Raw genomic sequence first — 461373 nt, 5'->3', positions numbered from 1 at the left:
GAGTTTTCATAACTGAAGATTCTTCCCATTCCTGCCATCATATGGTATAAAATGTGACAGTGGAAAAACCAGTCTCCATCCTGATTCGCAGCAAATTCTATCGTTACGGTTTCCATTGGCATGATATCCACAACATTTTTCAGTGGAGAATATTCTCCTTTTGAATTGATCAATCTGAAATCATGACCGTGAAGGTGCATCGGGTGACGCATCATAGAATTATTATACATCTTGATTCTAAGAACCTCTCCTTTTTTGATCAGAATTTTATCTGTCTCTGTTACGGTTTTATTATCCAGTGTCCACAGATAATGATTCATATTCCCTTCCAGCGTAAATTTCATTTCACGAATGCTGTCTGAGGGAAGAATGGTTTTCTCAGGAGATTTCAAAATATTGTAAGACAGTCTTTTGATTGTTTTCTCTTCCTTCATATCCATTCCGGCATGTTGAGAATGATCCTCTTTCTGATCTTCCTTCGTCTTCACACCCATCATTTCATTGATGTGCTTCGCTGTAGTCTTTCTCTGGCTTTCGGATAATTCAGGGTACATCACTTCGTTCATATCCATCATCTGATTTCCCATCGTCATATTCATCGGTTTCATATTTCCGCTCATCTCCATCATGCCGTTCATCATTTTCATCCCTTCAAAAAGCATCAGCCTTGGAAGGTTGGGAGCTTCAACCTTTTCTCCTGAACCCAGCCAGAGAGAAGCGTGTCCTATTCTGTCTTCAGAAGTCGCTCTGAATTCAAAGCTTTTGTTTTCAGGAATGGTCACTTCAATATCATAGGTTTCCGACACTCCTACAATCAGACGGTCAACTTCTATCGGTACCACGTCATTCCCGTCATTTCCCACTACTTTTATCTTTCCTCCGCCATAATTTAACCAGAAATAGGTAGAGGAACCTCCATTGGCAACTCTCAGTCTTACTTTATCACCCGCTTTTACATTAGAATAATCTGAACTTGGTGCGCCATTGATTAAGAATTTATCGTAATAAACATCACTTACATCCATGGCTTCCATTCTTTTCCATTCATTCAGTACTTTTGTCCCAAAATTTCCCGATTTGATAGCTTCCCAGTAACTTTGTACGGCGTTTTTCTTTACAGCATACCAATCTGTATTCGCCATATGAAGTCTTCTTGTAATCTGCATCGGATCATCATCACTCCAATCTCCCAGCAATACCGGAATTTCAGCATTGTATGTTGTTTTTGGCTCACCTTCTCTTTTTTTGAAAACCAGAATACCGTTCATCCCAATCTGTTCCTGAAGGGCTTCGTGCGAATGATACCAATAGGTTCCGTTCTGAGAAATTCTGAATTTGTATAAATGAGTTTCCCCGGGTTTTACAGGTTTTGTGGTAAGGTATGGAACACCGTCATGTTCATTGGGAAGAATCACGCCGTGCCAATGCAGCCCTGTATTTTCTTTAAGCATATTGTGCAGGTAGATCTCTGCAGTATCTCCTTCTGTAAAATATAAAGTCGGAGCCTGAAGTTTCCCGTTGATTGCAATTGCTCTTCTGTTTTTTCCTGTAAAATTGACAATCGTATCTTTTACATAGAGATCGTAACGAACTGTTTTTCCTCCAAAAGTAATCTTTCCATTTTCTGAATTACGTTTTAAAACAGATTTTTCTTCTTTAGGATTTTCAGCCTGTGTATGGGAATGATCTTCTTTTTCTACCAGTTCCATCCCGCATTTAGGACATTTTCCCGGTTTGTCCGAAACTATTTCAGGATGCATCGGGCAGGTATACGTAGTTTGAGCCTGTTTCTGAGCTTTAGATTCCGATTGATTTAAATCCTGAGTTTTAGCCGGCAATACAATCTTTGTCTGAGATTTAGCATCATTAACCTTTTTAGCTTCTGCTTTTTTCTCAACCTTTCTCTTATTTATTTTTGTTTCTGCAGGTTTTGCTTTAGCCTCTGTTTTAGGGGTAGGCTTTACTTCCGGTTTTGCTGCTACTTTGGGTTTTATAACCACTGTTTTTTTCACGAGAGTCATTCCGCATTTCGGGCAGTCTCCGGGTTTTGATGACACCACTTCCGGGTGCATGGGACAGGTATAATACGTTTTTGTAGTTTGTGCGAAAGTAAACACAGAGAATAAAAGCATCAGAAACATTATCAGTTTTTTCATAATATTTCGAACTTTTTAGAAGCTGCATGGATTAAAGTTAATTCTAATTTAAGCCATGCAACTTATTGTTTTTAAAAATAATACAACAATTAGTTAATTTCTGACTTTACGCTACCACAAGAAAGCATAGATTTCCCATAGTATGGGTTAACGATCTGTTTTTCATCGCTTAGCCAGCTTCCGTCTGCCATTGGGCAATATTGAACGTAGACTGGTTTTTCAGAAAGTTTGAACTCTTTGGTCAAAGCAATCATATTGTCGGAAAGATTGAAAAAAGTTTCTCTTTGTGCGGCAACTGTTCTTGCTTCAGAAATGGCAGAGGCATCTTTTCTGAGAATATTAAGGTTTCCTTCAGAAACAACTTTATAATCAATAGCTGAAGCTGTTTTGATAAATTCTGTTGCAGCTTTTGAGGTTTTGTCCGCATCATCTGATGCTAAAGCTGATTTTATCGCAATATAGTTCTGATATAACTTAGAAACCTGAGCATCCTTTTTAGATTGTGCTGATAATGAAATGATTGAAAATAAAGATAAGGCTGCTGTGATGATATATTTTTTCATTGTTTTAAATTTTAGAATTAATTTTTTAATAAAGAATAAGGGATAACGCATCGGTAGTGCGTCAGAACATGTCGTCTGTAACGGTATATGATTCATTATACCGGAAACGACTGACGGATTCTAGATTCTAAAATTACAATGATTGATGTAGATAGGGACCGGCCGGAATTCAGGCGGCGCATTAATCTGGATCTGGGTAAATTTCGTAGCTGAAAAAGACTTGTCAACAACTGGAAACTGATGTTTCACCGGAATTTCTGAAACTGCACTTAAGAAATCCACATTCAGATAATCTGATTTCTGTGAATCGTCTACTTTTACAATTTTAATCTCCGTTTTGCAGCATCCTTTTTTATCTTTAACGCCGCATTTTCCACAGATGTCATCTACTTTCTGGCTTACGGAAACAAATTCTTTCATGCAATAATGAATGCTAAATGCCGCTCCGGAAGAAAATCCGAAGTAGAAAATAGAAAACAATATGGCAAGAATCTTTTTCATTGGTAAGACAAAGTTAAAAATATCTGTGATACCGTTGTTATAAAATTTGGTAATGTTGTTATAAAATTCGGGTAAATAAAAAAGCTTCCAAAAAATTTGAAAGCTTTTATTTTACATATTTTCTGACAGATCAAGGTAAAATCAACCTCAACCTTTATTTTTTACAGTTTGAATTCCAGTTTTACATTAAAGAAACGTCCTGTAAGACGTACCGGAACAGGATACATATAATTGCTGTTATAATCTGTGATCCATTGGTTCGCAACAGTATTGTTAATATTAAATGCGTTGAACACCTGAACGCCTAATGTCAGCTCTTCAAAATTACCCCAGAAACCGGATCTCTTATTTTTTTCTTTTGGATCAATAAATACCTTTGTCAACCCTAAGTCTACCCTTTTATAGGAAGGAAGGGTCTGCTGATAATTATAAGCTGAGCCAAAATCCGGCTGTCCGTTACTGTTGAATAGTACAGGAGCTCCTGTAGGTAATCCCATAGCGTACACGAGGGTAAGGTTCACACGCATAGACGGAAAACTTGGCATATAATCCTGATAGAACATAGCAAACCTCAACCTTTGATCTGTAGGTCTTGGAATATCTCCTCTTCCATCAATATTTTCATACACTCTGGCATAACTTGCAGACAACCATGAATCCACACCCGGAACAAATTCTCCGAATAGCCTGGTATCGATACCATAAGCATATCCTTTTGAATTATTTTGCCCGGAATAACGAATCCTTACATTATCCATATAATAAGGAATCAGGTTATCCATTTTCTTGTAATAAAGTTCCGTTGTCAGTTTGAATGGTCTGTCATACATCTGGAACTCATAATCATTGGCAAGAATGACCTGGATAGAACGCTGCGATTTTATATTAGAGTTAAAATTACCATCTAAATCTTTAATTTCTTTATAGAAAGGAGCCTGATAGTAGATTCCCCCTGAAATTTTGAACAACATATCGCTGTCCCAATCCGGTTTGATCGCAAACTGGGCTCTTGGTGAAAATATGGTTTCTTTATTGAAACTCCAGTTGGCAACACGTACTCCGGCATTCACAAACACTTTACTGGCACCCCAGTAGAACTTCTGTGAATACTGTGCGTATGCTGAAAGTCTTGTAGGCTCAATATTATTTTGCCCGGCAATATAATAAGCAAGCTTAAGATCTCCTGTGGTTCCGGTTCTCGGATCAATAATTTCAGGTCTTGGCAGGCTGTATCCGGCAGAATCTACCAACTTCCACTCATTGGTAAGATCTTTCAGGTTTTCTTTTTCATATTTGAAACCTACTTCAAAATCTGTATTGACATTGGGTGAAAATTTAGCTCTGAATTGTGTTCCGTAGGTTCTTACAAACAAGTCGTTTCTTGCATGTTCTATCTGCCCTCCAACATCAAAAGACGTTACAGGCTGCTGTGTCACAGGATCAAAAGTTTGCAGCTCGTATGCTGACTGTATCGTGTAATATTCTCTTTCTCTGTTCTGATAAGCAAAGGCATCCAGGGTAAGCTTCCACTTATCTGCCGGCTTATAGTTCATAGAGAATGTTCCCATCATATTTTTATACTGGTCATTTTCCTGACCTCCATATCCAATATTAACGGTAATAGGCTGCTGAAGACTTCCGAAAGTAACACTTTTTGCCCTTGGGATCATCTCATAATCATTCTTGGAATAATATCCGATGAATGACATGGAGAATTTGTCACTGACATGATAATTGAGATAAGACTGGAAATCCCAATAGGTTGGATTAAAGTCTGTATCTTCTTTTAAGGTATTAAGAACAAGGTTGGTATTTCTGTATCTGCCGGAAAATAAAGCAGTAAATTTTTTATTTTTTGAAGCCAGACCTGTTGTAAGCCTTCCTCCAATTAAGCTTGCCTCTCCTGAAACTTCAAATTTTTCAGGCTCACGGTAATAGATATTTAAGGCAGAAGACATTTTATCGCCATACTTAGCTTCAAATCCTCCCGCAGAGAAATTCACTGCAGAAACCATATCCGGGTTGATAATACTCATTCCTTCCTGTTGAGAGTTTCTGATCAGGAAAGGTCTGTAGATCTCAATATCATTAATGTAGATCAGGTTTTCATCATAGTTTCCACCACGAACCATATATTGTGAGGACAGCTCGGTATTGGAGTTTACGGAAGGTAGTGTTTTAAGCAATCCTTCAATCCCACCATTTATAGAAGCTACTGATTTCGCTTCTTTTGCTGAAATTCTTACGTTGGTAAGGTCGTTTGTTTTTCCTGTTGCTTTTTTCTGGAAGACAACTTCCTCTATATCGGTTACTTTAGTGGTCGCTGTATCTTTTTTCCTTTGTTGGGAGAAAAACAATACAGGGACCATAAGGCTTAGCGGTAAAACTAGTTTTTTCAAAAGAAATGTTTTAGAATTTCTAAAATTAATGTTTTTTTAACAATTACAAAATCGATTCTCTAATTCTTGTCAATTTTTGTAACAAATCTTCTAATAAATCTAATCTTAACATGTTGGCACCATCAGATAACGCGGTTTCCGGTGTAGGATGTGTTTCGATGAAAATTCCGTCTGCTCCCACTGCAATTCCTGCTTTGGCAACGGTTTCAATAAGGTCCGGTCTTCCGCCTGTAACGCCTGAGCTTTGATTAGGTTGTTGTAAAGAGTGAGTAACATCCAAAATCACTGGAGCGTATTCTCTCATCGTAGGAATTCCTCTGTAATCTACAATCAGATCTGTATATCCGAAAGAATTTCCTCTTTCAATAATGGCTACTTTCTCGTTATTGGAATCTGTAATTTTCTGAACCGCAAACTTCATCGCTTCCGGAGAAAGGAACTGACCTTTTTTAAGGGTAACACATTTTCCTGTTTTAGCAGCAGCCACCAATAAATCAGTCTGGCGCACCAGGAACGCAGGAATCTGTAAAACATCTACATACTGTGCGGCTAATGCTGCATGCTCATTTTCATGGATATCTGTTGTGGTAGGAATATTGAAAGTCTCTCCTACTTTTTTAAGGATTTCAAGAGATTTCTCTTCACCAATGGTTGTGAAAGAATCTACACGGCTTCTGTTAGCCTTTTTGAAACTTCCTTTGAAAATATAAGGAATATTGTATTTATCTGTGATGCTGATTACTTTTTCAGCAATTCTTAATGCCATATCTTCCCCCTCAATAATACAAGGTCCGGCAATAAGGAAAAAGTTTTTTGAATCTTTGTGCGAAATATTATCTAAATACTGAATCATTTTGTTGTAATTAAAAAGTTCAGTAAAAATACTGAGAAAGTTTCACAAATGGAAATTATTTGATTGCTTTAACAGGCTATGGCTGCAATAGTTTTTGGCTTTTGGATTTCTTATTATTTATTGATAGATGCTTCGACAGGCTCAGCATGACAGCTCTGATACTAGCTTTTAATCGGCACTGGATAATTGATAAGTGATGGATGCTTCGGCAGGCTCAGCATGACAGCTCTAATACTAACTGTTAATGAGGGCTTGATAATTGATAGATGCTTCGACAGGCTCAGCAGGACAGCTCTAATACTAACTGTTAATGAGGGCTTGATAATTGATAGATGCTTCGACAGGCTCAGCAGGACAGCTCTAATACTAACTGTTAATGAGGGCTTGATAATTGATAGATGCTTCGACAGGCTCAGCATGACAACCCTAATACTAACAGTTAATGAGGACTTGATAATTGATGGATGCTTCGGACAGGCTCAGCATGACAGCTCTGATACTAGCTATTTTATTTATTTGAAAATTATAATACAAAGTATAAACCATCAATGTACAAACACCTACGTCGAAGCCACATTATATTAACGTTATTTTTTAGCGGTGTCATGCTGAGCCTGTCGAAGCATTGCGATAATTATTTGAAATTTTTTTAAATTTTCTCATGCCCGTTCACCTTCCTGCTGGTAAACTGATCTTTAAGACTTTTTTTGCCCAGTACTTTCCAAAGGTAGAATCTGCGTAGATCAGCAAAATCTGTGGGAAACACTACTATAATTTATAAAAATAAAATAGGTTTTGGCTGAAGCCAATGACTGTTACTTTTTTGATAAACGGGCTAAAGCCCGTTCCCATTGAATTTCCAATAAATGTTATAATAACTGGATAAGCTATATCGAAGGATGATTCGTGTATTTTAATTCATCTTTTTCAAAATTTTTTCAAATGTATTCACATTCCTGCTGGTAAACTGATCTTTAAGGCTCTTTTTACCTAATACTTTCCCGAAGGTAGAATCTAAGGTATTTCCTTTCGGAACCTGCCAGTAAAATATATCATTAACGATTGCAGCCTTTTCATTTTCTACCTGAGTGGCTTTCTGAAACTCCTCCATCAAAACCTTTTCCACTCCGGGAATCCCTACAAAGCCATAGATGTGAAATGTATCGTTCTTTTCAAAAGGAATACTGTTCCAGAACACTTCTATCTCTTCCTGGGTTTTCACAAACAAAAAAGCTTCGTAAGAAAAATGGTCAGACATCGCTTTTTCAAGAATGGTCTTTAACTCCTCCACATTTTTATCTGAAGAAAACACAATATTTCCGGACGCCAATATTGAACTTACGTCTTTCATCCCCGCATCTTTAAAAACCTGGCAGACTTCCGCCATTTTCATATTGGTTCCTTTTACGTTGACGCCACGGAGAAAAGCACAGTATTTCATTTTTTCAGGTATTAGGTTTGTTTTGAGTTTGAGGGTTTGAGAGTATTAGAGTGAAAGAGTTATTTTAAACTGTTTCACTAAAATATTTCAATCTTTTAATCAATTCTAATGTACAAATTATAGTCTGTTCCGGAAGGTTTCAGATGGTAAATTTTTTCCAGAATCTTATGATCACTATTCAGATGATCTTTGACACGGAATTCTTTCAGAAGCTTATAATGGGTTTTATAGTATTCTGAATTGGCATTCTTTTCTTCATATAAATTCTGATAAGAAAGAAGATATTTCGGTTTTCTATTTTTTACCGTGTTGATCCAGTAATTCGTTTTATCTTTTTTAATTTCCTTCTGAATCTGTTTATCAACCAATCCAACCTCATCAATCGTTTTTAATCCTGAAAAATAAGGCACATAACCTGCCGGCTCCAATAAAATCCATTGGTTTTTATCTTTTTCATATTGATTTAAAAAGGTACCAATCGTTCTGCGGTAGTTCCACTCTCCGTTTCCTGTTGCAATACAGTGAACAGTCTGGAAAACAAACATCGGAAAAATATAGAATACAATTAATAATGAAAGCCATAGGTTTTTCTTCTCTTTCTGTTCCAGTACGAAAATAAGAACAGGAACAAAAAGTAAAAGCTGCGGCACCCAGTAATACCAGTCGAATAAACTTTTTTGAGAAATGAAAATGATTTGTTTTGCCCATCCGAAAAGAAAAATCATCCACAAAAAGTAGTTTCTTTTTTCCCTTTGTCTGATCAGATAAATAAAGCAAAGCAATTCAAAAATCAAAACTACGATAGTCAGCGGATTGAAATCTCCCGGAACTTTCAGCATTCCCCAGAAATTCCCAAAGCTTTTAAAGAAATATCCGATATGCTGCTGGATCGTAAAATTTTCACTGTAAAGCAATTTTTTTGCGGTAATGGTATTGTTCACCAGTTCTCCAAAGTAAAACCAGTTGAAAGCAACGGTTGATAAAACTCCAAAAGCTCCTCCAAAAACATAATTCCATCTTATTTTTCTGTTCCAGAACAGATCCACAAGAAATACAATTCCAAGGAATATGACGGTATCAATTCTGGTAAACATGATTAAAACGGGAAAGAGTGTCACAACCCATTTTTTCCCTTTGTTAAATCCGTAGTACAACAATGCCATCTCCAGAAAAAACAGAATTCCATATTCCATACCAAGGATTGAAATTTTAATGGCTGGCGGTAAAATACCGATCAGAAATATAAAGATTGCCTTATGCCATGGATTTTTTAAAACCAGATTAGACAGCCATAAAGTTCCTATGGTAAACAGTATGGAATTAAAAATCAAAAGAGGCTCAATAAAATTTTCTTTTCCAAAAACAAGATTGAAAATATAGGATACAAAAACATACAGATGTGTTGTAGATGCAGAAATTTTAGTATCTCCATTGAAGCCGATTACTCCATAATCCAATAGATTCTGGGCAACTCTCCAGGTGATAAACGCATCTTCCTGGATATAGTGCGTTAATAAAAAAAGAAGTTTAAAAAGAACCGTAGCAATGACGGCATACATTGGGAATTTGTTATTTTGTGTTTCGGACATTATGTATTTTTACTTTCACAAATATAATCTTAAAATTCAGGATTCCCAATAATAAAAAAACGGAACCGAAGTTCCGTTTTAAAGTATTTTATTTTGTTGCTTTGATAATTGCAGTCGTAATCTGATTTTCCTTTTCTTTGGAATAGGTAGAATCATAAGGCTCCATCACATCAAATAAGTACTGATAGAAAGGCGTAATTTCCTGTACATTTTCAGACTCTTTCATCGCCTTATCTCTGCCCATTTCCTGAAGATCTTTGATAAATACATTGAACTTCTTGTCAATCGGCTCTATGGATTTTACCAGATAAGCATATGCTTTTTCTTTCTGTCCGATCTTTGTATAAGCATCTGTTACTGCAGAAACCACAAGAGAATATTCCATTGGTTTTGTTCTCATCTGTCTTCTCAGATAGCTTTGATCTGCTTTGGAAAGACTTAAATAATAATCATACTCTTCAAAGATTCCTTTTTTAAGCACTTCAGCAATCTGAAGACCTTTCTGCTCCTGCCCTGCAATAATGTATCCTGAAACAATTGAACTTAATGAACGGGGATCATTATATTTCTCTGCCGGAATTTCTTTGGCTGCAAGATCCAGAATTTCCAATGCTTTAGCTTTCTGTCCGCTTAATGCAAGGGCTGCTGCCGCTCTGCTCGCTGACATTCTATAGCTGATGATATTGGAAGTAGCCGTTTCATCAAAGTGAGCATTTAAGTTTTTGAAGTTCCCCCATCTGAAGTTTTTCACTACATTATAAAGAGAATTGGCATCTACTCGTCCCATATCTCCATCAGCGCTCGGAGGTGTCTGGATAGGAATCAATCTGTAACTGAATCCGTCAAACTGAAGGTAATCGTTCAGATAGAAAATATTTTCGCTGTCATAAATACCTCCTGATGAGAAGTTGATCGGACGCTTCCAGTCGAAGTTCGCTAAAAGATCCATCAAAATCAGGTTGTTCTTATAAAGCGTATTTCCTTTGTAAGTAATCATAATCTGATTGGCTACGTTTGGAAGATCTTCTTTGTTGATAATTCCTGCTTTTAAAGCATTTTCTTTATTCACAGGAAGGATGAATTTGTTGACCGGAAGAATATTGTATTTTTCAAATTTCTCTTCACCGAAATACATTTTCAACAATTCGTCTTTTTCAGGAGATTTGAATTTAATGAATTCAATCGCCTGTTTCAAAGTTAAAGAATCCTGAGTAAGATATTTTCTGAAAGACTGGAATTCTGTTTCCGGAGCTCCCTGTTCTTTCAACATAGAGAAAACACCTTCCCAATCTTCCTTCTTCATCATATAGATCTGGTCGTTTACCCCATCTCTATAGTCGTCGTGTGTCAGCTGGCTAGGGATTCCCATTGCATTGTACGTTCTTCTTTTGATCTGATCCAGATTCCATGGAGTTGAAGCAAGAGTAAAGTTAACCACCTTCACATCATCCCTGAACTGTTCTGTCTCCTGAATAGCCCAAACCGGGTAAGTATCGTTATCTCCGTAAACGAAAAGGATATCGTTTTTCGGCAATGATTTTAACACTGAATACGCATAGTCGTATGCAGTATATCTGTTGCTTCTGTCATGAACATTATAGTTCTGGAAGCCCATCATGAATGGTACTCCTAATAAAACCACTCCCAGAGCAATATTAGCCCCGTTTGATTTTATTTTAGATTGTAAGAACCAAAGAATAGCTCCGGCACCCAAACCGATCCAGATCGCAAATGCATAGAAAGAACCTACCATTGCATAATCTCTTTCTCTCGGTTCAAAAGGTTTTACCCCAGTATAGAAAACAATCCCTACACTTGTTAAAATAAATAAAGATAACAATGCATAGAATCTTCCGAAATCTCTGTTCAACTGGAAGAAGAACCCAATCAATCCTAAAATTAACGGAAGGAAGAAGAATTTAACTGTACTTTCATTCTTAAATTTAGCAGGCATTTTATCCTGATTTCCTACCACAGCATTATCAACGAAAGGAATTCCGGAAATCCAGTTTCCTTTTGTGCTTTCCATGTTTCCTTCAAGATCATTTTGTCTTCCTACGAAGTTCCACATCAGATATCTTACAAAGTAATATCCGTTCTGGAAAGTAATAAAATAATCCATATTCTGAAGAAATGAAGGCTTCTGAACATTGATCAGATTATAAGGTTTTACTTTCAGATAATCTGAAGCGGTAATTGATTTATCTTCATATTTTGCTCTCAGTTCGTCAAAGATCTGCTTTGCCTGCGGATTGTCTGCCACATCTTCATTAGAATAATTGAATGTAAAATCAGGAGCGCCATACATAGAAATATAGTTGGCCATTACATCCTTATCTTCATTAAACATTCTCGGCATTAAGCTTACCTGAGACTTGTTGAATACATAATTGAAACGGTCTCCCGTTTTTCTGTAGGTTCCGGTTTTTTCATCTTTTTCATAGATTTCCCCGGTTTTCTTTGTTTTGAAACTTCCGTCTTCGTTTTTCTCAATTCCGTTAGCATCAAGGAATGCCGTGTAGTTTTGTCCGTAAATAGTAGGCCAGTCACCATACTGCTCTCTGTTATAATAATCGAGCATACCGATTGCCGTATCCGGATCATTAAGGTTCATTGGCGGGTTGGCATTCGCTCTGATAGGAATAACCATCCAGCAGGAGAACCCTATCATCATGAAAACTACAGATAATGCAGCCGTCTGATAAATGTTTCTTTTTGCCTTTCTTGCATATTTAATTAAGAAGTAGCAGATCGCTACCATTAAAATAAACGCTGCAATGGTTCCGGAGTGGAAAGGAAGTCCAAGACCATTCACAAAGAAAATCTCAAGTCTTCCGAACATTGTCATAATTAAAGGGAAGATAATTTTGAAAACAATAATCAAAATCCCTAATGTAATAAGGTTTGCCCAGATAAAGTTTTTCCAGGTAAACTTGTAATTTCTTGCATAGTATACCAGACATACTGCAGGAATTGCCAGCATACACATCATATGTACTCCTACAGAAAGTCCTAAAACGAAGAAAATAAGAATAATCCATCTTTCACTGTCTCCCGCCTGATACTCATTCTCCCATTTGGTGATTAACCAGACCAAAAGCGCAATGAACATAGAAGCCATAGAGTAAACCTCTCCCTCTACCGCAGAGAACCAGAACGTATCTGAGAATGTAAAGCAAAGTGCTCCCACTGCTCCCGCAAATAAAATAGAGATTTCCTGATGTTTTGTAATTTCTTCAAAATCTTTGTTTAAAAGTCTTCTCACAAAATGAGTGATCGTCCAAAACAAAAATAAAATAGTCAGCGCACTGAACAATGCAGACATCGCGTTGATCACGATAGAATAGTTTTCGCCTTTCCCTAATGCAAAAATGGCTGCCACGGCACCCACTATCTGGAATAAAGCAGCTCCGGGAGCGTGCGTTACTTCAAGTTTTACTGCAGAAGAAATGTACTCGCCACAATCCCAGAAACTGAAATTGGGTTCTATGGTGGACAAGTACGTAAAGAAAGCAATAACGAAAATCACCCATCCTGAAACGGTGTTCCATTGCCTAAAAGTCCAATTTTTCATAGTATTAAATCAATTATGCGAAAATAAGGCTTTTATCTTATTTTATGCGGGTTTTAACAAAATTTAAAAATTTTGGCGCAGTATTTGCGATTATACTCGTGTCAAAACTGAAAATACTAAAATATTTTTTTACAAACTATGCCCTAGAAATCAAACAAAAGTTTAGTAATTATTTATTTTTTTGTATTTTTGCAGTCAGATTTTTATTGAAAATAACAAATAATGAGTAATGTTTACGATAATATTCTTGGCCTGATAGGACACACTCCGATGGTGAAGCTAAATACTGTGACAAAAGATATTCCAGCAACCATTTATGCCAAGTTAGAATCATATAATCCTGGACATTCCACTAAAGACCGAATCGCACTTCATATTATAGAAAACGCAGAGAAAAAAGGCCTTTTAAAAGAAGATTCTGTAGTTGTAGAAACTACTTCCGGTAATACCGGGTTTTCTATTGCGATGGTATGTATCATTAAGGGATATAAATGTATTCTTGCAGTAAGTGATAAAACAAAACCTGAAAAAATTGCTTATCTGAAAGCATTGGGAGCTACGGTATATATATGCCCGGCCAATGTACCGGCAGATGATCCAAGGTCATATTATGAAGTAGCTAAAAGAATCGCTCAGGAAACTCCTAATTCTATTTACATCAATCAATATTTTAACGAATTGAATATTGATGCACACTATCAGACAACAGGTCCCGAGATCTGGGAACAGACACAAGGTAAGATCACTCACCTTTTTGCCTGCACCGGAACGGGGGGTACGCTGTCTGGTTCTGCCAAATTTTTGAAGGAAAAAAATCCTGATATCAAGATTATTGGTGTAGATGCAGACGGTTCGATCCTTAAAAGCTATCACGAAACAGGAGAAATACATAAAGAAGATGTACATCCTTATCAGATTGAAGGAATGGGTAAAAACCTGATCCCTTCTGCCCTGCTTTTTGACAAGGTAGATGAGTTTGTAAGGGTAAATGATGAAATGTCCGCGTACAGAACCCGCGAAATTGCTTTGAAAGAAGCCATCATGGGAGGTTATACTACCGGAGCTGTAACCCAGGGATTGATGCAGTATGCCCAGTCTCATGAACTTACAGAAAATGACGTAGTTGTTTTGATTTATCCTGACCACGGTTCCAGATACATCACTAAAGTATACAGTGACAAATGGATGGCAGAACAAGGATTTGTTAACAACTGTGTTCACAACTATGACGAAGTTTTCAAAACCGAGTTTATCAAATAAGAACGAATAAAATCACGATACAAATAAATAAAGCCTTTTGCGTATTCAGACAAAAAAGGCTTTATTACTTAAAAATTACGATACAATGTTGGATATTTTTGAAAGAATAAAAGAAAATCCAGGACCACTTGGACAATTTGCAGATTATGGTGAAGGCTATTTTATTTTCCCAAGATTAGAGGGACCTATTGGCCCGAGAATGCAATTTCAGGGGAGAGAAGTAATTTTCTGGAGTGCCAATGACTATTTAGGGCTGTGTAATCACCCTGAAGTAATAGAAGCGGATGCGAAAGCGGCTGCAGAATATGGAATGTTCTATCCAATGGGAGCAAGAGCAATGTCCGGAGAAACAGACCAGCACCTTCAGCTGGAAAGAGAACTGGCAGACTTCGTAAAAAAAGAATCAGCATACTTATTGAATTTCGGTTACCAGGGAATGGTTTCTACCATTGATGCTTTGGTAAGCAGAAATGATGTGATTGTTTATGATATGGATTCTCATGCCTGCATTGTGGATGGAGTAAGACTTCATTCCGGTAAAAGATTTACCTACAAGCATAATGATATGGCAAGTCTTGAGAAAAACCTTCAGAGAGCCACTAAGGTAGCTGAAGAAACAGGTGGAGGTATCCTTGTGATCACAGAAGGAGTTTTCGGGATGAGAGGACAGCAGGGAAAAATCAAAGAGATCTGCGATCTTAAATCCAAATACCAGTTCAGACTTTTAGTAGATGATGCCCACGGTTTCGGAACTCTTGGTAAAACAGGTGCCGGTGTAGGTGAAGAGCAGGACTGTAACGATCAGATCGATGTCTATTTCTCTACATTTGCAAAATCAATGGCTGGTTTCGGAGCATTCCTTGCGGGTGACAAAGAAATCATCAGATATCTGAAATTCAACTTAAGATCACAAATCTTTGCAAAATCTCTTACGATGCCAATGGTAATCGGAGGATTAAAAAGACTGGAGCTATTGAGATCAAGACCTGAAATCAAAGCTAAACTTTGGGAGAATGTTTACAAACTACAGAACGGACTTACAGATAGAGGATTCAATATTGGAGACACTAATACTTGTGTAACTCCGGTAATGATGCAGGGAACTCCTGTAGAGGCTACTCTATTGGTAAAAGATTTAAGAGAGAATTACGGTATTTTCACCTCTGTGGTGGTATATCCGGTCATTCCGAAGGGAATGATTCTTTTAAGGCTTATTCCTACCGCTTCTCATACCGATGCAGAGATCAATGAAACTCTGGCAGCGTTTGAAGCAATTCATGATAAGTTAGTAGGTGGCTACTACAAAGAGCAGGAACAAAAATTACTGCAGGAACAAGGATTAAGTTTTAAACCGATTTAATCTTAAAAAAATAAAAAAAGCCACTGATTGATTCAGTGGCTTTTTTGTTTAATAACTATAAAGCACATGAAACTTAGAGGTTACACACTGGGAATTTTGTCGGCCGTTTCCTATGGTCTGATTCCGATTTTTATTCTGCCCGTAAAGCAGGCGCATTTTTCAATGGATATTACGCTGTTTTACAGATTTTTCTTTTCAGCATTAATGGTGGGAGGATATCTGCTGTATTCAGGGGAGAGTTTTAGAATCAATAAAAAAGAGGTCTTAATCCTGGCCATCCTTGGTATCTGTTATGCCCTTTCTTCAGAGTTTCTCTTTTTGGGGTATGATTTCCTGACACCGGGGATTGCCTCTACCGTTTTATTTATTTATCCTATTATTGTTGCATTGATCATGCTTTTCTTTTATAAGGAGAGACTTACCAGATTATCCGGAGCTTCTTTACTTCTTGCTTTCGCGGGAGTTATTGTTTTATGTTTAAAAGGAAAAGGACTGGAAATCAACTTTGCAGGGTTGGGAATTGTCATGCTCAGTTCACTGTTCTATGCTTTATATATGGTTATCGTCAACAAGTCGAATATCAAGGTTTCCGGATTCAAGCTTACATTTTATTCAATGCTTTTCACCTCACTGTTCTTTATGTCCAAAGCGGTCACAGCACATGCATCGTTTGCTATTCCTTCAACAGAGATCTTCATTAACTTCCTTATTTTTGCCTTTCTGACTACAGTGATCTCCAGTCTTTGTCTGGTATATGCTATTAAATATATCGGATCTACTCCTGTGGCTATTTTGGGAGCTTTGGAACCTGTTGTTGCTGTATTGATCAGTGTCCTGATGTTTCATGAAAAATTCACTCTGAATTTACTCATCGGGATTACTTTAATTCTTTTGGGAGTTACCCTGAATGTGATTGGAGACCAAAAGAAAATAAACCATATCTAAAATTTTTATTGACTGATATACAAAACAATACAAATACCGGACCTCTTTATGAGTCCGGTTTTTGTATGAAATGATCTAATTTTTCAGCTCAGGAAATCATCAAAAAGAAAAATATGTGAAAAAAAACATCTCTTTCTGGTGTAACACAATTTATCTGACTATATTGCATCAGTCTATTAACAGGTGTTTCCCCCACCGAATAGATAATGTATATACTTTTAAAAACCGATGAAAGAATTGCAAAAACTAACCAAAGACCAATTATACAAACAACTCAAAGAAAAATCAGAAAATCTATACAGCATTGCTCACGAAGCCCTGGAAAACAATTTTTTCAATGAAAGCGGCATCGATGAAGAAAGTCTTAGTGAATTTCTCGAAATGCTGGACGATGAAACAGCAGAAAAGTTAAAGGACGCTTCCCTGTACATCAATAATGAAAATGATGCTCCTGAAATTGTTCTTATACAAAATGATACCAATACTTCTCTGGAACTGATTACTTCTGATGAGGAAGGATATAAAATTATTCTTATTGATGGTGATCTTCATTTATCAGAGAAACTTTTTGTGGAAGATTTTATTGTCCTTATAGTTACCGGTAATATACAGGCAGAAAATATCATCATCAACGGTTCGCTGTATTGCGCTGGAAATGTTACCTCAAAAGTATTGTTTGGTGCTTCGGGGAATGATAATGAAACCTACATAGGAGGAAGCATTATGACTTCACTTATTGCAGAAAACGGACATTACACTGTTGCTGAGAGTAATATTTATTCCAGATACTTAATCAGTTTTCACAATGAGATCACAGGCAAAACCGGAAAGTTTATTGAAAATATCAGCCTGGAAAAACCTAGTGAAATCGAATTATTAAATCCGGCAATTCTTGATGAGGACGGATATTTTGATGAAGATGCTTTTCTAAACTTTATCGATAACAATGCTACTGATGCTTTGTTTAACAAACCCGCTGATTTATTCTAAGATACCATTTTCAAGATTGGAAATAAAACAATTGTGATAAAAAGGATGTAATAAAGCAAACTATTTCTGAAGACTTTTTCGGACTGTTTATAATCAGGAGAAAAAATTTTTTTCTAAAAAAACTTTAGAATAACTTTGCAAAAAATTTCTGTTGAAAGACCTGCTTCTTATTACTCCGCCTTTTACCCAACTTAATACTCCTTATCCTGCAACGGCTTATATTAAAGGATTTTTAAATACCAAAAATATTTCCAGCTATCAGGTAGATTTGGGGATCGATGTTATTTTGGAATTATTTTCAAAGGACGGAATACTCAAGGTTTTCAATAAAGAAATTGATCTTCAGAACACCTCTGAAAATTCCCGGAGAATTTATGCCTTAAGAGAAGAGTATTTAAAAACGATAGATCAGGTGATTCCTTTTCTACAGGGAAAAACACCTACACTGGCAAGACAGATCTGCAGCATGAACTTTCTTCCCGAAGCTTCCCGTTTCAACCAGCTGGATGATATGGAATTTGCTTTTGGAAATATGGGTCTTCAGGATAAGGCCAAACATCTGGCAACACTTTATTTAGAAGATATTTCCGATTATATTGTAGAAAATATTGATGCTGATTTTGGTTTCAGCAGATATGCGGAGCGTCTTGGAAAAAGTGCTAATTCTTTCGATGAATTATATTCTAAACTATCTGGTGAGCCTACCTTTATAGATGAATTTACTTTAAAAATTCTTCAGGAAAAAATAGAAACTGTGCAGCCAAAACTGGTTTGCTTTTCAATACCGTTTCCCGGTAATCTTTATTCCGGTTTCAAATGCGCCCAATGGATCAAAAAGCATTATCCTCACATTAAAATTGCGATGGGAGGAGGATTTCCCAATACAGAATTAAGAGAAGTTAAAGACCAGAGAGTATTTGAATTTTTTGATTTTATTACTTTAGATGACGGTGAGCTTCCATTGGAACTTCTTCACCAAAATTTAGAAATTGCCGCCGGGGAAGGTGAATTTAAAAGAACTTTTCTTCTAGAAAATAATGAAGTTGTTTACAAGAATAATTCTAGAAGACACGACTTCAAACAGTCTGAAATAGGTACTCCTGATTATACAGATTTAAAACTGGATCAATATATTTCCGTTATCGAAATCGCCAATCCGATGCACAGTTTATGGAGCGACGGACGATGGAACAAACTGACGATGGCACACGGATGCTACTGGGGAAAATGTACATTCTGTGATATTTCTTTAGACTATATTAAAATCTACGAACCTATTTCTGCAAAAATTCTGGTAGACCGGATTGAAGAACTGATCCGTACAACCGGTGAAACAGGATTCCATTTTGTGGATGAAGCCGCACCGCCTGCCTTAATGAGAGAAGTAGCTCTGGAAATCCTCAGAAGAAATCTGGTGGTTACCTGGTGGACCAATATCCGTTTTGAAAAAAGCTTTACCCGTGATCTCTGCTATCTTCTGAAACTTTCAGGATGCGTGGCTGTTTCCGGTGGGCTTGAAGTTGCCAGCGACCGATTATTGAAATTAATTGATAAAGGAGTTTCCGTGGAACAGGTTGCCAATGTAACAAGAAATTTTACAGAAGCCGGAATTATGGTTCATGCTTATCTGATGTATGGCTATCCTACCCAAACCGTTCAGGAAACTGTTGATTCTTTGGAAATGGTCAGACAGATGTTTGAGATGGGAATTCTCCAAAGTGGTTTCTGGCATCAGTTTGCGATGACCGCTCACTCACCTGTCGGGATGAGCCCGGAAGATTTTGGAGTCATTCCGGTAAAGCAGGAAATTCTGTTTGCCAATAACGATGTAGATTTTAAAGATAAAACCGGAATCGATCATAACAGATTCAGCTTCGGATTAAAGAAATCTTTATTCAATTATATGCATGGAGTCAATTTCGAACTGCCGCTCCAGGAATGGTTTGATTTTAAAATCCCAAGAACAACCATTCATCCGGATTATATTCACGACTGTCTTTTGGAAGATGGGCAGTTTCAGTTGAAGACCAATTCCAAAGTTGTCTTTTTAACCAAAAATGTAATCGCTGAGAATCGCGTAAAAAATAAAAAGAAATATTCTGGTACGTATACGCTTCTTACATTCCACTTAAAAACCAATATTGTGAAGGTTGAGCTGGAACAGGAAAAAGCAGAATGGCTGATGAATGTACTGGAAGAAAATGCTGTTGAAAATTCTAAAAAACCTACTATTCAACAACTTAAGAATCAATTTGAAGAAAATTTCGATGATTTTGAGCTGTTCTGGTTCTCAAAACCAATGCAGCAATTGAAGGAAAACGGCGTAATTTTAAGTTTATAAAAAATTCCGTTTTTTTCTCAGGGATTTTTAAAATTGGTGAATTTTCCGTGAATTCTTATTTTTCTGAATGAATAAGACTTGTTTTGATTAAAATATAATCTCTCACAGATTTCACGGATTACACAGATTCAAATTTTTATTTAAGAGAATAAAAAAACGGGCTAAAGCCCGTTCCTATTGATAAAATCTGTATTACATTAATTAGGGGTCTCTTTTGAAACAGTACCTACGTTTACTTTTTCCTGTATTTTGATAAAATTGGGATCCATAATCGCCATGCGCTCAGCCAGTGCTTTATAGGTCGGGAATTTCAGGATTGAAGCCCTTCCGGACATTTCTCTATAGATCGTAAAAGACTTTCCTCCCGCTGTTTTCAGCTGTTTTGTTGTGGTAATATACCTTCCGATAAGTTTACTTTTAGCATCATAAATTTCAATATCAATAGGTGTTTTGTCCATAATGGTATCTTCCGAACCAAAACTTACCGGCAGATTGGTAAAATATCCCACCGGAACGCCATTACTAAGGATCTCTCCCACTTTATTGACCTCAATATTCATTTTGTCTATTTTCTTTCTGATCGCATAAGCATCTTTTGTTTTAGCGTCCAGCTTCCTTTTCGGAACATTTGAAAAAAGCTCATCCAGATTTTTAACATTGATCCCTTTGTTATCAATAATTTTAAGATCTTTAACTGAAGTAAAGACTGCAGATTTTTCTTCTCCGGAAAATGCAGAAGGTGACGAGTAATCAATTTCGATGGTTTTGTCCCTGTTGTACACTCTGTTGACAATGATATAACTGTCGCGAACAGAATCCACGATGCTTTTATCAATGAATTTAATCGTATACATCGGGGTCTCTTTAAGATCCATAAACGTATATTCGCTGGATTTGTTGGAGAGCTTAGCTACCGGAATACCGTCAAGATTAATAATTCCTCTTTTGGTTTTGATATTCTGGGCATGGAGGAAAACACCCAGAACTGTAAATAATATGATTATGCCTCTCTTCATACAATCAGACTTTTACAAATAAAAAAAGTGTAACGCAAAGTTACACTTTCTTGAAAATATATTTAGCTTTTCATTTAATTATTCACAAAGGATAATTCCTTTATTATGATTAAATTCTACAACACCGCTTTTGATAGCATAAGCAAAAACAGAGTCTTTTCCGGCTTCTTTAGTGAAATTTTTAGCATAAGCCTCATCAATAGAGTTAGCAAAAAGCTTTACATCACCTCCGATTAAAGAAGAAACAATTCCTGCGTGGTTTTTCATGATGTGAAATTCACCATTTTTTCCAGGCAATAATACTGAGTCTACTTCTCCTTCAAAAACTACGTATTCTGGTGTTAAAATTTTTATATTCATAGAAACAAATTTGAAATTTGATGTTTGAAATTTGAAATTACTCATCGAATTTCAAATTTCAAATCTCAAATTGTTAATAATTTATGCGTTTTCAGCTAACATTTTTTGTCCTGCTTCGATAGCTTCTTCGATAGTTCCTTTCAGGTTGAAAGCTGCTTCTGGTAAGTGATCTAATTCACCATCCATAATCATGTTGAATCCTTTGATTGTATCTTTGATGTCTACCAATGATCCTGGGATACCTGTAAACTGCTCTGCTACGTGGAAAGGCTGAGATAAGAATCTCTGAACTTTTCTTGCACGGTATACAACAGCTTTATCTTCTTCAGAAAGTTCTTCCATACCAAGGATTGCAATGATATCCTGAAGTGCTTTATATCTTTGAAGGATCTCTTTTACTCTTTGAGCACAGTTGTAGTGATCGTGACCGATAACTTCAGGAGCAAGGATTCTTGAAGTAGAAGCTAGTGGATCTACCGCTGGATAGATACCTAATGAAGCAATCTTTCTGTCAAGTACCGTAGTTGCATCCAAGTGAGCAAACGTAGTTGCAGGAGCCGGGTCAGTTAAGTCATCCGCAGGTACGTATACCGCCTGTACTGAAGTAATTGAACCATTTTTAGTTGAAGTAATTCTTTCCTGCATCGCACCCATTTCAGAAGCTAGCGTTGGTTGGTAACCTACCGCTGATGGCATACGACCAAGAAGTGCAGATACCTCAGAACCAGCCTGTGTAAAACGGAAGATGTTGTCTACGAAGAAAAGTACGTCTCTACCTTGTCCGCTTTCACCACCGTCTCTGTAGTACTCAGCCAATGTAAGACCAGAAAGTGCTACTCTCGCTCTTGCACCTGGCGGCTCGTTCATCTGTCCGAAAACGAATGCAGCTTTTGAATCTTTCATAGCTTCTAAGTCTACTTTAGAAAGATCCCAACCTCCGTTTTCCATAGAGTGCATGAAATCATCACCATACTTGATAATACCTGATTCCAACATCTCTCTCAAAAGGTCATTTCCTTCTCTCGTTCTTTCACCTACTCCGGCGAATACAGAAAGACCTCCGTGTCCTTTTGCAATATTGTTAATCAACTCCTGGATCAATACTGTTTTACCTACACCGGCACCACCGAACAATCCAATTTTACCTCCTTTTGCATAAGGCTCAACTAGGTCGATTACTTTAATACCTGTAAATAAAACTTCTGCTGAAGTTGATAATTGATCAAATTTTGGAGCTGGTCTGTGAATTGGAAGACCACCATCCTTAGAAATATCTTGAAGTCCGTCGATAGCATCACCAACAACGTTGAATAGTCTTCCGTTTACAGCCTCTCCGATAGGCATCATAATAGGATTTCCGTATCCAATTACGTCCTGCCCTCTTTTAAGACCGTCAGTAGCGTCCATTGCGATACATCTTACTGTATCTTCGCCAATATGTTGTTCTACCTCTAAAACTACTTTTTCACCGTTTTCTTTTGTAATTTCTAACGCGTCATAGATTGCTGGAACAGCTTCCACATCTGTGAAGACAACGTCGATTACCGGACCAATAATTTGAGAAATTTTACCTTTAATTTGGTTTGCCATTGCTAAATTTTTTCTTGGTGCAAATATAGTGATTCTTCATAAACCCGCAATTGGTAAAAAAAAGATTTTTATCATGCTTTTGAAGAGAGGAAGGAGTTTGCCATTTACTATGTAAAATTCATTATTTATCATTATATTTAACAGCAAATATGCAATTCATTAATTTGTCATTATTATCATACAATATAATACAGGATATTTTCAGAATTTTTCATTTTTAAATTTTCAGGTTCTCTCCTTTACATTAAAAATAAAGGTTTTATATTTGCAATCAAAATTTTTCCGTTTTGAAAGTTTTCAAGAATTTTACAGATTACTCCTCACAGAAGCCTCTAGCGTTGTCTTTAGGAATGTTTGACGGGGTACATCTCGGGCACAAGAGTATTATCGATGAGCTGACTAAAATAGGTACAGAAAATAACCTGGAAACTGCAATCCTTACCTTCTGGCCGCATCCAAGATTTGTTTTTAATCCGAATGAAGATTTAAAGCTTCTGAATACACTGGAGGAAAAGAAACAACTTGTAGAGAAGTATGGCATTGATAATTTGTTCCTGAAAGAATTTGATGAAGAATTCAGAAATTTGACCGGAGAAGAATTTGTACATCAGATTTTAGTTGATAAACTTAATGTAAAGTATCTTATTATAGGCTACGATCATTCTTTTGGAAAAAACAAAAGTGGAAATTTTGAGCTTCTTCAGAAATTATCAAAAGAACTTGATTTTGAAGTAGAACAGATGGAAGCCATCAACATTCATGAAAACAATATCAGCTCCACAAAAGTGCGTAATGCGCTTTTAGCAGGAAATGTTAAAGAAGCAAATGAAATGCTGGGCTACTCCTACTCTGTTTCCGGAACTGTAGTTCATGGGAAAAAGATCGGAAGAACCATCGGATATCCAACAGCTAATATTGATACCGAATCAATCAAGCTGTTACCTAAAAAAGGAGCTTATATTGTGGAAGTATTTGTAAAAGGCAACCAATATAAGGGAATGCTGAGCATCGGAACCAATCCGACGGTAAACGGAGAAAAACTAACTGTGGAAGTTTATATCCTTGATTTTGAGGATGATATTTATGAAGAAAAGATTACGGTAAGTTTTAGGGATTTTCTTCATGATGAGATCAAATTTGAAGGTCTGGACAAATTGATTGAAAGACTGGATGAGGATAAAAGAATAACAGAAAAATTTGATTTTTAAATATAGAGAAAGGCTATTCGGTGAGAATAGCCTTTTGGTTTATTTTAGTACTTTTAAGTAGATTTTCTGGGTTTCATTATTCAGTTTCACATTCGGGAACTTCTTGTCATAATCAATAAAGATATCTCCTTTTTGATCTGCTTTTCCGTTTCCATCAGAGTCCCAGCTTATGGTTACATAATATTTTGCAGGACCGGCAGGTTTTGGATTGATCTTGCTTTCGGTATTTTCAGGTATTGGCAGATTGATGGTGAAAGGTATTGATTTCTGTTCATATTCCTGTTCTGTAATTAAAGTAGCAGGAGCATCAGCCAGTTTTTCGTCCATTCCATATAAGCTCACTTTCAGCCGGGCATTTTTAATGGTAAATGCGTCTGTTCCTGAAAATTCTAATTTAAGAGTTTCGGGAGATTTTTCAGAGGCTGATACAGCAGAAGTATTTTTTTCGGTAGTGTTCTTATTTACCGGCTTGGTGCAGCCTGACAGCATCAATGTTCCGGCTGCTGCGAATAATAAAAGGTGATTTCTCATTTGTTATTTATTTTATTAATGTCAAATATATTATTTCACCAGTAATAGATAACAAATCCCGTACCTCAATTTATTTTATTTACTATAATGAATTGACTTCATTCTGCGCTTTTTTAGTCAGGGATTTGAAAACCAGCTCGTAGGATTGATCAATGAGTTTAAAGATCAGATCTCTTTTCAATCCATCTACCGTTACAGAATTCCAATGGGTTTTGTTCATATGATAAGCACCTGTGATCTGAGGATATTGTTCACGAAGCTCTGCACTCCATTCAGGATCTGTTTTTACATTAATGGCCAACGGCTGTCTCTCAAGTCCCATCAGTAAAAACATTTTGGTGTCTACTTTCATCACGAGAGTTTCGTTATCAAACGGAAAACTTTCTGTAACTCCTTTTTTGGCAAGACAATAATCTAAAATTTCGTTGGCATCCATGTTCAATTTAAGTGATAAGTAATGATCAAATTAATTCTTTAATCTTTGATTCAAATTTAGTAAATTTAAGAAAGAAATAATCTCACAAAACCGCAATTATTATGAAAGCTCTGGTAATAGGTGCTACAGGTGCCACAGGAAAAGATCTTGTCAATCAGTTACTGAATGACAAAGAGTTTGATGAAGTGGATATCTTTGTCAGAAAGCCTGTTGATATTCAAAATGACAAGCTTAAAGTTCATGTGGTGAATTTTGAGAAGCCGGAGGAATGGAAAAATATGGTAAAAGGAGATGTTGCCTTTTCCTGTCTTGGAACAACTTTAAAAGATGCAGGAAGCAAAGAAGCCCAAAAGAAAGTAGACTTTGATTATCAGTATGAATTTGCGAAAGCAGCGAAAGAGAATGAAGTGGAAGATTATATTCTGGTATCAGCCTACGGAGCAAATCCTCAGTCTAAAATTTTCTATTCCAAAATGAAAGGCGAACTGGAAGAAGCTGTAAAACAACTGCATTTCAACAAGATCACTATTTTTAAACCGGGAATGCTGGAACGAAAAGATTCTGAAAGAACCGGAGAAGTATTGGGAAGCCGCATCATCAAATTTGCTAATAAATTAGGGCTATTAGAAAGTCAGAAGCCCCTGCCAACCGATATTCTGGCAAAAGCTATGATTAATTCTTCGAAAATAAAAAGTAACGGTTACTCCAGTATCAAGCTGGGAAATATTTTCTGTTTTGCGGAAAAGAGCAATGAATAGTTAAAAGATTCGGGATGCGTGATTCGGGATTTCGGGATGCGGGGTAATATGTTCGTGTTAAAGGGGAAAAAACTCCTTATTGATTCCCTTAAATTTAAGCTCCCAATACTGCTACCTGTAATGTATTACCTATTTTGTAGTCTTGCTGCCCATTTTCTGTCCTAATTTTTCATATTCAATATCATTAGGCTCCCAAAGCTCTATTTTATTGCCCTCAATATCCATAATGTGGACAAATTTTCCATATTCATAAGTTTCAATTTTATCTACAACGGTTACATTTTCTTTCTTCAACTGTTCAACAAGTTTTTCAAGGTTATCCACCCTGTAATTGATCATAAAATCTTTCTCCGAAGGCTGAAAATATTTGGTCTTTTGGCTGAAAGGGCTCCACTGGCTGAATCCTTTTTTTGAATTATCACTACCCTGAAACCATTCAAATACAGCTCCATACTGATTGGTACTGAGTCCCAGATGATTTTTGTACCACTCTCTCATTTTCTCAGGATCTTTACATTTAAAAAAGATACCGCCAATGCCGGTAACTCTTTTCATATCGTCAGACTTGTTTTCTGTAACGGCCTTAAAAGCAAATCCTAATATAAACGAAGCCAGGATACAAAGGGTAAAAATTATTTTTTTCATAAGATATATTACAATTTAAAAGGACTATATGCAATTTGATGCCATTGCCATTCTGACGAAGGAAGAATCTTATGGAAAGTCCGGATTCTTCATATCACTGCGTTACATTCAGAATGACAGAGTCATAATAAATAAGAAAGCAGGATTAATGTAAAATTGTATATAATTACCAATTTTAAAATAAAAAAGTGGATGTTAACACCCACTTATAAAAAATATTTCTTATTTCAGATACTTTGTAATAGCCTCATCAGTAGGCTTTGTAGTACTTACAAAAGAATCGATCAGTTTTCCGTTTTCATCTACCAGGAATTTGGTGAAGTTCCAAAGGATGGTTGTGTTCTTTACTCCGTTCAATTCCTTTTCCGTTAAGTACTTGAAGATAGGAGCGGTATCATCTCCTTTCACGGAAACTTTGGCTGCCAAAGGGAACGTTACTCCGTAGTTTTTCTGGCAGAAAGCACCGATTTCCGTGTTGGTCCCAGGCTCCTGGCCTCCGAAATTGTTTGCAGGGAAACCTACTACAACCAGTTTATCTTTATATTGTTCGTACACCTTTTCAAGATCTGCGTATTGGGGTGTAAACCCACATTCTGAAGCGGTATTGACAATGAGAATTTTTTTCCCTTTGAAGTCTGCAAAATTGATTTCTTTGCCATCAAGACTTTCTACTTTAAAGTCATATATTGTTTTTCCCATAAGTTCTGTGGTTTTAGCTTTAGAAATTTCACTTTTCTGGTTGGTGCAGCTTTGCAGGAATGCCATGAAAGAAAGCAGCAGTAAAAAAATCTTTTTCATTTCTTATAATTTTATGCAGCAGGCTGCAGTTGATTTAAAATTTAAAAATATTAGCCGGAAAAACTTTATTGATATCGATTCTGTTTAATAACATCACATAATCTCCGTCTTTTTTGGGACTTGAAGATTCGATTCTGAAGGGCATGATAATGTTCCCAACTTTTTTGAAATCAGAATAGATCAGTGTCTCATCTTTTTTCACTTCTTTAATCAGCATATACGTTTTTGTATCAAAATAGTACATGTTCTTATTTACATTCTTGGTAAGCTGTACCTTATGGCAGTAGATCTCTCCTACTTTTTCTTTTCCAAGATATTGGGCGTCAAATCCTTTATTTTCCCAATCAATGAAATCATTATCAAAACTTTCCGGCACATATTCAGGATATTCCTGAAGTTTGTTGGCCGCATAGTTCATTGCATATCCTTTGGTACCATCAAAACCTTCAATTGCCGTTTCTTTCCCTCCGGTGGTAATCAATGTTTTAGTAAGATTCGGACGCTGCTGAAAAATTCTTATCGGATATTCATCTTTGACACCCAGGATTACTTTTCCCTGAAGCAATACTGAGTTTAACAGTTTCCAATTGGTTAAACCTCCGGATAATTCAATGTTTTTGTCAATAATTTCCTTTGCGGTCTGTCCGAATATCACGTGCGAAAATATCAGTCCAAATACTAATAATAACTTCTTCATTAATTTTATTTATAAATTCAAATATAGGGGGATTTATGGAAAATTGCAAAAAAGGCAAAAGCTCAGGAAGACCAATTTGTTAATTTCAGATAAGTTTTCGGGCTTTTTCCAGATCTTCAGGAGTATCAATGCCTACTCCTACGAAATTGGTTTCTATCATTTTGATTTTCATTCCATATTCAAGATAGCGGATGCATTCAATCTTTTCGGATATTTCCAATGGCTTCATAGCCAGCTTTGAAAACTGCAGCAGGGCATCTTTTCTGAAAGCATATACTCCAATATGCTTAAAATAACTTACATCATAAGAAACCTCCCTGTGAAAAGGAATGACGGAACGGCTAAAATACAGGGCAAACCCATTATTATCGGTGATCACTTTTACATTATTCGGGTTTTCAATTTCTTCTTTTTCATGCAGCTGTATTTTCAAAGAAGCTAAAGATATTTCCTGTTGCCGGTCATGTTTAAAAACTTCTATCAGTTGACGTAAAGGTTCTAACTTAAGGAAAGGCTCATCTCCCTGCACGTTGATCACAATGTCGCAGTCTATATTCTGTACAGCTTCCGCAATACGGTCGCTTCCGGTCTCATGCTGTCCTGTCATGACGGCTTTTCCTCCGTTTTTTACGATTTCATCAAGAATAATTTCGGAGTCGGTGGCGACAAATACTTCATCAAACAGCCCCGTTTCCACTACATTCTGATAGGTTGTGGTAATAACGGTTTTTTCTCCTAAAATCTGCATTAATTTCCCCGGAAAACGGCTTGCTTCGTAACGTGCAGGGATAACAGCGATTATTTTCATTCAATACAATATTAAGTAATTCTTTTTAAATCAGGAGGTTTCATCCCAACACTTATAAAAGTCCGGATACACCTTTTATCCTGAGACCAAATGTAGTGAAAAGTATCTTATTTCCTAAACAAAACAAAGATTTCAGAGTTTAAAAAGAGAGTTTTACGCCTACCATATTGTATTCCCATTGGCGGGAAACAGTGAAGTTGAGACTATATTTTGTCTTTCCGATTGTTCCTTCTGAAGAAGTGTATCTGCTTTTTGATATGGTTTTTCCTATAAAATATCCCATTAATAGGGCTAATGGATAGTCTGAGGCCCAGTGAACTTTACTTTGCATCATTTGAAAGCACAATGCTCCGGCTAATGTATATCCTACAGGTTTGATCCATTTCGCATCCGGATAGTTATCTGCTATTACCGTGATCCCAGCCATAAATGTCGTTAAATGTCCTGATGGCATTGCGTCGTAATTTGAGGTGTTTTTGCTGAATGCTGAAAAGCTTGGAAACGGATTCCACGCGCCTCCTTTATGTCCGTATTCTTCTGCAATAAAAGGGCTTTCTCTTCCGGTAATTCTTTTCAGGGTTTGGGTAAAAACTCCGGAAAGAATTAAGCTTTCCATTAAACCACTGGCGGTAGCCTGTGCCCTGTAGTCATTTTTTATTAATCCATAGGTTCCGAAGCCTATTCCTAATAAGACTAATGTAGACCCGTTTCCGATCAGGTACAGCGCAGATCCGACATCTTTAGGAATTTTAAAAACACCTCCCACTTTGTGATAATTGTTATCCTTATCCATTCCCCATCTTTCGGCCAGCTCTCTTGAATTATCAATGAGTTTCTGATCAAACGGCAGGAGTATTAACGTAGCACCAACAGCCCCCCCCAGATAATAAGCATGATCTTTAGCTACGAAATCTTTATTGGTATTGATGAAGTTTCTTGGTAATTTGGTGACAAAGTCAAGGAGTTTAGGTTTCGGATATGTCCGGACGGAACCGTCTTTTAAGGTGTAGGTTTGTACTTTTGGCAGTTCAACTTCTTTTGGTAACTCACTTACCTTCAGACTGTCAACCTCCTGTGAGTATACCAGTATTGAAACCGGTAAAAGTAGAAATCTCAGTTTTTTCATCGTGTAATTTTCGATTTATATATTCAGGTGTGTAAAGCCACAAATATAATTCCTTGTTGAATGTAGTGCAAAGCGGTTATCTAACTTTTAATATTTATTTAATTTTTTGAGAAATAAACGCAACTTCAATTCAAATATTGGATCAGAAAAATAATTCCATATATCCATGAAATATAGATAAAAGAATAGAAAAGTCCGAGTCCAAGGCTTTTTACTATTTTTCCTTTACATTTTCCTGAATTTTTAAAAACCAATCTGAGTGCTCTGAAAAATATCCAGTACAAAATGGCACCCAACAAGAATACGGCCGACCAAAAGAAAAGTCCGAAAAAATAAGAAAGAAAAACAAGTAGAATGGAAATTACAATCCAGGCAAGAAAGGAAAGAATAGCGCCTCCTATTCCATCTTCGGCATCAGGAATGTCTACCTCAAAACCATCAAACTTCGGTGTTTTATCAGCATACCTTTGTATTCTTTCTTTGTTTAAAATATTTCCGATATTATCTTTTAATTTTAACCCAGAATACAGTCCTCCAGTGATAAAGAGGAAAAATACTCCCGCCAGAACAGAAGTTGATAATATTGAATTCAAAAACAGTGAACGATGATCAGCTTTCCCTGAAAGCCACACGCTTAAAATCACTATTATGATAATTGACAATGTTGAAAAAAACAAATATTTTGTCTCAAGTAAGGATTTCTGTGGAAGGCTCATGGTTTAAAAGACGTGTAAAAACGCTTCGACTCCGCTCAGCGTGACACAATTACTATTTTTTAAATTTAATGATGTCATGCCGGACAGAGTCGAAGCATATTTTTTATGTAAAGATTATTTTAAATTGTTCAAAGCACTTTCCAGTTTTGGAAGCATTACCTTGATCTCATCTACAGCCAATCCTCCTACAGAAGCACGGAACCAAGGTTCTGATTTTTCTTCTCCGAAAGCTGAGAACGGTACCAAAGCCACTCCTGCTTCATTGATTAGGTAGAAAACAAGATCTGAAGAGTTTTCAATGACAGCTCCGTCAGGTTTTGTTTTTCCGATATAATCAAGTTTGATGGTAAGGTAAAGAGCACCCATTGGTTCGATGCTGTCAACAGCAAGTCCTTTTGCCTTTAAATCCTGAACTCCGTTGTGAAGTACTTTTAAGCTGTTTTCAAGTTTAGCTTTAAAGTCGTTAACGAAAACATCAACGTTCTCTGAGTTTTCATAGAATTTAGCGGTTGCTTCCTGCTCAGGTTTAGGTGCCCAAGCTCCAACGTGAGTAAGAAGTGCCTTCATTTTATCAAGAATATGAGCAGGTCCGAATCCCCATCCTACACGTACTCCGGTTGCAGCAAGGCATTTTGAAATACCGTCAATATAGATGGTGTAGTCTTTCATTTCAGGGAAAAGAGAAACCGGATCTACATGTTCTGCTCCAAACGTAAGACAAGAATAGATCTGGTCATACATCAGGTATAGCGGTTTTTCGTCTGCTCCTCTTTTTTTGTTTTCAGCAATAACCAGTTCACAGATTTCTGAAAGCTGTTCTTTTGTAAACATGGTTCCTGTAGGGTTCAATGGAGAACATAATGCCAATAAAACAGCTCCATCCAAATGCGGTCTTAAATCATCAGCAGTCGGAAGGAAGTTGGTTTCAGGTTTTGTTTTCACTTCTACAGCATTGGCAGAAGTAAGATAAGCATAGTGATTGTTGTTCCATGATGGTGTAGGATACACTACTTTATCTCCTTCGTCTACAATGGTTTTGTACACCGCATAGATCAAAGGTCTTGATCCTGCCGTAATCAGAATATCGTTAGGAGAATAATCCAGATTCCATCTTTTTTTAAGGTCTTTGGAAACTTCTTTTCTTAAAGATAAAAGTCCGTTCGCAGGCGGATAGTTCGTCAGATTATTCTGATATGCTTTCTGAATCTCTTCCTTCAGCAATGCCGGAATAGGATAAATGTTAGAATTCAGATCACCAATAGTAAGATTGGCAATTTCCGCTCCTTTTGCTTTTAGATCATTTACTTCGTTACCAATTTTTACAATTTCAGAACCGATCAGGTTCGCTGCTAATTTTGAAACTTTCACTTTTTCTTATTTTAAATTTATATTATCGTTCTCCATGAATCTTCTCATATTTTTGATTGATGGTGTTTTTAAGAGTATTAATCCAGTTTCAAATCTGTTTTAACGGCTCCTATTTTGGCTTCCAATGATTTTAATTTGTCTCTGAAATCTGCTTCTGAAGTAATGGAATCCTTTACAGAAACATAAAACTTGATTTTTGGTTCTGTTCCTGAAGGTCTTACGCATACTTTTGTTCCATCCTGCGTATAATAGATCAAAACGTTAGACTTTGGAATATCATTCATTACTTTTTTCTCGTTGGTAGAAACGGTAAGGCTGGTTTGTTCTTTGAAATCCTTTACTTCTTCTACCGGTGATCCTGCCAGTTCCTTCGGAGGATTTTCACGGAAGTTTTTCATCATATTCTGAATTTCTTCAGCACCTTCTTTTCCTTTTCTTACAATATTGATCAATCCTTCATAATACATTCCAAGGTCTTCATAGATCTCGATCATATACTGATACATTGTCCTTCCGTTCGCTTTACACCATGCTGCAATTTCGCAGGCTAAAAGGATACTTCCGCAAGAGTCTTTGTCACGAACGAAATCTCCGGTCATAAATCCGAAACTTTCTTCACCTCCGCATACAAATTTCTGCTTTCCTTCTGCTTCACGGATCATTTTTCCAATCCATTTGAATCCGGTAAGACCTACTTTGCATTCTACTCCGAATTTCTGAGCGATATCAAAGAAGATATCTGAAGTTACAATCGTAGAACCAATAAATTCTTTTCCTGTAATTCTTTCCTGCTTTCTCCACTCGTTTAAGATATAATACGTAAGGATGGTATTGGTCTGGTTTCCGTTCAACAGCTGCATTTCGCCATCAAGGTTTCTTACCGCGATTCCTAATCTGTCTCCATCCGGATCTGTTCCGATTACAATATCAGCATTGGTGATTCTTGCCAGATCCATTGCCATTTCCAATGCTGCAGGCTCTTCCGGATTAGGAGAATCTACAGTAGGGAAATTTCCGCTTGGGATCATCTGTTCTCTTACCAGATCAACCTTTTTGAACCCTGCTTTTTCAAGTGCTTTAGGAACAGTTGTATACGTTGTACCGTGGATTGAAGTGAAAACAATATTTAAATTTTCTTTTCCAACATTCTGATAGGTAGAGTTTTCAATACATGCATCGATATATACGTCGTCCTGCTCCTCTCCGATCCATTCAATCAGATCATCATTTCCGTTGAATTTAATTTCTTCAAATTTCACAGAATACACTTCATTGATAATGGCTTCATCATTAGGCGGAACAATCTGTGCGCCGTCATTCCAGTATACTTTGTAACCGTTGTATTCTGGTGGGTTGTGAGAAGCCGTTAATACGATTCCTCCGTTACATTTTTTATCACGTACCGTGAAAGACAATTCAGGAGTCGGTCTGTGATCTTTGAAAAGTAAAACTTTAATTCCGTTGGCTGTTAAAACATCTGCTACCAGTTTTCCAAATTCTTTTGAGTTATTACGAACATCATAAGCGATGGCCACTTTAATCTCTTCACCTTTGAACTGCTGCAGCATGTAATTCGCCAATCCTTGTGTAGCCTGTCCTAATGTATATTTATTCAAGCGGTTGGTTCCTACTCCCATTATCCCACGCATACCTCCTGTCCCGAATTCCAGTTCTCTGTAGAAAGAATCTTCCAGATCAGGGGAATTGCTGTCGATCAACGTCTGTACAGCATCTCTTGTTTCTTTATCGAAGGTATCACTTAACCAAAGTTTCGCTTTTTCTAGTGTATTCATATTTGTAATGTTGTTCTTTTATAATTTGTAAAGTTCCTAGTTTCTAGTTTAAATAATGCTGTTTTTTAATCCAGCTTTTTGTTTTCGACTTTCGTTGTTTTATCAATTTTAAACGCTCTGATGGGATCGTTATAATAGACAAATTTTGCTGTGTTCTGAATATGTCCTTTTAAAGAATCTTTTACGTTTACTTCTGCATAATTTCCATTTTTGGAGTCAATATTCAGGTTGGTAATTTTCCAGTAAGGCGCAATTAAACTTGCTGTGTCTGAAATCTTTATGACTGCATCTTTCGACAATCCAAGGAAATTAGCGCGGCTTCTGTTATGCATTTCCACTTCTGCTCTTCTGGTGTTGACAGAGCCCATGAAGCTGGCATTATTTTTCATACTAAGCCTGAAATTGTCTGTTTTGATTTCACTTGAAATATTGACTTCAACAGAATCGGAAACAGCAACTTTTTCAAGATTATATTTTGAATAGATCGTTACATTATAAAAATCGACTCCTTTTGTACCTTTTTTTTCTTTGATGAAAAGTGTTTTGTCTTCTACATCCACATCCAGATTATTGGCTACATTCGGATAGGTCTCTATTTCTACAAAATTCTTCGGACCTCTGGCATAAAATACACGAAATTTCCCTTCCAGGTCAAGGTTTACAAATTCCGGTACATCCACATCTTTCTTTTCAATATTTCCTTTTGGAGAAACTTTTCCACAGGAAACTACTGCCATCAGCATCAATGTGTATACAACTTTTTTCATATTTAATTTTAAATATTACATTATTATCGTAACAATTCGTACTGAAAATCCCTGAAAGTTTTTTCATATCTCTCATTAGACTTTCAATATTACTTTGAACAAAAATAGGATTAAAATTTCTAAAAATCTTTGTCTTTTGACAATAAAATACCTGATCATTTTTAATTTTCTGCTTTTCAGGGAAAAGACTGTTTCCTATTTATACTTTGTCTTTATTTTTTTATAAAACCACGTTTTAGGGCTTCCCGTCATTGAAAATAAAAGCAGGTAATTTTTACTTACACCGGAAATTTTCATAGGAGTTACATTTTCATCATCATTATACTTCATTTTCAACAGATTATTTTCTATCTGATAAGTTCCGCTGTTGCCCATTGAAGTGAAAGTTTTATCCTGATAAAAGGTCAGAACTCCTGCTCCATATCTGGAATTGTTTGTTTTATTTTTCAACGTATCCGTATTAGAAATTTCTCCATCATAAATATCAATAAACTCCCATGAACCGTAAAGTTTATTTGATGAACATGAGACTGCAAAAAGTAACAGAAAGTAAAAAAGAATAGATTTGAGTTTAAACATCCGGATTTAAAGTTTTTATAAAAATACAAAAAGCACTCTGGAATAGAGTGCTTTGTATGTATTAAAATTGGAATGATTATTTTTTGCGTAACCACCCCGTCAAAAATTCTTTGAATTTTCGCCACCCCTCCAAAGGATGGGAATGGCCATACATCAACTAAAGGTTTACATTAACAGATTAGTTTTCAGTACATTTATTAAATAATCACCTAAATTTATATTACTTCGTCAATATTATAATTCTTATGCTCACGGTTGGTTCTGATAATCATTTCTCCTAAGAATCCTGCGATAAAGAGAAGGGTTCCCATGATCATCATGGTTAATGCGATAAAGAACCATGGATTATTGGTAATCAAATGTCCGTAAATTCCTCTTGCCACATCAATCAGTTTAGAAATTCCCAGCCAAAGTGCTGAAAGAAATCCAACAATAAACATTAAAGTCCCTACCGCTCCGAAGAAATGCATTGGTCTTCCCCCGAAACGGCTTACAAACCAAAGGGTTATCAGATCCAGAAATCCTCTGATGAATCTTTCCGTTCCGAATTTTGAAGTTCCGTAAGGTCTTGCCTGGTGCTGTACTTCTTTCTCGGTAATTCTTCTGAAACCTGCATTGGCAGCCAATACCGGAATATAACGGTGCATATCTCCATACACATCAACCGATTTTACCACCTGTCTTTTATAAGCTTTCAGACCACAGTTGAAGTCGTGAAGGTAAACTCCTGAAACTTTTCTCGCTGCCGCATTGAATAGTTTTGACGGAATATTTTTCGTCATTACATTATCAAAACGCTTCTTTTTCCAACCGGAAACGATATCATAATTATCATGAATCACCATATTGTACAGTTCCGGAATTTCTTCAGGAAAATCCTGTAAATCGGCATCCATTGTAATCACTACATCACCGTTTGTTCTTTCAAAAGCGGCATGAAGCGCCTGTGATTTTCCATAATTTCTGGAAAATTTAATAGCGTGGATCTGAGGATACTGAACTTTCATATTCTCAATAATACTCCACGACAAATCCGTACTTCCGTCGTCTACAAACCAGATTTCATAAGATAAATTACTGGTTGTACATACTTTATCAATTCTTGAAAAAAGTTCTTCCAGAGAGTCTTCTTCGTTCAGTAACGGAATAACTATAGATAAATTCATTTAATTTTAATAAAAATTAGGCTTGATTGGTTTCTTCGGGTTGATGTATCATTCTTGTTCTGAAAAATGCTCCGAAAAACACCGACAAAACTACGTAAAATATAAGAATTGCTGCAAAATATCCTGAAAAATGACTTGCGGTAAGCATATCTTTTCCTTTAACCGCCTCAGGAGTGAAGCTTTGCAGTCTTTCTTTGTATTTCTGATCCAGTTCATCAATATCCTTCTGATGTTTCAGAATTTTTCTTGCAGAAGTATATTCTGTATCCAGTTCTGATTTTTGTCTCTGAACATATTGATAGTTCAAAAGGCTTTTTGCAGCAGGATCAACGAAGGTTAAAAACGCATAAATACTGAAGATGGAAAGAACTCCTCCGATAAACATCGGAACAAATGCTCTTTTGAAAGCATCTTTAAATTTTACCACTCTATGGTTGTTCCAGTAAGATTTTACAGACCAGAAAGCAGCTCCGGCATATAAAAGAGGTAAAACAAAAGCATTGGCTTTCAAAGAGATATCAAAATAATTGATTCCTGAGAAAAAAGTATATACTACAAAGAAAACGATCATTGTAGCAATAAAAAGTATAATTCCTAGTGTTGATGGACTTTTCGTCATATTTAAATTTTTAGAAAAAAGTTGAAAAATTTTCCCTCTAAATGTCAGGCGTTTAGCTTTACCACTGCATTTTTTCGACTAATTTTCTTTAATAAAGTTTTGAAGTTTATAAAATATTCCTACCTTTGCAACGGCAAGTCCTAAACAACCAGCTCCTGAGAATCCTCCAGGGTGGGAACGCAGCAAAGGTAATCGGTCGTAGCGGTGTGATTTAGGTAGCTTGCCATTTTTTTTTGGTTTAAAGTAAGAAGAGAGGTAATTTGATAATTATCTTTTTTTGTTTTTAATACCTTACGCATCATTTTCATTTTTCTAATTTTCGGATTACCTCCGGTTTTGTTATCGATTAAAATTCGAACGTTTCTCCTAATTTTGGTAAAACAAGTTCTACATTTTTATCAGCGAAATGCTTTAGTGCACTTTCATGGTTGATTTCAATGGCAGGAAAAGTATCAAAGTGACATCCGATCACTTTTGGTGTTTTTAACAGTTCTGCTGCTGCAAAAGAAGCTTTTCTGGGGCACATCGTGTAGTGGCTTCCGATGGGAAGAATAGAAAGGTCGATGTTTCCGTATAGTCTCGGGAACAGCTCCATATCAGCCATTACTCCTGTATCACCTGCCAGATAGATATTCTTACCTTCAGGAAGTCTGAAGATATACCCTACAGGAACGCCTCCATAGCTTCCATCCGGGAAAGAACTTGTATGGTGAGCCGGAACCATGGAAATTTTAAGGTCGTCGATTTTTGCCGATCCTCCTAAGTTCACATCGTCTTTATTTTTTGCCTGCTGGAAATAACCGCATACTTCAGGAACTCCAATGATGGTAGCTTCCGGATAGTGCTGCAATACTTCTGCTACATCAGCAATATGATCACCGTGCGCATGAGTTAATAGGATGTAGTCGATTTTTTGGGCAGAAATGTCAAAACCTGACTCTGCTTTTTTGTAATTGTAAAAAGGGTCACTCAGAATTGTTTTGTCCTTGTAGGTAAACAGGAAACAATTTTGCCCTAAGAATTGTATTTTCATTTTAAATTTAATTTCAATTATTATTAAACACAAATGACTCAAATCATTTCACAAAGAACACCATGAGATTAGTGACATTTGTGAAAGCATTCGTGCCATCTGTGTTTTCTTTAATTTGTTATTTTGATGGGAATTTATCCTCAATCAATCTTAAATTAATCCCATGTTCCAGATAAGCTTTACATCCATCTAAAACAGTCGTAAAACCTCCTGTATTGTCATTAATTACTTTTAGCAGATCTTCACCCGTTTGGCTGAATCCATAGCTTTTAATGATCACTAAAGTTCCTTTTTCCATGGTTTTGAATTCATAATCTACGTTCGTTGAAGGCTCTCCCCACTCTGTTCTGATGAGCTGGTTTGGAATGATCTGAAGAACCTTCACTTCGGATTTCACGCCATACATTTCCCACTCCCAGATAATGGTTTTACCTTCTTCCAATTTTCCGGTGGATTTGGTAAACCAGAAATGAGTGGTTAGTTCCGGATTGATGAATGCTTCGAAAACATCTTCAACCGGCTTCCTGATAAGCATTTGAGCTTCAACGTATGCATTAGAACTCATGGTATAATATTTTAGATTTAGTGAAATAAGTTAAGTCCGGCTGCTGTAAGAATTGCCATTACAAAAGTCATGATTCCTACCTGTTTTAAGTACTGGTCTAATTCTTTTGGTTCTTTCACCGACATGATGCTTCTTCTCAGCTTGGCTAATGGGAATAAAAGGATCATTACAATAAACACATAGTAGTTTTGCTGCTGTATAAACCCGTTTACTCCTAAAAAGATAAGGATAAGCACCAATGGTAACTGTAACAGGACCATTTCATAGATCATTGCATTTTTGAATCCGATTCTCAATGCAAAGCTATTTTTCCCTGATAATCTGTCGCTTTCAATATCTCTCATATTGTTCAGGTTAAGAACCGCCATACTCATCATTCCAACCGCTGTTCCGGGTAATAATATATCCCAGCTGAAAGTTTTTGTAAACAGGAAATAGCTTCCGCACACAGAAACCAGTCCAAAGAAGATAAACACGAAAATATCTCCCAATCCCATGTATCCGTAAGGTTTTTTACCTACCGTATATCCAATTGCGGCAAGAATGCATGCTACTCCCAATCCTATGAAGATATAGAATTCATTCATATAGTTTGGAATAAAAGCTACGTACAACAAAGCAATGGTAGCAATGAAAGATAATACTGCGAAAAGAATCACAGCATTTTTCATCTGTTTTGCGGTAATTTTCCCTGATGCTACCGCTCTTGCTTCAGCTTCATTGATTCTTTTGGCGTCTGTACCTTTTACTCCGTCACCATAATCATTGGCATAATTTGATAAAATCTGGTATAAAAGCGTAACCAACAGAGCGAGTGCAAGGATTTTCCAGTCCCAGGTACCGCCTTCTCCGTAAAGTCTCCATTTTGCAATGAAAGCTCCCATAATAATTCCGCTTAAGGAAAGCGGTAAAGTTCTTAGCCTTGCGGCTTTTATCCAATCCGTCATATTTTTATCATTGATAAGCGATAATTGATAAATGATAATATCATTCATCAATTATCAATTATATTTTTAGGATATCCATTGATCTTCTCCGAAGTTAGGTTTTCTTTTTTCAAGAAAGGCATTTCTTCCCTCCTGAGCTTCTTCTGTCATATACGCAAGACGGGTAGCTTCTCCTGCGAAAACCTGCTGCCCTACCATACCATCATCTGTAAGGTTCATAGCAAATTTCAGCATTCTGATAGAAGTCGGGGATTTAGCTAATATTTCCTGTGCCCATTCGTAAGCTGTATCCTCTAGTTCTGCATGAGGCACCACTTTATTCACCATTCCCATTTCGAAAGCTTCCTGTGCAGAATAGTTTCTTCCTAAAAAGAAAATCTCACGTGCTTTTTTCTGTCCTACCATTTTAGCAAGATAAGCAGAACCATAACCACCATCGAAACTGGTAACATCTGCATCAGTCTGTTTGAAGATAGCATGTTCTTCGCTCGCTAAAGTAAGGTCACATACTACGTGAAGTGAGTGTCCGCCACCAACTGCCCATCCGGGAACAACAGCGATCACCACTTTCGGCATAAAACGGATCAGACGCTGAACTTCAAGAATGTTCAGACGGTGTCTTCCGTCTTCTCCTACATACCCCTGGTGTCCTCTGGCTTTCTGATCTCCTCCACTGCAAAATGCCCATCCTCCGTCTTTTGGACTTGGTCCTTCTCCTGACAGCAATACAACGCCTATTGAAGGATCTTCATAGGCATCATAAAAAGCATCATATAGTTCTGAAGTTGTTTTAGGTCTGAATGCATTACGTACTTCAGGTCTGTTGAAAGCAATTCTTGCTACTCCGTTAGATTTTTTATAGGTAATATCTTCGTATTCCTTGGCGGTTTTCCACTCGATCATCTTATAAAAATTTTTCTCAAAGATACGGAATTACAGAGAAATTTTCAGGTTGAAATTGAAGGTTCATCTCTATAAAAAAAGAAATTTTGAATGCATGAATCCGGCATGAAGAGAAACTGCATAACAGGGTCGGTAATAAATCAAACCTAACAGGTTTTTAAAACCTGTTAGGTTTATAAATTTAATTCAAAATCATAAAAGGCCTGCAAACTTCTATATGAAACATAAAATCCTGATATGAACTTCATTACTTTGTGTTTACAATAAAAAAAACCGGAACATTTCTATTCCGGCTTTATCTGTTGTGTCAAAAAATGATTATTTTGCACCAGCAGCTGTAAGTTCAGCTTCTTTAGCTTTCATTTCTTTAACTTTATCCATGTTTTTAGTTACAATGTAAATTTCTTTTAACGCAGTAACCGCATCAAGACTCTTTGGGTTGGCTTTATACCATCCTTCAGCATATGGTAGTGCTTTTCCAAATCTTTCTCTTCTTGCATCAATCAGCTTAGAAGCTTCATCCGGCTTGTCTTTTCTTAAGGCATTGATCTCTCCTACTACTTTAGCATCATCACCAATAGTCGTATATACTAAATTCTGATATGCATCAGAGAAATCAGGCTTCAGCTCAACAGCTTTTTTGAACGCTTCCAAAGCATCGTTAACAGTAGCCGGGTTTTTAGCCTGCATTACCCCAAGGTTATACCAGTTTGTAGCATCGTTAGGGTTTTTAGCCAATTGTTCTTTCAATCCTGAAACAAATTTGTCTGTATTTCCAGACTGAAGGTATGCTGTAGTCTGAGCTTCTTTAAGCTTAGCATTGTTTGGGAATTTAACCAAACCTTTTTCGATAATCGTAAGAGCCTCAGTTGGTTTTTTAGCATTCAAAAGCAATGAAGACAAAGTTTCATACAAATCAGACTCTATACTTTTAGTCTGTTCTGTCTTGAAATCACTGTAATCAGGGTTCTTTTTCATTAGTTCCCAGGTAGCTTTATCAAGATTTACAACCTGACCTGTCTTCTTCTCTTTTGCAGTGTATGTAGTTTCTACTCCTGTAAATCCGGAATTGATAAGGTCTGTATATATTTTGATAGACTGATCAGTGTTATTAGCTAACGCGTGGCTCAATCCGGCATAATACATATATATTTTATTATCCTGCCCGTTAGCCTTTAACAAGTCGTAGACTTCTATAAACTTAGGCGCTGCAGCAGCATAGTTTTTTGCATTATATGCATCCATAGCCACTTTATTAGCTTCCTGAAGCTGAGCATTTAAAGCTGCCGCATCTTTTTTCTGCCCAAAAGCAAAAGCAGATGCTACGATAGCCATTCCTAAAATTAGTTTCTTCATAATAACTATTTTATATTTATATTGTACAATTTATTCGGAATCAGAATTCTCATTTTCCTCTGCAGAATTTTCATTTTCAGCCTGAGGAGCCTCTTCGTTTTCCTGGTTATCAAATAGCGATCCTACAACACCTTCTTCTGTTTCTTCAAGTTCTTCAGAATCTTCCTCTACATCTTTATCCATTTCTACTTTTGCAATGGCTGCAATTTCGTCATTTTTCTTAAGGTTGATCAGTTTTACACCCTGAGTATTTCTACCCATTACTCTCATTTCATCCATTCCCATTCTGATGGCAACACCGGATTTGTTGATAATCATCAATCCGTCTTCGTCTGTTACGTTCTGAATAGCAATAAGATTTCCTGTTTTTTCAGTAATATTAAGCGTAATAACTCCTTTTCCTCCTCTGTTGGTAATTCTGTAGTCTTCTACCGCAGTTCTCTTACCATATCCTTTTTCAGATACTACAAGTACTGTTTCGTTCTCTACATCGTTCACAACAATCATACCAATAGCTTCGTCACCATCTTCAAGCAGGATTCCTCTTACCCCGATAGATCCTCTACCTACTTCTCTTACTTTCTCCTCAGGGAAACGGATACACTTACCATTTTTAGTGGCAATCATGATCTGAGAAGTTCCATTGGTAAGGTAAGCTCCTAATAGCTGGTCATTATCTCTGATTTCGATAGCATTCACCCCGTTTACTCTTGGTCTTGAATAGGCTTCCAACGATGTTTTCTTGATGGTTCCGTTTTTAGTTACCATCACGACGCTCATCTGATTTACATATTCGGAATCCTTAAGGTTGTTGGTTCTGATATATGCTTTGATCTTATCATCCGGTTCAATGTTGATAAGGTTTTGTACTGCTCTTCCTTTTGCCGTTTTGGAGCCTTCAGGAATTTCAAATACTCTTAACCAGTAACATCTTCCTTTTTCAGTGAAGAACAGCATATACTGGTGGTTGGTTGCAGAAACAATATATTCAAGGAAATCGGAATCCCTTGTCGTTGCCGCTTTATTACCTACACCACCTCTACTTTGGATTTTATATTCTGAAAGAGAAGTTCTCTTGATGTATCCTGCATGAGAAATAGTAAGAACGACAGATTCATTAGGAATGATATCTTCGATAGACATTTCTCCTCCTGAGTAATCTATTTCAGTTCTTCTTTCGTCTCCGTATTTTTCTTTGATTTCGATTAATTCTTCTTTAATGATCTGGAATCTTCTCGGCTCGTTAGCTAGGATGTCTTCCAAATTTGCGATTTCTTTCATAATCGCATCATACTCATCACGGATCTTATCAAGCTCCATTCCTGTAAGACGGGCTAATCTTAGATCAAGAATTGCCTGAGCCTGAATATCAGAAAGTTCAAAAGCTTCGATCAAGCCTTCTTTTGCAGCCTGAGGGTTGGCACTGTGACGGATAATAGAGATTGCTCTGTCTAAAGCATCCTGAGTTCCGATCACCTTCATAAATCCTTCAAGAATATGTGCTCTCTCTTTTGCTTTCTTAAGCTCATACTGAGTTCTTCTTACGATGACCTCGTGTCTGTGCTCTACAAAGTGATGAATGATATCTTTAAGGTTCAGCTGCTCCGGTCTTCCGTGTACCAATGCAATATTGTTTACACTGAAAGAGGTCTGAAGTGCTGTATATTTATATAATAGGTTAAGAACGACATTCGGTATTGCATCGTTTTTCAATTCATATACAATACGAAGTCCTTTTCTATCCGACTCATCTCTGATTTCGTGGATTCCCGGGATTTTTTCGTCTTTAACAAGCTCTGCTGTTCTGGCGATCATTTCCGCTTTGTTTACCTGATAAGGGATTTCGGTAACAATAATCGCGTTTCTGTTTCCGATTTCATCAAAGTTAACTTTAGCTCTTAAAACAACTCTACCTCTTCCTGTATGGAATGCATCTCTTACTCCGTCATATCCATAGATGATACCACCTGTAGGGAAATCCGGTGCAATGATGTGCTGCATCAGTTCGTCAATCGTAATTTCTTTATTATCGATATACGCACAGATTGCATCTACAGATTCTGAAAGGTTATGAGGCGCCATATTCGTTGCCATACCTACCGCGATACCTGAAGTACCATTTACCAAAAGATTCGGAACTTTAGTCGGCATTACCGTCGGTTCCTGTAAACTGTCGTCGAAGTTATTCTGAAAATCAACTGTTTCTTTGTCCAGGTCTGAAAGAACCTCATCAGAGATTTTTTTCAATCTAGCCTCGGTGTAACGCATTGCTGCAGGCGGGTCACCATCCATGGAACCAAAGTTACCCTGTCCGTCTACCTGAGGATAACGCAAGCTCCAGTCCTGAGCCATTCTTACCATAGCATCGTATACAGAGGAATCTCCGTGCGGGTGGTATTTACCCAAAACGTCCCCAACAATTCTCGCAGATTTTAAATATTTTCTATTAGAAAACACCCCTAGTCCATACATACCATACAGTACTCTTCTATGAACGGGTTTCAAGCCGTCTCTTACATCCGGTAACGCTCTTGAAACGATAACGGACATCGAATAATCGATATAAGACGACTTCATTTCATCAACAATGTTGATAGGAATCAGTCTTTCTCCTTCTTTTTGCATAAACAAATTTTATTGTAATGATATTCAAACTCTTAGCTGTAAGTTTGAAAATTATTTATTTCCAATTTTTATTAACGGGCTAATTTACGAAAAAAAAGCCGATTTTTGTGGTAGAATTTATCCAAAAAATCTTAAAAATTCATAAAAATATGAGCGTATTAAGTATAACTTTCCACTGCACAAAAGATAACCTGGAAGAATGGGAAAATTATATTGATGAAACACTGGTTTTAATGACTGAAAACCTTATGGATGTCAACAAATATATTCTTTCTGAAGTGCACAGTGACTTTATTGAGGAAGGTAAAAATTATAATCTCCTGCTAATTTTTGATAATAATGAACTGAGGGAAGATTTTATTAAAAGTGAACTTTTAAATATTTCCGAAAGAATTGAGAAAAAGTTCGGACAGGAAGTAATGGTTTTCAATACTTTCCTTAATCCAAAGAAATCAAGATTATAATAGATCATAAAAAAAGCACTGAAAAAAATTCAGTGCTTTTCTTTTTATCTGTGATGTCCATGACCGCGGCCTTTGTGATGATGCCCGCGATCGTCATAAATATACACTTTCTTTACCTGTCCTGGTGCGTAGTACCTTGCACTTCCGCCATAATACCTTTTTGCATGACCCGGTGGCATTCTTCTTCCATGATGATCGTGTACCACACAAGATGACAGCATTAAAACTACCACAGCTACCCCAGCCATTTTAAACAAACTTTTCATTATTTTCACTTTTTCAATTTCGATAGCGAAATATATCAATGTTAATGCCAAAATAAATTGAAATTAAGCTAATGTATGTTAAAACTGACTGCTAATTTTTTATTTTTTGTACCAGTTAATAGCCGCTTCTTTTTTTCACCTGCCCAGGAGCATAGTCTTTTGCACTTCCTCCAAACACTTTTTTAGCCTGTCCTGGCGGAACTGTTTTAACCCGGCGTCCATTGTCATGCACCACACAAGATGATAACATGAATGTTACAATAAGAACTCCTGTAATTTTAATCAAATTTTTCATTATTTCTATTTTTCAACTTTATTTAATATAACAATGGTAGTGCCAAAGGTTAAAAAAATTAAAGTTCAAAGCTCAAAGTTTAAGGTTTAAGGCTGGAATAGATGGGCTTTTATTGTCGATGGTCAATTTTGCTTCGCAGGTCAATGGGGAATTTTGTTATGGAGAATTATATTACCAACAAAATCATCAATTATCAATCATCTATTATCGATTATAGTTCTCTAGACGATTTCACTTCTTTTTTCCATCAGGATAATATCTTTCCACTCTCCGTTGAGTTTTCCGATTTTTTTACGGACGCCTACGATTCTGAAACCGTTTTTCTGATGAAATTTGATAGAAGTTTCATTTTCGGAGAAGATATTGGTCTGTAATGTCCAGAATCCGTGATCCTCGCTATCCAAAATCAATTTTTTAAGCAATACGGAACCCAATCCCTTTCCCTGATATTCGTTATCAAAATAAATGCTTACCTCTGCAACTCCTTTATAGCATTCTCTTTTGCTGACCGGTTTTAAGGCACACCATCCCACAACTTCATTATTTTCATTTTCCAGTACCCAGCGGCAGTCGTTAAAATAGCCCATGCTCCATGCTTCAGCAGTTGGAACTTCTGTTTCAAAAGTGGAAATCCCACCGTCTATTCCCTGGCGGAAAATTTCAAGAACCCTGGCTTCATCAGTGGGAAGCATTTCTCTTAATTCGTAATTCATCGTATTTAATGGTATTTTCTTTTGATTTTTCTTTTAATTCTTGAGTAGTGTGTCTGCTTGCTTTTTTCGTCCTGAGAAACCACACTGATATTTCCATCCACTTCCAGAACGGAAAGCTTTACATTGTTAATGTTTTCAATTCCGTGTTCTCTTATCGCTTCTTCCAATTCGCTTTCTGTAATCTTTACCCGATTCAGGGCTGCCTGATCGGCAATTCCATCCTTGATCAGAATAACCGGCTCATCTTCCATAAAAGTCTGAAAGGAGCGGCTGGAAAACATGAATCTCTTCACAATGAAATTAGCAACAAACAAAACCAATGCCGCCACGATTCCTCCCTGAAGAGAGGTATCAGGACCTACCATGGCATTCTGAACAGCATTTGAAATTAACAACAATAATACAACATCTCCTGCATTGAGCTGGGAAAGCTGATTTTTGCCGAATAAACGGATAGCAATTACCATGAAAAGGTAAACGCAGAGGGAACGGACAGCAACATTAAGAATTGGATCCACAATTTTTTTTTATCTACTCAAATGTATTGATTTTTGTGATTCTTAAGAAATATTTTATAGGCAGATTTTGGTATACATTTTGAGCCTGAAATTCAAATAATACCACAAAATAACACAATGAAAATTTTTTTTCTCTGTTTAGGAATATTTCTGTTTTTTGTATCCTGCAAAAAGAATGAACCTCAACCTACCCGGTTTTCAGAAACTGCCATTATTGAAAAAGTAAATGAGCTTTATACTCAATATGGAAAATCCAACGAAGCTATTTATAACCAGCCGATTCCGGATGCTTTATTTTCTCAGGATTTAAAAAAAGTTTTAGACGAGGCCATCAATGCATCAAAAGCAGATATTGAAAAGGTAAAGAATAGTGATCATCCTGATGAGAAACCTTTAATATTCGAAGGTGCTATTTTTTCCAGCCTGTATGAAGGATTTACAGATTATAAAATCAAGTCTGTTAAGATACAGGATAAAACTGCTGAAGCATTGGTGGCCTTCGAATATAATGCGGCTTCCCCCAAAGAAACCTGGATGGACACCGTGCATCTGATCAAGACAGAGAAAGGATGGAGAATAGATAATATTACTTTTGATACAATAGGGAATTCTAAAGATCTTAAAGCAAGATTAACAGAGTTTGTTCAGAGTACATAACAATAGAAAAGCCGCTTTTTGTAAGCGGCTTTATTTTTTACGGACATTGAACGATTGGAATATCACTGCAGATTACTTTATTTGCCCACTCGCAAAACGTACAGTATTAAAATTAATCTCAAAATTCTTCTAAAGAATTTTTAATTGTCTAGAAATTACATCATTGTAATTTTTGTCATAGTTTTTATGTTGAAAAGTTAGAAAAATTTTTTTGTCATTTTTACTAACTTTAGGATTAAATTCTTTTTCAAATACATTATTTTTTATGAAGTTCTCATAAATCTGTTTTGTATCAAATTCAATATTTATAAATGAACACTCCTTGAAAGAACATTTTTCGAATTCTCCTGTTTTTTCAATCTTTATATTATCAAAAGTAACATTATTAAACTCAGAATTATAGAATTTCACTTCACTAATATAACAATCATTAAATACAATATTCTTTAAACTACAATTTTGAAAAGATACACCTGAAATTGAATCATTAAATATCAAATAACTTAATTCTGAAGAGGATAAATAAAAGTACCTATCAAACCAAGAAAACGAAATATAATTAAAACTATTATCAAACAAACTAATAACACCTTTTGGTATATTTTTCGTATAATGATTTGTCAAATCACTATCTAATACTAATATTCGACCTACTTTTTTGCACGCAAAGCCTAAATATATGAAAGATAGCCAAAATATTGATGTAATCTTTTCTATTGCAGTTAATTTACAGGTATCTCTACTATATCTCAATAAAAAATCATTATTACTAAGACTGTAAAATACTTTTTTAGATCTATCAATTAATAAAACTAATTCAGCAACATTTTCATTTAATATTATTTCTTGAACATTCCGATCAACCATTCCTTTAAAGGATTTATCTCCAATTAAATAGGTCAAAAGATCAAAATATTCATTAATATCAATGTCTTTATAATCCCCATTCCTATTTGTTGATAAAAATAAATCTTTAAATTTTTCCCAAAAGTATTCCGCTGTTAAATATTCCCAAATAGAATTATGAAAAAACTCGATTGCAGCCTCGTCACTTGCTTTATTTGACTCTTGAAAATAAAAACTGATTAATAAATATTTTGTTAAGTCCATAAAGTTTCTAGAATCATTAGTAAAGTCATCTTCAAAACATTTATTTATAAAACTTTTTGTAGAATCTAAATTAGTCAAATCTTTTATAGTTATATATAAATTAGGAGATTGATAAATTGAAAAAGCAATACTTCGAATATACTCTCTTAAATGTCTCTGATAAACATCAGGACTTATATTTTTTTTAATAAAATCTAATTGTCCTTTTTGTTTATCCCAACTTCTTTCTGCTAATGAATTAAATATCCTATTATATATTTCCGATCTAGAATTTGATTTATTTATATCAATATTTGACAAAGCAATAAAATACAAAATTACAGGTTGTCTAATTAGTTCATTTAAGTGTTGATATTCTATTGTATTTGCATTATCGACATAAAGATCAACATTGTTAATAAATTGATTATCAGGGTAAAAAAACAAATATTTATTTTTGTATTCTAAGACTTGTTCATTGGAGAATACATCTAATTTTAAAACCAAAGAATCATCTATACAAGAATCATTTATATTTAAATAATTTTCTCTCGAAGTTAAAATTATTTTTATCTTAGGATTGGTCCATTTCCATTTATTTAACCTATCATATAAATTTTTTAAATCAGAATCAGTAATTCCTCCACTCATGTACGCTTCGTCTAATCCATCAAGTATTAGAAATCCCTTATCTTCACTGAAATTAATATTATTATGTAAGTGTTTTGTTAATATGTCAAAAGGATTATTGATAAAATCTTTAGCAACTAGCTCTCTTATTTTTACAAAAAAAATCGGAATGTGAGGAAGGTCTAAATTTGATTCCAAATAATCATATATAACTTTATAGCAGAATGAAGTCTTCCCTTGCCCAGGTTGTCCTAAAAGAAATAACATATTATATTCTTTTTTAAGATCTGGATAATGTACATCCTTTAAGTAATAATTGTTTATAAATTCGTGAATATTCAAATTTGCTTCAACAAATTTTTTATTTCCTTTCGACTTATTTAGATTATTCTTAAAAATCAAAAAATTAGGTTCTATATACAAATCTTTTAGAGTTTCAGCACGTTCCTCTATATTCTGTTGTTGCTTGTTTGAATAATATTTTTTAATTATAGCATAGTATTCTAATAAATTTCCATACTTATCTTTGACTACAGACATCGGATTCTCAAAGTATTCAATTAATTTTTTATACTTTTCTTTCTTTTCTTGATATTCATATTCTAAGTTTTCAGCATATCGTAAATAATATATATTTCTTATTGATATTGGCAATTCAATTTGTAAAATTTTTGCATACTCTTTAAAAATTAAAAAAGAATCTGTTAAATATTTTGGTGAGTATTCCAGAATATTTATAAAAAAATTTTTATCTAATGTAATTTCTTTTTCAAAAAATTCTTTTAATGTTTTCTCAAAATTAAGATTCTCAGAAACTAAATGATAATTATTATCTAGCTGAGTTTGCCCAAATTTTTGCAATAACTCACTAACAGTATTTCTCGTCGTTTGAAAAAGTAATAAAAAAGCCAAACATTCAATATCTTTTTCTACTTCTACAACTTCAGTAATTGCTGATCCCCAATTAAAATCAAAAAAGTTTTTTATTAATTCTCTTGAATTAATTCTCCACTTAATTTTTGAGGCATTTAATTTAATTTCCATGGATATTCATTTTTGTCCAAAAATAAATAAAAAAAATATGAAAAATTATGGTTTACCATAATACATTTTCATCATTATTCTAATATTCATATTAAAAAAAATCCCATGCAAAATATGCATGGGATTTTTTAATTTTTTAAAATAAATATTATCTGTTATGGATCTCTACTGTCACCGGCATTACGTAAGTATAGGCAACCATATTATCAGTTAGTTTTTTGCGATCTACCCTGTAGTCGAGATCACTTAACACGGTTTCAATTTCTTTACTTACGGTTTTACAGTCTCCACTGGAGTGAACGTTTACAATTTTTCCGTTTTTTGCGATATCAAATTTCACCACTGAGTTTACGGTTCCCTGCTTGTAATCAGGATTGGTAAGGTCAAAATTGGCTTCTAATTTATTTCTGATATCGTTAAACGTTTCACTTTTGCTCAGTTGAATTTCCTGAATGGTATTATGATCTGTAGTCTGAGCTTTAGCAGTGTTCAAAACAGCAGCAAATCCGCAAACGAAAAGTGAAGCCATTACTATTTGAATTCTATTTTTCATAACTAACTGGTTTTAAATATTATACTAACTTATTTTTGTATCTCTTAACCAAAGTTATTAAAAATAATTCATATTAATTTTACATTGAGTTAACATTGAGTTAACATTAAAGATTAATTAATTGATTATCAGTTTAATAAATTTTAAAAATAATTGAAAATTTAATATTGGAAAGGTATTTTAAGCATAAAAAAGGCTAAACCTTATGAGTTTAGCCAATTATTATCTCGATTTTCTTATTTTAAAAATGCTCTATAAATTTTATGAATACTTACTCCAGTTCCCTCTTCAGGAACTTTCCAGTCAAGCTCTTCTTAGACTTTACAATTTCTTCAGGAGTTCCCTGTGCAACGATCTGTCCGCCATGTTTTCCTCCTTCTGGTCCTACGTCAATAATATGGTCTGCTAATTTGATGACGTCCATATTATGTTCGATGATGATGAATGAGTTTCCAAGTTCTACCAATTGGTTGATGGCATCCATCAGGATTTTTACGTCTTCAAAATGAAGTCCTGTAGTTGGTTCATCAAGAATATAAAGGGTATTTCCGGTTTGTCTTTTTGCTAATTCAGTTGCTAACTTGATACGTTGTGCTTCACCTCCTGAAAGGGTTGTCGACTGCTGTCCAAGGGTAATATACCCTAAACCTACATCCTGTAATGTTTTTACTTTTGCAAAAATCTTAGGAATCGGCTGGAAGAAATCTACCGCTTCATCAATCGTCATATCCAATACGTCAGAGATTGATTTTCCTTTGTAACGAACTTCTAAGGTTTCTCTGTTGAAACGTTTTCCGTTGCAGGTTTCGCAGTGTACGTATACATCCGGAAGGAAGTTCATTTCAATCACTTTCAATCCTCCACCCTGACAGGTTTCGCATCTTCCGCCTTTCACGTTGAAAGAGAATCTTCCCGGTTTATATCCACGGATTTTACTTTCCGGCAGCTCTGCAAAAAGGTTTCTGATATCGGTAAACATTCCGGTATAGGTTGCAGGATTCGAACGTGGCGTTCTTCCAATTGGTGTCTGGTCTACGTCTACAATTTTATCAATATTCTCTAACCCTTCAATTTTCTTGTAAGGTAACGGTTCCTGAACCGCTCTGTAGAAGTGCTTGTTAAGGATCGGATATAATGTTCCGTTAATCAGAGAAGATTTTCCGCTACCTGAAATTCCGGTTACTACAACCAGTTTTCCAAGAGGAATATCCAGGGTTACGTTTTTAAGATTGTTCCCTGTAGCGCCTTTTAAAACAATATTTTTACCGCTTCCAGCTCTTCTTTCTGCCGGAATTTCTATTTTTCTTTTTCCATTAATATACTGCGCCGTGATGGTATCAGCTTTCAAAAGATCTTTTGGTTTTCCCTGCCAAAGAATCTCTCCACCGAATTTTCCTGCTCTGGGACCAATATCCAGCACCTCATCAGCTTCAAGAATCATGTCTTTATCATGTTCTACTACCAATACGGAGTTTCCGATATCTCTCAGGTTTTTCAGAGAATGGATCAGTCTTTCATTATCTCTCTGGTGAAGCCCGATACTTGGTTCATCAAGGATATATAAAACATTCACCAATTGAGATCCGATCTGTGTTGCCAGGCGGATTCTCTGTGATTCTCCTCCGGAAAGTGTTTTTGAACTTCTGCTCAGACTTAAATAATCCAATCCTACATCCAGCAAAAACTGAAGCCTGGTTTCAATTTCTTTTAAGATCTCGTGAGCAATGATTTTATTCTTTTCTGAGAATTTATCTTTAACATCAGCCAGCCAGTCTTTTAAATCCGCTAAGCTTAAAGCATTGACCTCTGCAATGTTCTTTCCATCAATTTTAAAACTTAAGCTTGAAGGCTGAAGACGGGTTCCGTGACATTCAGGACATATTTCTTCTGTAGTGAAATGTCTTTCCAATAAAACAGCTTCATAGGAATCTCTATCATCAATAATCTCCTCCATGAAAGCGATCAGACCATCGAAACCTATTTTTATTTTCTTGGTAATTCCTGCGTATTTCAGGTCTTTATTGAATTCTTTGTGACATCCGTTGTAGATATAATCCAGTGCTTCTTCCGGAATATCCTGCAATGGCGTTGTTAATCCTAATCCAAAGATCTCAAGAATGTTTTTGATCTGTGACAGGATCCATTTGTTGGACTTGATATCTTCCAACGGCAATAATCCTCCCTGATTGATGGATAGTTTCGGATTGTCTATAAAGTAATCGGTATTGATTTTTTTAATGGTTCCCAGACCTTTACAATTCGGGCAGCTTCCTTTTGGAGAGTTGAATGAGAATGTATTGGGTTCAGGCAGCGCCAGAGAGTGTCCTGTTTCCGCATCCATCAGATTTTTGGAAAAATATTCAATATCTGTGCTTCCCAGTTTCTGAATTCCGATAATTCCTTCCCCCATTTCCATTGCAGTACGCAATGATTTTTCCATTCTGCTTTCCGAAGCATTCTCCCCGATAATCCAACGATCGATCACAATGTCGATATCATGGGTTTTATAACGGTCAAGTTTTAAATCATATTCAATATCCTGCAGCTCACCATCAATTCTTGCCTGCCCGTAACCTTTTTTAGCCATCTGAACAAAGAGTTCATGATAATGCCCTTTTCTGGAACGCACCACGGGCGCCAAAAGCATGATTTTCTCCTTTTTATAATTTTCTTTGATGGTTTCAAGGATCTGATCTTCGGTATAGCTCACCAGTTTCTGTCCTGTAGACAAAGAATAAGCATCTGAAACTCTGGCATACAATAGACGCAGAAAGTCGTACAGTTCGGTAACCGTTCCTACGGTAGAACGTGGGTTTTTATTGGTTGTTTTCTGCTCAATGGCAATAACCGGAGAAAGTCCTTCGATTTTATCTACATCAGGACGCTCCAATCCGCCCAGAAATTGGCGTGCATAAGCAGAAAAAGTTTCAATATAACGACGCTGACCTTCTGCAAAAATAGTATCAAAAGCCAACGACGATTTTCCACTTCCGGAAAGGCCGGTAATCACGACCAATTCGTTGCGCGGAATTTTTACGTTAATATTTTTAAGATTGTGTTCACGGGCTCCGTAAACTTCTATATATTCTGTTGATTTACTCATAATTTGGGGTGATTTGCCTGAAAATCACAACGTGCAAAAATACGAAATTTTATAGACTTTTTTTGAATATAAAAGGGATAAAAGTTTCATAAAAAATTCTTAGGTTTTGTTAATGCTTTGAACCAAATGTTATTGAATTTTTCCGGAGAGATTTTATAAGTTTTGGCTGAAGCCAATGGAAAGCTCATTGATAAAAAAACGGGCTAAAGCCCATTCCTATTGATATCATTCAAAAATGCCGCAATTGATACGGCATTTTATATTTTAAACTAATTGGGTATTGAAGAAATTACATATCCTGGAAGTCAACATCTTCATTGGTGATTCTTACAATATATTCAATTCCATCAATAGCTTTGGCAATAATCTGATTCCTTATAATATTGGCCATATTTTCCCAATAGGCTCTTCCGTAGAAAGAATAGTTCTGAGGAATAATCTCTACCTCAACCGTTCTTACAAATCCTTCTTTTGGCTTGTTGCTGATCATCGTTCCTCTTCTTACCCTTACTTCTCTTACTTCATCTTTCAGAATCATACGACAGTAGTTTTTAACGTCTTCCAAAGAAATGATCTTATCTCTGGTTGTTAATGCATATTTATAAGCCTGAATACTATCCGTTCCTTTTTGTTCTTCGGCCCCTCCCAATGTTTCGGTAAGCAGTACCACAGTCTGAGATTTCAGCTGGTTGGAAAGTTCAGTTCCCGGACGCATATGATTGGCCAGCGTACAGTGTGTAATCCAAAAAGAAGCGTAGGTATGATCGGTTTTTTCTACCGGTTCCATGATCACGTAATTCAGCTCCTGTCTGATATTTCTTTTGGCATTGTTTACTTTCTGCACCATGGATTTCATTTTGTCAGACATTTCACTTAAGACTCCTTTTACATTATCTCTGTTCAAAAGGGAAAATGCAGCAATTTCATCTCTTGTCAGTTCCAGAACATTGGCAATCATATCTACTGCATTTCGGCTGGTAAAACGTTCCATTCCACCTTTTCTTACAGTATATAATCCTTTTTTAAGATCATCGGCCGGAGTGAAAGGAATTTCGGTATATCTTCTGCCGTCACCATCCTGTACCTCATCCACATAAAGGAAATGCTCGCCTTCGTCTGTTACCAAAGGGATATTATTCCCCATGATATCAAGGCTGTATTCTGTTTTTTTCCAGCCTCTGTTATAGATTGGAAAAGCATTGAGTACAAATGAGAAATTGTCAAGAATCTCCGCTGAAAACTGAGGAGGAAACTCAAATGTTAGCCACAGGTAGCTTTTATTATCCAGAAATTTAGTAAATTCTTCTTTTCCAGCCAGGAAATCAAGGTTCTGTGGAAGCTGTCCCGGTTCTGAGAACAGACTTTGAGAGATTCCTGTTACTTCAATAAATTTATGACGATAGATACTTTTAATATCTTCAATCACCTTATTTCTGATGGATTGCTCTTTGAACATCTGTTCATAACCGTCATTCTGACTTTCTGTAAGATAACTTAATCCTTCTCTTACAAACAGAGGGTTACCATTGCTTGAAACCGTAATATACGGTAATAATTTATATACGAAATCAAGGTGCTCGAAAGCAGGATTGGAGCAGAATATGCTCAGGTATTTGGGAAAGTTTTCACTTACATATTTGCTTACATCTACCCCTATTGTGATTTTTCTGTAATCTTCAGGTCTTCCCTGAAATCTTGCAATAGGAATTTTGTTGAATCTGTCATCGATGCTGTAGCAGGTATTTCCTACAAACATGATTGAAGTGTGAACTTTATTGATTCTTACATTTCCCACCGGAGTAAAAGGAATGTTCAGCTGTTTGTCCGATTCCGATTTCACCGTGGAAGTCATCTGTTTACGGAAAAAGAATTCCGTGTGTTCCAATAAAATTTCAGAAGACTCATAAGGCTGTGTAAAAGCTACGGAATGAGCCGGAATAGGATGGGTATAAATGGACGGTGTAAGCAGTTTTGCTAGTTTTTCCAATATACGGGCATTCACCGTCTGTATTTCATTATTCGCTTTGAAAACCTCTGTACTGAATGCGTCTATCAGCAGTTTTACAAAAGGATCTAAAGACTGTGGGCTCCTTAATCCCCATACTTTAGTTGCATTCTGCAGCATTCTTGCTTTTACAGATTCTTTGGAATAAATATTCTGATCTAAATTCATAATTTTCTTTCGCTGTTAAAAATATTAATCAATAGACATCGGGCTTAGAAACAGCTCTGTTGAGAAACTGAACCGTTCTCCTGTTTCTTCCATTTTTGCATTGATGGCAATTCTTACTTTCTTTTTAATTTCGGTGTGTTCTTTAGTATCGTAGCTGTGCTCTACAAATTGTATGTGAGCATCGATCTGCGGGTTTACGATTCTTGGTTCATATTCCTGAATCTGTCTTCTTAAGCTTTTGATAAAAACGCTTTCCCAGATGGCACTTGTAACTCCATTATCGAATTCAAGGTTCCAGACATCATTTCCATAGTTTTCATCATATCTGTTCTCCCCTTTTTTGGTGGTGATCAGCAGCATAATATTGTGGGCAATACTTTCGCCCATATCGCAGGTATCGATACTTCCGCCTTCGGTCATTAAAGTAGAGGGTACGAAAGGCATTCTGTAATTTGGTGTATCCATAACTTATTGTTTTTACTTCATGGTCCTGTTCTAAAAACGAAATACCAAATTACACATTTTCGACAAATAATAATGATATACTTTAAAATATTATTCAAAAACAAGGGCCTTCAAACTGAATTGAAAGCCCTTTAATCTGTTATATTTTTGTTTTATTTTAAGTATTTGCTTTTTTTCTGTTGATAAAATAGTACACAGGAAGTCCCAGCAATACCAAAACAAAACCAGGCCATGTATATTGCTGCTTGTAAATAAGCAAGAGGATACAGAAACATGTTCCTATGACAAGATAAATAACCGGCGTTACAGGATAAAGCCATGTTTTATAAGGTCTTTCCAGCTGCGGCTGTTTGATTCTTAAATAAATAACTCCAAAAACCGTAATCATATAGAAAAGAACGATTACGAAAGAGATCATATCCAGCAAATTTCCATACTGCCCGCTCAGACACAAAATGGAAGCCCAGACTCCCTGCATCCACAATGCATTTTCAGGAACTTCATTTTTATTATTTTTTACGGCTGACTTAAAGAACATGCCGTCTTTGGCCATCGTCTGGAAAACTCTTGCTCCTGCCAGAATCAGTCCGTTGTTACATCCAAATGTAGAAATCATGACCAATAAGGCAATGATGATAGTTCCTGCACTTCCAAATATATTCTGGGATGCCGCTACCGCTACTCTGTCATTAGCAGCAAATGCAATTCCGTCTCTGTCCAGAGCATTTAAGTAGACATAGTTTACCGCGATATAAAGGATCATTACAGCAGAAGTCCCGTAAATCATTGATTTCACTACATTCTTTTTAGGGTTTTCAATTTCACCGGAAACAAATGTTACACTTTCCCAGGCCACAGAGCTGAAGACAGAGCCTACCATGGCAGCAGCAATTCCGCCTAGAAGAGTCATTCCTCCAATCGGTTCCCAGCCTTCTTTAAGGAAATTCCCGCTCAAATCTTTTTTAAGGTTATTGAAAGAATCTGTTCCCCAGCTAAAGTTTTCTGCTAAATGAGAAATGTCTACTAAAATAAAACCGGCCGCAATCAGCCCAAGTAATGCAATAATTTTGGAACCGGTAAAGATATTCTGAAGGATTTTTCCGCTTTCTACACCTCTGGTATTGATATAGGTGAGCAAAATAATGACAGCAATGGCAAGAATCTGTATCCAGGTTATTTTAAATTCACCACTCTGGAAAATAGGAGCAGCATCGTTTAATGACGGAATCAGATAAGCGGTAAATTTCCCAAAAGCCATTGCCACCGCAGCAATAGTTCCGGTTTGTATCACCGTAAACAATCCCCATCCGTAAAGAAATCCCATTTTTTTTCCGAAAATCTCTTTCAGGTAAGTATATTGCCCTCCGGCCTTCGGAAACAGTGCAGACAGTTCTCCATAGCTTATGGCTGCAGCTACTGTCATCACTCCTGTAATTACCCATACGATAATCAACCAAAACCCGGATCCCAGGTTTCGCATCATGTCAGCACTTACAATAAAGATCCCGCTTCCGATCATCGATCCCATCACAAGCATGATGGCATCCCATAGTTTCAGTTTTTTTTCCATAGTCAAGTATAGAGGTCAAATATAATCAAATCTGTCTTTGATTTTCAAATTTGTTGAAAATTCATTGAAATACCTGTTTTTTGTTATTTTTTATTCCTTTATGATTCAATTTTAATTAGTATTTTTGAGAAAAATATTAAACATGAAATTTAAAGCAATATTATTGGGTGCAGCTTTAACAGCTTCTTCATTAGCTTTTGCTCAATCCGGACCACCGGAAGGAAAAGCGTTGGTAGGTGATACTTACGGAGATCAGGTAACTTCATCCGCTGAATCCAAAGCGATCACCGCAGATAAATTGAATAAACAGCTTAAAAAAGATAACAAAAAAGTTGAGAATGTTTCCGTTAAGGGAAAAGTAACAGACGTATGTGACAAAAAAGGCTGCTGGCTAACGATCCAGACAGAAGATAATTCTAAGTTTTTTGTAAAAATGAAAGATTACGCTTTCTTTGTACCTACCGCATTAAAAGGGAAAAATGTTGTATTGGAGGGGAACGCAGAAAGAAAAGTAACTTCTGTAAATGAACAGAAACATTACGCGGAAGATGCTAAAAAGCCTCAGTCTGAAATTGATGCTATCACTCAGCCCAAAGAAGAAATCAGATTTGTAGCGAATGGAATTAAAGTGGTTAACTAATCTTTAGAGGAATCGACATTCTAAAATTAAGTTTTGGCTAAAGCCGGATGAATATTCATTAAAGTAAATGGGCTAAAGCCCATTCCTATTGAATAACATTATAATTGAGTGGATAGCCCATTTGAATTTTGGAAATTAGTTATATAAAAAGTTTCGGCAGCCCTTCAGGCTGCCGAAACTTTTTATATGGGAGATATTTAAAGTCTTTTAATCTTCTATTTTAAAATCCACAACTGCGTCCAGTTTGGGATATTTAGTTGCAGAAATAAATTTCTTTCCGGTACAGTCTATTTCCAGCCAGCCCTTTTTTTGTTTCACATCTCCGGCTTCCATTACGAAAGGAATAAATGAGATGTCACTTTTCCCATCTTCTTTGATTTCCCTGTACTGAACTGCAATATCAAGAATACATTCATGCTCTGTATTCAGCTTTACATTTCTGTAAATCAAGTCATAATGAGTTTCCTGGTTCTCAGGGATTTCAAGGTAAGTTTCCCAGCCTGTAGTATCAGAGTTAAGTTCACTGATTGCTTTCAAAGCATAATAAAGAGCAATTGTATAGTATTTTCTTGTTCCTGTCCGGGTATAATCTTCTACAAAGTGCCCGCCTTCAAATAAGATGGTTGGCATCCCTGCTTTGATAAAGTTATCTCCGGTAGAAGTCGGATAAAATTCATCAGAATATCTTCCGATCTGGTTGGGGATCATTTCTTTTAAGTGGTTGTATATACTTCCAATGACTGCCATACATTTCTTTCTGTTTTCGGTAACCGTCCGTTCTACGTTTTCCGAAGGAGCCAAAAAGGAAAGCGTAGCAGGATGAATACCATCAGTGGTAAAAATGGTTCTCTGCTCATGAAGATTTAAAGCATAATCATATTTTTTGGAAGCTGCTGCTTTTTTCAGGAATTTAATCTCCTTACTTGCTTCGTTATGAAAATCTCTGTTCAGGTCAATATCGGCAGCATTCAGTCTGGTCCATCTTTCGGATCCGTCCGGATTCAGCATGAATATAAAATCAAGTGTTATTTTACTGAATAAGTCCTCCTTCATTTCCGGAGCTTTATCAAGGCTTACCAAAAGGTCAAGCATAGCATGAGTGGCATTAGATTCATTTCCGTGCATTTGTGACCAGGCCAATACCTGAATGTTTCCGGTTCCGATACTTAACTGATAAATCGGTTTATCTAAATAGGATGTTCCGATCTCGTGAATATAATCGCTGAGATTGGCCTGTAGATAAGAAAATAATTTTTCAGGGGAAATATAGCGATTTGAGAAATCGGGGTTTTGAGAATAGATCTGTTCAAAATTCATTGTAGGAATAGTTTACAAGAATCAAATTTAGCCATTTTTAGCCAAAAACTTAAATTAACATTTGTAAATGTTAGCAAAATTCACGAATTTACATTTGACATCTGTTCTGAAAATTGTTTACAAGATTTAAATTAGTCAAATTGAGAGTTATAAAAATAAATTGACAATTGTAATATTATTAAACAGCACTGGAGGACAATTTGTCTGTGGATAAAATTGTGGATTGCGAATAATTTAATATGACATATTTAAAATATTAAAAGTCAGTACTTTATAAAGTTTAATTCAACTGTATTTATAACCGTACTTTAAGTGTAAAAATAGAGTGTTTTTGCTATTTGAGGGTTATTTTGCTAAACATAAAAATTGTGGAAAACCAAGTTGCTTAGTAGTGTATACATATGTAAAACAACAGAAAAATCAAATGGATGTCTGAAAATTATTCAAATAATACTTTTATCAGGAGTTTTAATCTTTGATAAAATGAGTTGCTTAACAGGAACAGTATTTTCCCCTCAATTTGGCCAAATATGAGCCTAAAATAGTATATTTACATCAGTAATTTACTACTGTAACTCTATTAAAATTGCTTTTATATGTGTTTTATAAGGTATTTATCGATAATCTTATTTCCGGAAACGATTTAAGTAGTTTAATAATGTATATTCTGTTTTTAAAGATATTTAATGGATAAAATAGCTCCATCGATCGGTTTAATTTACATTTTTAAACCAGTTTTTTTAAAGAACAGTAGTCTTTTACCAGATCGAAACTATCTGTCTACAGCTGTAATGGTAGATTCATCTGATAAGTAAATACAATTGTAATTTACATATAATGATTTGATTTTAAAACAATTAAAACTTTGTTACAAATGTATACAAAAGTAATTTCAAATTATTTACATTTGTATTTTGCATTTGTAAATTATATATGTTACATTTGTAAAATAATTAAAGGCTTATTTTTATGAGTTTAAATGAAAGAATTTCCAAAATTATAGAGTATTCTCGTCTTACTCCTTCCGAGTTTGCTGATGAAATTGATGTGCAGCGTTCGTCCATTTCACATATCACGTCAGGAAGAAACAAACCTTCTCTTGAGTTTATCATAAAAATAAAATCCCGTTTCCCGGAACTTCTATGGGACTGGCTGGTTACGGGTGAAGGTGAAATGCTAAAATCCCAGCTGCCCGAATCAGAAATTAAAGAAGAATATACGGAAGAGGAGAAAATAAAAACAACTCCACTACCCGATCTTTTTACCATGATGAATGACGATGATGAATTCGGAAGTGATGAAACGGAAGCGGAACCTTCAATATCAAGTCCTGGAGAATCGTTTATACCAGCCCATGATAAAGCTCCGGAAAAAATATCGGATTCTCAGCGATTAGAAAATTCGGGTGATCATATTTTAGGACAACTATTTGGTAATCAACAAAGTAAGATAAAACGAATTGTTCTGTTCTACGAAAACGGAAAATTTGAAAGTTTTGAGCCTTAAAAAACCTGATCAAGGAAAATGATCAGGTTAAAAAAATATTTGAAGAAGAAAACTAAAGCTATTGCTTTATTTTATTTTAAAAAAATTTTCACGGATACCAGTGACAGAGTTTTTACCTTTTATGATCGTCTGATCCCCTACTATATTTTTATAATTTAGTTTTAATAAGAGTGATTAGTGTATGGATGGTTACTGTCATAGGACAGAAGTGTGTACTAGTAAATGAAGATAGTGTTTTATGTTTTTTTATAGTTTTATCAAATATAACTATTTAAAATAAAATCAACAATAAAAATCGAATTATTTTACACTATAACCAACGCATCTTACTATTATATTCATTATCATTAATTCACTGTTCCATTCCGTCTTTTAATTCCAATAAAAAAGACCTGCAAAACTGCAGGCCCTATATATATTGTGGACAATACTATTATTTCTTTCTTCTTTCCAATTCTTTTTTGATCAGTCCAAGCTCTCTTCCGGTTTGTCCGGCCACAGAGGTGTTTTCCTGGGCTCTTCTAGTTAAATAAGGGACAACATCCTTTACAGGTCCGTATGGAAGATATTTAGCCACATTATAGCCTTTATCTGACAGATAGAAAGTGATATTATCGCTCATCCCGTAAAGCTGTCCGAAATAAATGTGCGGATTGCTGTTTTCCAGAGATTTTGCTTTCATTTTATCCATAATCAGCTCAGAAGAGATTTCATTATGGGTTCCAAAGAATGCTGACACTTTATCCAGATGATCCATTACAAAGTCAATTCCTGCATTATAATTTTTATCTGAAGCCTCTTTTGTCGGCTGAATAGGATCTGCGTATCCTTTTTCTGCTGCTCTGGCTCTTTCTTTTTCCATGTAAGCACCACGAACGATTTTATAACCGATGAAGTAATTTTTCTCTCTTGCTCTCTGAAGATGTGCCTCCATATACTCCAGTCTTCCGGTTCTGTACATCTGGATGGTATTCCAAACTATAGGTTTCTGCTGGTTATATTTCTCCATCATTTCTTCACAAAGATGGTCTGCTGCGTCCTGCATCCAGGTTTCTTCAGCATCTACCATTACTTTTTTATCATGTTCATGGCAAAGACTGCATACTTCATCAAATCTTTTTACCACTCTTTCCCATTCTTCTTTCTGGCTGGTAGTAAGCTCAGCTCCTTTTCCAACAGCTTCATAAAGATCAATTCTTCCGAATGCGGTAGGTTTAAATACAATAAAAGGAATCGCCGGATTTCCTACTGAGAATCTTACAATGTCCTTGATTTCTTTGCAAACCGCATCAAAAGTTTCTTCATCTTCTTTCCCTTCAATGGAATAATCAAAAATACTCCCAACTCCCCTTTTAAACAGCTGTTTTACAACTTTCATGCTTTCTTCACGGGTTTCACCACCGCAGAACTGCTCAAATAAGGTATTTTTTACAATTCCGGTAACGAAAGGGAAATTGTTGTGTACTGTGAAATTCAGAACAGATGTTCCAAGGCTTGTAAGGGTGGGCTGTTCAATCATTTTAAACATCCAGTAAGCCTTTCTCAATTGTGCATCAGACTTGTCTGCAAATGCAATTTTAGTATCATTAAAAATGGGCATTCCTATTTATTAAATTTAGTTATGCAAAGGTAATAATAACCTCAGTTTATTTAAAGAATTTTTTTACAATTTATGCTCTATTCCGTTTAAAAGCATGGCGATGATTCCTACAAAAACCCAGAATCGTAATACATTCAATGTAAGAAAGTTACTTCTTCTGGAAGCATTTAAAAGAAGATATATGCATACAATCATGACAAAAAGCCCGCCGGCAAAATAATAAGCCATGAATCCGGTAGTACTGGTTTTCGTAATAATATTCATTGAAACTGCCATGGTAACGATCAGTAAAGAAGTCAGAATAATTTTTGTATTTCTGCTTTTAAAATAATTGGGAATGGTAGTATATCCGAAAGCTTTATCCACACTTCTGGTAAGCGTATCTTTCACAATATCAATACATAGCAGGATAAGGAATAGAAAAACAGCCATCAGAAAAACCTTTTTGGAAAAAGTTTCGTAATACACCATCATTCCAAAGAACGGATACAGCGTCAGACTGACAAAAGTAAGGTTGTTCAGGATCAGTATTCTGCTCAGTTTATGGCTGTAAAACCACATAAAGAACTGATAGACCAGAAAAAAAACAAATACATTATGAGAAATTATCCAGGCTACCCCTAGAGAAATTGCACTTAGTGCCAGGTAGGCATAGAGAAAATATTTTTGTTTGATGAAACTCTGAACCCTTGTTCTGAAGGGTTTTACTACATGATCTTTCTCCAGATCGTAAAATTGGTTGATGATACCACCTGCCAGAATCGTAAGGACAGTACAAAAAATAATCCCGTGTACTTTGAAATCGAAGACAAATTTTCTGAAAGATTCATCCTGATTGAACAGGAAAAAAGTAGATACATAAAGTGCAAACGTCAACAGAGCAGCTACAAAAAACCGTGCTCCGAGAAGAAAGCCCACGAATTGTGAAAATCTGTAAAATAGAGATTTTGATAAATAGTTTTTAGATTGGAAAGGTTCTTTTTCAGAATTCATTCCAATCTGTTTAAAATCTGTAAATCACTTCTTTTTGGAAGCCGTCAAGCATTCTTTCTGCTTTTGCATAGTCTTTGGTAAATCCTAAGATATAGCCGCCTCCACCGCTACCGCACAGTTTCAGATAATAAGCGTTAGAATCCAGACCTTTTTTCCAGATGTTAAAAATACTTTCAGGGATCATAGGACGGAAATGTTCATAAGCCCAGTGAGAAAGCTTTTTAAGGTTTCTGAAGAATGGATTCATGTCTTTTTTAAGGAAAGATTCGATACATGCATTGTTATAACGGATGAACTCTTCTTTCAGGGTTTTGCGGAAACCTTCTGTTTTCATTTTTTCGAAGAAAATCTGAATCATAGGTCCTGTTTCACCTGTCATTCCGGAATCTATCAGGAAAATAGCTCCTTTTCCTTCTTCACCTTCGGGAATATTTACCCTGTCTAAATTCTCTTTATTTTCGATAAGGATTGGCAGATTCATATAACAGATCAGTGGATCCATTCCTGAACTTTTTCCATGGAAATAGCTTTCCATTTCACCAAAAACAGCTTTTAATTTTTTAAGATTATCTTTTGAAATGTTTTCAGGATTCAGTTTGCTGACTGAATATTTTTCAAAAATAGCAGCCACTAAAGCACCGGAACTTCCCACTCCATACCCCTGAGGAATATTGGAATCAAAGAAAAGTCCGTTTGAAATATCATTTTTGAAGCTCTCGATATCCAGCTTAAAGTCGTCGGAAAGATCAAGTGCTGTAAGAAATTCAGAATATTTCTGCAAATGTCTGTTGGAATTAAGTTCGAAATCAGAACTCAAATCTGAGAATTTCAAAGTCCCTTTATAGAAGCTGTAAGGTACAACAAGCCCCTGGGAATCTTCAATCATTCCGTATTCTCCAAACAGGATTATTTTTGCATAAAATAAAGGATTGGTCATATTGACAATAAATCTTTTTGCAAAGTTAAAAATTATTCCGCTGAATATAAGCAAAACTCAGGCCGAATTGTCTTCTATTTTACTTTCTTTAGTTCTTCTATTAAAAATACGAAAAAAATATGATAAATAACTATAATTTCATAGATAAAATTCAATGAATTACCTTGACAAAAAAAGACGTTAAAAATAACGTCTTTCAATTTTATAATGTTTCTCTGTCTTTTCTCATTTTAACCTTCAGGAATCTGATTAAAACCAATCCTGCGGCGAAGAATATAGTCATGGACAATGCTGCAATACGCATATTATTGAAATGTTCGATCAATGTTGCAAAGATAAATGTTCCGATGATAATAGCAATTTTTTCCAACACATCATAGAAGCTGAAATAGGTTGTATTCTCCATTGAGTTCTCAGGCAGAAGTTTTGAATAGGTGGATCTGGACATTGCCTGAAGCCCTCCCATTACTAACCCTACTACTGCAGCAACTCCATAAAACTGGTATTCTACTGTTGGGTTTTCTTTGTTCAGGAAATAAGCCCAAAGACAAGCTACAATCCATAGGATGATCGCAATTGAAATAACATTTTTGTTACCAATTCTCTTTGATAACCGTGAGAAAATAACCGCTCCAATGATTGCTTCAATCTGAATCACCAAAAGAGTTCCGATCAGCTTATCCTGAGCAAGGTTAATTTCACTTTTCCCAAATAATGTAGCCATAAGGAAAATCGTCTGCATTCCTACACTGTAAAAGAAGAAGCTCGACAGGAAGAATTTCAGGTTTCTATCTTTGAAAAGCTCTCCTCCTACCTTAAACAGCTCGTGGAAACTTTCTTTTGCAATATCTTTATAGAAGCTCAGGTTATCTTTAAATACTTCAAAGAAGCCTCCCTGTTCTTCATGTTTTTTGAAGATATTCTTATAGTTCAGCAGTACTAAATCTTTAGGCAGTTTATCTTTCACATCCCCAAACTGAGGAAGGTGCTTGAATGTATATTGAGAAAAACCGAACCACCATGCTCCTGTCAGAAGGAAACTGATTCTTGTAAACAGCAGCTGCTGCGCGGCTCCTTTAGCAAAAACCTGAATCAGTACCAAACAGATCACCACCAAAACTACGGAACCGATGTATCCGTAAACATACCCTCTTGCAGAAAGCGCATCCTGTCTGTCCGGTGTTGCAATATCCGGGAGGAAAGAGTTATAAAAAACTAAACTTCCCCAGAAACCGACACTGGCTGTAATGCTGAATAAAAGTCCCAGAAATACATTATGCATTCCCGTAAACATGGCCAATCCCATACAAGATGTTGCACCAAGATAGCAGAAAAACTGCAGGAAAGACTTTTTATTTCCAATCGTATCCGCTAATGAAGATAAAAATGGAGACAGCAATACTACGATAAAGAATGATATGGTAAGGGAATATCCATACACCGCATCTGGCTGATATTCTTCTCCAAAAATTTTGATCATATGTCTTACCGGAACATCAATCCATGTTTTTGTTTCTGCCACGTATTCTTTTTTCTCGTAAGCAGTAGTAAGGATAGAGTAATAAATGGGAAAAATGGTAGAGGTAATCACCAGGGAATAAACAGAATTTGCCCAGTCATATACAGCCCAGGCTTTCATAATTTTCGGATTATTCTTTATGTTTTTAGGCTGTCGATTCTCAGTTTCAGACATTTCAAATATATATTAGTAGCACAAAAATAGAAAAACTACGGAATATTCTACGGTTTTTAATATTATTTTGAAAATAATAATTGTAAAGTATTGAAATAACTCAGCAAAGTTTTAATCACATTTGATACCATCAAAGGTTAGACCGCATCTGTTGAAGGTATACAACCTCCTATATTTATGTAGATAAATTATCTGGCTGGAATTATAAAGTTCAGCCCTGTAACTAAAAAATCGGGGTTTAAAGACCCCGATTTTTATATTTTAAACCACAAAATGCGGTTATATACTTATCAATTATACGTTTTCAATCACAATTGCAGAAGCACCGCCACCACCATTACAGATAGCAGCAGCTCCGTATTTCGCATTATTTTGCTTCAATACGTTGATTAATGTAACGATGATTCTTGAACCTGAACTTCCCAGTGGATGTCCTAATGCTACAGCCCCTCCGTTTACGTTTACTTTAGCAGCATCCAGCCCTAAGATTTTGTTGTTTGCCAGTCCTACAACTGAGAAAGCTTCGTTGAATTCGAAGAAATCGATATCGGAAACTTCTAATCCTGCTTTTTTAAGCGCGATAGGTAACGCTTTTGCCGGAGCTGTTGTAAAGTTTTCAGGCTCCTGTGCTGCATCAGCATAAGAAACGATTTTTGCCAGAGGCTTCAATCCAAGTTCTTCCATTTTTTCTTTAGAAACAAGGATCAACGCAGAAGCTCCATCGTTCAGAGTAGATGCGTTTGCTGCTGTTACTGTTCCTTCTTCTTTTTTGAATACGGTAGGAAGTGTTGAAATTCTGTCAAAGTTTACTGCTTTGTATTCTTCATCTTCAGCAAAGATAACTGGTTCGCCTTTTCTCTGAGGAATAGAAACCGGTACAATTTCTTCGCTGAATTTACCTTCGCTCCAGGCTTTTGCAGATCTTTTATAAGATTCTACAGCGAAGTTATCCTGATCTTCTCTTGTGATATTATAGTCTGTAGCACATTTTTCTGCACATACTCCCATATGTACTTTGTTGTACACGTCTGTAAGTCCGTCAAGTACCATTCCGTCAAGCATTTTGATATCGCCTAATTTTGTAGCAACTCTTGCATTGTAATAATGAGGAACTAAAGACATGTTTTCCATACCTCCTGCAACAATTACTTCTGCATCACCAGCTTTAATAGCCTGAGCTGCCATTGTTACAGCCTTCATTCCTGAAGCACAAACTTTATTGACTGTAGTAGAAGGTGTATTGATTGAAAGACCTGCTCCTAAAGCAACCTGACGAGCCGGCGCCTGGCCTTCCCCTGCCTGAAGAACATTTCCCATATAGATTTCCTGAACTTGATTAGGATCTAAACCGATTTTATCTAATGCTCCTTTTACAGCAGTTGCTCCCAGTTTTGTAGCCGGAACTGTTGATAAGCTTCCCATAAAACTCCCCATAGGCGTTCTTACTGCGGAAACAATGAATACTTCTTTCATGTATATAATTTTTATTTAGCTGAAACGGAATAAAAATCCCGTTTTTATAGTTAGAATTTATTTCACTTTTATGTATACCAGGTCAAATTGAGTCCCTTCAATTTTGGTATTCACTTTCAGAAGATTATCCTGAGTGGCGACTATTTTATTATTGAAGACATCTCCTATCTGTGCAGGATCATTTTTATCAGATTTCTCTATCACGATTGCTTTATAATTGCAGTCATCCACAAAAACCAATGTCGATTTGATATAATCTTTTCCATTATTGAAATATTCGGTTTGAACATTATCTTTAATGGTCATATGCCATATTGCTTCCGGATAATTGGGTCTTAGAAATTTTCCTTCTTTTATGTTAGTACATTTAGGCGGATTATCCGGTTTTTTCTGTTCTGTTGCCTGAGCATACACCTGTGCAGCTGTCATCAACAAAATTCCTGCTGAAAAATTTTTTAAAAAGTTCATATTATATTTGTGTTCTGTTATTTACTTTTTTATTTCCTCGTGCAAAAACCATCAGAAAAGCACCTGAAAACTCTACAGCCCAACCCCATTTCAATGTAACGATTCCTGCAAAAGTTTCCTGCCAGGATTTGAATGGTAAAAAGCTAAAGTATTGCAGCGACTGCATTTTCACAGCAACTAAGGTAAATCCGAATAGAAGAATAAGGAGAATACCAAAGAACCTTACAATTTTTGCACTATTGTTTACAATCCCAAAAACTGCACATGCGGAGAAAATCCAGCATGCGATAGCCAGATAATGATCAAGCTTCCAATAGTTCCAGTTCCCTATTACAGGTACATGTACCAAGGGTAGAAAACTACCTACAATTACTAACAGTAATCCTAATAACTGAATATTTTTCATATTTACTAAAGTGCCAAAATACAAAAAAAAACACACTTTTAAATAGGGTGTTTTAAAAATAGAAATTCCGCACCCGAACACTTGTTAGCCATAAAAAAAAATCGATATTTCTAATTATTATATAAAGAAAAATGAGATTTATTATCAAATTAAAAATTAACATTTACTGTTTCTATATCAATCTGAAGTCCATATTTTTCTCCGGCAAAGCATTATTTGATAAAAGGATATTTGAATAAAAAAAAATTGCATCTTTTTTCAAAAATGCAATTTAATATCTTAATATATATAAGGTCTAATTAATGTTTAACTGATGAAACATCTTCCGGGTTATGTTTATGCTTGAACAATACCGCAAAGAAAACAGCCAGTATTAATGCATAGATTGCGAAAGAAAGCCATATCTGCTGCCAGTCTTTTACCATCACCACAGAGGAAAGAGTTCCATCTGAATTCACAGCTGCGTTGAAACTCTTCTTTAAAATATCCAGGAATGTAGGATTATCAGGTGTCGTTTGCAGATAAGCAGAAAGATCTGAAGCCGTAGAAAACTTATGGGTAAAGAACTTATCAATAGCCCATCCTGCAGCATAACTTCCAAAAACAGCTCCAAAACCGTTCGTCATCATCATAAATAATCCCTGAGCTGAAGAACGTATCTTTTTATCGGTAGTTGTTTCCACAAAGAGTGATCCTGAGATATTGAAGAAATCAAAGGCCATTCCGTACACAATACATGAAAGAATGATCAATGAAAGTCCAAATCCGTCCGGTACCCCATAAGCAAAGAAACCGAATCTTAACACCCAGGCCAGCATAGACATCAGCATTACTTTTTTAATTCCGAATTTCTTCAGGAAGAAAGGAATTGCCAAAATAAACAGGGTTTCTGAAACTTGGGAAATTGACATAATGATGGTAGATCTCTGTACCACGAATGAGTCTGCATATTTAGGGAAATTAGCAAATTCACTTAAGAATACATCACCATAGGCATTGGTAAGCTGAAGCGCAGCACCCAAAAGCATTGAAAACATAAAGAATAATGCCATTTTATAGTTTCCGAAAAGCTTGAAAGCATTTAAGCCTAACTGTTCAGATAATGGAGAGTTTTTATCAATCAGCTTTTGTGGTGGGCATTTTGGAAGTGTAAGGGCATAAATTCCTAAGAAAATTGCTACAACACCTCCGATATAAAACTGACCTTCTGTTGCTTTATTTCCACTAAGGTTGGTGATCCACATGGCAACAATAAAACCAATAGTTCCCCATACACGAATCGGTGGAAAGTCTTTCACTACATCCAGATTGTTATTTTTCAGGATTGTATAAGAAATTGAATTGGCCAATGCGATGGTAGGCATGTAGAAACACATGGCTACAAGCATTACCGAAAAGAAGGAATTCGGATCTGCAGAATGAGGCAGTATAAAAAGAATAACCCCATAAAGAATGTGTAATACTGAAAATATACGCTCCGCATTTACCCAACGGTCAGCGATAATTCCAGTAATGGTTGGCATAAAGATAGAAGCAATTCCCATTGTTCCGAACACAGCTCCAAACTGAGTTCCATCCCAATGTTTTGTGCCAAACCAGAAGTTTGCCATCGTAATCAGCCACGCTCCCCAAACAAAAAATTGGAGAAAACTGAGGATGGTCAGTCGTAATTTTAAATTCATAGTTTATATAAAAAGTATCTCTTTAATCAATTTTCTTTTTCCTCCTCTTGATTTCTTCCTGGATTTCAAGAGCGGTATCATAGTCTTCTTCTTTAACGGCTTCATCTAATAATTTCTGAAGCTCTTCCATAGAAAGAGATTTTAAGTTATCTTCTGTCTGTACAGTTTCTGAGAATGATTGTTCTTCTTTTGAAACGTCTTCCAGTTCCAGTAAAATTCCTGCTTCGTTTAAAACCTGCTGCGTTGTAAATATTGGCGCATCAAATCTTACGGCCATGGCAACAGCATCTGAAGTTCTGGCATCTAGGATCAGTTCTTCTTCTGTTACTTTATTTTTAAAGTTAATATTTGAAAAGAAAACTCCGTCTACAATCTGATAGATGATGACAGAAATTAACTCATAATTGGCAGAAACTATAAATTTTGTAAATAAATCATGAGTAAGAGGACGCGGTGGATGAATATCTTTTTCCAATCCGAGAGAGATAGACTGGGCTTCGAAATTTCCTATAACAACAGGTAATTTTATGTGTGTTTCTTCATGTTCCAATAACAATGCATAAGCCCCCGACTGGGTCTGGCTGTACGATATTCCGCGAATAATTAGCTGCTTATAATCCATAGCTACAAATATAGATTAATTTTTTATTGTGTTTTCACTTTTTTACGCAAAAATAAAAGCCCGGAAAGCCGAGCTTTTATCTATATAGTTGATGATTGTCAAACGTCAATAGTGAATTTTGCTTCGCAAGTGAATTATTTCATTAAAAAATTGACGAGCAAAGCGAATTGACTATTCACAATTTACTTTCTTATCCTTTTATTGCTTTAATTTTCTCTGTTAATGCAGGAATAATCTGGAAAGCATCTCCTACTACTCCGTAGTCAGCAGACTTGAAGAATGGTGCTTCAGGATCACTGTTGATTACCACGATAGTTTTTGAAGAGTTAACTCCCGCAAGGTGCTGAATCGCTCCTGAAATTCCTACTGCAACGTAAAGATTCGGAGAAATTGCTTTACCTGTTTGTCCTACGTGTTCTGTGTGAGGTCTCCATCCGATATCAGAAACCGGCTTGGAACATGCTGTAGCTGCTCCTAAAACGTTTGCCAGATCTTCAATCATTCCCCAGTTTTCAGGTCCTTTCATACCTCTACCTGCAGAAACAACAATTTCAGCTTCTTTAAGGTCTAATTTACCAGAACTCTGCTCGTGAGAAATCACTTTAGTATCTTCATTGGCAACAGATAAGTTTTTCACTTCTTCTGAACCTGATACTGCATTTTCTTTAACACCGAAAGCGTTTTGAGAAACAGTAACGATTACTCCGTTTCCTTCTGCTTTTGCATGCATGAAACCTTTTCCTGAGAATGCTCTTCTTTTTACCTGGAAAGGAGAAAGGCTTTCTGGAGTTTCCAATGCATTGGTAATTAAAGAATAGTTCTTCATTACCGCAAGCATAGGAGCAATAGAAGAAGCATCAGTAGTGTGAGGGAAAACGATGATATTTCCGTCTGCTACTTCACTTACAGCCTGAGCAAATGCTTTTGCTGAGAAATTTTTAAGACCTTCGTCTTTGATATTGATAACGTTTGATGCTCCATATTTGTATAATAGATCTGAAGAATCAGTTGGGTTTACAGAGATTGCCGTAACGGTATCTCCCGCCTTATCAGCAATAGCTTTAGCATAAGAAACTGCTTCGAAAGCTGCTTTTTTGTAAACTCCGTTTATATTTTCTGTGTATACGAATACTGCCATTGTTTTACATTTAAAATTTAAAGATTGAAAAATTTAAAGATTAGATTACTTTAGCTTCTTCGTGAAGTAATCTTACCAATTCATCCAGATTGTCAGGAGAAACCATTTTCACCGCTGCTCTTGGCGGAACGCTGTCATAAGATACTCCCTGCACTTTTACTTCTGAAGAAGAAGGCTCTACTACCTGCAAAGGTTTTGTTCTTGCAGACATAATTCCTCTCATATTCGGGATGATAAGATCTTTCTCATCTACCAATCCTTTCTGACCTGCAATAACTGCCGGTAATTTTACTGAAATAGTTTCTTTTCCTCCTTCAATTTCTCTTACTGCAGTAGCTTCGCTTCCGTTAACGTCTAATCCTACTGAAGCGTTTACGAAAGGCTGGTTTAATAACTGAGCTACCATTCCAGGAACCGAACCTCCGTTATAATCGATAGATTCTTTTCCGCAAAGGATAAGATCATATCCTCCGTTTTGAGCTACAGCTGCAATTTCTTTTGCTGTAGAATAGCTGTCTTTCGGGTCAAGATTTACTCTTACAGCATCGTTAGCTCCAATTGCCAAAGCTTTTCTGATTACAGGTTCTGTAGCAGCATCACCTACGTTGATTACCGTTACTGTTGCTCCCTGAGATTCCTGAAGTTTAACCGCTTTTGTCAACGCAAATTCGTCTAGAGGATTAATTACCCACTGAATTCCGTTTTTGTCGAAAGCAGATTTGTCTGCTGTAAAGTTAATTTTGGAAGTAGTATCCGGAACACTACTAATACAAACTAATATTTTCATATGTTGTTCTTAATTTTTTTATTGGTCATATGTAACCTTAAGGTTTCATGTGTGCTATTTTATTTTTTCCCTTTTGGCGCATAAAATCATGACAGTTTATGCAGAGATTTTGTTTGAATTAATTTTTGCTAATATAAATAAAAAATATATTATGCATGCATAATACTTATTAAATTATTATTCAATACATTAGATGTAGTTACTTCGCTGGTTTTGTTGCCCTAAACTCTATTTTACTCGGCAAAACCCTTGGGTTCATCTTTAAAATATCCAGTACAAGATTCCCCATATCTTCGGGCTGAATCTTCCAACTGTCCTTTTCAGACGGAATATTTCCATTAAAATGAGTGGCTACTGATCCAGGCATAATTACAGTAGATTTAATATTGTATTTTCTTAAATCGATCATGGCAGCCTGAGTGAAACCTACCACTCCGAATTTGGAAGCATTGTATCCAGTTCCGTTTTCAAAGAAATTGGCACCTGCAAGACTGGAAATGGTAATATAGTAGCCTTCTGTCTTTTTCAACTCTTCTACAGAGGCTTTTAAAGTATAGAAAACCCCTGTAAGATTGGTTTCTATCATATCATTCCATTCTGCTGCGGTAAGTTCATCTACGGGCTTAAAAATCCCTAATCCTGCATTAGCAATAACATAATCCAGTCTTCCGAACTTTTCAACGGTATATTTTACAGCTTCCTGTTCGCTTTCAAGACTTCTTACATCAGAAACAATTCCCAAAACATTTTCTGAATATTGCTTAAGTTCTTCTTCCGCTTTCATCACATCTTCTCTTTTTCTTCCTGAAAATGCTACAGAAATGCCATTTTCAAGTAAAATTTTCGCAATCCCGAAACCTATTCCTTTGGTTCCGCCTGTTATATAAGCTGTTTTATGATCTGACATATGATTAAAATTTTTAATTCTCTAAAATAACAAAAACGCTCCAATTGGAGCGTTTTGCTGATACTAAGATTTATCAGTAATTATTTTTTGATGAACTTCTCTGTAAAGTTTCTTCCTTCTGTTTCTACATTCAATAAATACGTTCCGGCAGATAGATTTCTAACGTTTACCTGATCGCCATTGAGTGTTGCATCCACTCTTTTTCCGGACATATCATATACTTCAACATGTTTAATTTTGTTAGGAGTTGTGATTTTTATAACCTCAGTAGCAGGGTTTGGATAGATGGACAGTTTCACATCATTTTTAACGGCATCTTTCGTAGATAACGCTGCTTCATTATTGATTTTAATATTATCGATATAGGCCGAACCTCCATAGTTGTCATGTACAAAATCCATTCTGTTAATATTATTATTACTGAATGGCTGTCCTGTATAGATTAGAGCATCGTTCAGGAAATATTGGATTCCTGTAGCCGTAGAAACTATTTTTACCCTGTACCAGGTATTGGCATTCCAGGTCTGGTTGGTATTAACCAGATTACCGGATCCTGCTGTAGCGAGTAAAATACTTCCGTCATAAGAAAAATCGATATAGGTAACAATTCCTCCAGCTCCTGTTGTACTTACTGTTCTAAAAACAAAATCTGAACTGGATGTACTTTTTTGGGTAAGTCTTACATCAAATGACTGTGTAAAGCTGTTATATGTCAGGGGTGTCGTAAAGGTATAAAAGCCACCCATTACCGGGCTCTGTTGCGGCCCATACGCTGGATCCGGAGTGATTTTAAAACTATTTGATCCCTGGCTTGCTATTTCAGATGACACCAATTGGGTTGTTATATATACCGGCGGTACTCCTCCATCATTGGTCGTAACCCAACCCTGCTGTCCATTAATGTTCCCTGCTGTATATCCTTCACTGGCTTCAAAAGAAATGGTCTGCTGGGCAAAAGATGATATTGAAATCAACGAAATTGCGAAAATGTAAAGTTTCTTCATGATATTTTTTTAGTTTCAAGCAAATATATACGTTTTAAATCTAAAAAACAAAACACGTTAATTTTTTACACATATTAATGAATTAACATAATATTTTTAATCAAAAATCGTAAAGATATTAAATCCAAGAAAGAAGATTAATGCCGAAAAATCATCCATGAATACATTAAAGCGCTAAAAAGATCCCATGTTTCCAGAGGTAAGAAATAATTTATCGGATGATCACTTTTTCTGTAAAATTTCCTCCTTCGGTTTTAACATTGACATTATATATTCCTGCACTTAAGCCTTTTACCTCTATTTCATTGTTGTTTATTTCCGTCTTTATGAGTTTTCCTGTCTCGTCATAGAGGTCAATACTTTTTACTTTGGCAACTGTATTAATATTGATAAAATCATGGGCGGGGTTAGGATAAACCGCAATTTCCTTAGTGTTTTCTTTAGAATCATGTACCGCCATTACCCCCAGTTCACTATTAATTTTGATATGATCAATATAAGCTGATCCCAATGAATTATTATGGACGAAACGAAGCTGGTCTATATTTAAAGAATTGGCGGCTGTTCCAGTGTAGATCAGCACATTATTAAGGTAATACCGCACATCTGTGGCACTTCCTACTATTTTTAACCGAAACCAGGTGTTAGGTATCCAGATTGAAGGCAGGGAAATCAGATTCTGTATACCTGAAACCGTGTTTAAAATCTTTACCGATCCTGTTTTTTCAAAATCCAATCTCACCACAGACTGGTCATCAATACTGTTTACACCCTGAAAACCAAAATCAGAGCCGTTGAACTGCGACATGTTGATATCGAATGATACAGAAAAATTGTTGGAAGCCAACGGTGCCGGAAGATTATAAAACCCTCCTATGATCGGATCATTCTGAGTTCCATATGTATTTTCTTTTACGATTCTAAGGGAACGGCTACCATCACTGGCTTTATCCATGCTGATGGTCTGATGGGTAACATTTTGCGGTATACCTCCTGTGGGAGTACTGATCCAGCCTGTCTGCCCATTGATATCTCCGGTGTTAAACCCTTCATTAGACTCAAAGGAAATGGTCTGCTGAGCTAAAATGCATATTGAAGATAGCAAAATTGCAACTGAGTAGTATTTTTTCATAGTAAATCAAGTTTTGTATTAAAAATATAAACTTTCAATGAATAGTGAAATAACTTATTGCAAATAAAAATTAACCCTTTTATTTTCAGTGAATTTAATTTTTCAAATTCTTAAAAAGACTCTGCCGGCAGTTGATAACAGGATAATATAAAGCAAAAAAATAAGGTATCTCTTTCCAGAAATACCTTATGATATCGTATTATTGATCAATTACTTTGAATAATTCTCAAAGAACAATGGAATACTTTCAATCCCTTTATAGAAATTGAACAATCCATAATGTTCGTTTGGAGAGTGGATCGCATCAGAATCCAACCCGAAGCCCATTAATACAGACTTAGCCCCTAACACCTGTTCAAACATGGCGGTAATCGGAATACTTCCTCCACCTCTGTAAGGAAGAACTTCTTTTCCGAATGCTGATTCCATCGCCTGTTTTGCAGCAGCAAATTCTTTTGTATTGGTTGGTAAAACATAAGGCATTCCTCCATGGTGAGGAGTTACTTTTACTTTTACTGTATCCGGAGCGATTTTTTCAAAATATTTCGTGAACTTTTCCGTGATTTCCTGAGGAGTCTGGTAAGGAACCAAACGCATTGAAATTTTAGCAAAAGCTTTTGAAGGAATTACAGTTTTAGCACCTTCTCCTGTGTAACCACCCCAGATTCCGTTACAGTCTAAAGTAGGACGGATAGAAGTTCTTTCTAGAGTAGTATATCCTTTTTCACCTTCGATATTGCTTAACCCGATTGATTTCTTGAATTCTTCCGGATTGTCTTTCAATTTGTTCATTTCAGCTCTTTCAGCATCTGAAACTGTTTCAACATTGTCGTAGAACCCATCAATAGTGATATGACCGTTTTCATCAATCAGATTAGCGATCATTCTTGAAAGAACATGGATAGGATTTGGAACCGCTCCACCATAAAGACCTGAATGCAAGTCTCTGTTTGGACCTTCCACTTCTACTTCTACATAGCTTAAACCTCTTAAACCAGTTGTTACAGTAGGTTGTTCATTGCTGTAGATATGGGTATCGGAAATTAAGATACAATCACAAGCTAACTTCTCCTTGTTCTCATTTACCCAGTCTCCCAAGCTTACAGAACCCACTTCTTCTTCTCCTTCTAAGATAAATTTAACATTGCAAGGAAGAGCATTGGTTTTCATCATGGCTTCAAAAGCCTTCAGATGCATGAAGAACTGTCCTTTATCATCAGCAGAACCTCTTGCGAAGATAGCTCCTTCAGGGTGTAATTCAGTTTTTTCAATATAAGGCTCAAAAGGTGGCTTTGTCCATAATTCCAACGGATCTGCCGGCTGAACATCGTAGTGTCCGTATACCAATACTGTAGGTAAGCTTTTATCTAAAATTTTCTCCCCGAAAACAATTGGATATCCTTTTGTCTGGCAAACTTCAACATTGTCAGCCCCAGCATTCTTAAGGTGTGCCGCTACTACATCTGCACATTTCAAAACGTCATCTTTATACGCCGGATCCGCAGAAATAGAAGGAATTCTCAATAACTCAAATAATTCATCCACGAAACGTTGTTTGTTTTCGTTGATGTAATTTAATGTCTCTTGCATTGTAAAAATTTATTTTGTTAAAATTAAAAAAAATGCCTGGCAGGGACAAACAAAAAGAAAGGATTTTCCCAATCTCATGCTAATGAACCCCATAGCCCTCTTTTTAATAAAAAAATGCCCTGCAGAAACAGGGCACTTATATATTTTGTACTTCTAATTAGTGTTCAGCTTTTGGAGCTTTATCAGCTTCAGCAGGTTTTGCAGCAGCAGTACTGTCTGTTTTTGGAGCAGCAGCTTCTTCAGGTTTTGCAGGAGCTTCTTCTTTATGCTCTGCTGCAGCAGCTTCATGTCCGTGAGCTTCTCCCTGAGGAGCGTCAGAATATCTTTCTACTCCTTCTTCAAGTTTCAAAGTAGCTTTGTTTCCTCCTTGCGGAACTTTTTTACAGCTTACCGCTACCGTTGCAATCGCTAAACAGATAACTAATTTTTTCATATGTAAAATTATTTTTTTTAAAAGATAATATGGAACCGCACTATTTTCAATCTATTCTGACCCTCCAAACAGCAAACGATTACATGCTTCAATTTTTGATTGCCCAAAAGTAAGAAATCCTGCTTTTTTCGGCAACATTTTTATACTGATTTTAATATTATTTTCCCTTTTTTGGATTGGGTAAAAATAAGATACTGATCTCCTCCGTCTTTTAAACCGTATTTCTTTTTGATTTCTTCAGGTTTTAAAGGGTAATTTTTTGCAATGATATTAAACTGTCCTTTCTTTTTAATACTTTTAGAATCAACGGATTCCATTTCCAAAATCCTTCCCGGAAAGTTTTCAATCTTTTCAGAGGAAGTGTAAAGATGGCTGTTGGGATGAAGTTTTTTCAATCCGAATTTCAGGGAAATCAAATTAAAAGCTCCCGCCTTCAAAATAGAATGATTGGGAATATAAATGTATTTTTCCGGTTCGGAATATTCCGATTCCGCAGTTTCTTCTTCCCCAAATCTGAATGTAAAAGTCTCTTCTCCGCTTTCAAGGTTCACACAATTACAGATGATCTTATCCGTATTTTCGTTGGAGAGAAATACGACAACTTCTTTCACATCATTTTTGAGGGCAATAACATCAATTCTTGTAATACCTGGCAGCACCGAAACAAGATACTTAAGATCAATTAGCGGGGAAAGCTTTATCACCACAAGATCGGATATAGAGCATAATTTTTCCTGAATTTCAAGAATATCAGGAGACAGATCTTCCAAAAGAAAAACTTTATTTTTTTGCTCGTCTCTTCTGGCCGGGTCAAGATAAATGACATCAAAGTGTTCGGTATTTTCATTCAGAAAATCTTCGAGTTTTCTGTTGATAAATTTTGCCTTACGGCCCAGGACGTTCCAGTTATTTTCAACAATATTTAAAAGCGAGGTATTTTGTTCTACCAAAGTGATATCGTCAAAATTTCGGGAGAGATAATAAGCATCAATACCAAAACCGCTTGTGAGGTCAATGAATTTCTTTCCTTTCAGAATTTCAGATTTATAAAGCGCTGTTTTTTCTGATGATGACTGTTCCAGATTAAGCTGTGGCGGAAAAAGAATACCTTCTTTTAAAAGAAAAGAGAATTTTTTTTCTGCGACCTGTTTTCCCTTGATCTGCTGTACAATTTCCTGCATAGAAACCTCCGGAAATGGTGATTTTTTTAATAATAGCGTATGTAAATCTGTTTTCAGATTTGCATTGATATAGTTTTGAACTTCTTTGTTTAGTAATTTACTTCCCACAGATTTCACAAATTGCACAGATTATTATGCTTATTAAATGTTTCCGTTTATTTTTCGAATAATACTTTTATCAATATAATCAGTATTGAAATTAACCAATATTCCTAATTTCAGTTTGGTCAATTTTAAATAGGTTAAGAGCTACTTGTGATGAACATTAATTATTTCAGGAATTGATTTTATTTCAATAATAACTTTGTCTTCAACAATTATATCTGCAATAAAGCTTGAATCAATAAACACTCCCTTAAACGTAATGGGTATTGGAACTTGGGTTTTAACGCTTAAACCGTTATTTTTTAATTCAAGTGCCAAAACTTTCTCGTAAACTTTTTCCAATAAACCTGGTCCCAGCTCGTTATATACAGAAAAAATAGATTTCCTGATATAAAAGCTTATCTCATTTTCATTCATTTGTGTATAATTTAGTTTCTACAGTTGCACTGTAAAAAGCTGTGTCATCTGAGAAATCTGTGGGAGCAATTAAATTTATTCAAACATTTCCGCCCAGCGAACAGCTTTTATTTCTTTTTCGCTGTAAAGATCCGTGATGGACTTTTTAACGTCTAATTTAGGGTACAGATTCACTCCGATCAGCTTTATTTTACCTCCTTCAATCCATTGCTGCTCTTCAATCGCATGATCATAGATTTTTTTCTGAATAACTCCCTGTTTCAACAATTCAAGATATCCGCCTGCTTCTTCAATCTCAACAAATAAAGCCCATGCTTTTTCTGCAAACTGCCGGGTGATATCTTCAACATAATAACTTCCGTTGGAAGCATCTTCAAATACATTGATGATACTTTCATAGGCCAGAACTATCTGTTGTTTGAAAGAGATCTCTTCCGAGTTATCCGTACTTCTGTCTACAAGATAATTGTTTGAGAAAACAGCGTCTGCTCCGCCAATCATCGCAGAAGCAAGCTCCAACGTAGAACGGATCAGGTTATTTTCATTATCTGAAACAGCTTTATTTCTTAACGAAGTTTCAGCAAAGATGTAAGGAACTTCATCCAGTCCGTATTCTTTTGAAAGCTGGTTGAAAATAATCTTAAAAGCTCTCAGCTTAGCCATTTCAAAGAAATAACTTCCTCCTACAGCTATTCTGAAAATCAGTTTATTTAAAATTTCAGCTCCATAAACTTCTGCTAACTCCTTAGCTTTTGCAAGGGCAATTGCAAGCTGCTGATAGATAGCGGCTCCGGCATTCTGATGCAGTGAGATATCTACGCAGATATTTCTTCTAAAATCTTTTGAAAGTAATTCTTTTACCAGCTGATCATCAATACTTCCTTCTTTTTCATTAAAAACATCAATAAGTGAAAAATACTGGTCTTCTTCTTTAGGGCTAATGTGCCCTGCAAGATCTTTATTATTCACAAAAATGGTTTTCTGATCCAGATTTTCTACATTCTGATCCAGCATAAATGCAAATACTTCTTCTTCCAGACTTTCGTGGTATCTTGCAACCAGATGGGTACTTTCTTCAACTCTTGGCAGGTTTACCAAAGGCTTCTGAACTTCAGTGTAAAAAGGCTTCACTTCTATTCCCTCCAGATTCTGTTTTTCTAAAACGGGATAAATATCCTCTGTTTTAAGTTGTTTTTTGACCAGGTTTTCCCAGTTTGAAAGTATATCTGTATTTGACATTAGTTTTTTATTTGTGAATTGTTAATGGTGAATTTTGCTTTGTAAGTGAAATTTAAAAACTAAAAATTCATTTCATCATCAACGTAATTCTATTCAACTTTTATTACTTTTTAGCCACTTTTGTGCTGTCTACCACCAGAATGAAAATTTCTTCATTCGGTTTTTTCATAAAATAATTTTCTCTTGCGTATTTTTCTTTTTCTGACTTGTTGTTCATCAGTTTCTTATAAAAAGCATCATTTTTTTCATACTCTTTTTTATAGTAATCCAGCTGCTCTTCATACTTATGAATCTCACCATTCAGTTCATTAATAACAAGAAATGAAGTTTTATCGAAAAAAATCATCCATACCAAAAACAGACAGATCGTAATGGTATACTTGTTCAAAACATATTTCTGGATAAGTTTGAATGTTTCAGATTTCGGCTGAATGTCTTTGATAAGGTTGTTCTCTTCCATTTTTTAATGTTTTTTCAACGAGTTTTTAATAACAGTAGTTAAAAAATCAATGGCTACGGAATTCTGTTTCATATTAGGGATAATAAGATCGGCCTCATTTTTAGACGGCTCGATGAATTCCTGGTGCATTGGTTTCAATGTGGTCTGATAACGGTGCAATACTTCGCTCAGATCTCTTCCCCTTTCCTGGGTATCTCTCCTGATCCTCCTGATCAGTCTTTCGTCAGAATCTGCATGAACAAATACCTTCAGATCAAATTCTTTCAGCAATTCTTTGTTGGTCAAAACAAGAATTCCTTCTACTACCAATACGTTTTTAGGTTCTACAGTGACATGATCTCCTGTTCTGGAATGTGTAACAAAGCTGTAAATCGGCTGTTCAATCGGCTCATTGTTTTTTAAAGCTTTTACATGTTTTATCAGTAAGTCAAAGTCTATTGATTTCGGATGGTCGTAGTTCAGAGCTTCTCTTTCCGTCAATGTAAGACCCTGGTTGTCGTGATAATAATTATCCTGAGAGAGGATATTCATTCCCTCAATATCAAGCTGCTGAAGTATCTTATCAACAACTGTAGTTTTGCCGGATCCTGTACCACCGGCAATTCCTATTACAAGCATTGTTTTTTTTGTTTCTTTATAGTTGGTACAAATATACTATTTTAGATAAAATATGACAATGTAAGAGTATTGAGAAATTAAAAGATTAAAGGATTTAAAGATTAAAATACATTCTGAAAACTGACAGGTCTTTATGATTTATTGGTATTACTCAACTTTCTTTTTGGGATTTAATAAAAAAAACCGGCAAATGAATTGCCGGCTTTTTATTTTATACGATTTCGCTTGTTAATTCGCGCGAAATTAATTTTTCATGCATAGGCTTCAGAACATCCATTGAGCCTGTTTTTACGGTACATTTGCCTTTGTAATGAACAAGGATTGTGCATTGCTCAGCCTGTTCCAGCGTATGCTTGCATATTTCGATCAGACAGTCTATCACATAATCAAATGTATGGATATCATCGTTATGCAGTACCAGTTTATAAACTTCATCCGTATCATCCAGAACAAGTACTTCTTCTTCGTACTGACGTTTTGGATTTTCGTAATCTTTTATGCTGTTATAAAAATTCATTTTTATTCTTTTAAACTTCTCCTATTTTGTCTGCCAGATTATCAATCGCATTAGGTTCCTGATAAACAAGTTCCACCAGTTCAACACTCTTGTTATTCATTTTCAGAATTTTAAAGTGATAGTCTGCAAGATCAAACTCCTGGTTTTCTTCAGGGATTTCTTCGAGCTCATAAAGAATAAATCCGGCCAGTGAGTTGTACTCGCTTTCTTCGGAAAGAGGAAGTTTTCTTGGAAGGAATTCATTGATTTCCTCCAAAGGCTGTGTAGCCTGTACCCAATAGGTATTATCCGCTATTTTATCAACAATTTTTTCTTCATCGTCTTCTTCATCCTGAATTTCCCCTACCAGTTCTTCCAGAATATCTTCCAGTGTAATAATTCCTTCAGTTCCACCAAATTCATCAATAACAATGGCGATGTGCTGTTTTTTAAGCTGGAAAGTCTTCAGTAAGTCTGAAACTTTTTTACTTTCCACCACGAAGAAGGCGTCACGCATTAAGTCTTTAAGATCTTCATGATCCAGATCTCCTTTTCTCTTCACAAATTCTCTTATAATTTCTTTTGTGTAGAAAATTCCGATCACATTATCAATAGAATCAATATAAACTGGAATACGAGAGTAACCGCTATCCATTATTTTGTTGATAATATCATTGATATCTTCTTCAAAATCAATAGAGGTAATATTCTGCCTTGGAACCATGATCTGTTTTGCAGAATGATCTGTAAAATCAAATGCATTTTTGATGATCTCATAGTTCTCTTCTTCTATCTCTCCGCTGTCTGCACTTTGCTTTACCAAAAGCTGAAGTTCTTCTGTAGAGTGAATTTCCTGTTCCGAAGCCGGGTGAATTTTCACAAGTCTTAAGAAACCATTTGACATGGAATTCATCAACCAGATAAACGGTTTAAAAATCGTGTAAAAAACTCTCAACGGAACTGCTGTTGCCATTGTAGTGGCTTCAGATTTTCTGATCGCGATTGATTTTGGAATAAGCTCACCGAAAACGATGTGCATGATGGTAATCAATACAAAACTGGTCACCACTGAAATGGTGGTAATCGTTGTTTGTGTCAAGTCTATATTAAACGAATGAAAGAGGCTTTCAACCACGTGGTGCAAGGCGCTTTCTCCCACCCAACCAAGGGCAAGGGATGCTAATGTAATTCCTAATTGTGTAGCGGAAAGATATTCATCAAGATGCTTGATAATATGTTCTGCCTGCTTAGCCATAGAGTTTCCTTCTGCAGCTTTTAGCTGAATTTGAGAGTAACGAACTTTAACAATTGAAAATTCTGCGGCTACGAAGAAGCCATTGAGTAAAACAAGAAATAAGGCCAGCAAAAGCCTGACTATGTCCGAGTCCATTTAGAGATTGTATAAATTTTATTAGGTACAAAGATATGTAAAATAAAAATAACCTGAATCCGGGATAGATTATTTCGATGGAGGAATTTTCGGAACAGAAAGTGACACAATAAAATACCGCTATTTTCAAATAAAAAAAATAATTGGAACAACGACTCGTTTTTCAACAGAAACGATATTTTTAAGCGGTAAATATCCGTTTCAGCCTTCCACAAACATAAAAGCACCGATAAATTCGGTGCTTTTATGGTATAGTAAAATAATTCTTTATGAATTTTTCAAAGCTTCTGCTCCGGAAACAATTTCCAGGATTTCGTTGGTAATTGCAGCCTGTCTTGCTTTGTTGTAGAAGATCACAAGATCATTCTTTAAAGCCTGAGCATTGTCTGTTGCTTTATGCATTGCAGTCATTCTCGCTCCGTGCTCAGATGCTACTGAATCTAAGATCGCTTTGAAAACCTGAGTTTTGATAGACTTTGGAATCAGGTTATCCAGGATTTCAGCTCTGTTAGGTTCAAAGATATAATCCGTTTCAACCTGCGGCTCAGTATTTTCCGGCATTGAGATAGGAAGAAGCTGTTCTGTAGTAACTTCCTGAGTAGCAGCATTAACGAATTTGTTATAGATAACATACACTTCGTCAAATTTACCTTCTCTGAAGCTTGTCATTACCCCTTCAGTGATATGAGCAACTGCATCAAAGTTCAGATTATCATATACAGTACTTCCATTAGTATATACCTTACGGCTTTTTCTCACAGCATCATATACTTTTTTACCTACAGGAAGAACTTCAATCTCGTACTGAGCGTTGTTCTGAAACTGAAGGTTAAGCTCTTTTACGATAGAAGAGTTAAAAGCTCCCGCAAGACCTCTGTTTGAAGTAACAGCGATGAATAGTACTCTTTTAACCTCTCTTTTCTGAGCATATACAGAAATCTGATCAGGATCAGAGCTAGAATTTACATTCTGGATAAGCTCCTGTAATTTTTCAGAATAAGGTCTTAACATCACGATTGCATCCTGTGCTTTTTTAAGTTTCGCTGCGGAAACCATCTTCATAGCACGTGTAATCTGCATCGTAGATGAAATTGACGTAATTCTGCCTCGTATTTCTTTTAAGTTTGCCATTAATTTGGGTTCAAAGTTTAAGGTCTAAAGTTTAAGGTTTAAAACGCTATATTTCAAACCTTAAACATTGAATTTTTTAGTTGTATTTAGAAGCTAAATCGTTAGCTGCCTGCTTAAGAACACCTGTAATATCGTTATCGATTTTTCCAGCTTTGATAGCAGCCATTGTATCCGGGTGCTTAGATCTAAGGAACTCGATGTATTCGTGTTGGAATTCTTTAATCTTGTTCAATGGAACGTTTCTCATTAAGTTTTCTGTTCCGGCATATACGATAGCTACCTGACTTTCTACAGGAAGTGGTGCATTTACCGGCTGCTTAAGGATTTCTACGTTTCTTTCTCCTTTAGAAATTACTGCTAAAGTAGAAGCGTCAAGGTCAGAACCGAACTTAGCAAACGCTTCCAATTCTTTATACTGAGCCTGGTCAAGTTTCAATGTACCAGATACCTTTTTCATTGATTTGATCTGAGCGTTACCTCCTACCCTTGATACAGAGATACCTACGTTGATTGCAGGACGAACCCCTGAGTTGAATAGATCAGACTCCAAGAAGATCTGTCCGTCTGTAATAGAGATTACGTTTGTAGGGATATACGCAGAAACGTCACCAGCCTGAGTTTCGATAATCGGAAGGGCTGTTAATGAACCACCACCTTTTACAATTGGCTTAAGAGACTCCGGCAAATCATTCATTTGCTTAGCAATGTTATCATCAGCGATTACTTTTGCAGCTCTTTCCAATAGTCTTGAGTGAAGGTAGAAAACGTCTCCAGGGTAAGCTTCACGGCCCGGTGGTCTTCTCAATAGTAGAGAAAGCTCACGGTAAGCAACAGCTTGTTTAGATAAATCATCATAAACGATAAGCGCCGGTCTACCAGTGTCTCTGAAGAACTCACCGATAGAAGCTCCTGCCATTGCAGAATACACCTGCATTGGAACTGGATCTGATGCGTTAGCTGCAACGATTACCGTATAAGCTAAAGCTCCTTTATCAGAAAGCGTTTTAACGATTTGTGCTACAGTAGAAGCTTTCTGACCGATAGCAACATATATACAATATACTGGCTGACCAGCATCAAAGAATTCTTTTTGGTTGATGATCGTATCGATAGCAACAGTAGTTTTACCTGTTTGTCTGTCACCAATGATAAGCTCTCTTTGCCCTCTTCCTACAGGAATCATCGCATCAATTGCAACGATACCAGACTGTAAAGGCTCAGTTACCGGCTGTCTGAAGATAACTCCAGGAGCCTTTCTTTCCAATGGCATTTCGTATAAATCCCCAGTAATAGGACCTTTACCATCGATTGGGTTACCAAGAGTATCTACTACTCTTCCTAACATACCTTCTCCTACTTTGATAGAAGAGATTCTGTTTGTTCTTCTTACTGTATCACCTTCTTTTACTAATTTACTTTCACCAAGTAGAGCAACACCCACGTTGTCTTCTTCAAGGTTAAGTACAATACCTTCTACATCACTAGAAAATTTCACCAACTCTCCGTATTGTACGTTTTCTAACCCGTATACACGAGCAATACCATCACCGATGGTTAAAACTGTACCTACTTCCTCAACGTTGGATTGAGTATCGAAGTTGGCCAATTGCTGTTTTAAGATCGCAGATACTTCTGCCGGATTTATTTCTGCCATTGTATGGTTGTTTTTCTTAATTTAATTGGAAATCTTTTTTAACTTGGTTCAGTTTTGTCTTCACAGACGCATCTACCTGCTGGTCACCTACTCTCAGAATATATCCTCCAAGAATTTCAGGCTTAACATTTACTTTCAGATCAAAGTTTGAATCAGCATTTACAAGATTTGTAGATCTTAAAATCTGGTCAAGGTTCTCTTTTGAAAGCGGAGTTGCCGTAGTAAGCGTTACTCTTTGTACACCACTAAGGTCTTCTACTTTGTTGATAAATTCCTGAGCAATATTTTTCAATTGGTTTTCACGTCCGTGCTTAATAACCAATCTGATCAGGTTTTGAGAAGAAACAGATAAACCTTTGAATATTTCGTTTGCTACTTCTATTTTCTTTTTAGAATCGATGTAAGGAGTAAGGAAAAACTTGTTTAAATCTTTAGATTCAGCCATTACCTTTACTACATCTTTCATTTCTGAAAATACAGTAGCCGTTTGCCCAGCTTCGTTGGTGAAGTCAAGTAAACCTTGTGCGTATCTTTTAGCTACTTTAGATGTAAGCATTCTTAGTTAAGGTTTGATTTGTTTAAATAATTTTGAACTAATTCGTTTTGAGCTTCGCTGTTATCTAGCTTTTGCTTCAAGATAGACTCGGCAATGTTTACAGATAAAGTACCAATCTGAGTTTTGATGTCTGCCATTGCAGCATTTTTCTCAGCGTTGATAGTCTGTTTAGCAGCTTCGATCATTTTGTCTCCTTCAGCTTTAGCAGCATCTTTAGCTTCCCCTACGATTCTGTCTTTAATTTCTCTGGCTTCTTTAAGGATCGCGTCTCTTTCGATTTTAGCTTCACGAATGATTCTTTCGTTATCCTCTTTTAAAGTTTCCATTTCTTTTCTAGCTAATTTAGCTTGATTAAGAGCGTCAACAATAGATGTTTCTCTGTCGTCGATTGACTTTAAAATAGGCTTCCAAGCGAATTTACCTAACAAAAACAATAATGCTAGAAAAATAACAGACTGGATAATAAATAGTCCTGATGAAAACTGATGAATTAATTCCATTATATAAATGTATAAATAATTATTACTTTTTTTTAAAAATTAACATTGCTGCAGCCAACCGCTGCAACAATGTTTTTGTTTTGTTTGGCTTATGATGCGAATAACGCAGCAAATGCAACACCTTCAACTAGTGCAGCTGCAATAAGCATAGCAGTTTGGATTTTTCCAGATTGCTCAGGCTGTCTAGCGATAGCTTCAAGAGCAGCAGCTCCGATTTTACCAAGACCGATACCTACACCTAGTACGATAAGACCTGCACCAATAATTCTAGGGATTTCCATAATATATAATTTTAAAAAATTGTTTTAATATTTGTTTAAATTTTCTTTTTAACTTTTAATTAGTGAGCAGCATGATGTTCGTGCTCGTGCTCTTCTACAGCCATTCCGATAAATAAAGCAGATAACATTGTGAAGATATAAGCCTGTAAGAATGCTACCAAAACTTCAAGTAAATAAATTACTAATGTTAAGAATGGGAATGCTACTCCTGCGATCCAGTTTTTAAAGATATAGATAGATCCAATCAAAGTCATTACTACGATGTGACCTGCTGTCATGTTGGCAAAAAGTCGGATCATCAAAGCGAATGGCTTAGTGATAGTTCCTAATAATTCGATTGGCAACATAATGAATTTCATTGGAACCGGAACACCTGGCATCCAGAAGATGTGCTTCCAATAATCTTTGTTAGCTGAGAATGTCGTAATCAGATACGTAAGGATAGCCAAGAAGAACGTCATTGTAATATTACCTGTAACATTAATTCCGAAAGGCATCAATCCAAGAACGTTAAGGAAAAGAATAAAGAAGAATACCGTTAATAAATAACCCATAAATCTCTTATACTTATGTCCGATGTTAGGAAGAGCGATCTCATCTCTTACAAAAATCACTAAAGGCTCTAAGAATCTTGCCGCTCCTGTAGGAACCGCTGACTTCTTATAAGACTTAGCCATTCCAACAAATAACACAAACATGAAAACAGCTACGAAGATGATAACCAATACACTTTTTGTAATAGAAAGATCTAAAACTTTCTCTTGCGTTGGGTGATGATCTTTATCCAGAGTAATTGTTCCCTTTTCATCCGTCTTATAGATTTTCTCATGATGTAATACATAATAAGCTCCATCTACTTCAGTTGGCTCTCCATGCATAAAACCTTCTTTGTTACTCATGAAAGAGTGGAAACCATTATCATAAAAAATAACAGGAAGAGGAAAACCGATATGATGACCATCTTTGTCAACCATCAATGTGAAATCATGAGCATCCAATAAGTGATGATCGATGAACTCTTTGTTTTCTTTAGTTACTTTGTCTTTCTCTGAAAGCTCTTGAGCAGGAGCCTCACCAGTGGTGGCCTCACCATGCTGTGCAGACACTAAGTTTAATACAAAAATACTGTAAAATAAAACTGCGAATTTCTTAAACATTGATAGGTTTTTTTCGTTGTGCAAAAATATGATAATTTTTCTAGTTTCAATAAATAATTTTACTGTTTTTTATCATGATTAATTAACCCGATCGCATAGTATGTAAGCAGTGCTGTCAGGACAAAATAAGGTATGATAAAATGGAATTTGTAGCCTGGAATCACTTCAAAGTTCAGTTTCTTTCTGATTAAATACATTAAACCAAATTTTAAAAGGATCAAACCAATAACAGACAATCCTAAAAATTGAGGCGCTACTCTATTGATTAAGATAACAAGAGTGATCATCATCATAAACATGACACTTAGAAAAAGGTAAAATTTAATGATCACTATCTCATCCAGGTGAAAAACAAATTTCCAAAGGGAAAAATGCACCAGGAAGGCCAAAAAGAATAAAACGACAACAAGAATATTGGGATTAATTTTCATTCTATATTTTAATTGATCGCAAAAATAGACTTTTTCTATCGTATTATACTATGATTTGATATTTATCATTTTTCTTCTTTGTAATAATATTACATGTATATATAATATTACGTGTTCAAACACTTTGGATATCCTAAAAATTCCTTATTTTTGCAAACCTATAATTTACAATAAATATGTTTAATAGTTTACAGGATAAATTAGACAAGGCATTACACAATATTTCCGGTAGAGGAAAAATTACTGAAATCAATGTGGCGGAAACCGTAAAAGAGATCCGTAGAGCATTGGTAGATGCCGACGTTAACTATAAAGTTGCGAAAGATCTTACAAAGAGAGTTCAGGATAAAGCATTAGGAGAAAACGTTCTTACTTCCCTTACTCCGGGACAGCTGATGACGAAAATTGTTCATGATGAACTGGTAGACCTGATGGGAGGTTCTCAGGAAGGAATCAATCTTTCAGGAAAACCTACTGTAATCCTTATTGCCGGTCTTCAGGGATCTGGTAAAACCACTTTCTCTGGAAAGCTTGCTAATTATTTACAGACAAAAAGAAATAAAAAACCATTATTGGTAGCATGTGACGTTTACCGTCCTGCTGCGATTGACCAGCTGAAAGTATTGGGAGGACAGATCAAAGTTCCTGTTTATACTGAAGAAGGCGCTACCAATCCATCTACCATTGCTGAAAACGCGATCAATTTCGCAAAATCAAACGGTCATGATGTTGTGATCGTGGATACAGCAGGTCGTCTAGCTATTGATGAGCAGATGATGAACGAGATCAAATCCGTACATTATTTCATCAAACCGCAGGAGACTCTTTTCGTAGTTGACTCAATGACTGGTCAGGATGCTGTAAATACAGCAAAAGCATTCAACGATGCCTTGAACTTTGACGGAGTTGTTTTAACAAAATTAGATGGTGATACTCGTGGTGGAGCGGCTTTAACAATCCGTTCTGTTGTTGAGAAACCAATTAAGTTCATTTCTACAGGAGAAAAAATGGAAGCTTTGGATCTTTTCTATCCGGAAAGAATGGCGGACAGAATTCTGGGAATGGGAGACGTTGTTTCCTTAGTAGAAAGAGCTCAGGAGCAGTTTGATGAGGAAGAAGCTAAAAAACTTCACAAAAAAATTGCTAAAAACGAGTTTGGTTTTGATGATTTCCTTAAGCAGATCAACCAGATCAAGAAGATGGGTAATATGAAGGATCTGATGGGAATGATTCCTGGGGTTGGAAAAGCGATTAAAGACGTAGAAATCAGTGATGATGCATTCAAACACATTGAAGCCATCATCTATTCTATGACGCCTGAAGAAAGAAGAAGACCTTCTATCATCAATACTCAGAGAAAAGCCAGAATTGCTAAAGGAGCAGGAAGAAAAATCGAAGATGTGAACCAATTGATGAAGCAGTTTGATCAGATGGGTAAAATGATGAAGATGATGCAGGGACCTCAGGGAAAACAAATGATGCAGATGATGAGCAAAATGCCGAATATGCCTGGAATGGGTGGAATGTTTGGAAAATAACAAAAGAACATATTTAAAATATAAAAATCCGACTCAAAATTAGAGTCGGATTTTTGTTTTTCTTATCTTTAAATAAGCTGATTATTTATCAGATTTCTGAGCCTTTCCTTTGATAAAATAAGAGAAACCAACGTTAACCCCGAAAGTTTTAATATTCGTTTTAACATCAGTATTCATAATAGTTTCTTTATTTGAAAACTGATCATAGGAAATACCCAAATTGATTCCTAAAGACTGAGTCGCCATATAAGTTACCCCTCCTTTTACTCCCCACGCCAAACCGTCCGTAGTATTCTCTGTATCCTGCATTAATAAAGGATCAACCCCTTCATTATTGATATTACTATTATAAAAAGAATATTTCGTCTTATTGGATGCATATCCAATACCTGCCCCTAAAAACGGCACAAGCTTGCTGGAATTGGTAAAATAATAAGTAGCTGTAGGCATTACAGAGAACGTAGAATTTGTAGATTTAACACCTTGATATTTAGTAGTAGTATTAAAGTACCCTAAGTCGATACCAACTGCTAATTTATCAATAACAAAATACCCTACAGAAGGTGTAATTGAAAATGAGTTTACTTTAGGTCCGTCAACAGAGTTTCCTCCTACTTTTACCGTAGTTGTAGTGTTGTTAAAACCCATCCCGGTGTTCCCACTGATCACCCAGTCCCCTTTAGTCATTTGAGCATTAGAAAGCCCGAAAAGTGCCACTGCACCTGCTAATAATAGTTTTTTCATGGTTATTATATAAAAAAAATGTTTCCAAAAATACAAAAAAACCCCGAGAAAATCTCAGGGCCCTATTGCTATATGCTTTGTTTATTATTTTGCAAATACATATTTAACTCCGAAAGTTACAGAAGATAAATTCAATCCGAAGTTGTAGTTGTTTGTAGCATCACCATCTTTTGGCTTGTAGTTGCTATAACCGAACTCACCGATAGTAGCTTCGATAGACCAGTTTTTGTTTAAGAAATAATCTAAACCTGGCTTCACAGTAACACCGATTTTAGTGTATTTAGCTTCAGTAGAAGTAGAGTTTGTAACAACTGTATTTCCAGTAGTAGTTACAGTGTTGTCTTCAGTTTCAGTTTTTCCAAACTGCATAGGCACTGCTAATTGTCCGAAGAAATATAACTTGTCAGATAAAGTCCAGTATTTTCTTACGAATGGAGCAACAACAAAAGCTGGAGTTTTAGTTACTTTGTCATTTACGATTGTAGTGTTTGGTAAAGTTGCTGTAGTAGTTACAGTGTTCTTTTCAGTTTGGTAACCAACTCCTAGACCGATTGCTAGGTTAGTGTTTACGAAATATCCAACTGTAGGTAATACGTTGAAGTTTTCTTTTTTAATGTTACCGTTGTTAGTTTCTTCTTGAGAATAACCAACAGATCCTGATAAATATGTAGTTCCTTTAGCAATCTGAGCGTTTGATAAACCAAAAAGTGCAACAGCACCCGCTAATAATATTTTTTTCATTGTAAAAAATTTTAATACTTTCTGAGGGCAAATTTACAGTGGTCCCCAGTAATATTAAAATTTGTTAATGTGATTAATATCATTACTAAAATATAGGGTTTTATAAAAATAAATCCTAGTTAAGAGATGTTATTAAGTTTTTCACAATTTTATGAATAAAAAAATTACTTTTTTTCAACAAGAGCTGAATATATTTAGTTTTTTAAATTTTGTATTTTTTAGCAAAAGCCCATAAATTCTGGTAAAATGCTAAAACCTATTAACTTAATCTGCTTATTGTAAAGCCATTAACTCTTAAAATTTAAACAAATGTTTATTATTTGAGATTTTTTTTCTTTTTTCTGGTTGTCACAGCCCCTTTATAACAAAAGTTCTGATAAAAAATCTGCACAGTCTATATATAATATAATCAAAAAACTCCGGCCTTCGGCCGGAGTTCTCATATGCAATTGCTTTTTCTTATTTCAAAAAGAAATTAAATCCTAAGTTTACAGCTCCTACGTTCCAATTATGTTTGTACCAACCATAATCACGTGTGTTACTGATAGACTGATATCCGATATACAACTCTCCTTTGGACATCTGGTATCCAAATTTAGGCTGTGCATAGAAACCTCCATCTACCCCATCCTTTGTAGAAATACCATATCCAAGGTCTAATCCTACAAAAACAGGAGCTCCTTTAAATTTATATTTCCCGGAAACAGCTACAGGAACGAATCCGAAATCATCAAAGTTATCTTTTCCAAAGAAATGAGAATATCCTGTTGTTACCCCAAGGTCGAAACCTTTGGCAATATTCCACATATAAGCTGCATCCACTCCTAATGTAAATGAAGATACATCACTTGCATCAGATACAGGAACACCAATATGTCCACCCAATTTAAAACCTTCCTGTGCCTGAGCAACACCTCCTAAAAGTGCAAAAGCACCTAGTAATAGTAGTTTTTTCATTTTTTTAAGTTTAAATTTTACCCTGCAAAAATACTAATTATTTTCATCATTAGAATAAAATTGTCTTATAACAGAAAAGCAGGACAAATTTTGTCCTGCTTTTATTATCATTTAAAAGTAAATTTTTCAGAATTAATTTCCTCCGAATTTGAAACCTACACCTACCTGAGCAAAGCTGTTCTTTACTGTACCTCCGCTGTTATCATTGGATAGGTTGGATACTCCTAAGCTGTATCTTGCATCAAAGAAAAGTCCGTTTTCCAGCATATATTCAACCCCTAAGAAAGGGGCAAGATTTAAAGACTTGATATCTTTTTTAATATCTACATCACCGGTATCTCCTTCCATTTCTACGTCAAGGAAATCTGAACCTATCACAGTCTTTTGTTTAGCAGTAAGGATAATTCCTACGTTAAGACCTGCAGCTACAGAGAACCCTTCTGTAATAAAGTATTTTGCAGAAACAGGAACCAAAAGAGTTCCAAAAGTTACTTTAGTTGATTCACCAAAATACATTCCTCCAGCATTTACTCCATCAATTTTCTCCTTGGCTCCAAGTGGTGAATACAAAACTTCTCCCTGAACTGCAAAGTTATCATTGAATTTGTACTCAGCCATTCCACCAATATAGAAAGTATATTTAGGAGACATTTTTCTTCCGTCAAGATCATCTTGCTTATCGTCTAGTTTAATAGTAGACATTGCGAAACCGGCTTTTGGACCAAATCGAAATTCCTGTGCGTTGGCACAAATTCCCATAGCAGCGACTGCTGCAACAAGTAAAAGTTTTTTCATGTTTAGTTAGTTTTACATTTAAGGTGTGCAAAACTAACTATTTTTTTCAAATTAACAAATTTTAACCAACTAATTTAAGGTTAATAAAAGGTTAACAGAAACTTTTACTCATTTTACTAGTCGTTTCTTAGTCTTTTCTCTTCTTCGTTATAAGCAAGGATAATCTTTCTTACCACCGGGTGTCTTACCACATCTTCTTCTGTAAGGTGCACAAATCCTATTTCTTTTACTCCATTTAAAATTCTCATGGCCTCTTTCAGTCCGGACTGCTGGTTTTTCGGAAGGTCAATCTGACTTGGATCTCCCGTGATAATGAACTTGGCATTCATTCCCATTCTGGTAAGAAACATTTTCATCTGAGCATGAGTGGTGTTCTGTGCTTCATCCAAAATCACAAAAGCATCATCCAGTGTACGCCCTCTCATGAAGGCCAATGGTGCTACTTCAATCACTTTCTTCTCCATGAAACCTTCCAGTTTCTCATGGGGAATCATATCACGAAGCGCATCATACAAAGGTTGTAAATACGGATCCAGCTTTTCTTTAAGGTCACCAGGAAGAAATCCCAGACTCTCTCCTGCTTCTACAGCCGGTCTGGTCAGGATAATTCTTTTTACTTCTTTATCTCTCAAAGCTCTTGCTGCCAACGCAACACTGGTATATGTTTTTCCTGTCCCTGCAGGTCCAATGGCGAAAACCATGTCCTTTTTCTCTGTTTCTTTTACCAGCTTTTTAAGATTGGTCGTCTTTGCCTTAATTACTTTGCCGTTGACTCCTTTTACGATAATATCCTGGTCGAATACCAGTTGTTTCTCGTTTTCGTCTTTAATATTCAATATATTTTCAACATCTTTCAGTCCTATTGAATTGTTTTTGGAGATAAAACTGACAATATCATCCAGTTTTTGTTTCAGTATGTCTAAAGCTTCCTGATTTCCCATGGCAAAGATAAAATGATCTCTTCCTGTAATTTTAATGGTTGGAAAGCTTGATTTTATTAAGTTGAAATATTGGTTATTAACTCCATAGAAGATTTTCGCATCGATATCTTCCAAATCATATGTTAATTCAAACATGCAGTATTTTTATTTTTAGATTTTAAAATTAAAGCTTTTTTTCAAATTTATATCAAATTCTTTTCAACAATCTTTCGGGCTTTCTTTTTATTTTAAATAACTTTGCAATACTACACTATTCTATAAATTGCTCATGTCAATTATTACCCTTACTTCGGATTTCGGAAATTTAGATTACAGAGTTGCTGCTGTGAAAGGCAAAATTCTGTCTCTAAACCCTGAGGTTAATATTATTGATATCACCCACGAAATCCAGGCATTCAATCTTATACAGACTTCATATATTGTAAGAAATGCTTATAAATATTTTCCCAAAGGAAGCATTCACATTCTTTCTGTAGACAGTTTTTACAGCAAATCAAGAAAGAATATCCTCTATAAAGCAGACGGATCTTACTTCCTGGCGGCAGACAACGGCCTTTTGAGCCTTATATTTTTTGATATAAAACCGGAAGCCATCTACGAACTTACGCTGAACAATCGTTTTGACGACGTTATCAACTTTACTTCTACGGACATTTTTGTTCCTGCAGCAGTGCATCTTGCCAATGGCGGACTTCCTGAAGTGATAGGAAGAAAAATCAGCACAGCAAAACAGCTGATGTTCCCGCGGGCGGTTTATAATGAATCGGAAGGGATGATTATTGGTGAAGTGACTTATATTGATAATTTCGGAAATATAATATCAAATATCAATAAAGATTTTTTTGAGAACATCAGTAAAGGTTACAACAGTTTTACCATAAAATTCAGAAATTTAAGCCTTTCAAGAATATTTTCCAGCCATACAGAAGTTGTTTCAGACTGGAAAAGGGAGACCGAATTCCACGGACAGTCTGCAGCGATCTTCAATGATAGTCAGTTATTGGAGCTTACCATCTACAAAGGAAGCAAGAAAAACGGTGCTAAAAGCCTGTTTGGACTGAATGTGGGAGAAAATATTTATATCGAATTCAGCTAAGATTATATATTTCTTAAAAAAACCGATTTTTTTTATATATTTGTCAAAATCTAAAAATCAAAAATGGCAGAATACAAATTATTGCTTCCTTCCATGGGAGAAGGTGTTATGGAAGCGACAATTATCACTTGGTTATTCAATGAAGGTGATAACGTAAAGGAGGATGACTCCGTAGTAGAAATTGCAACAGATAAAGTAGATTCAGACGTACCGACACCAGTTTCGGGGAAAATTGTAAAAATTTTAAAGCAAAAAGATGAAGTTGCAAAAGTAGGTGAAGCCATTGCTATTTTAGAAATTGAAGGAGAAGGTACAGCTTCAGAAGAAGTAAAAACTGAAACTCCAACGGCTACTCCGGATGCTGAAACTTTAAAAGCGATTGAAGAGCCATTGCAAACAGTAGCTGTTTCAAACGTAGAATTCTCAGGAGATCTTTATCTGTCTCCACTTGTAAAATCTATCGCACAACAGGAAAAAATTTCTGAAACTGAACTGAAATCTATCAAAGGAAGCGGTTTGGAAGGAAGAATTACCAAAGAAGATATATTAGCTTATGTTGCCAACAGAGGAAGCCAGCCAGCTCAGCAGGCCGCTCCGGTACAGACAGCTTCTGCTCCACAACCGGCAGTATCAGCTCCGGCAGCTACTATTCCGGTAAGTGCAGGTGATGAGATCATTCCAATGGACAGAATGAGAAAAATCATCGCTGAAAACATGGTGAAAGCAAAACAAATTGCCCCACACGTTACTTCTTTCATTGAAACTGACGTTACCAACGTGGTAAAATGGAGAAATAAAAACAAAGCTGTATTCGAAAAACGTGAAGGTGAAAAACTGACTTTCATGCCTATTTTCGTAAAAGCGGTAGTGAAGGCAATCCAGGATTTCCCGATGATCAATGTTTCAGTAAATGGTGAAAACATCATCAAAAAGAAAAACATCAACATCGGTATGGCGACTGCCCTTCCGGACGGAAACCTTATTGTTCCTGTTATCAAAAATGCTGATCAGTTATCTCTTTCAGGTCTTGCAAAAGCAATCAACGATTTAGCTTACAGAGCAAGAAACAAGAAATTGAGACCAGAAGATACTCAAGGGGCTACGTATACAATTTCTAACGTAGGAAGTTTCGGAAACCTTATGGGAACACCGATTATTCCTCAGCCTCAGGTAGCTATTTTAGCCATCGGAGCGATCGTTAAGAAGCCTGCAGTTCTTGAAACAGCTGACGGAGACGTAATCGCAATCAGAAACTTAATGTTCATGTCTCACTCTTATGACCACAGAGTGGTAGACGGTTCTCTGGGAGGAATGATGCTGAAGCACGTTCACGACTACCTGGAAAACTGGGATCTGAACACAGAAATATAAGTAATGAGAATCAGTAATAAGTAATTTTTGCTGATTTTAAATACTAAACCTTCGATGTAATCGGAGGTTTTTTTTGTTTTTATTAATTAGACTCATAAAAACTCATAAGATTAAAAAACAAACAAAACAAACAATAAAAATTCAATAAAAACAATTTTTATTTATTAATTTGATAATTTAACACTTAAATATTTTTTGGAAGTTTAAGGTATTAGTATTAATTTTAAAACAAATATTATTTGAAATAGATACTCATTATATTATAGAAGATCACGTATTTTTACATCTCTAAACTGACAAATGCTGAAAATTTTCGTCCTCATAAAAAGATCCCTCAAAAATTCCTTCGATAATATCCGGAACGAACAGCTGAAGCATAATCTGCTTCAGGCCATTCCCTTTTGGATAGGATCTGTAATTACAGGCTTTTTTGCTGTGATGTACGCACAGGTATTTGCATGGGGCGAACATCTGATGAATTTCATTTTCGACTGGCACGCATGGATGATCTTTATTATTGCACCTGTTGGATTTGTACTTTCCTGGTGGCTGGTGAAAGAATTTGCGCCGAATGCCAAAGGAAGCGGGATTCCTCAGGTGATGGCGGCTGTAGAACTGGCCAATCCGAAAGAACATAGGAAAATCCGGAATCTTTTAAGTATTAAGATTATATTTTTCAAAATCCTTTCCTCCGTTATTCTGGTCATCGGAGGAGGTGCTGTAGGACGTGAAGGACCTACCATTCAGATTGCCGGCTCTGTTTTCAGAAAAGTGAATGAATACCTTCCCGAATGGTGGCCAAAGATTTCCAAAAAAAATATGATTATGACAGGAGCGGCAGCAGGACTTGCAGCAGCGTTCAATACTCCGTTGGGAGGAATTGTTTTCGCTGTGGAAGAGCTGTCAAAAACTCATATTAATTATTTTAAAACGGCCTTATTTACTGCGGTAATTATTGCAGGGCTTACTGCGCAAACATTGGCAGGATCTTATTTATATTTAGGATATCCAAAAACCAATGACGTTTCCTTAATGGTGATGTTTCCTATTATACTGGTTGCTGTTGCTGCCGGCATTATGGCTAGCCAGCTAGCTGTTACCATGCTTAAAATCAATAGCTGGAAGAAAAAAAAACTGAAAACAGATAAAGCCAATATAGTTTTTCTGATCATTTGTGCCTTAATTATCGCTTCCATCGCTTATTTCATCAACAGAGAAGTTCTGGGATCAGGAAAAGAAATTATGGAGCGTGTCCTTTTTACTAAAGATAAACATGAAGACTGGTATGTTCCCATTCTGAGAATGCTGGGGCCTGCCCTTTCCTTTACTTCCGGAGGTGCCGGCGGAATTTTTGCTCCGGCTCTTACTGCGGGAGCAAGTATAGGTTCTGTTATTTCAGGAATTATTCATTTAACACCCAACGAAACCAATGTGGTGATTCTGGGCGGAATGGTTGCTTTCCTTACCGGAATTACAAGAGCCCCGTTTACTTCAGCGATTATCGTGCTGGAAATGACAGACAGACATTCATTGATATTCCACCTTATGCTTGCAGGAATGGTTTCTTCTATTGCTTCCATCCTGGTAAGCAGACATTCTTTATATGATGTTTTGAAGGTGAATTTCCTGACAGAAATAAGAGACCGGGATGAACAGAATCCGGGAACCTATAGCAAAGGTGAATAAATATTCTCACGAAACATTAACTATTTCACCGCTCCTCTTGCATATAAGAAATATATTTTCTACTTTTGCACCTCGAAATAATTAACAAATTCATTTAACATTATGAACAATTACGAAACTGTTTTCATTTTAACTCCCGTTCTATCTGAGGCACAGGTAGAGGAAGCAGTGAACAAGTATGTAGATCTAATCAAAGAAAAGAACTGCGAAATCGTTGCTAAAGAAAACTGGGGATTAAAAAAATTAGCTTACCCGATTCAATTGAAAAAGAATGGGTTCTATACTTTAATCGAATTTAAAGGAGAAGGTACTGTAGTTGCTGATTTAGAATTAGCATTTAAGCGTGACGAAAGAGTAATCCGTTACCTTACTACAAAACTTGACAAGCACGCTGTAGAGTACGCTGTAACAAGAAGAGCTAAAGTAAAAGCAGCTAAAGCTTAATTATTAACCCTATTTTTTAAAAAAGACAAGACATGGCAATAGATGAAATGGCTAAACAAGCCTCAGCTGGAGGAGAATCAGAAGTAAAATTCCTTACTCCGCTTGATATCAATACAAAATCTGAAAAGAAATATTGTAGATTCAAAAAATACGGAATTAAGCACGTTGATTACAAAGATGCTGATTTCTTATTACAGTTTGTAAACGAGCAAGGTAAAATTTTACCAAGAAGATACACCGGAACTTCTTTAAAATACCAAAGAAAAGTTTCTGCTGCTATCAAAAGAGCAAGACACCTTGCATTACTACCATACGTAGCTGACTTATTGAAATAAGACAAAAATAAATAAGAGAAGAGGTTTTTCCTCTTCTTTTGTTGCTGAATACATCATTAATTCTAACTTGATTTTAGATATAAAACTAAAATCTAAAAAAGGACAACAACAATGGAAATTATCCTAAAAAAAGACGTAGAAAACTTAGGACTTGAGTTTGATACAGTAAACGTAAAGCCAGGTTATGCTAGAAACTTCTTAATTCCTCAAGGAATTGCTCTTTTAGCTACACCTAAAAACAAAGCTGCTTTAGAAGCTACATTAGAAGCTAGAAAAGAAGAAGAAGCTAAATTAATCGCTGCTGCTAACGCTGTAGTTGAGCAATTGAAGAAAACTTCTATCACGATCCCTGCAAAAGTAGGTGCTGGTGACAAATTATTCGGATCTATCAACAATGCTGATCTATCTGCTGCTTTAGAAAAAGCTGGTGTTTCTGTAGAGAAAAAATACATCAAGATTCCTGGTAACACGATCAAGAGAACTGGTAAATTCGCAGCTCTTATCAGACTTCACAGAAATGTTGAGTACAACTACGAGTTTGATATCGTATCTGATGCTCCAGTGGAAGCAGCTCCTAAAAAAGAAGAAGCTAAAACTGAAGAAGCTAAAACTGAAGAAGCTTAATAAGCAACTGAGAATTTCTCACAATACAAGACCACTTCAATTTATTGAGGTGGTTTTTTATTGAACTACCCCGTCTTTCTGCTTTGCAAAATCCACCCTTCAGAGAAGGGGAATGTAGGAAATCTTAACTGTTATTACTCGCTAAATAGCTTTTTCTTTGCCTTATTTAGCTCAAAAGAAAATCTGTAGAGATATTATCCAGCATTATAAAACCCGCTGCCCCGTAACCCGAATCACGAAACTCAAACACTCCCACTCACTACTTATCCCCTCTCAATTTATGTTGATACTCCGTAGGTGCCATTCCGATTACCTTTTTGAAGATATTACTGAAAGACGAGAGGCTGTTGTACCCAACCATCATGGCAATCTCATACATATTGTATTTTCCTTCCAGCATCAGCTCAAGGGAACGGGTAATTCTCAACGCTCTCAGAAAGCGAACGTAATTCATGCCCAGAATCTCTTTAAATTTCCTGGAAAGGGTTCTTGTACTCATTCCGAATTCTTTTGCCGTAGATTCAATCGTGAGGGGTTTCTCAAGGTTAGCATGAATATATCTTGCAATCTTCAGCAATGTTTCATCTTTTGGGAAAGGATGCTGTATCGGAAATGCCAGATGTTTATGTTTCTTTTCCTGTAAAACTCCTTTAAGAGCTTTGAGAAAATAATATTTTGAGGTATCATTTTTTGTGATTTTCCCATCCCAGTCTTTAGTAAAGAAAATCATCTCACGAAGGAGATTATTGACAGAATAAATATTGATTTCATCAAAAAAGCCACTTTCATTTTCTTCTTTCTTAAAATAAAAGTTATACAAATCAACCTTGGGGCTGGTTGAAAAAATATAATGCGGTGTACCGGCAGGAATCCACATAAAGCATCTGGCAGGAAGATACCAGTGTTTCTGATCCGTGAAAACATGCACAATACCGCCTTCTGCATAGACTAATTGTGCTGAACTGTGATAATGAATCTCTGTGGTAACATTTCCTGTGAGCACATGATAGATGTAAAATTCGGCATCATCTTCTTCTACCGCTTTAAAATGGCTGTCGTTCATACTCTAAAGGTAAGAAGAATTTTTAAATTGGCGTAAATGAGCAAATATTTTTCTGTTTTCACAAATAGGGTCTGTAGCATCTCATCGTAACTTTGCTGCATCAAAATCATTTTAGCAAAAATCCTTTAATTAATTTATGAATATCATATTGAACGCATGCCGGTATATGTGCATTGCGTTGTGCTTATTATTGAGCAGTTTTTTACATTCACAGATGATCGATTACCAGCATCTCGGCCTACAGCAAGCTGTAGAGATTGGTTTGAAAAACAACAAAAACATACAGATCAGTCATCTGAAACAGGAAATGTCCGTGACCAAAGAGAAAGATCTCAAGATGGAGAAACTCCCGGACATTGAATTTCATACAAGCTATAATCAGGTAACCAACCTTTTCCAGCATCAGAATGGTGTATTTAATAAAGCCACCAAGTATGATGTAATCAATGGAATGTATGATTTTACATTATCAGCATCGATCCCGGTTTATATGGGAGGGAAAATCAAAAATACAGAAAGGAAAGCGGCTATTGACACTGAAATTTCTGCTTTAAAAACCCATCTCGATGAGAGACAGCTTAAAATGACCATCATTACGGCTTTTCTACAGATCCATCATTTAAAAGAGCAGCAGAGTCTTATTAATGATAAAATGAAGGAAGATTCCGTCAATATCAAGCAGGTAAAAGCATTGAAAGCTAATGGTGTTGTAACGGTCAATGAAGTCTTAAGAACTTCTTTACAACTTTCCAATCATAAAATGAGCTGGACGGAACTGGATAACGATATTCAGATTGCAGAGCACAAACTGAAAACGATTCTTTCGCTTCCGGAAAATCAGGAAATGCACGTCAATACAGGAGATCTTATTTCAGACAATGCTGCCATTCCTTATGTTGATGAGCTTACAGAAACAGCTTTAAACAAAAATGAGTCTGTTGAAATCACCCATAAAAATCTTTCCCTTAAAGAATTGGATCAAAAGATTACCAAAGCGAATTATTTACCCAAAATTACCGCTGGCGGAGAATATTTCCTAAAGTATCCGAACATGATGTTTTTCCCTCCGGAACCTTATGCGTATCGGTTGGGAATGGTGGGGGTAAATCTTACCTATCCTATCGAGAATCTGTACAAAAATAAATACAGAATGCAGGAAGCACGGGAAAATATTGATCTTGCCAAACTTCAGATTGAAGAAAATGAGGAAAATGTAAGACACAATGTTTATGAGGCTTATAAAAAGTTTGAAGAGACAGACCAGAAGGTAAAAATTGCTGAAGAAGCGATTAACCAGGCTAAGGAAAACTACCGCATTGTAAGAACAAAATATGCCAATAAGCTAAGTCTCATCACTGAACTGATAGACGCAGACAATGCTTATCTGGAAGCTGAATCTAATCTTATTTCCGTTAAAATCAACAGACAACTTAAATATTACCAACTCCAATATACGATTGGAAACTTATAAAAACTATGGCACAGAAACAATTGACACAAAAGGAAAAAAGAATCAACAAGTCCATTACTTTACTGGCCTGGATTCTGATCATCAGCGGAATCACGGGAATGATCAGTTTTTATCTTTTTTCGAGAAAGAATGTGACAACGAATGATGCACAGATCGAGCAATATATTACGCCTGTATCCAGCAAGGTATCAGGTTTCATCAAAACGATACGGTTTAACGAAAATCAGTTTGTACATAAAGGCGACACTTTAATTGTCATCGACAACAGAGAGTTTGTGAATCAGGTACACATGGCTGAAGCGAATCTTCATGCCAATACAGCAACCATCAGCACTATTGAAAGCGGTGTCAGCACCAAAGAAAGTGATACAAAGATTATTGATGCTAAAATTGCCTCTGCAAAAATTGATATCTGGAGAACGGAACAGGATTTTAAAAGATATAAAAACCTTTTGGCAGAAGATGCTGCTACCGAACAGGAATTTGAGAATGTAAAAGCTTCTTATGAACAATCAAAAGCCAATCTTTTAGCATTGGAACAGCAGAAAAATGCCGTAAAAGCAGGAGCGAACGAACAACAAACGAAAGTTGCCCCTGTAAAAAGCCAGATCCAGCAGAGTTCTGCCAGTCTTAACAATGCGAAGCTTTATCTTTCTTATACCGTAATTATGGCTCCTTATGACGGATGGGTCGGAAAGAAGACCATTCAGGAAGGGCAATTGATTAAAGAAGGCCAGGCCTTGGTACAGATTGTCAGCAAAGAGAAATGGATCATTGCCAATTACAAAGAAACACAGCTTGGGCAGATTGATCAGAGCAAGGAAGTAATTATTACTGCGGATGCTTATCCCGATGTTGAGTTTAAAGGGAAAATTCTTTCCGTTTCTCCTGCATCAGGTTCTCAGTTTTCTTTGGTAAAACCGGATAATGCCACCGGAAATTTTGTGAAAATAGAACAAAGATTTCCTGTAAAAATTATTCTGGATAATAACAAAAACAATGAAAAGCTGCTTTCCGGAATGAATGTTCTGGTGAGCGCGAAGAAGATTTAAGTTTGAGAGTGGGAGTGTTTGAGAGTATTAGAGTATTAGAGTATTAGTGTATAAAATATTCGGTTTAATTTAATTTTCAAATTCTCCCAATTTCAAATTTTCAAATTAAATTATTTTTTTAGCGAAAAGGCAAACCGCAAAATAGCAAATCTGCCAATTTTTTCTTCAAGCATATTTGCCGTTTTACCTTTTACTTTTACACCCTTTTGCCCTTTGTCTTTTCGCGTTTTTCAAACACAACTCAATAGCAATTTGCTATTTTGTTTTTTAGCTTAATGCTTCTAAAAATTATGCAGCACAATTCAGTTTATCATAAATGGGTACCACAATGGCTGAAACTGCCTCTTCTTATACTGGCATTGTTTCCCCACCTGATGTTGTTGTCGCTTTTACATTCTAACAGCGCCTTCACATCTTCTTTTATGGATGTAGATTCAGATGACATCCAGTATTTAATGATTTTGATGTACGGGACATTTGTGGTTACCCTTTTAGTATTACAGAGGTTTATGGCCTATTTCAGCGTGAAATACTATGTTTTGCTGATGGCTTCCATTTCCGTGATTATTCTTTATATTTTATCAGTCACCAATGATTATCATGTTATATTGGTGATCCGGTTTTTGGAAGGAATTTTCGGTTTGTTGGAAGGTGCTATTTTCCTGCCTTTAATTATCGCAGAATTAAAAACAAAGCACGCCAAAGTCTTAGCATATCTTTTTATGTATACGATTATGCTGACCGGAGGAACTATTACGACTTCCCTGTTAAAATCAAGTATTGAAGATTATGATTTCCAACATATGGTTCTGATGATGGTCTACTTCCATGTGTTTGTATTGATCATCGGTATTGCTCTGTTCAACAGAAACCGGTTTTTTCCTAAAAAACCTTTGTATCAATTGGATATTACAAGCTGGTTTCTTCTTTGGGTATGCCTGCAGGCTGGCGGCTATGCCATTATTTATGGTAAAAGACTGATGTGGTTCGAGTCTGATACCATTATCATGTGTCTGTTTATATTTCTTCTTTCCGGAGGCTTATTTATGTTGAAACAAAGAAATTCCAAGAGACCGTTGTTCCATTTCGAAGTTTTCAGTTCCAAAAATGTCATTGTGGGAATGATCCTGTTTTTCATTTTTTATCTGATCCGTTCCGGGTTGAATAATGTCTACAGCATCATGGCTACCGTATGGAAATGGCCCTGGGATTATATTGTGAACATCCAGTACTGGAATGTAGCAGGAACTCTTCTGGGTATTTTGTTGTCAGGAATCTGTCTGGTTAGGGGAATTTCCTCAAGGATTGTTTTCTTCACCGGATTTCTTTTACTGGCCATAGATTGTGCATGGTTTACCTATACTTTTTATCCTGACACTACCCTTTCTACCATCTGTCCTCCCTTATTTCTGCAGGGTGTTGCTCAGGGATTCTTATTTACACCGCTTGTTTTCTTTCTGATTTCAGGAACTCCGGAAGAATATGTATCCAATGCTACTGCGCTGGGAACAACCACCCGTTTCTGGACAACCGCTATCGGTTATGCTTTGATGCAAAATCTGATGTTATTTTTAACACTAAAACATTCCGACAGTCTTAGCGCTAATCTCACAGATACGAATCCTGTCTTCTATAATCAGTGGAGTCAAATCTTTGGAGCCAATATTTCCAAACTACCGGTTAACGATTCTTTATCCATGACAGCCGGTGCTTTTAAAGCTAAAATAACAGCTCAGTCAATTCTACTTTCCAATATGGAAATTTTCACGGGTCTGTTCTGGCTGGCTCTTATTACTGCAATTGGGCTGCTGTTGTATCATCCTGTAAAAATAGCGGTACGAAATATTATGTAGAATTACTCGCCCCAAAAAGACCACACAGTTCCATTGAAAACTGCTAATTGCTTTTTCTGGGTATCATAAACCATCATGCCGGCTGCAGGAGAAATAATATTGAGATGAGGAGAAGCTACTTTCGGTAAAATCATGGCTTTATTATTATCCTCGAGCACCAGAATTCCTGAAACGGAAGATGGTGTTCCTACGGAAACTTTTGCATCAGGCTGATCTGCCAGACTATCCTGCAGACTTGTATCCGCAGTACCTGTTGTATCTACCGAAAGATCTTTCCAAAGGTTATTCTGATACACTTTCACCTTCATATCCGAAATATCAAAAACCAGAGTACCATTCTCAGGATTCTGAATGCCCGAGGTATTAGTTACCCAGGGAAGAACAATCCCGCGGTTCTCACTCCCGAATTCAATAGATGATGAAGCTGATTCTAAAACAGTTTTCCCTAAAGCAACCTGTGCATTCAAAATTCCGGAGGCTGTTATTATAATGATTAAGACTATTTTTTTCATAACGATTCAGTTTTTGGTTAATCCGGGCAGGTTTGGGTATTGAAACATTTCCAGCCCGCAGCTGTTCCGTCAATATTAACCTGCAGACAATTTTGTGTGGTATTGTAAACCATCATTCCTTCTTTAAGATCTGCCTGTGGAATGGCTGCTACCTGAGCATCGGTAAGCCTGTTAAGAACAAAGCCTTTATTTTTTGATTCCAGTACAGCCCACGCACCTTTTCGTACACCCGGCCAGTTGTTTCCTCCTTTATCTGCCCTGCTTAATGAAGTGATTCCAAAATCCGGAGTAAGAACAGTTCCCGCTGTAGCTGCAGGTTTATAACAAGGTACAGTCCCCTGAATCGTAACAGTTACCGTTGCCGTGTCACAATTTGACGGAGAAGCTGTCTGACAGATCTGATAGACTAAAGTATAATTGCCTGGAGGAGTTCCCGGAGCTACCAGAATATGTCCATCCGTAGTATTCAATGAAATATTGGGATTTGAGGTGGATACCTGAGATAAAATAACATTGGAAAGGGTTGCCTGTGCTCCGCCATACGTTTCAAAGTCGTTATCCAGTACAATTCCCACAGAAGATCCTCCTGCAGCAATAGTATAGGTATCATCTACCGCCATCGGGGGAAAATCTCCATTAATGGCAGGACAAAATCCGGGATTAATGATCAAAGGCGCACTACAGCTGTTGGTAGAAGCGCAATCATAGGTAACATTCGTCAGAAAGGTTGGATTACTGTTCATGAAAACCGTGCCTGGATCAGAAACACCTGTTGTTCTTCTGAAATCAAGATTGGGCCCTACAGCAACATTTCCCACCTGAATAGGATTTTGCAACACTATATATCCTTTTTTTGTAGGTGAAGAAGGTCCCTGAATGGCAGCATTCCCTCCCTGATACTGGTTCAGCGCCAGTTCTCCTTCATTATAAATAACCGCATCAGCAGGGGCATTATTCATATTTCCCGTGGAAGTAAAAAGTCCAAAATTATAAATTTCGCTGCTGCTTCCGGACAAATTAATATCTCCTCCAACTGTAAAAATTCCAGTATTGATAATTTTACCGCCATTAATATTAAATCCGTTCTGAGAGATAATGGTTCCACAATTGACATACACACTCTGTTCGTTATTCCCGTAGTTACCGCCGATAAATATCAATCCGCCCCCTTCGTTCCTGAATAAAGTGGTAGCAGAACTGCTCATATTCAGGTTTCCGTTAATATTCAGATTTCCAAAATTATCAATCTTATTGTTGGAATTATTACCTAATTGCAAAACTCCCATTTCTATAAGCCCCTCATTGACAATTTCATTGATCTGTCCGTCTATGGTGAGATTTCCATTCCCTCCTCCTACTGTTATATTCCCGGTATCGTAAACATGAACATTGAGATTGGCAACACTCGTTATGGTCTGATTAAAATTGAGTGTTCCATGCACTTCAAGGCTTACAGGTGCATTGCCCGCTCCGCTTATACTATTCTGAAACTGCAAGGTAACACCGGAAGCAATGCAAATCTTAGCATTTGTCCCGAACGTTGGATTATTGAATGTCATATCGGAAGTAAAGCAGACCGTTGTATTATCAGGAAAATGATAATTGGGGTCGGTAGGGTTTTGAACATCGCAGCCTGTACATTGTGCGTAACTGAGATAATAAAAGAATAAAGGGAATAAATAGAGTAATTTTCTCATCCTTACATTTTATATAAATAAAACTACAAAATTTTTATCACCAAATAATGAATTTTATAATATTTATCATTATGTTAATTAAAAAATAATATAAAATGATTTTATTTAGATCAATATTTAATTATTATTAATAAATTTCCAACCTATACGATCCAGAAAATAAGAACGTTTAATAATATAAAAGTCACCGATGGAAATTGAGAGTATTCTACTGAAGCAAAGAGATTTTTTCAAAACACAGCAAACCAAAAGCCTTGCTTTCCGGAAAATGTATCTTGAAAAGCTTAAAAACCTTATTATTTCTCATGAGAATATGCTGTATGAGGCTATTAACAAGGATTTTGGAAAATCAAAATTTGATACCTTCACCACCGAATTGTCTTTTATTCTGAATGATATCAATTATTATCTTAAGAACTTAAAATCCCTTTCAAAGCCTAAAAAAGTCAGAACCAATCTTGTCAACCAACTGGGAAGCAGTAAAATTTATGCTGACCCGCTTGGCTGTGTACTCGTCATCGGAGCGTGGAATTATCCTTATCAGCTGTCACTTTCTCCCATTATTGCGGCAATGGCTGCCGGAAACTGCTGTATTCTGAAGCCTAGTGAAATAGCAGAGAATACAATGAAAGCAATGGCAGCAATCATCAATGAAAACTTTCCGCCTGAATATCTGTATGTGTATGAAGGTGGTATTGATGAAACCACAGCTCTTTTAAAACTAAGGTTTGATAAAATATTCTTTACCGGAAGCACGAAAGTCGGAAAGATTGTTTACAAGGCAGCTGCAGAGCACCTAACTCCTGTAACCCTGGAACTGGGTGGAAAATCTCCGGCTATTGTTACAAAAAATGCCAATCTCGAAATGGCTGCCAAAAGAATTGTGTGGGGAAAATTCCTCAATGCCGGACAAACGTGTGTAGCTCCAGATTATCTGTTAGTGGAAGAAACTATTCAGGAACAGTTTCTTGAGATGTTAAGAAAATATATCAAAGAGTTTCAATATGATCAGAATTCTGAACAATACACAAGAATTATCAACCAAAGGAATTTTCAGCGCCTTATACATCTTATCAATAAAGAAAAAATCTATTCAGGAGGAAATTTTGATGAAGAAAAACTCTATATAGAACCCACTATTCTGAATCATATAGACTGGAATGATGACATTATGCAGGAAGAGATTTTTGGACCTATCCTGCCAGTCATCAGTTTTAAAAATTATAATGCAGCACTCAACTCCATTTTAGAACTCGAAAAACCGCTGGCCGCTTATCTTTTCACCAGTGATTCTGAAGAAAAGGAGAATTTCACCCGTAAATTGTCGTTTGGAGGAGGCTGTATCAATGATACAGTGATGCATTTAAGTAATGATCATCTTCCTTTTGGAGGCGTAGGCAATTCAGGAATTGGGAATTATCATGGAAAATATGGTTTCGAAACCTTTTCACACCCAAAAGCAGTTCTTGAAAAAGCAACCTGGGGAGAACCGAATATCAAATATCCGCCTTATTCAGAGAAAAAATTAAGCTGGATAAAGAAATTAATGTAATGCTGAAGGTTATATTTGTACAGATTTAACTATTTGTATTATAACATATCTATAAATCAATGCACAAAAATAAAAACTGCCTCATTTCTGAAGCAGTTTTATATTTTTATCCTTTCTTTGGGGCCCAGGTAGTAAAGAATTCTTTTACTTTTTCTTTACTGTACCCTTTTCCTTCTTCCAGAACATCACTTTGCTGAACCTTAATCATTTTCCCATCCTTATCCAAAACGATAAAAACCGGATAACCAAATTTTTCACCCGGATTTCCATACTGGGCAAAAACCTTTTCATTCTTATTGTCCGGAGAAAAGTTCAGATGGTAGTATACATAATTCTTATCTACTAATTCCTTCAGTTCAGGAGTAGTCTGTACGTAATTATTAAAACGAAGACACCAGATACACCAGTTTCCACCAGCCTGGATCATCACATTCTTTCCTTCTTTCTTAGCTTGAGCAATCAGTTTATTAATATCAGCCTGAGCATCTGCTTTTGGGTCATAAGGTTTAGGAAGCTTAGCCTTTTCTTCAGCTGCCTTTTTCTGAGCCTCTAATTTTGCCTGTTCTGCAGGCACTATAAGAGCTGTTTTTTGTTTTCCGTTATCAGGCGAATTCTTTACTTCTTGTGAAAAAGCAAAAGCACTTAATCCCAGAGAAGCGAATATTATCAATTTTTTCATAATATAAAAGTAAAAAAAATAACATATATCCCTCAGCAAAAATAGAACCATAATTTTATTATCACTAAATTTGCGTGTTTTATGAATTTTCTAATCAAAATATTATTCCTGATCTCAAAGCTTCCGCTGAAAATACTCTATGTTTTTTCGGATGTTATCTTCTTCCTGAATTATTATATTGTGGGATACAGAAAAGAGGTTATTACTCAAAACCTTAGAAACTCTTTTCCGGATAAATCTGAAGAAGAAATTAAAAAGATCCGAAAGAAATTCTACCTTAATTTTTCAGATTATCTGGTAGAAACGATTAAATCTTTCAGCATTTCTGAAACAGAATCCAGAGTGAGAATGCAGCACATCAATCAGCATTTATTTCACGAAGCTAAAGAAGAAGGTAAAAATATTATTCTTTTGGCAGGTCATGTTTTCAATTGGGAATGGATCAATGCACTGGCAAGAATTATTCCTCAGGCACACTGCCATCCCGTTTACAGAAAAGTAAACAGTGATTTCTGGGAAAATCAGATGAAGAAAGTCCGGAACAAATTTGGAAACGAAGCATTGGAAGCCAATGAGGTTATTCTGAATATTTTCAGATCTAAAAACAACGGTGACTCAGCGTATATGTTTGTCGCTGACCAAACGCCTCACCACGCTCATGTCACTTACGGATTAGAATTTCTAAATCAACGTACTCCTGCTTTTATAGGCTATGACAGGCTTGCCACAAGAATGGACCTTGTGTTCATCTATTGTGAAATGAAAAAGGTAAAACGGGGTTATTATCAGGTTAATTATCACAGAATATATCCGGATGGTGAAAAGTTTACAGAAAATGAGGTCGTGAGAAAATTTCATAAATTACTGGAAAACACTTTACATAAACATCCTGACAACTACCTTTGGTCACATAGAAAATGGAAATATCAGGACTCTATCAAAAATTTTGATTCCGAAAAAAAATAGGTTGACATGCAGAAAAAACTGGCAATTGCCATCTTAAACTGGAATGGCAGAAACTGGCTTGAGAAATTTCTTCCGGGTGTAGTTCAATTTTCTCAGAATGCGGACATCTATGTGATAGACAATCTTTCTACGGATGATTCTGTTGAGTTTCTACAAAAGAATTTTCCCACAGTACATATTATTAAAAATGATAAGAACTATGGGTTTGCAGGCGGCTATAATGAAGGACTGAAATCCATCAGACATGAATATTACTGTCTTCTCAATTCCGACGTAGAAGTTACTGAGAACTGGACAGAACCTGTGTTGGAATTGTTAGAAAACAATCCAGCTATATCCGCAGTACAGCCCAAAATTTTATCTTTTCATAACAGAAGTTATTTCGAATTTGCCGGAGCTGCCGGCGGATTGATTGACAACCTTGGATATCCATATTGCAGGGGAAGGGTTTTCGATGACCTGGAAGAAGATAAAGGCCAGTATAATGACGAAACGGAGATCTTCTGGGCATCAGGATGCTGCTTTTTTATCCGTTCAAAAGATTTTTGGGAGCAGAATGGTTTTGATGCCAGATTTTTTGCCCATCAGGAAGAAATTGACCTTTGCTGGAGGCTTATCAATTCGGGGAAAAAGATTTATTATACAGGAAAATCCAAAGTTTATCATGTAGGTGGTGGAACACTCAACAAGCAGAGTGCACAGAAGACTTATTTAAATATGAGAAACAATCTTTCTATGCTGCTTAAAAATCTTCCCTTTTCACAGGTAATCTGGGTGATTTTTTTCAGATTATGTTTAGATGGTATTGCCGGAGTATATTTTGGAATTAAGTATGGCATTTCCCATATGTGGGCTGTATTGAGAGCACACTTTGCGTTTTATAGTCACATTCCGGGAACTTGGAAACTTCGTCAAAGCCATCAGAAGAAGGTTTTTTATCAATCAAAATGGCTGATTTTTAAGCATTTTTTAGGTGGCAGATGAGAGGTTATAGGTTGCAGGTAATAGGAATTAGGGATTAGGAATTGATTAAAAATTACGACTTTCTTACCTATTGTGAACTAAGGATTTATTAGAGTAAAAATTTATAACTTTAATTAACCTTAAACTTTAAACTTTAAACTTTGAACCTTAAACCAGAGAACCAGCAACAAAAGACAACCCCGCAATAAATTATAATTTTAAGACAATGGATTTTTGTGCAATAGATTTTGAAACGGCAACACACGAGAAAAGTTCAGCGTGTGAGATGGGGATTTGTATCGTACAGGATTCTAAAATTGTAGAAACAAAGACCTGGCTGATCAAACCTCCAAGTTTTCCCTATTTCAGTAAATTTAACGTTGCGGTGCATGGAATTCAGCCGGAGGATGTAAAAGATGCCCCTACCTTTGATGAAATATGGAATGAAGCTCAGGATATGATGTACGGAAGTCTTATGATTGCTCATAATGCAGGGTTTGACGCCTCTGTTTTAAGGGGATGCCTGCAGCATTACGGAATGTTTACTCCTAACCTGAACTATCTTTGCAGTATTCAGCTTGCCAAAAAATCATGGAATTATCTTCCTAAATATGGACTGAAGCCATTAGCAGAATATCATCAAATTGATTTTACCCATCACAGAGCAGGAGCTGATGCGGAGGTATGTGCCAAAATATCTCTACTGGCATTTGAAAAACTCTTCCTCACCAGTAATGATGAAGTAAATGAGTATATGAAAGCAAAAATTAAAAAGCTTTAGTCATTTAAAAACAAACGAAACCCGGGTTCCTTTGTAAAAACCTGTACTTGGTACAGAACATCTATCATTAATTACTCAACACTTCAGACAGCAGATTGAATTTTGGAATATCAATTTCAAAAGTTTCCTGTGTCTCCATGTTTTTAACCAAGTATTTTCCGCTCATATTCCCTACTCCGGAACGAAGCATCACATTGGAAAAATAAGCAAAATTTTCATTGGTTCCTATCTCGGGAGTCAATCCGATCACTCCGTCGCCTATAATTTCTGTGTACCCGAATCCGACATCAAAAATCAACCATTTTCTTTTCAATACTTTGATAGGAAAGCTTCCGTCATTTTCTATCGTGATATTGTATTTAAAAACGTAACGGTTTTCGGATGGATAACTGTTTTTACTATCATATTCAGGTATTACTGAAACTTTGATATTGGAAGTCATTTTTGAAAACATCATGTAGTATTTTCTTAATAAATACAAAAATCTCGCCTTTTTTAAGGCGAGATCATATATTATGTTATAATTTTATTAAAAACTATAATCCAAGGCCTTTTCTTTCGTCACCACCCATTAGAATTTCAACAGGGTTGTCGATACCTTCTTTTACCGCTACAAGGAATCCTACAGATTCTTTACCATCGATAATTCTGTGGTCATAAGACATGGCTACATACATCATTGGTCTGATTACTACCTGTCCGTCAACAGCAACCGGTCTCTGGATGATGTTGTGCATTCCTAAGATTGCAGATTGCGGAGGGTTGATGATTGGTGTAGACATCATAGATCCGAAAGTACCACCGTTTGTAATGGTGAAAGTACCACCAGTCATTTCGTCAACTGTAATTTTACCATCTCTTACTTTAGTAGCAAGATCTTTGATGTTTGCTTCAACAGCGCTGAAAGACATGTTTTCTGCATTTCTCAATACAGGAACCATTAATCCTTTAGGACCTGAAACCGCAATTGAAATATCGCAGAAATCATAGTTTACTTTGAAATCACCATCGATAGATGCGTTTACATCAGGATACATTTGTAATGCTCTTGTAACAGCCTTTGTGAAGAAAGACATGAAACCAAGTCCCACTCCGTGTTTCTGAGCAAATTCTTCTTTATATAGTTTTCTCAATCTGAAGATTTCAGACATGTCAACTTCGTTGAAAGTAGTTAACATCGCTGTTTCATTCTTCACAGAAACTAATCTCTGAGCGATTTTTCTTCTTAAAACTGAAAGTTTAGTCGTTGTAGTAGATCTTGAACCTGTTGCAGTAAGAGGGCTTCCTCCTAATGCAGGTACTGCTGCTAATTCAGCATCAGTTTTAGTAATTCTTCCGTCTCTTCCTGTTCCTGAAACCTGTGCAGCATCCATTCCTTTTTCGTCAAGGATTTTCTTAGCAGCCGGAGATGGAGCTCCTGTTGCATAAGTTTGTGGCGCAGCTACCGGAGTAGCAGGTTTTGGAGCTTCCTGTTTAGCAGGTTCAGCAGCTTTCGGAGCCTCTTCCTGTTTTGGAGCCTCAGCAGCAGGTGCAGCACCTTCCGGCTTTTTAGCATCCATATCAATTAAACAAACTACCTGACCTACTTGTACCACATCACCTTCTTCTGCTTTTAAAGTGATAACACCACTTTGTTCTGCAGGCAATTCAAGAGTTGCTTTATCTGAATCCACTTCGGCGATAGGTTGATCTTTTTCTACATAATCACCATCTTTTACAAGCCAAGTTGCAATTTCAACTTCTGTAATTGATTCGCCCGGTGAAGGAACTTTCATTTCTAAAACTGACATATCGAGTATTTTTTATTTTTTAATTGATTATTATTTAAATTAAGCTGTTACTGGTCTTTTTGCAGGAGCATCATCTCTGTCGAAAACTCTGTTGATCACTGCATTTTGGTTTTTCTCAAACATTTTGTGGCTACCCGGAGCCGGAGCACCGCTTGGTACCGGAGCAACTACCTGAATTCCTGTATCTCTGAAGTTTCTCAGGATATAAGACCATGCCCCCATGTTTTCAGGTTCTTCCTGAGCCCACACCAGTTGTTTTCTGTTTTCATATTTGTTGAAGATCGCTTCAATAGCATCTGTCTGAAGCGGATATAACTGCTCGAATCTTACTAATGCAATGTTTTCACAGTTCAGTTCTTCTTTCTTCGCTAATAATTCGAAGTACAGTTTACCTGAACAAAGAACTAATTTCTCTACTTTTTTAGGATCTGCAGCAGGATCATCTAATACCGGCTGGAATGCACCGTTTGCAAAATCTTCAAGCGGAGAAACCACTTTAGGGTGTCTCAACAGAGATTTAGGGCTCATTACGATCAATGGTTTTCTGAACGCCCATTTCAACTGTCTTCTCAATAAGTGGAAATAGTTGGCAGGTGAAGTAATATTGGCTACTACCATGTTTTCATTAGCACAAAGGGTAAGGAATCTCTCCAATCTTGCCGAAGAGTGCTCTGCTCCCTGTCCTTCTGAACCGTGAGGCAATAACATCACCAATCCGTCCTGAATTTTCCATTTTTCTTCTGCAGCTGCCAAATACTGGTCAACAATAATCTGAGCACCGTTCACGAAATCTCCGAACTGAGCTTCCCAGATGGTTAATGTATTTGGAGAAGCCATTGCATATCCGTAGTCGAAACCAAGTACACCATATTCTGAAAGGTGAGAGTTGAATACATCAAATCTGTTTTCAGAAACGTGTCTTAACGGGATGTATTCTTCTTCTGTATCTTCTGTTTTTACTACAGCATGTCTGTGAGAGAATGTACCTCTTTCCACATCTTCTCCGGAGATTCTTACATTGTGACCTTCTACAAGAAGTGTTGCATAAGCTAACCACTCTCCTAACGCCCAGTCTAATGAGTTAGCCTCAATAGCTTTGATACGGTTTTCAAAAAGTCTTGTAATTTTATTGATGAACTTTTTATCTGCCGGAAGTGTAGACATTTTAAGCGCCAATTCTTTCAGCTTCGCTAAATCATATTTTGTATCTACCGGTAACTGAACTGCTCCTCTTTTACCAATTGGATAGTTTACCCAATCTTCAGCCATGAACACATCCATTACGTTTTTCTCAATCTCTTTAGAAGCGTCAAAATCTTTATCCAGAAGAGCTTTGAATTCCGTTTCCATTTTAGCAATTACATCATTTGAAGTAACACTGTCTTTTAATAATTTATCTTTATAAATTTCTCTTGGATTCGGATGTTTTGAAATGGTTTTATAAAGGTTAGGCTGAGTAAATCTTGGCTCATCCCCTTCGTTGTGACCATATTTTCTATATCCTAAAAGGTCGATATAAACATCTTTTCCAAATTTTGCTCTGAAGTCAGCAGCAAAGTGGATGGCATGAACAACCGCTTCAGCATCGTCAGCATTTACGTGCATTACAGGAGATTCTGTAACTTTTGCGATGTCTGTACAATATGTTGAAGATCTTGCATCCATATAGTTCGTTGTAAATGAAACCTGGTTATTCACAACGATATGAACTGTTCCTCCAGTTCTGTATCCTTCCAAAGTCATCATCTGAGCCACTTCGTAAGCAATACCCTGTCCGGCAATAGCTCCATCACCGTGGATGATGATTGGCAATACTTTAGAATAGTCTTTGTATTTGTCATCTACTTTTGCACGGCAGATACCTTCTACCAAAGCAGCTACTGTTTCAAGGTGAGACGGGTTTGGCGTAAGGTTGATACAAACTTCTTCTCCTGAAGCAGTTTTGATTTTTTTAGAAGAACCTAAGTGATATTTAACGTCACCGGAGAATACATCTTCTTCAAATTCTTTTCCTTCAAATTCTGAGAAGATCTGCTTGTAAGATTTTCCGAAAATGTTGGTAAGAACATTTAGTCTACCTCTGTGAGCCATTCCTAATACTACTTCATCTACTCCTAACTGAGAAGATCTTGAGATCAGCTGATCTAAAGCAGGGATTAATGTTTCACCTCCTTCTAACGAGAATCTTTTTTGTCCTACAAATTTTGTGTGAAGGTAGTTTTCAAAAGCTACCGCCTGATTTAATTTTAATAAAATTTCTGTTTTTTCGTTGGCAGAAAGACTTGGATGGTTTTCATTTACCTGAAGCCATCTTTTGATGAAATCTTTTTCTTCAACGTTGTTGATGTGCATGTATTCTACTCCGATAGAATCACAGTAGATGTTTTCAAGGTGCTTGATAAGGTCTGCCAGCGTAGCAGGCTCTTTCATTCCTGTTTCAACCGCACAGTTGAATTTTGTATTTAAATCTTCTTTAGAAAGTCCAAAGTTTTCGATGTCTAAAGTAGGGGTATAGTGTCTTCTTTCTCTAACCGGGTTAGTCTTTGTAAAAAGGTGTCCTCTCGTTCTGTAAGCCTCAATAAGGTTTACTACTTTAAATTCTTTCTTGATATGCTCAGGAACTTCTCCGTTGGATACTGCCTGAGAAATCTGTTGTTGAACTGCCGGGGCAGCATTGGCTGAAGCCTGAATAAATTGAGTGTTATCGTCATCTCCGTAGTTCTCCAAAGCAAAATCGAAGCCTTGAAAGAAAGCTTTCCATGATGGTTCAAGAGAGTCCGGGAATTTTAAGTACTGTTGGTATAAATCCTCAATTAATTGAGAATGAGCTGCGTTTAGGAATGAAAATCTGTCCATTATTACAGTTTATCTATTTATTAAAATTTATTTGTAGAATTAATCTTCAAATTTAATAAAAAAAACCGAGTTAGAACAGTCTGAAACCGTTAAAAAAACTTAAGAAAAAATAAATTAAAAAAAAATCACTTATACACTGATAATGAGAGCTTAACATTCACCTCCTGACCTTCCATAGGACGTTCAATAAAGGTCTGACGGATATCTCCGAAGCGCATCTCGTCTTTTTTGGCTTTCTGAATGAGCTGCTGAATGGCCCGAATTCGCCCCTCGTAGCTCCCTTTGTAGTAAATTACATAATTTTGAGACGGATTTACGGACCTGAAATTGAAATTATTATCAGACACTCCGATTTTCTTGGAAAGTGGAATTCCGAGGAAATAAGAAACCTCTTTGTCTTTGTAATTATCGGCGTCAGTAATCAGGATCGGGTACCCGAATTCATCGTCTCTTTTCCCGAGATCCATCGTCACAAAATTATAGACTTTATTATAATTCATGACAATATTTTTGTAAAGAGCATCTTTCTTGTTTGAAGTACTTACATTAATTCCCAACAAAAGTTTGTCTTCTTCATTTTCCACCATAAGACTATCATATTTGATAGCCGCCATCTGGTTATCTTTTTCTACTTTATTTCCTAAAGAATTTTTAAGATTCACCATACTTTTGTTGATATTTTCAGCAAAACGGTCTTCAGTCCAGAAGTTTTGCACTCTTCTCCAGACCGCTAATTTGGGGGTGTGAACATACCAGATAATTTTTGTTTTTTCTGCAGAAACTGGTTTGAATTTAACATCAACCAATGTCGGATTTTCGTTTTTATCTTCAAAAAGCTGGTATTTCAACGTTTTATTGAGGTTCTCATATCTGATGAACATTTCTCCATCAGTATCATTTTTAGGATCCGCATAGCTGATGGCACTTCCCTGTCCTTCGTAAGGCGTATAATAATCAATATCTATGGATGGTGAGCTGGTAAAAAAGTTATTCCATCTTGTAAAATTCTGAAGATTATTAAACTGAGCAAAAACCTTATCTACAGGATAATCGATCTCTTTTTCAATCGTAAAGTTTTTACTTTCGTCTACAAAATAGTACATGGAAGCAGCATAAGCTCCTCCCAAAAGAATAATAATTACCGCTAAGATTTTAAAAATACGCATCGCACAAAAATAATACAAATATAAAGAGTGACCAATATGCTGATCACTCTGATTATATGTTTAACAATAATTAACCTTGTTATAAGCGGGAAGCGGGAAGTTATTATTTGACAGATATTGCTACCCGATTTTTGATTGAAAAATTCTTCAAACAAATAAAATAGGTCAGGATTTCTTATGAAAAACTAACATTTCTATTCCGACATTCATAACTTCCAGCTTCCATCTTCTTACTTCCATTCTCCTATCCAATATGTGTTCCCGGTGCAATAACAGCCCCTTTCTTTACTACCACAATCCCATCCTGAACAGAATAAGTTCCATAATCTCCGTCCGGAATATGTTTTCCACCGATAATCTTCACATTGTCACCGATATAACAGTTTTTATCCAGGATTGCTTTTTCTATATAGCAGTATTTTCCGATTCCCATATTCGGACGTCCTCCTCTGTCATTGATGACGATTTCTGTCGTATTCTGGTAGAAATCAGCTCCCATAACGTAGGAGTTTACGATGGTACTTCCTTTGTCAATTCTGGTTCTGTTTCCAATCACCGAATTTTCAATTTTATCTGCCATGATGATACATCCATCTCCAAAAACAGCTTTGCTTACATAGGAACCATTGATTTTTGACGGCGGAAGCATCCTTGCTCTGGTGTAGATCGGAGATGAAGAAAAAAGGTTAAATTGCGGCAGATCAAGGCAGAGGTCAAGATTGGCTTCGTAGAAAGATTCAATCGTTCCGATATCCGTCCAGTAGCCTTCATACTGATAGCTTAATGTCTTATATTTTCCAATGGAACTTGGAATAATATCTTTTCCGAAATCATCACCTGCCCCTTCATCAAACATCTTTTTAAGGATATTCTTTGTGAAAATATAGATCCCCATGGAAGCCAGAAACTCTTTTCCGGTGCGTTTATTTTCTTCTGAAACTTCAGATTTCATGCCTGCCAGCATATCAAAATCCGGTTTTTCATGGAAAGAAGTGATATTCCCTTCGTCATCGGATTTTAAAATTCCAAAACCGGTGGCATCTTTTGCATTGACCGGAATGGTAGCGATAGTGAGATCACCTCCGTTTTCAATATGGAAGTCCAGCATTTCCCTGAAATCCATCTGATACAACTGGTCTCCTGAAAGAATCAGGATATAGTCGTAATCATATTTTTCAAGATGCTTCATCGACTGGCGGACAGCATCTGCAGTTCCCTGGTACCAGCTGTCATTTTCCACATTCTGCTCGGCTGCCAGAATATCGACAAAGCCTTTGCTGAAGATGTCAAAGTGATAAGAATTTTTAATATGTGAATTGAGAGAAGCAGAATTAAACTGCGTTAACACCAGAATTTTATTCAATCCTGAGTTCAGACAGTTTGAGATAGGAATATCTACCAGTCTGTATTTTCCTGCAATAGGAACAGCCGGTTTAGATCTCGTATACGTTAACGGGAATAATCTTGTTCCTCTGCCTCCTCCTAAAACAATAGAGATTACATTTCGATTCATAAATATCTTGCGTTTTATTTTATTAAGTTTACTGTTCTGTTCTTAGTGTTTACTGCTACTTTAAAGCATTCTTTGTTTTCATATTGGAGTTCGTTTTTATAAACAGTCACCCGAAACTCATCTTTATCATTCAATACTAAAACCTCTTTATCCAGGTTATAGATCTCAATATTATATTTTTTAAGTTCATTGCTGAAGAACGGATTTGTAATAAGTACATCCATCACATCAGCACTCTTCATTACAAAGCCGTCGACATCTTTACGATACTTTTCTCTCCAGCCTTTCCCATATTTTCTTTCTATGGCATTATAAGTCCTTTTATTAAGAGCATCTATTCTCTTCATCTCTTCAGGTTCTACCAGACATTCACCTACAGAGTAATGCTTTATTTTCCATTTTTCGGCAATACCAGCCATTGCTTCATACCTTTCCGTTGCCGGAAGACCGTAGCCATAGATCCAATAATAACCTCCATGATAGCTTCCTCTGTCTTCTTTACATGAAAACAGCATAAACATTATCACAGAAAGAAATCCGAAAATCTTCACTCTATCAGCTATTATATAAAGCTATGTATTTTTCTGCAGATTTCTCCCATGCAAAATCAAAATTCATATTGGCATGGATAAGATCTTCCATAACTCCTTTTTGATTATAAATCGCCAATGCCCTGTTCATAGCATGTACAACATCATCTACACCCGGATAAGTAAAGTTCAGTCCTGCTCCACCGGTTGAAATATCTTCCACCGTATCTCTGAGCCCTCCTGTATATCTTACCACAGGAACGGTGCCATATCTCATGGAATACATCTGGTTCAGTCCGCATGGCTCTACTCTTGAAGGCATCAGAAGAAAATCTGCCGAGGCATATATCTTATGGGAAAGATGCTCTTTATATCCGAGATCCAATGCAAAATTGGTGTACGTATAATCGTATTCTTTCAGTTTATTTTCTATATAGGTGTTCCCTGATCCGAGAATCATAATATTTAAAGCGCCATAACTCTGCTTAATGCTTCTCCATACAACATCCGGCAGTAGATCTGCTCCTTTCTCTGTTGCGAATCTTCCGATAAATGCGAATAAAGGAAGTTCAGGTTTTAATCCATATTCTTTACAGAGATTTTCTTTATTTTTTTTCTTTTGAGCGACTGCATTGGTACTGTTAAAATTAAAATCAAGCATCGGATCGGTTTCAGGATTCCAGACTTCTGTGTCAATACCATTGATGATTCCATAGGCCTTTCCGAATTCCTGACGAACGAGGCTTTCAAGCCCGCGGAAGCTGATAAAGAGTTCTTCAAGATATCCTTCCGAAACAGTGGTAAAAGCATCAGCACATTTAATCATGCTGGCCAGAGGATTCATCAGTCCGTTCCAATCCATCAGTCCCCATTTGTACCCATCAAAAGAAGGCATATACTGTGCCATAGTCCAGCTCATCATGCCCTGATATTCGCCATTATGAATAGTTCCTATTGTTTTTACTCCTTTTAAGAATTCAAATTCATAACAGTTTTCTACCATAAAAGGAACCAGACCAGTATGATAATCATGGCAATGCAGTACATCAGGGCGGATTTTCATCGCAGAAAGCCAATGCAAAACGCCATGCTGGAAAGCCAGAAACTGGAAGTTTTCATCCTGGTATCCATAAGGGTTGTCCCTGTCCAATAATCCCGGAATTCTTACCATATACAGTTCAAATCCCAAAACATTGGTCTTCTCTTTCAATACCTGAACCTGCAGCATATTGGCTGCCTGATGAATAAATCCGTCAAAAACCAGATCAAATTCATGATCATATACAAAGGATTTGTTGTACCACGGCATTACCACTCTGGCTTCTACTCCTGCTATTTTATTCTGATATTTTGGTAACGCTCCCACCACATCTGCCAGACCGCCTACTTTTGCTACGGGATAACATTCTGTACTTAAATGATAAATAACCATTCTTTATCTCTTATGTTTAATTCTGTGTAATTTATATTTTTTATCTTTCTTCTGACGTAAAACTATTCCGGCCAATGGCGGCAGCTTCACGGTCATTGTTTTGGTGTATCCTCTCCACTCTTCATACTTCTCTTCCAGGATTTCAGGCTCCACTCCGCTTCCACTGTACTTTTCATCATCGGAATTCAAAACAACTTCCCAGTGGGTGCCTGTAGGAATCCCGATTTTATAATCCAATACGTTGGGTGCCAGGTTTAAAGCTACCATCAGTACATCATCTTTCTTTTTTCCTTTTCTGAGGTAGACATACACCGAGTTTTCCAGATCATCTGCTTCCACCCATTCAAAACCATTTCTATCAAACTGATTTTCATAAAAGGCAGTTTCTGACCGGTACAAGTGGTTCAGTTCCTTCACCATTTCCTGCATTCCTTTATGAACAGGATATTTCAGCAAATGCCAGTCGAGGCTTCTTGTAAAATTCCATTCACTGGTCTGCCCGAATTCATCGCCCATAAAAAGCAGCTTGGCTCCCGGATGGGTATACATATATACATACAGGGTACGGAGATTGGCAAATTTCTGCCATTCATCCCCTTTCATTTTATAAATAAGACTTGCTTTTCCGTGTACGACTTCATCGTGTGACAAAGGCATCATATAATTTTCATTATACATATACATGGAAGCGAAGGTCAGTTTATGATGATGAAATTTACGGTTAATAAAATCTTCTTTGAAATAATCCAGTGTATCATGCATCCAACCCATCATCCATTTCATTCCGAATCCTACACCGCCGTCATGAACAGGTTTTGTAAGCATGGGAAAATCTGAACTTTCTTCCGCGATGGTGATGATATTATCTCCAAATTCTTTGTAGACAGCTGTATTAAATTCCTGTAGAAAGGCCTTCGCTTCCAGGTTCACATTGGTTCCATATATATTAGGTTCCCACTCCCCTTCATTTCTTGAATAATCCAGATGAAGCATTGAAGTCACGGCATCCACGCGCAATCCGTCAGCATGATAACGATCCAGCCAGAACATGGCATTTGAAATCAGAAAGGATTTCACTTCATTTCTTCCGTAATTAAAAATATGCGATTTCCAATCTGGATGAAAACCCTTTCTCGGATCTTCATGCTCATACAGATAAGAACCGTCGAATCGGTGAAGTCCATTAGCATCTCCCGGAAAATGGGACGGAACCCAATCTAGAATAACGCCTATGTCATTGTTATGAAGTTCATCAATAAGAAACATCAGATCCTGTGGTGAGCCAAAGCGCGAGGTTGCTGCATAAAACCCTGTGATCTGATATCCCCAGCTCGGCTCGTAAGGATACTCCATCACGGGCATGAATTCTACATGGGTAAATCCCATTTCTTTGATGTAAGGAACGAGCTTTTTCGCAATATCCCTATAGTTTAAAAAACGCTGGGACTGATCTTCTTCCCTTACCCAGGAACCCAGATGTAATTCATATACCGATAGCGGAGCTTCCAGCCTGTTTTTTTTCCAGCGGTTATCCATCCACTCCTGATCATTCCATTCGTACCAGGTGGTGGAAACCAGGGAAGCCGCCTGAATATTCTGTTCCCAGCTCAACGCATAGGGATCACTTTTTTCCAGAATTTCGCCTCCTTGCGTTTCAATAGCATATTTATATAATGTTCCCCAGGTTAACCCTTCAATAAATCCTTCCCAAATCCCGGATTCATCCCATCGTGGAAACAAAATATGATCTTTATGATTCCAGTTGTTAAAATTTCCGATCACAGAAACTTTCTTTGCGTTAGGAGCCCATACGGAAAAATATACGCCTTTTACGCCCTCTTTTTCTGCAGAATGTGCTCCAAATTTACCATACAGCTTATAATGCCTACCTTCTTTAAAAAGATACACATCATGATCGGTGAAAAGCGTGTAGGTCTTAACAGAATTCATCAAGATCAGTTTATATTTATATTTTCCCTGAAACTACGAAAAATACTGACAATAGCGATGAATTATTCATCAAATAATTATCAAGATTATTTCATGTTTTGTCTATCTATCAAATATATCATTTTTTAACTCACATTTTTTATGATTTCAAAACAATCTTTTTTATAAATTTAACATCAATATTTTATTAAACACAACGATGAGGTTTGAACTTTATACAGCAGAAAAAGACGACAGACCGGTATTTATTACCGGAAATTTCAATAGCTGGAATCCCAAAGATTATAATTTCCAGCTTAAACAAATTGATCCTTCCGGTTATTTTATAGAAATCGAAGATCAGCTTCTTCCTGATGATATTGAATACAAATTCACAAAAGGAGGCTGGGAAAACGTAGAACTGGATCAATATGGAAATATCACTCCCAACCGGAAAGCGAAAAAATCTGCTGGTAAAACGTCCGACTCTGTAGACAAATGGAGACTGAACTGGGGACCGTTCAAAGAAGAATATTATCCTATAGCAGAAGTTATTTCCGAAAATTTTTACATTCCGCAGCTTGACCGTTACCGCAAGGTTTGGGCACTGCTTCCTTATGATTATCATACAACGGATAAACAATATCCAGTTTTATACCTTCAGGACGCACAAAATCTTTTCAATGAAGGAAGCGGTTTCGGGAATTGGGAAATCGACAAAAAACTATCCATTCTTGCTGAATACGGGCGCGGCGATCTTATCATCATTGCGATAGAACATGGCAGTGAGGAAAGAATCAAAGAATATATTTTTGATAATGATCATGTAGCTAACGGTTCTGAAGGAAAAAAGTACATCCGTTTTATTGCAGATACTTTAAAGCCTTTTGTGGACGAAAATTACAGAACTAAAAAAGACCGCGACAACACCGGAATCGGAGGCAGTTCATTGGGAGCATTGATCAGTATATACAGCGGATTTCTTTATCCTGAAGTGTACTCCAAACTACTGATATTCTCGCCTTCTCTTTGGGTAGAACCGAATAACAACTTTCCGATGATGAATTTCCGGGTTCCGTTTAAAACGAAGATCTATCTCTACGGCGGCGGCCAGGAAGGTTCTAAAATGGTCAAAAGAATTCATATTTTTGAAGAATATCTGAAAAGATGGGAAGAGAAAAAGCTTTTTGATTTTGAATTCAAAACCAATATCAATCCTGAAGGCACCCACAATGAGTTTTATTGGTCTCAGGAGTTCCCAAGGGCTATAGAATGGCTGTTCTATGATAACACAGAAAATCCTGTAGAAGTAAAACCACAACAAAAAAGCATCAGAAACTAAATGCATAAAAACTGCTGCAGAAAATGTAAGCCGGACAGGGACAAAATGAAGGCGGCACTCTTTATGAATTTAGAAATTATAACATCTATTTATGAAACTAATCAATAAAAAAAACAAAAATTACACTCAGGTTTTCCAACTGTTTACGGAGGAAGAATGGACAAAAACCAGCAAAAATTTCAATAAAAACATTTCCAATTTTTTCACCGGAAAGAAATATGAAGTTTTTGTCAATGCTCATGAAGAAGGAATTACGTATTTCATTGGATTAGGAAAATCCGCCTTACAAAATTTCGAGATCCAGCAGGTGGCGGCTAAATTTTCACAGACACAGAAAGAAAAACTGCTGGCCGTACCTACATTAGCCCTTGCTGACTTCCTGAATGAAAAGCAGTTCGAAGAGTTTGTAAAAGGACTTTTAACAGGAACTTACAACTACCCTTTTGATAAAAAACACGCTTTCTGGAATACGAAATTTGAATTGCACTTTGAAAATTTAAGCCAGAAAAAATTAGATCATATCAGCCAGAAAGCAGAAGCATTGGTTAACGGGCAAACTGCCTGCCAGGACTGGCTTAACAAACCAGCCAATCTTAAAAAACCGGATATCTTAAGCGCATACCTTAAAAATCTGGCTAAAAAATATGACTTAAAATACACTGCTTTTAACAGAAAGAAATGTGAAGAACTTGGATTAGGCGCTTATCTTTCTGTGAATCAAGGAAGTGCTTACGATGCCGCTTTCACTATTTTAGAATATAAAACGACAGCAAAAAACGCCAAGACTTTCGGTCTGGTAGGAAAATGTATTTTGTTTGACACCGGAGGAATATCAATAAAAAGCTCTGCCAATCTGCATTATATGAAGTCCGATATGGGCGGAGCAACGGCTGTTTTGGGAACGTTAATCTATGCCGCAGAAATGCAGCTTCCTGTAAACATCGTCGCTGTTCTCCCTATTACTGATAATGCGGTCTCTGAAAAGGCCCTGCTTCCAAGTGATGTGATTACAGCCTACAACGGAAAAACAATTGAAGTACTTGATACTGATGCGGAAGGCAGATTAATTCTTGCAGATGGTTTGTCTTATCTTTCTAAAAACTACAAAACTGATTTCCTTATTGACCTGGCTACCTTAACGGGAAGCTCAGTGAGAATGTTCGGAGATACCTGTGCAGCTATGTTCTCCAATAACGAGGAACTGAAAAACAACTTAATCAAAACCGGTGACCAGACCAATCAGAGGGTTTGGAATCTTCCTTTATGGGATGTTTGGAAAGATGATATCCAGTCTGATGTGGCCGATATGAAAAACATCTCTCTGAAACCTGTAGGAGACTGTATTATTGCTGCAAAATTTTTAGAGCAATTCATTGAGAACCATCCTAAATGGGCGCACTTAGACATTGCAGGAGTAGCCTTTGGAAGTGTGGGCTATGCAAAAGAAAAAGCAGCAACAGGTTTTGGTGTTCAGCTCCTGGTGAATTTAATTGAAAATTATCACTAAAAATTAGTTTTTTACAAAAAAACTCTGTATAATTGATTAGTGGATTTTCAAAAACGCACAATATTTTATTTTTTGATATTAATAAAATAATATATAAATGCTTTTATTTTTGAAAATTCACTAAATCTTAAAAAACATTATATGGAGAAGAAAACTATTGTGTGTATTTCGTGCTATTACAAAGGCTACGATTTTATGGACGAAATGAAGAAGCTCGGCAATAAAATCATCCTTGTAACCTCCGAAAACCTCAAAGAAAAAAACTGGCCCTGGCACGCGATTGATGAAACATTCTATATGCCCGAGCTCAAGCCTTCCGTATGGAATCTGGAACATTTAATTCAGGGATTTTCCCACCTGATGAAGACCAGAAAAGTAGATGCTGTGGTGGCTTTGGATGATTATGATGTTGAAAAAGCAGCGTTAATCAGAGAAACATTCCGTATTCCCGGTATGGGACAGACAACCCACCGGTATTTCAGAGATAAACTTGCCATGAGGCAAAAAGCAAAGGATTCCGGGATCAGCGTTCCTGAATTCACCGCTGTGTTCAATGATAACGAAGTGGATGAATTTACAGACCGCGTTCCTGCTCCATGGGTATTGAAACCAAGGTCTGAAGCATCCGCATCGGGCATTAAGAAAATAACCTCCAAAGAACAGCTTCTTGAAGCCCTGGAAATACTGGGAGAAGAACGTCATCTTTTTTTACTGGAAAGTTTTAAACCCGGAGATGTTTACCATGTGGACAGTCTTACTTTTAACAAAAAAACAATATTCACTTCTGCCTCAAAATATCTTGCTCCTCCCATGCAGGTTTCTCACGAAGGTGGGGTTTTCAGATCCAAAACATTAGGAAGGTATTCCGAAGAGTTTAAGGCACTGGAAGATATAAATGCCAGAGTTCTTTCCAACTTCGGACTTGTCAACGGAGCCACCCATACAGAATTTATCCGTGGAAAAGAAGACGGAAAATGGTACTTCCTTGAAACCTCATCCAGGGTTGGCGGCGCTCATATTCCGGATCTGGTTGAAGCATCAAGCGGCATCAATATCTGGAGAGAATGGGCTAAAATTGAAGATGCTCTTCTGAGAGGTCATGATTACAGCGTTTCTCCGCCTACAGGCTATTATTCAGGCCTGATTGTAGCTCTGATTAAAGATAAAGAACCGGATTACAGCAGCTTTGAATGTGAAGAGGTTGTCAAATTTCTTCCGATAGACTATCATGTCGGAATTGTATATAAATCCGGAGACGCCTCTGTTGTACAGGACAGGCTGGATTCTGCTGCTGAAATGATTCATGCGGATATGCTGAACATTCTGCCTCCGAAAGGTAATAAATTGAGTTCTTAACAATAAAACTTGACATTGATATTCAAAATGTTATCGAATTCATAATATACAATCTGATCAAAGATTCCCTCCTAAAATGTAATTTAGAAAAGATAAAACCAAATAAGGAAAATGCCTCACATAGAACATACAGAGTATTATTCAAATATATTGGGAACAAGTCTCAAAGTAGAAGTGACCGGACATTACGGCCATCCTATCATTATGTTTCCAACTTCCCAGGGACAGTATACCCAGAATCATGATTTTCATCTCAACGGAAGCATCAACTGGTTTATAGAACAGGGAAAGGTAAAGCTTTACAATGTACAGACCATCGACAGCTGGAGTTTTTATGATGAAAAAATCTCGCCTCAGCAAAGAATAAGAAATTATGAACGGTATGTACAGTTCCTGGTCCAGGAATTCGTGCCTTATATCCAAAAGCTTCATAAAACACATCGTGTAGCAGTGGCCGGAGCCAGTTTCGGAGGCTATCATGCCGCTAATTTTGCTTTCAGATTTCCGGATTTGGTTTCTCATCTGTTTTGCCTTTCCGGCGCCTTCAGTATAAGGAATTTTATGGATGGCTACACTGATGATCTGGTATACTTCAACTGTCCAAGAGAGTTTGTAAGAAATGATGAAGCCTGGAAGTACAAACATATGCATATTGTACTGAGCACTTCTGATCAGGATATCTGCAGGGATAAAAATGTTGAAATGGCTGAAATCCTCAGGATAAAAGGCATAGATTTCTGGTACGATGAAAGAAAATGGATAGGCCACGACTGGCCGCTATGGAGAATGGTCTTCCCTACTTTTATAGGAGCCTTTTTCTCTTAAAGCAATAAAAAGACAAATAGAAAAAATATACACCCACCTTAAAAACAAAAATTATGACAAAAAAAGTAGGAATTCTTTTCGGTATGGAAGACACGTTTCCCTGGGCATTTATAGACAAAGTAAATGAAATGGGAGGTGGAGATATCATCGCTGAACCCGTTACTATTGATAAACTGGAACAGGGTGCAGATTATGGTTATGCAGTGATCATCGACAGAATTTCACAGGACGTTCCCTTTTACAGAGCTTATTTAAAAAATGCCGCCCTTAACGGCACTTATGTCATCAACAATCCATTCTGGTGGAGTGCTGATGAGAAGTTTTTCAACAATGCCCTGATGTCAAAACTGGGAATTCCGCTTCCTAAAACGGTTTTACTTCCATCACACGAAAGACCGGACAATACTTCAGAAACTTCCTTCAGGAACCTGAAATTTCCTCATGACTGGGAATATATCTTCAATTATGTAGGGTTTCCTGCCTATATGAAGCCTCATGATGGCGGCGGCTGGAAAAATGTGTACAGGGTAGAAAACCCGGATGATCTTTGGAACAAACTGGGAGAAACCGAGCAGCTGGTGATGATGGTACAGGAAGAAATTATCTTTGACGATTATTACAGAGTGTACTGTCTGGGCCAAAAATATGTCCACATTATGCCTTATGAGCCAAGAAATGCACCTCACTTGAGATACGCCACCACGCATCAGACCCAAGGTGAAGAACTTGAAAAATTACTGAAGACTATTCATGATTATACGATTAAAATGAATCAAGCTTTAGGATACGATTTCAACACCGTGGAATTTGCTGTAAGAGACGGTATTCCTTATGCGATTGATTTCTGCAACCCGGCTCCTGATGCAGACCGCAATTCTGTAGGAGAAGAAAACTTTGCATGGATCATAGAACATGCTGCCAAACTGGCTATTGAAAAAGCTAAAGAATATGTTCCGGGGAAACCTAACATTGCCTGGGGAACATTCGTGAAGGATTCCATTAAATAACATTGAAAAAGAAATTAAAAAACACAAAATAAATGCATCATCAGTTTACTATTGGGATTGAAGAAGAATATCAGATCATCGATGTGGAAAGCAGAGATCTGGTTTCTCACGTTTCAAAAATCATTGAAGGCGGCAAAGCGGTTTTAAGTGAAAACTTAAAGCACGAAATGCACGAATCCATGATTGAAATGGAAACGGGAATCTGCCAGAATATTCAGGAAGCCAGAGCTGAATTAACGAATTTAAGGCGTCATCTTATCAATATCGCCCATGAACAGGGACTTCGTGTTTCCGGAGGTGGCACTCACCCATTCTCTCACTGGTCTGAAAACAATATCACTCAGGGAGAAAGATACATTAAAATTGTGGATGATATGGGAGATGTAGCCCGTGAAAATCTTATTTTCGGACTGCATGTTCATATTGGAATTCCTAATCGTGAAGAAGGCGTAAGAATTCAGAATGTGATGAGATATTTCCTTCCTCACGTATACGCCCTTTCTACCAATTCACCTTTCTGGATTGGAAGATATACAGGTTTTAAATCGTACAGACAGGAAATTTTCGTGAAATTCCCAAGAACCGGGATTCCAAGTTATTTCAACTCTCTGGCAGAATTCGACAGTTATGTGGATCTTCTTGTAAAAACAGGAACCATCGACAATGCCAAGAAAATCTGGTGGGATTTACGGGTACATCCGTTTTATCCAACTATCGAATTCAGAATCTGTGACATGCCGTTAAGAATTGACGAAACCGTTTGTCTTGCTGCCATAATGCAAAGTCTTGTTGCCAAAATATATAAACTGCACCAGCAAAATCTCAGCTTCAGAAGCTATAGAAGATTACTGCTGAACGAAAATAAATGGCGTGCCTCGAAAAGTGGTATTGAAGCCCATCTCATAGATTTTGGAAAAGAAGAATCTGTTCCTTATCCTCATTTGTTGAAAGAACTTTTAGAGTTTATTGATGATGTGGTAGATGATCTGGGATGCCGCCAGGAAGTGGAATATGCCTGGAAAATCCTTGAAAACGGAACCGGTGCAGACCGGCAGCTTCAGATCTTCAAGGAAACGGGTGATCTGACGAAAGTAGTTGATTATATGATCTCTGAAACGGAGTATGGCATCACCCATGGTGAACCTGCTTCATAATATTTTGGTAACTTTGCAAAAAATATGATGTAATGAAAGATATTCGAATTGCTCTGCTGGACATGAACAACAATCATGTGAATCAAGGTTTTAGAAATATTAAAGAAATTTCCGAAACTTTTCAGCAGAACTCTGAAGAAAATGTGGTGATCAAAACGTTTGATGTAAGATATAAAGATGAAATACCTGAAATAGAAGACTTTGATATTTTCATTTCTTCCGGTGGCCCCGGAAACCCACACCGTGAAGGCTTTGCATGGGAAAACCGTTTTGCAAATTTTTTAGATGCTGTTTTCGAGCATAATCAATACCATGAAGATAAAAAGTACCTTTTCCTGATCTGCCATTCATTCCAGCTGGCAAGTATCCACTGGAATCTGGGGAATATCTGCAAAAGAAAGTCTTATTCCTTCGGGGTAATGCCTGTTCATAAAACAGAGGAAGGTAAAGAAGAATTCTTATTCAAAAATCTTCAGGATCCTTTTTATGCGGTAGATTCGAGGGCCTACCAGTTTATAGAACCGGATCACGACCGTTTCCAAGAATTGGGAATGACCATCATGGCGATTGAAAAATTCCGTCCTCATATCAACCTGGAAAGAGCGGTAATGGCCGTTCGTTTTTCGGAGGAGATATTCGGAACACAGTTTCACCCGGAAGCCAATCCTGAATCTCTGATCGAAAACCTGAAGGATGAAAAGAACAAGGAAGCCATGATCGAAAATTTCGGGATGGAAAAGTATCTTGAAACGATAGACAGAATAGACGATGAAGATAAAATCATTCTGACCAGACATCAGATTCTTCCGAGATTCCTTCAGTTTGCAAAAAAAAACATTTTGAAAGAAGCTGAATCTTTGGCTTAATCAATACAAACCACAAAAGTCACAAAAGGGATTTGGGTATTACAATCATAAAAGCTGTTGAAAAGAACACATAAGCTTTCTTGAAAATCAAAGATTTCCCAATTAAATAGGTATTTTATAAAAGTCTATTGTAAACTTTTATATTCTAAAAACTTTTGTGCCTTTTGTGGTAAAATCAAATTGGGCATAAACGTCCGGTTTCTTTACCATCACAAAAGAAAAAAATATGATCCCAGAATACAGAAAACAGTTCAATCAGGAGTTTTCAGATGAAAAATACCATCAACTCAAAAATATACTGACTGAAAAAGGTGGAACAGCACCTGGTTTCAGAGTTTCAGAAAGTCCTATTTTTCTGACTAAAGAGTTTGAGAAAAAACTGATAGACGCCAGTGAAAGTATCATCAGCCAGATTAAAGCAATGCCGGCAGAACTCCTTCAAAAAGCCATTCCTGAAAACTGCAGGGTTCCCAATGATACCCATCAACCTCATTTTTTCACCATAGATTTTGGAGTCTGCAAAAGTGAAGACGGAGCAATAGAACCTCAGCTGATAGAACTTCAGGCATTTCCTTCTTTGTATGCTTTTCAGAAAGTATATGAGGAAACGTATTGTGAAGTCTACCCTTTCCTTTCGGAGATCAGAAATCCTATGCCGCATGAAACTTTTAAAAACTATTTGAAGGAACTGATTGTAGGTGATGAACATCCTGAAAATGTAATCCTGCTTGAAATCTTTCCGGAAAGACAAAAAACGGCTATTGATTTTGCTTTGACCGAGAAACTGCTAGGCATCAAAACACTATGTCTGACGAAAGTAAAAAAACAGGGTAGAAAACTGTATTATGAAAATAATGGTAAGCTAACCGAAATCAAAAGAATCTACAACCGTGTGATATTTGACGAACTGGATAATATTCCTGATCTTACTACAGAATTTGATTTTCGGGAGGAAGTGGATGTCCAATGGATCACTCATCCGAATTGGTTCTTTAAAATTTCAAAGTTCCTTTTGCCTTTATTACAACATCAGTTTGTTCCGAAAAGTTATTTTCTGCATGAATTTCCGGAAAATGAAAACCTTGACCATTTTGTATTGAAACCATTATTTTCATTCGCCGGAAGCGGAGTTAATCTGAATCCGACAAAAGAAGTTACAGACTCTATTCAGGATAAGGAAAACTATATTTTGCAGAGAAAAGTCTATTATGAACCCATTTTTGAAGATATCAACGGAGATTTTTCAAAAGCAGAGATCCGTTTGTTGTATATTTGGCGGGAAAATGACGAACGCCCTATCCTATTGGAAAATCTGGGAAGAATGACTAAAGCCGCCATGGTGAATGTAGACTTCAATAAAAAAGACGCCATCTGGATTGGTAGTTCGAATGCTTTTTTCGGATAAAAAACTGATAAAACTAATACAACATGGAAGAAAAGCCAACCGCTTTTGCAGAATTTGAAAACCACACTTTAACACGGAGAAGAGATCTATTACCTGTCTGGATTAAAATTTTCCTATGGATCTTTTTAATCGGAGGAGCGCTAGCTGCTATCTTTTTACTGGCAGGATCTCTGATGACTCATGTCTCTTTATCATTATACGGAATGAATGCCAATCATCCGTATTCAATGACAGGGCTTTTGATCTGCTTATTGTTTCTGTTCAAAGGTATTGTTGCCTACGGACTTTGGTTTGAACAAAAATGGGCACCACAGGCTGCCATAGCTGATGCCATTATCGGGATTGCTGTTTGCCTTATTATGATGGCCATTATTCCGTTTATGTACCCATCAATCAGCTTTACCCTCAGATTAGAACTTATTCCTTTGTATTTTTATCTTAAAAAAATGCAGAGCATAAAAACAACCTGGGAAAACTTATAGAAATAAGAGGCTGTCTCAAAAGTCAATAATTTGGCTTTTGTCATGACTACGTCGAATCTTCGATTTCTGACGAAGGAAGAATCTCTTGGGTAACCAATTATTTGATATTCTTCAATACATTGCATTTCGTTCAGAATGACACTTTTGAGACAGCCTCTTTATTTTTTACTCCTGAAGTCCTCTCCAATCATAAAAAATCCCCCAAGAAGGAGGATAAAAAAATTGACATGTACGCTGTGTTTTCACACATATTGTAAATATACGGTTAGACTGTAGTAATAACTCTACGGGAAACCGTAAGGTCTGATTTTTAATTATTTGTATATTGGTAGCCTAAAATTAATACACAATGAATTATCAAGAAGCATTAGAACACAAAAATAATTTGGTACGAGAAGCGAGCGAGTACACAAAATCTCATTTTAATTTTGTAATTGTACCAAAAAATTTTAATGATAGAGTTAAATTTTTAGCTTACTATGAAGATAATAGACATGATATTGCGGAAGATGCATGTACGCCATTTACAAATGAAGATGATTTTGTAGTATATGGATTAGCTACTGATCTACATAGAGATTATATGATGAATAAATTATAACAATTATCCCCACCTAACAGTGGGGAATATCTATTTTTGAGCTATAAATGATTAATATCATCAAATACCATTTTATAAACTTCATTAATTAGAACAATTATAACCAGCAGGTAGTTGAATAGAGTAATACATGACACTATTTGCAAAAACCATAACCCAAAAGCTCTAACTTGACTAAAGTTAATTGTTTCGTTATTACTATCAAATATATCTTTCCATATGGACATATCTCCTTTATAACAGAGTAGATATGTTAACAATATTATCACTGTAATACATGCTATCGCCACAGAAAACAGAATTAAAGTTGTGACACTTTCTGTGAATATCTTGTATCTTTTTAGGTAATTTTTTTTTTCTTCATTTGGATTGGTTCCAAGACTATCTCTTCGCTTCGAATAGTTATCAATAACAACGAAGATAACAGAGAATAACAATCCTGAAAAGATACTAATCGAACTTATTAAATTTGAAATAATATCATTATCAAAAAATACATTAAAAAGGATTAATATAATAGCAATAATTAAAGGAATAATAATGTGAAACAATACCGAATATATCATATTGTCGCTTAAAATAATTTCTTTTAAGCCGTCATTTAATAATTCTTTTAAGTTGAATTTTCTAAACATTAATTATATCCTATTTCTATTTTAATTTGTTCAAGTATTCTATCTGTATGCCTTTTAATCTTTTCATAATCAAAATGTCTTGTATCTCCTGACATTATTTCTTCAGGTAAAAATATAGTTGGTGAAATATCATAAATATTTTTTATACCAACATTAGCTAAATGACCATTTTCATCTTTATAGTAAGCTTTTATATTGTATCCAGCCTCCTCTGACATATCTAAATCATCAAGATTAGCACCAATAACCTTATTTGCTCCATATCCTTTAATATTTCTCCAAAAATCATTCACATCATGTTTAAAACCACTTACAGTAACTGTAATCTTTAAATCTTGTTCATCCGCAAATAGAGGATTTATTAAAGCTCTTTTCCCTCTAGACACCTTATCAGTTATCATTTTTATTTCATATACATGACTATTCTTAAGATATTCTTCTTTGATTGCCTCGGGTGTGAAGGGTGAAAAATTTAACGTAAATCCATAAGACTTGATAAACTCTCTAAAAATAATTTTAACTAAATTAGACACTGTATGATCTGTGTAACTTTGAACCATTAATATACCTGAACTATGATCAAAAGGCGTCCATAATTTAATATAGAACGGAAGCGATGCAATTTCATTTAATCCAATCTTTCCAATCTCTTCATCTGCATTGTCTTGATTAAAGATTAATTGTAAGCTCCCAATTGTACCTCCCCACATCTCAATATCAATAACATTGTTAATACTTCTTATTGTACCTTTGTTTTGATTGGTAGTACATATTCCTTTGGTCTTTTTTTGATCTGATTTAAATTTTCCACCGAATAAATCTATAAAGTCAGAAAAGAATTTTTGGTATGCCTGATCTTTATCTTCATCAATACTTTCAAAAAGATTATTAAAATCAACAAAATCCTCGCGTGAATTTCTGGGTTTAATTGCTATTTTAAAAATTTCTAATTTTAATGTTTGTGCCATGCTTGGGTTATTAGTTTCACAAATGTATAAATATTTGAAAACTATATTCAATTATTTTATACAGCAAATATAAATAGGTAATGCGCCAATCCTTGACGTATTTTTTGCAATATAAAAAATATCAAATTTAAAATATTACGGTTTCCCGTAATACAACTTTAAAACAGTCTTATAGTCCTTCACCTTATGATAACCCAGAATACTCTTTCTTAGCATCAAAACTAGGACAAGCTTTATGAACATTGGGAAAATCTCTATGTCCTTGAATTATAGCTTTAGGAAATTTTGATTTTAATTCTCTTAACAGCTTTACCATAGATTTTTTTTGCTCTTCCGTTCTTGTATCTTTTGGATGGCTATTTTTATCAATGCCTCCAATGTATGATATATTGATAATTTGAGAATTCCACCCTGCAACTCCATTGGATACCTGATCAATGGGCAACGTGTTGACTATTTTTCCATCAGCTTTTATCATATAATGATACCCTGGATTTCTCCATTTCAGGTTTTCCTTCCAATACCTTTTAATGCTTTCTATTGTAACATCTGGCTGTGTTGCTGTACAATGTATAACGATGTAATTGATTGTTCTCATGGATTTCAGTTTAATTATTGTTGAGCAAAATTAAACCTGTAACTCCCAAAATAGTGAAGGAAAAACACCCTATTTACATTGTTGTGATTACTTTCTTTTTAAGTTTATTCTTGTATTGCATTAAAATGATGAAACTCATAAAAACTGAAGAACAGCAACAAAAAATCCCTCACTGTGAGGGATAATTTTTATAACTCCGGACATGCCATCTGATTGTCGTGGGGAATGCATACCTTTTCATTCCATGGCACCGGACAATCATGAAAGCCTGGAGGGCATCCTCCTTTTCCGTTGATACTTCTTAATTTCTCTTTAGAGATTCTCTTTAAATTTTTCATGGTTTTGATTTTAGTTTACATTCAAATATAAAAATTATTCTCCAATTAGAGATTTAACATAAAAAAATAACTGCTCCAAATTTTCGTAAATAAAAAGTACAGTAGAAGATAAAATTTCATTAGAAATCATCTCTTATTTCGTAGCCCGGATTCGAAACCATAGATAAAAAAATTGCAATACGTTTTCCATTCCGTATTGCAATTGTAATAAGTTGTATAAAGATGTCTTTACAGGTTTTTATCGTCTTCCAGCAATTCCTTGGCCTGGTATTCCTGAACCAGATCAATAGCATTGGAAATAACGTCACTTAGAGCCGTGATAAATGTTCCTTCTTCTGCCATTCCTATCGCATGCTTTAAAGCTTCAATTTCTTTAGGAATGATCTCATAACTGACATCTCTTCCTGCAGAATTAATACCGTCGATAATCAATCCGTTGATTTCCTCTTCGGTTCTTCCGCGAAGGTGTTTTTCGTTTCGTATGATAATATAATCGAACATTCTTCCGGCAATTTTTCCGCATTCTCTGATATCGTTGTCTCTACGGTCTCCAACACCGGAAATAATCCCTATCTTTTTGGTAGATTCTACATTTCTAAGATAATCTTCTATGGCTTCGTATCCTGAAGGATTATGGGCAAAGTCGATCAGAACTTTAAAGTTTTTGAATTTAAAAACATTCAGTCTTCCCGGTGTCAGCTGGGCACTTGGAATAAAGGTTCTCAAAGAATTGGAAATATCCTCAATCCCGAATCCGTAAAGGTAACTCGCCAAACTGGCTGCCAATACGTTTTCAATCATAAATCTGGCTTTCCCTTCCATCGTTATCGGGAAGTCTTTGGCTTTTCCTATTCTGATTTTCCAGTCTCCTTTTTTGATGGTTACAAAACCTTCTTCATATACACAGGTTATCTTTCCTTCTTTAGCAAATTTTACAATATGAGGATTGTTTTCATCCATACTGAAAATAGCCACATTAGAATCGAGATCACTCACAATCTTCATGGAATATTCATTGTCGGCATTCAAAACACTCCAGCCGCTCTTTTTGACACTATCCAATACAACACGCTTTACCTTGGTAAGATCTTTTAAACTGTGAATATCGTTCATTCCCAGGTGATCTTCCTCAATATTGGTCAGAACCCCGATATCACATTGTGAAAAACCAAGCCCCGAACGTAAAATACCACCTCTTGCGGTTTCCAGCACTGCAAATTCTACGGTAGGGTCTTTCAGAATAAATTCTGCAGAAAGCGGTCCTGTAGTATCTCCTTTTGACAGCATGGTATTTTGAATATAAATTCCATCCGAAGTCGTAAATCCTACTCGGTACCCATTGCTTTTTACAATATGGGAAATAAGTCTTGTCGTTGTTGTTTTTCCATTGGTTCCTGTTACTGCAATGATGGGAATGGTAAAAGGTTTTCCCTGAGGATAGAGCATATCAACCACCGGAGCAGCCACATTTCTTGGTAATCCTTCACTTGGTGCAAGATGCATTCTGAACCCTGGTGCAGCATTAACTTCAATAATTGCTCCGCCACTTTCCTTTAAAGGCTGGGTAAGGTTCTCTGCCATCACATCAATACCGCAAACATCCAATCCGATAATTTTAGAAATTCTTTCAGCCATTGTGATATTTTCCGGATGCACCATATCTGTTACATCAATGGAAGTTCCTCCGGTTGAAAGATTGGCCGTTGATTTAAGATAAACCACTTCTCCTCTTTGAGGAATTGTTTCCAAAGTATATTGAAGTTTATCAAGTAATTCTAAAGTGTCTTTATCAACTTCAATTTCGGTAAGGACATTTTCATGGCCATAGCCTCTTCTAGGGTCTTTGTTTTCTTTTTCAATAAGCTGCTGAAGGTTCAGTTCTCCATCGCCTACAACATGGGCTGGAACTCTTCTGGCTGCAGCCACCATTTTATTATTGATCACCAGTATACGGAAGTCGTAGCCTGTGATATATTTCTCAACAATTACTTTTCTTGAATATTTCTGAGCATGTTCAAGGCCTGTTCTGGCGGCTTCCCAATCGTTCACATTAATGGAAGAACCTTTTCCATGGTTTCCATCCAGAGGTTTTAAAACAATGGGATATCCAATTTTCCTGATTACCGCATGTAAACCTTCTTCATCTGTTACCAAATCTCCAATCGGTACGGGAATAGCCGCATCATGAAGCATTCTCTTTGTTAATTCTTTATTACACGCGATATCAACAGCAATAGAACTTGTGTTCCCGGTAATGGTAGCCTGAAATCTCTGCTGGTTCACGCCATAACCAAGCTGTACCAATGAGTTTGTCCCCAGTCTGATCCATGGGATTCTTCTGGATGCCGCTTCTTCTACAATACTTCCTGTGGAAGGTCCTAAACGAACGCGTTCCCTGATTTCTTTTAATCTATGGATACAAGCATTCAAATCATAATCTTTGCCTTCAATCAGTGCTTCTGCAATTTTTACAGATTCTTCTGCAGCAAAGATCCCTGCATTTTCTTCGATATAATTGAATACTACATTATATACTCCCGGAGTTTTTGTTTCACGGGTTCTTCCAAACCCCACATCCATTCCTGCCAGGGTCTGTATTTCCAAAGCGATATGCTCAATGACATGTCCCATCCAGGTTCCTGTTTCCACTCTATGGAAAAAACCTCCTTCCACTCCTTCCGAGCATCGGTGCGTCATCAATGATGGGATTAATTTTTCAATCCTTTCCCGGAATCCTTCGATTTTATTGGTAGGATAATTCTCCATTTCTTCTAAATCCAACCTCATCTGTATCAGCTTCTTTCTTCTGATGCTCCAGATGTTAGGACCTCTTAGTGCCTGAATCTTTTCGATTTTCATAGTCTATTGGCATTTTAACAGTTAACAATAACTCCTTTCATAGCCAAAGATAATGTAAAACCCTAAACGAAACTATACCACATTTAAAGATTCAGTAAAAAAAAATTAATTTTAATTAACATTCCTAAAACATTAAAAATCAACTAAAGATGGCATGAAATTGGCCAGAGAATGTGAATTATTTTTTAATTTTGCACAATGATGAAACCTGTTGGAAAATTAATAGTTATCGGAGGCGCTGTAAACAAAGGAAGTTTTGCTGAAACCGATTATGATCAGAATATAGAAAAGAATCTTAATTTTTTTGAGCGTGGGATCCTGCGAAAGATCATCAACGAATCAAAACTAAAGGAAAATTCTGTCATTGAAATTGTTACCACTGCCTCTCAAATCCCTCAGATCGTAGGTTCCGAGTACAAAAAAGCATTCGAATTTCTTGGAGCTAAAAATGTAAATGTGCTGGACATCCACAACCGTGAGGAAGCCAATTCTGATGCAATGGTCGCAAGAGCCAACGCTGCCGATGTAATGATGTTCACCGGAGGAGATCAGCTGAGACTGACCTCTATTCTTGGAGGAACAAGATTTCATGATACGGTTTTATTAAAATACCAGGAACAGGATTTTATTTATTCCGGAACTTCTGCAGGTGCTGCAGCAGCTTCTGAAAATATGATCTATCAGGGAAGCAGTTCTGAAGCTTTATTGAAAGGAGAAATCAAAACCACTCAGGGATTGGGGCTAATCGATAATGTCATTATCGACACTCATTTTGTACAGCGGGGAAGAATCGGGCGCCTTTTCCAGGCGGTAGTGAACAATCCTAGAACGCTGGGAATCGGATTGGGTGAAGATACAGGACTTTTCATTCATAATGATGTAATGACTGCTGTAGGTTCAGGTCTTGTTATTCTGGTAGACGGAAGGTTTATCAAAGATACCAACCTTACCAATATCAACCTTGGAGAGCCGATTTCTATTGATAATTTAACAGTACATGTAATGTCTATGAATGATCATTATGATCTTACGACAAAAACGCTGACGATTGAGAATTCGCAGTTTAATCCTATTCCACAGGATAAATAGAACAACAAATACAGCTATACAAACGGAACCTCGGTTCCGTTTTTTTATTTAGCATACACATTTTAAGTTGGCTAAAGCCATTGGATTTAAATATTTATTATAAGGCGGGCTTTCTTCGTCTCCGCTCAGAATTATAGCCCACCTCTATTGATGTTGATATCCAGATGTATAATAGTCGCTTAAAAACATTATCTTTTATCTTTTATCTTTTATCTTTTATCTTTTATCTTTTATCTTTTATCTTTTATCTTTTATTAATTAACTTCGTAAAAGAAATCATTTATCAACCATCATCTATAATTTTATGAAAGTAATTATCCACGGCGGTTTTTTCTCTGAAAGCGATCAAAGCCATGAAGTAAAAACAGCAAAACAGGAGTCATTAAAACAAATTGCTCAAAAGGCATTCGATTATCTTAAGACCCATTCGGCTTTTGATACGGTTGCTTATGCTGTTTCCTTGCTGGAAGATGATCCGTTATACAATGCAGGAACAGGTTCTCAAATCCAGAGTGATGGTGTTATTCGTATGAGTGCTGCCATTATGAACGGAAATACCCAGAAGCTAAGCGGCATAATTAACATTGAGAATGTACAAAACCCGATTTTTGTTGCTAAAGATCTTATAGGTGAAGATGACAGAGTATTAGGAGGAAATGGTGCCAAAATTTATGCTACGGAAAATGGTTTTGAAAATTTTTCTACAGAAATTCCCCAGAGAAGAAAAGAATATGAAGCTAAACTAGCCAATGGAGGAAAAGGAACTGTAGGCTGTGTTGCAATTGATCATGAAGGAAAACTGGCTGTTGCCACATCTACCGGAGGTAAAGGCTTCGAGATTCCCGGAAGAATTTCAGATTCTGCCACAGTGGCCGGAAATTATGCCAATGCTTTCTGTGCGGTAAGTTGTACCGGGGTTGGTGAAGATATTGTCAGCAATGCTACGGCTGCAAAAATTGTAACAAGAGTTACGGATGGAATGAGCCTTCAGCAGGCTTTCGATAAAACATTTGAGGAGCTTAAAACCATTGATGGGTTTGCAGGCGCCATCGCCATTGATAAAGAAGGAAATATATATCATCAGGATTCGTATCCTACTATGGTTTTCGCCAGTTTTGATGGTAAAAAACTTGAAGTCTTTTCCTAAATTTAACATTTATTTATAAGTCCATTTATTTTTTTGGCACGTATTTTACATTATTGATAACAACAAATTTTAATATTAATACTTAAAAAAATAGAAATCATGGGAAACAAGACAAAAGGCTTATTAGCTTTACTAGGATTAGGTGCATTAGCTTACTGGAAATATAAGAATTCAAGCCCTGAAGATCAACAAGCGGTAAAAGATAAGATCAATACAGCTAAAGATAATCTTAACAAATGGGGAAATGACCTTAAGAGCAAAGCCAATGATGTTGCTTCCCAGGTTCAGAATAAAGTGGACGAAGCAAAAACAAAGGCTGAGGACTCCCTTAGCTAACCAACACAGAGCAGTTTTTTTTAACATTCATATATAGGAAAAAGTCATCGTAATAGTAATTGCGATGACTTTTTATTAGGATTAAAATAAATCTTATATTTTCTCTGCAATCAAAGCGAACACCAACGGTATTTTATTTCCGAACTGTGGAATTCTCCATTTTCCTTTTTCAAATTCATCTACATGTCTGAAGCACGGATAAGGTGACCAGTCAAATTCCTGAAAAGTCTCCAGCTTCAACCCTTTTTTCATTAAATTGTCAAGCACTTCTGCTAAGGAGTGGTTCCACATGACATACTCCTGTACAATAGGTGCAGACTGATCTGCATAAGTGCCTTCATAGGTTTCAACAATCGGTTTTTCATTGAAGTAATTATAAGCAACTTTTGTAAAGTCGTCATCAAACATCCAGACAACAGGATGAAACTCTGCCATAATAAACTGCCCTCCCGGCTTCAGAAAATGATTGATAATTTCCGCCCATTTCTCAAGATCAGGAAGCCAGCCAATGGTACCGTAACTTGTATAAACGATGTCAAACTTATGATCCAGAACATTGGGCAGCTCATATACATCTGAACAGATAAATTCTGTGTCTGTACCGCATTTTTGTGCAAGTTCTCTGGCGGTATCAATCGCTTTGTCAGAAAGGTCAATGCCGGTCACCTTTGCTCCCATTCTTGACAGGGAAATAGAATCCTGTCCGAAATGGCACTGCAAATGCAGAATACTTTTTCCTTTTATATCTCCAAGAAGTTCCAGCTCTATGGAGTTCAGCGAAGTTCTGCCTTTTAAGAACTCATCTACAAAGTAAAAATCCGATTTCAGATGAGGTTCTACTTTTGCATTCCATGATTTTTTATTAATTTCTAAGTAATTTTCCATTGCTTTAGTTTAAAAATGGGAGTTCCACCCATCAAGTAATTTCATTATTCAACATAATGATTACAGTTTCTCCATTAATTTCTTCTTTTGATCCAGAAATTCCTCCTCACTTAGAACTCCGGATTCCTTTAATCTTCCCAATTGTTCCAGCTGATCTAAAATACTAGGTTCGGATTTACTCTGAAAATGTTGTTCCGGATGGGACATGAAATCTCTTACTTTTTCACAAAACAGTTCAGCATGGTACTTTCCTACTCCATCAATTTCTACCACGTCATCAGTTACCTGAATATCTATGGAAGCTAATAAAAATTCTGTTTCATATTGTATGGAGCTTATTTTGCTGTAAGAAAAGTCTTCTACTTTCAATCCGTACATGAACTCCTTATCCACAAAAATCAGTCTTCTGTCTGTGGCTACCAGGATGATATGATGGTTGTTCAGTTTATTTCTGCCTTCTACGAGATAGACAATTCGTTCGTCCAGTGAAAGGATATCCGGTAATTCACGAATTTCTTTCCGGGCAAATATGGTAGGGCTGATATCCAGTTTTTTAAGTTCTTCTTTTATTTCGTCAAGTCTTGATTTTTCACTCATAGCGTTAATTTTTGGGTCTAAATTACTCTTTATAAGTAATTAAATGAAAATATTAGTCTTCTGATGGTATTACAATGGAAGTATGCAAACAGTATAGCTTCCAGCCTAAGGTTTCATACAACAGCTTTCCTTCTTCCGTTGCCACTAAAATATTCTTGTAAAAACCTTTGGATAAAGCGATCTTCTCCAGTTCTTTCAATAAAAAACGGGCAAGCCCTTTCCTTTGATGACTTTTTTCAGTAATAATCCTGTCATACACAGCAACATCATCTATAAGAGAGATACGTCCTATAGAAGCCTGCTCACCATTCTCCGCCACAATCGTGATAACAAAGGTTGTATTGTACTCAGAAAATTCCAGATGGTATCCTTCTGCAAGACTTGTGTCCGGAAATTCCATTGGATGAAAACAGGTCATCATATATCCCTGCGGCTGCAGTTTCCATCTTTCAGGAATTTGATCTGTAATTTGATCAGGGGGAACAGATGCTTTCAGATAAATCCAGGGCTCGGTAATTGAATTGGCAAGCTGAAAAAAATCATCATTAAGCTCAGGAAACACAAAACGTTCTTTTTGTTTTTCATCTCCTACAACAACATGAAATCCGGATTTATAGGACACAGGAAAAGATGTTTCTCTTGAAAGGCACCATCCTTTCAACCAGCTTTCCACTATTTTTGCAGATACTTTATCTTTCATGATTGGGTATAAAATTTTTATGGTAATTGCTCCAGCAGTTTCTTTTTTTGCTCTGCAAATTCGGCATCGGTTAAAATTCCGTTTTCCCTCAGTTTACCCAGTTTTTCAAGCTGATTCAAAATATCGTCTGATGAGACTGCAATACTTTTTCCTGCTGTACCCATTTGTTTTGGAGATTGATCCTTAGAATTATTATAAATGGTTTTTATTGTATCATAGAACTTCTCTGCATCTTCCTTATCCATATAGCATTCAAACTCAACTATTCTTTCTTCCAGATGCAGTTTAATAATCGGAGATCTCGGATGGGTTACAAAGCTTACCAACTGTATGTTTTCATTAGGGTAAATAGTAATCTTTGCGGCACCAAACATTCCTTTTGATACAGAAATCATCCTTTTGGGCGTTGCTACCAATACTCCGGCATCCAGTGTATTGACAAACTGAGCATCTGTAATCGCAATGATCTGTTCTTCTTCAGAGATAAGATAAGGAAGTTCCTTGATTTCTCCTTTGGTAAAGACGGAGAGATTAGCATGAAGCCTTTCCAGTTCATTCTTTATTTTTTGGTGTCTTCGCTTATAAACCTCTTTTGAGATTTGATGAGAACCGGAATCTATGGCTGCAGGAAGAGTCTTTCCCACCGTCATGACTGTCTGAGCTGCTTCAGTGTCTTCTGTATTCAGCATATTATTGATATCGTCAATGCTGAATGCATTAAGATTATAAAGCAACTCATCATTGATATCGCTCACTTTATTCAAACATTTGTTGCATAAAACATTACCATCCGAAAGCGAATTCGCTCCCAGAAGCGTATCCATAGATGTTAATTCTGTATTACACAACGCACAATTATTAGTCATTCCTTTTTTATTCAAAAGTATTTAAATTCTCAACATCCATCAAAAAAAAACAACCACAAAAGTAATTTTGCAGTTGATCTGTTTTTAATATAATTAAGAAATTATTCTCCTAAAAACTCTTCTAAAGAAACCGTTTTCTGTATTCCGGCTTCAAGATCTTTAAAAGTAACGGTATTATTTTTAATTTCTTCTTCACCCAGGAAAACAAGATTTTTAATACCTTTCTTTTCTGCATAGGTAAACTGCTTGTTGATCTTTGCATTTTCAGGATATAATTCAGCTGAAATTCCTTTGGATCTTAGCTTTATGATCAGTTTTAAGGCATCAGTGATTTCTTCACCTCCAAAGTTAGCAAACAGATATTCTATTTTAGCTGATGCTTCTTCAGGGAAAAGGTTCAATTCTTCCATTACCAGATAAATTCTGTCTAATCCGAATGAAATTCCAATTCCAGGAATATTTTTCACTCCAAAAACTTCAGTAAGGTTATCATATCTACCGCCGCCTCCGATGGATCCCATAGCAACTTCATCTGCTTTCACTTCGAAGATCGCTCCGGTGTAATAGTCCAGGCCTCTTGCCAAGGTAATATTGAAGACCAGGTTTTGAATATCAACACCAAGGTTCAGAGATTGTGTAAGAACAAATTCAAGTTCTTCCACTCCTTTTAGTCCGATTTCGTTCCCTGCAAATTTTTCTTTTAACTGAAGAAGATTTTCCAATGCATCATCCGACTGGCTGAACAGGAAATCCAGCTTATCAATAGATTCCTGAGAAATTTCTCTTTCCAACAGTTCTTTTACAACTCCATCTTTCCCAATTTTATCCAGTTTATCAAGAGCAACAGTGAAATCAATCAGTTTATCTGTAATTCCAGCATATTCTGCCAATCCTGATAAAATCTTCCTGTTGTTCATATGAATGGTTACAGGAACTTTCAGATCTGCAAAAGATTTCAGATACAACTGAATCAGCTCCACTTCCTGCAGCAGACTTTCGCTTCCTACCACATCGGCATCACACTGATAAAATTCTCTGAATCTTCCTTTCTGAGGTCTGTCTGCTCTCCAAACCGGCTGGATCTGATAACGTTTGAACGGAAACGTCAGTTTACCATGATTCATCGCTACGAATCTTGCAAAAGGTACGGTAAGGTCATAACGAAGAGCTTTATCTGTAAGGCTCTCTGCACTGAATGGTTTTTCCAATGCTTTTTGAAAGTCATGAAGCATCTGAGTTTTTTTCTCTTCTTTCGCTTCGTTGATGCTTGAATTTAAAATTTTAAAAATCAAGCGGTCACCTTCTTCTCCGTATTTTCCTGTCAAAGTAGAAAGATTTTCAAAACTAGGTGTTTCCAAAGGCTGAAACCCGAATAATTCAAAATTATTCTGTAAAATATTGATGATATATTTTCTTCTGGAAACTTCCTGTGCCGTAAAATCTCTCGTCCCTTTTGCTAAACTTGGCTTCATTTGTTGTATGTCATTTTGATAAATGCAAAAGTAAGGAATTGAAAGGAATTTTTCATAGTATAAAAAGCTGAAGAAGGACTTCCCTCAGCTTTTCCTTTAATACTATCAATTATTCAAAAAAATCATACGCTTTCCAGGATTTCAAGGATCTCTTCACCATAGTTTTCAATCTTATGCTTTCCAAACCCTTTGATCTCGAGCAATTCTTCTTTCTTAGCAGGCTTATACTTGGCTACAGATATCAGTTCTTTATTGCTCGCGATGAAGTAAGTGGGCAGGTTCTGTTCTCTGGCTTTTTCCGATCTCCAGAATTTCAGAGCATCCAGAATTTTTTCTTCATCGATATTCAAAAGATCAGTATCTGCAGAATATTTTACTGCCTTTGGTTCTTTTACTGTACTTTTTATGGGCTTTAATTCCTCAAAATACAATATGACAGACCAATAACGTTCTTCGTTCACAAAAGCTGTTTCTACTTTCATAATCTCATTGGCGTCCAGGAAATCATCCAGCATTTTCTGATCTTTGTAGAGAAATTCTTCCGGAAGCCTGATTTTAAAAACTTTTACTTTCATCATTTGTGTTTTTAGAATTATTTACCTCCTAATAAAAGAATCTCGTCTACCCGAATTTCTGTGATATACCGTTTAACCCCATCTTTATCATCATAGGATCTGTAGATGATTTTGCCTTCTATGGCAATTTCTTTTCCTTTCGATACATACTTTTCAAAGATTTCTGCTGTTTTCCCAAAGGCAATCAGATTGTGCCATTGTGTTTCTTCTACTTTTTCTCCTTTCGCATTCGTGTAATGATCGCTGGTAGCTAAAGATACACTTGCTTTTACGTTTCCATTGTCGAAGTTTACCATTTCAACTTCTTTACCTGTGTAACCAATTAATGTTACTTTGTTTCTTAGTGACATAACTTTTAGATTTTAAAGATTAATAAATTCAGATAAGAGACGTTCACTGTTTTTCTCAAATCTCTGTTGCAAAGATTGCGATGTTCCGGTAAGACAGTCGGTTATAAACTATTTAAATCCGTTTGTAGTCGTTTGTAAACGGATAGGAAACTAAATAGAATTCTTTATAAAACAATATTTATCAAGCTTAAAAACAATAATCTTCACTTTTAAAGTAAAAATTAAACAATGAAAGCCTTATCCTAAAATAAAATTCTTCTTTAAAAAACATTGAAAAATAGATGTATGACAAGGATTTTTTTTCTTTTTAATTTAATTTTTTTTTGCAAATTTGTAAAAATGTCTGATATGCAAAAAGAAAAACTCCGTACAGTAAGAAAGATGAAAGGTTTCACTCAACAGCAAATGGCTGAAGTGATCCCTACCGACGTCTCCAACTATAGCAGAAAAGAAAGCGGTACTGTATCTATAACACAGACAGAATGGAACAAACTTGCCCAGTTTTTAGAGGTTCCTATCGAAGAGATTTACGAAGAAGAGGAAGCTAAAATTGTTATTGAAAATCCTGTTTTTAATGATAATAATGGAGTCAATGTAGGTAATAATAATGCTACAGCAAATATTAGCAATGAATTAAGCATAGAAATCATCAAGACGATGCAGGAATATATTGGTCTGCTGAAAGAAGAAATCAACAGATTGAAAAAGTAACAATACAAATATTAATTACGAATAGGGGCTATCGCTAAAAAAATAAATTTATATTTTTTCAGCGATAGTTTTTTTTAACAATATCAACCACAAATTTTTAATTTTTCTTTTTTACAAGTAAACAAATTAAAAAAGCGCTCAACAAAATTGTTGAGCGCCTCCTACTTAATCATGCAACTAAAAATAAAATTGAAACTTATATTTTTTCACATTCAATAATGCTTTTTGCATCTGTTCCGATGTGAATAATCTGAGTAAATTGTAATCCTGCTTTTTCAATGATCAATTTAAATTCGTTTAAAGTTCTTTCTTTTCCCGTAAGGCAGGCCAGCATAACAATGTCCAGAAGTTTGGCGATATGGGGCTTATTTAAAGAATCGTCCGGGATAACTGCGTCTATAATTAATAGTTTAGCTCCTTTAGGCATTGCATCATAGCAGTTTTTAAGAATTTGTACACATTTATCATCATTCCAGTCATGCAGGATCCATTTCATGGTATATAAATCCGCACCCTGCGGAATTTCATTAAAAAAGCTTCCTATAGCTACAGAACACCTTTCACTAAGATTTTCAGGAATCATTTTGATAGTTTTTTCAATTACATTGGCTTCATCAAAGATAATTCCGGAGCTTTGCGGAGCATTTTTCAGAATAGTATGGATCATAACCCCATTGCCTCCTCCTATATCAACAATTTTTTTATAAGGTTTAAAATCATAGTTCTCTATAATTCCTTTCAGCTCCATACCGGACATTCCCGTCATTCCCTTTCCAAAGTTTTCACCTGTTTCAGGAAATTCTTTATAAAATCCCCAAAGATCTTTCCCATGAATGTGTTCAAAAGGAACTTTTCCTGTCTGAACGGCATATGTTAGTTCTCCATAGCACGGGAAATGTTCATTCATAATGGTCAGAACAAAATTTTTTGCTGTTCCGGGAACATCGGTTTGCAGGGCAGCTCCGAAATCATTCAAAGCAAACGTTTTGTTTTCTAATTCTTCAAAGATTCCTGCACCACACAACGCTCTCATTACCCGGTACAGTTGGGCTTCATGCGATTGTGTTTCTTCTGCAAGGAAAGAAATAGTTTGAGGACCAGAGGTCAGTAAATCTGCAATATTGAGCTCAGCAGCTGTTTTTACACATCCGGTTAGCCATAAACCACCTAGTATTTCGAACATTTTAAAAGTAAACTCCGGCTTAATGGGTTGTTTTTCCATAGTATTATTTAATTGATTAATATCATTATATATTGAGTCTGAAAACAAGAACCAACTGATTAGTTTGTTCTTGTCTGACATGTGTCAAATTTGAAATTAAGTTTTAATAATGAGATTAATCTTTTGCCTGAGAAACTCTTGTTACACTACTGATAGTAGCATCCAATGCGGTATCAGATTTTATTTTAATAAGATATCCGCTGCCTATAGACAAAGGATCGGCAACACTCACCAGGTAAAAAACAAGATCTCCGGAGGTTACCCCATTGGGAGCAACAGCGGTCTGATCTATGGAGAATGTTGAAGGCGGAACAGGATTGGAAAGGTTTACTGTCACGAAGGCTACAGAACCATTATTCTTGTTGGCATAACTTACAATAACCCTCCACATATGAACCTGTCCGGCAATAGGATTTTCCAAAAACCGTCCTGTTGCCGGATCATATATATCTCCGGGTACCGGGTTGATAATATTTTCCGGCCATGTGGTTGTTGGAGATGATGCAAAATCTGTCACAATATTCATAGGAGTTTGATAAACAATGTTTTGATACGTCATTAAGGGAACTCCTCCGGAAGCTCTGAATGCAAATGAAGGTTTCACTCCTGCCCCGCTATTTAACTTAACAACTCCTTCATTGGCTGTTGTTAATGTTACTGAAGAAATTACAGTACTCCACTGGGTTCCATTATAATACCTCAAGGTTTTATTGGTGGTATCGTAGATAATCATTCCTGCTGTGGGTGTTGTCACATTGGCCGGAGGATTGGCATTTCTGGAAAGTATGACTGCAGAATTTGCAGAAGTAACATCCAGAACTCCTTGTGGAGATGTAGTATTAATCCCTACCTGTCCAAAAATAAGTGAAGAACACAGAATACTGAGTAATAAATTGGATTTTTTCATGGTTTGTTTTTTTGATGCATTAAAATTACAAAAAAACACAATACAGTGAAATAAAAATTCATTTTTTTTATTGAAAACTAGACTGTTATACATAACAATAAATATTTATTAATTAAAAATCCATTCTAAATATCGATAAATACTAAATTTTTCAAAATACAGTGAATTACACAAAACACATGTCTATATTCAAAAAAAAATTAGTCTAAATAAATTTAGATTTTTCTCAAACGTAATGACATATCATATATAAACCATTGTTTTTCAGTTATTAAAATTCACTCCGTTCTACAGAGAAGTGCGTTTCACTATAATAATTAGCAATCTGACAGTTATCCATTTACAAACGGATATTTCTGTATCTTTGTGAAAAGTCTTTTATGAAAAGGAATATCAATATTTTTGAGTTTCCTCTCAATTGAGGCATACTAAAAGGAAGATAAAAAAATACCGAAGAGTAAATGAAGAAGAGCATAAAAAGAACATTCAGAGTTTCAAAGTACGTAATCTATAAGGAAACGCTTGTCGATTATAAAGAGCATTTCTGGTCATTTTTAGGTGCATTTTTTGGAATCGGCATTATTGCATTTATTCAGTCCCATTCACTGGCAGAAACTGAGAATATATTCCTGATCGGTTCTTTTGGAGCATCCAGTGTCCTTATTTATGGTGCTATCCAGAGTCCTTTGGCCCAACCCCGGAATCTTATAGGCGGACATGTACTGTCGGCATTGGTAGGGGTTACGGTATACCAGCTTGTTCCGGATATCATCTGGCTTTCGGCACCTTTGGCAGTAGCATTTTCCATTGTATTGATGCAGTATACGAAAACATTACATCCACCAGGTGGCGCTACAGCGCTGATCGCGGTAAGTTCTACAGGAAAAATTCCTGAATTGGGATATTGGTATGTTCTCTCCCCTGTTCTATCCGGATGCATTATTCTTTTGATTGTTGCTCTGTTTTTTAATAATATTACACCCAACAGAAGTTATCCTGCTCACAGCATGTTCAAAAAGCTGTTGAAAAAAAGACACCACCATCACTTAAAATAAAGATTATGAATTGTCTGGAATGCGGCGAGAAAATCATCGGAAGGTCTGATAAAAAATTCTGCAACGATGCCTGCCGGAACGCCTATAATAATAAGCAGAATAAAGATTCTAACAATCTGATGCGGAATGTTAATAACAAACTCCGTAAAAACTACCGTATTCTGATGGAAATCAATACCGATGGTAAAACAAAAGTCCCCAGATCCAGACTGGATGGCTTGGGTTTTGATTTCGATTATTTTACCAATCTGAAAGTTTATAAAAATGGTTCTGAATACAAGTTCATTTATGATTACGGTTATAAACTTCTGGAAGATGATTTTGTACTGATTGTAAAAAATCAGGCATAAACCCACCCACCACAAATATAGAATTATGAAAGAAGTTGTCCTGATCACCGGCGCCAGCGGCATGATCGCTAAAGAACTGGCAAAAAAAATAGGGAGCAAATACGAGATCAGATTTCTGACCCGGAAAAAAAAACATGATGATGAGTATGAATGGGACATCAAAAAAGGAAGTATAGATGAAACAGCCTTTGACAATGTTTCACACATCATTCACCTGGCAGGTGCTAATATTTCAGAAAAGCGGTGGACCCCGGAAAGGAAAAGAGAATTGATTTCCAGCCGTGTAGATTCCGCAGAATTACTTCGAACCACTTTAAGAAAAAACAGGATTAAGCTAAAGTCTTTTATTTCAGCTTCAGGAATTAATTTTTACGGTACAAAAACCTCAGAAAAGATTTACACAGAAAACAATCCTCCGGGTAATGATTTTCTAAGTGAAGTGGTAGTTTTATGGGAAAGAGCTGCTGACGATTTCAAGGAACAGGATCTGGCAGAAAGGGTTGTCAAAATAAGAACTGCCGTAGTTCTTTCTGAAAAAGATGGAGCTTTAAAGAAAATGACCCCTCCTATTCAGTACTATATCGGTTCTCCACTGGGAAGCGGCCAACAATATATGCCATGGATTCATATTGAGGATATCTGTTCTATTTATGAATTTGCATTAAAAAATCCAACAATGGATGGTGCTTATAATGCTGTTTCTCCGCAACATGCCACCAATAAAGATCTGACAAAAAAAATTGCCAAAGTACTTGGAAGACCTTTATTGATGCCCAATATTCCCGGATTTGTTCTGAAACTGCTATTCGGAGAACTGGCAAATGCTATTCTGGAAGGTTCCAGAGCTTCTTCAAAGAAACTTCAGGATGCAGGTTTCCATTTCAAATTTCCTGATCTGGAGAAAGCTTTAAGGGATTTATTAAAAAAGTAATTTCAAGAAAACATTTATTATAACACAACAATATTCCAATGAAAAACCCGAATATAACCTTATTAAACACGGAAATCCTTTCAGACAACTGGTATACTTTAAACAAAGTCACCTACTCTGTTTTAAAAAAAGACGGAACTACAGAAACCCAGAGCAGGGAAGCGTATGACCGCGGAAACGGAGCTGTCATTCTTCTTTATAATAAAGTCTCCAACACAGTCATTCTCACCAGACAATTCAGATTACCGACTTATATCAACGGAAATTCTACAGGCATGCTCATTGAAGCCTGTGCCGGACTTCTGGATAACGATAATCCGGAAGACTGTATCAAAAGAGAAACAGAAGAAGAAACCGGATATAAAATTTCCAAGGTTGAAAAGGTTTTTGAAGCCTATATGTCGCCCGGATCTGTGACGGAAATTCTTTATTTCTTCATTGCAGAATATTCTCATGAAATGAAAATCAATAATGGAGGCGGACTGGAAGAAGAAGGTGAAAATATAGAAGTTCTTGAATTATCTTTTGAAGAAAGTCTGAAAATGATTGACACAGGAGAAATCAAAGATGCAAAAACCATTATGCTTTTGCAGCATCTGAGGATCAAAGGAATCTTGTAAAATAGAATATGAGTGATGATTGATTAATGATGATTGATACAGAAAACCGCCTATTTGAATAAAAGCAATAACTTAACTCCGGTAGTTTATACGATATGAAGTCTTTGGGAATACAGATAATTAAAGTTAGTGCTTTATTTTTAGTCCTTCTTTTCAGTATCCTGATGCTGAAAGTGATTTCCCAATATACTTCTTTGGATAAAAACACCGGATTTCTGGCTTTCAAACAACAGGTAGTTGATAATCCGTACTGGATGGCTTTTTTCTACATTCATATTTTTTCAATAACACTTTGTCTGCTCGCTGGTCTGACACAGTTTTCGAACCGGTTTTTAGCGGAAAACAGAAACCTTCACAAGCTTATCGGGAAAATATATGTGTACAATATTCTGATCATCAATGTTCCCGCGTGTTTTGTACTGGGACTTTTTTCAAATGGCGGAATTATTGGAATTACAGGATTTCTGGTACAGGACGTACTTTGGGCTTATTTCACTTTTGCTGCCGTATTTTCTATCAAAAAAGGAAATGTGAACAGGCACAGAATGTATATGATTTTGAGCTATGCCATTACTACCACAGCTATTACTTTCAGAATTGTCAAAAATCTGTTTTATAACGAAGCTTATCATGACTACGGGCTTTTTTATGGTCTGAATGTATGGGCTGCCCTTTTTATCAACCTTTTCCTTGCTTATTTAATTCTTAGAAAAAACTCCTGGTTAACGGGAGAAATCAAGGGTAGAAAAGAAAATATACAGACTGAGAAACGACACCAGAAAAAATGAAGCAATAAATATGAAGGTGTTAAAAATAAGTTCATATTTGCTTTGCCTGGTCCATTTACCGAAAAAACGCATGATGAGGTAAGAAATGCCTCCAAAAACAGCGATAATAAAAAGAAGAAAAAAATAATAGATCATGGTTTTGTGTTAATTGATGTAAATCTATTATTTTAAATTTAGAAAAACAACCAAACTGGAGAACTGATCCCAACTAACTTTATTTGAGACAAAATTCATAATTCCAGCAAGGTTAAAATTATAAACGGATCTGTAGGAAAAATCTAATCCTTTTTATTTTCGTAACCGGATTACAGTCTTATTGGAGTAAGCAATTATCATTAACAAAAACACCTCTGTATCAGTTTATAACCGTCTATTTTTCAGAATTTAAAACACCTGAATTCTGAAAATACAAAAACGCAAGTATAAAATCCATATAAAATTTGCAAAATCAATTGAGAAAATCTATTTAATCCTTTATATTTTGAATTTAAAGCTTTAATTTTGCACTGAAATTCAGAAAATTCGGATTCTTTCAACAGGTTATGTACATGAAAAAAATGATGATCGGGCTTGCTTTGGCCTTATCCATTACTATTTGGGGGCAAAAAACTCCTGCAAAAGCAAACAGTCTGACCCCTTACAGCTATCAGACCTTTAACTGTGACAATAAAGGGTATTTTGACCCGGCTAAATATAAAAAGGAAGAAATAGACGGTGTCAATAAACTTTTGTATCAGTTCAATGGGGTTGTATTTGATACCCAGCCTGTTTTTAAAATTGCCCAGCTTGAAGAAATCCGTAAAAACAGAGAAACGTATTTACAGGAACTGGAAAAACAGTATGAAGAAAAGAAAAAAGAATTGTACAGCCTTAAAGTAATTGATCTTCCGAAATGGAAAAAATTAATGGAAGAAACAATTGATTCTTTTGAAAATGAATACCAGCTTAATAAAGAAGAAATCCTTGCCTATTCTGATCCTACCACATTGAGAAACAGTAAATATTACAATACCTGTAGAGAACAGATTGACGCCATCTCCTCTCCCGACAGAGAAAAGATGTTTGCCGCATGGCGAGCGTATACTGAACTTAAAAGCAAAAATAATGCTGACCCAAAAGGTGTAATGGCAAGATTTGAGGCCAAAATGAATGATCCTCAAAAAGAAGATTATGCTTTAATCGATATGATTGGTTTAGGTTTTCATAACTGTGCCAACAGCAGTTTCAGACAAAAGCGTGATAATGAAGAGAGTTCTTACAAAGATTTTGATAAGATTTTCACCAAGCTGAAGAGAACTTGTGATCAGCCGTAGGCTTATTAAATAGTTTGAAAGATTTAATCCTAAAAAAATAGAATAGCAACACTCAGATTGAGTGTTGTTTTTTTATTGGTAAAGTTTCACAGAACGGTTAAGGAATGGTTAAAAGTGGGTTAATGGCTTATGATTTCTTTGAGAAAGGTCTCGTTACCTCTATTTTCGTACTTCTAAAACTATTCCATGAAATACATTGTTGCTTTCCTGACGTTGCTACTTTGCATAGCAGCATCAGCTCAAAAACCTATCTCTGTTCTTCCGTTTTTTCTGGAAAAAAATTCTGTGTATGTATATTGTAAAGTCAATAAAACGGACAGTATTAAGTTCCTTTTTGATACCGGTGCAGATGGCTCTGTCATTAATAGTAATTCTAAGAAAAAGATTCCGCTGAAAATTGACGGAAAGTCTGAGAACAGAGGTTCCAACGGAGTAAATACTGTAGATTACAGCAGCCACAACACAATACAGTTTGGGAATATTGAGAAAAAAGAAATACGATTTACGCTTATTCCTTATGAATCTGTTCATTTTGACGGGGTTTTCGGAACGGATCTGATGAAGGGCAAACTCATTGAAATAGATTATCATAGAAATGAAATCCGGTTTTATGACGAAGATGATCTGCTTATGGATTTAACAGGATATGAAAAGGTAAAACTTCATATGATCGACAACTACCCTGCTGTAGAAAGCATTATCATGGTCAATGACAAAGAATACTCAGGATTCTTTGGGCTCGACAGCGGAGCGGATGATGTACTTACGATTGCTTCTCCTTTTGCAAATAAGAATGTTCTGGTAACAGCCATGAAAACAATAGGTAAAACCACAGCACAAGGCTCCGATGGATCTGTATATGAAATGCCTGTTGTTCTTTGCCCAGCTGTTCAATTCGCTCAGAAGTATCTTTATAATCTCCCGGTTACCCTTTCCGGTTCTACTGAAGGAATTGATTCTACAGAAAAAATGGCGGGATTTTTTGGTAATCAGTTTTTAAAAAGGTTCAATACAGTGATTGATTTCAAGAATGGATTTATTTATTTTAAACTGAATAAAAATTTGTACTCAGAGTTTAATTAGCTGTAAAAGTTAGTTTTACACACTCTACCTTCCTCTACATACTATAAATTCAACACAAAAAAACATTCAAATAAATTAATAATGAATAAGTTATGGTTTATCAGATTTAAATCCGTAATTTTGCACCCCGAAAATAAGGATTAGAGATATGAAAAAAATTGGTGAACACAGAACACTTCTTGGAGTTGATAAAAACGTTACTTTAAGAGAATTAAAGACGATTTACAGAAATGTGATGAAAGATACCCATCCTGACAAATTCATTAATGATGAAGCAGGAAAACAGGAAGCAGAAGAAAAAAGCAAGTCTGTGATTGAAGCCTACCACTTTTTGGTAAGTATTAATCCTGAAACACAGGAAAAATATAAAGAAGAATATACTGAAACCATTACAAAATCTAATATTCAGGATTTCTATCTGGAGAAATCAATTTTAACGGTTCAACACTTAAACGGAAATATGTATGAATATATGGGGGTTCCAAGAAATACCTATATCAAAATGATCAATGCTGATTCACCAAGCCGTTTTGCAAGAAGACATATCTACGGAAACTTCGTTTACAGAAAATCCGGAGAGGCTATGGCAGATTAATTTTTTCTACAACAATATAGAAGAGCTTCCAGTTTTACTGGGAGCTTTTTTGTTGCCAAAACCGGATGTTATGTTTTAGCTAAAGCCAATATTGGCTGTTATAAATTTAAGCGGGCTAAAGCCCACTCCTATTGAATATTTTCTTAATGCACAATAATCATCAATAGAAATGGGCTTTAGCCCATTTACAATAATAAAAATAATCCAACGGCTTTAGGAGCCAAAACCTATATAGCCCAAATCCTGAATATTATTTACCAACAAAAAGCGCCTCAGGAAATCTGAGGCGCTTTCGGTTAATTAAAGGTTTAATTTATTTGTCTAAATGCTTCGGAGTAAATCCGTCTTCATTCAATTCTCTGTGTACGTAATCTGCTTTCATTTCAGCTTCGTAGTCTACTTTCTTATGTTGTCCCATTCTTCTTAAAAGAGAGTCAAATAATGAATATACTACCGGTACAATGATCAGGGTAAGGAATAGTGACGATGTCAGACCACCGATTACTACCCATGCAAGACCTTTGTTCATCTCTGCTCCGGCCCCTGTTGCCAATGCGATCGGTAACATACCGAAGATCATCGCAATGGTGGTCATCAGGATCGGACGAAGACGTGCGTGGTTCGCCTGTACCAAGGCATCGTGAGTATTGGCACCAGCTGCTTTTCTTGCATTCGTAAAGTCAACGATAAGGATCGCATTCTTCGCTACCAGACCAATCAACATAATCATACCCAACATGGTGAAAATGTTCAGCGAGTTGGCTGTTAAGGCAAGGATAACCATTACCCCGATCATCGCCAACGGGATTGAGAACAATACCACGAAAGGATATACAAAACTGTCATATAGTGAAACCATCACCAGGTATACCAATACGATAGCTGCCAATAATGCAATTCCCAATGTACCGAAACCTTCCTGCTGGTTCTCCATATCTCCACTCCAGATGTAATCTACACCTACAGGCTTTTTATCGCTGTTCATGAACTGGTTTGCCCATTCATTCGCTACGTCCCCTACCGGTCTACCAACAGCTTTCGCTCTTACTTTTACAGAAGGAGATTTATCTCTACGTTCAAGCAAACTCGGTCCTGAACCCATTTCCACATTAGCAAACTGACTTAAACGAACCTGCTGCCCCTGAGGGTTTGTAAACATAAGGTTTTTAACGTCATCAATAGATTGTCTGTTCACATCACCGAAACGGATATTAATATCATATTCATATTCTCCCGCTCTGAATTTTCCGTCTGTATTTCCGTTGAATGCGGTCTGCATCGTCTGTCCTACACTTGAAAGATTCAGGCCTAAAGCTGCCATTTTATCTCTGTCGATACTTACCTGAACTTCAGGGCTACCTGTATCGGTTGATAATTCGGCGTCTACTGCTCCAGGAACTTTTTTCAATAGCTCAAGGATTCTTGTTGCTTCTTTCACTGCTGTAGCGTTATCCGGTCCTGTTACTACCATTTCAATAGGAGCATTTTCCGCACCCATGATACCGATTGGAGCCGTTTTAAACTCAACTCCTGTGAATTTCTCTTCCAGCTGTCTTTTTATTTTTGCAGCTTTGATGTTGGTACTTTCAGAACGTTCAGACTTATCAGTTAAGTTCACCTGAACCTCAGATTGGTAAGTAGTTGCCTGAGCACCACCAAAACCAGTAGACTGTTGTCCGACTGTTGTGATAAGATCTACAACATCTTTATCATTTCTTAAGAATTTCTCAACTTCTAACGTTAACTGGTTTGTCTTCTCAACGGTTGCATCTTTTGACAATTCCATTTGTACCAGGAACTGGCCACGGTCGATTGGTGGGAAGAACTCTCCTCCGATAAACCCGAATGCTACCAGCATGAATGAACTGATTAAAACAATGAATGTGATTACCACTGTTGAAATTCTTCTTAACGTCGTTTTCAGACACCATTCAAGGATTCCTGTGATCCAGTGTGTAAACTTGTCTATTAATCCTTCAAACCAAAGAATGAATTTCTCGAACCAGTTTTTCCCTGTTAAATGTTCCAGTTTACCGAATCTTGATGATAACCAAGGAATAATGGTAAATGAAGCCAATAATGATAACAAGGTGGCAATAACTACCGTGACGCAGAACTGGGCAAGGATGTTGGCTACAAGACCTGAACTCATCGCGATCGGTAAGAATACCACCACAATTACCAAGGTAATCGCAGCAACGGTAAATCCGATCTCTGAAGCTCCGTCATACGCTGCTCTGATCTTACTTTTACCCATCTCCATGTGACGGTAAATGTTTTCCAGTACTACAATCGCGTCATCCACCAGGATCCCTACCACAAGTGAAAGTCCAAGTAAACTCATTAAGTTCAAAGTATATCCCATCAGGTTCATTCCGATGAACGCTGCCACCAATGAAGCCGGGATAGAAACCATTACGATGAATGCGTTTCTGATACTGTGAAGGAATAGTAACATTACAATTGCCACGAGGATAATCGCTAAGAATAAGTCGAAAATAACGTGGTTGGCAGATTCAAGAGTAAATTCTGTTGTATCGTTTACGATTTTCACTTTTACTCCCTGAACTTTATAGGCTTCTTCTACTGTTTTAATGGTCTTTTGAACACTTTCAGATACTGCTACCGCATTGGCATCAGATTGTTTCTTAACCTGCATCAAAATCGTAGGAAACTGATTGAATCTCGCTACTTTTTCAACATCTTTCTGAGAGTCGAAAACGGTTGCAATATCAGATAAACGTACCTGAGCTCCATTTTTATTGGAAACAACAAGGTTGTTCATTTCCTCTGTAGATTTATACTTTCCTGAAAGTCTGATCGTAGATTTTGTAGTTCTCGTTTTCAAACTTCCTGTAGGGAAATCTAAGTTTGATGAAAGAATGGCCTGTTGCACGTCTCCGATTGAAAGTCCGTACCCCTGTAATTTTTTCTCATCAAGATTTACCTGAATTTCTCTTTCCTGTCCACCTACAAGGTCCACCTGAGCTACCCCATTTACACGGGAGAAAATAGGTTCAATCTTTTTATCCAATAAGTCATAAAGGTCCTTACTGTTCAGTTTATCCGATGAAATACTCATCGTGATAATCGGTAAATCATCTAAGGAGAATTTATTCAGAGACGGTGCTTTTACATCTTCCGGAAGGTCTGCCAGAATCGCATTTACCTTTCTCTGTGCATCATTCAAAGCGTAATCTACATCGGCTCCATCGTTCAGCTGAACCATGATTACGGATAAGCTTTCGTATGAAGAAGATTCTACTTTTTTAACGTTTTCCAAAGAACCTACGGCATCTTCAATCTTTCGGGTCACGGAGGTTTCCACCTCTGCAGGCGAAGCTCCAGGATAGACCGTAGAAATGGTTACCATGTTGGTTTCAAACTTTGGAATCAATTCGTATCCCATGAGTGTATAACTCAGGATACCTCCCAACGTGAGAATTGTAAACAATACAATTACCAGCGAGGGTCTTTTGATCGATATTTCTGCTAACTTCATAGATCTGCTACTTTATAATGTTCACTTTAGATCCGTTGTCCAGGTTGATCTGTCCGCTGGTAACCACCTGCTCTCCTCCATTCAATCCGCTTAAAATCTGAACTTTATCTCCGTAAACTTTTCCGATGGTTACTTTGATCAATTTAGCAACACCATTCTGGACAACGAATAATTGTCCTGAGCTTACTCCGTTAACAAACGCTTCTGCAGGAACGGTCAGCATATTCTGAGTTTCTGCGCCATTGTTTGTACTGAATTTAGCCGTTGCATACATACCAGCCTTAAGGTTTCCTCTGTTTTGTACTTCGATTTCAACAGGGAAATTCAGAGAAGCATCACTTTTAGGAGCGATGAAAGTAATTCTACCTACGAAAGAATCTTCCGGAAGAACATTTACTTTAATCGGAACTTCCTGACCTAACTGGATTTTTCCGATCTGGCTTTCATCTACCAAAACAGATAGTTTCAGACTGTTGATATTAACGATTTCAAACATCGATGTTCCAGGAGAAACCACCGTTCCGGGCTCAACCATTTTCTTGTTGATGGTACCGCTGATTCCTGCACGGATGCTTGTATCATTTACTTTTACACCTTGTGCTCTTACTGCAGCCTGAGCATTTTTCAGCTGTAGTCTTGAGTTGTCAAGCTGTTGTTTTGTAACTCCGCCTGTTTTATATGCGTTCTCATAGCGTTGGTTATCAATAATAGCATTCTGTAGATTGTTCTGAGCCTGGGTAACATCCACTTCGATAGCATCTTTTTTGATCGTTGCCAAAACCTGTCCTGCTCCTACCCTTGAACCCTCTTTTACCAGAACGCTTACGATACGTCCTGATATTTCAGAAGACTGGTTCATTTCCTGCTTAGGAATAAAAGTTCCGTTGGCTGAGTAGTCTGTATCAATATTTTCTCTTGTAACGGTTACAATATTAACATTGATCTTATCTACCTGCTTGGCAACTTCTTTTACTTCCTGCGTCTGTTTTTCTTTGTTACCGGCAATCTTGTAAGCGGCTAAACCAACCAGTACAGCTGCTACGATGATATATATTAAAGTTTTTTTCATTTTAGTTTATTATAAGTTTTGTAGTGTGTTTAGTTCACCCTTAGCTTTTATCAGCTTGATCTCTGCCTGTTTATAATCCAGCAATGCATTGGAATAGTTCTGTTTTGCCTGCGTAAGAGCATTTTCAGAATCCAGCACTTCTGTAAGTGTTGCCAGCCCATACTGGTAGTTTGACTGGGTATTTTTCTGAACTCTTTCTGCCAATCCTACATTATCTTTCATGCTTTCGAGATTGATCAATGCATTTTCCATATTGGTAACGGCATTTTTATAATCTAAACTTAAGCTCAGCTGAGTGTTTTCAATATCAACATCAAGATCCTGAATATCAATTTCTGCCTGGTTGATTTTCGCTTTGGTAGCTCCACCCGTGAAAATAGGAATATTGACATTCAAACCAATTGCTGAAAAATCGCTCCAGAGAACGCCTTTACTAAGGCCATTGGTCAATGGGAATTTTGCTCCGTTAGCTCCCCATCCGTAGTTCGCCGTAAGATTTACTGATGGATAAAGATAAGCTTCAGTCGCTTTTTTATTGAAAACCAAAAGTTCCCTGTTTTTATTTAAAACTTTAAGCTCTGTACGATCATTAAGATTTACGTTGCTCGCAATCAGCTCAGGTTTTGGTTCGATTTGTTTTTCTTCAAGCTCGATGTCTGTAGAAATCGGGATTCCCATATAAAACTTCAGGGCATTTTTTGAAAGCTCCACAGAGTTGATTAAAGCCTGCTTGTTGGAACCGATATTGGTAAGCTGAACATTGGTTCTGTCCAAATCGATTGCTTTTGCCAAACCGTTATCAACCAAACTTTTAATAACATTTCTTACTTTTTCAGTATTGGCATAGCTGGCTGTTACCGTTTTAAGGTTTTCCTCCTGTACGAACACCTGATAATAAGCTGTTGCAACATTTTCAATAATCTGTTCATTGGTTAACTGAGCATTCAGTACATAAAACTCTCTAGTTGACTTTGCAGCTTTCAATCCTGTAAAGACTCTCTGATCAAAAATCGCCTGCTGAAGTTGTACAGAAGCTGTTGAACCCCAAGGCTGCCCAAACTGAGCTCTGATTTTCTCTCCTCCAAATTCCAGCAAAGATTCCTGAATAATCGGATTATAGGTTAAACCTGCCGTAGCACTGACCTGAGGAAGGGCACCGGCTCTGGCTTCATCAATCTTGTATTCGGCTTTTTTCACCTGTAAAGCAGCTTTTTTAGCTTCTGCTTTATTTTGAAGTGCCTGTTTAATTGCTTCCTGCAGGGAAACCTGCTGCTGGGCAGACATCAGGGTAGAGCCGAAAATCATAAATGCTGAAGCTATCCCAATTTTTAGCTTTGTAGCAGTTATACGTTTTCTATTCATAATTTTATACTTCGTTTATTTTTTATTTAATTTTCATTCATTATTTATTTCTATTTGACGAATCATTTTCAGAAATACTTTAGTTTTTTTAGTTTTTGAACAACATATTGATAATAATTTCTTTTCGTTCAGAAATAATCTTATCATATTCTTCATCATTAATTAATAGATTCTCCATGAATAATGGTCTTATAGCACTAGGAAATACCAGTAGCGAAACCATATTCAGAATAAACTGAACTGGTGCCATTTTCTCAATATTTCCCAATTCCATTTCTTTTTCAATATCCTTGTACATATCGTTCAGGATATCTTCCTCAATTTCTCTGTGATGGCAGGTTCCTTTATTGATCTGTGACACGATATACGTTTCCAGATATGGATACTGAAGGCTTGTGGAAAGACTGCTTTCTATAAATTTGCTGATCTTCTCTTTAAAAGGAAGAGCTGAATTCTGAATGATCTTCGATTTTTCCTGTTCTACTCTTTGGGCTTCATCAAAGATGATCTGGATAAGCTTATCTCTTGAACGGAAATAATAATTAATAAGGGTTCTGTTCACTCCTGCTTCATCTGCAATCTCCTGCGTAGTAGCATCAAACTTTCCTTTCACAAAGAATAAATTCTTCGCTGTCTCCTTGATTAATTCCTGTGTTTGGTCTTTTTTTGCTTGATTTGACATTTTTGTTAAACAAATTTGTGCAAATTTATAGTAAAAATTATTTTTGACAAAATTGTTAAACAAAAATATTAAACAAAAATGTCATGACATCCATCATGTTTGTGAATGAAAGTTTACGATTACTTATTATTCAATAAGAAAGCTATTTTTATATCTTTGCCGCAAAAATTAATAACTGATGAAGAAAATTCTTTCACTGTTCTCACTATTGAGCGCGGTACTTCTATTTTCACAGATAAAAGTTTCTGAAAACAACTCCTATTATTTTTATGAAAACAAAGGTCAGATTACGGATCAGAACGGGAAGGTAAATCAAGATGTACGATACCTTTTCCATTCAAACGGTCTTAATGTACAGCTTCGAACCGGAGGATTTTCTTACGATATTTACGAAATAAAGAAAACCAGTAATCCTGATTTTTCAAAAAAGGAAAAAAATGCGCTTTCAGTACCAGATCAGTATCATATCCGTGAATATATTTATGAAAAGCTGATTCACAGGGTAGATATTGATCTCGTGAATTCCAATACCCAATCAACAATTACTGCAGAAGGCCGATCTCCGGATTATGATAACTATTATAACCTTCCAGATAATCCAAAAGGCATTAGTAATGTTCACCGATATCAAAAAATCCGCTATAAGAATATATACCCTCATATAGATTTGGTATTCTTTAAACCTAACGATACTTTAAAACCCATCGAATATAATTTCATCATCAATCCTGGTGGAAAAATTTCAGACATACAAATGAAATTTAATGGAGCTCCTACTTTAATAAACAATGGTAGGCTCACCATGAATGTGCGGTTTGGGGAAATCTATGAAGATATTCCTAACAGCTGGATTGCCGGAAATACCAAAAAAAATATTGAAGTTTCTTTTAAGGATCTTGGAGACCATACTTTTGGATTTGCCGCTCCTGTAAATACTTCTGACAAGACCATTGTAATAGATCCGGTACCCACAAGAATATGGGGAAGCTATGCAGGAGGATACGGAGAAGATTACGGCAGGATAAAAACAGATCTTCAGAGTAAGGGCTATGTTTTCGGAACCACTACCAGTACCACAAACTTCGCTACTTCCGGAACCTATCAGCAAAATGTTGCCGGCGCTCTTGACGCATTCCTGATGAAACTGACCAAAACCGGGCAGAGGCTTTGGGGAACCTACTATGGTTTCGGAATGAATGACGGATTTGCAGATGTAGATTTTGATGAAAGTTTTAATATTTATGCAGGCGGAACCGTTCAAAGAGCACAATATAATGAAAATATTGTTTTGGTAAAGTTTAATAATAACGGAAGTTTTGCTTTTGAAAAAGAGTTTTCTTCAAGCAGGCAGAATAAACTCTATACTGTTTCCTACAGTCAAAATCATGTATACATTGGTGGTGATTCTTTCAGTGCTGACTTTCCGACTGTTAACGCCATGCAGCCTGCAAAATCAACACCGATCGGGTATACAGACGGTATTCTGGCATCTCTGAATTCAACAACAGGGAATGTCGATTGGGCTACTTACTTTGGAAGAAGTGACGGTTCTACTTCCATTTTCCAAATTCTCTCCTCAAGCGATAACCTTGAAATAATTGGAGCAACACAATCTTCTGCAATCCCTATGAACAATGCTTTTCAACCGTTAAAAGGCGGGGAATCAGACGGACTATACCTTAAGATTTCAAAATCAGGAACTTCAATTCTGAGATCAAGCTATTATGGAAACAGTGGTTCGGAACAGATATGGAAAGCCAGAATTGTAAATAATACTTTAATTCTTCCGGGAAGATATTCAACTACCGATTTTCCAATGGGGCAGCCTGGAATATGGAGGGTAAATTTAACTACGAATGCGATTAGCAAAAGCTATTTTAACTTTACAGGCTCATTCCAGCTGTTGGCTTATCCTGATAATAACGGAAACGTTTTTTTTACAGGACTGCATTCCAGCGGGCAGCCTGACATCTCTACTCCGGGTGCCTACATGGGAATGCCCGCAATGTATATTTCTACATTTTTAATTAAATACAATCAGAATGATGTAAAAGAATGGGGAACCTATTATACAGGAAACGGTGCAACGCAACAGGGAGAGGCGACAAAAGATGATGAAGGTGCCATTTATCTGACAGGCATGTCAAGTGGGAATTCAGCTGGTATTGCAACACCGGGAACCTTTCAACAGTCGCCAGGTGGTGGAAATGATATTTTCATTGCTAAATTTCAGGATTGTACCTCTGCAGCGGTTGTTACTTCTAATTCTCCGGTATGTCCTAATGGGATAATTCAACTCAGCGCTACCGGAGGAACAGTATATAGCTGGACCGGGCCAAATGGTTTCACATCCAACGAGCAAAACCCTACTATTCCAAATGCGACAGTTACTCAGGCAGGATCTTATGTATGCCAGGTTTCAGGATCTGGCGCTTGTGACGGGACTTTTACAGTAAACGTGATTGTAGGTGACAATGCGGCTCCGGTTCCTGATGTTACTCTGCTGGCAGACATTACAGGAGACTGTCATACAATGGTTGCTACTATTCCTACCGCTACCGATAACTGCGCGGGAGCAATTAGCGCAACAACAACAGATCCTTTATCTTATTCAAGCCCCGGAAACTATATTATCCACTGGACTTATAACGACGGAAATGGAAATACCGCTACTCAGAACCAGAATGTAATTGTGACATCCACAGCTCTTCCGACAACAGCTAATACCCAGCAAACTTTCTGCGCAACCAATAATCCTAAAATCTCTGACATCCAGATCACAGGTCAGAATATAAAATGGTATGATGCGGCAGGAAATATTGTACCTGCAACAACTGTTCTTATCAATGGACAGACCTATTATGCTTCTCAGACTATTAATGGCTGTGAAAGTAATAAAACAGCCATTCAGGTAACCGTAAATACAACTCCTAAACCAACAGCCAATGTAAATCAGGATTTTTGTGCTTCTGCCAACCCTACTTTAGAAAAACTGGTTGTAACGGGAACTGCTCTTAAATTTTATAATGCAGCAGGAAATGTAATTCCAATGTCAACTCCTCTGGTAAGCGGACAAATCTATTTTGTAACGCAAACTTTAAACAACTGTGAATCTGAAAAACTGGCAATAACAGTAACTCTGTCTACGGATAATGTTCCTGCAAAAGATGTAACACAGGTTTTATGTAATTCAACTACCGCAAATTCAATGACTGTCGATCTTCATTCTTATGAAGCCAGTATTATTAATAATCCGGCCGGTTATATTTTTACCTACACTGATACTGCAGGCAACCCTATTGCCAATCCTTCAGCTTACGTATTGAATACCGGAACAATACTTATTCACGTAAGAGTAGCAACGCCTGACGGATGTTTCAAAGGAGTCCGGTTAAGTCTTACCCTAAATCCAAAACCTTTTGTTCTACTTCCTGATAAGCTTGATTTTTGTGAAGGAAAGTCTGTTGTTCTGGATGCAGGGCCAGGATTTAATTCTTATGAATGGAATACCGGAGCAACCACACAAACAATTACTGTAACGACTCCGGGAACGTATACTGTAAAAGTGGCCAATATTTTCGGATGTGAAAATACAAGTTCAACTCAGGTAAGCTATTCTGTTTTAGCACATATTGTTTCTGTCAATATCACGAACAATACAGCGACCGTTATTCTTTCTCAGAGCGGAAACTTTGAATTTTCTTTAAATAATTTCACATGGCAGGATTCCAACATTTTCACCAATTTAAGTATGGGAGAATACACCGTTTATGTGAGAACAAAATCCGGATGTATTATCGGACAGAAAAACTTCTCGATATTCAATATTCCCAATGCCATCAGTCCTAACGGAGATGGAATCAATGATGCGTGGAGAATAGCAGGATTGGAAAACTATCCGGGAACAGAAGTAAGTTTATATGACAGAAGAGGTGCTGTAATCTACAAAGAGATTATCAGAAATAAACCTTTCCAGTGGGACGGGAGATATGAGTCCCATCCTATTTCTACAGGAAATTACTGGTATACCATAAAAGTTTCTGACGGAAGAATCTACAACGGATGGCTTTTGATCAAAAACAGGGAGTAACAAAAAACGGGCAGAAATTTCTGCCCGTTTTTTATTTTTATAATAATTTGATTTTATCGTCTGAGATATCGATGATCTTATCTTTATAAAGTCCTCCGATTGCTTTCTTAAAGTTTTTCTTACTCATCTGAAGCTCATCTTTAATCTCTTCAGGAGAAGATTTATCGGACACATACAAAAGTCCGTAATTTTCTTCCAGTTTATTCAGAATCTTCTGTTTGAACTCATCAATATTTTCAAAACCTTCCGGCTGCAAAGAAACATCTATTTTACCGTCCTCACGGATAGCTTTGATGTATCCTGTTTCTTCTGACAATGGATACAGTTTTTTGAAAACATCGGAAGCATAAATCAAACCAATGTATTTTTTGTTGATGATCACGTTCCAACCCAGTTCACTTTCGTTCATCATAATCAGATCTACTTTGTCACCTTTTTTGAACGGAAGATCATCATACTGAGGATTTCTTTTGAACTTCGTGGTACCGGTAATCAGTTCCATATCTTCGTCTACATAGATATAGACCAGATATCTTTTTCCTTCGATGATTTTGGTTTTCTGCTGCTTGTAAGGAATAAATAAATCTTTAATGATTCCCCAATCCATAAAAGCTCCGCTAGGAAGGCTTTGTACACAGCTCATTACTGCAAATTCACCTACTTCAGCCAAAGGAATTTCAGTGGTTGCTTTTAATTTATCGTCATCCTGATATACAAAAACTTCAACTTCTTCACCTGTTTCTTTTTCTTCCTGAATAAAGATTTTAGGCAGAAAAGCCTTCTCACCGGATTCATCTACGAGGATCCATCCTGAATTAATTTTTTCTGAAATTGTTAAAGTTTGAGTTTTTCCGAGTTGCATTGATGATAAAATTAGCTGACAAAGGTACGGAAATTTGAAGATGCTATCCTAGTCAATGCTATTATAATTCTTTAAAGGTCCATCTTCATCTTTTGTAAAGCCTCTGAAACCTTTATATTTGAACAAAAATAATCATGAGAAAATTGATAATCCTACCTCTTATTTTTTTAACGTTTTTTTCAAATGCTCAGCTGCTGAAAAAAACAGCACTGGGTATTTCTTACCGTTATACCGGAAGAAATGTTCTTCAGGCAGGATTAGAATACAGATTGGGTGAAACCTATGATGGTTCCATTATCGTTGGCCCTTCCCTGCTTTATACCAGAGCTGACCAAACTGATAAATTCATCCCGGAGATCCATATTAATTTTTTACGTTTCGGGCAAATGTTTGGAGTATCAGCTAATCCATATTCATTGGAACCGAGAATAGGTTTTTCGTTATTTAATGCAATATTTCTCAATACAGGATATGCTTTTCCCATTCATAAAGAAAAATATTTTAAAGGGATAACTTTTGGGATCCAGTTCAACATTGCACCAAAACATTCTAAGTTTTATGACCATCTGAAAATGATATAAACAGTTATTGGTTTATAGATGAATTTTTTTTCAAAACCAAGTTCCGTTCTTTATAGCAAAAACGTATAAAAAGGGCTGTCTCCAAAAGAAACAGCCTTTAATTTTAAATATTTAAATGATTAAATCTTTTAATCAGATATTACATATGAATAGGTCTTTTTGCTGTAGCATCCAATGCAGCTTCTTTGATAGCTTCTGCATAGGTTGGGTGAGCGTGAGAACTTCTTGCGATGTCTTCAGCGCTTGCACGGAATTCCATAGCAATTACCCCTTCTGCAATAAGGTCAGCAGCTCTTGCTCCTACGATGTGCATCCCTAAAACCTCATCAGTTTTTTCGTCTGCAATAATCTTCACAAGACCGTCAATATCACCACTTGCACGGCTTCTACCTAAAGCTCTCATCGGGAAAGATCCTACTTTGTAAGCAACACCTTCTTCTTTTAGCTGCTCTTCAGTTTTACCAACTCCAGCAACTTCCGGCCATGTGTACACAACACCAGGAATCAGGTTATAGTTGATGTGAGGTTTTTGTCCTGCCAATGTTTCAGCAACGAAAACTCCTTCTTCTTCAGCTTTGTGAGCAAGCATAGCCCCTTTGATAACGTCACCGATCGCATAGATATTAGCAACATTAGTCTGCAGGTGATCGTTTACTTTTACTCTTCCTCTTTCGTCAAGCTCTACACCTGCTTTTTCAAGACCAAGACCGTCTGTATAAGGTTTTCTACCTACAGAAACCAAACAGTAATCTCCTTCTACAACTACTTCTTCACCTTTTTTATCTTTAGCCGTGATCTTTACAGTATCTCCGTTTCTTTCAACTGCAGAAACCGCAGTGGAAAGCATAAACTTCATTCCTTGTTTTTTAAGAACTTTAGTCAATTCTTTGCTTAAAGCTCCATCCATTCCAGGGATGATTTTATCCATAAATTCAACAACAGTTACCTGTGCTCCTAATCTTAAGTATACCGAACCTAGTTCAAGACCGATAACTCCACCTCCGATTACTACTAAATGCTTAGGAATTTCTTTAAGGTTTAAAGCTTCCGTAGAAGTAATCACTCTTTCTTTGTCTAAAGAGATGAAAGGCAGTGTAGATGGTTTAGAACCTGTTGCAATAATGGTATATTTAGACTCGATCGTTTCTGAAGAACCGTCGTTTTTAGTCACTTTAATCTGAGTAGCAGATTCGAAGCTTCCTACTCCTTCAAAAACAGTAATCTGATTTTTGTTCATCAGGTAGCTGATTCCGTCAGTATTCTGTTTGATCACTTCGTTTTTACGTTCGATCATTCTGGCAATATCCGCTTGCGGCTCGTTGATGATGATTCCGTGACCTGCAAAATTGTGTTTTGCATTTTCGAAATGCTCAGAGCTGTCAAGAAGCGCTTTTGACGGAATACATCCAACGTTAAGACAAGTTCCGCCTAAAGTTGAATATTTTTCAATAATTGCTGTTTTGAAACCTAACTGTGCTGCACGGATAGCAGCAACATAACCACCGGGACCAGAACCTATTACGGTAACATCGAATTGACTCATGTTATTGTATGAATTTGTTTATTATTATCTATCTTAATTCTCACAAATTTACATATAAATTACCAAGCACCAAAGTGAGTTTTATCAATTTTAAAAATGATAATTATATGCTCTAGTTTTATGAAAAGTATTATTTTATGAATTTTATATTTTCTTCATTGCCTTCCTTCAGATAAATTGCGGTAAATACAAGCGGTTTTTCAGCTGATGCATTATCAAAATGAAGGATTTTTACATTTTTAGGTTCGTAAAAAGCATCTCCTGTATGAAGTACCACTTTCTCATGTCCTTCTATTTGAAAAACGGCTTCTCCGGAATTAATGATTCCTAAAACGGGACAGGGATGCAGATGCTCGGGAGCTCCTTGTCCTGCAGCCATAGTTATTTCCTGAATCTCTGTGGATTTTACTTTCTGATCAAGAGCAGTTTTTAATAATTCTTTTCTGGAGATGGTCTTCTGCTGAGCAATCATAACAACAGAGTTCAGCATTAAAACAGCGAAAATAAGTGGCTTCATAGATCGGTATTAATTGTAAGAAATCAGTATAGCAAGATTATATATTCAACTTTCCTTGTCCAATGGTTCCCGTACTTTCAAAAAATGAGCCTCCATAGACATACCATTCAAGGCTTTCCAGATATTCTACTGCATTTTCCGGAGTGATGTTGGGACGGTCTTTTTTCGAAACAATTCCTTTATACCATCTCCCTGATTTAGGATAATGCTCATATTCCACAAAATAATGAATCCATATTCTTTGGCACAACTTGCACTGTTGAATCGTTACTTCTCCATATCTTCCGTTGGTATGATCAATTCCTAATGCTGAGCTTCTATATTCTGTATAGCTGGAGTTCGGTTTCTCGCAGGCGCATCCTAATTTTTGGATTTTATTCATGAATAAAATTGTTTTTCAGATAAAATTTGTAGCCTCAAAAGTAAGAAATTAACAGTCTATAAAGCAAATGGAGTCATTATGGTTTGATCAGATCCAATAAGACCTTTTCATATTTATCCAGAATAATATTCTTCGAGAACCTTGATTTAATAGAATTTTTTACAGCATCCCGATTATAATTGCCCTGAAGTATTCTTACAATTTCCTGGGCAAACCTGTCATGGTTCTCAATATCTGCAATCTCTCCATTTATATTATGCTGAATAATCTCATTAATTCCTCCGGGACAGTTGTTGGCCAAAGAATAAGTTCCGCAGGCACCAGCTTCCAGAAGAACGTTGGGAAAGCCTTCGTATCTTGAAGAAAGCACAAATAAATCCGCATATTTCAGATACTGGTATGGATTTTCCTGTCTGCCGTGAAAAATTACTTTTTTTAATCCTAAGAGCTCCTTGGTCTGAAGCAGCAGATCTTTATCTTTTCCATCTCCTAAAATATGAAGCATAATGTTTTCATTCTTCAGCCTTGAAAAAACTTTCAGCAAGTTATCAAACCCTTTTCTGGAAGACAGATTTCCAATGGCCACTACATTTTTATAATTGTATTTGAAACATTCAGGTTTTAAAGAAATAGCCATTTTATCTTCAATAAAATCAAAGTCTACAGGATTATTGATTTTGATAATTTTTTTCTTTTTAATATTAAAATTATCCACAAGATCTTTCATCATATCATCGCTTTGAGCAATGATTTTCTGATAGTTATTGTAAAAATTATAGAAAAACTTAATCTCTTTGCGGGTTACATGCTGAGTCACCACATTAGTTTCCCTTGCAATGAATTTTGTTCTTGGAAAAAGTTTTATGAACAGGGACAAATAAGCATTTACTTCACCAAAACCGGAGAATACAATATCTGGTTTTCTTCTATAGATTTCTCCTAAAATGGGTTTTAAAGAATGTCTTATTCTTTCGGTATTGATATCGATAATTTCTACATCTTTTTTCAGAAAATTCAAATATCCGCCTTGTTTACGTAACAGCAAAATCTTAGGCTCAAACCTATCTCTGGAAAGATGATTCGCTATTGTGGTAACAATCCTTTCTGCGCCCCCAGTTTCTAAGTCCGGCAGAATAAATATGACAGATATTTTTTTCATCCTATCAAAGTTACTAAAAAGTTTAGTTATCTTTCAAATATTGGAATACTGAAGATTTACTATTACTAAACCTAGCAGTCATTGTTAACGCAGCAAAGCAATCTTAATGGTAAAATTTTATTTATTGGAATTGCAAAGGCGCAAAAAAATTTTATAGTATAATGTTTTAAGGCGCAAAGATTTTATCTCCGATAAAATCGTATTCTGTTAAAATATGTTCATAATACAATATTATCCTTCCTTGCGTCCTTGCGTTTTCCAATATGAACCCTTCATAAAGTTCTTCTGTGGAAGAATTTCTTTATATGTATTGTCTACTATACTAATTAGTTCGCTACGTCACTGATGAATTTAATTCTCAACATTCTTACTTCTTCATCCGAAAGTTCATCCCCGAATTCATCCAGCAATACTTTCATACTGTCACTCTCAGATTCATTCATGAATTCCATGAATCCGTCTACAATGTCTTCATCAAAATTATCTTCAATATAGTAATCGATATTCAGTTTTGTTCCCTGATAGACAATTCTTTCCATTTCTTTAAGAAGTTCATCCATAGAAAGGTTTTTAGCTCTTGCTATATCTTCAAGGTCAATCTTTTTATCAGTGCTCTGGATGATGAAAACTTTATGGCTGGATTTATTGGCCACCTGTTTTAATACCATATCCTGAGTACGTTCGATATTGTTATCTTCTACGTATGTTTTGATGTAATCTGCGAATTCTTTACCGTATTTTTTGGCTTTTCCTTCACCTACACCATAGATTTTGGTGATCTCATCTACACTTATTGGATACTGAACCGTCATATCCTCCAAACTTGGATCCATAAATACGGTGTATGGTGGAATTCCATGTTTTTTGGCTACTTTCTTTCTTAATTCTTTCAACAGGTTGAAAAGGTTCTGATCCAGCCCTCCTCCAGCCTGCTGCTGTACCTGGTCGCTCTCAGCTTTTGCCTGAGTAAGATCAAATTCACGGTCTTCAGCAATTAAAAAGATGTCTTTAGATTTACCATTCAGGACACTTTTTCCTTTCTCTGTAATTTTTAAAACCCCGTAGGTTTCAATATCTTTCTGTAAAAAATTCTGAACAGTGGCCTGTCTCAAAATTGTTTTCCAGTAATTATCTTTTTCGTCTTTCCCAAAACCAAAATGAGAACTTTGTTCGAGTTTATAAGATTTTGTTACCGCATTTTCTTTTCCTACGATAACGGAAATCAGGTCTTTAGATTTGAATTTTTCTCCTGTATCACTGATCAGCTCCAGCGCCTTTTTTAAATCTGCTGTAGCATCCTTTAATTTTGGTGGATTGGATGAATTGTCACACATCTTTGCTCCGTCTCCGTTCACAGGATCGAAACTTTCTCCAAAATAGTACAGGATATATTGTCTTCTGCTCATGGAAGTTTCAGCATAGCCCACCACTTCATTCAGAAGCTGCAATCCGATTTCTCTTTCAGAAACAGGCTTCTGTGCCAGGAATTTTTCCAGTTTTTCGATATCCTTCGGATCATAGAATGCCAGGCAGTGGCCTTCTCCTCCGTCTCTTCCAGCTCTTCCTGTTTCCTGGTAATAACTTTCCAGTGATTTCGGGAAGTCGTAATGGATCACAAAACGTACATCCGGTTTATCAATTCCCATCCCGAAGGCAATAGTGGCTACAATAACATCTACCTCTTCCATCAGGAATTTATCCTGATTTGCTACTCTTACTTTTTGGTCAAGACCGGCGTGATAAGGCAGGGCGTTGATTCCGTTCACCTGCAGAAGCTGGGCAAATTCTTCCACTTTTCTACGGCTCAGGCAGTATACAATTCCTGATTTTCCTTTATGCTGATTGATAAATTTTACAATTTCCTTATCTACATTGATTTTAGGACATACTTCGTAATAGAGATTAGGACGGTTAAAGCTTTCTTTAAACACCAATGCATTGGTCATTCCTAAAGTTTTCTGAATATCATCCTGAACCTTAGGAGTAGCAGTAGCCGTTAAAGCAATCACCGGTACATTGGCGATTTTGTCTATAATCTGTTTCAGATTTCTGTATTCCGGTCTGAAATCATGTCCCCACTCTGAAATACAGTGAGCCTCGTCGATAGCAAAGAAAGAAATTTTCACTTCTTTCAAAAAATCCAGGTAATCATCTTTAATTAATGATTCAGGAGCTACATACAGAAGCTTGGTTTTGCCGCTTTTGATATCGTCAAAAACCTGTTTGGTCTGCGTTTTGTTTAATGATGAATTCAGTACGTGTGCTACCCCATCATCAGATGAAAGGCCGTTCACGGCATCTACCTGATTTTTCATCAACGCTATCAGGGGCGAAACTACTATTGCCGTTCCTTCCGAAATAAGAGCCGGAAGCTGGTAACATAATGATTTCCCGCCACCTGTAGGCATTAAAACAAATATATCCTTCCCATTCAATAGGTTATCTATAATCTGTTCCTGCTGGCCCTTAAATGTAGAAAACCCAAAATACTTTTTCAATTCGCCTGATAAATTGGCTTTTTTTGCGCTCATCTAATTTTCTATTGCTAAATTTGCATCTCACCCAAAGTTATAAAAATTCTGCTTAAAATAAAAGCGAACGAATTTATAAAAAATAAAATTTATATTAAATATTCTTTTTAAAATATAACATTTTTTAAGAACTTTTTTGTATACCTTATCATCGTAAAATGGATAGAACCAACATTATATCAATTGCAAAAAGCACTTTAGAAATAGAAATTTCTGAACTTGAAAAATTAAAAAACAGAATTGATGACGAATTTGCCAGTGCAGTAGAGATCATTCATTCGGCAAAAGGGAAGCTCATTGTGGTAGGAATTGGAAAATCTGCGCATGTGGGTAACAAAATTGTTGCTACATTAAACTCAACCGGTACGCCTTCACAGTTTTTGCATGCTTCGGAAGCGATTCATGGTGATCTTGGAGTTATTCAGAAACAGGACGTGGTTTTGTGTATCTCAAATTCAGGAAATTCTCCGGAAATTGCCAATCTGGTTCCTTATTTAAAAGATTACTCTTCTTCTTTAATTGGCATGACCGGAAACAGATCCAGTAAACTGGCAGAATTTTCGGAAGTTATTTTGGATACTCATGTTGATATCGAAGCCTGCCCGAATAAACTGGCTCCCACCAGTTCTACTACAATACAAATGGCATTGGGCGATGCGCTAGCTGTTGCTTTAATGGAACTGAATGATTTCAAAGCGAATGATTTTGCCAAATTCCACCCGGGAGGAAGTTTAGGAAAAAACCTGACATCAAAAGTAGAACAGTTCCTTTCTTCTCAAAAGCCTCAGGTTACGGAAGATTCTTCAATAAGAGATGTCATTATTTCCATCAGTGCCTCGAGCCACGGAATCACGGTGGTAACGAATGGAGACCAGATTATTGGCGTTATTACAGACGGAGATTTAAGAAGAATGCTGATGAAAGGAGAAGATATCAGTAAGGTGTCAGCAAAAGATATCATGTCTGCCCGTCCGAGAACAATTGAAAAGGGTGCTTTGGCTAAAGAAGCCATGAAAATTCTGAAAGAAAATAATATCGGCCAGCTTGTAGTAACGGAAAACGGGAAGTATTTTGGGATTATCGATCTGCATAAACTGTTAGACGAAGGAATTAATTAGAACTTATAAATCAGAGGAGATGTTAAACTGAGGAATGATTTTGCGGATTACAGGTAAAATCTAACTAATCATTCACAGACTCTTGCTTCTGTCATTTTTTTTATAAATTTGCGCTTTAAAATTTTATTCTGTGAGTGAAGGTAAAGACATGTCCTTTCTTGGGCATATAGGAGAATTAAGAGGGCACCTGATCCGATCGATTATTGCTATCATAGTTGCCGCTTTTGTGGTAGGCTTTAACATCAACTGGATTATGGACCATATCTTTTTTGGCCCTACCAGAAATGATTTCCCTACCTTCAGACTTGTAAATCATTTTTCAAGAATGATTTTAGGTGAAGACAGTATTCATCTTCCAAAGGACTTTCCTGTTCGTGTACAAAGATTGTATCAGCAGTTCAATGTCATGATGGCTGTTTCAATTTTTGGCGGAATGGTAGCGGCATTTCCCTATATTGTATGGGAACTGTGGCGTTTTATCAGTCCGGCTTTACATCCGAGAGAGAAAAAAAATTCTATTTATATTATTAATGCGGTATGGATGCTTTTTATGACCGGAGTTTTATGCGGTTATTTTCTTATCCTTCCGTTTGCAGTCAATTTCGGAGTTATTTTTAAAATCTCAGATATTATTGTTCCCCTTTATGATTTAAGTGATTATACCACATTATTTTTACAGGTGGTGTTGGGTATGGGTGTTATTTTCCTTTTCCCGATTCTGATCTATTTCCTTACCAGCATTGGAATTCTTACGCCTGCGTTCATGAAAACTTACCGTCGCCATGCCATTGTATTAATTATGGTAGTAGCTGCAATCATTACTCCGGCAGACGTTTTAAGTATGCTGATGGCCGCATTCCCGCTGTTGATTTTATATGAATTCAGCATCATGATGTGTACATTCACTTATAAAAAAGTACAGAAAAACAACGCAAATCTTCCTGCAGTACAGAAATAAACAGTATTTTTTACTCATAAAAGCATATGCGCTACTATTCAGTTGAATAGTAGCGCTTATTTTATATAAAAACATTAATCTTAATTAGATTTATTCTTAATTTAATTAAAACAACAACAAAATTTAACCAAAAATATAAAGTTTAGAATAATTAACACAGTTATATCAACATTTCTTTTAAAAAAATACGCTATCTTTAAAAACTTTAACAACAATCAATAAAAATATGAAAAAGAAAATTATTTTCGTCTGTGCACTGGCTTTAAGTCTGGGCGGTTTGCAGGCACAACGCTGGGAACCTGTCTCGGAAAAAATTACCCCGATAAGAAAGGAAGTAAAGGTAGAATATGCTTACAAATTTGATCTTTCTGCACTAAGAAATCAACTAAAGGATGTTCCTGAAGCAGGAAAAGGAGGAAACGCTGTAATCGTTTCTATCCCTACAGCAGATGGAAGAATTGAAAGGTTTTCGGTTTACAGTTCGCCCGTAGTTGAAAAATCAATGGCAGACCGATACGAATTGGGAGCATATGCCGGTATCGGGTTAGATAATCCACATAAACAAATCCGGTTCAGTACAGCACCTAATGATTTCCAATCTATGACATTCGATACTGATTCAGGAAAATACGAATTTATAGAACCGATCAATAAAGAAAAGGATGTATACGGGGTCTTTTTCAAATCCAACAAATCCCATGAAGACCCTTTCGAATGCAGAACTGCTGAGCCTGAAAAGGCAAAGAAAGAAATGAATAAGCTTCTTAAAACAAAAAATGTTTTGAAAGGATTAGGTAATGCTAATAAAAGTAACGAACAAAAATACAGAACCTATAGAATTGCCATCTCGGTAAACGGTGAATATACACAGCTTGCCGGAAGTGTTCCTTTGGCAGCAGCACGTATTAATGCTACGATGAACCGTGTAAATGGTGTTTTTGAAAAAGATTTTGGGATCCACATGATCGTACAGGATCTTCCACAACTTATATTTGCAGATCCCGCTACAGATCCTTATTCGAATGTAATTACCAATTCAAATGGTACCTATAGCGCTCCCGCAGCATGGAACCTTCAGCTTCAGCAAACCCTTACCAATACCGCTGGTGTAGGTAACGCTGCCTATGATATAGGACATTTCTTTGGCCACAGAGGTGGTGGAGGCAGTGCCGGAGATGTGGGAAATGTCTGCAGAAATCCTGAAAACAACAATGATGCGACTTCCAAAGGAGCGGGAATCACTTCTCCTTCTACTCCGGATCAGCCTTTTGGAGATAATTATGATATCGATTTTGTAGCTCATGAAATTGGTCACCAGTTTGGTGCTGCACACACCATGTCTATTGCTTTGCACGGAGCACACATGGAGCCGGGATCAGGATCTTCGATTATGGGATATGCCGGTATTACCAACTATAATGTTCAGATGCATTCTGATGCTTATTTCCATACCAAAAATATTGAAGAAGTAGGAGCCTACGTTAATGCTCAGGACTGTGGAATTATTACAAATGTGGCAAATACACCACCTTCTATTCAGCCAATGGCTAATAAAATGATCCCTAAAGGAACAGCTTTTGTGTTAACAGCTTCTGCAACAGATACACAAAATGATCCGATGACCTATACCTGGGAACAGTATGATCTGGCTACGTCTGCTTTTGGTCCGGTAAGTGCAACCAGAAATAATGGTGCGAATTTCAGATCTCTGATGCCTACCACTTCCCCTACCCGTTATTTCCCTAAATTCACCAACGTTCTTAATGGTACTCTTACCAGCCCTACAGACTGGGAAACTGTATCCAATATCCCAAGAACCATGAATTTCAAGGTAACAGTGAGAGATAACAATCCGGATGCTGCACAGCAACAGACACAAAGCAGTCTGATGAAAGTAGACATAGGAAATGAAGGTCCTTTCAAAGTAACTTCAACCACCGTTTATAATAATACGCCTGGAGCGGTTACCTGGGATGTTGTCAACACGAATAATGCTCCATACAATGTTCAGAATGTTAAAATAGATTATACTACAGATAATGGAACGACATGGACAGTTATCAGTCCATCTACTGCCAATGACGGATCTGAGCCGTTTTCATTCTCTTCTCTGGCTACAGGTACCGGTGTAAAAATAAGAGTAAGTGCCATTGATAATGTATTCTATGCCATTGGGAATGCTACTGTTTCCGCATCAGCGGGCGCCTGTACAACATCTGCTCCTACAGGAGTTACGGTAAGTGGTATTACCAGAACATCTGCATCTGTAAACTGGACAGCGTTAGTTGGAGCAACGTATTCTGTACAGTACAGAAAAGTGGGGACAGCCACATGGACTACCATTCCTGTTTCAACAAATTCTTATACTATTTCAGGGCTTACAGAAGCTACTCAATATGAAGTACAGATAGCCAATGTCTGCGGAGGTTCGGTTGGTTCTTATTCAGCATCAACAAATTTTACCACATTATCATTTACCAAATGTTCAATCACAGGAACAAATGCTGCTGACGAGTATATTTCCAATGTTACAGTAACCGGTGCGGGTATGAGCCCTGTTTCAAATAGCAGCAGCAATACACCTTATACAGACTATACTACAGATCCTTCAAAACTGATTACGCTGATGTCCGGATCTACAGGAAATAATGTAAGTATCACCAAAGGATGGACAGGTTCTCAGTATAACGACGGAGTAACCGCCTGGATAGATTTTAACAAAGACGGAGTATTCTCTTCTTCTGAAGTCATCTATACCAGTGCACCTAGTATCTTATCACCTGTTTCCGGAACATTCTCTGTACCGGCAGACGCGTATACGGGAGGAAACGTTATTATGAGAGTTGTATTAGGATATGAAAGCCAGCCAAGCAGCGGATGCAGCAACCAGCAATATGGTGAGGTTGAGGATTATCCGGTGTTGATTCAGCAGCAGCTTTCCACGAGTGAGACAGTGAAAGATAAGAGTTCAATCCAGATCTACCCTAACCCGGCAAGTGATATATTGAATGTAACTGAAATCTCATCTAAAGCTCAGTTTGTCATTACGAATATGGCCGGTCAGAAAGTAATGAACGGACCAATTAATGATCATAAGATCTCTGTTTCAAAATTAACAACAGGAACTTATATTATTTCAATTGAAGACAAAGGAACGACTTCAAATCTGAAATTCATCAAAAAATAAAACCTAACCCGTTTTTAGAGCCCGGCAATGACCGGGCTTTTTTTATGCCTTTCTAAAATCTGTATTTAATTTGATTTCCGGCATCGGGCTATTAATTTAATTTTATACTTTTGAAAAGATTTAATAACAGTTTACATGAAAAAATTGTCATACACACTCTTATTTGCATCAGGACTGGTTTTCGGACAGTTCTTTGAAAAAGATAAGACTTTCACCAAACAGGATACTTTAAAGGGTTCCAATACCGAGTTCAGAAATTTTTGGGATGTCAAAAAATATGACCTTTCCGTAGAACCGGACTTTGAGCAGAAAAGTATCAAAGGAAATAATAAAATCAGTTTTGAGATTATAAAAGATATTGCTAATCCTGTATTTCAGATTGACCTTCAGCAGCCTATGAAAGCTGACAAAGTGGAAGGAAACTTTCCTATCGCCAATTACAGACAGGATGGAGACTTTATTTTCATTACAGGGAATAAAAAATTCAAAAAAGGTGAAAAATATACGATTAACGTCATCTATTCCGGAAACCCAACCATTGCTAAAAACGCGCCCTGGGATGGCGGATGGGTTTTCACTAAAGATGAGAAAGGAAATCCATGGATGACTGCTGCTGACGAAGGCATAGGAGCTTCCATATGGCTTCCTACCAAAGATATCTGGAGTGATGAACCTGACAACGGAATCATCATGAAAATTATAACTCCTAATGATCTGGTAGGTGTGGGTAACGGCAGACTCACTGATAAAAAAACAGCCGGAAATAAAACTACTTATACCTGGGAAGTTAAAAATCCTATCAATGCCTACTCCATTATCCCCAGTATAGGAAAGTACGTCAATTTTAAAGATGTATTTGAAGGCGAAAAAGGAAAACTGGATCTGGATTACTGGGTAATTGACTATAATCTGGATAAGGCAAAAAAACAGTTTCAGCAGGTGAAGCCTATGCTTTCCGCATTTGAATACTGGTTTGGCCCGTATCCGTTTTATGAGGATTCATACAAACTTGTAGAATCTCCTCACCTTGGTATGGAACATCAGAGTAATGTAGCCTATGGAAACAAATATCAGAATGGCTATTTGGGCAGAGATCTTTCCGGGACAGGTGTGGGGCTGAAATGGGATTTCATTATTATTCATGAAAGCGGCCACGAATGGTTCGCCAATAATATCACAGCAAAAGATCAGGCTGATATGTGGATCCATGAAAGTTTCACCAATTATTCCGAGACTCTTTTCACGGAAAAATATATGGACAAAAAATCTGCTGACACCTATGTTCAGGGGATCAGGAAATTGATAGACAATGACATTCCTATTATCGGCCGTTATGGTGTAAGAAATGAAGGCAGCGGAGATATGTACCCGAAAGGAGCCAATATGCTTCACACGATAAGACAGGTTATCCATAATGATGAAAAATTCAGACAGATTTTAAGAGGTTTGAATAAAGATTTTTATCATCAGACGGTTACCACACAACAGGTAGAAAATTATATCTCCTCAAAATCGGGAATCGATTTTTCAACGGTATTTGATCAGTACCTGAGAACAATAAAAATTCCAACCCTTGAGTATGCCCAGGATGGTGATACTTTAAAGTTCCGGTATACCGATGTGGTAAAAAACCTGAAATTACCAATCATCATCAATGGTGATCAGACCATAACTCCAACGGAAGAATGGCAGACTGTAAAGCTTAAAAAGAGTACTCCGGTTGAACTAAACCCGAACTATTATATCAATTATAAGGAAACGAAATAAAGAAAAAGGCAAATCCGAACATCAGCAGATTTGCCTTTTCGCTTTTTTAACCTTGAAATTTTAAGAAAAGTTTAATACTTTCTTCGTAACAAATTCAGAAAAAAAGCAACTATTTAACTATTAATTTAAACCTAATGAGAAAAACAGTACTTAGCCTTGGTATTTTTGCTGCTTTTTTAGCAAATGCACAGTCTATAAAAACCACTATTGACCTTGTCAACGTAAAAGATGATAAAGTAGCCGTTACCATGGAGTTCCCAAAAATGAAATCCGGTGACATTAAATTTCATTTCCCTAAAACAGTTCCGGGTACTTATTCTGTAGACGACTACGGAAGATTCATCGAAGGAATCAAATTTTACGATAATAAAGGAAAAGAGCTTACTTATACTAAAGTAAATGACAATACCTATTCATTGAAAAATGCTCAGGGTCTTTCCAAAATCTCTTATCTTGTAAATGACAGTTTTGATGATGAATTGGATACCTCTAAGCATAAAGCCGTATTTTCTCCTTCAGGAACTGATATTGAAGAAGGAAAGATATACATGATCAATACCCACGGATTTATCGGATATATCGAGAACATGCAGGATGTTCCTTATCAGCTTGTCATTCAGAAACCCACTGATTTCTACGGAACGACAGCGCTGGTAGATCAGGATAAATCTGAATCAACAGATACCTATACTCTTGCCAACTATGCTAAGGTGACCGATTCACCATTAATGTATACAAAGCCGGATTATATTACCTTCAATGCCGGAGGAATGGATCTAGTGCTAGGCGTTTATTCTCCGACAGGAAAGTATAAAGCTGCCGATTTCAAAGAAAATCTTGAAAAAATGGTGGTTGCCCAAAAGAAATTCCTGGGCGATATGAACACGAATAAAAAGTATGCTATCATGCTTTACCTTTCCGGTGGTGACGGACCAAGAATCAAAGGTTTCGGAGCATTGGAACACCACGAATCGACAAGTGTGGTACTGCCTGAAGCAATGCCGAAGGATGCCATTGACAATACCATTACAGATGTCGTTTCCCACGAGTTTTTCCATACGGTAAACCCTCTGAAAACCCATTCCGAAGAGATTCATTATTTTGATTATGCAGATCCGAAAATGTCTCAGCACTTATGGATGTATGAAGGCGGAACAGAATATTTTGCCAACTTATTCCAGATCCAGGAAGGTTTGATCAATAAAGATCAGTTCCTTGAAAGAATTGGTGAAAAAATTGCCAATTCCAAGAGCTATGACGATACAATGCCATTTACAGTAATGAGTAAAAATGTATTGGTAGAGCCTTATAAAGATCAGTACAGAAACGTCTATGAGAAAGGAGCTCTTTTAGCCATGTGCTTAGACATCGAGCTTAGAAAATTGTCCAACGGAGAAATGGGATATAGGGATATGATCAGAAAATTGTCTCAGAGATTTGGTGAAAACAAACCTTTCAAAGATGATAAACTGATTGACGAATTGGTAACAGTTACCGGATATCCTCAGGTAAAAGAATTCTACAACAAATATATCGCAGGAAACCAGCCAACACCTTATGCACAATATCTGAGCATGGTAGGGGTGGATATTAAAAAGCAGGAAAGCCAGCCTTTGTTCTGGTTTATCAAAGACCCGAACCAGACAGGTTTTGATGAAAAGACCAATGCTTTTGCTTTTGATGAACATTCTGCGCTTTCTCCGTTTGCGAAAAGTATCGGATTTAAAATCACAGACCAGGTACTTGCTTTAGACGGAAGAACGGTAGATATCAAAAAGGTACAGGATTTTATTGGTTATACAAGAACCATTAAAGAAGGACAGGAAGTTACGGTAACCATTCTAAGAGACAATGCCGGCAAAAAAGAGAAAATGACATTGAAAGGAAAGGCTATTCTGGATAAAATGACCATGGAAACACTTTCTTTCAAAGCGAATCCAACACCGGAAGAACTGAAACTGCAGACTCAGTGGCTTACAGGTAAAAAATAAAGTGAAAAGCGGGGAAAATTTCCCTGCTTTTTATTTTTATCAGCTTTATCTTGATACAAACCTAACAGGTTTTCAAAACCTGTTAGGTTTCTTATTGGCCCTAATTTCAACGAGAATCAATCCTCTTTTCTGATCGTAATCCTGAAAGTACTCCCCTTTCCTACTTCAGTCTGGGAAATCTTAATATCTCCATTGTGGTATTCATGAATAACTCTTCTTGCCAGTGACAATCCTAGTCCCCAGCCTCTTTTCTTGGTAGAATATCCGGGATTAAAAGCATTTCGTGCCTGCTGTTTAGTCATTCCGCTTCCATTATCTTTTACTTCAATTAAAATATTCTTATTTCTTTCAAAGACAGACATGGTAATAGAGCCTTCACCTTTCATCGCATCCACCGCATTTTTTACCAGATTTTCAATGACCCAGCTCATCAGAATTTTATTGTGAGGAACCAGAACGGTATACGTAGGAAGATTAAGCGTAAAATTGATCTTTCTGGAGATCCTTGTTTTTAAATAATCATAATTCTCCTGAATGGTTTCATTAAAATTTCTGTCATTCAGTTCTGGAACAGAACCTATTTTTGAGAATCGCTCTGAGATCGTTCTGAGTCTTTCAATATCTTTTTCTATTTCATGTACTCCTTCCGAATCCGGATTATCAAGCTTCATAATTTCCATCCACCCGATCATGGATGATAAAGGAGTTCCGATCTGATGTGCAGTTTCTTTAGCCAGACCCGCCCAAAGATATCCTTCATCCGTCTTTTTAATAGTTTTGAAAAACCAGAAAGAAAAACCAAAATACAGCAAAATAAACAACCCTAAAATATAGGGAGAATAGCGAAGATTATTAAGCAGACGCGAGTTGTCATAATAGACAAACTGATTATTTCCATCCGGCACTTTAATCTCGATAGGATCATAATTTTTCTCCATATTCCGGATCAGATCCTGTAGTTTTTCAGGATTCTTAATCGTACTTTCAGGAATATTTCTATAGTATCCGAGGTCAAGAATCGGGTTCTTATATTTGTCTGTTACAATAAACGGAATGGTATTGTTGATATTCAGGATATCCGGCAGCAGATCCAGAACATCAGTATCCGGAGTTTTAACCTCCTGTTGTATTCTTATCGCTTTGGAAAGAAGACTGATCCTTTTGATCTCCTCTTTTCTGAGAAAATTAATAAGCGATGTTGAAGCCACTACAATGGCGATCACCAAAGTAGTCATCACAACAAAAATGATCCAGTTATTCAGTCTGGTGAGGATGGATTTTCTCAAAGGTATTTTATTTTAAAACATTCAGGATTTTCTGCAGCTCAGTATTTCCGCTTCCCTGATAGTTGTTGATGATAATCGAAAATACATATTTTTTCCCATCTTTTGCGGTGTGGTATCCGGCAAAAGATTTGGTATCTCTCATGGTTCCGCTTTTCATTTTCATACCATTATCCTGAACCGGAAATCCATCATAGTACGCTTCAAACCATGATTGTTTTTTAGCATATAAAAGAGCCTGCACTTCTGCTTTTGCGGACACATAATTCTGGGGGGAAAGTCCGCTTCCATCTGCAAAGTTGATCATATTAGGATTAATTCCTCTTGATTTCCAGAATTCTTTCAGATAGGCAACTCCGCTTTTAAAGCTTGAATTTCCTTTTTTCTCTTTTCCTAATGTTTTAATTAATGTTTCTCCATACAGATTGATACTTTTTCTCAGAAACCAGTACACTATTTTATCAAGAGTCGGAGATTGATAAGTCAGGAGAATATTATTTTTTGGAGCTGATAAAGGATTTTTTCCATCTATTTCAAGCTGAGAATTCGTTACAGCTTTTCCAGAAAGTTCAATTCCTGATTCCTTCAGCCATTGTTTTACTTCTGCTGCCAGCTGTAGTGGCGGATTGGGAGCAGAACCGGAAACCGTTACTGTTTTTCCAGCCGGAAGCATTCCATTAATCAAAGCGACATCAGAATGAGGAGCGGTAAAGATCAAGCTTTGATCCGAGTTTCCTCCTGTTTTCAGGTCATTCAGCCACTTTACACCCTCCAGCGGATAAGAAAAGCTTTTAAAATCGGTTCCATTAATATTGATATCAAACTGGTTCTCTTTCCAGTTGATTCCCCATACACCCGCACCATAGTAATTCCCCAGGTCATCCCACGGCCAGCCTCCCGGAATCGTTTGATGATCAAAATAAGAATCATCAATAATCAGATCACCGGATATTTTTGTTATCCCTGAATTTTTGATAGCATCAATCAGTTTCCTTTTAAAATTTTCGGGTTTATAGCCATCATATCTCCAGCTTCCCAAAGTAGGGTCGCCATTGGAGCTGATGAAAAGGTTTCCATTCAGCGTTCCTCCGGAGATATTTCCGGAATAGCTTGAAGTGGTGGTAAAAGTATAGTTTTTTCCTAAAGTTTCCAGTGCAGCTCCTGCCGTGAAAATCTTTTGTGTAGAGGCAGTAGAAAGACCTTTATTTCCCTGATATTCATATAAAAAGTTTCCGTTTTCATCGGAAACATAAAAAGATAAGCTGGAAGATACTGCTCCTGAAGAATCCATAAGATCCTTTGTTACTTTATCTAATTTTTGGGCTATATTCTGTGCAGCAACCATCTGTACAGAGAGTATGAGAACTGCAAATGTTTTTTTCATTACATTGTTATTTGGGTCTGCATGCAAAGGTTTCCAATACAGTTTACAAAGAGTATACGGACCTTTTTCTATTGATTTAAATTCTGATCAAATATAGTTAAAATAAAAGCTTTTCATACTCACTGAGCTCTTCGGAGGTGAAAAGTATCTGATGGCCAGGAGATTTTTCAAATGAACGATCATGTTTGAAATATTTCTCATAATCATCTTCATCTATAAAAATGTCCATCTGGCATTCCTTTATATAGTTTGATTTTTCCCCGTAATCCTGAATAAAATATCCTGAATCATTCCAGGGTTCATGATGACATCGCAGACAATTTCTTTGGTGCACAGCTTTATAACCGCATATTTCACAATTCCGAAGGTCCTGAAATATTGCTGAGATTTCATTCTGGTTTTCTTCTGGAAAAACAGACAGGGGAACGCTTCTCAAAAGCAGATAATAATTGGGTTCCTGCCATGAAAAATAAAAACTCTCTTCATGATGGGTATAAAGCCATAAACTCTGAAGATCATATTCAATCTCGGCTTTGGCAATATCTTTACTATTCAGAACGCTCTCATTATTTCTTTTGATATTCTGTTTATCATCAATCTCAATAACGGGCTGCTGCTCCAGAAAATGGTCCAGGCACAATGTTGTCTGCCATGAGCCTATTGCTCTCATTTTCCCTTCGCTGCCACAGATTTCACAAGTCTTTACCGATAATTTCGAATACTTATCTTTGATGTTTTTAAGCTTGTTATTGAGTATTTCATCCTCAGAATAGGTATAGCATCTCAATTCACCAAACTTCTCCTTTCCAAAGACACGGTATTCCATATTCCAGCCTGCCAAAGCAAATTCATACAGCAATTTCCGGATCAGTTCATTCCATCCGGTACTGTTCACTGAAAAATTAGTGAGATTGCGTTCTATGAAAAGATTAATTTCATTTTCGCTCATTAAAGTCTGCTTCCTGCTTCTATTTCGTAAGGCTCTTTTCCTTTTTCAAAAATCCTTGTCAGTTCACTTCCTTCTACAGTAATGGAATCATTGGTTCTTCTGATCCAGTTCCCTTCTCTGAGACCAACCACTTTGATATCATTCTGGGTAAGAAACTCCTGAATACGGGTTTCTCTGGTTTCTCCGTTATGCTTTAAGTCGGGATTAGGATCAAGATAATGCGGATTAATATTGAAAGGAACCAATCCCATACAGTCGAAACTTGGCGGATATACAATCGGCATATCGTTCGTTGTCTTCATATTCTGGCCTCCGATATTGCTTCCTGCGCTGCATCCGAGATAGGCTTTTCCTTTTGATACATTTTCTTTCAGGACAGACATCAGCCCTTCTTCGTGTAATGTTTTAACCAATAAAAAGGTATTTCCGCCTCCTGTAAAGAAACCTTTTGCCTGATGAATGGCTTCCTTTTTATCTTCAAATTCGTGAAGACCTTTCACTTTTATATCGATGGTTTCAAAGAAAGAACGTGCTTTTGCGGTATAATCATCATGGGAAATTCCACCTGGTCTTGCAAAAGGAATAAATACAATTTCATCAATTCCGTTATAAAGTTGGATTAATTCTTCTCTTAAGTATTCCAGATATTCTCCACCAAAAAGTGTAGATGTTGAAGCTAATATGATATTCATACCACGAAATTTATAAGTATTATTAAAAACGAATCACAAAGATAGCCTCAAAGATCAACGAATCAAAAATTAAATTAAAAAAAACATCAATCCCGTTAATATTTTCTAAAAAAACTTAAAGCCTCTAAAATTTACGGTTTTGTGGAATTATTATTGAATTTTAGATTTTGACTTTAAAATATAAGATTATGAAAATGAGTAAAATTAATAGCCTGTTTTTAGGCTTAATACTAGCAGGAAGTGTAAGTCTTGTAAATGCACAAACGACTCAGCCTGAAACTTCAGCAGCAACGAGTCAAACAACTAATCCAACTATCGAAGATCTTAAAAAACAGATCGCGGCCAATCCAAAGGATGCAGAATCATTAGCAAAACTGGCTAATGCTTATCAGGAGGTTTCAGACTGGCCCAATGCGATTGATACCTGGAAAAAAGTATCAGTTTTATTACCGGACTGGGCTCCGGCTTATTACAGCCAGGCTTATGCCTATCAGTCTGCAAAAGATGATGCCAACGCAAAAATTGCTTACGAAAAGTATATTGCAGCCGTAAAACCTGAAGAAGTGGAGCAAAATAAGAAAAATCTGGCGTACGCTTATTTCTATCTTGCCTTTACAGAACAGAAAACTGATCCTAATAAAGCAAAAGAACATATTGCGAAATCGATACAGTATGATCCTACCAATCAGGATGCTGTGAAGCTTAGCAAAGCATTAAATTCTTAGTAAAAAAGAAAATGCCGGAAGTTTTTCCGGCATTTTTGTTTAATGATTAATGAGTTTTAGATCTACTCAATCATTTTTCCAAAAAAATCTGTTTCACCATGTAGATGCCTGATGATTTTCTCAATATTTCTCTGAATACTGGCTTCGGTTTTTAAATTATTGATATACCTTACCAGCTCATTTTTTCTTGAGGGAGTCAGCTTTTCAAAATTTTCCGCAGCTAAAGCACTTTCTTTGATTGCCTTTTCTAATTGAGGATGAACAGGTATACTTCGGTCGGAATCATCATATTCCAGAACAACTTCAATAATTTCCCCGATTCTTTTGGGAGAATTTTTCAGCATAATCAGATTCACGTAAAGCCTCCACTCACCTAAATATTTCATAAGATTTTGTTTGAATTCTTTCCCGTTCACCGTTCCTTTGACAGCAATAGGGCTCTTATTTCTCCCGGATTTTTCAAAAATCGTTTCCAATATTTCTTCCGGAACAAATACAAAAGGATTAATTCCTATGATTTCCAAAGTGGCGCTGAAACTATTGTTTTTCATGGATGGTATTTTAAGTTGGTCTGGCTGGAAGCTGGAAGCTGGAAGCTAGAAGCTAGAAGCTAGAAGCTAGAAGCTAGAAGCTAGAAGCTAGAAGCTAGAAGCAAAAATAACAGTTTGACGAATATCTAGGGAATTTCTTTTTTTATTATTTCAAAACCATTACTTCATACACTCCCACAGCCAAACCCGTTTACCCTCAAACCCTCTCACTCTACCCCTGCAAACCCAAAAACCCGTAACTTAAAATTCATACCTCATAACCCAATTAATTCCCTATATTTGTATCAATAAATCTATTTATCAAAATGAAATTTTTTATTGACACAGCTAATTTAGAGCAAATCAAGGAAGCAAGAGACCTTGGAATTTTAGATGGTGTAACAACCAACCCTTCCCTAATGGCAAAAGAAGGTATTCAGGGAGCTGAAGCCATCAAAAACCATTATAAAACGATCTGCGAGCTTGTAGACGGAGATATTTCTGCGGAAGTTCTTTCTACAACGTATGAAGAAATGATTAAAGAAGGAGACGAATTGGCTGCTATTCACCCGAATATCGTTGTAAAAATTCCGATGATCAAAGATGGAATCAAAGCTTTAAAATATTTTTCCGATAAAGGTATCAAAACTAACTGTACATTGATCTTCTCTCCGGGGCAGGCTCTTCTGGCAGCTAAAGCAGGAGCAACTTATGTTTCTCCGTTCTTAGGAAGATTAGATGATATTTCTACAGACGGTTTGAACCTTATTCAGGAAATCAGATTGATTTTCGATAACTATATGTACGAAACTGAAATCCTGGCAGCTTCTATCCGTCACTCAATGCATATTATCGACTGTGCTAAAATCGGGGCTGATGTTATCACATCTCCACTTCCTCCGATTTTGAGCTTATTGAAGCACCCATTAACAGACAGCGGATTGGCTCAGTTTGTTGCAGATTCTCAGAAATTAGCATAATCACTGATCCTTGTTCAAACATAAAAATCCCGGAACATTGTTCCGGGATTTTACTTTATAGTGATTCTGTATATTATTCTTCCGGGATATTTTTTACTACCCTACACGGATTTCCCACGGCCACTACATTCTCAGGAATATCTTTCGTTACCACACTTCCAGCTCCAATCACAGAATTATTTCCGATAGAAACTCCTGGAAGTACAACCACATTGCCTCCCAGCCATACATTATTACCTACTTTGATAGGATGTGCATATTCCAGTCCTTCATTTCGCTGTTTCGCGTCAAGCGGATGACCTGCCGTATAAAAACTGCAATTGGGGCCTATAAACACATTATCACCAAACTCTACTTTGGCACAATCCAAAATAACCAGATTGTGATTGGCGTAGAAATTCTCTCCTACGGTTATATTATATCCGTAATCACACCAAAAGCTGGGTTCTATACAGATATTTTCTTTTATACTACCCATAATGCTTTTAAGCAATCGGAATCTGTTTTCGGAATCGGAGTTTTTGAGAGCATTATATTCCTGACACAAATCTTTGCATGCAATGCGTTCTTCTATTAATTCTTTATCGTAGTTGGCGTTGTATAAAAGTCCGGCTGCACATTTTTCCTTTTCTGTCATAAGATATAAAGTTTATTGCTTATTGCTTATTGCTTATTGCTTATTGCTTATTGCTTATTGCTTATTGCTTATTGCTTATTGCTTATTGCTTATTGAAAGATAAAAAAATATATTATAACATCATGAAATTGATATTTGTCCCATTTTATTTGACTTCTTTTGTCAAACAAAAACAGGATGACACGTATGCCATCCTGCAGATATTAGAAAATATAATTTTTAATTTACCAGATCCGGTTCTATCGGATTGTTATCTTTTTTTAGGGCTTCTTTAGTATTTTTTTCTATTTCCCTAAGTACCTGATTGGGATCTGAGATTTCTTTACCGTCTCCTGTTCTCAGCTTAAAACTAAATTTCGTATTGCCATCACCATTTTTCATCAACATTTCTCTCATATTCTTTGCCGGATCATTTATATAAGCCTTCCATACTTTTTTGAACTGATCTTTTGTGACTTCCAGTTCTTTTCCGCCTATTCCCAATACTTTTACATGATCAGGCACCTGCATTTCCGAGTCAGCAGCCGGAGTATTAATCGTTTTATTACCTATCATCGTCATGATATGAGATCCGGTGGTGTCCTCAATCTTTACGATGAGACCGGGAAGACCGTAAAAGACATAAGGTCCATCCTGAAAAGGAAGATCTGTTGCAAACCAGGCTATCCATTCCCTTCCTCCAAAGCTGGCAGTGGCTTTCTGAGCCTGATACGCTCCTATTTTTTGTTTCTCGTCCAATATTTTCCATTCCGGTTTCTGATCTTCTTTTATTTTATATTTATCTGTAGAAATGCTTCTGAAAAGATAGGTTTTGAAATCAGGATATTGTTTGGTAACTTTATAAGAAACCTGCCCGGGCTTTTCCCGTCTGTTAACACTGATATTTCCACCTCCGGCTTTTAACTGTTTTTCAAGTTCTGCCTTTCCAATAGAATCTGATACAAATTTATCACGGCTGTAATAGCTTGATCCGTTTTTATCAATATCGAGCATCATCATTTCCGTCTTTACATCTTCCTTATTATTGGAATCCGGAATAAACTTGTATTCATAAAAAAACCTGTTGACCTGTGCACTGACAAACCCACCCAGAAATAAAAAAAATAGAATTTTACTTTTCATAATGTATGTTTAAAAAAAGGCTTTGCCAATCTGACACTGACAAAGCCTGATGGAACTTATTTCTTTGTTTCGATTCTTACTTCCCCTTGCTTAACATCTCCTTTTTTATGAGTATTGACATTAACTTTCGATATATTGCTTGTATCTAATGAGTTAACATCATCCTTAGAAACTTCCCTTCCGTCAATATAATACTTGTATTGTACATCATCATTACCGCTTATTCTGAAATTTTTCACCCCATTCATGGCAATATTTCCGTTGCCATCTTTTTTGATAAAATCAGCATTCATTACAATTACATCAGGTTTACCATCAAATTTAATAAATGCTCCGTTTCTAAAGCTGACAGATCTTTTCTCTGCTTCTGCACGGGCTTTTTCAACTTGTTTTCGGATTTTTTCCCCATCAATTCTGATTCTTTCAGCCTTCACTCTGATTCTGTCTCCTTCAGCTCTTGCTGTTTCACCTTCCACTCTGGCTTTTACCGCTTCTTTCATCGCATCTCTGGCTTCTGCCATTGCTTTGCGTACTTCTTCTTTTTCTTTAGCACTCAGATCCTTATAATAAACAGTGTTATTATTTTTAAAGTAAACTACTTTGGGAGCCTTTGGGGCTAGTGGAGCTTCTGGAGCAATTGGCGCCAGAGGTGCATCCGGTGCATTAGGCGGTGTGGGCGGAACGATGTGTTTTACAGCTCTTGCAGCCTCTCTTCCCGCTTTTTTAGCTGCTCTTTTTATTTTGCGAAGTTCTTTCTTATCAAGAGGGTCCATATTTTCAAGTTCCTTCATCTGATTTTTCCATTCAGCAGAATTGAAATATTTATCAACTTCAACTTTGGCCGCCATCTCTCCTATCTCTGATGCCAGATTACTTATTTCTTCAATTTTATCACTGAAGGCATCACTTTCCGGATCCAATCCTTTCAGTTCCTTCTCTTTTTCTTTTATCTTTTTTTCAAGATCAGTTAATTTTTTGTGTTCACCAGGTGATAAGGTTTTTAATTCCGGGATATTTCCCTGAACCGATTTTTCAGGTCTGATGGTATCTTTTTTTATTTCTGAAACTGCTTTTTTAATAGAAAGATTGGTTTCTTCGATTTCTCTGTTCTTCGCATTTACCAGATAAGCAAACGCTACGGTAAATAAAACCGGCAATGCAAGAATTCTTCGCGCATATCCGAACTTGGTTTTTGGTTTTTGTAACATTTTAAGTCTTTTTTTAAGGTTTGAACTTAGAAACGGACTGGCAGCAGGCAACTGTGTTCCGGAAAAGTGGCTTGCTAAAAGCATCTGCGCAAATGCTTTGGTGTCCGACTGCTGTACGGCTTTTTTATCCGCCAGGTATTCGTGGATGAGATTAATTTCTTTTTTGATGATATGAAAAAACGGATTGAACCAGAACACAGAAGTAATAATCTCAATAAAGATCTTATCAAAGGAATGTTTCTGCTCAATATGCACCATTTCATGCTTTAAAATCTGTTTTCCGATATCAGAATGCAGGGTAATTGTATTCTTCCAGAACAGGTTTTTAAAATAGGAAAATGGAGCTTCATTAAGGTCTGTACGGTAAAAGTTGATCCCGTCAAAGCTTTCTTTCTGAAATTGATTTTTAAACTGCTGGATTTTAAAAATCCCATACAGCAGCCTTCCTAGAAAATAGAAAGAAACCAGTCCCAGAGCTGAAAAAATAATGTTAAAATAAAGGTTACCATTGTTTATATTTTTTTCTGAATTAAAATTCTGAATTTTGTCAAGAAGCATATATATATCATTATTCACCTCTATCGTAAAATCATCTACTCTGATGAGTGGCAATAACAGGGATATCACAATTGCTGCCAGCAGATAAAATCTGTTATAATGATGGAATGTCTTGTCCTTTAAAGACAATTGATAATACAAAAATGTTACACCCGAACATAAAATAATTTTTCCAAAGTATAAAAGTATTGCTTCCATAGGTTTTAGTCTTTATTTTTGAGTTCGTCCAATAGCATCTCAAGATCTTCTACCGTCATTTCATTTTTTTCTACCAGAAACGAAACGGCACTTTTGTAAGAACCTTTGAAATAGTTCTTTACAAGGCTTTTCATGGTTTTCCCGGAATACTGTTCTTTTGAAACCAGCGGAAAATACTCATGCTGTCTTCCATGTACACGATAGTCTACAAATTCTTTGTCTTTCAACACTTTTAAAATGGTAGATACCGTATTGGTATGGGGCTTGGGTTCCGGAAAAAGATCAAGAACATCCTTAAGAAATCCTTTTTCTATTTTCCATAAATACTGCATTACCTGTTCTTCTGCTTTTGTTAAAGTCTGAATTTTCATATCCTGTTCATTTATCAGTTATCGTGATATAAACCTTTTGACTTTTATATCACTAAGAAATTAGTTATACAAATGTAGAAATAAAATTGAATCAAACAACTATTTTTTTAGTGATAAACACCAACAAAACATTAAACGCCTGATAATCAATTGAATAAAAATAGTTAAAATATATTAAATTTTTAAGAGAGTGAAAATATAGCCTGCTTAATCGATAGAAAAAGAAGCAATTCAGAGGTAAATTCTTAAAACTTGTTAAATTTTATTAAATAAAATTAAAATGAATTTGTTTTAACCGGGAAATTATATTTATTTTAGTGCTTTAAAAATTTCTCATGAAAAGATATAATTTACTGATTGTACTATTACTGCTTATTTTTAATGTTACTACAGCACAAAAGAAGGGTTCTCCTGCTGCCGATCTTAGCATACTGAAAGATACAAAATCAAAAATCGAAGCTACCGTTCCATTGGTTATTCAACATCTTCAGACGATCGCTACAAAAGAAGGCGATAATAATATTGTGAATAACGGAAAGATTGCTTTGGGTAGAGAATATGGTATTGTAGAATCTGAATGGTTTTTATACAGAAACAACATGAAAAACTGTATCCTGAACAATTCATCTAAAAAAGCTAAGAAATGTATGGAATACCATAACAATATGATGAGAGGAACAATGATCAATTACAACAATTATATTACCAACCTTACAAGAAAAAACGGTTATCTTGGAGTTGAAGGAGATACAAAATTCGATTTCAAACCTGCTGATATCGCTACAAAACTAAGTGAAGCTTATTTCAATGCCAATGATGCTGCAGGCAGAATGAAAGCGGATCAGAAAAGAGACTTTCTGGGACAGACCATGTCTGATGACAACAAGCTTACTCCTTATGCTCAACTGGCTCAATAATATTTAAATATATTTTAAGAATACAAAAAGAGAATGACGATCGTCATTCTCTTTTTGTATTCAAAAGCAAAAAATCTCCGCCGGAAAAAGCAGTTTTGTGGTACTAATCATAAAACCTTGGGGAAAAAGTAGAAAATAGGCAGAGATTTTTTTGCATACGCTCTACAGATCAACTGTCCTACCCATGATCTGTAAGAGCTTTACAAAAATAGGATTATACCCTTCTACTGGCTGAAAATACCTGTAGAATTAAACGTTCAGAACTGTAGAAGTAATACTACTTGTCCTTATAGAAGTAAAAGTAGCTGAAAAAGCTGCACTATGATCAGTACTGAATAGCTTTATTCTACTTCCACCAATGGTAGTAATTATGTAGTCCGTCATATTCAAACCCGCAGCGTGGGTACAGTGTGTTTCCTATATCATTCGTTTTTTCGGTTTCAAGCATAAGTCCACACGCTCCTGTCTCTTCACACCATTGTTTACTTCGGTCAATTAGTGCTACAGAAAACCCTTTTCCTCTATAATCCGGATGAACAAAGAGATCACTTAACAGCCATTGTTTTTGTAATTTGGTATAGTGAAATAGTTTATAAAGCTGTACAAAACCTACTGCTTTGCCCTCTGCCATTACAAGAAAAATATCAGATTCACTATTTAAAAACCTTTCTTTGAGAAAAGCCTTCCCCTTTTCAACGTCTGATTCCTGTCTGTAAAAAACACGATAAAGATTGAACAATTCAGCTGTTTCATCAAGATCCTCAAGACTTGCTTTTTTAATAATGTAATTCATCGTTATATCTATTTTTATTAACAAGGCAAAGGTAGCCTTAAACAGGACCAGTGGTATCATCCAGAAATATATTAAATCAATAGGCCAGATACTTTATAACTCTTTATTCATCTATAAAAAACCACATGTTTCGGATTGTATTGTTCTGAAGAACTATAGATTTTTGCAGAATAAAATCAAAACAATGAAAGATATCATTCATACAATCAAGAATATTGACTGGGAAAGCCTTACGGAAACAATGCATCAAAACGGCTATGCCATCATTGATAATCTGCTGTCAGAAAACGAATGTGAAAAACTGAAATTGGATTATGATCATCCAGCTTTTTACCGGAAAACAGTTGTCATGGCCAGACATCGTTTCGGATTGGGTGAATATAAATATTTTAACTATCCATTACCTGAAATTATTCAAACCATACGAAAAACTATTTATCCTTATCTGGCGCCTGTTGCCAATGCATGGTTTAAAGCTTTACAAATAGACATCCAGTTTCCTTCAGATCATCAGGAATTCTTAGACCAATGTCATCTTAACGGGCAGCAAAAAGCGACGGCTTTAATTTTAAAATATGGAAAAGGCGGATTCAATACGCTGCATCAGGATTTATATGGAGATATTTATTTTCCCATTCAGATTGTTTTAATGCTCAGCGAACCCGGCAAGGATTTTACGGGTGGTGAGTTTGTGCTTACCCAACAGATTCCCAGAGCTCAGTCAAAGGCTATTGTTCTGCAACCCCAAAAAGGAGATGTTCTTATTTTTACGACTCAGTTTAAACCAGAGAAAGGAACCAAAGGCTATTACAGGGTCAATATGAAACATGGCGTAAGTGAAGTTAAAGACGGAAACCGTTATGCTTTGGGTATTATTTTCCATGATGCAGCCAGTTAATTATTAAACGTTATCAATAGATGAATCATGATTCAGCATTCTCAACTATCATCTGAAAACCTTAGAAGTAAAATCCATAGCAGGGAAATTCGTTTTGGAGGAAATAAAAAATTAAAAATCTACGGATTACTCAGTTGCCGTTCAGGAAAAAGAATGAAGAAAGAGAACAGGGTTTTCTTTGCAGATGAAAAAGAAGCATTACAAAACAATTACCGTCCGTGCGGTCATTGTATGAAAAAAGAAGCTTATAAAAAATGGAAGGAAATGAATACTGATTAAATCAAATTTCCGTGGGGTTTCATTTTGCCTGCAATGGCCAGGAAATAAAAAGAGAAGCAATATGATATTGCTTCTCTTTCGTTTAGTAGCGGGAACCGGACTCGAACCGATGACCTTCGGGTTATGAGCCCGACGAGCTACCTACTGCTCCATCCCGCGGTATATTTTTAGAGTGTTTACCGAAAACACTTGCTTAGTAGCGGGAACCGGACTCGAACCGATGACCTTCGGGTTATGAGCCCGACGAGCTACCTACTGCTCCATCCCGCGGTGTATTTTTAGAGTGCTTACCGAAAGCACTTGCTTAGTAGCGGGAACCGGACTCGAACCGATGACCTTCGGGTTATGAGCCCGACGAGCTACCTACTGCTCCATCCCGCGGTGTATTTTTAGAGTGCTTACCGAAAGTACTTACTTAGTAGCGGGAACCGGACTCGAACCGATGACCTTCGGGTTATGAGCCCGACGAGCTACCTACTGCTCCATCCCGCGATATTGGATTGCAAAGGTACGAATAATTTTTACAAATCCTAATTTTTCTTTTAAATAAAGGACTTTTATAAAAACTATTTTATTATTTGTATCTTTGTTTTATGGCAAAAATATTAAAAATTTATCCGGACAACCCACAGGAAAATCTTGTGAATGAGGTTATTAAAACTTTAAACAATGGCGGGCTGATTATCTATCCTTCTGATACGATTTATGCTTTAGGCTGTAATATTTTTGATATAAAAGCCATGGAAAAGCTGGCTCAGCTCAAAAAAATGAAGCTTGACAAGTCTAAATTCTCAATTATCTGTAATGATCTCAGCCATCTTTCTGACTTTACAAGACCTATTGATACATCAGTTTTCAGATTTCTGAAAAGTCATCTTCCCGGGCCGTTTACCTTCATTCTTGAAGCCAACAAAAGTTTACCTTTAGCCTATAAAGGCCACAAAACAATTGGTATCCGTGTTCCGGATCATCCGATTCCGCAGCTTATTGTTGAAAAACTTGGCCATCCCATAGCATCCACTTCCATTAAAGATGATGATGAAATTATCGAATACTCTACCGATCCTGAACTTATTGCTGAAAAATATGATCATCTGGTAGATATCGTCATTGATTCAGGATATGGTGATAATGTAGCTTCTACTATTGTAGACCTTACTTCAGGAGAACCGGAAATCATCCGTCAGGGAAAAGGGATCATTTAATTCAAGGTTCAAAGTTAAAGTTCAAGGTTTAGGGTACTGAATTATGAATCTTACCGGGAAATATGCTGTAGGAATTTTACTCACTTTTGTTATTTTAGCGGCAGCGATGCTCTATTCTTTTCCTGCTGTTACCACAATAACGGGAATAAGAGGAATTACAGAAACCAATTTCTTTCTCAGCAGAATTATACTATGGATCGTTCTTATCATTGTATTTCTATACAATGTCTTTATTGAGAAAAGTGCTTTTTTTCTTAGAAAGGAGAAGAAATATTCCGCAACATTTTACATCAAAGCTGTTGTGAGCTTATATTTTATCTGTCTGATTGGCGGAGCGATTCTGAATGCAGTCGTCATGTTCGTTACACAGGAAAAAATAAGTGAGAAGCTTCTCAACCTTGTTCCCATTCTTAGAAATAATTATTTTTTAGTTATTTTTACGTGCCTTACGGCTGCTATTGTAGAGGAATTTCTGATGCGGGGCTATATCCAGCCCAGGATTGAAAAAATCTATAATAACCCGACAGTTGCCATTGTTATTTCAGCTGTCTTATTTGGAATTCTGCACAGCACTTACGGTACCATAAGCCAGGTTCTTGGACCTTTTTTTATCGGAGTCGTATTTGCTGTATTTTATAAACGCTATTCAAATATTAAAATTCTGATCATCTGTCATTTTATGATTGATTTTATTGCAATGATGGTCATGAATTGTATTGATATTAAACACTTATCTGTATTTTAACATTATGAAAATTATAACATCTCCTGCCAAATTAATGAACACGGAAAATTCAACGGATCTGTTGAAAACCACTACTCCCAAATTCATTGAAGATGCAGCATTGATACAATCTTATTTAAAAGAAAAATCCCCAAAATACCTTTCCGAGCTTATGGAAATATCCCCAAAGCTTGCTGATGAAAACTGGGAAAGAAATCAAAAATGGAAGTCCAAACCTACAGCAAAAGAATCTGCTCCTGCAATGTTTGCCTTTACAGGAGAGGTTTACAGAGGTCTTGATGCTAAAACACTGGATAAAAATGCTGTAGATTACCTTCAAAAAAACTACAGAATCCTTTCCGGGCTTTACGGCTTACTGAAACCATCTGATAAAGTAATGCTTTACAGACTTGAAATGGGCCGTCCTTTTGAATTTGAGCAATATAAAAACCTATACGAATTCTGGAGAGAAAAGATTACAGAGCAGTTGAATTCTGAGATGAAAAAAGGAGAAATCCTCCTTCACCTTGCCAGCAACGAGTATGGAAAAGTAATCGACAGAAAAAAACTGAATCACAAAGTCATTGATTTTGATTTTTATGAATTAAAAGATGGAAAACTGAAGACCATTGTTGTGTATACAAAGCATGCCAGAGGTCTTGTGGTTAGATTCTGCGCAGAGACCAATGCCAAAACACTGGAGGATGTAAAAGCATTCAACTATGAAGGATACAGAATTGATGAAGAGAAGTCTACAGATACAAAACTGGTTTTTACAAGATAAATGACAATCTCAGGATTTAAAAAATATTTCAAAACAGAACTTTCCGATCTTTATACAGACTCGGAAAGTGTGTTTTTATCGTCTTTATTCATTCATCAAATCGTAGGTTTCGATTCATTTCAGCAAAGAAGATTTGCTGAACAGGAGCTTCTGACTGATGATAAGGAAAAACTGTGTTTTCTTGTTTCAGAACTTAAAACCGGAAGACCTTATCAGCAGATATTAGGAGAAACAGAATTTTACGGAATGAAATTCTTTGTGGATGAAAATGTTCTGATTCCCCGCCCTGAAACAGAAGAACTATTGGAAATTGCTATCAGGGAGATTAAAGGTTCAAAGTTAAAGGTTCCAGGTCTAAAGATTTTGGATATAGGAACCGGAAGCGGAGTTATTCCATTGGTTTTAAAGAAACATTTCCCAGAAGCAGAGGTTTCATCTATTGATTTTTCTGAGAAAGCTTTGAAGACAGCCCAAAGAAATGCAGAGTATCACCAATTGAAAATCCGGTTCATTCATGCCGACTATCTTAATTTTGATCTGGCTGAAAATTATGATATCATTATTTCAAATCCGCCCTATATAGGAATTGAGGAGGAGATTGAAATTGCTGATTCTGTGAAAGAATTTGAACCTAAAATGGCCCTTTTCTCCCCTACTTCAGATGCTTTGATCTTTTACAGAAAAATTGCGGAAGATGCTGAAAAGTATTTGAATGAGAACGGACTTGTATTCCTTGAAATCAATCAGAAGCTGGGGCTGGAAACACTCAGTCTTTATCAGGATTTTCCTAATGCACAACTATTGAAGGATTTATCTGAAAATGACCGATTTATTTATGCAGGGAAATAAGTAATTTTACCTGTTTAAATACTGAACCTATGAAAACTTTACTATGGAAAATTCTCATTTGTCTTTCACTGATTATGCAACTGGTATCCTGCCAAAAGCATCCTCGGGATGTGGTGAGTAAATATTATAGTAAAGGAGAGTTCAACGGTTCCGTTTTGATTGTGAACAACGGCAGGATTGTTTGCGATACGGCTTTGGGTTTCCGCAACTTTGAAAAAGGGCTGAAAACAGATAAAAATACCTCATTTTACATTGCATCCCTCAGTAAACCCTTCACTGCAGCAGCTATTATCATGCTGGAGCAAAAAGGTTTATTGAAGTTTGATGATAAAGCATCCCGGTTTATAACGCTTCCTGAATATGCCAGAAACATTACGATCAGACAGCTTTTGCATCATACTTCAGGAATCAGGGATTATGAAAACCTGTTTTCTAAAAGAGGATTAACGAATCAGGAGGTAATAAACTGGCTGTTTGATCTTAAAAATCTTGATTTTGTTCCGGACAGCAAGTTTAAGTACAGCAATACCGGATATATTGTTCTTTCTCTGATTATTGAAAAGGTTTCAGGTAGATCATACAGTACATTCATCAATGAACAGATTATTACTCCATTAAAAATGAATAACACTTATGTGTATGAACCTGGGACAGTTATTCACAATAGAGCACTCGGATATAATGAACAAAAGCAGCCTGATGATTATTCAATTTTAACAACCGGTGACGGTGGAATCTACTCTACTCCTGAAGATCTCTATAAATTTGATCAGGCTTTACGAAACAATTCTTTTATTAATAAAGAAAATATAAGTATGATGTATTCTCCTTTCCAGTTATCTGACGGACAAATATCAAATTACGGCTTTGCGTGGTACATAGAGAATAAAAACGGAGAAAAATCAGCAATGCATACAGGTGGCCTGGATGGTTTTAAAGCTTTATTCTGGAGAGATTTGGAGCATAACAGCTGTATTATTGCACTTACCAATCAGAGAGATGCATTTCCGCCACACCACTTTCTACATGACATAAAAAAAACAATACAGTAAACATGATTATTCAGCAACACGAAATCAATTCTATTAAAATTGCAGAAATTATTTCTGATGACATCATTATCCGGTCTGCACAAGACGGGTTGGATCTTATGGGAAATATCTATTATCAGGGGTTTGACAAAGTTATTCTTCACGAAAAAAATATTACTCCAGAATTCTTTGATTTAAAAACAAAAATTGCTGGGGAAATTCTACAGAAATTTTCAAACTACCGCATAGGACTGGCTATTGTTGGCGATTTCAGTAAATATGAAAGCAAAAGTATGAGGGATTTTATTTTTGAAAGTAATAAAACAAATCACATTAATTTTGTACAAGCATTGGAAGATGCTTTAGCTAATTTTTCAAAATAGTCTATTTTTCAATTCTTTAGATACAAAAACGGAAAAATTTTTCTTCAATTTAAGCTGTCACTACCCCAACATCATCTGTTTTTTTAATTTCTTACCACAATACAAAGATGTACATAATAAAAATAATCTTACCAATTGGTAAGCTTGTGTAAAAATTCAATACAAATTACACTAATCATTAAGAGAAGACTAGAATTAATTCTATAACCATAAACATCTGAACATTTCTTTGTACATTTGCAAAAAACACGAGGGAATATGAATCTTACTTATTTAAGAGCTTATACGGCTACATAATCATTTAATTTTTCAACCACCCAGGTAGGTATAGGATATTTCTTTATGAAGCATACTTGCTATATCTGTTGATGAGCTTTTGAACAAAAGTCTCGTCTGGCTATTATTTGAGCAAAACAATTCATTGTATTAATGGACTTGTTGGTTATATCTATTGCCTTTATGAAATTAAGCCTTATAAAGATTTCTTCCTGTAAAAAACAAAAAACACACAAATAAAAATTATTAAGACATCATGATTAAAAAATTATTTCTACCAATCGTTTTTGCAAGCTCGCTTTCTTTCGCTCAAGTAGGGATTAACACATCTACCCCTGACCAGAGTGCGATTCTGGATGTTTATAGTCAAAATAAAGGAATGCTGATACCCAGACTGACTACAGTACAAAGAGATGCTATTGCCAATCCTGCCAACTCGCTTCTTATCTACGATACAGATAAGAAATGTTTAAGTCAGAATATCGGTACTCCTCTCAAACCGGATTGGCTTTGTATCAGCAGCAATGCCGTAAAAATGTTTTATATGCCTAGTGTTTCTTTTGACACTTCCATCACAGCTACTGGCCGGACTAAAGATTTGTATACATTGTATAAAACACAGTTTGGATCTCCAAAAGCAAAGAGTACCAGTGCTCCAGCTTCTATTCCTTTTTTCCCGTCCAGTAAAGATCTTTACTATTATGTAACCGATGCCGACCCTAATGTATTCAGTAATATTTCTATTTCTGATGACGGAGTTATGACTTATGATGTAAAAGCTGCAGCTACTGACTGTTCTTTTATCAATATTGTTTTTGTTGTTAAATAATTGAGTTATGATAAACAGCAGCTCAATTTTACGGTACAAAAGGTTTTTGTTTACCTTTTCCTTATTTGCCTGTTCTCAAAACATTCAGGCTCAGAACGAACAGGGAACCGGTTATCCTTATTTTGTAAACTTTACTCAGGGATTACAGCCACAGGAAGCCTATAAGGTAGCTACCAGCGGTGTTCAGAATGACGCAACCTTTACCACAGACGGGCTAAGGCTCACCCGAAGTGTGAATAATATTTCAGGAGGAGTGATATTGGCGGATAAAATATTCAAAAGTGATCAGGGAATCAAGTTTGAATTTGAATTTGCCATTTATGGAGGAAATACCAACGGAGGAGATGGAATTTCCATATTCCTGGTAGATGGTTCTATTCCTAAAGATCAGCTTAACCTCGGATATTTTGGTGGAGGATTAGGATATAGTTTTGTACGTGGAGGAGAATCTACGGAAGGACTGAGAGGTGGTTATCTGGGAATAGGTCTGGATGAATACGGAAATTTTAAAACAAGTTTTAAACAAACTGAAAGGATCAGAAACGGAATATTTGGGGTGGGACTGGCAGATGGTCGCAGCAACGTTTCATTAAGAGGAAAGCGTGGAAACCAGTATCTGTCTTCAGCTGAGCCTGCAGGATATAACGGTTATCCGCTGCTTTACAGTATCGCAACCAATGCTTTACCAACCAGCAGCAACCGATCTGCTTATCTGGATACGGCAACAGGGAAATATATCGGGATTAAAAATACAGCACTTCAACAGTTCAGCATTGAAAGTGGCGGAACTACAATTCCTCAGAATGAAAATGATGCAAGATTCCGTAAAGCATATGTTACCCTTGTTCCCAATCCGGCCGGCGGTTACAATATAACCCTGGAAATCCAGCACGGAACGGTGAAAGAAAAGGTGATTGACAATTATTACTACCCTACTTCGCTGAAATATACCGAGACTACCATTTCCAACACTACGGTAAGGACTCTGGATACTTCGCCTCCTTCTACTTTCAGAATTGGATTTGCAGCATCTACCGGAGCTGCTAAAAATATACATTTACTGAAAAATCTAGGGGTTACAAGACCTTATGCTGCTGAAGTAACAGATGATTTGTTTGCAGGCTGCCCGGGGATAAAGTCAACGTATTATCCTTTGCTTAATGATGCGGCTTATTCTTCAGCTAATGGCCAGAATCCTCCAACCCTTTCCTATAACAACCTTGATTTTAATTCATTTCGTTTTTTAGATAATAACGGAGCTGTAATTCCCAATATAACAGGCGGTGTCTACACCAATAGTCAGGGAACATGGACTTATTTCCCAACTACCGGAGCACTTTCTTTCAAACCTGCGGCAGGATTCACAGGAGTAGCCCAGATACAGTATGATATTAAGGGAGGTGGAAGCAATGGTACTGAAGCACCTTACAATAGTGAAGAATACAGATCATTGCCGGCATTGGTACAGGTTAATATTTCAACTGCCAATAACTGCAGCAAAGCCTGCGTTATTTCTAATAAAAATGTAACTCAGAAAATAATAAGATAACCTTCTAAAACCAGCTTTTAAGAGCTGGTTTTTTTATTATTTACGGGGTTTTCGATAAAATACCGGACAGCATCCTCAATTGCCCTATCAATAGATTGATATTGAATCCCCAACTCGTCTGCTGACTTCTGATTAGAATAATAATTACAAATCTGCAGTGCTTTCATATTGGGGGTACTGAGGTTTGTTTTTATTTTTAATGTTCTTAAACCATCACCAATTAATCCAAGGAGACTCAAAAGTGTGTTGGGAATAGCAATCATAACCGGGTTCTGGCTGGTAATCCGGTTTACTTTTTTAAAAAACTCTCTGTAGGTCAGGTTTTCATTGGCCAGGAGATATTTTTCTCCGGTTCTTCCGTATTCAACAGCATTTACTATTCCATTGGCTGCATCTTCCACATGTACAAAGTTCTTACCTCCTTTCGGATAAAATACCAGTTTCTTTTTCCATGCCCAGAAGATTATTTTCCCAGAACTTGGCTTGCTGTCATATGCTCCGATCATCAACGTTGGATTAACAATGATAACCTCTGTGTTCTTACTATTTTTTAAAAGATAATCTTCCGCAGCCTGCTTGCTTTGAGCATACAGTGAATGGGTAAAAGGATAGATTGGGGGTGCTTTTTCGTTTCCCCGGAATGCGGTGTTTCCAAATCCTAAGGTATTGGCAGTACTCACAAACAAAAACTTTTTAACGCTCATCAATTCTGCATGGGTAAAAAGATTTACAACGGCCTCGTAATTCACTTTTCTGTATTCATCATAACGAAGATTCTGACGTGTTTCTGCTGCCACATGAACAATACAGTCAATATCGGTCAGGTGCCCAGAAATATCGCACAGAAGATCCGCTTCCACAAGCTTCAGATTTTCGTTTTCTTCGCCCAGCCAGCTGCTTTTCTTACGCACCAGAGCAATAACAGAATAACCATTTTGTAATAATTTAAGGATAACATTAGTTCCCAGAAGCCCTGTTGCTCCGGTTACACATACTTTTTTCATGCTTCGATCTCTCTTTTTATAGCCTGGGTCATCAATGGCAGTTTGATCCATATGGGTAAAATTTTCATCACCAGCCAGCTGATTGGGTTCACCATAATTACGGAATCTTTTTTAAATAATTGCCGGAGGCAGTATGAAGCTACTTTATCAGGATTCAAAAGTGTTAATCTTCCCATAAAACCTTGTTTTTCTATTCTTTCACAAACATCCTTATTGGTTTTCATTGCCCCGGGATTCACAACGCTTACAAAAACATTGGTATCTTTCAGTTCTTCATGCAGTCCTCTTGAAAATGAATGGATAAAACTTTTAGAAGCTGGATATACGGTTTTAAAACCAATCGGAGAAAAAGCAGCCATACTTGAAACATTCAGGATATAGGCTTTGGGTTGTTTTAAAAGGTTAGGAAGCAGCTGATGCGTGATCAATGAAGTGGCTGCCACATTCACCTGTAGAATAGTGTTGATATAATCCGAAGAGGCTTCCGTAAATTTTTTTGTTCCCCCAAGCCCTGCATTATTAATCAGAATATGAACATCAAAAGAACGGTTGAGCCATTCTGTAAGCTTCATTACATTTTCATTAACAGAAAGGTCTGTTTCATAGTAATGAGCCTTTATATCATACTGTTTCTCCAACTCTCCGGATAATTCTCTGAGATTCTGATCCGGAAGACTTATAAGAATGACGTTGATTTTTTGTTTTGCAAGATGTTCAGCAAATGATTTTCCAAGTCCCTGGCTTGCGCCCGTGACGACTGCATACGATTCTTTGGTATCCATAAGTTTAAATTGTATGATACAAAGCTATCGTAAAGAGGATGTCTGAATGTTCAGGATTATCTGAACGAACTGATTTTAAGAAATGAAATTAAAACAAACAACTATATGACAATCAATTATTTAAAATAAATAAAAAGTAAGAGTTTATAAACCTGAACTTATTTTCTGAACTCAGAAGGTGTTTGTCCGGTCACTTTTTTAAAGGTTGTATTGAAAGAGGTTTTAGAATTGAATCCGGCTTCATAGGCAATCCCCAAAACAGACAATTTATTGTTGGGTTCTTTCAGAAGTTTTTTGGCATACTCTACCCTAAACTCATTAACGTATTGGAAGAAGTTTTTTCCAAACCCTGTATTGATGACATAAGAAAGATGATGGGTAGAAACGGACAGTATTTCAGCCAGCTTGATCAGGTTAAGTTCACTGTCAAGATAAGGTTTCTGAAGTTCCATGATTTCTTCCAGCAAGGTTTTAATCTTTAATAGTTCTTCATCAGATATCAGTTTTTTCTTTACTTCTTCAGGACCTGAATCTTCATCAATAGAGATCAGCTCCTGTCTTTGTTTTTCTTCTAACGGATAAATTTCCTTCTGCTTCAGAGAATAGTATCCCACGCAGTAGATAACGGATAAAAAGACCGCATTGATAAAGAAATTCAGTGATTTCGGATCATAGAACAGATTATAAATCACATAGATAATATTCACGATAAGTAGTACCAGAATGATATATTCCAACCAGTTCAGATTGATTCCTTCGGTATTGGATGAGAACTGCTGAATTTTCTTTTGATGTTTTCTGATGGTAATATAGGAAAGCCCCGTGTAAAAGAGAGCCTGGATCAGGATCAGAATAATACTGAGATATTCAAATGGTTTTTTATATCCCAGTTTGATCAATATAAGACAAACCAGAAAAGCAGCCGGAAGGATTAAAAACTTAACCGCTGTAAGTTTAAAAGTAAAGGAAGGATTGGTATAAAACAGTACACTAAAGTAAAAAACGATAGGGGTAAAAAACTGGATAAGTCTAACCCAAAACAAGGAATGAAACTCGATGATTGAACCAGTGATGAGAAACAGTACTTCATCCAGCCAAAAAGTAGACCACAGAAAGAGAAATATCCCGAACCAGAAATTGGCCTTATGGTTTACTTTTAAGGGGTTGGCCAGCTTCAGCAGAGAAAGCAAAACCAATGAACCATAGATAAGTATCACGATGAAACTGTTTAACTCTGATGTGTTCATTGGTTTTGATATTTGATTATAAATAGTCTTTTATCCTATTCGCTTTCTTACAAAAATTTCATATCCTAGATAGATGAGCGGAAGTGACATGATTCCCAAGAAAAGAATATTGCTCATGGCCAGCTGCGGATGCATTACAATAGAGTAAACCAATCCGAAAAATGCTCCTCCAAGGTGAGCAGCATGCCCCAGGTTGTCCCACTGCTTGGGATTCAGCATCATGTATACAGAGTATCCGAAATACAGTGTTCCGAATAACCATCCCGGCAAAAAGTTGACACTGATCTCATTCGGAGCCATAGCGATGGAAGCAAAAATAATTCCGGAAACCGCTCCTGATGCTCCAATTGCAGAATACCACGGCTGCTTTTTATAAATCTGCAGGCTGAATAAATTTCCAAGGATCATGGATCCGAAATAAAGAATTAAAAATCCTATTTCTCCAAAGAAACTAATAACCACGCCCTGGAAAAAATACAGGGACAGCATATTAAAAAACAAGTGCATAAAGTCTGCATGCAAAAATGCAGAGCTGATCAGCCTTACATATTCTTTACGATTCGCAATCGCTCCGACGTTGAATTTATATTTTTCAAATAATGCTGTGTTATTGAAACCCATATAGCTAAAAATACATGTGGCTGCAATGATAATGATAACAACTATATCCATTATGTTCTTTTATGTTATAACTGAATAAACATGCGATCTATTCATTTTCATTATTCCCGTTATCCTGGAAAAGATCTCCGATCATTCCTCCGTCTTCATCGGTTTCGCCGGCAGGTTCGGGATCTTCGTATACTTCAGGCTCTTCTTCTGCCGGTTCAGGAATGGCAATATTGATGGCTTTTACTTTGAACTTTGTAAACTGGTTTCCGATGGCTTTTATTCCTTTTACCGCTATAAATTCATCAATATTTATCGTTTCCGGATCGCGTTCTTTTCCTTTATCTTTTGCAAAAATGATTTCTGCAGTGGCATCATTGGCAACAATTACATTTTCAATGAATGATTTCGGATGTTCAGATGGCATAAAAGTCTGTACATTAACTGTATTTTCCAGTAAGAATCTCTTAATGAAATAAATATCTTTTTCTCCATCGTAATAAATACAGGTAATCGGCTGTGCAGGTCTCCACTTTTCCAATACCAGGTATTCATCATCAAAACGGTTGCCAAGGTCAAAAGATACCAGTTTTACTTCACCGTTTGTATTGATAGTCAAAATCTTATCATCTCCTTTGAAGCTTCCCAGCAGTGTTCCTCTTGCATCGGCATTCAGTCTTCTTACCGTATCATCAAACCAGATTTTTCTAGGGGCCAGAGTAGAAACCCCTTCTTCCTTCATATCTACTTTCTTGACAGCGTATTTAGTTACCAGATTTCCTTTGGAATCCCGGCCTTTGATGGCCAGATCGGAGAAGTTAATCTCCATTTTGTTCTTTCTGATTCTAGGGTTTGGTTTTAAAAGCACGGTTACAGTTTCTGCTTCTCCATTAGGGTTGGCTGAGAAATAGAGTGTTTCAGAACCCTTTTTATCTGAAGCTAGCGGATAATCTGTATTTCGGGTTACTCCGGTTACAGAGAATCGTTTCATATAATAAGGTCCTTCCCTGCCTTCACGGTAGATCATATTATACACTGTCCTTTTATCGTTTTTCTTCCATACGGCAACATGAAGGATATCTTTTCCGATGAAAGTTTTCGCTTCCACTTTTACAACCTTCATACTTCCGTCTTTTCTGAATGTGATGATATCATCAATATCAGAACAGTCGAACAAATACTGATCTTTCTTCAAAGATGTCCCGATAAAGCCTTCTTCGAAATTTGCATAAAACTTTTCATTGGCTACGGCTACTTTTGTAGCATCAATGGTATCAAAGATTCTGAGTTCAGTCTTCCTTTGTTTGTCTTTACCGTATTTCTTCTGAATATTTAAGTAATACTCAATGGCATAAGCGATCAGGTTAGCCAGGTTGTATTTCACCTGTTCTATTTTACCTTCCAGCGAAGCGATATTTTCCTTAAACTTATCCAAATCGAATCTTGAAATTCTCTTGATTCTGATCTCTGTCAGTTTTAAGATATCTTCTTCCGTAACGGCTCTTAAAAGATGCTTGGTATGGGGCTTTAATCCTGCATCAATGGTCTTCAGTACATCTTCCCAGGTTTTTACCTCTTCAATATCGTGGTAGATCCTGTTTTCGATAAAAATTCTTTCCAGTGAAGAGAAATGCCAGCTTTCCTGAAGCTCATGAAGTTCAATTTCCAATTCTTTCTTCAGCAATGAAACTGTATGATCCGTATTCGTTTTCAGAATATCGGATACCGTAAGGAACATAGGCTTATCCCCTACAATTACACAGGCATTGGGAGAGATGGTCACCTGACAGTCCGTAAATGCATAAAGAGCATCAATAGTTTTATCCGGTGAAACATCGTTATGGATATGAATAAGGATTTCTACTTTGTCTGAAGTATTGTCCTCAATTTTTTTGATTTTGATCTTTCCTTTCTCATTGGCTTTTAAAATAGAGTCAATAAGATCAGTGGTTGTTTTAGAATATGGAAGTTCAGAAATCACCAATGTATGCTTATCCGTCTGGGTAATTTTGGCTCTTGCTCTTACTTTTCCTCCTCTTTGACCGTCATTATATTCAGAAACGTCAAGATAACCGGCTGTTAAAAAATCCGGATACAGTTCAAATTTCTTACCTTTCAGGTAGGCTACAGAGGCATTGATAAGTTCATTAAAGTTATGAGGAAGAATTTTGGTGGAAAGCCCCACTCCAATACCTTCTACTCCCTGTGCAAGAAGCAGAGGGAATTTAACCGGTAAATCGATAGGTTCATTGTTTCTTCCGTCATAAGACTTTGTCCATTCTGTAGTTTTAGGATTAAATACTACTTCCAGAGCAAAAGGGGTGAGTCTTGCTTCAATATATCTCGCAGCGGCTGCAGAATCTCCTGTATAGATATTACCCCAGTTTCCCTGTGTATCTATTAACAACTCTTTCTGCCCGATCTGCACCATGGCATCTGTAATGGAAGCATCACCGTGCGGGTGATATTTCATGGTATTTCCCACGATATTGGCCACTTTGTTGTAACGGCCGTCTTCCAGCTCCCGCATGGAGTGCATAATTCTTCGTTGAACGGGTTTTAAACCATCATATATTGAAGGGATAGCTCTATCCAGAATTACATAGGAAGCATAATCAAGAAACCAGTCTTTGTAGAGACCGGAGACTTTTTTTAAGCTTTCACCCTCATGCGAATATTCTTCTGTCATCATCTAGTTTATCTTTTTTCTCTTTATTAGTTTTCACTACTTTGTTTAGAGAGAGTTTTAAATCGTTTACTTGTTTTCTGTTCAAATAAGAAATCTGGTACTTCAATATAGCAGAACCATTATTCTTACTTGAAACGGTGATGTATAATCTTTTGAAAAAGAGAATACTGACTACATCATATTTGATCAGCTTGTATTTTGGAAATTCGTCGTGAAGTGGCTTATCCAGAAATGGAATGATATTCCTGTTTTTAAAATTCAAAGCTTCTCCATCGCTGTCATATTCAAAAATCTGTCTTCCGCTGATGTAAAAGATAATCAGCAGCAGAGCAGGAACAATAATCAATAAATAACTTTCTTTACCCACTGCATTAAACCTATATTCATTAGCAGCAAATGCGATGATGCCAACCATGGTTATCATCAAAAGCAACGTGCATAAAAAATTATAAATTGATGCTTTATTACGGTTACTTAGTCTCATTTTATTTTTTTTGGCTGTGTAAGTACTATAATTCCTACTTCATCCAAAGTTGTGCTTTTTTTCAGTCTGCAATGGCTTTACAACCAGTTTTTTAAAGTTATAGTTTTTTTAATTTTCTACTTCATCCAGGAGTTCTTTTTTATCGATATCTGTATCATCCTCTACCACAAGGTTTTCAAGAATAAAAGTCTGTCTGTCCGGAGTATTTTTCCCCATATAAAATTCCAGAAGCTGATCAATCGTCTGGTCTTTTCCTACTACTACTGGCTCCAGGCGGATATCTTTGCCAATAAAGTGCTTAAATTCATCAGGAGAAATTTCTCCTAATCCTTTAAATCGCGTGATTTCAGGATTTTTCCCCAGTTCATTTAATGCTTTTACCCTTTCTATTTCTGTATAGCAATATCTTGTTTCTTTTTTATTTCTAACTCTGAATAACGGTGTCTGAAGGATATAAAGGTGTCCGTTTTTAATCAGATCCGGGAAGAACTGCAGGAAGAAAGTAATCATCAGCAAACGGATGTGCATCCCGTCAACATCGGCATCGGTAGCAATAATTACCTGATTGTATCTCAGGTCTTCCAGACTTTCTTCAATATTTAAAGCTGCCTGAAGAAGGTTAAATTCTTCATTTTCATACACCACTTTTTTGGTAAGACCATAACAGTTCAGCGGTTTACCCTTCAGTGAAAATACAGCCTGAGTTTCTACATCTCTGGATTTTGTGATCGATCCCGATGCAGAATCTCCCTCGGTAATAAAGATCTGGGTATCTCCTTTTCTTTCGGCTTTCTGGTCGTTATAATGCTGCCTGCAGTCACGAAGTTTTTTATTGTGAAGAGATACTTTTTTTGCTCTTTCTCTGGCTAGTTTCTGAATTCCGGATAATTCTTTTCTTTCTCTCTCGGAAATTAAGATTTTTCTTTGAATTGCTTCTGCTATTTCCGGGTTTTTGTGTAAGAAATTGTCCAGTTTACTCTTCAGGAAATCAATGATGAATGTTCTTACGGTAGGTCCGTTGGGCCCCATGTCATTGGATCCTAATTTTGTTTTGGTCTGGGATTCAAAAACAGGTTCTTCTACGTTGATGGAAATCGCAGCAATTATCGACTTTCTGATATCAGAAGCATCAAAACTTTTATTGAAAAATTCACGAACTGTTTTCACATATGCTTCACGGAAAGCATTAAGGTGTGTTCCTCCCTGCGTTGTATTCTGTCCGTTAACGAATGAAAAATAGGTTTCTGTCTGTGATTTGTCGGAATGGGTAATGGCAACCTCAATATCATCATCCTTCAAATGAACGATCGGATAAAGGATATCGCTTTCCAGTTCTTCTTCCAGCAAATCTTTTAGACCATTTTCAGAATAGTAGGTTTCTCCGTTGAAGAGAATTTTAAGCCCAGGATTCAGGTAAGCATAGTTACGGAGCATTCTTTCGATATACTCTTTTCTGTATTTGAAATGCAGGAAGATCTCTCCATCAGGAATAAAGGAAATTTCGGTACCGTTTCTGTCCGAAGTTTCTTTCTCGTCAAAGTTCTCTTTGATCATCCCACGGGAGAATTCGGCAGCTTTCATTTTTCCGTCACGGAAAGAACGGACTCTGAAATAATCTGAAAGGGCATTTACCGCCTTGGTACCGACCCCGTTCAATCCTACAGATTTTTTAAACGCTTTACTGTCGTATTTACCTCCGGTATTCATTTTTGAAACCGCGTCTACCACTTTCCCAAGCGGAATTCCACGGCCAAAGTCACGGATGGTAACTTTACCGTCATCCAGCTTTATTTCAATTCTTTTTCCTGCTCTCATTCTGAACTCATCAATAGAGTTATCAAGAATTTCTTTTAGCAGGATATAAATACCATCATCAGCGGAAGAACCGTCACCGAGCTTCCCGATGTACATACCGGGGCGCAGACGGATGTGTTCCTGCCAATCAAGGGTTCTGATATTATCTTCGGAGTAGGTTGGATTTATTTCTTGTGACATATATGATTTCAGCAAACATACAAAAGTACAAAATTGTCCAAAATTATCCGAATTTTTTCAACTTGTTTTTTTCAATATTTCACTGCAAACATTGTAGTATTTTTAATCAAATTATATATTTACGAAATTATCATTATCAAGTGAAAAATTTCTTTACTTTCCTCATATTCTTTATAATTTTATTCTTTTCAACCTGTTTTTATCACAGATCTCAGGGATCATAAATTAAACAACCTGAATATTGAGTTATTATTAAACTTTATCTCTTAAAAACAATGACCATCCTGTTATGCGGATGGCCATTTTATATCAATATCTACACGGCATGCAATTTCTTCTTTTCCAGCTGCCCGATCATATTTTTCAGCATAGCCGGAACAATCAGCTTATGGAAAGGTCGTACAGGCAGAAAATAAAGCACACCCAGCCAGTTATGATACTTTACGGTAGTGGAAATGGTAAGTGAATTTTCATCAGGATCCACCTTACTCTTTTCAACTAAAAGAGATACTCTGAAATCCAGGTGCTTATCATCTTCTCCCAGAACAATTTCGTTGCTGGTTTTATCAAACACCTTAAAAAGCCCCATACGTTCTCCTACTTCACATTTAAAATTCTTTTCCTTTTGCCGTGTTTCAGCTTCAGATCCGGTCTTCAGCCCGAATATTCCCACTGCTTTATTCCTGAAAGCAAACATTTTCTTTCCCCATTTTGGCCCGCTTGTAAAGAATACTTTTCCTATTTCTGAGATATCGATATTTCCGCCACAGTCTGTAAGTTCTCCCTGAAAACTATCAATATAATCGAAATCTTTTTTTCCCGGAGATAAAACAGATTTTTCAGGAAACTTTGTCTTCGTAATCTTCATTGTCATTGTTTTTATGGTTGTTGTCTAACAAATGTAAGTATCTTTCCATTCATTTAAAAGGGAAATTTAAACAAATGTTTAGATTTATTTAATACTCTGAAACTGACTATTGAGTCTTACAATTTGCCATCATTGTCTTTAAACCTGCTATTTTCTGATTTTTATTACCATAAGTTCAAACTGTTCTAAATATTTCATTAAATTCGGTCAACAAAACTGCTTTTATGATACAACTTCCTTTATCAAAACTTTCCAATGTAGGAACTACTATTTTCAGCCAGATGACTCAGCTTGCCAATGAAAATGAGGCAATTAATCTTTCTCAGGGATTTCCTGATTTTCTGCCTGATTCAGAATTATTAAATCATGTAGATTATTTTATCAAAAAAGGGTTCAATCAGTACGCTCCTCTTGGTGGAATGATTGGCTTAAAGGAAGAAATTGCACGAAAAATTGAAAACAGTCATCAGGCAATATACCATCCGGAATCTGAAATAACAGTTACTGCAGGCGGTACTCAGGCCATTTTTACCGCTATCGCCTCTTTCATTAAAAAGGATGACGAAGTGATTATTTTTGAACCTGCCTATGACTGCTATGAACCTACTGTGGAGCTTTTCGGGGGAATTGTGAAACGATTTAAAATGAAAGCCCCGGATTATGAAATCGACTGGACTGCCGTAAAAAATCTTGTCAGTGAAAAGACCAGGATGATTATTCTTAACAATCCCAACAACCCTTCAGGAAAAATTCTGAAAGAAAATGATATACATAAACTTATTGAGATTGTAAAAGGAACTTCTATTCTTATTCTGAGTGATGAAGTATATGAAAATATTGTTTTTGACGGAAAACAGCATTTAAGCATCTGTAAATACCCTGAGCTGAAAGAAAGAAGCCTTCTTGTAGCCTCTTTTGGGAAACTTTTCCATGTTACCGGATGGAAAGTAGGCTATTGTGCAGCACCAAAAAGCCTAACAGATGAATTCCGAAAGGTTCATCAATTTAATGTTTTTTGCGTAAACACTCCCATTCAGCTCGCACTGGCAGAATACATGAAAAAGGATGAACATTACACCCATCTTAATCAGTTTTTCCAGGAAAAAAGAGATTTCCTGAGAAAAGGCCTTGCAAGCACACCATTTGAACTTCTGGATTGTGAAGGAACTTATTTCCAGGCAGTAAAATATGATAAAATTTCAGATAAAAATGATTTTGATTTTGCTTCAGAACTTACCATCAATCATAAGGTTGCCAGCGTTCCTTTCTCTTCATTTTATAAAAACAGGCTGAACGAGAATGTGATCAGATTATGCTTTGCGAAGAAGCAGGAAACACTGGAAAAAGCCCTTGAAAATTTATCAAAGGTTTAACAGTCATCTATTTTTCACCCACTTGACTTTTCAGATTGGCAGATCAAAACTGTCAGCCTTGTCTGTTTAATCTGCGGAGTATTTATTTATAATATTATTCCTGTCCGATTAAATTAAAGCATGAGTATCAGGTCGCTCCCCTGGACCTATAATTTAAAACAAATACGTTCTATTAGCAGTCAGTAGGATCCCATCGGTATCTGCTGTTAGTAGAAAAAAAATGAAGTCCCTGCAAAAAATAAAGCTCCGGAGGAGTGGACTGTTAATGATACGTAAATATTGATATTTAAATGTTTTTACAGTTTTATCGATAGTAATGTTATCATATATAATCATTATTTAGTGACTTATTTAGTTTATTTTTCCTATTTTATCTAAATCAAAAAAATAATAAATCAATAATTACCAAAATAAAACTACCATGAAAAACAAGAATTTAAACAAAGGAAAAAAATTAACCAGAAAAGAGCTGCATAAATTCCACGGAGGATTGGGCAACATAAGATGTACCAATTCTTCAGGCTACTGTATCTACATCGGACCCGGCTGTTCAGAACAGAAATGTCAGTTGCCGGAACCTCTTGAAGCTGTTGAATAAAATACATTACTCCATATCCGGAATCGGCCGGCTCATTCTGAGCCGGCCGATTTATTTAAAGATAATAATTCACTTAAGGTTATTATACTTTATAAAAACATCCCTCCTGAAACTTCAATTCTTTGCCCGTTGATCCATCTTGCATCTTCCGTACACAGGAACGCTACTACTCCACCAATATCATCCGGAAGACCTACTCTTCCCAAAGCTGTAGCACCAGCTACCATGGCATTGATTTCTCCATTATCTCTCACCCTTCCGCCGCCAAAATCTGTTTCAATAGCTCCCGGCGCTACAACATTGGCTTTGATTTTTCTTGAACCTAATTCTTTTGCCATATATTTTGTGAGCATTTCAACGCCTGCTTTGATGGATCCGTAAACAGAAGATCCCGGTGTTGCGAATCTTGCCAAGCCTGAAGACACGTTGATAATTCCTCCTCCGTCATTGATAAATGGCAATAATTTCTGAGTCAGAAAAAATACACCTTTAAAATGAATGTCTACCACATCGTCCAACTGTTCTTCCGTCACTTCTGTAATCGGTGAATATAGGGCTGTTCCTGCATTATTGATCAGGTAGTCAATATGAGTGCTTCCTGTATTTTGCTGCAAGTGATCTGTTACGTTTTTCACAAAAGTATCAAAGCTCTTAATATCTTTTGTGTCAAGCTGAAATGCAACAGCATTCCTTCCCATTGATTTGATCTCATTGACAACAGTTTCTGCTTCTTCCCTGTTGCTTCTGTAGGTGATAATTACATCCAGTCCTTTTTGAGCAATTTTAATTGCTGAGTTTTTCCCTAATCCACGGCTTCCTCCGGTTACCAGTGCAATATTTGTTTTTGTGTTCATTGTATTTTGATTATTTTGATGGTACAAAGTTGGGAAATTTTCAGACTGAAGGGTTTGCTTGAATCAATCTGAAATTTGCAAAATTCAAATCAGGAACGAAATTCTAATGGAGTAAAAGAAGTTTTCCTTTTAAAGAAATTAGAAAAGTGGGCAATTTCCTCAAATCCCAGCGCATACGATATTTCTGAAACATTCCATTTCGTCTGTTTTAAAAGTATTTTAGCTTCCTGAATAATCCGGTCCGAAATAAACTCCGTAGTAGTTTTTCCTGTACTTTCCTTTAATCTTTTGTTTAAGTAATTGACATGAACCGCCAACCGGTCTGCATAATCTTTTGCAGTCTTCAATTGCAGTCTCTGTTCCCAGGATTCTATAGGGAACTGTCTTTCCAGCAGCTCTATAAACAAAGAAACCACTCTCATAGATGCATCATTTGACGATGATATTTTGGAAGCAGGCTGTAATTTCTGTCCGTAATGGATCAGCTCCAGAACATAGTTTCTGATAAGATCATATTTAAAAACATAATCTGAGTCAATTTCCTTTTTTATCTTTTTAAAAAGGTTTTCAATCTCTTCTGCCAGCTCACCATCAATTTCAAAGATCGGCACTCCACCTGGCTGAAATATAGGAAGATCTTCGAGGTTATAGTACGATTTATCCTTGATGAAAAAGTCTTCGGTAAAAACACAGAAACTTCCTGACTGATCAGGGTCTTCAGGAACCCAGTGATAAGGAACCTTAGGCGTTGCAAATAACAAAGCGTTCTGTTTAATTGAGATGACCTTGTCTGCATATTCTGCCCGGTTCCGTCCTTTTATAAAGCTGATCTTATAATACTTCCTTCTGTTATAGGGCATTTCAGAAGTGGTTTTTACCTTTTCGATGGTCTGGGCAATATCGAAGACATTAAAATGACCAATGTCTTTGTGAAGTCCCTTTGGAAAAATACTTTCAAGATCTTTGCCCAGTTTGGCAGCCATCTCATTATAAAAATCTTCCAGTGAAGTAAATGCTAATTTTTCCATCACAAATAATTTGTAAAATTCAAATATACGAACTTATCAACCAATATTTTTTGAAGTGAGTCCAGATTGTTTGGCAGAGAAAAAAGTCTTTTTACATCTCAAAAATAAAGCCTTATTAACTTATTGAAAAATTCAATGTATTTTCCGATTATAGTTAATATTCACCATCAATACCATAATAAAATATTTAAAAAATTCTCCATTTTTTTCTAAAGACAGTGATATACTTCATTTATTTTTATTACTTTCGTTAAAACTAACCCATTAAAAATCAAATCAATGAGAAATCAAATCAGTCAAATCGGAAAAAAATTAAACAAAAAAGAATTAAGAACCATTAAAGGTGGTCTTATCAACTGTATGGAACCGGTTCTTTGTCCTACCCCTTGTGAGCCTTCTTCTGATCCATATGGATGCACAATCATTTCTCCAAAATGTGCACAAAAAGAGTGCAGACCTCAATTATAAATAAAACATCATTTAATCAACAAAAAAATTATGAAAAAGGTAGAATTAAGCAAAGGTAAAAAGCTTGAAAAAAAACAATTAAAAACTATTTTAGGAGGTATGTTAGATTGTATGGAACCAAGACCATGTACAGAATTTCCTTGTGAAACTTATCCCCCTGACGATGTCAGAAACTGCACTAAAATTTCTGTGGGATGCGCCCAAAAAATCTGCAGACCACAACCATAAAGATAGAATTCTTCACTAAACCAAAAATTAAACATTATGAAAAATCAAGATTTAAATCACGGAAAAAAATTGAACAAAAAACAATTAAGAGTAATTACAGGTGGAAAAGAAATGTGCTTGCTTCCAGACCTTACTTGTAAGAAATATTCTTTTACCTGTGCAGAAATTCAGTGCCAGCCTGGTATTGAATTGTAGCCAATAAAAAACTAAACCATAAGACCTTAACGAATGAGAAATCAACATGTAAATAATGGTAAAAAACTTAATAAAAAAGAGTTGAAAACCATTAAAGGAGGTGTGATGATATGCAACCATCAAGGTATTTGCGCACAGATTCATCCTTCATGCTATGAACCGGAGTGCCGAACTGGACAGGCGCAGTTAAAATGTACAGATACCATCAATAACTGTGTAGTTTTCTCTCCATCCTGTATCGAGCCAAAATGCCGGTTTGATATAGGTATTCCACTTTAAAAATAAAAATACTGCTCTCTACTTCAGGGAGCAGTAATTTTTAGTACCTGTCCCAAATATCAAAATATAAACAGACAGCCTACATTATTAATTTTACGCAAAAAACGCTCCCAAATACATGGAAGCGCTTTTTTAATATAACTAACTTTAATACTTTTCTTATACGTTGAATCTGAAGTGCATGATGTCACCATCCTGTACAATATATTCTTTACCTTCTACAGAAAGCTTTCCTGCTTCTTTTACCTTTACTTCAGAACCATAATTTACATAATCATTATACTTGATTACTTCTGCACGGATAAATCCTTTTTCAAAGTCTGTGTGGATTACTCCTGCAGCTTGTGGAGCCGTCCATCCCTGTCCGATAGTCCAGGCTCTTACTTCTTTTACTCCGGCTGTGAAATACGTCTGAAGTTTTAAAAGATCATAAGCTTTTCTGATCAAACGGTTAACCCCTGGTTCAGTAAGTCCCAGTTCATCAAGGAAAATTTCTCTTTCTTCGAAAGTTTCAAGTTCGTTGATATCAGCTTCAATCTGTGCTGCTAATACTACGACTTCAGCACCTTCACCTGCAGCCATTTCCTCAATCTTGGCAATCCATTCATTTCCGTTTTTGATAGAGTTTTCGTCTACATTACAAACGTAAAGAACCGGCTTATTCGTCAACAACTGAACTTCTCCGATAATTGATTTTGTGAAATCATCAGCAGCAAATTCTCTTGCATTTTTACCATCTTCAAGGAATTTCTGTAAATTCTGAAGTGTTTCGTAAGTAAGAATATCCTCTTTCTTCCCTGACTTGATGAATTTTTTAGCTTTTTCAACTGCTTTTCCTACCGTTTCAAGGTCTTTCAGCTGAAGTTCTATATCAATAATTTCTTTATCTCTTAACGGATCTACTGAACCTTCTACGTGAACGATATTTCCGTTGTCAAAACATCTTAAAACATGAATAATCGCTTCACACTCGCGGATGTTAGCCAGGAACTGATTTCCCAACCCTTCTCCTTTGCTGGCTCCTTTTACAAGACCTGCAATATCAACAATTTCAACCACAGCTGGTAAAACTCTTTCAGGTTTTACGATTTTCTCCAGTTCAAACAATCTCTGATCCGGTACAGAAACCGTTCCAAGGTTCGGTTCAATCGTACAGAAAGGATAGTTTGCTGATTGAGCTTTTGCGTTGCTCAGACAGTTAAAAAGAGTTGATTTACCTACATTCGGTAAGCCTACGATTCCACATTTCATATTGTAAAATTCAAAGTTTAAGGTTTAGGGTAACTCAAGGTTTCTCCAACTTTAAACATTGAACTCAGAACCTTGAATTACGAGTGTGCAAAGATAGTGATTTTTGAGGGAGTTTCATAATAAAAAAATCTGCCGATATTCTGACAGATTTTTAAATGGTCTTGTTTCACCAATTGCTTTAAGGATTGTCCCCTGTAGCATTCTGAGCCAGCGGCACATCATTGGGTGCTTCCTGCAAAGTTTTATCTAAAGTAAATAAAGATTCATCTGTTGCCCTGTCGCCGCCTGCAATTTTTAATTTATCAATTAAGTTCTGCGCTAATGTTTCTTCTTCAATCTGTTCCTGTACAAACCATTGCATAAAATTCCATGTAGCCCAGTCTTTTTCTTCAAGAGAAAGATCTACAATTCTGTAAATTGCGGTTGTATTGTCAACTTCATGCTTAAAGACGCCATCAAAACAGGCAGTAAGGCTGTCCGGATCTGCCGGAGGAGCGGGAATAGCGTCTACTTTTGGTTTTCCACCACGGTTTAAGATATATTCCATGAATTTGATGGAGTGGTTTCTTTCTTCCTGAGCATGGCGGTAAAGAAAATTGGCAATACCCTGATAACCTTTATCATCAGCCCAGATCCCATAGGATAAAAAAACGTGTGATGCATGAATTTCTTTGTTCATCTGGTCACTTAATGCCTTTTCCATGTTGTCGGAAAGTCTTTTAGTATTCATAATGTTATATTTTGGTGATTATGGAATGAATCATGCAAAAACAGTTCCGATAGGGTTATTATTCCGTATAAAAATTCCAAAACACCTTTAAAACACAACTGAAATTCAGTAACTTAAATTAATAATTTATAGTTATTCTAAAATAAAACCGGTTCTGTCTGAGAACCGGTTTTTTAAATTTATTACTGAAATTGCTTCACATAAAGGTTCGCAATGACCAATTTAGAATGGGTATACTAACTATTTAATCTTTCTTGCTGTATAATCACTCTCATTTCCTAATCTGTCGATAGCTTTGATGGCAACAGCATTCAATTTTTTTCCGTCTTTAGATTTGGGAATATCTTTTGAAAGCGTATCCAATGTCAGAATTTCTGTTTGCCATACTCCGTCGTACTGAGTAAAAAGTACCCACAGGAAAACATCTGCAGCATTTTTTGTAATCCAGCTTGTCTGAGCAAAGCTTCCGTTATCAGCAATAAACAAGGTTGGAGTCTGCAATGGGACCGCTTTAATCCACGGAGATTTTGGAACTAATGCTTTTTCATTGTATGGTCCGCTTTTCAAAGCGGGAAGCATATTTGGATTTTTGGTAAGCCCGGCAATACTCCAATGAATTTCTCCGGCATCATTTTTAAGGATATTTCTGGAAATTGCAATCTGGTTTTTGATTTCAGCCGGACGGTCTGATACTTTTATTTCAACAGTATTCAATCCCGGCCACAGGTGACGTTTCATTGTATTTTCAGACTGCCACCAGCTTAACAGGCCTTCGAAGCTTTGTCCTTTGGAATCTATAGGCCAGTAAAGCTGTGGTGAGAAATAATCTACCCAGCCTTTATTTAACCATAATTTAGCATCTGCATACAGTTCATCATATTGTGATGATCCTACAACTCCTGCCGGATATCCTGGTTTCCATATTCCGAACGGGCTGATCCCGAATCTTACATTATTTTTTTCTGCGTGAATTTCTTTATAGATACGTTCTACAAATTTATTCACGTTATCCCTTCTCCAATCTGCCCTGGATAAGGTTCCGCCACTGCTTACATAGGCATTCCAGCTTGCATTATCAGGAAAATCCGCACCTTTGTTGTAAGTAGCATAAGGATAGAAATAATCGTCGAAATGTACAGCGTCAATATCATATCTTTTTACAATATCTTTCACCACATTGGATACGTGACCTTGTGTTTTCGGATTAGCAGGATCAAACCAATACATTCCGTTCTTTAGTCTAACCACAATATCAGACAGTTTATTGGCCATTGAAAGCTTATTTACTGCGCCTCCGTTGGTATGATGTGCACGGTAAGGATTCAACCAGACATGCAGTTCCAGCCCTCTTTTATGAGCTTCTTCAATCCAGAACTGAAGCGGATCATAATTGGGATATGGTGCAGTTCCTGTTTCTCCGGTCAAAAAGTAAGACCATGGTTCGATATTACTTGTATAAAGTGCATCTGCGGAAGGTCTGATCTGGAAAATAGCAGCGTTGAAATTGTTGTCTCTCAGCATATCAAGCATACTGATTGCTTCTGCTTTCTGCTGCTCTACCGTAAGATCATTTCTTGATGGCCAGTTGATATTGGCAACACTTGCGATCCATGCTCCACGGAATTCTCTTTTGATTTCGGGAAGATTGGTTCTGAAATTTTCTTCACCGGAAGTTCCTGTACCTGTAGCAGGTTTTACAGCTGTTGGATTTACTTTCGGAGGATTTGTATTGTTGATTGGTTTTGTCGGATTCTTCGCGGAAGGTGTTTTTACAACATTGTTCTGAACGGAACAGGAGGTAGCGTAAGATGCAAAAACGCCCAATAAAACGATAAGTTTTAATTTATTCATTCTCATAGTCACAAAACTACTTTAAAATTTATTTTTTTATTTCAGAGATTATTATGCCAAAATAAGCATTTAATGGGTAGGTATAGAAAAAAAGCCTCGAAAATCGAGGCTTTGATTTTATGTATAAGATTTTATTATGCTTTTGCAGATCTTTCCACTCTTTTTCTTTCTTCTTCAGAAAGGATTTTCTTTCTCATTCTGATGAAGTTCGGAGTTACCTCAATTGCTTCATCACCCTGGATGTATTCCATACATTCTTCAAGTGAGAATAAAATTTTCGGAGCAACACCAGTATCTTTATCTTTTCCGGAAGCTCTCATGTTGTTCAACTGTTTTGCTTCTACGATATTTACTACTAAGTCACCAGGTTTGTTTTGCTCACCGATGATCATTCCTGTGTAGATTTCCTCACCCGGATCAACGAAGAACTTACCTCTATCCTGTAGTTTAGCAATAGAATATTCTGTAGCCGGACCAGTTGTTTTGCTGATCAAAACACCATTGTTTCTTCCAGGAATAGCACCTTTGAAAGGCTTATATTCTGTGAAACGGTGTGCCATAATAGCTTCACCAGCCGTCGCTGTCAACATCTGAGAACGTAATCCGATCAAACCTCTTGAAGGAATTTCGAATTCCATGTGCTGCATTTCACCTTTAGTTTCCATAATGTGAAGGTCACCTTTTCTCTGAGTCGCCAGGTCAATAACTCTTGAAGCAAATTCTTCAGGAACATCAACAACCAAAGATTCATAAGGCTCACATTTCTCACCATCAATTTCTCTGAAGATAACCTGCGGCTGACCGATAGTCATTTCATACCCTTCTCTTCTCATTGTTTCGATCAAAACTGATAAGTGAAGAATACCTCTACCGAATACAAGGAATGTATTGGCATCGTCAGTCTGCTGAACTCTTAAGGCAAGGTTTTTCTCTAATTCTTTTGTTAATCTTTCTTTCAGGTGATTAGAAGTAACATATTTACCGTCTTTACCAAAGAAAGGTGAGTTGTTGATAGAGAACGTCATATTCAGCGTAGGCTCATCAATTGCCGTTCTTTCCAATGGCTCAGGATTTTCAAGATCTACGAAAGAATCTCCAATCTGGAAAGCATCAAAACCTACTACAGCACAGATATCACCTGCCTGTACTTCAGTTACTTTTTTCTTTCCTAATCCTTCAAAAACGTAAAGTTCTTTTACTTTTCCTTTTACAATTTTACCATCTGCCTGAGCAAGACCAATCCATTGAGATTCTTTGATCTCACCTCTTGTCACTTTCCCGATTGCAATTCTTCCTAAGAATGAAGAGAAGTCAAGAGAAGTGATCTGCATCTGAAGATTACCTTCTGTTACTTTCGGTTCAGGAACATATTGTAAAATACCATCCAATAATGGTAAGATATCTTCAGTTTGCTCTAATGAAGTGTTGAACCAGCCTTGTTTTGAAGATCCATAGAATGTAGGGAAATCCAATTGCTCTTCTGTAGCATCAAGGTTGAAGAAAAGGTCAAATACTTTATCATGAACTTCGTCAGGACGGCAGTTTGGTTTATCTACTTTATTGATAACCACTAATGGTCTCAATCCTAATTCCAAAGCTTTCTGAAGTACGAATCTTGTTTGCGGCATTGGTCCTTCGAACGCATCCACCAACAAAATAACCCCATCAGCCATTTTCAATACTCTTTCTACTTCTCCACCAAAATCGGCGTGACCAGGAGTATCGATTACGTTAATTTTTGTGTCTTTATAAGTAACAGAAATATTCTTGGATAAGATCGTGATCCCTCTTTCTCTTTCAAGATCGTTATTATCCATAATTAACTCCCCACTCTCCTGATTTTCTCTGAAAATGTTGGTAGCGTGAATGATCTTGTCAACCAAAGTCGTCTTTCCGTGGTCAACGTGTGCGATAATCGCAATATTTCTAATGTTTTGCATAAAAGATTTTTACGGGTGCAAAAGTAGTGATTTTTAATGAAAAAATATTTAGTTATACAAATATTTAATATTTTGTTTAAAATACTTATTTACAAGACAATAAAAAAGAGTGTTCAAAAAAACACTCTTTAGATTATTTATACACAAGCCTGCACTTCGCATGGATCTACTGCAGGCGGTTCTCCACATATAATGTCAAACTCTGCACAATTGCTGGAGAATCCGGTTCCCCATCCCCATCTTACAACGCATGTATCAGCATCTTTGCATCTTACCATTCCTTTGACGATTCCTCCCTGAACTGATTTCATTTCTGTTCTGGAAATTTTTTTGAGATTTTTCATGTTGTTTTTTTATTTGTTATTAGCCTGATAAAGATAAAAAAAATAAATCATGACAACTATTTATTAAAAATATTTAACATTTTTAATATCAACGTCTTATTAATCTGTAAAACACAACCAGATCAATCAAAACCACAAGCACAAATTTTACTAAAAAAGATTTTTTTGAAGTTTTATGATTGAAAATCACCATTCCTGAAGCCGCTCCTAAAATTCCACCTAGAAGGGAGATTCCTAAAAGAGCATTTTCGGAGATTCTCCATTGATGTTTTTGGGCCTGCCATTTATCAAATCCAAAGATCCCAAATGTAATCAGGTTTGTTATAAAAAGAAAAGGAATCATTCAAAAAATTAATTTGTGGCAAAAATAAAGCTTAATTTGTATATGGAAACAACTTTACAACCATGAATATATTTATAATTTTATCAGAATAAGATTTTATAAATTTGCGCTTCCTAAAAATAAAATCAATGACAGTACATGATCTTGCAGGAATCTACTCTATTGAAGGAAGTAACCAGGAAGAGTCTTCCCTACCCACATATCATGGTATATTAACCTTATCCATTGACGAGAACAACCGTATCATTGCGCAATGGATTATCGGTGATCATATACAAAATGGTACCGGATTTTATAAAAATCAGATCCTGGTAATCAACTTCAATTATGAAGGTGAAGATCATAAAATATATAAAGGTGTTGCTGTATATCGCTGTCTGAATAAGGATATACTTGATGGATTCTGGTCCGAAAAACACGGTAATCCTCTATATCTCGGAAGTGAATATTGTGTAAGAATTCAGAATTCAACGATTTTGAACTGATTTTTACAGTAAATAAAAAGAGCTGTCTTTTAAAAAGACAGCCCGGTTGTTATCAAAATTTAAATAAATTATTTTTTAGCTTTTACATCGATAGCAATCTCGATATCTTTGCTGATCATCCATTCTGCAGGGTCTGCTTCTGAAGTACCGAATTTGATTCCCCAATCTGCTCTGTTTACAGTAAACTTCGCCTGAATAGCCGCTGAGCTTTCAGTCACATCTACTTTAGCAGGGAAAGTAACATTCATTGTTTTTCCTGATAATGTAAGGTTTCCGCTTACTGTTTTATTAGCTCCTGCTACTGCATCTTTTGGTGCTTCTTTCAAATCTGTAACACTGGTAATTTTGAAATCTGAAGTAGGGTTTTTAGCTACATCAAAGAAATCAGGGTTTTTAAGGTGAGCTTCAAGGTCTGCCGGTTTTTTATCTTTCTCTGTTACTGAAGCCGGATCTACTTTGATAGAATTCATGTCAATCACAAAGTTTCCTGCAGCAACCTGGCCTGCATCAACACTGATATCTCCTGATTTTACAGTAAGTGTTCCCCAACGAGGTGCCATACCTCCCTTGTGGAATGCTTTCCAGTTTACTACTGAAGCTGCTGTGTCTACTGCCAGTGTTTCTCCTTTGCTCTCTGCTACTGTTTGTTCCTGAGCTGTTGCTGCAGACTCTGCTGTTTTTCCTTTATCACATGATGCCAAAAGCAATCCTACTCCAACTAATGCAATTACGCTAATTTTTTTCATATTGAACTGTTTAAAAAAGTTTGAATTTTGTTGTTTTCGGGTACAAAAATAGAAAAACCTATTTGGAGAAGCCTTAACATACATCAAGAAAAAAATGTTTTTACTTTTTTTATTGTCTGTAAGTATCATTTTTTCACCTTTTTTTTCGCATTAATCATGTTAAACTGCACTTTAAATCCATTGTTATAATCACTTTTTATCCTGATCAACAACCATTTATATTTAATGGGAATAAAAACCAATTTCTATTATTTTATTTATGGGTAAAATTGTATTTTTATCTTTTGTAAAAACACAAATCTTTACATGAAATATGTCAAAAAAACTAATACTTCTATTTGCTTTAAGCACTACAAGTTGTCTTAATGCCCAAACAAAAGCTGAACAAGCAATAAAAACATTTGAACAAAAATATCCTCAGGAAAAAATTCATTTAATGCTTGACAAAAGCAGTTACATTGCAGGAGAAAACTTGCGATTTAAATCTTTTGTATTCGATGGGTATACAACTTCTGCTATTTCAACATCATTATTTCTGGAACTATATGACAGCAATAAGAATCAGATCGGTAAAAAAATGATTCCATTATTTAACGGGGAAGGAAGTGGAAACATTGCTCTTCCAGCGTCTTTAAAAGAGGACATATATTACATCAGAGCTTATACCAGCTGGATGGCAAATTTCAGTGAGGACTTTCAGTTTATCAGGCCTGTTACCGTTTATAATCCTTCTTCACCCTCAAAACTCATAGCCGATTTTGGCGAATGGAAAGCATCAGTTTATCCCGAAAGCGGAAGCTTTATCGATGGATTTAATACAAAAGTAGCTGTAAGGATCCAATCTTCAGGAATAGCTCCCTCAGAATGGGAAGGATATGTCATTGATGTAGATAACCCGGATACAAAAATAACAACATTCACAGGGTTTGACCAAAATATCGGACTATTCCACATTACTCCGAAAATTGGAAAAAAATACCAGCTTATTGTTAAGGATAAAAACGGAAGAAAACAAAATGTTATGCTCCCAACTGTTACTTCATCTGGAATTGGAATCCAGGTTGTAGCTGATAAAGATAATATTAAATATACTCTAACATCAAAAGATATATCCCAGGATTCACAATATTACACTGTACTGGGAACCATCAATAATCAACTTGTTTACAAAGCAAAAATCGGCAAAATATCTGAGGGCAGCCAATATTCTATTTCTAACCAGCAACTTGTCAATGGAATATTGCAGCTTACTGTTTTTGATGACAAAGAGGATGTAATCTCTAATAGACTTGTCTTTGTACAACCTCAACTGTTAAAAGTTAAACAGCCCTCACTGCAATCCGTTTCCTTAAAGAATACTCCGCGCAGTAAAAACTCATTTGACATTCCAAAAGATGATAATTACTCTAACTACACAGTTTTAGTAATGGATGCCAATACAAGAAGTACGGAGGAAGATCAAAGTTTATTGAGTTCTTTATGGTTAACGGGGGATATTTCTTCTCCAGTTATCAATCCTGCTCAATATTTTACAAAGAACCGCAATACAGAAGCTCTTGATGCTCTATTAATTTCAGAAAAGTGGACTCGGTTTAATTGGAAATCAATTATTTCAGGAAATTATCCAAAAATTAGATATCAACCGGAAAATTACCTCTCATTTAAAGGAAAAGTAAATATTGAGGGAAAGCCTGCCCCAAAAACAGATGTAAACTTGATTTTTAGTTCCGGTTCTGGACCTAAAGTATTTCAGGTAAAATCGGATGATAGTGGATTTTTTGTTTTGAAAAATTTGATCTTTGAAGATTCTATGAAATTTTCATATCAGCTAAATTCTGATTCGAAAGAATACAACAATAATTACTCAGTTTATTTTCAACCCAATTTTAATTTCATCCCTTATTCAAAAAATCTTCCATCAGTCTCTTATAAACTAACTCCAAGGCTTCCTGATGATAAACCGTCCGAAGAAATAAACAGAGTAATTAATGCTCTCAATACTCAAAAAATCATAAGTGAAAAAGTTATTAATATTGAAGAAGTAAAGATTAAAGGAGAACTGAAAAATAAAACAAAGAAATTAAATAATGAACTTAGCAGCGCTTTATTCAGAAGTTCTCATGAAGATGTTTTCGACTTTGTAAACGATATAAATACCTCTTCCGCCATTAATATTTTGCAATGGCTGCAGGGAAGAGTTGCCGGATTGAGTTTACAATCTCAAAACGGAACTTCTATTCCCTATTTGCGAGGAGAGAAAACTACAGTTTATCTGGATGAAATGTTAGCAACACCGGATCAAATATCCAATATGTCTACATCAGAAATCGCTATGGTGAAGGTTATAAAAGGCTTTTTTGCCGGAGGTTTTGCAGGAAGCAATGGCGCTATAGCTATTTACACCCGCAGAGGTAACTCCGATGGGAAAATCATAGATAGAAGCCAGCCATCACAGTTGAGGCAAATAACACTATCAGGATACGATAAAGAAACTCCCCTAGAAAATCCCGTCTATGAGAGTGACAGCTTTAAGAATATCGTAAGTGATACCAGAAGTGTTCTATACTGGAATCCATTCCTTGACGCTCAATCTCAAAAAAGCGTTCCTCTAGAATTTTACAATAATGACGATGCAAAGAAGTATAGAATCATCATCATGGGATATGATAAAAACAATGATATCCCGCTTTATTATAACGAAGTTATGCCTTAATTCATTTAAGTAAATCATGATGCCCGATTACTATACAATGTGATCGGGCTTTTTATATTCATATGTTCTTTTTTATTCCAAAACCCTATTTAACTATCAAAAACAGAACAATGACGACCGTAGAATTTATCCAGAGACATCTCAGCATTTCTGAAAAGAGCATCAACAATACTTTACAATTATTAGCAGAAGACTGCACCATTCCTTTTATTTCGCGTTACCGAAAAGATAAGACCGGAAACCTTGATGAAACACAGATTGAACAGATTTCAAAAATCAGCAAGCAGTTTGAGGACATTGTTAAAAGAAAAGAATCTATTGTAAAACATAAATATTTTTTCATGCTATTTCTATAAATAGAAAATAATTTATATATTTAAACTTAAAAATTAAAATTATAACATGAAAAATTTCAAAAAAATTTCTAGAGATCAGTTAAAAAAAGTAAATGGTGGTGGTAACAGAGATGGTATTTGTCAACCTCAATACATGTTAATCTGCGACGCTACCGGAATCTGTGGCCCAGAATCAGATTCTGCATGTAATTGCTATTGCGTTCCTATTTAATTTAAATATATAATCCCTCAAATCGAGGGATTTTTTATGTCTTACATCCTTTTGAAAAATTTTTCCAAAATCATTATCATCTCCTTATTTATTCATATTATTTTGATTGAACCCCTATACTTCTCTGGCGTTGTGAAAACATTCAAGGCGGGGTAACTCGCCTTTTTTGGTTTTAAAATGCTATTTTAGCTATCCGAAAACAGAACAATGACGACCGTAGAATTTATCCAGAGACAGCTCAGCATTTCTGAAAAGAGCATCAACAATACTTTACAATTATTAGCAGAAGACTGCACCATTCCTTTTATTTCGCGTTACCGAAAAGATAAGACCGGAAACCTAGATGAAACACAGATTGAACAGATTTCAAAAATCAGCAAGCAGTTTGAAGACATTGTTAAAAGAAAAGAATCTATTGTAAAATCGATAGAAGAGCAGAATTCATTAACTCCTGAACTTCAGCAGAGAATAGAAGAAAGCTTTGATATCCAGGAGCTGGAAGACCTTTACCTGCCTTTCAAAAAGCGTAAGAAAACCAAAGCAGATACAGCCAAGGAAAAAGGACTTGAACCTTTAGCCAGAATTATTATGAGTCAGAAAAGTAATGATCTTCGTTTTCTGGCTTCAAAATACCTTAACAATGAAGTAAGTTCTGAAGAAGAAGCATTGCAGGGAGCGAGAGACATCATGGCAGAATGGATCAACGAAAACATGTATGTCCGCAAAAACCTCCGCAGATTATTTCAGCGTAAGGCTGTTATCACTTCTAAAGTTGTAAAAGCCAAAAAAGATGAAGAAGATGCACAGAAATTCTCCCAATATTTTGAATGGGAAGAAAGTCTTGCCAGAACTCCTTCCCACAGGCTTCTGGCAATGTTGAGAGCAGAAGCTGAAGGCTTCGTCAAAACGAATGTAGCTGTAGATAAAGAAGAAGCAATCGGTTTTATTGAAAAAGCGGTCATTAAATCCAACAATGAAAGTTCAGAACAGATTGCACTGGCGATAAAAGACAGCTACAAAAGGCTTCTGGAACCTGCTATTTCAAATGAAACATTACAGGAAGCCAAAGAAAAAGCAGACAAAAAAGCGATTGAAATTTTCTCTGAGAATTTAAGCCAACTGCTTCTTGCCCCACCTTTGGGAGAAAAAAGAATTCTGGCAATAGATCCCGGATACCGAAGCGGATGCAAAGTTGTGTGCCTGGATGAGAAGGGAGACTTACTGCATAACGAAACCCTCTACCCTCACGCTCCGCAGAATGAAAGCGGAATGGCGATGAAAAAAATCCGTTCTATGGTAAATGCCTATAATATTGAAGCTATTTCTATTGGTAACGGAACAGCAAGCCGCGAAACAGAATTTTTCATTAAAAAGATCGCTTTTGATAAGCCTTTGCAGGTTTTTGTGGTTTCTGAAGCCGGAGCATCCGTGTATTCTGCAAGTAAAATTGCAAGAGATGAGTTTCCTTCGTATGATGTAACAGTACGTGGAGCTGTTTCTATCGGAAGAAGACTTTCTGATCCACTGGCTGAATTGGTGAAAATTGATGCCAAATCTATAGGCGTTGGGCAATATCAGCACGATGTGGACCAGACTCAACTTAAAAATGAGCTGGATTCTACTGTCATGAAATGTGTAAATTCTGTGGGAATTAATTTAAATACCGCCAGTAAGTCTCTATTAAGCTATGTTTCCGGAATCGGAGAGAAAATGGCAGAAAACATTGTGAATTACCGTACTGAGAACGGAGCATTTGAAGACAGAAAACAGCTTAAAAAAGTTCCAAGACTTGGAGAAAAAGCGTTCCAGCAAGCCGCCGCTTTCGTGAGAATCACCAATGCCAAAAACCCATTGGATAACTCTGCAGTACATCCGGAAGCGTATGGAATTGTAGAGAAAATGGCAAAAGATTTGGGTATTAAAACCACTGAGCTGATTGCCAATAAAGAAAAAATAACTCTGGTAAAACCGGAAAACTATACAACAGGAGAAATCGGAATTTTAGGAATTAAAGATATTTTAAAAGAACTTGAGAAGCCGGGACTGGACCCAAGAAAAGCAGCAAAAGTATTTGAATTCGATCCGAATGTTAAAAGCATCAAAGATTTAAAAGCAGGAATGATTCTTCCGGGAATTGTCAATAACATTACCGCTTTTGGGTGTTTCGTAGATCTAGGAATCAAAGAAAGCGGGCTGGTTCATATTTCCCAGCTTAAAGATGGCTTTGTATCAGATGTCAATGAAGTGGTAAAACTTCATCAGCATGTTCGTGTAAAGGTAACGGAAGTAGATGAAGCAAGAAAAAGAGTGCAGCTGAGCATGATTTTGTAATTTTTAACCGTTATGTATTTAAATTAAACCAACAATTATCATTTTGAAAACAAAGAATCTAATCTTCGATCTGGATGGAACATTATGGGATTCCAGAGCTACGATTATCAAAATATGGAATAAAGTATTGGGTAAACATCAGTTGATCCAAAAAGAACTGAAGCCTGAAGACATGGATCAGTATATGGGATTATTAGCTCATGATATTGTAAAAGATATTATTCCCGGCATTTCAGACCTGCAGGCTCAGAAACTTCTTTCTGAAATTGTAGGCGAAGAGAATAAAATACTTCACTTAGAAGGTGGAATTTTATATGATGGTGTGGAAGAGACTTTAAAGAATCTGGCTAATACCTATTCCCTTTTCATTGTAAGCAACTGTCAGGATGGCTATATTGAATCTTTTTTAGATTATTATCAATTCAGTGATCTGTTTGTAGATTTTGAGTCTCACGGGCGGACCAAAAAAAATAAATCTGAAAACATACAGCTTCTTATGGAAAGAAATTATTTATCTGCTGAAGACACCCTATATATTGGAGATACCCAAACTGATTATGATTCTGCAACATCCAATGGATTACCATTTATCTTTTGTAAATATGGATTTGGAAAGTTAACCAACCCTTTGTACGAGCCGGCGATTCTTTCCTTTTCACAAGTAGGACTCCGCGTTACCGATATAACCAAATAAAGGCGGTCTCTCAAGACAGTCTTTATTTTTTACAAAAAATACACTTACAAGTGCGCGTACAATGCGATTGAATATTATTTGGAATTTAAATTTTGCAAGAAAAAATAAAGATCCACATCGGATGGAATATTTAATTTTTTCCTTAATCTATTTTTCTTTGTTTGTACCGATCTGTGCTGCATAAAGCCATATTGTGCAATTTCCTTAGAGGAAAAGCCCAGCTGTATCATTGCACAGAAAGAAAGCTCATTTGCTGACAGCTTTGGATTAATCTCAAAAAGCTTTTCAACCAGCTCAGGATAAGCACTTTGATATTCATTAAAAAACAAAGGATCATTTTTCTTTGCTAAAAACACCAGCCTTTCATCATTAGCAGACATTTTTTTCATCAGAGATTCCGTCTCTAATTCTTTCTCCTCTATTATTTTACGCTTTTTAGTAATTCTTTTCTGATAAACCCAATATACAAATACAATAACACCCAATAATACAAAAACGATTACATTATATACGATGGTTGAATACTTTTTTTCAATATCATTTTTCTCCTTTTCCTGAATCATTTTATCAACAGAAGTATTGATTGATTCATCCCATACCTTTTCCAGACTATCGTTTAATTTAGCATATTTTTCCAGATAATCTTTCTCTTTTGAGTTATTGTTTAGTTTTTTATAGGTCTTGGCAATAGCTTGATACAATACGGGAACCTGATAGATTCTTTGGGTTTTTTTGAGTATTTCTACCGATTTAATATAATAATCTAATGCCTGACTATAATCCTGTTTTTCAAATAAAAAATTCCCATAATAAAAATAAGTAAGCGCTCTCTGGGAATCCCAGTAATCTTTTTTTTCTAAAAGAGAAAAAGCCCTGTTAAAATATACCTGTGCAGAATCCTCATTTTTACCAAAAAGCAGATAGTGATTAGCAATCGTGGAATTGATAACCGGTGTTGGTTTTACATCTAAAGCTTTGTGTAGATAGATTAACGAAGAATCAACCGAATTTGTTTCCCTTAAAAAGTCGGCTCTGTTTGCATAAACAACAGATAAAATCTCCCGATCATGCTTATCCTTTATTTGTTTACCATAATAAATTGACCTGGAATTATACTTAATGGCTTTTTTATAAAGACCTATTACAAAATTAGCCTGGCCATACTCCTGATATAGTCTTGTATACAGGTAGTAATCTTCCATCCCTTCAAGGTCTTCTTCAGCCAACTGAAGGTATTTGAAGGCTTTTTCATACATCCCGACGGTAGCATACATATTCCCCAAATTAATGTATGAAATGACCACTCCTTTTTTATAATCCTGTTTTTTACTGATATTGTAAAATTTCGTATTAAGATCAATTAATTCTTTCTTTCTGCCACTTACTCTTAAATTCTCATTTACTTTTATCAACATACTATCTATATATTGAGGGGTGTATGTCTGAGAATAGAATAAGTTAGAAAACAAAAAATATATCAGGGTGCTTAGCAATACTTTCGAAAATTGGCTCAGCTTTAATGTTTGCATAGTAAATTAAATAATAATAAGTTTCTAAAGTGAAAAAGCAACATCAGGTTCTAACACATAAAAACTACCTAACAAGATATTAATAATAACTTTTTCAACCAAATTATAACGCATAATTTAGTTTCCATAAAATTAAATAAAAAAAATATATAGTTACAAATTTTTTGCTAATTTTAGTTAAATTTAAAAACATATCATTATTATATTCACTATATATTGATTAATTGAAACACATAAACAATCAATTTTAATAAATTTGAAATCATCAGGAAATTAATTTATATCAATAATTTATTGAGGTAGTATAATCAATTGATAAAATTCCATTTTTGCATTAGATTTTCATGCCCCGGATGCTATTATAGCAGCAAACTGTAAATTGATGTACTTTTGATGTATATAAAATTTTGCTTTAATCATATGCCAGATTTAACTTTGTAACAGTAAAATTTATTAATATAATCTGATATAAAGCACAAAAGAAATATTGAATTGAGGATTTAACTAAAGTTTTTACACAAACAAAAACATCTGTTGTAAAACTTTCAGTTCTCAATATTTAATAACAAAATCAGTTTTCATTTTTATAGAATTCTATAATACTGATCAAAGTTGCTACTCCCGTTTTACGGGAGTTTTTTGATCCTACACCATAAAAATTGATGTATCTCTGATGTACAGCTATTTGATTAAAAAAAAATAATGAATGCTAAATTTGAACAAATGATAAAAAAAGGTTTACCTATTATTTTTTCTTCTCAGGTAGGAATTAATATCACCTGTATAGAATATTAATGAAGATATTCATTTTAATTCAGACCCATTTTTGTCATCAGCCCAACGAAAATAAGTCCTAAGACTTAATTATTTTTTGCGAAAAAAAATTTTAATTATATAATACCGTTTATTTTGAATTTTAAAAAAATACATATTGGCAGTACTATTAAAGCTAAGTTTCAGGAAGAAGCACTGGACATGCAGAGAGCATGCAGTTTCATGAAATGTACTGAATCTGAAATTGAACAAATGTTCCTTGAACAAGACCTGACAACTGATAAATTATTGAGATGGAGCAAGCTGCTGGAGTATGATTTTTTCCGGGCATACTCACAGCATCTTATACTCTTTTCTCCTCCCAAAAAGGTAGCTTCCCATAAAACTTCCGATAAAAAAACATCTTCTCTGCCTGCGTTCAGGAAAAACATCTACACCAAGGAAATAATAGAATTTATTCTTGAGCAGATTGAAACAGGAAAAAAAACAAAGCTGGAAATAATAAATGATTATAAAATCCCAAAAACTACACTATATAAGTGGATAGCAAAGTATACGGATAAAAATAAGTAGACACTTCCACTTTATTTTTGCATAGTTATAATATCACTTTAATGTCAATTTATCAAAGATAAATTAAATCTATCATTTTATGCTCGTGTAATGAATTGTCAAAAAAAGCAACGAATGAAAAATAAAAAAACAGGCTAATTTTAGTCTGTTTTTTAGTAAAATGTAGAAATTAAGATAAAAGTGTACTCTACTTTAATCGTTTTACGGACATTTGAGTAACAGGGCCAGATCCTGTAGCACCTGAGCTTAAATACCTGATAGTTACATCCTCTGTATTATACAGTCTGAAAGAATAGGTATGAGAAGCTAACATAGGAATTGAAGTAATGAGAGTATAGGTTTGCTTTGGCTCACCTCCGGGTGAAGTTGATGATCCTGCCCAATAAACATCATTAACACGCGCCACCCAGCCACTAATTGTATCATCCCATATGCCTAATACTGGAACCGTAGGTTGATTATTACTATCATTAGTTGTAGATAACTGTCCGTTCATTGTTACCTGATATACACCATCAGCTGATACTTTAAATGAATTAGTGGATGGTGAACCCGTATACAGATTTTCATTATCTACAATTTCATTATTTAAACTTCCTATAGCAACCGGAACACCACCGTTGGAACCAGCTGTAACCGTGAAATCATTAGTCATTTGTACAATAATTTCCTGGGCCACCAGAAATTGTCCATTTACCACGATCACAGTTCCTGTAGAACTTGGAACACCTGCAATAGACTCCCAGGTAGGAGCATTACCCGGTCCATTAGACTTAAGAACCTGCCCTGCAGTTCCTGCCGAACCTGCGGTAGAAGCAGTCCCTCCCACATTCAGTTCATTGACAACCTGTAAAGATCCGTTAACATGCAGGGACTTCATAGGAGTAGAGGTATTAATTCCAACTTGGGAATAATAAAATAAGGAAATAAAGATACTGGTAATAAGTATGGCTTTCTTTTTCATAATGAATATTGTATTTTAAATTGTATGCAAAACTATAACACAATACCACTTTTACAGCATACGACCACATACATCATAGATACAACATCCAACAACAACATATATAAAACTCTAAAAATCAACACTTCTATATCTTAAAAAAAAACAATATATCTATCCCGATTTACTATTCTCAGCTGTCATCAGAAAGATTTTTAAAGAAAAAGTAAAGATCAACATCTGAAGAAATATTCAATTTTTTCCTGAGTCTGTGCTTTTTATTCTGGACAGACCGATGTTCCACAAAAGTATACTGTGCGATTTCTTTTGATGTAAATCCTGCCCATATCATCGCGCAAAAAGCTAAATCAGATTTTGACAAATTAGAATTTATTTCAAGTAAATTTTTAATAAAGTCCGGATATGCTTCCTGAAATTTGTTGAGAAAATTAGGGTCGTTTTTTTTGGCCAGCTCGATAATATAATCGTAGGAATTATTAAGTTTTTCCTTTAAGACATCTGTTTCAAATTCCTTTTGTTTTATAATATCTCTATTCTGTTGACAGTGGATAAAGGCTAAAAGTAAAATAACAATAAGACAGAAAACTACACTTTTATAAACAAAAAATACATTCTTCTTTGAAATATCTGCAGATTCTTTTTCCTTTATCATTTCATCGATAGAAATATTGATGCTTTCGTTACAAACCTTGCTTAAACTGTCATTTATCCTTGTATACTTTTCAAGGTATTCTTTTTCTCCCTTCTGGTCATTTAAAATCCGATAAGTACCGGCTATTGTTTTGTATAGCAGAGGAATATTATAAACTCTTTTGGTTCTTTCTAAAATGGCAACAGATTTTGTATAGTACATCAACGCTTTTTCGTACTCTTTTTTTTTATTAAGAAAATTACCATAAAAGTAGTAAGTCTGCCCTCTCTGGACATTCCAGTAATCCGTTTTCTGCAGTAGTTTCAATGCATTATTCAAATAATACGAAGATGAATCCGGATTCTCTCTATAAACCATATAATGATTTGCTATCAAAGAATTAATTACCGGAGTAGATTTTATATTTAATGCTTTGTGCAAATAAACCAGCGAAGAATCAGGCTGGTGGATATCATGTAAGAAATCTGCCCTGCTTGCATAAATACCTGATAATATTTCCCTTTCATTACGATTGGAAATCAGCTTACCATAGTAAATAGACTGTGAATTATATTTCAATGCATTTGTGTACAACCCAATACCATAATTAGTCTGTCCATATTCGTGATATAGCCTGGCAGACAAATAAGCATCATTGATTTTTTTGATTTTTCTTTCAGCTTTCCGCAGATAATAAAAAGACTCTTTATAGTCACCTATGGTTGCATAGATATTAGCAATATTGATATAACCTAAAATTTCTCCTTTCAGATAATTCTGATTTTGGGAAATAATAATATATTTTTCGTTGAAAGAAATTAATTCTTTTTTTTCACCTCTTATTCTTAATTTCTCGGATTTAATTATTAATGCGTTGTCTATTTGGTCCGGAGTATAATTTTGAGAATATAAGACAGTAAAAATAGACAAATGGGCAAACACCATCATTAAAAATTGAAATATTCTTTTTATGCTCACGCTGATCATATTGTATATTCAATTGCTGTTCCTTTGATACTAACAAATAATTCTGCTTATTTCTGTACTTTCTGAAAAATTATTTTTTTTGAATCAAGTTTTTGAATGATAACAATGGTATTGGGGATAGTCATGAAACTCCGCTGACCTCCTTTGATCACTTTATAAGAGTATACTATATTCTGACCTTTCTGCTGAAGGCTGACAGGGATAATCTCCACTTCCAGATTGGTTTTAGGGTAAATAAGAGCAAGTACATTTTCTTTTGAAAAATCAATAGGTGTTGGCTTCCCGCTCCTGCCCATTGTTGTTGCAGGCCCAAAAATCTGATCAAATTCTTCCTGTGAAGTAATTATTTTTTCGGTTAAATCTTTTTGATCGGAGATATTTTTAACAAAGTATTTCTTTGCTGATGTATAAGGAATATCTTTTTGAGAAACATTTACAGCACACGAAAAAGCTATTAGAGTACTTATTAAAGTCATGATGAAATTTTTCATTTTTTTCCAATTTATTATGTGTTAAAAGCTATTGTAATTACTTAAACAGATAGTAATCAAAGCCGGGCCCGAGGGATTACTTAGAGGATATTAGATAATCCGAACACATCCTGTTTCTATAATCGTATTATAGCTTGTAAGAAAGGATAATTTTAGTCTGGGCGGCAGCAATTCTTGGTAACAGGATACCATCGTTGATAGATGACTGGGTTGAATTTCCCGTTACATTTATAGTAATTTTAGAATTTGGAGTATTAATCCCGCCCTGAGAATACATCTCCAGCGACAATAATACAAGCAAGGTTAATACAATCTTTTTCTTCATAATGTTTTTTGTTTCACCGTAAAAGTATAAAATAAGCATTATGCTGCATTAAATGACACATACATCACAGATACAGCACGATGGAACATGCATTATTTCAAGCAAATACTCCCGATTTATAGTAAGAGACAACCAACCGTTATCTGTAAGCAATTTTCGGTTTTTTTGACATTCAGAAAAAGCTGTATAGATGATGTATACAAAATATTGCAGCGTATAGAACAAGACCTATATTTTTGCACAAAAACACAAACTATATACTTTCTATTAACTCACAAATCCTTTAGTTGATATAAAGACCAGGTACTAGAGTTGTAACTGACATTAAAGAAATAAACTATTGTAAAGTTCAAAAACAATTTTACTTTATTATTTTAAATATTAAAAGCATTCTTTTAATTGGTTGAGACACTCTCTTTAATTAATTTATGAACTCTAGTATTCTTTTTTTATTAAATACAGTTCGCTCAAAAAAGAGCTATAAAATTGAAAATTTATATTATTATGTTACAAATGGATCATCACAAGCAATCTCACTCAATGACACCTGATTATAAAAAGATTTACCTTGATCTTGTCGACCTGAAATATCCTGAGAAAAAGGACGAGTGTGCAAAAATTTTATCGAAGAAAAATCTGTCAGCGTTTGATGTAATAGAAATTAACAGAATAATATTTAATTATAACCAGGACATCAAGGCAAATCAGTCTCATCGTTCCTACAATGAAGAAACGATACACAAAATCCTTGAATATCAAAAAAAGAATTATCTTAATAATACGCAGCTGGCCCTGCATTTTAAATTGAGTCGTAATACCGTTGCAAAATGGAAAAATTTATTCAGTATTTAATCAATTCACAGCCTCTATAAATTTATTATGCCATTCATTCCTGATTAAAACGCTGTGCTTTTACTACCTTGTTTAAAGGATGTAATCCGGATAAGAATAACAGAATCTTACCACGTTCCGGTTATACAGTAAGAGATATTCCTGTTTTTAGAAAAATTCATAATAACAAATGCCGTTATTGACTAAAACATATATAACTACACATACTCGTTTTAAGCAATAACGGCAAAAAGAATATACCAGAATATGGTATAATATTCAGAGATTTAAAATTAGTCTTCTTTATTGTTTTTCAAATAAAGAACTACTTATAATCTTTAGAACTTCTTCGGGGTTCTTTTACTTCCGGCCATTTTACCGCCTCTCCCTTTTCATCCTGAGGCATTACTCTTTTTTCTCTGTTACTGAATTCAGGATCCTCGGACGCCATATAAGCTAATGCCGCTGTTAAAATCACATTATTTTTCACCTCATCAAAGACGATCTTGTCATAGGTATCTTTCGTGGTATGCCATGTATATCCAAAATACCCCCAGTTCAGAGAACCTAAAGAAATTCCGGGTACTCCTGCTGCCACGAAAGAAGCATGATCGGAACCTCCACCACCAGGCATTCCTGGAAAATCTGTCTTAATGTGGCTTCTTACGGCTTTTGGAACGCCATCAAGCCATCTTCCTACATAATCATAAGCTTTTACAAATCCTTGTCCACTGATGTTAACCACTCGCCCCGTTCCGTTATCCTGATTAAAGGCTGCCTGTACCCCTTTAATTATCTGAGGATTATCAGCAACAAAACCTCTTGAACCGTTTAATCCCTGCTCTTCACTGCCCCAAAGTCCGATGATAATAGTTCTCTTGTTATCAGGATAATATTTTTTCAGAATTCTCATGGCTTCCAGCATGGTAATCGTACCGGTACCATTATCTGTAGCTCCCTGTGCTCCGTCCCATGAGTCAAGGTGAGCAGAAAGAATCACGTATTCATCAGGTTTTTCTTTGCCTTTGATCATTCCGATCGTATTAAAGCTTTTGGCTTCCGGAAGTATTTTTGACTGGGTATCAATTTTAATTTTAGGCCGAGTTCCTTTTTCTGCCATTCTGTAAAGCATACCATAGTCTTCCAAATCGATATCGACCATAGGAATTTTGGTAGTTTTTGCGCCGAATATTCTGTTAGCCCCCATAATACCTGTCCAGTTTGAAATGGCAATACCTGCCGCTCCTGCTTTTTCCAATGCTTCCGGAAGGCTGTTATTATCATAGCCGATATTCTTTATATAAGCTGCAAAATCTTTGGCAGCCTGATCTTTTTCCGCTTTAAGTTTTTCATACAATTCGGGGGTTGCAAATTCTTTGATTTGTTCATCAGAGCGTCCTATTTTCTGGTATTGTGCCATCAGCACAATTTTTCCTTTCACTGAAGGAAGCCATTGATCAAATTCAGCTTTAGAAGACACTTTCGGAAGAATGATCACTTCCGCTTCAATGGCTTTTTTTGTAGCCGGACTCCACGCCAGCTGAGTTGCGGAAAGAGATTTTATGCGTGGATAGGTCATATCAACATGAGTAGTTCCTCTCTGCCATCCTTTCCATGTTCCGAATTGCTGAAGATTGGCATCTACTCCCCAGGAGCGAAGTTTATTAACACTCCATTCATTTGCTGCCAGCATTTCGGGAGTTCCCACAAGACGAGGCCCGATGCCATCCAACAGTTCAGATGCCAGGTTTTCAAGCTGGGAATTATTATTGACTTCATCTACAAAACTTTTCACGATAGGGTTAAGCTTTTCTTTTGGATCAACCTTTATCTGAGCCCATGAAAACTGGGCAGCCAGCATTACTGCAGGCACTGCAAAAAATCTATTTATCCTCATAATATATATTGATTGGTTTAAAGATAAAAGAAATCAGGGAGATGGTGAAAAATTAAGCCTAAAAAAGAGGCTTTTCAATTATTTTTATCAATATTTTATTCAAAAACAACAATAAAAATTCATCAATAACTATAATCTACAAAAAAGGTCATCAATCCGACAGCCTTTATGATTTTTAGAAGTGGCAATTCACTTTCTGTAAGAATAACCTATTTCAAAGAAAATACCATTGAAATCAGTATATAAAAAAACCGGCTTGAAAGCCGGCTAAAGGTGAATTATTTCTTAGCTTCTTCTACAGAAACTTTTCTGAATTCTTTGAACAATTTGCTTAGTTCTAAAGCTGCTTTACGAGCTCTTGTACCAGCTGCTTTGTTTCCTTTTTCCGCTTGTTGGTTTGCCTCAGTTGTGAACGCTTCAAATTCTGCGTTGATTTTTTCAATTAGTTCTTTCATTTATTTAAAAATTTAGGCTGCAAATATAGGTTTTATGGCGATTCCAGCCTAATTGTGTTGAAAAAAAATAGTGGATTTACTCATTTTTTCTGAGTCTTTCTTAAATTCAATTTAAATTTTAAAATAAGATCAAATTATTGTAGAAAATAAAACATGTTATTCGTTGTGACATAGAGCATCAGTGAATATTTAAATAAACTATTTAAAATCAACAAGAACCGAAGAAACATACAGAAAAATCTTCTTAAAAATTTTATCTGTAAATCATTCATTCTCCTCAATTCATATGTATTTGATTACGTTGTTTTAAAAATGCAGTTATTTTGTATTTCTACCAGTATTTTTATACTAAAATTTTAATGATATAGGACAATTTTAAACAAATAATGTCTGTACCGATGATATTTTAACGAACTGTATCCTTTTTGAATGGATTAATCTTATAATTTTGAATAAAAAAAAATCCCATGGATATCATTTCAAAATTTACAGTAGGTTCTGAAGAGGGAATTTCTGATCTTATAGCCATCATTGATTCTTCCGTTTATGCATTGCACAAAGAATTTGTAACTGAAGAAGAAATCAAAAAATATATTCACAACGAAATAGACCCGAGAAAGATGATCAATGACCTGAACGATCTTTCCAACCAACTGATCATGATGTATGCAGATCAGAAACCCATCGGATTCAGCATTATAAAAAGCGGTTCGGTACATCCGGGAATTCCTGGCGGAAAAAGAGCTACAGAAATCAGTTTTGTAATTCTTTCAGAGTTTGATCTTCCTGAAACAAGACAGTCTCTCTGGAAAAAATGCAGGTCTGCAGTGAGCTTTACGGATATTATATGGATCAATATACTGGATCATGATCCGCTTGCAGACTTTTTAAAAGAATCCGGTTTTATCGCTGTGAGAAGTTCAAAAGCCGGACCTTTTCAACTGCCTTCTCATATTTTGGAGCTGGAGATTAATAAAGGTTAATCCAGCTGCTTTAACCATAGATTCCATAGATATTTGCCTATATAATAGTAATCAATCATTTTTTTAATTCCACAACTATTGAGGAAGACTATCATTTTAATTTCTATTATCTCATTTAAAATGATCTTAAGTAGACAACAGTTTACTTATCTTTGATTTTTATAATTTTTACCTATGAGTGATCAGCTGGAAACAATAGAGGATTATTACAGACGCATCCGTAAAAACCAGATCAAAATGTTTGATTCTGAGGATTTTGAAATGGGAAAATCTCACTTCAATATTTCCATGCGGAAATACTGTAGTTTTAAAAGCCCTTACAACCGTCGTGATTATTATAAAATAAGCTTTATTATTGGAAAGGGCACCATTCATTATGGTACTCATCAGCTGTATATAGATGGTCCTGCCCTATTTTTTCCTTCTCCAAGCATTCCGTATTCATGGGAGTGTGAAAGCGATGTACAGGAAGGATATTTTTGTTTATTTAATCAGGAATTTTTTAATGGGAATTCTGAATTCAATCTGTTTAAAAAAACGTCAATGTTCAAGGAATGGAGTAAGCCGGTTGTTTTTCTGACAGAAGAACAGGCTCAGCTGACAATGCTATATTTTGATCAGATTTACAGAATGAATAATTCTTCCTATCCTTTCCGCTGCAGCAGTATCAAAAGCAATCTTGCTTCTGTAATGCACCTGGCGCTGGAAAACCGTGTGGAAGATATCAATCCTAATGAACTTCCCGCAAATGTACGTCTGTATAAGTTATTTGATGAACTCCTCAACAAACAGTTTCCGCTGGACTCTCCTGCTTATCCGCTGGCCTTAAAAACGCCTTCCGATTTTGCTGCACACCTGAACGTACATGTCAATCATCTGAATTCTTCCGTTAAATCTGTAACCAACCTTACGACCACACAGATCATTAAAGAAAAGATGTTTGAAGAGTCTAAAAACCTGCTGAAGTATACGAATTGGGATATTGCACAGATCGGTTACACTTTAGGATTTGATCAGCCTGCTCATTTTAATAATTTCTTTAAAAAGCATGCGCAGACTTCACCCCTAAAATTTAAGAATCTGTCATAATATTTGATTTTTGTAATTTTTACTTTGTCTTTTAAAATCCGGTTTTGTATTTCTTGACTTATTTTTGCAATGTAAAAAATGAATGAATATGTTGAGAGAAGCATCTGAACAACGAATCAGATTAATTACCATTATGGCTTTCGTGTCTATCCCGCTTTCCGGGTTTGTCACGGATATTTATTTACCATCGTTCCCTTCTATGGCCAAAGAAATGATGGTTTCGGAAAAAGATATTCAGATTACCCTGACATCATATCTGTTGAGCTACGGGATTTCCCAATTATTTGTAGGAGGAATTCTGGACAGTATCGGCCGTTATCGTCCCAAATTGATAGCCTTATTCCTGTTGATACTGACCAGTATTTTAATTACGATGACCAACAGTATTCTACTGATCTGTCTGCTTCGTATTCTTCAGGGAGCTGCAGTTTCAGTACTTGTTGTGGCTACGCGTGCTATTTTTGTAGATATTTATGATGCGGAAAAGGTAAAACATTACCTGAGCTACTTTACTATTGTATGGTCCTGCGGTCCTATTCTGGCGCCTTTCCTTGGAGGATATCTTGAGAAAATCTTCAACTGGCATGCTAATTTCTATTTTCTGGCAGCATATGCCGGATTTCTGTTCCTTTTTGAGTGGTTTTTTAGCGGGGAGAGCCTTCCGCAGAAAAAGAAACTGGATCTTTCAGAGAACATCAGCCTTTATAAGATGATGCTTAAAAACAGGATTTTCATGTTGGGGATTTTCATTTTAGGTTTGAGCTACTCTATCGTAATGTTATTTAATATTACCGGGCCATTTATTATTGAAAATACTTTTCATTTTACTCCGGTAGTGATTGGATATTGTACACTGATCTTAGGATTTTCCTGGATGATCGGAGGTTTTATAGGCAAACGCAGACTGACTCTGGATTTTAAGCCCAGAATTTTACAGCCCATCTTACTTCAGCTGATCCTTATCGCAGGCCTGATCACCACCAGTTATTTTGCAGAAAGCCTGTTCATTATGATTCCTTTTGCCTTTTTCATTCATATCTGTTCCGGAATTTTATTCACCTCCTTTTTTACGACAAGTATGCTTTACTTTCCGAAAAACGCAGGTACTGCCGGCGGACTGATGGGTGGACTGGTGTATGTAATCACTTCTGTAACAAGTTTCATCATCTCTGTAAGCGGAACTGTAACGGATCAAAAAGGCCTTTCCTGGCGCTATCTGATCATTGCATGTTTCCTTTTGGGGATCATTCTTATTATGTACCAAGCCGTTAAAAAAGAAAAAGCAGAGAATTAGTCTCTGCTTTTGTTTTTATGCTTTCAAGATAATTTTTCGCTGTCTGTTACTTCATCAAAATTAGTTTTAATTAAAACTAATTTTTTGTATATTTGTTATGATAAGTCATGCTATAAAATCCATCGAAAAAATGCTTCTTATCCTGTTTCATCATTAATATAAAAGTATGCCTGTAAAACAGAATAATCTATCAGAACTTGCTCTGGAGCTTGGCCTGGCAATGAGTGAAATGAAAAGCCGTCTCCGCCAGAAGATCCAGACTATCGTTACTATTTATGATCCGGATCTTTCTTTTGAACTGATTGAAATTCTTGGTTTGCTTTCAAGACATAACGGCATCAATCAGCAGGAAATTGGAAATAAAGTAAGCAAAGACAAATCAAGTATCACCTATCTCATCAACAGCCTTGTAAAAAAGGATCTTGTTGAACGGATAGCTGATAAAAAAGACAGGAGAAACAAACAGATCTTTTTAACTCCGAAAGGTAAACAGATTGTAGAAACCGTTTATCCATGGGCCCTGGATCTTTATAGAAAGGCAGCTGGTGATATAGAAGAAGAAGAGATCAGCAAAGCGCTGCTTTTGGTAAAAAAAATGACAGCTAACCTGGAAGAATAAGCACTAAAACATGATACAATATGAGAACAATTCTTGTACCTGTTGATTTTACATCAACTACGGAAAATGCAGTAAGAGTTGCCGCAGACTGGGCAAAAACTTACGAATATCAAAATATTATCCTGTTAAAAACAGCGGGAGAATCTGAATTTGACTACCTGCATATCGCAGAAGGACATTCATTTGTCAATGAAGAAAGTATCAACAACCTGCTGCAAAGGACAGAATTGCTATTCGATCAGTTAACGGACATCATCGCTGAAAAGTCGCCTGAAGTAAAAGTTTCCAGGGTATTGAGCGACTGGGCACTCACCAGAAGTATTAATGAGCTTTTAAAAAACCAGCCGTCTGTGGAACTGATTATTCTGGGAAGTGATGACCAGACTTCTTCTACCGATAGTTTTGTTTCTGAGAATATTATAAGCATTGCCAGAACAAGTCCTGTGAAAACATTAATTATTCCCAACAGCTACCATTATTCACCTATTAAGAATATATTTATTCCTTGTGATATAAGAGGTATTAAAAGGTTAGAAAGACTGTTTCACCACAAATCTGTTATTCATAAGCAAGATGTCCGTCTTTCATTTCTTAATATCAACACCAGTGAAAAAGAGGACGAAACGCAAAAAAGAGAACTGGAGGATTACATTCGTGAGCATTTAACGGAAATTCCGAGCAGTATTCATTATTCTCATGATGAAAATATTATTAAAGGTATTTTGGACTTTGCAGCATCTGATAACGCGGATCTTATTATTGCTCTTCCCGGTAAACACAGCTTTTTGTACTACCTGGCAAGCAGAAGTATTTCCGAAGGAATTTATCAGAACACCTCTCAGCCTGTTTTAATTTTAAAATAACAAGAAAACTGAAAGTTAATAATAAATTTTAGCATTTTCAATTTTAACCATTGCCAGCTCTTCCATTTTCTTAACATAGCGGATCACCGTCTCTACCCGAAGGCCGGTTAAGGTTGCTATTTGCTGTCTGGTGTAAGGAATCAGAAATGAATAGGGTTCTTCATAACCGAAATATCTTTTAAGGTGATCAAAAAGCTTCGTGAGCTTTACAATAGGATCTGAAATTGCCAGAAAGCTTGAAATCATATATCTGAAATGAAGTCTGTCTGCGGTATATTTATTTATTTCAAGCATTAATAAAGGATTTCCCACCAGGAATTCAAGGAACCTGGTTTTGGAAAGCCTGATAATTTCACAGCTGGTGACCGCAATAGCATTCACAGCATAATGGTGATTGGTAAATAAATAGCTTTCACCAATACAATGGCCATCAAAAGGAAGCCCATGAACAAATTCTTTTCCGTCTTCCAATAAATTATTCAGTTTCACGGTACCATATTTGATCTGAAAATAGAATTTTACAGCAGATCCTTCCTGAAAAATAGTTTCACCTGCTTCATACTTTTCCAGACTGGCTCCGAGGGAAAATAATAATTCTTCATCTATGATCATCTTACCATTATTAATTTGAGTAAAAATACTTAAAGAATAAGCAATGTTGCAACTTATTAAATACCACAGAAACAGTAATACTCTTTTTCTACACTACTCTTCTTATATCTATTAAGCTGTAATTTTCTTTTTGTGTTTGGAACCCCAATCTGCCAAAGCAGCAATCACATCTTTCAGGGATTCACTATATTCTGTGGGAACATATTCTACCAGCACCGGCTTCTGATCCGTAATCACAGTTCTTTCCACCAGGTGATTTACCTCCAGTTTTTTCAATTCGCTGGATAAGACTCTTGCCGAAATTCCATTGATGGTCCGCTGTAACTCATTGAAGCGGGTATGTCCACCTAAAATGGCAATCATTACCCGGATGGTCCACCGCCCACCCAAAACATATAACGCATCCTCAGTAGCAGCCAGATGAGTACTGCATTGCGGCCTTGAATACACTATTTTTTCTTCTTCCATTCTTTTATTTTTACTGATTACTAACCTAAATGTTATTACTAACCTTTTGGTAACTACTATCTTTTTATTAGTAAATATAGATAATTTTGAAACATCAATTTTAAAAAAATAAAAAAATGAAACATGTACTTCATATCATTTCAAGCCCGAGAAGCGAATCATCAATCAGTAAGAAACTGGGTAATGCTGTTGTAGAAAAAATTGCCGCAAAGTATCCTGACAGTGTTTTTAAAAAGCGTGATTTGACCAATCCGCTTTTTCCCCATCTGGAAGAAGCTCATATCAATGCATTTTTTACTCAAGCTGAAAACCGCACTTCTGAACAGCAGGAAATCGTAAAACTTTCAGACACGGTAATTGATGAATTACATGAGGCTGACATTATCATTATTGAAGCTCCCCTTTACAACTTCAGTATCACTTCTACATTAAAATCATGGCTTGATCATATTGCCAGAGCAGGAAAAACATTCAGCTATAGCGAAAACGGCCCTGAAGGTCTGGTGAAAAATAAGAAAGTATATCTTGCTTTTTCAAGTGGCGGTGTGTATTCTGAAGGAGAAAGACAATCTTATGATTTTGTAGTTCCTTACTTAAAACAAACACTAGGCTTTATGGGGATGACAGATATTTCTGTTGTCCGTGCAGAGGGACTTTCTGTTCCGGTGATCCAGGATACAGCCCTGCAAAAAGGGATTGAAAGTATTGTTGTAGAGTAAAAACTAAAAATGCTGTTCCTTTGAACAGTATTTTTTTTTGCATCAGAATTTTATTATTGATGAAAGTATGTAAAGAATTAAAAATATTTTCCTCAACATATGTAAAGTCTTTTTCAATTTTTTTCGCTCATTTTTACTTTATTAAATAAAAGATTATGGAAAAAAATAAACAGCCTAAACTGATCAATCCTGCTGAGTTATTTGATCCCGGCCCTTATGGCTTCTCTCACAGTATTGCTGTGGAATCTCCATCAACGATGTGTTTTATATCCGGACAGAGTGGCGGCGTGGGGGAAAATCATGTGCTGGCAGATGACTTTAAAACTCAGGTTCAGGATGCTTTGAAAAATTTACATATTGTTTTACAGAGCCATTCCATGACATTTGAAAATATAGTTAAAATCACCTTGCTTATTGTTGACCACAACCAGGAAAAACTTGAAATATGGGCTGAGGAAGCCAGGAATGTCTGGAAATCTTCGTTCCTGCCTACGAGTACACTTATTCCTGTAAGCCAGCTGGCTTTACCCGGAATGTTGTTTGAGATCGACGCCATTGCTGTAAAACAACTGGCCAACTAGAAATATCTGATAATGGTATTATAATTCTTACCTTCAACCTTAATTAAAATCCTGCCTGAATATTCAATTCAGGCATTTTTTTTATCTATTACCGGCAATCGTCACTGTTTTATCCGATATATTTTGATAACAGATACCACATTATTTAAAATAATTCTAAACTATGTGAAAATAAAATCTCTTATAAACACTTCAAATAAAGGATTTGTTACAAAAAATTAAAACACTGTTAATTCAAATTACGTAGAAATACTGAATCTTATCTGCCGGGATGTGATTAATTTCGAATAAACAAAAACTGATACTATGGATCGCTTGAAATACAGTCAATCATTTCTGAAAAAGAGGTGTTATCTGAAATATCCGGCAGCTGTAGATCAATCAGCTTGATAGCCTCCTGTTAAAAGGAGTTGAAGATATTGAATCCAAATTTTTTACGAAATGAATATTATTAACAAAATTCTCAACGTCGACGATTATTATTTCGACGTGTTCATGTCTATCTCGGAAGCGCTTACCGGGTTTACGGTAAACGAACTGCAGTCAACAGGGCTTGCAGAAACCTATTACACTTATGTTTTAAAATGCCTGGAAGCAGCCACTTTCGTAGAATTCCTTACGGTTTCTAAAAATATCCTTGAAAGTTCTTCGGGTGAAGAGGAATTAAAAAAGGCTATTCAATCTGAAATTATTGCCCATCCGGGAATGAATGACATTTCAGGAAAAGTAATCACCATGTGGTATCTGGGAACCTGGGAAGGAGCATACATCAATGATCTTTCTTACAAGGAAGGCCTTGTCTGGAATCTGATGCATTCACACCCGCCGGGAGCCAAACAACCGGGCTACAAATCTTGGAATATTAAACCTGTAAACACCCAATCATGAATCCAACCCATAACAAAAAAGATGTGATCATTGTAGGAACAGGGATCGCTGGGTCATTAATCGCAAAGCTATTATCCGACCACGTATTTGACGCAACCAAAGGAAAAATGGTCCATCGTGCAGATGCCGGAAAATCCGATAACATCAGGGAAATATCAATCCTTATGTATGAAGCAGGTCTGGAAGCAGGTATTGAGCTGGATTCCGTATCCTCAATGACCACTTATAATGAATATATCCGTACTTTTTACAGAGAGGAAGCCAAAGTTCCCAACTCTCCTTATCCGAACTTAAAGCAGGCTCCTTCTCCCAACGTTCTGGATATGGAACATATTGTCCAGCCATATCCGGATAAAAAAGGGTATCTCGTTCAGTTCGGGCCGATGCCATTCGCAAGTGATGCGATACGGGTAGGCGGCGGAACTACCCTTCACTGGCTGGGAACTACACCAAGAATGCTTCCCAACGATTTTAAACTTACCGAAAAATACGGCATCAAGATTCCAAAGCCGGATTCTGATGAGAAAACTGCTGTCGACTGGCCGATAAGTTATGAAGAATTAAGGCCTTATTATGAGATGGCTGAGTTTGAAATCGGGGTTTCCGGGGATGTTTCAAGACAGGAATATCCAATTACAGAGAAGACGGAAGAATATTATGGAAACTATGTATTTCCGATGGAAGAAATTCCTCAGAGTTACATGGATCATAAGATTATTGAGGGACTTAAAGGGACAAGTGTAAAGCTGAGTTCAGGAGAGATTCCTTTAATGATGGTGCCTTCTCCACAGGGAAGGAATTCCATTCCAAATCCAAAATACGGAAAAACGAAGATCATTAAAGCAGAACCAAAGGATTCCGGCTATAAACTGGTTTTAGACAGTTCTGAAAAAGAAGAATACAAAGCTCTTGGTTCTGTTTGGAATCCTTATATGGGAGAACGCTGTGAAGGGAATGCTTCGTGTGTTCCGATCTGTCCTGTTCAGGCAAAATACAATGCGTTAAAAACATTGAAAAAGGCTTTATATAAAATGAATGATAATGATAACCTGAGCCGTAATCTATTCATGCAGATTCAGGCGCAGAGTGTTGTTTACAGGCTAAGCATTGATCAAAATGATAGTCATAAAATTTCAAAAGTCCATCTGAGAAGATATTTCTCAAAAGAAAAGACTGATTTTGTTGAAGAATCTATTGATACGTCTGATGCCATTGTCATTCTTGCAGCCAATGCTTTTGAAAACCCTAAAATTTTATTGAATTCCAAATATACAACCCCGGAAGGCGTAAAAACAGCAGCCAACAGCAGTGATCAGGTGGGAAGAAACCTGATGGATCATATGGTAATGCTTACCTGGGGACTTTTCCCTGAACCGGTATATCCGTACAGAGGTCCGGGTTCTACGACAAATATTTCTTCTTTCCGTGACGGAGAGTTCAGAAAGAACTTTTCAGCATGGATTTCTCCGCTTGACAATTGGGGATGGGGCTGGCCGGCATTTTCTCCGGGTTCTGATGTGGCAGAATTTATCAATGATAAAAAGTTTGGGGCAGAATTAAGAGAAAAGCTCACCGACAGACTTTCAAAGCAGGTATTATTTCATTTTGAAATTGAACAGCTCCCGAATCCCAATAACAGAGTAACCATTAATGATGAGTATCTGGATGTTCTCGGAATTCCACGCCCTGTTATTCATTATGAACTGACAGAGTACGAAATGAAAGCTATGGAACAGGCAAAAGATGCTTCGGATCAAATGTTTAAAAGATTAAACATCACGGATTTCACAAAATATACTGAGAAAGACAAAAACTCTGTGATATACAATAAGAAAAGATATTCTTACAATGGTGCAGGGCACATCGTGGGAACTCACAGAATGGGTTCTAAAGCTGAAGAATCCGTAACCGACAGCTACTGCAAAACCTGGGATCATCCGAATTTATACGTCGTAGGCGCGGGAAATATGACCACACTGGGAACATCAAATCCTACTTTAACATTATCAGCATTCACAATCCGTTCGGTAGAATCCATCCTTGCTGACCTTGAAATTCAACTTAAAAAATAACAACATGAGACAAAGACTTATCAATAAAACAGTTCAACCACAGGAAACTTTTTTAACAGCAGGCAGAATGGCTTCCAGAAGTGCCGCGGTTACAGAAGCTATTTCATTACCTTCTTTATTATTTGATTCAACATTAAGCAAAGAAGACTGGATAGAGGGATTAAAGCATCACAGCAAAACAGTTACTAATCTTTTACTGAATGATCAGATAAGTGACTTTAATACCTATCTGGAATCTCAGTTCGGTTCAGGAGTTTCAGAAATGAAAAAAGAGGTAACAGAAGTTGATTACAAACCGGTTTTGCAGGACCTTCTGCAAACTGCCATTCTTATTGAACATTCTACAATTCCACCCTATCTTACGGCTTTGTACTCGATCAAAGACGGGACCAATGCTCTGGCTTCACAAATTATCAGAAGTGTTGCTGTAGAAGAAATGCTTCACCTGATTATGGTTTGTAATGTATTGAATGCCATCGATATTCAGCCTTCTGTCAACAAAAAGGAGAACTACCCTGTTTATCCCATGAAATTACCGATGAACGTTGATTTCTATGTAGGTCTGGAAACATTCTCAAGCAACAGTATTGCCACGTTTATTGCCATTGAAAGTCCGAGTGCATCTGTGGTAAAAGCTCCGAAATATGATGATGAAGCGGAGATTTCTGAACTATACTCTCAAAGAGCTGCCGTACAGGAAAAACACCTCTGGACCCTTGAAAATATGAAAGGTTTTATCATGGAAAATGTACACACCATTGGTGAATATTATGACGTATTATTCTTTTATATCGTTGTTTTCCAAATCATTGTTTACTATAAAGCACATGGGACACTTCCGACAAACTTTGAGGAATTAAATACCGGAGGAATTTTCACAGGAAATCCGGCAAAACAGATCCGCCCTGAGCAATATTACGGAAGCGGCGGGAAACTTCATTCTGTAGAAGCCTTGACAGGAGTAATTGCTGTTTTCCAGGAAATCAAAGGGCAAGGTGAAGGTGCAGATGATTCTATTTTCGATGTAGATCCGTCCCAGTTTGAAGAAGGGGTTGAACTGGCTCATTATTTCAGGTTTAAAGAAGTTTTCCATGAGCATTTTTATCTGGGAGGAAACTATGAGCCTTTCATGGATGAAAATGGAATGATGCCTGTAACCATACCGCCTACAGGAAAAGATCTTCCGGTAGACTGGAACGAGGCCTATCCTATGAAACCTAACCCTAAGCTGGAAGATTACGTCAAAAACAAAGAATTACATGCTCAGGGTGTGGAGTTCAATAAAACCTACAAACGTTTGTTAGATGCCATACAAAGCGCTGTGGAAGGAAATCAGAGAGAACTGGAAAAATCCATTATGTATATGTATGCTCTGAAAGAACAGGCAGTGAATCTGATGAAACAACCGTTGGACGCTCAGACCAATGCGGGGCCAACATTCGAATACATCGACCTATAACCATAAAAACGATATATCATGCTTAAAAGAAAAAAAGAGAGCCCGGAAACAGGAGGAGAACAGCTGTTCCGCAGAATGCCGGGACAAAGTGAAGTTAATCTGGCTGAATTAATGGACGGATATTCTAAACTTCTTATTGATGATCCGGTAAGACCATTCAGGGAAGATAACCTGCAGGCTATTGAGAATAATGTGGATTATGGAGTTCTGGCTGCCCTGGATGGCACATGGGTAAGCTATAATGTCAATTATAATAAAGATGTTACCAACCCTTCGTTAGCAAGCGGAGTACATACAACCATCATGCCTTCTCCCGGAACCAATCCGGGGACGATACCCGGAAAGTTCGCATTTACCAGTGAAGAATATATTGAGAAATTAACATTTTCCATCGTTCCCGGCGGAGTACGTAACCGTGGCGGAGCGAGTGAGCTTTTCTGCGGAGCAGTTAAGTACGAGCAAAGCATTAAAAGTGTTAATACAATACCGGGACAGGATGCGCTGAAATATACCCCTATCCACGAAGAAAACGGAATGTACCTATGGCTGAGTGATGTCTATAACCATGCGGCAACAAAAGAATCTATTGAAAGAGACCGCGGTATTCATGCCATTTTAACAGAAGATGCAAAGTACGGATATACCGGAGAATACAGAGACGAGCCTTTGCTAAGGATTACACCGGACGAAGAACCCAACCCTCAATACATTCTTCAAAGCCAGCTGCAATCGGGACAGCCTTATTATGAAATCATTCCGGCACAGGAAATAAAGCCGGGAGCAGGGCTTGATGGGCCTTATTTTATCCCGGACTACTCTATCTCCCGAAGCGGTGTTATTCCACATGGAAGCACCATTACTTTGCTTGGAGATATTATTCCTCAGAATAAAGATAAGAAAACGTACTATTTAATTGAAGGTTCACCTAAGTTCCCTTACGGTAAAGAGGCATGGGAAACCAATCATCTTTCCATTTCACGTACCATGGGAAATGCCGGAGTAACACCGGAAGAAATCATTGATCTTGACCAGCCAGCACCGGCGTGGGTTCATGAAAAACTTAATGATGATAATGATCCCGGCTCCAATAAGATCTATACCCAGAGAATTCTTGCAGACAATTTATATCCTTACTCTGTACGGCCTGACCTGAGGCTCAGGGATACGTTAAGAGGCCAGAAAGTCAGCAATCATGTTCATGTGAGAATGTCTTCAAAAATGAAAACAGGAGCACAGGGAGGCGTATTGAATGTTCCGTTTGTCAATCGTTTCGTTCCAACTGTTGAGGTAGATATGGACATGTGGATCGAAACAGTAATTGAAGATGGAAAAGAGATTCTTCAGCTGCAGTATGAGCAGATTGTATTTTTTGAATTTGATTTCGGGAATGACGGAGGTACCACAAGCTGGCCTCATATCCAGGTAAATACCCTGCGAAAGATACAGGATATTCCTGAGGATCAGAGAAAGGTAATTGAAGAGCAGTTTTATAATACCGGAGTAAATACCGGTACAACTTCTGGCTGTCCTTATCATAAAGGATAGGCTATACCATAAGTATCATATAAAAAAGGGGCAAACTATTGTCCCTTTTTTATGTTCTTTATAACAGATTAAAGATTATCGTGGGTTTGTTGTACCATGAAAGATATCGCCTTTTTGATTTTTTCCCGTCCTTCAGGAGTATTGGTATCTATCCCACAGAAAATACTTCCGTTCAGAGACGAAAACATATTGAGATAATACAATCCTGACACCATAATGGCCATGATAGAACGGTAGGTATCCATTTTATCTTTGAAATGTGATTCCATCAATAATTTGAAGATATATTCTCCGTTTTCCTCCTGAGTGTCAATCAGTTTTTTTAATGATTTCCGGGGTTCAGAAATAGTCCACAACAATAATTTTTGAGCTTCTTTATTGGCGTATACGTAATCAAACTGGGAAAGCAGCATATGCTCGATAAATTCTCTGCCTCCATCTTCAAGATTCGGTTTCATCTTTTCCACTTCCTCGCTGGTTACTTTTACCCAGAAATCCTGTGTACGAACATATTCGTCCATGAGGCCATCCATTCCGCCAAAATAGGTATAGATCATTTTCTTATCGACCCCGGCAGTCGCAGCGATATCATTAATCTTCAACCCTGCATGTCCCTTCGTTTTCAGTATTTTTCCAACGGCATCCAAAAACTTTTTTTTGCTGCGTTCCTTATTCCTAATACTACCTGATGCTGACTTTCTTTCCATGACTAAACATTCAATATACAAGATACAAGTTTAAGAAATTTTTTTTTATTTTAGACACTAGTTAGTGTCTAAAATAATCTATTTGTATATATTTGTAGAAACTATAACCATTCAATATACAAAACACTATTGAAATTGAGAATTAAAAACTATTCAGATTGTATCGTTAGTTCCCTCAGTTTAAAATATTTCGAACAAGAATGACTGAGGTAAAAACAACAGCAGCATCATTTTTTACAGTGATGCTGTTTTTTACATAGCAAATAATGGCTTGATATTAAATAAATATTTTCTACAGATATCCTTGATCAACCCTTCTTTGTTATTAAAGATGCTATTTTAAACTATTTCATAGACTTAGCTTAATCAAAAGCATCGATAAAGAGAATTTTTCACATCAATACTAAAAAATAATATACTGATTTCCAATAAATTAAATAAAATGACGAAAAATATTACAATTTTACACACTTAGCAGTGTCTTATTTTATATATTTGTACAAACTAAAACCATCTACATATTTTAAAACACTTTTTAGGTTGAAAAATAAGACAATTCAGATTGTATTATTTTAGTTCCCTCACTTTATGAGAATTTCGGATACGAAACAACTAAGGTAGAAACACAACTTACATACAGACCATTAGATTTCTAATGGTTTGTTTTTTTATAAGTTCAAATTCCAAAAAGTTCTACAGGTTTTTGCAGGTATGATGCAGCAGGAAAGAAACAGCTTTTTTTATTTCATCCCGTCCTTTGGTCGTGCTTACATCTATTCCGCAAAAAATACTCCCATTGATTTCGGCATACATATTCAGGTAGTATAATCCTGACGTCATGATTGCCATGATGGCGCGAACATTTTCAGCATTATTTTTAAAATGGAAATCGATTAAAAGCTTAAAAATATATTCTCCGTTTTTTCCCTGAGTTTCGGTGAACTTTTTTAAAGATCTACGGGATTCTGATAACCGCCAAAGAAGTAGTTTTTGTGCCTCTTTGTTGCTGTGAATATAATCAAATTGAGAGAAAAATGTGTTTTCCATAAAGGATTTTCCTCTATCGTCCACCTGAGGTTTTATTTCCTCAATCATTATTTTACTCCAGTAATCCTGTGACTCTATATACTCATCTATCAGACCATCTATTCCTCCAAAATAAGAATAGATCATTTTCTTATCGACCCCGGCTGCAGCAGCAATACTATTCACTTTCAAGGCAGTATATCCTTTTGTTCTCAGTATTTTTCCAACTGCATCCAAAAATTTTTTTTTACTGCGTTCCTTGTTCCGGATATTCCCTGCTGCTGACTTTCTTTCCATGGTACACTTTTCAATCGTACAAGTTTATGAATTTTTTTTCATTTTAGACACTTTTTAGTGTCTAAATGTATATATTTGCATTAACTAATAACCATTTTATATAAACAGACAATCAGAGTTGTGAGATTGAGAGTGATTAGATTGCACCGTTAGTTACCTCAGTATAAATATTTTACTATTCCATTACTGGGGTAAAACATTATATAAATGATGCTGTTTTTGATTAATAAGGGTATTTTTTTAGTTTTTGATCAGTTAAGGCTTGATTTTTTTAAATTTCATGACCTCATACAAGTCCTTTTAATAAAGGTTTTTTTCACGTTACCAGACTGTTGATAATTTTTTTTTATATTTTTTTTCATGTTAGACACTTACAAGTGTCTTATTTTGTATATTTGCTTCAAACTAATAACCATTTTTATATAGAAACACTAATTGAGTTGAAAAATTAAAAGTTTCGAACAAAAAGCAACTAAGGTAAAAACATTAAATGCAGCAGCATCATGAGTTCTCTAATGGTGCTGTTTTTCATTTAAAAACTTATTTTAGTTTAACCTACAGAAAATTGTATATACCGGGAATCCGGTATTAGAATAGTTGATATGAAGAGAGACTGTCCAAGGACAGTCTCTTATTTTTAGATTGAAGTTGTATTAGCCTTTTGCTTTCTCATCTGTAAAAAACTGAAATCCATTCTTCTTCTCAATAAGCTGCATTGGATATAACGAAGGATTATATTCACCATTCAATACTTCATTCAGTGCATGCTTTTTAGATTCCCCGAATGCAATAACCAGAATATTTTCAGCATTATTAATGATGGGTGCAGTCAATGTAATTCTGAACATTTCCTGAGACTTAAGATAATAAGCAGATACCCATTTGTCTTTTTCATTTAAAACATCTTCACCTGGAAATAATGAGGCTGTATGGCCGTCGTCTCCCATTCCTAACAGGATAAAATCAAAAACACCCTCATCACCAAGAACAGTTCTTATCTGCTGTTCATAAGCTTTTGCATAGTCTTCAGGAGTTATTCCTTCGGCATACATAGGAAAGATATGGCTTTGGACAACCGTAACCTTACTGAGAAGTGCCTCATCTGTCATCCGGAAGTTGCTCTTATCATCGTTTAAAGGAACCCATCTTTCATCTACCCAAAAAAAGTAGACTTTATTCCACTCTATCTTTTCTTTATATTCCGGTGTTGCCAATAATTTGAAAATAGCTTTAGGGGAAGAGCCTCCACTTAATGCCACCACAAAACGGTCTTTTTTCTGAATAGATTTTTTTGAAAGATCAACAAATGCATCTGCTGCCTTTTTGTACAGTTTTTCCAGATCGTCAAATACTGTGATATTCATTTTGTCTGTTTAAATTTTATTTTGTTTTATACCCAGCTGTGCCCTTGTCTTTCCACCAAAGCATTAACATCTTCCGGACCCCAGCTTCCTGCTTTATAATTCGGGAAAGATAAATCTTTGTTATTTTCCCATGCTTCCTGTATGGTAGTCACTACATCCCACGCCTCTTCCACCTGATCGGAACGCATAAATAAGGTAAGATCTCCTAAAAGAGCATCCTGTAACAAAGTTTCATACGCTTCCGGAGTATCTTCTTTACAGGCAAAATTATCGAAAATCATTTCTGCAGGCTTCAGATCCAGTGTCAGTCCCGGTTTTTTGGTCATGAACTGCAATCTGATATCCATCATGGGCTGAATATTAATGATCAACCTGTTGGCAGATAAAAGATGCGGGCTGTCTGAGAACGTTGAGTGAGGAAGCGGCTTAAACTGAATGGTAATGTAAGAATGCTTTTCTTTCATTTTCTTTCCGGTACGGACATAGAAAGGGACATCCTGCCATCTTTCGTTATCCAGATAAAATTTAATTGCTGCAAAAGTCTCTGTATTGGAATCAGGAGCAATTCCGTCTTCCTGGCGGTAGCCTTTCACCTCAATACCGTTGATGGTTCCTTTTCCATACTGGCCTCTTACCGCATAATGATCTACCTGATCGGAAGATATTCTCCGAATTGATTTCAGAACGTCAACTTTCCGGTCTCTGATTTCACCTGACTGCAATGAAGCCGGTGGTTCCATAGCCACCATACACAGAATCTGCAACAGGTGATTCTGAATCATATCTCTTAACGCACCTGTCTGTTCGTAGAATGCTCCTCTTGTCTCTACTCCAACTTCTTCCGCTACCGTAATCTGTACCGATTCTATATATTTATGATCCCATAAAGGCTCAAAAATAGAATTTCCAAATCTGAAAGCCAGTATATTCTGCACCGTTTCTTTTCCCAGATAGTGGTCGATACGGTAAATCTGCTCTTCTTCAAATGTTTTTGCCAAAAGGCTGTTCAATTCAACAGCAGATTGTTTATTGTGACCAAAAGGTTTCTCGATAATGATACGGTCTTTTTTCGGATCAGAAGCTAGTAAAGTCGTTTTGATATGATTGGATATTGTAGAAATAAAGCTAGGCCCGATGGATAAATAAAACAGCCTGTTTGCTCTCATCCCGTAAACGGTATCGAAATCCTGCAGTTTCTGCTGCAGATTTTCGTAAGAAATTTCTTCATCCAGCTGATGCTGAAAGTAAGTAATATGAGCCTGAAAACCTGCCCAGTCTTCGGAAGTCACTTTTTTTCTTGAGAAACTTTCAAGGTTTTCTTTGATATAATTTCTGAAATTTTCGTTGGTATTTTCTGCTCTTCCCAGTGCTACAATATTGAAGCCTTTGGGCATTCTGCCATCGATATATAAGTTGTAAAATGCCGGAAAAAGTTTTCTTTTTGCCAGATCGCCTGTAGCACCAAAAATAACAATAGTTGTTGGCTGCAAGACTTTATTTTGATTCATTTTTCCGAATTTTAGTTGTTTGCACTCTGCCAGGAAGTATGGAAAACTCCTTCTCTGTCAATACGCTGATAAGTATGAGCTCCGAAATAATCACGCTGAGCCTGGATAAGATTCACGGGAAGAGATTCTGTAGTATATGCATCAAAATATCCTAAAGCTGTCTGAAGTCCCAGGCTTGAGATTCCGTTGGTAGCGGCATATCCGGCTGTTTTTCTTAAACCTTTGATTTTTGACTTTACCAGTTCTGAAATTTCTTTATCAAGCAGAATATTAGAAAGGTTAGGGTTTTGGGTATAAGCAGAATAGAATTTTTCAAGCAAAACTGAACGGATAATACATCCTCCTCTCCAGATTTTCACAACATCTTTCAATGGAATTTCAAAGCCGTATTCTTCAGATGCTTTTACCAGTAAAGATAAACCTTGTGCATAGCTGATTAAGGTGGAAAGGAAAAGAGCATCGCCAACCTCCTTAATGAATAATTCTGTATTTTCAGGTTTTACAATTTCGTTATCGGCATATATTTTTGAAGCCTGAACTCTCTCGTTTTTATAAGCAGATAAAATTCTTGAGGTTACCGCAATATCAATGGTAGGAATAGAAACTCCGATTTCCATGGCCTGTTCTGAAGTCCATTTTCCTGTTCCTTTCGCTCCTGCCTTATCTAAAATCTGATCTACAAGATAGCCATCTGTTAATGAATCTTTTTGAGTGAAGATATCTCTTGTAATTTCAATAAGGAACGAGTTCATTTCGCCGTTATTCCATTCTTTGAAAACCTGATAAAGCTGTTCATTATTTAAACCTGCTCCTCTTTTAAGGAGATCATAAGCTTCACTGATCAGTTGCATTATGGCATATTCAATACCGTTGTGTACCATTTTCACATAGTTTCCGGCAGATCCTTTTCCCATATATGCTGTACACGCTTCGTTGTCTACTTTGGCTGCAATGGCTTCCAGCATCGGCTTCAGAAGTTTGAATGCTTCCAGATCCCCTCCAGGCATTATACTTGGACCTGTTCTGGCTCCTTTTTCACCTCCTGACACCCCCATTCCCATAAAATGCAGTTTCTTAGATGCCAGGTCAGTAACACGCCTGTTGGTATCTTCGAAATAAGAATTTCCAGCATCAATCACGATATCACCTTCGTTTAAAAGCGGGGTAATATTTTCCAGCACAGCATCTACAGGTTTTCCTGCAGGAACCATAAGAATAATTTTTCTTGGAACTTCCAATGTGGATACAAAGTCTTCTAAAGATCCTGTACCCTTCACCTTCATTTCTGAAGCAGCTCCGCCTTCTAATTCTTTAACTTTCTCCTGATCAAGGTCGAATCCTGCGATTGAAAACCCGTTGTCAGCGATATTATAAAGCAGATTCCGCCCCATTACTCCAAGGCCAACCATCCCATAACTATATCTTTCCATTATATTGGTATTAATATGAATTTTTGTTATACAGAGAATAAAATTACGGAAATGCCTATAATGAAAAAAATAAAAGGAAAGAAAATGTTTGTTACACTTTTGTTACGTCCTCATTTATAAGCCTCTAATATTCACATTTTCATATGATTTTGTGTTTATAGAATAAAATTCAATCATTAATATGGGAATGATCTATTAAAACAGTCGGTTTTTTGGCATAATTAAACTTATATTTGCCAAAATTTATAAAGTAATGAACTATAAACTTGAACTCAACACTCAGGAGCCTAATTCTAAAATCGTTTTTAATAACATCATATTTGATTCGTTCAAGATTAATATAGTTGAAAGATATATCGGTTCCATGAAGGCTCGCCCTACGTTATGCGAAGTTTTATTTAAAGTAAGAACTCTGGATGATGTACTTATTAACAGAAAAGATGGTAATATAAGAGTAAAGATAAAGGGTGATGATTTTGAAACGTATCAGAAATTATCCCGCGATCTGAATTCTTATGAATACAAAAACAAACTGATTAACAGAAAAGAGGTAGAACAGAATTATGTTCATTTCATCCTGAGTTTAGTAATTACAAATTATCAGCTTAATTAAGCTGTTCCGGGCATTCTCCTTCTATCATTTTGCAGAGGGAGAATGTTCAGAAAACAATACACAGAAAGCAACCGGTTTTTAATTAAAAACGGTAAGTTATACTGAGCGTTCTATTTTGATTCTCAGCCATTTCGAGCTGGAAATATTTAAAAAAGTATAGTTTAAATCAAATTATTCGTTATTACGTAGGATATTGCTTCGATGATATTCTTCACTCCAATTCTCTCAAACAATTTGCTTCTGTGAAACTTTATGGTACTTGGTGACACAAACAATTGTTCTGCAATTTCTTCTATTTTTAATCCCTGAAGATAAAGCCGTATTATTTCTATTTCCCTTAATTTTAGGGCAACTTTAGATTCTTCTGTCCATTTTCCAGTGAAGAGATTATACTTCCAATAGGTTTCTGAGGTATTAGAAACGATCCTGATATTTCCCGCAGACCGGTTAAGAGAATAGGACACTACACAGACTATTTTGGAGATTTCTCCATGATCATACAGTTCTATAGGGATGATCCTATGGTTAACAAGCACATCTACACTGTTGGTATACTTGAGATGGAAATCATAGGTAATAGTGTGTATTTTTTTTCTTCAGGTGACAGGCATTCAAAAAATTTGAGTTCGTAAGTATTTACTTTTCTTAGTATAATTATATTCAGCCTTAGACCTATTGGAAAATTATTTAAAAGACAAAAAACACTTACTTTTATTAAATTTTCAATATTAAGTGAAATTTTTCAACATAATATACACACAAAAACAGGCATTAAGCTGAATATTAAAAAAAGAATTAAAATAAAAACCAAGTCCTCTCTTTACTGAAAGTATTTGAACATAGGTTCCTTCCAAATTAATTCATCAAACTTTGATTTAAAACTATACAAAGGTATAGTCTGTTTATACTTTTATTAAATTATTTTTACCAAGCAATAAAATGGAAACTGCTCTGAGAAAAAATATAAAAATTAAATAAAATCTTACCCTGTTATAATCAGGCCATTAATAAGCCCTTAGGTGCACAATCTTGTATCTAAAGTATCAAACGGCAATCATATGCCTCTGAAAAGATTCCCTCTTTTTCAGTATTCTCTTATTTTTTCAGACGATCCAATGATTACTTTTTAATAGAAATGGTATATGGAAATATGACAATTAATAAAAAATTAATAATAAAATCATAATCGTTTTTAAAAAAAGAATTCGTAATTTTTAAAACGAAAATTTAACGATGCATGAAAAGTTTTATATTTTGTTTATTGTTCCTTATACTGAGTTCACCTCTTTCGGCACAAAGAGACACAGATCATTGGTTTGCACCTTATTACGCCTCAGTAAATTATACACAGGCACTCTATCTTTCTACCGATTCTGCAACTCCTTTTGTTGTTACAATTAACAACAATAATGTCCCTATAGGTAATGTAACCATCAGTAAAGGGTCCCCTCAGACCTTTGTGGTGCCGGCTAGTATTATAGCAGCGAATGTTACTTCAAATGCATTCACTACTATCAATAAAGGTTTATATGTACATGGAAGCAAGCCATTTTACTGTTCATTAAGAATGGTAAGCGGTACTGTACACGCTGAAATTATAACAAGCAAAGGAAAAGCCGGGATCGGCAAAGAATTTTTTGTAGCCGCAACTCCTACCACTGCATCACTTAACATATTTAACTTCTCAGCAGGCATATTGGCAACAGAGAATAATACAGTTATCACCACTACATGGAATGGAAATGTAACATTCTTTGGAGGAACGCCTGCCACCCATTCGCAAACAATTACTCTCAACAAAGGACAATCCTTTATTTTCGCCGGAGGCCCTGGAGTAGGAGGTCAAAATATATCAGCTTTTATCGGAGCTAAAATTGTTTCTGATAAACCGATTACCCTTACCAACGGAAATATCAACGGAAATTTTGGAAACAACACCAGCACGGGATCTGATGCGGTTCTTGATCAGTCTGTACCTACGGATAGACTTGGAAGTACTTTTGCCATGGTGAGAACAAGATCTACCAATCCCGATCTTGAAGGTGGCATCATTGTAGGAACAGAAAACAATACACAAATATTTATTAACGGTTCCAACACTCCTGTTGCGACCATCAACAGCGGGGAATTTTACAGAGTTTCAGGAAGTAACTATGTGCAGCAGGGAAATTCCGGACATTTCAATATGTTCATAACGACTTCAAAAAATGTCTATTTATATCAGTTGGTCTCTGTAAATAACAGCAGTGCAACGGTTGGATTCAACTACATTCCGCCATTGAACTGCTTTTTACCCCGAAAAATTGATGAAATCGGGAAGATCAATGAAATGCCAACAGGACCAGGGGTAACAAGCACTGTCCCAACCGGCACTATTGTAAAACTGAATATTTTAACGGAAACCGGAGCCAATGTGACGGTAAACGGCATTACTCCCACCGCCGCACAAGGACCTTTCCCATTGACAGGAAATAGCAGCTGGGTAACATATGCGATCCCATCCATCACCGGAAATGTAACTGTAGTTTCTGATAAAGCTGTAACAGCAGGTATTAATGGTGGTTACAGCACATCAGGATACGGGGGTTATTTTGCAGGTTTCTCTTCCATTCCACTGATTTCAAAAAAAACCGGAGATTGTATTCCGGGTATTGTATTGGAAGTAAATGACAGCTACGATACCTACCAATGGTTTCTCAACGGAAATCCTATCAACGGAGCCAATACCAATACTTATGCTCCAGTGGCTGCGGGAAATTACACCGTGAAAATTTCAGTAAGCACTTGTCCACCGGCAACCACTCCTGTCTATAAAGTATACACATGTCTTCAGGAATCTACAAAAGCGATTACTGTTTGCGAAGGCAACCTGACTATCATACCGGAATTTACCAATTCCACCCAAACTTATGTTCCGAGTACAGTAACGATTATTACTCCTCCAACAAACGGTACTGCTACCATTGATGCTGCAGGAGTAATTAATTATGTTCCCAATTTTGGTTATCTGGGTACTGATACCATTGTTTATAAATTTTGCGGAAATGACCCGGAGTTTACAGATTGTGAAAGGGTAACTGTAACACTTACTGTTTCTGAAAGCCCAATTGTAAAAGATGCAGCTTTAAGATCATGTTTCCAGCCATCCAATCCCTTGCTCGGGATATTTGATTTAACAACGGCAGGAGTTAACGTACAACCAGGAATTAGTAAGCAATACTATCCATCTCCTACTGATGCGCATAACGGAACAAACGAAATTCTGACTCCCACCAACTACATTGCTCCTAACGGTGTGGTTTACATTAAGGTAAGCAATGCCAGCGGATGTTATAAAATTGCAGAAGTAACTCTCACGGTTATTCCTCCTACCTATTCAGAAGTATTAAAGGATAAAATTATCTGTATGGAAAATACAACCACATTAGATGCAGGGCCAGGCTATACTTCTTATGAATGGAGTACGGGAGCGACCACACAGTCCATCAAAAATGCAGGGGTTGGAATCTACTGGGTAGATCTGAAAACCAGAGAATGTACCACCAGACAAACAGTGAAGGTTTATGCTTCTGAAAACCCTGTTATTTCAGATGTTAACATTAACAATAATACAGTTACCTTAAATATAATTGCAGGTACAGCACCTTATCAATATTCCATGGACAATATCAACTGGCAGAGTGAAAACATATTTACCAATATATCCCGCGGAAGCCATACTTTCTATGTAAAGGATTCATATAACTGTGTTTCTGTGCAGGTAGAAATTACGGTTCCTAATCTAATTAACATCATCACCCCTAACGGTGACGGAATTAATGACGTACTTGATTATTCTGCTTTGGCAAATAAAAGTAATTTCACATTTGGTATCTATGATAGATATGGAAGCAGAATTCATACAGGAAGTAAATTAAACGGATTCAAATGGGACGGAACTATGGACGGTAAAAAAGAACCTACAGGAACTTACTGGTTTGAAATGGGCTGGAATGAGAACAACACAAAACAAACTCCAATAAAGTATACAGGATGGATTGTAGTAAAAAACAGGAACTAACACCAACCTTCCATAGTAAAATATCCAACATTTAAACCTCTACTTTTATTATGAAAAAGTTATTGTATATATTTCTCGTGTTCTTTTCAGGTATGTTCATCGCACAGAAAAGCACCCATGTAAAGTTTGCTGTCTATAATAACACCGTTGGAACTGCCAGCATGTTTGATCTTTATAAAAGCAGCATTGAAAAATTAAACGTTTTTAAAACCAAGGCCAGCCTGCCTTCTCATTTAAAAAAGTTTGACTATCTGGCTGACAACGGTTTAATAGAGATTACGTTTAAAAAAAATGAAGGTTATCCTGATAGTTTATCGCTGGAAATGCTTAATGAGCAGAGCGATCTTCCTAAAGACAGACCTGTGTTTATAGAAGGATATCAATTTAATGACACGACTATCCGGGTCTACAGTGAAATGATCACCAACATTGAACTTAAAGATTGTAATGGATTGCAATGCATCTATATTTCCACCATAAGAAATTAATGTCCGGGATTTCCCTTTATTAATTGACATGCAGAGGTTATTTCACATTTGAAGTAACCTCTTTTATTTTATTAAAGAGGATGGATTTTATTTCAACAACCTGGAAAACCATACATAGATATCCATATCACCGGGAATATTCAGTTTTTTCCTTAGATTATATTTTTTGGTCTGTACGGTTCTCACTGAGGTAAAAGTATATTCAGCAATTTCTTTGGTAGAAAAATTCAGATAGATGTAGGCACAGAATCTTATTTCTGATATTTTTAAAGGAAAAACTTTCAGCAGTTCTTCTGAAAAGTGCGGATAATACTCATTGAAACGGGTTAAAAATTCAGGATTATTTTCTTTGGCAAGCTGTATAAGTTCTTTAAAAGCACTTTCATCTACAGATGGCTGATGAGGGATATCAATTTTATCCAGATTTTTACTTTTGTGCTTTCTATAATAATACAGGAAAAGAAATATAAAAAGAAGACATGCGGCAATACTCAACGACAGGATGAAGAAAAGTTTTTTTGTTTCCTTTTTTCTATTGCTATTTTCCAATTCATTCTGTTTATCTACAGCATCATTCAATGTTTGTTTTTGTCTGCTGTTTGAAGACTCTATATCCAACAGCCAATTAGCATAATAAGCGATACTGTCTTTCTGTCCTGTGCTTTCATACAGGTTCTTCAACTCCATTGCGACCGACTTTTGATAATTCTCGCTTTTATAATAATTATCAGCAATATTTTTACAGATCCATAAATGATGCTGGGCTTCAGGAATTTTATTAAGAGATTTAAAGTACCTGGAAGCATAATACGAGGTAATGTATTGCATCCCTATTTCATTGATCTTTTTCCCATTCTGGATGGCTTCCTCAATATATATTCTTGCGGAATCAGGTTTGTTGAGCTCAAGATACATTCCGCCAAGATACGGTGAGGTTTTATAACTGTTGCTCAATCTGTTCTTGTCTATCCTATAGAGATTATTTTTGTTTTCTCTGTAAATTTTAGAATACTTATATGCTGTTTTATAATGTTTTAGTGCTAATTCTTTTTTATTAATTTCATTGTATATTCCTGCGTACTGCCAGTTAATCAGATAAATAAAATAAGCATTATCGGTTTCGTTCACCTTATCATATATTTCGTCCAATTGTTTCAGAGAAGTCATTCTTTCTCCTAATTTCTGGTATAGCAGTGACCTTTGAAGATGGAGATAAAATATAACCTCAAAATCTGTATCTGAATTGATAAGGTTTTCTTTTTCCACTTTATCAGTATAATAAAAAGACCTTTTCATATCACTGTTCCGGTTGTAGATATTGGCAATTTTAAGATACCCTAATGCAACACAATCATTATAAGAATTTTTCTTACACACCTTAATAAGACTGTCAATCTTCTCAATTTCCTTTGATCCGGCAGTAGAAAATTCGATATCAAACAGCACATTCTTTAATTCTTCTTCTGTATGCTGTGAATAGAAAAAGGAAGAAATAAAAAAGAATAAAACAGTCAGTTTTTTCATCATAATATGATCAGAATTAAAATACAATATTATACTACACTATTACTATATAATAAAAAAATACATACGTATTACATACACAATGTATGAAAATCTCAAAATATCATTGTTTGTAATACAAAATTAGCAATTACTTTTGAATACCCGAATATTATATTCATTCTTCGCAATACCACTATTTAAATACCTAATTTTTAAAATGAGAAAAACTCTATTATCATTATTTTTGATATCAGGCTTCTGTCTTTCCAATGCCCAAAGATGGGAAACCTCTTCACAAAAAGTGTCTGAGATCAGAAGAGAGGTAAAAATCAAGTATGCTTACAAAACTGATATTAATGCGTTAATACAGTTATTAAAAAACGCTGAGGAGACCGGCGCCAATGCAAGAGCAGTAACGATTCAATTACCAACGGCAGAAGGAACCATAGAAAAGTTTGCGGTGTACAGCAATCCTGTGATGGAAAAATCCTTGGCTGAAAAATATGGATTAGGATCTTATGTAGGAGTGGGAATTGATGACCCCTCCAAATATGTAAGATTCAGTACATCCCCTACAGAAATACAGTCAATGATTATTAAAGACGGTATCTTCCAGTTTATAGAACCTGTCACAACGGATAAAAAGACCTATGGAGTATTCTATAAAACCGAAAGAACAGAGTCTGAGCATGGCTTTAGCTGCAGTATGGAAGGCAAAAAGGAACTGGACATCAAATCTTTAAAAAATTCCGGAAAAAATAAACTTGCCGGAATCAATATTACCGGAAGACCTGCAGCCTCAAGATACAGAACCTACAGGCTTGCCTTGTCTGCAACGGGTGAATATACTACTCATTTCGGAGGGATGGCAGGAGCTGTAGCCCAGATGAATGCTACTATGACTCGTGTCAATGGTGTTTTTGAAAAAGAATTTGCAATCCATCTTACCATACAGAATTTCCCCAATATCATCTATGCCAATCCGGCCAATGATCCATACACCAATGATTTGAACGGGCAGCTTCAACAAACCTTAACTGCTCAGGTAGGCAATGCCAATTATGATATAGGACATGTCTTTAATGCCGCCGGAGGAAATGGAAATGCAGGATGCATAGGATGTATATGTACCAACCCTACCGCAGCAGAACCGTTAGGTAAAGGTTCTGCGTTTACACAAAATCAGAATCCTGTGGGAGACACCTTTGATATTGATTATGTAGCTCACGAAATGGGACATCAGCTTGGAGGTAACCACACTTTTTCTACAGTTACTGAAAGCTCAGATGTCAATATAGAACCGGGAGGAGGAACAACCATTATGGCCTATGCAGGGATCACAGCCAATAATGTTCAGATGAACAGTGATGCCTATTTCCACTATTCGTCCATCAATCAAATCCTTAACAACCTTGAAGGTAAAGTTGGGTGCGGCGTAGCTGAAAATATTGCCAATAATGCACCAGCTATTACCCCGCTGATTTCCTATACTATTCCCAAAGGTACAGCCTATTACCTGGATGCCAATGCAGTAGACGCCAACGGGGATCAGTTTACCTATAACTGGGAACAGTATGACAGCGTAGGCTCTACAAGCTCAATCTCAGGAGACAGCGGCTGGGGATTCAATCCTGAAGGTTCACTTACCCGTTCTTTTCCTGCAGTGGCTTCGGGAAGAAGATATTTCCCTAGCCTGCCTGTTGTAATGAGTGGTAAACTGACGAATAAAGACACATGGGAAACAGTTTCATACATTCCCAGAGTATTACATTACGCGGTAACAGTACGTGATAATAACCCGAACAGACCTTTAACGATTTCTGCAGAAAATACAGTAACCGTTGGAAATGACGGACCTTTCAAATTCAAAGGATTAACTCCTTCTACTACGTTGTATAATAATGCTTCCAATACCATTTCCTGGGATGTTGCCAATACCAACCTTGCTCCCTATAATGCTGCCAATGTAAAGATTGAATATACAACCGATCTGGTTAACGGATCAGCATGGACAGAACTGGTGGCTTCAACGCCTAATGACGGAAGTTTTGAAATACAGATGCCTGCTGCGCTTCAGGGAAATATTAAACTGCGAATTTCAGCAGTAGGAAATATATTTTATGCCGTTTCTCCTACAGTGACCGTAGGAAATGCTCCCGCTTCTTTAAATAATCCACCAACGGGACTTACCGCGTTCGATAATGATATATTAAAAACCTCAGCAACTGTTTCATGGAACCATGTACCGGGAGCAACCTATTCCGTGAATTACAGGAAAGCAGGAACAGCAAACTGGTCCAATGCTGCCAGCCCGGTTAGTTCTGTGCTATTAAATAATCTTGAAGATGAGACCTCTTATGAAGTTCGTGTAGCCACTGTGATTAATAATGTTCCCGGAGCATTTTCTCCTGTGTATAATTTTAAAACAAAAGGATTGCGCACCGGATATGATTACTGCCTGATGACTACAGGAGGAAACACTACAATCAGTCCATATTTCAGTGGAATATTAAGAGTGACTTTAGCCAATGTGGATTTAGCTGGAAATGGGACAACCGTTCAGCACGCTTATAAAGATTATTCGGAAGGCCCTGCCAAACTGATTCAGCTTACTCAGGGTGCGCAATATAATATGAACTATATTGTGTATGCTAACCGTGCTGGAGGAAACTATCAGGATTGGGTACAGGCATGGATTGATTACAACAGAAACGGAGTATTTGAAGCTTCAGAAAGAATTGGGATTAACGGCGCAGCTCCTGATGCCAATAAAAGACATCAGGGAAGTTTTGCATTTGCAGTTCCGGCCAATGCTTACAATGGTGACAAAACATTAAGAATGAGAGTAGCCAGCGGATTTTTCAATGCTTCAGCTGATGCATGTGCAAGTCCTTTCGTAGATGCCAATGGTGATATTATCTCTCATGGTTCGGTATGGGATTTTTCTGTAAAGATCAATGCAGCACTAGGAGTTAAGGAGTCCGTTCAGTCATCTTCTGATCTTGAAATCTACCCTAATCCTGCGGATACATTTGTAGAGGTAAAAAATCTGAAAGGTAAAGCTGATTACAAAATTTACAGTGCAGACGGAAGACTTGTTCAGGAAGGAAAACCGGACGGAAAAAGAATCAGTGTTGCCTCATTGATCAAAGGAGTGTATGTGATCACGATAAAAGATGATAAGGCGACTTATCATACAAAACTAATCAAGAAATAGTTGTAATAATTAGTGTACCGTGTACCTGTAGGTTATACGTGATGCCTGCAGGTACTTTTCTAAGTCAATTAAAAAAATAAACCCAGTCATTAACTCATAGTAAATCAAAATCTCTAACAAAGTAAATAAACTAACATTTTCATTTTAAACACCTTTTAATGCAGTACCTGCAGTATAGATTGGGTTTCCTGCAGGTACTTTTAAAAGGTTTAATAATGAAAAAACGGATAAAGAAAAGTATATAGCTCTATATTGATAAAAAAACATTTTTAATCATCGTTTGTGTTGTGTACCTGCATGATAAGTGGTTTTCTGCAGGTACCTTTTTTAAATAACTCTCAAAAAAATACTCTATGATAAAAAAACTACTCTTTCTTATATGTACTGGTTTTTCAGTGTTATCATTCTGCCAGTCTGATGAGGTTCTGTTTATAGGAAACAGCGTCACCTATTTTAATGACATGCCTGAAATTTTTAAAAATATAGCGGCTTCAAAAGGGAAAAATCTATCTTTAACAACACATACTCCCGGAGGAACCGGATTTGTGAATCATGTAGATGATGTTTCATTGTATCAAAAGATAAGATCTAAAAACTATAAATACGTGATCATGCAGCCCGGAACTGCGGAATCTGCAGGTCATTCTTACCCTGTTTCTGTAACCGCTGAACGCGGCCGTAAAATCAGGGATTCTATTCGTAAATACAGTCCTTGTTCTAAGATTTTTCTGTATGAAATTCCCTATGGAGTTCCATCTGCCAATGAATACAACACCTATTTTGCTTTTCAGAAAAAAATTAAGGATTCCATTACGAAGATGTCTAACCTGATGCAGGTGGAAATGGTTCCTGCCGGAGAATCTGCAAGACATTACTACAATTCTTCCCAGGATCTGGCTCTTCACGGATCTTATAACGATATTCATCCTGGACCTAAAGGAAGTTATCTTGTGGCAGCCACTATGTATTCTGCAATTTTTCAGGATCATGTATTTCCATCCACTTTTTATAACGGAATGCCTCAAAACACAGCCGAAAACTTTCAGAATATTGCAGATCTTGTTTTTTTTAATAATCCGCCACAATGGAATAGTAATACGTTTCACCTTCATTCGGATTTTATAGCAGGAATTAACGGAACAACTGTAAATTTCACCAATCATTCCGCCAATTACACATCTGTATTATGGAACTTTGGCGATGGCATCACCGATTCTTCATTGAATCCTGTTCATCAATATACTGCCCCGGGAACTTATACAGTCTCACTTACGGTCAGCAAAAACTCCTGTGCAGAAACTTTCAGCAAAACAATTACTATTGGTTCTTTGGGAACTGCGGATATGAATGTACAGCCTGAGCTTATATTTTACCCTAATCCTGTGAAAGATATCTGTTACCTCAAAAGTAAAGAGGAAATAAAGGATATTATCGTTTATGATATGGCTCAAAGGAAGCTTTTTGAGAGGAAAAATCTTCACACTCGTGATATAAAATTAGATTTTTCACCTTACAGTACAGGAGCTTATATGATCCATATTCTTTGCGAAAATGATCATAAAGAAAGTATTAAGATTATGGTTAAATGATTTAATAACGACAAAAAGAGAACCCAGGAGTTCTCTTTTTTATTGTATCATGATATGATCAGATGACCAAGACTATCCTGCAACAACCTCTTCATTTAAGTTTCAATAAATATTATTTAGTCTCTGTATCTTCAAAATATAAAAGGAAAAGTACTAATAAACAGTACTTTTCCTTTTATATGGGATGTATGGACTACAATAATTTAATATATATTTTATAACCCATAAGCTTCTATCCACTTTTGTTTTACCTGTTCTGTAATCAGATTGTATTCTTTATCTACTCCATTGGAAAGAGGATCTAGTGGTGTACGAAGTGGTCTTTTCCCTTTTTCTGTATTGACCAGCTTAAGGGCTCCATCTGCAATGATTTTTGGATCCGGAGCTGATTCCATAAAGAGTTTACCAAATACGGTCTGAATTTTCTGACTGATATCTGCCACAGCAGTACCATAAGATTCCTGAATGCTCTCGCGATCTCCATTAACATGCGCCTTACCGATAATTTCCGTCATGAACCCTCCCGGCTCAAGCAGTACTGACTCTATTCCCTGCCCTACCAGCTCTTCATACGAACCCTCTATAAGGCCTTCCAATGCAAATTTTGTAGAATTATAAGCAGACTGTAATGGAAGTGAAATTCGCCCTACCTGACTGGAAATGGTGATGACAAGACCATCTTTTGCAGCTCTCATAATAGGTAGAACTTCATTATTCACTCTCAATGTTCCCCAAACATTCACATCAAAGAGCTTCTGGATTTGTGGTATTGAATAAGATTCAAGAACTCCTGCTCCATATATTCCTGCATTATTAATCAAAACATCAATTCTACCATACTTTTCATGTACTAAAGCAACAGCTTTTTTTACAGACTGATCATCTGTGATATCCATATCTACTACTTCTGTATTCTCCAGCTTATTCAGATTTTTTGCGTGTTCAGCATTGCTTCCAGTAGTATTTCGCATCGTAGCTATGACGATATGCCCTTCTTTGTTAAATGTTTTTACCATTAATGCACCAAAACCTGTACTTGAACCTGTAATTAAGATTACTTTTTTCATTCTTTTTGTTCGTCCCATTTTAATTATTGACTCTTTTTAACTCAGAAGAATACCGGCCGGAATTCTTTTCATTAGTACAATATTTCCTTCAGACGGTTTATTCTGTTTCAGAAGAAAATACTTTAAAAATGATGTTGCAATTTAGCACATATTTACTTTCCTTTGTATAGTACTTTCCCAAAGGAAAGCGAAATAATTTATAAGCGTATGTCTGTAAAAAAAATTAAATCAAACTGCCTGGAAACGATCAAGCCTGTACGGGACGCTTTGGACGTTTTAAGTGGCAAATGGAAGCTGGCAATCATTGTATCTGTATCTGTAGGTAATGATCGCTTTACTGATATACAGGACAGTATACCAGGTATTACTCCAAAGGTTCTGGCTAAGGAACTCAAAGAACTTGAACAGCATCAGCTTATCAAAAGAACAGTTATTGATGATTATCCGGTTAAAATTATTTATCAGCCTCAACCTTATTCTTCAACTTTAAATCCTATCATCTTTGCTCTTAAAGACTGGGGAATTAATCATAAAAGAAAACTTTTTGAAGAAGGATTTACAATGAATGAAATAGGAGAAATTCCCCAATGTCTTCCTGAAGAAGGATAAGAAACAACTGATTTAGTTGATATTAAAACAATGCAATATAAAAAAAGCATAAAAAATTTGTTTTTATGACCAATCGGTCATATATTTGCATCATTATTCAGTACGATCATGGCAAAAGGGGAAGAAACCAAACAGTTCATTATAGAAAAAGCAGCACCTATTTTTAATACAAAAGGGATTGCGGCTACTTCTATGAGTGATATTATGGAGGCCACCAAGTTGTCTAAAGGCAGTATGTACGTTCATTTTGACAATAAAGAAGTACTTGCCTGTGCCGCTGTTGAGCACAATATGCAAATGCTGACGGAAAGACTTCAAAGAAACTTAAGCCAATACAAAACTTCCAAAGAGCAGTTATTTGCTTATATTGATTTTTTCAGTGATCCCAATCACCCGCCGGTAGTTGGTGGATGTCCCCTATTAAACTTTGGAACAGAAGCTGACGATACCAATCCCGTGGTTAAAGGAAAAGTAAACCGTGGCATACAACAGGGAGAAAAACTGATTTCCGGTATTATAGAAAAAGGAATTGCCAATAAAGAATTCAGATCAGAATGGAATGCAGAAGATTTTGCAACAGTTTTGTTTGCAATGCTTGAGGGGGGACACTTAATGTCAAGAATGGCTGGCAATAACGATAAAATGATCACTATTGGAAACAGCCTGAAAAAAATTATAGAGGAAAATACTGTATAATTTTTTTTATTTAAAATATGACCGATCGGTCATTTAAATTAAGAAACAATATTGTATAAAAAATTATAATCACAACAATCAATAAAAAAACAAAAACAATGTCAAAAACAGTTTTAATTACAGGTGCATCAAAAGGTTTCGGAAAAGCATGGGCAGAAGCTTTTTTAGCAAAAGGATACAACGTGGCAGCAACAGCCAGAAATGTGGAAACACTTCATGATTTAAAAGAAAAATATGGAGATTCCGTATTGGCTTTACCCTTAGATGTAGATAAAAGAGAGGAATCATTAGCAGTTGTTCAGAAAGTACACCAACACTTCGGCAGCATTGATATCCTGATCAATAATGCAGGATATGCATTAACTGGTGCAGTGGAAGAAACCAACGAACAGGAAGCAAGAGCACAGTTTGAAACGAATTTCTTTGGAACTTTATGGCTTACACAGGCAGTACTTCCTATCATGAGAGATCAGAAAAGCGGTCATATCATTCAGGTGTCTTCTATTTTGGGGTTAGCTACGCTACCAACCATGGGGCTTTACAATGCTTCCAAATTTGCTGTTGAAGGGTTAAGTGAAACTCTGGCCACAGAAGTAAAAGGGTTTGGAATCAATGTAACGTTGGTAGAACCTAATGGCTACGCTTCCAATATCTGGCATACAGGAATTAATACACAAAGTAATCCGGTTTACGACAACGTTAAAAAAGCGTTCTCGGAATCCGAAACATCTTTCGGAAGCGTTGAAGCGACAGCACCGGCCTTGATAAAGTTAGCTGAAACTGAAAATCCTCCACTGCGTTTATTACTCGGAAAAGTAGCGCTTCCATTTGTAAAACAGAATTACGAACAGCGCCTAAAAGTTTGGGAAGAATGGAATGATGTATCTGTAGAAGCTCACGGATAATTTCCAAAAATGCATTAACAAAATAAGCTCCGTTTTATCATAACGGAGCTTATTTTTTATCCTTTTCTAAGGCCGGAAACTCTTCCTTTTTCCGTAGCACTACTTCTCATCTGTCTCCTATTTATACCATTTTCCTGTTCACCATCTGAAATGTCTGTTTCGCTGTGAAATATGGCTATTTGAACACATTACCCGTTTCCCAGGCGTATCTCAGGGTATAATTTTGTCTCATCAAAAAAGAAAAACAGATTTAAAATCTAATACAGCAAAACAATGAAAACAACAATTTCAACAATCCTGTTAGCAGCAACTTTTATCTTAGGTACGCCTGCTATTTCTAAAGCACAAAAAATTGAGAATGCCACTCTATCATCAAAAAATGATACCAGTATCCGGCCTTTTCACATCAGTATCCCGCAATCTCAGCTGGATGATCTTAAAAAACGGATTTCCGAAACCCGCTTCCCGGATAAGGAAACAGTGAAAGATGCTTCCCAGGGAATCCAGCTTGAGCAGTTAAAAGAACTTATCACCTATTGGGGCAACGGATACGACTGGAGAAAAGTAGAAAATAAACTGAATGCGCTTCCCCAATTTGTAACAAAAATTGACGGACTTGATATCCAGTTTATCCATGTACGTTCAAAGGAGCCTAATGCAATGCCTGTGATTCTTACTCATGGCTGGCCTGGTTCTCCGCTGGAGTTTATCAATGCAATAGATCCTTTGACTGATCCTGTAAAATACGGAGGAAAAGCAAGTGATGCTTTTGATGTAATTATACCTGCCATTCCGGGATATGGTTTTTCAGAGATTCCTGCTGAGCTTGGTTGGAACCCTGACCGCGTTGCCCGTGCATGGGATGTACTGATGAAAAGACTCGGCTACAAAAAATATGTTTCTGAAGGTGGTGACCATGGTTCTGTTATTTCTGATGCATTAGCAAAACAGGCTCCTTCAGGTCTTTTGGGAATCCACCTTACCATGCCTGCTACCATTCCTGCCGAACTTGTAAAACCAATCAATGCCGGTGATCCCGCTCCGTCAGGACTTTCTGCCTCAGAAGCAAAAGCATACAATGCAATGAGTACATTCTTTGGAAGAAATGCAGCTTACGGGGGAATGATGGTAACACGTCCACAGACAACAGGATATCTGCTTTCTGATTCTCCAACAGCCTTAGCAGCATTCCTTTACGAAAAAATTGCCGAATGGAGTGAAAGTGATCTTCATCCTGAGAATATCATTGGCCGTGATGCCATCCTGGATGATATTACCCTTTACTGGCTTACCAATACCGGAGCGTCTTCTTCACGTTTCTATTGGGAAAATAACAAGAATAATTTCAGTGCTGAGGCGCAGAAGACCAAAGACATTAAAGTTCCTGTAGCTATTTCGGTATTTCCTCACGAAATTTATCAGGCTCCGGAAAGCTGGTCGAAGCAGGCTTATCCTACCTTATATTATTATCATAAAGCTTCAAAAGGCGGACATTTTGCAGCCTGGGAACAGCCGCAGATCTTTACAGAAGAGCTTAGAGCCGCTTTCAAAGATTTAAGAAAAAAACTTTAACAATAATAGGATCAATCAACAGAATCGTTTAATCTAAAATAATAAAAATATGGAATTAAATACCATTCAGGAAGTAGAAAATACAACAGTAATCAATATCAGTAAAGTGTTGTATTCCGGTAATGTCATCGTAACCGGAGGCCGTAACGGAGAAGCAAAAAGCAGCGACGGAAAGTTAGATATTGAATTAACCTCTCCCGGTTCAAAAGGAAACGGAACCAATCCGGAACAGCTATTGGCAGCAGGATGGTCGGCATGTTTTATAGGTGCGATGCATTTAGGTGCTTCAAAAACTGGAATTACTCTTCCTCAGGACTTATCTGTCAATACCTCTGTAGACCTTGCCACCAATGACGACGGATTTTTCCTGCAGGCTCACCTACAAATCCTTTTGCCAGGCCTTGCAATAGATGAAGCCAGAAAAGTTGTGGAAACCGCTCATGCAACATGTCCTTATTCAAAAGCAACCCGCGGAAATATTAATGTAAAGATCGATGTAGTGGTGTAGTTTTCAGGATGTTTATCTCATTTTGATTAAAACCTTCCCTGCCAAAAGCAAGGAAGGTTTCTTTTGCTGAAATCTGTCTGAAAAGATAATCCGGATCTAAAGGTCTGTTATATTAATTTCCAAAATTGACAAAATGAGGAACATCCGTGGCAAAGCTGTTCAATGGTAAAAGATTATTCCTGTTACTGTTAAAGTCAAAAACAGAATTATTATCAAAAGGAACACGCGGATAATACATGAAAGAAATCTGAATCCTGTTGAAAACCAGATAAGGATTATTAATTAAAACACCGATCCCGATTTTTGTGTTGGCCTTAGTTTTAAACAGCTTATCATCAGGCATTCCGAGCCAGCCCACTGCAGTCGTTAAATATGGACTGAAGTGAAAATTCTTCCAGGTTTTATTAATAAACAATTGAAGCTGATACCTCAGCACTATTTTTTTTGTCCCGATATAATCAGAATTATAAACGGGGAACTCGTCTGTAGAAGAAAGGTTGATTCTATCCTTATAAGAATAATTATGCTGTGGATTTCCCAATGCCAGTGTTGGAGAGAAGAAATGTCTTGCTTTGGCAAATTTCCAGTCCATAAGGTTGGTGAAATAAGTTCCGTCAAAACGGAAAGATTCTCTGTTCTGGCTGTCTTCATTAAAAAATCTTCCAAACTGTGCTTTCACGGTGAAATACCCCAATCTGGTAAAACGGCCATAAGATGCAGAAATTCCCACATACGGATTCACTTCTTTATTTCTTGATAAGCCTCCGGCAATGACATTGACAGAATTACCATATGCAATATCCTCCGGCAAATCATACTGGAAAATATTTTTCTGAACCGAAAAGTTTCTCTGAATAAACCCTACAGACATCAGGAAACTGTTGTAAGAACTGAAATATTGATACTGATCGATTCCCGGGCTGTCTTTGTACTTATAGTTCTGAAATCTTCCTATGATGGCAATATTACTGGAAACCTTCTCTTTGGGATCCGATGAAACCGGAATCTGATAACCTCCCCATAAATCCTGACTGTACACTTTGATCTGAACTTCCGGAAAAGTGGTATCCGTATTTATCGGAAGTAAAACTTTCCGCATAAAATATTCAAATGTAAAACCTCCCGCCCATTTCGTCAAAGGGGAGAAAAAGTCTCTTCTGAGGCTGAAATTAATTCTTTCATTTTTCGAAAAGTCCCGTTCTCCAAGAATCTGGGCATTGATATAGGTACCAAAAAGATTATGGGTAGTATAGCTGCCTAAAAGATAGTCCTGCTTTTCTTTGGAATCATTTCTGTAAAGAAAGTCCAGTGTATGTCCCAGTCCCAATACATTTTCTTCCGTAACCCCCAAACCAATTTTGCTTCCGGAATAACTGATTCTCGGCTTCAGACTCCAGGAATCCAATACCTTTACGACAACATCTATAGAATCTTTACTCGAAGTGCTGTCGGAAACACTGATATTAACTCTGTTGATAAAAGGCATTGTTCTAAGCAAACGCTCTGATTCATAGAGCTTTTGGGCGTTATATTCTTCTCCTTCTTCAAAAAGCAAAAAATTATTGATTGTTGATCTTCTGGTACTGGAATGAAGGTGATCCTTTATCCAATCATACCATTTACCTATTTCCTTACTGTCATTAGAGCCATATCCAAAAGGGTCAATGGTTTCTATCCTCACATTTCTGATAATTTTTTTGTTATAAGTATTTTGTAAAAGCTTTTCAGTATTGGACTTCACGGAAGTGGAATCCGGCTCTCTACGAAATATAAAGCGGTGAATGAATTTGGTAACTTTTCTCTTATCTGAAAATTCTTCTATTTTGTAATACAGCGAATCTTTCTTTTCCTGTGCATTTAAAAAGAAAAAACCACTTAAAAGGAAAATCAGAGTTACAGTCGTTCTAGCCATTAGTCATCAAAAATTCAATAAAGTTTGTTGTATCAATTTGCAAGCCAATAAGGGCTGATCATAGATAAAGAAACAATTTTTATGATAAAATAGTAAAAGCATGCCCTTAGCTCACGTTTTTTCTACAGTTTAAAAAAGAAATAAACCACTGCAACCCATTCTTTTTTTATACCATAAGCGTAGCCTATTGTACTGCGGCTGGCATTTTCAACGGTTCCATCCTCTTTAATATATCCCAAAGTAGAGCGGCTGCTATTTTCTACTGTTCCGTCTTCCTTTACATAACCTACTGTGGAACGGTTTTTATTTTCAATGGTTCCGTCGTTTCTGATATAGCCAATTGTAGAACGGCTTCGGTCTTCAATAGTACCGTCACTCCTGATATAACCTACGGTGGAATGACTGCTGTTCTCAATCGTTCCATCACTTTTAATATATCCTAAGGTGCTTCGGCTGCCGGATTCGATGGTTTGTGCTTTTGTCAGTATCATGCCTGTTACTGAGACCATTAAAAATAGTATTTTTTTCATTTCTTTTTAATATTTTACCTCAGTATAAGTTAAGATTCTCTTTTCAATTTTCTAAATAATCTTAAAACTAATTTAAATCATAAAACAATGGCATCCAGTACAGCCATTTTTTTGTTATTTTTACTCATTATAAATAAAAATAATACATGAAAAAATTTGTACTTACGGGAATAGTTATGACAGGAGGCTTTCTAACAGCTAAAGCACAGTGTAAGCCGGTGGCCTCTCTTGCAGAAAGTTTTGATACCTGGAAAGATATTCATAAATGCTGGACTGCTCAATCCGGGAAAGCAATGCTTTATGCAAGTGACAAAAGAATTATATTCTACTCCATGAGCAATCCGGGAGAAAATATGTATCTGATAACTCCCGAAATTAAAGCCGGAACCTATACGCTGTCTCTTGGCCTTTCCGATAACGGAGGAGAAACAACATTAGAACTTTTCTCAGTAGATAATCCTTCTGATGTAAAAACCTATACGGCAATTACCAAACCTTCCAAAATAACAGGAGAGAAAAAAGCATTTACGGTTTCTTTGAAGAAAGATTCACATTTAGGATTGAAAGTTCTGCTGAATGGAGTGCATCAGGCTGTTTATCTGGATAACCTGTCCCTGCAGGCGAAGAAATAAATTGGCGTAAAGCTTACACATCAATACAAGGTTATACCTTCTGTTTTAAGAAAACTAAAACAGTTTTTTAAGTTTATATTCAAATGCAAAAACTTAGAGTGAAATTTTCACTCTAAGTTTTTCTGTTTCCGGTTTTTAAGAATGCAGTAATTACCCTACAATATTCTATCATTAATATCAAAAAGCTATTAACTTTTTCATGCTGTGGAAAATTAATAAAAAAGAGTATCTCCGCAGATATACTCTTAAAAAAACTCAGAAAAAAAACGAAGCTATATGCTCTAATTACCTTAGGTGATCAATCTGGCAGATTATATTATGAACATACGTTTCCATCTTGTGACAGTATTTCGGCTTAATCTAAAATGCCTGGCTAGCTGACTATTATTTAGTTTATGTTTTTTTTGATAAGTTAGCATTTCAAAAATAGTCTCTTTATTATAGGATTTGAATTTTTGGTTTTCGGATATCCTGTCAACAAAAATAATGTTATTAACTTTCAAAACATCTGATAAAGACATGGATTCTTTTGACAGATATCGCTTTACATTTTCCCATTTATCAGGGCATTTGGACTTTATGAAATCATGGTAAATCTTTTTATAATCAGGGCCTGTATTTATTGTCTGTATTTGCTTATCCATTTATTCAATGTTGACTTGGGAATTCCGTAGTGATTCGTGATTTCTACGAAGTTTTCTGTTTATCTTCTAAAAGTTCCAGTATATAGTCTATGGTTTCTTTGGTATATAAACTTTCCTGAACCGGGTCAGTTTAAATTGTACTCCATTTTTATTTTAACTGGTAATGCGGAGCATATCATATTAAATGATAGGAATAGAAACGAAAAAATCATATTTCAATCATTTTGAACATTCTAGGAGTAAACTCACATCTAATGATTTCTCAGAATACATTTCCGTAATCTCATTTTCTGCTGAATCTGTACTCAAAAACCAACATTTTATAAAAAGTAAGTTCCTGATCTATTCTTCATTAAATTGTTGGATATATCTTTTAAAAGCTGATTGATTTCATTCTCACTACAAAACGTAATATCAATATTTTTTCTTAATATTCTTCCTGAAGAATTCAAAAAAAGAAGGATTAAATATTTTCTAAAAGTCTGTTCCTTTATTTCTATTCTTACAATTTTCTTTTGCGCCGTTTCTAAAACCAAACTTTTTCCTCTGTTTGAAGGCCATTGATAGCTTTTGATGGAAATTATCTTTCCGGAATGCTCATATTCGAATATAAACCGGTTTTTTAACAGTCCATATACAAGCACCAATAAAGCTGTTAAGGAAAAAAATTCTATAGCAAAAATGTATTTCAAATACATGAGAATACCAATGTTCAAAAAAAGCAGCGACAATATAATTAACTGAACAAGCATATAACGGTCTACTCTTTTCTTATTATCTATTTTCATTACCCTTCAATGATTAAAATTGTCTATTCTTATTTATTTTCTCTGTATATATTTCTGATTTCAGATGCAGAATATTGCTATTCCATTCATTCTGCCAGCTTGTAAAAAAGTACCGGTTGAACTCCCAAAAAAGCATTGCTATCAAAAATGTAATTTTTATAATTTTAATCAGACTTAGCTTTCTATTTACATTCATTCACTTATTGCCTATTTTTATTCTTTAAGGTAAAGCGACATCATTCATAATTTAATCAAGTAAAACATGCTATTCATTTAAAAATAAGCGTTAAAATATCTCATAAATGTGAAATATTAATAGAAATTTCATTTAAAAAATTTGAGAATTGATTTAACTTTTAATTATTAGTAAGCATTAAAATTATTGACACAAATGTCTGATAATCTATACGAAGCATAAAATAATTACTGTAAAAATAGATTACTAATATTGTAATTTTTAATCTAGTCTTATGTAGTTTATAAACGACATTTAATTCTTTTAACAATGATTTATTTTCACTACATTTATAATAACTGAATCGAATAAACACAAATGTATCAACTATCCTTAATATATCATAAAGCAGTTATATTGCTGCTATTATTCTGGATACTGCTTTGCTATAGCCAGCAAACAGTTTCTGTATGGTATGACACAGATAATGGACTTCCACAGAATAGGGTAAAAGATATTATTAAAGGTAAATATGGATTTATATGGCTGAGTACAGAAAACGGTTTAGTACGCTGTGATGGATACAATTCTATAACGTATAATTATCTTAATCTTAAAGACAATAGTGCTTCTGTATTTTTTGGAAATATTGAAAAAGATTCCATTTATAATTTTATTGCTTACACTGAAAATATAGTATCCATTACAGCTCAAAAGCTTCACGAGGCTGATGAATATGATCGTTATAAACGACAATATCAATTAAAATAAAAAACAAAAAGATGAATAGAAAAATTATTATTGCAGATGATCACTTAGTAGTAAGATTAGGTACTACCCTGATTTTGGAATCCCACTACAAAGATGTAAAAATTTCCTGTGCAAAATCCTATATCGAGCTCACAGAAAAATTATATGCTGAGTCGTTTGACCTGCTGATTTTAGATATCAATATGCCGGAAAGCAAATATTTGAGTATGATTGGTGAAATAAAAACAATACAGCCCAATCTTAAAATCCTTGTTTTTTCGGTGTATGACAATGATGTTGCCGTACGATACATCATTGAAGGAGCTGATGGATACATTAATAAATTATCAGATGAAAATAACATCCTGGAAGCAGTTCACCAAATCTTTGAAACCGGAACTTATTACTCACCGGATATTGTAAAAAAGCTTGTTTCATCTGCTAAAAAAGATACTCCCATCAATCCACTTGAAACATTATCTGAAAGAGAAAAGGAAATATTTGATCTCCTGGTGAAAGGTTATGGGAATATTGAAATATCGAATGAACTCAACCTTCACCTTTCCACTGTGAGTACTTATAAAGCAAGAATTTATAAAAAGCTCAATATTAAAAATGCTGTGGATCTTGTAAGGCTGGGCGATAGAAACCAGATCCACAAACATAAATAAACGTCCCCATTATCAAAAAGATGGGCTGAAGTACGTATTGAGAGTATAAAAAAACGGAATAAATATTCCGCTTTTTTATACTCTATAATCTATCAGAATCGTAAAGTTATTATTACAATTTTAGTAATGCTTTTTTGATTTAATTTTCTTCTGTAATTTTTGAGTCAAGGTAAGTAGCTCATTAATTTGTTCTCTTTGAGAGTCAATTTGTTTTTGCTGTTCTATGACATGTAAATACAGTTCTTCTACTTTTTCCAGAGTTTGGGTTGATAATCGGGTAATATCAAAAGAATATCCATCTTTCGTTTTCTCTAACTCTTTAATAGAAGTTACCCCGGGCAAATGCTTATTATCCTGAATAAACTTTTCTGTATCATAAATAGTTGAAAATTTATAATTTGAATTCATATTTGAAATCCCGTTAAAATACTGATCAAATACATAATCCGGATAAGTAGCTGTTGTTGTAGCAATGCTTCCATTTACTTTTAATCTTTCCGATCCGAATGTGATACCGCTATTATATCCTATGCCCAATTTCTGATGAATAAAAAAATTCCCATCCGGTTCTATGGTTGACTGTACTGTTCCTCGATCTCCCGCCACCGGAGCTGTCACAAAATCAATACCTGAGGGAGTATTTGTATAACCGGTCCCAATAGAAAGTACCGTACTGTTGCCTGTAGCAGAAATCTGTGCTGCCGAGTCAGTATCACAATAAATAAATAATGAGTAATTGCCACCATTGGAAAAACCCATTGAAGATCTTGTTCCCGTTCCTGAATCCTGTATAATCCCAAGACCGGAACTGTTATTAATGGTTGTAGTCTGTTGATTCTCAAATTTCAGATCTTTTCCATTCTGGGAAACCGTTCTGGTATTGGTAAGTGTACCATCTGCATTATAAATATTATTATAGATCAGTTTTTGCCATACTGTACCATCAAAATAATAATACCCGATACTGTCGATATTCGTTCTAGGTCCGGTATTATTACCTGTTGAGATATCTGTTATATATATCAATGCTCCTTTTTGATCAGCTCCATAAAGAGAATCCCCTTTGGCAGAAAGCTGTGCTCGGGTAAGCCTCGGCGCCTGAAGTCCGTCAATATCAGCAACCCCTAGTTTTCCATTAACATCCAATGTGGAATTAGGTGTTGTAGTATTCACCCCTACACCTGTGGTCTGTGCAAAAATATCAGAAGAAGCTGTTAACAAGGCTACCGTTAATAAAGTTGTTAAATTTTTTCTCATTGCTTTTATATTAGTGTTTAAACTTTTTTTGAAGTGAATAGATATGAGGCCAGCAAGTAAATATGATCTTATATCAACTTGTGCATTCATAGCACAAATAAAAAAAATATCACTTTACTTAAAATTGGAATAGAAAAAAACGGCTTTTTGCTTAAGGATAAACAAAAAGAATAAAAATTTTATAGAGCCTTTACAACCTGAGATAAATGTATTGTTCTACATATAGCTTTTGGGGAGTACTTTAGAGAGTTTAAATATATTTTTATTGTTCTTTCATTTGTATTTCATCATTACTGACTTAAATAATTCTTTTATTTTTTAAGGATTGAACTACTTTATTTTAATGATGGTACAAATTTAATACACGAGAGCTGAAAAATTTATTTGCTCCATGTAAAAACAAATTGCCGGTCTTGTAATATTATATCTTGTTTCTGTAGTTTAAAAATTACATTTCCAGAATTTAAATGAATATTTCTACCAATGCTCTGTGAAAAAATTTTTAAATAAAATTATAGTTTTCTCACAGAAACTTTCAAAAATAAAACAGAAAACAGGACATCATCAATATGAGATGTCCTGTTTTCTGTTGAATATGGCAATGGATTATTTAAATAATGGTGACTTCAGACAAATCAGCTCCCAGGCCTTTGAGGGAAGCAAATGTTAGTTTATCCATCTTTACATTGTCAAAGTGGATCGTTTTAATAGCACGATAATACTTATTGGTGAGAGAAAAAGAAGGAATGAAAGATACATTATTTAATATTGAATCCTTAAAAGTAACGCCTTCCAATGAAACCCTGTCAAATCTTACCCCAATGAAAGTAAGATCCTCCAGAGACATTTCCCGTATATCACAATATTTAAAATGTACACCATCAAAAGTACATTTCTGGAACACTGTGTCTTTAAGATCAATCATTCTCAGTTTTACATCTTTCATTGTTAAATCAGTAAATTTAACTTTCCCCAGACCAATTCTATTGAATTCTGTCCGGATAAGAATAGCCTTATTAAAATCTGACCCTGCCAGATCAAGTGTGGAGAAGCTGCAGTCTGTCAGGTTCGTTTCTTCAAAATTGGAATCACGCACATCGCTGGTTTTGAATAGGCTTCCGGTAAGATCAGCCCCGGAAAAATCCGATCCAGACAGTGAATTGGCTACAAATTTGGTATGATGTGCAGTAACGCCTGCAAAGTCTGTTTGTGAAAGATTGCTGCCTTTGAATGTGTTAAGCTGCTCTGGTATATCAGCCTGATCAAACGGTGCTGAGTTTTCTATTGGGCCAATACTCTTAAGACCTGCTCTTTCATTTTGAGATGGGTAATTTTCTGAAAAATAGTTGAGATCAACATCTAAAATATCAGCAAGCTGGTTGATGGTTAGGATATCCGGAACAGATTCTCCCCTTTCCCATTTTCCAACGGCTTGCGGACTAATATAGATGAGCTGGGCAAGCTGGGCCTGAGACATATTTTTTTCTTTTCGGGCCATCGCTATTTTATTGCCTAATATCTTCGTATCCATAATTGATAAGTTTTTTATTTCATTTAACGATACAAAGATAATCAGTGCACCACCCGGATATCTTATATTAATGAATACTTTGAGTTGTTTTACCGCTATTTATAGTTGTATTTAACAACCAGTAGTTGTTATATAGGACATCTGTAGTATAACTGCTGAGAATACTGTTCTAAATGATCAGTACAAAATCCGTCGTCCATCAAGTTTAAGAAGTTTATCCGCAGCCATCTTTTTAATGGTCCGTATTACGGTTTCAACACGTAAACCCGTTAAATTGGCAATCTGCTGTCTGGTAAGCGGGACCTGATAAGGATAAGATTTTTGCTTTAATGAATTTTCCTTGTAATAATCCAGTAAAGATTTTATTTTTGGTACCGGGTCTGTGGCTGAATTACTAAACAGTATTACATATTTATAAAAAAGCCGGTCGGAAAGATAACGAAACATGGTAAAAACCAACTCCATATTTTCACTCAATATATTCAAAAAGTTGGATTTTGGTAATCTGATAATTTTGCAATCGGTTCGGGCAACGGCATTCATCGGGTAATTCTTATCTCCAAAAAGCAGAGACTCTCCGAAGCTTTGACCTTCAAAAATAATGTTCAGGGTAAATTCCTTACCATCTTCATGATAATTATTTAATTCTACTGTTCCCGTAACAATCTGGAAATAATAATGGGGAATACCTCCCATTTCATAAATAGTTTCCTTTGCGGGATAATTTTCGTAAACTGCTCCGTTTTCGAGCAAAAGATTTTCATCGATAATCATATTATTCAATTTTTTGGTTATAGTTACGAATGAATATCTCAATAAAACAGGCAGTCTTTTAAGTGCAAGTTTTAAACAACTCAGATTGATTTTTTATCTCTGAAGGAATAAAAATCATAGTTGCTGAACATTATTTCGTAATTTTCAACTCCGAATAGCTATCTAATTTATTTTCCCCGACCCATATGAATTAGGGCTGGTAGCAATAAGGTAAAGTTTGAGGTATAGAAAATATTGGTATTCGCATGTAAGCGTTACAGTATAGTTATATTGGGAATACAGTATCTCCCTTTGTAACGCTGTGGGGAATATTCGACATAATCATAGGGGAATAATGCAGTTATGCATTAACTGGCAATACAACAATATTATTAGCCATAGAACCGTGATAATCGTTTTTTAATGGTAACAATAATCTATTATTTCGGTCGTTGAATACATCTTTCAAAAGGTAATAATATGCTCCTTTTCTGCCATTTGATGAAAATAAGTTCCTAACAACTGATGATAATTTTAGTTTAGGTTTGCTGTTCTTATTTCTTATTTTCTTTTATCTTATTATTACAAATGTAGAAGAATAATAGTATTTATCTTATGATGCTGATCATATAAAATAAACTAAGGATTAACCATTTTTCATGCAGCCGGATTGCATTGAACTTTCACCATTACAAAACGGTCGATTTTGGCCAAAAAACTTGAATTTGAAGAAAATACATTCACATTAACAATACATTAAAAATAAAAGATGGAAAAGTATTTAAAAAATACCTCCTCCATCTAAGTTAACAATACAAGTTACTCTTTTCCCAACATTTTTTTAAATAGATTGAATTTCTGTCATCGGAACTGGTGATCACAGCAAATTTTTATGCTCCATCAGATACGACAAAGCTTCTCTTACGGCCTGTTCGGGATTTTTCGGATTAAAACCCAATTCATTTCTGGCTTTGGAAATATCAAAATTCTGTTGTAGTCCTGAAAACATTGCAATATCCTTTGTAGTTAATACAGGAGGTTTCCCACTAATTTTGGCTGAAAGTTCCATTAATCCGGCAATGGTATAGAGGACAAATTTAGGAACAGAACCCGGCACTTTGATTTTCAGTTCAGGATAAAGCTTTTGAGCTAATCTGGTAGTGTTGGTAATAGTCATACATTTTTCATTAGCTAAGATATATCGTTCTCCTGAGCGTCCTTTCCGAGCAGCAAGGTAACATCCTTCGGCAACATCTTTTACATCTACCCAATTAAGGGTTATTTGGGTATCCATTGGTATTTGTTTATTTAAAATTAACTTCAGTACACCATAGGACACATTCAAAGGAAGAAATGCTTCGCCACCTATCATTGCTCCCGGCATTACGGACACCAGTTCTATTCCTAATTCTTCAGCGAGTTGAAAAGCCAGTTTCTCACCATCGTTTTTCGAATTATAATACATATCGCGACGGTCAGGATTATACCCATTACTTTCTTTAGCAGGAAGATGGGTGTAATCCAAAGCTGCAATGGAACTTACATAAACGATTCTTTTCACGCCCGCTTCAGCAGCAGCTTCAATCGTATTTCGGGTTCCGTTCATATTGACATCGTAGATTTCCTTTTTTGGATCTTTAGCCCACAATTTAAATGATGCACCTACAGCATAAAATGTATGAACCCCTTGAAGAGCCTTAACAAAGGAAACTTTGTCCGTAATGTCAGCCTGAACTACTTCGCAGTTCAGATCCTTGAAACATTCTTTATTTTGGATGCTGCGAACGGAGGCCCTAACATGAAATCCTTCTTTTATAAGTAATCTTACCAGATTATTGCCCAGATGGCCGTTCGCACCTGATACCAATACTAAGTTTTTGCGTGTCATATCTTTTGATTTTAAATGATAATGCAAATTTCACTCATGCCCATTCAAAATCAATTCACAAATGTTACCTAATAATTTGCTTGCGGATACGGCTCAAACTTTTAGGATTCATCCCTAAAAAAGAAGCGATATACTGCATCGGGACATTGTGCAGAATTTCAGGATTTTCTGTTATCAACTTTAAATAACGCTTTTCAGCAGTCAATGTTGCAAGATCCCTTGCCCGTTTTTCATTGTAGGACAAGGATTGCTGAAATACCAAAAAACTGAAATCCTTAAATGCAGGACTCTGGTGGATAAGCAGGTCGAGATCAGCTTTTGTGATGCGTAAAAGCTCACATTCGGTAATACACTCGAGATTTTCTTCAGATTTATTCTGATTGACAAAGTTGGTATATGATGTAATGAAGCCAGGAGGACAGTTGATATGTGTGGTTATCTCATCTCCTTTATCATTGTAATGAAACAGCCGCACAAAACCTGAAACCACAAAATACAGGTACTTTGGTATTTTTTCTTCTTCCTCAATTATTCTGTTTTTTGGATACAATACAGGTTCGAAATACCGATTACAAAGCTCTCTTTCTGAATCTGAGAGTTTTACATTTTTTGAAATAAGTTGGTTCAGCTGATTGTGCATAGCATTACAAAAATATAAACTTCCGGGTTAAAATCCACTATCATCTGAAATTGGCTACTTTCCAACAAGAGGATCTGTTACCAGTTTATTTACCTCTAATGGAATTGATTCCCACACTAATTAAATGATCTCTCAGTAATTTTTTAAATAAAATTACAGTTTAATTATAATTAATTTGTAACTTCATTTCATTATTTATGATTGTATCTTTTTGATATACAGCTGGTTTTACTGTATATCATTTTTTGGGCAAAGCTTATCATTTTTTATGATATCCTCTATTGAGTTAAAAAATGATAAACTAAAAAATAAACCATTAAAAACATATAATCATGAGTAATGAAAATTTTAACACGCTTGAACTGCTTCACAGAAAGTTCAGATACCCGTTTCCCACTTTAAAAAATCCTTATGCAGATCAATTGCAGGAAATAACAGAGCATCAATGGATCGACGGAGAATATCTCTGGCTCTATGAAAAAAATCCTGATGTCCGCAGGAAATACAAAAAAACAAAAACGGCCCACATTGCAGCGCAGTGGTTTCCTACCGCATCAGCCGAACGATTTAAACCTATTTGCAGGCTTATGCTCTGGACTTTGTACAATGATGATCTATATGAGGAAAGTGAACCTGATGACATCGATTATGTGCATTTGCAATCAATTGCAATTCTGAATGGTGAACTCAGTGCGGCACAGTCTCCAATTCCCTTAGGTTCAATGCTGGGCTCATTAAGGCAGGAACTGCAGCAGTTCATTCCACAGGAATCAATTTCCCGGTTCACACAAATGATCAGCAGGTACTTTAATGGATTAAAAACAGAGGTGCAGTATAAAAAAAATAAAACATTCCCAACAATCACCGAGTGTATTGCCCTGAGAGAAGATTCTATATGCCTGTATCCTTTTCTGCAGCTTACAGAAGTTGAAACCGGAGTCATTCTGCCTCCTGAAATTCATGCCCATCCGGTTATTCGTCGTCTACAGGCATTAGCGTGCCATCTGGTAACGTTTTTCAATGAAGTACAGTCTGTAATGAAAGATGAAGCCACAGAGAGTATTTATTACAATATTGTGAAAGTGATACAGCACGAACGCCAAATGTCTTTGAAAGAAGCCTGTCTGGAGGATCTGCGTCTCCATAATGAAGACCTGAAAGAGTTTATCACCTTACAGGCTTCTCTTCCGGATTTTGGAGAATGGCAGGATGCCGTAGTCAACTGGGTGCATTATATGAGTATGGTATTAAGCGGCTGGAAAAATATTTCTACCAAATTAGCCCGTTATAATGCCATGGAATTTCCGGATGCAGAAGAGATGAAAAACAAATTAAATCAGATATAAACAAGCTGTAAAAAAGTAAATCCAGAACAACCTTAAACTTTAATAAAATGAAACCCGAAGAATATCATTCAAAAGATTACCTACCACGCGGCTATTATCCATGGCCGGACCTTATCAGCCCGCATGCTGAACAAATGGGAAAAGATATGGAAGGATGGATTGATAACGACTATACTTTCCTGACAGAAAAACAACGTGAAAAATACAAGAAAATGAGGTTACATATGTGTACTGCGCGTATGTGGCCAGACCTCACTTATGAGCAAAGTATCCCTTGCAATAGATTCATGCTGCAATATGTTGCGCTCGACGATCAGGTAGAACACTCATCTCCCAAGGAAATGGAACAAATGAGAAATCGATGTACAGCAATTCTCAGAGGAGAGCAGCCAAAACCCGAAGAAAATGCACTTTATCAACACATAGCATTAATAAGGGACGAATTCCGTGCATTAATGCCTGCGATATGGGTAGAACGTTTCATACATTATTTTTATCAATCGTTCCGGTATGGAATTGAGCTCGAATATCCTTACAAGAAGGCTGAACGGCCACCATCACTCCATCTTTTCAAAACCATCCGCGAATATTCAGTTCTTATGCGGCCGTATCTGATTTTTGGTGAGATAGAGTCAGGTCTCGTTTTACCTGAACATATATTTGAACACATTGTTTTTCAGAAAATGATATCTCATATGACCTTAACTGTGGCATGGCAGAACGATATTCATTCTCTGCCTAAAGAAATGGCGAAAGGAACTGAGGTTTTTAATCTAGTTTTTGTTTTACAGCAACAATACAATCTTTCATTGGCAGAAGCCTGTTCAGAAACTTTTCGTATTCACAACGAAGAAATGGCAGGTTTCATGACTTTACACAGCGAATACCGTGAGTTTGGAGAATATCAGGAACACGTAGACCAATTCGTTTATTATGCAGGAGTGGGACTACAGGGAGTGAATACTTTTTACCTCGAAACGGAAAGATATCTGCACGGAGGAGCAGGCTTTGCCTGGCCGGAAAAAATTGTAAATGAAAAAGATCTTCTTTAAAATCATTCAGGATATCAGAAAATAAGATAAAATATACTATTCTTAATGCAACAGCAACATTGTTGTATTATTATTTAATTGTGTTAACAGGGACAAGGGAAGAAAATGAAACAGCATATTAAAAATCAACCTGAAAGACAGAATGATATGATATACCGATATATGACTCAAAGCACAGACCTTAGAGATGTCTTCTAAGGTTCCAAAACTTACGAACCGGAGCAAAAAGTGGCCCGTCTGCAACTATTTAGTCTAAAGCTTCTGTGATAGCATTTTTACTGATTATACAGCCTGAGAATGTCCACCAATTCGGGTAGGGATCGTATTTTCAGTTTTTCAAATAACCTGTTTTTGTAAGTGCTGATCGTCGATGAATGGAGATTCAGCTGATTAGAAATTTCTTTGAGGGGAAGACCTTCCGCAAGCTTATTGGCAATTTGCAATTCGCGGTCTGAGAGCGCTTCAAAGGGAGATTTTTTCGTCGTGCCATTTAAGGATTCTAAAAAAATAGCTTCCTTTATATTATCACTGACATACCGTCCTTTACTGAGCATAGCCGCCAAAGCAGTTTCAATGACTTCAGTGGAGCTTAGCTTACTTAGATAGCCGCCAGCTCCCATTTTCAGATAACGCATTCCATACAGCTCTTCATCCTGTGAAGAAAATATTAGAATTTTTAATTCAGGTTGATGTAATTTTATGTAATCTATTGCTTCCTGAACAGTGCCATTGGGCATATTAACGTCCATGATGGCCAGATCGAATTCTTCTTTCAGAATCAATTTGTACAGTGATTTATAATCCTCTACTTCTGAAATTATGGCATCGGGTCTGAATCGTTTGATTGTTTGTATCAAACCCATCCGGACGATACCATGATCGTCTGCTACAACAATGCGAATGTTTACTTTTGAACCCATCATTCTATAAATTTACGTAAAAAAAGAGAAACCGTAGTACCTTTATTTTCAGCGGAAATGATCTGGATGTTTCCATGCAGCAAGGATATAAATTTTTTTACAATTTTCAAACTTAATCCAACTCCTTTCTCGCCTGCAGTTCCCAGAAATATGGGATTATCATAATTGTAGATCCCCGATAAATACTTTTCATTTATTCCGGTTCCGGAATCAATTACAGAAAGTACAACCTGATCACCTTCTGTAACGGCCTGAAAATAAATATCCTGACCCGGCAAGGAGTATTTTACCGCGTTGTTAAAAATTTTATCCAAAACATATTCGAGCAACAGGCGATCGCTTGTAAGAAATGCATTGTGATCTCCTTTAAAATAAAATTTAACGTTTTTTTCTTTTAATTTAACAGTGTATTTTTCTTCTAAATAGTGAAAGAGGTCCATCACCATGATTGTAACGGGTTTAATCTTAAATTCCCCGTATTGTGTTTTTAGCCAGGTAATGCTGTCCTGAATCGTTTGCAGATTCTTCCGGGCATCACGTTTTATCTGCGGCAATAACTTAAAAAAATCTTCCTCACTTATAGTCTTTTGCTCCAGCTCTTCGATAAGCCAAAGAAAGGTTCCAAACAGTTCTTTTGAGTCATGAGACAATATCGAAATCAGTCCGTTCTTGAAATTAATTTCGTTTTCAAGTCTTTCGATTTTTAATTGTAGTTCGTTGATAAAATCATTCATAAATTCAGTATCACGGTTAGAAGCTGTTTGAATTGTTTTTTGAAAGAAGGCAGAAAGAGTTATATTGTTTAAATACGAATAAAAACATATAGTTCAGACCTTTCTTCCAGGAGCTGGCAAGTTATAAAAAATATCATATTAGTGAAAAAAAAATCAAATGGGATTTACCTGAAATAATACAGGTCCTGTTTTATCTCACAAAAAAGACTGTGTCAGATTCCATGAGAATTTTGACTCTGGCAGACTGTTTACCGGTAGTATCGAAAATAGGAGAAAAGGTGAAATATAGAACAGTATCAACAGATTACTGATCACAAAAAGCTGAATGATACAGGATAAAAATGGCAGACTGAAGTGGCAATCATTGATAGCCAGACTACCAAAATACATCCACAGGTACTAAAAATATAGGGCTGATGAAGGAAACTCATCAAAAAAGAAGACGCATCTATGGAGATACTTCAGGAAATCTTTTGGAAAGTTTTGTGGTTTCGGTCAATTGCTATCACGGAAGTACAGCTGTAAAATGCCCGGACAAAATACGCTCAGAATGAATTATCGCTATTAAACGGATCTATAAGAAAACTATTTCAGAAAGTAGGGTTAAATTGCCGTAAAACTATAATACACATTGACAGAGTAAGTGGTATTTTCCTTCCCTACCAAACTTTGGGCACCCGCAGGCGAAATGGTGTATCTTACATTTAGTCCCCGATCCAGAACCGGAGCTCCGTTAAAGAGTATTTTTTGAGGAGTTTTGGATAAAGGTACACTTACAGAACTTCCATCCACACCAATTTGTAATATATTGGAATTAATGTTGGTCTGTAAACCGCCTTTCTTGAAATAATTTTCGTCCGATTTTACATAGAGCTCAAAATTTTCATTATTAGACAACATAATCTGGTTGGGAATCATTTGTGACTGACCATCCGTGTAATGGGCAGCAGTATTAAAATTGAAGTTGACATTGCGCCCGGAACTGGGAATGGTGATCTCCGACAGGGGAAGCACCTTCAACTGAACAGCCGTATTTTGCAGGCTGTTAATGGAGTTATCTGTACTGCTGGCATTGAAGTTCAATTCAAACGTGTAGGTTCCGGCTTCAAAAAAGAAGTTTTTAAAATCTTCCGCAGACACATAAAGCTGGGGAGTGAAGCTGTTTCGGTTTCCCGCTGCAACACTGAAATTAGCCGCGGAAAAATTCTGAAAATCGGCAGATAAAGCTTTGGTGGTAAGTGCAGATCCGTTACTCCCCAATTTAATGCTGGCAATATTTCTGGTTCCCGGAACCCCTTTAGAAGAAGTAAACTGAATGTTTGCGGAAGCAGCTTTCGCCCCAAAATTAAAATCAACCGTATTCGCGATTTCCGTATTTCCCAAATCCCACACCCGAGTGCTTGTATTCCGATAGTCATTCAAAGAAGAAATTTCTATGTATTTTGTTAAAGAGTTTGCAACCCATCGTATAGATGAAGGAATAATTAAAATTGTTTTAAAATTACGGGGTGTGAAGTCATTATAATTCTGAGTGATATCCATGGAGTAATTCCCGGCACGGAAAGCATTGGCCGTAAATTGTGAGGCAGGAATTTTAAATGTAAAATTGATGTTTCCCCGGTTGAATCCTCCCGCGAGACTGATCGATGGCGGTTCAAACCATTTTACAGCGCTTGTACTGAACGACTGAAAACCTGGCAAATAGCCTGAAATTCCGGTATAGGGCAGCTGGCCGCCCATACTTTCCAACTGCCACAGAAGCGTGGAAGAAGGTAAAGTAAGTGAAGAAGAAGAGTGAGTAAAAGTTGGTCCTGAAACAGAGGTAAATGTAGGTGCGGTTGGGAGTAATCCCAAAAAGGCATAATCCCAGTTGGTTCTGTTGGCGTTCGTCATTACCCTTGTAGGTACTGAGGTAAATTCGGTCCTGTTAAAAATATTACTTTCAGGAACTGACAGGTACACATCCTGAGCTTTCGAGGCTGCAGACCCGCAGAAAACAATAAAAATTCCTATTAGAAAAGCCCTCATCTTTTTCATACTTTTAAATTTAAAACTTTTTCACCTTAATGGTGGTGTCTTTCTTCTTATATTCAAAAACCACGGTTTTTGAATACCCTTCTTTTGTTACCAGAATCGTTTGGGTAGGTTGTGTATAGCTGTATTTGTCATTTTCAATATAGAGGTTGTATTTTCCATCTTTCAGGAAAAACTCAAACTCATTTCTTTGGTTAACCACAGCAGTATAGATTGCACCATCTTCACCTTTTGCATACACCACTATTCCTGTTACATCCGTTTCCAAAACATCATAGGCCTGCCTGATCTCTGTTAATTTCCCGCTTACCCTGATGTTTTTTACCAGGCCCACTTTGCGGTTAATATTGTTATGGACCATAATGGAAGGATCCATCATCAACCGGGCACCTGCATTTTCGTTTACTTTCAGTGTGTAAGTACCTTCTGGCACATTCTGAAAGACTACTTTTCCATTCTTATCCGTCATCGCTACATAATTGTCCAGTTTTACAATTTCATTAGCAAGTACTGCTTCGCCGGACTCCAGAAGTCCATTGAAATTTTTATCTTCAAAGAACTGGAAAGCCACTTTATGATTTCCAAGAGCCGTAGCGGTGGTAAAATATTTTTTAATCCCCGCTCTGAACTGGTAATAACTGCCGCTGCTTGCGTATTCAGCGGTAGATTTATACCCGGAAAGATTAAAATAGCCTGTGGTGGACCAGGAAGGCGAAATCTTATATTCCAGATTACCTGTGATATTGCTGTTTAAATTTTGATACAGTTGCGAATAAAAGGTTCCTGCTGAAAAAGATCCGGTCAGATTATGATTAAACATCTGGAAATTATAAGAGGCGTATACATTGTAGTTGGCGAAATTACGGTTTACATTATAATAAGAATTTAAATCAAAGACACTTGTTGCGTTCCATTGGGCCGTTCCGTTGAGGGAGAATGACTTATATCTGTAAGACAAGGTTGTTTTCAAACTGTTGAACCAGTCTGGTTTATCATTCTCCTTTGAATAAGAATATTCTGCCGTCAGATTCAATCCGTGGGCGCCTAATGTAGTGCTGATGTTGGCTTCTAAGCGGTAGGAAAAAAGTTCCTGCGATGTGTAAAAATTAGCTGTTTTTTGCTTTTCAACCTTTGGAGACAGTAGAAAATTCCATTTCTTTAAAGAAAACTGATACCCTATTCCCAAAGCTTCTGTACTGTTGAAATAATAACGCAAATTAGTGGTGTTCCCAGGTTGGATTGGCTCATTCTGGAAACTCAGGAACTCAGGTTCTACCCGTGAATTCTGATACTGTATAAAAGCACGCTGAGAGGCAGAAAATTGGCGGCCGATCCTCTGATTTGAGAAAAAGGATCCCCTTTTGATTCCTGCATAACTTTTGGTCGCAAAGGAATTGACAGATTGTATATCCCATTTCCCTATTTTCCCCTCGTAATTGGCTCCCAGTAAAGCTCCTGCATTTTCATCGTTGTTCAAAAGACCTTTTTCGTGGCTCACTCCCACCTCCGTGCGGATGGTGTGTTTATCATTAATTAACAATGATGTTACCGCATTCGCTACCTGCGTATCTACGTTAAAGCGCGGATCATGGTCGAATATATAAGACACTTTCCCATTAAAAGATTTAGCATTTCCAAAAGCATATTTTGTACCCACCATGGTAGATCCTTCTGTTTGCTGGAAAAAAGTGCCATACAGATTATAATTATTTTCCAGCGCAAGAACTTCAATCTGATTATTTTTACCAAATCTGGTAGAAACCTTCCCGCCTCTTCCGAAAACCGGGTAATCGTAATCGCTGCTGTTAACATTTCCCAAGCGTAATACCGTATTTTTTCTCTCCAGTTCCAGCCAGGTATCATAGAGATTATACAGGCCGTCTTCAACATAGTAATCTGCACCGATATTGAAGCGCGATTTTACATTATCAGTAACACGAAATGCTGTGTTTCCCCTCAACTGGAGATAATTGAAACCTGAACTGTTTTCATTATAGCTCATTTCCGCAAAATTACTTCCGCTCACCGCTTCATTTCCACGGGCAATCTGTCTGTTGTGCGATAAAATGACTAAATAGAGCGTGTTGCTTCCCACTATTTTATTATCAAGAAGGTCTGTGACAATTGCATTAATATTAAATTCCGGATAAAGTGTATTCTGTTTTCTGACTGCAATTTTAATCTCAACCGTTTGTTTTTCCAAACCTTCCAGGGATACAGTCTGTTGTTTTGGCAAAATTTCCAAACCATCAGGAATGGATTGCAGATCAATTTTAACGGTGCGTTTACTATACCCCTGATTTTCTACAGTCAGCAGAATTGAGGATTGAGGTAAAGCAGGGTTAATGAAATTTTCGTAGCTGGCGGTATAAACTGCGATGTTTTTGTTCTCGCCCTTAGCAACGAAGAACGAGGCGCTTTCAGTTCTGGTGACCGTTGGAGTGGCGTACGAAACCTGGAATTGGATCTTATTGGATCTAAGTTTCATAAAATCCACGTTGGCAATCAGTTTCACAGGAAGATTTTTAGACTGACCAGCGCCTAAGGTAAAGTCATTTTTGGGATAGAAAAGCAACCCCGGATAGTTTTCCTGAGGAATAATATTCTGAATAATAATCTCTTCAGAACTTTTATTCTCAATGACCAGGAAATTAGTAAAGGTAGAACCTTTTTCAACAGCTAAACTGTCGTTTTCAAAATGGATTTGAATATCCTTTTTTTCCTGCGCAAAGGCCCACGAAAAGTGCAGAAGAACAAATACAAAAAATAAGATTGTTCTTCTTAGTACTGAGGTTGATATTCCATTCTGTGGTTTCAAGACTTACTATTAAAATTTAAAGTTTTTTTCTCCTACACGTAAATCATTGGATTCTGCCATTTTGACGATAACCACGCCAAGAAAGTTCCCTGAAATGTTCTCCGGTAGAGAAAACTGAACGACCTGATTGGTATCCGGAAGCATGGAGATTGAAATTGCGGGTAATTTTATTTCTTTGCCACTGTCTGTGTTGGTGAGTTCAAACTCAACGGTAGCATCATTAATGGTGTTTCCATCATTGTGAATGCTTACTGCGACTTTTCTGTTCGCTGCATTCTCATTGCTCACTTCTGCAATATTGGTAATATCCAGACTTTTTACATGGTTTCCCGGTGGAGTATAAAAGATGTGAAGTCCCACCTCAAATAAGGTGATAATACCAATACCGTTCTGAACACGTGCCTTATCTGCCTGCTGAGGAAGCTGGGTAAAAAACAACATACTGTTCGTAACGGCAGATTGTGATGCGTTTGCAGGAATCTGCATGGTTACTGCAATCTCCTTTGTACTTTTCGCAGGAACTGTTACAGTGTTTTCTAAGGTAGATACCCAGGAAGCATTAGACGTTTTTGAACTGCCTGCTTCAAGATAAACCTTATTTCCGTCTTCTTCTCTGAACCAGTCTTTAGAGTTGAGATTAAAGACATAATCCTTATCCGAGCTGTTCTGAAGCGTGACTGTCTTTGTTACTTTTTCTCCCGGATTGCCGGTAAAAAACAAACGTGTAGGCGACATAGAAATACTTTGTGCCAGAAGTGAAGAAGATCCTGTAAGGATAAAGAAAATGAAAAGGGGAATGAATTTGTGCATGGCGTAAATAGTTTAATAATAAAAGATTCCCAAAACTACTGAAAACATAGCAAAAGGAACCTTTTAAACTAAAATTTTTATTATAAAGCAGTCGCGGTATACGTTACTGTTTGTATATAAGTTCCGGCCGGTTTACCTAAAATATCTGAAGATGATGATTTTGCTGCCGGGATGGTGTAGTCCAGATTCAGTGTTAAGGCACTTCCGAGAGGAGCATTGGATACTAAAGTTCTTTCTCCTGGGGATAAAACCACGTCGTTTTTTGTTCCGCCCATACTTCCGGAAGCTTCTGCAGCTTTGATTGTCAAAACATCCACTGGGATTGAGTTTGAACCATTGACGAAATTCGGTCCCCCTGCTTTTACCTTTACATTAAAGTTCTTTGTGGAAGTAACTTTTAAAGAGTTCGCTTTGGTAATTGTCTGATCAGAGTTATAGTCTGCTGCAGTAACATAGTTAAAGGAAACTATACCACCAATTGCTGTACTTCCTGCATCGATAGAGATGACATCATTCAGGGTAATGTTTACAGCTGTGGTTGCGGTTGTATTTTGAGCTTGCACATTGTTAGTTCCAAATAGGATTGCTCCCAAAGTTATGGCTGTGATTGTGATTAGTCTTGTCATGGCAGTAATACTTTATTGTTATTTTTATTTAATTGTTCTTTATGAACACGAAAAATCTACAGCGATGATAAAAGTTTCTTTTTTATTATAAAGCCGTCGCGGTATAAGTTACTGTTTGCGTATAAGTTCCGGCCGGCTTACCTAAAATATCAGAAGATGATGATTTTGCCGCTGGAATAGTATAGTCCAGGTTCAATGTTAAGGCACTTCCAAGAGGAGCGTTGGTAACTAAATTCTGATCCGTTGCAGATAAAACTACAGTATTTTTTGTTCCACCCATTGTTCCGGCTGCTGTAGCGGCTTTGATCGTCAGAACATTGACAGGAATTAAGTTGGTTCCATTCATAAAATTAGCGCCTCCTGCTTTTACTTTAACGTTAAAGTTCTTTGTGGAAGTAACTTTTAAAGAGTTCGCTTTAGTAATCGTCTGATCAGAGTTGTAGTCTGCTGCAGTAACGTAGTTAAAATCTACCGTATTACCAATGGCTGTACTTCCTGCATCGATAGAGATCACATCGTTCAGGGTGATGTTTACGGTTGTAGTTGCGGTTGTATTTTGAGCTTGAACATTATTAGTTCCAAATATGATTGCTCCAAAAGTTAAGGCTGTGATTGTAATTAGTTTTGTCATGGCAGTAATATTTTATTGTTATTTTTATTTAATTATTATCTTTTGTATACTGCAAATTTATAGTGGTGCTAAAATTTTCTTTGTAGTGGAAAAAGGAAGTTCGTGTAGTAAAATCACTACAAGGTTTATTCATATGATAAATAGAAAAACCCTCACATACAAAATCAAAGGCCCCCTGAGGAAGCCTTCGAAACACCAAATCACAAAATATTAATATGAAAAATTAATTTATAAAGCTGTTGCAGTATACGTTACTGTCTGCGTATAAGTTCCGGCCGGCTTACCTAAAATATCAGAAGATGATGATTTTGCCGCTGGAATAGTATAGTCCAGGTTCAATGTTAAGGCACTTCCAAGAGGAGCGTTGGTAACTAAATTCTGATCCGTTGCAGATAAAACTACAGTATTTTTTGTTCCGCCCATGGTTCCGGCTGCTGTAGCGGCTTTGATTGTCAGAACATTGACAGGGATTAAATTCGTTCCGTTCATAAAATTAGCGCCTCCTGCTTTTACTTTAACATTAAAGTTCTTTGTGGAAGTAACTTTTAAAGAGTTCGCTTTAGTAATCGTCTGATCAGAGTTATAGTCTGCTGCAGTAACATAGTTAAAATCTACCGTATTACCAATGGCTGTACTTCCTGCATCGATAGAGATGACATCGTTCAGGGTGATGTTTACGGTTGTAGTTGCGGTTGTATTTTGAGCTTGAACATTATTAGTTCCAAATATGATTGCTCCAAAAGTTAAGGCTGTGATTGTAATTAGTTTTGTCATGGCAGTAATATTTTATTGTTATTTTTATTTAATTGTTATCTTTTGTATACTGCAAATTTATAGTGGTGCTAAAATTTTCTTTGTAGTGGAAAAAGGAAGTTCGTGTAGTAAAATCACTACAAGGTTTATTCATATGATAAATAGAAAAACCCTCACATACAAAATCAAAGGCCCCCTGAGGAAGCCTTCGAAACACCAAATCACAAAATATTAATATGAAAAATTAATTTATAAAGCTGTTGCAGTATACGTTACTGTTTGAGTATAAGTTCCGGCCGGCTTACCTAAAATATCAGAAGATGATGATTTTGCCGCTGGAATAGTATAGTCCAGGTTCAATGTTAAGGCACTTCCAAGAGGAGCGTTGGTAACTAAATTCTGATCCGTTGCAGATAAAACTACAGTATTTTTTGTTCCGCCCATGGTTCCGGCTGCTGTAGCTGCTTTGATCGTCAGAACATTGACAGGAATTAAGTTGGTTCCATTCATAAAATTAGCGCCTCCTGCTTTTACTTTAACATTAAAGTTCTTTGTGGAAGTAACTTTTAAAGAGTTCGCTTTAGTAATCGTCTGATCAGAGTTATAGTCTGCTGCAGTAACATAGTTAAAATCTACCGTATTACCAATGGCTGTACTTCCTGCATCGATAGAGATGACATCGTTCAGGGTGATGTTTACGGTTGTAGTTGCGGTTGTATTTTGAGCTTGAACATTATTAGTTCCAAATAGGATTGCTCCAAAAGTTAAGGCTGTGATTGTAATTAGTTTTGTCATGGCAGTTATATTTTATTGTTATTTTTATTTAATTATTATCTTTTGTATACTGCAAATTTATAGTGGTGCTAAAATTTTCTTTGTAGTGGAAAAAGGAAGTTAGTGTAGTAAAATCACTACAAGGTTTATTCACATGATAAATAGAAAACCCTCAGTACCTGGAAAGTGCTGAGGGCATATATATTGATGTGTTTTTTTATTATAAAGCCGTCGCGGTATAAGTTACTGTTTGAGTATAAGTTCCGACCGGCTTACCTAAAATATCAGAAGATGATGATTTTGCCGCTGGAATAGTGTAATCCAGATTCAATGTTAAGGCACTTCCAAGAGGAGCATTGGTAACTAAATTCTGATCCGTTGCAGATAAAACTACAGTATTTTTTGTTCCACCCATAGTTCCGGCAGCTGTAGCGGCTTTGATTGTCAGAACATTGACAGGAATTAAGTTGGTTCCATTCATAAAATTAGCCCCTCCTGCTTTTACTTTAACGTTAAAGTTCTTTGTGGAAGTAACTTTTAAAGAGTTCGCTTTAGTAATCGTCTGATCAGAGTTGTAGTCTGCTGCAGTAACATAGTTAAAATCTACCGTATTACCAATGGCTGTACTTCCTGCGTCGATAGAGATCACATCGTTCAGGGTGATGTTTACGGTTGTAGTTGCGGTTGTATTCTGAGCTTGAACATTATTAGTTCCCAGTATCATTGCTCCAAAAGTTAAGGCTGTGATTACGATTTGCTTTTTCATGATGGTAATATTTTATTGTTATTTTTTACTTAATTGTTATCTTTTGTATACTGCAAATTTATAGTGGTACTAAAAGTTTCTTTGTAGTGGAAAAAGGAAGTTCATGTAGTAAAATCACTACAAGGTTTATTCATATGATAAATGAAAAGCCCTCGATACTTTTGTAGTATCGAGGGCTTTTCTATTTAAAATTGGTATTGACTTACAATGCAGTGGCAGTATAAGTTATTTTTTGTGTGTAAGTTCCCTGTGGTTTTCCTAAAAGTACCTTGGATGCATTTTCCGCAGAAATAGAGTAAGCAATATTTAAAGACTGTTTGGTACCTAAACCTGCATTACTCACCAGCACCTGATCATTTGGAGATAAAGTGACCTCATTCAGGGTTCCCACCATACTTCCCCCTGGTATTGCTTTTACCTGTAATATATCTACAGGAATGACATTTGCGCCACTTACAAAGTGTGCACCTTCAGATTTTACTTTTACATCAAAATTTTTAGAGGAAATAATGACTAAACTATTGGGAACGGTCACATTTTTTGATGAATTATAATCTTTTGTGTTCCCATAATTAAAATCTACAGCGCCTTCTGAAGCAGCAGAGCCAATATCCATTGCAATAACATCTGATAAAATAATATTGACTGATGTACTCACCTGCTCTGAATGTTGTGCCATAACCCGGTGGGTTCCTAAGGCGGTTGCTCCCAGAGACAACGCAACGATAAAGATTTGCTTTTTCATGATTAATAAATTTAGTGAGGTGTAATAATATTGTCATTCGGAATTCATTATAAAGCTAATAACATTATATGACATTACCAAGACTTTTTTCATTATTGAGTGTATTATATAAAGAATTTGCCATCTTAAAGCGGTATAAATAATTGATTATAAACTGCAAGTATACAAGACAAACATCAATTAATTTAATTAACAATCAGTGATTTTAAATTCGATTAAACACGTCAAAAAATAGAAAAGTCGGAAGATTTTTCTTCCGACCATCATTACCATAAAAGGACTCCTTATTTAATCTTTAGTACCTATTTGTTAACCAATCTGTTTGTTATAAAACATTTTATATTAAAAAACTCTTTTTCCATTTGGTTACTGTGTTTGGGCTTAATTTAAAGTGAATGGCGAGTTGAGTGTTATTAAGTTTATTTTTTTTCTGATAATCAAGCATTTTAAGTATATCCTTTTTCATAAATGAACGATGCTTCTGACTGGCAGCAAAAGTTTCCTTATCCGGAATCCCAAAAATTTTTTCATTAAGTTCCATAATATCCATAACGGATAAACTTTCTTTCTCTAATAATCGTTGACAGGAATCTCTTTTTTCCGGAAACTCTTTTACGATGATGTCATTATAAATTCTTTTATAATCGGGAACTATTTTTTCCATAAAATGTTTTATTTAAATTTATTTCGCTTTTATACTTATATATCCATTTATACAAAGTTGTTTTAGGAATTTTATAATACTCTATTACCGCAACCTTTGACATTTCTCCTGATTCTATCTGTCTCAGAATAAAATCAATGATTTCCCTTGTGTAAATATTTTTACGAAACTGAGGTAGGCCTGGCTTTTTATTCTGTCTATTTTCTATGCTTTTACCTGCTATGGATGGGGCATACAATATCAAATGCTGAGAATACAGCCTGAAAAAATCATATTCTAATAATTTACTCCATTTCAACAGGTTTTCTGTTTCTATACTTGAAGATTTGTACATTCCTTTTATTTCCTGTTCAGTACATTTCATAAAGCTACAGATACGGGATAGTTCTATCCCGCTTTCTGCAACTTCTTTTTCAATCAATGTCCCTATTGGAATCTCTTTAAAATTCATTAGTCCGTGTTTTTAGAATCTTGTAATTGAAGGGTATTTATAAACCGACAGACGGAATTCATCTGCCGGATACAATGAATTTAAGGTGAGCTCATCCGTTCTATTTTATCATTTCATATCAATAGGATGACATTCTTTGTGCTGTCATAAAGACACGTCGGATATTATTGCTGGGATCAGTATCATTTAAATTATCTACAGAAACAAAAACGATTACTCTATACCAGATTCCGTCAACAATTACATCTACCGTTTCTATCTCCTGAGAATTATCACTGGAGTTTGTAGCTGTTACAGGAGTAGAACTGCTATTCATATTGTCTCCCCAGTTAAGATAAATTCCATTATCCGTTTCCATATAACCTCCAGGCGCTAATAAAACGTTCGAGCGGCGGAAGCGGTCTACGCTCGATAATGCCGAATACCATACTTTAATATTAGAACTGGAGGCATTTACCAAACGTGGATTGTAGGTAACGGCTCCTGAACCCTGATTGGAACTTGCATTAAAATCAAGGTCCAATTTTAACTTTCCTCCTAAAATAGCATCATAAGTACCGCCAACCTGTGTGCTCAGCAATCCTATATACGTCGCCGGTAATGTATAAGTAAAGAACTGATACTCTCCAGGTGCAAGCACTTTCCCAACACCTACTGTTGCACTACAGCTCTGCCCTCCTATCGAAATGGGAAATGTTGTTGTATTGGGGCTGGATACTGTTGGTATTCCGGAAACAGTATAATTTAAAGTACCTGATCCTTGCGCAAAATTACCCTGAGGAAGTGTTGCCGTAAGACCATTTACAGGTCCTATTGTTTGTGGACCATATATTCCTGCATTGCCTCCTGAATAAGGAATCGACATGGTACCCTGATAAGGAGTTCCGGCGGTATAGGTAAGCGGGCTTAGTGTTACGTCAGTACATCTCAAACCACTTATCGTTCCCGACTGTAACGAGCGCCCATCCAAAGGTCTCCATTGGGTTCCGTCCCAATAAACATATCCCTTAAAGGTAAAAGTAGACTGAGTTCCCAGATTGTAAACCAATAAGCCAACTGCAGGATTAGGTATTGTAGACGCATCATTATATACTGTTAAAGCTACTCGTGGACCTAAAAACCCTTTTTGGCTGCCCGATGCAAGCTGACTTACATTAAGCTCCAGAATAGCAGATGCGTCGGGAATTGCACCAATACCTGTAGATCCTGAATTGGTTACAATAAAATCATTGGCTAATTGTGCGGCCGTTGGAGTTCCTGTTACAGCATTGTTTTTACCACCATCGATATTGAATATCCCTTGTGGATTTTGCGTATTGATGCCTACTTGAGCGAAAGCTAATGTGCCAAACGCTAAGGCAAGAATTGTATAAAATTTATTTTTCATTTTGTTTGATAATTTGGAAAACGGAAAAGAGTCTTATGAGTACTCTTTTCCATAGTACTATATTTTGAATTTGTGTTCCTGTTATTTTGCTATAAAATGATTTTGAAAGAGGGAGGAGACCGGATTTGTAGTCCTGCCAGAAAAGCCCTTTCGTACACATCGGTTTTAAGAGATTGCTCTGGACAAAACTGTTTTTCGTACAGGATAAATATCTTATGCTTTCTATGTAATATTCCTTGTTTTTCTTTCAACGTGTTGGTTATAATAATAGCAATATCTTCTGATTTTCCATAAAAAATGATAGTAGACTTACCATTTTCAGCTCTGGAGATTTTCTGTTCAGAAATCAATTTTAAAACTCTTTTTTCTTCTTGCTTTTTTTTAGCTTTTTTTATAGTATTACTAAAAGAACTCTGCTGTGTTTTTGGTAAGTAAGAAGAAGAAAGTACAACAATCTTGATATTGGACATTTGCTGCAGGTTATGCACTTTAGTGTTGGCTTTAATATATAATGAAACCAGACTATCTTTTCTCTCTAACAAAGAAATAATAATACTGTCTTTAATATAGAGATCACAACTTTTTCCAATATATAATTGAGCATATATCTTACAAAAAGAGCAAAGCAAAAGAAGCATACCTGATGCCTTTGTCATATTGTAACTCTTATTCTTAAAATACATTTTCACCTCATTGGAATTGAGCTGTAAAATTGATCTTATTTTAAGCTTAAATAAAGAAATACCATACGCTACAGATACCTTATCAACACGGTAAAATATACGGCATAGATACCACCAAAAGAACAAAACACACTTAATTTTCTAATTTTCAATACATTACAATAAACAATAATAGATCATTTAATTAACAGCATTAAAAACCAGAAATTCCTGTGCTACGCAAATGGAAATCTGATAATATTACAATTACCATTAACCTTGTATGAAGTTCTGAGAACCAAAAAAACAACACAATGACAAACCATTTTCAAAACCTGATGCAGATAAAAAAACAGAAAACCAATAGTCTAAAAAATCCGTTGAGGATAAAGTATAAATGAAATTGTGTGAAGTGTCTACAAAAATATGACTATGACTTTTATTATGGTATTAAAAATGGCAGATGATATAGTTTACCTTTTTGTAGTAAAAAACATTCAGAGCATTTAAAACTACAATTTCTGACCTACTAATTTCAGTATTATGTACAGGCCGCTATAAAGATTTAACATTACTTAATCACTTGGTATATTTTAGCTTACATTTTTATGGAAAATTAATTTTACAGAAATAATTTTCAACTACAAATAAGTAGTATCTTTTAACAAATATTTATGACCAATGTTACGTAAAATTTGGAATTATATACAGAATCTGCATATTGATCCCACTGCTGACAGATTTGAACGTCTGGATGCCCAAATATTAAATTTATTCGCATTTTCTATAGGAATAGTTTTGCTTGTAAGCGGATTCAGAGATTTGCTGTTTGGGTTTGAGGGCTATTTTTTGTTATTGTTTGTGCTAGGCAGTATTTTTCTTATTCTTTTCTTTTTTACTAAGGCCCGGCAAAATATCATGATATGCTTTATTGTTATAGAGCTTGCTATGCTATTGGTTTTCTTCTTTTCATCCACTTCAGGTTTTGAAAATGGCTTGTCATTATATTATTTTTTGCTGCTCATGACTTCCTTATTTATTTTTAACACAAAGAAAAAATTAAAGTATATTATAGCTGTTTTTGCTACGGCGTTTGTTTTATTTCTCATAAGCCATTATTATGATTTTAGAATATTCAGGATTAAAAATGCCGGAAATTTAGAATTTTCAAGAAATCAGAGACTTTTTACTTTTTTACAAGTATTTATATGGTTTGCAATTTTCGGATATTTTATTCTGCTAAAACATTTTACTGTTTTGGAGCTGTACAGAAAAGTCCTTCGTAGCCAGAATATAATTGCTAATATACGTACGAGGCTGGATAAGAAAGACGATATAGATTTAGAAAACCTTGTAAAAATGGCTATGAATGATGACATCGCGTTCATACCAAAAATAAAACAATCATTTCCCGGATTATATGAAAACCTCATGCATGTAAATCCGGAAATTACATCAGAAGAGTTTAAACTATGTGCTCTTCTCAAGCTGAATTTCACTACAAAAGATATTGCGGAATACAATCATATTTCAATACGTACAGTTCAGTCAAGGAAAAGCAGGCTGAGGAAATCATTTGGAATCTCTTCTGATACAGATCTTTACAAATGGATAGATACTTTCTAATTTCCCTTATTTTAGCAGTAGTTATTTATTAGAAATCAATAAAAGCTCAAAAAGAATTTTCTACACTTTTGAAAAAATTGGAATATGGTGGCTTTCTCATATTGAGAATGAGTTCACCCAACAAAGATCGATGGAGCCTGATAGCTTAGAAATGGAATTGCAAAATCAGAAGATGCCAAGAAAAGACCTGGAAATAAAACATTGGGTTGAAAAAGTTTTAGAAGTGATACCGAATCCATCAAAGCTATACTCAGAAGGAAATATAGAAACAAAACAGTCGATTTTAGCGGAAAAACTTGAGTTTGAAGAAAATGCGTTTCGGACACCAAATTAAATTTTGCACTACCCTACATCTTACATATAACAATAGTTTACAAACAAAAAAAGACGGACAAAACATTAAAAAAAATGTCTCGTCCGTCTTTGTGACCGCCGAGGTGCATTTTCCGAACACTTTTATAGAAGATTTGAACAAAATAGCTGAGCTTGAGTCGTTAAATTTCAAAATTCATATTTGATTATTTTAATCTACCACTTTGGAACTATCAATTTTAGCTATGAACCTTCCATTGCCTTCTATCTCATGAAAGTTCAATCCCCTTGTTACAGCTTTAAAATCTGCTTGAGAGTTTTGAAACGAGGCAAAGACAATACTTTGTGCTTCTTGCTGCAAAGACAGCTCTCTTAAGAACTCATGAAAATCTTTTTAACAAAAGCGGGTGACTCCCATCTTTAGCATAGGAAGTCTCTAAAAGTGCGATATAATAAGCCCACATGGCGCGAATATGATCACTTCCGGAAGAATCAAACCGTAAGTCATAATATTTCAGTCTTCCATTTGGAAGGGCTACTTCTATTATTGGCATTTACTTATCACGGGATATGCGAATAGCGCTTTTATCTTTACTTTGATAGTTGAAATGTGTTAATAAAGTAACGAAACAATTTTCCAGCAATTGAATCTTTTCATCATCCTGTTTCGTAAAGAAATCTTCTCCTAAATTTGATTCTAAGCCTTTTAAATTGTCCCAATCATCTGATAGCATTTTGAGGCGATTTTTTAAACCCACTGTAGTTTCTACAAGCGCTTCATAAACTATAATTAATTTTTTCAGATTGATCTTTAAATATCAGGCTTTTCAACAAAACATAACTGTTATTTAATGGTTACAGCCATATTAGGAACTACAATATCGCCTGTTAAACCTGTATAACGTTGTGCAAATATTTCAACGTAATCATTCGTGGATAGTTCAGTTGTGCCATTAATGGGCAATACCACAATATCATTTAAAGCAGCTCCACGTCCATATACTTTATACTGACTGATGGCTGTTCCGTTTTTTGCAATATAAATGATATAAGTACCGGCTGCAGGTACCTGGAACGATACAGAACCCGTGACCTGAAAAATTCTTTTCTTTTTACCCACATACTTCAACCTGTTAGGAACCCCATCCGTAGTAAATCTGAACAGGTTTGATGAGGTGGAAACAGATGTTGAAGTGCCAATTTTTACAATATTACTTGGATTGGAGCTGTTAAAACTTACCCCAATACCGGTTCCTACTGGATAATCAACTGAAAAGTCACCAACAGCATTGGTGTCTGCTTCAGTTGGAAGACCTGCTGCCCTGACGGTCCAACTGTTATTAAAATTGTATCCTGAATACGTCCCAGTAGTATAAGGCTTGACATATCCAGCTGTATTGGTTCCTGTAAATACAACGGATTCCATCACCGCATCTCCTGTAATGGTAAGCCCGCTTGTTGAAACATCAAAACCGATGGCTGAGCCATTGACCTGGCTGAACCCGCCCTGTTTTTCAACCGATGTAAAGGTTCCCGTAAGCTTTTCGTAGGTGCCGGAATTATTAGCTGCCCATCCCATATTACTGAGCAGGAGCTGCCCAATATTATTGTAGGTAATACCATTGGTGTTTCCGGTAAATTGGATAATACTGAGAAACACCAGTCCAAGCCCAGAAATGGTTCCCACACTGCTTGAGTTTGCGACTACACTATCCCTGAAGATAAGGTTCTGGGCAGTTGTACCTGAAATATTAAAAACATTTCCTGATGGTGCACTTAGAGTAACACTCTTTATACTCCCACCTGTTGATCCTTCAAAAATATTTCCGTTGGCTCTGACAATAATATCATTATTGGTATCAAGCCCATGTATATAAGCATTATTAATTTCTATGGGTCTGTCAAACACTACCTGTCCATTGATTTCATACAATGTATCTGCATTTAAAAGGTACCTTGTTCCACCTCCTGCATTTAGTTCTGTTGCCAGCACTGTAGCTAAAACATCTGTAGACTTTATTCGCTTAAAATTAAGTCTTTCAGAAACATTACTTCCTACGGGGAACCATGCTGCCGTATTGGAAGTATAATAGTAAAGCTGTTTGAAATTAGTATCGTACACGATGAGTCCATCAGCAGGTGAAGCAATAGCGATCCGCTGGGCTGTTGTCAGACGTGGAGCTAGCAGCCCTCGGGTTGTGGAATTGAGATCTAAAATAGAGCTGGGATGAGGAGTAGTTGTATTTATCCCTACCTGTGCTCTCATTGAAAATGAAATAAGAAAAGCCATCAACAACATAAAAAGCTTTCCTGTAAAAGAATTTTTTTTTGTTTTCATATTAAAAGATTTAGGTGGTTTGATAAGGTAATTTTATGTCTCGGGTAAGCAGTAAGTCAGAAAAACACTAATCAGCGTTTTCCGGTGGTCTCAGAGTAAAAATGATTCAGTAATAAAAAAATCTACAGTACTGTATATTTTTCGTAAAAAGGAGTAATTCTTGTTCTGACAATAATTAAAGAAACCAGGTTATCGGATATCAGACAGGATATGGTCATTGTTTTATACCATTTATAGATCATAACAGTAATCCACCTGCCTTTATCAATGAGCCTGTACATCTTTTTTTTAAAGTACATGATAACAATGTCCTTCCTCTTGCCTTTTAGTGAAAATAAGTCTATCATAATATTTTGTAATTTTTAGTTTAACAATTTTTATGGTTTCCTTATTTCATGGATAGTTTTATTATTCCAAATGTCGTGAAATAAATTAATCTCTATTATGACGGTGATCATAAAAAGAACTAGTTAGTCTTTTTTTATTAATCTATGTAGGATTGTGTTTATTAATTACGTCAGCATAAAGGCAAAAATCATGGAGTTCCAAATCAAGATTCGACATGAGTTAGGCACATACTTGTTATATTAACCTGGATTAATGCTATTTTTAATATGGTAGGTCAAAAAGTACATATCTCAAAATGCTGCTTTTTGCCTTCAAACTCACCAATCATTTATGCTTAGGAGGATGGATTTCTTACCAGACAATTCCTCCTAATTTCATTCCTTTCACTGACGTGGATATCTTGATTATTTAGAACATATCCACATCAATTTTAGTTCAACAAAGCAAAACCCTTTATACTACGGAACTTGACGTATTAAAAAGTAATCCACCAAAAGTAATAAAATAAAAAAACCTTTTGGGACATTAGGAGGTTGAATATATCTTCATCCGATATTGAAGTAATTGAACACTTAAATATATACCTTTAAAAATGAGAGTCAACTACAGATTTATTAGTTCATAAATAATCCACAATACTCACAAAAATAAAAAAACTCCATTAAAAAATGAAGTTTAAAGTGTGTGATTAAGTATAGATAAATGATGTGGTGTCTTATGTCTTTTGTTTCAAAATCTGCATTAACACTAACAAGGCACATACCAAAATCTTCACTATTTAATGAAAATAACGCTTTTGTGGTATGAAATAAAAAATTAGCTTACAAATATCCTAAATTGCAAGAAGTTTCATCTCAACAAAAAATCCCCGGATCTCTCCGAGGATAAAACTAATAACCATGAAAACTCAACTAATGAGTTGTATTTTAATATACGATCAAATTTACGGTATGGATTTATTAAATAAATAAAAACCTCCCGGACAGCAGGAGGTATAAAAACTTATGTTAAAATTTATTTATTAACAGTACAAATTTAATAACTCTCTTTCAATTGATTTATGACTCAGCTCATAAAGAAACTCCCAGAGCAAAAGGAGGTTAAGAAGTGCTTTTGTAAAATACTGGTTTAATAAACCCTTTTTTGCGGATGGGCTCATTTTTTTCACCAAAAACCTTCATTTTTTTATGTTTTGCAAGAAATTTTATTATATTTGATTAAAGTCTGTTATGAAAGCCGACTACTTAATCATGCAACCTCTCCTATTGAGAGGTTTTCTTTTTCTTTGGATCATTATTGAAAAAACCTCCCGCAGGAGGTCCTTCTGTTAAATCAGTAGAAACTTGCATAATTCAAGTAATACAAATATAAAAAATCCCCAGCATAGCTAGGGATAAAAAACATTCTGTACTTGTCTCTTAATAAAACTTTGTAAATATACGGTGAGGCTGTAGTAATAACTCTACGGGAAACCGTAAATGGTAGTCTCCGGCAAATACATCCCTAAAGTTCCGTCTGGTTTTACTACAAGAGGAGATAAATTTGCTGAAATAACAGGGAGATTCTCGTAACGTACACTGCCATTAGTATATAGTTTTGTTGTAGGAGCCACCACATTAACACCAACATTCCATTATCAAGAATTATCAGGAGTTCTGTTCCGTTAGAATTACTTAGTTGTATTTGTATTGCCCTTTGATCTAACCTCCAGCATGGCAGAGGGATTTACTTCATTAAGCCAACTTGCACAAACGCAGGAGATGCCGTTAATAAATAAAGAATTATTATATTTTTTTCATTTGAGAAAGATTTTTATTTAGTTGTTGAGAGAATTAAAAATATTTTGTGATTTTATTGATCCGCAATATCTGATTGTATTCCTTGAAATAAGATAAGACAATTAGTAATGATACAATGAGGTACAACATTGTCAGAAAATGTAATTTGTTGATACGGAAGGTAACACATGCCTTTGTACCACTCTTGACAATTATACAATTGATTACAGTAATAGATTGTAAATTTTATTAAATAGGAATATCAATATTTTGTGATCCATTTATTAAAATCCGATTCAGAAGAAATACCCAGTTTTTTCTTTAAACGGTATTTTTTTGATTCTACAGTTCTTATAGACAGATGCGCATACTCCGCGATCTCTTTATTGGAAAAATTTAATTTTATATAAGCACAAAACAGAATATCATTCGCGGTAAGAGCAGGATTTTCTTTTGTCAAATTATCATAAAAGTCTGAATAAGCTTCCCTAAATTTATGGATAAAAGACGGGTCTGATTTTATAGCAAGCTGAACGACTTCCTCATAAAGGTTTTCAAGTTTTCTTCTGAGAATGTCAGTTTCATGTTTTTTGTCATTTAGCATTTTATCTTGCTTTTTATATCTTACTTTATGAACATTATCAATGATCAAAATAATGACTGTGCTCACTAAAATAATACTTGCGAAACCATAATAGAAATTCTTACTGCTGGCTGTAAAATCTTCTTCCTGACTTGCCAATATATCTTCTACAGATGTATTTAAAGCTACCTTTTCACCTTCCCGCAAGCTGTCATTTAACCGAGAATATTTTGCCAGATATTCATTTTCTTTTTGCAGATTGTTGAGACGTTTGTACACTATTGCCAAAAGCTTATACGTTTCTAAAGTCCTTTTTCGGAGTCCTGCCCCATGCGTAATAGCTAATGATTCCAATAAATACTGCAACGATTTATTGTATTCTTTTTTTTCTATATTAAGCCTTCCATAAGCTCTTAGCACATTAGCTTTTCCCTCCACAGGAATTTTTTTTATCAATAACAAATGGTTAGCCTTATTGATATAATACTCTGCAGAATCGATATTATTGTTTTTGAAATGTCTATTTGCAATAGTTATATAAAGCATCGGCATTGGTGACTTCATACATTTTCGTTCATTACTGTAAACTGAGTCTACCAACCCTAAAAAACCAAAACAAGAACGTTTCCAATCATAAACAGAGTATTGTATTCTCTGCTTTTCTTTTTCATGCGAAATTCTTTTGGCTGCTTCCAAAGCTTTATTAAACCTTTGCAATGCTCTTTTATGTAGCCCGAGGGAAAAATAGTTTACTCCATACACATGATTCATCTGAGCCTCAAGTCCCGCGTCATTATAGTTCGTGAGCTTTTTTCGGGCGATATCCAGAAATTGTAAACTTTCTTTGTTCCTATTTATACCGCTGAGTGCATGGGCAATATTGATATACCCTTTTATTTCACCTGGTATATAGCCTAGTTTTTTACATTTAATAATCAGTTTTTTTTCTGCTAAAATGATGCTGTTAAAATCACCTTTGTTAAGCCATTTATTATGTATTTCCTTCCGCAGACTATCGACTTCCCATGTTGCAGATCTGCCACTGCTCAACACTCCTAAGAAAAGAAGCAGACAAAAAGCTGCTTTTCCCAAAAAATATTTGATGTTCATAGTTTCGCTTTTTAGTACCTATTACTAAATACTATTAACTGTATCAAGACTTTATAAAAGCAATATTACTACTAGCTTTGAATTTATTTTCATATTTTTTACCACTTATAAAGTGGCTATTACAGAAAATCAGTAATAGCCATCTTTTATTGAAAACATTAAATCATTTTCATAAACCTTAGATAGGCTTCAATTACATTTTTATTAAAAACCGCAGGCCTGATATCTGTGTCTTTTAGAAAGTGTTCTGTATTGCTGCTTTTAAAATAATAAGTATTTTCATAGGCCTCAACAAGGGATTTACCTTCATGCACATCATCGGTAAACAAATAAAACAAAGAGTAAATTGGCAGTTCCTGATTTCTCCTCCATTGCTCAAACCAATTTCGGAAATCCAAACCTCGCATTTCCAATCCACAATAATCACTAATTCGAACGCAAAAATCGGTAAGAGATAAATCATGCTCCGGTAGTGGATTCAGATTGAAATTTAGCCCTAGAGCTTCCGGTTTTCGGCTGATATGTGCCATCGCTTTACAAACGTAATCAACTGTTACTACTTCATCTTTTAGACCCATGACCAATGGAAATGCTTTCAGCTCAATACATGAGCGCATCAGAGAACTCCACCATTGATTTAAAGGTGTTGCGCCAGTTTTTCCATGACATACAACAAAACCTAAACGGAAATTGATCAATGGCAGCCCTTTTTCACGCGCTTTTGAGGCCATACTTTCCATTACCCATTTACTTCGGATATACCCCATATCACGACAAACCGCAGGCAGATTCTGTTCAATAGGCTCATCTTCTGTCATCCAGGTTTTCCCTGTAAAGCTTCTTCCCCAGCTATACACACCCATTGAAGAAGAAATGATCAAAAATTTAGTTTTATCATTAACAGCAAGATGAAGTATATTTGCCATTCCATCAACATTAGGCTTTTTAATATATTCATATGGTTTTACATAACTTACATCGCTTGCCATATGATAAATAACCTCAATATCTTTTAGTAGTTTTTCATATGTATTTTCGTCAGTCCCTAACTTAGGCTCGGTCAGATCTCCTAAAATAATCTTTATTCTATTTTCATATTCAATATGCCAAACCAATTTGAATTTTAAAAATGTACTTTTAATGCGTTCTAAAGCTAACTCTTCATTTTCGGCACGCACAAGACAATAGATCAGGGCTTCAGGATTTTTTGGAATAAGCTCTTCCAATAAGTGTGAACCAACAAAACCTGTAACTCCTGTAAGAAAAATATGACGGGGATTAGCTAAAATCTGTGGGTCAGGTTGTACTGTTATTTCAAAATCAAAAGGTAGTTCCGCATCTTTTAATAGCTGCTCCTCTACAAATCGGGCTTTCTGCTGTTGACTGGCTTCATTTTGATACAATCTGTTTTCTGCTTCGGTTACAAAAAGATTGATTGTAGGATAACGATATAATTCTGGAAGCGAAACTTTTTTCTGCACATTTAAAGGCAAGCGCTCATGCAGTTGAGCTAACATTAAAGAATGTCCCCCAAGATCAAAAAAGTTGTCGTTTTCATCTATGTGCTCAAGATTCAGCAAGTCCATCCATATTTCAGTCAATTCTTGTTTAAGATCCTCTGCCTCAACTTTTGCTTTTGCTTTTCTCTCAGTCTTCTGTAATGGGATATGCAACTTGCTTTTGTCTATTTTTCCTGTCAATGTCAAAGGAAGTTTATCGTATAAAATAACTTTTTCAGGAAGCATATAGGTAGGTAAACTCTGTTTTAACCTCGCGCGGATGTCTTCCAGTGAAATCCGTTCTTTGTCATTATCGTACAATTCTAAAAATGCAATAAGTATTGGTAATCCCGTCTGTGGACGATGAACTTTTACTGCTACATTAGCAACTTGTGTCAGCTGTGCTATATGATGTTCAATTTCTTTCAATTCAATTCTGAATCCCCTTAATTTCACCTGATCGTCAAGCCTTCCGACAAACTCTATATTACCGTCTTGCCGCCAAAATCCGCGGTCCCCTGATTTATAAAGTCGATAATCAGATCCATATTTTGATTTCATCCATACCGGAGCTTCAATAAAGACTTCTGCTGTCTCATTAGGTTTATTTATATACCCTTTAGCCACTTGCTTACCGCCAATATAAATTTCACCTGTGATCCCACTATTTACATACTCAAGATCCTTATTAAGGATATGTATATCTGCACTATCCAGTGGCTTACCAATTATATGGGGATTTGTATCATCATCTTTAAACTGATGGCTCACAACACTTACGGTTGTTTCTGTTGGTCCATATACATTAATAAGACGTACACGTTTACACCAGTTCTTAATGGTCTGCTCAGAAGGAACTTCTCCGGCTATTGATAATGTATGAAGGCTGCCAATAGGAACATCTGTCGGAAGAGTGCTCAATACAGCCGGAGGAAGGTAAGGAACAACATCTATATTATGATCGACAATAAAATCCAATAATGGTTTTCCTATTATTTTATTATCAGGATATAAAAATATAGTGGCTCCGCTAAATAAAGGAATCCACATATCGATGATCGAAACATCAAAGCCGGTTGAACTAAACTGAAGCGTTCTATCTTTCGCGGAAAATCCCCAAAGATTGGTAAACGAATGTACAAAAGTGTAAAATGCTTCATGATGGATTTCAACGCCTTTTGGCACTCCGGTACTACCTGAAGTATAGATAATATATGCCGTCTGCATAGGATCTATCTGATCAGGTTGTATCAACTGTTTATTGTACTCCAAGGCTTCATACACACGGTTATCCATTGTGAGGAGTTTAAGATCCATTCCAGCAAACTTATCGATATAAGTACTACCCGTAATAATCAGTTCTGTTTGAGCATTATCAAGCATCATTTTCATTCGGCTTTCGGGCAGCTGTCCATCCAAAGGAATATAGGCGGCGCCAATTTTAAGTACAGCCAAAAAGGATATAATCCGGTCTACAGATTGTGGCATGCATACCGCCACAGAGGTTCCTGCCTTCAGTTCCAAAGTTTGCAAGTAGGAAGCTAAAAGGTCAGAACGTCTGTCCAACGCACCATAAGAGATACTTTCGGTTTCAGATATTATAGCTGTTTTGTTAGGAAGGGATTTACTTACAGCTTTAAAAATTGAAATTACATTTTTAAAATCATTGTTCTGAATGAGAAAATCAGTAGAAAGATTTTCTTGATTGATTTGGTGTTTCATTTGTTTAAGTTTTTGGGTTACTAAAATATTTTTGAATATTAATGGGAAGTTCAGTCATCTGTCTCTCTAAATTAGGATTGGGAGAAAATCATAAAGTGGATTGCGCCTAACTAATAAATATTTATCAGACGATATTCCCTCCGAAAATTGTTATAGTTACCTATTGATTTATCAGTACTCATATGAAGCAAATATAATATGAGGCACTATTTAAACAATATGGCCTAAATCATACTCTACTATACTTTCTTTTTTTTCAATCATAAACTCAATTTATTACAAAATATAAAATACATCAATATCAAAACTCAAACATATTTCAAGCTCTTTGGTTCAAATAAGTTAAGGTGTCTTTATCCGATGTGAAGATTATTAGATTGTGATTGAATTGCCACCATTTTTCTTACTAGTTCTGATTCCGGGTTCAATTCGTAAACTGTAATGGATGTCACTTATTTTCTGGTTAAATAAGCCTCAAATGATAGGAATCGAAAATCTATTTTACCATCCCAAAATAATGGCATCAACTGTATTTAGTTGACGCCATTTGGCAAATTTGCAACCTTGACCAGAGCTAGACAAAACCTTTGCCTATGATTATTCATTTAAGTCAAATTAAACAGGAATTACAAAGCTCATCTTCATCAAGTAATTCTCTATAAAATGAAACTTCTTACAATTTAATTTTATAATTTAAAACTCAAAAGCTTAGTATGACGAACAGACCATTTTCATTTTTATTTTATTGGCTAATCAGTTCGCTACACACCATCTGACCCTCTGCAAAAAATATAAAAAGAACCCGCTGTCGCTCTGTATTTTTTTCTGCATTTGTTGTCAAATTTTCACTCCTTATATGGTATACTATATTGCATTATAAAATAACTGATGACAAGATTGAAGTTTAATAATGAGTAACATAAGCAGCCCTATTATGAATCCTAGTGAAGTACTATATAAGATTTTTCTTATAATGCCGTAACACTAAACAATGCTTTAAATTCAGCAACGTTTGCATAACCAAAGCTAGTAGGATATGAAATCCCACCACTTGCACTGGCGGCGGCATTTGTTCCGGAAAGATAAACCACAGCGTTAAGGGTATCTCCTGCATTTAAGGAAACCATTCCGGTAACAAGCACAGAATAACGTAATGCTGTCTGTAGAGGTGTTGCCCATCTTATGGTGGCATTATCCATAATAATAGTGCCCCCAGAGGCATTTCCACCTGCATTTTTTCTTATTTCAAGGTTTACGGGATAGAAAAAACCTGAGAGATTTCTGCCCGGAGTAGAATTGGGCATGATGTAAGCAGAAATTAAATAAATACCGGATTGTGCAACTGTATACGTCCCGTTGCTCAGATTAAAGCGCCCATTTGGGTCGGTAACTGTAGTATCAAATTTTTGGAAAAATCTTTGGTTTACATTTCCGCCGTCAACCCCACCGTTCGTAATGTTGGTAGCTCCTAATGCTTCGTTAGATAGTGATATCGAAGCTAAGGTTGCTGAGGCTGGGTTCATAGCTCCCCATTGTGTTACTCCAGAAGCATTGGTTGTAAGGACATATCCGTTGGCAGGTGCATTTGATGGAAGTGTCAGTGTTCTATTTGCAGGAAGACTGGAAGGCGACTGTATTGATATGGAATTAGCTCCGTTTGCCGTATCTTCATAAAACTTTAATGATGAAGCCGTCCCTGTCTGATTGGTATTAAGTGAAATGTTACCTGCAACATCCAATTTTTCAGAAGGGCTATTTGTTCCGATCCCAACTCTATCATTAGATGCATCAATGCTTAAAGTATTGCTGTCAAAATTAATAGCATCAACACCAGCTCCCGTGATAGTAAGTTTATTCACACCGGTAACCCCCGATATATTGGTTGGCTCCGTAAGACTTCCTCCCAACTTCAAATTATTACCAGACATCGTTACACCATTGGTTGCTGTATACAGCGCTGATATTTTTTGCCAAAGTGTACCGTCAAAATAATAGTAACCGACAGTATTCACATTACTTCTAGGCGGGTTGGTATCTCCCCCTGTTACATCACCGACATAAATTAAAGCTCCCCTCTGATCTGCATTATAAACGGCTGTATTATCCGTTAGCTCTGCTCTTGTAATGCGAGGCGGTATTAGTCCATATACCTGCGTATTGTCTGCAATTCCCGAGGCATTTCTTTTTGCGCTCACATCCAATGTAGATTTTGGTGTTGTAGTATTTATTCCTACTTGGGAAAAAGCCATGGACGAAAAGAATAAAGCTGTGGGCAATAAAAAATTCTTCATAATAAATGTTTTAATTAATAAATATAAAATGTGTTTAATAGTGTTAATTTGTCGGTTAAAAAACGGTATAATCCATAATTGTTATGAATTATACCTTTATTCACCAAGCGTGTAATAGAACCTTCGGGAACTGCTATTATTGAAATAAATTGAGGGGCTCATGCAGTAAGTTCGGGTACAATTTGAGTATGTTTCCAGTCATCTATCCTGTTGCATATTCTGTATTCCTTCTTACCTCTTTTATACTTAATACATAGAGATAAGTTTTACCCGACAGCGTAATTATTTTTCTCATTGTAAGACAAATTTTATGCGGTTATGTGAAGCTAATTTTCATTTTTCAATTTGATTTAAAACGTTTCAAGTCCAATTGATTTTAAAGAATATTGTATCACAAACATACTTATCTTACAAGAAAATATACGCACTGCATTTATACCGCATTTTGTTTTATTTTGATTTTCAGCATTTTAAAATCAAATGCAGTATAAATGCAGTATAAACAAGAGGAAATTGACAAAGTACTAATTTATATTGATTGAAAGCTGTATCAAAAGACAGCTTAATATACAATGAAGCCTTTTTAGAATCTACTACATGAATTAACATTTTCTATAATTAGCTACATCTTTGTAGGTAAATGTAAATCTTATGTAAACATTATTTTTGAGTATAAGGTCAAATATAGTAAGACTGCACTTTCTAAATCACATCGTTGATTGCACACAATAGTAAAAACGATTGACGCTATGGTATACAAATAACCAGTCTATTATCTCTTGTCTAAAAAAATAATTGGACATCAGTCTTACTACCACCACTCCCAATTAATGTAAAGATTCTTTACGTAAATACTTTCGAATATTCTTGGTGAATCAATCTATCTGGCCAAATCTTAAAAATGAAAAGCATTTTAAATTTCAGATAATATTAAAGAGAAACATCATTGAATATCAAAATTGTGCCTTCACGTTGGGATATAGCAAAGTAGTTTAATATTTATTTTGTGTGATATATTAGTAGATCGTTTTAAGGGTCATCAATAATTATCGAAAAACAAACATTACAATAATCTATAACAGTTGTGATTCTCATCATAAAACTTTCGTTTTTTGACCGCTAAGTTTGATCATCAAAATAATTATTATGAAATATGTAACACAATACCTTTTCCTACTATGTACAACAGTATTAGCATGTACAAAATCTGAAACACAATATATTAACCAGGATAATAAAAAAAGAAACGGTGAATGACAAAGCGTCCGATACAATCCAAACAATAAAAGAAATATCGGATACAGTAAAGCTCAAAAAAGATAATCATATCAAAACAATTAATGAATAATTAAGTATGATTTCAAAAGGCAGATTAATTATTATTAGTGGTAATGATAAAATTACTACTGATGAAGCAAAATGTAAGTTAACATCATACCAACTGCTAGCCAAAGCTTTTGGGTTACTGTCTTTACAAAGAGATGTCCGTATTGAAGTCATTATGGTATCAAGTTTAATAGCCCGCAGAAAAGAGAACTATTCTACATTCTTGGAAAAGCAAGATTATCATAACGCAGGATGTATCCATATTCAAAAGAAACAGAATGTAGATGATTTTTATGAAAGAATATTGGAGGCAAATGTTGTCTGTGGAGTTTCACCTCCATTAATCAGAAAGCTTTTTTGATTTCCTTTATCAATAATAAGGGTAATTTTGGTCTGTTAAAATTACATCTTACTTGAAATTCGTAGAAGCTTTTTCTTAACTGGAAAGCTTATTTTGGTTTTATAATCTCTTTAATCATTTAAATTTTATGCATTCAACAGCTTTTGCCCGGTATCATTTTTGTTATCAACATTAAAAACTTACTCATGGATATTCTGAAACAAATTTGGGATATAGATACTTCGCTGGATAGTTTTCAAATGGGAATCCGTGGTGTAACGGTATTCATATCGGCATTGATACTGATCCGTATTTCCGGTCGCAGATCTTTTGGTATAGGCTCTCCTTTGGATAATATCATTGTAATCCTGTTAGGTGCTATTTTAAGCCGGGCTGTGGTGGGAGCCTCCCCTTTCATCCCTGTCATTGTTACTTGTCTGGCAATCGTACTTCTTCATAGGTTTGTAAGTTGGCTGAAAAGTAAAAGTTCTTCTTTTAACAAACTTGTAGATGGAGAGAAAATAATGGTTTTTAATGATGGTAAATTTTTACATGCTGGTATGTCCAGAGCTCAGATCTGCAAAGAAGATATAATGCAGGGGATCAGGAAATCTGCTTTAACTGATGATCTAAATGTTATCAGAAGTGTTTATATTGAATATACTGGGGAAATTACTGTTGTCAAAAAAGATACACAGGCATAATTCCCCATCAGAATGTACATTAGTTCACCATTTCGATAACTGACATTAATGACAATAATTAATAAGCTGCTGTTCAAATAATTAAATCCCAAATATAATGGATTAATATATTAGTTGTTTGCGAACTTTATAAAAATAAAGCCTTAACATACCACAAAACAAATGTTATAGGCATATTTATTGTTTAATCATTCAAAAAATAATCAGTATGGAAAATAAATAAAGCAATTTCAGCACTTAATAAATTACTTCATACTACCAATGACAGAATTAAAGGTTTTGAAAGCACCGAAGGAAAAGTTTGGGAAAAGCTATGCTGATCTAAAGGGAGAATATGATAAAATTATCTCTCAGTCAAAAATAATGAAGAATGAAAATTATTAATCTCATTACTAAAAGAGGTAGAAATCCTGATGAGGAATCATTATCATTGGCTGGTAGTCTGCACCGAACTTAGATCGATATTAAAAATTCCATACCGACAAGTAATAGTGATTAAGGAACCTTGGAGAATATAGTTTTTGGTGAAAAGCATGCCATTGAAGCATACGATAATCCATTGAAAAGCGGTGATCTTTGTAGCGAAAGTTGAAAGATAATTGCGGAAAAGTTGAGACAGCTGCGCATTTCTTACTATCAGTTCGATAACATGAACGTTATAAAAAGAAAGATTAATAATCTGTTTCAAATCTAAGAAACTCTATGCTAATTTTCACAGACCAATTTAAGAATGAGAAGTGATATCCAAGTAATAAAGTTTTGACCCAGTGAGTTTCACAATATTAAGTAAAAGTTATAGACCTGATTTTTACCGTTAATACTATACATCATGAAAACAATTAAAAATTTTTGGGAAATACTTAAAGGCACATACAAGGATTGGAGTGCACGGGATCTGGGGACCGAGGCAGCCAGCTTAGCCTATACCGCAATTTTTTCGATTCCTGGGCTTTTAATTATAGTTATATGGTTCACGGGTATATTCTTTGGTGAAGAAGCGGTACGAGGAGAAATCACTAAACTTATCGGGAGCATGATGGGGAAAGATGTTGGTAAGAGCCTTGAAGAGATGGTCGTAGCCGGCATGGTGGATAAAAAGAACATTGTTATGAAAATCATTGGAATCGTTACGCTTGTTTTTGGGGCAACTTCACTTTTCTTCCAATTTCAAAAATCCCTCAATAAACTGTGGGATATCGTGGCAACTCCTAAAAAGGCCTGGGAAAAATATCTTCTCGACCGTGCGAATTCTTTGGGGATGATTATTGTCATTGCATTTCTTATGCTCATTACCTTGCTACTAAGTTCTTTCATCGGTCTTGCTAACGATTGGGTTATCCATCGTTTCGGGTTGGAAACCCTGGTTATGGTTAATATTATTAATATTGTTGTAGGCTTTCTTGTTACATTATTTCTTTTCGCGGCCATGTTCAAAATTCTGCCGGATGTTGAGTTACAATGGAAATCAGTGTGGGTTGGAGCTGCAGTAACTGCAGCACTGTTTACACTTGGAAAGTATATCCTCACTTTTTATTTTGAAACGTTCAATCCCAGCTCTGCATTTGGTACCGCCGGGACTGTTATTTTACTGTTGTTGTGGATTAATTATACCTGTCAGATTATTTTCTTTGGTGCAGAATTTACTAAGGTTTACGCTAAAAAAATGGGGCATCAACTTAAACCTTCAAAACATGCAAAATGGAGCCCGCAAATAGTATCCACAGAAGATTCGAAAAACATAGTAACTACTGAAAAAACACCTGATAAAACGGTGAAAGATTCGACAATTTAGTTTCGAAAACTTAAAGTAAAAACCATGAATAATTTCCACTTTTTTTAAGTTAACGTTTAGTGCCGCAGGTCTGCCAGCGGTGTGCCTAGCACAGCAAGACCAACTAAGCTATTAAAAGACCATTGAAATTAAAGTCAGGCACAATTTCACCCGGTCAGATATATCAATAAGTTACTCAAAGAATATACTAAACAAGGCGGAGCAATTGTCACAGGAGCACATCGAATGGTAAAATAACAGGCTAACCAACAATAGGATAAATAGGTATGATTGAAAGTATTAATAAAATATTTTTCCACCAATATTTTTTACAATATTTTCACGTTCCATCTTTTTTAATACTCTTATCACAGTTTCTATTCTTAGCCCTGTTAGCGACGCAATTTCAAGACGGGTGTAGGGAATTTGATAAGCGTATTGTTCTGTCACATTATGATATTGCTTCAAACAGTCCATCACACAGATTATTTTACTGAAGGTGTTTGTGGATGATAAATTATTTAACATCACATAACGGTAGTGCATTCTTTCAGAGGTATATTGATAAAGTTTAAATAATATGCTTCTATCACTGTGAATCAGATCAAAAAATCTGGCTATTCCAACTTTAATAACTGCTACATCATTCATTGCTACTGCATTGACGGGATAAGGTCTTTCGGAAAATATAAAAGTTTCTCCAAGACAGTGCCCGGTCGAAGGTAAACTATGGATAAATTCTTTTCCTTCCTGATGATAATTGTTGATTTTCACATTGCCATATTTTATCTGATAATAAAATTTGGGTATTTCCGATTCTCTAAATATCAAATCATTTTTGGTGAATTTCACTAATTGTCCTCCATAATGAAAAAGTAAATCTTCATCAACCAGCATATTGAAAAAATTATTAGGGGTATTAAACTTGTACTAATTAAATTGCAGAATTTAAAAAGCGGCATATATCACTAATGAGTGCGCAATTAACTAGCATCCAAAGGTAATGGTAAAGGACACTTCAAGTGTATGACCTAAATCATACATACGAATTATGAGTACAAAATGTCAATCTGTCAAAGGAACAATTTTACCTATATGTATTTAAAAATTTAGGTAACCAATACAATCAAGAAATTTTTGGTTGCTGGTTTTTATATTATCTTTAGATACTAATTATTAAAAGATCTGGTATAATCAGGAACATTTAATTTTTGATATTCTATTAACTTTAATTCTAACTCAATATTATTATGATTATCGATCAAAATCTTTTGCCGTTATACGGTGCAGAAACATCCCAGTTTAAAGCCCATGAAACAATATTTCAAGAAGGTGATACTCCAAAACGCTACTATCAAATAACAGAGGGAAGAGTGAAATTAAATCATTACGATGAAGACGGGAAAGAGATTATTCAAAGTATTTTGTTTTCAGGACAGAGCGTTTGTGAGTTACTTCTTTTTATCACCGAGAAATATCCTGTCAACGCGATAACCTTAACTCCTTGTGAAATCATTACCATTCCAAAAGACAACTTCTTTAAATTACTTGCTGATCATCCGAATGTATCTTTAGACATCAACAAGTTTATATCCAAACGATTGTACCAAAAATTTGTCATGATGCAGCATAATTTATCATTAAGACCAGAGGTGAGGCTTTTGGGAATTCTTGACTACTTTAAAAGCTACAGCAATAACAAAGAAAAATATTCATTTGAGGTTTATTTAACCAGAAAACAAATGGCATCCATTACAGGTTTACGAATTGAAACCGTGATTAGAACTATTAAGAAAATGGAAAGTGATCATGTATTAAAATTGATTAACAGTAAAATATTTTACTAAAACCTGATACTGCGTATTTGAGAGAGCTATTTCTACCTCAAATTATATAGAGGTAAGAAAAACTCAAAAGAATATCACTTACCTTTGCAGTTGTTTAATGTTTATTATTATGGAAAGCACTTCGATATACAGAAAAAAAGTAGTTCGATATAGTTATCTAAAATTGATTGCTTGTTCAATTTTGGTCAGTATAATTTGTTGTGTGCTGGCTTATAGCTTAAAGCATAGTACTGCTTATGTACAGGAAAAATTATCTGAAAAAATTTCCGGCTTTGATCCGAGATTTTATATTATCGCACCAAGTATTGGTATTACGTTGATATATTTCCTGAGAAAATATGCTTTTCAAAGCAGAAAGAATAAGGGAATAAAAGAAATCTATACGACATTGGAAACAAGGAAAGATCACCTGCCCTTTTTTAAAATTCCTTCACACTACATTAATGGCTTCTTAACTGTTGCTTTTGGCGGATCAACGGGAGTTGAAGTCTCAACCGTTGTTGCAACCGCTACAGTAGGTAACCAAGCTTATAAGAGATTACAACCTGCAGGAGCTTACAAAACCGAATTGATATGTGCAGGGGCTATTGCTGGCGTAACTCTGCTATTTGGAAGTTCGTTGGGTGGTTTGTTTTTCGCATTTGAGGTCATTGCACGAAGATACAGCAGGACTTTACTACTTAGTGCATTAACTTCGATGTTCATTGCATCAATTATTGTTTATTATTTTGATTCCACTCCCCTCTTTACTTTTGCAGTAAAAGAATGGCGGTGGCAGGCAATTCCTTTTGTGATTATTTTAGGATTGATAGGAGGAGTTTTGGCACTTTATTTTACTAAGATTGTTATCTATGCAAAATCTTATTTTGCAGAGATAAAAAACAACTTTATCCGAGTTAATATTGGAGCAATAACGGTAGGAGTTTTTATATTTTTCTTGCCAGCACTCTATGGTGACAGTTATCATGGTCTTGAAGAAATTTTAAGAAATAGTTTAGATAAATCTATTGATCTATTATACTTCTTTCCGCTGATCCTGCTCGTTCTGTTAAAACCCCTTGCAGCCTCACTTACATTAGGAGCTGGTGGTGACGGTGGTGTCTTTGCGCCTAGTATCGTAACAGGTGCAATATTAGGTGTTTTGTTTGCTCAGCTTTGTAACCATTATCTCGGAACTCAACTTGTGACTATTAATTTTGCACTTTTTGGTGCGGCGGCAATGCTTTCTGCTGCAATCCATGCACCTTTTACAGCAATATTTATTATTTCAAGTCTTGTTCCCAGTGGATATGTTTTGCTGCTACCATTACTAATTAGCAGTTTAGTTTCAAAAGTACTAGCGAAAAATCTCTTTCCCTATAACGTATATACTTATAAAGAAGAGGCTGTCACTAAATAAATAATACATATGCAGAAATCTAAGTACTTTAATTTTAATAAACATCTTCTACTTTATAACAAATTTCAAACACAAAATCAATGCTTTCCTAGCGCAATAATTTGTAAACATCATACTTAATTAAGGATACATATACGATTTAACAGCTACAGGTAGTGTAATTTAAGTAATTCTAAGTTCATTAGCATCTCCATATCTTCAAACCTTTCATCTTACTCTGAAAAGTTTGAAGTTGTTATGTCTCCACGCTTGGTCTGGCTTCTTCACTGTCTAAGTAAACCGCACAACACCCATCGCCATCAACATAAAAACCTGTTCAATTCCGGCTTGGGCCCCTTTTATATTTTTACGCTATTTAATGATGTAATGGGCCAATGATATTGTCCATTATATCAGCCGTAATTTATTCAGCACACTATTTGATGAAGTCGCTACCACTTCCTTAATTGAATGAATTCCTGAACTCTAACGGTGAAATATTAGTTTTCGCTTTAAACAGTTTATTGAATGACTGTGGGTGTTCAAAGCCCAGTTCATAGGCGATCTCGCTTATGGTAAGTTCAGTTGTGGAAAGTCTCTCTTTGGCTTTTTCGATTAACTTTTCATGGATGATTTGCTGCGTGGTTTGTCCGGTCAACGATTTGAGCATCGCACGCATGTATTGGGGTGATATATTTAGCTTTTCGGAAAGCAGCTGCACCGTAGGCAAGCCATGCTCTATTATATTTTTTCCTTCAAAATAATCCGAAAGAAAATTTTCCAACCTCTCCAAAAACTGATGAATGACTTTCTTACGTGTTATAAACTGGCGCTGATAAAAACGTTGGGAATAATTAAATAGAGTTTCCAATTGAGAAATAATAATGTGTTGGCTGAACTGGTCTATATTGCTCTGATATTCCTGTTTGATATTTTCAATGATCTGCTTCATTTTCAGTTCCTCATCTTCTGATAGGAACAGCGCTTCATTAACAGAATAATCAAAAAATTCATATCTTTTGATAGAAGTGGAAAGTGCCGTATTCCAGAGAAAGTCCGGATGGATCATTAGCATCCATCCGGAAGGATTCCTTCCTTGTTCTTCACGTATCACACTTAAAACTTGATGTGGGGCCATGAAAAACATCACTCCTTCATCAAAATCATAATCATTCTGCCCATACCTGTACTTGTGCTCCATATCACGTTTTAACGAGATCATATAAAAATCAAACAGAAGGCTCTGTTTTCCGACTTTTGTAGGCTCGGTCATATCTTCAAAATTGATCACACTAATAAGCGGGTGCTTCGGCCCCGGCAGGCCACGTAGTTTGTGGAAGTCTGAAATGGTCTTAATTCGAACAGGCTTATCGGACATGGAATTATGTGCTTTTATATTAAAATCGATAAAAACAAAAATACAGATTATCGGAATTCCGAAAAATAATACGAACCTTTTAAATCTTCCAATAAAGTTGGATGTACAGGATTCCATCCCAGCGCATTCCTTGTCCATTCACTTGAAGTGGGGTTATCCAGCTCTGCAAAATGCGTAAACCAGGAAAAATGCTGATCAGCTTCCTGAGAATTCAGCGAGGTAAAAGGAATATTTAAACGATCCGCAATTTCAGCGGCTACTGTCTTGAGCTCAATTCCTTCTTCGGATACTGCATGATATCTGGTTCCATTTTCAAATGGTTTTTCCAGCGCCAATCGGTAGAGCCTTGCCGCATCCAGTCGATGCACAGCTGGCCAGCGGTTATTTCCATCACCAATAACCGAAGAGACACCTTTTTCCTTTGCTATTTTGATAAATAGCGGAACAAAGCCGATCTGATCTCCTTCACCATGCACAGATGGCGATAATCTAATCACGGCGACACGCACACCTTTTGCAACCTGATCGTCAGCGGCATTTTCAGTTGCAATCCTCGGATGTGGGTGATGGACGTTGCGGTCTTTCTCAGTTGTGATGCCATCTTTTGAAAAAAGTGCAGTGCCGGAAGTGATGAGAAAGGGCTTGTCCGTACCGACCAGAGCATCTCCTATGGCGCCGATTACATCCCTATCCAATTCACACATTTCCTCAAACCGCCCAAAATCATGTACAAATCCTAAGTGTATAACTGCATCAGCTGCATTAGCTCCAGATTTCAGACGTTCAAAATCAGTAAGGTCACCGTGGTGGACCTCTGCTCCTGCTTTAATTAACTTCTTTGCAGATTCTTCCGACCTTGCAAGCCCAAGAACCTTGTGACCAGCTCCTAATAATTCTTGTACTACAGCTGTTCCTACGAAACCTGTAGCGCCTGTAACAAATACTTTCATTTCTAATATTATTTTATGAAGCAAAGTTCGAGGTTCTTATATCGCAAAATGTAGCCAAAAATAGCTTTGTTGTAGCCAAAACTTACAATTTAACTAAGAGTGATTTAGATGTTTGATCTTAAAGGGTCTCTTAATTGGCGGATCTCTCTGTATAGTCCCCGGCGAAACGTAATCCACACCATCAATTCCGGCAATCCTGCTACTGTGTGCATCCTGAATTATCTCTTTATCATCAAATCCAAGTAAGAAAAACTTCGAGGATAAGGAAATGTTATATCCATATACCATTACAGGTATTTGGAAAATCATGGAAGATCATCTTAAAAATAGAGAAGTCAGAAATAAGACTGTGCTAATACAGACTGGCTGGGATATAGATGACAAGGCTAACAGAACAAGACCAGTTCACACAGAGCTACTGGGTACAGGGATTTTGATTGTCTAACATCTTTGTAATTTACATAAATTGCCGGCTAAGAGTTTTTTCCTTCACCGCCGCTCCACCAAAATTTAAAGGTGTCGGGATATTTCCGGTAAGAACTTTTGCTTCAATTGAAAAAAATCATTAAGTTCGAATACGAACTTTATTACACTAAGAAAATTAAACATGGCAAAAAACATTGGACTAACGAAAGATGCCGGCTGGCAGTTTGGAATCAGAAAAACTATGCCAACGAACGTGGAAACACTTTGGGAAACCTTTTTTTCAGACAGGGGCTTAGGCTACTGGGCTGAGGGGGTTGATCAGAACTTTTCGACTTTTAAAGAATATTCACACATCCGAACTACATGGAAGCATAAAGATTTTGAAGAAAGTGCCCATTTGCAGGTCAGGTTTATTCCAACTAAAGATAAGGATAAGACCACAATTTCGATTCATGTTGATAATTTAAAAAATGAAAGTCAACGTGAAGTAACTAAAAAATACTGGTTGGTCGTGATTGAAAGTCTATACTTGCTAACAGCACCCTAGATTTCGGGCCAAGGGGCTAGATCTAATTTTTACTTTCCTTAACAGCTTCGAATAATCCAGGATAACTTTTGATTATACTTCTTGATCTACAAGAATCGTAGTTGAGAATCAGAATCAATGTTTTCATATAGAGATTGCTTTATTGGATTGAATACCATTGCCTTACCGGTTTTATTTCATTGCTCAGGATGTAAATGTATAAGACATCAATTTAAATTATAGCATGAATAATTTTGTGTTCATATCCTCGTTTCTTTTTTCCCCGACAACATAACTCTATATCAACATCATTTTTTGGCAGTCACAAGGGTATATTCACCATCCCAATTATCTTTCAAACCCGGACTTAACACCTCTCCATCTAAACCAATAAAGTTAATTGGCTTATTTATTTCATAACTGTAAGATGCTTATCTGCGATATTCTTCATTCAATCCGGCGAAAACTATCTCTTATCAGCTGATGAACATCAGAAAGTTTATAATACAACTTTCCGCTTATTGTATAATATGGCAGCCTTTTGTCTGAGCGGTAACGTTGCAACGATCTGGCACTGATCTTAAGTAATTGCAAAACATCCTGATTGTCCAGTAACTGTTCTCCGTCAATACTGTTTAAATCATTTTGCTTTCGACTTAATTTTTCGCCAAGAATATCAAATCGGGTCATAATACGCTCCATCCATGCCATAAATTTTGTTCTGTCAATGTTCATGATATTTATTTTAAGAGTAAAGCAAAGTTTACACTTTACTGGGAAATTCTTTCGGTAGACTGTCATAACTACCGAAAGATTATCCGCAAAAAAGACATAAGTTCACTTCATTGATCACAATCTGCAAAAAACTGATTAAGATTGTCGTTTAAAAGCTGAAGAAACTTAGTCCTGTTAATTTTTCTGCTTTTAATTTCATGGAGGGTCTTATAAAAGTTCCCTAAATTAACATTCAGTGATTTTTCGGTAAAACGTATTACCTCACTGAATTCAATATTTCCGCCGTTGAAACAGCAGGTTTGATGAAGTGCGTAGAGAAGTTCAACCAATCCTGACTTTGAAGCCGACCAGTTCAGGGGAGACCTGTCAGTGACTTTTTCAAAAATGTATCCTTCTGTTTGGCTGATCGATTGTAAAAGATATTTCTCTAAAAGATCGTTGGCAAGAATCTGGGCAACTAGGTGATCGTGAGATGTGGCAAACTTTTCATCATAATTATACAGCCCAGATTGAAGTTTTGTTTTGAGATCAAATTGATTCCTGACAAAATACTTCTGGTCCAGAAATGCGGCTTTCCGTCTGTAATATTCATAAAAGTCAATATGCTGCTGATAAAAATCTTTAAGCAATTGCAATTCACAATTATAATATTCTTTTAAACTTAATTGTCCTGCATTCGGTTTCGCCGCCTCAATAGCTAATAAATTTGAATAATAAATAAAACGCGAAATAAAAAGCGGCTTGAGTTCTTTAAAAAAATAAATTTCATCTGCTACGGATGAAAATTCAAGTCTGGCTACCATTGATTTGATGAGTCTTATGGCTGTATCAATTTCCATCAAAGATTTTTCGCAGGCTCCTATCCTATCTTCACTATGAGTAGAATCAATCATCTCTAATTTTTTGTCCAGTTCTCTTTGTAATTCTTTGCACTTTTTAAAAAACAGCTGTATTTCCATATTTTTATTTAAAAAGTACAAAAATTAATCAAATCATCTTTTCATCAATCCTAAACAGTACCATCATTATTTTTGCTATTCTCGATATTCTGGATAAACTCAACAGGGCTCATTGAAGTCATTTCATGAAACAATTTAGAAAATTTTGATCTGTTGGAAAAACCACATTCTTTAGACAGGTCATCGACCGCATATTTTCGCCATAGAGAATCGTTAATAAGCCTTTCTTTTGCATATATAATTCTTAAGCGGTTAATATAAGCATTAAAATTGCAGCCTTTATGCTCATTGATAATGGCAGATAAATATGCTGTATTGGTCTTCAGTTTCTTGGCCAGCTGGTTTTGTGTCAGTCCCTTTTCAAGATAAAAATTTTTCTCTTCCATTTGCTGCAGCTTACTTAGAATGTCTTCCACCAAATGTTCAGGCAGTCTGGAAGTCTTGACACTACTGCTCTGCTTAGGATCATCCTCATCTGGTTGAACATACTCCTTTTCCTTTTTATTTTTTTTCCTTGTTCTGTAATAACCTGCTACAGAAAACACTAAAACACTGATGAACGAAAGCAGTGCTATGGTATAAACGTAGTACGAGGTATTTTCCAATTTTTTCTTTGACTCCATCAGATCTTGTGTATCATATTCTTTATGAATCCTGGTTGAGAGATACTTAAAATCTGCAGATAATATTTTATCAAATTTTAATAATTGTCTAGTATAGTAAAGTTCTTGTTTATGATCTTTCTTATTTCTGTAATAATCAATAAGCAGCTCATATGTTTCTCTGGTCGCTGGTAAAACAAAATTATTTTGCTGAAATACAGAATCCACTTTTTTAAGGAAACCTATTCCTTCATCGTCTTTTTTATTTCTTAACAGAATTTTACCTTTCAAAAAGTAAATAACTGAGGCATTCGTAAAGTCATTTATCTTTTCAATAGCTCCTATAGCAGTATCAAAATCCGACAACGCCTCTTTATCCTTATTATTAAGATAACCCAGCACTGCTTTAAGTTTATAAAAATAACTCCTTTCCAGATCAAAATCTTTATCATTTGATGATTGCTCCAGACCCTGTTCTGTAAGCACTGCTGCTTCCTGATACCTGCCAAGCAGGACAAGACAAATGCCCATCTGATTAAGGCTGTTCAGGTAGCCCTTCTTTCTGTTATATCGAAGATTGGAAAGTGTTTCCGAAGTATGGGGTTTATTATAATATCTGCTGCATTGTAAGAAGATATTAAGGGCTTCCTCGTAATATCCCAGATAGCTTTTAACCACTCCTATATGATAGAGATTTTTGTAGTAGAGATAAGAATTATCAGAATTTTTTAGATATTTCCAGGCCTTTAGATATTCATCTAAGGCTTTCTGATATTTACGTAACGTGAAATAATATATACTGCCCTTAGTGAGATAGGCATTTCCGATTGTTTGAGAATCCTTTGACAATAATGCAGCCCATATCGTACTATCGGCGTAAACAAGTTTTCTGTCTTTGCTAAAGTAGACTGCATCCCTGTAAGCCTGTGATAATTCTTTGTAGTTATTTGTTTTTCCAGCTTCTTTAATATAGGGATTAACAAATTCCAGTGCACGGGCATCATTTTCATCAAAGTTATCATAACGTGCCCTGTAGTCTGAAAACTTCTGACCATCCGTTAAAATGCTAATAAATACAAAAAAAAATATTGCTTTTTTCAAAACAGAAAAAGTTTTCATCACAAATTTTTGAAATACAATGATTATTATTCAAAAGTACACAAATTGAAACAGGAATAAAATTATTTCAACAGAAAGGGAATTTAACAATCATCAAAATAAAACACAACAAATTGATTTCCAAAACATTAAATCAATATTATATTTTGATTTAATTTACAAAACATACCTCAATAATTTATAAATCAAGTCCAAACATCATTTTTTTCAGTCCGTCGATGTTCTAAATTCGTTCTCAGAATTCTAATAAAAACCGGCCGGGATCACTAATTTTTAAATCCCAGATTATGAAAACCTTAATTTACATTTCATCAGGAATTATCATCACTATAATCCTGCATGCCTGTCATCCGGATCAATCTGTATCAGCCGAAGGTCCTCAGGAGAATAATCTCAATATTAATAGTCTTTCTGCAAAATCAGACAGCACACAATATATGGAAAGCGATCCTCCTAAAGATCGCGACCATTGGAAACCTACAAACCAATAACCATTGAAATGAATGATACATCAATTCCAATCCTGACAATAAGATCAGGACAAAAGTGTCCGGTCAGCGGGCTATGGAAAAACAAGGGGACTTTCACCACAACAATCATTATTGCTGAGAAATCAACAATGCCGGAATATTGCGGACAAAAAGTTGTATGGATTCTTTTATACCAATGCTAATAAAATACCATGAGAAAGCTCGTTGAACAACTACCGACATTAACTGCTTACTTTTTTGTACTGCTGTTTATGTACGCATCGGTAAGCAAGATTCTTGATTTTGAAAATTATCAGGTTCAGATTGCCCAGTCTCCTATTCTGACAGCTTATGCCGGAGTGCTATCTTACGCTGTAATAAGTATTGAATTACTGATCGTTATTCTGCTGCTGATTCCACGTTTAAGACCTGCAGGTTTATTCTTTTCTTTGGGGATAATGACCAGTTTCACCGCTTATATCTATATGATCCTGCATTATAGTGAGTCTGTTCCGTGTTCATGCGGGGGTATTCTGGAAAAAATGGACTGGGATGAGCATCTTTTTTTCAATCTTGTATGTGTACTCCTGGCAGTTATTGCGTTGATCTGTATCTATCATAACCAGCAAAAAAACAGATATAAAGCTTATATAATACTATGCGCGACTATCCTGACAAGCTCTTTTGTAGTCATTCTGCTTTATATCAGTTCAGAATACACCATAAAAAAGGAAAATAATTTTACCCGTCGTTTTCTTATCCATCCGCTGATTGAAGATAAAGTATTAAAGCTTGACAATGAACATTATTACTTTGCCGGAAATAACACACTCAATGTATTTCTGGGAAACAAATCAACCCCTTTGGCTCTGACATCCACGGATAATCTTTTTAACGCATTACAAACCATGCATATCTATCCCGATCAGACAGATCACACCTACACTAACCTGCAATTAAGGGTAAAAGATTCAGATTATTATCTCTATGACGGAAGTGTTCCTGTTATTTATAAAGGAAAACTAACAGAACCGGCAGCCCGGACCATCAGCTATAACGAAGTGTACTTTAATCAGCTTGCCGTTATTGATTCTTCAACCTTCGCAGTAAGAATACGCAGCAGTAAGACTGGAGAATATGAATTAGGATTGCTTTCTCTAAATAGTCATCCGAAATTTACCTTACATGACCAGTTGCTGGAAAAGCAGATTGACGGAATATTTGATGCGGACGGCCAATTGGTTACTGACTTAAAAAGCCAACGTATCACCTACATGTATGCCTACAGAAATCAATTCCTGGTAATGAATGACCAGCTTCGGCTCAAGAAATTCAAAACCATTGATACCATTTCAAGGGCGCAGGTTGAGCCCGTTACTCTGGCGGATGGCAGTACAAAATTAAAATCCCGCCCTCAAAAGGTTAACGCTGCCTTAGCGGCTAATGGTCCTTTCCTTTTTAATCAATCCCATCTCATGGGAAAACACGAAAGCAAAGACCGGTGGAAAAGCTCTACGATCGTTGACATCTATAGGACGGACAAACAGGAATATACCGGAAGCTTTTATTTAGATCGTATTGATAACAAACCCGTTTCTCAGATTATGGTCACCGATCAGTACCTCTATGCTATAGCCGGCAGAAAACTGATCCGCTACCGATACCGAACATCTAATGTAAAATATTTTACAGCAGGGGAAGCTGAAAACCTGAACAAAGAGTAAGCAATCATTAACCAAAAACTTCAATTATTATGAAAAAGTTTCTTATTCCTGCCGCCCTGGTGATTATGGGCACAGGAGGTGCATTAGCATCAACCATCGAAAGTTCATCCAAAGTGATTACTATTGGATACAGAGTAGGCAATTTCGGAGAACCTACCTGTGTAGCCGTTAAAAACTGTGAAACAGTTAACACAGGAGTACTCTGCACGTACACAGATGCCACAGGCCCTCACAACTTAAAAAGAATGAGCGGCTCACAGTGCTTCGGAGATTTGTTTGAAATTTTACCGTAAACCCTATCAATTAACAAAAGAGGATGCCACAGGCATCCTTTTTATTATTTAGGATTACTTTGAGAAGCCTGAATCACAATATAATTCAGCCACATTTCATTTAACAGCGGTTTTATTTCTGAATTGTATGGTAATTTTTTTAGTGAATAGCTGCTAATCCCAACCGATGATCTACGCTATGTCCTTTCTCCACTTTCCACTTTACGGTACTGCCGTGTTGATAGTTTTTTTAAAAAAAGATGAAATTTTCTTCATTTAATTTTTAACACGACGAGTTCTGTCGCTACACGAAACTATCTTTGTATCAGTAAGAAAAAGGATAAGAGCTCTTCCAAACTTTACTTAAATTATTAACCAATTAACCTAACCAAATCATTATGAACAAATTCCCATTTACTCCTGAAGGAGTACAAGCAAAACAAGAAGAACTGAGTACATTAACTCTTGAAGAGAGATTAAAAATTGCTGAATATGTAGCAAGCAATCCTGTTGAATTCATTTCTGAAAACTTTGAGATGTCTGACGAGCAGCAGGTATATTTAAAAGAACTTGAACTGGTCGATATCAGAGTAACAGGATTCAGCCTTGCTATTGGATTCTTAGGACAGATTCCTGTTGAAATGCAGGATACAACACCTCCTTCAGCTTTCGCTGCAAGAGGAAAGAAAAAGAAGGAACTTTCAGCTAACGTAAGTACAACAACCAATCCGCAGACTGGTACTACTACTGTTACAGGTTCTGTAGGTATCAAGTGGTCTTGGTAATCTATGACTGTTATTGTAATAAAGGCTGTCTGCATGACAGCCTTTATCAAAAAAAAACTAATTTTTTTCATTTAATTTTTAACACGACGAGTTCTGTCGCTATGCGAAACTATCTTTGTTTCAGTAAGAAAACAGAATAAGAGCTCTTCCAGTCTTTACTAAGTATTAACCAATTAACCTAACCAATCATTATGAACAAATTCCCATTTACTCCTGAAGGAGTACAAGCAAAACAAAAAGAATTGAGTACATTAACTCTTAAAAATTGCTGAATATGTAGCAAGCAATCCGGTTGAATTCATTTCAGAAAGCTTTGAAATGTCTGATGAACAACTGTTGTATTTAAAAGAAGTAGAATTAGTCGATATCAGAGTAACAGGATTCAGCCTGGCAATCGGATTCTTAGGACAAATACCTGTTGAGATGCAGGATACAACGCCTCCTTCAGCTTTTGCTGCAAGAGGAAAGAAAAAGAAAGAACTTTCAACCAATGTAAGTACTACAACCAATCCACAAACTGGTGCTACGACTGTTACAGGTTCAGTAGGTATCAAGTGGACCTGGTAATTTACCAAGGCTTATGAACAATAAGGCTGCCCCCATATGGCAGCCTTTATTTATTTTTTTAATTATATTTGCCTGACACCCCGATAAATAAGAAAATGAAAAATATTAAATCACATTTATTTATATTACTATTAACACTAACCCCTTTCTTTTTTAACGCTACGACCATACCTTTTGAGCTTATCGATGGAAAAATTGTTGTTGATGTGAGTATTAAAAATAATAGACATAGCTTTATTTTTGATTCGGGAGCTTTTACCATCATTTCAGCTGAGCTAAAAAACCAGCTGAATGAAAAAAAAAGTACAACTGTTTTCGAAGGCGTAGATGCAAATAACGCAAAGTCTAAGATGGAGGTTTTCTCAACAGATTATATCCAAATAGCAGATCTGAAAATGAAAAACATCAATTTTTCATTTGCTGACATCAACTGGATGAGTGGCCGGGCATGCAAAAAGATCAGCGGGATTTTTGGTGCCAATATGATGAAGGATAAGGTTTGGCGGCTAGATTTTAAGGCAAAGACTATTACAGTCTTTGATAAACCTCAGGAACAATCTGGTACTGTTGCAGCAATCCCTTTTTCCGAAGAAAGCTTCACGGGTGTTCCCAAAATTAATGCTAAAATAAGAAATCAAAATATAGAATTCATTTTTGATACCGGCTCAGGAATGGGCTTTACAGTAAATCAAAAGGTGTATGATAAAATAAAAGATAAAGACTTTATAACTTTTGAAGGACTCTTATCACAATCCTTAAATAGTATTGTAAAAGGGCAAAGACAGGTTGATCTAATGGAAGTCGAGCTTAATAATACCCAACTTGGTCCTCAAATTATTGACAGCAGTTCAGATTCTCCTAATCTCATTGGTACAAAATTTATTGAAAACTACTTGGTAGACCTTGATTTTATCAGCAAAAAAATTCTTCTTGCCAATGAAGGGAAAAAACCGCAATATCAAAGTTTCGGAATCGCATTAGCTCCTGTTGACAACAGCATTGTTATTGTTAACAAACTTGAAGTTCCTCAATTATCAGAGATAAAACTAACGGATAAAATTATTAAAATCAACAACTCTGATGTAACAAAGGCCTCAGGCGACACCTTTTGTAAAATAAAGGAACTCCTTGACCAAAATCAGTCTATTACCATAGAGAATGAATCTCATAAAACATTCACTTTAGAAAAAAAAGATGTTTTACAGTATCTGCATTAGAATTATATAATCACGTAACAGCACTTATCATGCTAAAAGCTTCAGAATATTTCTGAAGCTTTTAGTTTTATTTACCACTTAGTAATTCTTAAAACTGTATATCTTTTTTCATTTGTTTCTCTATCCATGGAATCCCCCTCTTCCCTTTCAGAAAATAATCCCACCAATCCCGTATCCTAATTTCCAAATCTTTCTCTGCCAAGGAACCAGTTGTAAAAACATGTCCTTCTCCCGGATAAAGCAATGCCACGACATCCTTTTTATTTCTTTTCAATCCTATATACAATTCAATCGTCTGATCCCATACAATCCTTTTATCCTCCATCCCGGTCCATAAAAGCATCGGGGCACTCACTAGATGTACATTATCAATCGGATTATTATCCATATACAGCTTCTTATTTTCTGCAAAAGAAGCATCCATATTATACTGTCCCTCTTCAAACTGCCAGTAAAAAGGAGTCGATGATGTTTCATTATAGGAAAAATACATTCTGGTCAGATCACTGGCTCCTGCTCCGGAAATATAGGTCTTAAAACGGTGGGAATGTCCTGCTATAAAGTTCGTCCGGTAGCCTCCAAAAGAATGACCTATCAATCCTACATTCCTAAGATCAACGCCCGGATGATTCTCTAAAGCATCCAGAGAACTTTCCACACAGTCGAGTGCTGAGAGTCCTACCCCGGATACTCCGTTTACAATATCCGGCAGATACACAAAATATCCTTCTTCCAGAAGCTTCTTTATAGAAAACCCTACCGGAAAATTATTGAGTGGTGACAAATACTGGTTAGGATTTCTGCTTTGCACCTCATAGATATGTACCACCATCGGATATTTTTTCCCTTCTGTATATCCAATCGGATAATACAGAAGCCCTTTTAAAGATATCTCCTCTTTATTTTTAAAACTAATAATCTCCATACTAATCAAAGCAGATGTTTTATCCTGTGGATTACTCTGAAAGATAACATCCCCTTTTGGGTGTCCGATCTCTTTATAAACAATCCCCGGCGGCTTATGAAGGCTTTCTTCTACATATATGGCTTTATTTAACATTCCATCCGTCTTATACCACGTGATATTAGAGCCTGAAGAAGCCATGAGTGTTTCTACCTTACCCTTATGCCATTTTAAAAAAGTCTTCTCTATGGTTCCTTTCCTTGTTAATGACAAGAGCACCGGAGCATTTATATCCAGTATGCTTCTTCTGAAATTATAACCTGTTTCAGGATATAAATCCGTTTCATCTTTAGTGACCACCCTTACTTCATTTTCCTTATCGATAGTAAGTGCCGTAAACTTTCCATTATTGATTTCATATCTCCAAAGATCACTGCTGGTTTCAAAGTAGATCGTTTTGCCATCTTTACTGAAATACGCTTTTGTCAGGTCCTTTTTTTCAAGAGCTACCCTATTTAACGTTTCTGTATCCAACAATATCCATATTCCTTCCTTATTTTTATACACAAAATGATTTCCGCGATCTGATACTGAAACCTCCGCCTGCATGATGCCCAGATCTTCATACGTATTCTTTTTCATATTATAAAACCAGCCATGAATCAGAGGAAACAGGGTGGAATAATTCTGAAGTTCATCCCTGTTAAACATCAGAAAGTAATCCGAGTTATTCAGGCTTGCTACCGTTGTAAACCGGTCAGAGGGAACCTTGATCACCTTGCCTTCATCTTTCTGCCATATCCAGTATCTTTTTACAAAGGAACCTTCCTGCTTCGCCTCGAGATTCCCGTCATTTCCATACCAGATATCCACCGTTCCTTTTTCTGCCGCAATATGCGTCATTCCCGTAATCATAACCGCTTTTCCTTTCTGTATTTCCGTAAACCGCAGGTATTCCTCCTGCTTTATTTCTCCGATATCCGGATACAGCAGCTCTAAGTTCGCTGTATCCACAAAAACAATTTTCTGAGACTTACTTTCTGTACCAGCATTACCGCCACTTGACACTTCTTCCTTAAGAATCATCAATTTTCCTGAAGGTGTTTCCTCAATGCTCCGTATCATACCGGATGTAGAATATACTCTTTCCACTTTATCACCGGAATACCTGACGAGCTGGTTTTCCCGGCCTTCTTTTTTCACAATATACAATGCAGATACTGAACCACTCAATCTGAAATACTGCACCCGCTCTACTCTTTCCAGCAGTTCAGATTTTGCATTGTAGATATGGAGAATACTGTCACTGGTCTGCACAAAATATTTCTGTCCTTTCTCCATGATCCCGCACTGTATAATACTTCCTGAATCACTGCCCTCCCGGCCTGTTTTCACTTCTTTCTGCATTCCTGTAGCAAGATTCCATAACAGGGCTTTTCCCTGCCCCAATGCCAGCAGCTGATTGCCTTTTACAAAAGAGTACTGGTATTTGTTGGTCAGCGTTCCAACCAGTGATTTTACTCCTGATCTTCCTGCAGCCAGTACCACTGCGGTATCATAATTATTCCTGTACACTTTTGTGGCTACGATCCATTTGCTGTCATCCGACACTTTATTAACGGCAATGTTGTAATACTGGGAACTTTCATCTTCCAATGAATCCCTAAAGACCTGTCCATAACAGACCATTCCCAACAGAATAAGTAAGAGAATAATCAGTTTATTGATGTTAATAGCCATTATTCTGCGGTTTAAGGTTAGGATTAAGGAGAATATCTTTCTGCGGAATGGGCCATACACTATGAAAAGTTTTCCAGTTGGGCTTTACCGCCTGCAGATCAGCGAGCCTGTTATTGCGTTTTAAGTCCAGAAAGCGGTGTCCCATTTCGGTAAAGAACTCCCTTCTGTTTTCCAAGAGGATTTCACCCAGTAAAAGCTCTTTTGAAACTGATGTTAAAGCACTCAGGCCTGCCCGCTGTCTCACCGGATTGATATACTGCAATGCTTCCCCAGTCTTATTCTGCTGAGCCAGCGCTTCAACCAGCAGTAAATAGACTTCTTCCAGACGGAAGACGATAGAATCTTCCGTATCATTGATGGTGATATTTTTATACTTATCCGCTCTGTACCACATATTCCCTCCCACGGTTACCGCAGCCATCCACTGCTGTTTTCTAAGGTCTCCCGCTTCAAATGAATTCACGAGGCTTTCAGATAACGCGTATCCTGTAGGCGCCGCTCCTGAAAAGTAGTATACCATCGCTTCTTTCACAGGATCACCGGGATTCGCGGGCTTTAACTGCCATATAATATGCTTTGAATCCTTCTGAAACACCTTTGACAAGTCATTCTGAAAACTGTACAGCGGACTCCCCAAAATGGTCTTAAGCACATGCTCTGCCTCTGCCCACTTCTGCCTTACCATATACACTTTGGCCAGCATCAGCTCTGCTGTTTTCCGGTTGGGATATACCCTTTCCGCGTCCCGGTACTGATCCGGGAGCAACCCCGCACAGTAAGAAAGATCCGTTTCCAGCCTTGACAGCACCTCCCCGGATTCTATCCTTGACAAAGACTGATTAACCTTATAATCCGTTGTTACCGGATAAGGAACGGGTCCAAAGACCTGCTGAAGATAAAACAAAAGCATGCTACGTACCAGAAGAGCTTCCCCTTCTATCCTGTTCTTTTCATTACCCGGCAAAGCTGATGCTCTGATTCCTTCTATGATGGCATTGGCAGCATAGATATGTTGGTAAGCGGTTGACCATACCGAATACACGGTAGAATTGGTATCGGTCTGCTGGTTATGATACAGCGCCAGTACGCCATTGGTATCGGTTAAGGCATAGGAGTCCAGATCATCGGTATAGACACCCAGAAAAGGTCCCAGTGACTCCCCTGACAACGGTGAGTTATCCCTTAAGCCTGCATATAACCCAGCCAGCGCTGCATTAGCGGTCTGAACATCCGCAAAGACCTTATCTTTTCCGATCTGATTGGAAGGCGTTTCCACTTCCAGCATCTTTTCACAGGAGAAAGCAAGGATACAAAACAGCAGAATCATTCCCGTATTCCTCCAGAACACCATCGCCTTACGATATTGATTTATATTAATTTTAGAATTTTTCATTATTATTTTTTTTTAGCATTTAGATTTACAGGGTGATCAGCACTCCCATGGAATAAGTTTTTAAAGGCGGCAGGAAGCCAATGTTCCTGAACTCAGGATCAGGCCCGAAGTATCTGGTAAAGGTCAGCAGGTTCTGTCCCTGAAAATAAACTTTCACACTTTTAAATGTGCCCTTTACCGGAACCTGATAGCCCAGCTCCAGGTTCTTAAGGCGGATAAAAGAAGCATCGGACACCGTTGCCGTACTGTTCATAAAAAACACATGGAGCTGATTCCTGATCCCATTACTGCCTGAAGAATACGGCATATAGCTTCCCCCGGGATTCTCAGCAGACCATACATCCAGTACCTCCTGAGGCTGGTTATTCATGGTTCCCGGTATCGGCATGATATTGTTATAATTCCAGTTTCTCTGTTTCACAAACTGAAAAAGAAACGACAGGTTCCAGTTCTTATAGCGAAGGGTATTGTTCCAGCCTCCAAAATAACGTACACCTATATTCTCCACAGCCTGCCTGTCATCAGGCGCTGTGATCTTGCCATCGCCATTAAAGTCTTTGAACCGGTATAATCCCGTAGCCGGATCAATTCCTTCATACTGGTATACTTTTACTGAAGTAATAGGCTGTCCTATGACATAGGTATTGGCATAGGTAGACCCTGCAAGACCCGGAAAAGCAACCAGCTTGTTCTTTGGAAAACTTATATTAACGTTTGATTCCCACTGAAAAGCTCCACCTGAAAAAGGTCTCCCGGAGAGTTCCAGCTCCCATCCCGAGTTCTCCACGACGGCATCCAGATTCGCCAGTACACTTGGAAACCCAGTTATGGAAGGAAGCTGATATCCCACCAACTGGCTCGAAGAACGGTTCCTGTACCACGCTGTGATCAGGTTAATCCTGTTTTTCAGAAATCCCAGCTCCAAAGCCGCTTCCAACTTGGTGGTCTTTTCCCAGCTGTAATCCGGATTATACAGCCTTGAAGGATTGAGGCCTGCGGTATTGTTATACAGGTATTCCGAGAGATCATAGGTATCCAGATACCCATAGTCTCCAATATTATCACTTCCGGTAGTTCCGTAGCTGCTACGAAGTTTCCCAAAGCTCAGCCATTTCTTATTTTTCAAAAATCCTTCCTGAGAGAATATCCATGCCGCTCCCACGGCCCCGAAATTCGCAAACTTATTGCTGGGACCAAAGCGGCTGCTTCCATCCCTTCTTCCCGTCACATTCAGGATATACCTTCCGGCATATTGGTAATTCACCCTTCCAAAGAAGGCGGCATATCGGTACTCCGTTTTAATCTGATCGGTAATAATCCTGGTCCTTGCCGCTCCTATATTTTCTATAAAAGCATTGCTCTCAAATCCAATCCCGATCATAGAACCCTGATTGCCTGTATCCCGCTGAAAGGTCGTCCCTACCAGCACATCCAAGGCATGTCTGCCCTTCTTCATCTGCCAACTGAGTTGAGGTTCCAAAATAAAGGAAAAACGGTCCTGATTACTTCTATATGACTGCGAGCTTGCACTGGACTGCCCCTGATAGGAAGCAGGATTATACATGGTATTGGGCTTTAATGACCTTTCATCAAAAGACTGGTAATTAAGCCCTCCACTGAACTTCAGAAACCAATATTTCAGCAGTTCATACTGTACATTTATATTGGTTAAAAACTGCTTGTTCTCATAGGAATAGGAGCTGTTATAGAGCCCTGCCGGATTGTTAAAGGAATTGTTCTCCCAATTGAGGCTCCCATCCGGCAGATATAAAGCAGGAGCATAGGGAACCATCAGGTAAGCCTGTCTGGTAATATCCTCACTCAGTACGTTATTTTTCTGAAGGGAAAACCTGCTGGAAACACTGAGCTGAAAACGTTTGTCTTCAGAACTGTGGCTGATATTGGCAGCCAGATTATCCGCCTTATACTTGAACCCTTTTGAAAACACGGTAGACTGCTCATTGTGCCCATAGCCTACCAGAAAACTTGTTCTGTCATTGCCTCCGTTTAAGGAAAAATTCGCGGTAAAAGCATCTGCGGTATTTCCGAGGAGTTCTTTCCTCCAATCGGTATACCTCCCCTGATCCCACACTCCATTGACATCATAGGCATTAGCCGGATAGGCAGAAATTCCATCATTCTGATAGGCCTGCCTCCGCATCCTTAGATAATCCTCAGTCTTCATCATCGTTAGATTACTGATCACAGAACTCACCGCATAGGAAGTCCCTGCATTTAGTCCCAGATTCCCTGCTCCTCCTGCACCTGCACCAACTTTCCCATTCTTCCCTTTCTTGGTAGTGACCAGCACGACTCCATTCGCTCCCCTAGATCCATAGATCGAGGTCGCATCCGCATCTTTCAGAATCTCAATACTCTCAATATCCGCAGGATTAATACTATTCAGCGGATTGATACTGCTGGCGGGCAGTACCGCTCCTGAAAACTGGGAAGCCATTTCTCCTCCTACCGGAACCCCATCTACTACATACAATGGATTATTCCCCAAAGCCCTCAGACTGTTCTTTCCTCTTATCTGAATATCATAGCCTCCTCCCGGCATTCCCGAGTTCTGTACAATATTCACTCCCGCTACCCTTCCCTGAGCCGCAGAGAGCACATTCAAAACAGGTTGATTTTCTATATCTTTTGCTGAAACTTTGGCGATACTACCGGTTCTTTCTTTGTCTTTAACCTTGTAGTAGCCAGCGTTGAGAATAACTTCTTCGATTCCCTTTACTTTTTGTTCTAAGCTGATATTAACGACGTTCTGATTAGTGAGTCTGAATTTTTCTTCAGCATAATCAGGATGTCTGAACAATAGGATGGAATTTTCTGCTGAAACCTGTAATGTATAGGTTCCGTTGTTGCCAGTCATGGTTACCTGATCACTGCCCTCTTGGGAGATTACAACTCCATGTAAAGGTTTGCCAGATGATGTAACAGTACCGGAAATGGTGCGTGTTTGAGCTTTTATGTTGATGCTTACAGCGGTAAACATGAGCCCAAAGAAAATGCCTCCTATATGGTAATAGGAATTTTTCATAGATTTGTAAAGGTTTTTAATTTTTAAAGATTAATTACTGAACTACGCTCTTTCCCGTTGGTCTGCAAACGCTATGGGAAGGAGCTTTTTTCTTTCTTCTGATTTTTAAGTTGAGTAGTTTTTTTTGATTCATTTTTTAGATAAAGACTTTCCTGATGCCCTTTGGTTTGAAAAAGGACTGGTGAGGTTCTGTAAGCAGTGACCTTAGGGCACCGGAAAGAATTTAGTATGAATGAAATCTGTGTTCCCGTGTAAGCTTTTTAAAGCCGCAATAGGTTGTACCCTCCTATTGTATCGTGTAGTCTGATACTATGTTTAGGAAGCGGGCTTAGACTTTTTATGTAGAGATAAAGCGAACAGCATTGAAAAAAGACGGCGTGGAACTCTACATTATCTAACTTGGGGTACTGGTATACCTTGAAACAGATAAGAGAGCCCACGCCTAGGTCGTGAGCTTAATACTTATCCTCTCGTTTCGTAAATTACCAGTTTTCAAGTTGAGATTCTAAGCAATAGCTTCTATATTTCTTTGAAGTATCGCAAAGTTACATTATATGTAACGTATGTTACAAATATATTAAATATTTTTCAATTTGGGGATATATCCCCAAAAGAAATTTTGAAAAAGTCAGGATTTTAGCTTCAAATCATTAAAAATGAATATTACTGAAGATTTTCTGATTGAAATTGGAAAGAAAATTTCTGAGATTAGAGATAAAAACAAGCAAACGCTAGATGATATTGAATTTTTGACAGGAATTGATTCAAGTGACATAAATAAATATGAGCTGGGTAAAATTAATCTAACTATGAAAACACTTATAAAATTGTCAAGTGCTTTAAAAGTTAAACCTAAAGATTTACTGGATTTTAAATTTGATTTTGAAAAGTATAACAATGAAAAATCCTAACTAACAGCTAGGATTTTGTTTTATTTACTAATTTCTCTATAGTAACGAGCAGAACATTGTTTTTAAAACTTCTTCTGTCTCTTTGTACTCTTTTTCATTTTGCTAAATTCTTTGTTTGTGCTGTAAAGTGAAACTGATAATACGATTATTGCAATCATCTAAATAATGCTGTAGATTTTTAATCCCTTCATATTTTCACTTTTTGTAAATGTAGGGATTTTTATCGCATCGCAGGAGGAGGCAATGAATTGCTTGTAAGATAATTATCAATTTAGCTCTGTTTAATTATTCTTCATGGTGAAAAGTTTAAAATTTTGTAAATTGAATTTAAATGATTTTTAAGTTTTAAATGGAAAAAGTTATATTACTGAAAACACAATTAGCTGAAGCAGCAAGGTTTGGAAAGTCAAAAGAATTTAGATATCAGAGACTTGCTGGAATATTTTTAGATAATTTTGTGGAGATACAATTAAACTCAATAGCCAAGCAAAAATTTTTATTGGACACTGAGTTATCGAAATTTCAAGAAAAAAAATATACTGAAAAATATAGAAGACGAGTATTAAATCATTACGACGAGCTCCTCAAATTTGCAGTTAGTGAAGGTATTATTAATGAGCAGGAAAAATATTTATTAGCATTTTGTCATGATGTGAGAAACAATTTATACCATAGTATAAAAGAAGAGAAACTATTTGTTGCCATTTCAATAAAAGTTTTGAAAGACATTATAACCAAAAAGCAGCCTCATTGGAAAAATACAAGTCGATTTACAGCACATACCGGGACAATCATAGACCCATATAAATATAAAAATTTAATGAGTAACAGTCCGGAAGATTGGACAAAATTCTTGAATCAATATTTTGATTTCATTGATAAAAGAACCTTAAAACCGTCAAATCTCTTGCGAAAATTTATCCTTGAAAAAATGAGGGCTGCTCGAAACAATTACAAGTTTTTGAAAAATGAATTTGCGGATTATTTTCCTTATGCAGAGAACTGGGGATTTAATGAGTATATCTATTACTATTATTTTAAAACGTTGCATGCTGAAAAGCTTAGGGAAATAAATGAAATAGAGGACAAAAAAGAAAAAGATAACTCCCGTAAATCATTAGAGGAAGAATATAAAAATACTTGGAAAAAGAAAAAACTATCCAGAATAGAAGCTATTGAGAAAAAAGCAAAATCAATGTCAAATAGTGATATTTCAAAGAGTTTGGAGATATATACATCATTAAGAGACGAAATAAATTTAATATCACAGGGATTGGAAAATGCAGCATCAGATTTATATGCACAAATTGATCTTGAAGCGGAAATGGCAAATGGTAATTAGGTTTATGGAGATTACTTGCCGGATCAAATAATTTAAAATTTGCGAAATAGCTCACCTATCACATGCTAATTTCGAACTGAAACTCTCGGACGATGTCCAAATTTCTTTTAAGTATCGCAAAATTACATTTATTGTCGCCTATTATAAAAGTATGTTAATATAGTAGCATTTGTAATAAAGATTTAATCAAGTAACTTTTTATGGTATAAATATAAACTCACAACAACTACGCAAAATAAACGCGTAGTTGTTAGTTTACTTTGTATTATGAAACAGGCAAATCCCTGATGAATACCTTAAAACATTACCTCAAAAACATGAACAAATTTTAATTTTATAACTTTTCATAAATGATAACAATAGAGAATTTGACATCAATGATAAAAGGAACGCTTAAAACGCTCCATTTTTTTAATAGTGATTGCAAAGAGATAAGTATTAAAGATGTTTATCTTCTCAACGAAGATACACTTTGTTGTGATTTTTATCCAGTTTCAGAAAATTCATATGATATAAAGTTTGAGATGGCTCCTATTCTTGGCTGCTTTAATAGTTTTTTCAGAAACAATCAATATGAGAATATTAATCTGAAGAACTATGCTATCAGAGCTTATGATGAGGATGATATTGAAATTCTCTATGCTTTATCAAGTAAAGCCAAAGCGGAATTGATTGGAAAAGGAGGGTCAATAGAATGGCTTACAACAGCCTTTTTTCAAGAAAACACGGCAGATTTTCGCCTTGGTCAGGCAAAGCAGATAATTTCTGAAATTGAAAATGGACTGAGGGAAATCGTCAAGATTAAACTTAAAGACAAGTTTGGAAATGAATGGTGGGAGACCGCAATAGACAATAAGACAGCAAGAGATGTCAAGAAGATCTATCTTAACAACTTTGCTGTAGATTGTACTAATGGAGATATTCTTATTGACTACACATTTATATATCAAGTGAAAGATATAATTTTAAGCAACTACGAATTATTCAAATCTTATTTTCATAGTTCCAGCCAGTTTGAAAGTTTGATGGATAATTTTAATAAATTAAGAAGAGAAGAAGCTCATAATAGATCTATTTCAAATATGGATTTGGAAAATCTGCGTAGACTTCATGAAGATCTGTTAGCTGATATTCTAATTGACCTAAAATCTTTTCAATCATTGTTTTTAACAGAAAACTGGAAAAGAAAAATAAAAAAAATAATGATTGAAGGAAGGCCTGAAGCAATTCATAACGAGACCGAGATCAGCAATGAAGCTGATGTTATACAAAAGCTATTAAAGATTCAAGAAAACTTGTCTTCCCGTATTTCATATTTAAACGATACAATAACAAAGTTAAAATCTGTCGCAGCACCAATACATAAGAATAGTGTCCATTCCGAATTGATAAGCTGTTTTGAAAAGGATCTGATACTACGGAAAACGCTCCTTAATGAGACTTTAACGTTACATAATGAGAAGATAAGTACAATTGTAAATCAAATAAAATCTCACGAACAACAAATGGATGAATTCTCTGCGAAATTCTTGCTAAATGAGAAATAATAGAACTTTTGTGTAAATTTAAGAACATTTAAAAACTAATAATCGGAATTCATGCAGGAAAAATATGCAACACTAAGATAGAATTTTAAATCCAAATGACTTTATTTTTTGAAAGTTAATCGTAATTTTAAAACTGTACGCATTGAACCAAACATTCGAAATAATGCACCCGCCAGAAAAACTTGCTGATGGGTTCCTTGAATTTGCTAAATCCATACATCAAAAAACAATAGATAGAGGAGCAAAATTCACGGAGGAAGAAATGAGTGAAATATTTAATAACAGTTTTCCTGGAATATCGAGAGCTAACATACTCTTTTGGGTTGCTGATGTAAACAAATTTATAAAAACTGTCAATTTAATTTTATCTGATTTAGAAGACATAAAAAATGACAAAAATACATTAAAAGGAGAACCTGTAATAAGAAGTGAGTTCTTGTTTCAATCATTCTTTGGAGAATTTTTTAAGATGAGAGAAATTGCAAAATTATATTTGAAATTTTTTAAAAATCTAAAATTACTGAACAATGTTAACAAAGAGGAGTTTTATAATTTCTATCCACTTGCATTTGATTGGGTTTACAAAATAAGAAATCAATTCATTCATTTAGGAATGGAAATGAAAAACTTCGATGTTGATTTTGACATTGAAATCTTAAACGAATTTCCCGAAGAAGACAGAATTAAATTCATTAAAGCATTTAATGAATCAAATACTCGTGAAAACACTGTTGAATTTCAATGTGCAATTTATATTAAAATAATAAAACATATAATGAAAAATTATATAGACCTTCAAATTTTGATAAACGAGACATTAGCAGATTTAATTCTATCTTTTGAGAAGTATAATTTGGAAATTACTATAACTGAGAATAAATAAAACTACTAATTTATTGGCAAAACGAGGGAAACAATGCAATGCTGGAGATAGTTAGGACCGTACCTGTAAATAACTTTATCTTTATAAAACATCACTGAAATGAACGAAGATCAACTTCAAAATGAAGTTTTCAATTTTGTACCAAAAATAATTGAAAATAAAATTGAAAAAAAATTTAATAATCTATCGGATATACAACTAAAAGGTTCTTCAGCGGAAAAAGGATTTATTGATCTTAGTGATAAAATTGTCGAGTCACCAATTATTTCACGACAAAATTTTTCCGATTTAAGTGATAAAAAAATATTTATATTAGTAAAAGGTAGAGAATTTGGATTTTTAGAAAAAGATTACAAGGAATTTTATAAATATGTTTACCAGTTCATTTCTTTAGATAATTTTAAAGAAAGAGTTTCTGTTGATTATTTAAAAGAGAAAATACTTTTGTGGATTGTTGATGTTCATATCAACGGAAAAGTAACTGAAAACTTAATGACTTATTTATTTCGGAATATATCAAAGGACGTACAAAATCAAACTTTCTATTTTCCAATACTTAATATGGAAATTGAAAAAGAATTTTATATTGGAAATGCAAAGATTACATACTTTACAAAACAATATCTGGACGAATTCTATGAAAATAAACTATCAGGAGAATTAGAAAAGTCAACTTTTAGTAAATCATTTGGGAAGTTTTTAGGAAAAGTATTAGTTTCTGTTGATATCGAAGCAGAAAGTAAGTTAGCCATTAGCTTAGCAATAAAAAATGCTTCGTATGTTGTTGATGTATTAAAATTAACAAGCCCAACCGTTACGATTCCTTCCGAAAGATGTTTTCTAGAATTAGAAAGTAGGATTCCTTTTGATTACGAATATCTATCATTTAAAGATAATGATATTTCAAAGTTCACTTATCATATCGGAATTAACAGGGAGCACGAATTAAAGTACACTTCAGAAATGATAGAAAGTTGGTCAGAACTATTTGAAGAATTTGGAAATTTGATTAACAAAAAAGATGAAAAGAGTATTTTGATTGCAAACTCAATTTCATTTTATTCAAAATGCATTGCCGAAGAAGATTTGCATTTGAGAATTTCAAAACTTATTATGATTATTGAAAGTATATTTCTTAAAGAGGATGAAAATTTTAAAATGGAGATCAAAAGTAAAAGACGTCTATTAGATTTCAGATTCGACTCAAATCACAAACTTAAAAATAATTTTAGATTAGTTTTAGATAATATGTATGAAATTAGACATAAAATGACACACAAATCTATTAGATTATATATTGATAATAGTGAGCTTCGGCAATTCCAACAAGAAATAGTTCATATATTATTTATGATTTGCAAAATATCATCGCCAAATTTTCACAAAGAAGATTTCTTAAATTGGTTGGATAAAAAAGCTAATGTATAATAAAAAAGCACTCTGTAAAAATAATAATTGCGGCTTGTGACCGCAATTATTTAATCAATATTCTATCTTAAATCATCTAAATTAAGTTCAGGATAATGCTCTTTGGCATACCAAACAAATTCATCTAATGAGCCATTGAATTTTTTGACAAACTCGATTAATTCATCTTTCGGTTTTCTGTATGCTTGATAAATTTTCTTTACAATTGCTTTTCTTGTACCGTTTTTCAATTTGAAGATAAACTTACCATCTGAAGAAAGCGGTTTTTTCCTATTTAGAATTTCAAAAGCAAGATAATTTCTTGCTATAAACCAATTATATAAATTCGAATAGGCTCTTCCCCCACTAATAATAAATTTTGGTAATAATATGATTGATTTACCTGCAAAATTTGGTAAATCAGCAGATTTTTTTTCCCACTTTGTAGTAATGGCATTATAGAACTCAATCTTAGCTGAAATTGTAGAAACTTTATGCTTTTTACATATTTTCAAAGTTAATTCAGCAAAAATATCTCTACAAACATTTGCGATAATATCTGACATAATATCTTGACCAATGCCTTTTACAAGTAGTAAGACAAAATGCGCTTCGTTTGTAATTGCAATATTTTGTTTTGCCAATGAGTTGTTTCTCAAAGCATCATAAATTACTTCTGCTCTTACATCTGAAACTGCTTTGCCTTTGTTTCTATCGGAATATCCTAAATGATATTCGTTTGGTTCGTGCAGATGAGAAAGAAATTCTATTCCTTCATTTCTCTTGTTTGGCTTAATAAAATCTCTGTTAAGTTTTATTAAAAACTGATGTACTCTTTCATAGACTTCAAGAGAAACAGGATTACTATGTTTATTATTTTCAATTAAGAATGGGCAAATAAATGCCTCTAAATCTTCCCCTAAAGGGATGTCTACAAAGTCGATATCTTTATTTCTCAACTTTGTAAAATAAGTATTAAATGTTTCCATTTTGTTATTTTATTAAATTGTTATTTTCTCTAAATTTTTGTTCATCATCTACTTTTAATATATATATTTAACTCATATCTAATTAATTTTTAAATTTGCTTTTCACCAACAGTGGAAAAACGTCACTGATAACTTGATTTCATTCATTTTTGATAATTAGCCTTTTACATCACTTGGATCATTACCATAACTATTTTTAGCTCTGATCTGGCCACCTTTTCCATGAATAAAAAGCTCAGATTCTTGATTAATAGCAATATTCCTTGCTTTATCAATAGCTTCTTTCTGCGTATTTGTAATTACGGTATTCTTTTGATTGCCTGCTCCTTTTACTGCCCACTTTCCTTGATGCGGCACGACGTGTTGATTTTTTTTCATGATAGAAAATTTTAATTTGTTATAATTTTACTTTCAGTAATTAAGCAAGTGCACATTACCAGATAATTCGAATATTTAAAAAAAAATGAGTTATCTATTACACTTTCTAATTATCATAATACGAAATTAGAACTATACTACGCGATGATTTTGCGTAGATGAAAGTTTTATGCAATTTTTCAAAAAAATTCCATATTATGGTTTCACGTACATTTATTATCGAAATAAATCTTATTATTGGAACTGATATTTTTTTAAATAAAAAACCATGAAAATTTTAAAATTAGATTTTGAAAATTGCTTCGGTATAGGAAAATTAAAACATGAATTTGATTTTAGTAAGGTTAATTCGTACCTTATTTATGCTCCAAACGGAACAATGAAGACATCATTTGCTAAGACGTTTGCTTTAATTTCCAAAAATGACAAAAAAGATCAACCAAAAGATTTAGTTTATAACAAAAGGTCAAAGTCCAATATTACATTTGATGATGAAGAGCTAATTCCAGATTCAATTTTAGTAATTAATGCAGAAGATAGTTCTTACGACGCAACTCATAAAATAACATCATTTATAGCTCGAAAAGAGCTAAAGGAAAAATATGATAAAATATATAGTGAACTTGATGATGCCAAAAGTGAACTACTAAAAAAACTTAAAGCCATTTCAAAAAGCAATGATTGCGAAGTTGAATATGTTGGGACTTATAGTAATAATTCTAATAAAGATTTTTTTGAGGTACTTACTTCTCATACCAAGCAACTTAATGAAAGTTCTGATAAAATCACCTTTAGATACAACGCAGTGTTTGACACTAAGGGAAATGTGAAAAAATTCTTGGATAAAAATGAAGATTTATTAGATGATTATGTAGAAAACTACAATCAAATCCTATCAAATTCCAAACTGTTTAAACTGACCGGTGAAAATACATTTGGAACCTACCAAGCAAATGAAATTATTAAATCAATAGAGGATAATTCCTATTTTGATGCTGGTCATAAATTTGTTTTAGAAGATGGAACAGTGATTACAGAATCATTGCAGCTAAAAGAAATTTATAATGCAGAACTCGCTCGAATAATTGCAGACGAAAAACTTAAAGAATCCTTTAATAAAGTAGACAAAGCAATTGGAGCTAATGTAGATTTAAGGTTGTTTAAACAAGTGATTGAAAAGGACAACTCAATACTGGTCAGTTTAAAAGACTATGATGGTTTCAAAAAGAAAGTTTGGACTAGCTTCATGTCTGAAGTAAAAGAAGATGCTGAAATTTTATCTAAAAAATATGAAGAGAAAAAGAAAGAACTTGATACTATTATTACAGAATCAAAAAAAGAACAAGAATTGTGGAAAGATATAATTAAAAAGTTTAATGATAGATTTTACGTTCCGTTCGAGGTTAAATTAGGCAATCTACATGATGTTATTTTGAAACGTGAAACAGCTAATCTAGAGTTTGTTTTTAAAGATAAAAATGAAGATCCTAAAAGACAGAGTAAAGATAACCTCCTAAAAGTTTTAAGCAAAGGAGAAACAAGAGCTTATTTCATATTACAATTTTTATTCGAGATAGAATCAAGAAAAAATAATGATGACAATACTTTAATAATTTTTGACGATATCGCCGATTCTTTTGATTATAAAAATAAATATGCAATAATCGAATATATAGCAGACCTCCATTATTCCGAAAATTTTAAATCACTTATTTTAACACATAATTTTGATTTTTACAGAACAATTGCTTCCCGTCTGGGTATTGGACAACAATGCTACATGACATCGAAAGATGAAAATAGAAAAATTCATATTATTGAGTGGGTATATAAAGAGGATTTGTTCAAAGAATTTTTAAATAATTATAATGACCCAAAAACATTTATTAGCCTCATTCCGTTTGTTCGTAATATCATAGATTATTGTGATTCAAAAAACACAGATGATTATAAAAAGTTAACTAGCTGTCTCCATGAAAAACCAGATTCCAAGGATATAACAATTGAAGATGTTTTTAATATTTATAAAAATAGAATTACTAGACTTAAAAGTTGCGAATTGGAGTTTGAGAAAACAATCAAAATCCAAGATTTTATCTTTTTAACTGCAGATTCTTTGATTGAGGAAAAAGAGATTTTAGAAATTTTATTGGAAAATAAGATTACACTAGCAATCGCATGTAGATTAAAAACCGAACAGTATATGATATCAAAGTTACCAAATGTAGATTTGATAAAACTAAAATCCGTTCAAACAAGAATTCTATCGAATATGTATAAAAAGAGATACCCTACCAGTACCAATCTAGGAACTATCGATAGAGTAAATTTGATGACACCTGAAAACATCCATATAAATTCTTTTATGTATGAACCTTTAGTTGATATGTCGGTTTATCATTTAATAGATCTTTACAAGAGTATAAAAAATTTAAAATAAGTAAAGTAAGATTTTTTTGAGTTTTTATAAAATTAAAATATATTTGTAAACGTAGACAGGTCATAGAGATTTAGGTTATAATCTTTAATTTAAAATCCATTAATTATGACAGTACACTGTTTACGTTGCGCTGGTTGGAAACCAGTGTTTGTGAGAGCCTATACAAGAATGCGCTTAGGCCGTTTAGAAAATGTTATCCAACACTGCAGGTCTAGACCTGGTCAGCACAGAAATTAGAAGCAAAGTTTCATTACTTTGCTTCTTTTTTTTATTCCAATTTAGTTGACAGCTTATTTTAAGCAAACTTCTATTCGGTAACCGATCACTATATTTGTTAATAATTAATAACCAATGTACACAAACAGGCTCAAAAATCTTAAATCACAAGCTATTTACATAGACAACAAAGACAAGACCGATGAAATAGAATCTTATTCTTTTGAGGGTAATAAGTGTGTAGTGGTATATAAAAGTAGTGGTAAAGCCTATTCTTATCCTCAACATAGAATTAAGATGGTGAGATCTGCTATTCAAAGTGAGAGAGCAGGAAATATTTTTCTTATCTGAAGGCGATTGCAGAAAGCGTTGGCTTGAAGACCGAGGAAGGCAATAATATTCTTGCTAATAGCTATGGGAGTATCCGTTTTATTCCTGAGACTTCTATTCTTTACAATTATCTTAATGAGAAAGAACCTAGTAAAAATAACCACGCCTCTCCTATTGACATCTTTCCTTTTGGTTTTAATTTGAGTCAGAGAATGGGAGTTGACAATGCGTTTTCAAATCCTTTAAGTGTTATTGAAGGTCCTCCGGGAACAGGAAAGACCCAGACTATTCTAAATATTATTGCCAATGCAGTGATGAATAATCAGAGTGTGGCTGTTGTTTCAAGCAATAATTCGGCAACAAAAAATGTTTTTGAGAAATTGGAGAGCAATGGGGTTTCTTTTATAGCGGCATTGCTAGGAAGCAGTCAGAATAAAAAAGAATTTATCGATGCTCAGACTGAAATACCTGATCTATCAGATTTTAGATTAAAGGAAGAACAGGAACAATCTCTTATACAGTCTACTTCCTTTCTTTTTATTGAACTTGCAGAAAAGTTGGAAGTAAAGAATGAATTAGCTTTGCTTGCCCTGGAAATAGATAAAATACAAACAGAGCATCAGCATTTTACGGATGATATCGCTTTGGCAACTGAAATCTGTTTTAAAAAGAATGTCAGCTCCGATCAGTTGCTTTCTTTATGGATAACATTGGAAGACTATGAGAAAGCAGGTAAGAGATTTTACTGGTGGCGCAAACTGATATTCCCTTTTCTGTACGGGGTGAGAGATAAGATTTTTTATACCTTATCGTATGAAGAAATGATCAGAATTGTCCAGTCAAAATACTATGAGGTAAAAATTTCAGAGCTTAGTCTCAGAAAGCAGGAGCTGCAAAATACGTTACAGCATTTTTCCTTCCATGATAAAATGAAAGAATATACGGAAGGATCGATGCAGCTGTTTAAAAACAAACTCTACCAAAAATATAAAGGAGAAAAACGCTCAGAATATACCGAATGGGATCTTCGTTTTAAATCAGAGGGATTTATTAAAGATTACCCTATCATTATGAGTACGACCTACTCATTAAGAAGAAGCCTTGCTGAAAATGTGGTCTACGATTATGTGATTGTTGATGAATCTTCGCAGGTGGATCTTGCAACGGGTGTACTCGCATTATCCTGCGCAAAACAGGCCGTCATTGTGGGAGATTTAAAACAGCTTCCCAATGTCGTGGATTCTGAAACAGCAGAAAATACCGATCAGATCTTTAAGAACTATGATATACCGGAACCTTATCGTTATTCCAGTCATAGCCTGCTTTCTTCCGTGACAGAAATATTTCCGAAGGTACCTAAAACACTGTTAAAGGAACATTATCGCTGTCACCCTAAAATCATTGATTTTTGTAACCGTAAGTTTTATAACGATCAGTTGATCATTCTTTCGGAAGGACAGACAGAAAGAGAGCCTTTATTAGTCTACAAAACAACTGAAGGCAATCATGCCCGGCAAAGAGAGAATCAGCGACAGATTGATGTAATTATCCAGGAAATCATTCCACAGCAAAAGCTGGAGTGTGTGAATTTGGGAATTGTTACACCATACCGTAGTCAAACCTTAGCACTGCAAAGAACCTTTCAGGGAACAGATATCAAAGCCGATACGGTAGATAAATTTCAGGGAAGAGAAAATGATGTAATCATTCTCTCTACAGTAGATAATGAAATCTCACAATTCACCGACAACCCGAACCGCCTGAATGTAGCCATTTCCAGAGCTAAAGATCAGCTGATTTTATTGGTGAATGAAAATGAAAATGACAATAACATCTCAGATCTGATCCGTTATATTGATTACAACAATTTCAAGACCATTAACAGTGAGATACATTCAATTTTTGATTATCTGTACAAAGGATATGAAGAAAAAAGAAGAGCGCTTTTATCGGAACAAAAAAAGAAATCTGTTTTCGACAGTGAGAATCTAATGTATGCGTTAATCAGGGAAGTATTGTCCAACGATCAATTTTCAAAATTTGGTGTTATTATCCATTATCCATTAAGAAATTTACTATTGGATTTTTCCAGATTAAATCCTGAAGAAGAAAAATATGCTAGACATCATGCCACACATCTTGATTTTCTGATTTATAACAAGTTGGGAAAAAATCCTGTATTAGCCATAGAAGTGGATGGATATGAATACCATAAACTGGAAAGTCGACAAGCCGAAAGAGATCGTATGAAGAATGAGATTTTAGATAAGTATAAGATTCCTTTAGTAAGATTTTCTACGACGGGAAGTGGGGAGAAAGAGAAGCTGATCAAAGCTTTAAGAAAGCTGCAATCGTAAGATGTAAGAGACTATTGAAAACCTTTCTTTGGTAAATTCATATCTTATCCGTCATACCTACCACCTTTTTTAAGATGTAACACCTTAAACTCTAAACTGTAATTTTTCAGATCTTTTTCATATTATTAAAGGCAAAGGGTATAAGAATCGTGTCCTAAAAAAGGTAGCAACTTAATGTTGATAATATTTCAAACTTTTAAACAAATAAATAGTTATAAAAAAATAAACCCCTCTGAAGCGAGGGGTTTATTTTTACTAATTTGCACAACAAAATGCAGAATAATATTTATATGAAAATCTCTTCTTGATTGTTAAGATAAATATCTGTAAAATCTTCAAAACTATTAGCAACTACTTTATATTCTTCTCCACAAAAAGTAAAAATGCGATTTGTCGAAGGTAAAGTATCAAATAGTTCTATTCCAAAAGAGTAAAGATTGAATTCATAATTTCCAAAAATAAAGACATTCTTAAGTTTTTGAAAATCCAATCTATGATATTCTGGTATTCCGTCCCAATCTTTAAATTCATTAAATACAGTATTGATCCTTTCAATACTATAAAATTCATATAAATTATCTAATGGACTACCATTACTACCATTTATTAACATAAAATATTGCTTGAGATCTGAAGGTATTAATACCTTATTGTTATTTTCAAATTCTTGTATTTGAAAATTATTGGCGGTTGTAAAATTATCTACCCCTTCATGTTCAAAATGATCTCTAAATAAAATCAATCGCTTTTCTTCTTTATCTTCCATATTATTTTAAGGCTTTATTAATCATTTCTAGTCTTTGAACTTGAACTTTAAGAGCTGTTTCAGTAGCTTTACCAGCGGGAGCTCCTCCAGTCCCATTAATTATCCTCGTGGCCAATTCTTTGTAGGCTTGTAAAGCTTTTTTACTAACCATTTCTTTCCCTCCAGATTTGAAAAAAACGTTCATTTCAGTAGAATAACCTTTTACTACAACTTGTAATTCTTTAAAGCCTATTTTTTTTAAATTATGTACGAATAATTTTTCAGTCAAAATTCTTGTTCCTGCTTTTCCACCTACTCCGCCAATAAAGTATGATCCTACTTCTGCTCCGGTTTTAAGTTCATTATCTAGTACTGGATTATATTCTTTATGTTCTACAAAATAATCATCATCACCTCCTGCTAACCCATTCAACCAATTTAAAGCTACACTTCCAACATTAGTAGTATTTTTATGATACTTCTTTCCATCAATAGTGATAATTTCCTTAAGTGCGTCCTCTTCAGTCATACCCGCGGGTATAGATCCTGCCTTTCTTGCATTTTTCTTTTTAGGGTCGTCCTCACCACCTTCAAAAGTACCATTTCCATTGTTTGTCCAAGTACTGGAACCTGAAGTATTATCCCACATTTCTTGTAAAGAACTAACAGATAACATTCCATCTGGATCAATAAAGTGTATAGGATTATTATAGGCGTAATGATATGGTGTCCATTTTCTCGAAACTTCAGCAAGTGGATCAACTACACCCCATCTACCAAGGTCAGACAGATACATTCTCGCCCCGAAATCATGCCAGCCTGTTTCCTGCATTTCCTTTCCTCCAAACTTATAGTTATAATAGCTTCCAAAGTTTGAATAATTTGATCCTCCAATATGGTTTAACCCAAATGGATAATAATTATTAACATCCATTGTCTGAACTACCCCGGCATTATTCTTTCCAAAACTTACTCTTACATTCCCTAAATGATCCTTATAACTGTAAATATAACGGTTTTCTGCAAAACTGTAAAACCCTTCCGAAGTATCTACAAAATCTAACTTCCAAGCTGCACTAGGAGGAAATACAGGTTTAAATGTTGAATAAGCCTGCTCTTCATAGGCTGTTTCTGTTTTACATGTGATGCAGATCCCACCATCATCTTCATATGAATATTGAAACCCATCCAAATAATCCGTCATGCGAATTGTTGGTAGCCCCATATGAGCTTGCTGACTATATGTTTTACGAAGTTTCACTCCATCAGCACGATACAAATGACTTATATTGGTTGTGCTTATATTTCCAACAGGATTAGTAAACTGCATACTAATTGAAGCAGCCAGATTCATATGATTATAAACAATGGATTGGATTCCCTTATCCTTCATATCGGTCATATTTCCATTGAGGTCATAGCCAATAATATTGTTTCCGCCTTCATATCCTGATGGATTGGGTGAGTTTTCTACCACCTGATTCAGACGATTTCCTGTGTATTTATACTCAAGATCATCTACCTGAGTTGCTGTAGTTCCTGATACAGGATAAGCATTCCTTTTCAAGGTCATAATATTTCCATTTAAATCATAAGTCAGATTTTCATTGAAATTATTATTATAAGGGTTAGTAGCTCCTGGTTCTGAATAGATGGCATCTTTCAGCCTGTTAAGAGGATCATAAGTATAAGAGTACCTTTTCAGAGCACCCTCTGAAGCGTTTCTCCAATCTACTTCTGTAATATTTCCATTATATCTTCCCGAAGACAAGTTGGTATACACAGGATTGTTATATCTGACCTCATACCCAAATAGTTTCCCATTCAAAGCCGATGGATCATTGATCTTGGTCAGCCACCCTCTAACATTGTATTGGAAATCTACAGATTGTAATGGATTCGCAAGATCCGTCCCACCTACTTTTTTATTGGTAATCTGAGAAATTTCGTTATAGGTATTTTGGGCTAAAATCTCTGTTGGGTTGCTATCTACCTGATGTTTTTGTACCAATAACCTGTTTTGGTTATCATATTCAAACATTTCTGTGATGACTCTTTCAGTATCAGTATCTAATCGTTTATGCTTTGTTACAGTCTGCTTCGTAACCCCTGCAAAATCAAGTTTGGATTCAATATGGGTATACCCCCCCAGATGATTGATAGAATGATTTCCAATTACTCTTCCTTTTTTATCATAATAGGTATAATCTTTCGACCAGCTATCGTCATCAATATTCTTTACTAAGCTAAGGACAGGTAGACTTTTTGTACTTAACCCTTCTGCGCTAGGAATAGCATTTAGTGTAGGCTCTCCTAAAATATCCGTTGGAAAAGCAGGATTAAAAGTATATCCTGCAGGATAGGAATCATAATAATTAATGCTTAATACCTGTGCCAGACTTCCCGGAAGCGCCCTATTTGTATAATAAATTGGCATTGCACTTACGGTAAAGGAGTTGGCACTTCTTATCTCAAAGGTATAAGCAGATCCTGTGATAGTGGTCTGTAGAGATTGTCTTGTACCCGTATTATTGGTTATAGCTGTAAATGCAACTCTTCCAAACTGATCATATTTGGTTACAAGCCATTTACCCTGAGCTTTAAGATTCGCATCCTGGCTCATCACCAATTGATCGGCCTTATTATAGATCATATATTCCCATCCTTTCCCTGGAACCCTTTTTTCTACCAATCTGTTCTTCTTATCATATTTGTATTGATAACACAAATTATCAAGAGTTACATCAGGAAATAAACCGGTGGCCAAGCTTTTAACTTCATCTGAAGCTAGAGGAGGTATCACATAAGTAAGGTTTCCATAAATATCGTAAACATAATAGGTGTCAGCTTTCTTTCCATCTACATATTTTCTTTGTAAGATAGTTTTTCCCTCATTATTAATGAATTCTTCTGATGTATTGTTGTTTCCACTTGTAGGGGTCCAATTTTCATCCTTGGTCACTTTTTTTATTAAGTTTCCTGCGTTATAATTGGAACTGAATAATAATTTAGGATTATAAATATCCTGAGTAAATGTCAGTTCAACATTATATTTTTTTACTTCGTCAGATGTCAAATTTACATCATCAGTAAATTTTATTTCATGTCCACTGTTTTTCTGCCAAACTGTTCCAGGTGCTGACTGCATCAAAACTCTGTTTAACGGAGAGGCTTCAAAGACTTTTTCTGAGAATGCAGGCTCACCATTATAAAAAGATGATGCTAAACCTGACAACACCGCAGCATCAACCAAAAGACCATTATTTTGTGCAGTCGGAACAGGTAAAAAATCTTTCGATTTCCTACCAAAGTTATCATATTCAAAAAGAGTCACCAAATCCTTCCCTAAAGGTGTTGCTTCCTTGGCAACGCTCTGCAACTCCCTTCCCAAACCATCATAGTACACAATGGAAGTCTTTTTCTTCCCGGAATCTCCCAGGTCTGTAAGATAACTTACCGACATTACCTTATTCTGTGAAGTCCAGTTAGAAAGATATGTTGAAATATCTGTAGGGATGGAAACCGGAGTCGTTAAATTCACAGATATAGTTCCCGAAAACCCTGTTAAAGAAACAGGACTGGTATGATAAATGGCCAGTTGATTATCCACAATGAAAAACCGGTACCCTTTACCAGCAAAAAAATTTCCTGCCGGAATAGGAATTTCTGTATTGGGAAGCGTTCCCGCATAATCAGTTGGTGCTATTTTACCTTGTTTTAAAGTGGTTTCCGTAAAGCCAGCACTGAAACTAAGACTAAGCACATTATTGGTGATACTCAATGTTACCCCACCACCACCACCATTGGAGTAGGTGGTAAGCAGATTCCAATTGTAAGATTTAGAATAATTCGAAAATTGAGCTTTGATTATTGAGGTACTAAAGACAAGTATCAATAATACAATTTTATATGTTGATTTCATCAGATTATCAGTTTTTAATTTCATAAGTATAACTCTTTACAAGTTTTCCATTCTGATCCTTTACATTCATCAATCGTCCAATATTATCATAGTTATAATATTCAATCACACCTGATGAATTCATAATACTGCTAACCCCAAACTCATTCTTATAAGTGTACAGCGTACAAAGATGATTAGGCAGAGCGTTGATGATATTTGCTTGTTGCTGAAGTATTTGGGTATAATCAGGTGAAATTACATTAAGCAGAGGCTTAAGTGTTGCCAAATATCCTAAAACAGTACTTTCATCTGTAATTTCAACACCTTCTATCTTCAATATCGGATATTTATTATCGTAACCATAATAATAGTAGGTATAGTTTCCAGTTGGTAGGTGTGCCTTTAAAATATGTCCGTCAGTATCATATTTATCAACGATCAACTTTTCGTCAAGTGCATTATTGCCCTTAGCTTCCGATACTTTTTGAGGAAATATTCGGGAAGCCACAGCAGTTCCATTGGCAGCTACAGTAGATACAAGTGCGTAGTCTGTCTTCGTTTTGTTTAACAGCTCCTGGTTGGCAAGTTTACTGGCTTCCACAACAGGGTATTCTCGTCGACTGACCATGGCAGTATATGGATCAGTACCATTTTTATCAAAAGAATATAGATAATTATCCGATATTGATTTTCCATTAGTATCTACATATGATTTACTCTTCAGGAAATTATCTCCAAAGTTTCCATAATCTATAAAATTATTGCTTTCGGATTTCTCAAAAAACTGCCCTCCACTTCCATAAGTCCTGGTCTTTTTTGAAGTCAGGTTAAAGTCAGAATAATATAATTCATAAGCGGTTCCGGCAATAACATATTCCAGAGTCTGCCCATTAGATCCTGGACAAGCAAGAAAAAATTTACCACTTAGGCCTCTTGCTGCTTGAGGAGAGGTTTCACTATAAGTGAAAATTTCTTCTTTTAAAAGACTATTAGCTGAGTTATAATACTTCTTCTCTTTCGGAAGACCTCTTTTATAGCCAAACTCCGTATGGGGATCAAAAATGGAATTATTCTGGCCTAGTTTTCCACTATTGGGTAAATTTGGAAAGTCTGAATAATTAGTAAAATTATTAACTGTATATCCATTATTCTCTGTTTTTTCAACCACTGTTGAATACTCAATCTGGGGTCCCATCAAGTTGGAAAGCTGTACTACAGATCCTATACTGAACTGGGTTTGATAGTAAGGAATACCATTTTCAGTAGGGATAAGAAAATTCTTTACGCAATATACATTTTTTTGAAGAAGTATTCCAGAAGATATTGAGGAATTCGCATCAACGGTGTAACTGTACTCTTTTACAATCTTATTTTGTGAATCACTAAAATCAGACATTTTCTTTATCCTTACCCCTCCGATAATTCCACTTCCAGAAACCAGACTGCTGTTTGAATCAAGATACTTGGAATACGTATGAGGCTCATATTCAAACATGGTATAGCCTTTCAAAGGATACGTAATTTTTGATAATGTTCCAAAATATACTTTTGCAGGATCTGTTTCCCTTGAAGGTTCATGAATTGTTGGCGAATTATAATCCAGAGAAAAAGGAGTAGACTTGTAATATCCGAAATGGTCTACATTAGTCGAAAGCAGACCTGGAAGCTGATTAAAGTTATTGTATTCAAAGCTATGATTAAATTGATTGTCAACAGTCAGTTTTTCCAGCTTCAATCTCTCAGTGGGAATATTATTATAACTGAAAGAAACCTGTTTTAAGACATTATTTTGGCTGTCTCTTGCTACAAAACCATCTAATTTCCTCCATTTCAATGCATTGATATACGAGTCAAAGTGTCCTGATGTTACGTTGGGATTTGGGGTAACTCCATTCTGTAATCTTTTGATATAATAGAACATCGCATTTTCATGATCTCCCGGTAAAGCAAAACCAGCCAGATAGCTTAAGACATTAGAGAAAGCATTATCCAGAGTAGGATCTCCATTATTATATCTGTATTTCAATGAATTGGTAACTGATGATGCAAAATTGATCGTTGTTGAAGATTTTGTCGTAATGGATTTCAAATAGGTAGGAACGATAAGTTGTCCAGCAGCAACGACCTGATTGCTTATGCTGCTTCCACCACTACACCCCACCCCCGGGACGAATATATTACCATCAAACTGTTTACTATATCCGCTAAACGAATTCGTATTATAAAAAGATGCCATATAGTCACCTCTTTCATATTCAAAGGAATAAATCTTTGTTCCTTCTTTATCATACACTTCTGACAGATACCAGGCATTTGCAATAACCGGATTAACCAGTTGATTATAAAAATCGGGAATGGTATATTCTATATTATCCTGTATACCTCCAAATATATATTTATTGCCCTGATCATCAATCATTGTAATTTTACCAAGAACCTTTAAAAATGGCCTTTGATTGAAATTATTGGTAGCAGGAAAGTTCATTGGGGTAATCTTATCATTCATATTGATCTCCACCTTCATATTATCTTTGGATGATACTTTCCATACTCCATCAGAGCCTAAAAAGAACTTCCCAACATGTCCCATGAAATTGAAAATAAAAATATCAGGTTCCAGATCTGCTGCTGGAAAATCAGCATTGGTTGCCCCTCCATTTTTTATGACCGTTGTCATATTACTAACACTATTCCACTGGCTCCCGTTAAGTGCTGGAGTATAGTAATAATAACCGCTTGCTATTCCCCACTGGCTGGAACCCATGGGAACATCATTGGTGTATTTTTCGTCAAATGAAGTTCCTTTAACCACTCTCGCAATCACACCGCCTGCATTGAATGTCCAGTTTTGTCCAACCCATCCCGGAGTATCCCCTACTCTCACCCCACCTGTATCATAGCTTACACTTATATCTAATGGAATACCATTTTCATTTAGGGAATATAAAGGTATGTTCACATTAGCTCTCCCAGAGGAGAGATCCATTGGGATATCACCATACTTTCCTAGAGAAGCAGCATTAGGAGATTGTATATTTTTGGGTAGTTGTAATGTTTGTGCCCATATCGAAACATTGGATATCAATGGCAATGCCATTAGTAAAAATATCTTTTTCATTCTTATTTCTTAATTAACTTTGCATTCGCCGTTTTATTCGTATCAGTTTTTATAGTCACCAAATATGCTCCCTGAACCAAAGCCTGGGTATTGATTTTTGTCACTCTGTTCTTAGTTTTTATATTTTGAAGCTGTCTTCCACTCATATCATACAACCAAATATCTGCATTCTTAAAATCGAAACCGATTTCTACATAAGCATAATCAGATACAGGGTTTGGATAAATCTTGATATCATATTGAGGAAGAAGCTCAGTTACTTGCTTGTCTCCTAATTTTACAATCTTCCAGTTTTCTTTACCCAGCTCTTCTGCACTGGTTCCTGCCAGAATAATAGAACCATCTCTGTTGAGCTTTAAATCTGAAAGTCTTTCTTCCTTCTTTCTGGATTCTCCACCCACGTGTTTTCTCCACTGCTCATTTCCATTCTGATCAAGATACAGCATCCAGAAGGTTTCATCATCAGTTTCTATTCTTCCCTCAGCCTGAGTATAGCCACCTAGTAAGATTCCCTTAGAAGATTTATCATCTGTTGAATGAAGAACACTCATACTCATCAGAATGTCTCTATTTTTGAAATTGTAAGATTTCTGCCACTGCTCATCACCTTTTTCATTTAAAGAAATCAACCATAAGTCTGTACCCTCTTCTAATCCGACAGTTTTGTTTCCTGACCTTTCTGATCTGGATTCACCACCAATGATAAAGCCATTTGATGTCAAGGCTAACGTTCTGATATGATCATCATCTTTTCCTCCAAAGTTTTTCTCCCATTCTACTTTTCCGTTCTTGTCTAGTTTCACAATCCAGTAGTCGCCCTCACCAAAGTTTTCCGTCTGTTTACCCGTCTTATCTCCACTTACAACTCCACTTCTGGAGTAAATTCCCATCAATGCCCCGCCGTCTTTCGTTGGGATCATCTTTTCAACTTCATCAAGTCCGCGTCCTCCCAATGTTTGTTCAGATAATATTTTCCCATCTTTGTCGAGTCTTACAATCCAGACGTCCTTAAAACCATAACCTTTAGAGGAATTTTGTACATTCCCCGCAACAAAGAATCCCTGATCTATAGTCTGGATAACTGCTTTAGCTTCTTCATTCGAAGAGGTACCTAATGTTTTCTGCCACAATTCATCACCAAATTCATTGATCCGAATGAGCCAAATGTCTGAGCCTCCCTTAGAATTTTCTTTTTTATCAAGTCCTTTTTGTGAATATGACGTCCCAGAAATCACAAAACCACCGTCCTGGGTAGTGACAGTTGAAGATAAATAGTCGTGATTATTTCCTGATAAATATTTCTCGAAAACCTGTTCTCCCTGCTGATTCAATTTTATCAGGCGAAAGTCATAACCATTGTTTTGCTTGCTGTTTTGTTGGAGTTTATCCGTTTGGATACTGCTTCCTGTAATAAGGTATTGCCCATCAATGGTAGTAGTAACCTGGCTTAAAAAATCCTGTGAATTGGACTTTATGTCTTTCTGCCAGAGTACCTCCTGAGCAAATATCCCCATAGTACATAAGAATAATGCACCCATGTAGAGTTTTTTCATGCTTAAATTGTAATTAACGTTAATGAATAGTGATTTATAATCGTGTATATTAGAAATACACAAACTGTATAGTATAATTATTGTTCATGGTTATGTTTTTAATGCCTGCAAAATTAAAGATTTTAAAAGTTTCGCTCAAAGGAAATTTATTAACATTCTTGAATAAGACAAAGATATATCGGCAAAACGACAAAATATGTCGTATTATATTTTTGCTAAAAAAGTATATTTTAATAAGTTTTTATACCTCCTATGGAATAGGAGGTCTTTATTTGGTGGAGTTGTCTTTTTGAATTCTGAAATGATTCTTTTTACTTAAGAAACAGAAATGAAGTTCCAAAATCTCCTTTTAAAATTATAAATGCATCAAAATTTTTACCGTTTTTACTCTTCATATTTTTGATTAATGATGTTTTGTTTTGAGTTAATAGTAAAGTAAGATCTTTACTACTGAGTTGTATTCCGCATATAGTTCTGAAGAAAATCCAGTTGCACTTCTCATCGGGACATTTTACGATTTTATCTTTGATAATAAGATGATGCTGTTGACATTTAGGGCATTTCAATTGTGGGGTGTTTTCTTGGGGAATATGGAGTGATAAGAGTTCGTTGGTGATTTCAGTTGTATAGTGTTGGATGTCATTGATGAATTGAGTTTTATTGAGTTCACCTTTTTCAATTCTATCCAATGCTATTTCCCACTCTGCGGTCATTTGGACATTGGCTATTTTTTTGTCTTTGACAAGGTTGAAAACCTGTAAGCCTTTATCGGTGGGATGTAGAGTTTTGCTTTTCCTGAAAATATAGTTTCTGCTGAGCAGCGTTTCAATAATAGAAGCTCTGGTAGCCGGGGTTCCGATGCCGATATTGGAGAGGGCTTTTTGTTCTTCTTTATTTTCAATAGATCTACCCGCATTTTCCATCGCTGATAAAAGGTCAGCTTCTGTGAAAAGTTTGGGAGGTTGCGTAGTTTTTTCTAGTAGTTCTGTTTTTGAGATTTTGAGCTCATCTCCGGTTTTGAATTCCGGAAGTTCAGTAAGGACTTCATTTTTATTATCGGAGTTTTCATTGTCAGATAGAATTCCTTTGATGGCTCTCCAGCCTTTCTCTAGGATTGTAGAGCCTTTGATCTGGAATTCATAATGATGGACTTTTATCTGGATTTGGGTGACTTGCTTTGTACAGGTGTGGGATAGGGATTCCAATAATCGGTAAGCAATCATCTCGTAAATGGCTTTTTCCGTAGTGCAAAGTGCAGAAGGTGTTTTAGTGGTTATGAGTAATCCGTGATGATCGGTAACTTTTAGATCATTGACTATTCTCTTGTTGAAGTTTCCAAATTTTAGATGGGTTATGGCTGCTTTGAAGGGTTCGGTCTGATTCAGTATTCTGACCAGCTCAGGAATATCACTCCATACATCTTCAGGAATATACTTGCTGCCGGTTCTGGGGTAAGTGATGAACTGTTTCTCATAGAGGCTTTGGGCTGTTTGTAAAACCTCATCAGCAGAAAGCCCCAGTTTCCTGTTGGCTTCTTTCTGTAATTCCGTGAGGTCGAAAAGTAATGGAGATTGCTCCTGTACTGTTTTAACAGATACATCTTCTACAATAGCTCTACCCTCCCGCTCTATGGATTTTTGGATTTGTTCTGCCTGCTTTTTTTCTTCCCAATGTAATAACGAAAGGCTGGTAAAATCTGTATATTCTTTTCTGTGGCTCAGCTGGATTTGAAAGTACTTTTGCTTGGTGAAGTTTTGATTTTGTAGGAATCTTTGACAGATTATAGCAAGGGTTGGTGTTTGTACTCTGCCTAATGAATAAACATCTTGGTTTCCTGCGATGGTTAATGCCTGAGTCGCATTGATTCCTACCAGCCAGTCCGCTTCACTTCTGGCTTTAGCTGCTTGATACAAACCGTCAAAGGCATCGCCTGGCTGAAGATTTTTAAAACCATCCTGTATTGCTTTTTCTGTCAGGGAACTGATCCAGAGTCTTTCAAAAGGTTTGTTGCATTGTAGGTAATGATAGATATAACGGAAGATCAGCTCTCCTTCCCTTCCTGCATCTGTGGCGACAATAATACTGCTACATTGCTTGATGACTTGTTGTATGGTGTTGAGTTGTTTTAAAGCGGAAGGATCAGGCTCATAGCCGTTGGGTTTCTTTAGTTTTTTGGGAGTTAGAATAAAAGGGTTGGGAAAGATAGGCAAAGAGGCTTTGTTAAAGCCTCTTATACCATAATCTTCCGGCATTCCTAATGCGATCAGATGTCCCAATGCCCAAGTGACACAGTATCCGTTACCGGATAGATAATTATCTTTTTTTTCATGGGCTCCTAATAATTGTGCGATTTCTCTTGCGACACTCGGTTTTTCTGCGATGATTGCTTTCATATGATGGATTTAGATAGTTATTATAGTTTGGATCCTCTTGGCTTTCTAACCTTTTTTTGCTGGTCTTCCTGCTGTTTATTGGCAGGGTGCTGCTGTTTTGATTCTAAAGGCTCCTTCACATTTTTAGTAGCTTCATTGGTTTTACCTTGGGTGTTAACCGCAGTTTGGGTCTTATGATCTTCTGTAGGCTTTGCCTCTTCTTTAAGTTTATTAGGATGAGTGAATGAAAAGTCGGTTTTGGAAGTCTCTTTGTTGAAGGTAATATAACCTTGATAGGCTTTACCTTTAGCATCGGTAAGACCGTCAACGTACACGGTTTGCCCAGCTTTGAATTTTTCATACTGTGAATCATCCAGTTCTTTTCCCCTGAATACTTTGGGTGCTTCTTGATCCGTAGATTGAGTTTGCTGTTGATTGTGTTGTTGTCTTTGTTGCGGTGTCTGATTATTATTGAACAGAAATTCCACATACCGCTTATCCGCATTGAATTGTACGGTGGCATCGAAAAGTTCACCTTTTTTAGAGGTCATGCCTTCAAGATACAATGGTCTTCCTTCCAGTAGGGTTTGTTTCTGATGTTCATCAAGCTGTATTCCTTTGATTTCATCAGGAATTTTCATATACTCTGCCCGATGGGCAACCAGTTCATTGGTTAAACGGTCACGGCTGATGACAGATGGAATAATTTCATCTGTTTTAGGATTGACCAAATCTACTACCCTGCCCATATTCCCGGTTTCTCTAAGGTTCTTTTTGTCTTCATCACTGAACTGATGACCCAGAAATTTATTATTGAGACTGGGCTCTTTTCGGATTCCATGCAGATGAACGGCAACCTGTCCTGTATCTCCTGTTTGAAGAGATAATCGGACATCCATCTTACTGACCGCCGTTCCCAGATTAATAGTGATGGGAATTAGTGTATTGGTTTTAAAACCTCTGAGTAATGCATCCATGGCATTCATTTTTTCAAGCTTCTCCTGATTAAGTCCGAATTTTTCCATCGTTTTCCAGTCGATCTGTTCCGGCTGAAAACGGTACTCCTGATTGTCGGTGTTGTTGTCCATTGTATTTTTATTTTTTGGATTGTTGTTGTGTTGAGGTAAAACTTCATAGTCTTTCAGCTTTTCTTTTTCTTCAGGTGATGCCTGATCAACATATTTTTGAAGATCCTTAGCGGTATTAACAGCATCATATTCTGAAACTTTAAAAAAGTTGAAATGCGTGGGATTTTTAAGCTGCCGATAAAAATTGGAAAAGAAGTTAGAGAATAGATCACCGTGCTTATCTACTCTGATCAGCGGCTCATTATCCTTTTTTTCTTGTGGAGGAACTTTTTGAAGATTACCTTCTTTATCAATTCCTTTAACCATCTCAATCTGATTGGTATGAATGTTCAGAACAAGGAGTGTATCTGTTGCCGGTTTGAGTTCATTGGATTCCTGAGGGGTTATCAATTCATTTTCCATTGTATTTCATTTAATGGAACCAAGGTATGGGCTCAATTAAGAAAATCCTGAAGATTGGAATGGTGATGAATAATTTGGCTGTGGATGTCTTGTTACTATCAAGAGTTCAAACATTCTCTGATCAATTGATGGACATCCGAAAGCTTATAGTACAGCTTTCCGCTGATGGTATAATAAGGCAGCTTTTTATCAGTCCGGTACCGCTGTAATGATCGGGAACTTATTTTTAAAAGCTGTAAAACATCCTGGTTATCCAGAAGCTGTTCCCCGTCTATTTCTATAAATCTGGACTGGTTCTTAATCATTTGCTCTTTCAGTAGGTCAAATCTTTCCATGATTCTCTCCATCCAGGCTATAAATTCTGTTCTTTCGATATTCATAACTGTGATTTTTATGATTGTTGGTGATATAAAATTGAACAACAGAAATCATATAAAATCACTAGTTTTTCGTAGTAACGAAAAGATTTTGTTTTTTTAATGTTAAAATTTATTACCAGAATCTAATTATATGACAATGAAAGCCTCGTGAATAGATAAGAAAAAGAAGGTTTTGAAAAAGGCTTAAGAGTGGTTAAAAAAATAAGATAGCCTGTCAGTCCCCAGCATGAAACTTCATGTGGGGTTATAGTTTTATTCTTCTCAATTTATATACACCTGTGAACCAGAAATGATAATATTGAAAAATCAGTAATCAATAAGACATGTTAAACCGTCTGCAAGTAAAACGTTGATTAGATTGCTGTAAATATTAAATTAAAGAAGATTGCTTCCTCCAATTATTGAGTTAACTGGCGGCCATGCCTCCAAAATAACTTTCCTTATATGTTTTGTCAAAATAGTTACCCAAACTGATAGTATGGCTTTCATCAACAGGATTAATATATTTCATAAACATCTGCTCTGTAGTATGTCCGGTTGCCTGCATTAGTAAAGGAGTGGGAATTTTCCCATAAAAGTTGGTTGCAAAACTTCTCCGCCCAATATGACTGGTGAGTGCTTCCCATTTTTCAACTATTAATTTTTTTACCCTGTGCCCTACACGTTTTACCGCATTTACAGACTCATTGAGCTGAGCAATCCGGCCAATTTGTTTAATATGGTTATTGTATTTCGTAGCGGAAAGTTTTGGGGGGAAATTATTTTTATACCGTTTAATAATTTCTAAAACAACTGGATGTATGGGCAGCAGGATCTCTTTTTTTGTTTTTTGCTGGATGAAAGAAATACACACCCGGTCATTCACTTTCTTCATTTGATCTGAATTAAATTTCATAAAATCTGAGACTCTCTGACCGGTATAGCAACTTATAAGAAGCCAGTCTTTGGCAGCCTGCAGCTCCCTTGGGACTTTAACCTTGTCTATTTTCATCACTTCCTTTTCAGTAAGATTTATGACGATTCTGTTTTGCCTCTCCCGTCTTATATCCAATTCCCTGACAGCAGTTCTTATACCCTTTCTTTCAGCGAAGTTTAGAATTGTTTTAATAAAATGAATAGTTCTGTATATAGTGTTCTCACTGTAAGCCTCTTCCTTTCCAAAAGAAATAAATCTTCTGATAAAATCTCCATCCATACTATTTACGTACAGTCTCTTAGCTGTAAAACCTTCAAACCTCTCAATAAAGTTAAAAAATACTTTATATCTTTTATAAGTTGACTGGCAAATGTATTCTTGTTTTGAGGAAATATACATATTGATAAAACAAAGCAGTGAATCTTTTGGATAATCCTCTTTCTCTTTACTGCAGAGATTTTTTATTTCTTTGAACAGATATCTTTGTGAAGAAAGTTTTCCCTTAGACTGATCTTCTTCAATACACTCTGCTAACCGTATTTTCAGAGCATCCAGCTTAGTATTAATTTTTTTATAGCACTTCAGGTAAATATTATTGGGACGTTGTTTTTTACTGTCCCAATCTTCCTGGCAGATTCTCAGCGGAGTTTTGAAATTGAAGAGCGGCTGACCCGATTGATTTTCAATTTTTAAATGAATAGATTCTTTTGCCAATCCACGATCAGAAATGAAAAATTTAAAAGTCATTGCTAGAAATATTAGGTTAATTTCCAGCTAATATAAATCAAAAGGTAGTCCTGTTTAGACTACCTTTCACTTACAAATATATAATAAATATTTTACTAGGCAAACAAAATTAACTTTTTGCGTATTAATATTTTAACTGGATTAAGAATGTTTTTTGTTAAAAATTATACATTATCACAAACAACCAACATAATTCAATTACAACAATTGTTCATTTATTAATAAACTAATATGCAGATATATATCATAAAAAAAAGTCTAAACAGGACTACTTTATGTAAACACACATGAAATTAACACAACAACCTAAAAAAATGGAAAAATTTTTATTATTAAATCCCCGACTCTGGCCGATAGAGTCTTCTCAAACTGAAATGAATGTCTCCATTCCAAATCTTATTTGGATGAAAAAAAACTATAAGCTTATTTGGGACAGTATTAGCTAAATACATACACACTTACCAACACGCTTCATTCACTTAATAAATATTATTTATAAGTTTTTACTGTGGCGGGCGCGTTGCTCTACAGCTTTTGCCCGCCAATTTTTTAGAAATAATGAAAACATATTAATAACATACAATTTATAAAATTTCCCAAAAAAAGTGATTTAATTATAATATTTAAGCCCCTTCTGGTTTCCCTCAAATATGCCACTATTACACTACACAGGTGATGAGAAAGAAAGGGGCTTAATTTTTATATGTGAATGGCACATTATGTAACAAAATCAATCTTTTATAAAAATAGGATTATGAAAAAAAAACTTATTTTAATCTTGGCTATTAATAGCCTCAGTATTAGCGCACAGCAAGGAGGAGTTGGCATTGGGACTACAAACCCGGACCCATCCGCTGCTCTGGATATAACTGCTGCCAATAAAGGGATTCAACTTCCACTCGTTGCACTCACTTCTACTCTAGACATAACAACAGTTGCCAATCCTAAAACAGGATTTATTGTTTACAACACAGCTGCAGCCGGAACAGGGAATACTTCTGTTACCAAAGGTCTTTATGCCTATAATGGAACGGTATGGGAAAAAATGTGGTCGAAACAGGAGGTAAAAACTGAAGTTGCAAAAATTCCATTTATAACCCCTGTTTTTGCGGCAAGTAATATAGCTGCTTCAGGTAGTATTGCTGCCGGCACAATCACAAATCTCACCTTTAATACTTTATACAAGGATTCTCCAGCAGGGGCACAAGGAGGCCCTGCTTATACTGGATACAGAATTCAAAGTGCTGGTGGCTATGTAATTTCCTTTAATGTGGATCTAAGAAATGTCTCCGGAGACACGAATGGAGGGGCAATGGTTTATGTACAAAAAAACGGAGGCAATATATGCAGCTACGGAACAGATAAACGATATCAATTCGGAGGTGTATCAAGTACCTGCAGTGTAAAACTGGTAGCCAATGACCTCATAACATTCAGCGTACAGTCTTCTAATGCCGCATATCAGATTACCAACCCTAATGTTTCCATTTCCAAAATATCAAATAATTAAATCAATCTTATGAAATCAAAACTTCTCATCTTATTTCTGGGATTAATGGCCATTATGAATAATGCCCAGATGGTGATAGGATCAGCCAATGTTTCACAATCAGCCATTTTAAAACTCGATTCAAATAATAAAGCCCTAAGGGTTCCAAGCTTATCCGTGACAGATAATGCTGATGCAGCAAGCCCTATTGCCTCTCCGGCAACAGGGGTAATGTTTTATAATACAAATTCAAACACTGCCAGCGATATCATCAAAGGAATAACCTATTGGGGAAGTGATAATAAATATCACCATCAGGCAAATACAGCATCAACTGATGATATTATTGCGGCTGCAAATATTCCTTTGTTAATATTCAGTGCTGCTGTTGGTCAAAAAGCCACTGTCCCTATAGGATCAGCTGGAGGAGGTGCTTTCACCACTCTTACCCTTACTCCTTCGGAAATTCTTGTCGATAAGTATGCCGGATGGAACAGTAGCACAAGCCAGTATAAAATCTCTTCTACAGGAATATATATGCTTGAGTTTATTACCGAAATGTCAAATATAGGAAATAATGGAGGAACTACTACTCATGATATATTAAAAGGGACTACTTCACTTGTCAGTGCATTTGGAAGGGATAACTTAATCAACAACAGGATGTACACTACCATAATCAGCACCCAGAACTTAATTTTAAATGATCTTATGACTTTTAAATATATCTATACCGCCAATAACTATAGAATTGAATCCGGAACAATCAACATTTATAAATATCAGTAATTATGAAAAAACAAATTATCTATATATTATACCTGCTGTTTATTTCTTGCAGCATATCGATAAAGTCTCAGGTAGGCATAGGATTAAACAATCCTGATACCAGTACAATACTGGATGTATATAGTACCAATAAAGGATTACTAATTCCAAGAGTCCAATTACTGGGAACTGATGATATCACTACAATTTCTGTAACATCCTCAACAAACTCGCCGGAACAAGGCACTTTGGTATATAATCTTTTGAACAGTGGTACCTCTCCCAATAATGTATTCCAGGATACATTTTATATTTGGACAGGTACCCAATGGGAAAGCATTGGAGAGACCGCCGATGTTCATACAGAAATAAACAATAATAATCTGACCAAGGTTTTATTTGCCGGAAAACCGGCAGTGGTCGCTGCAACCTATACAATGCCTAACTATTCAGCCTGGACTACAATGAATTTTACAACAGAAAGTGTGGACATAGGAAATATTCATAGTGGTGGAACATTTACAGTGCCAGCAACGGGCCTGTACTCATTTTTTGGAGATGTCTCTTTACGATTATCAAGTACTAATGGTAACTCTAAGGCATTTGGGGCCCGGATTTTTAACAGTACAACCTCTACAGTATTGGCTATTTCATATTATGGAACAGGGGCAGGAGGTGCACAAGGAGATATGCCATTGTATTGGATGGGTAACTTAACCGCCGGGGACCAAATTCAGGTCCAATACAGAATGAGAGCAGATAACTCAAGTACATTGTCTACAGCCACTGTTTCCAGTATAACTGTAAGAAAACATTTTTAAAATAATCTTAATCATTACAATTTTCCTTTGGAATCTTAAAAACACAAATTAATCATAAATAATATGTAAACAGACCTAAAATTCATTCATTATTTGCATTAGCCCTGGAAATAGAGTGTGGATTAATGAAATCGTTTCAATCAAACATATTTTAATTAGAATGAAAGGTAAAATGAGAGCATAGGATAGATTTATTTGATAGAAACGGGAAAATTTAGATATGCTCACAATTAAAATTAATTGAAATGTTGATGTCAGGCATGTTTTATTAGTTAATAAATAACTGTAAATAATGAATTTTAAAAAGATATACATAGGGAAAATGATTAAAGAAAAAGTTATAGAAAATGAGATAGATATATCTCGTATCTGTAACTTTTTCAAATTTTCGGTAGGAGAAATTGAAAAAATGTACGAAGCCCAAAGTTTGGACTGCGAAATCCTTTTGCAGTGGAGCAAGCTTTTGGAATATGATTTTTTTAGAATATACTCCCAGCATTTGATTCTGTATTCTCCCTCATCTAAAGGGAAAGTAAAAACATTAACAACAAAATCTTCCCTTCCAAAATTCCGGAAAAATATTTATACCAAAGAAATAATAGATTTTATTATTGAGCAGATAGAGGCTGGAGAAATAACAAGAAATCACGTAATTGAAAGGTATAGAATTCCCAAAACAACTTTATTTAAATGGATTAATAAATATAAATCCAGTAATGAAAAATAAAATCCAAATTATGATTTCAAAAAAAACTACTCCAAATTATAAACAGATTTATACTGATATAATCAAGACTAAGTTTCCAGAAAAAAAGGAAAAATGTATTTCCCTGCTTAATAAAGCTGATTTATCCCAAATAGATATTATAGAACTCAACAATATAATTTTTGAGAAGAAGGATAAAGAAATAGAAAAATTTAATCAGAGACTTCGTTCTTATGATCTCGTTTCAATTCAAAAGATTCTTGATTATCAGAAGAAATACAAATATAGTAACAGCCAATTGGCATACCATTTTGGATTAAGCCGAAATACAGTTACAAAATGGAAAAAAATGATTTCTAAACATCATGTTTAAGTGTAGTAGACTATTAAATTTTATTTTTAAGCACATCAGCTTCTTTCCTGAGCATAAGGTAAACTTAACGGGATTATTTAACTTTAAATTAAAAATATTTATATTAGCAGTATCCCACATTATGGGATTTTTTTCATCATTTGTGTTTTTTGAGCTTCCCTTCGGGGAAGTTTTTTGATTATGCCGTGTACTCAAAATAAATTCAATTCTTATCTCCCATTTTTTCTTTGATCTGTTTGATATCGGTTTTAATTTCCGTGATAAAGTTTTGAATATGGTGTTCTGCAAATTCATCAGGCTCATATTCTTTGGTGTTAATACTACAGGCAAATTCCCAGATTTCTTTAATTTCAGCTAATGGAATTTTATAAGGCTCATAAAATTGATTGTCAGCCTTTACCCATATACCATCTGCTTCATGAAACTGAAATCTTTTGTAACTGATACCATCATTGGTGGTAATAAAAACATACGTTCTGTCCGTTTTCAAGTCCGAAAGATTTTCAACATATTTTCCTACAATATAGGTTCCGTTTTTATAGGGGGGCATTGAATCTCCGTCAGCTGGAAATGCCCTGAACTTACCCCCTTTTAAAAAAGGTAATGATATGGTCTCCAGACCTTCTATGTATTCCGGATCTCCATAGCCATTCAGGTAGCCCATAGAAGCTTTTTGGGGGATAATCTCAATCTGATTGTTTCCATCTGGATCAACCTTTATAGGCAGAATGATCCTGTTCTCAGGAAGCTCCATGAGTTCATCGATGGAAAATTTTCTGACATCTACAGTCAACAATAGATCGATGCTGATGTTATAGAATTTTGAAATTCTAAGCAATATTTCAATAGGAGGTTCTGTTCTGCCATATTCATAGGCGACATATCTGGATCGGGTAAGAATTAATAGATCTGCCAGTTCTTGCTGAGTCATATTTTTCTTTCCTCTCAAAAACACGATGTTATCAGAGAATTTCGACATTGTTACAATTTTAGACAACAAAAATACAAAATTTGTTTCAAAACGTGACTAATTTTATCACATGGAAAGAGCAATTGTACATATGGATCTGGATACATTCTTTGTTTCCTGTGAAAGGCTGAAAAACTCTGAGTTGGAGAAAAAACCCGTGATCATAGGAGGTGGAGACCGTGGTGTAGTGGTGTCCTGCTCTTATGAAACCCGTTTTTTCGGAGTCAGAAGTGCCATGCCGATTAAAATGGCTTTACGGCTATGTCCCGAAGCAAAAGTAATTAAGGGGGATATGGAAATGTATTCCAATATGTCCCATATGGTGACTGAAATTATTCAGGAAAAAGTTCCTGTTGTGGAAAAGGCAAGTATCGATGAGTTTTATCTTGATCTTTCTGGAATGGATCAGTTTTTCGGATGCTATAAATGGACCCATGAAATTGCTGAAAGCGTACAGAAAAATACAGGATTACCGATAAGTTTTGCTCTATCCACTAATAAGACCGTATCCAAAATCGGAACCGGAGAATCAAAGCCAACCGGAAGGTTTGAAGTGAAACAGCCTGACATTCAATCATTCTTGAACCCACTTTCGGTAAAGAAGATCCCTATGGTCGGCGATGTTACCTTTCAGCTACTGTCAAGGCTGGGCATCAGAACCATACAGACCCTTTCAGAAATGCCTGTTGACGTTCTTCAGCAGCTGATTGGTAAAAACGGAAATGAACTCTGGAAAAAAGCACACGGAATTGACGAAAATCCTGTGGTTCCTTATTCGGAAAGAAAATCTATTTCTACAGAAGATACTTTTGCCCAGGATAGCATCGATATTCAAGGTATTCAAAGTATACTCTCAGGAATGGTTGAAAAGCTCTGTTATCAGCTCCGCGCAGAGAAATGGCTGGTATCAGTAGTGGTGGTAAAACTCCGCTATGCGAATTTTGATACGGAAACCAAACAATGCAGAATTCCTTACACCTCAGCTGACCATACCCTGCTCAGGTATGTTTTAGAACTTTTTAAAAAAGTATATACCAGACGTATGAGAATCAGGTTAGTTGGAGTAAAGTTTACCGGACTGGTTCACGGATGCCATCAAATGGATCTCTTTGAAGATACGGAAGAGTTGATATCACTGTATCAGACAATGGATAAAATCAAGAACAGGTTTGGAACTTCAAGTGTAGGAAGAGCCTCAGGTTTATTAAAATAATTAAAAGATGTTTCTGAATTGTCATTCTTATCACAGCCTAAGGTATGGAACCATTTCTATTAAAGAATTGGTTGAGCAGGCTGTACGTTTTAATATTAAAACCCTGGCTCTTACGGATATCAATACCATTACGGGGATCTATGATTTCTACAAACTTTGTCAGGATCACCATATCAAACCGATCGTCGGAGTTGAAATCCGGGTTCAGAATGAACTGTATTATATTTGCCTGGCAAAAAATCAGAGAAGTATCGGAGAGATCAACAGGCTTTTAACAGCTTATAACTGTGAAGGCACTGAAATTCCTAGAGCAAATCCTAATTTTACAGATACTTTTGTTATTTACCCAATAGAGAATATTCCTGAAAAATTAGCAGATCATGAATTTATAGGCATCAGACAGAACCAGTTAAATCTTTTGATTAAACCGGAATTAAAACAGTTCATTCATAAAATGGTTATTCTTCATCCGGTTACCTTTACCACCCCTGAAGAATATGAGCTTCATAAAATAATAAGAGCTATTGATCACAATACATTGATCAGCAAGCTTACAGAAGCTGATTACTGTAAAGACAACGAAATGTTTACTGATAAAAAAGAGCTTCTCGCTCAATTTTACCATGAGCCACAGATTATTGAGAACACAAAGTATATTGTCAATAACTGTCATTTTGATTTTGATTTTTCAACACCTAAAAACAAAAAGCATTTCACAGACAGCAAAGAAAATGATTCTAAGCTTTTAAAAAAATTAGCATATCAGGGACTTTCTAAGAGATATTCCGATGATAATCTACAGGCAAAAGAAAGGGTGGATAAAGAGTTAGGAGTCATTGACCAGCTTAATTTCTGTGCCTATTTTCTGATCACCTGGGATATTATCCAATACAGTAACCGAATGGGGTTTATGCACGTAGGAAGAGGCAGCGGTGCCAATTCAATAGTCAGTTTCTGCATCGGAATTACTGACATATGTCCCCTGGAACTGGATCTGTATTTTGAGAGGTTTTTAAACCTCAACCGTAAAACGCCTCCTGATTTTGACATTGACTGGAGCTGGCAGACCAGGGATATTATCCTTGAATATATTTTTGATAAATACGGAAAAGACCATGTTGCCTTCTGTGGAACCAATGTTGAATTTAAATACCGTTCTATTTTTCGGGAAGTAGGAAAAGTATTTGGGCTTCCGAAGGAAGAACTCGATACGCTGGCAACAAAACCCATCCAGGAACATGATAATAATTCAGTATCCAGACAGGTTCATTACTACGGAAAGCTTTTAGAAAAGTTTCCTAATCAGAGAAGCATGCATTCCTGTGGGATTCTGATATCAGAAGAACCTATCACCAATTATTCAGCACTCGAAATGCCTCCCAAAGGTTTTCCGATTGTACAGTTCGATATGTACACTGCTGAAGAGATTGGCCTTGAAAAATTTGATATTCTCTCACAGAGAGGCTTAGGTACCATTAACGACACGGTAAAGCTGGTGAAGAAAAAAAGAGGCATTGATATCGATATCCGGGATACATCTATCTCAAAAGACGAAGCCCGATGCAATGAATTCTTAAGTTCCGGAAAAACCATCGGCTGTTTTTATATTGAATCTCCAGCCATGAGAGGATTACTCCGAAGACTGAAATGCGACAACTATAAAGTACTGGTAGCTGCCTCTTCCATTATTAGACCCGGCGTGGCTCAAAGCGGAATGATGCGGGAATATATTTTCAGGCATAACAATCCCACAAAGTTTGAATACTTCCATGAGGTTTTTGAAAAAGAACTGGGAGAAACTTACGGTATTATGGTATATCAGGAGGATGTTATTAAGATTGCCCTGCACTTCGGAGGATTATCCGCCCCTGATGGTGATGTACTCAGAAGAGCCATGAGCGGCAAAGGCCGTTCTTTATCTGCATTACAGAAAGTAAAAGATAATTTCTTTGAGTCCTGTAAAAAGCTGGGACATCCTGAACAATTGTCTATGGAAGTATACCGCCAGATAGAATCCTTTGCAGGCTATTCATTCTGTAAAGCCCATTCTGCTTCCTATGCCGTTGAAAGCTATCAGAGCTTATACCTCAAAGTCTACTATCCCATCGAATTTATGGTTTCCGCTATCAATAACGGTGGAGGTTTCTACAGAACCGAAGTCTACATTCATGAGGCCAGGATGTCGGGAGCTGCAATTCATAATCCCTGCGTCAATTTAAGTAATTATCAGACAACAGTCTATGGTTCGGACGTTTATTTGGGATTGATGCATATTGAAAGACTGGAAACAAGGTTAGCACAACTGGTCCCTGAAGAAAGAACCCAGAATGGAGAGTATACCTCTCTTGAAAACTTTGTTAAAAGGATTCCTATCGGCATCGAAACATTGCAGATTCTAATCTTTATCGGAGCATTCCGCTTTACCGGAAAACAGAAGCATGAGCTGCTCATTGAATCAAGATTTCTTCTTGGAAATAATAAAGTTGCTTTCAGGCATTTGACTTTACTGGACGAACCTCAGAAAGATTATCAACTTCCCACCATAGAAAGAAATCCATTTGAAGATGCTTTTGATGAAATAGAAATATTAGGATTTCCTGTTTCTTTCAGCCCTTTTGATTTATTACAAACCCGATACAGAGGTTCTGTTTTGGTAAAAGATTTATTGAAGTTTCATAAACATCAGGTTAAAATGCTGGCCTATCTGATTTCAAGGAAGCATGTTCCTACCAAGAAAGGTACAATGTACTTCGGAACCTGGATTGATGCTGAAGGACAATATTTTGATACCGCTCATTTTCCAAATTGCCTTGAAGAATACCCTTTTCAGGGCGGTGGCTGTTATCTTCTATTGGGAACCGTAGAGGTCGATTTTCATTTTCCTACTGTTACCATTCATAAAATGGCCAAAATGCCTTTTATTCCGGATTCAAGATATTCAATGGATAAAGAGAAGTCATTGGAAGCCCAACGTAATTTGCATGAGGATGTCAGTATGACGTGGCGCAAGCCATATCCACAGGAACATGAGATTGGATTGCCAAGGCAAAAGATGTAGCATCCGAAATTACTAAAAAAAGATATCTTTAATTATTTTCAGTATTTATCTAGACTTCTCTTAATAAAAAAAGGAGTTATCTTTCGATAAGCTCCTTAATTTAAAATAACTATAAAGTATTAGTGAGAAGTAACATCTAATAAAGCCGGTAGACTCTTATCCCAACCGCCACCAAGTGCCTCTATACACGGCAACACTTGCTTTCAACTGATTGACCTTTTTTCCAACCAGTTCAAATTTATTGTACAAATCTAAATTTATACTTACTTTTGTACAATGAAAGATTAGGAAGAATTGAAAAGAAAATACTGGAGATTTCCCCGGAACAATTAAACAAAGAGGGCGGAAGCAATTGCATTTATTTTACGGCTTTCGACGATGTTTTATCGTTAGGCGTATAGGAAAAGAACGAATTGATCAACCAAATGACGAGGGAACGAAATATCTATTCCCAAAACCTAACCCGGAGAAGGATTACATTAGTGGATAAATAAGACTGCAAGGTTCAACCACTCATTTGGGTATATTGCAAACTCAAAATCGACAAGATGCCTATCTTGTCGATCAACTAATAACAATAATCGAATGAATGGATGAAAATCTTTTCCTATGGTTCGATTTCCTGGCGAAATTACAAAAATTTGAGTAAAACTATGCTTTCGACAGCCTTTCATTTCGGCTTCCAATTTATTTGGAATTATCATTATACAGGAAACAGCAAATAAAAAGGCTAAATTTCACCGGTATGGCCAATGCCTTTGTGAAAATGATCCGTCTAATCGTTTAGCAATCCGTATCATACCATAATGAAAGTCTATATATCAGAACAAGAATCATCACCCGAGACAGCTTTCGGCATTCTTATCCTCGATAACTTTTATCAGTTGCGGAAACATCGATATAGAAGATAGTATTCCGGCAGCGATTTCCAACAGGCTTTCATCATCGTAGTCTACTCATTCCCTTATTATCCTTACGCTTCATCTTTGGTATTTTTCACTAGACCAATGCTCCCAGAAAAGAAAATTAAGCCAAGAAAACCAACGACACCCAAAGTAGTGTAGCCTGGCTTTTATTGATGAGCTCATACCTCGAGTATATTAAACCAACGATGCCAAGAACTGTCAATATGGTTCCAAAAATTCTTTTAACGTTTATAGCTTTTTATTTTAAGGATATATTGGATGTTAATCAATTATATTTTTATTGATAATGCTTGTCTACTATATGCTTTAAGTCAATCCCTTGTTTAATTTGGCTCAAAAGAACCAAATCATCGATAAAAGTGTTTGAAGATGAACTCTTTAGGGTCAAAGAACCGACATTTGAAGATCAATTCTTTGTTGTTTTTTCCGCCACGTAATCATCTCGTCTCAATTATCCGCCTGTATTTAATATATGATTATGTTGATTCAAAATTTTGGACAAAATCGCTCATAGCAGCTTTTACAGTATTTTTTTAGAGGCCTGTATAAAATAGCATTATATCCGTAGGAAACTCCTTTCTTCACGATTTAAACCTACCTCTAATAATATAAGAAAAAATTAGTATGATTTCTAAAGTTTTCTAAAACAAAATCTAAAGCAAGAAAGAGGATTGAAACAGCTATTTTCAAATGAGGAGGACAATCTCAATCAGTAATATTTTGCGAAATTATTCCACACGCGATTACTAGAACTGTTTCCCCAATAACAGCTGTTATAATGATCCAATATATAATTTTTTCCATTCAAAAGAAATCTGAACAAAATAAAACTAAACTTAATCTAAATACACACCTGACTAATTTTAATAAATGTCTATTTAATGTATTTATTTTCAAATTGTTTGCCATACAGTTTTCTAGCTAGTATGACAATGATGTGGCCGATCATTGGATAGATTATAATACAAATCCCTATGATTAAGCCAGTTCCAAATAAGCCAAATATAATATGTAAAACTTGCATAGAATCCTGAAACATACCAAAAGAGATCTGCTCTGAAAAGTAAATCCATTTTGAACGTTTAACTCCCATCACCAGCAATATAAGCCAAAATCCTAAGAATGAAGCATTAAAGATCCGGCTTCCCAGAAAAATAGTCTTTTTAACTTTTGGTCTCATTCCTTTTACAATTTCCAGGATAAAACTTACAGAAGACAACAGAATAGTGGTATTAATCCCGATGATAGTTCCCATAGAATGAGCCACCGTAATGTGTGTTCCATGTGTAAAAAGATTAATGGCAGGAATGGAAATCAACAATGCTAAAAACAGGTTCAGAAAGATCCATAACTCTGATAACATCAGCATACGGTAAGATACTGAAAACTGTTTCTTACTTTGTGCCGGAATATCTTTTTTCCAAAGATAGATGATTCTTAGCAGGATGATCCATTCCGTCATACTGATGATATATGCTAAATAACGGATCCATTCTGCATTCGGAACGGGATAAATGTGATGTGCCCAATTGAACATCACATTAATAAGACCGAGGAAGAAAAAAAAGAATCCCGTTTTTGAATGGCTGTAACCTGACTTTCCACTGTTTCTTTCCATTACATACATAGAGGTACCGTATACCAACATATTCCATGCCCCTACATAGGCACCGCCTGCTTTCCACTGCATCGTAAGGTTTTGAGTATAGTGTTCTCTGAAGTAAGGCAAGATCCAGAGGTGAGCTTCTGTAAAATGAAAAATCATCAATACGATTCCCGTTCCCCACATCCAGTAATATACAGGCCAACGGGAAAAAGTACGCCACATCACACGAAAATAATAAATTCCGAACAAGATCCATCCTAAAAGAATAGGTACATAGAAACCATGAGGAAATTCAAGGTATTCTTTTCCTTCAAATTTCTTGAATATATAACAAGCCGCTATCAATATACCCGTAAATGTAAAGACCCAAAATTGCCACTTCATAATCCCTGAGCTTGTCTTATCATTCTGGATATACCACATGATCCCGCCAATAGCTGTCATAAAGATCCATGAAAGGGCAAAAAGAGTATGTAACGGCCGAAGAACAGTAAATGGAAATATGGTTTTAGCAAAATCCGGAACCGCATACTGTACACCAGATAAAAAACCAACAAAAAGACACAGTACCAGGCTCAGCAGCCCGATCAGTATATAATAGAAAGGATAAGCGTTATTTTTCATTTTTTACTTTTTGTGGATAGTCTACCCATCCGCCATAATTGATCACAGCATTCTGTGTTGGATAATACCCCGTTCTATCAACTTCTTTTAAAAATTGTAGGATCTGGTCCTGCTGATCAGGCGAAAAATCGAATTTGGGCATGGATTTGATCCCGCTGATCATCATTACCTTTAGATATTCATCACTTTTATCAGGCCTGGACGTAACATTAGTAAGATCCGGGCCTAAATATCCCCCCAGACCATACAGTTGATGACAAGCATTACAATTATTTTCCAGCCACAGTCTCTCACCGTTCAAGGCTTTTTCTGAAAGCTTAAAATCACCGTAATCTGCCTTTTCAGTATAAATTTCTCTATTGTAGAATGCGTAGATGAAAACCATGAAAAGAAAGATGCCCGCGTAGTATTTATTCATCTTCATTGATATTATTTTGTATGAATCTAAGTCTGTAGTGATCTCCAAATAAAACATTCTTCCTATTGGGGACGTTAGGTGCCGGGATCTGCCGGAATAAGGCTGAGTAAAAATGTGTACTTTTTTTCTGCTTCTGAACATATAGGATAATTTCCATCCGCGTAATACTCCTCATAATGAATATTTTAATTACTTGAAATGATGATAATACAACCTCGAATCATATACTCCATTGATCGCTTTATGTATAGAATAACATGATTTATGACACAAAAATAGAAAAAAAATCTATAATAAGACAAAAATGTCTTATTTATAATATCTTTGTGCAAGTAAACTAGATTATTAAAAAAAACCGAAACAATGAACGCAAATTTATCTTCCGCCCACAGAATTCTGTTTCTGAATACTTTGGCATTTACGATCTGTTTTGCCTGTTGGACTTTAAACGGTGTTTTAGTTACTTATCTTGTTGACAACAATATTTTCAACTGGTCTGTGGTAGAAACAGGCTGGCTTTTGGGAATCCCTATTCTTTCAGGCTCTATCATGAGACTTCCCTTAGGGATTTTAACAGATAAATATGGAGGAAAACCTGTATTCTCAACTTTACTTTTACTTTGCAGCATACCTTTATTTTTATTATATTTTGCAGATTCTTATTGGATCTATTTGTTATTAAGTGTCCTATTCGGAATGGTGGGCACAGCATTTGCCGTAGGTATTGCCTTCACTTCTGCTTGGTACCCGAAAGAATGGCAGGGACGTGCATTGGGAATATTCGGAATGGGAAATGCAGGAGCTGCTCTTACTACATTTTTTGCTCCTACTCTGCTCAATTATCTATCTGCTGATGATCCGGAAAACGGATGGAGAATGCTTCCCATCATCTACGGAATTACGTTAACGATCATCGGATTTATATTCCTGTTTTTTGTTGAAAATAAAAAAGCAGCAGTTCAGAACAAATCAGTAAAACAGCTTCTTAATCCTTTAAGCAAAATCAGGGTTTGGCGATTCGGTCTGTATTATTTTCTGGTATTCGGCCTGTTTGTTGCTTTCTCACAATGGTTATTGCCTTATTATGTAAGTGTTTACCAAACTTCATTGGTTTTAGCAGGACTTCTTACTTCCGCATTCAGTTTACCGAGCGGTGTGATCCGTGCATTTGGAGGCTATCTCTCAGATAAATTCGGGGCCAGAAAAGTCATGTACTGGGTACTCTATTCTTCTCTGGTCTTAAGCGGATTATTGATGCTTCCTAAAATGGAGATTTTGACACCGGGAAAAGGAATCACTGCAAAAAAAACAGGAACAGTTCAATCCATTGAAAAAGATAAGATTATTCTTGATAACGGAGAATTCAGCATCAGTTCAAAACCTGAAATACCTCAGCAAACCTCTGTATTACCCAAATCATTTTCATGGCAGGAAGTTTTGGTAAAACACAATGAAAAAGTACAGAAAAAACAACTTTTAGCACAGGGCGTTACCCTCATCAAATTTGAAGCACATATATGGGTTTTCTCCATTCTTGTCATTCTTATTGGCATTATGTGGGGAATCGGTAAAGCGGCCGTCTACAAACATATCCCTGAATACTTTCCGAATGAAGTGGGTGTTGTTGGTGGAATGGTAGGGCTTATCGGTGGTTTAGGAGGCTTCATTGGACCTATCTTATTTGGTTATCTCCTAGATTTTTCAGGATTATGGACCAGCTCATGGATTTTCGTGTTCCTGGTTTCAGCCATATCTCTTTTCTGGATGAATACAATAATCAAAAAAATGACACATAAAGAAGCACCACACATTAAGGATAGAATTGAACATGTCAATTGCAACAAAGATTAACATTAAACCCAAAAATAAACAACTAAAAAGATGAATGATTCACATTGGCTCACCAACTATGACTCTTCCAACGAAGAATTCTGGAAACGCAGCGGCAAAAAAACAGCATGGAAAACATTGACCATTACAACTGCGGCTCTCACCTTATCTTTCGCGACCTGGTTTTTATACAGCGTCATCGTTATCAAACTTCCTCACATTGGCTTTCAGTTCACAGATGACCAGCTATTCTGGATGGGAGCAATGCCCGGATTAGCGGGAGGGCTTCTAAGAATTGTCAATACATTTCTAATTCCTATCTATGGTACCAGAAAGGTAGTTTCTGTCAGTTCACTCATCAAGATCATTCCTGTGGTCATGCTTGGATTTGCCGTTATGAATCCTGAGACATCCTTTACTTATTTTATGGTGATTGGATTCTTGTTGGGAATCGGTGGTGGAGACTTTTCATCTTTTATGCCTTCAACATCCTTATTTTTCCCGAAAAAAGAAGCCGGAACCGCACTCGGTATTCAGGCTGGAATCGGTAATTTTGGAGTAAGCCTGGTACAGTTGCTTTCACCACTTGTGATCAGTTTAAGTATCTTTTCATTCATGGGAGGTGGCGAGATCATTGTGGAAACAGGTAAAACCATCTACTTGGAAAATATTGCGTTCATCTATGTTATTCCACTATTTATCATTGGAATCTGGGCATGGTTCTCATTAAAAAGTATTCCGGTAAAGGCATCTTTCAAAGAGCAATTGGACATCTTCAAGGATAAACATACCCTGTACTGTACAATGACCTATATCATGACCTTCGGGATTTTTGCAGGATTTTCGGCATCCTTCCCTATGATGATCAAAAACCTGTATGTTCCTTTAGACAAAAACCTTGATCCGCTACAGTTTGCATTTTACGGACCGCTTATTGGTTCAGCATCCAGAGTGATCTTTGGAAAAGTTGCTGATAAGATCGGAGGTGCATTACTTACACAGGTTACCGGAATAGCATTGATCATCCTGATTTGCAGATTGATTCTCGGAGGATATTTAACACCTACTTCTCCCGATCAGTTCGAGGATTTCCTATTTATCGTTTTAGCCATCTTTTTCTTCACAGGAATTGGAAATGCAGCAACGTTCAAGCAATTCCCAGTCATTTTCTCAGATTCTCCGAGAAAAGCAGCCGGAGTTATAGGCTGGACTGCAGCAGTGGCCGCTTTCGGACCTTTTGTGTTCAATGTTTTGATCACACAATCCAGAATGATGACAGGTGATTCAAGGCTCTTTTTCTGGTTTTTGGTAGTGGGTTGCGTAATGGCTACAGCTGTCAACTGGCATTTTTATACCAAATCTGGATGTGAAAGACCTTGTTAATAATAAAAACTTAAAAAAAATGAAAAAAAACCTCATGTTACTGATGATGATGATGATGATGATATCCATCATTCTGAATGTTGTTCTGGTCTATAAATTCTTTTATCAGGGCGAAAAAGTGATCATTAAAAAAGACAGCAGATCCGAGATAAAAATGACCAAAGAAAACCGTGAATATGTGATGGCAGAAATGCGGGGTTTCTTGGAAAGTGTACAAAAGATCAATGACGGAATTGCTAAAAACGATCCCAATATGGTCGCCGGTGTTGGTCAGCAATCCGGAGCCTGTAAGATAAATACCATTCCTCAGGGATTGGTAAGATCTTTACCCTATGAGTTCAAACAAATGGGCTTTCATACCCATGAACTTTTTGATGTAATGTCAAAAATGGCCAAGCAAAAATACGACAGACAGGAAATTCAGGTGAAAATGAATGAACTTCTCAACAACTGTGTTGCTTGTCATCAAACTTATAAAATAACCGCTGAACCTTAATGAAATGTTTAAGAACAAAATTACTTTAGGCATTTTAAGCCTCGCTTTCGGATTGGCCAATGCACAAATGGATAGTCTGAAAATGAACATTGATCTGCGAACACGAGCAGAACTGGATAATGGAGCAAGAACCCTCATTCCAAAAGGGAAATCTGCAGAGACAACTGTTCTTTCCCGTGCTCGAGTCGGAATAGATTATTATTATAAAAACCTGGAAGTTTACCTCAGTGCACAGGATGTAAGAACATGGGGAGAAACAGCTTCCAATACAGGAAAAAATCAGAACTTCACCATTCATGAAGCCTGGGCAAAATATCAGTTTTCAGGCCAATTTTCTTTGAAACTAGGGAAACAGATTCTTTCCTACGACAACGAACGTTTACTTGGGACATTGGATTGGATGATGCAGGGACGAAGTTTTGAAACTTTGAAAGGTATTTATACCCTAAGTCCGAATTCTAAAATCGAAGCTGCAATCACCTACAACAATGATGATAATGATACCAATGATTTGTCCGAAAAAGAGATTTACAGCATTTCGGAGGGTGGAGAAATCACAAAATCACTTCAGGTTTTGCATTATCAATTTACCGGAAACAACAAATTCCTATTCTCAGCCATCGCTCTGAATAATATTTTGCAAAATCCATCAGGTACCCATTATGATATGTTGACAATGGGAATCAATGCGAAAAAATATTTCGAAAACATCGGTTTTTTCGGTTCAGCATATTATCAAACGGGTAAAAACACAAGCGCTCAGACCAAGTCTGCTTATCAGTTTTCAATCAATTCAGATTTTCTGATTCATCCAAAGATTAATATTGTTGCCGGGACGGAATGGCTTTCCGGTAGGAGTTATGATACTTATTCCGGAGAAAACAGATCGTTCAGCCCTTTGTATGGAACCAATCACCTGCATAATGGGTTTATGGATTATTTTTATTTTGGAACAAGCCATTTTAACGGTTTCGGGTTGAATGATTATTATCTTAAATCTACTTTTAAGTTTAATTCTAACTCCATAATTACGGGTAACCTGCACATTTTCACTACAAACGGAAAACTGGGTGAGAATAATCTGGAAAAAAAATATTCATCTTATTTAGGAAGCGAACTGGATCTGGTTCTCATCCAAAAATTCTGGAAAGTGATCACGGTAAACCTAGGTCATTCCTTTATGTTTGCAAGTGACAGTATGAAAGTCCTTAAAAATGTTTCAGAACCAAAAGATCTGCAAACGTGGACGTGGCTTGCTCTGAAAATTGCGCCTAATTTCAAACTGAAATAATTTGTCTTGATCGATGAAAGTCATTAGAATTTTAGTGGCTTTCATTTTTTTAAGCTTCACTTCAACTTTATACCAAATATGAATCTCCTAAAATCTATGGTTTCGGCGAGGTTTTTGTATTTTTACAACCAAGTTAGTAGTTTAATCATTAATAAGAATAAATGTTGATATTTTCGAATACATGTCAGTATGCAATAAAAGCATGTATTATACTTGCCATTGAAAGGCGGAAGATTGGGATCGCAGATATTTCGGAAAAAATAGGCACCCCTACCCCTTTCACTTCCAAAATTTTACAGCATATGACCAGAAAAAAACTGATTTCTTCAGGAAAAGGAAAAGGTGGTGGTTTTTATCTCGATGATGAACAATTTGAGAATCTGACAATCAAAGACATCTATGAAAATTTTGAAGGTAAGGAAGTTCTTACCTCATGTCTTTTAGGGTTATCCTTATGTAATGGGGAAAATCCCTGTCCCATTCATCACCTTGCTGTTGCTGTAAAGGAAAAAGTGATGATCATGTTCCAATATAAGATCAAAGATCTGAAAGATCTTGGAAGTGTAATGAAGCTGATGAATGAGCCAGGAGTATTTTAAATTCTACAGCTTATAACTGCGGAATCTGGATCTGATCAATTTTTGATCTGTATGATTTCAGTTCAGAAAAAATACGGTCTACTTTTGATCTGAAATAGTTTGTATGGGCAAAAAGATCTTCATAATAAGCAATTCCTTTCAGTAAATTAGCTTTGAAGCTCTCCCATTTTTTCACCTGAGATTTGGTGATCTCTTCAGAAAAATCGGCTATTTCGTTTTTAAGATGATCCACATACAGTTTCAATTCGTTGATAAAGACATTTGGACGGCGTTCATCCGGCAAAACATTTCCGTATCCGTAAATATGGCGAACCATTTCCGAAAGTGAAAGTTCTCTGTCGAAAAAGCTAAGATTAGGTCCTGGGCAAATAACAACTCCTTGTTTCTCACCTTTTATCGGCAATCCGTGTTCCAGATAAGCGGAATTGACAAGACCTACACAAAGGCAGGATTTATCGGTGATATTTTTTCTGCTTTTTTCGTATTGTTTATCTGTAAGATTTGCTCTGTTATTTTCCAGCTCATCCATTTTGATATCCTGATATTTTTTTGAAGCGGTACAGGTTCCTTTCGGATCAAATTCTTTGCTTAAAGCCAAAAGTTTTTTAGGACATGAACTCCCGAACTTACTTTTTGCTATATTTTTTCCCTTGATGATCTCATTGCTTGTTCCTTTGATTGTATTGAACGGAACTCCCAATGGTGATATGTTGCTCAGATAGAAGTCTTCTTCTTTTCCTTTCACCAGAAGATCTCTTGTTTCCTGATCGAGAGAAGTAGCTTCCGGAACCAACAAAAACGGAGAACCCCATCCTACACTGTCTGCATTATAATTTGAGAGAAGAAATTCGTGTTCTTCAGAAGTTCCTACACCGCCTTGTACAGAAATTTTAATGTCTAAAGGCTCGGAAGGAGCCGTTTTACCCTTTTGTTTCAATGCTTCGCTCCATAAAGAATATGCCGAAGACTGGAGTTCACTCTTTTTTTGTTTGAATTCCTCCATGATTGGACCCATCAAAAGTCCGTCCGTAGCAAAAGCATGACCACCACAATTCAAACCGGATTCTATTCTGTATTCCGAAACCCAAAGTCCTTTTTTTGCAAGAAAATTTCCCTGGATCATCGCTGAACGGAAATCACTTACCTTGATGATGATCTTCTTTTTCAGTTCTCCGTTTTCATTAGGAAAAAAGTGTTCAAATTCCTCCAGATAGCTGTATAATCTGGGATTCATCCCTGCTGAAAACACTACAGATGAGGACAGTTTACTCTTCGCAAAACCACGCAGAGAAGCATGGGCATCATTATAAATCGTAGGAAGCTGTACATCCTTCACGAAGTTGTCCTTATCTACTTTGGTCATGATGTTGACATCAATTTCGCCCGGAAAAAGGTTTTCATCAATGAATTTTTTAATGTCTGCTGCGAGATCGTTTTTCTTATCGAGAATGTTCTGTAATCCTTTTTTGAAATCGGAAGTACTCGGCAACATTCCGATAAACTGTTTTAAGCTTTCTGTGTTTTTGGTAATTTCTTCTTTAAAATCTTTACATTTTTTCGTAACAATATCATCCATCATATCCAGATATGCCGTGATTCTTCTCGCTCTGTGATCTTCCGATTTTATGGAAATGGCAGAATAATCAAAATTGAATTTCTTACTGTAAAAATCTCTCATTCTTTCCACGATCTCATCATCGATAATAGACACTACGGAAGAAATTCCAAACTGGGGCAACACGGATCGGACTGTCTATGGTATAAGCCAGTCCCATTACAGGAATATGAAAATTGTGTACTGGTTTTTTGTTCATTATTTATTAAATTGGTTTAGATTGATATTTTTAAATTCTTTATTGATGTAATTCTTTATTCTTAAAGCTCTGATAAACATCCCGATCGAGATCATAATGACCACCGAAGCAAAAAGCAGCCAGTATTTTGCACTTAAAAATGGAATGTAAACGATGGAAAAGAATCCCGAAAGTCCCAAAATAACCTCATTACATATGATCCCGAAGATCATGATCACAATACTGGTCTGAAGGAATTTGTTGATCTTGATATTTTCCAGATGCAGCATTTTCCAGATCAGGAAAAGACTCACTCCCATCAGTAAAACTAAGTGCAAATACCCGATCACGATATTGATATTGCTGAAAGCGTAAATTCCCAGTTCAGGAATTGCCGATAAGATCTGAAGAATGAATTTTCCTAAAAATGCAAAGCCTACAACCACAAGAAGCCATTTTTGTATGACATGCTGTTTTTTGAATAGTTTGGTTTGCTCGAACCATCTCCAAAGTTTAATTGCTCCTATAATCTGAAGGATAGAAATCACACCGAAAAAGATGTGAAGGAGCTCCGGCATATCTATCCATAAAATGGAAAGTCCATATCCGAAAAAACATCCAACAGCCAATAAGCGGAAAATGGTTTTATTCAGTTTTTCCTGAATTTGAACGCCGTATTTTTTCAGGGAGATCAAAAACAAACCTATGGAGGAAAACAGGAAAAATCCGTTATACTGAAAATGAAGATAAAAATAGGTAGAAGCTCTGAACAGCACATCGAACTCGTCTTTCCTTGCCGAAAAATATCCCAACCCGAAAATTCCGATCGCCGACAATGTAGCAAAGAATGCTCCTGACTTCAGCCAAATGGTTTCAGGATTCTTATTTTTCCTAAGATCAATCAGTAAAAATAGATAATAAGCAAAACCGGTAAATAAAGCTACTGAAGAAAACACGATGGAAAGCCAGAAATACCCTCCATAAAGAAAAGTAATCAGCATTCCGTATGAACCGATCTGATTAAAAATCTGCAAAAACTGATACTTTGAAACGGCAATTCCAGCATCACTTTCAGTCAGGTATTTCGTAACAAAAAGATAAATCGCTGCCGAAACCCATCCGTAAAATGCAAAATGAGAATGCGATTCCTGCATGAATTTATGAGAAAATCCCGGAAGTGAAAATGCGAGATTATACCTCATCATAACACCGACCACCGATACTATGAAGAAATTGAACAGGCAAAGCTTCAGCCAGAAATTAAAGTTTTTCATTACTACATTATTTTCATTTAATCATCAATTTTCTACACGGAAAAGCACTGAGTTCCTCTTCGCTATGATTGGTCATAAAAACCGTCGCTCCATTATTTTGATGTTCAACGATCTCCGTCATCATTATTTTTCTCATTAAAGGATCCACTGCGGAAAGCGGTTCATCAAGGAGAATGATCTCAGCATCCTGAACCAAAGCTCTTGCCAATGCAATCCTCTGCTGTTGCCCTCCTGAAAGTTTTGATGGGAAAACATTTTCAAAGTTTTTAAGGTTAAATTTTTCCAGTAAACGATCGATTTTTTCAGTGTTTTTTTCCTTCTGTGCAAAAGTAATATTCTGTCTTACCGTCATATTCGGAAACAAAGCATAATTCTGAAACATCAATGCTGTATTACGTTTTTGCGGAGGAAGAAAAATCCGGTTTTCAGTATCCAATACCGTTTCGTTGTTGATGTTAATCACCCCAAAATTCGGAGTAAGCAATCCTGCCATGATCTTAAAAAACACAGTCTTTCCAATCCCCGAATCTCCGGAAACGTGTATAATCCCACCTGTTTCCAGCTGTTCATTAACCTCTAACATTTTACTTCCCGAAGAGGTAAAAATCTGATGTTTTAGGTGGATCTCAATCATCGGAAAGTTGTAAAGTTAATTTTGCGGTTAATACTGTAAATCAGAAGCAAGATTAAAAAAGACAGTATGAAAAGGACAAATGCATACTTATTGGCTGCTTCAAAATTAAGTGCCTGAACCTGATCGTAAATAGCCACTGAGGCAATTCTTGTTTCCTTCGGAATACTTCCTCCCACCATGATCACAATCCCGAATTCCCCTATACAATGCGCAAAAGTGAGCGCAATAGCTGTAATAACGGAAGTCTTTATATTGGGGATAAGCACGCGGAAAAGGGTAACCAATTTTGATTTTCCCATCGTGTAGGAAGCTTGTCTAAGTTCATCAGGCAACGCTGAAAATCCATTCTGTAAAGGCTGGATCATAAACGGAAGGTTAGCAATAATACTCGACACAACAATTCCATTGAACGAAAAAGCCAACCGGACATCGAAACATTCCTGAAGATATTTCCCGAACGCATTTTCCGGACTGAAAGCCACCAAAAGATAATATCCCATTACGGTAGGAGGCAGTACCATTGGCATACAAATAAGAGTTTCCAAAACAAATTTCAGCTTGAAACGGGAATAGGTGAGCCAATATGCCACAGGAATGCCTATGATGATCAGTATCAAAGTGGTCACCAATGCTAATTTTCCTGTTAGGAATAATGTGTAGATAAATTCCTGATCTAGCATTTAGTGTCGTATTTCAGTTTGGTATCCGTATTTTTGCCAGATCTGTGCTGTTTTTCGGCTTCTTATAAAATCAAAGAACTGCTTGGCTTCTGTCTGTTTTTTTCCTTTCAGCAGGATGCCGCTTTGTGGGATTGAAGCTGCTTCGTTCTCCGACAAGAGATAATAATTCCCTTTAGCTTTCATTTCTTTGCTCATAGCTGTAGAAAGGGCTATAAAAGCGAGATCAGCATTCCCTGTAGCGGCAAATTGTGCAGCCTGACCAATGTTTTCCGCCCAGACTATTTTGTGTTCGATCTTTGGATAGATTCCTGTATTTTTCAAAGCCTGAACGGTATTTTTCCCATATGGAGCCAATTCAGGATCAGCAATTGCGATTTTTTTTATTTCGGGGTTCAATGATGTTTGCAAACCTTCTGAAAGATCAAATGCCGAGCTCCACATCGCTACTTTTCCTAATGCATATATTTCGGCTTTACCGAAATTCCTGTTTTCGTTTTTAATTTTCTCTATGAAAGAGGAATCTGCGGAGAGAAAGAGATTAAAGGGTGCTCCATTGACGATCTGCTGAGTCAATAATCCTGAAGATCCGAAGGTAAGTTCTATTTTTTTACCGGGATTTTCCGTTATATAAAGTTTTTTTAATTCTTCCAGAACATCTCTGAGGTTAGCCGCTGCTGCAACAAAAACAAATGAATTTTGTGCGCTATTTTTCTGATGGCCAGATTCTTTTTTACAGCCAAAAAAAAGTAACAAAGTGAAAATGGTAAAAAATAAATGTCCGAATCGAATCAATCTGTCCATAAGTAGCACGAAAAGAAATATTTATAATAAGACTTTCTTATCTCTTTTCAAAGATAAGGGTATAAGTTGAATTATTCAAATAACATTTCGTGAAAAATGAAGATTAATCCAGTTTTTTCAGGGTCCTGCATTTTTCTTTTTCTCCTGTTTTTATCAGAGAAATGTCAACATATTTTACCAATCGTTTGCTTGCCAATTCAAACTCTTTTGCCTTTTTATCAGCATATTCGTAGGTATACCCTACTCCCATCACCACTTTATGGCCGTTGCAGATCCCCATTGCCAAATAGAGGTACTCGCCTATTCCTGCCTGTTTATAAGTTGTCATACTGTTTAAAATTAATGATAAAAATCATTTCCAGAACTGATCCGGATAGTTGTCCTGCTCTTTCTGATGGATAAGGCTCAGTTTGTTTCCTATTTCCGTCATTTCATCATCTGATAAATGGTTTTCCAGATGTGGAAAATACATTCGTTCTTCAAAACGTATATGCCCGCTCAAAGCATCTGCAAAATCTTCTAAAAGTCTGGGATTCTGAGATTGATTCACAGTATTAATCAGCTTTCTTATTTCAGAATGTTCTTTCTGCATCTGAAACTGAAGGCTTTCATTTTCCGGTTCCGGCAATACGGTATCCTCTATTTCAAAATGTTTGCTCAGGCTTTCCTGCCAAAAATAGTTGATATATTTTTTGATCCTGTCGTAAATAATATTCTTTCTTACCCCTTCACGGATCTTCCAGCTGCACAACAATCCGAAATGATGATCTCTTGATAGTGGTACTAAATTTTCATTCCTTTTCATATCTTCAAATTTTAAAAAGAACTGCCGCCTTTCAGCAGCAGCTCAAGTTGATTATATTATCTCTTTTCTTTTAATGACCATCCTGTTTTAAGTCCGATAATGAAAATGACGATCAACAGTTCTCCCACAGCAAGCAACACATCCCCGGGAACGCGCAGCCAGCGTAAGGTATGCATCATATCGGTTTGCATGAATTCTGCGGAACGGGCATACCAATATCCTTCTTTAATAGATGCAACAGACTGCATGATGCCAATAGGAAGTAAACTGATGGTAACCATGACCAATAAGCCGATGTTGGTAAGCCAGAATGCCCATCCAATGAGTTTATCATTCCAGTGCCTGTCCGGATACAATCCACGCAATACAAACATCATCAATCCGATTCCTAAAATTCCGTACACTCCGAATAATGCAGCATGACCATGTACAGCTGTTGTATTCAAGCCCTGAATATAGTATAGCGCAATCGGCGGATTAATCGCAAATCCAAAGATCCCTGCTCCTAAGAAATTCCAGAAACACATAGCAATGAAGCAGTAGATCGGCCATTTGTAAGCTCTGATCCATTTTGTGGATTTACTGATCTTATAATTCTGCCATGCTTCAAACCCAATCAATACCAACGGAACAATTTCCAATGCACTGAATGTAGCTCCTAAAGCCAATACTGCGGTAGGTGTAGCACTGAAATACAAGTGGTGGAATGTTCCTAAGATACCCCCTGCAAGGAAAATAATGGTAGAGAACAATACGGCATTGGTAGCGGATTTTAATCCTAATAATCCCAATCTTGTAAATAAGAATGCTGCTACAACGGTTGCAAATACTTCAAAGAAACCTTCTACCCAAAGGTGTACGACCCACCATCTCCAATATTCGGCAATTGCCATGTGTGTTTGTCTTCCGTACATTAATCCTGCTCCATAGAACAATGCGATCGCTACTGCAGAAAGCGTGAATAAAAGTAGTAAATGTCTGTTGGCATCTTTTTTCTTCAAGGCAGGTAATAAGGCTCTGATCATCAATACCAACCACAAAATAAGCCCAACCAATAGTAAAATCTGCCATACTCTACCCAATTCTACATATTCGTATCCGGAATGTCCCCAAAGGAAATTATCAACATACCCTAATTTCTGCATTACTCCGAACCATTGTCCTGCCAATGAACCTAAAACCACGATCAGCAATGCCCCGAATAAAACATTCACCCCAAGTACCTGATATTTTGGTTCGTATCCTGAAACGGCAGGTGCAATATATAATCCTGTTGCCAACCATGAGGTTGCAATCCAGAAAATAGCCAGCTGAACATGCCAGCTTCGGGAAATGGATTGTGGCAGGATCTCATCCAGCGGAAATCCATAGAAAGCACTTCCTTCTACCCCGTAATGTGCGGTAACTACCCCTGCAAGCATCTGAACCAGGATCAGAAGAGCAACAACCCAGATATATTTTAACGTAGCCCTCATGGAAGGAGTTGGCTTCATATTTCTTAAAGGATCTTCCAACGGAAGTTTCTCGCTGAGTTCTTCTTCTTTATGACGGGCATGATAAAATACGAGTAAACCTACACAACCCAACAGCATCAGGACACTGAAACCTGACCATAAGTGCAATGAAGGCGGCGGAATATTACCGATCATCTCATCATGAGGCCAGTTATTGGTATATGAAACCTCATCGCCGGGACGATCTGTGATACAAACCCACGCTGCCCATGAGAAGAAGGCATTCATTTTTGCCATTCTTTCGGGAGTCTTAACTGTATTTTTCGGAATAGCGTATTGATCTCTCAGCTTTGCCATTTCCGGATCATCCATGAATATTTTTGCATAATACTTAGCCAGTTCTGCCTGTACTTTAGCACGTTCCGGACTGATCACAATGGTGTTTGTGGCTTCGTCCAACGTATTTTTGCGGATTTCTTTTTTCAGAAGAACCTTGTATTTCGCCTGTTCATCGTCGGATAAATCTTTATAAACTTTTCCATCTTTTTTAGCCAGTTCTTCCAGAAGAAGAAGTGATTCGCGGTGAAGATAGTCGGCACTCCAGTCAGGCGCGATGTATGCTCCGTGTCCCCATATACTTCCAACGGTCTGTCCCCCGATAGATTGCCAAACATTTTGTCCGTCTTTGATGTCCTGTCCGGTTGCTATAATGGTACCATCTGTAGTTACAATTTTGTCGGGAACCGGCGGAATCTTTCTGTAGATCTCCACGCCATAGAAAATAAGTACCGCAAAGGAACCCAGAATGACCGCCGTGAGCCAGATCCATAATTTTTTAGGTGTCATATACTCAATTTTTAATGTTGTACTTTACTGAAATTCTTTTTCCAGTTTAATTGCTTTCGGGAAAAGGATGTTATTTTCCAGATGAATGTGCTTGTGAAGATCATTTTCAAAATCCTGAAGCATTGAGAAAGTTACTCTATATGTGTTGCAGGCATCAGCCGGAGGAGTGTATTCATCAGTAAGTTCTGCAATCTTTCTCAGTCTTTCCCCTTCTACGGTGTGTTCATGCTTCATCATGTTCACCGGATTTTCCACTGTTCCGAATGGCGGCTGTGGAATTGCACTTCCGTCAATCTGTGCTTTAACCATGTTTTTAATGAATGGGAAAAGCATAAGTTCTTCTTTCTTCATGTGTGCTCCCAGATCCTGTGCAGAAGCATCAAACAGCTCTCTGATCTCAAACAGTTCGGGATGACTTCCACCATGTACCTTACAAAGCTTGTCTAAAAATGCCTGAAGAACAGGTGTTTTCTCTTCCACGTAGCGGTGATGTGTCTTCTCTACATAATCTGCGAGTAAATCTAATGGCCAACTGTTGAAATCAATAGAATTGTCATCTCTTTTTGAAAGGTTTTCTATTTCTTCGTAGATGGGTTCTGTATCGATCTTTCTGTTTTCGCAGGCTTCTTCGATGGTTCTGCCTCCTTTGCAGCAGAAATCGATTCCGTACTTTTTGAATATTGCAGCAGTTCTAAAATCTTCCGCCACTATTTCGCCTATAAAATCTGTCTTTATATTCATAATTTAATACTTTTTTATCTTTTATTGTTTTAAAATTTTTTGTTTTTTTTAAGGATTTATATTCTTATGATTTTTTTAATGAAAGAATATATTTTACCATTTTCTGTGCATTTTCTTTACTCATTCCGGCATGTGGTGTCATAGGAATATCTCCCCAAACGCCTTTACCTCCGTCAATGATTTTCTGTGCAAGCTGATCAATATCTGCTTCTGTATATTTAGCAGCCACTTCCTGATAAGCAGGACCTACTAACTTTGAGTCTAGCTTATGACAACCAAGGCAGTCTGTACCTTCCACCAATGATTTTCCTTCTGCAATTTCAGCTTCAGGACCGCTTGCTGCAGCTGTGGATGTAATCTCTGAAGAGTCTGCCGGTTTAGGTTCATCAAGCATTATATTGGATTCTGTAGCGTTTGTTGTATCTGTTGCTACTGTTTCTTTTTTGTCTGAACAAGCGGTGATGCTAAGTGATAACAGTAATGCTGCTAATAATAATTTTTTCATTGTTAAATACTTTTCGGATTATAATTCTAATTGTTTTTTGATTTCTTTTACAAGGGCTTCATTATCATTTCCTAAGCCCTCTTTCTGGAAAGCGAGTATTCCTTCTTTAGAATAGACACTGATGATATTGGAGTGAGAAAATTCTATCGGTGAAATTTCTTTATACTTCACAGCCATGATATTAGCCAATTCCCTTGTTTCTGCTTCTGTACTTCGGATGAAAGTCCATTCATCATCCTTAAATTTATTGATTTCCATATAGGCTTTCATAACTTCCGGCGTGTCTGTTTCAGGATCGATAGAGATCAAAACATATTGGATGTCATCACTGTCTACTTTTCCTACCATTTTAGAAATGTTTCTCATTTCATCAGCCAGTCTGGGGCAAGCCGTTTTGCATGAGGTAAAGATCATGGTGGTAACAATTACTTTTCCCTGGAAGTCGGAGAAGGTTATTTTACTTCCGTCCTGTTTTTCCCATTCAGAAGCCAGATTGTATATGGAATCAGGTTTCAAAGGTTCGTTTTTTTTGCTGCAGGAGAATAAAACCAGTGCCAACAAAAAATATAATAGACTTTTCATTTTATTTAAACTTTAATTAATCTTTCGCACATCTAAATCCAAGGTTGTTGAGACAGTAATCGGCTTTCAAGCTTCCTCTGAGTGCATACCGGACAAATGCCGCATAATTTCTGAGATCCGCTGATGTAACTGCCGCGCCTGCACAGAATAGAGATTCATTGGTGGTATTATCTTTTCTGGATTCCCCGCTCATCATCACCGAATTGAAATCATAGGTCCATTCCCACACCATTCCGTACATATCATAAACACCGTAATAATTAGGTTGTGAATGCTTTACAGGCTGTTTGCTTTTATCTTTTTTCTGATAGGATTTCAATATAAATTCTGTAAACTCCGGCTTTTGGGAAGCATCTTTGGAATCTCTGTCCGCAAGTGCTACATATTCCCATTCATCTATTGTCGGAAGTCTTTTCCCTACACTTTCGGCATACGCTTTTGCGGCATACCAGGAAACATTGGTGACAGGCGTTTCCGGACCTAAGTTTTCAGGAATTTCAAAATCGCTCTTCCAGTTTTTCAGATAGGTTGTATCTGCATATAGTCTTAGGATCTTACTTTTGGCCCATTGGGGATTTTTCTTCAGGAATTCGAGATATTCTCCATTGGTAACAGGACTTTCGTCAAGATAAAATGTTTTAACTTTTACGATTCTCCCTGAATCTTTACCAATAAAGGCTTTATACGTTCCCCCATCTATTTTTACCATTTTTTTTGAGCTGGAGACTTTGTTCGGATGGTGTTGAACGTGGGGCTTCGTATCAGAAACATCGCGGTGACCGGAACAGGAAACCTGACTGATAACAATTATAAAAAATATTACTAATACACCTTTCATGATTTCCCTTTTTATAATCCCCAATGAGACCTAAGTAATAACACCCTTTCAACTATATATTTACTTTAATTTAATTTTTCTTATAAATGGCCGGATTTTCAGGACCCGTCACTTTTATTTTTCCCAAAGCTCCTTTATTGAATGCTCTGAAAATGGCATGGTCTACGATCACATATTCTCCCGGAACGGTTGCTTTAAATTCTACGATTGTAGCTCCTCCCGGTGGAATCAAAGTAGTTTGTACATCTTCATTGATCTTGCTTCCTCCTTCTATGTATACTTTGTCAAAGATCTCACCGATAACGTGGAAAGAAGAGGTAAGGTTGGGTCCTCCGTTTCCTACATAAAAACGAACTGTTTCTCCAACTTTAGCCTGAAGTTCCCCTTTACCTAGCAAAGCACCTGTATGTCCGTTGAACACTACATATTCAGGATGTTCTGCAATGGCTTTGTCCATATCAAATTCCTGTAATCCTTTATCCCCGAATTTTCCTTTGGTGTAGAAATCTCCTTGCATGATGTAAAACTCCTTGTCTACTTTCGGTAAACCTCCTTCCGGTTCGATAAGGATCAAACCGTACATTCCGTTGGCGATATGCATTCCTACAGGTGCTGTTGCACAATGATAGACATACAGTCCGGGATTCAAGGCTTTAAAATTGAATACTTTCTCTGTTCCTGGTGCTACAAATGTGGCTTCTGCTCCTCCTCCGGGACCGTTCACGGCATGAAGGTCTATGTTATGAGGAAAATTGCTGTTTTCATTGTTTTTAAGGTGAAGCTCGATCTCATCTCCTACTCTTGCGCGGATAAAACTACCGGGAACTGTTCCGTTGAATGTCCAGAAGTTATATTGCGTTCCATCTGCCAATTCACCGACTTTTTCAATAATTTCCAGTCTTACAATGACTTTTTTGGCAGCTCTCTCTCCTACAGGAGCAGGTACATAAGGCGGAGCAACCAGTTTTTGTTCTTCTGATGAACCGTCTGTAGCTATTTTTTCGGCATCCGCTGTTTTATCTGTGGCAGCGGATGGATTTTGTTTGCATGAATTCATACTGATGAACGCAGACAAAACGGCAGTGATGAAGATGGATTTTTTCATTTTGATTGGTTTACGTTTTTGGCTTAAAATAATTTTATTCAATTTAACAAGATATAAATACCTTTTAGTGTTTTATTTGTCACTGCTTAAAACTCGATTTTAATTGATTCTGATAAATATTTTATTTTTTTAAAAAAGTCAGTTTCAAATCTAAGTTCTTGACAAACATTCTGATCTTGGAGTTTTCCAGCATATCTCTTATTTCTTTACGGATATGTTTGAAATCATTATGGATAGGACAAGGATGATCTTCCGAGCATTCTCTGAGTCCTAAACCACAACCTGAAAAAAGTTTGTCTCCGTCTATCTCTCTTACAATATCTGCTATAGATTGCTCGAGGTTATTTTCATCCATATAAAAACCACCGTTGGGTCCTTTTGCAGATTGTACAAAACCTTTTCTGCTGAGTTCCTGTAGTATTTTGGCAATGAAATACTCCGGGGAATCTATTCCTGATGAAATATCTTTGATCCCTACTCTGCTTCCGTCCTTGGACTTCTGCGCGATGAAGATCAGTGCACGAATGGCGTATTCACAGGTTTTAGAAAACATTTGTTATTTTTATATTACAAAGATATATATTCGAATTTATATAAAAGAGTTTTTGGTATTTTATTTTTCATGATAATCATCACTCCCATTCCAAAAGTCTTCTTTCTCCCTCGATCTTTTTGATCTCCGAAATATCCTGAGACATTTCGATAACCCCTCGATAGTTCTTCTGTGCGTCTCTTACGGCAAAATATCGTACATAGATTAACTTGTCACGATAATTGAACCAGAACGATGCTTCATTTTGCTCTCCTTTTCTGAAAGCTTCCAATATTTTCAGAACGGTATCCACACTTTTCGGAGGATGGCAAAAACGCACTTCTCTTCCGATAATTCCTGCACTTCTCGGGAAAACACGAATGTCTCCACGGTTATAGAAAATCACTCTGTCGTTTTCATCCACATAGGTAAGATCCAGCGGCAATGTTCTGAATAAAAGATTCACCTGTTCCACTGTCATATATCCTTCATCAAAGTGTGATGCATTTTCATCAAAACTTACATCGGTTCTTATGGTTTTATCTTCGGAAGGATGTACATACTGCTCTTCTTCCGGATATTTTGCGGGTGGCTGACTCAGCATCCAGCCGATTTCATCTTCGCCTTCTCTCATTTTTATCCATTCTTCATCGGTAAGGATCTCCATTGCATTCGGGAAGAGAACCATTTTTTCCACCTGCATCAGATTTCTTAAGTTCTGACCCGCATATTCTATGTTTTGTTTTGCGGAATCCAGATCTTTTTCTTCAATATTTTTTCTGATGATCCTGAAAATATCCCGGATCGTATCATGGAAAGACCACATATTTCTGGAAGGTCCGGTCCACCTTTTTTGCTCCAGAAAAGGAAACAGTTGATTTTCTTTTCGCTCAAATCTCCTCTCAACGGTTGACAAGTGGTTGAAAAGGTTATAAAATTTCTGAAATTCTTCCTTCGGATCTGTTTGAAGCAATTCTTCCAGTAATGTATCGATCAGCTCCTCTTCCACCAGATAAGTGTGAACGGGATGTCCTGCTTTTAATTGATTTTTATCCATTTTAGTTTTAATAGAATATTAATACCTTTTTGTCTTTTATAGAACAAAGGTAAGATTTCAACTTCAATTAAAAGAGTTTTTTATCTTTTAATATACTGATTTTTATCAGCAATCTTTAATGCTTTCCGCCGTTCAGTATTTTATAGATGTGCAGAATCCCCGGGAATATAGAATCCATCGACTCTTCGGCTCCTTTTGTTGAGCCTGGAAGTGCGATCACCAGAGTATCACCGATCATCCCGGCAAGACTTCTCGATAACATCGAATAAGGAGTTCTTTGCTGACCATAATTTCTGATCGCTTCGGCAACTCCGGGAATTTCTCTGTCCAACAACGGACGAACAGCTTCGGGAGTGACATCTCGTTTCGAAAGCCCGGTTCCGCCTGTAATCATTACCAACGAGATTCCGTCTTCTGCATACAGCCTGATCTTGCTCTGGATCTCAGCAATTTCATCAGGAATAACCACATAATCATTAATGTTTACCTTATTTTTCTCAAGGGATGAAATAATGGCTTTTCCTGCTTTATCTTCTTTTTTACCTTCAAAAATACTGTCCGAACACACAATTACAGATGCTGTGATCCCTTCACCGGAATCTTTGATATCGGATTTTCCGCCTTTTTTCTCAAGCAGCCTGATGTTTTTGATCTCAATGTTTTTATCGATCGGTTTCAGCATATCATACATGGTAAGGGCAACGATTGAAGCGGAATGCATCGCCTCCACTTCTACCCCGGTTTTATAGATCGTATGAATTTCTGAAGTGATATGAATATCCAAATCCATGATCTCAAACTGAATAGAGGTATATTCTATAGGAAGCGGATGACAGTCCGGAATAACATCACTCGTTTTTTTGGCTGCGAATAAGCCTGCTGTTTTGGACATTTCAAAAACATTTCCTTTCGGAACTTTTTGATTCACAATAGCATCGATCGTCTCCTGTGAACTGACGCTGACAACGGCTTCTGCAATAGCTTTCCTGAGTGTATTTGTTTTATGTGTGATATTAACCATACTTTATTGTTTATTTTCTTTCCAGGAGTGAGATTTATCCTCCAAAATTTCTTTCCCCCACAACGGAACTTCCTTTTTGATCCTGTCCACCATTTCGTCACATGCATTGATGGCTTCCTTACGATGTGGAGCTGAAGTAAACACAAAAAGACAGATCTCCCCCACTTTGATGTTTCCCAATGAATGATAGATGTGAGCGCAGGTAAGTCCGTATTTGGTTATGATCTCTTCACGGATTTCATGGGCTTTTTCCAATGCCATCTCCTGATAAGCTGTGAATTCTATAGATTCAACTTTCTTATCGTTGATTTTGTCTTCCCGAACCTGACCCAGGAATATGCTATGACCACCAATACTTGTTTTTACCGTGTGTTTAGCAATACTTTCGGCAACGAATGCAGGATCAATAGGACCTTCTATAAATATATTCTTAATTTTTTTCATGATAAACTGATTTTGCTCCGGTCGGGAAATGCCTGATCTCTTTTTCCGGAAAATAAGTTTTTGTGATCTCCACCGCTTTTTTGCTTCGGATTCCTGAGGCGCAAATGAAACAGATGTTTTGATAGGATTTTAATGATTGTAAATGTTGTTCAAGTGATGCCAATGGAATTTCCAGAGCGTTTAAAGCTTTCAATCTCGGTTGTTCTTCAGTTTCTCTTACATCAATAAGAACACTGTTTTTCTGATTCAGAAATTCTTCTAAAGCTGAATGCGAGCTGATGTCATCACCTTTATGGATATTACAGAATACATCATAATTGAAATTTTTGAATTCCTCTATGGTTTTCGGTCCTGATCTTTCTTTATTTTCAGTAAAAGTCATTTTCAGCGACTGGTAATTTTTGGTATTAAAGATCAGTAACTCATGTACCAAAACCTCATCTGAGCCGATCAGCAATTTGATGACTTCATTAGCCTGAAAAGTACCAATAACGGATGAATGGGACGGCAAAACTCCTGCTTCATTACAGTTCGGAACTTCATTAGGATTTGGCGGTATCGGAAAAAGATCCCGGTATTGTGTCACCGAATTTACTTTTTCAACATTGAAAACCGCCACTTGACCTTCATATCTGAAGATAGAAGCATACACCAAAGGTTTTTTCAAAAGAAAACAGGCATCATTCAATAAGTATCTTGTCATAAAATTATCGGTACAATCTACGATCACATCAAAATTATGGATCAATGAAAGAACATTTTGTGTGGTGACCAGCTCCTGAAAAGCGACTATTTCGGTTTCAGAATTCATGGTATTCAAATGTTCGAGGGCTGCAACGACTTTTGGAGTTCCCACATCTTGCTCGTCATATAAAAACTGACGGTGAAGATTGTGCAGATCTACTTTATCAGAATCTGCTATTCCTATCACTCCGACTCCTGAAGAGACCAAAATCTGGAGAACAGGGCATCCCAATCCGCCTGCTCCAACCACTAAAACTGATGAACGGGCAAGCTTTTCCTGTGCTTCAACGCCAAAATTCGGAAGTATAATCTGTCTGCTATATCTGTTTATATTCATGGTAATGTATTTTTTTAACCTCCTGAGTAGGGAGGTAATAATGCAATTTCTGCTTCACCTGAAATCAAGTGCTGGTTTTCTGCTTTCACTCCATTCACAACGACTAAAAAAGTGGTTTTCCCCAATTCAGGAAATTTTTCGAACAATTGCGATCTGAGTTCAGCAACACTGGCTGTATTGTGCAATGGAAGATCGTATTCTTCTACTTTAAAGATGTCTGTGAGTTTGCCAAATATTTTAAGTTTCATCTGTCCTGATTTTAAGTAATTCTAATTTATTTATCATACGTTCTGCCTCCCAAAAGCTTTCCGGTGTATTGATATTCAAAAACTGTGGTCTAAAGGATTCATCATACTGAATATAATGAGCATCTTGCTGTTCCAGAAATCGGGTCATTCTCAGGCGGTCATTCTTAATTGAATTTGCTAAAACATCAAGAACCACATAAGGATAAATGCCTAAAACCGGATATACTTTACCTTCACATTCCGCGATACTGATCTTATTTTCTGCTCTTCTTTGAAGAATATCTTTCATCAATTCCGTAGAAACAAAAGGCATATCGCAGCTACATACGAAAATATCTTCCTGACAGTGCTCTAAAGCAGACCGAATTCCTTCCATAGGACCTTTTTGCTCATATCGATCTTTAATCACATTCATTGGAACAGGATCACCTGAACGGTTTCCGGAAATAAAAACCTCATCGAATACTTTCGCCAAATTATCCACAACATGTTGTATCATCGTTTTTCCACTCATCTTCATGAGGGCTTTATCCTGTCCCATTCGGGAACTTTTACCACCCGCTAAAACAACTGCTTTCATTTCTGATCATTTTCAAATCCTCCAGATCTTTATTTTTTCACCAGGATTTATTTCGGTTATATTTTCAGGAAATTCAACCAGACAGTTTGCCTGTGCCACAGAATTCATTTTGTATGATTCCTGACCATTGAGGATGTGCACTTTTCCCTGGGAATACCAAGCTTTTAAAAACTGTGTCTGCTCACTGCTTCTTTTCATTACGAAAGATTCTGAAACCGCCACATCCTGACTTTCATTAAGGTTCTTTCTTCCGAAACATCCCAATACAAACGGTTTTACATACTGATGGTAACAGGAAAATACAGATGCTGGATTTCCCGGTAACGCAAAAACAAATTTTTCGTTAAATTTCCCGAAGAATAAAGGTTTTCCTGGCTTTTGTCTTACTTTATAAAACAATTCCGTAACACCCAGTTTTTCCAGAGCAGGTTTTACATAATCATAATCTCCCACGGAAATTCCGCCTGTAATCAGTACAATATCTGCATTTTCAAAGGCTTCTTTAATCGCATAAAAAGTTGTTTCTTGTCTGTCTTCGGCATGTTTTATGAAGGAAAATTGATGATTGATCTCCGCTAAAGCAGCCTGTAAAGTGTATGTATTGGAATTGTAAATTTCTCCATCGGATAAAGTTTTCCCAACTTCCACCAGTTCATTGCCGGTAAAAACAAGACCGATCTTTAACCGTTTATAAACCTTAACTTTTTCTATTCCAAATCCTGCCAGAAATCCGATCACTGAATGATTGATAAATGTGTTCTTTTCCACAATCACAGTTCCTTTCTCGGTTTGTGAAGCTTTGAGACGGATATGGTCCCCTTTTTTAATTTCATCTGTATTACATTGGATATAATCTCCGTTGCGGACTACTTTTTCCTGCATCACCACAGTATCTATACTTTCCGGAACCTTTGCCCCGGTAAAGATCCGTACAGCTTCTCCTTTACCTAAAATAGGGTCATTTGTTGAAATTCCTGCAGGAATTGTATTGGTAACTTTTAATTTGGTAGAATCTTTCAGATCATCAAAACGAAATCCATACCCATCCATCGCAGAATTATCGAAAGACGGCACATCTAAGGTCGCCATGATAGGTTCTGCCGTATAAAAACCCAAAGCTTCCAACAGAGGCAATATCATATTCTCTGTCGGGAAAATATGGTTCTCTATGATTTCTCTGGCTTCAGAAACACTTATGTATTGATTCATTCTGATCATGCCTTGCTATTGCACTCTTGTTACTTCTATGCTTTTCAGCCATTTTACGTGACGAGGACCCGTTTTGGTATCAGACAGACTCACGAGGATCATTTCGCCTTTTTCTTTCAGGGGGTTTCCGTTCTGTTCAAATACTACATACACTTTATCTCCAGTAGGGTTATTGAACAATTCTGCCCATGAAAAGGTAGCTTTGTAATCATCTGAAGCTCTTGCAACAATGTAGAAATTCCTGTCTGTGTGATCCTTCTGTGCAATTTTTGCCTTTTCCACAATTTCTGTAAGCAGAACACCTTTAGTAGATTCTATATGACTTTTGGATATCCCTGACTGACAGACAATATCAAAATCTTTAATTTCCTTTACATTCATTTTTTTCAAAGAATCTACAGTGAGTGTCAAGGGCTTAACGACATCTCCCATTACGGTTATCTCTTTGTTTACATAGATCCAGTCATCATCATCGTGCTTATGATTTTCTTTTTCCGAAATGTTTTCTGAAATATGAGCCATACTTTGCACTTCAGGTTTTGCTGCTTCAGGTTTACTGCATTGCAACATTGGGTAGGTCATCGCTACCACCCAAATGAATTTTAAAAATTTTCTCACGGTTTGATTTATTAGTGTTTAAAATGATTACAGTTTTTTAGTTATTATTAATTTTTGTTTTTATTTTTTTCCAAATATAAAACTACCCGCCGATTTTTATCATACTCCGATTAACAATTGATTGATTTTTTACACTTCCCATTTCAGAAAACTGTCCACCTTTCTCTTTATGCTTTCTGGTGATGCCTAATTGAATCAGTTCCAGAAGGTCTTCTTCGTTTCTGAAAGCCTTCAGCAAATCAAATTCATCCGCTCCGAAAAGACAGTTTTTCATTTTCCCATCTGAAGTGATCCTGATTCGGTTACAGCCAGCACAGAAAGCATTGCTCATGGTAGAGATCAGTCCGAAAACTCCTTTGCTTTCTTCACTAATCCGATATTTTCTGGATGTATCATTTTTCTGATCCGTTATTTTTTCAAACGTAAAGTGCTGTGAAACCAAATCAAGCATTTCCGCGACCGGAATCACTTTTGCTTTTTCCCAAGAATTTCCGGTGAATGGCATAAATTCTATAAACCTCAACTCTATCGGATAATGATGGGATAAGGCAATGAATTCCGGGATCTCATCATCATTGAAACCCCGCATTACCACCATATTCAGTTTTACATTAAACCCTCTTCTGATGCTTTCTTTGATATTGTCCCAAACGGGTTGAAACAGGTCTCTTTTGGTAATGTATTTAAACTTTTCGCGATCCAGAGAATCAATACTGATATTGAGATTTTTAACGTTACATTCTTCCAGCGCATCAAAATACTTATGAAGCAAAACCCCATTGGTTGTAACTCCTGTATTGACATTTAACTTGGAAATCTGTCGGATGATATTTTCAAAATCATGTCTTACCAAAGGTTCTCCCCCTGTGATTCTGATCTTGTTAATCCCATAATGATGAACAAAAACCCTTGCAATTTCGAAAATTTCGCGGCTGCTCATCAGTTCTACGGATGATGTACTTTTGAACGGTTCATCGGGCATACAGTATAGACATCTGAAATTACAGTTGTCCGTAATGGAAAGCCTCAAGTAATCGTGTTTTCTGCCAAAAGAATCAAGCAAATCAATAGGCATTGTCATTCTCCTCTTCTGATTTTTTAATCTGTCCTGTAGGAATATCCGGTACATATCTCAAAAAGAAAAGTGTACACAGAAATATAACCACTGATCCAATTGCCGAATAGGCTGCAAAGTCCAGGTTTTCTTTATCCAAAGCCTTGTTGATCGTTCCAAACAAAAGCCACATTTGCAGACTTACCAGCAGAATATAGACGCTGATAATGGCAACAAGCATTTCATTGATTCTGAATGTTACTTTTTTAATAGGTTTCTTTCGTACTGACATCTCGGTAATTTTTTGTGTTGAACTTATCCGTGGCTTTCTTCGGTTTCTTTTTCAAAATCCGTCACATATATTTTATCCTCTTTGATCACGACCTTTAACTGCGGAAGCGGTCTCGGTGGCGGTCCCTGAATAACAGATCCGTCATCCGGATTGAAAAACCCGTGGTGACAAGGGCATTCGATCAGCTGTTCATTATGATTGTATAGCACAGAACATGACAAATGGGTACATTTTTGTTCAAAAACTTTCCATGTATCTTCTGCGAGACGGATAAGCATATAGGGATTACGATGATCTTCATTGATATAGAACGTTCTCATTCCTCCCACCTGTAGATCGGTCGTTAATCCTATAAAATAGGGTTTTATTTCTTTCTCTTTTCTGAAAAAATTAAACAATGGAACGGCTACATTGGCAAATGCCAAAGTGCCTGAGAAAAAAGTGATCAGTTTGATGAATTCTTTTCTGGAAACATATGCTGCCTCACGTTTTTTAATAGGAAAATCGGCTTTCCAGGCGGGGATTTTTTTATGATTTTCTGACATGTTAGTATGATTAAAAAACTTTTAATTCTTCGCTGCCTTTCGGCATCATTATATTTACTTTTGTATTTACGACTTCTTTCCCGAAAATAAAGCGGTTCACAGGTGTGCTGTTCGGTCTTTTCTTCGCTACATTCTCTCTGGTATCAAAGGTTAAGGCCCCACTGGGACAAACTGTTGCACACATAGGTTTAAGACCCGTACTGGTCCTGTCGTAGCACATATTGCACTTCATCATTAGCATCGCACTTTGATCCGGAATCTGCGGAACTCCGAACGGACAACCAATAACACAATTCGCACATCCGATACATTTTGATGTATCTGCGGTATGCACAATACCATATTCATCTTTTGTAATAGCATCTGCGGGACATACATTCGCACAAATGGGATCTTCACAATGCATACACACCTGCACGGTGGTCTGAACAGTTTCTGCCCTGTCTACATAATGAATATGAATCATCGAGGTTTCTCCGTTAGTCTCACATTCTGCACAAGCCATCTCACACGAGTGACAGCCGATGCAGCGCTGCATATCAACGAAGAATTCCATATCATTAAATTTTTCAAACTGTTCCGCCATAATCTTTTTAAAATTTAATATTGAATATCTCTACTTTGGTTAGCCAATTCTTTTGAATTTTCTCCTTTTTTACGCCCTGTTTTCTCCAATTTGCAGGCACAAACTTTAAATTCCGGTATCTTTGAAACAGGATCTAAAGCATCAATGGTCAACTGATTGACAGAATTCACACCGCCCCAGTGATAGGGGATGAAAACAGTATCTTCCCTGATTGTTTCCACCACATTTGCAGGGAACAAGGCACTTCCTCTTCGGGTAGACACTTTGATCAGGTCATTTTCCTGAATGCCATATTGTGCAGCCAATTTAGGATGGATCTCAAGTAATGGTTCTGGATAAATATCTACCAGCTTTCCAATTCTTCTTGTCTGTGAACCACTTAAATACTGACTTACTACTCTTCCTGTTGTCAATACAATCGGATATTCTTCATCCGGCTCCTCCATTGGTTTTTTGTATGGAGTCGGATTAAAATGTGCTTTTTTATCATTTGTATTGAATTGTCTATCTTCCCAAAGTCTTGGAGTTCCGGGATGTTCTTCACTAGGGCAAGGCCAGAAAATCCCCAGATTTCTTTCTATTCTTCCATACGTGATTCCGTAATAGTCTGCCGCACTGCCTTTGGAAGCTCTTCTAAGTTCATTGAAGGTTTCTTCGCTGTTTTTATAGCTGAATTTATCGGCTTCACCTAATCTTCGTGCCAGTTCCATAATGATTTCGCTGTCACGCTTAGCTTTTCCCGGAGGAGCTACCACAGCTCTAATTCTAATCACTCTTCCTTCTGCCGATGTAGTGGTTCCTTCTTCTTCTTCCTGCAAGGAGCCTGCAAGAATTATATTGGCGTGACGTAAGGTTTCTGATAAAAAGAAATCGATTCCTGCATAGAATTCCAGTTTTTCCAGTGCTGCACGAACGTTATTGTTATTCGGTAAGGAAACCAATGGATTGAAACATATCGATAATAAACCTTTGATCTCTCCACGATTGATGGCTTCAATGATCTCATAAGCACTCAGGCCTTTTCCCGGCATATCTTCTTCTTTGATGCCCCAAATATCAGCAACAAATCTTCTGTGTTCTGGATTTTCAATGTCTCTGTTTCCGGGAAGCTGATCACATTTATGACCATGCTCTCTTCCGCCCTGCCCATTTCCCTGTCCTGTAATCGTTCCGTAACCGCAATACGGTTTCCCGATCCTTCCGGTTGCCAACACCAGATTGATACAGCTGGAAACATTCTGAACACCTTTAGAGTGATGTTCTATCCCACGGGCATGCATCAAAAAACTGGTTTTAGCTTTTCCCCACATTTCTGCAGCTTTGTAGATCAGTTCTGCAGGAACACCGGTTACTTCTTCTCCCCATTCCAGAGTACAGTCTTTCACGGCTTCGGCAGCTTCTTCAAATCCTGAAGTGTGATTATTGATAAAATCATGGTCGAGCCAATTGTTATCAATTAAAACTTTCAGCATAGTATTGGTAAGTGCTGAATCTGTTCCCGGTTTAATTGGCAAATGGATATCTGCAGTTCTTGCAATCGGGATCTGACGCGGATCTATCACTATTAATTTTGCTCCGTTATCGCGGGCTTCCCAGATTTTATGTGTTAAAACAGGAAAACATTCGCTTACATTGGCTCCAGTAATGATGATTACTTCTGCATGAGCCAGATCAGCCCAACTGTTGGAAGATCTATCCATCCCAAAAGCTTTTTTATTTCCTGCTCCGGCACTCACCATACAAAGGCGGCCATTATAGTCAAGGTTGGCAGTTTTCAGAGCGACACGGGCAAATTTCCCTATCATATAGCTTTTCTCGTTGGTAAGGGATACCCCGGAAAGCATAGCAAAAGAATTTTTTCCGTATTGTTCCTGGATTCTTCTAATCTCTTTCACCACTACGTCATACGCTTCATCCCATTCGATCGGAACAAAACCTTTTCCATCCACTCTTTTGTAAGGTGAAAGCAAACGATCGGGGTGATTGTCCTGCATATATCGCTGAACTCCTTTCGGACAAAGTCTTCCTTCATTGAACGGAAAATCATTCCAGGGTTCAAAGCCAACAACTTTTTTGTCTTTTACTTTTAGTTGAATTCCACACTGCAAACCGCAAAAACAACAATGCGTTTTTATCAATGCATCGGGATTTTGTGGATTTGATCGTACAGTTCCTTTGTTAGGATAGTGTTGATGTGGGCCAAATATATTGATGATCTCGTCAGCTGATACGGGTAATTTTGCCATTTTATTCTATTTTAACCAAAATATTTTCCTGATTCTTGTCTTGCTTTAAGGTGCGCTTTGGCTAGCATTGCTCTTTTTCCTTCGGGGCTGTAATCCAAATAGCTTTTGCCATCTTCGCGTACTAAATCAAAGCCCATTTTTTTTGTGATTTCCTTCAGGTCATCAATATGCATTTTTGTGGTGTATTCGTCGCCTGTATGCGGACAAACCTGCATTCCCCTTCGTTTTCCTTCAATTTTATAGATATTTGCTCCCACTTGTGCTGGTCGCTGAAAGATGTGAAAGAACTTTCCAAAAGGGATCCACATAAGGAACATAGCTACCGTAATGGCATGGGTAATAGCCATAAACTGACTCATTTTTCCTTCGAGATAGGTATAATCAAACCAAATTCCCAATCCTGTCACAGAAACAGCTACCAATAAGATCAAAGGAAGCCAGTCTCTTTCAAACCATTGGGTAGCGATAAGACCTTCATCCACGAATCTTCTGTGCATCATAATGAGACAACCCACGATAACCATGATCGAGGTCCAAACCAGAATATGGAAAAAGAAAACGGCTATGGCAGTATCGAGAGGAAATGTCATCACAGTAAAGCCCATCATATGGGTTTCATACTGATCTATGGTTCCTGGTTTTAAGGTGAAGTGCAGCCATCCAAATGTAAGTCCGAATGTGACCATAAATGAGATGAGACATCCTGTAGCTAAAAGGAAATGTCCTAACCAACGCGTTTTACCTCTTGGAACGATGAATTTCTGAAAAATGATGTTACGAACAGATAAACGGATCACTTCTTTTACATAAACCGGGTAATCTTTACTGAAAATAAATTCCCAGGTACGCTTCCAGTATTTCTGTGTTGCCGGACGCTGTTTCCATACCGAATGATGATAGACAACTCCGAAAGTCATGCTGATCGTTCCGAAGAAATAAATGATCAAAGCGGCATCAAAATTCTGTAGATTTACCGATCCTATTACCGTAACGGCAATGACCACTAATGTGGCAATGATGGCATTAATAAATGCTTTTTTATTGATCTTTGTGAAAATGCTGAACATCTGTATAAGTTTTTAATGGTCATTCACTTAGTTGCATGCAGAATTAATCTCTGTAACAAAGATACAGTAATCAGATATTAAAATAAGACAAAAATATCTTATTTTAATTCATTCAAAATAATTTTTGAAGAATACACACCATATTCAACTGAAAATCAAATATTTAATACAAACATGATTTACATCATAGATCTAAAATCCAATCTAGATCCATAAAAAAGTACTGTAAAACAGTACTTTTTCGATTTATTTATTGTTAAGGAAATAGCCATTCAAAATCCTTCCCGTGGTGAGATCTTTCAATACCTGATTGGTGCTTATGCTGTTAAGTCCTCCCAAGTCTGCGATCCACTTCCCTGTTTTTAAGTAATCCAGATTTTCCAGTAAAATCGGATGTTTCCTTTTCATTTGTTTTTCGTTCAATCCGGTATAAAGACCGACTTTTAGCTTTTCTCTTTTTGTCATGGAAATCAGAGCAATGAGTTCAGAATCTACCCATTCCCCTCCCATAAAAAGAACACAGGTAATCGTTTTTTTATATTTCGTGATTAAATTCCGAAAAATATCATGAGTAAGCTCTGTTCCGTTTTCAGGATTCCACAGATGTTCTGAATGGCAACCTTCACACGCTAATTGACAGCCTGTAATGGTAAGACATAGTGAAACCTCATCAGGAATTTCCTGCAGAACAATATCATAGCTATCATACTTCAGCATTCCCGTAATATCTTCTTTTTTCTTCTTTCTGGCGATCTTTAGAGAAGTTGGTGACTTTTTTCAGATAACCGATCACACGTGTAGCGTAATCAATATCATCAGACTGACATTCTGTACAGTGATCCATCGTTTTTTTGTTGATATAACCGCAACTATTGCAAACCGTCACTTTTATATTGAAGCAGAAATAATTACATCCTGTATACGCAGCCACATTCAATAGTTTTTTAAAACCTTCCTGGGTAGGATATTCTTCAAGATTGCAATGATAAGCAGAGCCTCCGTCAAGATACTGTATATACTCGTTTCCGTGAAGGAAGAATTTATCGATTAGGTTTTGGCTTTCATCTTCAACAATATAGAAGTAAGAATTGTAGCAGTCTCTCGGAACGTACAGCCAGTCTTCTTTATCCCATTTGGCATTTTTTACACCCAGGTTTTCGGCAGGAACAAATTCTGTATTGAACATATATCCATATTTTTCTTTGGCTTCTTTATTTTTCGTAAAAATCAGTTTAAGATTTTCATTGATGAAGTTTTTGTAGCGCTCATTATCTGAAATTTCAATGCCCAGAAATTCTGCAGCTTCCACCATTCCGTTGATCCCAATGGTAAGGAACTGTTTGTCAAGAGAAATGAAACCCGCATCGTATACCGGAAGCATTCCCGCATTCTTATAATCCTGAATAAGACTTCTGAAAGCCACTTGATATTTATGAATATTATCAATCATTGTCTCTAACGGAATTTCTTTCTGATAAAGACGATTCATATTGATGGTGATTACATTGATGCTTCCTGTAGATACTCCTCCTGCCCCCAAAGAATAGCTGAATGTATTGTCTGATATTTCGTTTCTCAGTCTGCAACAACTTGCCAGAGAATCAGCGTTTTCGGACTGATAAATGAAGAATGAATTTCCTTCGCTCAACTCTTTTGAACAGAAATCTGCAAAGGCCTCATCATAGACTTTTTTGTCCCTAGTGAGCATTGCTGCCGTAATTACAGGGAATGTGAGTACTGCTTTGCAACGTTCTTTATTGAACCATTGCATGAAAAATTGCTGAAGTCTGTCCAAAAAGAAATAATCAGGCTTGCTTCCATCAGGAAAAAAGAATGTTCCGAACATTGAATCGAAGTAAGGTCTGTCGTACAAGGAAATATTCCAGAAAACGGACTGGTAACCGCGGGCTGCAGCCGGCTGATTGATAGCGTATACAACGTGTTGAAGCTCATTTTCAATCATTTCGGCATGTGTTTGAATATAATTTTCACCAAAATCTTTTCTTGCAAAGTGATCGAAATACAGCAGAAATTCCACGGTCGCCACAGCACCTGCGAATTGTGAAGATACTGAAAAAAGAAAATTCACAAAGGAGCCACAGAAACTGCCCAAATGTTTGGGGGCTTTAGACTCGCCACCAAGCTTTGTCAATCCGTCCAAAAGCAACGGATACATGGATACACTTACACAGTATGGTTTTAGACTTGTTTCATCATGAGCATAGATTTCATGTTCTTCCAACTGTCTTATATATTCTTTGGCAAGGCTTGCTCCAAAGAGTTCTTCTATCTTATTACCAATAAGATTGCGATTGATCTGGATGTTGATATCTTTGTTCAATTCTGCTTCCATGGTTGCAATATTTTTGGTGGAAACATTCGCGTTCGAGTCAAATATTGCTCCACTTGCGGCATTTTGAGATGCCAAATAGTTTTCAATGAAATTGCATTTGTTGGCCAACTGCTGTTCTGTAAGTCTTGTGAATTTGTTTTTCATAATATTCATTTAATAAGATATAAAGATGTTAATGTCTTTTATTTAGATAGAAGAAAGTTACATTGCCAAACAGGAAAATCCAGTCCAAATGAAACAGGCTTCCAAAATATCTGCTGACAAAAATATAAAATAGTTTACATACTCTTTATAAACACAACTATTTTCATTAGATAATTTAGTAAAATTTGCATCCTTTAGATTCGATCTGTAGATATTATTATTAAAAGAATTTAATTTAAAGTATAACTAGTGTGTTAATAAACCAATCTTATAGAAACATCCATTACAACGTAAAAATAATCCATTTTTAAAGACCTTGTAAAGATCCAACTTTGTAACAGATAAAATTGATAAATAAAACCATAAAATTTATACAAAATGTCTGTTTCTGATTTATTTAAACCCCTCACTTTTCTGCACGGTTCGCCGATGAGAAACCGTTTTATGTTGGCTCCCCTGACCAGTCAGCAAAGTGATTTTGATGGTACAGCCTCCAAATACGACCAAATATGGATGGAACAATTGGCAAAGGGCGGCTACGGATTAATCCAAACCAGCGCATCTACAGTAGAAGCCGGAGCCATTGCATTTGAACGGCAGTTGGGAATTCACAGTGATAAACATTTACCTGGATTAACGAAAATGGCAACAGCTATTCGTGGAGGGGGAGCTTTATCGGCTGTACAGCTTCATCACGCTGGACACCGAGCCAAACCAGAGTTTGGAGGAATTCCGGCTCCTGCATCAAGCAAAACATTGAAAGATATTAAAGCAATCTCAACCGAAGACGTGGAAAGAATTCGTGACAGTTTTATTGAAGCGGCAAAAAGGGCGCAATTATCTGGTTTTGATGGCGTTTCTGTTCACGGTGCTTTTGGTTGGATTTTGTCTGAATTTCTCTCACCAAACCTGAATGACCGAACCGATAAATATGGAGGAAGTATAGAAAACCGGGCACGATTCACCATTGAAGTGATTGAAGGAATTCGCAAAGCTTGTGGAAATGATTTTCAGATTGGATGGCGCTTGTCGATTGAACGATACGGACTTCGTTTGGAAGAATTACGTGAAATTACCACCGAAATTTTTGATAAAGAATTGATTGATTATCTGGATTTGGCACTTTGGGATTCGGCTCAGCTTGTAAGGGAAGGAAGTTTTAAAGGCAAAACGATGTTGAGTGTTTTTACAGAGCTTCCAAGAAAAGGCGTTCGCCTGGGTGCAGCCGGAAAAATTATGAGCGCACAGCGGGCCGGAGAATTACTGGATGAAGGTTGTGATTTTGTGTTGATTGCCAGAGCTGGAATCCTTCAGAGGGATTTTCCGCTTCAGGTAAAAGCGAATCCGTTGTATGACAGTCCACAGTTGCCTGTAACAGCCGGTTTTCTTCGTGAAGGCGGACTGAGTGAACGTTTTATTGAAACGATGCGAGGCTGGCAAACTTTTGTAAAACCCGGATCATAATAAATTTGAATTTTACTTTGAGCGAACTTTTTAACTAAAGTTCGCTTTTCTATGAATATTAAAGGACCAACTAAAAAAAATCTCCATTACAAAGTAGAAATGATCCATTCTTTAGCGTACTTTATTCCCACATCTTTGCAGTGTAAATTAAATTTTTATACAATGAAAAAGACAGCAATTATTATTCTTTCTGACCCAAAGTCTGGATCGGAAGAAGCTTTAGGAAGAGTGTTCAACGCTTTGGCTTCGGCTTACGAATTCAAGCACGCGGGTGAAGATGTGAAAATTATTTTTCAGGGAACAGGAATCAGATGGCCGGAACAATTGGAAAAAGCAGACCATCCTGTTCACGGGCTTTACAATGAAGTGAAAGATTATGTTCATGGTCTTTCGAAAGGTTGTGTAGCAGTATTTGGGACGGAAATTTCCGGGTACGAGTTATTGAACGAAAACGAGGTTCCTGGAACACCTGGTTTGCCAAGTTTCCTTAACCTGAGAAATGAGGGTTACGATATTTTGATTTTCTAATCTTGTCTTAAAACTGCTCTTTGAAATTTTTAAAGGGCAGTTTTGATTTAAAAATAATAATTAAATTGCAGAAACAATGCTATCACAATCTGTCTATACTCTCGTGAACGAGCAAAACGGAAATCTGGCTTTCAAACTTTTTGAGTTTGATAACAACAGCTATTTTGACCATATTCAGCGGAATAATTATTTTACTTTAATCCTGATTACTTCGGGAGAAGGCGTTGCGACGGTTGACCTTTGCGATTATTCTTTCAAGGAAAATACGCTGTTTGCATTTTATCCGTATCAGCCTTTTATGCTACAGTCTGCGAAGCCGATTATGGGAATTTCGATACAGTTTCACCACGATTTTTTCTGTATTTACAGGCATCATAAGGAAATTGCAGCGAATGGAATTTTATTCAATAATGTTTATCAACAGCCGTTTATTAGTTTAAACGAATTTAGTAAGAGTTCCATTTTAAATTTGATTAACGGAATTGCTAATGAACTTAAAAACGATGCTTTCAGAAAGGATGAAGTTTTGATTTCTTATTTAAAAATTTTGCTGGTTACGGCGACAAGAATTAAACTGGAACAGCAAACGATTCAAAATTCTGAAACGGTAAATATTAAGCAGCAGTTTATCATTCAAAATCTTAAAAATGCGATTGAAGATAATTTCAGAACTAAACATTCAGCCAGTGATTATGCGGATTTATTGAATCAAACTCCGGCTTCACTGGCAAGAATTACAAAGAATCATTTCAATAAAACCCTTTCTGATTTAATTACGGAACGAATTATTATCGAGGCTAAAAGAGAATTGTATCTTACAGACAAAACAATTAAAGAAATTGCCTACGAATTGGGCTATGAGGACGAATATTATTTTAGTCGGCTTTTTAAGAATAAAACAGATGTTTCACCACAGATTTATAGAAATACTATCGGTTTCAACAGAGGAGCAGAATCTAATTAAAATAAAAATGAATAATTACAATCAATACATGCTTGAATGCATCGAACTTGCAAAACAAGCTTTGGAAAAAGGAAATCCGCCAGTCGGATCTCTTTTGGTTTTTGAAAACAAAATTATAGGCAGAGGAATTGAATCTGGAAAATCAAGCGGAGATATTACGCAACACGCAGAAATTTTAGCGGTAAAAGATGCTTTAGTAAATGGTTACAGAGATGTTTTGGAGGAATCTGTTATGTTTTCAACTCACGAGCCTTGCATAATGTGTTCCTATCTTATCAGACATCATAAAATTGCGAAATTGGTCTTTGGAGTTTCTGTTCCTTTTGTTGGCGGACAATCTTCTGAATTTAAAATTCTTGAAACGGAAACGGTTCCCAAATGGGGAAATAGGCCTGAAATTGAATCGGGAATATTGCAGCACGAATGTGAGTTATTGAATGAACAGTTTACAGACTATCTTGCAAAACAGAAGTAAATACTAAAGTTTCAGTACGGTCAAAAGTTCAACAATTATTTTAGCTGTTGCACCCCAAACCTTATGGTTATCAACTTCATAATAAGGCGTTGTCACCAAATCTCCGGGAATACTGATTTCACTGCAACCGATAATATTGGGGGCTGAAAAGTACTCCAACTTTAATTCGAAAATTTGTTGTACTTCCCGAGAATCAGGTTTAAAATTTGGCCGATATGGAACATAACCAACTACAGGTAAGACATTGAAATCACTTGGGCCGATAAATATTTCGGTTAATATTCCTAAAATTTTGACCTCATCAGAATTTACTCCGATTTCTTCCTTTGCTTCACGAAGTGCAGTTTGGATAAGATTTTCATCAGTCAACTCAAATCTTCCTCCTGGAAAACCAACCTCATTGGAATGAAAACCATCGTAAGAATTCCTTAAAATCAAAGGGAAATAAATTTCATTATCGATTGGATATAAAAGCATCAAAACCGCGCTTTTCCGCGTTTTTCGTGTTGGTCTTAAAGTCAGATAACTTGCAGAAAGAGCTTCCATTATTTGATGTGCTTTTTCTCCTGGAAGTGTTTTATGGAGATTTTTCTGAATCTTTTCAATCAGTGAAGAAAAATTTTGCTTTTTCATAATTGCAGTTTTAACAGATTAAAAAAGTCGGCTAAATCCACTGTTAATAGATATTAGCCGACTCATCTTCTCAACATTCACAGGAAATATCCGAACAAGATTGCCCGCTAAAAGATTCCGGGATAAACATTGTTGTCAACCTTTCCTCAATAATTTCTTTTAAACTTTCAAAAGACTGAAAACCATGAGTCAAAACTTTCACAGTTCCGTTTTCCAAAGTCAGTAAAGTTGGAAATCCCTTTACGCCTAATTGCCTGCTAAATTGAAATCCTTGAGCAGTTTTCAATTTTATCTCTTCCGAATGAAATCCTTCTAAAAAAGTTTTTTTTTCAATTCCAAGTTCTTCTGCTAATTCTGCCAAAACCCCATCATTGGTAATATCTTTTCCTTCCACATAAAACGATTTTTGCATCAGGCTTAAAAATTCGAAATCTTTCTCCGGTAAAAACCTTTGGACTACTACTAAGGCCCTGCTCGAAGGCTCTGTATCATAATGAAAACTATCAGAAACAAACTTCATCGAATGGTCGAAATACTGACCACTGCGAAGACTTACGCTTCTCCAGTGATATGCTAGGAAATCTTTATACTCTTTTGTCACTTTCTGTGTGCTTCCCGGTGCAAAACCTCCTGAAATAATCTGTAAATCAATATTCGGATAGCTTTCTTTCAGTTTTTTCATCACCGGACTAAAACCGTAACACCAGGAACACATTGGGTCTGTAAAATAATACAATTTCATTGTTTTAAATTTTAATTGTTTTAAATTTATAAGACAAAGTTCAGCTTGTTTTGAATGAATTGATTTCTTAAAAAGTTCAAAAACTATCGTGAAAAGTTTAGAATGATTTTGTGCTAAAGTTGCTTTTGCAACTGTTTCGGTGTGTTTCTATATTTCTGTTTAAATGATGCTATAAAATGAGCGGGAGTTTCAAAGCCGACTTCATATGCTATTTCCGTAACGTTCTTTTCTGATTTTTTTAATAATTCGTACGACTCTTCCAATCTACGCTGCATAATCCATTTTCCGGGATTTGTTTTAAAGGTCTGCATAAATTTTCTTTTAAATGTTGACAAGCTACAATTGGCAAGAAAAGCATATTGCTCAAGAGAAATATTCTCTTTGTAATTATTCTGCATTAATACGACCAAATCGGGATTATGATGATTATCAAGACTGCGTAATCGTTTTTCAAAATGATAACCATTTGGGGCAGAAATCAAGATCTGAAATAACTCTCTGATTTTAAATGGCAATAAAATCTGTAAACGATCTTTATCCTGACTTAACTCGAAATAAGATTTAAGCTGATCAATCACCGAATTCATTAATTTATCCTCCTCAAGCAACGCAATATCTCCGTTAAGACAGTCTTCACCCTGTGTGTCCGAAGTATTTTTACAATCGAATATTGTATCTATTTGGGATTGGAGCCAAGTATCAGAGAAAAAGATAATTATTGATTCGTAATCTTTTTCTTCATCTTCGATTTTGTCAGAAACCAGATAAGAACCTTTTTTCATAAAAAAACCGGAACCTGCCGGAACAACCCTCTTCATTCCACATCCCAAAATCTCCTTTGTACCTTGCAGAACAATGCTAATCATATTCATGTGAACGCACATATTAGCTCTGATAATTTCCTTAGAAGTCTGATAATACATCACTTGGATATCATCATTCCAAGATAAAACCTTGGAATTTTCTTTGATAATTTTACTGCAATTGAGATCGTTCATTTGTTCAATAATTTTCGTTCTGTGATCTGTAAAATTGATGAATCTGAATCTGATAAAAAATGGATAATTTTCACTTTGTAATGGATAAATTTTGTTGAAAATACTTTTATAAATTAAAAAAGAGAGGTATAATAATACATCTCTTCTTGCTAATTCCGGTTGCTAGTACATTTAATTTATTATTGCAAATTAAGCAACACTGTCTCTTCTTTTTCAGGATTAAAGCGATTCAAAAAATCCAGATATAAAAGTACGCTTCTTTCCACCCATTCTTCCGATGGCTCGAATGTCATTCCGTAGTATGCAAAATAGGGCTGATAGTCGGCTTTTATCCAATCAAACATTGCTTCATAAGGATGAGTGAGATCATCAAGATTAAATTTCAAAGGCGTGCCGCGTTGTAAATGTTCTTCTTTCAAACCCTAATGAAATAGCCAAAGCGACTTTCTTTCCTCTAAACTTAAATCCGCTTGAACTCCCATATGCCCAACCGTGTGTAAGAACTTCGTCCAGCCACTTTTTTAATAATGCTGGAGCACAATACCAATAGTATGGGAATTGGAAAATGATATGATCGTGCTCTTCAATTAGTTTTTGTTCTGCTGCAATATCAAATTTTTGATCAGGATAAACTTTATGTAATTGATGTATTTGGAATTTTTCAGGATATTTTTCTAATTCTGTAAGCCATCTTTTGTTGATGACAGAGTTATCCATATCGGGATGCGTGATGATAATTAATGTCTTTTTCATTTTAAATTTTTAGTATTTAATTAAGTTTTGATAGACAAAATTAGATCATGATTTGAAGCACTTATTTCATTAAAAGTTCAAAAAATACTGTAAAAAGTTCAGAGTTATTATTGGGATATTGGTAACGTTGTTGTTTTGATTTGGTATACTAAAATATATAGTTGTCATAATTTAAAGGATATTAAACTTGAAACAAGTTCATTTTTATCCTGCAAATTAGACTGAGGAAGTCTGGTTATTATCCAAGATTCCAAGAGTTTTGAGTTTAGCATTAGATGCTAATGATTTATCCGGAACATTGTTTGTGATCGATTATAATCCAACCTCTCAACATACAAGCGAATTGCTAAATATCATCTCTACTCGACATCAAACCCAACGATCTGTATCAAAATCTTGCCATTCTTTCCTCAATACTGACCTTCTTTGGATTTCAAATTTAACTTCTCTTTAGTGTTTTGGTAAATCATTGTTTACTATCTAAACTTTTATCGGTTATTAGTCTTTTATGCTTCTTTCCCCACTCGATCATATCAGTAATTAGAATGCCATATTCCTTTGCATACTCTGTGAATTCATATTCAATCATTGAAGGGAAATCTACATCAACGATTCTTGTAATTAATTTATTGGCTTCGAGTTCTTTTAAATTTAATGATAACATCCGTTTTGTAATTCCCGGAATGCTTTTTTCAATGTCGCTAAAACGCTTATTGCCATTACAGATAGAATAGATAATAGGTAGTTTCCACTTCCCCCCGATTACATAAATTGTGTCCTGCAATGCCTTTATATCCTGAGCGTCAATTTTGGTTTTTACACATTCTTTCATATTCTTAAAATCTTTATTGTTTAATTATTTTAACAAAATAAGTTTTGCTTTTGTCCAATAGGCTTCGTCCATTTTCAATTTCAAGTATCAGCCGTGATACCGGTTACAAAGTTATACCTAATTGCTTATAACTTTGCATAAGTAAATGAGATAAAGGATCAAAATTTTATAAAAATTTATTCAAATTCTCAACAACATTATACAATTACTAAAATGAAAGCAGTCATATTAAAAAAGCAGGGAAATGTCGACCAACTATCAATGGCAGAGCTTCCCATTCCAACACCTAACGATAATGAAGTGCTCATCAGAGTTCATGCAATAAGCATTAATCCTACAGATATCTATGCACGGCAAAACCCTGCATTAGACTACATATTTAACAATGAAACACCCAAAATATTGGGCTGGGATGTTTCTGGTGTAATTGAAGCTGTCGGAAATAATGTCAGCACCTTTACTATTGGTGACGAGGTGTTCGGTCTACTCAATTTTCCAACCTTTACTACAGCCGGACACGCTAAAGCTTATGCAGAATATGTAGTTGCCAATATAGTTGACATTACAATAAAACCTGCTAATATTTCCCATGATGAAGCAGCTGCTGCAGGCATGGCAGCATTAACTACCTGGCAACCGCTCATCAAAAATCCTATAAAAATGGGCGACCGTGTGCTTATAACCGCAGCCGGTGGCGGTGTGGGGCATTTTGCCGTGCAATTTGCCAAATATTTTGGAGCTTATGTTATTGCTGTAGCTTCCGGATCAAAAAAGGACCTGGTGATCAGCCTTGGAGCAGATGAATTTGTCGATTATCAAAAGACTGACTTCTTAGAAGTAATCGAACCGGTAGACTATGTTATTGAAGGCTTACGGGATGAGCATATCCAAAAAACCCTTAGCATAGTGAAAAAGGGAGGTACATTATTAAGTCTATGGTCTCACATTGATGGAAGCGGATGGGAAAAACGTGCTAAAGAATTAGATGTGCATGCGTACTATAATGCTGTTGTTTCAAATGGAAAAGATATGACGGCCATTGCAGGATTAATGAAAGAAGGTTTAGTAAAATCACATGTTTCCAAAAAGTTTAAACTTGAAGAAATAGCACAGGCCCATACGGAACTCGAAAAAAACCACACTGCAGGTAAAATTATCGTCAATCCGTGACGATAAACCTTCAGTAGACGTCTTAGAAATTGTATATGATCAATGATACTTAGACCAGGTATCTATAAACTAATATTAACAAACTTTAAAATAAAAATCACATAAAATGTCAACATTAAAAGGAAAAGCAGCCTTCGTTACCGGAGGAACTCGCGGAATGGGGAAAGCAATCGTAGAACGTCTTGCAAAAGAAGGCGCAATAGTGGCTTTCACTTATTTAAACTCAGAAAACAGCGCACAGCAAATCGTATCTGATATTGTTGAGGCCGGAGGAAAAGCATTAGCCATAAAAGCTAATGGAGCAATTCAAGGAGCCGTCGAAAATGCTATCGAAAATGCAGTAGCAGCATTTGGCAAAATCGATGTTTTGGTCAATAATGCTGCAGTAGCCGTAAACGGTCCGATTGAAACGGCAAGCGAAAGAGCAGAAGCATATAATAACCAGATCGATGTAAATATTCGTTCTGTTGCCGAAGCAGTTAGAACTGCACAGAAATATATGCCTGACGGAGGTAGAATCATCAACATTGCCTCGGTTGGTGGAATCAGAATTGGCAGTCCTGGCATGTCTGATTACATCGCGACAAAAGCTGCTGTCTCTGCATATACAAGAGGTCTAGCTTGGGATCTTGCTCCTAGAAAAATTACTGTCAACAGTGTAGAGCCGGGAGCTACGGAAACAGATATGCTGATTAATGCCGATGAAAATATACGCCAGTATCTCATGGATTCTATTCCGTTAAAGCGCTTTGCGCTTCCAGAGGAAATAGCGTCCCTAGTTAATTTCCTGGCTAGTGATGAAGCAGGATATATTACAGGCAGCAACTTTAAAATTGATGGTGGAATTTCTGCATAATTGATTTCGCAACAATATAAAACAGGACAAAGTTTTAAAACTTTGTCCTGTCCTTTAAATAATCCTTTATATAGTATTAAAAATAGCTAAGTATGAATGTTACGGTATGTGAACTCAGCAATGATAGAAGTGAATTTTTAGAAGACTGGCGAGAACTTCAAATTTATCTCGCTCAAAATAAGACAGATTTACTACTCTTACCTGAAATGCCTTTTTATTCCTGGTTTGTAATTAACAAGGAGGTTTCAGAAGATATACAGCAAAAAAGTGTAGAACAACATCAACTTTGGATCAAGGAAGTAGAAAAGCTTGAAGCAAAGTATATTGTTTATTCTACCCCTGAAATTGTTGGTACAAAATTTTATAATACGGCATTTGTATTTCAAAGAGGAAAAGGACATAGGAGAATTCATACCAAAGCACTTTTTCCGGAAGAAGATCATTTTTGGGAAGAAAGCTGGTTTGACAGAGAAGATAATATTTCCTTTGAGACAGTTCAGCTTGATGATTTGAAAATTGGTGTGCTCATGTGTACTGAGCTGTGGTTCACAGAAAAGGCCCGTCAATATGGAAAACAAAATGCAGATCTATTGTTATGCCCCAGAGCAACGGGGAAATCCTCTGTTGAACAATGGCTAACTTGTGGAAAAGCTTCTGCAATTATATCCGGGACATATTGTTTAAGTTCTAATCGCTCAGGATTCAGTGATGATTTCGAATGGGGTGGTACAGGCTGGATTATAGAACCGATGACGGGTAACTTATTGGAATCAACCACCTCAGAAAGAAAATTTGTAACCCATTGCATAGATGTGAAAAGATCAGTCCAAGCAAAGAAAGAATACCCCCTCTATGTTAATACTAACAAACGGTACCTCGAAAAGGAGTAATTTATCTTTTCTTGAAACCTTTAAAAACTCTGATAAATGCATCATCGTAAAATACCTTTGCAAATTTAGTATGATTATCGGATAATATTAATTCTGATACCATCTCCAATAATAAAAAAGTGTAGAGCAGCATCAGCTTTGGATGAAGAAAGAGAAAAAACTGTTTATTAAGATTTGCAAAACTAATCAATAAAACCGCATTCTGATTTTACATAACTTTTCAGATACAACAGGACTTTCAATTTCTATTTACCTAACAAAAACAGAATAAATGTATGGAGAAACGATACTTAATAATCAGTAAAATATAATATAACCCTTAGTGTCTTTCAAACCTATATAAACAACTCCTGCTTTTATTCTCTGGATAGAATAAAATAGCAGGAGTTTCTGGGAACATTTTTTTCTTTATTGTTGTTTTTAGAATCTTATAGTGTTACTTCAAGGTACTTAAAGCTTAGTGACTATTAAGTAACCATAATTATCACTTCCGTTCGGTCTATTCATTTGACATGTTAGGGTATTATAGCTGTCTCCTCCGGCATAATTAACAAACAGCGCCACTTTTTCATTGACTGTAGTACTCTGATAAGCAACAATAAGTTTCTATGGATTAGCATAACCATAACTGCTACTATGAATTCCTCCTGTCGCTCTTCTTCGGGCAATCGCATAATCTCTGAAAATTGTATTTGTAGTATAGACAGAGGTTCCGCTATTAGCTGTATCATATTTATGCAATTTGCCCTGTACTAGATGAAGTTGTTGGAAAACCCGGTACAAAGCACTGTCTGATACATTTCAAAAAGATATACACCAGGCTCAGGAATCGTCAGATAACTTATATTACTAACAGACTGTGAGTTTACCGTTCCTGAAGCATCGGTTCTGAACCCAAAACCAGTCGTATTACCTAGAACATCTCCCCCTGCAGGGAACGGTATATTGGTATATATATTTGTATTAAAAAGCGAAAAGCTCCCGAATGACGAGCTTCGTTTAAAATAAAAATACTGGATTGTTGCAGGCTTAATCTTGGCTGCACCAGTCGCATCAACAGCTAACGGGCTGTAAGGGGAAGACAAAACCTGCAGATTTTCATGTTTCACATCAGTCTTTACATGCAGTAAATCAGTTGGTAAAGATGCTCCTGCATTAATTCCTATATTTCCATTACTTTGGAGTTTAAATAATTCTGATCCATCTGAATTTTTAACTTCCAAGGCTTTAACACAATTCTTCATCAAGAATTTTTTCAACTACATTATTAGTAACAGTTTGTTCTTCTGCTCTTAAACTGTCACTTAGCAGCGAGCGCTTTAGTGCATATTCATTCTCTTTCTCCTTGTCGTTAAGTCCTTTATAAGCTTCTGAAATTAATTCATATGATTCCAGATTTCTTTTTCTTAGATTAGCTTTAGTTGTGATTTCTAATGAATGAATGAATTAAATAAATAATTCAATTCCTTTCCATACTGCTTTTTTCTGATGTATAGTTTCCCGAAAGCACGTAGCACATTAGCCTTACCTTCGATCGGAATTTCCTTTTTGAACAATAATTCATTAGCCTTTAATATAAAATTCAGCTGAATCAATATTCTTTTTTTGAAAATGTTTGTTAGCAATAGTTATAAACAACATAGGCATGGGAGACTGCATACATTTTTTTTCATTACTATATACTGAATCCATCATCCCTAAGACCTGAAAGCTAGTTCGTTTCCAATCATAGATACCATATAACCTTTTCTCTCTTAGCTTTTTGTCTTCTATTTTTTGTGCATAGGCAAATGCGATATCAAAAGTTCTGATCGCCTGCGAGTGCATATTTAGTGAATTATAATTGATACCATAAGCAAAATACAAATATGCTAAAAGGTTATCATCATCTTCTTTTTCAAGTTCCTTTTTAGCAATCTCTAAAAAATCCAGACTCATTTTGTTTTTCTTGAGTAAAGTCAGAGCATAGGCAATATTGATGTTCCCTCTTATCTTACCTTTCTTATAATCCTGTTTGCGAGCAAATTCAAGACAGATTTTTTCTTGCGAAATTATTTGTTTTAATTCACCACTTCTCAACAGTTTAGTAAAAACATCTGTCTGCAAACTGTCAATTTTATGTATTGAGAGTTGTGGCTTATATTCTAAAAAAGAAAAAATGATCCCTAAACAAAGTACTTTTCTAAAATAAATCATAACAATATCTAATATTGAATTAATATTTCAAAAAGCTATATTTAATCCTCTTATCAATAGTAATATATATCTTTTCCAGATCATTTGAAAAAAATTTATAGTTATTAAATAGGGGTAATTGTAATCTTTTTTGCATACATTTTTAGGTTTTAACTTTATAACAATTTAGATGTCTTAATTTATATTATTTTAATTAACAAATAGCTATTTAAAATAAATTTAATTCTAAACTATAATAAATATTCAAAAAAATATAAACATTTATATAATTAAAATCACAAGTGTATCAAGTATGCACAACCAACAAAAAAATAAACTTTTTTTAGCAAGGTATACTATATTTGAAAAATACACATTGTAGAAAATTCGACCGCAATCTATTAGTAATGAAACTGATATTTTATCAAAACCCACCTTTAAACAAGTAATTACCTTCTGATATGACGATATTATTTTTTTCCATTAACATCTTATTGTCGGGGGTTCACTAGTTATTTTATAACTATAAACATAATCTTAATATAAATCTGATAAATCTATCAAAACAATTAGTTTTTCTGAGTGGCAATGCATTCTATTTCGATACTTGCATTTCTTGGTAATGACTTTATCTCAATTGTACTTCGTGCCGGAAAGCGGTTTTTGAAATAATGATTATATATCTTATTTACTGTCTCAAATTGTTTCATATCCGTAATAAAAATGGTGGTCTTGGCAATATGATCAAAATCTGAATTATTATCATTGAGAATAATCTCCAAATTTTTAAAAATCTGGACGGTTTGAGCTTCAATTCCGGATTTCAAACTACCTGTCTTTTGATCAAGACCAATCTGCCCTGAAACAAATATTAAATTCCCAAATCTGATTGAATGACTATAAGGTCCTATCGGATTTACCAGATTAGTATGTTTTACTGCTACAATCGTTTTTTTTGTACTGCATGACAACAATGTTAATGTTATGAAAAGTAATATAAATCTGCGCATTTTAATTCATTTAATATTAAAAAAAAGAGGTTAGCTTTTTAGACTAACCTCATACTGTAATTATCCTATTTTTTGATGAAGTTTAATAATTCGGTATTAAATTTATCCAACTCTTCGATGAACAAGGCATGACCGCTTTTTTCAAAAGGAACTAAAGTTGAGTTTTTAAGCAAAATATTCATTTGTTCCGCAAGATCATAAGAACAGATTTTATCCAACTTACCGTGTAAGATCAAAGTAGGAATTGTTATTTTCTTCAAATCATTACGCAAATCGCTATCTCTCAGAGTTTTTAATCCCTCAGCCATTGCATAAGGTGATGCCTGAGCCTGGATACCTCCCAACCAAGCGCCATGACCTTGTGAAACGCTGGTCTCATTAGCTGGAAATATCTTACCAAATGTGGCGAATAATTCCGGACGGTTAGTTTTGTTCAGATTGATCAAACCATTGACATCTTCTTTAGTCCACAGGCCATAATTAAAGTCTGCACGTTTTGTCCAGATCGGTGCTGCCGCTCCAAATAATGCCATCTTGGAAACGTGGGCAGCATTGTATTTGGCCACATAATGAATCACTGTAGCGCCACCCATGGAAAATCCGCCGATTGTAGCATTTTTAATATCCAATTTGTCCAGAACAACCTTGATATCATCTGCAAATACATCATAATTATATGTGCCTCCCGGTTTATCAGATAACCCGAATCCTCTTAAGGTGATACCAATCACACGATATCCTTTTTGGATAAAATCGGCATACTGGTATTCATACATGGCATCACTCAATGGCCATCCGTGAATTAAAACAATAGGCTCTCCCTCACCAAGGTCCGTTACATGAAGTTTCACATTTTTCTCTACTTCAATATATTCTTCTCTTCCAAAGGAAGCGGGTGTTCTTTTTGTTTGTGATAAAACTGTGTTTGAAATTAATGTTGTAAATAATACGACTGCTAAAATTAAATTTTTCATGTTTCTTTAAATATTTATTATTGTTGTTATTTTGACACTACAAAGTTGCTCTTATTCCTCAGGCCTTCCAATGGACGGCTTTCGCTTTGAATTGCACTTCTTGCCTCTCTTGATTTTTATTCTTTTATAAATGATAGGATATCCTTATTGATTACATCAGCATTGAGGGTAGGCATGCCGTGAGAATAGCCCGGATAAATGATCAGTTGGCTATTTTTAAGAAGTTCTGCAGCCTTTACTGCCGTAGTCTGATAAGGCACAATCTGATCATCATCACCATGGAGTACCAAAACAGGTATTTCCAGACTTTTTAGGTCCTTTGTAAAATCGGTCTCAGAAAAGACTTTGATACAGTCATATTGTGCCTTGATACCACCCATCATTCCCTGTCTCCACCAGTTGTCCTGTATACCTTTTTTAATAACCGCATCTTCTCTGTTGTAACCGTAGAAAGGAACTGTAAGATCCTGATAGAATTGCTGTCTGTTATGAAGTGTATTATGGCGGATATCGTCAAATACAGCAAGTGGTACCCCTTCAGGATTATTGACATCAGCAATCATATAAGGTGTAATTGCACTTATTAAAACCACTTTAGATACGCGTTTTTTTCCATATTGGGCAGCATATCTTATCGCTTCGCCACCACCTGTTGAATGACCTACATGGATCACATCTTGTAAATCCAGGTACTCTACCAATTCTGCAACATCCGCTGCATATGTGTCCATGTCATTACCCTTATAGGTTTGAGTCGATCTTCCGTGCCCTCTTCTGTCATGGGAAATAACTCTATATCCTTTTTCCAGAAAGAACATCATCTGTGCATCCCAGTCGTCGGATGACAATGGCCATCCATGGTGAAAAAATATCGGTTGCCCTTCACCTAAATCTTTGAAATAAATTTCTGTTCCGTCTTTTACTGTAAACTTGTTCATGTCTTTACTATTTAATTGTTGTTGTTGTTATTGTTCCTTTTTGTTATTGCAAAGTTGGGGTAATTCCGAAGGCGTATCAATGGATGGTTTTCGCTTTGAATTGCACTTTTTGCCCCAACAGGAACCAGTAGCATTATGAACAATCTGTTTTTAGGATAAGAAAGGTGTAAATATGAAAAAAGCACAACCGATCAGGGCTGTGCTTGTACTGGATATAGGAGAAATACCTTGTTAAAACTGCTTTCTAAAACTGGTTGGGGATATTCCCGTGTGTTTGGTAAAAAAGCGGACAAAATAGGCGTCGTCTTCGTAATTCAATGTGTAGGCAATCTCTTTGACACTCATTGCAGTATGTACTAAAAGACGCTTACTTTCAAGTATAATACGGTTTTTTATAATTTCATTTGGTGTGTCTTTACTAACCAGGCTTATTTTTTTACTTAGATTTTTTGGCGTAATACAAAGCAAATCAGCATAATCAGCTACAGTATGGAGAGTCTTGAAATGCTGTTCTACCAATTTGCTGAATTTCCGCAGAAATTGGACATCGGCCTGCTGTATATTGTCTGCCAGCTGATGCTGCTGCTTCCAGATGCGTGTAGATTTAAGAATGATCAGTTTTAACAATGTCCTCAGCATTTCTTCTGTACCGGAATCTTCATTTTTCAATTCGGACTGAATATCACTGATGATCTTTTGGATATCAGCAGACTGTTCTTCATTTAAATTGATGAATGGAATTTCAAACACATTGTTATACAGAATACCATCACAGGCAACTTCATGATCATGAATTTCCACACAGTAAAAATCCCTGTTAAAATGCATCAATTGCCCTCCAATAGTTTCACAGGGCTTTAAGATGACATGGGGATTAATAAATAATAAGGTATCTGTTTTCATTTCAATCTCCTGAAAATCCACTTGTATAATAGCTTTTTGTGGAATGAACAGAACTTTGATATGTTCGTTTATTTTGTTGAGGGTATCATTTTGAACGGAGGATTTGCTAAATTCTAAATTCCCAAATTTTTTAAATGAAAATTCCTTTATCATTATAATGATTTAAAAATTGCTATGTACATCAACTTAATTAGAAGTCTACTGTAAAAATAAGGAATAATATAACAGTAATGTCAACAGTATTTCTTTATTATCCAAGAGTTCATTATACTTTAGTTCCAATTACTTTAATGTATCTAAAGTAATCTGGTTCCGTAATTAATCAATAGTAACAGAATCAAATCCTGAAACTTGTAATTCATTAGGTACAGGAATGTAGGACCAGCAAATTACATCCATTTGAAAACCTCCCATGGCCTGCCATTTTTGAAGCTCAAAGTCATAATAGCCCAGATCAAAATTATCTAAATCTTTATCGTACAATAAAACAGTTCTCGAAAATTGCTCTCCTTCTACCTGGGTAGGAAATTGATCCACTGGATTAAATTTTAGTTCTTCATTCATAATTATAGTTTTTCAAATAGTAAAGATCTGTTCAAATCAAATTTAACACTATTTTCTGATTCTTTTTATTATATGGTGGAACGAATGATTGTCATCATTTAAAAACCTATGCACAGGATTATGATGATTATGATCAGAGATCGTTGAAGATCTGGTAGATACTTTGGATTTACCTAACCAGGGTTACTATAAAAATACATTAATAGAAAATCGTTCGGCCATCAAGCTTCAGAATCTTTTCTTGTGCCATTTTTTTAATCGTCCGTATTACTGTTTCGACCCGCAAACCTGTCAAATTGGCAATTTGCTGCCTGGTAAGTGGAACAGGATAAGAGTAAGGATTTTGTTTTAAGGAACTATCCTTATAATAATCCATTAATGATTTTATTTTCGACACCGGGTCAGTGGATGAATTGTTGAACAGCATCACATACTTATCGAAAAGACGGTCTGACAGATGACGGAAAATTGTAAACATCAGTTCTCTATTGGTACTCAACATATTCAGAAAGTTGGATTTTGGTAATTTCAGAATTATGCAGTCAGTTTTAGCGATGGCATTCATCGGATAATTCTTATTGGCAAAAAGTAAAGATTCTCCAAAACTCTGACCTTCTGAGAGGATATTCAGGGTAAATTCTTTTCCATCCTCGTGATAATTATTCAGTTCTACTGTACCCTTAACAATCTGGAAATAATAGTGGGGAACACTTCCCATTTCATAAATAATTTCCTTTGCGGGATAATCCTCGTAAACGGCTCCATTTTCGAGCAAAAGATTTTCATCGATGATCATATTATCTATATTTTGTTATGGTTCCAAATGAATATCTTAGCAAAAATTGGCAGTAACTTTACATACAAATTTTGGGCCATTCATATGCAAAAAAGCCCTTCAATAAATGTCTCAATAACCATCTGCCAACTCCTAAAAATCAGATATCGATCTATTGGCTGCCCAAATAATTACTAAAGACGCTCCAATATCCGCACCTGTAGCTTTTTAATTTTTCAGACTGCTTCTCAATCTTCTTTAAAATAACGTATTTATGCCTCGTCTTTAGTATTTTTGACGAGACCTATCCCCGAAAAAAAGAATATCAGTCCAAGAACTCCGATCACTCCTAAAGTCGTATAGGCTGAGCTTTTATTAATCAATTCATATCCTGTATAAATCAAACCTGCGATTCCTAAAACAGTCAGTATTGTTCCAAATGTGCGTTTAACGTTCATAACAGTATTTTTTTAAAATAATAGTACTCTACAATTTTTTGCCAGTTACTTACGCTGATATTTTTGAGATTATCAGCACAGCCTTAAAAACAGTTTTCCCCTATTCAGTTAACTGAGATGCGAGGTTAAAAACTATGCTCCGAACTTTAAGGAAGGCTGATTACTTTTCCCTCTCTTTTTTTGTTTGTTAACTACCATCATATGATTAATATCCGGCAGTTAAAAAAATTGCAAAAATTAAGCCGTTTGGATAAAAATATTCTTTAACAAGCGGGAAATGCCATAGTAACAATCCTATTGAATTCTATTTTGTTTCTTATATATGTAAAAATCGAGTTAAAGTTCCGCTTGGAATTATAGTTGTAGACCAGAAGCATTAATAGTTAATCCCCATTTATTTTTCATATAATCATGTAATGGGGTATCCCAGAAGTAAGGAGGTGAGCAATACTCACTTATTTCTGGAAGTATCCTCTGAATCCTTTCTTCATAGATAGGATTTTCTTCAAATTTTTCTGATATCTCTGAATACTTCTCACTTATAAAACGTATAAGCTCATTATCTATGAGTATTCCTTTCTTCTTTAATTGATCCAGCTCTTTAAAAAATTCAATTACAACCTTTTTATATTGCTCATCATCAATAGTTGAAAGAGATTCAAAATTCAAATAAGTATCTATAATATTATTAATTTCTGTTATTTTAGTAGTTTCCATAATCTTATACAGCTTTAAAATAACTTTGCCAATAAAAACCCTGTTACTAAAGCTATAACAGCTGCGATTACAATCTTTATATAATCTGTTTTACTATTTTTAACCTCCGTATTCAGTCTTACATTCTCCTGCTGTAACGATTCTACTGCAGCCTTTAGAGAAGCTGTTTTCTCATTAATAACTGACTGTAAGTTTTTCTCATGTAAAACATTGAGTTCCTTTTTATAGCTTTCCATTTCCTGCTGTCTTTGTTTCTGCTGTTCTGAAAAACTCTTTTGTGTTTCCTGAAGCTGTTTAGCCGAAGACTCCTGAAATTTCTGGAACTCTTCATTTCTTTTTGAAAGCTGATCTGTTAAAGTTTTTACCTGCTGACCATGTTTTTCAGTAAGATCCTTCTTTAACTTCTCTACCTCTTCATTACGAACCTTAAGCTGCTCCGTAAAAATCTTTACCTGGTTTTCAGCCTGCTCCTTAAAGTTTTTCTGTGCTTCGGTAAATTCGTCATTTTTCGTTTTAAGCTGCTTTTCCAGTGTTAACACTTGCTCTGCAAACTGTTTGCCTACATCCTTTTTAACTTCATCAATCAGTAATGCCCGGGAATTTGATTTCTCATGAGACAACTTTTCAACGATGGAGTGAAGCCCTGCTCCATAATCATGAGGAAGATGAAATCTTTTATCTGCCAGCTTATCGAGCAAAGTTTCATCTACCGTATGCCCTATTGCTGTGACTGTTACTGCTTCTATTGTAATAAACAGCTCTGAAAGCTGTAAATCATTAAAAGTTTCCATACTTTGTTTGTCTCCCCCACCTCTTACCAATGCTATGATATCGTAGCCTAATGCTGAAACTTCTTCAAGTTTGGAAACAATAGAGGTCGATGAAGTAATACTGCAGGTATATTCCGAGACCTGGAAATACTTCTGGGAAACATCCAATCCTTCTGCAAAGTCTCTTTGTACAATCGCATTATTCCCATAAATGTTAGCAATTCGGATCGGTTCATCTTTCAGAATCTTTTCTCTGATCACAGTTTCCAGGTCCTTAGAACCCTTCCCAAGCTTCTTCTGGATAAGCTCATATCTCTGTAATTCTTCCTCCGAAATTGCGCGTTCTTCCTGCTGAATAATCTCATCCACTACAAAGCGAAGTTCCACAGAAGAGTTCTTAATATTTTTCTCAATATATCCTCTGAGGGTATAAATCTCATTATTTTCAATCTTACTTCTCAGTAACGCAGAAACCCGTACCCCAATAGAAATTGTATCAGATTCTGAAAATAAATTATCATAGTAATAATTTCCATAGGCTTTTCCACCACCAAAAGAGTATCTTCCCTTAAGATAAATAAGATTAACCGTTGCATTAAGTTTTAATGCATTACTAAAAAGGCCAAGTACCGATCCCGGAGAATAAACCTGATATGCCAACTCATTTCCCTGCATGTTTTTCAAACTCAAAATTAAATGACTTCAAAGGTATTGTTATTTTATTAATTTAACTTTTCAACTCTAGCATTGCTAGAATTCCCAATAATATGCATCCACATTATCAACCATTTTATTTTACAAAAATACACTCCGTAAACGACAAAACATGTCGTATTTTATCCCTAGAAAAATGGAACCCTGCCGGTTGAAGTTTTTTGATAAATTATAACAGCTATTGTACTAGCAGATCTGATAGAATAGAGAAAAAGTATGGGGTCAACGAATATAGTATTATTGTTAAAAAACGATCATTTCTTAGAACATCAATTTTGGAATGCAAAGTAACAAACAAGGTTTGAACGTTAAAATTCGTTAATTTAAACTATTATATAATAATTATTCTTGAGATTTGTTGTGAACATAAAATATATTAATATGAAAAATTTAAAAAAGCTTAACAAAGCAGAATTAAAAACAATTGTTGGCGGAGCAGATTGTACCAGACTATGTTTTATAAATGATAAATTAACATGCGTTCCGTATAATTCATGTGGCGGCCCTGGGCTTGAGCCATAAAAAAAGAATAACCTGTTTTTCAGATACGTATTTTCAAAATACTTTCAACAACAGTAAACCATGAAAAACAGGTTATTACCTTAAAAACATCTATACACACCTAAGAATCAATAACTAACCTGAACGTAAGATTAATCCGCTCTTTCATGGGTATTATAGATTTAGCTATCCGATGCTCCCAGTTTTCCTGCAAATCGCCTTTCATGATAAGCAGAGAACCATGCGGAAGCGGTAAACTGTACTTACTTGCATGGTGGTCTTTTTTCCTGAAATCAAAGTTCCTGGTTTGCCCAAGGCTGATAGAGGCAATCACAGGCCGTTTACCATACCGGCTTTCTTTATCTCTATGCCAGGCCACAGAATCATTATGGTCTCTGTAGAGATTTAATAAAACTCCATTAAACTTACAGTTAAACTCTTTTTCTATCCTTTCCTTGAGCAAGAACAGTTCAGGAGTCCATGGATTTCTTGCCCTTTCTTTTTCTTGAGCACCATAATCTTTTGAATCCCCATACCATGCTGTCAGCCGTGGAGTCAATATCATTTTATCATACATTTTCTGTGTACGCTGTTCCCATGACGCGGTATTGAGCAGCTTATCTTTTAACTGATCAGCTTGCTCTTTACTTAGAAAATGCTCCCTGTATTCCAAAAGATCCTTTGGAAATTCATAGAAAGCTTCTGTATCGAATAAACTTAACTGATTCATAATTCTTCTTATCAAAAATTTTACTATTGCTACTGTATCTTATGTCTTGGCAATCCAATCTCATGGGCCTGCGGATAAGGTTCTCTATAGGTCATGCTTACATCTTCCCTGATCTGCCTGTGAATATCATATTGTTTTTCTTTATCATAAGCATACCTTGGATCAGGAATCATGGGCATCTTTGCCATTTTATGAATGGTAACGGTAGGAAAATGAAAATCAACTTCCACGGTTCCAAGGAGCAGATAACATCCGCCGCCCTGAAAATCATACTGCTTTAGACTGTCAGGAAAATGAGCGGTATCAAAATAATCTCCGTTCACATCGATCCACGTACCAAAATACATGGTGCCTTTCTTCGTGGGTACATGTTTTCTTGAAATCAGATACGCCAGCATTTTAACCTGCTGCTTATGAAACTTCAATAAATCCTTCACCAAAACAGAACCCCGGTACCGGGTCTGTAACAGATCAAAAGGGCTGTATGAAACAGGAAACCCAATGAGTTCAATTTCATCAAAGGCATCCTCAAAATGTTCCCGCTTTAATTCAGGAAGCTTAAATTCCTGAATCGGTTCTTCAATCAGCATTAGCCCTCTGTTTTCAGGCTTAAAGTTAACAAGCAGAACTCTCGCCTCAACAAGCAGTTCATTTTTAGGTTTTCCAGTAAACCGGAAGGCGCCGATAAAAATCAGGATCTGTATGGTTTCAATACCAATGGGAATACGTCTTATAAAATTCTCCAATGAGGTATATACTCCGTTGGTTTTTCTTTCCTCGACAATACCGTGGGCAATTCTTGTTTCCAGTCCTTCCAAAAGCATTAATCCCAGATAGATATCCGTCCCTTTCAGTGTTGTCTGATACTCACTGGTATTAATACAGGGAACCTGGATATTTCCGCCTGACATTTTTGCTTCATGAATATAGACTTCAGTTCTGTAAAATCCTCCCTGGTTATTAATCACTGACACCATAAATTCCAATGGGTAATATACCTTTAAATACAAACTCTGATAACTCTCCACTGCGTAGGATGCCGAGTGTGCTTTACAGAAAGAATACCCTGCAAAAGATTCAATCTGCCGGTAGGCTTCAGCGGTCAACAGTTCCGAATGGCCCTTCTCTTTACAGGATGCAAAGAAATTATCCTTCACCTGCTGAAGCTTTTTAATCGATCTTCCTTTTCCGCTCATGGCTCTTCGTAAGATATCCCCGTCCGCTAATGATAATCCTCCAAAGTACTGGGCAATCTTAATCACATCTTCCTGATATACCATAATGCCATAGGTTTCTTTCAGATGCTCTTCAAATACCGGATGAAAATATTCAAACTGATCCGGATGGTTATGCCTGAAAATATATTCCCGCATCATTCCGCTCTGAGCCACTCCCGGGCGGATAATGGAGGAAGCAGCGACCAGTGTTCTGTAATTATCACATTTCAGTCTTCTTAAAAGACCGCGCATGGCGGGAGATTCTATATAAAAACAGCCGATAGTTCTTCCTGCTGCCAGATATTCATTGGTCTTTTCTTCATCTTTTGACAGTGATGTATCGCGGATATCCACAGCGATTCCTTTTGTTTTCTTAATAAGAGCTACCGTATCATTGATAGTACCCAGCCCTCTCTGGGAAAGAATATCAAATTTTTCCAGCCCGATATCTTCTGCAACATTCATATCAAACTGAACAATCGGAAAGCCTTTGGGAGGCATTTCAAGTGCCGTATAACTTGTAATGGGTTCTTCAGAAATCAGAATTCCACAGGAATGCATGCTTCTCTGATTGGGAAATTTCTCCAGCAGCTTACCGTACTTGTGTACCATCCGCACTACCTTGTTCCTGTCATGGTCTTCCATAGGCTTTGTCGCCAGATCATCCAGTTCTTCTTTAGGAAGTCCAAACACTTTTCCCACTTCCCTGAAAATCGACCGGTATTTAAATTCCACATTGGTTCCGCAGAAGGCCACATGATCCTTTCCATACCGATCAAAAACGTATTCCAATATCGTATCCCTTTTCTGCCAGCTCCAGTCGATATCAAAATCAGGCGGAGACTTCCGGTTAAGATTTAAGAAACGTTCAAAATACAGGTCCAATTCCAAAGGACAGATATCGGTTATTCCCAGACAATAACTTACAATAGAATTAGCACCACTTCCCCTTCCCACATGCATAAGCCCCAAGCTGTTGCTGTAACGGATAATATCCCAGGTTATTAAAAAATAAGAACAGAAATTAAGTTCATCGATCACTTTCAGTTCTTTTTCCACTCTTAATCTGGCCATTTCATGATGAGTTCCGTATCTTTTTTCCAGTCCTGAATATGCCAGCCTGCGAAGTAATTTTACATCATCTGCTTTTGATTTTGTATAAAATTGTTTATTCTTTACCTTTTTAAAATCAAATTCAAAGCTGCATTGTGCCAGCATTGCTTTTGTTCTTGTAACAATCTCCGGATATCTTTCAAATGCCTTTGCAATCTCCTTTTCAGTCATAAAATATTCTGATTCCCTGCATATATCCCGTTTAGTGAGCTTTGACAATAAGGTATTATGATCAATAGCCCTGAGAATTTTATGCAGTTTATACTCCTCATCGGTTCTGAATGTAACAGGATGCAGAACTACCATTCTGGAAATCAGTTTCTGGTACTCAGGTCTTATCAAAAAATTCAGTTCTTCTATTCTCACCCCCACCCGTTCATTTTCCTTTAAGACTTCCGGGATATTACTCATAGGATAAACCACAAAGATATTTTCAAATTCCGGCGCTGTCTCTGAAAGTTCCTTATCGTCACAGTTATGCTGAGTAATAATCCTATTAACTTCTCCTATTCCTGAAAACTCTTTTGCAACAGCAATATAAAGAAGTTTGCCTTCCTTGCGGACCTCAACGCCCACAATAGGTTTAATACCCACCCGTTCGCATTCTTTCTTAAAATCATAAATACCGGTAACGGTATTGATATCCGTCAGTACCATTTCTGTACTCCCTGATGCATAAGCCTGCTTCACCAATTCCTCTATGGATAAGGTCCCATACCGAAGGCTGTGAAAAGAATGACAATTCAAAAACATTATTAAAAATTTAAAATTATTTTTCAAAATCAAAACCTGAAGCTCTCCCAACTGCTCCCATACCGTAGCGGTTTTTCAGATAGTCCATGGTCTGATATAAATTCATCTGCTCCTCAGTATCTTCAAACAGATTCATCTGGTGATTCCCATGCACGAGGCCGGTAAAGCGCAGCCCTACCAGACGAAGTCTCATTCTTCTGGTATATACTTTATTGAATAATTCCAGAGCCACTCTTGACAGGGTATGATCTGCAGAAGTGTAAGAAACTTTGCATTGTTTGGTTTCCGTATCAAAATTGGCATACCGTATTTTTACAACCACTGTGGATGTCAGCCATTTTTCCTTTCTGAGCTGATACGCTAACTGTTCCGCCATTCCCGATATCAGTCTTTTCAGTTCTAAGACATCCGTAGTATCATTGGTAAAAGTTCTCTCTGTAGAAATGGATTTTCTTTCCGAATAAGGAACTACAGGATTTTCATCAATTCCATTGGCTTTTTTCCAAAGCTCTTTTCCGTTCACGCCGATCATCTGTTGCAATACCAACATGGGCATTTCAGATAAAGTATGAATGGTACGGATTCCAATTCTTGATAATAACTGAAAAGTCTTATCTCCCACCATCGGAATCTTTTTAATGGATAATGGATTTAAAAAAGGTTTGATCTCCAAATCTTTAATTTCCAGCCTGCCCACCGGCTTTGCTTCTCCTGTGCCTATCTTTGAAACGGTTTTATTGGCAGATAAGGCAAAGCTTATGGGAAGTCCTGTTTCTTTGGTAACAGCTGACGCAATTTCCTGTGTCCACTGATAGCAGCCAAAAAACTTATCCATACCTGAAAGATCCAGATAAAATTCATCAATACTGGCCTTTTCCATTACCGGAACTCTTTCCTGGATAATTTCAGTCACCGTATGTGATAAATTGGAATACAGCTCATGGTCTCCCCGAATAACTTTTGCATCAGGGCACAACCGGAGTGCCATTCGGATCGGCATGGCAGAACGGACTCCAAATTTCCTTGCTTCATAGGAGCATGATGCTACCACTCCACGGTCACCTCCGCCAATAATCAGGGGAATTCCGTCAAGCTGAGAATTATTACGTCTCTCGCAGGATACAAAGAAGGTATCCAGATCCATATGTACAATCGCCCGGTTCACGTTACAAAATTAGATACTAATTGTATCATTTTTCATATATTTGCAGATACAATTTGTATCAATGTCGATTTTTTCAGATAACATCAGGTTTTTAAGAACTCAGAAAAAATTATCCCAGCAGGAACTGGCGGATAAAATTTTACTGAGCAGGGTCCGGTATTCAAAATATGAGGACGGGCGTTCGGAAGCCCCCTACGAAATACTGATCAGAATTTCAAAGTATTTCAATTTAAGTATTGATCTTCTTTTGACAGTGGATATCAGGAAATATCCTTTAGAAGATGTATTGAGACTTCCGGATAATAGAATTGTTCTACCAGTTGTCGTTGATCAATTAGGTAACAACAGTATTGAAATTGTTCCCCAAAAAGCCTCCATGGGATATTTATCAGGATACAGTGATCCTGAATATATTGAAAGCTTACAGAGAATTTCACTACCCTTTCTGACCAACGGAAAATACAGAGCGTTTCCGGCAAAAGGCGATTCCATGCCGCCCTTTAAAGACGGTTCTTACATTGTCGGGAAATATATAGAAAATATCAAGGATTTAAAGTCCGGCAAAAGCTATGTTTTCGTCACCCTGAATGATGGTATCTCTTATAAAAGACTTATCTCTTTGAATGAAAAATCAATAACCGTAGCAGCTGACAATTCATTTTATACACCTTATGATATTCCTTTCGGAGAAATCGTTGAAGTATGGCAGTATGCTTCTGGAATATTTCCTGAAGATTTTGAACCTGAGCTTTTTGAAAACTATAATGTGAAGGAAATACTGCTTGGGATTCAAAAAGATATCCGGATACTTGATGAAAAGTTTTCAAAAAAATTAGATTAAAATAATTTACACTATCCCATTATTATAACTATGAATATCTCCTATTACGATTTTCAGAATTTAACCGATCGCCAGACACAATATGAACTTGTACTAACTCATGGACGCATCATCAGTGAAAGAATGGTTTCCCAATCAAGATATGTTTTGTATGAAATTTCAAATTTTTCGGTAGAGCTGATCTATGACAACATGCATAATAAAATTATTGGTATGAATCTTTTTGAAAAGCACTCCAGTTATAGATAAAAATCCTGTTTTATCAATAATAAAACAGGACAAAAAACACAAATGATGAAAAAAAACGTCTCGATCGAGACGGCGTAAAATTAATTATTTTTACCATAGTAGCAACAAAAAGCTGTTAAAAAATTAATGTCTTATTGGTATTTTCCAGACAATCCCAGCCAAATATCCCCATCTACTTCCACTTTTAACTTTTCCCATCCAATAGGTCTAACTTCGATGTTAAATCAATACTTAACATCATGGAAGATATAGCAAATACTCAAAATCCTGATCCTGCATTAATTAATACTCTACTGGTTTTAAACCCTAAGACCAACAAAATAGAAGTGGTAAAAACTGTTGATGAAAAAGGTGATCTGAAAACAGTATCCAATAACCGGAAAAACCAGAATCAGTTTTTAAAAATTGATAAGCAGGGCGATTTATTTTCCAACTTTTTTTCCAATTTCCTCAGCCAGCTCAAAAACCCTACTTCATTTAACTTTTTTACCTCTCCTCTCAAAGAATCTGAAAAAATTGGAAAACAGATTGAGAATCACCTCAAACATCCCAGCACTGAGGGTGAAGAATTTCTGAAGACCTATACAATAGTAACCCCAACCACCATTACAATGAGTACAAATCCATCAACAGAAAAAGAATATCAGTACTCCCAGGATCAGATTGACTGGGATATGATGTCAAAATTTGGGCTGACACAGGAAAAATTAGAAAAAGCCAATGCCCTGGAACCCATGTTAAGGGGATTCAAAACCAATGGTCTCGTTCCCATCAGTCTTAATCTCGGAACAGCGCTTATCAGGATAGACGCCCGTCTTTCACTCAGCACTAATGATGCCGGCAATGTTATGATCAATCTCCACGGCATCAGAAAAGAACCTAATTTCAATTTTAAGTTTCTGGGTCATGAATTTACTGCTGAAGACCGTAAAAATCTAATGGAAACCGGAAATATGGGACGTGTTGTAGATCTTGTCAATCCAAAGACTGATGAAATCATTCCTTCCCTTATCAGCAGAGACCGGCTGACTAATGAACTTGTTGCCTATAAAGTAGAAAACATCAGAATTCCTGATGAAATCAAGGGTGTTAGATTAGATGAAGCCCAAAAGCAGACGCTGATAGAGGGCAAAGCATTATATCTGGAAGGGATGATCTCTACTAAACGGGAACCTTTCAATGCCCATGTCCAGTTTAATGCTGATAAAAAGTATGTTGAATTTCTTTTTGATCAAAAGCAGATTCAGCAACAATCTCAAACCCATACACAGACCGAGATACCAAGATCATTCAGAGGCAAAGAATTAAGTGACGAGCAGTATAGTCAGTTTAAAGTAGGCCAAACGATTTATCTCGACGGATTGCTGGATAAAAAGAATCAGCCCTATCAGGGATATATCACTCTTAATAAGGAGAACGGAAAAATCGATTTCTCATTTCAGAATCCTGATAAAATCCAGCATAAGGCAAAGCCTACTGAGGAGCATACAACCCAGACAGCAGTGAATTCAGAAGGTAAAACCAACGAAGCCACCAAGCATTTAAAGGAGTCTTTAGAGAAAGGCCAGCAGACACCTAAAGACAAAAGCCAGCAGTTAAAACAGGACAAAGCTCAGTCCCGCGCTAGAAAACGCCTATAATACCCACTTCAATTAATAATGATTATGAAAGCAGTATTAGCAGAAAAGCCAAGTGTTGCCAGAGAAATAGCAATGGTTTTGGGAGCAACAGAAAAGAAAGATGGATATCTGACCGGTAATGGCTATGCCGTTACCTGGGCTTTTGGCCACTTGATTACACTCGGGATGCCAGAAGATTATGGTATTTCAGCCTGTAAAAAGCAGACTTTACCTATTTTACCTGACCCATTTAAACTAACCATCAGAAAAGTAAGAAAAGATAAACAACTGATAAGTGATCCTGGCGTATCCAAACAGCTAAAAATCATAGAAAAACTGTTTACATCATGCAGCAGTATTATTGTTGCTACAGGCTCAGGAAGAGAAGGGGAACTTATCTTCCGGTACATCTATGAGTATTTGAACTGTACCCTGCCATTTGAAAGATTATGGATCAGTTCACTCACTGAAAAAGCCATTAGGCACGGTTTTCAAAATCTGAAGCCAGGTCACCTATATGATGGATTATTCCATGCTGCTCAGTGCAGAAACAGAGCCGACTGGTTATTAGATATTAACACGACCCAGGCACTAACTATAGCAGCAGATGACGGGTTATATTCACTTGGAAGAGTTCAGACTCCTACTTTAGCTTTACTGTGTAAACGTTATAGAGAATATAAAGAGTTCACAAGCCAGCAATACTGGCAGATTGAGCTTATGCATCAAAAAGATTTTGTGGAGTTCAAAAGTCTTGGAGTACTCAAATTCAGTGATAAAAAACAAGCTGAAGACTTTGTAAAATTACTAAAAAGAAACAGAATTACAGCAACAGTCACTGCGATTACTTCACAGCCCATAACAGAACAGGCTCCTCTTCTGTTTGACTTAACCGGCCTTCAGAAGGAAGCTAATAAAAGATTCAGCTTCAGTGCTGAGCGAACACTCGATATTGCCCAAAGCCTTTATGAAAAAAGGTTCATTACCTTTCCACGTACGGGCAGCCAATATATTTCAGAAGATCTATGGCCGGACATTCCAGATCTCATAAGAATACTGCAGGAATGGGAGCCTTATAAAACCGCAGCAAGCATAATTCCATGGGGAAACTTCAATAAAAGCATTGTCAAGGATGCTAATTTTACCGATCATCACGGGCTGCTTACTACAGAAAAAATACCTTCAGCACTTACTTCAGAAGAAAAGGTGATATATGATCTGATTGCTTTTCGATTATTTGAGGCCGTCTCACCGCCATGTGTCAAAGAAATCACAGAAATCAGTTTACAGGTACTTCACTATGATTTTACAGCTAAGGGACAAAAGATATTACAAACAGGCTGGCGCCATGTCAACGGCAATTTTTCTGAAGGTATCGAAGAAATCCGGCAATTTCCTGAGTTAAAAGAAGGAATGGATTTAAAGATTAAAATGTTTACTGTTCTGGAAAAGAAAACGCAGCCTCCCAGCCTTTATACCGAAGGAACCCTGCTTTCTGCAATGGAAAATGCATGCAAAAATATTGAAGAAACAGGGCAGCGAAAATATGTAAAGAATATCGGAATCGGCACTCCTGCCACGCGTGCCTCTACTATTGAGACACTGCTTGACAGGGGGTATATCAGAAGGCAAAAGAAACTGCTTATTCCTACTGATAAAGGCTTACAGGTATATGATTTAGTTAAGGATAAAAAAATTGCGGACGTTTCTATGACTGCAGAATGGGAACAGTCCATGGAGGATATTGAGAATAATGAATTGGGTGCTGCTGAATTTCAAAAGAACATTGAAAACTACACGATGACTATCACGGAAGAATTAATGCAGATAAAAATTGAAAAAACTCATCTTCCTGGTACTGTATGTCCCAAATGTAAATCCCAGCCATTGATGATTGATGATCGTGTTATAAAATGTCCTGATACGTATTGTAACTGGTATCAATTCCGAAATATCTGCGGAACCCGGATCGAAACAGCCGACATTGAAAGACTTGTCAAAAACGGGAGAACCGCATTAATCAAGGGTATGAAAAGCAGATCAGGTAAAACTTTTAATGCCCATATCATCCTTAACGAAAAAGCTGAAAGCTCATTTGAATTTGAACAAAAAAGACGATAAATCAGCTCAATACTATCGATTTTCTAATCTCACAACAACTCTTATAAAAGCAAACTTAATTAACAATACAACGCATAGACACAGTAAATCGGAAAAGAGAATCATTTGTTTTAAATTTGCACCCGATTCTCATGTTTAATTTGAGTTTTCATGGTTATTAGTTTTTTATCCCCGGTCTCCGGGGATTTTTACTTTATTCTTTTGGTATTAAATGCTGTAGCTCAGGGTGAGCTTTTATACGTTCAATTTCATTTTCAATGATCCTCATAACGTCCTGTTTAACATTTCTGTAATTCTCTTCGATAATTGATGTGAACCGGTCTTCTCCACTATCATTTACAAATGATAAAATCTCCGGTATCCGCTGATAAGATTTAGTTTCTTCAGCTACTTTTTCATTATCCACTACTATTTCTGCATGAAACATTTTCTGTTCAATTCTTTCATCAAAATTATCAGATACAGCCCCTACAAACATTCCCTGGCTTAATGTTGAAATTTTGGAAGCAGGTATCAAGCTGTCCAGCTGGGTAGATATGGAAGTAGATTTATCATTTCTGTTGATGGTTATGCTTTGCCTTTTCTGCAAAATCTTTCCAAAACGCTCTGAAAGATTTTTTGCGGTATCACCGACTACCTGTCCGCTGAATATATTCCCCACTGTATTCTGAATCACCTTACTTTCTTTATCTCCGTAATCTCTTGTCAGCTGAGAAAAATCCTGAAATCCTAGACAGACAGCTACCTTATTACTTCTTGCGGTTGCAATCAGATTATCTAATCCCCGGAAATAAATCGTGGGTAGTTCATCAATAATCACTGAACTCTTTAGTTGTCCTTTTTTATTGATGAGTTTTACAATTCTGGAATTATAGAGCCCAAGTGCTGCTGAATAGATATTCTGCCGATCCGGGTTATTTCCTACACATAATATTTTCGGTTCTTTCGGATTGTTGATATCCAATGAAAAATCATCTCCGGTCATGACCCAATATAGCTGAGGAGATATCATTCGTGATAAAGGAATCTTAGCAGAGGCGATCTGCCCCTGAAGCTGGTCCTGTGCGCCACCTTGCCACGCGTCCATGAAAGGGGAAAGATAGTTCTCAAGATCAGTATAAGAAGTTAAAATCGTGAAAACATCAGAGTATTTTTTATTGAGCAGTTCAATGGCATGAGGAAAAGTACAGTATTTACCATTTTCATATATTTTCAGGAACCAGATAATAGCAGCTAAAAGAATAATGGGAGATTCCACGAAGAAGTCTCCTTGCTTTTGAATCCAGGTTCTGTTTAAATTGAGCATGATGGTATAGGCTGCTTCATAGGCATCTGAAATATCCGTCATAAAATCAGGATTTAAAGGATTGCAACGATGGCTTCTTCGGGGATCATCAAAATCAATAACATAAAACTTTGGTTTTACTTTGTATTTATCATGGTGTTTCAATACATGATTATAAGCAATTGTTGAAAGATCATCAAACTTAAAATCATAGATATACATGGAGAAACCCTTTTCGATCTGCTGTTTGATATAATTATTGACAATAGCATATGACTTTCCTGATCCCGGAGTACCCAGTACAATGGTTGCCCTGAATGGGTTAACAATATTGATCCAGCCCTGATTCCATTTCCCTCTGTAATAGAATTTAGTGGGAAGGTTAACAGAATATTCATTTTCCATCAGTTGGGTTTCCTGCATAAAACTTTCATTCTCATTATTGAATACATCATCCATCAGGTTATGTTTTAACAAACGGCTCATCCATACCCCTGATACCATTAGGAGGATATATCCTACTGACATTGAAAGCATATATAAAAGAATGCCTGCCCCGCCCCATCTCAGCAAAATAGTATTGAAGAAAAACAACACCGTTCCTACTGCCATGAAGCCGATAATCCGAGGCCAGGTTATCTTCTCGTCTTTTACTCCTTTTGTTCCCAGGCAGCTTAGAGAGAGTAATACAATGGTAAAAACTTTTGTATAGAGACAGTGAGAGAACAACCCTGCCGTTCTTTGGAAATTCAGCAGTATTCTGTTGATAACTTCCAATGTCCATCCTTTTTCATGAAAAAATGGATAACAATACCAGTAATAATGCATCAGTACCATTAAAATACTGACGGCACGCATAAAAGCCATAATTTTAGCTAAGCCCCGTAGATCATCTTCACCCTGCATATCATTTATTTTTAGAGTTAGGATGATGAATTTATAGGGTAACAGAAGCCTGCTTTCTACACTGGCAGTGTCAGACATTATAAGGAAGCATTTGGCACAGTACCGAAATTTATTTTCTCATGAATCATAGCAGTTGTTGACCAAGGAATTTTTTACATTTGTCTTATAACAAAATATCAATGAAACCTGTACAATCAAAATACACTGAATTACTGGACAGTATCGGATCCGCTATTGAGGTTGCAAGACAAAATGCGGTCAAGGCAGTTAATACTGAACTGGTGAAAGCTAACTGGGAAATTGGCAGGCATATCGTGGAATACGAGCAGCATGGTGAGGAACGTGCAGAATACGGAAGTAACTTACTGGCAACACTTTCCAAAGATCTGAGGCAGCGTTACGGCAAAGGATTTGGCAGGCGTAATATTTTAGATATGCGCAGATTTTATCTGACCTATCAAAAATGGCAGGCAGTGCCTGCCAAATTAAGCTGGACTCATCTGGTTACTTTGCTCGGTATTTCTGATGATACGGCAAGGAAGTTCTATGAAAAACAGGCAGTACTGGAAAATTGGGGCTACCGTGAACTGGAAAGGCAGATCAACTCTTCCCTTTTTGAAAGGCTGGCATTGAGCAAAGATAAAAAGGGTGTACTGCAATTGGCGGAAAAAGGTCATATCGTGACCGATTCCACAGAGGCTATAAAAGATCCGTATGTACTGGACTTTCTCAAATTACCTCAAAGTCATCGTGTTACCGAAAAAGCACTGGAACAGAAGATTATTGACAATCTGCAGATGTTTCTTTTAGAACTGGGAAAGGGTTTTACATTTGTCGGAAGACAGTATAAGATATCACTTCGTAACAGGCATTTTTATATTGATCTTGTATTCTATCACCGCATCTTAAAATGTTTTGTGCTGATTGATTTAAAGATAAAACAGGTTGAGCACAATGATATAGGACAAATGAATTTATATCTGAACTACTTTAAATCTGAAGAAAATGTAGTGGATGATAATGAGCCTATAGGCATTATCCTTTCTGCGGAAAAAGATGAAGTATTAGTGGAATATGCAACAGGTGGTATTTCTAATAAAATATTTGTTTCCAAATACCAGTTGTATTTACCTGATAAAAAGGAATTACAGCAAAAAGTACAAGCGATTATGCAAAAAGAATGCTAAGGGTAAGAAATCATCTGACTATCTTTTTCTTTTCTTTTTCCACTTTCGCATTTGCTGTGAAAAAATCCGTTTGTCATCGTCTTCTCCCTGCACTGTTGGCAACAATCCGGGAAATGAGTCCATTGATTCAGTGTCACTTAAATCATCATTGTCATCATTTAAAAATCCAAATAAGGGATGAAGTTGAAGGGGTAAAAATTGATTTGTTGGGAGCGATTTCGCTTCTGCCTGCTTTGCATCAGAGGATCTATTTAAATGCTCCTGGTTCTTCCATAAATCATTAAAAACAGCAGCGGAATATCCTTTTCCCAAATTTGAACCATTCCATACTGTTTGGGTGTTATGATCGATAAATGTGATTCCATACATACGTCCGGCTTCATTTCTGCGGATTACCGTATTAACACCCACAGACTTTAATTTCTCCACAAAATCTTTTTCATGAAGACTCACTTTGAGGGCATTATCAATCCAGCCCTTTATTTCAGTTTTATTCGATTGAAGAATAGATTCTCTACTTTTTAAAAAATGAGATTCCAGTGCAGGTAAGAGCGCCGCTTTTCCAATCCTTGAAGCTTTTAATGGGTTTCCAATTTTATGTTTGTTTGTATCCAGTGCAAAATACACCAATCCCCGTTGTGGTTTTCCATGCAATTCACCTTCAATCTTTTCAACTGCTATATTGAAAAGTGAAAGCAGAGCATTGTACTCTCCAAGTGTTTTAAAGGAGTACACATCAGCTATATTCCTGATGACAGAGGCAATCTGATGTTTAATATTTCCGGTCTGATAACGAACCGGTTTGAAAACCAGGTTATTTTTCACATTTTGCCCTTCTGCAGCTGGCCATAAATTATAGGTATTTTCGAGTTGTCTACACAGATTCATCGACCGCCTTTTCTCAAATCGATCTGATATTTTCCTGCCATTTTCATCAACACATACTGACACAATATGAATATGAGTACGGTCGATATCAGTGTGTTTAAAAACCATGTAAGGCTGTTCACCGTACTCCATTCCATTCATATACTCTTCCGCCATCTTCACAAAATCCTTATCAATGACCTTATCATTCGGATCGGGATTGAGCGATATGTGTAAAGTATGTTTTTCCGTTTTCAGATTGGCAGCCAGATAAGGATCGAAAGATCTCATTAATTTGGATATTGTATACGTCCCATCTGTAGATTCCACCATTTTATTCATCAACAAAATTTGTCCTTGTCCCTTTTCCACCTTATGATGATTATAGGCTAAGGCACCGTATAAATTACTGCTTCTGCCAATTTTTGCAATCATTGAACCATCATTTTTCTATATTCCCGTTAGTAAATTCATTAGCCAATTCGATAATTTTCCGGCACAAAGCTGAAAGTTCAGCAGTGTGTCTCTCCAATTGATACAGAAATGCTGCTGCCTTTTTTTCGGTAAAATGAGTGTATAATAATTTAACTACCTGATTGTAATTCACGCCCACTGCTCTGAACTGGGAATAAAAGGAAGTCAGCCTCATGTAAAAATCAACAGTACCTTTATCAATTTTTACTGTTTTTATTTCTCTTGAAAACAATACAGAAGTTATAAATTTAGCTTTATTATCTATTCCAGAGGCTTCAAATAAAGACAGAAATTTGCTATTGTCTTCTTCATCCAGCCGAAAAACATACCGGTGATTACAAGGGTTTATCTTTGGCTTTCGCCCACCTTTACTTCTCGTATTATTTTTCTGATCATTCATAGATATCCATTTAAAGTTTATAAACCTCGACTTCGGAGAGTGTTTCAAAGTTCCCGGCAGGGCAAGTTGTTTTGAGGCACAAAAAACAGTTATGAGGTACTCAAAACACAACTTGCCGTGTTCAGGTGAACACCGTATTTATCGTATTACAAAAAAACTATTGTAACAAGCGATCAACATTTTTCAGATGTTGTAGTAAACACCAACTCTTCTTAAAATTGTATACAACAAGGTAGACAGAAACAACCGGATATCTACAATATTTCCCCCTTCCAATTACTGCCAAATAACACCAGGTATCACCTGAAGATCAGCATTGGTTTTGAAAACTCTTTCCTTTACAGCAACACATAAAGTTGATGATGAAACGGGTAAATCATAAAAATGTAAAGTTTTAAAACTATGAAAGCACAAAAGCAATTACAAATATTCAAAAAAAGGTATTCTCTCAACAAAGCAGTTGCAGATATGCCCTGTAAAAATGAAGTAAATGTATACATCTTTAGATTTTTAAGATAATACTGGAGTACCCCTGCATATAAATCAACTTATACAGATTCTTACCATTCAACATTATAAAACAACAATAAATACATGCATTATGAAAGCAACAAAAAAAACTTTAAAAGTAAGTTTCTCCACTCAAAAAGGAGGTGTGGGAAAATCGACGATTACCATATTACTTGCCAGCGTATTACATTACCGCCTGGGATACAATGTTTTGGTCATGGATTGTGATTTTCCACAATACAGCCTAAGCAATATGAGGGAACGTGATAAAAAAGCAATTATGCTGAACGAGTACCATAAGAAGGCTGCTATGCAACAATTCCAACTGATCAATAAGAAAGCATATCCGATTATACGCTGTAAAGCAGAAAATGCAATAGAAGAAGCTACCCGATATATTAAACAAACTACCATAGTTCCGGATATTATCTTTTATGATCTGCCTGGTACCGCCAATACCAAAGGGGTGCTGACGACCTTGAAATCAATGGATTTTATTTTTGCTCCCATGACTGCTGACCGTTTGGTTGTTGAAAGTACGTTAGGATTTACCAAAGCTTTTATGGCGCTTCCTTCCGGTGAGCATGATTTTCCGCAACAAGCGTTATGGCTATTCTGGAATCAGATTGATGGACGGGAAAAGACAGGGCTATACGAAATCTACGAAAAGGCAATTGCGACTCTTCAGATGAATATAATGGATACGCGAATCATGGATAGTAAAAGATTTCGTAAGGAATCTGACCATATCGGAAACAGTATTTTCAGATCAACACTGTTACCAGCAGACTATCCGCTTTTAAAAGCAACAAGAATGGACTTGTTTGTTGA

413 protein-coding genes, 4 tRNA genes, 1 other RNA gene and 4 pseudogenes (2 of these 422 only partly in view) are annotated in these 461373 nt (G+C 36.2%); 159 read left to right on the top strand and 263 right to left on the bottom strand.

What is annotated here, in order from left to right; all coding sequences use genetic code 11:
• The 8 genes from ACLI50_RS02975 to ACLI50_RS02940 all read right to left on the bottom strand — a co-directional run.
• On the bottom strand, positions 1–2156 hold the 5' portion of the coding sequence (locus tag ACLI50_RS02975; protein WP_411413117.1) for a multicopper oxidase domain-containing protein. The gene continues 628 nt to the left of window position 1, outside the view; 2156 of the gene's 2784 nt are visible here — the first part of the coding sequence; its start codon is at positions 2154–2156; its stop codon lies off the left edge, out of view.
• An 89-nt stretch (positions 2157–2245) separates the two neighbouring features.
• Complete coding sequence (locus ACLI50_RS02970; protein ID WP_411413116.1) at positions 2246–2719, bottom strand: DUF3347 domain-containing protein; 474 nt, start codon at positions 2717–2719, stop codon at positions 2246–2248.
• Positions 2720–2839: 120 nt separating this feature from the next.
• Positions 2840–3220 carry an HYC_CC_PP family protein gene (locus ACLI50_RS02965; RefSeq protein WP_238349628.1) on the bottom strand — a complete coding sequence of 127 codons (381 nt, stop codon included), beginning with the start codon at positions 3218–3220 and terminating at the stop codon, positions 2840–2842.
• Positions 3221–3381: 161 nt separating this feature from the next.
• A complete protein-coding gene (locus ACLI50_RS02960; protein WP_411413115.1) occupies positions 3382–5619 on the bottom strand; it encodes a TonB-dependent receptor plug domain-containing protein in 2238 nt (745 codons plus the stop codon).
• Positions 5620–5662: 43 nt separating this feature from the next.
• Positions 5663–6472 (bottom strand): 3-deoxy-8-phosphooctulonate synthase, encoded by an 810-nt coding sequence (gene kdsA, locus ACLI50_RS02955; RefSeq protein WP_280210965.1) that lies wholly within the window; start codon positions 6470–6472, stop codon positions 5663–5665.
• Positions 6473–7385: 913 nt separating this feature from the next.
• Complete coding sequence (locus ACLI50_RS02950) at positions 7386–7913, bottom strand: DUF1697 domain-containing protein (protein WP_411413114.1); 528 nt, start codon at positions 7911–7913, stop codon at positions 7386–7388.
• 95 nt (positions 7914–8008) lie between these two features.
• A complete protein-coding gene (locus ACLI50_RS02945) occupies positions 8009–9502 on the bottom strand; it encodes a DUF8728 domain-containing protein (protein ID WP_411413113.1) in 1494 nt (497 codons plus the stop codon).
• An 88-nt stretch (positions 9503–9590) separates the two neighbouring features.
• The gene (locus tag ACLI50_RS02940; RefSeq protein ID WP_202840615.1) at positions 9591–13076 is read right to left on the bottom strand and encodes a glycosyltransferase family 117 protein; all 3486 of its coding nucleotides are present in this window, start codon (positions 13074–13076) and stop codon (positions 9591–9593) included.
• Positions 13077–13298: 222 nt separating this feature from the next.
• Here ACLI50_RS02940 and ACLI50_RS02935 point away from each other — a divergent pair, with 222 nt between their 5' ends.
• The 5 genes from ACLI50_RS02935 to ACLI50_RS02915 all read left to right on the top strand — a co-directional run bounded on the left by ACLI50_RS02935 (position 13299) and on the right by ACLI50_RS02915 (position 19972).
• Complete coding sequence (locus ACLI50_RS02935; RefSeq protein ID WP_110010212.1) at positions 13299–14336, top strand: PLP-dependent cysteine synthase family protein; 1038 nt, start codon at positions 13299–13301, stop codon at positions 14334–14336.
• 88 nt (positions 14337–14424) lie between these two features.
• Complete coding sequence (locus ACLI50_RS02930; protein WP_411413315.1) at positions 14425–15696, top strand: aminotransferase class I/II-fold pyridoxal phosphate-dependent enzyme; 1272 nt, start codon at positions 14425–14427, stop codon at positions 15694–15696.
• Between the two features lie 66 nt (positions 15697–15762).
• Positions 15763–16641 carry a DMT family transporter gene (locus ACLI50_RS02925; RefSeq protein ID WP_202840616.1) on the top strand — a complete coding sequence of 293 codons (879 nt, stop codon included), beginning with the start codon at positions 15763–15765 and terminating at the stop codon, positions 16639–16641.
• Positions 16642–16869: 228 nt separating this feature from the next.
• A complete protein-coding gene (locus ACLI50_RS02920) occupies positions 16870–17631 on the top strand; it encodes a hypothetical protein (protein ID WP_343644216.1) in 762 nt (253 codons plus the stop codon).
• A 151-nt stretch (positions 17632–17782) separates the two neighbouring features.
• Entirely contained in the window at positions 17783–19972 is a 2190-nt protein-coding gene (locus ACLI50_RS02915; RefSeq protein WP_411413112.1) for a B12-binding domain-containing radical SAM protein, read from the top strand.
• 197 nt (positions 19973–20169) lie between these two features.
• Here the strand turns inward: ACLI50_RS02915 and ACLI50_RS02910 are convergent, their stop codons facing one another.
• From ACLI50_RS02910 to atpD, 3 genes are all read right to left on the bottom strand, one after another.
• Positions 20170–20988 (bottom strand): hypothetical protein, encoded by an 819-nt coding sequence (locus ACLI50_RS02910; RefSeq protein WP_227942219.1) that lies wholly within the window; start codon positions 20986–20988, stop codon positions 20170–20172.
• 78 nt (positions 20989–21066) lie between these two features.
• Positions 21067–21348, bottom strand: a complete 282-nt coding sequence (locus ACLI50_RS02905) for a FoF1 ATP synthase subunit delta/epsilon (RefSeq protein ID WP_062674884.1) — start codon at positions 21346–21348, stop codon at positions 21067–21069.
• Positions 21349–21429: 81 nt separating this feature from the next.
• Positions 21430–22938: a F0F1 ATP synthase subunit beta gene (atpD, locus tag ACLI50_RS02900; protein ID WP_062674887.1), complete on the bottom strand. Its 1509-nt coding sequence runs from the start codon at positions 22936–22938 to the stop codon at positions 21430–21432.
• A gap of 287 nt (positions 22939–23225) precedes the next feature.
• On the opposite strand from atpD, the gene ACLI50_RS02895 reads away from it, so the two are divergent.
• Positions 23226–24146 carry a bifunctional riboflavin kinase/FAD synthetase gene (locus ACLI50_RS02895; protein ID WP_411413111.1) on the top strand — a complete coding sequence of 307 codons (921 nt, stop codon included), beginning with the start codon at positions 23226–23228 and terminating at the stop codon, positions 24144–24146.
• 39 nt (positions 24147–24185) lie between these two features.
• Here the strand turns inward: ACLI50_RS02895 and ACLI50_RS02890 are convergent, their stop codons facing one another.
• Positions 24186–24677 carry a hypothetical protein gene (locus tag ACLI50_RS02890; RefSeq protein WP_411413110.1) on the bottom strand — a complete coding sequence of 164 codons (492 nt, stop codon included), beginning with the start codon at positions 24675–24677 and terminating at the stop codon, positions 24186–24188.
• Positions 24678–24759: 82 nt separating this feature from the next.
• On the bottom strand, positions 24760–25113 hold the full coding sequence (locus ACLI50_RS02885; RefSeq protein ID WP_202840625.1) for an MmcQ/YjbR family DNA-binding protein: 354 nt from the start codon (positions 25111–25113) through the stop codon (positions 24760–24762).
• 101 nt (positions 25114–25214) lie between these two features.
• Here ACLI50_RS02885 and ACLI50_RS02880 point away from each other — a divergent pair, with 101 nt between their 5' ends.
• A complete protein-coding gene (locus tag ACLI50_RS02880) occupies positions 25215–25871 on the top strand; it encodes an NAD(P)H-binding protein (protein ID WP_202840627.1) in 657 nt (218 codons plus the stop codon).
• 129 nt (positions 25872–26000) lie between these two features.
• On the opposite strand, the gene ACLI50_RS02875 is transcribed toward ACLI50_RS02880, so the two are convergent.
• Complete coding sequence (locus ACLI50_RS02875) at positions 26001–26516, bottom strand: VOC family protein (protein WP_411413109.1); 516 nt, start codon at positions 26514–26516, stop codon at positions 26001–26003.
• Between the two features lie 28 nt (positions 26517–26544).
• Between ACLI50_RS02875 and ACLI50_RS02870 the strand changes: the two genes are divergently transcribed.
• A complete protein-coding gene (locus tag ACLI50_RS02870; RefSeq protein ID WP_262896822.1) occupies positions 26545–26670 on the top strand; it encodes a hypothetical protein in 126 nt (41 codons plus the stop codon).
• A gap of 68 nt (positions 26671–26738) precedes the next feature.
• On the opposite strand, the gene ACLI50_RS02865 is transcribed toward ACLI50_RS02870, so the two are convergent.
• From ACLI50_RS02865 to ACLI50_RS02815, 11 genes are all read right to left on the bottom strand, one after another.
• Positions 26739–27314, bottom strand: a complete 576-nt coding sequence (locus ACLI50_RS02865; RefSeq protein ID WP_110010221.1) for a glutathione peroxidase — start codon at positions 27312–27314, stop codon at positions 26739–26741.
• A gap of 34 nt (positions 27315–27348) precedes the next feature.
• Entirely contained in the window at positions 27349–28011 is a 663-nt protein-coding gene (locus tag ACLI50_RS02860; RefSeq protein ID WP_411413108.1) for a LolA-like protein, read from the bottom strand.
• A gap of 85 nt (positions 28012–28096) precedes the next feature.
• Positions 28097–28819: a 3-deoxy-manno-octulosonate cytidylyltransferase gene (kdsB, locus tag ACLI50_RS02855; RefSeq protein WP_330746528.1), complete on the bottom strand. Its 723-nt coding sequence runs from the start codon at positions 28817–28819 to the stop codon at positions 28097–28099.
• A 139-nt stretch (positions 28820–28958) separates the two neighbouring features.
• A complete protein-coding gene (locus ACLI50_RS02850) occupies positions 28959–29945 on the bottom strand; it encodes a phosphatase PAP2 family protein (RefSeq protein ID WP_411413107.1) in 987 nt (328 codons plus the stop codon).
• 125 nt (positions 29946–30070) lie between these two features.
• Positions 30071–30538, bottom strand: coding sequence for a hypothetical protein (locus ACLI50_RS02845; protein ID WP_411413106.1), 468 nt, complete (start codon positions 30536–30538; stop codon positions 30071–30073).
• Between the two features lie 237 nt (positions 30539–30775).
• The gene (locus ACLI50_RS02840) at positions 30776–32029 is read right to left on the bottom strand and encodes a pyridoxal phosphate-dependent aminotransferase (RefSeq protein ID WP_330746530.1); all 1254 of its coding nucleotides are present in this window, start codon (positions 32027–32029) and stop codon (positions 30776–30778) included.
• A 77-nt stretch (positions 32030–32106) separates the two neighbouring features.
• Positions 32107–33822, bottom strand: coding sequence for a phospho-sugar mutase (locus ACLI50_RS02835; protein WP_411413105.1), 1716 nt, complete (start codon positions 33820–33822; stop codon positions 32107–32109).
• Between the two features lie 65 nt (positions 33823–33887).
• Positions 33888–34589 carry a GIN domain-containing protein gene (locus tag ACLI50_RS02830; RefSeq protein WP_411413104.1) on the bottom strand — a complete coding sequence of 234 codons (702 nt, stop codon included), beginning with the start codon at positions 34587–34589 and terminating at the stop codon, positions 33888–33890.
• A 195-nt stretch (positions 34590–34784) separates the two neighbouring features.
• Positions 34785–35168 carry a hypothetical protein gene (locus ACLI50_RS02825; RefSeq protein ID WP_411413103.1) on the bottom strand — a complete coding sequence of 128 codons (384 nt, stop codon included), beginning with the start codon at positions 35166–35168 and terminating at the stop codon, positions 34785–34787.
• A gap of 215 nt (positions 35169–35383) precedes the next feature.
• Positions 35384–36334 carry a glycosyltransferase family 2 protein gene (locus ACLI50_RS02820; RefSeq protein ID WP_110010230.1) on the bottom strand — a complete coding sequence of 317 codons (951 nt, stop codon included), beginning with the start codon at positions 36332–36334 and terminating at the stop codon, positions 35384–35386.
• Positions 36335–36350: 16 nt separating this feature from the next.
• A complete protein-coding gene (locus ACLI50_RS02815) occupies positions 36351–36953 on the bottom strand; it encodes a DUF4199 domain-containing protein (protein WP_411413102.1) in 603 nt (200 codons plus the stop codon).
• 131 nt (positions 36954–37084) lie between these two features.
• Here ACLI50_RS02815 and ffs point away from each other — a divergent pair.
• Positions 37085–37182, top strand: an RNA gene (ffs, locus tag ACLI50_RS02810) — signal recognition particle sRNA small type.
• Positions 37183–37299: 117 nt separating this feature from the next.
• On the opposite strand, the gene ACLI50_RS02805 is transcribed toward ffs, so the two are convergent.
• From ACLI50_RS02805 to gyrA, 6 genes are all read right to left on the bottom strand, one after another.
• The gene (locus ACLI50_RS02805) at positions 37300–37986 is read right to left on the bottom strand and encodes a metal-dependent hydrolase (RefSeq protein WP_227942233.1); all 687 of its coding nucleotides are present in this window, start codon (positions 37984–37986) and stop codon (positions 37300–37302) included.
• Positions 37987–38104: 118 nt separating this feature from the next.
• Positions 38105–38551, bottom strand: a complete 447-nt coding sequence (locus ACLI50_RS02800; RefSeq protein ID WP_343642722.1) for an SRPBCC family protein — start codon at positions 38549–38551, stop codon at positions 38105–38107.
• Between the two features lie 17 nt (positions 38552–38568).
• Entirely contained in the window at positions 38569–39498 is a 930-nt protein-coding gene (menA, locus tag ACLI50_RS02795) for a 1,4-dihydroxy-2-naphthoate octaprenyltransferase (protein WP_202844387.1), read from the bottom strand.
• A 66-nt stretch (positions 39499–39564) separates the two neighbouring features.
• The gene (locus ACLI50_RS02790) at positions 39565–40401 is read right to left on the bottom strand and encodes a 1,4-dihydroxy-2-naphthoyl-CoA synthase (RefSeq protein WP_034697698.1); all 837 of its coding nucleotides are present in this window, start codon (positions 40399–40401) and stop codon (positions 39565–39567) included.
• Positions 40402–40719: 318 nt separating this feature from the next.
• Positions 40720–41757, bottom strand: a complete 1038-nt coding sequence (locus ACLI50_RS02785; RefSeq protein ID WP_110010234.1) for a tetratricopeptide repeat protein — start codon at positions 41755–41757, stop codon at positions 40720–40722.
• A gap of 30 nt (positions 41758–41787) precedes the next feature.
• Positions 41788–44382: a DNA gyrase subunit A gene (gyrA, locus tag ACLI50_RS02780; RefSeq protein ID WP_343642718.1), complete on the bottom strand. Its 2595-nt coding sequence runs from the start codon at positions 44380–44382 to the stop codon at positions 41788–41790.
• A gap of 149 nt (positions 44383–44531) precedes the next feature.
• Between gyrA and ACLI50_RS02775 the strand changes: the two genes are divergently transcribed.
• Complete coding sequence (locus ACLI50_RS02775; RefSeq protein WP_227942238.1) at positions 44532–44846, top strand: DUF4286 family protein; 315 nt, start codon at positions 44532–44534, stop codon at positions 44844–44846.
• A gap of 44 nt (positions 44847–44890) precedes the next feature.
• On the opposite strand, the gene ACLI50_RS02770 is transcribed toward ACLI50_RS02775, so the two are convergent.
• The 4 genes from ACLI50_RS02770 to ACLI50_RS02755 form a co-directional block, all read right to left on the bottom strand.
• Entirely contained in the window at positions 44891–45112 is a 222-nt protein-coding gene (locus ACLI50_RS02770) for a hypothetical protein (protein WP_411413101.1), read from the bottom strand.
• A 115-nt stretch (positions 45113–45227) separates the two neighbouring features.
• Positions 45228–45407 carry a quinol oxidase subunit 4 gene (locus ACLI50_RS02765; RefSeq protein WP_343642712.1) on the bottom strand — a complete coding sequence of 60 codons (180 nt, stop codon included), beginning with the start codon at positions 45405–45407 and terminating at the stop codon, positions 45228–45230.
• Between the two features lie 221 nt (positions 45408–45628).
• Positions 45629–46120 (bottom strand): GNAT family N-acetyltransferase, encoded by a 492-nt coding sequence (locus ACLI50_RS02760; RefSeq protein ID WP_120231341.1) that lies wholly within the window; start codon positions 46118–46120, stop codon positions 45629–45631.
• Between the two features lie 5 nt (positions 46121–46125).
• Positions 46126–46638: a DUF421 domain-containing protein gene (locus ACLI50_RS02755; RefSeq protein WP_202840657.1), complete on the bottom strand. Its 513-nt coding sequence runs from the start codon at positions 46636–46638 to the stop codon at positions 46126–46128.
• Positions 46639–46755: 117 nt separating this feature from the next.
• On the opposite strand from ACLI50_RS02755, the gene ACLI50_RS02750 reads away from it, so the two are divergent.
• The gene (locus ACLI50_RS02750; protein ID WP_411413100.1) at positions 46756–47295 is read left to right on the top strand and encodes a hypothetical protein; all 540 of its coding nucleotides are present in this window, start codon (positions 46756–46758) and stop codon (positions 47293–47295) included.
• Between the two features lie 129 nt (positions 47296–47424).
• Here the strand turns inward: ACLI50_RS02750 and ACLI50_RS02745 are convergent, their stop codons facing one another.
• The 6 genes from ACLI50_RS02745 to ACLI50_RS02720 all read right to left on the bottom strand — a co-directional run bounded on the left by ACLI50_RS02745 (position 47425) and on the right by ACLI50_RS02720 (position 57922).
• Positions 47425–50058, bottom strand: coding sequence for an NACHT domain-containing protein (locus ACLI50_RS02745; RefSeq protein WP_411413099.1), 2634 nt, complete (start codon positions 50056–50058; stop codon positions 47425–47427).
• Between the two features lie 148 nt (positions 50059–50206).
• Positions 50207–50611, bottom strand: a complete 405-nt coding sequence (locus ACLI50_RS02740) for a hypothetical protein (RefSeq protein WP_411413098.1) — start codon at positions 50609–50611, stop codon at positions 50207–50209.
• A gap of 271 nt (positions 50612–50882) precedes the next feature.
• Positions 50883–53714, bottom strand: coding sequence for an excinuclease ABC subunit UvrA (gene uvrA / locus ACLI50_RS02735; RefSeq protein WP_137904926.1), 2832 nt, complete (start codon positions 53712–53714; stop codon positions 50883–50885).
• 289 nt (positions 53715–54003) lie between these two features.
• Positions 54004–55887 (bottom strand): type VI secretion system baseplate subunit TssF, encoded by a 1884-nt coding sequence (locus tag ACLI50_RS02730; RefSeq protein WP_411413097.1) that lies wholly within the window; start codon positions 55885–55887, stop codon positions 54004–54006.
• Between the two features lie 24 nt (positions 55888–55911).
• Positions 55912–56352 carry a GPW/gp25 family protein gene (locus ACLI50_RS02725; RefSeq protein ID WP_002979175.1) on the bottom strand — a complete coding sequence of 147 codons (441 nt, stop codon included), beginning with the start codon at positions 56350–56352 and terminating at the stop codon, positions 55912–55914.
• 157 nt (positions 56353–56509) lie between these two features.
• Positions 56510–57922: an APC family permease gene (locus tag ACLI50_RS02720; protein WP_411413096.1), complete on the bottom strand. Its 1413-nt coding sequence runs from the start codon at positions 57920–57922 to the stop codon at positions 56510–56512.
• A 142-nt stretch (positions 57923–58064) separates the two neighbouring features.
• Between ACLI50_RS02720 and ACLI50_RS02715 the strand changes: the two genes are divergently transcribed.
• On the top strand, positions 58065–58562 hold the full coding sequence (locus ACLI50_RS02715) for a DUF4920 domain-containing protein (protein WP_202840669.1): 498 nt from the start codon (positions 58065–58067) through the stop codon (positions 58560–58562).
• 207 nt (positions 58563–58769) lie between these two features.
• On the opposite strand, the gene ACLI50_RS02710 is transcribed toward ACLI50_RS02715, so the two are convergent.
• A complete protein-coding gene (locus ACLI50_RS02710) occupies positions 58770–59879 on the bottom strand; it encodes a M14 family zinc carboxypeptidase (RefSeq protein ID WP_343642692.1) in 1110 nt (369 codons plus the stop codon).
• A gap of 969 nt (positions 59880–60848) precedes the next feature.
• Here ACLI50_RS02710 and ACLI50_RS02705 point away from each other — a divergent pair.
• Entirely contained in the window at positions 60849–61385 is a 537-nt protein-coding gene (locus ACLI50_RS02705; protein ID WP_411413095.1) for a helix-turn-helix transcriptional regulator, read from the top strand.
• Positions 61386–61818: 433 nt separating this feature from the next.
• Here the strand turns inward: ACLI50_RS02705 and ACLI50_RS02700 are convergent, their stop codons facing one another.
• The 30 genes and pseudogenes from ACLI50_RS02700 to ACLI50_RS02555 form a co-directional block, all read right to left on the bottom strand.
• Positions 61819–62985, bottom strand: coding sequence for a proline dehydrogenase family protein (locus ACLI50_RS02700; protein ID WP_411413094.1), 1167 nt, complete (start codon positions 62983–62985; stop codon positions 61819–61821).
• A 63-nt stretch (positions 62986–63048) separates the two neighbouring features.
• Positions 63049–63978 carry a UbiA family prenyltransferase gene (locus ACLI50_RS02695; RefSeq protein WP_411413093.1) on the bottom strand — a complete coding sequence of 310 codons (930 nt, stop codon included), beginning with the start codon at positions 63976–63978 and terminating at the stop codon, positions 63049–63051.
• Positions 63979–63988: 10 nt separating this feature from the next.
• The gene (locus tag ACLI50_RS02690; RefSeq protein WP_202840675.1) at positions 63989–64915 is read right to left on the bottom strand and encodes a mevalonate kinase family protein; all 927 of its coding nucleotides are present in this window, start codon (positions 64913–64915) and stop codon (positions 63989–63991) included.
• Between the two features lie 202 nt (positions 64916–65117).
• Positions 65118–66608, bottom strand: a complete 1491-nt coding sequence (locus tag ACLI50_RS02685) for an MFS transporter (RefSeq protein ID WP_202840676.1) — start codon at positions 66606–66608, stop codon at positions 65118–65120.
• Positions 66609–66902: 294 nt separating this feature from the next.
• Entirely contained in the window at positions 66903–68081 is a 1179-nt protein-coding gene (locus tag ACLI50_RS02680) for an acetyl-CoA C-acyltransferase (RefSeq protein WP_343642685.1), read from the bottom strand.
• Positions 68082–68138: 57 nt separating this feature from the next.
• Positions 68139–68549 carry a hypothetical protein gene (locus tag ACLI50_RS02675; protein WP_202840680.1) on the bottom strand — a complete coding sequence of 137 codons (411 nt, stop codon included), beginning with the start codon at positions 68547–68549 and terminating at the stop codon, positions 68139–68141.
• Between the two features lies 1 nt (position 68550).
• Positions 68551–68955, bottom strand: a complete 405-nt coding sequence (locus tag ACLI50_RS02670; RefSeq protein WP_202840682.1) for a hypothetical protein — start codon at positions 68953–68955, stop codon at positions 68551–68553.
• A 299-nt stretch (positions 68956–69254) separates the two neighbouring features.
• Positions 69255–70637: a nucleoside permease gene (locus tag ACLI50_RS02665; RefSeq protein ID WP_202840686.1), complete on the bottom strand. Its 1383-nt coding sequence runs from the start codon at positions 70635–70637 to the stop codon at positions 69255–69257.
• A gap of 22 nt (positions 70638–70659) precedes the next feature.
• Positions 70660–71259 carry a bifunctional nuclease family protein gene (locus ACLI50_RS02660; RefSeq protein WP_062674981.1) on the bottom strand — a complete coding sequence of 200 codons (600 nt, stop codon included), beginning with the start codon at positions 71257–71259 and terminating at the stop codon, positions 70660–70662.
• 190 nt (positions 71260–71449) lie between these two features.
• The gene (locus ACLI50_RS02655) at positions 71450–72397 is read right to left on the bottom strand and encodes an electron transfer flavoprotein subunit alpha/FixB family protein (RefSeq protein ID WP_411413092.1); all 948 of its coding nucleotides are present in this window, start codon (positions 72395–72397) and stop codon (positions 71450–71452) included.
• A 40-nt stretch (positions 72398–72437) separates the two neighbouring features.
• The gene (locus ACLI50_RS02650; RefSeq protein ID WP_047429867.1) at positions 72438–73184 is read right to left on the bottom strand and encodes an electron transfer flavoprotein subunit beta/FixA family protein; all 747 of its coding nucleotides are present in this window, start codon (positions 73182–73184) and stop codon (positions 72438–72440) included.
• A 199-nt stretch (positions 73185–73383) separates the two neighbouring features.
• A complete protein-coding gene (locus ACLI50_RS02645) occupies positions 73384–74091 on the bottom strand; it encodes an SDR family oxidoreductase (RefSeq protein ID WP_202840690.1) in 708 nt (235 codons plus the stop codon).
• An 80-nt stretch (positions 74092–74171) separates the two neighbouring features.
• A complete protein-coding gene (locus ACLI50_RS02640) occupies positions 74172–75095 on the bottom strand; it encodes a T9SS type A sorting domain-containing protein (protein WP_202840691.1) in 924 nt (307 codons plus the stop codon).
• Positions 75096–75306: 211 nt separating this feature from the next.
• Entirely contained in the window at positions 75307–76227 is a 921-nt protein-coding gene (locus tag ACLI50_RS02635) for a T9SS type A sorting domain-containing protein (RefSeq protein ID WP_411413091.1), read from the bottom strand.
• A 210-nt stretch (positions 76228–76437) separates the two neighbouring features.
• Positions 76438–77817 (bottom strand): dipeptidase, encoded by a 1380-nt coding sequence (locus tag ACLI50_RS02630; protein WP_227944398.1) that lies wholly within the window; start codon positions 77815–77817, stop codon positions 76438–76440.
• A 157-nt stretch (positions 77818–77974) separates the two neighbouring features.
• Positions 77975–78250, bottom strand: coding sequence for a hypothetical protein (locus ACLI50_RS02625; RefSeq protein WP_110010261.1), 276 nt, complete (start codon positions 78248–78250; stop codon positions 77975–77977).
• A 140-nt stretch (positions 78251–78390) separates the two neighbouring features.
• Positions 78391–79539: a class I SAM-dependent methyltransferase gene (locus ACLI50_RS02620; protein ID WP_411413090.1), complete on the bottom strand. Its 1149-nt coding sequence runs from the start codon at positions 79537–79539 to the stop codon at positions 78391–78393.
• A gap of 33 nt (positions 79540–79572) precedes the next feature.
• Positions 79573–79953, bottom strand: a pseudogene (locus tag ACLI50_RS02615) (GxxExxY protein).
• A 75-nt stretch (positions 79954–80028) separates the two neighbouring features.
• Positions 80029–81192 (bottom strand): methylmalonyl-CoA mutase family protein, encoded by a 1164-nt coding sequence (locus ACLI50_RS02610; protein WP_343644123.1) that lies wholly within the window; start codon positions 81190–81192, stop codon positions 80029–80031.
• 103 nt (positions 81193–81295) lie between these two features.
• Positions 81296–81652, bottom strand: a complete 357-nt coding sequence (locus ACLI50_RS02605; RefSeq protein WP_002979124.1) for an FtsB family cell division protein — start codon at positions 81650–81652, stop codon at positions 81296–81298.
• A gap of 3 nt (positions 81653–81655) precedes the next feature.
• A complete protein-coding gene (gene udk / locus ACLI50_RS02600; RefSeq protein ID WP_002979122.1) occupies positions 81656–82270 on the bottom strand; it encodes a uridine kinase in 615 nt (204 codons plus the stop codon).
• A gap of 211 nt (positions 82271–82481) precedes the next feature.
• A complete protein-coding gene (locus tag ACLI50_RS02595; protein ID WP_099049883.1) occupies positions 82482–82787 on the bottom strand; it encodes an ATP-dependent Clp protease adaptor ClpS in 306 nt (101 codons plus the stop codon).
• Between the two features lie 10 nt (positions 82788–82797).
• Complete coding sequence (locus ACLI50_RS02590) at positions 82798–84156, bottom strand: hemolysin family protein (protein ID WP_110010266.1); 1359 nt, start codon at positions 84154–84156, stop codon at positions 82798–82800.
• A gap of 267 nt (positions 84157–84423) precedes the next feature.
• A complete protein-coding gene (gene atpG, locus ACLI50_RS02585; protein WP_110010267.1) occupies positions 84424–85287 on the bottom strand; it encodes an ATP synthase F1 subunit gamma in 864 nt (287 codons plus the stop codon).
• A gap of 76 nt (positions 85288–85363) precedes the next feature.
• Positions 85364–86941, bottom strand: coding sequence for a F0F1 ATP synthase subunit alpha (atpA, locus tag ACLI50_RS02580; protein ID WP_110010268.1), 1578 nt, complete (start codon positions 86939–86941; stop codon positions 85364–85366).
• Positions 86942–86957: 16 nt separating this feature from the next.
• Positions 86958–87497: an ATP synthase F1 subunit delta gene (gene atpH / locus ACLI50_RS02575; RefSeq protein ID WP_002979112.1), complete on the bottom strand. Its 540-nt coding sequence runs from the start codon at positions 87495–87497 to the stop codon at positions 86958–86960.
• A gap of 2 nt (positions 87498–87499) precedes the next feature.
• Entirely contained in the window at positions 87500–87997 is a 498-nt protein-coding gene (locus tag ACLI50_RS02570) for a F0F1 ATP synthase subunit B (protein WP_110366266.1), read from the bottom strand.
• 89 nt (positions 87998–88086) lie between these two features.
• Complete coding sequence (gene atpE, locus ACLI50_RS02565; protein WP_027384648.1) at positions 88087–88278, bottom strand: ATP synthase F0 subunit C; 192 nt, start codon at positions 88276–88278, stop codon at positions 88087–88089.
• A 59-nt stretch (positions 88279–88337) separates the two neighbouring features.
• Positions 88338–89435 carry a F0F1 ATP synthase subunit A gene (atpB, locus tag ACLI50_RS02560; RefSeq protein WP_411413089.1) on the bottom strand — a complete coding sequence of 366 codons (1098 nt, stop codon included), beginning with the start codon at positions 89433–89435 and terminating at the stop codon, positions 88338–88340.
• A gap of 59 nt (positions 89436–89494) precedes the next feature.
• A complete protein-coding gene (locus ACLI50_RS02555) occupies positions 89495–89866 on the bottom strand; it encodes a hypothetical protein (protein ID WP_411413088.1) in 372 nt (123 codons plus the stop codon).
• Between the two features lie 176 nt (positions 89867–90042).
• Here ACLI50_RS02555 and ffh point away from each other — a divergent pair, with 176 nt between their 5' ends.
• A complete protein-coding gene (ffh, locus tag ACLI50_RS02550) occupies positions 90043–91404 on the top strand; it encodes a signal recognition particle protein (RefSeq protein WP_110010272.1) in 1362 nt (453 codons plus the stop codon).
• Between the two features lie 81 nt (positions 91405–91485).
• Here the strand turns inward: ffh and ACLI50_RS02545 are convergent, their stop codons facing one another.
• The 5 genes from ACLI50_RS02545 to ACLI50_RS02525 all read right to left on the bottom strand — a co-directional run bounded on the left by ACLI50_RS02545 (position 91486) and on the right by ACLI50_RS02525 (position 95717).
• Positions 91486–92148, bottom strand: a complete 663-nt coding sequence (locus tag ACLI50_RS02545) for an OmpW family outer membrane protein (protein ID WP_110010273.1) — start codon at positions 92146–92148, stop codon at positions 91486–91488.
• Positions 92149–92232: 84 nt separating this feature from the next.
• Positions 92233–92889 (bottom strand): outer membrane beta-barrel protein, encoded by a 657-nt coding sequence (locus ACLI50_RS02540; protein WP_110010274.1) that lies wholly within the window; start codon positions 92887–92889, stop codon positions 92233–92235.
• A 459-nt stretch (positions 92890–93348) separates the two neighbouring features.
• Complete coding sequence (locus ACLI50_RS02535; RefSeq protein WP_110010275.1) at positions 93349–93846, bottom strand: hypothetical protein; 498 nt, start codon at positions 93844–93846, stop codon at positions 93349–93351.
• 132 nt (positions 93847–93978) lie between these two features.
• Positions 93979–94641, bottom strand: a complete 663-nt coding sequence (locus tag ACLI50_RS02530) for a porin family protein (protein ID WP_110010276.1) — start codon at positions 94639–94641, stop codon at positions 93979–93981.
• Between the two features lie 116 nt (positions 94642–94757).
• Entirely contained in the window at positions 94758–95717 is a 960-nt protein-coding gene (locus ACLI50_RS02525) for a PhoH family protein (RefSeq protein WP_202840703.1), read from the bottom strand.
• A 133-nt stretch (positions 95718–95850) separates the two neighbouring features.
• Here ACLI50_RS02525 and ACLI50_RS02520 point away from each other — a divergent pair, with 133 nt between their 5' ends.
• The 6 genes from ACLI50_RS02520 to rplI all read left to right on the top strand — a co-directional run bounded on the left by ACLI50_RS02520 (position 95851) and on the right by rplI (position 101138).
• Positions 95851–96678, top strand: coding sequence for an SAM hydrolase/SAM-dependent halogenase family protein (locus ACLI50_RS02520; protein WP_062675025.1), 828 nt, complete (start codon positions 95851–95853; stop codon positions 96676–96678).
• Positions 96679–96741: 63 nt separating this feature from the next.
• The gene (locus ACLI50_RS02515; RefSeq protein WP_411413087.1) at positions 96742–98049 is read left to right on the top strand and encodes a dihydrolipoamide acetyltransferase family protein; all 1308 of its coding nucleotides are present in this window, start codon (positions 96742–96744) and stop codon (positions 98047–98049) included.
• A gap of 300 nt (positions 98050–98349) precedes the next feature.
• Positions 98350–99735: a chloride channel protein gene (locus ACLI50_RS02510; RefSeq protein ID WP_411413086.1), complete on the top strand. Its 1386-nt coding sequence runs from the start codon at positions 98350–98352 to the stop codon at positions 99733–99735.
• A gap of 102 nt (positions 99736–99837) precedes the next feature.
• Positions 99838–100179: a 30S ribosomal protein S6 gene (gene rpsF, locus ACLI50_RS02505; RefSeq protein ID WP_034695444.1), complete on the top strand. Its 342-nt coding sequence runs from the start codon at positions 99838–99840 to the stop codon at positions 100177–100179.
• 32 nt (positions 100180–100211) lie between these two features.
• On the top strand, positions 100212–100514 hold the full coding sequence (gene rpsR / locus ACLI50_RS02500) for a 30S ribosomal protein S18 (protein WP_002979091.1): 303 nt from the start codon (positions 100212–100214) through the stop codon (positions 100512–100514).
• A 111-nt stretch (positions 100515–100625) separates the two neighbouring features.
• A complete protein-coding gene (rplI, locus tag ACLI50_RS02495) occupies positions 100626–101138 on the top strand; it encodes a 50S ribosomal protein L9 (protein WP_411413085.1) in 513 nt (170 codons plus the stop codon).
• Between the two features lie 259 nt (positions 101139–101397).
• Here rplI and ACLI50_RS02490 read toward each other — a convergent pair whose 3' ends face one another.
• A complete protein-coding gene (locus ACLI50_RS02490) occupies positions 101398–102201 on the bottom strand; it encodes a helix-turn-helix domain-containing protein (protein WP_202840707.1) in 804 nt (267 codons plus the stop codon).
• Between the two features lie 136 nt (positions 102202–102337).
• Between ACLI50_RS02490 and ACLI50_RS02485 the strand changes: the two genes are divergently transcribed.
• The 3 genes from ACLI50_RS02485 (at position 102338) to ACLI50_RS02475 (ending at position 106577) form a co-directional block, all read left to right on the top strand.
• On the top strand, positions 102338–103672 hold the full coding sequence (locus tag ACLI50_RS02485) for a TolC family protein (protein WP_411413084.1): 1335 nt from the start codon (positions 102338–102340) through the stop codon (positions 103670–103672).
• A 5-nt stretch (positions 103673–103677) separates the two neighbouring features.
• Positions 103678–104724 carry an HlyD family secretion protein gene (locus tag ACLI50_RS02480; protein WP_411413083.1) on the top strand — a complete coding sequence of 349 codons (1047 nt, stop codon included), beginning with the start codon at positions 103678–103680 and terminating at the stop codon, positions 104722–104724.
• A 290-nt stretch (positions 104725–105014) separates the two neighbouring features.
• Positions 105015–106577 carry an MFS transporter gene (locus tag ACLI50_RS02475; RefSeq protein WP_411413082.1) on the top strand — a complete coding sequence of 521 codons (1563 nt, stop codon included), beginning with the start codon at positions 105015–105017 and terminating at the stop codon, positions 106575–106577.
• 2 nt (positions 106578–106579) lie between these two features.
• On the opposite strand, the gene ACLI50_RS02470 is transcribed toward ACLI50_RS02475, so the two are convergent.
• Both ACLI50_RS02470 and ACLI50_RS02465 read right to left on the bottom strand, forming a co-directional pair.
• Positions 106580–107089 (bottom strand): phage tail-like protein, encoded by a 510-nt coding sequence (locus tag ACLI50_RS02470; RefSeq protein ID WP_411413081.1) that lies wholly within the window; start codon positions 107087–107089, stop codon positions 106580–106582.
• A gap of 17 nt (positions 107090–107106) precedes the next feature.
• The gene (locus ACLI50_RS02465; RefSeq protein WP_411413080.1) at positions 107107–108786 is read right to left on the bottom strand and encodes a phage tail-like protein; all 1680 of its coding nucleotides are present in this window, start codon (positions 108784–108786) and stop codon (positions 107107–107109) included.
• Positions 108787–108976: 190 nt separating this feature from the next.
• Here ACLI50_RS02465 and ACLI50_RS02460 point away from each other — a divergent pair, with 190 nt between their 5' ends.
• Entirely contained in the window at positions 108977–110338 is a 1362-nt protein-coding gene (locus tag ACLI50_RS02460) for an aldehyde dehydrogenase (protein ID WP_411413079.1), read from the top strand.
• A gap of 106 nt (positions 110339–110444) precedes the next feature.
• On the opposite strand, the gene ACLI50_RS02455 is transcribed toward ACLI50_RS02460, so the two are convergent.
• A complete protein-coding gene (locus tag ACLI50_RS02455; protein WP_343643507.1) occupies positions 110445–111017 on the bottom strand; it encodes a thioredoxin family protein in 573 nt (190 codons plus the stop codon).
• A gap of 81 nt (positions 111018–111098) precedes the next feature.
• On the opposite strand from ACLI50_RS02455, the gene ACLI50_RS02450 reads away from it, so the two are divergent.
• The 3 genes from ACLI50_RS02450 (at position 111099) to ACLI50_RS02440 (ending at position 113727) form a co-directional block, all read left to right on the top strand.
• Entirely contained in the window at positions 111099–111983 is an 885-nt protein-coding gene (locus tag ACLI50_RS02450) for a lysophospholipid acyltransferase family protein (protein ID WP_202840717.1), read from the top strand.
• 6 nt (positions 111984–111989) lie between these two features.
• Positions 111990–112967, top strand: a complete 978-nt coding sequence (locus ACLI50_RS02445; RefSeq protein WP_411413078.1) for a glycosyltransferase family 2 protein — start codon at positions 111990–111992, stop codon at positions 112965–112967.
• Positions 112968–113172: 205 nt separating this feature from the next.
• Positions 113173–113727 (top strand): 3'-5' exonuclease, encoded by a 555-nt coding sequence (locus ACLI50_RS02440; protein WP_411413077.1) that lies wholly within the window; start codon positions 113173–113175, stop codon positions 113725–113727.
• A 67-nt stretch (positions 113728–113794) separates the two neighbouring features.
• Here the strand turns inward: ACLI50_RS02440 and apaG are convergent, their stop codons facing one another.
• From apaG to glgB, 8 genes are all read right to left on the bottom strand, one after another.
• Positions 113795–114184, bottom strand: a complete 390-nt coding sequence (gene apaG, locus ACLI50_RS02435) for a Co2+/Mg2+ efflux protein ApaG (protein WP_062675055.1) — start codon at positions 114182–114184, stop codon at positions 113795–113797.
• Positions 114185–114263: 79 nt separating this feature from the next.
• Positions 114264–115517, bottom strand: coding sequence for a 2-oxoglutarate dehydrogenase complex dihydrolipoyllysine-residue succinyltransferase (odhB, locus tag ACLI50_RS02430; RefSeq protein ID WP_241279676.1), 1254 nt, complete (start codon positions 115515–115517; stop codon positions 114264–114266).
• A gap of 39 nt (positions 115518–115556) precedes the next feature.
• A complete protein-coding gene (locus ACLI50_RS02425) occupies positions 115557–118373 on the bottom strand; it encodes a 2-oxoglutarate dehydrogenase E1 component (protein WP_062675058.1) in 2817 nt (938 codons plus the stop codon).
• A 125-nt stretch (positions 118374–118498) separates the two neighbouring features.
• On the bottom strand, positions 118499–119539 hold the full coding sequence (locus ACLI50_RS02420; protein ID WP_343640496.1) for an SRPBCC domain-containing protein: 1041 nt from the start codon (positions 119537–119539) through the stop codon (positions 118499–118501).
• A 244-nt stretch (positions 119540–119783) separates the two neighbouring features.
• Positions 119784–121052: a glucose-1-phosphate adenylyltransferase gene (locus ACLI50_RS02415; RefSeq protein ID WP_110010295.1), complete on the bottom strand. Its 1269-nt coding sequence runs from the start codon at positions 121050–121052 to the stop codon at positions 119784–119786.
• A 14-nt stretch (positions 121053–121066) separates the two neighbouring features.
• Positions 121067–121603, bottom strand: coding sequence for an FEKKY domain-containing protein (locus ACLI50_RS02410; RefSeq protein ID WP_343640500.1), 537 nt, complete (start codon positions 121601–121603; stop codon positions 121067–121069).
• Between the two features lie 4 nt (positions 121604–121607).
• Complete coding sequence (locus tag ACLI50_RS02405; protein ID WP_343640502.1) at positions 121608–123014, bottom strand: glycogen synthase; 1407 nt, start codon at positions 123012–123014, stop codon at positions 121608–121610.
• Positions 123015–123017: 3 nt separating this feature from the next.
• On the bottom strand, positions 123018–124964 hold the full coding sequence (gene glgB / locus ACLI50_RS02400) for a 1,4-alpha-glucan branching protein GlgB (RefSeq protein ID WP_411413076.1): 1947 nt from the start codon (positions 124962–124964) through the stop codon (positions 123018–123020).
• Positions 124965–125163: 199 nt separating this feature from the next.
• Here glgB and ACLI50_RS02395 point away from each other — a divergent pair, with 199 nt between their 5' ends.
• From ACLI50_RS02395 to ACLI50_RS02350, 10 genes are all read left to right on the top strand, one after another.
• Positions 125164–126285 (top strand): alpha/beta hydrolase, encoded by a 1122-nt coding sequence (locus ACLI50_RS02395; protein ID WP_062675069.1) that lies wholly within the window; start codon positions 125164–125166, stop codon positions 126283–126285.
• A 91-nt stretch (positions 126286–126376) separates the two neighbouring features.
• Positions 126377–127792 (top strand): M17 family metallopeptidase, encoded by a 1416-nt coding sequence (locus ACLI50_RS02390; protein WP_202840729.1) that lies wholly within the window; start codon positions 126377–126379, stop codon positions 127790–127792.
• Positions 127793–127933: 141 nt separating this feature from the next.
• Positions 127934–129148, top strand: a complete 1215-nt coding sequence (locus ACLI50_RS02385; RefSeq protein ID WP_411413075.1) for an ATP-grasp domain-containing protein — start codon at positions 127934–127936, stop codon at positions 129146–129148.
• Positions 129149–129259: 111 nt separating this feature from the next.
• Complete coding sequence (locus ACLI50_RS02380) at positions 129260–129973, top strand: alpha/beta hydrolase-fold protein (RefSeq protein ID WP_411413074.1); 714 nt, start codon at positions 129260–129262, stop codon at positions 129971–129973.
• A 53-nt stretch (positions 129974–130026) separates the two neighbouring features.
• The gene (locus ACLI50_RS02375) at positions 130027–130980 is read left to right on the top strand and encodes an ATP-grasp domain-containing protein (protein WP_079241894.1); all 954 of its coding nucleotides are present in this window, start codon (positions 130027–130029) and stop codon (positions 130978–130980) included.
• 32 nt (positions 130981–131012) lie between these two features.
• Positions 131013–132134, top strand: coding sequence for a carboxylate-amine ligase (locus tag ACLI50_RS02370; RefSeq protein ID WP_202840733.1), 1122 nt, complete (start codon positions 131013–131015; stop codon positions 132132–132134).
• A gap of 32 nt (positions 132135–132166) precedes the next feature.
• Complete coding sequence (locus ACLI50_RS02365; RefSeq protein ID WP_411413073.1) at positions 132167–133000, top strand: type 1 glutamine amidotransferase; 834 nt, start codon at positions 132167–132169, stop codon at positions 132998–133000.
• Between the two features lie 226 nt (positions 133001–133226).
• Positions 133227–134405 (top strand): hypothetical protein, encoded by a 1179-nt coding sequence (locus ACLI50_RS02360; RefSeq protein WP_411413072.1) that lies wholly within the window; start codon positions 133227–133229, stop codon positions 134403–134405.
• 23 nt (positions 134406–134428) lie between these two features.
• Positions 134429–134887, top strand: a complete 459-nt coding sequence (locus tag ACLI50_RS02355) for a hypothetical protein (RefSeq protein WP_411413071.1) — start codon at positions 134429–134431, stop codon at positions 134885–134887.
• A gap of 349 nt (positions 134888–135236) precedes the next feature.
• Entirely contained in the window at positions 135237–135488 is a 252-nt protein-coding gene (locus tag ACLI50_RS02350; RefSeq protein WP_411413070.1) for a hypothetical protein, read from the top strand.
• A 634-nt stretch (positions 135489–136122) separates the two neighbouring features.
• On the opposite strand, the gene ACLI50_RS02345 is transcribed toward ACLI50_RS02350, so the two are convergent.
• From ACLI50_RS02345 to cphA, 4 genes are all read right to left on the bottom strand, one after another.
• Complete coding sequence (locus tag ACLI50_RS02345) at positions 136123–137091, bottom strand: hypothetical protein (RefSeq protein ID WP_411413069.1); 969 nt, start codon at positions 137089–137091, stop codon at positions 136123–136125.
• A gap of 184 nt (positions 137092–137275) precedes the next feature.
• Entirely contained in the window at positions 137276–137689 is a 414-nt protein-coding gene (locus tag ACLI50_RS02340) for an N-acetylmuramoyl-L-alanine amidase (RefSeq protein WP_411413068.1), read from the bottom strand.
• A gap of 188 nt (positions 137690–137877) precedes the next feature.
• The gene (locus ACLI50_RS02335) at positions 137878–138027 is read right to left on the bottom strand and encodes a hypothetical protein (protein ID WP_202840742.1); all 150 of its coding nucleotides are present in this window, start codon (positions 138025–138027) and stop codon (positions 137878–137880) included.
• Between the two features lie 228 nt (positions 138028–138255).
• Positions 138256–140886: a cyanophycin synthetase gene (gene cphA / locus ACLI50_RS02330; RefSeq protein WP_411413067.1), complete on the bottom strand. Its 2631-nt coding sequence runs from the start codon at positions 140884–140886 to the stop codon at positions 138256–138258.
• A gap of 201 nt (positions 140887–141087) precedes the next feature.
• Between cphA and ACLI50_RS02325 the strand changes: the two genes are divergently transcribed.
• From ACLI50_RS02325 to ACLI50_RS02315, 3 genes are all read left to right on the top strand, one after another.
• On the top strand, positions 141088–141975 hold the full coding sequence (locus ACLI50_RS02325; RefSeq protein WP_002979057.1) for a cyanophycinase: 888 nt from the start codon (positions 141088–141090) through the stop codon (positions 141973–141975).
• Between the two features lie 304 nt (positions 141976–142279).
• On the top strand, positions 142280–143122 hold the full coding sequence (locus ACLI50_RS02320; RefSeq protein WP_411413066.1) for an isoaspartyl peptidase/L-asparaginase: 843 nt from the start codon (positions 142280–142282) through the stop codon (positions 143120–143122).
• Positions 143123–143221: 99 nt separating this feature from the next.
• Positions 143222–143458 carry a YtxH domain-containing protein gene (locus ACLI50_RS02315; RefSeq protein WP_110010931.1) on the top strand — a complete coding sequence of 79 codons (237 nt, stop codon included), beginning with the start codon at positions 143222–143224 and terminating at the stop codon, positions 143456–143458.
• A gap of 93 nt (positions 143459–143551) precedes the next feature.
• Here ACLI50_RS02315 and ACLI50_RS02310 read toward each other — a convergent pair whose 3' ends face one another.
• From ACLI50_RS02310 to ACLI50_RS02280, 7 genes are all read right to left on the bottom strand, one after another.
• Positions 143552–144343, bottom strand: coding sequence for a class I SAM-dependent methyltransferase (locus ACLI50_RS02310; protein WP_202840747.1), 792 nt, complete (start codon positions 144341–144343; stop codon positions 143552–143554).
• 60 nt (positions 144344–144403) lie between these two features.
• Positions 144404–144940, bottom strand: coding sequence for a PH domain-containing protein (locus tag ACLI50_RS02305; protein ID WP_202840749.1), 537 nt, complete (start codon positions 144938–144940; stop codon positions 144404–144406).
• Between the two features lie 52 nt (positions 144941–144992).
• Entirely contained in the window at positions 144993–145640 is a 648-nt protein-coding gene (locus tag ACLI50_RS02300) for a GNAT family N-acetyltransferase (protein ID WP_202840751.1), read from the bottom strand.
• Positions 145641–145657: 17 nt separating this feature from the next.
• Positions 145658–146506, bottom strand: a complete 849-nt coding sequence (locus ACLI50_RS02295; protein ID WP_216444479.1) for a PH domain-containing protein — start codon at positions 146504–146506, stop codon at positions 145658–145660.
• Positions 146507–146607: 101 nt separating this feature from the next.
• Complete coding sequence (gene hisS, locus ACLI50_RS02290; RefSeq protein ID WP_411413065.1) at positions 146608–147978, bottom strand: histidine--tRNA ligase; 1371 nt, start codon at positions 147976–147978, stop codon at positions 146608–146610.
• Between the two features lie 122 nt (positions 147979–148100).
• Positions 148101–148556 (bottom strand): HRDC domain-containing protein, encoded by a 456-nt coding sequence (locus tag ACLI50_RS02285; RefSeq protein WP_228436683.1) that lies wholly within the window; start codon positions 148554–148556, stop codon positions 148101–148103.
• A gap of 14 nt (positions 148557–148570) precedes the next feature.
• On the bottom strand, positions 148571–148903 hold the full coding sequence (locus tag ACLI50_RS02280) for a single-stranded DNA-binding protein (protein ID WP_395973807.1): 333 nt from the start codon (positions 148901–148903) through the stop codon (positions 148571–148573).
• Positions 148904–149251: 348 nt separating this feature from the next.
• Between ACLI50_RS02280 and ACLI50_RS02275 the strand changes: the two genes are divergently transcribed.
• Entirely contained in the window at positions 149252–149614 is a 363-nt protein-coding gene (locus tag ACLI50_RS02275) for a helix-turn-helix domain-containing protein (RefSeq protein WP_227943749.1), read from the top strand.
• 196 nt (positions 149615–149810) lie between these two features.
• Here ACLI50_RS02275 and ACLI50_RS02270 read toward each other — a convergent pair whose 3' ends face one another.
• Together ACLI50_RS02270 and ACLI50_RS02265 are read right to left on the bottom strand one after the other, a co-directional pair.
• Entirely contained in the window at positions 149811–150836 is a 1026-nt protein-coding gene (locus tag ACLI50_RS02270) for a methyltransferase (protein WP_411413064.1), read from the bottom strand.
• 115 nt (positions 150837–150951) lie between these two features.
• Positions 150952–151743: a phage tail-like protein gene (locus ACLI50_RS02265; RefSeq protein ID WP_343640551.1), complete on the bottom strand. Its 792-nt coding sequence runs from the start codon at positions 151741–151743 to the stop codon at positions 150952–150954.
• A 461-nt stretch (positions 151744–152204) separates the two neighbouring features.
• Between ACLI50_RS02265 and ACLI50_RS02260 the strand changes: the two genes are divergently transcribed.
• From ACLI50_RS02260 to ACLI50_RS02225, 8 genes are all read left to right on the top strand, one after another.
• On the top strand, positions 152205–152798 hold the full coding sequence (locus ACLI50_RS02260; RefSeq protein ID WP_411413063.1) for an HPP family protein: 594 nt from the start codon (positions 152205–152207) through the stop codon (positions 152796–152798).
• 5 nt (positions 152799–152803) lie between these two features.
• Positions 152804–153148, top strand: a complete 345-nt coding sequence (locus ACLI50_RS02255; RefSeq protein WP_110010942.1) for a hypothetical protein — start codon at positions 152804–152806, stop codon at positions 153146–153148.
• 25 nt (positions 153149–153173) lie between these two features.
• Positions 153174–154079 carry a TIGR01777 family oxidoreductase gene (locus ACLI50_RS02250; RefSeq protein ID WP_411413062.1) on the top strand — a complete coding sequence of 302 codons (906 nt, stop codon included), beginning with the start codon at positions 153174–153176 and terminating at the stop codon, positions 154077–154079.
• 38 nt (positions 154080–154117) lie between these two features.
• Complete coding sequence (nudK, locus tag ACLI50_RS02245; RefSeq protein ID WP_411413061.1) at positions 154118–154699, top strand: GDP-mannose pyrophosphatase NudK; 582 nt, start codon at positions 154118–154120, stop codon at positions 154697–154699.
• 95 nt (positions 154700–154794) lie between these two features.
• Complete coding sequence (locus ACLI50_RS02240) at positions 154795–155487, top strand: DUF2306 domain-containing protein (protein WP_411413060.1); 693 nt, start codon at positions 154795–154797, stop codon at positions 155485–155487.
• 548 nt (positions 155488–156035) lie between these two features.
• Positions 156036–156800: a hypothetical protein gene (locus ACLI50_RS02235; protein ID WP_411413059.1), complete on the top strand. Its 765-nt coding sequence runs from the start codon at positions 156036–156038 to the stop codon at positions 156798–156800.
• A 186-nt stretch (positions 156801–156986) separates the two neighbouring features.
• Positions 156987–157883, top strand: coding sequence for a retropepsin-like aspartic protease (locus tag ACLI50_RS02230; RefSeq protein WP_411413058.1), 897 nt, complete (start codon positions 156987–156989; stop codon positions 157881–157883).
• Positions 157884–158031: 148 nt separating this feature from the next.
• Complete coding sequence (locus ACLI50_RS02225) at positions 158032–158478, top strand: KTSC domain-containing protein (RefSeq protein WP_047429652.1); 447 nt, start codon at positions 158032–158034, stop codon at positions 158476–158478.
• 313 nt (positions 158479–158791) lie between these two features.
• On the opposite strand, the gene ACLI50_RS02220 is transcribed toward ACLI50_RS02225, so the two are convergent.
• The 4 genes from ACLI50_RS02220 to ACLI50_RS02205 all read right to left on the bottom strand — a co-directional run bounded on the left by ACLI50_RS02220 (position 158792) and on the right by ACLI50_RS02205 (position 165093).
• Positions 158792–161980 carry an efflux RND transporter permease subunit gene (locus ACLI50_RS02220; RefSeq protein ID WP_110010947.1) on the bottom strand — a complete coding sequence of 1063 codons (3189 nt, stop codon included), beginning with the start codon at positions 161978–161980 and terminating at the stop codon, positions 158792–158794.
• A 7-nt stretch (positions 161981–161987) separates the two neighbouring features.
• Positions 161988–163049, bottom strand: coding sequence for an efflux RND transporter periplasmic adaptor subunit (locus ACLI50_RS02215; protein WP_062675100.1), 1062 nt, complete (start codon positions 163047–163049; stop codon positions 161988–161990).
• Positions 163050–163058: 9 nt separating this feature from the next.
• The gene (locus ACLI50_RS02210) at positions 163059–164411 is read right to left on the bottom strand and encodes a TolC family protein (protein ID WP_062675101.1); all 1353 of its coding nucleotides are present in this window, start codon (positions 164409–164411) and stop codon (positions 163059–163061) included.
• Positions 164412–164499: 88 nt separating this feature from the next.
• Positions 164500–165093 carry a TetR/AcrR family transcriptional regulator gene (locus tag ACLI50_RS02205; protein ID WP_062675102.1) on the bottom strand — a complete coding sequence of 198 codons (594 nt, stop codon included), beginning with the start codon at positions 165091–165093 and terminating at the stop codon, positions 164500–164502.
• Between the two features lie 178 nt (positions 165094–165271).
• On the opposite strand from ACLI50_RS02205, the gene ACLI50_RS02200 reads away from it, so the two are divergent.
• Positions 165272–169183, top strand: a complete 3912-nt coding sequence (locus tag ACLI50_RS02200) for a DUF7948 domain-containing protein (RefSeq protein WP_411413057.1) — start codon at positions 165272–165274, stop codon at positions 169181–169183.
• A 37-nt stretch (positions 169184–169220) separates the two neighbouring features.
• On the opposite strand, the gene ACLI50_RS02195 is transcribed toward ACLI50_RS02200, so the two are convergent.
• On the bottom strand, positions 169221–170045 hold the full coding sequence (locus ACLI50_RS02195; RefSeq protein ID WP_202838803.1) for a CvfB family protein: 825 nt from the start codon (positions 170043–170045) through the stop codon (positions 169221–169223).
• A 134-nt stretch (positions 170046–170179) separates the two neighbouring features.
• On the opposite strand from ACLI50_RS02195, the gene ACLI50_RS02190 reads away from it, so the two are divergent.
• On the top strand, positions 170180–170626 hold the full coding sequence (locus ACLI50_RS02190; protein ID WP_343640580.1) for a hypothetical protein: 447 nt from the start codon (positions 170180–170182) through the stop codon (positions 170624–170626).
• A gap of 139 nt (positions 170627–170765) precedes the next feature.
• Here the strand turns inward: ACLI50_RS02190 and lpdA are convergent, their stop codons facing one another.
• From lpdA to recQ, 5 genes are all read right to left on the bottom strand, one after another.
• Complete coding sequence (gene lpdA, locus ACLI50_RS02185; protein ID WP_047429636.1) at positions 170766–172169, bottom strand: dihydrolipoyl dehydrogenase; 1404 nt, start codon at positions 172167–172169, stop codon at positions 170766–170768.
• A gap of 130 nt (positions 172170–172299) precedes the next feature.
• Positions 172300–172686, bottom strand: a complete 387-nt coding sequence (locus ACLI50_RS02180) for a cupin domain-containing protein (protein WP_395973829.1) — start codon at positions 172684–172686, stop codon at positions 172300–172302.
• Positions 172687–172723: 37 nt separating this feature from the next.
• Positions 172724–173068 (bottom strand): hypothetical protein, encoded by a 345-nt coding sequence (locus ACLI50_RS02175; RefSeq protein ID WP_202838800.1) that lies wholly within the window; start codon positions 173066–173068, stop codon positions 172724–172726.
• 76 nt (positions 173069–173144) lie between these two features.
• Positions 173145–174227: a glycosyltransferase gene (locus ACLI50_RS02170; RefSeq protein WP_343640588.1), complete on the bottom strand. Its 1083-nt coding sequence runs from the start codon at positions 174225–174227 to the stop codon at positions 173145–173147.
• Positions 174228–174553: 326 nt separating this feature from the next.
• On the bottom strand, positions 174554–176758 hold the full coding sequence (recQ, locus tag ACLI50_RS02165) for a DNA helicase RecQ (protein ID WP_120231409.1): 2205 nt from the start codon (positions 176756–176758) through the stop codon (positions 174554–174556).
• A gap of 158 nt (positions 176759–176916) precedes the next feature.
• On the opposite strand from recQ, the gene ACLI50_RS02160 reads away from it, so the two are divergent.
• The 5 genes from ACLI50_RS02160 to ACLI50_RS02140 all read left to right on the top strand — a co-directional run bounded on the left by ACLI50_RS02160 (position 176917) and on the right by ACLI50_RS02140 (position 185779).
• On the top strand, positions 176917–177876 hold the full coding sequence (locus tag ACLI50_RS02160; RefSeq protein ID WP_202838795.1) for a KpsF/GutQ family sugar-phosphate isomerase: 960 nt from the start codon (positions 176917–176919) through the stop codon (positions 177874–177876).
• A 130-nt stretch (positions 177877–178006) separates the two neighbouring features.
• Positions 178007–178834 carry a twin-arginine translocase subunit TatC gene (gene tatC / locus ACLI50_RS02155; protein WP_202838794.1) on the top strand — a complete coding sequence of 276 codons (828 nt, stop codon included), beginning with the start codon at positions 178007–178009 and terminating at the stop codon, positions 178832–178834.
• Positions 178835–179060: 226 nt separating this feature from the next.
• Positions 179061–182021, top strand: a complete 2961-nt coding sequence (locus tag ACLI50_RS02150) for a reprolysin-like metallopeptidase (protein WP_411413056.1) — start codon at positions 179061–179063, stop codon at positions 182019–182021.
• A 135-nt stretch (positions 182022–182156) separates the two neighbouring features.
• Positions 182157–183788 (top strand): M1 family metallopeptidase, encoded by a 1632-nt coding sequence (locus ACLI50_RS02145; protein ID WP_343640596.1) that lies wholly within the window; start codon positions 182157–182159, stop codon positions 183786–183788.
• 134 nt (positions 183789–183922) lie between these two features.
• Entirely contained in the window at positions 183923–185779 is a 1857-nt protein-coding gene (locus ACLI50_RS02140; protein ID WP_202838791.1) for a M61 family metallopeptidase, read from the top strand.
• Positions 185780–185895: 116 nt separating this feature from the next.
• Here the strand turns inward: ACLI50_RS02140 and ACLI50_RS02135 are convergent, their stop codons facing one another.
• The 4 genes from ACLI50_RS02135 to pepE form a co-directional block, all read right to left on the bottom strand.
• Complete coding sequence (locus ACLI50_RS02135) at positions 185896–187065, bottom strand: sensor histidine kinase (RefSeq protein WP_238349588.1); 1170 nt, start codon at positions 187063–187065, stop codon at positions 185896–185898.
• A 7-nt stretch (positions 187066–187072) separates the two neighbouring features.
• Complete coding sequence (gene dacB / locus ACLI50_RS02130) at positions 187073–188446, bottom strand: D-alanyl-D-alanine carboxypeptidase/D-alanyl-D-alanine endopeptidase (RefSeq protein WP_343640604.1); 1374 nt, start codon at positions 188444–188446, stop codon at positions 187073–187075.
• Between the two features lie 97 nt (positions 188447–188543).
• Entirely contained in the window at positions 188544–189395 is an 852-nt protein-coding gene (locus tag ACLI50_RS02125; RefSeq protein ID WP_411413055.1) for a hypothetical protein, read from the bottom strand.
• Complete coding sequence (pepE, locus tag ACLI50_RS02120; protein ID WP_110010963.1) at positions 189395–190087, bottom strand: dipeptidase PepE; 693 nt, start codon at positions 190085–190087, stop codon at positions 189395–189397. Before pepE ends, ACLI50_RS02125 begins: the two co-directional genes overlap by 1 nt.
• Positions 190088–190281: 194 nt before the next feature.
• Between pepE and ACLI50_RS02115 the strand changes: the two genes are divergently transcribed.
• Positions 190282–190812, top strand: coding sequence for a tetratricopeptide repeat protein (locus tag ACLI50_RS02115; RefSeq protein ID WP_411413054.1), 531 nt, complete (start codon positions 190282–190284; stop codon positions 190810–190812).
• Between the two features lie 62 nt (positions 190813–190874).
• On the opposite strand, the gene ACLI50_RS02110 is transcribed toward ACLI50_RS02115, so the two are convergent.
• The gene (locus ACLI50_RS02110) at positions 190875–191363 is read right to left on the bottom strand and encodes a YdeI/OmpD-associated family protein (protein ID WP_202838787.1); all 489 of its coding nucleotides are present in this window, start codon (positions 191361–191363) and stop codon (positions 190875–190877) included.
• 305 nt (positions 191364–191668) lie between these two features.
• Between ACLI50_RS02110 and fsa the strand changes: the two genes are divergently transcribed.
• Positions 191669–192322, top strand: coding sequence for a fructose-6-phosphate aldolase (fsa, locus tag ACLI50_RS02105; RefSeq protein ID WP_002978975.1), 654 nt, complete (start codon positions 191669–191671; stop codon positions 192320–192322).
• A gap of 73 nt (positions 192323–192395) precedes the next feature.
• Here the strand turns inward: fsa and ACLI50_RS02100 are convergent, their stop codons facing one another.
• From ACLI50_RS02100 to ACLI50_RS02085, 4 genes are all read right to left on the bottom strand, one after another.
• Complete coding sequence (locus tag ACLI50_RS02100) at positions 192396–192959, bottom strand: sugar O-acetyltransferase (protein ID WP_110010966.1); 564 nt, start codon at positions 192957–192959, stop codon at positions 192396–192398.
• 219 nt (positions 192960–193178) lie between these two features.
• Entirely contained in the window at positions 193179–194081 is a 903-nt protein-coding gene (locus ACLI50_RS02095) for a GLPGLI family protein (RefSeq protein ID WP_411413053.1), read from the bottom strand.
• A gap of 56 nt (positions 194082–194137) precedes the next feature.
• On the bottom strand, positions 194138–196045 hold the full coding sequence (locus ACLI50_RS02090) for a M56 family metallopeptidase (protein ID WP_411413052.1): 1908 nt from the start codon (positions 196043–196045) through the stop codon (positions 194138–194140).
• A 5-nt stretch (positions 196046–196050) separates the two neighbouring features.
• Positions 196051–196416, bottom strand: a complete 366-nt coding sequence (locus tag ACLI50_RS02085; RefSeq protein WP_202838784.1) for a BlaI/MecI/CopY family transcriptional regulator — start codon at positions 196414–196416, stop codon at positions 196051–196053.
• A 335-nt stretch (positions 196417–196751) separates the two neighbouring features.
• On the opposite strand from ACLI50_RS02085, the gene ACLI50_RS02080 reads away from it, so the two are divergent.
• Positions 196752–197333 carry a hypothetical protein gene (locus ACLI50_RS02080; RefSeq protein ID WP_110010969.1) on the top strand — a complete coding sequence of 194 codons (582 nt, stop codon included), beginning with the start codon at positions 196752–196754 and terminating at the stop codon, positions 197331–197333.
• Between the two features lie 346 nt (positions 197334–197679).
• On the opposite strand, the gene ACLI50_RS02075 is transcribed toward ACLI50_RS02080, so the two are convergent.
• A complete protein-coding gene (locus ACLI50_RS02075) occupies positions 197680–198126 on the bottom strand; it encodes a GNAT family N-acetyltransferase (protein ID WP_202838782.1) in 447 nt (148 codons plus the stop codon).
• Between the two features lie 184 nt (positions 198127–198310).
• Between ACLI50_RS02075 and ACLI50_RS02070 the strand changes: the two genes are divergently transcribed.
• Positions 198311–199024 carry a 2OG-Fe(II) oxygenase gene (locus ACLI50_RS02070; RefSeq protein WP_411413051.1) on the top strand — a complete coding sequence of 238 codons (714 nt, stop codon included), beginning with the start codon at positions 198311–198313 and terminating at the stop codon, positions 199022–199024.
• Positions 199025–199051: 27 nt separating this feature from the next.
• A complete protein-coding gene (locus ACLI50_RS02065) occupies positions 199052–199303 on the top strand; it encodes an Ada metal-binding domain-containing protein (RefSeq protein ID WP_202838780.1) in 252 nt (83 codons plus the stop codon).
• A gap of 86 nt (positions 199304–199389) precedes the next feature.
• On the opposite strand, the gene ACLI50_RS02060 is transcribed toward ACLI50_RS02065, so the two are convergent.
• The 4 genes from ACLI50_RS02060 to ACLI50_RS02045 all read right to left on the bottom strand — a co-directional run bounded on the left by ACLI50_RS02060 (position 199390) and on the right by ACLI50_RS02045 (position 199795).
• Positions 199390–199462: transfer RNA gene (locus ACLI50_RS02060), tRNA-Met, on the bottom strand.
• Between the two features lie 38 nt (positions 199463–199500).
• Positions 199501–199573, bottom strand: a tRNA-Met gene (locus tag ACLI50_RS02055).
• 38 nt (positions 199574–199611) lie between these two features.
• Positions 199612–199684, bottom strand: a tRNA-Met gene (locus tag ACLI50_RS02050).
• 38 nt (positions 199685–199722) lie between these two features.
• Positions 199723–199795: transfer RNA gene (locus ACLI50_RS02045), tRNA-Met, on the bottom strand.
• 101 nt (positions 199796–199896) lie between these two features.
• Here ACLI50_RS02045 and ACLI50_RS02040 point away from each other — a divergent pair.
• The 8 genes from ACLI50_RS02040 to ACLI50_RS02005 all read left to right on the top strand — a co-directional run bounded on the left by ACLI50_RS02040 (position 199897) and on the right by ACLI50_RS02005 (position 206933).
• Entirely contained in the window at positions 199897–200508 is a 612-nt protein-coding gene (locus ACLI50_RS02040; protein ID WP_202838779.1) for an L-threonylcarbamoyladenylate synthase, read from the top strand.
• Between the two features lie 43 nt (positions 200509–200551).
• The gene (locus ACLI50_RS02035) at positions 200552–201253 is read left to right on the top strand and encodes a CPBP family intramembrane glutamic endopeptidase (protein WP_202838778.1); all 702 of its coding nucleotides are present in this window, start codon (positions 200552–200554) and stop codon (positions 201251–201253) included.
• A 4-nt stretch (positions 201254–201257) separates the two neighbouring features.
• Complete coding sequence (yaaA, locus tag ACLI50_RS02030) at positions 201258–202016, top strand: peroxide stress protein YaaA (protein ID WP_202838777.1); 759 nt, start codon at positions 201258–201260, stop codon at positions 202014–202016.
• Positions 202017–202865: a peptide chain release factor N(5)-glutamine methyltransferase gene (gene prmC, locus ACLI50_RS02025; protein ID WP_202838776.1), complete on the top strand. Its 849-nt coding sequence runs from the start codon at positions 202017–202019 to the stop codon at positions 202863–202865.
• Between the two features lie 29 nt (positions 202866–202894).
• A complete protein-coding gene (locus tag ACLI50_RS02020) occupies positions 202895–203917 on the top strand; it encodes a serine hydrolase domain-containing protein (RefSeq protein ID WP_411413050.1) in 1023 nt (340 codons plus the stop codon).
• Between the two features lie 2 nt (positions 203918–203919).
• Positions 203920–204279 (top strand): DUF4180 domain-containing protein, encoded by a 360-nt coding sequence (locus tag ACLI50_RS02015; RefSeq protein ID WP_202838774.1) that lies wholly within the window; start codon positions 203920–203922, stop codon positions 204277–204279.
• A 532-nt stretch (positions 204280–204811) separates the two neighbouring features.
• Positions 204812–205384 carry a phage tail-like protein gene (locus ACLI50_RS02010; protein ID WP_110010981.1) on the top strand — a complete coding sequence of 191 codons (573 nt, stop codon included), beginning with the start codon at positions 204812–204814 and terminating at the stop codon, positions 205382–205384.
• A gap of 7 nt (positions 205385–205391) precedes the next feature.
• Positions 205392–206933: an L-type lectin family protein gene (locus tag ACLI50_RS02005; RefSeq protein ID WP_238349586.1), complete on the top strand. Its 1542-nt coding sequence runs from the start codon at positions 205392–205394 to the stop codon at positions 206931–206933.
• A 17-nt stretch (positions 206934–206950) separates the two neighbouring features.
• On the opposite strand, the gene ACLI50_RS02000 is transcribed toward ACLI50_RS02005, so the two are convergent.
• From ACLI50_RS02000 to ACLI50_RS01965, 8 genes are all read right to left on the bottom strand, one after another.
• Positions 206951–207988 (bottom strand): NAD-dependent epimerase/dehydratase family protein, encoded by a 1038-nt coding sequence (locus ACLI50_RS02000; RefSeq protein WP_395973848.1) that lies wholly within the window; start codon positions 207986–207988, stop codon positions 206951–206953.
• Positions 207934–208719: an SDR family NAD(P)-dependent oxidoreductase gene (locus ACLI50_RS01995; RefSeq protein ID WP_202838773.1), complete on the bottom strand. Its 786-nt coding sequence runs from the start codon at positions 208717–208719 to the stop codon at positions 207934–207936. The genes ACLI50_RS02000 and ACLI50_RS01995 overlap by 55 nt, the downstream gene beginning before the upstream one ends.
• Before the next feature lie 158 nt (positions 208720–208877).
• Complete coding sequence (locus tag ACLI50_RS01990; RefSeq protein ID WP_395973851.1) at positions 208878–209966, bottom strand: helix-turn-helix domain-containing protein; 1089 nt, start codon at positions 209964–209966, stop codon at positions 208878–208880.
• A 30-nt stretch (positions 209967–209996) separates the two neighbouring features.
• A complete protein-coding gene (locus ACLI50_RS01985; protein WP_137905634.1) occupies positions 209997–210638 on the bottom strand; it encodes a rhomboid family intramembrane serine protease in 642 nt (213 codons plus the stop codon).
• 37 nt (positions 210639–210675) lie between these two features.
• Complete coding sequence (locus ACLI50_RS01980) at positions 210676–213267, bottom strand: DNA gyrase/topoisomerase IV subunit A (protein ID WP_411413049.1); 2592 nt, start codon at positions 213265–213267, stop codon at positions 210676–210678.
• Positions 213242–213748, bottom strand: coding sequence for a hypothetical protein (locus tag ACLI50_RS01975; protein ID WP_110010987.1), 507 nt, complete (start codon positions 213746–213748; stop codon positions 213242–213244). The genes ACLI50_RS01980 and ACLI50_RS01975 overlap by 26 nt, the downstream gene beginning before the upstream one ends.
• A 108-nt stretch (positions 213749–213856) precedes the next feature.
• Entirely contained in the window at positions 213857–215743 is a 1887-nt protein-coding gene (locus ACLI50_RS01970) for a DNA topoisomerase IV subunit B (protein WP_227943794.1), read from the bottom strand.
• A gap of 316 nt (positions 215744–216059) precedes the next feature.
• A complete protein-coding gene (locus tag ACLI50_RS01965; RefSeq protein WP_411413048.1) occupies positions 216060–216611 on the bottom strand; it encodes a DUF2867 domain-containing protein in 552 nt (183 codons plus the stop codon).
• 224 nt (positions 216612–216835) lie between these two features.
• Between ACLI50_RS01965 and ACLI50_RS01960 the strand changes: the two genes are divergently transcribed.
• On the top strand, positions 216836–217984 hold the full coding sequence (locus ACLI50_RS01960; protein ID WP_411413047.1) for a methionine aminotransferase: 1149 nt from the start codon (positions 216836–216838) through the stop codon (positions 217982–217984).
• Between the two features lie 421 nt (positions 217985–218405).
• Entirely contained in the window at positions 218406–218582 is a 177-nt protein-coding gene (locus ACLI50_RS01955; RefSeq protein ID WP_171006339.1) for a hypothetical protein, read from the top strand.
• Between the two features lie 89 nt (positions 218583–218671).
• Here ACLI50_RS01955 and ACLI50_RS01950 read toward each other — a convergent pair whose 3' ends face one another.
• Entirely contained in the window at positions 218672–219436 is a 765-nt protein-coding gene (locus tag ACLI50_RS01950; protein ID WP_202838767.1) for an SDR family NAD(P)-dependent oxidoreductase, read from the bottom strand.
• An 89-nt stretch (positions 219437–219525) separates the two neighbouring features.
• Complete coding sequence (locus ACLI50_RS01945) at positions 219526–220464, bottom strand: helix-turn-helix domain-containing protein (protein ID WP_411413046.1); 939 nt, start codon at positions 220462–220464, stop codon at positions 219526–219528.
• Positions 220465–220743: 279 nt separating this feature from the next.
• Between ACLI50_RS01945 and ACLI50_RS01940 the strand changes: the two genes are divergently transcribed.
• From ACLI50_RS01940 to ACLI50_RS01925, 4 genes are read left to right on the top strand one after another with little or no spacing between them, the layout of a single operon-like run.
• Entirely contained in the window at positions 220744–220932 is a 189-nt protein-coding gene (locus ACLI50_RS01940) for a hypothetical protein (protein WP_062675156.1), read from the top strand.
• 30 nt (positions 220933–220962) lie between these two features.
• Complete coding sequence (locus ACLI50_RS01935) at positions 220963–221160, top strand: hypothetical protein (RefSeq protein WP_062675157.1); 198 nt, start codon at positions 220963–220965, stop codon at positions 221158–221160.
• Positions 221161–221196: 36 nt separating this feature from the next.
• Entirely contained in the window at positions 221197–221355 is a 159-nt protein-coding gene (locus ACLI50_RS01930) for a hypothetical protein (RefSeq protein ID WP_165490835.1), read from the top strand.
• Between the two features lie 33 nt (positions 221356–221388).
• A complete protein-coding gene (locus ACLI50_RS01925) occupies positions 221389–221634 on the top strand; it encodes a bacteriocin (protein ID WP_411413045.1) in 246 nt (81 codons plus the stop codon).
• 159 nt (positions 221635–221793) lie between these two features.
• Here ACLI50_RS01925 and ychF read toward each other — a convergent pair whose 3' ends face one another.
• From ychF to ACLI50_RS01895, 6 genes are all read right to left on the bottom strand, one after another.
• Entirely contained in the window at positions 221794–222885 is a 1092-nt protein-coding gene (ychF, locus tag ACLI50_RS01920) for a redox-regulated ATPase YchF (protein ID WP_202838764.1), read from the bottom strand.
• Positions 222886–223063: 178 nt separating this feature from the next.
• Positions 223064–223615, bottom strand: coding sequence for a ferritin (locus ACLI50_RS01915; RefSeq protein WP_330746661.1), 552 nt, complete (start codon positions 223613–223615; stop codon positions 223064–223066).
• 240 nt (positions 223616–223855) lie between these two features.
• A complete protein-coding gene (locus tag ACLI50_RS01910; protein ID WP_411413044.1) occupies positions 223856–225472 on the bottom strand; it encodes a glycoside hydrolase family 10-like protein in 1617 nt (538 codons plus the stop codon).
• Positions 225473–225600: 128 nt separating this feature from the next.
• Positions 225601–227406, bottom strand: a complete 1806-nt coding sequence (gene typA / locus ACLI50_RS01905; RefSeq protein ID WP_062675162.1) for a translational GTPase TypA — start codon at positions 227404–227406, stop codon at positions 225601–225603.
• Positions 227407–227543: 137 nt separating this feature from the next.
• Positions 227544–227750 (bottom strand): bacteriocin-like protein, encoded by a 207-nt coding sequence (locus ACLI50_RS01900; RefSeq protein ID WP_137905639.1) that lies wholly within the window; start codon positions 227748–227750, stop codon positions 227544–227546.
• 88 nt (positions 227751–227838) lie between these two features.
• Positions 227839–228093: a DUF1294 domain-containing protein gene (locus ACLI50_RS01895; protein ID WP_411413043.1), complete on the bottom strand. Its 255-nt coding sequence runs from the start codon at positions 228091–228093 to the stop codon at positions 227839–227841.
• A 128-nt stretch (positions 228094–228221) separates the two neighbouring features.
• Here ACLI50_RS01895 and ACLI50_RS01890 point away from each other — a divergent pair, with 128 nt between their 5' ends.
• Entirely contained in the window at positions 228222–228578 is a 357-nt protein-coding gene (locus tag ACLI50_RS01890) for a hypothetical protein (RefSeq protein ID WP_411413042.1), read from the top strand.
• A 68-nt stretch (positions 228579–228646) separates the two neighbouring features.
• Here ACLI50_RS01890 and ACLI50_RS01885 read toward each other — a convergent pair whose 3' ends face one another.
• Positions 228647–229324, bottom strand: coding sequence for a YceI family protein (locus tag ACLI50_RS01885; protein ID WP_343641358.1), 678 nt, complete (start codon positions 229322–229324; stop codon positions 228647–228649).
• Between the two features lie 313 nt (positions 229325–229637).
• Here ACLI50_RS01885 and ACLI50_RS01880 point away from each other — a divergent pair, with 313 nt between their 5' ends.
• From ACLI50_RS01880 to ACLI50_RS01860, 5 genes and pseudogenes are all read left to right on the top strand, one after another.
• Positions 229638–232037, top strand: a complete 2400-nt coding sequence (locus tag ACLI50_RS01880; RefSeq protein WP_411413041.1) for a hypothetical protein — start codon at positions 229638–229640, stop codon at positions 232035–232037.
• Positions 232038–232147: 110 nt separating this feature from the next.
• A pseudogene (locus ACLI50_RS01875) lies at positions 232148–232363 on the top strand (Tex-like N-terminal domain-containing protein); the annotation flags it as partial.
• A gap of 76 nt (positions 232364–232439) precedes the next feature.
• Positions 232440–232604 (top strand): bacteriocin-like protein, encoded by a 165-nt coding sequence (locus tag ACLI50_RS01870; RefSeq protein ID WP_411413040.1) that lies wholly within the window; start codon positions 232440–232442, stop codon positions 232602–232604.
• A 207-nt stretch (positions 232605–232811) separates the two neighbouring features.
• Entirely contained in the window at positions 232812–234935 is a 2124-nt protein-coding gene (locus tag ACLI50_RS01865) for a Tex family protein (protein WP_411413039.1), read from the top strand.
• Positions 234936–234978: 43 nt separating this feature from the next.
• Positions 234979–235629: an HAD family hydrolase gene (locus ACLI50_RS01860; RefSeq protein ID WP_202838757.1), complete on the top strand. Its 651-nt coding sequence runs from the start codon at positions 234979–234981 to the stop codon at positions 235627–235629.
• Between the two features lie 74 nt (positions 235630–235703).
• Here the strand turns inward: ACLI50_RS01860 and ACLI50_RS01855 are convergent, their stop codons facing one another.
• Entirely contained in the window at positions 235704–237044 is a 1341-nt protein-coding gene (locus tag ACLI50_RS01855; RefSeq protein ID WP_343641365.1) for a LuxR C-terminal-related transcriptional regulator, read from the bottom strand.
• A 1023-nt stretch (positions 237045–238067) separates the two neighbouring features.
• Between ACLI50_RS01855 and ACLI50_RS01850 the strand changes: the two genes are divergently transcribed.
• Entirely contained in the window at positions 238068–238505 is a 438-nt protein-coding gene (locus tag ACLI50_RS01850) for a transposase (RefSeq protein WP_202838755.1), read from the top strand.
• 187 nt (positions 238506–238692) lie between these two features.
• Here the strand turns inward: ACLI50_RS01850 and ACLI50_RS01845 are convergent, their stop codons facing one another.
• The 4 genes from ACLI50_RS01845 to ACLI50_RS01830 all read right to left on the bottom strand — a co-directional run bounded on the left by ACLI50_RS01845 (position 238693) and on the right by ACLI50_RS01830 (position 241903).
• On the bottom strand, positions 238693–239469 hold the full coding sequence (locus tag ACLI50_RS01845) for a hypothetical protein (RefSeq protein ID WP_411413038.1): 777 nt from the start codon (positions 239467–239469) through the stop codon (positions 238693–238695).
• A 172-nt stretch (positions 239470–239641) separates the two neighbouring features.
• Complete coding sequence (locus ACLI50_RS01840; protein ID WP_411413037.1) at positions 239642–241048, bottom strand: LuxR C-terminal-related transcriptional regulator; 1407 nt, start codon at positions 241046–241048, stop codon at positions 239642–239644.
• Between the two features lie 86 nt (positions 241049–241134).
• The gene (locus ACLI50_RS01835) at positions 241135–241578 is read right to left on the bottom strand and encodes a hypothetical protein (protein ID WP_411413036.1); all 444 of its coding nucleotides are present in this window, start codon (positions 241576–241578) and stop codon (positions 241135–241137) included.
• A 127-nt stretch (positions 241579–241705) separates the two neighbouring features.
• Positions 241706–241903, bottom strand: a complete 198-nt coding sequence (locus ACLI50_RS01830; protein ID WP_411413035.1) for a hypothetical protein — start codon at positions 241901–241903, stop codon at positions 241706–241708.
• Positions 241904–242407: 504 nt separating this feature from the next.
• On the opposite strand from ACLI50_RS01830, the gene ACLI50_RS01825 reads away from it, so the two are divergent.
• Positions 242408–242755, top strand: a complete 348-nt coding sequence (locus ACLI50_RS01825; RefSeq protein ID WP_227944437.1) for a helix-turn-helix domain-containing protein — start codon at positions 242408–242410, stop codon at positions 242753–242755.
• A 304-nt stretch (positions 242756–243059) separates the two neighbouring features.
• Here ACLI50_RS01825 and ACLI50_RS01820 read toward each other — a convergent pair whose 3' ends face one another.
• Positions 243060–244631 carry a M20/M25/M40 family metallo-hydrolase gene (locus ACLI50_RS01820; protein WP_411413034.1) on the bottom strand — a complete coding sequence of 524 codons (1572 nt, stop codon included), beginning with the start codon at positions 244629–244631 and terminating at the stop codon, positions 243060–243062.
• Positions 244632–244909: 278 nt separating this feature from the next.
• The gene (locus ACLI50_RS01815; RefSeq protein ID WP_002978882.1) at positions 244910–245086 is read right to left on the bottom strand and encodes a histone H1; all 177 of its coding nucleotides are present in this window, start codon (positions 245084–245086) and stop codon (positions 244910–244912) included.
• A 467-nt stretch (positions 245087–245553) separates the two neighbouring features.
• On the opposite strand from ACLI50_RS01815, the gene ACLI50_RS01810 reads away from it, so the two are divergent.
• The 5 genes from ACLI50_RS01810 (at position 245554) to ACLI50_RS01790 (ending at position 249934) form a co-directional block, all read left to right on the top strand.
• Positions 245554–246069: a hypothetical protein gene (locus ACLI50_RS01810; RefSeq protein WP_411413033.1), complete on the top strand. Its 516-nt coding sequence runs from the start codon at positions 245554–245556 to the stop codon at positions 246067–246069.
• A 174-nt stretch (positions 246070–246243) separates the two neighbouring features.
• On the top strand, positions 246244–247158 hold the full coding sequence (locus ACLI50_RS01805) for a helix-turn-helix domain-containing protein (protein WP_110011150.1): 915 nt from the start codon (positions 246244–246246) through the stop codon (positions 247156–247158).
• A gap of 88 nt (positions 247159–247246) precedes the next feature.
• Positions 247247–248452, top strand: coding sequence for an MFS transporter (locus tag ACLI50_RS01800; protein WP_343641373.1), 1206 nt, complete (start codon positions 247247–247249; stop codon positions 248450–248452).
• A 166-nt stretch (positions 248453–248618) separates the two neighbouring features.
• Entirely contained in the window at positions 248619–249071 is a 453-nt protein-coding gene (locus ACLI50_RS01795) for a MarR family winged helix-turn-helix transcriptional regulator (protein WP_411413032.1), read from the top strand.
• Positions 249072–249091: 20 nt separating this feature from the next.
• Positions 249092–249934: a universal stress protein gene (locus tag ACLI50_RS01790; protein WP_411413031.1), complete on the top strand. Its 843-nt coding sequence runs from the start codon at positions 249092–249094 to the stop codon at positions 249932–249934.
• A 15-nt stretch (positions 249935–249949) separates the two neighbouring features.
• Here ACLI50_RS01790 and ACLI50_RS01785 read toward each other — a convergent pair whose 3' ends face one another.
• The gene (locus ACLI50_RS01785; RefSeq protein WP_202838746.1) at positions 249950–250546 is read right to left on the bottom strand and encodes a Crp/Fnr family transcriptional regulator; all 597 of its coding nucleotides are present in this window, start codon (positions 250544–250546) and stop codon (positions 249950–249952) included.
• Positions 250547–250657: 111 nt separating this feature from the next.
• Positions 250658–251014 (bottom strand): winged helix-turn-helix transcriptional regulator, encoded by a 357-nt coding sequence (locus ACLI50_RS01780; protein ID WP_202838745.1) that lies wholly within the window; start codon positions 251012–251014, stop codon positions 250658–250660.
• A 116-nt stretch (positions 251015–251130) separates the two neighbouring features.
• On the opposite strand from ACLI50_RS01780, the gene ACLI50_RS01775 reads away from it, so the two are divergent.
• From ACLI50_RS01775 to ACLI50_RS01750, 6 genes are all read left to right on the top strand, one after another.
• Positions 251131–251733, top strand: a complete 603-nt coding sequence (locus tag ACLI50_RS01775) for an FMN-dependent NADH-azoreductase (RefSeq protein WP_411413030.1) — start codon at positions 251131–251133, stop codon at positions 251731–251733.
• Between the two features lie 155 nt (positions 251734–251888).
• Positions 251889–252314, top strand: coding sequence for a RidA family protein (locus ACLI50_RS01770; protein WP_411413029.1), 426 nt, complete (start codon positions 251889–251891; stop codon positions 252312–252314).
• A gap of 441 nt (positions 252315–252755) precedes the next feature.
• Entirely contained in the window at positions 252756–253202 is a 447-nt protein-coding gene (locus ACLI50_RS01765; RefSeq protein ID WP_202838742.1) for a hypothetical protein, read from the top strand.
• Positions 253199–255274: a GMC oxidoreductase gene (locus ACLI50_RS01760; RefSeq protein WP_411413028.1), complete on the top strand. Its 2076-nt coding sequence runs from the start codon at positions 253199–253201 to the stop codon at positions 255272–255274. Before ACLI50_RS01765 ends, ACLI50_RS01760 begins: the two co-directional genes overlap by 4 nt.
• A gap of 4 nt (positions 255275–255278) precedes the next feature.
• Positions 255279–256733, top strand: coding sequence for a ferritin-like domain-containing protein (locus ACLI50_RS01755; RefSeq protein ID WP_411413027.1), 1455 nt, complete (start codon positions 255279–255281; stop codon positions 256731–256733).
• Positions 256734–256751: 18 nt separating this feature from the next.
• Positions 256752–258278, top strand: a complete 1527-nt coding sequence (locus ACLI50_RS01750) for a peroxidase, FMP-type (RefSeq protein ID WP_411413026.1) — start codon at positions 256752–256754, stop codon at positions 258276–258278.
• A gap of 68 nt (positions 258279–258346) precedes the next feature.
• Here ACLI50_RS01750 and ACLI50_RS01745 read toward each other — a convergent pair whose 3' ends face one another.
• From ACLI50_RS01745 to gndA, 5 genes are all read right to left on the bottom strand, one after another.
• Positions 258347–258985 (bottom strand): TetR/AcrR family transcriptional regulator, encoded by a 639-nt coding sequence (locus ACLI50_RS01745; RefSeq protein WP_110011162.1) that lies wholly within the window; start codon positions 258983–258985, stop codon positions 258347–258349.
• A 693-nt stretch (positions 258986–259678) separates the two neighbouring features.
• Positions 259679–260308, bottom strand: coding sequence for a TetR/AcrR family transcriptional regulator (locus tag ACLI50_RS01740; protein WP_411413025.1), 630 nt, complete (start codon positions 260306–260308; stop codon positions 259679–259681).
• A 653-nt stretch (positions 260309–260961) separates the two neighbouring features.
• Positions 260962–261672: a 6-phosphogluconolactonase gene (gene pgl, locus ACLI50_RS01735; RefSeq protein WP_343641403.1), complete on the bottom strand. Its 711-nt coding sequence runs from the start codon at positions 261670–261672 to the stop codon at positions 260962–260964.
• A gap of 26 nt (positions 261673–261698) precedes the next feature.
• Positions 261699–263180, bottom strand: a complete 1482-nt coding sequence (gene zwf, locus ACLI50_RS01730) for a glucose-6-phosphate dehydrogenase (protein WP_411413024.1) — start codon at positions 263178–263180, stop codon at positions 261699–261701.
• An 11-nt stretch (positions 263181–263191) separates the two neighbouring features.
• A complete protein-coding gene (gndA, locus tag ACLI50_RS01725; protein WP_343641407.1) occupies positions 263192–264610 on the bottom strand; it encodes an NADP-dependent phosphogluconate dehydrogenase in 1419 nt (472 codons plus the stop codon).
• A gap of 253 nt (positions 264611–264863) precedes the next feature.
• On the opposite strand from gndA, the gene ACLI50_RS01720 reads away from it, so the two are divergent.
• Positions 264864–265223 (top strand): prevent-host-death protein, encoded by a 360-nt coding sequence (locus ACLI50_RS01720; protein ID WP_137906036.1) that lies wholly within the window; start codon positions 264864–264866, stop codon positions 265221–265223.
• A gap of 161 nt (positions 265224–265384) precedes the next feature.
• On the opposite strand, the gene ACLI50_RS01715 is transcribed toward ACLI50_RS01720, so the two are convergent.
• Positions 265385–265759: a response regulator transcription factor gene (locus ACLI50_RS01715; RefSeq protein WP_343638665.1), complete on the bottom strand. Its 375-nt coding sequence runs from the start codon at positions 265757–265759 to the stop codon at positions 265385–265387.
• Positions 265760–266460: 701 nt separating this feature from the next.
• On the opposite strand from ACLI50_RS01715, the gene ACLI50_RS01710 reads away from it, so the two are divergent.
• On the top strand, positions 266461–269283 hold the full coding sequence (locus ACLI50_RS01710; RefSeq protein WP_411413023.1) for a T9SS type B sorting domain-containing protein: 2823 nt from the start codon (positions 266461–266463) through the stop codon (positions 269281–269283).
• 50 nt (positions 269284–269333) lie between these two features.
• On the top strand, positions 269334–269771 hold the full coding sequence (locus ACLI50_RS01705) for a hypothetical protein (RefSeq protein ID WP_411413022.1): 438 nt from the start codon (positions 269334–269336) through the stop codon (positions 269769–269771).
• A gap of 87 nt (positions 269772–269858) precedes the next feature.
• On the opposite strand, the gene ACLI50_RS01700 is transcribed toward ACLI50_RS01705, so the two are convergent.
• Entirely contained in the window at positions 269859–271298 is a 1440-nt protein-coding gene (locus ACLI50_RS01700; protein ID WP_411413021.1) for a helix-turn-helix transcriptional regulator, read from the bottom strand.
• Positions 271299–271494: 196 nt separating this feature from the next.
• On the opposite strand from ACLI50_RS01700, the gene ACLI50_RS01695 reads away from it, so the two are divergent.
• A complete protein-coding gene (locus ACLI50_RS01695; RefSeq protein WP_411413020.1) occupies positions 271495–274494 on the top strand; it encodes a reprolysin-like metallopeptidase in 3000 nt (999 codons plus the stop codon).
• 353 nt (positions 274495–274847) lie between these two features.
• Positions 274848–276083, top strand: coding sequence for a PKD domain-containing protein (locus ACLI50_RS01690; RefSeq protein ID WP_411413019.1), 1236 nt, complete (start codon positions 274848–274850; stop codon positions 276081–276083).
• 215 nt (positions 276084–276298) lie between these two features.
• On the opposite strand, the gene ACLI50_RS01685 is transcribed toward ACLI50_RS01690, so the two are convergent.
• Positions 276299–277150 carry an SDR family oxidoreductase gene (locus ACLI50_RS01685; RefSeq protein ID WP_411413018.1) on the bottom strand — a complete coding sequence of 284 codons (852 nt, stop codon included), beginning with the start codon at positions 277148–277150 and terminating at the stop codon, positions 276299–276301.
• A gap of 207 nt (positions 277151–277357) precedes the next feature.
• Here ACLI50_RS01685 and ACLI50_RS01680 point away from each other — a divergent pair, with 207 nt between their 5' ends.
• The 5 genes from ACLI50_RS01680 (at position 277358) to ACLI50_RS01660 (ending at position 281440) form a co-directional block, all read left to right on the top strand.
• Positions 277358–277759 (top strand): winged helix-turn-helix transcriptional regulator, encoded by a 402-nt coding sequence (locus tag ACLI50_RS01680; protein WP_411413017.1) that lies wholly within the window; start codon positions 277358–277360, stop codon positions 277757–277759.
• A 108-nt stretch (positions 277760–277867) separates the two neighbouring features.
• Positions 277868–278455, top strand: coding sequence for a TetR/AcrR family transcriptional regulator (locus tag ACLI50_RS01675; RefSeq protein WP_411413016.1), 588 nt, complete (start codon positions 277868–277870; stop codon positions 278453–278455).
• A 98-nt stretch (positions 278456–278553) separates the two neighbouring features.
• Entirely contained in the window at positions 278554–279360 is an 807-nt protein-coding gene (locus ACLI50_RS01670; protein WP_411413015.1) for an SDR family NAD(P)-dependent oxidoreductase, read from the top strand.
• 273 nt (positions 279361–279633) lie between these two features.
• Positions 279634–280932 carry an epoxide hydrolase family protein gene (locus ACLI50_RS01665; protein ID WP_411413014.1) on the top strand — a complete coding sequence of 433 codons (1299 nt, stop codon included), beginning with the start codon at positions 279634–279636 and terminating at the stop codon, positions 280930–280932.
• Positions 280933–280981: 49 nt separating this feature from the next.
• Positions 280982–281440 (top strand): organic hydroperoxide resistance protein, encoded by a 459-nt coding sequence (locus ACLI50_RS01660; protein WP_227944362.1) that lies wholly within the window; start codon positions 280982–280984, stop codon positions 281438–281440.
• Positions 281441–281552: 112 nt separating this feature from the next.
• Here ACLI50_RS01660 and ACLI50_RS01655 read toward each other — a convergent pair whose 3' ends face one another.
• Together ACLI50_RS01655 and ACLI50_RS01650 are read right to left on the bottom strand one after the other, a co-directional pair.
• Complete coding sequence (locus ACLI50_RS01655) at positions 281553–283352, bottom strand: hypothetical protein (protein WP_411413013.1); 1800 nt, start codon at positions 283350–283352, stop codon at positions 281553–281555.
• A 122-nt stretch (positions 283353–283474) separates the two neighbouring features.
• The gene (locus ACLI50_RS01650) at positions 283475–283882 is read right to left on the bottom strand and encodes a 5-fold beta-flower protein (RefSeq protein WP_411413012.1); all 408 of its coding nucleotides are present in this window, start codon (positions 283880–283882) and stop codon (positions 283475–283477) included.
• 146 nt (positions 283883–284028) lie between these two features.
• On the opposite strand from ACLI50_RS01650, the gene ACLI50_RS01645 reads away from it, so the two are divergent.
• From ACLI50_RS01645 to ACLI50_RS01635, 3 genes are all read left to right on the top strand, one after another.
• Positions 284029–284514: a hypothetical protein gene (locus tag ACLI50_RS01645; RefSeq protein ID WP_411413011.1), complete on the top strand. Its 486-nt coding sequence runs from the start codon at positions 284029–284031 to the stop codon at positions 284512–284514.
• Positions 284515–286499: 1985 nt separating this feature from the next.
• Positions 286500–286892: a hypothetical protein gene (locus ACLI50_RS01640; RefSeq protein WP_395973894.1), complete on the top strand. Its 393-nt coding sequence runs from the start codon at positions 286500–286502 to the stop codon at positions 286890–286892.
• A gap of 11 nt (positions 286893–286903) precedes the next feature.
• Positions 286904–287542, top strand: coding sequence for a response regulator (locus ACLI50_RS01635; protein ID WP_137906118.1), 639 nt, complete (start codon positions 286904–286906; stop codon positions 287540–287542).
• Positions 287543–287662: 120 nt separating this feature from the next.
• Here the strand turns inward: ACLI50_RS01635 and ACLI50_RS01630 are convergent, their stop codons facing one another.
• The 5 genes from ACLI50_RS01630 to ACLI50_RS01610 form a co-directional block, all read right to left on the bottom strand.
• Positions 287663–288799 carry a phage tail-like protein gene (locus ACLI50_RS01630; RefSeq protein WP_202838716.1) on the bottom strand — a complete coding sequence of 379 codons (1137 nt, stop codon included), beginning with the start codon at positions 288797–288799 and terminating at the stop codon, positions 287663–287665.
• 610 nt (positions 288800–289409) lie between these two features.
• On the bottom strand, positions 289410–290330 hold the full coding sequence (locus ACLI50_RS01625; protein ID WP_202838715.1) for a pentapeptide repeat-containing protein: 921 nt from the start codon (positions 290328–290330) through the stop codon (positions 289410–289412).
• 177 nt (positions 290331–290507) lie between these two features.
• Positions 290508–291104: a Crp/Fnr family transcriptional regulator gene (locus ACLI50_RS01620; RefSeq protein ID WP_202838714.1), complete on the bottom strand. Its 597-nt coding sequence runs from the start codon at positions 291102–291104 to the stop codon at positions 290508–290510.
• Positions 291105–291960: 856 nt separating this feature from the next.
• Positions 291961–292971 carry an NAD-dependent epimerase/dehydratase family protein gene (locus ACLI50_RS01615; protein ID WP_202838713.1) on the bottom strand — a complete coding sequence of 337 codons (1011 nt, stop codon included), beginning with the start codon at positions 292969–292971 and terminating at the stop codon, positions 291961–291963.
• A 64-nt stretch (positions 292972–293035) separates the two neighbouring features.
• Entirely contained in the window at positions 293036–293611 is a 576-nt protein-coding gene (locus ACLI50_RS01610) for a Crp/Fnr family transcriptional regulator (protein WP_395973900.1), read from the bottom strand.
• Between the two features lie 332 nt (positions 293612–293943).
• On the opposite strand from ACLI50_RS01610, the gene ACLI50_RS01605 reads away from it, so the two are divergent.
• Together ACLI50_RS01605 and ACLI50_RS01600 are read left to right on the top strand one after the other, a co-directional pair.
• Entirely contained in the window at positions 293944–294957 is a 1014-nt protein-coding gene (locus tag ACLI50_RS01605; RefSeq protein ID WP_137906123.1) for a terpene synthase family protein, read from the top strand.
• A gap of 47 nt (positions 294958–295004) precedes the next feature.
• Entirely contained in the window at positions 295005–296009 is a 1005-nt protein-coding gene (locus tag ACLI50_RS01600) for a terpene synthase family protein (protein ID WP_137906124.1), read from the top strand.
• Between the two features lie 275 nt (positions 296010–296284).
• On the opposite strand, the gene ACLI50_RS01595 is transcribed toward ACLI50_RS01600, so the two are convergent.
• A complete protein-coding gene (locus ACLI50_RS01595) occupies positions 296285–296932 on the bottom strand; it encodes a response regulator (protein WP_228406558.1) in 648 nt (215 codons plus the stop codon).
• Positions 296929–297663 (bottom strand): sensor histidine kinase, encoded by a 735-nt coding sequence (locus tag ACLI50_RS01590; RefSeq protein ID WP_343638714.1) that lies wholly within the window; start codon positions 297661–297663, stop codon positions 296929–296931. The genes ACLI50_RS01595 and ACLI50_RS01590 overlap by 4 nt, the downstream gene beginning before the upstream one ends.
• Before the next feature lie 416 nt (positions 297664–298079).
• Between ACLI50_RS01590 and ACLI50_RS01585 the strand changes: the two genes are divergently transcribed.
• On the top strand, positions 298080–298217 hold the full coding sequence (locus tag ACLI50_RS01585) for a hypothetical protein (RefSeq protein WP_181398003.1): 138 nt from the start codon (positions 298080–298082) through the stop codon (positions 298215–298217).
• A gap of 49 nt (positions 298218–298266) precedes the next feature.
• Here the strand turns inward: ACLI50_RS01585 and ACLI50_RS01580 are convergent, their stop codons facing one another.
• From ACLI50_RS01580 to ACLI50_RS01520, 13 genes are all read right to left on the bottom strand, one after another.
• A complete protein-coding gene (locus tag ACLI50_RS01580; RefSeq protein ID WP_411413010.1) occupies positions 298267–299700 on the bottom strand; it encodes a hypothetical protein in 1434 nt (477 codons plus the stop codon).
• Between the two features lie 10 nt (positions 299701–299710).
• Positions 299711–302515, bottom strand: coding sequence for a hypothetical protein (locus tag ACLI50_RS01575; protein WP_411413009.1), 2805 nt, complete (start codon positions 302513–302515; stop codon positions 299711–299713).
• A gap of 9 nt (positions 302516–302524) precedes the next feature.
• Positions 302525–303325 (bottom strand): fimbrial biogenesis chaperone, encoded by an 801-nt coding sequence (locus tag ACLI50_RS01570; RefSeq protein ID WP_227944132.1) that lies wholly within the window; start codon positions 303323–303325, stop codon positions 302525–302527.
• Between the two features lie 80 nt (positions 303326–303405).
• Complete coding sequence (locus tag ACLI50_RS01565) at positions 303406–303951, bottom strand: peptidoglycan-binding protein LysM (RefSeq protein ID WP_202838708.1); 546 nt, start codon at positions 303949–303951, stop codon at positions 303406–303408.
• Positions 303952–304036: 85 nt separating this feature from the next.
• Complete coding sequence (locus ACLI50_RS01560) at positions 304037–304582, bottom strand: peptidoglycan-binding protein LysM (protein ID WP_110011201.1); 546 nt, start codon at positions 304580–304582, stop codon at positions 304037–304039.
• Positions 304583–304810: 228 nt separating this feature from the next.
• Positions 304811–305356, bottom strand: a complete 546-nt coding sequence (locus tag ACLI50_RS01555) for a peptidoglycan-binding protein LysM (RefSeq protein ID WP_110011201.1) — start codon at positions 305354–305356, stop codon at positions 304811–304813.
• A gap of 228 nt (positions 305357–305584) precedes the next feature.
• A complete protein-coding gene (locus ACLI50_RS01550) occupies positions 305585–306130 on the bottom strand; it encodes a peptidoglycan-binding protein LysM (RefSeq protein ID WP_202838707.1) in 546 nt (181 codons plus the stop codon).
• Between the two features lie 199 nt (positions 306131–306329).
• The gene (locus ACLI50_RS01545; RefSeq protein WP_395973907.1) at positions 306330–306875 is read right to left on the bottom strand and encodes a peptidoglycan-binding protein LysM; all 546 of its coding nucleotides are present in this window, start codon (positions 306873–306875) and stop codon (positions 306330–306332) included.
• A 202-nt stretch (positions 306876–307077) separates the two neighbouring features.
• The gene (locus ACLI50_RS01540) at positions 307078–307620 is read right to left on the bottom strand and encodes a peptidoglycan-binding protein LysM (protein ID WP_395973909.1); all 543 of its coding nucleotides are present in this window, start codon (positions 307618–307620) and stop codon (positions 307078–307080) included.
• Positions 307621–307957: 337 nt separating this feature from the next.
• Positions 307958–308284: a helix-turn-helix domain-containing protein gene (locus ACLI50_RS01535; RefSeq protein WP_202838704.1), complete on the bottom strand. Its 327-nt coding sequence runs from the start codon at positions 308282–308284 to the stop codon at positions 307958–307960.
• The gene (locus ACLI50_RS01530) at positions 308259–308735 is read right to left on the bottom strand and encodes a transposase (RefSeq protein ID WP_343638729.1); all 477 of its coding nucleotides are present in this window, start codon (positions 308733–308735) and stop codon (positions 308259–308261) included. Before ACLI50_RS01530 ends, ACLI50_RS01535 begins: the two co-directional genes overlap by 26 nt.
• 118 nt (positions 308736–308853) lie before the next feature.
• Positions 308854–310122 (bottom strand): phage tail-like protein, encoded by a 1269-nt coding sequence (locus tag ACLI50_RS01525; protein WP_202838702.1) that lies wholly within the window; start codon positions 310120–310122, stop codon positions 308854–308856.
• Between the two features lie 89 nt (positions 310123–310211).
• A complete protein-coding gene (locus tag ACLI50_RS01520; RefSeq protein WP_202838701.1) occupies positions 310212–310778 on the bottom strand; it encodes a hypothetical protein in 567 nt (188 codons plus the stop codon).
• 687 nt (positions 310779–311465) lie between these two features.
• On the opposite strand from ACLI50_RS01520, the gene ACLI50_RS01515 reads away from it, so the two are divergent.
• Positions 311466–312410, top strand: a complete 945-nt coding sequence (locus ACLI50_RS01515) for a helix-turn-helix transcriptional regulator (protein WP_227942423.1) — start codon at positions 311466–311468, stop codon at positions 312408–312410.
• A 130-nt stretch (positions 312411–312540) separates the two neighbouring features.
• Positions 312541–312744: a hypothetical protein gene (locus ACLI50_RS01510; RefSeq protein ID WP_411413008.1), complete on the top strand. Its 204-nt coding sequence runs from the start codon at positions 312541–312543 to the stop codon at positions 312742–312744.
• 358 nt (positions 312745–313102) lie between these two features.
• On the opposite strand, the gene ACLI50_RS01505 is transcribed toward ACLI50_RS01510, so the two are convergent.
• The 6 genes from ACLI50_RS01505 to ACLI50_RS01480 all read right to left on the bottom strand — a co-directional run bounded on the left by ACLI50_RS01505 (position 313103) and on the right by ACLI50_RS01480 (position 324391).
• Positions 313103–313276 (bottom strand): hypothetical protein, encoded by a 174-nt coding sequence (locus ACLI50_RS01505; protein ID WP_411413007.1) that lies wholly within the window; start codon positions 313274–313276, stop codon positions 313103–313105.
• Positions 313277–313456, bottom strand: a complete 180-nt coding sequence (locus tag ACLI50_RS01500) for a hypothetical protein (RefSeq protein WP_411413006.1) — start codon at positions 313454–313456, stop codon at positions 313277–313279.
• Positions 313457–313566: 110 nt separating this feature from the next.
• The gene (locus tag ACLI50_RS01495; RefSeq protein ID WP_411413005.1) at positions 313567–315060 is read right to left on the bottom strand and encodes a phage tail-like protein; all 1494 of its coding nucleotides are present in this window, start codon (positions 315058–315060) and stop codon (positions 313567–313569) included.
• Positions 315061–317448: 2388 nt separating this feature from the next.
• Positions 317449–318879 carry a hypothetical protein gene (locus tag ACLI50_RS01490; RefSeq protein ID WP_411413004.1) on the bottom strand — a complete coding sequence of 477 codons (1431 nt, stop codon included), beginning with the start codon at positions 318877–318879 and terminating at the stop codon, positions 317449–317451.
• A 158-nt stretch (positions 318880–319037) separates the two neighbouring features.
• Complete coding sequence (locus ACLI50_RS01485; RefSeq protein ID WP_411413003.1) at positions 319038–322100, bottom strand: non-ribosomal peptide synthetase; 3063 nt, start codon at positions 322098–322100, stop codon at positions 319038–319040.
• Positions 322101–323068: 968 nt separating this feature from the next.
• On the bottom strand, positions 323069–324391 hold the full coding sequence (locus ACLI50_RS01480; RefSeq protein WP_411413002.1) for a phage tail-like protein: 1323 nt from the start codon (positions 324389–324391) through the stop codon (positions 323069–323071).
• Between the two features lie 1354 nt (positions 324392–325745).
• Between ACLI50_RS01480 and ACLI50_RS01475 the strand changes: the two genes are divergently transcribed.
• The 4 genes from ACLI50_RS01475 (at position 325746) to ACLI50_RS01460 (ending at position 328553) form a co-directional block, all read left to right on the top strand.
• Positions 325746–326078, top strand: a complete 333-nt coding sequence (locus ACLI50_RS01475) for a hypothetical protein (RefSeq protein ID WP_411413001.1) — start codon at positions 325746–325748, stop codon at positions 326076–326078.
• Positions 326079–326263: 185 nt separating this feature from the next.
• A complete protein-coding gene (locus ACLI50_RS01470; RefSeq protein ID WP_411413000.1) occupies positions 326264–326761 on the top strand; it encodes a DUF421 domain-containing protein in 498 nt (165 codons plus the stop codon).
• 261 nt (positions 326762–327022) lie between these two features.
• Positions 327023–327145: a hypothetical protein gene (locus ACLI50_RS01465; protein WP_411412999.1), complete on the top strand. Its 123-nt coding sequence runs from the start codon at positions 327023–327025 to the stop codon at positions 327143–327145.
• 445 nt (positions 327146–327590) lie between these two features.
• Complete coding sequence (locus ACLI50_RS01460; RefSeq protein WP_411412998.1) at positions 327591–328553, top strand: YihY/virulence factor BrkB family protein; 963 nt, start codon at positions 327591–327593, stop codon at positions 328551–328553.
• Positions 328554–328832: 279 nt separating this feature from the next.
• On the opposite strand, the gene ACLI50_RS01455 is transcribed toward ACLI50_RS01460, so the two are convergent.
• Positions 328833–329429, bottom strand: coding sequence for a Crp/Fnr family transcriptional regulator (locus ACLI50_RS01455; RefSeq protein WP_411412997.1), 597 nt, complete (start codon positions 329427–329429; stop codon positions 328833–328835).
• A 353-nt stretch (positions 329430–329782) separates the two neighbouring features.
• Between ACLI50_RS01455 and ACLI50_RS01450 the strand changes: the two genes are divergently transcribed.
• Complete coding sequence (locus tag ACLI50_RS01450) at positions 329783–330379, top strand: Crp/Fnr family transcriptional regulator (protein WP_411412996.1); 597 nt, start codon at positions 329783–329785, stop codon at positions 330377–330379.
• A 109-nt stretch (positions 330380–330488) separates the two neighbouring features.
• On the top strand, positions 330489–331778 hold the full coding sequence (locus ACLI50_RS01445; RefSeq protein WP_227942425.1) for a chloride channel protein: 1290 nt from the start codon (positions 330489–330491) through the stop codon (positions 331776–331778).
• Between the two features lie 442 nt (positions 331779–332220).
• Here the strand turns inward: ACLI50_RS01445 and ACLI50_RS01440 are convergent, their stop codons facing one another.
• Positions 332221–333135: a helix-turn-helix domain-containing protein gene (locus ACLI50_RS01440; RefSeq protein WP_411412995.1), complete on the bottom strand. Its 915-nt coding sequence runs from the start codon at positions 333133–333135 to the stop codon at positions 332221–332223.
• Positions 333136–333182: 47 nt separating this feature from the next.
• Entirely contained in the window at positions 333183–334085 is a 903-nt protein-coding gene (locus ACLI50_RS01435; protein WP_411412994.1) for an SDR family oxidoreductase, read from the bottom strand.
• A 607-nt stretch (positions 334086–334692) separates the two neighbouring features.
• Between ACLI50_RS01435 and ACLI50_RS01430 the strand changes: the two genes are divergently transcribed.
• A complete protein-coding gene (locus ACLI50_RS01430; RefSeq protein ID WP_411412993.1) occupies positions 334693–335058 on the top strand; it encodes a hypothetical protein in 366 nt (121 codons plus the stop codon).
• Positions 335059–335484: 426 nt separating this feature from the next.
• On the opposite strand, the gene ACLI50_RS01425 is transcribed toward ACLI50_RS01430, so the two are convergent.
• The 3 genes from ACLI50_RS01425 to ACLI50_RS01415 all read right to left on the bottom strand — a co-directional run bounded on the left by ACLI50_RS01425 (position 335485) and on the right by ACLI50_RS01415 (position 338452).
• Positions 335485–335772, bottom strand: coding sequence for a helix-turn-helix domain-containing protein (locus ACLI50_RS01425; RefSeq protein ID WP_411412992.1), 288 nt, complete (start codon positions 335770–335772; stop codon positions 335485–335487).
• Positions 335773–335879: 107 nt separating this feature from the next.
• A complete protein-coding gene (locus ACLI50_RS01420; protein WP_227942427.1) occupies positions 335880–336731 on the bottom strand; it encodes an RteC domain-containing protein in 852 nt (283 codons plus the stop codon).
• A 50-nt stretch (positions 336732–336781) separates the two neighbouring features.
• Positions 336782–338452, bottom strand: coding sequence for a helix-turn-helix domain-containing protein (locus tag ACLI50_RS01415; RefSeq protein WP_411412991.1), 1671 nt, complete (start codon positions 338450–338452; stop codon positions 336782–336784).
• A gap of 287 nt (positions 338453–338739) precedes the next feature.
• On the opposite strand from ACLI50_RS01415, the gene ACLI50_RS01410 reads away from it, so the two are divergent.
• From ACLI50_RS01410 to ACLI50_RS01380, 7 genes are all read left to right on the top strand, one after another.
• A complete protein-coding gene (locus tag ACLI50_RS01410; RefSeq protein WP_047433482.1) occupies positions 338740–338943 on the top strand; it encodes a hypothetical protein in 204 nt (67 codons plus the stop codon).
• Positions 338944–338951: 8 nt separating this feature from the next.
• A complete protein-coding gene (locus ACLI50_RS01405) occupies positions 338952–339125 on the top strand; it encodes a hypothetical protein (protein WP_183037380.1) in 174 nt (57 codons plus the stop codon).
• A 9-nt stretch (positions 339126–339134) separates the two neighbouring features.
• Positions 339135–340646 (top strand): MauE/DoxX family redox-associated membrane protein, encoded by a 1512-nt coding sequence (locus ACLI50_RS01400; RefSeq protein ID WP_227942428.1) that lies wholly within the window; start codon positions 339135–339137, stop codon positions 340644–340646.
• Positions 340647–340675: 29 nt separating this feature from the next.
• Positions 340676–340939, top strand: a complete 264-nt coding sequence (locus ACLI50_RS01395) for a hypothetical protein (protein WP_047433484.1) — start codon at positions 340676–340678, stop codon at positions 340937–340939.
• A gap of 377 nt (positions 340940–341316) precedes the next feature.
• Positions 341317–341703, top strand: a complete 387-nt coding sequence (locus ACLI50_RS01390; RefSeq protein ID WP_047433485.1) for a hypothetical protein — start codon at positions 341317–341319, stop codon at positions 341701–341703.
• A gap of 318 nt (positions 341704–342021) precedes the next feature.
• Positions 342022–342270 carry a hypothetical protein gene (locus tag ACLI50_RS01385; RefSeq protein ID WP_411412990.1) on the top strand — a complete coding sequence of 83 codons (249 nt, stop codon included), beginning with the start codon at positions 342022–342024 and terminating at the stop codon, positions 342268–342270.
• Between the two features lie 95 nt (positions 342271–342365).
• Positions 342366–343487: an aspartyl protease family protein gene (locus ACLI50_RS01380; RefSeq protein WP_047433487.1), complete on the top strand. Its 1122-nt coding sequence runs from the start codon at positions 342366–342368 to the stop codon at positions 343485–343487.
• Positions 343488–343575: 88 nt separating this feature from the next.
• Here the strand turns inward: ACLI50_RS01380 and ACLI50_RS01375 are convergent, their stop codons facing one another.
• The 3 genes from ACLI50_RS01375 to ACLI50_RS01365 are packed head-to-tail and all read right to left on the bottom strand — an operon-like array spanning position 343576 to position 350570.
• A complete protein-coding gene (locus tag ACLI50_RS01375; RefSeq protein ID WP_411412989.1) occupies positions 343576–346131 on the bottom strand; it encodes a S9 family peptidase in 2556 nt (851 codons plus the stop codon).
• Complete coding sequence (locus tag ACLI50_RS01370; protein ID WP_227942430.1) at positions 346121–347524, bottom strand: RagB/SusD family nutrient uptake outer membrane protein; 1404 nt, start codon at positions 347522–347524, stop codon at positions 346121–346123. Before ACLI50_RS01370 ends, ACLI50_RS01375 begins: the two co-directional genes overlap by 11 nt.
• A gap of 25 nt (positions 347525–347549) precedes the next feature.
• Positions 347550–350570 (bottom strand): SusC/RagA family TonB-linked outer membrane protein, encoded by a 3021-nt coding sequence (locus tag ACLI50_RS01365; RefSeq protein WP_411412988.1) that lies wholly within the window; start codon positions 350568–350570, stop codon positions 347550–347552.
• A gap of 656 nt (positions 350571–351226) precedes the next feature.
• Between ACLI50_RS01365 and ACLI50_RS01360 the strand changes: the two genes are divergently transcribed.
• From ACLI50_RS01360 to ACLI50_RS01340, 5 genes are all read left to right on the top strand, one after another.
• Positions 351227–351481, top strand: a complete 255-nt coding sequence (locus ACLI50_RS01360) for a helix-turn-helix domain-containing protein (protein ID WP_411412987.1) — start codon at positions 351227–351229, stop codon at positions 351479–351481.
• A 349-nt stretch (positions 351482–351830) separates the two neighbouring features.
• Entirely contained in the window at positions 351831–352823 is a 993-nt protein-coding gene (locus tag ACLI50_RS01355) for a hypothetical protein (protein ID WP_411412986.1), read from the top strand.
• 350 nt (positions 352824–353173) lie between these two features.
• Complete coding sequence (locus tag ACLI50_RS01350; protein WP_411412985.1) at positions 353174–354370, top strand: hypothetical protein; 1197 nt, start codon at positions 353174–353176, stop codon at positions 354368–354370.
• A gap of 142 nt (positions 354371–354512) precedes the next feature.
• Complete coding sequence (locus ACLI50_RS01345) at positions 354513–355253, top strand: hypothetical protein (RefSeq protein WP_411412984.1); 741 nt, start codon at positions 354513–354515, stop codon at positions 355251–355253.
• Between the two features lie 99 nt (positions 355254–355352).
• A complete protein-coding gene (locus tag ACLI50_RS01340; RefSeq protein WP_411412983.1) occupies positions 355353–356681 on the top strand; it encodes a hypothetical protein in 1329 nt (442 codons plus the stop codon).
• 62 nt (positions 356682–356743) lie between these two features.
• Here ACLI50_RS01340 and ACLI50_RS01335 read toward each other — a convergent pair whose 3' ends face one another.
• Both ACLI50_RS01335 and ACLI50_RS01330 read right to left on the bottom strand, forming a co-directional pair.
• The gene (locus ACLI50_RS01335; protein ID WP_411412982.1) at positions 356744–357649 is read right to left on the bottom strand and encodes a DUF8370 family protein; all 906 of its coding nucleotides are present in this window, start codon (positions 357647–357649) and stop codon (positions 356744–356746) included.
• Between the two features lie 156 nt (positions 357650–357805).
• Positions 357806–358027: a DUF2188 domain-containing protein gene (locus tag ACLI50_RS01330; protein WP_202269548.1), complete on the bottom strand. Its 222-nt coding sequence runs from the start codon at positions 358025–358027 to the stop codon at positions 357806–357808.
• 268 nt (positions 358028–358295) lie between these two features.
• Here ACLI50_RS01330 and ACLI50_RS01325 point away from each other — a divergent pair, with 268 nt between their 5' ends.
• Both ACLI50_RS01325 and ACLI50_RS01320 read left to right on the top strand, forming a co-directional pair.
• Entirely contained in the window at positions 358296–360467 is a 2172-nt protein-coding gene (locus ACLI50_RS01325) for a hypothetical protein (RefSeq protein WP_411412981.1), read from the top strand.
• A 590-nt stretch (positions 360468–361057) separates the two neighbouring features.
• On the top strand, positions 361058–363370 hold the full coding sequence (locus ACLI50_RS01320) for an AAA domain-containing protein (protein WP_411412980.1): 2313 nt from the start codon (positions 361058–361060) through the stop codon (positions 363368–363370).
• A gap of 286 nt (positions 363371–363656) precedes the next feature.
• Here ACLI50_RS01320 and ACLI50_RS01315 read toward each other — a convergent pair whose 3' ends face one another.
• From ACLI50_RS01315 to ACLI50_RS01280, 8 genes are all read right to left on the bottom strand, one after another.
• A complete protein-coding gene (locus ACLI50_RS01315) occupies positions 363657–364136 on the bottom strand; it encodes an SMI1/KNR4 family protein (RefSeq protein ID WP_411412979.1) in 480 nt (159 codons plus the stop codon).
• 1 nt (position 364137) lies between these two features.
• Entirely contained in the window at positions 364138–368061 is a 3924-nt protein-coding gene (locus tag ACLI50_RS01310) for a DUF6443 domain-containing protein (protein WP_411412978.1), read from the bottom strand.
• A complete protein-coding gene (locus ACLI50_RS01305; RefSeq protein WP_411412977.1) occupies positions 368045–371137 on the bottom strand; it encodes a hypothetical protein in 3093 nt (1030 codons plus the stop codon). The genes ACLI50_RS01310 and ACLI50_RS01305 overlap by 17 nt, the downstream gene beginning before the upstream one ends.
• A 2-nt stretch (positions 371138–371139) precedes the next feature.
• Positions 371140–372690: a T9SS type A sorting domain-containing protein gene (locus ACLI50_RS01300; RefSeq protein WP_411412976.1), complete on the bottom strand. Its 1551-nt coding sequence runs from the start codon at positions 372688–372690 to the stop codon at positions 371140–371142.
• Positions 372691–373001: 311 nt separating this feature from the next.
• Positions 373002–375083: a type IA DNA topoisomerase gene (locus ACLI50_RS01295; RefSeq protein ID WP_411412975.1), complete on the bottom strand. Its 2082-nt coding sequence runs from the start codon at positions 375081–375083 to the stop codon at positions 373002–373004.
• A 20-nt stretch (positions 375084–375103) separates the two neighbouring features.
• On the bottom strand, positions 375104–376552 hold the full coding sequence (locus ACLI50_RS01290) for a DUF3945 domain-containing protein (protein ID WP_411412974.1): 1449 nt from the start codon (positions 376550–376552) through the stop codon (positions 375104–375106).
• A 98-nt stretch (positions 376553–376650) separates the two neighbouring features.
• Entirely contained in the window at positions 376651–376932 is a 282-nt protein-coding gene (locus ACLI50_RS01285; RefSeq protein WP_209785568.1) for a helix-turn-helix domain-containing protein, read from the bottom strand.
• A gap of 406 nt (positions 376933–377338) precedes the next feature.
• Positions 377339–378595, bottom strand: coding sequence for a tyrosine-type recombinase/integrase (locus ACLI50_RS01280; RefSeq protein ID WP_411412973.1), 1257 nt, complete (start codon positions 378593–378595; stop codon positions 377339–377341).
• Positions 378596–379349: 754 nt separating this feature from the next.
• Between ACLI50_RS01280 and ACLI50_RS01275 the strand changes: the two genes are divergently transcribed.
• The 5 genes from ACLI50_RS01275 (at position 379350) to ACLI50_RS01255 (ending at position 382752) form a co-directional block, all read left to right on the top strand.
• Positions 379350–380105, top strand: coding sequence for a phage tail-like protein (locus tag ACLI50_RS01275; RefSeq protein WP_411412972.1), 756 nt, complete (start codon positions 379350–379352; stop codon positions 380103–380105).
• Positions 380106–380114: 9 nt separating this feature from the next.
• Positions 380115–380873: a phage tail-like protein gene (locus ACLI50_RS01270; RefSeq protein WP_142716686.1), complete on the top strand. Its 759-nt coding sequence runs from the start codon at positions 380115–380117 to the stop codon at positions 380871–380873.
• Positions 380874–380875: 2 nt separating this feature from the next.
• Positions 380876–381673: a phage tail-like protein gene (locus tag ACLI50_RS01265; RefSeq protein WP_142716685.1), complete on the top strand. Its 798-nt coding sequence runs from the start codon at positions 380876–380878 to the stop codon at positions 381671–381673.
• 292 nt (positions 381674–381965) lie between these two features.
• Positions 381966–382400, top strand: coding sequence for a transposase (locus tag ACLI50_RS01260; RefSeq protein ID WP_411412971.1), 435 nt, complete (start codon positions 381966–381968; stop codon positions 382398–382400).
• Positions 382390–382752 (top strand): helix-turn-helix domain-containing protein, encoded by a 363-nt coding sequence (locus tag ACLI50_RS01255; RefSeq protein WP_228451460.1) that lies wholly within the window; start codon positions 382390–382392, stop codon positions 382750–382752. Before ACLI50_RS01260 ends, ACLI50_RS01255 begins: the two co-directional genes overlap by 11 nt.
• A 202-nt stretch (positions 382753–382954) precedes the next feature.
• Here ACLI50_RS01255 and ACLI50_RS01250 read toward each other — a convergent pair whose 3' ends face one another.
• Complete coding sequence (locus ACLI50_RS01250) at positions 382955–383731, bottom strand: XRE family transcriptional regulator (protein WP_142716683.1); 777 nt, start codon at positions 383729–383731, stop codon at positions 382955–382957.
• A gap of 61 nt (positions 383732–383792) precedes the next feature.
• Between ACLI50_RS01250 and dinB (ACLI50_RS01245) the strand changes: the two genes are divergently transcribed.
• Positions 383793–384935, top strand: coding sequence for a DNA polymerase IV (gene dinB, locus ACLI50_RS01245; protein WP_411412970.1), 1143 nt, complete (start codon positions 383793–383795; stop codon positions 384933–384935).
• A 7-nt stretch (positions 384936–384942) separates the two neighbouring features.
• A complete protein-coding gene (locus ACLI50_RS01240; RefSeq protein ID WP_411412969.1) occupies positions 384943–387993 on the top strand; it encodes a DNA polymerase III subunit alpha in 3051 nt (1016 codons plus the stop codon).
• A 1800-nt stretch (positions 387994–389793) separates the two neighbouring features.
• Here ACLI50_RS01240 and ACLI50_RS01235 read toward each other — a convergent pair.
• On the bottom strand, positions 389794–391149 hold the full coding sequence (locus ACLI50_RS01235) for a cbb3-type cytochrome c oxidase subunit I (protein WP_395973950.1): 1356 nt from the start codon (positions 391147–391149) through the stop codon (positions 389794–389796).
• The gene (locus tag ACLI50_RS01230) at positions 391139–391573 is read right to left on the bottom strand and encodes a c-type cytochrome (protein WP_395973952.1); all 435 of its coding nucleotides are present in this window, start codon (positions 391571–391573) and stop codon (positions 391139–391141) included. The genes ACLI50_RS01235 and ACLI50_RS01230 overlap by 11 nt, the downstream gene beginning before the upstream one ends.
• Positions 391574–391930: 357 nt before the next feature.
• Here ACLI50_RS01230 and ACLI50_RS01225 point away from each other — a divergent pair, with 357 nt between their 5' ends.
• The 5 genes from ACLI50_RS01225 to ACLI50_RS01205 all read left to right on the top strand — a co-directional run bounded on the left by ACLI50_RS01225 (position 391931) and on the right by ACLI50_RS01205 (position 397166).
• Positions 391931–393418, top strand: coding sequence for an MFS transporter (locus ACLI50_RS01225; RefSeq protein WP_123263097.1), 1488 nt, complete (start codon positions 391931–391933; stop codon positions 393416–393418).
• Positions 393419–393448: 30 nt separating this feature from the next.
• Positions 393449–394780 (top strand): MFS transporter, encoded by a 1332-nt coding sequence (locus tag ACLI50_RS01220; RefSeq protein ID WP_411412968.1) that lies wholly within the window; start codon positions 393449–393451, stop codon positions 394778–394780.
• Positions 394781–394799: 19 nt separating this feature from the next.
• On the top strand, positions 394800–395276 hold the full coding sequence (locus tag ACLI50_RS01215) for a hypothetical protein (RefSeq protein WP_148045356.1): 477 nt from the start codon (positions 394800–394802) through the stop codon (positions 395274–395276).
• Between the two features lie 4 nt (positions 395277–395280).
• Positions 395281–396567 carry an alginate export family protein gene (locus ACLI50_RS01210; protein ID WP_042721890.1) on the top strand — a complete coding sequence of 429 codons (1287 nt, stop codon included), beginning with the start codon at positions 395281–395283 and terminating at the stop codon, positions 396565–396567.
• A gap of 161 nt (positions 396568–396728) precedes the next feature.
• Entirely contained in the window at positions 396729–397166 is a 438-nt protein-coding gene (locus ACLI50_RS01205; protein WP_050009576.1) for an RrF2 family transcriptional regulator, read from the top strand.
• 10 nt (positions 397167–397176) lie between these two features.
• Here ACLI50_RS01205 and ACLI50_RS01200 read toward each other — a convergent pair.
• From ACLI50_RS01200 to nrdD, 30 genes and pseudogenes are all read right to left on the bottom strand, one after another.
• Positions 397177–398980, bottom strand: a pseudogene (locus tag ACLI50_RS01200) (hypothetical protein).
• Positions 398980–400233, bottom strand: a complete 1254-nt coding sequence (locus ACLI50_RS01195) for a hypothetical protein (RefSeq protein ID WP_042721888.1) — start codon at positions 400231–400233, stop codon at positions 398980–398982. Before ACLI50_RS01195 ends, ACLI50_RS01200 begins: the two are co-directional and overlap by 1 nt.
• Before the next feature lie 13 nt (positions 400234–400246).
• Complete coding sequence (locus ACLI50_RS01190) at positions 400247–400867, bottom strand: ATP-binding cassette domain-containing protein (protein WP_042721887.1); 621 nt, start codon at positions 400865–400867, stop codon at positions 400247–400249.
• Positions 400864–401547 carry a molybdate ABC transporter permease subunit gene (modB, locus tag ACLI50_RS01185; RefSeq protein ID WP_411412967.1) on the bottom strand — a complete coding sequence of 228 codons (684 nt, stop codon included), beginning with the start codon at positions 401545–401547 and terminating at the stop codon, positions 400864–400866. The genes ACLI50_RS01190 and modB overlap by 4 nt, the downstream gene beginning before the upstream one ends.
• Positions 401548–402300: a molybdate ABC transporter substrate-binding protein gene (gene modA, locus ACLI50_RS01180; RefSeq protein ID WP_411412966.1), complete on the bottom strand. Its 753-nt coding sequence runs from the start codon at positions 402298–402300 to the stop codon at positions 401548–401550.
• Positions 402301–402451: 151 nt separating this feature from the next.
• A complete protein-coding gene (locus tag ACLI50_RS01175) occupies positions 402452–402676 on the bottom strand; it encodes a hypothetical protein (protein WP_120231264.1) in 225 nt (74 codons plus the stop codon).
• Between the two features lie 24 nt (positions 402677–402700).
• Positions 402701–403153, bottom strand: a complete 453-nt coding sequence (locus ACLI50_RS01170) for a hemerythrin domain-containing protein (RefSeq protein ID WP_120231265.1) — start codon at positions 403151–403153, stop codon at positions 402701–402703.
• Positions 403154–403209: 56 nt separating this feature from the next.
• On the bottom strand, positions 403210–405453 hold the full coding sequence (locus ACLI50_RS01165; RefSeq protein WP_042721883.1) for a nitric-oxide reductase large subunit: 2244 nt from the start codon (positions 405451–405453) through the stop codon (positions 403210–403212).
• A 24-nt stretch (positions 405454–405477) separates the two neighbouring features.
• Positions 405478–406194 carry an iron-sulfur cluster repair di-iron protein gene (gene ric, locus ACLI50_RS01160; RefSeq protein ID WP_042721882.1) on the bottom strand — a complete coding sequence of 239 codons (717 nt, stop codon included), beginning with the start codon at positions 406192–406194 and terminating at the stop codon, positions 405478–405480.
• Between the two features lie 64 nt (positions 406195–406258).
• Entirely contained in the window at positions 406259–406699 is a 441-nt protein-coding gene (locus ACLI50_RS01155; RefSeq protein ID WP_120231266.1) for a c-type cytochrome, read from the bottom strand.
• 18 nt (positions 406700–406717) lie between these two features.
• Entirely contained in the window at positions 406718–407281 is a 564-nt protein-coding gene (locus ACLI50_RS01150; protein WP_042721880.1) for an SCO family protein, read from the bottom strand.
• A gap of 16 nt (positions 407282–407297) precedes the next feature.
• Positions 407298–408119: a formylglycine-generating enzyme family protein gene (locus ACLI50_RS01145; protein ID WP_123277908.1), complete on the bottom strand. Its 822-nt coding sequence runs from the start codon at positions 408117–408119 to the stop codon at positions 407298–407300.
• Positions 408120–408201: 82 nt separating this feature from the next.
• A pseudogene (gene nirK, locus ACLI50_RS01140) lies at positions 408202–409176 on the bottom strand (copper-containing nitrite reductase); the annotation flags it as partial.
• A 169-nt stretch (positions 409177–409345) separates the two neighbouring features.
• Positions 409346–409777, bottom strand: coding sequence for an RrF2 family transcriptional regulator (locus ACLI50_RS01135; RefSeq protein WP_042721877.1), 432 nt, complete (start codon positions 409775–409777; stop codon positions 409346–409348).
• Positions 409778–409856: 79 nt separating this feature from the next.
• Positions 409857–410813 carry a DUF438 domain-containing protein gene (locus ACLI50_RS01130; RefSeq protein WP_120231268.1) on the bottom strand — a complete coding sequence of 319 codons (957 nt, stop codon included), beginning with the start codon at positions 410811–410813 and terminating at the stop codon, positions 409857–409859.
• A gap of 115 nt (positions 410814–410928) precedes the next feature.
• Positions 410929–411834, bottom strand: coding sequence for a bifunctional molybdenum cofactor biosynthesis protein MoaC/MoaB (gene moaCB / locus ACLI50_RS01125; protein WP_123277909.1), 906 nt, complete (start codon positions 411832–411834; stop codon positions 410929–410931).
• A 3-nt stretch (positions 411835–411837) separates the two neighbouring features.
• A complete protein-coding gene (locus tag ACLI50_RS01120; RefSeq protein ID WP_120231270.1) occupies positions 411838–412278 on the bottom strand; it encodes a molybdenum cofactor biosynthesis protein MoaE in 441 nt (146 codons plus the stop codon).
• Complete coding sequence (locus tag ACLI50_RS01115) at positions 412265–413359, bottom strand: ThiF family adenylyltransferase (RefSeq protein ID WP_120231271.1); 1095 nt, start codon at positions 413357–413359, stop codon at positions 412265–412267. The genes ACLI50_RS01120 and ACLI50_RS01115 overlap by 14 nt, the downstream gene beginning before the upstream one ends.
• Positions 413360–413373: 14 nt before the next feature.
• A complete protein-coding gene (locus ACLI50_RS01110) occupies positions 413374–413607 on the bottom strand; it encodes a MoaD/ThiS family protein (RefSeq protein WP_042721872.1) in 234 nt (77 codons plus the stop codon).
• Complete coding sequence (mobA, locus tag ACLI50_RS01105; RefSeq protein ID WP_120231272.1) at positions 413597–414187, bottom strand: molybdenum cofactor guanylyltransferase; 591 nt, start codon at positions 414185–414187, stop codon at positions 413597–413599. Before mobA (ACLI50_RS01105) ends, ACLI50_RS01110 begins: the two co-directional genes overlap by 11 nt.
• A gap of 12 nt (positions 414188–414199) precedes the next feature.
• On the bottom strand, positions 414200–415396 hold the full coding sequence (locus tag ACLI50_RS01100) for a molybdopterin molybdotransferase MoeA (RefSeq protein ID WP_411412965.1): 1197 nt from the start codon (positions 415394–415396) through the stop codon (positions 414200–414202).
• Between the two features lie 15 nt (positions 415397–415411).
• Positions 415412–416014 carry a molybdopterin-dependent oxidoreductase gene (locus ACLI50_RS01095; protein ID WP_227942458.1) on the bottom strand — a complete coding sequence of 201 codons (603 nt, stop codon included), beginning with the start codon at positions 416012–416014 and terminating at the stop codon, positions 415412–415414.
• 82 nt (positions 416015–416096) lie between these two features.
• Positions 416097–417095, bottom strand: coding sequence for a GTP 3',8-cyclase MoaA (moaA, locus tag ACLI50_RS01090; protein WP_227942459.1), 999 nt, complete (start codon positions 417093–417095; stop codon positions 416097–416099).
• Entirely contained in the window at positions 417079–417360 is a 282-nt protein-coding gene (locus ACLI50_RS01085; protein ID WP_120231273.1) for a DUF6755 family protein, read from the bottom strand. Before ACLI50_RS01085 ends, moaA begins: the two co-directional genes overlap by 17 nt.
• Positions 417361–417383: 23 nt before the next feature.
• The gene (locus ACLI50_RS01080; protein WP_042721863.1) at positions 417384–417905 is read right to left on the bottom strand and encodes a QcrA and Rieske domain-containing protein; all 522 of its coding nucleotides are present in this window, start codon (positions 417903–417905) and stop codon (positions 417384–417386) included.
• Between the two features lie 10 nt (positions 417906–417915).
• Positions 417916–418491 (bottom strand): 4Fe-4S dicluster domain-containing protein, encoded by a 576-nt coding sequence (locus ACLI50_RS01075; RefSeq protein WP_042721862.1) that lies wholly within the window; start codon positions 418489–418491, stop codon positions 417916–417918.
• A 14-nt stretch (positions 418492–418505) separates the two neighbouring features.
• On the bottom strand, positions 418506–420737 hold the full coding sequence (locus tag ACLI50_RS01070) for a molybdopterin oxidoreductase family protein (RefSeq protein ID WP_411412964.1): 2232 nt from the start codon (positions 420735–420737) through the stop codon (positions 418506–418508).
• An 11-nt stretch (positions 420738–420748) separates the two neighbouring features.
• A complete protein-coding gene (locus ACLI50_RS01065; protein ID WP_309871959.1) occupies positions 420749–421804 on the bottom strand; it encodes an MFS transporter in 1056 nt (351 codons plus the stop codon).
• Positions 421805–422050: 246 nt separating this feature from the next.
• On the bottom strand, positions 422051–422521 hold the full coding sequence (gene nrdG / locus ACLI50_RS01060; protein WP_120231276.1) for an anaerobic ribonucleoside-triphosphate reductase activating protein: 471 nt from the start codon (positions 422519–422521) through the stop codon (positions 422051–422053).
• The gene (gene nrdD, locus ACLI50_RS01055; protein WP_227942461.1) at positions 422508–424301 is read right to left on the bottom strand and encodes an anaerobic ribonucleoside-triphosphate reductase; all 1794 of its coding nucleotides are present in this window, start codon (positions 424299–424301) and stop codon (positions 422508–422510) included. Before nrdD ends, nrdG begins: the two co-directional genes overlap by 14 nt.
• 378 nt (positions 424302–424679) lie before the next feature.
• On the opposite strand from nrdD, the gene ACLI50_RS01050 reads away from it, so the two are divergent.
• The 4 genes from ACLI50_RS01050 to ACLI50_RS01035 all read left to right on the top strand — a co-directional run bounded on the left by ACLI50_RS01050 (position 424680) and on the right by ACLI50_RS01035 (position 427732).
• Entirely contained in the window at positions 424680–425765 is a 1086-nt protein-coding gene (locus ACLI50_RS01050) for an NADH:flavin oxidoreductase (protein ID WP_083862212.1), read from the top strand.
• A gap of 162 nt (positions 425766–425927) precedes the next feature.
• Positions 425928–426293: a DsrE family protein gene (locus ACLI50_RS01045; protein ID WP_042721867.1), complete on the top strand. Its 366-nt coding sequence runs from the start codon at positions 425928–425930 to the stop codon at positions 426291–426293.
• Positions 426294–426369: 76 nt separating this feature from the next.
• On the top strand, positions 426370–427257 hold the full coding sequence (locus tag ACLI50_RS01040) for a helix-turn-helix domain-containing protein (protein ID WP_227942463.1): 888 nt from the start codon (positions 426370–426372) through the stop codon (positions 427255–427257).
• A 7-nt stretch (positions 427258–427264) separates the two neighbouring features.
• Positions 427265–427732 carry a nucleoside deaminase gene (locus ACLI50_RS01035; RefSeq protein ID WP_227942464.1) on the top strand — a complete coding sequence of 156 codons (468 nt, stop codon included), beginning with the start codon at positions 427265–427267 and terminating at the stop codon, positions 427730–427732.
• Between the two features lie 3 nt (positions 427733–427735).
• Here the strand turns inward: ACLI50_RS01035 and ACLI50_RS01030 are convergent, their stop codons facing one another.
• The 6 genes from ACLI50_RS01030 to ACLI50_RS01005 form a co-directional block, all read right to left on the bottom strand.
• Positions 427736–428365 carry an NUDIX hydrolase gene (locus ACLI50_RS01030; protein WP_042721856.1) on the bottom strand — a complete coding sequence of 210 codons (630 nt, stop codon included), beginning with the start codon at positions 428363–428365 and terminating at the stop codon, positions 427736–427738.
• 70 nt (positions 428366–428435) lie between these two features.
• Entirely contained in the window at positions 428436–429107 is a 672-nt protein-coding gene (locus tag ACLI50_RS01025; protein WP_277694255.1) for a DsbA family protein, read from the bottom strand.
• Between the two features lie 113 nt (positions 429108–429220).
• Positions 429221–430105 carry a helix-turn-helix domain-containing protein gene (locus ACLI50_RS01020; RefSeq protein ID WP_411412963.1) on the bottom strand — a complete coding sequence of 295 codons (885 nt, stop codon included), beginning with the start codon at positions 430103–430105 and terminating at the stop codon, positions 429221–429223.
• Positions 430106–430284: 179 nt separating this feature from the next.
• Positions 430285–430491 carry a hypothetical protein gene (locus ACLI50_RS01015; RefSeq protein ID WP_411412962.1) on the bottom strand — a complete coding sequence of 69 codons (207 nt, stop codon included), beginning with the start codon at positions 430489–430491 and terminating at the stop codon, positions 430285–430287.
• Positions 430481–430858 carry an NAD(P)H-dependent oxidoreductase gene (locus tag ACLI50_RS01010; protein ID WP_411412961.1) on the bottom strand — a complete coding sequence of 126 codons (378 nt, stop codon included), beginning with the start codon at positions 430856–430858 and terminating at the stop codon, positions 430481–430483. The genes ACLI50_RS01015 and ACLI50_RS01010 overlap by 11 nt, the downstream gene beginning before the upstream one ends.
• A 466-nt stretch (positions 430859–431324) precedes the next feature.
• Entirely contained in the window at positions 431325–431690 is a 366-nt protein-coding gene (locus ACLI50_RS01005) for a winged helix-turn-helix transcriptional regulator (protein WP_395973988.1), read from the bottom strand.
• A 213-nt stretch (positions 431691–431903) separates the two neighbouring features.
• Between ACLI50_RS01005 and ACLI50_RS01000 the strand changes: the two genes are divergently transcribed.
• The 3 genes from ACLI50_RS01000 to ACLI50_RS00990 all read left to right on the top strand — a co-directional run bounded on the left by ACLI50_RS01000 (position 431904) and on the right by ACLI50_RS00990 (position 434606).
• On the top strand, positions 431904–432860 hold the full coding sequence (locus ACLI50_RS01000; RefSeq protein WP_395973990.1) for an NADP-dependent oxidoreductase: 957 nt from the start codon (positions 431904–431906) through the stop codon (positions 432858–432860).
• Positions 432861–432966: 106 nt separating this feature from the next.
• Positions 432967–433716, top strand: coding sequence for an SDR family NAD(P)-dependent oxidoreductase (locus tag ACLI50_RS00995; protein ID WP_395973992.1), 750 nt, complete (start codon positions 432967–432969; stop codon positions 433714–433716).
• Positions 433717–433808: 92 nt separating this feature from the next.
• Positions 433809–434606 carry a carbon-nitrogen hydrolase family protein gene (locus ACLI50_RS00990; protein WP_395973994.1) on the top strand — a complete coding sequence of 266 codons (798 nt, stop codon included), beginning with the start codon at positions 433809–433811 and terminating at the stop codon, positions 434604–434606.
• A gap of 752 nt (positions 434607–435358) precedes the next feature.
• Here the strand turns inward: ACLI50_RS00990 and ACLI50_RS00985 are convergent.
• The 11 genes from ACLI50_RS00985 to ACLI50_RS00935 form a co-directional block, all read right to left on the bottom strand.
• Complete coding sequence (locus ACLI50_RS00985) at positions 435359–435850, bottom strand: hypothetical protein (protein ID WP_395973996.1); 492 nt, start codon at positions 435848–435850, stop codon at positions 435359–435361.
• A 319-nt stretch (positions 435851–436169) separates the two neighbouring features.
• Positions 436170–436712 carry a hypothetical protein gene (locus tag ACLI50_RS00980; RefSeq protein WP_411412960.1) on the bottom strand — a complete coding sequence of 181 codons (543 nt, stop codon included), beginning with the start codon at positions 436710–436712 and terminating at the stop codon, positions 436170–436172.
• A gap of 638 nt (positions 436713–437350) precedes the next feature.
• Positions 437351–437791, bottom strand: a complete 441-nt coding sequence (locus ACLI50_RS00975) for a RidA family protein (protein WP_411412959.1) — start codon at positions 437789–437791, stop codon at positions 437351–437353.
• 65 nt (positions 437792–437856) lie between these two features.
• A complete protein-coding gene (locus tag ACLI50_RS00970; RefSeq protein WP_411412958.1) occupies positions 437857–438765 on the bottom strand; it encodes an alpha/beta fold hydrolase in 909 nt (302 codons plus the stop codon).
• Positions 438766–438881: 116 nt separating this feature from the next.
• Positions 438882–439703: an alpha/beta fold hydrolase gene (locus ACLI50_RS00965; protein WP_395974002.1), complete on the bottom strand. Its 822-nt coding sequence runs from the start codon at positions 439701–439703 to the stop codon at positions 438882–438884.
• 231 nt (positions 439704–439934) lie between these two features.
• Positions 439935–440759, bottom strand: a complete 825-nt coding sequence (locus ACLI50_RS00960; RefSeq protein ID WP_395974004.1) for a helix-turn-helix domain-containing protein — start codon at positions 440757–440759, stop codon at positions 439935–439937.
• Positions 440760–440924: 165 nt separating this feature from the next.
• Positions 440925–441170 (bottom strand): hypothetical protein, encoded by a 246-nt coding sequence (locus ACLI50_RS00955; protein ID WP_395974006.1) that lies wholly within the window; start codon positions 441168–441170, stop codon positions 440925–440927.
• Positions 441171–441369: 199 nt separating this feature from the next.
• Entirely contained in the window at positions 441370–441966 is a 597-nt protein-coding gene (locus ACLI50_RS00950) for a Crp/Fnr family transcriptional regulator (protein ID WP_395974008.1), read from the bottom strand.
• Positions 441967–442217: 251 nt separating this feature from the next.
• Positions 442218–442403 carry a hypothetical protein gene (locus ACLI50_RS00945; RefSeq protein WP_047433500.1) on the bottom strand — a complete coding sequence of 62 codons (186 nt, stop codon included), beginning with the start codon at positions 442401–442403 and terminating at the stop codon, positions 442218–442220.
• 354 nt (positions 442404–442757) lie between these two features.
• Positions 442758–443120 carry a hypothetical protein gene (locus tag ACLI50_RS00940; RefSeq protein ID WP_395974010.1) on the bottom strand — a complete coding sequence of 121 codons (363 nt, stop codon included), beginning with the start codon at positions 443118–443120 and terminating at the stop codon, positions 442758–442760.
• Positions 443121–443134: 14 nt separating this feature from the next.
• The gene (locus tag ACLI50_RS00935) at positions 443135–444565 is read right to left on the bottom strand and encodes an exodeoxyribonuclease VII large subunit (protein WP_395974012.1); all 1431 of its coding nucleotides are present in this window, start codon (positions 444563–444565) and stop codon (positions 443135–443137) included.
• 420 nt (positions 444566–444985) lie between these two features.
• On the opposite strand from ACLI50_RS00935, the gene ACLI50_RS00930 reads away from it, so the two are divergent.
• Entirely contained in the window at positions 444986–445126 is a 141-nt protein-coding gene (locus ACLI50_RS00930; protein WP_110010354.1) for a bacteriocin-like protein, read from the top strand.
• Between the two features lie 100 nt (positions 445127–445226).
• Here ACLI50_RS00930 and ACLI50_RS00925 read toward each other — a convergent pair whose 3' ends face one another.
• Genes ACLI50_RS00925 through dinB (ACLI50_RS00915) form a run of 3 tightly spaced genes read right to left on the bottom strand, consistent with a single transcriptional unit; the run spans position 445227 to position 450083 of the window.
• Positions 445227–445835, bottom strand: coding sequence for an alpha-ketoglutarate-dependent dioxygenase AlkB family protein (locus ACLI50_RS00925; protein WP_411412957.1), 609 nt, complete (start codon positions 445833–445835; stop codon positions 445227–445229).
• 29 nt (positions 445836–445864) lie between these two features.
• Positions 445865–448918: a DNA polymerase III subunit alpha gene (locus ACLI50_RS00920; protein WP_411412956.1), complete on the bottom strand. Its 3054-nt coding sequence runs from the start codon at positions 448916–448918 to the stop codon at positions 445865–445867.
• Between the two features lie 16 nt (positions 448919–448934).
• Entirely contained in the window at positions 448935–450083 is a 1149-nt protein-coding gene (dinB, locus tag ACLI50_RS00915) for a DNA polymerase IV (protein ID WP_411412955.1), read from the bottom strand.
• 61 nt (positions 450084–450144) lie between these two features.
• Here dinB (ACLI50_RS00915) and ACLI50_RS00910 point away from each other — a divergent pair, with 61 nt between their 5' ends.
• The 4 genes from ACLI50_RS00910 (at position 450145) to ACLI50_RS00895 (ending at position 454913) form a co-directional block, all read left to right on the top strand.
• Positions 450145–450924 carry an XRE family transcriptional regulator gene (locus ACLI50_RS00910; RefSeq protein WP_120231287.1) on the top strand — a complete coding sequence of 260 codons (780 nt, stop codon included), beginning with the start codon at positions 450145–450147 and terminating at the stop codon, positions 450922–450924.
• A gap of 30 nt (positions 450925–450954) precedes the next feature.
• The gene (locus ACLI50_RS00905; protein WP_120231288.1) at positions 450955–451173 is read left to right on the top strand and encodes a hypothetical protein; all 219 of its coding nucleotides are present in this window, start codon (positions 450955–450957) and stop codon (positions 451171–451173) included.
• A gap of 239 nt (positions 451174–451412) precedes the next feature.
• Positions 451413–452813 (top strand): DUF3945 domain-containing protein, encoded by a 1401-nt coding sequence (locus tag ACLI50_RS00900; protein ID WP_411412954.1) that lies wholly within the window; start codon positions 451413–451415, stop codon positions 452811–452813.
• Between the two features lie 24 nt (positions 452814–452837).
• Complete coding sequence (locus ACLI50_RS00895) at positions 452838–454913, top strand: type IA DNA topoisomerase (protein ID WP_411412953.1); 2076 nt, start codon at positions 452838–452840, stop codon at positions 454911–454913.
• Positions 454914–455106: 193 nt separating this feature from the next.
• Here ACLI50_RS00895 and mobC read toward each other — a convergent pair whose 3' ends face one another.
• Entirely contained in the window at positions 455107–457104 is a 1998-nt protein-coding gene (gene mobC, locus ACLI50_RS00890) for a conjugal transfer protein MobC (protein WP_411413314.1), read from the bottom strand.
• A 179-nt stretch (positions 457105–457283) separates the two neighbouring features.
• On the opposite strand from mobC, the gene ACLI50_RS00885 reads away from it, so the two are divergent.
• Entirely contained in the window at positions 457284–458291 is a 1008-nt protein-coding gene (locus tag ACLI50_RS00885; RefSeq protein ID WP_309871992.1) for a PDDEXK nuclease domain-containing protein, read from the top strand.
• A gap of 18 nt (positions 458292–458309) precedes the next feature.
• Here ACLI50_RS00885 and mobB read toward each other — a convergent pair whose 3' ends face one another.
• Together mobB and mobA (ACLI50_RS00875) are read right to left on the bottom strand one after the other, a co-directional pair.
• Complete coding sequence (mobB, locus tag ACLI50_RS00880; RefSeq protein WP_411412952.1) at positions 458310–459593, bottom strand: conjugal transfer protein MobB; 1284 nt, start codon at positions 459591–459593, stop codon at positions 458310–458312.
• A gap of 7 nt (positions 459594–459600) precedes the next feature.
• Positions 459601–460032, bottom strand: coding sequence for a conjugal transfer protein MobA (gene mobA / locus ACLI50_RS00875; protein ID WP_411412951.1), 432 nt, complete (start codon positions 460030–460032; stop codon positions 459601–459603).
• A 601-nt stretch (positions 460033–460633) separates the two neighbouring features.
• Between mobA (ACLI50_RS00875) and ACLI50_RS00870 the strand changes: the two genes are divergently transcribed.
• On the top strand, positions 460634–461373 hold the 5' portion of the coding sequence (locus ACLI50_RS00870) for a ParA family protein (protein ID WP_411412950.1). It continues 28 nt past the right edge of the window; the window shows 740 of its 768 coding nt (coding positions 1–740); its start codon is at positions 460634–460636; the stop codon falls past the right edge of the window.

The organism is Chryseobacterium cupriresistens (assembly GCF_046614675.1).
GTDB lineage: Bacteria > Bacteroidota > Bacteroidia > Flavobacteriales > Weeksellaceae > Chryseobacterium > Chryseobacterium cupriresistens.
This window is presented reverse-complemented; position numbering and strand designations above follow the sequence as displayed.

What these genes read in the sequence shown, in the direction of transcription:
- ACLI50_RS02970 (WP_411413116.1), bottom strand. Translation starts at nt 2,719, where the DNA reads ATGAAAAAATATATCATCACAGCAGCCTTATCTTTATTTTCAATCATT.
- ACLI50_RS02965 (WP_238349628.1), bottom strand. Translation starts at nt 3,220, where the DNA reads ATGAAAAAGATTCTTGCCATATTGTTTTCTATTTTCTACTTCGGATTT.
- kdsA (WP_280210965.1), bottom strand. Translation starts at nt 6,472, where the DNA reads ATGATTCAGTATTTAGATAATATTTCGCACAAAGATTCAAAAAACTTT.
- ACLI50_RS02950 (WP_411413114.1), bottom strand. Translation starts at nt 7,913, where the DNA reads ATGAAATACTGTGCTTTTCTCCGTGGCGTCAACGTAAAAGGAACCAAT.
- ACLI50_RS02945 (WP_411413113.1), bottom strand. Translation starts at nt 9,502, where the DNA reads ATGTCCGAAACACAAAATAACAAATTCCCAATGTATGCCGTCATTGCT.
- ACLI50_RS02940 (WP_202840615.1), bottom strand. Translation starts at nt 13,076, where the DNA reads ATGAAAAATTGGACTTTTAGGCAATGGAACACCGTTTCAGGATGGGTG.
- ACLI50_RS02935 (WP_110010212.1), top strand. Translation starts at nt 13,299, where the DNA reads ATGAGTAATGTTTACGATAATATTCTTGGCCTGATAGGACACACTCCG.
- ACLI50_RS02925 (WP_202840616.1), top strand. Translation starts at nt 15,763, where the DNA reads ATGAAACTTAGAGGTTACACACTGGGAATTTTGTCGGCCGTTTCCTAT.
- ACLI50_RS02920 (WP_343644216.1), top strand. Translation starts at nt 16,870, where the DNA reads ATGAAAGAATTGCAAAAACTAACCAAAGACCAATTATACAAACAACTC.
- ACLI50_RS02910 (WP_227942219.1), bottom strand. Translation starts at nt 20,988, where the DNA reads ATGAAGAGAGGCATAATCATATTATTTACAGTTCTGGGTGTTTTCCTC.
- ACLI50_RS02905 (WP_062674884.1), bottom strand. Translation starts at nt 21,348, where the DNA reads ATGAATATAAAAATTTTAACACCAGAATACGTAGTTTTTGAAGGAGAA.
- atpD (WP_062674887.1), bottom strand. Translation starts at nt 22,938, where the DNA reads ATGGCAAACCAAATTAAAGGTAAAATTTCTCAAATTATTGGTCCGGTA.
- ACLI50_RS02890 (WP_411413110.1), bottom strand. Translation starts at nt 24,677, where the DNA reads ATGAGAAATCACCTTTTATTATTCGCAGCAGCCGGAACATTGATGCTG.
- ACLI50_RS02885 (WP_202840625.1), bottom strand. Translation starts at nt 25,113, where the DNA reads ATGGATGCCAACGAAATTTTAGATTATTGTCTTGCCAAAAAAGGAGTT.
- ACLI50_RS02880 (WP_202840627.1), top strand. Translation starts at nt 25,215, where the DNA reads ATGAAAGCTCTGGTAATAGGTGCTACAGGTGCCACAGGAAAAGATCTT.
- ACLI50_RS02875 (WP_411413109.1), bottom strand. Translation starts at nt 26,516, where the DNA reads ATGAAAAAAATAATTTTTACCCTTTGTATCCTGGCTTCGTTTATATTA.
- ACLI50_RS02870 (WP_262896822.1), top strand. Translation starts at nt 26,545, where the DNA reads ATGCAATTTGATGCCATTGCCATTCTGACGAAGGAAGAATCTTATGGA.
- ACLI50_RS02865 (WP_110010221.1), bottom strand. Translation starts at nt 27,314, where the DNA reads ATGAAAAAGATTTTTTTACTGCTGCTTTCTTTCATGGCATTCCTGCAA.
- ACLI50_RS02860 (WP_411413108.1), bottom strand. Translation starts at nt 28,011, where the DNA reads ATGAAGAAGTTATTATTAGTATTTGGACTGATATTTTCGCACGTGATA.
- kdsB (WP_330746528.1), bottom strand. Translation starts at nt 28,819, where the DNA reads ATGAAAATAATCGCTGTTATCCCTGCACGTTACGAAGCAAGCCGTTTT.
- ACLI50_RS02850 (WP_411413107.1), bottom strand. Translation starts at nt 29,945, where the DNA reads ATGAAAAAACTGAGATTTCTACTTTTACCGGTTTCAATACTGGTATAC.
- ACLI50_RS02835 (WP_411413105.1), bottom strand. Translation starts at nt 33,822, where the DNA reads ATGAATACACTAGAAAAAGCGAAACTTTGGTTAAGTGATACCTTCGAT.
- ACLI50_RS02830 (WP_411413104.1), bottom strand. Translation starts at nt 34,589, where the DNA reads ATGAAAAAAGTTGTATACACATTGATGCTGATGGCAGTAGTTTCCTGT.
- ACLI50_RS02825 (WP_411413103.1), bottom strand. Translation starts at nt 35,168, where the DNA reads ATGTTTAAACTCAAATCTATTCTTTTTTACTTTCTGTTACTTTTTGCA.
- ACLI50_RS02820 (WP_110010230.1), bottom strand. Translation starts at nt 36,334, where the DNA reads ATGAATTTATCTATAGTTATTCCGTTACTGAACGAAGAAGACTCTCTG.
- ACLI50_RS02815 (WP_411413102.1), bottom strand. Translation starts at nt 36,953, where the DNA reads ATGACGAAAAGTCCATCAACACTAGGAATTATACTTTTTATTGCTACA.
- ACLI50_RS02805 (WP_227942233.1), bottom strand. Translation starts at nt 37,986, where the DNA reads ATGAAAATACAATTCTTAGGGCAAAATTGTTTCCTGTTTACCTACAAG.
- ACLI50_RS02800 (WP_343642722.1), bottom strand. Translation starts at nt 38,551, where the DNA reads ATGAGTTCTAATGCATACGTTGAAGCTCAAATGCTTATCAGGAAGCCG.
- menA (WP_202844387.1), bottom strand. Translation starts at nt 39,498, where the DNA reads ATGACGGATTGGATAAAAGCCGCAAGGCTAAGAACTTTACCGCTTTCC.
- ACLI50_RS02790 (WP_034697698.1), bottom strand. Translation starts at nt 40,401, where the DNA reads ATGATCGAGTGGAAAACCGCCAAGGAATACGAAGATATTACCTATAAA.
- ACLI50_RS02785 (WP_110010234.1), bottom strand. Translation starts at nt 41,757, where the DNA reads ATGAAGAAACTAATTTTAGGAATGGCTATCGTAGCATCTGCTTTTGCT.
- gyrA (WP_343642718.1), bottom strand. Translation starts at nt 44,382, where the DNA reads ATGCAAAAAGAAGGAGAAAGACTGATTCCTATCAACATTGTTGATGAA.
- ACLI50_RS02775 (WP_227942238.1), top strand. Translation starts at nt 44,532, where the DNA reads ATGAGCGTATTAAGTATAACTTTCCACTGCACAAAAGATAACCTGGAA.
- ACLI50_RS02770 (WP_411413101.1), bottom strand. Translation starts at nt 45,112, where the DNA reads ATGAAAAGTTTGTTTAAAATGGCTGGGGTAGCTGTGGTAGTTTTAATG.
- ACLI50_RS02765 (WP_343642712.1), bottom strand. Translation starts at nt 45,407, where the DNA reads ATGAAAAATTTGATTAAAATTACAGGAGTTCTTATTGTAACATTCATG.
- ACLI50_RS02760 (WP_120231341.1), bottom strand. Translation starts at nt 46,120, where the DNA reads ATGAATTACGAATTAAGAGAAATGCTTCCCACTGATGAAGCCAGGGTT.
- ACLI50_RS02750 (WP_411413100.1), top strand. Translation starts at nt 46,756, where the DNA reads ATGAAAATTTTTTTTCTCTGTTTAGGAATATTTCTGTTTTTTGTATCC.
- ACLI50_RS02745 (WP_411413099.1), bottom strand. Translation starts at nt 50,058, where the DNA reads ATGGAAATTAAATTAAATGCCTCAAAAATTAAGTGGAGAATTAATTCA.
- ACLI50_RS02740 (WP_411413098.1), bottom strand. Translation starts at nt 50,611, where the DNA reads ATGAAAAATAGAATTCAAATAGTAATGGCTTCACTTTTCGTTTGCGGA.
- uvrA (WP_137904926.1), bottom strand. Translation starts at nt 53,714, where the DNA reads ATGAGTAAATCAACAGAATATATAGAAGTTTACGGAGCCCGTGAACAC.
- ACLI50_RS02730 (WP_411413097.1), bottom strand. Translation starts at nt 55,887, where the DNA reads ATGAATTTAGATCAGAATATTTATTCCAAAGAATCTGTAAAAGCAAGA.
- ACLI50_RS02725 (WP_002979175.1), bottom strand. Translation starts at nt 56,352, where the DNA reads ATGGATACACCAAATTACAGAATGCCTTTCGTACCCTCTACTTTAATG.
- ACLI50_RS02720 (WP_411413096.1), bottom strand. Translation starts at nt 57,922, where the DNA reads ATGGAAAAAAAACTGAAACTATGGGATGCCATCATGCTTGTGATGGGA.
- ACLI50_RS02715 (WP_202840669.1), top strand. Translation starts at nt 58,065, where the DNA reads ATGAAATTTAAAGCAATATTATTGGGTGCAGCTTTAACAGCTTCTTCA.
- ACLI50_RS02710 (WP_343642692.1), bottom strand. Translation starts at nt 59,879, where the DNA reads ATGAATTTTGAACAGATCTATTCTCAAAACCCCGATTTCTCAAATCGC.
- ACLI50_RS02705 (WP_411413095.1), top strand. Translation starts at nt 60,849, where the DNA reads ATGAGTTTAAATGAAAGAATTTCCAAAATTATAGAGTATTCTCGTCTT.
- ACLI50_RS02700 (WP_411413094.1), bottom strand. Translation starts at nt 62,985, where the DNA reads ATGCCCATTTTTAATGATACTAAAATTGCATTTGCAGACAAGTCTGAT.
- ACLI50_RS02695 (WP_411413093.1), bottom strand. Translation starts at nt 63,978, where the DNA reads ATGAATTCTGAAAAAGAACCTTTCCAATCTAAAAACTATTTATCAAAA.
- ACLI50_RS02690 (WP_202840675.1), bottom strand. Translation starts at nt 64,915, where the DNA reads ATGACCAATCCTTTATTTTATGCAAAAATAATCCTGTTTGGAGAATAC.
- ACLI50_RS02685 (WP_202840676.1), bottom strand. Translation starts at nt 66,608, where the DNA reads ATGTCTGAAACTGAGAATCGACAGCCTAAAAACATAAAGAATAATCCG.
- ACLI50_RS02680 (WP_343642685.1), bottom strand. Translation starts at nt 68,081, where the DNA reads ATGAAAGAAGTATTCATTGTTTCCGCAGTAAGAACGCCTATGGGGAGT.
- ACLI50_RS02675 (WP_202840680.1), bottom strand. Translation starts at nt 68,549, where the DNA reads ATGAACTTTTTAAAAAATTTTTCAGCAGGAATTTTGTTGATGACAGCT.
- ACLI50_RS02670 (WP_202840682.1), bottom strand. Translation starts at nt 68,955, where the DNA reads ATGAAAAATATTCAGTTATTAGGATTACTGTTAGTAATTGTAGGTAGT.
- ACLI50_RS02665 (WP_202840686.1), bottom strand. Translation starts at nt 70,637, where the DNA reads ATGAATTTAAAATTACGACTGACCATCCTCAGTTTTCTCCAATTTTTT.
- ACLI50_RS02660 (WP_062674981.1), bottom strand. Translation starts at nt 71,259, where the DNA reads ATGGATTATAAGCAGCTAATTATTCGCGGAATATCGTACAGCCAGACC.
- ACLI50_RS02655 (WP_411413092.1), bottom strand. Translation starts at nt 72,397, where the DNA reads ATGGCAGTATTCGTATACACAGAAAATATAAACGGAGTTTACAAAAAA.
- ACLI50_RS02650 (WP_047429867.1), bottom strand. Translation starts at nt 73,184, where the DNA reads ATGAAAATATTAGTTTGTATTAGTAGTGTTCCGGATACTACTTCCAAA.
- ACLI50_RS02645 (WP_202840690.1), bottom strand. Translation starts at nt 74,091, where the DNA reads ATGTCAGATCATAAAACAGCTTATATAACAGGCGGAACCAAAGGAATA.
- ACLI50_RS02640 (WP_202840691.1), bottom strand. Translation starts at nt 75,095, where the DNA reads ATGAAGAAACTTTACATTTTCGCAATTTCGTTGATTTCAATATCATCT.
- ACLI50_RS02635 (WP_411413091.1), bottom strand. Translation starts at nt 76,227, where the DNA reads ATGAAAAAATACTACTCAGTTGCAATTTTGCTATCTTCAATATGCATT.
- ACLI50_RS02630 (WP_227944398.1), bottom strand. Translation starts at nt 77,817, where the DNA reads ATGCAAGAGACATTAAATTACATCAACGAAAACAAACAACGTTTCGTG.
- ACLI50_RS02625 (WP_110010261.1), bottom strand. Translation starts at nt 78,250, where the DNA reads ATGAAAAAATTAGTTATCTGTTTAGCGATTGCAACGGTAGCGGTAAGC.
- ACLI50_RS02610 (WP_343644123.1), bottom strand. Translation starts at nt 81,192, where the DNA reads ATGTCAAATACAGATATACTTTCAAACTGGGAAAACCTGGTCAAAAAA.
- ACLI50_RS02605 (WP_002979124.1), bottom strand. Translation starts at nt 81,652, where the DNA reads ATGGAAGAGAACAACCTTATCAAAGACATTCAGCCGAAATCTGAAACA.
- udk (WP_002979122.1), bottom strand. Translation starts at nt 82,270, where the DNA reads ATGCTTGTAATAGGAATTGCCGGTGGTACAGGATCCGGCAAAACTACA.
- ACLI50_RS02595 (WP_099049883.1), bottom strand. Translation starts at nt 82,787, where the DNA reads ATGAATTTTTATAACAGCATAAAAGATTACGAAAATCCAAAACGTCAG.
- ACLI50_RS02590 (WP_110010266.1), bottom strand. Translation starts at nt 84,156, where the DNA reads ATGGACTCGGACATAGTCAGGCTTTTGCTGGCCTTATTTCTTGTTTTA.
- atpG (WP_110010267.1), bottom strand. Translation starts at nt 85,287, where the DNA reads ATGGCAAACTTAAAAGAAATACGAGGCAGAATTACGTCAATTTCATCT.
- atpA (WP_110010268.1), bottom strand. Translation starts at nt 86,941, where the DNA reads ATGGCAGAAATAAATCCGGCAGAAGTATCTGCGATCTTAAAACAGCAA.
- atpH (WP_002979112.1), bottom strand. Translation starts at nt 87,497, where the DNA reads ATGCTTACATCTAAAGTAGCTAAAAGATACGCACAAGGTTTACTTGAC.
- ACLI50_RS02570 (WP_110366266.1), bottom strand. Translation starts at nt 87,997, where the DNA reads ATGGAATTAATTCATCAGTTTTCATCAGGACTATTTATTATCCAGTCT.
- atpE (WP_027384648.1), bottom strand. Translation starts at nt 88,278, where the DNA reads ATGGAAATCCCTAGAATTATTGGTGCAGGTCTTATCGTACTAGGTGTA.
- atpB (WP_411413089.1), bottom strand. Translation starts at nt 89,435, where the DNA reads ATGTTTAAGAAATTCGCAGTTTTATTTTACAGTATTTTTGTATTAAAC.
- ACLI50_RS02555 (WP_411413088.1), bottom strand. Translation starts at nt 89,866, where the DNA reads ATGAAAATTAATCCCAATATTCTTGTTGTCGTTTTATTCTTTTTGGCC.
- ffh (WP_110010272.1), top strand. Translation starts at nt 90,043, where the DNA reads ATGTTTAATAGTTTACAGGATAAATTAGACAAGGCATTACACAATATT.
- ACLI50_RS02545 (WP_110010273.1), bottom strand. Translation starts at nt 92,148, where the DNA reads ATGAAAAAACTATTATTAGCAGGTGCAGTGGCACTTTTCGGGCTTTCT.
- ACLI50_RS02540 (WP_110010274.1), bottom strand. Translation starts at nt 92,889, where the DNA reads ATGAAAAAAATATTATTAGCGGGTGCTGTTGCACTTTTTGGTTTATCA.
- ACLI50_RS02535 (WP_110010275.1), bottom strand. Translation starts at nt 93,846, where the DNA reads ATGAAAAAACTACTATTACTAGGTGCTTTTGCACTTTTAGGAGGTGTT.
- ACLI50_RS02530 (WP_110010276.1), bottom strand. Translation starts at nt 94,641, where the DNA reads ATGAAAAAACTTTTACTTGTTGCAGCAGTCGCTGCTATGGGAATTTGT.
- ACLI50_RS02525 (WP_202840703.1), bottom strand. Translation starts at nt 95,717, where the DNA reads ATGTTTGAATTAACATATGATTTGGAAGATATCGATGCGAAAATCTTC.
- ACLI50_RS02520 (WP_062675025.1), top strand. Translation starts at nt 95,851, where the DNA reads ATGTCAATTATTACCCTTACTTCGGATTTCGGAAATTTAGATTACAGA.
- ACLI50_RS02515 (WP_411413087.1), top strand. Translation starts at nt 96,742, where the DNA reads ATGGCAGAATACAAATTATTGCTTCCTTCCATGGGAGAAGGTGTTATG.
- ACLI50_RS02510 (WP_411413086.1), top strand. Translation starts at nt 98,350, where the DNA reads ATGCTGAAAATTTTCGTCCTCATAAAAAGATCCCTCAAAAATTCCTTC.
- rpsF (WP_034695444.1), top strand. Translation starts at nt 99,838, where the DNA reads ATGAACAATTACGAAACTGTTTTCATTTTAACTCCCGTTCTATCTGAG.
- rpsR (WP_002979091.1), top strand. Translation starts at nt 100,212, where the DNA reads ATGGCAATAGATGAAATGGCTAAACAAGCCTCAGCTGGAGGAGAATCA.
- rplI (WP_411413085.1), top strand. Translation starts at nt 100,626, where the DNA reads ATGGAAATTATCCTAAAAAAAGACGTAGAAAACTTAGGACTTGAGTTT.
- ACLI50_RS02490 (WP_202840707.1), bottom strand. Translation starts at nt 102,201, where the DNA reads ATGAACGACAGCCATTTTAAAGCGGTAGAAGAAGATGATGCCGAATTT.
- ACLI50_RS02485 (WP_411413084.1), top strand. Translation starts at nt 102,338, where the DNA reads ATGAATATCATATTGAACGCATGCCGGTATATGTGCATTGCGTTGTGC.
- ACLI50_RS02480 (WP_411413083.1), top strand. Translation starts at nt 103,678, where the DNA reads ATGGCACAGAAACAATTGACACAAAAGGAAAAAAGAATCAACAAGTCC.
- ACLI50_RS02475 (WP_411413082.1), top strand. Translation starts at nt 105,015, where the DNA reads ATGCAGCACAATTCAGTTTATCATAAATGGGTACCACAATGGCTGAAA.
- ACLI50_RS02470 (WP_411413081.1), bottom strand. Translation starts at nt 107,089, where the DNA reads ATGAAAAAAATAGTCTTAATCATTATAATAACAGCCTCCGGAATTTTG.
- ACLI50_RS02465 (WP_411413080.1), bottom strand. Translation starts at nt 108,786, where the DNA reads ATGAGAAAATTACTCTATTTATTCCCTTTATTCTTTTATTATCTCAGT.
- ACLI50_RS02460 (WP_411413079.1), top strand. Translation starts at nt 108,977, where the DNA reads ATGGAAATTGAGAGTATTCTACTGAAGCAAAGAGATTTTTTCAAAACA.
- ACLI50_RS02455 (WP_343643507.1), bottom strand. Translation starts at nt 111,017, where the DNA reads ATGAAAAAATTGATAATATTCGCTTCTCTGGGATTAAGTGCTTTTGCT.
- ACLI50_RS02450 (WP_202840717.1), top strand. Translation starts at nt 111,099, where the DNA reads ATGAATTTTCTAATCAAAATATTATTCCTGATCTCAAAGCTTCCGCTG.
- ACLI50_RS02445 (WP_411413078.1), top strand. Translation starts at nt 111,990, where the DNA reads ATGCAGAAAAAACTGGCAATTGCCATCTTAAACTGGAATGGCAGAAAC.
- ACLI50_RS02440 (WP_411413077.1), top strand. Translation starts at nt 113,173, where the DNA reads ATGGATTTTTGTGCAATAGATTTTGAAACGGCAACACACGAGAAAAGT.
- apaG (WP_062675055.1), bottom strand. Translation starts at nt 114,184, where the DNA reads ATGATGTTTTCAAAAATGACTTCCAATATCAAAGTTTCAGTAATACCT.
- odhB (WP_241279676.1), bottom strand. Translation starts at nt 115,517, where the DNA reads ATGTCAGTTTTAGAAATGAAAGTTCCTTCACCGGGCGAATCAATTACA.
- ACLI50_RS02425 (WP_062675058.1), bottom strand. Translation starts at nt 118,373, where the DNA reads ATGGACAGATTTTCATTCCTAAACGCAGCTCATTCTCAATTAATTGAG.
- ACLI50_RS02420 (WP_343640496.1), bottom strand. Translation starts at nt 119,539, where the DNA reads ATGCGTATTTTTAAAATCTTAGCGGTAATTATTATTCTTTTGGGAGGA.
- ACLI50_RS02415 (WP_110010295.1), bottom strand. Translation starts at nt 121,052, where the DNA reads ATGAATCGAAATGTAATCTCTATTGTTTTAGGAGGAGGCAGAGGAACA.
- ACLI50_RS02405 (WP_343640502.1), bottom strand. Translation starts at nt 123,014, where the DNA reads ATGGTTATTTATCATTTAAGTACAGAATGTTATCCCGTAGCAAAAGTA.
- glgB (WP_411413076.1), bottom strand. Translation starts at nt 124,964, where the DNA reads ATGAATTCTGTTAAGACCTACACGCTTTTCACCGATCATGATGTGTAT.
- ACLI50_RS02395 (WP_062675069.1), top strand. Translation starts at nt 125,164, where the DNA reads ATGAGGTTTGAACTTTATACAGCAGAAAAAGACGACAGACCGGTATTT.
- ACLI50_RS02390 (WP_202840729.1), top strand. Translation starts at nt 126,377, where the DNA reads ATGAAACTAATCAATAAAAAAAACAAAAATTACACTCAGGTTTTCCAA.
- ACLI50_RS02385 (WP_411413075.1), top strand. Translation starts at nt 127,934, where the DNA reads ATGGAGAAGAAAACTATTGTGTGTATTTCGTGCTATTACAAAGGCTAC.
- ACLI50_RS02380 (WP_411413074.1), top strand. Translation starts at nt 129,260, where the DNA reads ATGCCTCACATAGAACATACAGAGTATTATTCAAATATATTGGGAACA.
- ACLI50_RS02375 (WP_079241894.1), top strand. Translation starts at nt 130,027, where the DNA reads ATGACAAAAAAAGTAGGAATTCTTTTCGGTATGGAAGACACGTTTCCC.
- ACLI50_RS02370 (WP_202840733.1), top strand. Translation starts at nt 131,013, where the DNA reads ATGCATCATCAGTTTACTATTGGGATTGAAGAAGAATATCAGATCATC.
- ACLI50_RS02365 (WP_411413073.1), top strand. Translation starts at nt 132,167, where the DNA reads ATGAAAGATATTCGAATTGCTCTGCTGGACATGAACAACAATCATGTG.
- ACLI50_RS02360 (WP_411413072.1), top strand. Translation starts at nt 133,227, where the DNA reads ATGATCCCAGAATACAGAAAACAGTTCAATCAGGAGTTTTCAGATGAA.
- ACLI50_RS02355 (WP_411413071.1), top strand. Translation starts at nt 134,429, where the DNA reads ATGGAAGAAAAGCCAACCGCTTTTGCAGAATTTGAAAACCACACTTTA.
- ACLI50_RS02350 (WP_411413070.1), top strand. Translation starts at nt 135,237, where the DNA reads ATGAATTATCAAGAAGCATTAGAACACAAAAATAATTTGGTACGAGAA.
- ACLI50_RS02345 (WP_411413069.1), bottom strand. Translation starts at nt 137,091, where the DNA reads ATGGCACAAACATTAAAATTAGAAATTTTTAAAATAGCAATTAAACCC.
- ACLI50_RS02340 (WP_411413068.1), bottom strand. Translation starts at nt 137,689, where the DNA reads ATGAGAACAATCAATTACATCGTTATACATTGTACAGCAACACAGCCA.
- ACLI50_RS02335 (WP_202840742.1), bottom strand. Translation starts at nt 138,027, where the DNA reads ATGAAAAATTTAAAGAGAATCTCTAAAGAGAAATTAAGAAGTATCAAC.
- cphA (WP_411413067.1), bottom strand. Translation starts at nt 140,886, where the DNA reads ATGAAAATCGAAAAGATTCAGGCACTAAGAGGTCCTAACATCTGGAGC.
- ACLI50_RS02325 (WP_002979057.1), top strand. Translation starts at nt 141,088, where the DNA reads ATGAAACCTGTTGGAAAATTAATAGTTATCGGAGGCGCTGTAAACAAA.
- ACLI50_RS02320 (WP_411413066.1), top strand. Translation starts at nt 142,280, where the DNA reads ATGAAAGTAATTATCCACGGCGGTTTTTTCTCTGAAAGCGATCAAAGC.
- ACLI50_RS02315 (WP_110010931.1), top strand. Translation starts at nt 143,222, where the DNA reads ATGGGAAACAAGACAAAAGGCTTATTAGCTTTACTAGGATTAGGTGCA.
- ACLI50_RS02310 (WP_202840747.1), bottom strand. Translation starts at nt 144,343, where the DNA reads ATGGAAAATTACTTAGAAATTAATAAAAAATCATGGAATGCAAAAGTA.
- ACLI50_RS02305 (WP_202840749.1), bottom strand. Translation starts at nt 144,940, where the DNA reads ATGAGTGAAAAATCAAGACTTGACGAAATAAAAGAAGAACTTAAAAAA.
- ACLI50_RS02300 (WP_202840751.1), bottom strand. Translation starts at nt 145,640, where the DNA reads ATGAAAGATAAAGTATCTGCAAAAATAGTGGAAAGCTGGTTGAAAGGA.
- ACLI50_RS02295 (WP_216444479.1), bottom strand. Translation starts at nt 146,506, where the DNA reads ATGACTAATAATTGTGCGTTGTGTAATACAGAATTAACATCTATGGAT.
- hisS (WP_411413065.1), bottom strand. Translation starts at nt 147,978, where the DNA reads ATGAAGCCAAGTTTAGCAAAAGGGACGAGAGATTTTACGGCACAGGAA.
- ACLI50_RS02285 (WP_228436683.1), bottom strand. Translation starts at nt 148,556, where the DNA reads ATGATGAAAGTAAAAGTTTTTAAAATCAGGCTTCCGGAAGAATTTCTC.
- ACLI50_RS02280 (WP_395973807.1), bottom strand. Translation starts at nt 148,903, where the DNA reads ATGTCACTAAGAAACAAAGTAACATTAATTGGTTACACAGGTAAAGAA.
- ACLI50_RS02275 (WP_227943749.1), top strand. Translation starts at nt 149,252, where the DNA reads ATGCAAAAAGAAAAACTCCGTACAGTAAGAAAGATGAAAGGTTTCACT.
- ACLI50_RS02270 (WP_411413064.1), bottom strand. Translation starts at nt 150,836, where the DNA reads ATGGAAAAACAACCCATTAAGCCGGAGTTTACTTTTAAAATGTTCGAA.
- ACLI50_RS02265 (WP_343640551.1), bottom strand. Translation starts at nt 151,743, where the DNA reads ATGAAAAAATCCAATTTATTACTCAGTATTCTGTGTTCTTCACTTATT.
- ACLI50_RS02260 (WP_411413063.1), top strand. Translation starts at nt 152,205, where the DNA reads ATGAAGAAGAGCATAAAAAGAACATTCAGAGTTTCAAAGTACGTAATC.
- ACLI50_RS02255 (WP_110010942.1), top strand. Translation starts at nt 152,804, where the DNA reads ATGAATTGTCTGGAATGCGGCGAGAAAATCATCGGAAGGTCTGATAAA.
- ACLI50_RS02250 (WP_411413062.1), top strand. Translation starts at nt 153,174, where the DNA reads ATGAAAGAAGTTGTCCTGATCACCGGCGCCAGCGGCATGATCGCTAAA.
- nudK (WP_411413061.1), top strand. Translation starts at nt 154,118, where the DNA reads ATGAAAAACCCGAATATAACCTTATTAAACACGGAAATCCTTTCAGAC.
- ACLI50_RS02240 (WP_411413060.1), top strand. Translation starts at nt 154,795, where the DNA reads ATGAAGTCTTTGGGAATACAGATAATTAAAGTTAGTGCTTTATTTTTA.
- ACLI50_RS02235 (WP_411413059.1), top strand. Translation starts at nt 156,036, where the DNA reads ATGAAAAAAATGATGATCGGGCTTGCTTTGGCCTTATCCATTACTATT.
- ACLI50_RS02230 (WP_411413058.1), top strand. Translation starts at nt 156,987, where the DNA reads ATGAAATACATTGTTGCTTTCCTGACGTTGCTACTTTGCATAGCAGCA.
- ACLI50_RS02225 (WP_047429652.1), top strand. Translation starts at nt 158,032, where the DNA reads ATGAAAAAAATTGGTGAACACAGAACACTTCTTGGAGTTGATAAAAAC.
- ACLI50_RS02220 (WP_110010947.1), bottom strand. Translation starts at nt 161,980, where the DNA reads ATGAAGTTAGCAGAAATATCGATCAAAAGACCCTCGCTGGTAATTGTA.
- ACLI50_RS02215 (WP_062675100.1), bottom strand. Translation starts at nt 163,049, where the DNA reads ATGAAAAAAACTTTAATATATATCATCGTAGCAGCTGTACTGGTTGGT.
- ACLI50_RS02210 (WP_062675101.1), bottom strand. Translation starts at nt 164,411, where the DNA reads ATGAATAGAAAACGTATAACTGCTACAAAGCTAAAAATTGGGATAGCT.
- ACLI50_RS02205 (WP_062675102.1), bottom strand. Translation starts at nt 165,093, where the DNA reads ATGTCAAATCAAGCAAAAAAAGACCAAACACAGGAATTAATCAAGGAG.
- ACLI50_RS02200 (WP_411413057.1), top strand. Translation starts at nt 165,272, where the DNA reads ATGAAGAAAATTCTTTCACTGTTCTCACTATTGAGCGCGGTACTTCTA.
- ACLI50_RS02195 (WP_202838803.1), bottom strand. Translation starts at nt 170,045, where the DNA reads ATGCAACTCGGAAAAACTCAAACTTTAACAATTTCAGAAAAAATTAAT.
- ACLI50_RS02190 (WP_343640580.1), top strand. Translation starts at nt 170,180, where the DNA reads ATGAGAAAATTGATAATCCTACCTCTTATTTTTTTAACGTTTTTTTCA.
- lpdA (WP_047429636.1), bottom strand. Translation starts at nt 172,169, where the DNA reads ATGAGTCAATTCGATGTTACCGTAATAGGTTCTGGTCCCGGTGGTTAT.
- ACLI50_RS02180 (WP_395973829.1), bottom strand. Translation starts at nt 172,686, where the DNA reads ATGAAGCCACTTATTTTCGCTGTTTTAATGCTGAACTCTGTTGTTATG.
- ACLI50_RS02175 (WP_202838800.1), bottom strand. Translation starts at nt 173,068, where the DNA reads ATGAATAAAATCCAAAAATTAGGATGCGCCTGCGAGAAACCGAACTCC.
- ACLI50_RS02170 (WP_343640588.1), bottom strand. Translation starts at nt 174,227, where the DNA reads ATGAAAAAAATATCTGTCATATTTATTCTGCCGGACTTAGAAACTGGG.
- recQ (WP_120231409.1), bottom strand. Translation starts at nt 176,758, where the DNA reads ATGAGCGCAAAAAAAGCCAATTTATCAGGCGAATTGAAAAAGTATTTT.
- ACLI50_RS02160 (WP_202838795.1), top strand. Translation starts at nt 176,917, where the DNA reads ATGGATAGAACCAACATTATATCAATTGCAAAAAGCACTTTAGAAATA.
- ACLI50_RS02150 (WP_411413056.1), top strand. Translation starts at nt 179,061, where the DNA reads ATGAAAAAGAAAATTATTTTCGTCTGTGCACTGGCTTTAAGTCTGGGC.
- ACLI50_RS02145 (WP_343640596.1), top strand. Translation starts at nt 182,157, where the DNA reads ATGAAAAAATTGTCATACACACTCTTATTTGCATCAGGACTGGTTTTC.
- ACLI50_RS02140 (WP_202838791.1), top strand. Translation starts at nt 183,923, where the DNA reads ATGAGAAAAACAGTACTTAGCCTTGGTATTTTTGCTGCTTTTTTAGCA.
- dacB (WP_343640604.1), bottom strand. Translation starts at nt 188,446, where the DNA reads ATGAAAAAAACATTTGCAGTTCTCATACTCTCTGTACAGATGGTTGCT.
- ACLI50_RS02125 (WP_411413055.1), bottom strand. Translation starts at nt 189,395, where the DNA reads ATGAGCGAAAATGAAATTAATCTTTTCATAGAACGCAATCTCACTAAT.
- pepE (WP_110010963.1), bottom strand. Translation starts at nt 190,087, where the DNA reads ATGAATATCATATTAGCTTCAACATCTACACTTTTTGGTGGAGAATAT.
- ACLI50_RS02115 (WP_411413054.1), top strand. Translation starts at nt 190,282, where the DNA reads ATGAGTAAAATTAATAGCCTGTTTTTAGGCTTAATACTAGCAGGAAGT.
- ACLI50_RS02110 (WP_202838787.1), bottom strand. Translation starts at nt 191,363, where the DNA reads ATGAAAAACAATAGTTTCAGCGCCACTTTGGAAATCATAGGAATTAAT.
- fsa (WP_002978975.1), top strand. Translation starts at nt 191,669, where the DNA reads ATGAAATTTTTTATTGACACAGCTAATTTAGAGCAAATCAAGGAAGCA.
- ACLI50_RS02100 (WP_110010966.1), bottom strand. Translation starts at nt 192,959, where the DNA reads ATGACAGAAAAGGAAAAATGTGCAGCCGGACTTTTATACAACGCCAAC.
- ACLI50_RS02095 (WP_411413053.1), bottom strand. Translation starts at nt 194,081, where the DNA reads ATGAAAAGTAAAATTCTATTTTTTTTATTTCTGGGTGGGTTTGTCAGT.
- ACLI50_RS02090 (WP_411413052.1), bottom strand. Translation starts at nt 196,045, where the DNA reads ATGGAAGCAATACTTTTATACTTTGGAAAAATTATTTTATGTTCGGGT.
- ACLI50_RS02085 (WP_202838784.1), bottom strand. Translation starts at nt 196,416, where the DNA reads ATGAAAATTCAGACTTTAACAAAAGCAGAAGAACAGGTAATGCAGTAT.
- ACLI50_RS02080 (WP_110010969.1), top strand. Translation starts at nt 196,752, where the DNA reads ATGAAAAGATATAATTTACTGATTGTACTATTACTGCTTATTTTTAAT.
- ACLI50_RS02075 (WP_202838782.1), bottom strand. Translation starts at nt 198,126, where the DNA reads ATGAATTACATTATTAAAAAAGCAAGTCTTGAGGATCTTGATGAAACA.
- ACLI50_RS02070 (WP_411413051.1), top strand. Translation starts at nt 198,311, where the DNA reads ATGAAAGATATCATTCATACAATCAAGAATATTGACTGGGAAAGCCTT.
- ACLI50_RS02065 (WP_202838780.1), top strand. Translation starts at nt 199,052, where the DNA reads ATGATTCAGCATTCTCAACTATCATCTGAAAACCTTAGAAGTAAAATC.
- ACLI50_RS02040 (WP_202838779.1), top strand. Translation starts at nt 199,897, where the DNA reads ATGGCAAAAATATTAAAAATTTATCCGGACAACCCACAGGAAAATCTT.
- ACLI50_RS02035 (WP_202838778.1), top strand. Translation starts at nt 200,552, where the DNA reads ATGAATCTTACCGGGAAATATGCTGTAGGAATTTTACTCACTTTTGTT.
- yaaA (WP_202838777.1), top strand. Translation starts at nt 201,258, where the DNA reads ATGAAAATTATAACATCTCCTGCCAAATTAATGAACACGGAAAATTCA.
- prmC (WP_202838776.1), top strand. Translation starts at nt 202,017, where the DNA reads ATGACAATCTCAGGATTTAAAAAATATTTCAAAACAGAACTTTCCGAT.
- ACLI50_RS02020 (WP_411413050.1), top strand. Translation starts at nt 202,895, where the DNA reads ATGAAAACTTTACTATGGAAAATTCTCATTTGTCTTTCACTGATTATG.
- ACLI50_RS02015 (WP_202838774.1), top strand. Translation starts at nt 203,920, where the DNA reads ATGATTATTCAGCAACACGAAATCAATTCTATTAAAATTGCAGAAATT.
- ACLI50_RS02010 (WP_110010981.1), top strand. Translation starts at nt 204,812, where the DNA reads ATGATTAAAAAATTATTTCTACCAATCGTTTTTGCAAGCTCGCTTTCT.
- ACLI50_RS02005 (WP_238349586.1), top strand. Translation starts at nt 205,392, where the DNA reads ATGATAAACAGCAGCTCAATTTTACGGTACAAAAGGTTTTTGTTTACC.
- ACLI50_RS02000 (WP_395973848.1), bottom strand. Translation starts at nt 207,988, where the DNA reads ATGGATCAAACTGCCATTGATGACCCAGGCTATAAAAAGAGAGATCGA.
- ACLI50_RS01995 (WP_202838773.1), bottom strand. Translation starts at nt 208,719, where the DNA reads ATGGATACCAAAGAATCGTATGCAGTCGTCACGGGCGCAAGCCAGGGA.
- ACLI50_RS01990 (WP_395973851.1), bottom strand. Translation starts at nt 209,966, where the DNA reads ATGAACACATCAGAGTTAAACAGTTTCATCGTGATACTTATCTATGGT.
- ACLI50_RS01985 (WP_137905634.1), bottom strand. Translation starts at nt 210,638, where the DNA reads ATGGATATAGTTGTTATCATTATCATTGCAGCCACATGTATTTTTAGC.
- ACLI50_RS01980 (WP_411413049.1), bottom strand. Translation starts at nt 213,267, where the DNA reads ATGATGACAGAAGAATATTCGCATGAGGGTGAAAGCTTAAAAAAAGTC.
- ACLI50_RS01975 (WP_110010987.1), bottom strand. Translation starts at nt 213,748, where the DNA reads ATGAGACTAAGTAACCGTAATAAAGCATCAATTTATAATTTTTTATGC.
- ACLI50_RS01970 (WP_227943794.1), bottom strand. Translation starts at nt 215,743, where the DNA reads ATGTCACAAGAAATAAATCCAACCTACTCCGAAGATAATATCAGAACC.
- ACLI50_RS01965 (WP_411413048.1), bottom strand. Translation starts at nt 216,611, where the DNA reads ATGAAGATTACGAAGACAAAGTTTCCTGAAAAATCTGTTTTATCTCCG.
- ACLI50_RS01960 (WP_411413047.1), top strand. Translation starts at nt 216,836, where the DNA reads ATGATACAACTTCCTTTATCAAAACTTTCCAATGTAGGAACTACTATT.
- ACLI50_RS01955 (WP_171006339.1), top strand. Translation starts at nt 218,406, where the DNA reads ATGAAAAACAAGAATTTAAACAAAGGAAAAAAATTAACCAGAAAAGAG.
- ACLI50_RS01950 (WP_202838767.1), bottom strand. Translation starts at nt 219,436, where the DNA reads ATGAACACAAAAACAAATATTGCACTGGTAACCGGAGGAAGCCGTGGA.
- ACLI50_RS01945 (WP_411413046.1), bottom strand. Translation starts at nt 220,464, where the DNA reads ATGGAAAAATTAGCATTTACTTCACTGGAAGATTTTTATAATGAGATG.
- ACLI50_RS01940 (WP_062675156.1), top strand. Translation starts at nt 220,744, where the DNA reads ATGAGAAATCAAATCAGTCAAATCGGAAAAAAATTAAACAAAAAAGAA.
- ACLI50_RS01935 (WP_062675157.1), top strand. Translation starts at nt 220,963, where the DNA reads ATGAAAAAGGTAGAATTAAGCAAAGGTAAAAAGCTTGAAAAAAAACAA.
- ACLI50_RS01930 (WP_165490835.1), top strand. Translation starts at nt 221,197, where the DNA reads ATGAAAAATCAAGATTTAAATCACGGAAAAAAATTGAACAAAAAACAA.
- ACLI50_RS01925 (WP_411413045.1), top strand. Translation starts at nt 221,389, where the DNA reads ATGAGAAATCAACATGTAAATAATGGTAAAAAACTTAATAAAAAAGAG.
- ychF (WP_202838764.1), bottom strand. Translation starts at nt 222,885, where the DNA reads ATGAAATGTGGAATCGTAGGCTTACCGAATGTAGGTAAATCAACTCTT.
- ACLI50_RS01915 (WP_330746661.1), bottom strand. Translation starts at nt 223,615, where the DNA reads ATGAATACTAAAAGACTTTCCGACAACATGGAAAAGGCATTAAGTGAC.
- ACLI50_RS01910 (WP_411413044.1), bottom strand. Translation starts at nt 225,472, where the DNA reads ATGAGAATGAATAAATTAAAACTTATCGTTTTATTGGGCGTTTTTGCA.
- typA (WP_062675162.1), bottom strand. Translation starts at nt 227,406, where the DNA reads ATGCAAAACATTAGAAATATTGCGATTATCGCACACGTTGACCACGGA.
- ACLI50_RS01900 (WP_137905639.1), bottom strand. Translation starts at nt 227,750, where the DNA reads ATGAAAAATCTCAAAAAAATTTCCAGAACAGAAATGAAATCAGTTCAG.
- ACLI50_RS01895 (WP_411413043.1), bottom strand. Translation starts at nt 228,093, where the DNA reads ATGATTCCTTTTCTTTTTATAACAAACCTGATTACATTTGGGATCTTT.
- ACLI50_RS01890 (WP_411413042.1), top strand. Translation starts at nt 228,222, where the DNA reads ATGACAGTACATGATCTTGCAGGAATCTACTCTATTGAAGGAAGTAAC.
- ACLI50_RS01885 (WP_343641358.1), bottom strand. Translation starts at nt 229,324, where the DNA reads ATGAAAAAAATTAGCGTAATTGCATTAGTTGGAGTAGGATTGCTTTTG.
- ACLI50_RS01880 (WP_411413041.1), top strand. Translation starts at nt 229,638, where the DNA reads ATGTCAAAAAAACTAATACTTCTATTTGCTTTAAGCACTACAAGTTGT.
- ACLI50_RS01870 (WP_411413040.1), top strand. Translation starts at nt 232,440, where the DNA reads ATGAAAAATTTCAAAAAAATTTCTAGAGATCAGTTAAAAAAAGTAAAT.
- ACLI50_RS01865 (WP_411413039.1), top strand. Translation starts at nt 232,812, where the DNA reads ATGACGACCGTAGAATTTATCCAGAGACAGCTCAGCATTTCTGAAAAG.
- ACLI50_RS01855 (WP_343641365.1), bottom strand. Translation starts at nt 237,044, where the DNA reads ATGTTGATAAAAGTAAATGAGAATTTAAGAGTAAGTGGCAGAAAGAAA.
- ACLI50_RS01845 (WP_411413038.1), bottom strand. Translation starts at nt 239,469, where the DNA reads ATGAAAAAGAAAGCCATACTTATTACCAGTATCTTTATTTCCTTATTT.
- ACLI50_RS01840 (WP_411413037.1), bottom strand. Translation starts at nt 241,048, where the DNA reads ATGATGGTGTTTGCCCATTTGTCTATTTTTACTGTCTTATATTCTCAA.
- ACLI50_RS01835 (WP_411413036.1), bottom strand. Translation starts at nt 241,578, where the DNA reads ATGAAAAATTTCATCATGACTTTAATAAGTACTCTAATAGCTTTTTCG.
- ACLI50_RS01830 (WP_411413035.1), bottom strand. Translation starts at nt 241,903, where the DNA reads ATGAAGAAAAAGATTGTATTAACCTTGCTTGTATTATTGTCGCTGGAG.
- ACLI50_RS01825 (WP_227944437.1), top strand. Translation starts at nt 242,408, where the DNA reads ATGTTACAAATGGATCATCACAAGCAATCTCACTCAATGACACCTGAT.
- ACLI50_RS01820 (WP_411413034.1), bottom strand. Translation starts at nt 244,631, where the DNA reads ATGAGGATAAATAGATTTTTTGCAGTGCCTGCAGTAATGCTGGCTGCC.
- ACLI50_RS01815 (WP_002978882.1), bottom strand. Translation starts at nt 245,086, where the DNA reads ATGAAAGAACTAATTGAAAAAATCAACGCAGAATTTGAAGCGTTCACA.
- ACLI50_RS01810 (WP_411413033.1), top strand. Translation starts at nt 245,554, where the DNA reads ATGGATATCATTTCAAAATTTACAGTAGGTTCTGAAGAGGGAATTTCT.
- ACLI50_RS01805 (WP_110011150.1), top strand. Translation starts at nt 246,244, where the DNA reads ATGAGTGATCAGCTGGAAACAATAGAGGATTATTACAGACGCATCCGT.
- ACLI50_RS01800 (WP_343641373.1), top strand. Translation starts at nt 247,247, where the DNA reads ATGTTGAGAGAAGCATCTGAACAACGAATCAGATTAATTACCATTATG.
- ACLI50_RS01795 (WP_411413032.1), top strand. Translation starts at nt 248,619, where the DNA reads ATGCCTGTAAAACAGAATAATCTATCAGAACTTGCTCTGGAGCTTGGC.
- ACLI50_RS01790 (WP_411413031.1), top strand. Translation starts at nt 249,092, where the DNA reads ATGAGAACAATTCTTGTACCTGTTGATTTTACATCAACTACGGAAAAT.
- ACLI50_RS01785 (WP_202838746.1), bottom strand. Translation starts at nt 250,546, where the DNA reads ATGATCATAGATGAAGAATTATTATTTTCCCTCGGAGCCAGTCTGGAA.
- ACLI50_RS01780 (WP_202838745.1), bottom strand. Translation starts at nt 251,014, where the DNA reads ATGGAAGAAGAAAAAATAGTGTATTCAAGGCCGCAATGCAGTACTCAT.
- ACLI50_RS01775 (WP_411413030.1), top strand. Translation starts at nt 251,131, where the DNA reads ATGAAACATGTACTTCATATCATTTCAAGCCCGAGAAGCGAATCATCA.
- ACLI50_RS01770 (WP_411413029.1), top strand. Translation starts at nt 251,889, where the DNA reads ATGGAAAAAAATAAACAGCCTAAACTGATCAATCCTGCTGAGTTATTT.
- ACLI50_RS01765 (WP_202838742.1), top strand. Translation starts at nt 252,756, where the DNA reads ATGAATATTATTAACAAAATTCTCAACGTCGACGATTATTATTTCGAC.
- ACLI50_RS01760 (WP_411413028.1), top strand. Translation starts at nt 253,199, where the DNA reads ATGAATCCAACCCATAACAAAAAAGATGTGATCATTGTAGGAACAGGG.
- ACLI50_RS01755 (WP_411413027.1), top strand. Translation starts at nt 255,279, where the DNA reads ATGAGACAAAGACTTATCAATAAAACAGTTCAACCACAGGAAACTTTT.
- ACLI50_RS01750 (WP_411413026.1), top strand. Translation starts at nt 256,752, where the DNA reads ATGCTTAAAAGAAAAAAAGAGAGCCCGGAAACAGGAGGAGAACAGCTG.
- ACLI50_RS01745 (WP_110011162.1), bottom strand. Translation starts at nt 258,985, where the DNA reads ATGGAAAGAAAGTCAGCATCAGGTAGTATTAGGAATAAGGAACGCAGC.
- ACLI50_RS01740 (WP_411413025.1), bottom strand. Translation starts at nt 260,308, where the DNA reads ATGGAAAGAAAGTCAGCAGCAGGGAATATCCGGAACAAGGAACGCAGT.
- pgl (WP_343641403.1), bottom strand. Translation starts at nt 261,672, where the DNA reads ATGAATATCACAGTATTTGACGATCTGGAAAAACTGTACAAAAAGGCA.
- zwf (WP_411413024.1), bottom strand. Translation starts at nt 263,180, where the DNA reads ATGAATCAAAATAAAGTCTTGCAGCCAACAACTATTGTTATTTTTGGT.
- gndA (WP_343641407.1), bottom strand. Translation starts at nt 264,610, where the DNA reads ATGGAAAGATATAGTTATGGGATGGTTGGCCTTGGAGTAATGGGGCGG.
- ACLI50_RS01720 (WP_137906036.1), top strand. Translation starts at nt 264,864, where the DNA reads ATGAACTATAAACTTGAACTCAACACTCAGGAGCCTAATTCTAAAATC.
- ACLI50_RS01710 (WP_411413023.1), top strand. Translation starts at nt 266,461, where the DNA reads ATGAAAAGTTTTATATTTTGTTTATTGTTCCTTATACTGAGTTCACCT.
- ACLI50_RS01705 (WP_411413022.1), top strand. Translation starts at nt 269,334, where the DNA reads ATGAAAAAGTTATTGTATATATTTCTCGTGTTCTTTTCAGGTATGTTC.
- ACLI50_RS01700 (WP_411413021.1), bottom strand. Translation starts at nt 271,298, where the DNA reads ATGATGAAAAAACTGACTGTTTTATTCTTTTTTATTTCTTCCTTTTTC.
- ACLI50_RS01695 (WP_411413020.1), top strand. Translation starts at nt 271,495, where the DNA reads ATGAGAAAAACTCTATTATCATTATTTTTGATATCAGGCTTCTGTCTT.
- ACLI50_RS01690 (WP_411413019.1), top strand. Translation starts at nt 274,848, where the DNA reads ATGATAAAAAAACTACTCTTTCTTATATGTACTGGTTTTTCAGTGTTA.
- ACLI50_RS01685 (WP_411413018.1), bottom strand. Translation starts at nt 277,150, where the DNA reads ATGAAAAAAGTAATCTTAATTACAGGTTCAAGTACAGGTTTTGGTGCA.
- ACLI50_RS01680 (WP_411413017.1), top strand. Translation starts at nt 277,358, where the DNA reads ATGTCTGTAAAAAAAATTAAATCAAACTGCCTGGAAACGATCAAGCCT.
- ACLI50_RS01675 (WP_411413016.1), top strand. Translation starts at nt 277,868, where the DNA reads ATGGCAAAAGGGGAAGAAACCAAACAGTTCATTATAGAAAAAGCAGCA.
- ACLI50_RS01670 (WP_411413015.1), top strand. Translation starts at nt 278,554, where the DNA reads ATGTCAAAAACAGTTTTAATTACAGGTGCATCAAAAGGTTTCGGAAAA.
- ACLI50_RS01665 (WP_411413014.1), top strand. Translation starts at nt 279,634, where the DNA reads ATGAAAACAACAATTTCAACAATCCTGTTAGCAGCAACTTTTATCTTA.
- ACLI50_RS01660 (WP_227944362.1), top strand. Translation starts at nt 280,982, where the DNA reads ATGGAATTAAATACCATTCAGGAAGTAGAAAATACAACAGTAATCAAT.
- ACLI50_RS01655 (WP_411413013.1), bottom strand. Translation starts at nt 283,352, where the DNA reads ATGGCTAGAACGACTGTAACTCTGATTTTCCTTTTAAGTGGTTTTTTC.
- ACLI50_RS01650 (WP_411413012.1), bottom strand. Translation starts at nt 283,882, where the DNA reads ATGAAAAAAATACTATTTTTAATGGTCTCAGTAACAGGCATGATACTG.
- ACLI50_RS01645 (WP_411413011.1), top strand. Translation starts at nt 284,029, where the DNA reads ATGAAAAAATTTGTACTTACGGGAATAGTTATGACAGGAGGCTTTCTA.
- ACLI50_RS01640 (WP_395973894.1), top strand. Translation starts at nt 286,500, where the DNA reads ATGTATCAACTATCCTTAATATATCATAAAGCAGTTATATTGCTGCTA.
- ACLI50_RS01635 (WP_137906118.1), top strand. Translation starts at nt 286,904, where the DNA reads ATGAATAGAAAAATTATTATTGCAGATGATCACTTAGTAGTAAGATTA.
- ACLI50_RS01630 (WP_202838716.1), bottom strand. Translation starts at nt 288,799, where the DNA reads ATGAGAAAAAATTTAACAACTTTATTAACGGTAGCCTTGTTAACAGCT.
- ACLI50_RS01625 (WP_202838715.1), bottom strand. Translation starts at nt 290,330, where the DNA reads ATGGATACGAAGATATTAGGCAATAAAATAGCGATGGCCCGAAAAGAA.
- ACLI50_RS01620 (WP_202838714.1), bottom strand. Translation starts at nt 291,104, where the DNA reads ATGATTATCGATGAAAATCTTTTGCTCGAAAACGGAGCAGTTTACGAA.
- ACLI50_RS01615 (WP_202838713.1), bottom strand. Translation starts at nt 292,971, where the DNA reads ATGACACGCAAAAACTTAGTATTGGTATCAGGTGCGAACGGCCATCTG.
- ACLI50_RS01610 (WP_395973900.1), bottom strand. Translation starts at nt 293,611, where the DNA reads ATGCACAATCAGCTGAACCAACTTATTTCAAAAAATGTAAAACTCTCA.
- ACLI50_RS01605 (WP_137906123.1), top strand. Translation starts at nt 293,944, where the DNA reads ATGAGTAATGAAAATTTTAACACGCTTGAACTGCTTCACAGAAAGTTC.
- ACLI50_RS01600 (WP_137906124.1), top strand. Translation starts at nt 295,005, where the DNA reads ATGAAACCCGAAGAATATCATTCAAAAGATTACCTACCACGCGGCTAT.
- ACLI50_RS01595 (WP_228406558.1), bottom strand. Translation starts at nt 296,932, where the DNA reads ATGATGGGTTCAAAAGTAAACATTCGCATTGTTGTAGCAGACGATCAT.
- ACLI50_RS01590 (WP_343638714.1), bottom strand. Translation starts at nt 297,663, where the DNA reads ATGAATGATTTTATCAACGAACTACAATTAAAAATCGAAAGACTTGAA.
- ACLI50_RS01585 (WP_181398003.1), top strand. Translation starts at nt 298,080, where the DNA reads ATGAAGGAAACTCATCAAAAAAGAAGACGCATCTATGGAGATACTTCA.
- ACLI50_RS01580 (WP_411413010.1), bottom strand. Translation starts at nt 299,700, where the DNA reads ATGAAAAAGATGAGGGCTTTTCTAATAGGAATTTTTATTGTTTTCTGC.
- ACLI50_RS01570 (WP_227944132.1), bottom strand. Translation starts at nt 303,325, where the DNA reads ATGCACAAATTCATTCCCCTTTTCATTTTCTTTATCCTTACAGGATCT.
- ACLI50_RS01565 (WP_202838708.1), bottom strand. Translation starts at nt 303,951, where the DNA reads ATGACAAGACTAATCACAATCACAGCCATAACTTTGGGAGCAATCCTA.
- ACLI50_RS01560 (WP_110011201.1), bottom strand. Translation starts at nt 304,582, where the DNA reads ATGACAAAACTAATTACAATCACAGCCTTAACTTTTGGAGCAATCATA.
- ACLI50_RS01555 (WP_110011201.1), bottom strand. Translation starts at nt 305,356, where the DNA reads ATGACAAAACTAATTACAATCACAGCCTTAACTTTTGGAGCAATCATA.
- ACLI50_RS01550 (WP_202838707.1), bottom strand. Translation starts at nt 306,130, where the DNA reads ATGACAAAACTAATTACAATCACAGCCTTAACTTTTGGAGCAATCCTA.
- ACLI50_RS01545 (WP_395973907.1), bottom strand. Translation starts at nt 306,875, where the DNA reads ATGAAAAAGCAAATCGTAATCACAGCCTTAACTTTTGGAGCAATGATA.
- ACLI50_RS01540 (WP_395973909.1), bottom strand. Translation starts at nt 307,620, where the DNA reads ATGAAAAAGCAAATCTTTATCGTTGCGTTGTCTCTGGGAGCAACCGCC.
- ACLI50_RS01535 (WP_202838704.1), bottom strand. Translation starts at nt 308,284, where the DNA reads ATGGAAAAAATAGTTCCCGATTATAAAAGAATTTATAATGACATCATC.
- ACLI50_RS01530 (WP_343638729.1), bottom strand. Translation starts at nt 308,735, where the DNA reads ATGAATTTTAAAGAGATTCCAATAGGGACATTGATTGAAAAAGAAGTT.
- ACLI50_RS01525 (WP_202838702.1), bottom strand. Translation starts at nt 310,122, where the DNA reads ATGAAAAATAAATTTTATACAATTCTTGCCTTAGCGTTTGGCACATTA.
- ACLI50_RS01520 (WP_202838701.1), bottom strand. Translation starts at nt 310,778, where the DNA reads ATGACAAAGGCATCAGGTATGCTTCTTTTGCTTTGCTCTTTTTGTAAG.
- ACLI50_RS01515 (WP_227942423.1), top strand. Translation starts at nt 311,466, where the DNA reads ATGTTACGTAAAATTTGGAATTATATACAGAATCTGCATATTGATCCC.
- ACLI50_RS01510 (WP_411413008.1), top strand. Translation starts at nt 312,541, where the DNA reads ATGGAGCCTGATAGCTTAGAAATGGAATTGCAAAATCAGAAGATGCCA.
- ACLI50_RS01505 (WP_411413007.1), bottom strand. Translation starts at nt 313,276, where the DNA reads ATGCCAATAATAGAAGTAGCCCTTCCAAATGGAAGACTGAAATATTAT.
- ACLI50_RS01500 (WP_411413006.1), bottom strand. Translation starts at nt 313,456, where the DNA reads ATGCTATCAGATGATTGGGACAATTTAAAAGGCTTAGAATCAAATTTA.
- ACLI50_RS01495 (WP_411413005.1), bottom strand. Translation starts at nt 315,060, where the DNA reads ATGAAAACAAAAAAAAATTCTTTTACAGGAAAGCTTTTTATGTTGTTG.
- ACLI50_RS01490 (WP_411413004.1), bottom strand. Translation starts at nt 318,879, where the DNA reads ATGAACATCAAATATTTTTTGGGAAAAGCAGCTTTTTGTCTGCTTCTT.
- ACLI50_RS01485 (WP_411413003.1), bottom strand. Translation starts at nt 322,100, where the DNA reads ATGAAACACCAAATCAATCAAGAAAATCTTTCTACTGATTTTCTCATT.
- ACLI50_RS01480 (WP_411413002.1), bottom strand. Translation starts at nt 324,391, where the DNA reads ATGAAGAATTTTTTATTGCCCACAGCTTTATTCTTTTCGTCCATGGCT.
- ACLI50_RS01475 (WP_411413001.1), top strand. Translation starts at nt 325,746, where the DNA reads ATGATTTCAAAAGGCAGATTAATTATTATTAGTGGTAATGATAAAATT.
- ACLI50_RS01470 (WP_411413000.1), top strand. Translation starts at nt 326,264, where the DNA reads ATGGATATTCTGAAACAAATTTGGGATATAGATACTTCGCTGGATAGT.
- ACLI50_RS01465 (WP_411412999.1), top strand. Translation starts at nt 327,023, where the DNA reads ATGACAGAATTAAAGGTTTTGAAAGCACCGAAGGAAAAGTTTGGGAAA.
- ACLI50_RS01460 (WP_411412998.1), top strand. Translation starts at nt 327,591, where the DNA reads ATGAAAACAATTAAAAATTTTTGGGAAATACTTAAAGGCACATACAAG.
- ACLI50_RS01455 (WP_411412997.1), bottom strand. Translation starts at nt 329,429, where the DNA reads ATGCTGGTTGATGAAGATTTACTTTTTCATTATGGAGGACAATTAGTG.
- ACLI50_RS01450 (WP_411412996.1), top strand. Translation starts at nt 329,783, where the DNA reads ATGATTATCGATCAAAATCTTTTGCCGTTATACGGTGCAGAAACATCC.
- ACLI50_RS01445 (WP_227942425.1), top strand. Translation starts at nt 330,489, where the DNA reads ATGGAAAGCACTTCGATATACAGAAAAAAAGTAGTTCGATATAGTTAT.
- ACLI50_RS01440 (WP_411412995.1), bottom strand. Translation starts at nt 333,135, where the DNA reads ATGTCCGATAAGCCTGTTCGAATTAAGACCATTTCAGACTTCCACAAA.
- ACLI50_RS01435 (WP_411412994.1), bottom strand. Translation starts at nt 334,085, where the DNA reads ATGAAAGTATTTGTTACAGGCGCTACAGGTTTCGTAGGAACAGCTGTA.
- ACLI50_RS01430 (WP_411412993.1), top strand. Translation starts at nt 334,693, where the DNA reads ATGGCAAAAAACATTGGACTAACGAAAGATGCCGGCTGGCAGTTTGGA.
- ACLI50_RS01425 (WP_411412992.1), bottom strand. Translation starts at nt 335,772, where the DNA reads ATGAACATTGACAGAACAAAATTTATGGCATGGATGGAGCGTATTATG.
- ACLI50_RS01420 (WP_227942427.1), bottom strand. Translation starts at nt 336,731, where the DNA reads ATGGAAATACAGCTGTTTTTTAAAAAGTGCAAAGAATTACAAAGAGAA.
- ACLI50_RS01415 (WP_411412991.1), bottom strand. Translation starts at nt 338,452, where the DNA reads ATGAAAACTTTTTCTGTTTTGAAAAAAGCAATATTTTTTTTTGTATTT.
- ACLI50_RS01410 (WP_047433482.1), top strand. Translation starts at nt 338,740, where the DNA reads ATGAAAACCTTAATTTACATTTCATCAGGAATTATCATCACTATAATC.
- ACLI50_RS01405 (WP_183037380.1), top strand. Translation starts at nt 338,952, where the DNA reads ATGAATGATACATCAATTCCAATCCTGACAATAAGATCAGGACAAAAG.
- ACLI50_RS01400 (WP_227942428.1), top strand. Translation starts at nt 339,135, where the DNA reads ATGAGAAAGCTCGTTGAACAACTACCGACATTAACTGCTTACTTTTTT.
- ACLI50_RS01395 (WP_047433484.1), top strand. Translation starts at nt 340,676, where the DNA reads ATGAAAAAGTTTCTTATTCCTGCCGCCCTGGTGATTATGGGCACAGGA.
- ACLI50_RS01390 (WP_047433485.1), top strand. Translation starts at nt 341,317, where the DNA reads ATGAACAAATTCCCATTTACTCCTGAAGGAGTACAAGCAAAACAAGAA.
- ACLI50_RS01385 (WP_411412990.1), top strand. Translation starts at nt 342,022, where the DNA reads ATGTCTGATGAACAACTGTTGTATTTAAAAGAAGTAGAATTAGTCGAT.
- ACLI50_RS01380 (WP_047433487.1), top strand. Translation starts at nt 342,366, where the DNA reads ATGAAAAATATTAAATCACATTTATTTATATTACTATTAACACTAACC.
- ACLI50_RS01375 (WP_411412989.1), bottom strand. Translation starts at nt 346,131, where the DNA reads ATGGCTATTAACATCAATAAACTGATTATTCTCTTACTTATTCTGTTG.
- ACLI50_RS01370 (WP_227942430.1), bottom strand. Translation starts at nt 347,524, where the DNA reads ATGAAAAATTCTAAAATTAATATAAATCAATATCGTAAGGCGATGGTG.
- ACLI50_RS01365 (WP_411412988.1), bottom strand. Translation starts at nt 350,570, where the DNA reads ATGAAAAATTCCTATTACCATATAGGAGGCATTTTCTTTGGGCTCATG.
- ACLI50_RS01360 (WP_411412987.1), top strand. Translation starts at nt 351,227, where the DNA reads ATGAATATTACTGAAGATTTTCTGATTGAAATTGGAAAGAAAATTTCT.
- ACLI50_RS01355 (WP_411412986.1), top strand. Translation starts at nt 351,831, where the DNA reads ATGGAAAAAGTTATATTACTGAAAACACAATTAGCTGAAGCAGCAAGG.
- ACLI50_RS01350 (WP_411412985.1), top strand. Translation starts at nt 353,174, where the DNA reads ATGATAACAATAGAGAATTTGACATCAATGATAAAAGGAACGCTTAAA.
- ACLI50_RS01340 (WP_411412983.1), top strand. Translation starts at nt 355,353, where the DNA reads ATGAACGAAGATCAACTTCAAAATGAAGTTTTCAATTTTGTACCAAAA.
- ACLI50_RS01335 (WP_411412982.1), bottom strand. Translation starts at nt 357,649, where the DNA reads ATGGAAACATTTAATACTTATTTTACAAAGTTGAGAAATAAAGATATC.
- ACLI50_RS01330 (WP_202269548.1), bottom strand. Translation starts at nt 358,027, where the DNA reads ATGAAAAAAAATCAACACGTCGTGCCGCATCAAGGAAAGTGGGCAGTA.
- ACLI50_RS01325 (WP_411412981.1), top strand. Translation starts at nt 358,296, where the DNA reads ATGAAAATTTTAAAATTAGATTTTGAAAATTGCTTCGGTATAGGAAAA.
- ACLI50_RS01315 (WP_411412979.1), bottom strand. Translation starts at nt 364,136, where the DNA reads ATGGAAGATAAAGAAGAAAAGCGATTGATTTTATTTAGAGATCATTTT.
- ACLI50_RS01310 (WP_411412978.1), bottom strand. Translation starts at nt 368,061, where the DNA reads ATGAAATTAAAAACTGATAATCTGATGAAATCAACATATAAAATTGTA.
- ACLI50_RS01305 (WP_411412977.1), bottom strand. Translation starts at nt 371,137, where the DNA reads ATGAAAAAGATATTTTTACTAATGGCATTGCCATTGATATCCAATGTT.
- ACLI50_RS01300 (WP_411412976.1), bottom strand. Translation starts at nt 372,690, where the DNA reads ATGAAAAAACTCTACATGGGTGCATTATTCTTATGTACTATGGGGATA.
- ACLI50_RS01295 (WP_411412975.1), bottom strand. Translation starts at nt 375,083, where the DNA reads ATGAAAGCAATCATCGCAGAAAAACCGAGTGTCGCAAGAGAAATCGCA.
- ACLI50_RS01290 (WP_411412974.1), bottom strand. Translation starts at nt 376,552, where the DNA reads ATGGAAAATGAATTGATAACCCCTCAGGAATCCAATGAACTCAAACCG.
- ACLI50_RS01285 (WP_209785568.1), bottom strand. Translation starts at nt 376,932, where the DNA reads ATGAATATCGAAAGAACAGAATTTATAGCCTGGATGGAGAGAATCATG.
- ACLI50_RS01280 (WP_411412973.1), bottom strand. Translation starts at nt 378,595, where the DNA reads ATGACTTTTAAATTTTTCATTTCTGATCGTGGATTGGCAAAAGAATCT.
- ACLI50_RS01275 (WP_411412972.1), top strand. Translation starts at nt 379,350, where the DNA reads ATGAAAAAAAAACTTATTTTAATCTTGGCTATTAATAGCCTCAGTATT.
- ACLI50_RS01270 (WP_142716686.1), top strand. Translation starts at nt 380,115, where the DNA reads ATGAAATCAAAACTTCTCATCTTATTTCTGGGATTAATGGCCATTATG.
- ACLI50_RS01265 (WP_142716685.1), top strand. Translation starts at nt 380,876, where the DNA reads ATGAAAAAACAAATTATCTATATATTATACCTGCTGTTTATTTCTTGC.
- ACLI50_RS01260 (WP_411412971.1), top strand. Translation starts at nt 381,966, where the DNA reads ATGAATTTTAAAAAGATATACATAGGGAAAATGATTAAAGAAAAAGTT.
- ACLI50_RS01255 (WP_228451460.1), top strand. Translation starts at nt 382,390, where the DNA reads ATGAAAAATAAAATCCAAATTATGATTTCAAAAAAAACTACTCCAAAT.
- ACLI50_RS01250 (WP_142716683.1), bottom strand. Translation starts at nt 383,731, where the DNA reads ATGTCGAAATTCTCTGATAACATCGTGTTTTTGAGAGGAAAGAAAAAT.
- dinB (WP_411412970.1), top strand. Translation starts at nt 383,793, where the DNA reads ATGGAAAGAGCAATTGTACATATGGATCTGGATACATTCTTTGTTTCC.
- ACLI50_RS01240 (WP_411412969.1), top strand. Translation starts at nt 384,943, where the DNA reads ATGTTTCTGAATTGTCATTCTTATCACAGCCTAAGGTATGGAACCATT.
- ACLI50_RS01235 (WP_395973950.1), bottom strand. Translation starts at nt 391,149, where the DNA reads ATGAAAAATAACGCTTATCCTTTCTATTATATACTGATCGGGCTGCTG.
- ACLI50_RS01230 (WP_395973952.1), bottom strand. Translation starts at nt 391,573, where the DNA reads ATGAAGATGAATAAATACTACGCGGGCATCTTTCTTTTCATGGTTTTC.
- ACLI50_RS01225 (WP_123263097.1), top strand. Translation starts at nt 391,931, where the DNA reads ATGAACGCAAATTTATCTTCCGCCCACAGAATTCTGTTTCTGAATACT.
- ACLI50_RS01220 (WP_411412968.1), top strand. Translation starts at nt 393,449, where the DNA reads ATGAATGATTCACATTGGCTCACCAACTATGACTCTTCCAACGAAGAA.
- ACLI50_RS01215 (WP_148045356.1), top strand. Translation starts at nt 394,800, where the DNA reads ATGAAAAAAAACCTCATGTTACTGATGATGATGATGATGATGATATCC.
- ACLI50_RS01210 (WP_042721890.1), top strand. Translation starts at nt 395,281, where the DNA reads ATGTTTAAGAACAAAATTACTTTAGGCATTTTAAGCCTCGCTTTCGGA.
- ACLI50_RS01205 (WP_050009576.1), top strand. Translation starts at nt 396,729, where the DNA reads ATGTTGATATTTTCGAATACATGTCAGTATGCAATAAAAGCATGTATT.
- ACLI50_RS01195 (WP_042721888.1), bottom strand. Translation starts at nt 400,233, where the DNA reads ATGAAAAACTTTAATTTCTGGCTGAAGCTTTGCCTGTTCAATTTCTTC.
- ACLI50_RS01190 (WP_042721887.1), bottom strand. Translation starts at nt 400,867, where the DNA reads ATGATTGAGATCCACCTAAAACATCAGATTTTTACCTCTTCGGGAAGT.
- modB (WP_411412967.1), bottom strand. Translation starts at nt 401,547, where the DNA reads ATGCTAGATCAGGAATTTATCTACACATTATTCCTAACAGGAAAATTA.
- ACLI50_RS01175 (WP_120231264.1), bottom strand. Translation starts at nt 402,676, where the DNA reads ATGACAACTTATAAACAGGCAGGAATAGGCGAGTACCTCTATTTGGCA.
- ACLI50_RS01170 (WP_120231265.1), bottom strand. Translation starts at nt 403,153, where the DNA reads ATGAAAAGGAATGAAAATTTAGTACCACTATCAAGAGATCATCATTTC.
- ACLI50_RS01165 (WP_042721883.1), bottom strand. Translation starts at nt 405,453, where the DNA reads ATGACACCTAAAAAATTATGGATCTGGCTCACGGCGGTCATTCTGGGT.
- ric (WP_042721882.1), bottom strand. Translation starts at nt 406,194, where the DNA reads ATGAATATAAAGACAGATTTTATAGGCGAAATAGTGGCGGAAGATTTT.
- ACLI50_RS01155 (WP_120231266.1), bottom strand. Translation starts at nt 406,699, where the DNA reads ATGAAAAAATTATTATTAGCAGCATTACTGTTATCACTTAGCATCACC.
- ACLI50_RS01150 (WP_042721880.1), bottom strand. Translation starts at nt 407,281, where the DNA reads ATGAAAAGTCTATTATATTTTTTGTTGGCACTGGTTTTATTCTCCTGC.
- ACLI50_RS01145 (WP_123277908.1), bottom strand. Translation starts at nt 408,119, where the DNA reads ATGAAAGGTGTATTAGTAATATTTTTTATAATTGTTATCAGTCAGGTT.
- ACLI50_RS01135 (WP_042721877.1), bottom strand. Translation starts at nt 409,777, where the DNA reads ATGTTTTCTAAAACCTGTGAATACGCCATTCGTGCACTGATCTTCATC.
- ACLI50_RS01130 (WP_120231268.1), bottom strand. Translation starts at nt 410,813, where the DNA reads ATGGATAAAAATCAATTAAAAGCAGGACATCCCGTTCACACTTATCTG.
- moaCB (WP_123277909.1), bottom strand. Translation starts at nt 411,834, where the DNA reads ATGGTTAATATCACACATAAAACAAATACACTCAGGAAAGCTATTGCA.
- ACLI50_RS01120 (WP_120231270.1), bottom strand. Translation starts at nt 412,278, where the DNA reads ATGAAAAAAATTAAGAATATATTTATAGAAGGTCCTATTGATCCTGCA.
- ACLI50_RS01115 (WP_120231271.1), bottom strand. Translation starts at nt 413,359, where the DNA reads ATGAATATAAACAGATATAGCAGACAGATTATACTTCCGAATTTTGGC.
- ACLI50_RS01110 (WP_042721872.1), bottom strand. Translation starts at nt 413,607, where the DNA reads ATGAAACTTAAAATATTTGGCAAACTCACAGACATCTTTAAAGTAGAA.
- mobA (WP_120231272.1), bottom strand. Translation starts at nt 414,187, where the DNA reads ATGAAAGCAGTTGTTTTAGCGGGTGGTAAAAGTTCCCGAATGGGACAG.
- ACLI50_RS01100 (WP_411412965.1), bottom strand. Translation starts at nt 415,396, where the DNA reads ATGAATCAATACATAAGTGTTTCTGAAGCCAGAGAAATCATAGAGAAC.
- moaA (WP_227942459.1), bottom strand. Translation starts at nt 417,095, where the DNA reads ATGACAATGCCTATTGATTTGCTTGATTCTTTTGGCAGAAAACACGAT.
- ACLI50_RS01085 (WP_120231273.1), bottom strand. Translation starts at nt 417,360, where the DNA reads ATGTCAGTACGAAAGAAACCTATTAAAAAAGTAACATTCAGAATCAAT.
- ACLI50_RS01080 (WP_042721863.1), bottom strand. Translation starts at nt 417,905, where the DNA reads ATGTCAGAAAATCATAAAAAAATCCCCGCCTGGAAAGCCGATTTTCCT.
- ACLI50_RS01075 (WP_042721862.1), bottom strand. Translation starts at nt 418,491, where the DNA reads ATGGCGGAACAGTTTGAAAAATTTAATGATATGGAATTCTTCGTTGAT.
- ACLI50_RS01070 (WP_411412964.1), bottom strand. Translation starts at nt 420,737, where the DNA reads ATGGCAAAATTACCCGTATCAGCTGACGAGATCATCAATATATTTGGC.
- ACLI50_RS01065 (WP_309871959.1), bottom strand. Translation starts at nt 421,804, where the DNA reads ATGTTCAGCATTTTCACAAAGATCAATAAAAAAGCATTTATTAATGCC.
- nrdG (WP_120231276.1), bottom strand. Translation starts at nt 422,521, where the DNA reads ATGCTGAAGTATGATAGCTATGATATTGTTCTGCAGGAAATTCCTGAT.
- nrdD (WP_227942461.1), bottom strand. Translation starts at nt 424,301, where the DNA reads ATGAAAAACAAATTCACAAGACTTACAGAACAGCAGTTGGCCAACAAA.
- ACLI50_RS01050 (WP_083862212.1), top strand. Translation starts at nt 424,680, where the DNA reads ATGTCTGTTTCTGATTTATTTAAACCCCTCACTTTTCTGCACGGTTCG.
- ACLI50_RS01045 (WP_042721867.1), top strand. Translation starts at nt 425,928, where the DNA reads ATGAAAAAGACAGCAATTATTATTCTTTCTGACCCAAAGTCTGGATCG.
- ACLI50_RS01040 (WP_227942463.1), top strand. Translation starts at nt 426,370, where the DNA reads ATGCTATCACAATCTGTCTATACTCTCGTGAACGAGCAAAACGGAAAT.
- ACLI50_RS01035 (WP_227942464.1), top strand. Translation starts at nt 427,265, where the DNA reads ATGAATAATTACAATCAATACATGCTTGAATGCATCGAACTTGCAAAA.
- ACLI50_RS01030 (WP_042721856.1), bottom strand. Translation starts at nt 428,365, where the DNA reads ATGAAAAAGCAAAATTTTTCTTCACTGATTGAAAAGATTCAGAAAAAT.
- ACLI50_RS01025 (WP_277694255.1), bottom strand. Translation starts at nt 429,107, where the DNA reads ATGAAATTGTATTATTTTACAGACCCAATGTGTTCCTGGTGTTACGGT.
- ACLI50_RS01020 (WP_411412963.1), bottom strand. Translation starts at nt 430,105, where the DNA reads ATGAACGATCTCAATTGCAGTAAAATTATCAAAGAAAATTCCAAGGTT.
- ACLI50_RS01010 (WP_411412961.1), bottom strand. Translation starts at nt 430,858, where the DNA reads ATGAAAAAGACATTAATTATCATCACGCATCCCGATATGGATAACTCT.
- ACLI50_RS01005 (WP_395973988.1), bottom strand. Translation starts at nt 431,690, where the DNA reads ATGAAAGAATGTGTAAAAACCAAAATTGACGCTCAGGATATAAAGGCA.
- ACLI50_RS01000 (WP_395973990.1), top strand. Translation starts at nt 431,904, where the DNA reads ATGAAAGCAGTCATATTAAAAAAGCAGGGAAATGTCGACCAACTATCA.
- ACLI50_RS00995 (WP_395973992.1), top strand. Translation starts at nt 432,967, where the DNA reads ATGTCAACATTAAAAGGAAAAGCAGCCTTCGTTACCGGAGGAACTCGC.
- ACLI50_RS00990 (WP_395973994.1), top strand. Translation starts at nt 433,809, where the DNA reads ATGAATGTTACGGTATGTGAACTCAGCAATGATAGAAGTGAATTTTTA.
- ACLI50_RS00985 (WP_395973996.1), bottom strand. Translation starts at nt 435,850, where the DNA reads ATGAAGAATTGTGTTAAAGCCTTGGAAGTTAAAAATTCAGATGGATCA.
- ACLI50_RS00975 (WP_411412959.1), bottom strand. Translation starts at nt 437,791, where the DNA reads ATGCGCAGATTTATATTACTTTTCATAACATTAACATTGTTGTCATGC.
- ACLI50_RS00970 (WP_411412958.1), bottom strand. Translation starts at nt 438,765, where the DNA reads ATGAAAAATTTAATTTTAGCAGTCGTATTATTTACAACATTAATTTCA.
- ACLI50_RS00965 (WP_395974002.1), bottom strand. Translation starts at nt 439,703, where the DNA reads ATGAACAAGTTTACAGTAAAAGACGGAACAGAAATTTATTTCAAAGAT.
- ACLI50_RS00960 (WP_395974004.1), bottom strand. Translation starts at nt 440,759, where the DNA reads ATGATAAAGGAATTTTCATTTAAAAAATTTGGGAATTTAGAATTTAGC.
- ACLI50_RS00955 (WP_395974006.1), bottom strand. Translation starts at nt 441,170, where the DNA reads ATGAATGAAGAACTAAAATTTAATCCAGTGGATCAATTTCCTACCCAG.
- ACLI50_RS00950 (WP_395974008.1), bottom strand. Translation starts at nt 441,966, where the DNA reads ATGATCATCGATGAAAATCTTTTGCTCGAAAATGGAGCCGTTTACGAG.
- ACLI50_RS00945 (WP_047433500.1), bottom strand. Translation starts at nt 442,403, where the DNA reads ATGAACGTTAAACGCACATTTGGAACAATACTGACTGTTTTAGGAATC.
- ACLI50_RS00940 (WP_395974010.1), bottom strand. Translation starts at nt 443,120, where the DNA reads ATGGAAACTACTAAAATAACAGAAATTAATAATATTATAGATACTTAT.
- ACLI50_RS00935 (WP_395974012.1), bottom strand. Translation starts at nt 444,565, where the DNA reads ATGCAGGGAAATGAGTTGGCATATCAGGTTTATTCTCCGGGATCGGTA.
- ACLI50_RS00930 (WP_110010354.1), top strand. Translation starts at nt 444,986, where the DNA reads ATGAAAAATTTAAAAAAGCTTAACAAAGCAGAATTAAAAACAATTGTT.
- ACLI50_RS00925 (WP_411412957.1), bottom strand. Translation starts at nt 445,835, where the DNA reads ATGAATCAGTTAAGTTTATTCGATACAGAAGCTTTCTATGAATTTCCA.
- ACLI50_RS00920 (WP_411412956.1), bottom strand. Translation starts at nt 448,918, where the DNA reads ATGTTTTTGAATTGTCATTCTTTTCACAGCCTTCGGTATGGGACCTTA.
- ACLI50_RS00910 (WP_120231287.1), top strand. Translation starts at nt 450,145, where the DNA reads ATGTCGATTTTTTCAGATAACATCAGGTTTTTAAGAACTCAGAAAAAA.
- ACLI50_RS00905 (WP_120231288.1), top strand. Translation starts at nt 450,955, where the DNA reads ATGAATATCTCCTATTACGATTTTCAGAATTTAACCGATCGCCAGACA.
- ACLI50_RS00900 (WP_411412954.1), top strand. Translation starts at nt 451,413, where the DNA reads ATGGAAGATATAGCAAATACTCAAAATCCTGATCCTGCATTAATTAAT.
- ACLI50_RS00895 (WP_411412953.1), top strand. Translation starts at nt 452,838, where the DNA reads ATGAAAGCAGTATTAGCAGAAAAGCCAAGTGTTGCCAGAGAAATAGCA.
- mobC (WP_411413314.1), bottom strand. Translation starts at nt 457,104, where the DNA reads ATGCAGGGTGAAGATGATCTACGGGGCTTAGCTAAAATTATGGCTTTT.
- ACLI50_RS00885 (WP_309871992.1), top strand. Translation starts at nt 457,284, where the DNA reads ATGAAACCTGTACAATCAAAATACACTGAATTACTGGACAGTATCGGA.
- mobB (WP_411412952.1), bottom strand. Translation starts at nt 459,593, where the DNA reads ATGATTGCAAAAATTGGCAGAAGCAGTAATTTATACGGTGCCTTAGCC.
- mobA (WP_411412951.1), bottom strand. Translation starts at nt 460,032, where the DNA reads ATGAATGATCAGAAAAATAATACGAGAAGTAAAGGTGGGCGAAAGCCA.